This is a genomic window from Planctomyces sp. SH-PL62 (assembly GCF_001610895.1).
In the GTDB taxonomy this organism is placed as follows: Bacteria; Planctomycetota; Planctomycetia; order Isosphaerales; family Isosphaeraceae; genus Paludisphaera.
In genome coordinates this window covers 2,766,483-3,227,855 of record NZ_CP011273.1, presented here as the reverse complement: position 1 = coordinate 3,227,855, position 461,373 = coordinate 2,766,483, and the positions used below count along the sequence as shown (strand labels likewise).

Below are 461,373 nucleotides of genomic sequence, written 5' to 3'. Positions count from 1 at the left end.
GCAAGCCGAGCTGGTCCATCAGGAATCGGACGTCCGAGACCGGCGTCGGCCCCAGTCGCTCCGACAGGTCGAACCCCGGCGGGAGGTCCTCGGCCGTCTCGGCGGGCAACGACTCCGCTTCCAACCCCCTCCCCGTGACGACCGGCTGCTGCGTCGGCTGCGGCTGCGGCCCTGGAGCCTCCGCCGGCGCGAATTCCTGAGCGCGGAGCGTGGTCGTCGAGATCATCGCCGCGCACGACGCCAACAGGATGACTCGTTTGGACATCGGATCGACCATTCCATTGGATCGAGGGATGAGGGCCCGCCGATTCCTTCGGCGCGGCGTCCTGGGCGGACCACGCACATCGCCCATCTGCTGTAATACGTAATCGCCTTGATGGCTCGCCTTTGCCAAGGGTCGGGGATCGAGGCGATTCGGCATGACCTCCCGTTTTATCGTCCGCCCATCTTCATGCGCTTTAGCGCGAACCGGAGGGTTCGGCGAGATGCAGCGATCATCGAGGCCGAAGGCGACGGCTCCGATCGAGGGATGGAAGTCCGTGGAGCCCCCCGCCCCCTCCCCCGCCGCGTCGACCGATGGATGCTGGCGTCGGCCGGGTCGGGTGAGCTATCCTGAATTCCATTCGCATCCTGGCGCGACAGGGCCGAACGCCCCGACGCTCCCGCCCCCGATCCCGCCCGCGAGGCCCGAGGTCGTCGAAGAGGAGTCCGCGCATGCTCAAGCTCAACGGCGAGGGGAAGACCTCGACCTGCGACGGGACGACCCGTCGCGACTTCCTCCAGGTGGGGACCCTGGGGGCGATCGGCTTCGGCCTCCCCCACTGGTTCGCGGCCAGGGCGGCCGGCGCCGTGCGGCCCGAGGCCGACGACCGCTCGTGCATCATGATCTTCAACCTCGGCGCGCCCAGCAACATGGACCTCTGGGACATGAAGCCCGACGCCCCGGCGGAGATCCGAGGGCCGTTCAAGCCGATCGCGTCCCGATCGTCGGCGATCCAGTTCTCCGAGATCCTGCCCCGGCACGCCCAGATCGCCGACAAGATCTCGCTGGTCCGGTCGGTCCACCACGGCGGCGCGGCGGTCCACGACGCGGGCTGGCAGATGATGCAGACCGGCCGGCTGTTCTCGGGAGGGGTCAACACCCCGCACATCGGGTCGGTCGTCAGCTATCTGAAAGGCCGGAAGACCGACCTGCCGCCGTTCGCGGTCCTGCCCGAGCTGATGGGGAGGGGCGGCGGCAACCTGCCGAACGGCCAGGCGGCCGGGTTCCTGGGCAAGGCGCACGACCCGTTCTCGCTCAACGCCGACCCCTCGAAGCCCGACTTCCGCGTCCCCGACCTGCTCCCCCCCAAGGAGATCGGCAGCCTGAGGCTCGACCGCCGTCGCAAGATCCGCGAGCTGGTGGACGACGCCGTCGCCACGTTCGAGGCCTCCGAGGACGCCTCGCTGCTGGACGAGGACTTCCAGTCGGCCTTCCGGCTGATGACGAGCCCCAGCGCTCGCGAGGCGTTCGACCTGTCCCGCGAATCCACGGCGACCCGCGAGCGCTACGGGATGACCCGGCTCGGCCAGTCCTGCCTGCTGGCGCGTCGGCTGGTCGAGAGCGGCGTGCGGTTCGTGACCGTCAACGCGTTCCTCACCGTCTTCGACGAGATCACCTGGGACATCCACGGCTCCAAGCCGTTCACCTCGATCGAGGGGATGCGCGACATCGTCTGCCCGATGTACGACCAGGCGTATACCGCGCTCATCGAGGACCTCGACCGCCGGGGCCTGCTGGACGCGACGCTGGTCTGCAACCTGGCCGAATTCGGCCGGACGCCCCGCGTGAACCCCGCCGGGGGCCGCGACCACTGGCCGAACTGCTACACGGTCGGTTTCGCCGGGGGGGGCGTCCAGGGGGGGCGTGTGGTCGGGGCCAGCGACCCCATCGGGGCCGTGCCGGCGGACCGCCCCGTCGGACCGGGCGACGTCGCCGCGACGATCTTCCACAGCCTGGGCCTGGACCTGGAAGCCATGCTCCCCGGCCCGGCGGGACGCCCCTTCCCGCTCGTCGACTTCGGTTGCCGCGAGATCCGCGAACTCTTCTGATCGTCCCTCCCGCCCGACGCCCCCAGCCGAGGTGAATCGGACCATGACCCGACCCTGGATCGCCCTCGCCGGGCCTCTCGCCGCCCTGGCCGCATGCCTGACCGCCGCGCGTGGGGAGGAGCCGATCACGGTCCTGCCCGCCGCGATCGCTCTGAGCAGCCCGGAAAGCCGCCAGCGCCTCATCGTCCAGGAGATCGAGCGGGGCGAGCCCGGCCGCCAGGTCGTCGAGGGGATCGCGTGGTCGTCGAGCGCCCCGGAGGTCGTCGCCGTCGCCGACGGCCTGGCGACGCCCGTCGCCGACGGCCGTGCGACGATCACGGCGAAGGTCGGCGATCGGGTCGCCACGGTCGAGGTCGCGGTGTCGGGCCAGGGCCGGGCGTTCGACTGGAGCTTCCGCGAGCACGTCCAGCCGATCCTCGCGAAGCGGGGGTGCAACGCGGGCGCCTGCCATGGGGCGCTGGCCGGCAAGGGAGGGTTCCGGCTCTCGCTCCAGGGCTACGACCCCGACGCCGACTTCTTCAACATCGTCAAGCAGGACCGGGGCCGTCGCGTCGAGTTCGGCGACCCCGGCCGGAGCCTGATCCTGACCAAGCCGTCGGGGGCGATCGCCCACAAGGGGGGGCTCCGGTTCGCGACCGACTCGCTCGATTACCGCATCCTCTCGGGGTGGATCGCCGCCGGCTCCCCCCCGCCGACCGCCGACGACGCCCGGGTCGAGAGCCTGGAAGTCTCCCCCGAACGCTCGCTCCAGCGGGTCGGCCGGTCCCAGCAGATCCTGGTCCGCGCCCGGTACTCCAACGGCCGGACCGAGGACGTCACCCGATGGGTCAAGTGGTCGTCGTCCGACGAGTCGGTCTGCCGGGTCGACGAGCAGGGGAAGGCGCAGGTCGTCGGGCCCGGCGAGGGGGCCGTCGTGGCCTGGTTCGCCAGCAAGCTGGCCATCGCCAGGATCACGGTCCCCTACGGCGGCCGATCCGCGACGCCGCCGGACCAGCTCGCCCAGGATCGCAAGCCTCGCAACTTCATCGACGAGCAGATCGACCGCCAACTGGCGAGGCTCGACCTGCCGGCCTCTCCCCCCTGCGACGACGCCGAGTTCCTCCGGCGGGCCACCATCGACACGATCGGCCGAATCCCCACCGTCGACGAGGCGCGGGCGTTCCTCGCCGACCCTTCGGAAGCCCGCCGAGACGCGGTCGTCGACCGGCTGCTGGCGGCCCCCGAGTTCGTCGACTACTGGACCTACAAGTGGTCCGACCTGCTGATGCTCAACGGCGCGAGGCTCCGGCCGCAGGCGCTCAAGGCGTATTACCAGTGGATCCGCAAGCAGGTGGCCGACGGCGTCCCCTGGGACCGCTTCGTCCGCGAGATCGTCACCGCCTCCGGCGAGAGCGTCGAGAACGGCGCGACCAATTTCTACGCCCTCAGTCAGTCTCCCGAGGACATGACGGAGAACGTGAGCCAGGCCTTCCTGGGCCTCTCTCTGGGCTGCGCCAAGTGCCACAACCACCCGCTCGAAAAATGGACCAACGACCAGTACTACGGCATGGCGAGCCTGTTCTCCAGGGTCCGCGCCAAGGGCTGGGGGGGCGAGGGTCGGCAGGGGGACGGGCTCCGCACGCTCTACGTCGCCGAGTCGGGCGAGCTGGTCCAGCCGAGGACCGGCAAGCCCCAACCGCCGACTCCCCTGGACGGCCGACCTCTGGACTTCGACGACCCGGCCGACCGCCGCGCCGAGCTGGCGCGCTGGCTGACCGCCCCCGAGAACCCGTACTTCGCCCGCTCGATCACCAACCGCGTCTGGGCGAACTTCTTCGGGGTCGGGCTCGTCGAGTCGGTGGACGACATGCGGGTCACGAACCCGGCGAGCGACGAGACGATGCTCGCGGCGGCGGCGGCGTTCGTGGTCGAGAACAAGTTCGACCTCAAGGCGCTGATGCGGGAGATCCTCCGCTCGAACGCCTATCAGCGGTCGAGTGATCCGCTCCCCGGCAACGCGGCGGACCGCCGGTCCTATTCGCGAAGCTACCCTCGACGGATGATGGCCGAGGTCCTGCACGACGCCGTGGTCCAGGTCACCGAGGTCCCCACGGCGTTCGAGTTCATCGGCTTCCCCGGGGGCGATCGCGAGAAGACCGACTTCTACCCCCTGGGGACGCGGGCGATCCAGCTCTACGACGCCGCCGTCGAGAACTACTTCCTCCAGGCCTTCGGGCGCAACGCGCGGCGGATCGTCTGCGAGTGCGAGCGGTCCGACGAGCCGACGATGGTCCAGGTGCTCCACCTCGCCAACGGATCGACCCTCAACGAGAAGCTCCGCGCCCCGGGGAACCGACTCCAGAAGCTGATCCGGCTGCGTCGCGAGGGGATGTCGTCGGCGGCCTTGATCGACGAGCTGTACCTGTCGTGCCTGTCCCGTTACCCCAGGGCGTCCGAGCGCGACGCGCTGCTGGCCCTGCTGCCGGCCCCCGGCGACCCGTCCGAGGCGGAGGTCGTCGAGGATCTGTTCTGGGGCGTGATGAGCAGCCGTGAATTCCTGTTCAACCACTGATTCTCTCTAGGGAGCCGCCGCCATGCCCCCGCCGATCCTGGCGATCCTGCTCGCCGCCGCGACGGCCGCGCTCGCCGACGAAGCGACGGCCCCCGACTATCAGGAGCGGGTCGCCCCCATCCTGAAGAAATACTGCGCCGGCTGCCACAACGACGACGACCTGGAAGGCGAATTCTCAGTCGACGGCTACGCCTCGATCCAGCGCGGGACCGAGCACGGCCCCGCGTTCCTCCCCGGCGACCCGCGGGGAAGCCTGATGCTCCGCCTGATGACCGGTGCCGCCAGGCCGGCGATGCCTCCCAAGGACGAGCCCAAGCCCACGGCCGAGGAGATCGCGACGATCGAAGCCTGGATCGCCTCTGGCGCGCGCGGGCCGGACGGCGCGGAGCCCTCGCGGCTCGCCCTGATCGTCCCCGAGATCCCCTCGCGCGGCGCGGTCCGGCCGATCGTCGCCATGGACGCCTCCCGCGACGGGCGCTGGACGGCCGTCGCCCGAGACACCGCCGTGACGCTTTACGAGGGGGTCGGCGAGTCGGCGATCGGCGGCGAGCGCCCGGGGAGGGCGATCGGGGAGTATCCCGGCAAGGTCACGGCCGTGCATTTCACCCCGGACGGGAAGCGGCTGGTCACGGCCTCCGGAGTCGCCGGCACGGGGGGCGTCGCCGCGATCTGGAACGTCGCCGACGGGGCCCTGATCCGGTCGTTCGAGGGCCACCGCGACCTCCTGTACGACGCCGAACTCTCGCCCGACGGGACGCGGCTCGCCACCTGCGGCTATGACAAGGTCGTCGAGATCCGCGACGCCGCCGCCGGTACGCTCCTGCGGACGCTGGAGGGGCACACCGGGGCCGTCTACGACGTGGCCTTCAGCCCCGACGGCCGCTTCCTCGTGAGCGCCAGCGCCGACGACACCTGCAAGGTCTGGCGAGTCGAGGACGGCCTGCGGATGGACACCCTGCCCCAGCCGCTCAAGGCCGAGTCCTGCTGCCTGTTCAGCCCGGACGGCCGATCGATCGTCGCCGCCGGGGCCGACAGCAACATCCGCGTCTGGCGGTTCGTCTCGCGCGAGAAGCCGGAGATCAACCCGATGGTCCTGGCGCGGTTCGCGCACGAAGGGGCGATCGTCCGGCTCGGCTTCTCGCCCGACGGCTCGACGCTGGTCTCGCTGGCCGAGGACCGGACGATCAAGGCCTGGCGTGCCGGCGATTACACCGAGATTCAGGCCTGGGGCGACCAGCCCGACGTGGCGACGGCCCTGGCCTTCTCGGCCGACGGCTCGACCTTCACCGTCGGCCGGATGGACGGCTCGACGGCGACGTACGCGCTCCCGGCCTCGCGATCGGACGTCGCCGTCGCGGCGGCTCCGCGCCCGCGTCCCGAGGCCGTCGCCCCCCAGGAAGCCGCCCCGGTCTTCGAAGCCGCCGAGCGCGAGCCCGACGACCATCCCGACCGCGCCTCGCCGATCCAGCTCCCCGCGCGGGTCACGGGCGTGATCACCGCCGCCGAGGGCGCCGGGGTCGACGCCGATCTCTATCGCTTCCCGGCCCGGGCCGGCGAGGAATGGGTCTTCGAGGTCGACGCCGCCCGCTCCGGCTCGAAACTGGACTCCTTCCTGGAAGTGCTCGACGGCCAGGGAAGGCGCGTCCCGAGGGTGGTCCTCCAGGCGGTGCGAGACTCCTACTTCACGTTTCGCGGCAAGAACGGGACCGAAATCGCCGACTTCCGGGTCTTCAACTGGGAGGAGATGGCGATCGACGACTATCTCTACGCCAACGGCGAGGTCGTCAAGCTTTGGCTCTTCCCTCGCGGGCCGGATTCGGGGTTCTTCGTCTATCCCGGCCGGGGGGATCGCTGGGGATTCTTCGACACCACTCCCCTGGCCCACGCGCTGAACGAGCCCTGTTACGTCGTCGAGCCCCACCCTCCGGGGACGAAGCTGCTCCAGAACGGGCTCCCCGTCTTCACCCTCCATTTCGAGAACGACGACGACGCCAGACGCGAGCTGGGCAAGGACTCCCGGCTGAACTTCACCGCGCCCGCCGACGGCGAATACCTCCTCAAGATCCGGGACGTGCGGGGCCTCCAGGGGCCCGAATTCCGGTACACCCTGACCGCCCGCCCTCGTCGGCCCGATTTCACCGTGGCCCTCGAAGGGGCGAACCCGACGGTGAGCCCGGGGATCGGCCGCGAGTTCAAGGTCTCCGCCCATCGGCTCGATGACTTCGAAGGCCCGATCCGGGTGGACTTCGAAGGGGTGCCGCCCGGCTTCCAAATCGCCTCGCCCCTTGTGATCGAGGCGGGCCAGCTCGACGCCTTCGGCGTCGTCTTCGCGGAACCGGGCGCGGCGCAGCCGACCGAAGAGGCGTCGAAGGGGATCAAGGTCACCGCCACCGCCCGGATCGGCGACCGGGAGATCGTCCACGAGGTCGGTTCGCTGGGGGCGATCAAGCTCGGCCCGGCCCCGAAGCTCAAGGTGGCGATCGTCCCCGACGAAGCCGCCGCGAAGCCCGCCGCCGACTCGCCCGACGCCCCCGCCGAGTTCGTCGTCGAGGCTGGTCGGACGATCGCGCTCAAGGTCGTGGTCGAGCGAGCCGATTTCCCGGGCCAGGTCCCGTTTGGGAACGAGGGCGCAGGGCGGAACCTGCCGTTCGGGACGTTCGTCGACGACCTCGGCCTCAACGGTCTTTTGGTCCTCGAAGGGCGGGCCGACCGGACGTTCTTCGTCACCGCGCACCGCGGCACGCCCGAGCAGGTCCGCCCGTTCCACCTCACGACGGCCGCGGCCGGCGGCGTTTCCAGCCGTCCCGTCCGGCTCCGCGTCGTCAGGCCGGCCGCCGAGACGGTCGCCGACGCGAAGGCGCGAACCCGGCGGACGGGAGAAGCCTCCGAGACTCCGTCAGGCCCTCGCGACGCCGACCGGTCGAAGCCCGACTAGTCCCCTCGGCCGCGATCCTGGTAAAATGGCCTGCGTCGGCGCCCTCGTGCGCACGCCCGCGGGCTCCTCCCCAGCGTCCGCGGTTCGCTCCTCCCACCGAGATCCCCAGACTTCCATGAATGCAGAATCCCGGAGCCCCTTGGGGTTCGGCGTCTCCTTCGAGGAACTTTACCGACGTTCGGGCCTGCTGCGGCTGGACGCCACCTTCCTGGACTATCTGATCGAGCGCGCCCCCGACCTGCACGCCCGGCTGGACCAGGCGCGCCGGGAGCCGTCGGCCCTGGAGCCGAAGCGGGCCTCGGAGCTGATCGTCGAGCTGGCCCCCCACGTCGAGGACTTCCTCGGCCGCCTGTTTGGGATCGAGGCCGAGCTGACGGCGTTGCAGGCCCGCCATTCGGAGCTGGCCCCCCTCCGCGCCGTGAAGCGGAAGTTCATCCAGCGCAAGCTCGTCGGCCGGACGGCCGAGCAGGCCCGCGAGATCGACGCGGCGACGGTGACCGCCGCGCTGGAGGCCTTCACGCTCTCGCCGTTCTCGGAGGCGAGCTACGCCGCGCACGTCGCCCGTTGGCTTGAGGACGAGGCCGGGCACGAGGCCCAGCTGCGGTTGGCGGCCGACTACGCCGTCTGGGCCGTGCTGACCCCCGAAGGCCGCGCCCGGCACAAGGACGGCGTCCTCTTCAAGCTGCCGCACAAGCTGGACGTGCTCCACCTCGTCCCGCACGACGAGACGGTCGTGGACGGCGCCCTCCAGTTCCTGCTGGAAGGGGGCCGCCACCGCCACCGCGACGGCTTCCACCTGACCGACCCGGGGACCGACCTCGCCGGCGCGCTCGACCAGGCCGGCTACTGCATCAAGTGCCACCACCAGGGCAAGGACAGCTGCTCGACCGGCCTGCGCGAGAAGACCGGCGCGTTCAAGCAGAGCGCCTTCGGCGTCCCGCTCGCGGGCTGCCCGCTCGGCGAGAAGATCTCCGAGATGAACGAGCTGAAGGGCCAGGGGAACCCGATCGGCGCGCTGGCCGTCGTCGTCGTCGACAACCCGATGACCGCCTCCACCGGCCACCGAATCTGCAACGACTGCATGAAGTCTTGCATCTACCAGAAGCAAGAACCGGTCGACATCCCCCAGGTCGAGACCCGCACCCTCAAGGACGTTCTGGAACTCCCCTGGGGTTTCGAGATCTACAGCCTGCTCACGCGCTGGAACCCGCTGAACTTCGAGCGGCCGTATCCCCGCGAGGAGACCGGGAAGAAGGTGCTGGTGGTGGGGCTGGGCCCGGCGGGATTCACGCTGGCGCACCACCTGATGAACGACGGCCACGCCGTCCTGGCGGTGGACGGGCTGAAGATCGAGCCGCTGGACGAGCGCGTCTCCGGGGTCGATCCGCTCGGTCGCCGGGTCCCGTTCGACCCGATCGTCGACGTGACGACCATCTACGAGCTGCTGGACCGCCGGGTGATGGCGGGGTTCGGCGGGGTCGCGGAGTACGGGATCACCGTCCGCTGGAACAAGAACTTCCTGAAGGTCGTCCGCCTGCTGCTGGAGCGTCGGGCCGAGTTCGCGATGTTCGGCGGGGTCCGCTTCGGCGGCACGCTGACCGTCGACGACGCCTTCGACATGGGGTTCGACCACATCGCGCTCTGCATGGGGGCGGGCCGCCCGACCGTCATCCCGATGAAGAACGGCCTGGCGCGAGGGGTCCGGCAGGCGTCCGACTTCCTCATGGCCTTGCAGCTCACCGGCGCGGCCAAGACGGAGTCGCTGGCGAACCTCCAGATCCGGATGCCGATCGTGGTGATCGGCGGCGGTCTCACCGCCATCGACACGGCGACCGAATCGCTCGCGTATTACGTGGTCCAGGTCGAGAAGTTCCTGGAACGTTACGAGGAGCTGGCCGCCGCCCACGGCGAGGGCCACGTCCGGGCGCACTGGGTCGGCGAGGAGTCGGAGGTGGCGGACGAGTTCCTGGCGCACGGCCGGGCCATCCGCGAGGAGCGCCGAACGGCCTCCCGCGAGGGACGCGAGCCGCGCCTGATCGACCTGCTCAACTCCTGGGGCGGGTCGACCGTGGCCTACCGGCGACGGCTGGTGGACGCGCCGAGCTACACGCTCAACCATGAAGAGATCACCAAGGCGTTCGAGGAAGGCATCCGGTTCGCCGAGCTGCTCGCGCCCGAGGAGGTGCTGATCGACGAGGGGGGCGCGGCCCTCGCCCTGCGGTTCCAGAAGCAGGCCGTCGACGAGGCGACCGGGCGGCCCTCGCCGAGCGGCGAATCCGTCGTGCTCCCTGCCCGCACGATCCTCGTCGCCGCCGGCACCCAGCCCAACACCGTCCTGGCCCGCGAGGACGAGCACAACGTCCGGGTCGACGGCCGCCACTTCCAGGCTCTCGACGAGGAGGGTCGCCCCGCGAAGCCGGAGCGGATCGCCAAGCCGGGCGCGGCGCACGTGCTCATGTCGATCCGGCCCGACGGCCGCGCCATGAGCTTCTTCGGCGACCTCCACCCGTCGTTCGCGGGGAACGTCGTCAAGGCGATGGCGAGCGCCAAGCAAGGCTACCCGATCGTCTCGCGGGCCCTGGCCCGGACGGCCCCCACCGAGCCCTCCGCCGTCGAGCTGACGGCCCGGCTCAACGACGAGCTGCGGACGGTGGTCCACGAGGTCATCCGCCTGACCCCCAACATCATCGAGGTCGTCGTCCGGGCGCCGATCGCCGCGCGGGCGTTCCGGCCGGGGCAGTTCTACCGGCTCCAGAACTTCGAGAGCCTGGCCGCGCGCACCGGCGGGACGGTCCTGGCGATGGAGGGCCTGGCGCTGACCGGCGCGTCGGTCGACCGCGAGCGGGGCCTGCTCTCGACGATCGTCCTGGAGATGGGAGGGTCGTCCGACCTCTGCGCCCTCCTCCAACCGGGCGAGCCCATCTGCCTGATGGGGCCGACCGGGGCGCCGACCGAGACGCCCGGCCAGGAGACCGTCCTGCTGGCGGGAGGCGGGCTCGGCAACGCGGTCTTGTTCTCGATCGGCCAGGCGCTCCGGGCCGCGGGCTCGCGGGTGCTCTACTTCGCCGGCTACAAGAAGATGATCGACCGCTACAAGGTCGAGGAGATCGAGAAGGCGGCCGACGTCGTCGTCTGGTGCTCGGACGAGGCGCCCGGCTTCACCCCCGGCCGGGTCCAGGACCGCTCCTTCGTGGGCAACATCGTCCGGGCGATGGCGGCCTACGCCGAGGGCGACCTGGGCGACGTGACCATCCCGATGGATCAGGTCGACCGGCTGGTGGTCATCGGCTCCGACGGCATGATGCGCGGCGTGCAGCAGGCCCGGCACAGCATCTTGCGCCCCTATCTGCGTCCGGATCATCGCGCCATCGGCAGCATCAACTCGCCGATGCAGTGCATGATGAAGGAGATCTGCGCCCAGTGCCTCCAGACCCATCAAGACCCGGTCACCGGCGTCGAGACGGTCGTCTTCTCCTGCTTCAACCAGGACCAGCCGCTCGACCACGTCCGGTTCGACAGCCTGAGGAGCCGGCTCTCGCAGAACAGCGTCCAGGAGAAGCTGACCAAGCTCTGGATCGACGAGCAGCTCCACGACCTCGGGCACCGCTCGCGGCCCGGCGCGGCCCCTCGCCCGAAGCCGTCCGCCCCGGTCCTCCCCGGCGCCTGAGCCGGGGGGGCGATTTCAGGGCGAGGGGGGGAGCATGCCCCGGATGGAGTCGAGCGTGTCGGCCTCGTCCGCGGGCTTGTCCTGACGCCAGCGGAGGATCCGAGGGAAGCGGACGGCGAGCCCCGACTTGTGGCGGGGCGAGCGCTGGATCCCCTCGAAGGCCAGCTCGAAGACGAGTTCCGGCTTGACGGTGCGGACCGGGCCGAACTTCTCCACCATGTTGCGGCGGATGAAGGCGTCGACCCGGGCGATCTCGGCGTCGGTGAGCCCGGAGTAGGCCTTGGCGAACGGGACCAGGCGGCGGTCGTCGTCCCAGACGCTGAACGTGTAGTCGGTGTAGAGGCTGGCCCGCTTGCCGCTCCCCCGCTGCGCCGCGGTGAGCACGGCGTCGACGGTGAACGGGTCGACCTTCCACTTCCACCAGTCGCCCCGCTTGCGGCCGACGTGGTACGGCGAGCCGATCCGCTTGAGCATCAGCCCCTCGGCCTGTCGCGACCGAGACTCCTCGCGGGCGGCGGCGAGCCCGGCCCACGTGGTCGCGACGACCGCCGGCGAGAGGATCAGGCGGCCGGGCTGGGCGACCCGGTCGACCACCTCGGCCAGCCTCGCCCGGCGGACCTCGAACGGTTCGGCGCGGAGGTCGCGGCCCTCGAATTCGAGGAGGTCGTAGGCGATCAGGACGACGGGGATCTCGGCCAGGATCGTCTTGCCTACCGTCTTCCGGCCGATCCGCCGCTGGAGCTGCGCGAACGGCAGGGGGACGCCGTCGCGATACGGCAGGATCTCGCCGTCGATCGCCGTCCCTTCGGGGAGGAACGCGCCAAGGGTCGCCAGCTCGGGATAGCGGTCGGTCACCAGCTCCTCGCCGCGAGACCAGAGGAACGTGTCGCCACCCCGGCGGATCAACTGGCAACGGATGCCGTCCCACTTCCACTCGGCCTGCCAGTCCTCGACGGGGCCGAGGGCCTCGGGCTCTCCTTCGATCCCGTGGGCCAGGCAGAACGGATAGGGGCGGCTGTGGTCCGCGTCGGTGGCGTCCGGGGCGAGCAGCCGCGTGAGGAACCGGGCGTCGGGCTCCCAATCCCCCATCAGGCGATGGGCGACCACGGCCGGCTCGATCCCCCCCACCTTCGCCAGCGCGCGGGTCACCAGTTGCTGCGAGACGCCGACCCGGAACCCGCCGCTGATCAGCTTGTTCCAGACGAACCGCTGGGGGCGGTCCATCGCCCGCCAGGCGTCGAGCAGGGCGGCCCGCTGGTCGGCCTCGTCGGCCCCCCGCAGCGGGAGGAGCCGATTCTCGACCCACTCGGCCAGGGGGAGGTCGGTGGACCGTTTCGAGGGGGGGAGCAGCAGGGCCACGGTCTCGGCCACGTCCCCCACGGCGTCGTACGACTCCTGGAACAGCCAGTCGGCCACGCCCGCCTCGCGCGCCGCCCATTCGCGGAGCTTCCGGGACGGGACCACCTGCTTCGGCTTCCGGCCGATCAGGAAGTAGACCGCCCAGGCGGCGTCGGCCGGCGGGGCCTGCTCGAAGTAGCGGGTCAGGGCCTCGACCTTCTCGGTGGTCCGGGTCGTCTCGTCGAGCGTCGCGTAGAGCCGCGCGAAATCCCTCATGAGTCCTCCCCGGCGTCGATCGCGAGCCCGGCCTCGGCGGCGTCGAGGTCCTGCATCTCCTCGGTTTCGGCGTCGAGCTCCTCCCCCTCGGCTCGGTCCTGGGCGTCCCCTTCGCCCTCGTAGCGGGTGGCCAGGACCTCGGCGTCGAGCCCCTGCTCGCGGAGGTGGCGGACGACGACGGCGGTGTAGCCGTGGGTGACCAGGACGCGGCCCGCCCCGGTCGCCTCGATCGCGCCGAGCAGCCCGGGCCAGTCGACGTGGTCGGAGAGGACGAAGCCACGGTCGAGGGCCTTGCGACGGCGGGTGCCCCGGATCGTCATCCAGCCCGAGGCGATCCCGGTCGAGAGCGGGCCGAACTTGCGGGCCCAGGGGGTCCCGTGCGCCGAGGGGGGGGCGACGACCATCGCCCCGGCCCAGCTCTTGCCCCGCGCGGCGGCCCCGGCGTACTCGGTGGGCGGCAAGGGCACGCCTCCTTCGCGATACGCGCGGTTGAGCTTCTCGACGGCCCCGTGGGTGTAGATCGGCCCGAGGCTCGGGTCGAGGCCCGACAGCAGCCGCTGGGACTTGCCCAGGGCGTAGGCCAGCAGCAGGCTGGCCCTCCCCGCGTCGCGGTTCGCCCGCCACCAGGCGTTGATCTCGTCGAACACGTCCCGCTGCGAGGGCCATCGGTAGATCGGCAGGCCGAACGTCGACTCGGTCACGAAGACGTGGCAGGCGACCGGCTCGAAGGGGGTGCAGGTGGCGTCGGGCTCCACCTTGTAATCGCCCGAGACGACCCAGACCTCTCCTCGATGCTCCAGGCGCACCTGCGACGATCCCAGGATGTGCCCCGCCGGGTGGAGCGAGACCCGCACCCCCCCGATCGTGACGGCCTCGCCGAAGGGCATCGCGTCGACGACGGCGTCTCGCCCCATCCGAACCTGGAGCACCCCGGCCCCCTCGGCGGAGGTGAGGTAGCGTTCGCAGCCCCAGCAGGCGTGGTCGGCGTGGGCGTGCGTGACCACCGCCCGGGGGACGGGCCGCCAGGGGTCCACGAAGAAATCGCCGGCCTCGCAGTACAGGCCGAGATCGGTCGGTCGGAGCAGGTCGTCGGGCTTCATCGTCCTCGATTTCCAGGGGCCCACCCCGGTCGACCGGCCTCGACGCGAGGCCGTCCGCTCGGAGATCGGTGGGGGGACGGCCCCTCGATCACTCCCCGCTGCCCCCCTCCTCGTCCTCGTCCGGCGTCTCCTTGATGGGGGTGTTCTGGTCCAGGACCAGTTCCCAGCCCCCGTCGCGGAGGGCGAAGACGAGCGTGAGCAGGCTCTTGCGCCGCACCGGCGGGCCGTCGTCCGGGTCGTCGCGGTAGTCGAGCAGGAGGGTCGCGACGCCGAGGCTGTGGGCGTCCATCGCCGTGACCAGCGACACGTCCATCGTCCAGGACATCGAGGAGAACCAGGCCTGGTGGATCCGGGCGAATTCGGCGGCGGTGCGGATGACGCGACCGCTCGCGGTGATCAGGGTGAGGCTGTCCGGCGACACCGTCCCCATCAGGGTCGCCAGGTCGCGCCCCTGGAGGGCCTGCAGGTGGATGGTCAGGGTTTCTCGAAAGGTCATGAGGCCACCCCATCGTCGTAGGATCGCGATCGCGCGGCGGATCGTACTCGCCGCACCTCCTCCACGCAAGCCTCGCGCCGGATCGGCCGGAAACCGCGGGACGAGGTGCGTCGACGAGGAGCCGCTTGCGGGGCGGTTCGGCCTCCGCGAGAATGACGGTCCGTCGTCCTTCCCGTCGAGTCGCGCCGTGTCCGCCCCGCTCCAGCAAGGAACCACCGTGATCGTCGTACAACCTTCTCTGGCGAAGAGGTGCCTGGCCGAATTCGCGGGCACGTTCATCCTGATCTTCCTCGGTCTCGGCGTCGTGCATACGTCGGTCCTCACCGGGGCCCAGAGCGGCCTCTGGCAGGTCGCCGTGGTCTGGGGCGCGGCGGTGACGCTGGCGATCTACGTCGTGGGCGGGGTGAGCGGCGCCCACATCAACCCGGCCATCTCGGCGGCCCTCGCGGCCTGGGGGCGGTTCCCCTGGCGTGAGGTCGTGCCGTACGTCCTGGCGCAGACGGCCGGGGCGTTCGCGGCGGCGGCCCTGCTGTTCGTCCTGTTCAACCCCTACCTGAAGGAGCGCGAGCGGGAGAAGGGGGTCGAGCGCGGCGGGCCCGGCAGCGAGATCACGGCGATGTGCTACGGCGAGTTCTTCCCCAGCCCGGGGCCGCTCTCGAACTCGGAAGGCCCCTACTCGCTGGACGAACACCAGCGGATCAACGCCTTCGTCCCCGAGTCGTCGGCCTTCCTGGGCGAAGTCGTGGGGACGATGCTGCTGGCGATGGTGGTCGTGGCCGTGACCGACCCCCGCAACTCCGAGAGGCCCGCGGCCGGCATGGCGCCGGCGTTCATCGGCCTGACGGTCGCGGCGCTGGTGTCGATCTTCGGGCCGCTCACCCAGGCGTGCTTCAACCCGGCGCGCGACGTCGGCCCCCGGCTCTTCGCCATGCTCGCCGGCTGGGGGACCGCCGCCCTCCCCCGGGGGACGGGCGTCGTCACGGTCTACGTCCTGGCCCCGATCCTGGGCGCGATCATCGGCGCGGGGCTCTACGACCGCCTCCTGAAGGCCCCGGACGACGAGCCGAGAACCACGCCCGACGCCTGAGCCATCCCCCCCCGGCGGGGTCGCGCCCGCCGCGTCCCCCCTCTCCTCCAGACCCCGCCCCCCTTTGCAGGACGAAGAGGTCCGATGATCGCCTCATTTCCAATCGCGTCGACGCGTCGTCCGGCCCGCCCCACCCGAAGCGCGTCGCGGCGGCGACGGCCTGCGTTGGACGCGCTCGAGCCCCGTCACCTCCTCGCGAATCCCGGGCTGACGCTGAACATCCTGGCCGACTCGATCGCCGCGAACGCCGGCCCTGGGGCGACCAGCGGGACGGTCACGCGCGGCGTCGCCGACGTCGCCCGGCATTTGACCGTCACCCTGACCAGCTCCGCCCCGGACGCCGCCGCCGTGCCGGGCTCGGTCGTGATCCCGGCCGGCCAGGTCTCGGCGAGCTTCTCCGTCGACGCCGTGATCGGCGATCCGACGCCCGGCAGCCGGGTCGTCACGATCACGGGCTCCGCCGCGATCGACGGCGTCTTCGGCAGGGACCCCTCCTTCGCCCCCGCGACGCTGGGTTTCGGAGTGAGCGCGGTCACGACGCAGGCCGACGGGAAGATCGTCGCGGCGGGGACGTACCACGCCGTCGCCTCGGACTCCAGCAGCTTCGCCGTCCAAAGGTACAACGCCGACGGCACGCCCGACGCGAGCTTCCGCGACGGGGGCGCGGCCGTCCTCGGGAAGGCCGGGCGGACCATGACGGCGAAGGCCGTGGCGGTCCAGCCCGACGGCAAGATCATCGTCGGCGGTTCCTACCAGGACCAGGGCGATTCGAGCTGGAATATGCAGCTCGCCCGCCTCACCGCCGACGGTCAGCTCGATCCCTCGTTCGGGGACGGCGGCTGGGTAAGCCTGATTCCCACCCCGGGCTCCTATAACGAAATCTGGGCGCTGGCCGTGGCCGCCGACGGGAAGATCCTGATCGGCGGCAACGTCTCGAACGCCGGGACCTACGCCGACTTCGCCGTCGTCCGGCTGGACCCGACCGGGACGCTCGACGCGACCTTCGGGGACGGCGGGTACGCCACGACGAGCTTCGCCGTCGGCGGAGATCGCGGCTTCGGCCTGGCGGTGCAACCGGACGGCAAGATCCTCCTGGCTGGCGAGAGCTTCGGGGGCAATTCGACCTCGAACTTCGCGGTCGCCCGCTGGACGGCCGACGGTCGGCTCGACCCGACTTTCGGCTCCGGCGGCAAGGTCCAGACCGACGTCCCCGGCGAATTCGATCAGGCGAGCGGCCTCGCCCTCCAGGCGGATGGGAAAATCGTCGTCGCCGGTTCTGCCGGGGGCGACCTCGCCCTGGTCCGTTACACGACGTCCGGCGCCCTGGACGAGGCTTTCGGCGCGGGCGGGATCGTCGTGAAGGACCTCGGCGGGGACGACTGGGCCTCCTCCGTGGTGGTCCAGGGCGACGGCAAGATCGTCGTCGGCGGGGCCTCGGCGCTGGGACCCGTCTCCCGGTTCGACGCGAACGGCGCCTATCTCGAATCGGTCTCCGGCGACGAGGTCGTCGCGATGGCCCTCCAGCCCGGCGGCCGGATCGTCGTCGCGGGGGCCGGCCGCCTCGACGCCTACGCCGGGGCGTCCCTCGTCACCGCCGTCGACACGCTGACCGTGATCGGGGCCAGGGCGGCGGCCCCCTCGGCCGTCTGGACCCAGCGCGGGGGCGACGCCGGGCACACCAGCTACGTCGACGCCCGGATCGACGCGAGCGGCATCGAACTCGCCTGGAGCCGGCCGCTGACCTACGACGCGAACGGGAGCTGGGCCCAGTCGGGGAATCGTGCGGTCGCGATCGACGAGATGCACGTCTACCGGACGGACCTGGACGGCTACTGGGCCTCCGGCGACTATCACATCATCGCCTACGACCTGAAGACCGGAGCCGAGGTCTGGAACCAGATCCTCGTCGGCAACGGTCCCGTCAGCGCCCCCTCGGTCGTCGACGGCAAGGTCTACGTCAACCGATCGGGCCACTCCGGCATCTCGGGCGGGACCGAGGACGACCAGCCGTGGCTGTACGTGCTCGACGCCCGCACCGGCGCGATCATTCGTCGCCAGACCTACTCCGCGCAGTGGGGGTCCGACGAGCGGCCGGCGATCGAAGGCGATCAACTCGTCGCCTACGACGGCTATTACGGCGGCTTCAGCGCGTGGACGACCTCGACCCTCGCCCGGCGATGGAACAATCCGGGCCCGCAGCTCGAAAACCCGATGGCCGCGTTCGACAGCCAGTACATCTACGCCTACGACAATCGGGTGTACTCGCGTTCGACGGGCGCCCAGGTGGGGAACGTCGCGGCGCCGGCGGGGATGTCCTGGATCGGGTCGCCGGTCGTCTCGGACGCGGGGCGGCTGCTGTTCGACGTGCGCGACTCCGAGCACTATGCGACCCGGTTCGGCGTCTCGTCCTACGACGCCCAGACCCGGACGCCCCTTTGGACCGTGCTCCTGCCGGCGGCCCCGACGGGCAAGGCGGTCGGCGACGGCGTGGTCGCCGTGGTCGCGGGGACGCAGCTCATCCTCCTCGACGAGACGACCGGCGACCGGATCGGCGGCTGGGACGCGCCCGAGGCCCTGAATCCCGAGATCGTCCTGACCCGAAGCCACGCCTTCGTCCAGACCTCGACCGACTCCTACTCGCGCGTTTACGCGATCAACCTCGCGACCGGGCGGGCGGAGTGGAGCTACGAGAACCGAAACCGGGGCGAGTCCGGCGCCACCTTCATGGAGATGGCGTTCGGAGGCGGCCGGCTCCTGCTGAGCCACGACGCCTTCGTGACGGCGTTCGCCGCGCCCGAGGCCCTGGACGCGGCCCCCGTCGCCGCCGACGACTCCTTCGCCACGGCCCAGGGTTCCTCGCTGGCCATCGCCGCCCCCGGCCTGCTTCACAACGACGGCGACGCCGACGGCGATTCGTTGACCGTCGCCCTGATCGGCGTCCCGGCCCACGGCGCGGTCGCCCTCGCCCCGGACGGCTCGTTCGTCTACACGCCGGCTCCGGGCTTCGCCGGCGTCGACCGCTTCCGATACATGACGACCGACGGGCGTTCCCGTTCCAACGTCGCGACCGTCACCATCGTGGTCGACGCCACCCCGGCCGCCGCGGGCCGCGGGGTCTCGCTGGTGCAAGGCGGATCGAAGCCGATCACCCTGACGGCGACCGATCCCGAGGGGGCGTCCCTGACCTACACCGTCGCCGTCGGCCCCGCGCACGGGACGCTCTCCGGCTCCGGCCCGAATCTGGTCTATACGCCCCATGCCGGCTACACGGGCCCCGACCACTTCACGTTCGCGGCCTCCGACGGCCGATCCACGAGCGTCCCGGCGACCGTGACGATCCTCGTCAAGCCGGCCCTCGCCGTCGCCTGGAACGCCCCCGCCGCCATCGTCTACGGCACGCGACTGGGCTCCTCGCAGCTCAACGCCTCGGCGAACATCGCCGGCGCGTTCGTCTACACGCCGGCCGCCGGGACGGTCCTGGGAGCCGGGACGGGCCGGGTCCTGACCGCTCGCTTCGTCCCGACTGACCCGGATTATGGGGCGACCTGGGTTCAGACCCGGATCGACGTCCTGAAGGCGACGCCGACGATCACCTGGGCCAAACCGGCGGCGATCACCTACGGGACGCCCCTGGGCGGATCGCAACTGAACGCGGCAGCGTCCGCGCCCGGCGCGTTCCGCTACTCGACGGCCCCGGGGACGATCCTGTCGGCGGGCTCCAGTCGGCCGCTGACCGCCGTCTTCACCCCGGCCGATCCTGCGAACTACAGGACCGCGACCTGCTCCACGACGATCGACGTGCGGAAAGCCGTGCTTACCGTCATCCCCACGAACCTGGACATGGGCCGCGGCGACCCCGTGCCGGGGTTCCCCTACGCCATCTCCGGGTTCGTCGCGGGCGAGTCCGTCTGGACCATCACCGGGGCCCCCGTCCTGACCACGACCGCCACGAGTTCCAGCGCCGCGGGACGGTACCCGATCACGGCCGCGATCGGCACCCTGGCCGCCGCCGACTACGACTTCCAGTTCGCCCCGGGCGTTCTGACGGTCCATCCCCGGGTCCTCGACGTCCGGGTCCGCTGGGGCTCGCGGTCGATGTCCCTTCTCGGCCTCGATCGCAATCTGCCGTTCGTGAATCTCACGGGGATCGACGTCGTGTTCTCCGACGACGTGAATCCGGGCCTCGCCGACCTGAAGCTCACGAGCGCCGCCACGGCGGGCAGGTCGTACGGCTTCAGCGGCGTCGGCTTCAACCCGAACACCCACACCGCGACCTGGGCCCTGCCGACGGCGCTGGGGGTCGACCGCCTGATGCTGGCGCTCGACGAGGGCGTGGGCGCCCGGGTCGACCCCGCAATCTCGACCTGGCCCCTCGGTCCGGTCGGGTTCGGCGTCCTGCCGGGCGACGTCGACGGCGATGGGCGAGCGACCGCCACGGACCAGAATTACTACAGGAGGCCGCCGGCGGGCCTCCGTTCGTGGATGGACCTGGACGGCGACGGGGACGTGGACAGGGCCGACCGAGATTCCAGACGGGCGCCCGTCCGGCCCGCCCCCCCGCGTCGCCCGCCGGTGACGTCGCCGAGGCCGAGGCCGACGTGGATGCGTTGAGCCGCCCGCCTGGTCGCGCCGGCCGCATCCGGCCGAGCGTCGGTGATTTCCGAGAACCACTCGTACGCCCGCCGCTCGCCTTCCCTGGGGGAGGTCGGCGCCGGGACCTCGCGTCCTCGCGGCGCCGCCCCTGAAGAAATCGGGGAATCCGGTTACACTCGATCTCCGGTTCGATCGGGGTCCAGGGCGGAGGCGAGATGAGGAAGAAGAAGCGGTTCGATTGGTTCCTGCCGGGCATGCTGCTCTCGGTGGCGCTGGCGTTCGCGTTCCCGGGGCCGGGGGCGAGCGGGGGCTGGCTCCACCCGGAGCTGCTCACCAAGGCGGGCGTGGCCCTGATCTTCTTCCTCCACGGCGTCGCGCTCTCCTTCGGGGCGCTGAAGGCCGGGGCGTTCCAGTGGCGGCTGCACCTGCTGGTGCAAGCGGCGACGTTCGGGCTCTTCCCGATCCTCGGCCTGATCTTGCTGAAGGTCGCGGGGGGGGTGACCTCGCCGAGCATCCACCTGGGATTCTTCTACCTCTGCGCGCTGCCGTCGACCGTCTCGTCGTCGGTGGCGATGACCGCCGCGGCGAAGGGGAACGTGCCGGCGGCGGTCTTCAACGCGACCCTCTCCAGCCTGATCGGCGTCGCGGCCACGCCGGCCCTGATGGCCTGGTACATGGGAAGCTCGGGGGCCGGGACCCAGCCGCTCGACGGCGTGATCCTCGACCTGCTCCTCTGGCTCGTGCTCCCCCTGGTCGTCGGCCAGCTCTCGCGGCGATGGCTCGCGGAATGGGCCTGGCGGAACAAGACGACGATCGACGTCGTCGACAAGGTCACGATCCTGATCCTCGCCTACACCTCGTTCTGCGACTCCGTGGCGATGAACGTCTGGGGCGGCCACGGCGTCGACGCGGCCTGGACGTTCGTCGGCGCCCTGATCCTGTTCTACCTCGTCATGGGAGCGGTGGGCGCGGCGTGCGACCTGCTCGGCTTCCCCGCCGAGGACCGCATCGCCGCCGTCTTCTGCGGCTCGAAGAAGACCCTGGCCTCGGGCGTCCCGATGGCCCAGATCATGTTCGGCGAATCGCCCATGCTGGGCCTCATCCTCCTGCCGATCATGGTCTACCACCCCATGCAGCTCTTGATCTGCGGCGTCCTCGCCGACCGCTGGGGCCGCAGGCCCGCGACGACGCCGGCCGCCGCAGCGACCGAGCCGTCGTCGGGATGAGGGCGAGCCGCCCCCCCCGCGAAGGGGGGAGGCGGGGTTCGCAAGTCAGCCGATCTTCGCCGGGACGACGAAGGGGGCGCGGTAGGGGCGGGTGAGGAGGGCGTCGGCCTCGGAGTCGTCGACGAACGACTCGGTGGCCGGGTTGATATGGAGCTTGCGACCCAGGCGGTAGGCGATGTTGCCCAGGTGGCAGTAGGCGCTCGACAGGTGGCCTTCCTCGATGTCCGCGTTGAGGATCTTGGGGTCGCGGGCGCGGACGGCCTGGAGGAAGTTGGCGTAGTGGTCGCCCCCTCCCTTGCCCCCTTCGCCGGGCTCCAGGTTGGGGCCGAAGAAGGTGCTCCAGGTGTTGTAGCCGCTGATCGCCAGCACCCCCTCGGTGCCGTAGAAGATGTTGCCGATCTTCACGTCCAGCTCGGGGTTGGTGACGAGGCCGCGGACCTCGAACTGGAGCTCGGCGTCGTCGAACTCGAAGAGGGTGGCGAGGGTGTTGGGGGTCTCGCCGTCGTCCTTGTAGCCGAACCGCCCGCCGGAGGACATGACGGCCTTCGGGAACTCCTGCTTGCCCAGGCCCCAGCGGGCGACGTCCATCTGGTGGATGCCCTGGTTGCCCAAGTCGCCGTTGCCGTAGTCCCAGAACCAGTGCCAGTTGTAGTGGAAGCGGTTGGGGTTGAACGGCCGCTCGGGGGCGGGGCCGAGCCAGATGTCGTAGTCGACCCCCGCCGGGATCGGGCCGTCGGGCTTCTGGCCGATCGAGCCGCGGGGCTTGTAGCAGAGCCCCTTGGCCATGTAGACCTCGCCGAGCTTGCCCGAGCGGACGAAGGCGACGGCGTCCTGGACGGCCTTGTGGCTGCGGCACTGGGTGCCGGTTTGGACGATCCGGTTGTAGTGGCGGGCGGCGTCGACGATCCGCCGGCCTTCCGACACGTTATGGCTGACGGGCTTCTCGACGTAGACGTCCTTGCCCGCCTGGCAGGCCCAGATGGCCGCCAGCGCGTGCCAGTGGTTGGGCGTGGCGATGGAGACGACGTCGATATCCTTGTCTTCCAGGAGCTTGCGGATGTCCTGGTAGTACTTCGGCGGCGACTTGGGGTCGAGCTTCTCCAGGTGCTTCCGGGCGCCGCCGGTGACGTTCTCGTCGATGTCGCAGATCGCCGTGACCTTGACGTTCGGCTGCCGGCTGAAGCCGTCGACGTGGTCCATCCCCCGGCCCTTGACGCCGACGACGGCCACGCGGATCGTCTCGTTGGCGCTCGGTTTGGCGGCGTCGCCGGGTGCGGGGGCGTCCTCGGCGCCGGCCAGGGCCCGGCTCGCGGGCAAGGCGGCGAAGGCCGCCGCCAGGGTCGCCGTGTCGTGGAGGAAGTGACGTCGGTTCCGCTCGCGCATGGTGTGCGCCTCCACCGGGGATAGAAGGGCAACGGTCGAATTCGGATGTCGGGACGGTCGGGCCCGATTGTAGGGCGCCCCTCGGGCCGTCGCCACAACTCCCCCCGGGCGGCATGCGATTTCCGCCGCGGCCGGCCTCAGCGAAGTTTCTCCAGGAGCTTCTGCAAGGCGTCGGCCTCGCGGCCCTCGCCGATGGCCTGGAGGCAGGCGATGAGGCCCTGGAGCGCGTCGAAGAACGGGCGGTTGGGGGCCCGATCGCGGGGGAGCCGGCCGTCCAGGTCTTCCGGCAGGGTGCGGTGGACGAGCTCGAACGCGTAGCCATAGTGGCCCTGCGCGAGCCTCGGGTCCCGGAACTCCTTCAGCGCCAGATCGCCGAGGGCGACGTGGACCCACAGGTTGTCCGGGCAGCCTTCCAGAGCGAAGCGGAGGGCGTCGCGAGCCTCGTCCGGGTCGCCGGCCTTCCAGATTTCCAGCCCCTCCTGGTAGTCGAGATCGGTCTCCTCGACGCACGCGGGATGGACCAGCTCGTAAATCCCCTCGTCGACGCGACGGAGGCCGATGGGGCTCTGCCGGGGGCTGCCGGGGCGGGGGCCGATCGGACCCCTGGGCCCCTTCCTGGGGCCGGGGCCGGGACCTCCGGGTCGACGCCGGCCGGGACCGCCGGGGCGGGGTCGGGGGCCGTCGGATCGCGGGCCGTTCGGCGGGTTCGAAGGATCCTTGGGATGTCCGTTGGAAGGCGTCATGAGGGTTTCCGTTCGGAGAATCCGAGCTGTTCGAGGACCTCGGCGAGGTCCTCGAACGAGGGGACGAAGCGGGCCTCGCCGATCCAATCCCCGCGCTCGCGGCGGTGGCCGACGGCCAGCCGGGGGAGGCCGGCGGCCGAGGCGGCGGCCAGGCCCTCGGGGGAGTGCTCGACGGCGATCGCGTCGGCGGGCGCCGCGCCCAGCCGCTCCAGGGCGAGGAGGTAGGCGTCGGGCGCGGGCTTGGGCGCCGCCTCGTCCTCCTTGGCGACGATCAGCTCGACGGCGTCGGCCAGCCCCGCGGCGTCCAGGAACGCCTCGACGTTCTCCCGCCAGGTGGTCGAGACGACGGCGAGCCGGGCGCGGCCGGAGAGGGCGCGGAACAGCTCGGCGACGCCGAGGTAGATCCGGGGGTGGAGACGGATCATCTGGACGGTCAGGTCCTGCTTCTTGCGGACCCAGCCCTCGACGTCGGCCTCGTCGAGCCCGCGCGCGGCGAACAGCTCGGCCGCGAAGGCGCGGTCGTCCATCTCCGCGGAGGGGGCGGCAGCCTCGTCGGCCAGCTCCCATCCCATGCGGATCAGCGTGCGCTGCCAGGCGGCGACGTGGTAGTTTTCGGTGTCGGCGATCACGCCGTCGAAGTCGAAGAGAACGGCGGTTGGTGGCATGACAGGTCGCGCGGGGTCGTCGGGGAGAGCGGGAATCGCCGCCGAGCGCCCATTATCCTCCCGCGCGGGCGGGCCGTCAAATTGTTGACAATGCGCCGGGGGGGCGCTATTTTGCCTTTTCCGCGAGGCTCTACACGACGCGCCCCGTCGTCGTCGCCGGGTCGTGCCCCGACTCCTCGGTTCCTCCTCCTTCCCCATGCAGGGAGATCGCATCATGTCGCGTCCCGTGACGCTCTTCACCGGCCAGTGGGCCGACCTTCCGATCGAATCGATCTGCGAAAAGGCCGCCAAGTGGGGGTATGAGGGGATCGAACTGCCCTGCTGGGGCGACCACTTCAACGTCCAGAAGGCCCTCAACGACGACAAGTACTGCCAGGGCCGGCACGACATGCTGGCCAAGTATGGGCTGAAGACCTGGGCGATCTCCAACCACCTCGTCGGCCAGGCGATCTGCGACGTCATCGACGAACGCCACAAGCTGATCCTGCCCCCCCACGTCTGGGGCGACGGCAAGCCCGAAGGGGTGAAGGAGCGCGCCGCCCAGGAGATGATCGACACCGCCCGCGCCGCCGCGAAGCTCGGCGTGAAGATCGTCAACGGCTTCACCGGCTCGTCGATCTGGCACCTGCTCTATTCGTTCCCGCCGGTCTCCGACGCCATGATCGAGGCCGGGTTCAAGGACTTCGCCGACCGCTTCAACCCGATCCTCGACGAGTTCAAGAAGCTGGGCCTGAAGTTCGGCCTGGAAGTCCACCCCACCGAGATCGCCTTCGACCTGTACTCGGCGGAGACGGCGCTCAAGGCCGTGAACCACCGCCCGGAATTCGGCTTCAATTTCGACCCCAGCCACCTGATCTGGCAGTTCGTCGACCCGGTCGCGTTCATCCGGGCCTTCCCGGACCGCATCTACCACGTCCACGTCAAGGACGCCGCCCGGACCCTCGACGGCAAGTCGGGCATCCTGGGCTCGCACATCAACTTCGGCGACCCCCGCCGGGGCTGGGACTTCCGCTCGCCGGGCCGCGGCCAGGTGGACTTCGACTCCATCACCCGCGCCCTCAACGAGATCGGCTATGAAGGCCCCCTCTCCGTCGAGTGGGAAGACCCCGGCATGGACCGCGAGTTCGGCGCCGCCGAGGCCGCCCGCTTCATCAAGGAACGGATGAGCTTCCCCACCCCCGGACGCCTCTTCGACCAGGCCTTCGCCGAAGGTCAGGCCAAGGCCGGCGCCTGACGGGCGCGAAGACCGGCGAGGAAGCCGCCGACGCGCGCCTTCTCCCCTCGTGGGAGAAGGCGCCGCGCAGCGGCGGATGAGGGGGCGACGAGCGCGAAGGCCGTCGCTCTTTCAGTTGGTCCTCCTTGATGGAAACCGCCGGTGGTTTGGTTCGTCCGCGATGACGGTCCCCTCATCCGGCGGACGTTATAATTCGGGAAGATGAGAAGACACACCAGAGGAAGCACGCCATGAGCGGCCCCATCATCCGCAAGTACGGATTCCCGAATCATGAGCAGATCTTCGGCCGTCGCCCCGTCGAGCACGGGGTCGAGGAGCCGAAGAAGGACGACGCCGGCAAGCCCGCCGACGCCGAGGCGAAGGGCGAAACGACGCCCGCGCCCAAGGCCGATCAGCGCGGGGCGGACTGAGCGGGAGCCTTCCGGTTCGGCTGGCGGTCCCGCTCCCGGAAATGGGGGGCGGGGACGGCGTTCGGCGCCTTCTTCGCCGTCGCGAGGTCGGCGTTGAGGACGTCGGAGAGCCGCATCCCGGCGCGGGCCAGGCGTTCGACGGCGATCGGGAGGTTCGCGTCCTGATACTCCCGACCGAGCCGGGCGCCGGTGCGCAGGGGCTCGCCGGAGCCGGGGACGCGATACGCCTTCTTCGCCGCCGCCAGGCTCTCGTCGGCCCAGTCCTCGGCCGTCCCCGCGAGCCATCCCCGGGCCTCGGGCCGGCGGGCCAGGACGAAGAGGGCGTCGGCCAGCTCGCGCTCGTTGCGGAAGCCGACGCGAAGGATGCCCGAATCCCAGACCTGGTGCAGGTTCGTGGACTCGTCGCGGAAGTAGGAGAGCTGGACCGCGTTGCCGCCGCGATCGCGGCGGTCGCCGACGTGCATCGGCTGGTGGAGGTCCTCGACGAGGTGGACCACGTAGCGGAGCGCCATCCGCCGCCGGGGCTTCGGCGCGGTGGGATCGGCGAGGATCGCGCGGAACTCGGCCAGCCGAGACACGACGCAGTCGTCCCGGCAATGATCGGCCGAGTAGCGGTCGGCCGTGATCGGCACGTTGACGAAATGCCAGGAGCCGCTGCCGGGGATCTCCCGGCTGTGCTCGTCGGCCCAGGTCGAAGCGTCGACGAGCGACTCGCCGTCGTCCAGCAGCTCCCGCACGAGGGCGCGGGCCTCGGGCGTCAAGCGGCTCTCGGCCAGGCGGGTGGCGGCCCGATGGGCGTTGCGGCCCCAGGCCAGCGCCGGCCTGGGAGCCGCGAGCGGGGCCGCGATCAGCACGGTCGAGACGAGGACGGCGAGGCGGCCCGCGCGGGACCTCGGGAGCTTCGCGAGGCCGGTCGCCGGCCGCTTCGGGGTTGCGTCGGTTGGCATGTCGGGACCGCTCCGGGCCGAGAGGGAAGGACGTTCCGAGGATGCGCCGCGCGGCGTCCGGGGGCGTCGGCATCAGCATAGACGCCGGCGCGGCCATTTTGCTAGTGTGGCCAGAGTGCTCGCGTGGTCCCCTCTCCCGAAGGAAATGACGACGATGCCGCCGGTCGACTCGTATTCCCCTTGCCCCTGCGGCAGCGGTCAGAAGTTCAAGTGGTGCTGCCATAGGGCGGAAACGTACGTCGACCGCGCGATGCGGCTGGAGCGGAACGGCCAGAGCGAGGCCGCCCTTGCGGTCTTGAACGAAGGCCTCTCCAAGCTCCCCGACACCCCCTGGCTCGCGCTCCGCAGGGCGATCCTGCTGGCCGTGCTGGGCCGCCCCGAGGAGGCCCTGGAAGGGGCCGAGAAGCTGCTCGAGAGCCATCCCGAGCACCGCGGCGCCCAGAGCATCAAGCTCCGGCTGCTCCAGGCCACGGGCCAGATCCGCCGCGCCGTCGACCAGTTCCAGGAGATGCTGGCGCGGGCCGCCGACGAGTCCGAGGCCCTCCCCGCCGAGGTGGCGACGGCCCTCGGCGCCACCCTCTATCGGGCCGGCTTCGTCCCGGCGTCGCTCGAGCTCCTGGGGCTGGTGGGCGACGGCACGGGCCAGGTCGCGGCGATGCGCGACGAGCTGATGGCGACGATCCGCGGAACCGCGTCGACCTCCCCCTGGCTGAAGCACCCGTACAAGCTGCTCCCCTGCCCCGCGACCGCCGGCGACGACGCGCGGCGGCGATACGAGGAGGCCGCGGCCTGGGCCGACCGGGGGCTGCTGGAGCGGGCCTCGGCGGCCTTCGAGCTCCTCTCGTCCGACCCCCAGATCGGCCGCGCCGCCGACGTGAGCCAGGGCCTCTGCCGGCTCCGCCTGGCCGACCACGCGGGGGCCGTCGCGGCGATCCGCCGCGGGCTCGGGGCGGTCTCGGCGACCACCGACGCCGTCGACCTCGAGGCCCTCTGCCAGCTCATCGACGTCGAGGTCGGCGACGACCCGATCGAGGAAGTCGAGCTCTCCTGGCCTCTCCGCGACCGCGACGACCTGATCCGCCGGCTCCGCGACGACCCGAGCTGCGTCGAACGCCGCTCGCCCGACCAGGATCCGGAAGCGGATTCGACCCTCGAATTCTCGCTGCTGGATCGGCCCCGCCTCGATGAGAAGACGGACGTCGGGCCGGACGACCTGGCGCTGGTCGCCGGGACGATCCTCGTGGAGGACGACGTCCTCAAGCTGGAGACGTTCGACGACGGCCGGCTCAACGGCCTGATCGACCGGCTCGCCGCGATCGCCGGCCAGGCCATCCCCCCGGCCCACCCCCGCACCAAGATCCTGGGGCCCGTCTCCCGCCAATCCCTGGTGCTCGACGTCGCCTGCCAGCCCCCCGCCGCGCTCCCCCTGGCGGAGCAGCAGCGGCTGGTCGCGCAACTGGGCGCGGAGCGGGTGAAGAACCGCTGGACCAAGACCCCCATGGTCTTCCTGGGGGGCAAGACGCCTGAAGAGGCGGGCCGCGACGGCCGGTTCGAGATCCCCCTCCGGGCCGCGTTGACGCTCCTGGAATCGCACGGCGACTGGTCGGGCTGGATCGACTGGGACGCGCTGCGGGCCGGCCTGGGCGTCCCGCCGGAGCCGGCGCTCGACCCGTTCGACGTGGAGCTCGACGACGTCCACATCGGCCGGCTCTCGCGGATCGACCCCAACGGCCTGGACGACGAACGCCTGGTCGACCTGCATGCGCGGGCCAACACCTGGGGCGATCCCATCGTGATCGCCCGGTCCGCCCGCGAGATCGCCACGCGACGCCGGCTGCTGGAACGCGAAGGGTTCCCGACGATCCAGATCTTCACCGAGCTGGCCATCGACGCCGCGATCCGAGGGGGCCGCGACGAGGCCCTCGACTGGGTCCGCAAGGGTCGCGAATCCGAGCCGGCGGCGCGTCGGCAGGCGTCGGCCCCGTCGTGGGACATGCTGGACGTCCGGATCCGGACGATGTTCGACGAGCCCGAGTCCTGGGTCCCCGAAGTGGCCGCCGTGATGGGCCGCTACGAGGGGGACGCCGCGGGGATGCAGAAGGTGCTCTCGCACATGATCGAACTGGGCCTGATCCAGGTCGCCCCCTCCCCCGAGGACCCGTCGAAGTACGTCGCCGACCCGTCCATGCTCTACAGCCTGCTGATGCGCTACGGCCCCCGCGTGCAGGCGGCCGGCGGCGGGGCGGCGGGGGGCGGGCTCTGGACCCCCGGCTCCCAGTCGGGCGGCGGCGGTGCGGGCGGCGGCGGCGGGATCTGGACCCCCGGGAGCGGCACGGCGCCGTCGACCGACCCGGCGGAGAAGCCGCGGATCATTTTCCCCGGCCGTTGATCCGGACGACCCGCGTCCTCTCGCCTCTCCCTGGGAACGAACGAACGCCCCCGACGGCGCGGCGCCTCGACCGGAACCGCCCCCCAGTTCAGGACCCCGCGGATGACCTCCTCGACCCGGAACGACAGCGAAACGGCCCTGGCCCTCGTCCATGAGGGCTGGAACCATCTGATGTCCCAGCGTCCGCTCGCGGCCTGGGGCGCCTGGCAGCGGGCCCTGCGGCTGGAGCCCGGTTCGGAGGCCGCGCGGAAGGCCCTGGCGACCCTGGAAAGCGCCCAGGAACTCCCCCTGGCCGCGCGCAAGACCTACCGCTTCCGCCAGCCCCGCACGCCCGACCAGCGGGCGCGCTGGGACCTTCGGATGAGGGACGGCGGCGCCGACGAGCTGGACGCCGCCGCGGCCGTCTTCGACCGCCTGATCCAGGACGCCCCCGACGACGTCGAGGCCTGGTTCAACCGCGCCCTCTGCCTGGCCTGGCGGGGCCGCGACGTCGAGGCCGTCGAGTGCCTGGACCGGGTGACGGCGCTGGAGGCCTCGCACGCCGGCGAGGGGGCCGTCGAGGCCTGGACCCTGGCCGAGGTCCTCCGCCAGGGGGGAGGCGCCGAGGTCCTCGCCGACGACCTCCGGTACGCCTGCAACTTCCCCCGGGGCGAGGCCGAGGTCGACGACCTCCTGGCCCTCTTCCCCGAGATCCGCCGCATCCCCACCCCCCGCGACCCCAGCCGCCCGGACGACGCAGTCCCGGACGTCGAGGTCCTGGAGTGGCTCGACCGCCCGTTCCCCGCCCCCGGCCAGGGGGACGGCGTGGCGGCGGCCGACCTCCCCCATGTGCTCGCCACCATCTACGTCTCGCCGGAGACGATCCGGCTCTCCAGCCCCCGCGTCGACGGCCTGGAGCAGGCCGAGGAGCGGCTCCGGCTCATGATCGGCGACCCGGGGGAGGCCGTGGAACGGGCCGCCGCGCCCCTCCCGCTGCCGTTCCTCGACGCGGCCCTCTGGACGGTCCGGCTCCCCGAAGGCCGCGACCGGGCCGACGCCGACCGCTGGACCCGCGAGGTCGTCGAGAACTACTACGAGGATCGCTGGCTCCACCAGTCCCGGCAGGGCCTCGACGGCCTCTCGCCGCTCGCCGCGGCGCACGACGCCCACGCCGGGGACGACCAGGCGCGGGCCAAGCTCGCCGCCGTCGTCCGGCTCCGCGAGCAGCTCGGCGCCCGGCCCGGCTCGGCGGCGCTCTACCAGGGCTACCCGTTCGACCGGCTCCGCCGCCGCCTGGGCCTGGACCTGGACGACCCGGCCTCGACTGAGTCCGCCGACCTGAGCTGCGCCAGCCCGTGGGAGCTGAAGGCCCTGGTCCCCGAGGACCTGGACGACCATCAGCTCATCGACGCCTTCCTCTCGGCGAAGGGCCTGCGCGACGACGCCCTGACGGCCCCCCTGGCCGAGGAGCTGCTCCGCCGCCGCCCCGACGGCCTCGCCCGCGTCGACGCCGAGGACCTGGCCTCGAGCCTCGTCCGTCGCGAGATGCAGCGGGACCGCCCCGAGGCCGCCCTCGACTGGATCGAGCGGATCCGCCCCCTCGCCGACCCCGCCCAGGTGCGCGGGTTCGACGTCTGGCGGGCCGAGATCTTCGCCCGGACCGGCCGGCCCGAGGAGGCCGCCGACGCCTATCGCCGGCTCCTCGACGACTCGGCCGAGTCCCCCCGACTCGCCCTCGACGCCGGGGAGACCCTGCTGGACGCCGGCTTCGCCGCCGTCGCCCGGCCCTTCTTGTACGAGGCCGTCCGGCTCGCCCCCGCCTTCGGGCTCCTCGGGGTCGACCGGCGCGCCAGGCGACTCCTGGAAACGATGGGAAGAGACTGATGCCCCCCGCCCCGAGCGCCAGCGACCGCCCCGAAACCGCCCTCCCGCGAGAGATCGCCTGGAACGCCGACGGCCTGGTCGCGGCGATCGCCCAGGATTCCGGGACCAACGAGGTCCTCATGATGGCCTGGATGGACGAGGCCGCGCTCCGCAAGACCCTGGAGACCGGCCTGGCCCACTACTATTCGCGCTCCCGGCGGCGGCAGTGGCTCAAGGGGGAGTCCTCGGGCCACGTCCAGCACGTCGAGTCGATCCACGTCGACTGCGACGCCGACGTCCTGCTCCTGAAGGTCCGCCAGGTCGGGGGCGCCTGCCACGAAGGCTATCGAAGCTGCTTCTTCCGCCGGCTCGCCGAGGACGGCCGCCTGGAGGCGGAAGGGACGCCCGTCTTCGACGCCGACGCCGTCTATCGGGGCGCGACGCCCCCCCGACGCGCTGAGTCCGGTCGACGCCGCCGGGAAGTCCCCTTACAGGGGACGGTTCGCGGCACTAGAATAGAGTTCTCGACGAACCGGGAGCCCCGACGGCCTCCCCACCCGGTCGCAACCGTAAGGACACTGAGTCGATGCGCAAGCCGCGATTGATGACCCCGGGCCCCGCGATGGTCCCCGAGGACGTGCTGCTCGAACTGGCCAGGCCGGTCATCCACCACCGCTCCGACGAGGCCAAGCAGGTCATCGTCGAGGTCGCGGAGGGCCTCAAGGAGGTCTTCCAGACCAAGAACGACGTGATGATCCTGACGTCGTCCGGCACCGGCGCGATGGAAGCGGCGGTCGTCAACGTCATCCCCCCCGGCGGCAAGGCCCTGGTGCTCAACGCCGGCCACTTCGCCGCCCGATGGGGCTCGATCTGCAAGGCGTTCGGCGTCGAAGCCGTGATGATCGACACCGAGTGGGGCAAGCCCGTCGACCCCGACCAGGTGGCCCAGGCCCTCAAGCAGCACCCCGACGCCGTGGCCGTGCTGGGGACCCTCTCGGAGACCTCCACCGGCACCGGCCACCCGGTCGAGGCCATCGGCAAGATCGTCGCCGATTCGCAGGCGGTCTACATCGTCGACGGCATCTCGGGCGTCGGCGCGATGGAGTGCCGCACCGACGAGTGGGGGATCGACGTCCTCTGCGCCGGCTCGCAGAAGGCCCTCATGCTCCCCCCCGGCCTGGCGTTCATCTCCCTCAGCGCCAAGGCCTGGGCCAAGGTCGACGCCTTCGACTCGCACAGCTTCTACTTCAACCTCAAGGCCGCCCGCTCCAAGGCCAAGGAGTTCGACACCCCCTACACCCCGGCCCACACGCTCATCCTGGCCCTCAGGACGGCGCTGAAGCGGATCCGGGCCGAAGGGATCGAGAACGTCTGGAGCCGCCACAAGGTCATGAGCGAGGCCTGCCAGGCGGGCGTCCAGGCGCTCGGCCTGGAGCTGTTCAGCGCCCGTCCCGCCGAGGGCCTGACCGCCTTCCGCGTCCCCGAGGGGCTGAAGGACTCGCAGATCCGCAACAAGATGGCCGAGCGGTTCGGCGTGACCACGGTCGGCGGCCAGGCCAAGCTCAAGGGCAAGATCGTCCGGATCGGCCACATGGGCTACACCGACGAGCTCGACGTGGTGGCCGCCCTCGCGGCCCTGGAGATGACGCTCGCCGAACTCGGCTTCGAGGTCGAGCCCGGCAAGGCCGTCACCGCCGCCCAGCAGGTGCTGATCGGCAAGGGCGCGACCGCCCTGGCCTGACCCGACCCGACGCCCCCGAGCGGGGCGTCCCATCCACAATCAATGACGTCGACGGGGGCGGGGCCCTCGGCGGGGCGCTTCGGACGCCCGCCGGAGGCCCCGCCCCGCCGGCTTTCCCCTCCCGACCTGGGCGTTCGTTCGACATCCCCGGAGTGATCAGCGTGGCTTACCGCGTGCTCGTGACCGACAAGCTCTCCGAAGAAGGCCTGGCGCTGCTCCGCGCCGAGAAGGACGTCGAGGTCGTCGTCGACTCCAAGCTGGCCAAGGACCCCAAGGCGCTCAAGGAAGCCCTCAAGGACGCCGACGGCATCGCGATCCGTTCCGGGACCCAGCTCACCGCCGAGGTGCTGGAGGGCCAGACCCGGCTCAAGGCGATCGTCCGGGCCGGCGTCGGCGTCGACAACATCGACGTCCCGGCCGCCACCCGCCAGGGCGTCGTCGTGATGAACACGCCGGGGGGGAACACCATCTCCACCGCCGAGCAGACCATGGCCCTGATGCTCGCCCTGTCGCGCAACACCACCAAGGCCGACGCCAGCCTGAAGGCCGGCAAGTGGGACCGCAACAGCCTCACCGGCGTCCAGCTCGAGGGCAAGACCCTGGGCGTCGTCGGCCTCGGCCGCGTCGGCCTGGCCGTCGCCCAGCGCGCCCTCGGCTTCGAGATGAAGGTCCTGGGGTATGACCCGCTCCTCTCCGCCGAGAAGGCCCAGGAGCACGGCGTCGAGCTCGTCCCCAAGCTCGACGACCTCTGGCCCCAGTGCGACTACATCACCCTGCACACGCCGCTGACCCCCGAGACCCGCCACGTCGTCTCGGCCGCGGCGATCGCCTCCATGAAGCCCTCCGTCCGCATCATCAACTGCGCCCGGGGCGGCCTGATCGACGACGCCGCGCTGCTCGAAGCCCTGAACTCGGGCAAGGTGGCCGGCGCGGCGGTGGACGTCTTCGAGACCGAGCCGCCGCCGGCCGACGACCCGATCGTCGCCCACCCCAAGACGGTCGTCACCCCCCACCTCGGCGCCTCCACCGAGGAAGCCCAGGTGAACGTGGCCGTCGAGGCCGCCCGGCTGCTGTGCGACTACCTGATCCGCGGCCAGGTCCGGTTCTCGGTCAACACGCCGACCCTCGACCGGGCCGAGATGCAGGACCTGCGCGGGCACCTGGACCTGGCCTGGCGGCTGGGCCTGCTCCACGCCCAGATGGACCGGGGCGCCATCACCAAGGCCGTGCTGACCTACCGCGGCGACGCCGCCAACAAGAACACCAAGCTCCTGACCGCCTGCTTCGCCGCCGGCCTGATGGAGGCCTCGCTCGCCCAGTCGGTCAACCTGGTCAACGCCCTCCCCTTCGCCCGCGAGCGCGGGCTGATCATCGAGGAGAAGTCGGTCGACGCCCCCAGCGACTTCGGCACGCTGATCCAGGCCGAGGTGACCACCGACCGCAAGACCTACGTCGCGGCCGGCACCCTGTTCGGCAAGGAGTTCCTCCGGCTGGTCCGGCTGGGCTCGTTCCAGCTCGACGCCCACCTCGACGGCCCGCTGCTGACCTTCACCCACAACGACCGCCCCGGCCTGATCGGCTTCCTGGGCACCACCCTGGGCGACCGGGGCGTGAACATCGCCCAGATGAACGTCGGCCGCGAGAAGCCCGGCGGCGAGGCCATCGGCGTCGTCAACCTCGACGGCATCCCCACCCAGGACGACCTGGACGCCGTCGCCAAGCACCCGGACATCCTCAGCGTCCGCCTCATCAAGCTCCCCGCCCAGGGCGAGCTGCCGAGCTGGCTGGGGTCTTAAGGTAAGTCCCATGCGGAGGCCGCCACCCCGCGCGGCGGTCTCCGCGGTCCGCCCCCCGCCCTCCGACGAACGAGCGCCCATGAAGGCCTCCGGGAAGCGGTCGATCTCTATCGCCCGGATGATGCTGCTTGTCGCGGCGGTGGCCGTCGTCGCGGCTTCGCCGCGATTCCTGAGCGCCGCCTACAAGTTCCTATCCGATAGCACGGTCTACGCGCCCGGGTATACAGAGACGGGTTTTGAATCGATCCGACTCGGAATGAGACGGGCCGAAGTCCTCTCGCGGCTAGGGCCGCCCCTGAAGACCCGGCCCAAGGCGGGATCCGTCGTCCTCTCCTATTCCGAGACCCACGTCGACGGCTTCCGTGTGCTGGGTCTCGACCCAGCCTACCAGACTTACCACCACGACCGAGGATGAGGGGCGTCTGCGCTCCGACTTGGTTCGCAGCGTGTGGACGTTCTCGGCGGGCAGGTCCGCTTGAAGGAAGGGTTAGCCGTCATCGGGACGACTACAGCCTAAACTGCGTGCAGATTTCTTCAGCAAGAATTGTCGTACCCAAGCAGATTAAGTCTCCGGCACCCCACTCCGTCTGACGAAAGTTGAACCAATCCACGCAGCGTTCAAGATCAAAGTGGTCGTAGTATCGGCCACTCTTCAAGGAAGCGAGATCTTGAGCCTCAAGATTCGAGACTACATAGACATCCATATCGTCTTCGATACCGTCAAAGACGATGCTGATCTTGTGCGGTCTTATTGCGAGCGATTTCACGTGAATGTTCAAATGCCGCATAAGCTTGAGTATATGCAGGAGTGGATTTAGGGAAGATGCGACGGCGAAGCGTGGCCCTTTGCCGCGATCAAGCTCCTGCATCTCCTCAACTGAACAGAAATCGGCAAGTGCTGCCCGGAGGAATGCGGCCGCTCGCCAAGGTTCAGACTGCTTCGACGCCTGAGCTGCGAACATGATGGCACTCTCCACACGCTCTAACGTCTGCGGCATTGATCGGAGGCGTTTCTTCAACGCGTCTGTTGGGCCAATGAGAATCGACCGCCTTTCGAAGGCTGAGTCATCAGGAAGCGCTGAGAAGTCGAGCTTACTGGTCATACCGGCCAACCAATTCTTCGGCAGAGGCCGTGACCTCTTCCAGGATCTTTTCGACCACGCGAGGATGCAAACGCGGGGTGGGCCAAGTCGAAGCAGAGCCCGCCCCACGCAGTTCCAGTTGGTCGATCCGCCTCACTTCAACGACACCGTCACCGTCTTGTGCTCGGTGTAGTTGTCGAGGGCCTTCTCGCCCAGCTCGCGGCCGATGCCGCTGGACTTGAAGCCGCCGAAGGGGGCGGCGGCGTCGAAGACGTCGTAGCAGTTGACCCAGACGGTGCCGGCCCGGAGGCGGGCGGCCAGGGAGTGGGCCTTGGCGATGTCGCGGGTCCAGATTCCGGCGGCGAGGCCGTAGTCGGTCGTGTTCGCCCGCGAGACCACCTCCTCGACGTCCTTGAACTTCAGCACCTGCATGACCGGGCCGAAGATCTCGTCGGTGGCGATGGCCATGTGGTCCTGGACGTCGGCGAAGACGGTCGGCTCGATGAAGTAGCCCTTGTCCCCGGCGCGGGAGCCGCCGGCGACGCACTGGGCGCCCTCCGCCTTGCCCTTGCTGATGTAGCCGAGGATCTTGTTGAACTGGGTCTCGTCGATCTGCGGGCCCTGGTCGGTGTCGGCCGCGAACGGGTCGCCGACCTTGCGGGCCTTGGCGGCGGCGGCGAGCTTCTCGACCACCTGGTCGTAGACCGTGTCCTGCACCAGCAACCGGCTGCCGGCGCAGCAGCACTGGCCCTGGTTGAGGAAGAGGCCGAGCATGGCGCCGTCGACCGCCGCGTCGAGGTCGGCGTCGTCGAAGACGATGTTCGGGCTCTTGCCGCCGAGTTCCAGCGTCACCCGCTTCAGGGTCTGGGCCGCGTCCCTCATGATGATCTTGCCGACCTCGGTCGAGCCGGTGAACGCGATCTTATCGACCCCCTTGTGGGCGACGAGCGGCGCGCCGGTGGACGGACCGAAGCCGTTGACGATGTTGATCACGCCGGCCGGGAACCCGGCCTCCATCGCCAGCTCGCCCATGCGGAGGGCGGTCAGCGGCGTCTGCTCGGCCGGCTTGAGGACCACCGTGCAGCCCGCCGCCAGCGCGGGGGCCCACTTCCAGGAGACCATCAGCATCGGGAAGTTCCAGGGGATGATCTGGCCGACCACCCCCACCGGCTCGCGCGTGCTGTAGCAGAAATAGGGGCCGCGGACGGGGATCGTGTCGCCCGCGAGCTTGTCGGCCCAGCCGGCGTAGTACCGGAAGACGTCGACCACCAGCGGCAGGTCGCCGTGGCGGGCCTCCTTCAGCGGCTTGCCGTTGTCCAGCGTCTCCAGCGCGGCGAGGTCGTCGATGTTGGCCTCGATCAGGTCGGCGAGCTTGTACAGCAGCCGGCCGCGGTCGCGGGCGTCCATCTTGGCCCAGGGCCCGGAGTCGAACGCCTTCCGCGCGGCTTTGACCGCCAGGTCGATGTCGGCGGCGGTCCCCTCGGCGACCTGCGCGATCTCCTGCTCGGTCGCCGGGTTGATCGTGGCGAAGGTCTTGCCCTCCACGCCGTCGCGGAACTGGCCGTCGATCAGGAGCCTGGTCTGGTATGAGGCGGCGGGCTTGCTGCGGCGGGGCTCGGTCGCGGTGGCCATGCGCACGTCCTTTCCGATGTCGTCGGCACGAGAACGAGGAGAGAGGGAGGCGGCGCCCGCATCCCGGCGGGCGGTCCTTTCGAAAGGTCGCACCTCTTATCTTACGAGCGCCCGGAGCCCGGATTCAAGCGCGCAGGGGCTTCCCCGCGGCATGCTACCACGACTCGATCGGCCCGGAGGGGACCGGGACGTGGGCCTCGAAATGGCCGGGGAGCGGGGCGCTGGGGCCTTCGGACCGGATGGCTTCGACGGCCTGGTCGAAGACCGCCGAGGAGCGGAGGTTGATCAGCTCCAGGTAGAACTTCTTGGGCATCCGGGTGAAGTGGTAGTACCACTTGAGGATCTTGCGGAACTGCAAGCAGGCGTAGTGCTCGCCGCGACGCTCCAGCAGGCCGTGGAAGTGGACGCTCATGAAGTCGAGCCGCTCCTCGAACGTCGGGTCGGGGCCGGGCTCGCCGGTGCGGACCCAGCAGTCGAGCTGGCGGAAGAAGAACGGGTTCGCCAGGGCGCCGCGGCCGATCGAGACGGCGGCGCAGCCGGTGTCGGCGATCATCGAGGCGGCGTCGGCGATCGAGCGGACGTCGCCGTTGGCCACGATCGGCATCGAATCCACGGCGTCGACCACCGCCTTGATCCCCTGCCGATTCACGCTCCCCGAGAAGCCCTGGGCCCGCGTCCGGCCGTGGACGATCACCGCCGCCACGCCGATCTGCTCGAAGGCCCGCGCCAGGCCGGGGGCCGACAGAGACTCCTCGTCCCACCCCAGCCGCATCTTGACCGTCACCGGGACGCCGGCGGCGTTCACCACGGCCGAGACCAGCTCCACGGCCAGTTCCGTCTGGCCCATCAGGGCCGAGCCGCCGCCGATCCGCACGACCTTGCGGACCGGACAGCCCATGTTGATATCGACGATCGTCGCCCCGTGGGTCGCGACGTACCGCGCGGCCTGCTCCATCTCGGCGGCGACCTGGCCGTAGATCTGGATCGAGAGCGGCTTGTCGGCCTCGCTGGTCTCGGCCAGCTCCAGGGCGCGTCGACGCTTCTCGATCAGCGAGCGGGCGTTGACCAGGTCGGTCGTCGCCAGGCCGAGGCCCCCCTGCTCGCGCACGGCCAGCCGGAAGGCCAGGCTCGTGTACCCGGCCAGCGGGGCGAGGAAGAACCGCGAGGGGATCGCGACGCCGCCGATCTGGAGCGGTTCGCGGGCGATCGGCGGGACCGGCGGGTACAATGGCGGAAGGCTCAACGATCAGCTCCGAGTGGCGACGATCCGGCGACCGGGATTCCCAAGATATCACCATGACATTCTACGCAAACGACGCCGTACGCTCGACCCAGGATCGCCGCGTCCGTTCCCCGGACGCCTCCGACGCCGAGTTCGCGGTGCTCTCCAGCGACGCCGGGCTCGCCCTGATCGCCCAGGCCCAGGCCGTCAAGTCCCCCGGCCCGTCCGACCTGGCCCGCTGGCGCAAGGCCCACGACCAGGAGTCGGTCGCGGCGGCGCTCCGGCTGGCCGAGGCCCGTCGCAAGGCGACGCCCAAGTTCTCGCGGGGCGACCGGATGTGGCTCGACCCCGTGGGCCTGGAGCAGGCGACGGCCGAGGCGGTCGCGGTCCACAAGGCCCGCCGGTTCGAGGCCGACGCGGTCGTCGACCTCTGCTCCGGCATCGGCGGCGACGCCGTCGCGCTGGCGGGACGCTCGCGGGTGCTGGCCGTCGACCTCGACCTGGGGATGTGCCGCCGGGTCGCCTGGAACGCCGACGTCTACGACCGGGGCGACCGCGTCCAGCCCTGCCGCGCCTCGGCCGAGACCTTGCCGATCCCGCCGGGCGCCTGGGTCCACATCGACCCCGATCGGAGGGCCTCCAAGCGGGGCCGGGCCGTCGACGCCGAAGGCTACGCCCCCGGCCCGGAGTTCCTCCACGCCCTGATGACCCGCGCCCCCGGCGGTGCGATCAAGCTCGGCCCGGCGAGCGACTTCGCCCGGTTCGCCGAGGAGTTCGATTGCGAGGTGGAGATCATCAGCCTGGGGGGCGAGGCCAAGGAGGCCACCGTGTGGTTCGGCGCGGCCGCCTCGTGCCGCCGCCGCGCGACGAAGCTGCCCGAAGGAACCACCTGGACCGATCGCCTGGGCGACCAGCCCTGGAGCGAATACCCGATCGTCGCCCCGATCGGCCGATGGCTCTACGACCCCGACCCCGCCCTCTCGCGATCCGGCCTCCTGGATTCCTTCGCCCGCGCCCACGGCCTGGGCCGCCTCGCCGCCGACCTCCCCTACCTGACCTCCGAGGACTTCCTCGCCACCCCCTGGCTCGAAGCGTTCGAGATCCAGAGCGTCCACCCCCTGGACCTGAAGCGGCTGCGAAAGCTGATCGACGCCGAGCGCCTCGGCCCCGTCTCCGTGAAGCACCGGACGACCGACCTCAAGCCCGAAACCCTCCGCCCCCTGCTCCGCCACCACGGCGACTCCCCCACCGTCCTCTTCCTCACCGGCGGCGCCGGCCCGGGGCGAGCGATCGTGACGCATAAGGCGGCGGCGCTCAGAACAGGCGGCTCTCCGGATAGCACCGCCGGATGACGTAACCTCGCAGGCCGAACAGCGCGACGAGGTTGATCGCCTTCAGGACGATCAGCCAGGAGTCGAGCGCGTAGGCCTCTCGGAAATCGGTCAGCCCGAACGTGAAGAATGCCAGGGCGTAGGGGACCTCGATCCAGGATCGCCGATGCCGGATGAATCGAGCCAGGACCAGGCCCGCGAAGACGGTCCAGGCCGCCCCCTCGAACAGGTTGAATCCGTGGGTCGCGTGCTCGATCCAGGTGGCCGTCCGGGGCGAGTACGTCCACCAACGCCGGGAGAGGAGGAGGTGGAGGAACGGGTCTCGATTCATGACTCGGCCGCCTCAGCTCGCCCCAGCACAACCGGCCCCCCGCCGGGCCGTCACGCCCGGCTTCGCGACGGCCCGGCGTTTGGGTTCGCTCACGCCCCTCCAGAAACGAAGCCATCGACCGCAACCTGATTAGCGTTAATCGTTTGCGTTCGATTTTGGGCCCCGGAGATTGGGTTCGTTCGGCGGTTTCGATCCCTTTTTCGGAACTCCGAGAGTCCGGCGGGCCGTCGTCGAGCCGGCCGGATCGGGGCGGCTCGGGGAAAGCCGACGGGGACGATCGTCGTCCCTCGTTTCGCTTCCCCGAAGTCCCGGCCGTCGCCGGAGCGGCCCGGAAATTGGCTTCCTTCGCCCGGCTCGGCGACCGAAGCCAATCAACGCAAACCTCTTTCCCCCATTCATTTACGACTGGACGACGGCCCCAAGAATTGGGTTCGTTCGGCGAGTTTCTTCGCATCGCGTCGAGCTTCTCCGGGGGAGCCTCGCGCCGTCGCCTGGTCGAGGGCGTCGCAGGGTCGGGGCGCACCGCCCCCTACCCTGACAATGCACGCGGATGCGCGGTTGCGGCGTCGGAGATGGGAACGAGCCCGAAGAGCCGGCGTTCGGGCTCAGCAACGGTCTTCACCCCTCGCGGGGGAAGACAGATCCCGAAGGGGTTAGATGAGGGGAAAGACCAGCGCGAGAGCCGTCGGAATTCGCAGTCCGGGCGCCTGAAACGCCGACGGCCTTGGTGCTCGTCACCCCCTCATTCGGCCCTTCGGGCCACCTTCCCCCGCGAGGGGGGAAGGGCGTTATGGCCCGGGCTCGGATTCCGGCTGGACGATGGGGGCGCGATCAGTGGTCGTCGGGCGAGGGCGTGTCGCCGGGGTCGTCGAACTTGGGGAACGGCGGCACCTCGATCTCGTCGAACTTGGGGAACGGCGGAGGGGCGTCGTCGTCGTAGCGGCGGCTGCTGAAGCCGTTCTCCTTGGGGGCGGGGGGCGTGGGCTCGTCGGCCGGCTCGTCGGTCGGTTCGGGCTCGGGCGGGGCCTCGGGCTCGAAGGGGGCGGGGCGGGCGGCGAATTTGGCCTGGACCTCGGCGATCCACTCGGGGTCGGGGAGGCTGTAGGGGCGGAACTTCTCGACGCGGTTCTCCTCTTCGCTGTAGAAGAGGGCCCGGTTCTCGCCGAGCTTGCCGGCGGCGGGCGAGTCGATGACGGTGCTGGAGTCGTTGGCGCTCATCTGGAAGAGGACGCGGAGTTCGAATTCGCGGAGGGTGTTGCGGTCGAACATCCGGTTCATGTTGTTGACGCTGTCGATCCAGACGATGGTGTGGACGCCGAAGCTCGGGCCTTCGCGGAGGATGTCGCCGAATTGCTTGCCGGGGGACGGGGCCTTCTCCTCGCCGAAGCCGGAGGAGGAGAAGCCGAAGTCGTCGTCCGCCTTGCGAAGCTCGCGGAGCCGCTGGAGGTCGTAGATGAACAGGTAGATCGGCGCCTGCTCCTCGGCGGCCGGGTTGTCGCGGCGTCGGTCCAGCTCGCGGGCGATCTCGTTGATGGACGAGGCCAGGTTGCGCTGGGTGACGTTGGTGACGTTGTGGGGGACCCAGTCCTTGAACTGGCCGAGCTTGCCCGCCAGCCACGAGTCGACGGGGGAGCCGTCCACCATGTAGAACTTCACGCCGGTGCGCCGCTTGGGGGGGTGCTGGGCGGCGATGGCGACGCCGGCCATGAGCATCATCGCCAGGGCGGATTCGCCCCCCTGGCCGATGATCAGGAGGTTGGCGCCGGACTGCGGGCGGAAGACGGCGACGGTCGGGTCCTTGATCGCGATGGCGTCGCCGAGCCAGGCCTGCTCGTACCGCGGGGCCTCGTCCGGCCATTCGGTCGCGTCGAGGAGGGGGTTGAGCAGGGCGTTCTTGCGGGTGTCGGCCGGCAGGTTGCCTTCGAAGACGATGGGCGTGGCCGGGGGCCGGTGCTGGGCCTTGGCCAGGTCGAGCATGTCCTGGAGGTACTCGATCCGGCGCTTGTCGGAGAGCCAGACGACCTGGAACAGGTTGTTGCCCTCGGGCATGCCGTTGGCGTCGTTGTAGATCGCCTCGCCGGGGCGGGTCAGCAGCCTGGCGGCGCTGTTGTCCTCGCTGAGGATCAGGTGGGCGTCGGCCTCGGAGCATTGCAGGGCGATGCGGATGGCCATCTGGCCCAGGGTCGCCCGGCCGACCGAGTAGGCGCCGCCGAGGGTCTGCGAGCCGAGGATGACGTGGACGCCGAAGGCTCGACCCTGGCGGACCAGGCGGTCGAGCAGCAGCGACACCTCCTGGGCGACCTTGTCGTCCTCGACGAAGAACTCCTGGAACTCGTCGACGACGAACAGGATGCGGGGCATGACCATGTCGGGCTTGGCTTCGCGGAAGCCCTTCAGGTCCTGGGCGCCGAAGTCGCGGTAGAGGTCGCCGCGGTACTTCAGCTCGGCGTCGAGCCGCTGGAGCACGCTCAGGCCGAACTCGCGCTCGGACTCGACGGCGATGACCTTGGCGTGGGGGAGTTCCATCTCGGCGTAGACCTTGAACTCGACCCCCTTCTTGAAGTCGATCAGGTACAGCTCGAGCTGGTCCGGGCTGTAGCGAAGGGCCGCGTTGACGATCAGGGCGTGGAGCAAGGTGGACTTGCCCGAGCCCGTCTTGCCGGCGACGAGGGCGTGCTGCGAGGTCCCCCGGCCCAGGAGGAGGGGCTGGAGCTTGGTGGCCCCGGCGCGGCCGAGGGGGACTTCCATGATCTTGCCGCTGTCCCAGCTCCAGTACTTCTCCGCGGGCGGGGCGATGAAGTCGAACGGGACCTCGACCTTGTTGGCGTTCTTGGACGCCTCGCCCATGTGGTGCATGAGCTTGCTGTAGTAGGACGGCTCGGGGAGCGAGTCGAGCTGGAGCGGGAAGCGGCCGAAGTTGTCGTCGCGCCAGCCCATCTTGCCGTCGCGCCAGCTCAGGTTGATGCAGCTGGCCTCCAGGTCCTTGAGCTGGAGCCCGGCGGGCATGGGGAGCTTGGGGTCGACGGAGATCAGGGCGTAGACGCCGCAGCGGGCGCCGCTGGCGACGATGCTCTGGAGCCGCCGCGCGGCGGTCTCGTTGAAGTTGCTGGGGAAGTTGGCGACGACCAGGATCCGGAACGGCTCGGCGACCTCGCCGGCGTGCTGGTTGTAGGCCTCGATGCTCTCGAACTCGTTGCGCAGGTACTTCTGGATGACGTTCTCCATGTGGGCGGAGAGGTCCTCCAGGCGCTGGTCGAAGTCGCGGGCCTCGGTCCAGATGCGGCTGGTGACGAGGAGTTCCTGGTAGTCGGCCAGGTGCATGAAGGCGGCGAAGTTCTCGCCCAGGCCGACGGGGTCGAAGATGGTGAACCGGACCTTGCCGGGGGGGATCGAGGTGAGGAACCGGAGCATGAGGCTCTGGAGGAGCCGGTTGGCCTCGGCCCGGCCGGATTCGCCGGTCTTGATCAGGACGGAGCTCTGGTGCGGGAACGGGACGAGGGCGGGGAGGTCGAACTCGGTCGGCCCGGCGGCCTTGAGCCGGTCGTCGGTGGGGCGGCCGTGGGGGAAGTCGGCCAGCTCGAACTTGAAGCGGCCGAAGGGCAAGGCGGGGGGGACCTCGTCGGGGGGCTCCCAGCCGTCGACCTCGGAGGCGCCGTCCCAGGCGAGGAAGCGGCGGGAGGCCTCGGCGTTGACCTCGTCGGCGACGGCGCCGACGCGGGCGAGGCCCTCGGTCCAGGTCTGGACCAGCTCGGCCCAGGCGGCGTCGTAGGCGGCCTTGGTCGCCTCCTTCTCCTTGCGGATGCGCTCCTGGAGCGCGGCGGCCTCGGCCTCGTATTTCTCCTTGTGGGCCTGGATCCGGGGCGGGTAGTGGGAGTCGGCCTTCTTGAGGTCCTCGTCGCGCTTCCGCTTGATCTCGGCGAGGCGGTTGGGGTAGATCGCGTCGGCCTCGGCGACCGACTGGCCGATGCGAAGCTCGGCGTCGGCGACGCGGGCCTTCATCCGGTCCTCGGCGGCCGCGTAGTTCTCCTCACGCTTCTCGTCGGCCTGCTTCTGGCGGGTCTCGAAGTCGGTCTTGACCCACTCCTTGGCCTCTTCGAGCAGCCGCTCCCCCTCCTCCAGGTGGAACTTGAGGGGGTGGTAGTGCCGGGAGACCTGGGGCTGGGCGCGGCCCTTGAGGGCGACGAAGGCCCCCGCGCCGGCGAGGACCGCGACGGCGACGCCCGCGCCCGCGGCGATGGCCGGGGCCAGGACGAAGGCCAGGCCGCCGCCGACCGCCGCGCCCAGGAGCAGGAAGGGCCAGACGAAGTTCGCCGGCCGCAGGAAATTGGGGAGCTTGAGCGATTCGAGCGCCAGCAGCTCCTCGTCGATCTTGTGGACGACCTCCTGGAGCAGGTCGAGCTTGGTGGGGTCGCCCTTGGCCTCCGGGGGGGCGAGCAGCTCGGCGCCGTCGGCGGCCGGGCCCTCGGGGGCGGCGGGGGGGTGACGGTCGTCGTGGGCTCGACGGCGAACCCGGGGCCGGCGAGCCGGGCGGTGCGGGCCAGCGCGACCTCGGCGGCGTCCCGCAGGTGCTCCAGGTCGGCGCGGGAGGCGGCCAGGGCGTCGTCGTGGGACTTCCGGCGCTTCACCGTGTTGTCGCGGGCCGCCTCGTACATCGCCAGCGACTGCCAGCGCGATTCGTCGCTGGCCTTCTTGGCCTTGGACCGCTCGGACTTGAACTGGGCTTCCAGCTTCTGCTTGACCTGGGCGTACTCGGCCTCGGTCGTCTGGGTGTCGGCCTGGGCCTTGCGGACGATGGCGGCGCGGACCTTGTCGTACTCGGCCTGGAGAGCCGCGGCCTCCGCCTTGAACTTAGCCGAGGCCTCCTGGACGGCCTGACTGTGCTCCTGCCCCTCGCGGTCGCGACGCCGCTTGAAGGTCTGCTCGACTTCGGTCTCGACCTTGGCCCGTTGGGCGATCAGGCCCTCCAGGTCGGTCAGCGCGGCGACTTCTTTCTGGACCAGCGGTGACTCAGGCATGTTCGCGATATCCGATATTCAGTGTGAGCAGGATCACGAGGCCGGGCCGGGCGGAAACTGACGGGACAGGGCGTGGCGGCGGCCGGTCAGGCGTTCTCGTCGCAGGCCTTGCGGATCTTGGCCAGGGACTCCGCGAGCTTGTCCATGCCGATCATGGCCCGCTTGGCCAGCCCTTCGACCGGCGCGATGTGGTTCTTCTCGAAGTCCTGGGCCACCTGGTCGGTCCAGGCGTCGGTGGTGACGGCCCACTTCTCGCGCAGGTCCTTCAGCGCGTGCTGCAGGCGGGCGGAATGGCTGCTCATCTCGGGGAAGCCTCCTCCCCCGTCCGCGGTCGGTCCGAGGCGGGCGGGGACGTTCGGTCGGGTCGAGCGGTCGGGTTTCGAATTCGTCTCGGGACGGTCCGGGCAGGCTCAGCGGTCGGCGGCGGCCTCGGCCGGGGGGCGACGTCGGCCGGAGCGGCCGAGGATTCTCCCCCGCCGCCGGACGCGGGCGCGGCGGAGCCGACGCTGGCGCTGGTCCCCGCGGCCGAGCGGGCGGAGCCCCCGAGGGGGTCGAGCCGCTGGGTGGTCGGGGCTTGCAGCGCCAGGTAGTCTTCCAGGGAGCGGACCATCTTCTCCAGCGTCCCCATCGACTTCTCCATGCCTCCGGAGAGGTGGTCGTTCATGGGGGAGGCGCAGGATTTGTACTCGGCGATCTCGTGGTGGAGGATCGGGATCAGCCGCTTGACCACCTGCACCTTCTCCTCGGCCACGTGCAGCTTGCGCTGGGCGAGGCGGAGGGCTTCCTTCTGCTCGGTGTCCGAGATGGAGCTGTTCCCCTTGGCGGTGATCTGCCGCTTGGCCAGCTCGGACCGGGCGTTCATGACGGCTTCCTGACGCTTCTTGACCTGCATCTGCCAGTAGCCGAGCTGGTCGCGTTCCAGCCAGTCGCGCATCCGGCGCAGCTCCATGTCGACCCCCGAGAGGGCGTTCCGGGCCTCCTCCACGAACTTGATCATCGAGCCCTTGAAGTCCCTCAGGGCTTGAACCGACAGAACTCTCGCGTCCTGGCTCATGATGCTGGGTCCTGCAAGTGCGGGGCTGACCTGGGCTGATCAGGACGGGGCCGCCACGGAACGGGCCGACCGCGCAGGGGCGAGGGGGCCGCCGCCCGGTCCGCGTCGACGCCGCCGCGAGCCGATGCGGAAAAAAAGGGGCGAGCCCGGCCGTCCGCCGGCGCTCAACGCTGCTGGAGGTACTCTTCGAGACGCTCGGCCTTCCGGAGAAGGAACGGGATGTGCTGGTTGGTGGTGTCGACGAATCGCTTGACCACCTGGAGCGTCTGGTCGAACTCCTCGACGAACTTGTCGTGTTCGCGGTCGCGCCAGGTCTGGCCCAGGCCCGAGACCTGGCCGTGGATCACGGTCAGCTGGGTCAGGAGATCGTTGTTGAACTGCTTCAACCGCGCGGCGAAGCGGCGGATCTCCTCGGGATTCGCAATGGCTTGGGCCATGACGGGACCTCGTTTCAACGTGGGGGTTCGGATTCGTCACACGGGACGGACACCGGGGCGGAACGCGTCGCCTGAGATTTGTCGGCTTTTATGGTATACGGACTGATAGAGGCTGTAAAGGCTTGCATCGCCCCCCCTTTCGAGTCCGCGGAGGACCTTCCATCATGCGGGAATTGGGCGGTTAACCTCGAGCGAAGGTGTGCAAGACGACGACAGCTCCGGCTCGACTCGTCAGCACGAATCAATTCTCGACGATTCCTTGAAATTTCGAAGCCGACGCGTTCTTGTCCCATCAAACCCGCTTTATCACCGTTTCTCGGGGATAGCGTGTCGGTTACCGTATCAACCGGGTCTCGGCGGCAGCCAGTCGGGCCCCCGCCTGCGGGCTCGACACCTGCCCCTTCGAACATCGTTGGTAAAGGAAGGCAAAGTCTCAAACAAGTGCTCTCCGCCGACCCTCGAGGCGTGTTCTTCCGCATCGCCGAGGCGGGCGAGGCCGGTGGGTCTGAATTCGAGTCGATGGGGGCCGCGCTCGCCACGCGGTCGGGTTGGTGCGTCCCTTCCTCGCAGGCCATCGCGACGTCCTGCAGAAGGATTCCGCCTGCAGGGAGCCCCCCGTCCGGATCCTCGTCTCCTTCGTCGGCGCGAAGTGGTCGGCGGCCTTCGAGCTCGCGTTCCGGCTCGAGGACCTCTTCCGATGAAGGACGACGACCGCTTGCCGCCCACGGGCGGAGGCTCGACGATGCCGTCGCGCTTTGCGACGCCTCTCAAGCATCGCGCGGCTTGAACGAACCGCAACCTGCATCGCGATTTCCCGAGGGATCGAAGAGGCAGGGGAAACCTCAATCGGATCGCGCTGGGACTCGGGGACGGCGTCCCCCACATGATTCTTGCCGCCGAAGGCCCAGACCGGGCCGTCCCGCAGTTCGACGAACCCATAGACGCCTCCCCAGGCGGGCAACTCGGCCGCCCTGGGCTTCCCGGAGTCCAGATCGACGCGGCTCGCGGCCCCCCCTACTCGCCGTAGTCGCCCCCGAGCCAGAGCCGCGCCTTGCGATCGAGCAGTAACCTCGTCGGCCGTGCCTCCGGCGCGAACGTCTTCCCCACCGCCAGGTCGTGGACGATCGCGGAGGGCGCGTCCCGACGGCCGCCGTCGTGATCGGGAGGTCCGTCTGCCCAGGTCACCGCGACGAGGCCCTCCGGACGCAGCCCCGCGGCCGGTCCCCAACCGATCCAACGCGGCGGGGCCGGCAACTCAGCCACGTCGGCCAGCTCAAGCGTCGTCGGGTCGACGCGGCAGATTCGACCGTCGGAGAGGCCTGCGAGGGGGGCTCCGTTTTCGCCGCGTCCCAGGCGAATGACGTCCTGGACGCCGATCCGCTCTCGCACCAACCGCGCGGCCGGCAACTCGACTCGCAGCAGGACGCCGGAGGTCGTCGGCGCGAGCAGGCCGTCGTCGATACGCAGGCCGTCCTTCAGCGAGTTCCGATCGAAACGGGCGGTGTCTTCGACGTCGGCCTCCGTTGAGAGTCGAACTCGGCCGCCTGGTCGATCCGCGACGGCTGCCGTAGAAGGGCGTGGCGAGGTGCCGTTCATCGATCAGCCGCATCAGCCGGAGGTCCTCGAGAGACTCGCGGGCCGGCTCGGCCCATCGCCTGGGGGGCGCGGGCGTCAGCCCCGAGATTTTTTTCGCCCAGGCCAGCTCCATCGGAGCCGCCGATCTGCTCGTAGAGCTCGACCTGGAGCTTCTCGGGGTCGGGTCGGCGTCCCGCCGACCCGTTCTCGAAGATTCGCTCCGGGCCCTCCAGGAGTCGCATCTTCCACTGGCTGATCTGGACCGGATGGACCTGATGTAACTTGGCCGGTTCGGCAATCGTCCCGTCCTGCTTCACGGCCCCCAGGGCGACCTTCGCCTTGAATGCCGCCGAGTGCCGCTTGCGAACACGACCCATGGTTGGGCCTCTGCGGCGATCCCCCAAGAAAAACTTACCAATATGTCTCAAAACCAGCCCCCACCATTCTGTTGGCAAAAACCCTGAAAGATCTGTTTTTGGTTGCGTATTGAAATAGCCTCATCGAACCAGATAGATTCCAACGCCTGACTGACGACACGGCATGATGATTATCTCCATGATGGAGTCCAGGCACGCTCCCAGGATGAAGCGCCTTTCTTCTTAGGTCAGGGCCTCGGCCGGCGTCGTGTCGGCCGGAGATGCCCCATCGGCCCCAATGATCGGCGACGACGTCGATCGCTCGCATGACTCGGATCGGCCGCGCCCCTCCGTCCCGCCGCCCCGGACTTAGACCGTCCTCGGACGGCCGCGGGCGGGCCTGCGCCCGCGGCGCGCCTCGTCGATCGCCCGGACGACCTGCTCCCCACACCAAGACCCGACTTCATCGATCGAAGGAGCGAAGACATGCCCCGCCCCCCCCGCCGTCGCCGCGCCGCCGTCCGCCAGTTCGGCCACGTCCCCTCGATCCAGTCGCTGGAGCGGAGGCTGTTGCTGGCGGACGGCTCGGTCTACAGGCTGACCGCCGCCGCCCCCACGGCGCTGATCGCGGCCTTCGAGGTGCCGGCGACGGCGGCCGGGATCACCCTGAAGCTGGCCAAGCCGACCGCCGGGGCTACGGACTACGTCCGGGTCTCGATCGGCGACGTGGCGACGGGGGTGCAGCTCGGGACGTTCTCGCTGGCGACGGCGTCGACCACGGCCGCGGCGATGTACGTCCCGATCCCGTCGGCGTTGCGGGGCCGGACGTTGCCGCTCCGCTTCCAGTTGGTCTCCGGCGCGGCGACGCCGACGGCGACGGCGGAGATCTCGGCGCTGGACACGGCGGCCGACCTGGTGGGGCCGAACAAGGACCGGACCGCGGCGCTGACGCAGGGCGCCGCGGCGCTCGGCCTGCTGTTCGACGACCTGGGGCGGGCCTCGGCCTTCTCCCAGGCCTTGCCGCTGAAGGGGGCGTCGGGCGGGACTCTCGCGTTCTCGGACCTTTTAAGCGTCCCCGACGCCCTGAGGGCGTCGATCGTGCGGGGGGTGCAGCAGTACCTGTCGGCCCAGGCCGCGCCCACGGCGGCCGGCCTGGCGGAGTTCCTGCGGGGGCAGGCCCCGGCGGGCTACTCGTTGAAGTTCGACGCCCTGACGGCGACGTCGAACGACTCCGAGGTCCGGTTCGCGGTCAAGCTGACGCTCACGCGGACCACGACCGGCCTCACGCCCGACCTGGGCGACTCGGCCGCGTCGCTGGGCCTGACGCTCGACCCGGCCCTGAAGGTCTCGGCGACCGCCACGATGACGGCCGACCTGGCGTTCGGCGTCAAGCTGATCGACGGCCGGGCGCAGGCCGACTCGTTCTTCTTCCGGATCGACGCCCTGGGGACGAGCGTCAAGGTCGACGTGGCGAACATCGCGGCGGCGGCGAAGGTCGGGCTTCTGGCCGCGACGACCTCGGCCGGCAAGGTGTCGGTCTCGGCGGCCGTCGCCGCCGCGCCGCCGGCCGCGCTGAAGGGCGTGGACCTCGGCCTGAAGCAGGTCCAGTCGCTGTCGGCCGCAGATCTGCTGACGCTGACGCCTTCGGGCTCCTACACGATCGACATGCCGATCACGGCCTCGATCGGGACGGCGAGCCCGCTGTCGGCCCGCTACACGATCGCCAAGTCGGCCCTCTTCTCGACCGCCGCGCCGGTCGTCACCTCGACCGGTTTCCCCTCGCTGACCCGGTTCACCAACCTGACGACTCAGGACGTCGTCGACATGTTCGACATGCTCGACGCCTGGCTGGGCGGACTCCAGACGTCGAGCCTGTTCGCGTCGGCGGTGCCGTTCGTGCGGGGGATGGACCTCGGGACGGCCCTGGACTTCCGCTCGGCCTTCGGGTCGAGCTACCTGTCGAAGGTGGTCGACGCCGCGGGGAACGCCCGGTTCGGCTCGATCCAGGAGATGCTGGCGGCGATCGGTGCGACCGCGGGCGCGAGCTACACGTCGACCTCGTCGCTCCTGTTCCCGGTCCAGCTGACGCAGGACCTGGCGACCCTCGCGGCCGCGGGAGTCGACCTGGGGAAAGGCCTCGGGAACCTGGCCGTGGCGAGCGCCTCGGCGACGAAGACGACGGTGGCCCGGAGGGTGGCCGCGACGTTCACGCTGGGCATCGACCTCCAGCCGCTGGGCCAGGGCGTGACGGTGGCGGCGTCGACCAACCTGACCGCGCTGAACGGCGGCAAGGGGGTCGCGCCGTCGGGCGACGCGATGGCGATCGGCGTCCGCCTCGCCGATGGGACCCTCCTGACGATCTCGCTGGCCGGGGCGGTCACCCTGGGCGACGTGGCGACGAAGATCTCGGCGGCGTCGCCCGCGAAACTCCAGGCGGCCGTCGACGCGGTCGGCAAGCGGCTCACGCTCACCGACCTGACCAGCGGCGCGGGGGACCTGCTCGTCCAGACCTCGGGGACCTCGCTGGTCGCCGTGGGCCTGGGCCTGGCGGGTCGCAAGGCCGCGCCGAGCGGGACGACCAGGGTGCTGCAGGGAGCCCCGCTGCACGGCGACTCCATCGCCAACCACGTCTATTTGCTGGCCGACTCGGCGACGACCCCGGCCCGGCTGACCGGCTTGGCCACGGCCACGGCCACGGGCGTCACGGCGGAGGCCTCGCTGGGGCTGGCGGGCGTGGGCGTGGCGAACGGGACGGCCTCGGCCTCGGCGACGTTCACGCTGCTGCTCAAGGACGTCGCGCCCGCCAATGGCCGGGTCACGCTCGCCGAACTGGCCGACTCGATCGACACGGCGGCCGCGACGGCCACGCTGAAGGGCCAGGCCCGGTTCGACCTGCCGGTGACGGCGCGGCCGGCCGGGTTGCTGCCGACCGCCGGGGGTGCCTCGATCGTCTCGATCGACTGGAACGACCCCTCGCTGTTCCTGGCCGACGGGACGACGTCGAGCGGGCAGCCTCTCGCGACGAACGCGACGACCAGCCTGACGTACAACGCGCCGGCGTCGCGCCTCAAGACGCTCTCCGGGCTCTCCTATGACGCGATCGAGGCCGGGCTCCGGTCCCTGGCCGGCTATTTCAGCGGCCCGAAGGCCCTGAACGCGCTGAAGACCCGGCTGCCGCTGGTCGACCTGGACTTCGGCGAGCTGCTGGGGCTTGGCGCGAAGTTCGAGGCGTTCGCGGCGAACCTGAGGGCGTCGGCGCCCGCCTCGCTGGCGGACCTGGCGGCGAACCTCCAGGCGGCCTTCGACACGCCGGGCGCGACGGTGAAGATGACCTGGGACGACTCCGCGACCGCGCCGGCGCTGAAGTTCTTGTTCGTCTTCACGACGTCGGCGAGCGACAGCCGACCGATCAGCCTGAGCCTGCCCGGGGGCCGTTCGCTGTTCGACGCCTCGCAGTCGTCCAACCTCCAGGTGAGCGCGACCGCGTCGGCGACCGTGAACTTCGGTCTCGACCTGACGACCCCCGCGGCGCCCAAACCGTTCCTGTACGACACGACGAAGCTCACTCTCACGGCCGCGATCCGGTCGTCGGCGATCAACTTCGCGGCCAGCGTCGGGCCGATCGGCGTCTTCGTGCACGACTCGGCGACCAAGACGGCCGTCGCCACGTTCGACGCCGACGGCCTCCCCGGCGGCACGCCGGCGAGCTACACGCTCACGTTCCCGAGCGTTGCGGGGGGGCGGTACTACCTCAGCGGGAACGTCGTCGGCTCGGCCGTGCAGGCCCTGGTAGGTGCCGCCCGGGCGACGCTGCCTGTCTTCTACCCGGTCCGCACGGTGGAGCTGTCGAAGCCGGTCGAGCTCTCCTATAACCTGGCGACCGGGGCGACGACCCTGACGACGCCGTTCGACTCGGGACTCCCCGCGATCGACCTCGGCGCGAACCTCGACGGGCTGGTCGACGCCCTGTTCGACGGCCTGACGAAGCTCAAGACGAACCTGGCGCAGCAGCTCAAGCAGTTCAACATCCCGATGATTGGGTCGCGGGTCACCGGCTCCCTGACGTTCCTCGACGAGTTCCGCGACGCGGTGACCGACGAACTGCGCAACCGGTCCGGGACTCTGGACCTCAACGCGGTGAAGGCCGCGCTGACGGCCGTCCTGGGCTCGTCGGGGCTGAACTGGGCGGGGAGCAGCGTCAAGTCGGCCATCCTGCTGCCCGACGGCTCGGCCGAGTTCAAGCTGGACCTCAAGCGGGCCTTGAAGGCGCAGGCCGGCGACCTGAACTTCGACCTGGGCCTACCGGGGCTGGGGCTCAAGCTGAACAACGCGAGGGTGTCGTTCCTGGCCGGGTTCGAGTTCGCCCTGGGCTTCGGCCTGAGCAAGTCCGGGGGCTTCTACATCATCAGCGACCCGGCTGCGGACGAGCTGAAGGTGACGGCCTCCGCCGAGGCCTCGGCGTTCGACGCGACCGGCGAGCTGGGCTTCTTCAAGGTGCGCGCCGCCAAGCCGACGAACAAGGTCATCCGAGCCGGGGCGACGTTCGTCGTCAACCTGAAGGATCCCAGCGGGACGGACAACCGGATCACGCTCCCCGACCTGGCCGGGGCCGGGATCGGCCGGCTGCTGGCCGTGGGGTTCGGCCGGGACGCCCTGGGGCGAGACAGCGGCGTGGACGTCAACCTGGCGCTGCAGCTGGGCTTCGCCAGCGCCAACATCCCCGCCCTGGCGACGACCCTCCAGGTGAGCTGGCCGTTCGGGCAGCCGGTCGCCGGGACCAACCCGCTGGCCGGTTCGCCGAAGGTCAAGTTCGGCGACGTGAGCCTCCAGCTCGGCGAGATCTTCCGTGGCACGATCGGCCCGGTCCTCGCGAACATCTCCAAGACGATCGCGCCTCTACAGCCGATCATCAAGATCCTGACGCAGCCGATCCCGGTGATCTCGGACCTGATGGAGCAGCCGGTGACGCTGGCCGACCTGGCCAAGATCTTCGGCCACGGCGACATGGCGGACTACCTCTACGCCGCCAAGCGCGTCGGCGACCTGTCCTCGCTGATCGCCTCGGCCGCGTCGAGCAACAGCATCAACCTGGGGAGCTTCAACTTCAGCCTCTCCACCAGCGCCACGAACCTCACGGGCGTCTCGTACGCCGCGACCCCGCCCTCGCTGACGCCGGTCCAGCAGGCCAGCGGGAACCAGAAGCAGTTCTTCAGCGGCGGGGGCTCGGACAACGCCGGGCTGGTCTTCCCGCTGCTGGAGAAGCCCGCCTCGGTCTTCGAGCTGCTCCTCGGCCGGCATGTCGAACTCGTCGAGTTCGACATGCCGAAGCTGGACGTGGAGTTCTACTACAAGCAGTTCTTCCCGATCATCGGCCCGCTGGGCGCCCAGGTGAACGGCCGGGTCGGCGCGTCGGCGAAGTTCGGCTTCGGGCTGGATACCGCTGGATTCGCTGGTGGCGGGAAGCTCCTGGACGGTTTCTACGTCAAGGACCTGGACTCCGGCGGCGTGGACGTGGCGGAGGTGGAGTTCTACGCCTCGATCGCCGCCGGGGCGGAGCTGAACCTGGGCATCGCCTCGGGCGGCGTCGAGGGGGGGATCCACGCCGAGATCGACTTCAACCTGCACGACTACGACGCCGACGGCAAGATCCGTCTCTCCGAGTTCAAGAAGAGCCTGGACCTGGGCCCGATCCACATCTTCGACGTCTCCGGGGCGATCGACGTGGGCCTGACGGCGTACGCCGAGGTGGACGTCTGGCTGTGGTCCGAGCGCTGGGAGTACTCGATCGCCAGCCGTCGGCTCCTCGACTTCAACATCAAGCGGCCCACCGCCGCGCTGGACGCGCCGGCGTTCGATCCCGGGCAGGTCGACGCCTCGGGCCGGCTCGCCCTGAGGACGAGCGCGGAGGACGACGCCTACCGCATCCTTCCGGGCGCCCGCGACGGCGAGATCCTGATCCAGACCCGGGGCCAGGAGTTCACCCGGGCCGGGGTCAAGACGCTCTACTTCGACGGCCAGGCGGGGTATGACTCGATCTTCGTCGACCCGAGCGTCAGGCTCCTGTCCGGCGGCGCGCTGACGCTCATCGGCGGGGCCGACGACGACGAGCTGACCGCCGGCGGCCCCTGGGCCGCCACCCTGCAGGGGGGCGCGGGCAACGACGTCTTGACCGCCGGATCGGGGACGACCCTGATGGACGGCGGCGACGGGGCCGACCAGCTCACGGCCGGGGCCGGCGCGGTCACCATGAACGGCGGCCTGGGCGACGACCAGCTCGTCGCCGGGACCGGCGCGGCCCGCATGGACGGCGGAGCCGGCAACGACTACCTGATCGCCGGGACCGGCCCGGCCACCCTGATCGGCGGCCTGGGGGACGACCAGCTCACCTCGGGCGACCGGCCGACCTCGCTCGACGGCGGCGACGGCCACGACACGCTCGTCGGCGGGGCCGGGAATGACACCCTGGTCGGCGGCCTGGGCGACGACCTCCTCCGGGGCGTCGGCGGGAACGACCGCCTCGACGGCGGGTCCGGCAAGGATCGGATCTTCGGCGGGGCCGGCGACGACAGCCTCATCGGCGGCGACGGCGACGACTCGCTGACCGGCGACGCCGGCAAGGACACCCTCCTGGCCGGCGCGGGGAACGACGTCCTCAACGGCGGCGAGGGGGACGACCTGCTCACCGGCGGGATGACCCTGGTCGGCGGAGCCGGCAACGACGTGATGACCGGCGGGGTCCTGCTCATGGGCGGGGCCGGCGACGACAAGATCACCAGCTCCCCCACGCTCCCCTCGACGATCATCGGCGGCGCCGGCCGCGACACCATCGCGGCGGGCTCCGCGAGCGACGAGATCTGGGGCGACGACACGCTCCCCGGCGGGGCCTTCGCCGACGTCGTCACGGCCGGCGGCGGCAACGACATGGTCGTCCTCGGCGGCGGGGGCGACTGGGTCGACTCCGGCGCGGGCGACGACCTGATCTACGCCGGCATGCGGACGGCCGACGACCCCGCGGCGGTCGCGAGCGCCACCGTGCTCGGCGGGGCCGGCTCGGACACCGTCTTCGGCGGCGCCGGGGCCGACCTCATCGACGTGGGCGACGGGCAGAACTACGTCCGGGCGAACGCGGGGAACGACACGATCACGTCCGGCTCGGGGAACGACACGATCCTCGGCGGGCTCGGCGACGATTCGATCACCGCGAACGCCGGCGACGACTCGCTCGAAGGCGGCGACGGCGCCGACCGGCTCTTCGCCGGGCTGGGGAACGACGTGGTCGACGGCGGCCGCGGCGCGGACCTGATCCTGGGCGGGCCCGAGTCCGGCGGCCCGGACGCCGACGTCCTGATCGGCGGCGCCGGGAACGACACCATCATGGGCGGGGCCGGCAACGACGTCCTCGCGGGCGACGACGGCGCGCCCTACCAGGGCCACGGCGGGGCGGCCTCCGGCCCCGACGCATACGGCGCCGACCTGATCTCCGGCGGGTCGGGCTTCGACCTGATCTACGGCCAGGGGGGCGCCGACACGCTCTACGGCAACGACGGCGCCGACGAGATCTACGGCGGCCTGGGCAACGACTGGCTCTACGGGGGCCGCGACAGCGACGTCCTCGAGGGGAACGACGGCGCCGACAAGCTCTACGGCGGCACCCACGCCGACGTCCTGAAGCTGGACGTCGACCAGACGTACGTAACCTCCGGCGACGTCTTCGACGGCTACGGCGGCAACGGCCGGGTCATGGACGCCGCCGGCGTCCTGCGCGATGAGCCCGTCCTCGCCGCCGACAACGACCGCCTCACCGCGACCGACGTCCTGATGATCGCCGGCACCGCCGGCAACGACAAGGTCACGATCAGCACCCCGTCGACCGACCTGACGAAGCTGACGGTCGTCTTCAACGGCAAGACGACCACCTCCACCTGGAAGGCCGCCGACGGCGTCCCGCTGGTGCGGCAGATCCAGGTCTCCGGCCTCGCCGGGGACGACCTGATCGACATGTCGGCCCTCAACGCCAGCGGCCTCCAGGTCGCCGCCGGCAACCAGTACGTCGTCGGCCTCTTCGGCGGGGCCGGCAACGACACCCTGATCGGCTCCTCGGGCCCCGACCAGATCTACGGCCAGGCCGGGAGCGACTCCATCTCCGGCGGCGCCGGCAATGACCGCCTCTGGGGCGACGGGCTCGGCGGCGGCGACGCGCCGGGCGACGTCAACCGGATCTTCGGCGGCGCCGGGGACGACGACCTCATCGGCGGCCAGGGCGCCAACCACCTCCACGCCTGGTCGAAGGACCCCACCGCCAGCGGGAGCAAGCCGTACGGCGTGTTCAAGGACGCGACCTACAAGGCATTCGAGGACACCGGCTTCGACCGCATGCTCGGCGGCCCCAACGCCGACGCCTTCTACGGGGCCGGCAACGTCGCGTTCATGTACGGCAACGGCGGCCTCGACGTCATCTACAACCAGGACGGGACGCGGTCCTCGGCCGAGGACACGACCGCCAACCCCGACCAGTGGAAGGACCAGGCCCGCAAGAGCGACCGCGTCTGGTACCTCCCGGCGTCCGACGGCAAGGACCGCATCCGCGTCGAGAACGACGGTGCCCAGCTCATCGTCCAGATCCAGCAGGTCGGCCGCACCGGCTCGACCCTCTGGCGGACGTACCGGATCGGCGACTTCAGCTGGGTCGGCCGCGCGGCGTCGGCCGACCAGTTCCGCGCCGATGCGGTCGCGACCCCCGGCGGCTACGTCGCCGGCGGGGCGGAGGGGGGCCTGTTCGACAAGTCGCCCGGCTGGGCCGGCGCGTCGGCCGGCCCGGACCTCCTGAGCAACTACGACGTCATCCTCATCGACGCCTTCAAGGGGGACGACGAGGTCCTCGTCGACGTCGGCGTCTACAAGGCGGTCTGGATCGACGGCGGCGCCGGCAACGACAAGATCACGATCAACGCGGCGCGGGTCGTCGTCCCGGACCAGTACGAGAAGCTCCAGGACGTCTGGGGCGTCGGGGCCAACGACACGGCGGCCGGGGCCTCGGACCTCGGCCGGATCGCCGCCGGGATCCGGTACGCCAACCTGACGATCCACAACGGACAGGCGCCATCCGACGTCGACTACTACAAGTTCGTCCTGGGGGCGACGCCGGCCGCCGGCGACCGGGTGGCGATCCCCGGCTGGCTCCGCTCCGACAACCTGGTGCTCAAGCTCTACGAGTCGGCTTCCCAGGCCCTGGCCAGCCCGACCCGGACATCTTCGGGCGGCGTCCTGAGCCTGGCGGGCCTGACCGCGGGCAAGACCTACTGGATCCGCGTCGCCTCCAACGGCGACCCGACCAGCAAGGTGGGCCGCGCGGGGGTCTACGACCTCGACTTCACCGTCGGCGGCTCGGCCTCGGGCTTCAACGTGGTCGACCTCACCAACGCCGGCCCGCCCGACAATCGCAGCGTCATCATCGGCGGGGCCGGCAACGACACCCTGACCGGCGGCGGAGGGGCCGACTGGATCTTCGGCGGGGCGGGCGACGACGTGATCCGGGGCGGCGACGACGGCATGGCCATGGACTTCCTCCTCGGCGAGTCCGGTTCCGACGTCTTCCTGATGGACCCCACGCGCCTCCCCGGCGGCACCACCGTCGGGACCTTCGTCGACGGCGACATGATCGACGGCGGCGCCGGCTTCGACTACGACGTCGTCCGCTACGTCGGCGCCGCGACCGACGAGTGGGCGGCCTTCGGCTACGACGAGGCCCACCAACTCTACAAGTTCACCCGGTACGCCCGGGACGAGGAGTGGGGGGGCTGGCTCTACGACGCTTCCGGCCGGCTCGTCCAGGACTATTACTTCTTCAAGGCCGCCCGGGTCTACGCGATCGAGTTCGACCTGGGGGACGGCGCCGATTATTTCACGGCCAATCCGTCCGGCTACCAGATGGCCGACGGGGCCACCTACGGATTCAACGCGTCGACCACCGCGCCGGTCACGGGCGTGACCGTCTACGGCGGCTGGGACGACGACACGATCCACGGCAGCGGCGGGTCGGATTCGCTCTACGGCGACGAGACCAGCGCCGGGCGGCCCGGATACGGCGACGACCTGATCTACGGCTACGGCGATTACGACTACATCGACGGCGGCGACTGGAACGACACCCTCTACGGGGGCCTCGGGGCCGACAACGTCAACGGCGGCGACGGCGACGACGTGATCCACGGCGATGAGGGCAACTACGCCACCGGCGCCGGCGACTGGCTCTACGGCGGGGCCGGGTGGGACACGATCTACGGCAACGGCGGTGACGACTACATCTCCGGCGAGGACGGCGCCGATTCATTGATGGGGCAAGACGGTGGCGACACGATCAGCGGAGGCGAAGACAACGACCGGATCTGGGGAGGTATCGGCTCCGACTCCATCTCGGGCAACGACGAGAACGACTACCTCATCGGCGACGACGGCGGGGCGGAGGGGGCGTCCGACGGCGCCGACAGCCTCTACGGCGGCGACGGCAACGATTCCCTCTTCGGCCAGGGCGGGGCGGACTACCTCAGCGGACAGGCCGGCGAAGACAGCCTCAGGGCGGGGAGCGGCAATGACACCGCCTACGGCGGATTCGGCAACGATCAGATCTACGGCGAGGGTGGTAACGACTCGCTGACCGGCGACAACGGCGGCGCCTACGACTTCTCCGACGGCAGCGACTACATCGTCGGCGGCACCGGACGCGACACCCTCTGGGGTGGCGGCCGCGACGACGAGCTGATCGGCGACGAAGGCAGCAGCAGCGCCGGCGAGGCCGACTCGTTGGGCGGCGAGGAGGGCAACGACACCGTCCGCGGCAACGGCGGCGACGACACCCTGACCGGGAACATCGGCGACGACTGGCTCTACGGCCAGGACGGCCGGGATTCCCTCTCCGGCGGCGAGGGATATGACTACCTCGGAGGCGGGGCCGGCGACGACACGCTCCATGGAGGAGACGACGACGATCGGATCTTCGGGGACGAGGGGGCCGACCTAATCACCGGGGGAGACGGCTGGGACTACCTGGTCGGGGATAACGGAGGCAGCGAACGCTCGACCGACGGGAAGGACACCATTTCGGGGAACGCCGGCAACGACGACATCTTCGGGCAAGGCGGCGCCGACTCGCTCATGGGCGGGGACGACGACGACTACATCACCGGCGGTTCCGGGCAGGACCGCATGTGGGGGATGGACGGCAACGACCGCCTCTACGCCGCGGACCGGGAGGCCGATTACGTCGACGGGGGCAACGGCAGCAACGACGCGGGGTACCGCGACTGGATCGTCGCGTACGACGGGAGCGGGGTCGACAACGTCCAGAACTTCGAGATCTACCCGGCCGTCGCGGCGAGCGAGGCCGCCGGCGGGACCAACACCGCGTCGCTGAGCGGGGAGGCGTTCCAGAGGATCGTCGACTCGGCCATCGCTTACTGGGCCGCGGCCGGGGTCGCCCCCGGGGCGCTCGACGCCCTGCGGCGAGTCGCGTTCAGGGTCGAGGACCTGGAGGGCTCCGCACTGGCCGGCGGCGGCGCGGGGGAGATCGTCCTGGACCACGACGCCGCCGGCCACGGCTGGTTCGTCGATCCCACGCCGGGCGACGCCTCAGAGTTCGCCCCGGGGGCGGTGGACGTCGGCCAGAAGGGCCGGGTGGACCTGCTCACCGTCGTCCTCCACGAGATGGGCCACGTCCTGGGCCTCGACCACGTCGACGACCTGGGCGCGGTCATGCAGGGCCAGACCTTCCCCGGCGTCCGGCGGACGCCGACGGCCGCGACGATGCCGGTGGTGATCATGCCGGGAGTCGCGGAGCGGCAGACGATGATCACGCCGCCGGCCCCGGCGCAGGCGGGGGTCCGGGTGTTCGCGGCCGGACGCGGCCGATTCGCCCGGCTCGCGGCGGCCCGCCAGGAGGTCCTCGACGGGGCCGTTTTCAGGCGGATCCGGCCTGCTCGCGACGCGGCCGGCTCGACGGCCTTGAACTGGCGGCGCCTCCGCGGAAAATGACAAGCCGACGGGGCCCCCCGCCCCGCCCGGCGCGGGCCGGGGGGCCCCGGACGCCCGACCGGAGTCCCGGATGCACGTCTTGTTCGTCCACCAGAACCGCCCCGCCCAGTTCGGGCACGTCGCCCGTCGGCTGGTGCGGGACCACGGCTTCCGCTGCACCTTCCTGTCGCAACGCCCCTCCGGCGTCGATCAGGGCGTGGAGATGATCCAATATCACCTCAAGGGGGGCGCCACCAATCACAACCATTACTGCACGCGGAGCTTCGAGAACGCCGTCGGCCACGCCCACGCGGTCTACGAGGCGTGCAAGGCGGCCGCCGACCTCCGCCCCGACCTGATCGTCGGCCATAGCGGCTTCGGCTCCACCCTCTTCCTCCGCGAGCTGTGGGACGCCCCGATCGTCAACTACTTCGAATACTACTATCGGCCCCACGGCAGCGACCTGGACTTCCGCCCCGACGCCCCGCCCGCCGAACTGGACGTCCTCCGATCGCACTGCCGCAACGCCATGATCCTGCTCGACCTCCAGAACTGCGCGGCGGGCTACAGCCCCACACGATGGCAGCGGAGCCTGTTCCCCGCCGAATACCAGGGAAAGATCCGGGCGATCTTCGACGGCGTCGACCTCGACCTCTGGCGTCGGCGCGACGGCCTCCCGCGCGCAATCAACGGCCGGGCCGTCCCCCCGGGGACCCGGATCGTCACCTACGTCTCGCGCGGCTTCGAGTCGATGCGCGGGTTCGACGTCTTCATGAAGGTCGCCAGGCGCGTCTACCTCGAACGGCCCGACGTCCTGTTCGTCGTCGTCGGCAGCGACCGCGTGGCCTACGGCGGCGACATGCGACGGATCCAGGCCAAGACGTTCCGCCAGCACGTGCTGGAACAGGACGACTATGACATGTCGAAATTCGTCTTCACCGGGACCATGCCGTCGGACGACCTGGCGCGGACCCTGTCGATGGGCGACGCCCACGTCTACCTGACCGTGCCGTTCGTGCTGTCCTGGTCGTTGTTCAACGCCATGGCCTGCGGGGCCGTGGTGGTGGGCTCGGACACGGGGCCGGTCCGCGAGCTGGTGCGACACGAGGAGACGGGCCTGCTCGCCGACTTCTTCGACGTCGACGGCCTGGCCCGCCAGGTGTTGCGCGTGCTCGACGACCCGGCCGGACACCGTCGGCTGGGCGAGGCGGCCCGACGCCGGATCGAGGAGGAGTACTCCCTCGACCGCATCCTGCCCCAGTTGCTCGATCTGTACGACGCCACCCTGGGACGCGCCGAGGCCGGTCAAAGGCCGATGCGGGCGGATGATCCGGCCGTCCTCCCGTCGCCCCGAGCGGCTTCCGTATCCCCCTGACCCCTATCGAACGGAGCGACCGATGCGCAAATGGCGGCTCAGGCGGCTGGCGGGGCTCGCGCTGGCGGGGATTGCGGCGTGGGCGTCCGCTCCCCCCGCCCGAGCGGAATCATCCCTGGCCTTGACGTTCGCCGGCGGGTCGATGAACAGGACTTCCAGCAATCTCATGGCCGGGTGGCGCTTCGCGCTCGATCGGACGATCGACGTGGACGGGCTGGGGGTGTGGGACTATCTCGGAGACGGCCTGGCGCAGGACCACCTGGTAGGGATCTGGACCGACGACGGGAGGATCCTCGGGTCCGGACACGTCAAAGCCGGGACGGCCGATCCCCTCGAAGACGGCTTCCGCATGGTCTGCACGCCGACCATCACCCTCGCCAAGGGCTCGACGTACCGCATCGCAGCGTTCTACGACCTCGACAACACGGACGCCCTGATCACGGTCAACGCCGCTGCGACCGCCGCGCCCGGGATCTCGTTCCTGGGCAGGGCGTTCGAGTTGTACTCCGGCGGCTTCGCTTTCCCCAGCGGGATCAACGACCTGGCCCCCGCCGGGAATTTCGGCCCGATGTTCCGCTTTCGAAGCTCATCGGCCGTGCCGGAACCAGCCGGCCTTCTCCTGCTGCCGATCGGTGGAGGCGGGGCGTTCCTCCTTCGCCGGAAATTTCTCGCCAGGAGCCTCTAGTGGGTCACTTGGCTCGCCTATGGCCATAACGCTACTCGGCATGTCAACATCGGCGGTCTCTGATCCCACGGAGGCCGCCATGTCGCGTAAGAAGAAGGGCCCGCTCCGCGAGCTGACCGAGCCGGAGCGGCGGCCCCGACGCCGTTCGTCTGGGGCGGCAAGCGGGCGACACGACGCCGACGTCGGCGCGAACGTCGGCACAACCTCGGCGGCTCGGGGGCCTGCTCCCGCTGCCCGGTCCGCAGAAACACCGACTTACCGCCACAGGCGAGCCAAGTGACCCACTAGAGCATGTTGCGGCGCTTGAGGTCGAGATATCGCTCGATGGCGCGGGAGGCGACCTGATCGGCTCGCGAATCCAGCACCTCGACTCCCGATCGGCGAAGCTCCTCCAGGAGCACGGTACGCTCCTGCATGAGGCCGGCCGCTACGCCCACGCGGTAGAGCTCCTCGGCGTCGCGAGGCTCACGCAGCTCGTTTTCTTCGAGGGTCTCGTCGGCGATCGTCACGACGAGGAACCGGTGGCGCTGGGTCAGCACCTTGGAGTAGAGCAGCATGCGGCGGGCCGCCTCGATGACCGTGACGTCGGTCAGGAGGATGCAGAGCGTCCTGCGCGAGGTGCGCTTGGCGGCGAGGGTCAGGGCGAGCTCGAAGTTCGGCTCGACCAGGCGGGGTTGTCTCGCGTAGAGCCCTTCGACCACCGCGTTCAATTGGGTTTGTTCTCGGCGGGGGTGGAGATACAGGTCGATCTGGTCGGCGAAGACCATGAGGCCCAGATCGTCCCCCTGCCCCAGGGCGGTGCGCGTGAGCAGGACGGCCGCCTCCAGCATCGCGTCGAATTTCGTCCGGCTGCCGCAGAAGGTCGTCAGCGCGCGGCTGGAATCGACGAGGATCATCACCTGCTGGTGACGCTCGACCTCGAAGTTGCGGCTGATCGGCCGGTTGAGCCGGGCGGTCGCCTTCCAGTCGACCCAGCGGATGTCGTCCTGAGTGCTGTATTCGCGCAGCGACTCGAAGGACGTGCCGGTGCCGCGCCAGCGGAATCGATGGCTTCCGGCCTGCCTCAGCAGGGCACGACGCTCGGCCAGCTCGGCGGCCCGGGCGTTGGCGAAGCGGGGCATGCAGCGGACCTCGTGGCGGGCCGGAAGGCGCTTCTGCGCCCAGGCGAGCCCCATCGGGCCGAGGACGCGGTAATCCAGGTCCCCGAACGCGGTCGGGCCGCGACGGGTGGGGATCAGCTCGTAGTCATGGGCCGTGCGAGAGCGGGGCGGGGCCTGCACCGCGAGCACGGCCGGGATCGCTCGAGAACCCTCGGGCGGACGATCCGAGAGGAGGAGCCGGACCGGGGCGTTGGCGCGGTTCTCGACCGTCAAGGACACGCTGTCGGGCTGATCGACGTGGAGCTGGTCCGGCGCGCGGCGGGTCAGGCGGATCGGGAGGCGGCGGGCGACCAGGCCGTCCACGATCATGGCCGCCAGGAGCAGCCCCGCGAGCGCCCACGCGGCGCCGACCCCCGCCGGATCGCCTCGGCTTATGAGGATCGCGACGAGCGGGGTCGCCGCCAGCCACATCATTCGTCGGGTGGGGATGATCATGGCGCGCTAACGCGGCACCTCCACCTGGCCCAGGGTCCGAGCCAGGACACGGTCGGGCGTCTCGGCCGCCACCTGGGCCTCGGGCGTGAGGAGCAGCCGGTGCCGGAGGACGGCCGGGGCCACCGCCTTCACGTCGTCGGGCGTCGCGAACTCGCGGCCCTCCATCGCGGCGCGGGCCTTGGTCATCAGGAGCAGGTGGACGGCGGCCCGCGGGCTCGCGCCCACCTGGATCTGAGGCGAGGTCCGGGTCGCACGAACGACCTCGCCCAGGTAGCGCAGGACCTCCGGCGCGACCTTGATCCCCACCAACCCGCGGCGGACGGCCAGCACCTCCTCCGGGTTCGTCACCGGGGTCAGCTCGGCCTGCGTCGCGCGGTGCAGATCCTGGCCGGCGTCGTACGCCCGGAGGATTTGCAGCTCCTCGTCGAGGCTCGGGTAACGGAGCAGGATCTTGCTCATGAAGCGGTCGACCTGGGCTTCCGGCAGGGGATACGTCCCCTCGTACTCGACCGGGTTCTGGGTCGCCAGCACCGTAAACAGCGGCGGCAGCGCGTAGCTCTGGACGCCGAGCGACACCGCTCGCTCCTCCATCACTTCCAGCAATCCGGCCTGGGTCTTCGGCGGCGAGCGGTTGATCTCGTCGGCGAGCAGGATCGTCGTGAAGACCGGGCCCTTGCGCAGTTCGAATGATTGGGACGCAAGCTGGTAGACCTCGGTGCCCAGGATGTCGGCCGGCATCATGTCCGGCGTGAATTGGATGCGCTGAAACTCTGCGTCGAAGAGCCTCGCCAGCCCCTTCGCCAGCAGGGTCTTGCCCAGTCCGGGGACACCTTCGAGCAGGACGTGGCCTCCGGCGTAGACCGTGGCCAGGAGTTGCTCCACCACGTCGTCCTGGCCGAAGAAGACCCTTCGCAGGCCGTCCTTCAGGCGCATGGCGTGTTCATGAAACCGTTCGAGTTCCATAGAGTCGCTTTCTTAATTGGACGAGCCCCGCCACCAGACGGACGGCCTCGCGCGGGGCCGCGGGGCGACTTCCGGACCTGACGTAGGCGTCGGCGGCCTCGAGGAGCGCCGCGGCGGAGGGGTCGTGGCCGCCCGAGGCGCTGACGAGGTGGCGAAGTCTCGCGGCCACGGCCTCGACGGCGAGCGGCGCGGCCCTCGCCCGCTCGTGGAGCTGCGCGACCGCGTCGATGTACTCCTGAGCCGTCCTCCGCTCCGGCCCTTCATACCTTTCGGCCGGCCTGAGTCGGACGTTTCGGCCATAGTAGTACAGGAGCGCCCAGGCCAGTGCAAGCCACAAGAACGCCGGGGCTCCGGGCAGGCCGAGCAGGTACGTGAGGAACGACTCGGCCCGTCCGTGACCGTGGCGATACTCGTCGATCGCCAGACTCCCGCCGCCGATCTCCCGGCCGAGGATCGCCGCCAACACCCTCGCGTTCTCGCCCGAGTCGAGCCCGGCGTTGGCCCATGCGAACGGGTCGAGCAGGACGTAGCACGAACCGAGGCCGACGGGGATGCGGTACAGCACGCCGCCGCGGGCGTCGCCCGCGAGCTGCACGGGGACCGACCGAGAACGCTCGTCCCCGCCGGCCGACGCCCAGCGAGGGCCCTCGCGTTCGATGGTGAGCGAGCCGTCGTCGGTCACCGAGCTCTCGACCGTTTCGGGGCGGTCGTCCACCGAGCGGCCCAGGAGGGTCGAGGCCGCGTTCGGGAGTGCCGACACGGCGGGGTCAACCTCGCGGAGCTTGTCGGAAAAAAGGTCCTTCCTGAGCGGCTCCGGCAGGTCGCGGGGGGCCCCGGTCACGACGATCAGGGAGTTGCCACGCTCCAGCCAGTCGCGGATCGGCCGCCAGCCTTCGGGCTCCATCGTCTCATCCGCCGGCGACCAGGGGCCGTCGCCCATGGTGATGACGACGTTCCCCGACGGCGAGGGCAGGGTCTCGGAAGCCTCGGCGATCGGGACTTCCAGCAACGTCGCCGGAAGGCCCATACGCGCGCACCAGCGGTAAAGGCCCGAGGCACCGCCCGTCCCGTTGTCGTAGGCGCATCCGGAGAGGGGCGTCCGGTACGAGACCTTGAGCCGCTCCCCGAGGGACGCCAGGGCGAGCACGCTCGCCGCCAGGATCGCCGGCAAGAGCCAGCCTCGCCGCTTCGAGTCATCCAAGGCCGAAAGCCTCCCCATCGATCGGCGCAGCGCAGAGGCGGATCGACTCTTCCGCCTGCTCGCGGCCGGCCGGTTCTCGGCCGTACCAGGCCCGTTCATAGATCCGCGCGAGGCGGCTGAATCGCTCGGCCAACTCGGGGCGAGGGCGCAGCTCCGCGCGGTATTCGCGGTTGGTGCGGGTCGCGTCGTAGCGGAGCAGGCCCCGCTGCTCCAATGCGGCGATCATCGCCAGCAGGGCCAGGCGGATCGCATCCGCGTGGCGGCTTGCGTCCAGGGCCCGCATGGCCTGCTCGCGGAGGTCGGAAGCTGCGGCGAGGGTTTCCGACGAGACGGCGCCGGGTCCGGCGAGCGGGGCGTCGCGGTCGGCCCGCCGCACGAAGAACTGGACGAGCTTCCACGCCGTCCAGGCGAGGATCGCCGCGGCGAGGAGCCAGACGAGGATCGTACCCCCCGACGATTCGCCGACGACGCGGCCGAAGAGCAGGCGGAAGATCGCGCCGATCACGCCCCGCACGAGGTCCCAACATCGGGCGAGGGCGTCCAGGACCGCGATCGCGACCTTCCCGAGCCAGGGAGCCTCCGGCGTCGTCCCGGGCTCCAGGCGCTTCCACCAGAAGTCGACGTCCTGCATGACCTCCCGGGCGAGGCGGACGGGGTCGCTCGGCTCTGGCACGGCGAAGGCCGCGCCCAGGAAGCCCGTCGAAGCCGGGCTCGCAGGTCTCCGGGGCGAAGCCGGCATCTCGTCGCTCCTCTGCCGGGAGGCGGCCCGGCGAACGCGCCGCGTCAGGACGAGACCCTGGCGCGATAGGCGGCGATCCGCCCCTTCAGGTCCTCTCCCTCGCGGACGCTCCGGATGTCGTGATACACGAGGGTCAGCGAGATCCACCACGTCACGGCGACGGCGGTCAGGAGTGCGGCGATCGAGACCGTCTCGAAGACCCAGAGATGATCCATGATCAGCCGCCGCCCCTGGGAGTCCACGAGATTGGCCCCCAGGGCCGCGGTCCCCACGACCAGCCGCGGGAGGGCGACGAACCCGCCCAGGACGACGCCCATGCAAAGGTAGAGCAGCCCCATGAGGGTCACGCTCAGGTCTTCGCGGAGGATCTTGCGGGTCCGCCGGAAGATCCGGCGGTCGTCCTCGAAGAGGGCGACCAGCGGCGTGAGGCAGGTCCTCGGCCAGACCACGAGCAGAGGGAGGCCCAGCAGGAGCAGCGAGCCCAGATAGAGCAGCGACAGCTTGATCACGAGGGCCGTCAGCCGTCCGGCCCGCCGGCCGCACCAGGCGAAACACTCCCACGCGGTGACCGTCTCCCCCTGCGCGGCCTTCCAGGCGAACACGGCGCATGGGAGGGGAAGCGTGGTGAAGAGGAGCAGCCCCAGGAACGGGATCACCAGCCATCCGGCCAAGAAATTGTAGGCGGGGGGGACGTCCCAGTTCCGCCAGATCATCACGAGCAGCACGCCCCCCGAGATCACGGCCGTGAGCGTCGGCAGGGCCAACCGTCCCACGACGTCGAGATGATCGTGGATGCACCAGAAGGCGCAATCGGTCTGGATGAGGATGCGACGCAGCATCGAAGTCTGGGGGCGGGGCATGAGGCACGTTGCTCTCGAAGCGTGACGAACCGGCGCATCATCGGCAAACCTACTTGCGCCGCGGGTGTATTGTACCGACAGGGCCTTGTCCTGCAAGCATCCAGGCGTTCTGAATGAACGTCACTTCAGCCCTTGGCTGCTTGCATGTATAAATATCACCGCTTATAGTGTCCCGGACCTCCAAATCCCACCCCCGTCGAGGAGATCCAGATGAGTCAGGCCGTCGAACAACCCGTGCAGAAGGCCGAAATCGACCCCTACGAGATCGGCTGGTACATCGAATCGGCCGACGAGGAGACCTACGGGCCGGTCTCCCGGGACACCTTGAGCCGCTGGATCCTGGATGCGACCATAACCCCGAACACGCTGGTCCGCCATTGCACCCAGCCCGAGGCCAAGCCGCTGGCCGACCAGCCCGGGCTCCGGGACCGGCTCCCCCTCGATCAGGTGAAGGCCGGCGTCGGCGACCGCCTGGAAGGGGCCTGGCCCCGCAAGAGTCGGGAGCGTTTGGCGTTGGCGGAAGGCTCCGCCCCGTGCGCCCGGCACAACCGGCCGGCGACGCTCGTCTGCGTCCGCTGCCACGCTCCCTATTGCGACAAGTGCCGGATGAAGCCCTTCAAGAGGGCCTACTTCCTGTGCCGACGCTGCCAGTCGAGCCACTACAACCGGCGGGCGGGCGCCCTGATCCTGGACACGGTCCTCCTCGTCTACATCCCGATTTTCGCCATTGCGTTGGGGGTGGCCGCCATCGGGATGGAACCGGATCGGGCGGCGTTGTTCATCAACCTGGCGTCCCTGCTCCTGTTCGTGCTGATCCTCCTGCGGGATTCGCTCTTCGGCGGGGCCAGCCCGGGCAAGCGCGCCGTGGGCCTTCGGGTGGTGCGGTCCGCCGACGGCGTCTCGCCGCTGACGAACGGACAAGGTGTCGTCCGCTGGTTGAGCCAGTTCATCCCATTCTTCAACCTGTACGACGTGCTGGTCCCGTATCGCGATCCCTTGTTTCGCAGGATCGGCGACCGTTGGGCGAAGACCCGCGTGTTGGACTCGCCGTCGAAGCTCGCCAAGGTCCGCGCCGACGTCGCCCGCAGGCTCCTCAAGAAGGGAGTCCAGCCTCCTCGGGAGGTGGGTACGACCATGGAGGACCTGGCTCGACTTGCCTGACGATCGAGGCGAGGAAGCCCTCGAGCCCCTGCCCGGTGCGGGGCTCGAGGCCGCTCGACTCGCGGACCAGCTCGGCGAGCTCGGCGGCGATCTCCTGCCGGGGCCGAGGGACCATCTCTTCCCTCGACCGCAGGTAGATCCCCACGAGCCCGACCACCTCGCTCGGCACCGCCGCGAGCGCCGCGGCCGGCAGCGGGGGCTCCGCCTCCGAATCGGAGGACAGGTCCGGCAGGAGCGAGTCGGTCTCGACCGGCTCCTGGTAGACGACGAGGGTGCCGGCGACCAGGTCGCCCAGCCGCTGGCTGTCGCGCGTCAGCAGCAGGCTGACCAGCCCGACGCCGTAGAAGAACGGCAGGAAGTCGACCGCCCGGAGCAGGTTGCGCAGCAGCGTGTCGAAGAGGCGGAGCGCGTAGCCGCCCTGCCGGATCACCCGGACGTGCAGCATCCGCTTGCCGGGCGTCTGGCCGTTCCAGAGCCACTCGAAGAGGATGAAGTAGCCGTTGTAGAGGGCGAAGACCATCAGGACGGCGATCGCGGCGGCCCATTGCTTGCCGTCCTCTCCCAGGCCGCTGAGCAGGACCGCCACCCCGCTCACGACCAGGTTGACGCCGAGCTGGCCGGCGACGGCCATGGCGAAGAAGTCGATGAGGTAGGCCGCGGCGCGGCTCCCCGGGCCCGCCAAGGCGTAAGACAGCTCGATGTTCTCCGGGGTGCGGACCGTCAGCACGCGTTGGGCCAGAGGCGTTCGATGATCGTTCATGAGTTCATCCGCTCGCGTAGAGATTCATGGGCCCGGCTCCAGGCGTTCCTGGAGCAGGTCCGCCGCCTGACCCTGGCTCGGGTGCCGCTCGAGGCCTTCCGCGAGGGGAGTTCGCTGTACCGGGAGGCCGTCGCGGACCTGGCGTACGCCCGCATGCAGTTCCCCGACCATCCCGTCGCCAAGGAGCTAGGCCGCCTCGTCGGCCTGGCTCACAGCATCCTCTATCAATCGGGGCGGCCCAGGTCAAGCAATTGGATGGACTTCTGGCGACGGGACTGGCCCGCGAGCGTCCGGGCCGCCTCCGGGCCGATCCTCCTGGCCACGGCCGTCTTCTGGGCCGCCGCGGTCGTGGGGTTCGTCCTCACGGCGCAGAACCCCGCGCTAGAGCGGTTCTTCATCAGCGAGTCGATGCGCGACGCCATCGCCGCGAAACGGCTCTGGACCGAATCGCTGGCGAAGACCGCGCCGAACTCCGGCGCGAACATCGCCGTGAACAACATCAGCGTCTCGCTCCTCGCCTGGGCGCTGGGCGTCTCTTTCGGCGTCGGCACGGCCTGGCTCGTGGTTTTCAACGGGGTGATGCTCGGCGCCATCGCGGCGGCCTGCCTGCGGGCGGGTATGCTCGGGCCGCTCGCCGAATTCGTGGTCGGCCACGGATCTCTGGAACTGCCCGCCATCTGGATCAGCGCCGGTGCCGGGCTGCTGATGGCAGACGCCATGCTCTTTCCCGGCCGCTACGGCCGGCGCGACGAGCTTCGGCTGAGGGGGCGGGCCTCCGTCAAGATCATGGTCGGGGTCGTCCCGCTGCTCCTGGTCGCCGGCGCGATCGAGGCGTTCATCTCACCCAGCGACGCTCCGGGAGCCTACAAGGCCCTCCTCGGCCTCGGCCTCGGCCTCTCCTTGCTGGCCTATATCATGATCGGCGGGGCTTCGCAGCGAGGCGAGGACGCGGTCGACGAATTCTCCTCGCCTCGCCTCGAGGGCCGTGGCCCCGGGGCGGCCTGACGGTAACCGTTCACGTCCCGGCGGGGATGAGTGAGGGCGGCTCGCCGCCTGAGCGATGGGCGGAGACGGCTTCGACGAGGGAGTCGAGCAGGTCGCGGCCCTGGGGGCGGCAGGATTCAACGGTCGTGAGGATCCGTTCGACGAACCGCGCCCGGCCCCCGAGCGGTGCCGAAGCTGGTCCTCCGCCAGCAGACGGCTGACGCAACCACCGTGCGACGGGTTGTTCGTCGGTTCGACGTCCTCGCCCTGGGCGGACATACACGCCGATGCCTCGACCTTGAGAACTCCCCGACAGGTCGCCGCCGTCTCAGTCGAGCCGCTCTCCACTTCTCGCCTCGAGAGCGTCCGCACCTCGCGGCGCAGCCGAGGCAAGATCTTCGTCACGAACGTCGGGCGCGTCGTCGCGGAGCTTCGACCAGGCCTCGAGAAGCCGTCGGAATCCATCTGGAAGTGTTCGCCGGCCGCCGAACCGGCGGAGCCGCCGTCGATCATCGCCCAGAGGCCGTGACAGACTCAACCTCACCTCGTCTTCCGTGAGCGAGGACGAGCTTGGCCGACTGGAAGCCCTGAGCCTGCGGGGCTCCTCCTCGCCGTCCGGCCGCCGATGGATAAAAAATGGGACGAGGACCCCGACGACGGCCGAAGCCGACGTCGGGGTCCTCGCCTGGAAATCAGCGCCGCCCGGGGCGGAATCGGATGTCGCCGCCGGCCGCGAAGGCCGCCAGGAAGGCCGGCCAGCTCTGGCCCGCGGCCCCGACGATCGCGGCGAGGACCAGACCCCCGTTGAGGCAGGCCACGCTCAAGTTGTTGCGCGCGTTCAAGGTCGACGACCTCACGGCTGGAGCCTCACGTCTGAGGGTTTCGGGACGGCTCGCCCGCGCCGGCCGGGGCCCGCAGCCCGGCGATCGGGCGGCTGACGGTGGGTGCCTCCGGACCGGCGACGCCGAACCGCCCGCGGACGAGCTCGCCCGCGTCCACGCGCCGCCGGTCGCAGTCGGACCGACGCGCGCAACGCGGCAGTCGGTTCGCGTCCGGCCGGTGGACTGAACTGGACCTCGGCCCCCGCCCAACTTTGGGCCGGCGGGCCGTCCCGCGTTCGGAATAGCGGGATCCGTCGCAGGCTCTCGGCTCTATTCAGCCGAGACCCCTCCAGGCGGACGACGCGACGCCCGCCGCCGGCGGCTCGGATCGTCCGGTCACGCGAGGATCTCGCGAACCACCCGGCCGTAGACGTCGGTCAGGCGGAAGTCGCGGCCGGAGTAGCGGTAGGTCAGCCGCTCGTGGTCCAGGCCGAGCAGGTGCAGGATGGTGGCGTGCAGGTCGTGGTAGTGGACCTTGTCCTCGACCGCCGCGAAGCCGAACTCGTCGGTCCGGCCGTGCGCGACGCCCCCCTTCACGCCGCCGCCGGCGAGCCAGACCGAGTATCCCTCGGGGTTGTGGTCGCGGCCGTCCACCCCCTCGGTGTAGGGCGTCCGCCCGAACTCGGCGCCCCAGAAGACCAGCGTGTCGTCCAGCAGTCCGCGCGCCTTGAGGTCGGCGAGCAGGCCGGCGATCGGCAGGTCGACCGCCCGGGCGATCTTCTCGTGCCCGCTCACCAGCTTGTCGTGCTGGTCCCAGAGGTAGCCGGTGGAGATCTGGACGAAGCGGACCCCGGCCTCGGTGAAGCGACGGGCCAGGAGGCACTGGCGGCCGAAGTCGTCGGTCTCCGGCGTGCCGACGCCGTACAGCCGCCGCGTCGCCTCCGTCTCCCCGGCCAGGTCGAGCACGCCCGGCGCCGCCGACTGCATGCGGAAGGCGAGCTCGTACGACTGCACCATCCCCTCGATCTGGGCGTCGCCCTCCGACCGCTCGAGGTGTGTCCGGTTCAGCTGCTGGATCAGGTCGAGCTGTCGCCGCTGCCGCGCCCGGGGCGTCTCGGCGTTGGCGAGGAAGGGGATCGTCGCCCCGTTCACGGGGACGTCGGCCGTGCCGATCGCCGTCCCCTGGTAGATCGCCGGCAGGAAGGCGCTGGAGTAGTTCTGCACGCCGCCGTGCCCTCGCGGCGGGGCGATCGTGACGAAGCCCGGCAGGTTGCCGTTCTCGGTCCCGAGCCCGTAGGTCACCCACGACCCGAGCGACGGCCGGACGAAGCTGGCGGTGCCCGTGTGCAGCCGCAGCGCCGCCTCGCCGTGGGAGCGGCCTTCGGTGTGCATGCTGTTGATGACGCAGAGGTCGTCCGCATGCCGGGCGACGTTCGGGAAGAGCTCCGAGACCCACCGGCCGCACTCGCCGTGCCGGGCGAACCGCCAGGGGGTCGGGCGGAGCCGGGCCGGCCGCTTGACCCAGGGGGCCGGCTCGCCCGAATACTTCGCGAGGTCGGGCTTGTAGTCGAACGTGTCGACCTGGCTCGGCCCGCCGTGCATGAACATGAAGATGACCCGCTTGGCCCGCGCCGGCAGATGCGGCGGCTTCGGGGCGAGCGGGTTCGCCTTCGCCTCGGCCTCGGCGGCCTGCGCGGCGAGCCCGGCGAAGGCGAGATACCCGAATCCGCAGGCGGCGTTCTGGAGGAGCGCCCGACGCGAGATCCCGAGCGGTTGCGGCCTCGACATCCGACCCTCCTCAATCGACGTACTGATAACTCGTCGAACAGAACAGCACATGAGCCAGTGCGGCCCACGCACGATTTCGCAGCGGATCGTCCGCCGCCGCCGAGGCCGCCGGGCTCGCAGCCCGGACGTCGTCCAGACGCTCGTGAACCAGCGCCAGCGACGGCGCGACCTCGTCGCGACGCGGCGGACGTCCGACGATGCGGACATAGAGGCGCTCGAGCGTCTGAAGGTCGTCGGCGGTCTCGCAGCCGGCGAGGACCGTTTCGGTCGTCGCTTTCGCCGCGTCGAGGACCAAGGGGCTGTTCATCATGAAGAGCGCCTGGGGGGCCACGTTCGTGGCGCTCCGCCGGCCGTTCACTGAGAGGGCGTCGCCGAAGTCGAAGAGCTGGAACAGGGGCGGGAGGTCGTTGCGGATGACCGGCAGGTAGACCGTCCGCCGCGCGCTGACGAAGGGGGGATTCGGCCCCACGCCGACCCCCGTGGCCTGGAGGTTCAGCTTTGCGACCACCGAGTCGGTCGGGGACGGGTCGAGCCGCCCGCTTGCGGCCAGCAGGCCGTCCCGAAGGGCCTCCATGTCGAGCCGGCGGCGGTTCGCTCGCCAGTGCCACCGGTTCTCCGGATCGCGGTCGGCGCACGCCCGGTCGAACTCGGAGCTCTGCCGGTACGTCCGGCTGAGCACGAGGCCGCGGACGAGGCCCTTGACCGACCAGCCTTGTTGCATGAACCGCCGGGCCAGGTAATCGAGCAGCTCGGGATGGGAGGGACGCTCGCCGCGCGTGCCGAAGTCGTCAGGCGAGCCCACGAGCCCCCGGCCGAACACGTGCTGCCAGATCCGGTTCACCGCCACGCGCGCGGTGAGGGGGTTCCGAGGACTGGCGAGCCACTCCGCGAGTTCCACCCGGCCGCTGACCTCGGACCGGATCGCCGGCGCCGAGGGCTCGACGACCGCGATGAATCCGCGTGGGACCTCCGCGCCGCGGTTGTGCGCGTCGCCCCTGATGCAGATCGCCACCGGGCCGGGCTGCTTGTGGTCATTCACCGACATCGCCATCGGCGGCCGCCCCGCGGGCTTCGCCAGCACCTGTGCGAGCTGCTCCTTCACGGCGGCGAGGCGCTCCTCGACCTTCTCGACCTCGGACTTCGCATCCGGCGTCGGCGTCGCGGCGGCGGCCCGGGACGGATCCGCCGCGGCCGGCATCGCGCCCCCCTTCAGCGTCTCGAGCTTGGCCTTCAGCTCCGCTTCCTCCTTCTGGAGGTCGCCGACCTTCTTCTGGAATGCCTGGAAGGCCTCGTACGCCTCCTGCCCGTCCGCACCGAGCGGGTGGAGGTTCCAGCCGGTGAGGTCCTTGCGGTCGAGCAGGTAGCCGTGGGTCGTCTCCGTGCTGGCGAGGATGCCGGCGAGGCCGTAATAATCGGCGGTGGAGATCGGGTCGAACTTGTGGTCGTGACACCGGGCGCAACCCACGCTCAGGCCGAGGAAGACCTTCCCGATCGTGTCGAGCTGCTCGTCGATCACATCGATTGCGAGCTGTTCCTTGTCGGTCGCGCCGATGCCCTTGGGACCGATGACGAGGAATCCGGTGGCCACGAGATTCGCGTCCCGCTCCCGCTGGTCGCGCGAGGGGAGGAGGTCGCCGGCCAGCTGCTCCGCGATGAACCGATCGAACGGCTTGTCGGCGTTGTACGCGTCGACCACGTAGTTGCGATAGCGCCAGGCGTCGTAGAAGGTGAAGTTCTCGCAAGAGCCGTTGGAATCGGCGTAGCGGGCCACGTCGAGCCAGTGCCGACCCCAGCGCTGGCCGAACGTCGGGCGGGCCAGGAGTGCGTCGACGACCTTCTCCAGCGCGTCGGGCGCTCCATCCGAGAGGAACGACGCAATCTCGTCCGAGGTGGGTGGGAGGCCGACCAGGTCGAAGTGGACTCGCCTCAGCAGGATCATTTTGTCGGCGTCGCCGACCGGGGAGAGCCCCTCCGATTCGAGCTTCGCGAGGATGAACCGGTCGACGTCGGAGCGCGGCCAGCCGGCGTCCTTCACGAGCGGCGCGGGGGGGTCGGCGATCGGCCGGAACGCCCAGTGCGAGCGAGCGGCCTCGTCCGGAGACGTCGCGGGCGCGGGTCGGGGACGGGAGTTTCCCGAGGGCGGGGCGGGCGCCCCCATGCCGACCCAGCGTTCGAGCACGGCGATCTCGAGCGCGGGGAGCTTCCCGCGCGGCGGCATCTCGAGCGATCCGTAACGGACCGCGTCGATGAGCAGGCTCTCGTCCGGCGAGCCCGGGACGACGGCCGGCCCGCTGTCCCCCCCCTTCACCCACCCCTCGGGGTCGTCGAGGCTCAGGCCACCCTTGGGCGCCTTCGCCCCCGACGAGTGGCACTCATAGCAGCGCTCGACCAGGAGCGGCCGCACCTGCTTCTCGAAGAACTCCAGCCCTGCGGCCGTCACCGCCCCGGAGTCCTGCGCGCGGGCGGGATCCGGCCCCAGGTCGGTCGGGTCCGCCCCGGCCTGTCGAGCGCCCCCGAGAAGCAGAAGCGCGACGAGTCCCGATCGGAGTCTCAGCAGAGTCGCGTTCATGTGCCGGCTCGCGAGGATGAATCCGCAAGGGTGATCGGGAGCCTTCCCCGGGAAGGACTTCCGACGGAGGGGCGATAAGAACCAGCGTTCCCCAGCCTCGCCCGTTTGTCAAGGTCGGCGGTGGTGGGACGACTGCCGTTCGCCCGCGGACGGTGCCTGCTCGCACTCGCCTTCGTCGCCCCGACTGGGGGCGAGGTCCCGCGCCGGCCCGCCCGCGCGTCACGGCGGATCCGCCGCGCGTCGTGGCGGGGGTGCCGCCTGGACGCCGGCCTGAGGACGCGGCCGTCGGGGCGTGACCGGGCTCATGAACGACGCGCCCCGGGGCGAGGCAAGCATGACGCGTCACCAGCGGTCGTTCGCGTCCGAGGTGGGCGAGATGCAAGTGGAGGGCGGCAATGCCTACACCTGGAGACTACGTCGGGACGGTCCACTCGCCTCGATTCAATACTTATCAGAACTTGCTGAAGGGGATTCAAGTGCAGGTGCCTTGCGCGTGTCGGTGTCGTCGCCCGAGGCCCGGAACGGCGGGGCTCTTACGCTTCATGAGCCTGGTCGCCTACTGGTCAGTCCGCAGAGGTTGTATCGGAGTCACTCCCCTGCTCAGGGGCGGATCGGTCGAGGTCCAAGATCGCGGCTCCGACGTCAGGTGTCAGGCTGTGCCAGTTGCGCGCCAGCTCAACCAGGGCCGAATCCCCCCCTTCGCCGATCGGCTCGGGGATCGGGCAGAACGCGGGTGCCAGTTGCGCGTCGGCTCAACCAGGGCTGAATCCCCCCGACTCATTTCCGACCAGGGGCAGGGGGTCGTGACGCCACCATTTCATTGCAGAACATTGCGAAAAACGTCTCCCGCGTCCGGTAGATCACGAGTCGAATTTGGGGCTGAGTTTCGAGTCCCCCGTGCCCCAAATCGCCTGGCCGGCTGCCAGTTGGTGCTTCGACTCGCCAATGCTCCAGGCATGCCATTCAGCGGGCTGACGCCGAGCGGCCAGCACATTACGAGGAGTTCGTCGCTGCACGGACCGCCCGTGCGAGGCCGTGTGGAGTCGATCCTCGATCCGAACCCTCAGGGGCTGGCGGAGCATGTGGGGTGGCATGCCGATCTGGGCCCCAGGGCTCCTGCAGGTTTCGCCCTTCGGGGTCGTCGTTCAGAGGCCGGCTCGGAACCAGCGAGCCTCGACAGCTAAATTGCAGGCGAGGCCCCCGACCGTGGCCTCGGGCCGTCGTCGGACGTCCTCCGGAGCCGGGGACTCTTTTGCCGCTCCACATCGAGGCGCCGGACGGCGCGAGGATCGATGGCCGCGCCGCGGGGGTGGACGGCGAGGCCCATCCGTTGAAACGCCGGCATCCCGATTCGGCTCGAGCTCGGCCGTGAATGACGTGATTCACAAGGGACTCAAGGCCGCCGGCCCGAGGCCCCGGCATCGCGGCGAGGCGGGCCGGGCGGGGCGATTGGTCGGAGGAGGCGAGGTGCGGCGTCGAGCGTAGAGGCCCCGAGGAGGCCATCCCTTCAGCACCCCCGATCGTCCAGTCGGCGACGCGGCCTCGCGCAGCGTCGATGCTCGTCGCAAGAATCGCCGTCCATCCCCCGCCCACCCGGATCGAGGACGATCGTTATGCGGGCCTTTCCCCTCGCGGCAGCCGCGCCCCTGCCGACCTCGGGCCGCCCGATGATCCACGGGGCCGGCACGAGCCTCGAACGACCGGGCGCCGCCGCCGAGATCGCCGCCGACGGCCGCCGTCTCGCCGCGTGCAGATTCGGACCTTCGCCGGCGAGGGGCGGGGGCCTTTGAATCCGGCGAACGGGTCGGCTGACAGGCGCGGCCCGCGATCCTTTCCGGGCTTCGCGGCCCACCGGAAAGCCGTGCGGATCCACCCGGCGTCGGTCGCCAGGTAACTCCGCGAGATTCCCTTGCCCGGTGATCGTCCCGGCTCGTCCGCCCACCGGGCCAGGACCGCCTCAAGATGCCTGACCTCGACCTCGCGGGCGGGTACGTCCCCGAACTTGACCCCGTCGATCCGAAAGCCGCAGGCCCTCCGCATGACGCTCGTCGCGATCCGCACCGTCTCCCGCTCCATGTCGCCGCGGGCGGCCCGAGCTTCGCAGGCGACGATGAACCCGTTGAATAAGGGTGCCGTCGTTACTGCCGAGGTGACCATCGCGGACTCGACCGTCGCGGCTTCCTTGGTAGCAGAGTACCATGCCCAGGCCCCCTCCCGATCCTTCCCCTGCAGGTCCTTGGGGGCTAGGATCCTCCTACCCCTGATCGACGCGGCCCCCGGCCCCTAGCCTTCCACAACCACGGCCCCCCGGGTCTCGCCATCGCGGCCTCCGCTCGCGCCTGGTTCGGAATCGTGTCGAGCAATAGTGTCGATTTTCACAAAATCACAAGACAAAGGGAGGTTTCCATCATGTGGGAATTGTACATCGTCCGCCACGGCATCGCCGTCGAGCACGGGACTCCGGGGATCCCGGACGATGAACGGCCGCTAACCTCCCGGGGGGAGAAGCGGATGCGGGAGATCACCGAGGGCCTCGACGACCTGGACCTCGCCGTCGAACGGATCGCGACCAGCCCCCTGCCCCGGGCGCGGCGGACGGCCGAGATCCTCGCCGAAGGGCTGGACCTGGCCGGGTCGATCGAACTCGCCCCGGTCCTCCGCGCCGATTCCACGGCTCAGGACGTCGCCGAGTGGCTCGGGCTGCAGCCGGAGGCCCCCCTGATGATCGTCGGCCACAACCCGATCCTGGACGAGCTGCTGAGCCTGCTCTTGCTGGGCGACCCTCGGGCGCTGCCGTTCACGTTCAAGAAGGGGGGCGTCGCCGCCCTGCGCAGGCCCTCGCCGGACTCCGAGCGCCACGAACTCCAGTGGCTGGCCCCCCCCAGGCTGCTGCGGAATCCGTCGAGGTGATTGATTCCAGACGGCTGCCGGGCGGGGACGCGCCCGGATCCGGCCTCAATATTCGTCGGCCGAGATGATCTCGCCGCCGGAGCGGGTGAGGAGGGCGGCGAAGGTCTCGATGGCGACGGTCTCCTTGACCAACCGGGTGGAGCCGTCGGCCATGAGGACGTTGGCGCCGCCGGGGTGGAAGGCGTAGGCGGCGTAGACGTTCGAGCAGTTCACCGCGCATCGGCCCTTGTTGGCCACGCCCCCCTGGTCATAGCCCCGGGCGCTGAAGGCGTTGGGCTCGGCCCAGCCGCAGAGGATCGAGCTGAGGGCCGTCGTGAGGCCGGAGTTGGCGACCTTCTTCCAGCCGGCCCGCCAGATCTGGGGACGGCCGGCCGACTCCATGATCAGGATCGTATTGCTGGCGCCGTCGGTGATCTCGGCGATGTTGCGGCGGCCGGACGCGTTGTTGCCCTGGAGCGCGCCGTCGGTGCTGGCCGGCGGGCCGTTGTTCATCACTGAGGGGGTCGTCCAGAGGTTGGACATGACGCCGGTGCTCGCCGCGTAGTCGGCCGCCGCCGAGGACCACTTGTCCATGCCCGGGCCCGGCTTGGCGATGAACGTCGGGTTCATCCGGGGCGACTCCGGCGCGGACGGGCAGAGGAAGACCGCCAGCGGATAGGAGATCGCCGTGCTGTTCGGCGGCACGTTGTAGTCGACGTTGATGTTATACAGGTTGAACAGGTTCACCTGCTCCATGTACGGGATGATCTGCGCCCCCCAGTAGCGGGTGACGGGCTTCGTCTCGTTCATCGGGAAACTGTTCATCGCCGTGTGCACATTGTGCATCCCCAGGCCGAGCTGGCGAAGGTTGTTGGCGCATTGCATGCGGCGGGCGGCCTCGCGAGCGGCCTGCACGGCCGGCAGCAGCAGCGCGATCAGCACGGCGATGATCGCGATCACCACCAGCAGCTCGATCAGCGTGAAGCCGCGACGGATCGGATGACGATAGCGAGGCGCATCGACGGGCATTCTGGGTCTCCGAGGGGATGATTCAGCGGGGGCGGGAGGCGTCCAGGCCGGGGAGCACGGGCGCGCGGACGCGGAGCTTGGGTTCGGCGAGCGACGCCAGGAAGGCCTGCAAGTCGTTCAGCTCCTGCCTGGTCAGGCCCAGCGGCTTGAGCAAGGGGGACTTGGCGGGGAAGAGCGGGTCGTCGGCCTGCTCGGGCTTGCGCTTGAGGGTCGCCATGCCGGCGTTGTACATGTTCAGCACGCCGGAGAGCTCGAACAGGCCGTTGTGCATATAAGGGCCCGTCGCGGTGATGTTGCGGAGGCTCGGCGTGCGGAACCGGCCGACGTCTTCGGCCCTGTTCGTGACCTTGTACCGCCCCAGGTCCTCCAGCTCGCGGCCGTAGTAGCTGAGGCCGAGGTCGTGGAGTCGGCCGTCGCTGAACGCCGGGCCGTTGTGGCAGTTGAGGCATCGGGCCTTGCCGCGGAAGAGGTCGAGCCCCAGGACCGCCTCGTCCGAGAGCGCCTGGCGATTCCCTCGGAGGAACTTGTCGAACGCGCTGCGGCCGCCGACGACGCTGCGCTCGAAGGCCGCCAGGGCTTTCGCGGTCGACTCGACGTCGATCCGGTCCGAGCCGTAGGCCTCGCGGAAGGCGTCGCGATACTCGGGGACGACGGCCAGCGAGGCGAGGATCGACTCGGGCGTCGCGCTCATCTCGGAGGGGTTGAGGATCACCTCGCGGGCCTGGTCCTCCAGGCTGGAGGCGCGGCCGTCCCAGAACAGTTCCGGCATGTAGGCCAGGTTCATGATGCTGGGCGAGTTCCGCTTCAACGGCTCGCGGCTATGGCCGTAGGCCGTGGTCCGGCCGTCGGCCCAGCCCAGATCCGGGTCGTGGCAGGAGGCGCAGGCGATCTGGCCGCTGCCGGAGACCCTGGGGTCGAAGAAGAGCCGCTTGCCCAACTCGACCTTGGCCGGCGTCGGCGGGTCGTCCGCCGGCGAGGGGGGCGTCGGCAGGAGCCCCAGCTCGCGCCAGTCGACGCCGGGGTCGACCTGGGGCGCGGGCCACTCGGCCGACGACTTCCAGTAGACCTCCCGCAGCTTCGCCGCCCTCGCCTGCCGCTCGACCGCCGATTCCGGCGGCGTCGGGACCGGCCCGGCCTCGACCGGAGCCTGGGCCCTCGCCGCGACCGATGCGACCACGATCAATCCCATCGCGGCCAGCATCGGCCACGCTCGCCCCCCGCCCCTTCGAACGTCTTCGCGCTCCATCATCGAGCGAATCTCGCCAGCCCCCATCCCGCGTCAGTTGATCCTGAGTCTCAATCGCCAAGCCAGATTCTAGCGATGGCGGCGGCGTCGATCAAGTGTCGGTGCCGCCCTGGCGCGGCGGGAGACCGTTACGGGTTCGACGAGCCGCGTGGTCGCCATACGAATCGAGCCCTGGCGGCCCGGGACGCTAGAGCCTCGGTCACCGATCCGCGGATTCGGGAAAATCACGCCCGACGCCTCAGAAATGGGCCGCTCGGGCGTCTAAGGGGAGGAGGACTTCTTTTCGATCGGAGTTCGTCGGGCGTCGCCCGGGGAGTCGGCCATGAATGCGGGAATGGACCTGGCGTCGAAACGGCTCGTCGCGATCGCCTTGCTGATGGCGGCGGGGATGGCGACGGGAGGGACGAGGGCGAAGGCCCAGGGCTGGATCATCGACCGTCGGCCGACGATCCCGATCCGGCAAACATTCGAAATCCGGGAGGTGGCCGTCGACGCCAAGCTGCGCGACCAGGCGGCCGAGGTCCAGGTCTCGCAGACGTTCTACAACCCCGGCTCATCCGACTTGGAGGCCGAGTACTTCTTCCCGATCCCGGAAGACGCGGTGGTCGAGAACCTCGTCCTGATGGTCGACGGCAAGGAGCTTCCCGGCCGCCTGCTGGGCAAGGACGAGGCCCGGCGCATCTATGAGGAGATCGTCCGCGGCAAGCGCGACCCGGCGCTCCTGGAATACATGGGCCGGGGCCTCTATCGGACCAGCGTCTTCCCGATCCCGGCCGGGGCCGAGCGCAAGGTCTTGCTCCGGTACACGCAGCTCTGCCGCCGCGACCGCGACGTGGTCGAGTTCTCGTACCCGCTCTCGACCCAGAAGTACGCCTCGAAGCCGATCCGGCGGCTGAGCGTCCGGGTCGCGATCACCAGCAAGGACTCGATCAAGTCGGTCTTCTGCCCCAGCGACGACGCCCGCATCGATCGGACCGGGGACCATGAGGTCCGCGTGAGCCTGGATCGGTCGGACGTGGAAACGGCGAACGACTTCCGCGCCGTCTACACGCTGGCGGAGGGGGCGCTGGGGGCTTCGGTCCTGAGCTACCGCCCGTCGGCCGGCGACGACGGCTACTTCCTCGTCCTGGCCAGCCCCGAGGTGAAGGCGGCCGACTCCAGGCCGCTCCCCAAGACGGTCGTCTTCGTGCTCGACCGCTCCGGCTCGATGGCCGGCAAGAAGATCGAGCAGGCGCGCAAGGCCCTCAAGTCGGTGCTCGACAACCTCCGCGACGACGACCTGTTCAACATCGTGGTGTATGACGACCGGGTGGAGACCTACAAGCCCGAGCTCCAGCGGTACAGCTCCGAGGCCCGCGCCGAGGCCCAGCGGTACGTCGACAACATCCGCGAGGGGGGGAGCACGAACATCGACGCCGCGCTCAAGGCGGCGCTCGACCTGATCCGCGAGGACTCGCGGCCGAACTACGTCCTGTTCCTGACCGACGGCCTGCCGACGGCCGGCGAGACGAACGAGTTCAAGATCGCCGACGCCTGCAAGAAGGCCAACGTCCGCAAGGCGCGGGTGTTCAGCTTCGGCGTCGGGTTCGACGTCAACGCCCGGCTCCTCGACCGCCTGAGCGCCGGCAACAGCGGGACCAGCGAGTACGTCAAGCCGGACGAGGACATCGAGGCGCACGTCGCCCGGTTCTACTCCAAGATGACCAGCCCCGTGCTGACCGGCGTCCGCATCGAGTTCGCCGACTCCGACGTGAACCGGGCCTACCCGCATGACGTCCCCGACCTCTTCGACGGCGGCCAGATCGTCTGGGCGGGCCGGTATCGCCGCTCGGGCCGGACGACGCTGAAGGTCGCGGGAAAGGTCGGCGGCGACTCGCGATCGTTCGAGTTCCCCATCGAGCTGGCCGAGAGCGATCGGGGCTCCGCCCACCGCTTCGTCGAGCGGATCTGGGTCGTGCGGCGGATCGGCGACCTCATCGACCAGATCGACCTCCAGGGCCAGAACAAGGAGCTGGTCGACGAGCTGGTTCGGCTGAGCACCCAGTACGGCATCATGACCCCCTACACCTCGTTCCTGGCCGACGAGCGCACGCCCCTGCACGCCAGGACCGAGAACGCCGCGCGGGCCGGCGAGGCCCTGTCCGAGTTGAGCGCCGTCAGCGGCCCTTCGGGCGTGAATCAGCGCAGCCTGAAGAACTTCTACCGGGAGGCCCAGCAGGTCGATTCCCTCGCCCTCCAGGACGCTGCGCGCCGCGAGGGCTTCGGCACGGCCGGGGGCATGGCGGGCTCTGGGATGATGGGCATGATGGGCGGCGGCCGATCCGCCGGCCGGGCGCAGGGGGGGCCGTCGCCGCCAAGGCCGCGCCCGCCACCCGGTTCGCGACGCCCTCGCTCATGGCCGGCATGGGCGGCCGACCTCGCGACCAGGCCCCGGCGCAGGATGCGAGGGAGACCGTCCGCCAGGTGGGGGCGAAGACGTTCTACTTCAAGGAGGGCCGCTGGGTCGACTCGGACGTGCGGCCCGAGGACGAGGCCGCCGCGAAGGTCGTCCGCCAGTTCAGCGACGACTACTTCAACCTCGCCCGCGCCCAGTCCGCCGACTGGAACCAGTACCTGACCTTCACCGACCCCGTCGTCGTCAAGCTCGCCGACGCCGTCTACCGCATCGACCCGGCCGAGGCGACGCAGTGACCGCGGACGAGAATCGCAGGGGGAAATGTCGAAGGAGGACCCGATCCCGACGCGAAAAAGCCCGACAGGCGCATCCGTCCTGAGCCGAGCCCTGGAAGCGAAGGGGGGCGAAATGCCCCCCGAGGGGGCTCGGTTCATCCTGAATCTCGGTATCCGCGACGAGGAGAAGAAGCGGGCTCTCGACCTGCTCGCGAAGCACGTCGAGCCCCTGCGCCGTCACTCTCCCTTCTGGAGCGTGTAGACCGACACGACTTCCGGCCGGATGACCTTGTCGCCGGCCTGGAAGCCGGGGCGGATGCGAGCGGCGAGGGTCTTCGCGAGGGCCGGGTCGGCGGTGGGGACGGTGGCCACGGCGCGCTGGCGGCGGGGGTCGAAGGCGTCCCCCTCGGCGCGGAAGGGCTCGACGCCCTGGCGGTACATGACGTCTTCGAGGGCCGTCTGGATCGATTCGAGCGTGCCCCGGAACGCCTCGGAATCCGGAGCGACGGCCGCCGCCATCTTACCGACGTCGTCGTGGAGCTGGATCAAATCGACGAAGATCGGCCGCTGGACCTTCAGGAGAAGATCCTGCTTGTACTCCTGCAACTCGGCGTGAAGCCGGTCGACGATCCGCTCGCGATTGGCCTCGGCGCGGACCTCGCGGTCGAACTGCGATTGCAGCCCTTCAAGCTTCCGGCCCACCTGCTCGCCCAGCCGGACGACCGCCTCGCGGACCTCTTCCGCGAACGCGGCGATCGGTGCGGGGGCGGGGGCGGGGGCGGGGGATGCTTCAGGCTCGACGGGCGCCGCGACCTCGTCGATCGGCTCCAGCTCCGTGTCGACCATGGCCTCAGCCTCGGCCTCGATCGGCTCCAGGTCCGGCGCGGCGTCCAGGACGGGTCCAGGCGTCTCGATTTCGGTCGCGGGCTCGTCGCGATCCTCGGTGTCGGGTGACAAGGCCGGGCTCCTGTAAGCCGAGTGCGGCCCCCTCTCCTTCTCCCTCCCTTGGTGGGAGAAGGTGGCCGAAGGCCGGATGAGGGGGCGTCGGAGCGTCAGGCGCCGGCGGCGGCCTTGAGGGCCTTGAGGGCCGGCTCGTAGTCGGGTTCGGTGGCGATCTCGGGGACGATCTCGACGTAGGTGATCTTGTTCGAGGCGTCGACGACGAAGACGGAGCGGGCCAGCAGCGGCACGGGGAGGCCCTGGATCAGCACGCCGTAGTGCTCGCCGAAGCTGTGGTCGTGGGCGTCGGAGAGGTTCTGGATGTTGTCGATCTCGGCCTCGGTGCAGAACCGGGCCTGGGCGAACGGCAGGTCGGTGCTGACGGTGTAGGCGGCCACCTTGTCGCCCAGCTCCTTGAGGACCTCGGCGAAGTGCTTCGTCTGCTTGTTGCAGACCGGGGTGTCGAGCGAGGGGACGACGTTGAACAGCCGGGGCTTGCCGGCGGTCTCGGCGAGGGTGACGATCGCCAGGCCGGCGCCCACCGCCTTGAAGTCCGGCGCGGCGTCGCCGGCCTTGAGCTTGGGTCCGACCAGCTCGATCGGGTTGCCCTTGAAGGTCACTTCGCCCTTGCGCGTCTCGGCCATGGTTCGATTCTCGCTCATTTCCGGGGGTCGACGGGTCGTGTCGTTCGGACGCCCTCCACCTTAGCCGTGGGGCGAGCGGCGGTGCAAGCCGCGCGCGGCTCCTGATCTGGCGTCCGGCGCGAGGGGGCGGCTAAGATGAAATTCGTTCACGTTCACGTTCCCCGCCGCCAGACGCCCGCACCCGAGAGCCGCCCCCATGGCCGTCCGCCGCGATCCCTACCAGTTCGACGTCGTCGTGGTCGGCGCCGGGCACGCCGGAGTCGAGGCCGCGCTGGCCCCCGCCCGCATGGGCCTGCGCACGGCTGTCCTGACCATGAACTGCGACACCGTCGGCCAGATGAGCTGCAACCCGGCGATCGGCGGGGTCGCGAAGGGACAGATCGTCCGCGAGGTCGACGCCCTGGGCGGCGCGATGGGGAGGCTCACCGACGCCGCCGCGATCCAGTTCCGGCTCCTCAACCGAGGTAAGGGGCCGGCCATGCACAGCCCCCGCGCCCAGTGCGACAAGCGGGCGTATCAGGGCCTCGCCAAGCTCGCCGTCGAACGCCAGCCCAACCTGACCCTCCGCCAGGAGATGGTCGAGGCCCTGCTCACCGAAGGGGGCCGGATCGTCGGCGTCCGATGCCGGGGGGGGGTCGATTACCGGGCGAAGGCGGTCATCCTGACGACCGGCACGTTCCTCCAGGCCCTGATGCACACCGGCGAGGTCAAGACCCCCGGCGGACGCGGCGGGGAAGCGGCGGCGATGGGACTCTCGGGGAGCCTCCGCGAACTCGGCTTCGAGCTGCGACGGTTCAAAACCGGCACGCCCCCCCGGCTCAACGGCCGGACCATCGACTTCGACCGGCTCGAAGTCCAGCCCGGAGACGCCCGGCCCGTCGCCTTCTCCTTCCTCACCGACCGCATCGAACAGACCCAGATCCCCTGCCACCTCACCGCCACCAACCCGGCCGTCCACGACCTGATCCGGGCCAACCTGGACCGAGCGCCGATGTACTCGGGCCAGATCGAGTCGACCGGCCCGCGTTACTGCCCCTCCATCGAGGACAAGGTGGTGCGCTTCGCCGACCGCGATTCGCACCAGATCTTCCTGGAGCCGGAGGGGCGCGACACGCTGGAGTATTACTGCAACGGCATCTCCACCAGCCTGCCGCGCGACGTGCAGGAAGCCGTGATCCCGCTGATCCCAGGGCTGGAGCACGCCGAGATCATGCGGTACGGCTACGCCGTCGAGTATGACTTCGCCCCGCCGGAGCAACTCGGGGCGACGCTGGAGACGAAGGCCGTGCCGGGACTCTTCTTCGCCGGCCAGATCAACGGGACGACCGGCTACGAGGAAGCCGCCGCGCAAGGACTGGTGGCCGGGGTCAACGCGGCGCTGGGCGTGAAGGGGGAGCCGCCGTTCGTGCTGGACCGCTCGACGGCGTACATCGGCGTCCTGATCGACGACCTCGTCACGCGGGGGGTCGACGAGCCCTACCGCATGTTCACCAGCCGGGCCGAGTACCGATTGCTCCTCCGCCACGACAACGCCGACCTCCGGCTGACCGAACTGGGCCGTCGCGCGGGGCTGGTGGACGACGCCCGCTGGGCCCGGTTCGAAACCCGTCGCGATGCGATCGACGGCCTCCGCTCGCGCCTCGACGGCACCCGCCGCGGCGGCGTCGCCCTGTTCCAGAACCTCCGCCGCCACGAGACCACCTGGGAAGACCTCGTCGCCCTCGACCCGGAACTCGACGCGGCCGGCTACGCCGAGGACGTCATCGCCCAGGTGACGATCGAGGCGAAGTACGACGGCTACGTCGGACGCCAGGTCGAGCAGATCGAGCGGTTCCGGCGGCTGGAGGACAAGGCCATCCCCGTCGACCTGGACTACGCCGCCATCCCCCAACTCCGCGCCGAGGCCCGCGAGAAGCTCGCCCGGGTGCAGCCCCGATCGCTCGGCCAGGCGGGGCGGATCAGCGGCCTCAATCCGGCCGACCTGGCCACCCTGCTCATCCATCTCCGTCGCCGCAACCCCGCAGGCAGCGTGGACGAATGGGCCCACTGAGCTTGCCCCGAGCCCGGAAACCTCTCGACCCCGTCTCCCTTCGCAAACCCTGATCGCCGTCGCTCCATACCCAGACGGATATGGCAACCGAGATTGACAGAAACCCGCATTCGGTATTTGCTGTGCGGGTCTTTGCCGTTTACCGATCTTCTGGAGTCGCCAACCACCCCCCCACCCCTCCCCTCATCCTTCTTCGGAAGCGACGGGGGATTTTGGGTACGGGCCGTGCAGGGCCTCCAGGGAAGCGCGGGGACGCCAGGGAGAGGGGTCCGGGAGGCCGGTTCCTCCTGGATTGACAATCCCGGGCGGAATTTTACAATTGGTCGACTCGGCAATTTCGGTAAATTTTGTAGTCTCCGCAGATTTTAACGCTTAGGCTTTCATCGGGTCGTTGATAGGCTCGGGACGTCGGGTCGGCGCCGCATCGAGTTCGGGGACGTGACAGGGACGTGTCGCAAGGAGGCCGAGCGGGGCGGGCTTTGGGATTCGCAGGAGGGTCGCCGAGGAGGCGTGATGCGAGTCCTGTTCGACCCCGATTGGATAATCGGGACTCAACCAACCATGAAGACCGTTTACACGACGGGCGAAGCCGCGAAGATCTGCAAGGTCAGCCAGCAGACGATCATTCGATGCTTCGACTCGGGCCAGCTCAAGGGATTCCGGGTGCCCGGCTCGCGATTCCGGCGGATCCCGCGCGAGGCGCTCTTCCGGTTCATGAAGGACAACGGCATCCCGACCGACGCCCTGGAGAGCGGGCGGCGGCGGATCCTGATCGTCGACGACGACCAGGCGGTGGTGGACCTGGTGGCCGAGGTCCTCAGCACCGACGGCCGGTTCGAACACAAGGCCGTGAACAACGGCTTCGGCGCGGGGATGCTCGCCAAGGAGTACCACCCCGACCTGATCATCCTCGACGTCATGCTGCCGGACATCAACGGCCAGGCGGTTTGCGAGCTGATCCGCCGCGACCCGAGCATCTCGGACATCAAGATCATCTGCATCTCGGGCATGGTCGAGGAAGACAAGATCGCCGAGCTGAAGACGTCGGGCGCCGACGATTTTCTTCACAAGCCGCTGGATATTGATGAACTGATCGCCCGAATCTGCCGACACCTGGATATGGAGACCAGCCCCAACGCCTGAGCGCGGGTCGTTCGTCGTCCGACCCGCCCCATCGAGGACGGGGGCGACGGGCGGAATGGGGTCGGGAAGGAGCCCGATCGTCGTGCGGTTCCAAACGGGACGAAAACCGCCGGGTGAGCCCCTGCTCAGCCGCCTGAACGGGCTGGCGCATCTGCCGGTGCGCCCCCAGACCGTCCGCGCCGTGATGACCGCCCTGACGGCCGACCTTGGCGGCGGTCTCGGCGACGGCGAGGGCGACGAGGAGCGGTCCGACAGCCTCGCGCCCCGGACGCTCCTGGAGCTCGATCCGGGCTGGCTGATCGCCGAGCGGTCGCCGGAGCGTCGCGGCCGGGTCCTTCGGCAAGCCGCCGATTCCGCCTGGTGGCCCGCCGCGCTCGCCTCGGGCCCGGCCGCCGAGGCGGTCCAGCAACTCTGGCGGCACGCCGTGGCCGCGAGCCTCGCCTGCCGGAACCTGGCTCGCGAACATAACGACCCGGACCCCGCCGGCCTGATCCGCGCCGGGCTGCTCCACGGCCTCGGCCGCTGGGCCGTGGCCGCGGTCGACCCCGACTGGCTGGTGCGCTGGATGGCCGAGCCCGACCGCGAGGCGCGACGCCGCCGCGAGGTCCTCGACCTGGGCGCCGACCTTCGCGAGATCGGCCGACGGCTGGCCGAGCGCTGGGGGTGCGAACCCCTGGTCGTCGACGCCGTCTGGCTCCACGGCGAGGACGATGCGGCGCTCGACGCCGCCGCCCGCGAACCGGGCCGCCTGGCGCTGGTCCGCGAGGCCGTGCGCCGGGCCGAGTCCACCCCCTGGGCGTTCGACGCCCCCCCAGGCCGCGAGGCGATGCCCTCCGCGCCCCACCTCCGCATCCTCGTCGCGGAGGTCCAGGCGCGTTGCGGGGCCCCGTTCGCCGCCGACGACGCCACGCCCCACGAGGAGCGGATGACCCGCGAGAACGCCCGGCTCCGGCTCCGGCTCGCCGAACTCTCCCGCACCGAGGCCAGCCAGCGCCGGTTGATCGACGCCATCGCCGATTCCTCGCCCGACGAGACCCCCGAGAATTGGAGCCTCCGCGCCGGCCGGATGTGGTGCGGCGAGCCCGAAGTCAACGCCGCCCGCGTCTCCTGGCGCGATCCCTCCTCGACGGACGACCTCGACGGCTCCGCCTCCCCCGAAAGCGATGCGACGCCGACGCCGAATCGGGGGGCGTCGTGGACGATCCCCTTGGAGGCGGCCGGGAGGGTCGCCGGCGAGGTGCAGCTCTGGCTCGACGCCGACGTCGACGCCCTCCGGGATCGCCTCCGGCCCACCCGGATCGTCGACGCGTGGAAGGTCTGGGCCTCGCGGGTCGCCGACCGCGCCTTGCTGGAACGTCGACTCCGGGCGGCCGTCGAAGGCTGCCGGGAGTCCGCCCGTTCCGAACGCGGCCGGATCCAGGCCGCCAAGCTCGACGCCCTCGCCGAGTTCGCCGCCGGGGCCGGTCACGAGCTGAACAACCCCCTGGCCGTCATCGTCGGCCGCGCCCAGCTCTTGATGGCCCAGGCCGCCGAGCCCGAAACCGCGCGCTCGCTGGGGATCATCCTCGGCCAGGCGCAGCGCACGCACCGCATCCTCCGCGACCTGATGTTCGTCGCCCGGCCCTCCGAGCCGCGTCCCCGCCCCTGCCGCCCGGCGGACGTGCTCCGGGCGTGCGTCGCCGACTTCCGGCCCGAATGTGAGGCCCGCGGGATCCGCCTGACCGCCGAGTTCGACGACCCCGAACTGCAAGCCTGGACCGACCCGGACGGCCTCCGCCAGATCGCCGAGGTCCTCGTCCGCAACGCGATCCAGGCCGCCGCCGATGGGGGGGGGACGATCCAGCTCCGCGCCGCCCGCCACGGTCGCGAGCTTCGCCTCTGGGTCGCCGACTCCGGCAACGGGATCGGCGACGCCGAGGCCGTCCACCTGTTCGACCCGTTCTACTGCGGTCGACAGGCCGGTCGCGGGCTCGGCCTCGGCCTCCCCCGCGCCGCCCGGTTCGTCGAACGCGCCGGCGGAGCCCTGACGTGGACCTCCACACCCGGTCACGGCTCCGTCTTCCAGGTGCGGCTCCCGTGGGAAGCCCCGCCCGAAGAGTCGACCGCGAAAAGCGCCTGAAGGTCCCGCCGGAGCCGCTCAGGCGATCGCCTGGTAGACCATGTTGTCGGCGATGCTGTGGCAGTCCGGGCAGAGGAACGTGACGTTCAACGGCTCCTGGTAGTCCCAATGGTGGCGCTGAAGCCGCTGACGTCGGCGGCACCAGACGCAACACCTAGGACGTTCGATCAAGCCCAGCGACTCCGCCAACGCCGCGGCGTACCGCGCCGATCGAGTTCGCATCCTCCGAGGTTTCAGCGAGTCGAGGCAGATTTCCAGATGACGGCCGAGACGGGCGAACAGGGCTTGCTGGCGTTTGCGACGGATTTTTTTCATCGTTCGCAACCCGTAGAAGGGAGTCGGTGGCCACCTCAGATCGAACGCCGGGAGACGGGACCGAAGCGAGTGCGAGCCGAATTGCGAGCGGGCTGGATGGGACGTCCTTGAACGATGCTCCTGATCGGCTCGTTCTCGACATCCAAAGTATAGAGCAAAGTGAATACCGAGATTATCCTCCCTACTCAATTTACGCCGCAAGACCAGGACAGGTCGCCGCGATCGCAATGAATATATGGATCATCATGGCGACCACATGCAGAAACCTCCGTCGTGGACGTGGAGGTGAACGGTTTGAAATGGGCCGTGAGATCACGAGCCTGGACAGGGAATGGGCGCCCCTGCATACTCTAGACGCAGGCAAGTCCGTCGAGGTTCGATCGAGGGGAGCGCAGCACGATGGCTTCGGACGTTGAAAATCCCCTCGCCCGCGAGGGCGGCGGGGTGCCGGCCGCGGGTCTCGGGCCGGATCGGCGCGGGTTCCTCGCAAGCCTGTGGGGTGGGATGCTGGGCGTCGGGGGACTCGCGGGCGGGCTCGACCGAGGCGGCCTGGGCGTCGCGAGGGGCGACGAGGGGGCCGTCGCCGCGGATCGTCGCATGATCGTCCGCACCGAGCGTCCGCTTAACCTGGAATCGCCGTCGGCCGCACTCGATTCGTTCCTGACGCCGAACGAGGGATTCTTCGTCCGCAGCCACCACGGTGCCCCGGCGGTGGGGCTGAGGACGTGGGAGGTCGTCGTCGAGGGCCTGGTGGATCGGCCGCTCAAGCTGAGCCTGGCCGACCTGGAGGCGATGGACGCGACGACGATCCCGGCGGTGCTCCAGTGCGCCGGCAACGGTCGGGGGCTGTTCCGCCCTCGGATGCCGGGCCTGACCTGGGAGCGAGGGGCGGTCGGGCACGCCGAATGGGCGGGCGTGCGGCTCGCGGCCCTGCTGGAGCGGGCCGGCGTGAAGCCGGAGGCGGCCCACGTCCATTTCATCGGCGGGGACGTCCCGCCCACGACCAAGGCGCCGCCGTTCACCCGCAGCATCCCCCTGGCCCGCGCGCTGGCCGACGATTCGCTGATCGCCCTGAAGATGAACGGCGAGCCCTTGCCCGTCCTCCACGGCGGCCCCGCGCGGCTGGTGGTCCCCGGTTGGGCCGCGAACAATTGGTCCAAGTGGGTGCGCCGGATCGTGGTCTCCGCCGAGGAGGCGCAGACTTTCTACATGAAGACCGGCTATCGCATCCCCCGCGAGCCGGTCCCGCCCGGGGTCAACCCGGACCCGGCCTCGCTCGTCCCGGTCGAGTGGATGAACGTCAAGTCGCTCATCACCTCCCCCGACCCGGACGCTTCGCTCCCGCTCGGCCCGCGCGAGGTCCGCGGCGTCGCCTGGACCGGCGAGGGCCACGTCGTCAAGGTCGAGGTCTCCACCGTGCAGGACCCGACCTGGCGCGAGGCCGAGTTGCTCGACGAGCCCCGCCAGGGGAGCTGGCGCCGCTTCAAGCTCGCCTGGACGCCCCCCGCCGCCGGGAGCTACACGCTCCAGGCCCGCGCGACCGACTCCCGTGGGGAGATCCAGCCCGAAGTCAGCCCGTGGAACAAGAGCGGCTATCTCTGGAACGGCTACGACCGCATCCCCTGCGTCGTTTCGTGAGCACAAATCCATGCGATTATTCCTGATCGGCCTGACGCTCGCCACCATCGCGGCGGTCGGCCTCCTGTTCGGCTATCGCCTCCAGCAACAACAGCGCGCGGACGTCGCCGAGCTGGCCCGGGCTGAGGCGGCGCGGGCCGAGGCGGACGCCGTCGAGGCGGCGAAATCCCAGGCGCCGGCCCCGACCGACGACACGGACGAGGGTGAGGACGAAGAAGAGGCCGCCTACCGCGACGTGATGGCCAAGCGGGCCCTCGCGGACAACTGCCTCGTCTGCCACGAAGAGGGCATGTACACGAGCCAGCGCCTGACCTCCGCGCAGTGGAAGGCGGAGGTTGACAAGATGCTCTCGTGGGGCGCCGTGCTCCCGGAGGCCGACCGGGCCCCGGTCGAGGAGTACCTGACGCGACACTTCGGCTCGGAGTCCCCCGTCCCGCCGCCGGGCCGCGTCCTCCTGGCCGACGTGTCCACGCGGGAGATCCCCGGCGATCCCTCGGAGGGGACCGGCGAGGCCGTCGTCGCGAACGGCGCCCAGCTCTACCTGGTCGTCTGCGCGAGCTGCCACGGGCCGACGGCCCTCGGGACCGAACTCGGCCCGGCGCTCGCCGACCGGGCGATCCTGACCCACGCGGGCGACTACCACAAGATCGTCCGGGACGGCCTACGCAAGATGCCGGCGATGAACCTGATGCTCACCGCCGACCAGCAGCGCGACATCCTCGGCTGGCTCCGAAGCGTCGACCATGAGTCCCTCGCGGCGGCCGCGTCCGCCGCGAAGCCGTGACCGACGCAGGCGGTCGGCCGCCTCAGCCCTGGGCGAGCATCTCGCGGGCGTAGAGCGACGCGCCCAGGACGCCGGCGTCGTCGCCCAGCCCCGCCAGGGCGAACTTGATGCAGTGGGTCGGGTCGGTGATGATCTGCAGCCGAGCGGAAGCGGTGATCCGCTCCAGGAACGGTTGGCCCAGGGCCAGGGCCATGCCGCCGCCGATGACGACGATCTGGGGGCCGAAGACGTTGACCAGGCCGCCGAGGCCCAGGCCGAGGTAGTACGCGGCGCGTTCGACCTCGCGGATGGCGATCTCGTCCTTGTCGCGGACGGCCTGCGCCAGGTCGCCGCTCTTGAGCCGGCCCTTGCGCTGGATCTTGTCGCCGAGCGGGCACGACCGTTTCTTGGCGGCCTTGACGAGCCGGTTGGAGAGGGCCGTCTTGCTGGCGAAGGCCTCCATGCAGCCGTTGTTGCCGCAGCCGCAGCGGGGCCCGCCGGCCTTGACGACGATGTGGCCGATCTCGCCGGCGTTGTTCGTCGACCCGGCGACGATCCGGCCGTTCTGGATCAGGCAGCCGCCGATCCCGGTACCGACGAACGCCGCGAGGACGTCGCCGTACCCCCGACCCGCGCCCAGCATGAACTCGCCGTAGCCGCCGACCCGGACGTCGTTCTGGACCTTGATCGGGATCCCCAGCGCGCTCGACAGCTCGGGGCCGACCGGGTAGTTCTTGACGCTCAGGTTGGCGCTGAAGAGGATCACGCCGGCGTCGACGTCGAGCGGGCCGGGCGAGCCGATCCCCCCCGCGGCCAGGTCGCCCCGCTTCAGGCCGGACTGCTCGAGGGCCTCGTCGACGCACTCCAGCATCGTCTTCAGGATGGCCGGCCCCCCCTCCTTGGCGGGCGTATTGCGCTTGCCCCGCCCGAGGATCCGGTTGTCGTCGGCGACCACGGCCGCCATGATTTTCGTCCCGCCGAGATCGACGCCGATCACGGGAGGGCCGCCGCCCTGAACTGTCATAAGGATACGCTCCAAACTCGATTTGCGTCCGCGACGCGATCGCCGCTTCCGACGTCCGGTCGATTCTACCGGACGGCCGCGCGATACGGTACCCGTCCTCATCCGGACGAAGTCCTCAGGCTCGCGGCGATCGAGACTCAGCGGCCCAGCAATTCGTCCAGATCGGCGGCGTTGAGGGTCTCGCGTTCGATGAGGCGGTCGGCCAGGCGGTCAAGGGCTTCGCGACGGTCTTCCAGGATGGCGCGGGCCTTGGTCATGGCCTCGCCGACGATCCGGCGGACTTCCAGGTCGATCTCGCGGGCGGTGCGCTCGCTGTAGCCGCGTGCGGCGTCGCCGTCGCCGCTGTAGCGGAGGCGGCCCAGGACGGGGCTCATGCCGAAGTCCAGGACCATTCGCGAGGCGATCTCGGTCGCCCGGCTCAGGTCGCTGGTGCAGCCGTCCGACGCCTCCCCGAGCGCGATCTCCTCGGCGAGCGTCCCTCCCAGGAGGCAGCAGACGGCGTGTTCCAGGGCGGTCCTGGTGTGGAGGAAGCGGTCGTCCTCGGGGCGGTAGAGCGTGTAGCCCAGGGCCGCGGCGCCCCGGCCGACGATTGAGACCTTGTGTACCGGGTCGGTCTGGGGGAGGCTCCGCGCGACCAGGGCGTGGCCAGCCTCGTGGTAGGCGATGCGCTGCTTCTCGTCGGGGCGGAGGAGCCGCTGGCGCTTCTCGGGGCCGGCGATCAGCCGCTCGATGCCGTCCTCGAACTCGGGCTGACCGACGTGGTCCTTGCCCCTCCTCGCCGCCAGCAGCGCGGCCTCGTTGACCAGGTTGGCCAGGTCGGCCCCCACGAACCCCGGCGTCATGGCGGCGATCTGGCGGAGGCTCAGGTCGTCGGCCAGAGGGACGACGCGGGAGTGGACCTTGAGGATCTGCTCGCGGCCGACGAGGTCCGGGCGGTCGACGACCACCTGGCGGTCGAACCGCCCCGGCCGGACGAGCGCGGGGTCGAGCGTCTCGGGGCGGTTGGTCGCGGCCAGGAGGATCACCCCCCGGTCGGCGTCGAAGCCGTCCATCTCGACCAGGAGCTGGTTCAGGGTCTGGTCGCGCTCGTCGTGTCCGCCCGAGCCCCCCGCCCCGCGAGCCTTGCCGATGGCGTCCAGCTCGTCGATGAAGATCAGCGACGGCGCCTTGGCCTGGGCCCTGGCGAAGAGGCTGCGGACCCTGGCCGCGCCGACGCCGACGAACAGCTCGACGAAGTCCGAGCCCGAGAGCGAGAAGAAGGGGACGCCGGCCTCTCCCGCCACGGCGCGGGCCAGCAGGGTCTTGCCCGTGCCGGGGGCGCCGACGAGCAGGACCCCCTTGGGGATCCGCCCCCCCAGCGACTGGAACTTGCCCGGCGTGCGGAGGAAGTCGACCACCTCGCGAAGCTCGGCGACGACCTCGTCGTGGCCGGCGACGCTCTCGAACGTCACCCGGGGCTCGTCCGCGCCGTAGACCCTCGGCCGGCTCTTGCTGAACGCCAGCGCCGAGCCCATCCCCCCGGACCGGGCGACGACCAGGGCCAGGACCGCGACCATCATCAGGAACATCACCGTGGGAACGGCCATCGTCCAGACCGGCGACGGAGCCGGTTCGGCGTCGTAGTCGCCGTTCGGCACGTGAGCCTCCAGGAGTCGAATCAGGTCCTCGTCGTGCTCCATGCCGAGCCGGGAGACCCGGTACGAGACGGCCGCGGCCTCCGGGGAGGCCGGCGCGAGGAGGCCCTGGATGGCGGCCGGGCCGACGCGGGCCGACGACACGCCCCCCTCGGCCAGCTTCCTGCGGAACTGGCCGTAGGAGAGGTCCTGGACCGGGTCGTCCAGGTATACCAGGAGGCCGAACGTCGCGGCGAGGCCGAGCGCGACGACCGTGGCGAGCAGGGTTAGATTCCGGCGGCCTCGCCGGGTGTGGTGCGAGAGCGGGAAGCGATTCATGGTGCTCACTTCGTCAGGGCGATGGGGCGGACTCACGAGGCGGAATCGGCGGCGATATCGAGATCGAGACCGGGACCGGAGCGAGGCGCGAACGGGAGCGAGAGTCGAGTCAGACGACCGGGGCGTTCTTGCCGAGGCCCCGCAGCGGGTCCGGGCCGAGGCCCCCGGACGGCTGCGGGCGCGTCAGGGGCATGCGCGGGAACGAAGGCTGGGCCTCGATGCGGCGGGCCTTGGAGAGATCGATCCGCTCATCGCTCAGGTTCACCTCGAAGCGATGGTTGCCGGCGAGCTGCAAGGGGATGCGGACCGTGAACGTGCTCCCCTGCCCCAGCTGGCTGCGGAGGTGGATCTCGCCGCCCAGCAGCCGGGCCAGCTCGCGGACGATCGACAGGCCCAGGCCGGTCCCCTGGTGCTCGCGGGTGAGGACGTCGTCGGCCTGGCCGGGCGCCTTCGCCTGGCGGAACTTCTCGAAGATCGTGTCTCGATCCTCCTCGGCGATGCCGATCCCCGTGTCCTCGACCTCGAGGACCACGAACCGGCCGTCGGTCCGCGCCCTGAGGGTCACGCGGCCCCCCTCGGGAGTGAACTTGATCGCGTTGGAGAGGAGGTTGTAGAGGATCTGGCGGATCTTGCCCGGGTCCTGCCGGAGGAGCGGGATGGCCTCGTCGAGCCGGCATTCCAGGGTCACGTCCTTGCGGTCGGCCATCGGCCGGGTCAGGTTCGTGAGCGCCTCGCAGACGTCGCGGATCGAGAAGTCCTCGCCGCGGACCTCCATCTTGCCGCTCTCGATCTTGGCCAGGTCGAGGATGTCGTTGATCATCCCCAGGAGCATCTTGCCCGAGGTCTGGATGTTCCCCACGTACCGCCGCTGCCGCTCGTTGAGGTTCTCGTTGCCGCCGAGGACCTCCGAGAAGCCGATGATCGAGTTCAAAGGGGTCCGCAGCTCGTGGCTCATGGTGGCGAGGAAGTCGCTCTTGAGGCGGTTCATCTCGTAGAGCGCCATGTTGGCCTGGGCCAGCTCGTCGACCTTGTGGTCGAGGTCGCCGTTGACGTCGCGAAGCTCCTGCTGCATGGCGACGAGGTTGTGGAGCATGCGGTTGAAGGCGTGGGAGAGGTCCTCGAACTCGTCGCCGGTCTGGATCTGGCTGCGGATGTTGAGCCGCCCGGCGGCGATGGCGTCGGAGACGTCGCGCAGGTGCTTGACCGGCTTGACGATCACGTAGCGGACGATCATGTACGAGGAGACCATCGCCAGCACGGCCGTCACCAACGCGGCGGTGATCAGCACGGCGCGGTTGCTGTTGATGGCCTTCTTGGTCTGCTCCATCGGCACCCGGACGACCACCGCGCCGGCGAGGTCGCCGGGCTTGACGGGGATGTTGTGCTTGCCGTCGGCGGCCAGCCGCCAGAGGTGGTGGTTGTCGATGTGAACCTTGCCGCCGTCGAAGCCCTCCAGGCCCGAGTCCTCCCGGCTGTGGCAGTCCATCAGGCAGCTCGGCTTGAAGGTCACGGCCTGGATGTACTGATATTCCTTCTGGTCCGGGGAGATCCGGTCCTCCCACATCCTGGTGCCGTCGGCGAAGGTGTAGGGGTTGGGCCGGGGCTTGCCCGTCTTGACGAACGCCTCCTCGTCGGCCGACGCCTTCAAGAACCGCGCCAGGGCGGCCCGCTCGAACTCGTCGGAGGGCTGCTTGGCCGGGTCCTTGTCGGCGTAGGGCTTCAGGACCGTCGCCTTGACGTTGGGAAGTTCGTCCAGCGGCTTCAAGTCGCCCCAGAGGACGTCGATGATCGGCTCGAAGAAGTAGTTGCCCAGCTTCTTGTAATGGATGTTCATCAACGTCGGATTGACGAGCATCCGGGCCGTCTGGGTGGTCTGGTTCTTGACCAGGCTCTCGGTCTTCAGGCCGTACAGGAGGAAGCTGACCACGACGAGGAGGAAGATCCCCAGCCCGAAGATGAAGCGACACTTGCGCTCCAGGCTGGTCTCGCCGAGCAGGTGCTTGAAGCTGCGATAGGACACCGGTCAAATCCCTCAACCTGGCTCCGGGGCCGACCGCGGCGGGGCGATCGGGGCCGGGTCCGCGCGGGTCCATGCGACGCAACCGAGCTTCCATCCTTCCTGATGCCGTCGCGAGAGGAACATCCACCCTAATCGAAACCACCCGCCCTGGCCAGTGCGAGATTCGACGCCCTGGACGGCCCCCTCGCGAGCCCGGACAATCGGGGGAGACCCCCAGCGTCCCGACGGCCGCCGACCCGCCCGGAAAAGGAGCCTCGCCGATGTACGTCGTCTACGGCACGTTCGTGAAACCCTCCTCCGTCGAAGGCTGCCTGGCCCTGGCCGATCAGGCCCTCCGCGACCAGGGTCTCATCGTCGTCAAGGGGGCGGACGGGGCCGATTATCTGGTGGCCGGCGGCAATGATTCCGTGACCCTGACCATCGTCGGCGTCCCCCAGTCCAACGGGACCTGGGTCGTCGTCTCCGCCTCGTCCCCCGACCCGAACCTCGCCGCCCAGGCCCGCGACGTCATCCGAGGGATGATCGAGAGCACGCCCGTGGCCTGACGCCCCCCTCCCCTTTCCCGAACCGGCGCGACGCCGGAGGACGACCCCCATGCAGCTCGCCCGCCGCTCATTCCTCCGCACGGCCCTCGGCGCGACGGCGGCGTCCGCGCTCGCCCCTCGCGTCCTCGGAGACGACGCCCGGAAGCCCTCGACCGAGCGGCTCCGGGAGGTCGCGAACGCCCCGGTGCTCCGGGTCGAGGGGATCGAGAAGCCCGTCGTCATCGCCACGATGGACCTGCTCCGCAACGGCCGGGAGTACCTGGTCCGCGTGCGCTCGAAGGACGGGGGCGAGGGCTGGTCCGTCGCCAATTCCATGCATCTGGTCCACACCTACCCGATCTTCCTCAATCGGGTCGCCCCGTTCTTCGTCGGGAAGGACGCCCGGGAGCTGGAACCGCTCCTCTGGGAGTTGTACCGGCACGACGACAACTACAAGTACCAGGGGCTCGCCCTCTGGGTCTGCACGGCGGCCGCCGAGTTCGCCGTGCTCGACCTGCTCGGCAAGGTCTCGGGGAGGTCGGTCGGCGACCTGCTGGGAGGCTTCCAGCGGCGGGAGATCGCCGTCTACCGGGCCAGCGGCACGCGCGGAAACACGCCCGAGGAGGAGGTCGCCGACCTCAGGCGGATCGTCGCCGAGAGCGGGGCGAAGGCGCTCAAGTTCCGACTCGGCGGCCGGATGAGCCGGAACGCGGACTCGCTCCCCGGGCGGACCGAGGCGCTCATCCCGCTCGTCCGCGAGGCGTTCGGCCCCGAGATGACCCTCTACGCCGACGCCAACAGCTCCTACGACGCCGCCGAGGCGATCCGCGTCGGCCGCCTGATGGAGGAGCACGGCTACGCCTTCTATGAAGAGCCCTGCCGCTTCGACCACCTGGAGGAGACCAGGGCCGTCGCCGACGCCCTGAGCATCCCGGTGGCCGGCGGCGAGCAGGAGGCCGCCGAGGAGGGCTTCCGCTGGATGATCGCGAATCGAGCCGTCGACATCGTCCAGCCCGACCTGCACTACCACGGCGGCTTCGTCCGCTCGATGCGGGTCGCCCGCATGGCGCACGAGGCCGGCATGCTCTGCACCCCCCACATGTCCGGCTCGGGCCTGGGCTACCTCGACGCCGCCGTCTTCGCCGCCTGCATCCCCAACCCGGTCCCCTTCACCGAGTACAAGGGGAGCGCCGAGGTCCCCGTCACCAGCGCGTCCTCGTCGTTGAAGGTGGTCGACGGCAAGCTCCAGGTCCCCGACGGACCGGGCTTCGGCATCACGATCGACCCGGCGTATCTCCGCGAGGCGGTCGAGGTCCGTTCGCGAGGATGAGCGTCTGTCCCAGAAGGTCGGCGGCAGGCCGAGCCGCCGTGGATTGCCTGAAGCCTTTGCAGGAACCCCGCAACTCGACATGCTTGCCGAGACCTGCATGGCCCCGGGGGGCCGATCGAGAATGGTCGGTGATGGGTCTAACCGGACGCAGGTTCGCCGGGAAGCTCGACGTTGTGGTAGATCTCCTGCACGTCGTCGCAATCGTTGAGCATGCCCAGCAATTTCTCGAACATGCCCAGATCGTCCCCATCGAGAACCTTGCTCGACTGCGGGAGGAAAGTGATTTCCTGAACTTCCAGCTCGAGGCCGGGGAACGCTTCGAGCAGGGCCATTTTCGCCTTGTAGAACTCGGCGGGAGGGGCGAATATCGTAATATTGCCATCCTTGCATTCGACGTCTTCGACGGCGACGTCCGCGGCGAACAGGGCCTCGATCACCTTCTCCTCGTCGTCGCCGCCGAAGGAAAGCACCGCCAGGTGGTCGAAAGACATGACCACGGATCCATTGGCGGCCAATTTCGACCCTGTCTTGCCGAAACAGTTCCGGACGTCGGAGATGGTGCGCGAATTGTTGTCGGTCAGGCAATCGACGATGAGCAGGGAGCCGCCGGGGCCAAACCCCTCGTAACGCGCGGCCTGGAAGTCCTCGCCCCCCGCGCCGGCCGCTTTCTGGATCGCCTTGTCAATCACATGACTGGCCACGTTATCGCGCTTGGCCTTCTCGACGAGGGCGCGCAAAGCCGGATTGGCATCCGGGTCAGGCACGCCGTTCTTGGCGGCCATATACAATTGTCTTCCATACTTGGAAAAGAGCTTTGATTTCTGAGCGGAGGTTTTGAAGATCGAAGCTTTGCGCTTCTCGAAGATTCGTCCCATGCGAATCCTGCCCTTTTGATTGTGGCGACCGGGGATTTCCCAGGGCGAGAGGCCCTTGAGGAGTCTCGATCTGTAAAGCCTATCGAAGACGATGCCCGTCACGGCGATTGTACCGGAATTCGTACCCGGCCAGGTACCTCGGGAAGTTCTCCCGGTCGACGCCGTGGCAGAGCCGGGGCATCCGCTTCGAGGTGCGGCGGACGAAGATCGACGCCGCCGCGCGAGGGAGAGCGGCCTTGCCGTCGCGAGGCGGGGGATGCGGTCGGCGGCGTCGACCAGTTCCAAAGGCGAGGCCGACGTGTGGCCGGGGACCAAGGCGTATGGCCGCCGGGCTCGCCGCGGTCGTTCGTCGGCGACAGCCACAGGCCGATTTCATGGCGGCGGTCGTCGGTCCGTCGCAACGGGCCGGGGGCGAGCCGCTCGCGAAGCGAGGTCCGCCGCGAGCCTCGGGCGTCTCCGCGGCGCCGGCGGCGAACGGATTCAGGTCGATGTCAGCGGCGACGGCCAGCAAGACTTCCTGATCCCGCACGGGGACGCTGCGGAACCGTCCTTCCCAGAAGGCTCCGGTGCAGCCGCCCTCACGGTTGGCTCGTCGGGCCAGCGGCTCCTTCAGACGCTTAATGAACCAGCCCAGCTCCGACAGCCGCTTCCGTACGGCGGCGATCCAGGCGAAATCGCCCGAGAATCGGCGGCCCCGCTCGTCCAGCACCGCCAGGGACTCTCCCTCGAGGTCGCGAATGGGAAAGAGCGTCAGCCAGCGTCGAGCGACCTCCTCATCCGACCGGACTCGCACCCGGCAGGAATCGAGGCGCAGCAGCAGATGGAGATGGTTGTCCATCACGGCGAAGCCGCCGCAGTCGACGGAGGGTCGCCGCCGCAGAGGCGGGCCCTCCGGACGCACCGTGAGACGCAGTGATACCAGGGCGTGACCGATTCGTCTACGAGCTGCGATCGGGACGTGGCCGTCGGCGGTCCTCTGAACATCCGCTCCGCCTCTAGAGCGCTCATGGCCGTCCGCCCACGATTTGCTGCCGAAAATCGACACTTGGATCTCGGCGGTCTCCCCAAAGTCCCGGACTTACCCTACTTAGGCATTAAGCCAATCTAGGCATAAACTTGGGTCTGCCAACGTAGGCCTTAACATAGGCCATCCATGGTGCCTTGGGCGATCTGGCCCCCGAGGAGTTCGCATCGACCGCGGCCGGGATGAAGCAAGCCACGTCGGGCCGAAAAGCTCTCGTTTCGCCGGTCCAACCTTTCGGGGCATGTAATCTGGCCGAGAAGCTCTGGTTTAACCGGTCCAACTTCTCGGGGCAGAACTCAAGTCGTTTATCTCGCTCTGCGGAGTAGTTCCTCCTCCGCTGCTGCGTCGCTTGAGCTGTAAAAGAATTCCTTTGGCATGCCGGTGCGATAGGGATCCCTCAGCACCCACGCGATGCTCGGGAGATCTACGCCAAATCCGGACGGCTGTTGAGGAGCTGCTTGATTCGCATAGACCTCCCGTGGAGCCCGCTCCATCGTTTCGAGTGCGGGGATCACGGAGGTGCGCAACCAATTGATACGTTGGACTCTGATATTCTGAAATTCGTTCAACAATGGGTTCTTGACATCTGCAGTGCCTGGCACTGTCTCGTTCACAATATCCAAGGCGTCTGCCAGCAAATTTGCGTCCGCGTAAAACTTGCCGACGTTAAGAAAAACAGCCTGGTACATTCGGGCATAAAAATACTCACGGCCGATCTCCTCGCCTCGCAGCAACTTCGACATTAAAAATGGCTCTGCAGGATTCGAGAAGCTCGCCGCAATCAAACTAGCTACATGGCGAGCTGAGAGCTCGAAGCCGCTAGTCCCAGCAGCTAAGTAGTCTCGCTCCCTCTCCAGCCGCTGCCTCAGATTACTCGTCACCGGGTCGGACGCGACGTGCTTCCCGTCCATGCTCGTGATCCACAACTGAGGAGGGATCTCCAGTAGGACCACCTCTTCTCCCTTCCCTACGGCCTCCTGGGCATCGAGGGAGCGAAGGGCCAAAGCCACCCAGTCTTGTCTGGCCTTTCTAACCCAGGAAACATCCACAGCCTCCACCCCCAAATCTATGGGGAAGCTTCTCCTGTTTTTCTTAACGAGTCTCAACGCATCCAAGACAATCCCCTCGTCGCCTTGGGCAGAATATAAACTTTCAAAAACAGCCCGATTGACAACCTGACGAGGAAAATTGGCGAGCCTGCCAGCTTGCGCTCTCATGTAAACAGAGTTAGGGTCCAACCTCCTGTCGATTTCTTCGTTTATCGCCCGTCTAGTGCTCTCGACCGCATCCCCGCGCGGGTCCACCTCGGGAAGACCAGGTGCCGCCTCGCTCGGTGCCTGTACTAAAACTACCAGCGGGAGTTGCGTTATCAAAATGCTCGCGTCCGAGCCCTCCTGGATACGAAGGAAAGCGAGGGACTCGAACAAGAGAAAGATCACCTGGTAGTAGATCATCTTAGTCATTCCCTTGGAAGGTATTGGTGTCGAGGGACGCCTTCTCCAGACAGCGAATCTGCGATTGCGCGTCCTTACGCGTAATCACGACCTTCGTTCGACCCCGCGACGGGTCGATGTATGCCATGGACGGGAGTTCGAACGTGTCGGACTGCGATTCGTGGAGAGATGGCAGGACTTCATCCCGTAGCCAATTCAATCTCGCCTGACGTATCTCAGGCAATCTTTTTATAACCGATTCCAAATGGACATCCTTAGTTCCATTTTTAGAAAATTCTCCCTGCGACTCCATATACCTAATGACCCGCTCTACGGGTGTAAGATCGCCGTGTGAGAGCGGCAAGCTTACAAAAACAGCCCGTACTAAACGACTTTCCCCTACCGACCCGTCCTCCATGCTGTTGGGAGGCACACCTTCTAGCAAAGCGAAGTTTTTCCTAATTGATTCTTCAATCATTGCAGGATCAGGAGGTTGCCTACACGGATCCCCCGTCAACGCGGCCCAGGCCACCACTGCTAAGGTCAGGGCAAGGCAGAAGCCCACTATAAGCTTCAGCCGACCGAGCCGGGGCTTGGGAGAAGGTGTGGAGGTGGGCAACGGTGGAAACGCGGCAGGTGGCGCCTGGATCTCAAGGCATTTGGCGACGAAATTCTCGACACCGACGTATTGTTGTGCCCATCTGCCCGGCGGCTTGGTGATGTCGACGTGTTGGTTATCCAATGGAACTGCGTCAACGTCCCGTATGCCCGGGTCTCCACTTATTTCATCTACGATTCTCACGCCAAACATACTTCTCGATTCAACCCAAACGCTGTTTTGAATCCTCAATCTGTCGCAATGATTACGATACCAGGTGTTCAAGTTACGCAGTTGCACCGCGTTCTTCTTCAATTCTTTCACAGCAACCGTGGGTTCATAGAACGGCAATCTTAGCACCAGATCAGCCAGTCCGGAGCCGAGATGCGGAGTCGCGAGGAAAGCGATCCCGCGGGTATTGGCTGCAATCGCCTTATGAGCTTTGAGATTAGAGTCCAAGCAGTTGCGAAGCACCTGTTTGATTAGTAGGCCCCCCATGCTGTGGCAAACGAAGACAACCGGCCTAGCCCCAATTTGGTAATGCGTGAGGCGATCGACGACGTTTGTCGCTCGATCGGACAACTGCATAGACCAGCCTGACCACCGGTTCGCACGGACCTCGTATCCGAGAGACCAAACATCCAGCTCAGACAGGTCCTCCTTTAACCATCGCGGCCATGTGTCCCCCTCCCCCTCGCCCGCAGCCCATGTTGCGTAGGCATCACCGTTCAACCCATGAACGAACACGACGTCCCCAACGCACTTCACAATCCCCGTAGGGACTGGGCTCCGCCGGTCCTCAAATTTGTAGAGCTCGGCCATGTGGATTTCGCCCCCCACGTTAAGGAAGCAGCCAGATCGCGGCGTCGATGCTTGCTGGAGCAGATGCCCGCTCAGGCCTTTCGGTCGAGAGTTCTGCCACAATAGCCAGCATAGGCCTGTCGGAGTCTCTCTCTCAAGATACTGTTCGCCAGAAATCAGCACTTTTCGAGACTCGATTTATTTTGGATGGGTAGCCACGTACCTAACGCAGCCGATCTGGGAATACCAGAGAAGGGGCTAACGAATTGGGCACTGAAGTCTGTGACGGCGCTTTAGGTTCAACATCACGCCTGCATGCCGAAGTGGATTTTCTGAAGAGTTCGTCGCAAGTCGGCGTATCTCCGCGAGGCGGTCGAGGTCCGTCCGCGGAGATGAACGGGGCGGGCGCTCCCGGCGCGGCGTTTACTCGGGGAGCCAGTCCGGCGGGATGCGGGCGAGGGTGAGTCGACCGTAGGGGGAGCCCTTCGCGTCCGGGCCTTCGGCGAGGCTGCGTTCGTAGAAGCAGAGGACGGTGCCGTCGGGGAGGACGGCGAGGTCGCTGTACGCGCTCGGGCCGGGTTCGAGGGTCTTGACCAGGGGCCAGGTCGCGCCGCCGTCGAGGCTGACCTTGATCGCGAGGTTCCGGCGGTCGTTCCAGCCCTTCGGCGGGGTCGAGCCCGGGGCGACCGGGGGCTTGTGAGGCTGGGCGAAGAGGATGCGGTCCGGCCCGACGCCCAGCTCGGCGGGGAGGCGGACGAGGCTTCCCATGCAGATGGGCTCGGGGAGGTCGTCGACGAACGTCGGCTTCGTCCATCCGGTCTCGCCGTCGGGGCTGGTGGTGGCGAGCCGTCGCAGGGCGGGCGACGTGTTGCGGATGTTGAGCATCACCCGGCCGTCGGCGAGCTGGACGATCGCCGGCTCGCTGGGGTCGTGGTGATCCGGCGTGGCGGGGGCGACGATCGCCCCTCGACGCCAGGTCGCGCCGGCGTCGTCGCTGACGATCGTGCAGGCGACCGAGGGGTGGTGGCCGTTCCCCCCGGTGCCGAGCGACATCCAGGCCGAGACGACGAGCCGTCCGCTCGCGAGTTGAACGCCGTGGCCGGGGCCGACCGCGATCACCTTCCAGTCGTACTCCGGCCGGAACGCCTCGAACGCGGCGGTGACGTCCACGGGCGGGGAGAACGTCCGGCCGTCGTCGTCGCTCTTCATGTAGAAGCATCGAGCGTACTCGACGCCGTAGAGCATGTGGACGACGCCCGAGCGGTCGACCACGGCCACCGGGTTGTTCGTGGTGCGCGCCCCGTCGCCCCGCGATTTCGGGGCGACCGGGTTCGGCGGCACGGCCGGTCCGAGATGGGCGATCCGGGCCGGCGGTCCCCACGTCCGGCCGCCGTCCTCGCTACGTCTCAGGAAGACGTCGATGTCCGCCCAGTCGCTGCCGCTCTTGCGGCCTTCGCAGTACGCCAGGACCGTCCCTTTCGCCGTGACGACCACGCCGGGGATGCGGTACATCGCACGGCCGTCGCGCCCGGCTTCGAACAGGTCGATCTTCTCGGGCTCGGACGCCGAGGCCGACGCCAGACACACCCCCGCGATCGCCATCGCCGCGAACGCCCGTCGTCCGATCCAACCCATGCCGACGCTCCCGAATCAAGGCCCGCGGCGCGATCCCCTCCCCGCCGGAATCATGATAGCAGCCCGCGGACCGCCTCGCACGCGGGGGACGACGCCCCCGGGACCAGGGGTCTCCGATCAGTTGCGATTGACCGATCCTGGTGTTGGGTCTAAGATCCCGCCGATTTCCGGGGAGCATTCGCTCCGCCCGTCACCCCTCGGTCCGCCGACCATCAGGCTCATGGAGGAGCAACAACGATGCGAGACCACAACAAGGCGTTCTGCCGCCTTGTGGCCGAGACCTTCGACTGCCCGACGCCCATCGTGGAGTTCGGTTCGTATCAGGTCGAGGGTCAGGAAGGCTACGCCAATCTGAGGGGGATGTTCGCGGGCAAGGACTTCATCGGCTGCGACATGAGGGCCGGCCTGGGAGTCGACCGGATCGAGGACGTCTCGGCCATCAGTATGGCCGACGAGTCCGCCGGCGCGGTCCTCTGCATCGAGACCTTCGAGCACGTGTTCGAGGTCCGTCGCGCCTTCGACGAGGTCTTCCGGATCCTCAAGCCGGGGGGGATCTTCGTCATCACCTCCCCCCTGAACTTCCGGATCCACGCCTACCCGGACGACTACTGGCGGATGACCCCGAGCTGCCTCAAGCGGATGATGCGCCCCTACGACGGCCGCGTCGTCGGCTCGCAGGGCTTCCGGTCGTTCCCGCACTCGGTCATGGCGATGGGGGTCAAGACCCCGGCCCCGGCCGACTTCCACGACCGCGCCCGAGCCCTGACGGCGGCCTATGACCGCTGCCTGGCCGAGGCCGAGGCCGCCGTCCCGCTCCGCCAGAAGCTCCGCAAGCGACTCGGCCTGCTCTACCGCTCCAAGGGGGAGCGCCAGGCGCTCGCCGGCTACTACCACACCGAGTTCAGCGTGGAGACCGGGGCCGAGACCGTCGCGGCGACGACCGCGGCGACGGCGCGCGAGCTGCGCGTCGATCCGGCCGTCAACGGTTCCCCCATCCCGATGATCCATGACAGCAAGGGCCAAGGCGCATGGCGGCATCCCTCGATCGCGTACTGATCCTCGGCCTCGACGGCGCCACCTGGACGGTCCTCGACCCGATGCGGCGTCGGGGCGCGATGCCGAACCTGGACGCCCTGCTCCGCTCGGCGGCGCACGGCGTCCTGACGTCGGTCGAGCCGCCGGTGACGACAGCCGCGTGGACCTCGATGGCCACCGGCTGCACCCCGTCCCGCCACGGCGTCTTCGACCATCGCTATTACGACGCCGCCGCCGACCGGATGAAGGTCAACCACTCCGGCCGCGTCCGCGTGCCGAACCTCTGGCGGATCCTCAGCGACGCCGGCCGATCGGCCGCCTGCCTGAACGCCCCGGGCCTCTTCCCGCCCCCGAAAATCAACGGCGTGGTCGTCTCGGGGATGGACGCCCCCCACCTCGACGCCGCGCTCCAGGGCTCGCCGGAATTCGCCGCCAGGCTGAAGGCCGAGGCCCCGGACTACTCCCTGCGCTACTTCTGGAAGCGCGCCCCCCAGACGCTCGACGAGCTGCGGACCAACGCCCGGCTCACCGCCGAGAGCTTCCGGGGACGCGCCGAGGGGGCCTGCTGGCCGACCGGATGTTCCCGGACTGGTCCGCGCTGATGGTCCAGTTCCAGAACCTGGACCCGTTCCAGCACCGGGCCTGGCGATACCTGAACGTGGATGAGACGGGCGTCGACGAGCCCGACTGGAACGCCGCCGCCGAGGAGGTGATCCGGGGCCTGGACCGCGCGATCGGCATGCTCTGCGAGGCGGCCTCGGCGCGGGGGCGGCCGTGCTGGTCGTCAGCGACCACGGCTTCGGCCCCTGCCAGGGCCGGATCGACGTCAACCAGATCCTGCTCGACGCCGGGCTCGCCCAGAAGGCGGGGATCGGCCGCAAGCTGGCCCGCCGGGGCCGACAGGCCGTCGATCGCCTGCGGGTCTGGAAGGCCAAGCGGAACGACCCGACGGCCCGTTCAGCCTCGTTCGACCAGTCGGTGGCCGCGTCGTTCCCGTTCGACTGGTCGCGGACCCTGGCCTTCGCCCCCCATCAGGACACCGCGGCGATGGTCTACGTCAACTCCCCCTCGCGCCGGGGGACCACCCGCCACGCCGCCCCCCTGTTCACGCCCCGCGAGATCGACGAGGCCCGCGACGCCGCCGCCGAGGCCCTCGCCGACGCCCGACACCCCGAGGACGGCCGCCGCCTCTTCCCCCGGATCATCGACACGGCCGAAGCCTACGGCGTCGATCCCGCGCGGGAGGGCTACCCCGACCTCATCGCCCTGCCCGACGCCGCCTACTGGGTGCGGACCAAGCTGGCCGGGACCGGCCCCGGGGACTGGGTCCGCTCCGACCCGAACCTGACCGGCACGCACCGCCCCGAAGGGGTCGTGGCCCTCGCCGGCGCGGGCCTCGCGGCCGGGCGGAACCTCAACGGCCGCCTGATCGACGTCGCCCCCACGGTCCTGAGCCTCCTGGGCCAGTCCGTCCCGTCGCACATGGAAGGATCGCCCCTCGGCTCCGGCCGCGCCGCGAGCCCCGTCACCCGCCTCGACGAACCCGCCAAGCGGCCGATCAACGGCCCCCACCAGCCCGCCTTCGAGTACACCGACGAGGAGCAGGCCATCCTCGAACAGCGGCTCATGGACCTGGGCTACATGGAGTAATCCCCAGCCGCGTCTTGCTTTCTCCCCCTCGAGGGGAAGGCGAGCACGAACGCCGTCGGAATCCAGGCCCGGACCATAACGTCCTTTCCCCCTCGCGGGGGAAGGTGGCCCGCAGGGCCGGATGAGGGGGAAGACGAGCACCAAGTCCGTCGGCAGCTGGGAAACCGGATCGCGAATCCCGACGGTCCTCGTGCTGGTCTTCCCCCTCATCTGACCCCTTCGGGGTCTGTCTTCCCCCGCGAGGGGGGAAGACCGTTATTGAGCACGGAAGCCGTCGACGCCCGCGCCTCGCCGGGATCGGATCGGGCCCGGTCAGATCAGGTCGAGCCGCCGGCGGGGGCTGTGGGAGCGGTCGCAGGACGAGCAGACGCCCTCGATGAGGAAGCGGTGGCCGGTGGCGCGGAAGCCGTGGGCGCGGCTGACCTCGTCGCGGAGCTTGAGAAGGTCGTCGTTGCGGAACTCCACCACGCGGCTGCAGACCGTGCAGTGGAGGTGGTCGTGCGCGGGGTAGCCGTAGTCGTGCTCGTAGGCGGAGCGGTTGGTCAGGCGAAGCTCGCGCAGGAGCCCGGACTCGACCAGCAGGCGGAGGGTCCGATAGACCGTCGACCGGCTGATCGCGTGGCCCGCGTCGTGCAGGTCGCGGACCAGTTCATCGGCGTCGAAGTGCTTGTGCGAGCTGAAGATGTGTCGCACCAGGGTGCGCCTGGGATCGGTCAGCTTCTCGCCCCGGATTTCGAGGAACTCGCGGAATTTGTCCTCGGGCGATTCCTTGACGTCCAGGGGAATTAAATCGTCGGTTTGAGTTTTCGCCACGGCCGCTTCCTTCCATCCAAGTTGCGGTCTTTATTGAGCGCGACATCCAAATTCATCACCAAATCAAGAATGGTTCTCCATTGTAGACGACCCTCGGCCTGCTGACCAGTCCGACGCCTCCCAGGATCACGAGGCCGGGGGTCGGATCGCCTGGATCGCGAACCGCCCCCGGGCTGGGGCAGACCGGCGGGGCCGGGTCAGCGGGAGTCGGCCGGGGTGGTCAGGGGGATGACCGGCCCGGCCGTCGCGGGGAGGGGCGGCAGGACGCGGCTGCCGCCGACGGTCGGGGCTCGAGTCGGGGCCGGGGCCGGCGTCGGGCGCTGGAGGCCCGCCGGCTCGCCGAAGGCCGAGGCCGCGGCTGCGGGGGGCTCGACGAACGGCGGCGGGGCCAACTCGCCGGCCGGGGCCGGAGTGGACGCCGGGGCCGAGGCGGCGGAGGCGACCGGCTGGCCGCTGAGCCGAGCCTGGAGGTTCTCGATGAGGGTGTGGAGTTGCCGCACCGAGGGATCGCAGCCCTGGGGGTTGCCGGAATAGGAGAACGGCTGGGCGGTCAGGCGGCCGAGCCGACGTTCGAAGACGACGACGTGGACCTCCTCGATGTAGTCGCTCGACGGGGTGCCGCAGTGGCCCCGGTTGCGCCCCAGTTCGCCGGAGGAGACCAACTCGGCGATCGGCCGGAGATCGGCGGGCGCGAGGCGGTGGACCCCTTCGGAGTCGATCACCGTGCCGTCGGCGTAGACCTGAAGGAACATGCCGAACTGGCTGCCGTCGTTGGACCGTCCCAGGGCCATGCGGGTCAGGAGCGGGTCGGCGTCGGTCGCGGCGTTGCTGACCCGCGCCCGGGGGGTGATCGGGGGGCGGCCGGGCCGCCGCCGGCGACCTCGGGGGTCGACGGCCCCTCGCCGATCGGTCCGGTGGTCGGGGTCGGCGCCGGTCCCCTGGGAGCGGCGGGGGGGACGAACGCGTTCGCGCCGTGGTCGTGGTCGTGCTTGGGGCCGGGGTTGGAGTTGCGTCCCGCCCCGTTCGCGTCCGGGGCCCCGGGCCTGGCCTCGGCGTCGCCGCGAGGCGCGGGGGCCGGTTTGGATCGGGCCGAGTTCGACGCCCCGCCGAGGCGGAAGAGACGGCCGAAGAGGCCCGAGTCGTCGGCCGAGGCGGCGCGGGGCGCGGCCAGGGCGGCGGCGGCGAGCAGGCTCAAGCCCGCGGCCGTAAGTCGTTTGCGGTGACGTTGCGCGTGCATTGCCGACCTCCTGTCGGTTCGCCCGGATCTTCCCTGGGGGTCCGTCGAGTCGATTCAGAACGACACCACGCGGTAGACCTCCTCCACCGTGGTGACCCCTTCCAGAATCTTATCGACCGCGGACTGCTTCAAAGTTCGCATTCCCAGATCAACCGCCACACGCCGCAAAACATCCCGGGGGATCTGCTGGAAGATCAGGTCGCGCAGCTCTTCCCCGATCAGCATGATCTCGAACACGCCGGTGCGGCCGATGTAGCCGGTCTGGAAGCAGGCCGGGCAGCCCGCGCCGCGGTGGAGCTCCACCCCCTTGTGCTCGTCGGGGTCGAGTTCCAGGGACAACAGCAGCTTCTCGTCCGGGATGAAGCTGGTGCGGCAATTGGGGCAGATTTTGCGGACCAGGCGCTGGGAGACGATGGCGAGGAGGCTGCTGGAGAGCTGGTAACCGGGGATGCCGAAGTTGTAGAGGTTGCTGATGGTGCTGGGGGCGTCCGAGCCGTGGAGGGTGCTGAAGACCAGGACGCCGGTGAGCGCGGCGCGGATGCCGATGCGAGCGGTCTCCTCGTCGCGGATCTCGCCGATCATGACGATGTCGGGGTCCTGGCGGAGCATGGCCCGGAGGCCGTCGCCGAAGCTCATGTCGCCGGGGTTGGAACCGACCTGGGTCTGGTTGACGCCGGGCATCCGGTGCTCGACCGGGTCCTCGATCGTCATGACGTTGCGCAGCGGGGAGTTGATCCGCTCCAGGCAGTTGTACAGGGTGGAGGTCTTGCCGGCGCCGACCGGCCCGGCGACGAGCACGGCCCCGTAGGGCTGGACGATCAGGCGGTCGAGGACCTCGGCCTGGGACCTGGACATCCCCAGGTGGGGGAAGCCGACGACGTCGGTGAGCACCTCATGGATGCGGATGACGACCTTCTCGCCGTAGATCGTCGGGAACGTGGCCACGCGGAGGTCGCGGGGCTTGCCGCTGTACATGATCGTGATGCGGCCGTCCTGCGAGTGCCGGCGCTCCACGATGTTGAGGTTGGACATGACCTTCAGGCGGCTCAGCGCCGCGGCGGCGACGGACGACTCGATGAACAGGATGTCCTGGAGCTGGCCGTCGATCCGGAAGCGGACCCGCAGGCCGTTGTCCAGCGAATCGAAATGGATGTCGGTGGCGCGGCAGTCGATCGCCCGTTCGAGGATCTGGCCGACCAGCTCGGGGACGGGGACCGTCTGGGTCAGGTCCTGCAATTCCTTGCGGACGTCGCGCTGGATCTGGTTGCGGTCGGCGACCACCAGGATGGCCGACGAGGCGTCGGCGGCGGCGGGTTCGGGCTCGGGCGCGGGCTCGGGAGCATCGGCCTGGGCCAGGGCTCGGAGCCGCTCGAAGGCGAGTTGGTTGAGCCGCTCGTGGGAGATCAGGCTCATCTCCAGGATGGCCTGTTTCAGGTCCCGCCGATGCTTCTCGGCATGGCGGCGGGCCTCCTGAATCTGCTCGTCGGTGAGGACGCCGTTCTTCACCAGCACGGCGGCCAGCACCGCGTCCTCGGTGGAGGCGGCCGGCGAGGGCGATGAGGGGGACGACGGAGCGGGGTTGGGAACCATGACTGGGCCTCTCGGTACGCCGACCTGCGCCGGGCGATGCGGAGCGACTCCTCGCCGCCCGGCGCGACGTCGAACCGGATGGGACGGGCCGTGATCGTCGCCGTAACGCCTTCCACGGCATTCTTTCCCATATCGCGGGGCCGCACAAGACGGAGGTCGCGGCGATTCGCCGTTCTGGGGCCCGGCTCCGGGAACCCCGGCTTGCGGGCGAGGGCGATTTCCGGTAATCGGGACCGTGGAAGGGCCTCGCGGCCCCGCTGGTCCTCGCCGCCGGCCCTCGCGATCGCGGGCTCCCGAGCCTTGCGGCCTCAGCCAAATCAGGGTGATCCCCGTCATGAACCCAGTCGCGCGCGGAAACGCATCGAAGTCGTCGAACGGGCAGGCCCCGGTCCGGGATCGGTCGTCGATCCTGGCCTGCGTCGCGCTCCTGGCGGCCCCCTGGATCCTGCCCGACGGCGACCTGCTCCGGTCGGCCCTGGGGAGGCCCCGGCTCGACGGCGAGCTTCGCCACATGGCCACGCGCGGCTATTACGAGGAGCTGATCGACGCCAACCGGGCCCCGGCCCCTCGCCCCGTCGGCGAGGCCGCGCCCCCCGCCGGCTGGGTCCCGTTCGGGGCCTCGGACCTCGTCGAGCCGATCCCCTCGTACTTGCGCTGGCGGATGCGGCCGGGCCTGGACGTCGCCTGGAACGGGGAGAGCTTCCGGACGAACAGCCGGGGCTACCGAACGCCCGAGGTCGCGATCCCCAAGCCCGAGGGGGTCTACCGGATCGTCCTTTTCGGCTCCTCGAACACGATGGGCCACGGCGTCGGCGACGACGACGCCTACCCCCGCCTGCTGGAGCGCTGGCTGAACGAGGCCGTCGCGCCGGGGCGCCGGGTGGAGGTCGTGAATCTCTCGGTCTCGGGCGACTCCCCCTCGCGGCGGCTCGTCCGGATGCGCGAGGAGGCGGAGGCCTACCAGCCCGACTGGGTCCTCTGCGACGCCACCGTCCTGGACCCTGCTCTGGAGGAAGCCCACCTGGAGTCGGTGGCGCGGGGCGACTCCCCCATGCCGATCCCGCCCCCCCTGGATTACGTCCGCGACGCGCTGGAGCGGGCCGGCGTCTCCCCGGGCGACTCGGCCGACGCCTTCCGGTCCAGGATCCAGGGCCAGGCCCGGCCGCTCCTGGAGGGGGCGTTCGCCGGCTGGGGGGATTTCGCGAGGCGGACGGGCCTCCCCCTGGCGATCGTGCTCATCCCCCGGGCCGACGAGAAGCGGGACAACCCGGAGATCTTCAAGATCATCCGCGCGTCGATCCGTCGCGAGCGGCTCGACCTGCTGGACGCCGCCGAGGCCTTCCAGGGCCTGTCGGTCGAGCAGTTCCGGGTCTCCCCCTGGGACAAGCATCCCAGCGTCCTCGGCCACCGGGCGATCTTCGAGACGCTCCGCGCCGCCCTGGCCGATCGCGGCTCGCTGCCGGGGCTGGAGCTGGCGCGATGAGGAAGCCGAAGTCTTGAACTTAATGAAACCCGCCGATATAAAATCATTGTGTTTGATTGCTTGCTCCCGGCGTCGTCCGGCGCAGTCCCCGACCAGCCGCGGGGGTGTACGCGCCTCGTCGGCCGGGGCCATGCCGCTGGAGCCGATGCGAGGTATCGCGTGATTCCTGCAGAATCCGAGCCACAGGTCAGGACCGGCGCCACGCCTTCCCCGCGAGAGCTGGAGGCGTTCTTCCTCCAGAAGCACGGCAAGCCGGAGACGGTGGGATGGGCGCCGCGGCGTCGATTCCGATTCGGCTACTTCCTGCCGATGGACGTGTACGAGCTCGTCGTCGGCAAGTGCGTCGATCCGGGGTGCAACTGGCTCGATGTGGGAGGGGGCCGCGCCATCTTCCCGGAGAATCCGCGATTGGCTCGCGAACTCGTCTCGCGGTGCGAGAAGGTCGTCGCCGTCGACCCGAGCGACAACGTCCAGCGGAACGATTTCGTCCACGAGCGCCATCAGCTCATGCTGCAAGACTTCGAGGCCCGGGAGCAATTCGACCTGGCGACCATGCAGATGGTGGTGGAGCACGTCGACCAGCCCGAGTCCTTCGTCGACGCGTTGGCTCGCCTGGTGAAGCCGGGCGGGACGGTCGTGGTGTTCACCGTCAACCGCTGGTCCCCCCTGACCCTGATCTCCTGGCTCGTCCCCTTCCGGTTTCATCACCCGATCAAGCATTTCTTCTGGGGCGGGGAGGAAGAAGACACCTTCCCCGTCGCGTACCGCATGAACACGCGAAGGACGCTGAGCCGACTGTTCGGCCGGTCGGGATTCGACGAGGTCGACTTCCTCAGACTGGACGACCTGTCGACCTTCGGCGGGTTCAAGGTCATGAACCTGGTGGAGCTTGCGGCCTGGTCCGCGCTGAAGGCCGTCGGGCTCGGCTACCCGGAGAACTGCCTGCTGGGCGTCTATCGCAGACGGGCGGTCGACTCGACGCCTGACCTGAGTTAGGTCCGTCCCCCCCTTCCCCGACGCCGGTCCGCGCGGCGCTCCGATTGGGATTGCCGCCCCCCCGGACTTCGACTAAAGTTCGTCGCGCCTCGGGACGACGGCGACGCGAATCGGCGTCGGGCCGTCGGCGTTCGGACCGCTGTTCATGGAAGAGCAGTGCCACAGAGATGAGACGATCGCTCGCCGCGGGAATGCTGGTTCTGACACTGGGCTCGTCGCCGGGATGCGGCATGACGAAGCCGCGCAACTTCCGCAAGATCGAGCATCCCGCGCCCATGGTCCGCGCCCGGGCGCTCAGCCTGGGAGACCGCCGGCCGGGCTCGCAGGTCGTCCCCGCCCTGGTCGCCCGCCTGGAAGACCCGGACCCGGTGGTCCGCCTGGCGGCCCACGAGGAGCTGAAGCAGCGGACCGGCCGGGACTTCGGCTACGTCCCCTGGGAAGAGGAGCCGGAACGCCACGCGGCGGTCGGCCGCTGGCGGGACTGGATGAGCGGCAAGTCGCCCGAAGCGACGCCGACGCCGCAATCGCAGTCGCAGTCGGAAGTCCCCTCCCCTTCGCCCCAGCACCAACCGACGACGCGGATCCGCCGGACCATCCGGCAGTGAGGACCCCATGGCGATGACCGCAGGCGCGAACGCGACGGGGACGCCGGCCTGGCTGGCCCCGATCGGCTGGATCGGCCGGGGGGCCTCGGGGATCCTGGGCCATCTCGGCGCGACGGCCGTTTTGATGCTCTCGGCGGCAGCGGCCCTCGTCCGGGGCCGGGCCGACGAGGACGAGCCGACCCTCTTCGCGGCGACGACGCACGAGCTGTCGTGGATGCTGGGCGCGGGGATCCCGCTGGTGGGCCTGGTCCACGTGGCGATGGGGTCGTTCCTGTCGATGCAGGCGTACTTCGGCAGCACGTTCGTCGACGGCACGGGGGCCGTGGTGGGCGTCGGCCTGCTGCGGAACCTGGCGTCGATCATGACCGGGCTGACCCTGGCCGGGCTGCTCCCCGGCCGGATCGTCCCCGAGCTGCGACGGGCCCGACGCCGGGCCGCGGCCGGGGCCGACGGGACGAGGGGCCTGGACGCCGGGCGGCTGGCCGCGGCGCGGATGCTGGCGGCCGTCGCGGCCACCCCTCTGCTCTCGCTCTGGGGCTGCGTGGTCGGCACGCTCGTCGGCTGGAAGTCGTCGGAGGCGCTCATGGGGCTCTCGACTGAGATGTACTTCATGATGCTCGTCCGCATGCTCTGGTTCCGAGACGTGGTCGGCGTGATGGTCAAGGGGGTGGCCTTCGGCCTGGCCACCGCGCTGCTCGCCTGCGCCGAGGGCCTGCGAGACCCCGGCCCCCAGGCCGAGGCCGAGGCCGACGACCCGGCCGCGCTGCTGTCGCCGATCGTGCGGACGGCCTGCCTGGCGATGGCGGCGATCCTGCTCCTGAACATGACCTGGTTCCTCTTCGTGTATCACGCGGTCCCGATCTACGGACCTTCGCTTCTGCAACCGCCGACCCCGTGACGGACCGGGCCTCCCGCGAGGGGGGCCGCGACCGGGGAGGGAGCCCCAATGCCTTCACGAACATCGATGCGGGAAGTGTGGATCGGCCTGCTCGTGCTGGCGGGCCTGGCCGGCGTGGTCGCGCTCGGGGGCCTGGCGAGCGACGGCCCCGGGTTCCTCGCGGCCCACAAGACGTTCGACGTCGTGTTCCGCGACGGCCAGGGGATCCGGGTCGGCAGCCCGGTCCGGATCGCCGGGCTCGACGCGGGCAACGTCGTCGACCTCTCGCTGGTCGAGGTCGAGGGCTCGCTCCGCGCCCGGGTGCGGCTCTCGCTGCCGGCGGCCCTCCTCAAGAAGCTCAAGCAGGACGTCAAGGTCACGATCGTGCCGGGGCTCACCGGCATGAGCCACGTCAACGTCGTGGCCTCGGGCGCGTCCGACGTGGCGCTGGTGTCCGGCCAGACGATCCAGGGGGTCGAGTCCTCGTTCTTCGACCCGATCATCGAGCAGGTCGGCCTGGGGCCGCAGGAGCGGAACCACCTCAGCCACACGATCGGCGAGATCCGCCAGACGGTCGACTCCGTCGGCCCCCGGCTGCGGCAGATCCTGGCCTCGTTCGAGGACGCCACGGGCAACGTCAAGGAGATGAGCGACGCCCTCCGGCCGGCCCTCGAGACCACCGTCGGCAACGTCGAGGAACTCGCCAAGCGGATCGGCGCGACCTCCCCCCGGATCGAGGCGGCCGTCACCCGGTTCGACGTCATCACCCGGCTCGTCGAGTTGATCCTCAGCGACAACCGCGACAACGTCCGGCTCGCCGTCGGCTCGGCCAAGGACGCCGTCGGCTCGGTCAAGGACATCCTCACCGTCCAACGGCCCAAGATCGACCGCACCATCGAGCAGGTCGACATGCTCGCCGCGCGGGCCAACCGCGTCGCCTACCAGGCCGACCTCCTGACGACCCAGGGGGTCCAGATCGTCACCAACGGCCGGGCCGACATCGAGCGCTCGATCTCCAACATCCGAGACGCCACCGACTGGGGGGACAAGCTCGTCCAGAAGATCTACACCAACCCCTTCGTCCTCAGCCCGTTCTACAAGCCGTCCAACGAAGACCTGCGAGTCCAGGCCGTCTACGACACCGCCCAGGTCTTCAGCAAGGGGGCCCAGGAGCTGCACGACGCCGCCAAGACCCTCGACGCCATGCAGGCCAAGCCGTCCACCCCGGAGCAGCAGCAGCAGGTGCAGCAGCTCCAGCAGAAGGTGCTCACCCTCACCCAGGGTCTGGGCCAGACCTCGCAGCTCCTGGCCGAAGGACTCAAGGCCCCCGCGCAGGCCGGCCGCGTCAGGCGCTGAGGCTCTCGCGTCGGCCAGATGTTTTTTCCGATTTCGACTCAACCGGCGGGCCCCGAGGACCGATATTAACGACATCGACGTTCGACCTCGGACGTCTAGGCGGTAAAGGAAGACCGGAGCTGAGATTCCCGGCTGATCGTCAGCCGGCTCGCTCTCACGAGAATCTCAGCCGTCCCGACTATCGAACGGCACCCGGATCCGCCGGAGGCCCAAGCCTTCGGCCACGGCACCCACTTGGAGGCGAACGATGGAAATCTTCGGCGCAGGGGGCGCGCAAGGCCCTCAACCCATCTACCCGCGACTGGCCCCGTTCAGCGTTGACGCCGGCAACACGGTTCACGCCGGGGCTCCTCGCGACCAGGTCGAAATCTCGCCCCTCGGCCAGATGCTCGACGGCATCAGCCGACTCCCCGAGATCCGTCACGAGCGGGTCGAAGAAATCCGACGCCAGATCGCCGAAGGGACCTACGACACCCCCGAACGGCTCGAACTGGCCCTCGACCGGATGTTCTCCGAAATCCTCGGCTGAGCCCCCGGAATCGCCCTCCTCGACGGGGAACCGTAACGACCAGGCCGACCCCGGACGCACCATGCATGGCGCGTCCGGGGCGGCCTGCTGACGTTTCGAAGACCCCGAAATCGGCTTCGTTCGCCCCGCCCCAAAATCAAACCCATCGGCCGCAACTCCCCACCAAACAATATCTTACGCCACGATTTCCGGCCCCGCGATTGGCTTCGTTCGGCGATTTTCTCCTCACCTCGCAACGATCCCAGGCCCCGGCGGGCCGACGCGCGATTCGCGGAAGGCGCTGCATCCCCTACCTTTAGAATGCACCCGTCCGCAGCCTCCATAACGTCCTTCCCCCCTCGCGGGGGAAGGTGGCCCGAAGGGCCGGATGAGGGGGAGGACCAGCACGAGGACCGCCGGAGTTACAGTCCGTCCGCGATGAGGGTCCTCCTCATCCGCCGCTGCGCGGCACCTTCTCCCACCAGGAGACAAGGAGGGAAGGAGAAGCCGTCTGGGCTGAGGTCGCTTCCGCGATGAGGGTCTCCCGGATTTGGCGTTCGAGCCGATCCGGCCGCTCGCCGCGCGGTCAAAACCGCGCTCGCCGGCCCAGCCCGTTCCCCCGCCGTGGAGGGCGCCGCTAGAATCGAGGTCGAGGCGCCGTTCTCATGCCGCGACGCCCCGCCCTTCTCGACCGGCATCCTGAACGACCCGTGCGAGGGCCATCTCCCCATGTTGCGCCTCCTGCTGCTCGCGACGAGCGTGGCGGCCGTCGCCCTGACGGCCTCGCCCGCGACCGTCCGGGCCGACTCCCCGCCGCCGATCCGCGTCCTCTTCCTCGGCGACCGCGGCCACCACGACCCGGCCGACCGCGAGGCGCAGATCGCGCCCGTCCTGGCCCTTCGCGGGATCGACGTGACCTACACCGAGGACGTCGCCGCGCTTGAGCCGGAGACGCTCAAAGGCTACGACGCCCTCCTCCTGTACGCCAACATCGACGAGATCGCCCCGGCGCAGGCGAAGGCGCTGGTGGAGTACGTCGAGAACGGCGGCGGCTTCGTCCCGGTCCACTGCGCCTCGTTCTGCTTCCGCAACTCGCCGGAGTGCGTCGCCCTGATCGGCGCCCAGTTCAAGAGCCATGAGACGGGCGTCTTCGAAACCAAGGTCGTCGACGCCGAGCACCCGATCATGAAGGGACTGGTCCCGTTCAAGACCTGGGACGAGACCTACGTCCACGAGAAGCACAACGACGAGGGCCGCCACGTCCTTCAGCTCCGCGATCAGGAGCCGTACACCTGGACCCGCACCCAGGGGAAGGGCCGCGTCTTCTACACCGCCTACGGCCACGACTCCCGCACGTGGGAGCAGCCCGGGTTCCAGGCCCTCCTGGAGCGCGGAATCCGCTGGGCGGCCGGGAAGCCGGTGTTCGACTCCCGACCGACCGTCGCGCCGGGCCTGAAGCCGGCCGAGATCGTCGACGCCGGTTCGGACATCCCCAACTACCTGCCTTCCGACAAGTGGGGGGTGCAGGGCGAGCCCTACCGCAAGATGCCCTCCCCCCTCGACCCGGCCGAGTCGCTCAAGCACCTGATCGTCCCCAAGGGCTTCGAGCCCCTGCTGTTCGCCGCCGAACCCGAGATCGCCAAGCCGATCTGCATGACCTGGGACCACCAGGGCCGGCTCTGGATCGCCGAGAGCTTCGATTATCCCAACGCCAAGCGGGACCGAAGCGCTCCGGGCCGCGACCGGATCAAGCTCTGCGAGGACCGCGACGGCGACGGCCGCGCCGAGACGTTCACCGTCTTCGCCGACGGGCTCAACATCCCGACCGGCCTCTGCTATTACGACGGCGGCCTGATCGTCCTGCAGGCGCCCGACACCCTGTTCCTCAAGGATACCGACGGCGACGGCAAGGCCGACGTCCGCAAGGTCCTGTTCTCAGGCTGGGGGGTCGAGGACACCCACGCCGGTCCGAGCAACCTCCGCTACGGGCCGGACGGCTGGATCTGGGGGATCGTCGGCTACTCCGCGTTCGACGGCGAGGTCGGCGGCGAGCGGCACCAGTTCGGCCAGGGGATTTATCGCTTCAAGCCCGACGGCTCGAAGCTGGAGTTCCTCCGCAGCACCAGCAACAACTCATGGGGCCTGGGCTTCAGCGAGGAGGGCCTGGTTTTCGCGTCCACGGCCAACGGCTGCCCGAGCGTCTTCCTGGCCGTGCCGAACCGCTACTACGAGTCGGTCCGGGGCTGGTCGCCGAGCGTGCTGCGGATGATCGCCGCGACCAACAACATCTACCCGGAGACCGACAAGGTCCGCCAGGTCGACCACCACGGCGGCTTCACCGCCGCCGCCGGACACGCGCTCTACACGGCCCGCGCGTACCCGGCCCCGTACTGGAACAAGACGGCGTTCGTGGCCGAGCCCACGGGGCACCTGCTCGCGACGTTCACGCTCCAGCCCAAGGGGAGCGACTTCGCCTCGTACAACGGCTGGAACCTCGTCTCCAGCGACGACGAATGGACCGCGCCGACGATGGCCGAGATCGGCCCCGACGGCAACGTCTGGGTCGTCGACTGGTACAACTACATCGTCCAGCACAACCCGACGCCGCAGGGGTTCCAGACCGGCAAGGGGAACGCCTACGAGACCCCGCTCCGAGACAAGACCCACGGCCGGATCCACCGGATCGCCTGGAAAGACGCCCCCCCGGCCGCCTGGAAGCCGCTCGACCCGGTCGACGCCGACGGCCTCGTCGCCGCGCTGGCGAGCGACAACCAGTTCTGGCGGCTGCACGCCCAGCGGCTCCTGGTGGAGCGCGGCAAGGCCGACGTCGTCCCCGCCCTGCTCGCCCTGGCGGCCGACCCGAAGGTCGACGCGATCGGCCTGAACCCCGGCGCGATCCACGCCCTCTGGACGCTCCGAGGTTTGAACGCCCTCGACGCCGACGCCAAGGCTCGAGCGGCGGCCGTCTCCGCGCTCAAGCATCCCTCGGCCGGCGTGCGCCGGGCCGCCTTGCAGGTCCTTCCCCGAGACGCCGAGGCCGTCGCGGCGATCCTCGCGGCCGGCTCGCTCGCCGACCCGGACGTCCAGGTCCGGCTGGCGGCGCTCCTGACCCTGGCCGACGTCCCGACCGACCCGACGGCCGGCGAGGCGATCGCCGAGGCGCTCGTCGCCGGCCTCGGCGAAGGCGACCGCTGGCTGACCGACGCGGCCACGAGCGCCGCGGCGGCCCACGTCGAGCCGTTCCTGAAGGCGATGGCGACGGCCTCGGCGAAGGCCAGGGCCCCGGGGCAGGCCTCGCCGGCCATGCTGCAAGTCGTCGCCCGCGTCGCCGAGCACCACGCGCGGGGAGGCCCGGTCGACTCGATCGGCGCGGTCCTGGAGGCCTTCGTCCGCCCGGCCTTCACCCCCGTCGGCCGGGAGATCGCGCAGCAGGTCGTGATCGGCGAGGCCAAGGGCTGGCCCGCCGACAAGCGGCCGAAGCTCGACGAGGCGACCGAGCGGGCCCTCGCCGGGCTGCTCGACAAGCTCCCGTCCGAGGGCCGCGGCCGGCTCGTCTTCCTCGGCTCGCAGTGGGGGAGCACGGCCATGAAGGAGGCGGCGGAGGCCGTCGCCCGGAGGCTGCTCGCGGCGATCGCCGACGAGGCCCAGCCCGAAGACCAACGCCTGGCCGCCGCCCGCGAGGTCGTCGCGCTTCGCCCCGAGGACGACGCCGTCGCCGCCGAGCTGGTCGAGCGGATCACCCCCCGCACGCCCCCCGCGCTGGCCGCCGGGCTGGTCGAGGCGCTGGCGAAGGGTCGCGCCCGGGGGGCCGGCGAGGCCCTGCTGGACGGCCTTCCCCGGATGACCCCCGCGACCCGCGCGGCGACCGTCCGCGCCCTGCTAGGCCGGGCCGACTGGACGGCCGATTTGCTCGTCGCCGTCGAGGCGGGCCGGCTCGGCTGGGACGACTTCACGCTCGACCAGAAGCAGGCCCTGGCGGCCCATCCCGACAAGGCCCTGGCCGAGAAGGCCGCCCGGCTCATCGCCCAGGGAGGCGCCCTGCCCGACGCCGATCGCCAGGCCGTCGTCGACCAGCTCGCCAGGGTCGTGCTCGAAGGGGGCGACCCGGAGCACGGCAAGAAGGTCTTCGTCGAGCAGTGCGCCAAGTGCCACAAGCACGGCGGCGAGGGGGGGGACGTGGGCCCGGACCTCAGCGGCATGGCGTCGCACCCGCGCTCCGAGCTGCTCGTCCACATCGTCGACCCCAGCCGGAGCGTCGAGGGGAATTTCGTCCAGTACACCCTCGCCACGACCGACGGCCGGGTCATCAACGGCCTGATGGCCTCGGAGTCCAGGACGGCCGTCGAGCTGCTCGACGCCGACGCCAAGACCCACGTCGTCCTCCGCGAGGACATCGACGAGATGACCGCTTCCAAGAAGTCCATCATGCCCGAGGGCTTCGAGAAGCAGGTGAGCGAGGCCGACCTGAGGGACCTCCTCGCCTTCCTCGCCCGGCGCGGCAAGTTCCTGCCGCTGGACCTGCGCAAGGCGGCCACGGTCGTGACGACGAAGGGGATGTTCTACGCCTCCGAGTCGCCCGTGGAACGCCTGATCTTCCCCGACTGGGGACCCAAGGAGTTCCAGGGCGTCCCGTACCAGCTGATCGACCCCAGGGGGGACCGCACGCCCAACGCGATCATGCTCAACGGGCCGATCGGCTCGCTTCCCCCCAAGATGCCGCGATCGGTCTCGCTGGACTGCAACGCGCCCGCGAAGGCCGTCCACATCCTGGGGGGGGTCGGCGGCTGGGCGTACAACGGCGGCGAGCCCGGCAAGACGGTCTCCCTGATCGTCCGGCTCCACTACGCCGACGGCCAGGTGGAGGACCACCCCCTGCTCGACGGCGTCCACATCGCGGACTACATCCGCGTGGTCGACGTGCCGGGTTCGGACCTGGCCTTCGACCTGGGGGGTCGGCAGCTTCGGCACGTCCGCGTCGAGCCGGCCCGTCGCGAGCCCGTGGCCCGCGTCGAGCTGGTCAAGGGGGACGACCAGACCGCCCCGGTCGTCATGGCCGTGACCGTGGAAACCGAGTGAGCTACGTGCGATAATCGAACCCCCACCCCTTCGGAGACGAACCGGCGCGACGGCCGGCGTCTCCGACCGCATTCGAATCGGAAAGGATTCAACCCGTGCGACGCATCCTCTTGGGCGCCCTGCTGGCCGCCGCGCCGGCGATCGCCCTCGCCGCCGACGACGCGAAGACCTGGGAGCCCGCCCCGAGCACGCTCAAGACCCGATGGGCGGCCCAGGTCGACCCGGCCACCGTGCACTCCGAATACCCCCGTCCCCAGCTCGTCCGCGAGAAGTGGACGAACCTGAACGGCCTGTGGGACCACGCCGTCCGGCCGACGGCCGACGCCCGGCCCGACGTGTTCGACGGCCCGATCCTCGTCCCGTTCCCGATCGAATCGGCCCTGAGCGGCGTGAAGAAGGGGGTCAAGCCCGACGAGACGCTCTGGTATCGCCGGACGTTCGCCCTGGAAGAGCCGGCCGCCGGGACGCGGTTCCTGCTCCACTTCGGGGCCGTCGACTGGGCGGCGACCGTCACCGTCAACGGCAAGGAGGTCGGGAGCCACAAGGGGGGCTACGATCCGTTCAGCTTCGACGTCACCGACGCGCTCGACTTCGGCAAGCCGGGCCAGGAGATCGTCGTCGCGGTCACGGACCCGACCGACCAGGGGGGCCAGCCCCGGGGCAAGCAGGTCCTCAAGCCCGAGGGGATCTGGTACACGCCCGTCACCGGCATCTGGCAGACGGTCTGGCTGGAGCCCGTCCCCGCCGCGCGGATCGACTCCTTGAAGATCGTCCCGGACGTCGACGCCGGGGAAGTCCACGTCACCCCCACGGTCGTCGGCGGCGAGCCCGGCGAGGCCGTCCGCGTGTTGGTGTTCGACGGCGACGACGTGATCGCCGAGGGGACCGGCCCGGCCGGCGAGCCGATCAAGATCGCCATCGCCGAGCCCAAGCTCTGGGGCCCCGACTCCCCCTTCCTCTACGACCTCAAGGCCACGCTCGGCGCCGGCGACGCCGTCGGCTCGTACTTCGGGATGCGGAAGATCGAGCTGGGCAAGGACGAGGCCGGCGTGGTCCGGCTGATGCTCAACGACCGGCCCCTGTTCCAGTACGGCCCGCTCGACCAGGGCTGGTGGCCGGACGGCCTCTACACCGCCCCGACCGACGAGGCCCTCAAGTACGACCTCGACGTGACGAAGCAGCTCAACTTCAACATGATCCGCAAGCATGTGAAGGTCGAGCCCGCCCGCTGGTATCGCTACTGCGACGAGATGGGCCTGCTCGTCTGGCAGGACATGCCCTCCGGCGACAACAAGACCGACGCCGACCATGAGCAGTTCGACGTCGAATGGAAGGCCGTCGTCGACGCCCTCCACAACCATCCGTCGATCGTCATGTGGGTGCCGTTCAACGAGGGCTGGGGCCAGCACGACACCGAGCGCGTCGTCGCCTGGACCAAGGATTACGACCCCACCCGGATCGTCAACAACGCCAGCGGCTGGACCGACAAGGGCGTGGGCGACGTGAACGACATGCACAACTACCCCGGCCCCGGAATGCCCGCCCTCGAGGAGAACCGGGCGGCCGTGCTGGGCGAGTTCGGCGGTCTCGGCCTGCCGATCGAGGGCCACGTCCTGCTGGAGAAGGGGAACTGGGGCTACGTCAGCTTCAAGAGCCCCGAGGAGCTGGGCGAACGCTACCTGGGCCTGGTCGACCGCCTGAAGGTGCTCGCCGGCCTGGGCCTGAGCGCCGCGGTCTACACCCAGACGACCGACGTGGAGATCGAGGTCAACGGCTTCATGACCTACGACCGCGAGGTGATGAAGTTCCCGGTCGACGCCGTGGCTCAGGCCCACGCCGCGCTCTACGACGTGGCGGCGCCGCTGCGGGCGAACGTCCTGATCCCCACCGCGCAGACCGCGCCCCAGGAGTGGAAGTACACGACCGACGACGTCGCCGCCGAGGGCTGGAACCAGCCCGACTTCGACGACTCCGGCTGGGCGTCCGGCCTCTCCGGGTTCGGCACGAAGGAGACCCCCAACACCGTCGTCAACACCGAGTGGACGACCCCCGAGATCCGCATCCGCAAGGAAATCGACCTCGCCGAGGCGCCGACCGGCCAGATCTGGCTCTCGATCCACCACGACGACGAGGCCGAGATCTTCCTCAACGGCCAGTCCGTCGCCAAGCTCGGCCGGTGGGTGTCGAACTACGAACTCGTCCCCCTCGGCCCCGACGCCGCCCAGGCCCTCAAGGCCGGCCGCAACGTCATCGCCGTCTCCTGCCGCCAGGACAAGGGAGGCCAGTACATCGACGTCGGCGTGATCGAGGTCAAGCAGGCCAATCCCTGATCGGATCCGCCCTCCCGCGATCGCGACACGGCCCCGCCCAATTCGGCGGGGCCGCTCGCGTTTCGAAGCCCCGGGCGCTCCGATCGGAAGCATGAAGTCCTTCCCCCCTCGCGGGGGAAGGTGGCCCGCAGGGCCGGATGAGGGGGAAGACCAGCACGAAGACCGACGGTGGTACGAGCGGACGGACCGCGAATCCCGACGGCTTCCGTGCTCGTCCTCCCCCTCATCTGACGCCTCCGGCGTCTGTCTTACCCCGCCAGGGGGAAGACCATTTTGAGCACCAAAACCGTCGGCGTTTCAAGCGGCCGGGTTGCGAATCCCGACGGCTCTCGCGCTCGTCTTCCCCCGCGAGGGTGGGAGACCGTGATGCGCGATCGGAGGCCCGCGCCGGCCTGGGGATGCGACGGCGGCCGTCGCCCTCATCCGGCCTACGGCTCTTCCCCGCTCGCGGCGGGCGACCCGGGGTTACTGGGGGGCGGCGGCGGTCTCGGGGGGCTTCTTCTCGTCGGGGCCGGGGTCCTGGCGGAGGATGACGACGCGGTCGTGGAGGATGACGACGAGGTCGGTGCGGCCGTCGCCGTCGACGTCGCCGGCGGCCATTTCCCGGGGCTCGAACGAGGCGCCGCCGCCCCGGAACGACTTGCGCTCGTAGAGCTTGAAGGTGAGGGCGTGGAGGAGGTCCTCGCCGCCGTCGAAGGTGGCGACGTCCAGGGCCTGTTCGGCGACGTCGGTGAAGATCACGTCGGCGACGCCGTCGGCGTTGAAGTCGCCGGCGATGAGGTCGCCGAGCCGTCCCTCGACGGTGCGAGGCTCGTAGCTGGCGATGACCTTGAGGCGGCGGCCGCGTCCCCCGGTCTGGAGCACGGCGAAGCGGTCGGTCCCGGCGATCAGGAGGTCGTCGCGTCCGTCGCCGTCGAAGTCGCCGACGTGCAGGCCGTCGAAGTTGACCGCCCCCACGGAGAGGCTGCCGGCCTGGCGGTAGACGCCGTCCTTGGGGGTCAGGAACAGGAGCGACTTGGTGCTGCGGTCGAGGAGGACGACGTCCTTGCGGCCCTCGCCGTCGAGGTCGAGCGCAGCGGCGCCCTGGATCTGGGCCGTGCCTCGGGCGGCGTTGAACTGGTCCTTGATCTGCCACTGGCCCTGGTCGTCGAGCTGGACGCGGCGGGCGAAGGTGTTCTGGGCGACCATCAGGGCGGGCCCGTCCAGGTCCGCCACGGTCAGGGCGGCGGGGGTCGCGCCGCCGAGCGGGCCGAGGCCGCCGGTGAACGGCTTCAGGGCCTCGTCCTTCTGGCCCAGCAGCAGGATCGGCGAGCCAAAGGCGCTGAAGACCAGGAAATCGGTCTCGCCGTCGTGGTTCACATCGAAGGCCTGGATCGCCGTGGGGGCCCCGGAGAGGCCCGCGAGGGGCGCGGACTCGGTCGCGCCGAACTTGACCTCGGCGAACCCGCCGGGCCCGTCGGCGCGGATCGCCCGCAGTTCGAAGGAGTCGGCCCCCGGCTTGGACCTGGCCGCGTAGACCAGGGCGGGCTTGCCCGATTCGTCGACGTCGGCCAGGGCCATGGCGACGGGTTCGCCCTTGATCGGCAGGGCGGCGGGGAAGGTCAGACGGTTCTCCTCGAATCGGCTCCGGCCGATCTGCTTCTCCTGCTCGGAGAGGACGTAGACCTCGTCTCGGCCGTCGCCGTCGAGGTCGGCCAGGACGGTCCCCTTGCCCCCCAGCAGGCCGGGGAACGACTCGCCGGTGCTGAGGCCCGCCTCGCCGGCCTGGCGGTAGACCCAGACCTGGGCGTTGGCCGGGTCGGTGACGACCACGTCCTTGCGCTTGTCGCCGTCGAGGTCTCCCACGGCCAGGCTGCGGCCGCGTTCGTTCCCCCTGGGGAAGCCGAAGAAGACCAGGCGGCCCCAGCGGTCGTCGGAGTCGGGCGCCGACTCGTCGAGCGTGTAGACCTTGCCCCGGCCGGACTGCTCCTCGACCGTCAGCAGCTCGACGCCCCCCTTGCCGTCGATCTGGCCGAACGCCAGGGCCCGGGGGGTCGCCAGGGCGAACCGGCGCTCGGGCCCGAGCTTCTTGTCGGCCGTGGCGAAGCGGACGTGGATCGGGTGCTCGGGGTCGCCGTCCATGATGACGAGATCGGCCGCGCCGTCGCCGTCGAGGTCGTGGATCTTGACCATCCGGGGGTTGGTCGCCGTGTGCGGGACCCGTTCGGGCTCGGAGAGGACGCCGGGCTCGGGCTGGCGGATCAGGACCAGTTCGCCCTCCGCCAGCAGCGCCACGTCGTCGCGGCCGTCCTGGTCGAAATCGCCGACGGCCAGGGCGTTGGGGGCCTCCACGGCGTCGCCGCACTTGATCCGCCTGGGGGGCCCGAACTTGCCCGCCCCCTCGTTGTGGAGGATGACGATCTCGGCCGGGGAGCCGTAGAAGATCAGGTCGGGCTTGCCGTCGCCGTTGAAGTCGCCGGCGCCCAGGCTGACGATCTCGCGATCGACCGGGAGGTTGGCGGACCGCATCCGCTTGTCGGACTCCAGGTCGTTGACCTCCTTGCGGAAGGGCCGGGAGTCGGCCGCGCCGGCGGGCTTCTGGGAGGAGAGGAGGAGGTCGATCCGCGACCGGGCGTTGTCGGCGACGATCACGTCGTCGACCTTGTCGCCGTCGACGTCCGCGAGCGTCAGGTTGCTGATCCGGTATTCGAGCTTGTAGATCTCCAGCGGCAGGAACCCGAAGTAGTCGGCCAACCTGGGCTTGCCGGACGGCGCCGGGGCCTCTTCCGCGAAGGCGCGTCCCGCGCCCCCCGCCCCGATCCCGAGGCAGGCCCAAACGAGAACGATCCCGCGAATCCTGAGCGGTGTGATCATCGAACGGTTCCCGACGTACGGCGGCTGAGGGCGGAACGGCCGACGCTTCGGCCTTCTCCGGCCCCCAGACTACGACCCCCGCCCGGAATCGACAAGTGGGGGCCTGGCCCGGTCGGGGAAACCATGCGGCCTCGAACATCGTCCCGCGGGCATGGGTCTTGCGTGTGGAGAAATTCGTCGAAACCCGACGCGAGCGGATCGCGCCGCCACCAGGCCCCTCATCCAGGAGAGACGTCATGCCCAACGTGGGATCCAACAAGGGCGAGAAGAATCGCGGCCCGACCAGCAGCGGCCACGGGGCCCTCGGCATGGGCGGCCAGCCCAGCGACGACCCTCGCGACCTGCGGGCGGGGGGCGGGGACGACTTGGAGGAGGAGGAACGCGGTTCCGGGACCGGCCCGATCCCCGGCGCGAGCGGCTCGCCGAGCGGCGACCTCTCCGCCGGATCGGTCGCCGGCGTCCCCGGCGACAAGTCCATCGAGGAACAGATCGAACGCGAGGCCAAGCCTTCCTGACGCCCGAAGCCAGGACCGGAGCCGGGGCCCGCCGCGGGCCCCGGCCGGCGTCTCGCCAAGGACGCCCAGACTTGGCGGGACGTCGAGGAACGGGCTGCGCCGCCGGCACGGCCTAAGAAGGGGGGAAACTTTTCGCGGACCCACCGTCGAGCGGCGATTAAGCTCAAGTCGCCGGAGCGAACGCGCCGAAGAAGTCCAATAACGGACTTTGACGATTATCTCGTTTATTCGGCGGCGGCCCGCTCATGAAGGATTCGCGCACGACGAGCCGAGGGACGGACCGGGGCGGGGCCTTCGCGAGGTCGCTCCTCGCGACGGCGCTGATGCTGTCGGCGTCGGGCCTTGCCGCCCAGGACGCCTCGCCCGCGCCGCCGATGATCCCCCTGCCCCCCCCTCCCCGGGTCGAGGCCGAACTCGACGCCGAGGCCGATTCGGGCGGGCTCGCGATCCCCGCGCTTCCGGACGGTCCCACGGCCCCGGTCCTCTCGGGGGCCTCGCCGTCGTCGGTCATCGAGATCAAGGTCGGCCAGGGCCGATTCCTGACCTTCCCCGAGGATCTCGCGCAGCCCGGCAAGCCCGCCCCGTTCCTGGCCGTCGGCGACCCGATGGTGGCGGACTTCTTCCAGATTGGGCCGAGGCAGATCCGGCTGATGGGGAAGCGGCTGGGGATCACCGACCTGATGATCACCGCGGCCTCCGGGCGGACGTTCGAGTACGAGCTGCGGATCATCCCCGACCTCCCGGCGCTGGAGGCGGAGCTGAAGCGGCTGTTCCCGGACGCCAGCCTCAGCCTGTCGCCGCTCCGCGACAAGGTCGTCGTCGAGGGCCAGGCCCGCGACGTCAGCCAGGTCTCGCGGATCGTCCTGGCCATCGACGGATACATCCGCAACGCCCAGCGGGTCGTGATCCAGGGTCAGGTCGGCAACGCCCGGAACGCGATCGAGGAGGCCGACCCGGACGCCCCCGAAAGCGGCTCCCCGATGACACCCCCCGCCGCGACGCCGACCCCCGTGAACGACCGCCTCGGCCCTGTCGGGTTCGCCGGCGATCTCGGCGGGATGGCCGGAGGGATGGGAGGGGGCCCGATCGCGCCGCCGTCCACGCCGGGGTCGATCACGGCCAACCAGATCGCCACCAACCAGACCCAGGTCGTCAACCTGATCCGCGTGCCGACCTCGCAGCAGGTGCTGCTCAAGGTCCGGGTCGCCGAGCTGAACCGGACGGCGTTCCGCGAGATCGGCGCCGACTTCCTGGCCTCCATCCCCCAGTTCGGCAGCCTGTTCGGGACCCAGATCGGCGGTTCGTCGTTCGAGCCGGGGCGGATCGGCCGGTCGACCTTCAATCCCGACATCTCGAAGGTCGACCCGCGGAACATCGCCATGGGGGCGGGCTCCACGGTCTTCGGGACGTTCTCCCAGGCCCGATTCAACGTGGTCCTCTCGGCGCTGAGGCGGAACAACCTGCTGAAGATCCTGGCGGAGCCGAACCTCGTGACGCTCAACGGCCACCAGGCCGACTTCCTCGCCGGCGGCCAGTTCCCGGTGCCGATCAACTCGGGGCTGGGCGGGGGCGTCGGCGGCGGCAACGTCCAGGTGCAGTTCAAGGACTTCGGCGTCCGCCTGGCGTTCCTCCCCTTCGTCGAGGACGGCGAGACCATCCGCCTGACCGTCGACCCCGAGGTCAGCTCGATCGACTTCTCGCTGGGGACCACCCTCGTCCCCGGCGGGACGCCCGTCCCCGGCCTGAACATCCGGCGGTCCCACACCACCGTCGAATTGAAGCAGGGGGAGACGCTGGCCATCGCCGGCCTCATGCAGCTGACCCTGGACGGCCAGACCCAGCGCATCCCCGGCCTGGGAGACCTCCCCTACATCGGCGCCTTCTTCAGCAACACCACGAGCAACCGGGTCGAGAAGGAGCTGGTGGTGCTGGTGACCCCGTACCTCATCGAGCCGATGCGACCGGGCCAGGTCCCCCCCACGCCCGGCGACGAGATCGACCAGCCCAACGACCTGGAGTTCTTCTTCATGAACCGGATCGAGGGCCGCACCGGGGTCGACGCGCGGGCGACGACCATGTACGACGACCCGCTCCATCTGGTCCGCCCCGCGCTCATCGAGCGCAAATACCTGAGCGGCCCCGTGGGGTACTCGAAGTGAACCAGGAGCGAACCGCGATGAAGCCGACCTTCCGACGCTTCCAGGCGTGCGCCCCCCTGATCCTCGGCCTGGGCCTGGGGCTCGGGCCGGCGACGGCTCGCGAGGCCTCGGCGCAGCAGGGCGGCGGCGGCGCGGCGGTCGTGATCCCACCGCCCCGGCCTCCCGCCCCCGCCCCGCCGGCCCCCGGTCGCCCTCCCCGCGCCCGTGGTCGTCGACGCCCCTCCCGACGACGTCGAGACCCGGCTGGATCGGCCCCCCCTCGACCCGGTCGCCCTCGAGAGGAAGGGGCCGCACTTCTTCTTCAAGAAGATCCGGTCGTGGCACTGGCGGCGGGCCCAGGGGAAGGTGCTCGGCTACCCCGAGGAGTTCAAGCCCCGGCCCCTGGGGACGTCGGTCCACGCCATGGGGAGGACGATGGCCGCCAACGGCGCCGAGGCCCGGCTCGCCCTGCACCACTACGACTTCGTCCCGGGCTCGGCCGAGCTGAACGAGCGGGGCCGCGACCAGCTCCAGAAGCTGTCGGCCCAGCTCGCCGCGAGCCCCTACCCGCTGATCGTCGAGCGGACGCCGAACGACCCGGAACTGGCCGGCGAGCGGCGGCGGGCCGTCCTGGACCTGCTGGCCGCCGCGTCGTTCCCGATCGCCGAGGACCGCGTGCTCGTCGGCCAGCCGCTGCCGTTCGGCATGTCGGGCGTGAACTCGCAGGTCATCAGCGCGAACATCCTGAACCGGACCCAGCAGTACGGCCCGCCGATCCCGATCAACGCGAACGGCGTGAACAGCCCCAGCGGCGTCACCAACCAGATGATCGGGGCGGTCCCCGGCCAGTGAGCGGGGTGCCTCGCCATCGTCGGCCTGAACGGAATGAAACCGAACGGAAGGGTGGGATGATCATGCGACCGGGTGCTCGCGCAGGCCGGATTCTCGGGTTGGCCCTCGTCGCGGCGGCGCTCGCCATGGGCGCCGGCTGCCGAGGCGGCGCCGGCCGCCGCGTCGAGCACGAATCGGCGAGCCTGCTGAACGGCCTGGGCCCGTCGAAGGTCTCGCGACGGCAGGCGGCCGACGTCGAGGTCGCGCTGGGCCGCTCGCAGGAGGAGTCGGGCGACCTGGCCGGGGCCGAGGCCGCCTATCGCGACGCCCTGAAGAAGGACCCCCGCCGCGCCGACGCCGAGGTCCGGCTGGCGGTCCTGGCCGAGGAGCGGGGCGAGCGCAAGCAGGCCGACGAGCACTTCGATCGGGCCGTCAAGCTCGCCCCCAACGACCCGGACGTCCTGTGCGACCGAGGCTACAGCTACTACCTCCAGCGCCGCTGGGCGGACGCCGAAGGGTGCTTCCGCAAGGCGATCAAGAAAGACTCGCGCCACGCGCGGAGCCACAACAACCTGGGCCTGGTCCTGGCCCGCCAGGGGGAACGCGAGGCCGCGCTCGTCGAGTTCGCGAAGGCGGGCTGCGATCGGGCCGACGCGCAGTCGAACCTGGCGTTGGTGCTGGCGATGGAGGGACGCCTGGAGGACGCGCGGGCGATCTACGCGGAGGTCGCCGCCGCCAAGCCGGCCTCCGCCGCCGCCCGCGAAGGCCTCCGCGCCGCCGACGCCGCCCTCGCCGCCCGCTCCGCCCCGCCGGATTTCCTCCCGGGCGAGGCCCTCGCCGCCGCCGTCCCGGCTCCGATCCCGGCCCGATCCCGCCCCCGCGCCGCCCGGACCCCGCCCTGACGCGGGCCTCAGCGACGCGCGGCGATTGACGGGGCCGACGCGCCCGCCCCGCCCTTGACGTCCCCCTGGCTCCCCATCGACTTCATGACCTGGAAGGCGGCCGGCGCCAGCAGGATCACGAAGATGGCCGGGAAGATGCAGAACAGGGTGGGGAAGAGCATCTTGGTCGCCGCCTTCTGCGCCCGCTCCTCGGCCTGCACCTTGCGGCGCTCGCGGATGGTCTCGGAGTGGGTCTTCAGGCTCTTGACCAGGCTGGCCCCGAACCGCTCCGACTGGCCGACGACCGTGGAGAGCGACAGCGCCTCGTCCAGGTCGCTGCGCTGGGCGAAGTGCAGGAGTGCCTCGGCCGGCGAGCGGCCGAGCTGGATCTCGCGGTCGGCGATCCGCAGCTCATAGCCCAGCAGCGGGTGGGCCGAGACGATCTCCTCGGCGACCCGCTTGAGGGAGCTCTGGAAGCTCAGCCCCCCCTCCAGGCAGATGATCAAGACGTCGAGGGCGTCGGGCAAGGCCCGGCGGAGCTTGAGCTGGCGCTTGCCGCGGCGGCGGTCCAGCCAGAAGCTCGGGCCGATCATGCCGGCGATGAACAGGCCCAGCGCCGCGCCCATCGTATAGGCCGGCGGGGCCGCGCCGGTCAGCGTCAGCCCCGCCCCCAGCACCAGGGCGGCCAGCATGATCGACAGCTTGACGCCCAGGAAGACGTGGAGCGCCTGGCGGTGGTAGAGCCCCGCCTGCACCAGCCTCGTGGAGAGGCGGTTGCGCTCGACCTCGTTATCGGGCACGATCACCTTGCCGAGCTTCGGCAGGGCCGCCCGCGCCAGCTTGGCGACCGACTCCGGCCGCTCCGCGCGCTCGGCCTTGCCGGCCAGCTCGTCGAGCCGGTCCGAGAGCCGCCGCCCCTTCCCCGACAACGCCAGGCCGGCGAGCGTCGCCAGGCCGACGGTCGCCGCGAAGACGACGAACAGGATGACCGAATCCGCGTCCATGGCCGCTCCTCGCGATCGGGATCAGGATCAGGATCAGGATCAGAAGTCGAAGTTGACGATCTTGCGGATCCAGAGGACGCCCACCATCTCGATGGCGAAGGTCCCCATGAGGATCTCGGAGTGTTCGAACAGGATCATCGCGTAGTCGCGGTTCATCAGCAGGAGGACCAGGAGCATCACCGGCGGCATCCCCGCCAGGACCCAGCCCTGCATCCGCCCCTCGGCGGTTAGGGCCTGCACCGCCCCCCGGATCCGGTAGCGCTCGCGGACCACCGCGGAGAGCTTCAGGAGCATCTCGGCGAGGTTGCCGCCGGTCTGCTGCTGCACCAGGACGGCCAGGACGAAGATCTTCAGCTCCACGATCCCGGTCCGCCGGGTGAGCTCGCGGAACGTGACCTCCGGCGAGAGCCCGAGGTTCTGCTGCTCGTAGCAGTAGGCGAACTCCGCCGAGATCGGCTGCGGGAATTCCTGGGCCACGCCGAGCACCGCCTGCCCCAGGCTCTGCCCGGCCCGGACCACCCGAGCCATCAGCTCGAAGGCCTCCGGGAGCTGGGAACGGAGCCGCTCGATGCGGGCGTCGCGCACCTTCTTGACGTAGAAGATCGGCGCGACGGCCCCCAGCAGCGCCGCGAGCGCCGCGTCGAGGGGGCGGCCCCGGGCGGCGAACGCCGCGAGGCCCAAAGCCGCGGCGGCCCCCCCGGCGATCGACAGCAGCCGCCCCGGCGTGACCTCCAGCCCGGACTGCTCCACCATCGACTCGAACGCCTGGCTCCAGGTCGGCGAGCCCGAGCCGGCCCGGACCGCGGCGTCCATCTGGTCCAGGTTCTTGAACAGCGAGGCCTTCTTCGCCTTCGCGGCCGACGCCGCCGCCTTCTTCTTGAGGAACTCCACGTCGACCCGGTCGCTGATCCGCGCGCGGTCGCGGAGGAACAGGTCCGAGGCGACCTGGAACACCGCGACCACGAACGCGACGGCCGACGCCGCCGCCAGCCCCAGGACGATCACGTCGTTCATCACGCCCCCTCCCCGCGACCCCGGCCGAACATCCCCCAGAGCCGCTCCCCGCCGCGCGGGTCCTCATCGGGGGGCGGGGGCTCCGGCAGGGGCTTCGACGTCAGGATCCGGCTCTCGAACATCTCGGGCGGGAGCTTCATGCCCGCCTCCTCCAGCCGCTCCAGGCACTTGGGCCGGACCCCGGTGCAGAAGTGGTAGCCCTGCGCGGCCCGGTCCTCGTCGACCCCCGTCTGCTTGAAGACGAAGAGGTCCTGCATGCTGACCACGTCCTCCTCCATGCCGACGATCTCCGAGATCTTCATGATCCGCCGCACGCCCCCGGAGAGCCGCGACGCCTGGACGAGGATCTGCACGGCCGAGGCGATCTGGCGGCGGATGATCCAGATCGGCAGGTCGAAGCCCGCCATGCCGACCATCATCTCCATACGGCCGATCGCGTCGCGGGTGTCGTTGGCGTGGATCGTGGTCATGGAGCCGTCGTGGCCGGTGTTCATGGCCTGGAGCATGTCCAGCGTCTCGGAGCCCCGGCACTCGCCGACGACGATCCGCTCGGGCCGCATCCGCAACGAGTTCTTGACGAGGTCTCGCGTGGAGATGGCCCCCTCCCCCTCGATGTTCGGCGGCCGGGTCTCCATCCGGACGACGTGCGGCTGCTGGAGCCGCAGCTCGGCCGCGTCCTCGATCGTCACCACACGCTCGTCCTCGGGGATGAACGCCGAGAGCGCGTTCAGGAGCGTCGTCTTGCCGGAGCCGGTCCCCCCCGAGATGACCATGTTGACCCGCCCCCTGATGCAGGCGGCCAGGAAGTCGACCATCTCCTGCGTGATGGCCCGCTTCTCGACCAAGTCGTGCGTCAGGAGCGGCGACTTCCCCGCGCGCCGGATCGACAGCAGGCTGCCGTCGAGCGCCAGGGGGGGGATCACCGCGTTGACGCGCGAGCCGTCCGGGAGCCGGGCGTCGCACAGGGGGGAGGTCTCGTCGATCCGCCGGCCGACCCGGCCCACGATCCGCCGGACGATCTCCTGGAGGTGCTTCTCGTCGTTGAAGACGACGTCGGTCCGCTCCAGGCGGCCCCGACGCTCCACGTAGACCACCTTGGGGCCGTTGACCAGGATGTCGGAGACGGTCGCGTCGCGCATCAGGCCCTCGAGCGGGCCGATGCCGAAGGTCTCGTCGAGCACCTCCTCGATCAGCCGCTCCCGCTCGGGGAGGCTCAGCAGGTCGTCGTGCCGCATGCAGAGCTGCTCGGCCCCTCGGCGGATCTCCTCGCGGATCTCGTCCTGGCTCATCGAGCCGATCGACGAGAGCTCCAGCTCGGAGATCAGCTTCTCATGCAGGTCTTTCTTGATCCGCAGGTGCCGCTCCGCCGCCGAGGGGGGGGAGGAGCCCCGCCGGTCCAGATGCACGTCAGTCATGCTCATCGGATTCTTCCGTTCCGGGATGCCGAGGGCCGCGGTCGCGCCGCCCGCCGGGGACTCGAACCGAGGCCCAACCCAACCCTAGGACGCGTTTCGGGGCGTCGTCGGACCTAAAGCGCGGCGACGTTTCGCTTCCGCCAGGGCCGCCAACCGGGCCTCGATTCGGCGGAAGCCGACGCCCCGGCATGCGCCGACGGCGGGACCAGCAGCCTGGCGAGCTGGACCAGGCTCCTCGCCACCTTCGAGGACGGGGCCTCGATCACGAAGGGGACGCCGTTGTTGTTGGCCCGCGCCACCGTCCGGGCGTCTTCCGGGACCGAAAACGCGATGACGCCCCCCAGGGCCTCTTCCGCCTTGGCGTGGGGCACCTCGCCGGGCTGGCCGGAGCGATTGACGACCAGGCGGACCCGGTCGCCGGCCAGGCCAAGGCGGCCCAGGTGCTCCATCGTCCGGTGGACGTTCCGCAGCGAGTTGAAGTCCAGGCGGAAGACGACCGCCAGGACGTCGGCGTCGCGGATCGCCACGAGCTGCTCGTCGCGGAAGTGGTGGTCGACGTCGACCACCACGGCCGGGAAGAGCGATCGCGCCAGGTCGAGCGCGCGGGCCACCCCTTCCGGGCGGACCAGGGGCGCATCGGCCAGCCGCCGGGGGGCGGCGAGCAGGCTCACGCCCGACTCGTGGCGGGCGAACGAGCGTTCGAGCATCACCTTGTCGAACGGGGCGGCCGTCTTGCAGAGGTCGGCCAGGGTGTACGTCGGCTTGAGGTCCAGCAGGGCCGCGAGGTCGCCCGCCTCCAGCTTGAGGTCGAACAGCCCGGCCGACCCGTGCTCCGCCGCCATCGCCGAGGCGAGGTTGGCGGCGATCGTGCTCGACCCCGAGCCGCCGCTGGGCGCCAGCACGGCGACCACCCGGCCGTGCGACGCCCCGGCGTGGGTCGACGCCGCCATCCGCTTGACCGCCGCGTCGAGCTCCGCCTCCAGGTCGGACCTGTCCAGGTAGTCGCGGACGCCGGTCCGCAGGGCCTGCACGACGAGCCGGGCGTCCGAGGTCGGGCCGACCGCCAGCAGCCCGCCGTCGGCCATCGGCGCCAGCCGCGCCAGCAGCTCGAGCGCCGTCGCGGGGTCGGGCGGCAGGACCGCGACCACCAACCCGACGGCCGGCTCGCGGCCCAGCCGCCCCGCCGCCTGGTCGGTCGGCAGGACGTTCGTCTTCGGGCAGTCCCGCTTGTGGAAGGCCAGTACAGACCGGATCCGGGAGGCGATCGACTCGTCGTCGGCGACGATGAAGCAAGGCATGATTAATCCCTTACATCAAGAGCGGCATTCCCTGGAACGTCCGGCGCGAGCCGCGCGTTCAACGCGATCGACGCGGGGGGGCGGGGGTGGCGACGGTCGGCGGGCCCGTCACACCCGCGCCCGTCGCGGGGGGCCGGCCTCGGCGGAGCACGGTGATCTCGTCGCGGCCGGCGGAAGTGCCTCGCAAGGTTCGGATTGAGAGCACCACCGGGACCGGCTCCGGATCAGGGGCCGGGGGCGGCGGGGGCGGGGGCGCCGCCTCGGCGAGCGTCGGCGGAGTCGGGCGGATCAGGCCCAGGTCGGCCAGCGTCGCGGTCGTCTCCTCCGCGTCCGTCTCGTCCTTGCTGTTGCGCAAGGAGAGGTGGAGCGTCCCCTTGTTCTGCGCGAGGTCCAGGATCGAGGCCTGCTTAGGCGTCACCAACAGGGTCACCGACCGGGCCTCGGTGGGGTTGGCCCGGTTGTCGGCCGGGGCGTCGACCATCGTATGCACGGCCAACAGCTCGACGTTCTGGAGGAGGGTCGAGGTCGTCGCGTCCTCGGTCGAGGAGGAGCCGGACGGGGTGAGGGTCAGCAGGACGTCCACCCGGTTCCCCGGCATCAGGAAGCCGGCGAGGCTCGACGAGAAGGTGGGCGTCGTGATCGTGAAGGCCCGCATCCCCGGCTTGATCATCGACGCCAGCCCCGCGCGGCTCCCCTTGGGGAGCAGCTTGGGCTCGATGACGAACTCGCCGGGGAGCATCGGGATGTAGGTGGTCCGCCCCTCCGCCTCCTCGATGGCGGCGAGGCCGCCGGCGGGCGCCTGGCTCTTGGGGACGTTTCGGATCTCGACCGCCGCCGCGTCGATGACCTCGTCGCGCCTGAGGTCGAGCTTGGCGACGACCGCGGGGACGGTCTCCTCGGCGGCCGGCTTCTTCAGGGACGACCGGACGCCCCAGACGGCGGCCAGGCCGCTGCCCAGGGCCAGCAACACGACGGCCAGGGTCTGCGGCCTCATGGCGTGGTCCCTTCAAGGAATGGCGATGGGAGGACGGCCGCGACGCCGACGCGCGACGCCGGGGCGGTCGCGATCGTCGGCGGGGCCTCGAACGGGGTGCGGAATTCATCGAGATCGGCGGCGCGCCAGGCGACCGTCGCGAAGAACCCCAGGCAGGTCATGGCGGCGAACGGCACCAGCCGACGGCGGCGGTCGGGCCGGGCGGCCTCCTCGCGGATCGAGGGGCCTCCCTTCGCGACGAGGTCGCCCCGGCGGAGGCGCAGGATCAGGAACAGCAGGTCGACGGCCGTCGCGGCCAGGCCGCCGCTCAGGACCGTCAGGACTATGGCGTAGAGCCCCGCCGCGAGCGACGCGGCGAGGAAGACCTGGAACGTCAGCGACGGCCCGAGCCAGGCGCCGAGGGCCGTCAGCAGCTTGACGTCCCCCGCCCCCACGCCCCCCATCGCGAAGAAGACGATGAGCAGCCCGAAGCCGGTCAGGGCCCCGAGCCCGCTCGTCGCCAGCCCCGACCAGCCGCCGACCCACGCCGACGCGGCCAGCCCCCCCAGCAGCGCCGGGAACGTCAGGGCGTTGTACACCTTGAACTTCCAGAGGTCGGTCGCGGCGGCGATCAAGGTCGCGACCGCCGCCGACGACAGGAACAGCATTTGCCAGCGGTCCACGGCTCCGTCGCTCCCTTCCACGTCACCTGCGAGAAGTCGGCCCGCTCAATCACTGGGGCATCGGCGGCCCAGCGTCGGCGGGCCCGGCGTCGGCGAATCCGGCCACCGCCAGTTGAAGCTTCGCGGCCGTAACGGTCCCGATCTGGCTCACGGTCAGGATCAGGACGGCGGCGATCAGGCCGAGCATGAGGCCGTACTCGGCCATCGTCGCCCCCACTTCGGCGGCGACGAATCGGCCGAAACCATGTTTCCTCGCGTCGCCGTCGACGGAGTCCGACGGCGTCGCGGAACGCTTCAGGAGTGGAAACATGTCGCACTCCCCGTGAAGTCGACCGGGCGGGCCCCCACGTCCAGAGCCCGCCCCCGGCGAAGACGATCAGTCGTCGGCCCAACGGCGACGGAGTTTTAGCTTAGTTGCCCGCGGTGGACACCGAGGTCTTGACGGTGTCGAACTTGCTGTTGATGGCCGTCCCCAGGGCGGCGGCGCCGGCCATGACGACGACGGCGATCAGGGCGACCATCAGGGCGTACTCGACCATCGTGGCGCCGTCTTCTTCGGTCATCAGGCGGTTCAGGAAATTGCGCATCGGAGTCTCTCCTTGAGGTCAGGGGGGGTGGAGGCCGGCGACGACGGCATCCTCGGCCGGTCGTCGGTGGTTCGTCACGGCGGGCGGGGCCGGGCGGTGGGGCGATCGAGTCGAAGCCCTTCGTCGCGAGCGGGGCGGACGGCGTCAGGCCCGAAAGGGCCCGGGAAACGCCCGATGATCCGACCGGCTCGCGTCCGTCTCCTCCGTCGGCGGCCGACGTGTTCGTGTCGGCCTACAGGGGAATACAAGGTCACGTCCGCGTCCTTGTCAAAAATCGCCGTGAACTTTCATGAGGAAGCCCTCATGGACGCCCCCCGGCCCCCCTCGCGGGCGCATGGCGCGGGGACGTGGCCTTCGTGAGACGGAGATTCGCCTCGCGAGCCTTCGTGAGCTAGGAGTTCTTCAGAGGGAGCGTGGGAAGCCCGCTGGTTCGACGGTCCGCAGGGCCGGATGAGAGGGAGACCCGCACGAAGGCCGTCGGCGTTGCGGGCCGCCGGATCGCGAATCCCGACGGTTCCCGTGCTGGTCCTCCCCCTCATCTGACCCCTTCGGGGTCTGTCTTCCCCCGCGAGGGGGGAAGACGGTTGAGGAGGTCGTCGGCGGTCCGGGCCTGGTCCATAACGTCCTTCCCCCCTCGCGGGGGGAGGGCACGAACGCGACGGCCGCTTTTCGGCCTGTTGGGACGATCGTTCAGACGTTCAGAGGGGAGTCTCGCCATGCGTCGCGTGAGGTCCGGGAAGTCGAGTCGTCGGGGCGCGGCGGCGCTCGAGCTGGCCTTGCTGCTCCCGCCGCTCTGCTTCCTCTGCGTGATCACGATCGACTTCGCCCGCGCCTTCGCCGACGTCATGACGTTGGCCGAGTGCGCCCGCGTCGGGGCGATTCGCGGCGCGACGCGCACCGACAAGCCGGTGTCGTACGGGGAGGTGCAGGCGGACGCGCTGGCCCGGGCCGTCGACCTGGAGACGCCCCCGACCATCGAGCTCCGCCAGGGGACGGACCTCGCGGGGGGGGCCTACGTCGAGGTGGCGGCGCGTTACACCCTCCACCCCCTGTTCCCGTATCCGGGGGTCCCCGATTCGATCTCCATCACCCGGACCGTCCGGATGAGGCGCCCCCCTGGTGACCCGAACCCAGGAGCTTGAAGGCGATGATGAGGCGAAACCGTCAAGGCCGGGGTCGTCGGGGAATCGTGCTCGTGGAGGCCGCCGTCGTCTATCCGGTCCTCCTGACGCTCCTCCTGGGGACCTTCGTCCTCGGCCTCGGGATCTTCCGCTACCACCAGGTCACTTACCTGGCCTGCGAGGCCGCGCGGTGGGCCTCCGTGCGGGGGAAGGAGTTCCAGGCGGAGGCGAAACAGCCGGCGCCGACGAGCGCCACAATGCTGCAATTCGCCAGGGACAAGGCGGTCGGGATGGACGCGACCGCGCTGACCGGCGAGCTCCTCATGACGTCGAGCACGGCGACCGTGACGCTTCGGTATCAGTGGGTGCCGGAGGCTTATCTTCCGGCCGTCACGTTCAGGAGCACCGCGACCTCGCCGATCTCGTACTGAGTCGGGGGCGGTCGAGCTGGATCTGGAAGCGAGGCGACCGATGATGATCCGCGATGCGATCGTGAACCGACGCGGCGCCCGGCGCGGGGCCGTCGCCGTCGTGGCGGCGTTCTGCCTGATCCCCCTGATCGGGGTCCTGGCGCTGGTCTTCGACGCCGGCCTGCTGATGGCCGAATGCCGCCGGGCGCAGGCGGCGGCCGACTCGGCGTCGTTCGCGGCCATCTGCGCCTACCAGGCGGCGGTCGTGGCGAACAACGGCCAGTCCCCCCAGGCGGCGGCCGTCGCCGCGGCCCAGGACTACGCGGCGGCCAACGGCTTCTCGGCCGGCCCAGGTGCCACGGTGACCGTCCGATCCCCGATATCGCCGAGCCGGTACGCAGGCAGGACCGGGGCCTTCGAGGTCGTAATCGTCTCCCACCAGCCCCGGTTCTTCAGCGCGATCTGGGGCGGCGCCCCGATCGACGTCTCCGCCCGCGCGGTCTCCTACCTCAAGCCCAACGCCCCCCCCGCGGTCGTCCTCCTGAACGCGAAGGACCAGGCGAGCCTCTCGGTGGCCGGCAGCGCCCGGATCATCGCCCCGGGCGAGGTCCAGGTGAAGTCGAACCACCTCAAGGCCGCGACCATCAACAACATGGGATACGTCGAGGCGCCGGTCCTCCGGATCGGGGGGGGTCTGGACCTCTACAGCGGCAGCAACACCGACAAGGTCGGCTCGGTCCAGCCCTGGAGCGACCCGGCCGCCATCGTCGACCCCCGGGCGAGCCTCGCCCGGCCGACCACCTCGGGCCTGGCCACCCGCCAGGCCCCCTCGGGCTGGAATCCGACGAACCCCTTCCCGATCGACCCCGGCGTCTACGAGAACGGCCTGAACCTCAGCTCCGGCGGTATGAACTACACCCTGAATCCGGGGGTCTACTACATCCGCAACGGCGACTTCGTCGTCAGCAACGGGGTCCGCGCGACGGGGAACGGGGTGATGATCTACCTGGACAACGGCAACCTCAGCATCCAGGGGGGGAACGGGACCACCCTGAATCCCCCCACCAGCGGCCCCTATGAGGGCATCTCCATCTTCCAGCGATCGGATAAGAACCCGGTCACCGGCGACTACACGCCCCGGACGATCTCGATCGCGAACGGGACGAACAACCAGATCGGAGGGGTGATCTACGCCCCCGGCGCGGCGGCGAACTTCGCGGGGGGCTCGAACAACAAGTACGGCACTCAGTTGATCGTCAACAAGCTGAACCTGTCGAACAACGCCGTCGTCACCATCCCCCAGTGGGCCGGCCCCGCCAAGGTCACTTACCATCTCGTCGAGTGACCCCTCGCCCGCCCGATCGGTCTCCGCAAGCCGGGGTTGACAGCCGCCGGCTTCCCCCTCATGCTGTTCGTACCGGGCCGAAGTGGCGGAATGGCAGACGCGACGGATTCAAAATCCGTTGGGGTAACACCCGTGTGGGTTCAAGTCCCACCTTCGGTACTCAAGACTTGCGGCGAATCAGGGCGGCCCGGACGAGGACGTCGGGACCACCCCCGGGAACGGCCGGAGCTCAACCGGCCTCGGATTGGGCCCCGTCGATGCGGGCTTGAAGGTGCAGGCCCCACTCGCAGAGGGGCCGCAGGACTTCGGGGAGCGTCGCCCCGAGATCGGTCAGCGCGTACTCCACGCGCGGGGGGACCTCTCGGTAGTCCTTGCGCGAGACGATCCCGTCGGCCTCCATCTCGCGGAGCTGCTGGGCCAGCATCTTCTCGCTGACGCCCGTCACCAGCCGCCGCAGCTCGCCGAACCGGCGCGGCCCGGGCGCGAGGCGCCAGAGTACGATCGGCTTCCATTTGCCGCCGATCACCGCGAGCGCGGCTTCCAGGCCGCAGCCGCCGGCAGGTCGCGTCATGGCCGTATCTCCTCAGCCTGGGGCACTTACCAAATAGTGCGTACTTGCCGCCTCGAAAGGCCCTCCTACGATACCCGTCGTCCACGTTTGCGGGTATTCCAACCGGAGGCCATTCGATGGCGAAGCTCGACGGCAAGGTGGCGGTGGTGACGGGAGCGTCGAAGGGGATCGGGGCGGCGATCGCACGACGGCTGGCGGCCGATGGGGCGGCGGTGGTCGTGAACTACGCCTCCAGCAAGGAGGCGGCCGATCGGGTCGTCGCCGCGATCGCCGAGGCCGGCGGCCGGGCCGTCGCCGTGCGAGCGAACCTGGCCGACCCGGCGGAGGTCCCTCCACTCTTCGACGAGGCGATGCGGGCCTTCGGCGCGGTGGACGTCCTGGTCAACAACGCCGGCGTTTACGAGTTCTTCCCGATCGAGGAGGCGGGCGTCGAGTCGTTCCGGCGGATGTTCGACCTCAACGTCCTGGGCGTGATCCTCGCCTGCCGCGAGGCCGTCAAGCGGTTCGGCCCCGAGGGGGGCTCCATCATCAACATCAGCTCGGTCGTCGCGACCTCCACCCCCGCCATGGGCACGGTCTACAACGCCAGCAAGGCCGCCGTGGACGCCGTCACGCGGTCGCTGGCCAAGGAGCTGGGCCCCAGGAAGATCCGCGTCAACTCGGTCAATCCCGGCATGGTCGAGACCGAGGGGGTGCACGCCGCCGGCCTGGCTGAGAGCGATTTTCAAAGGCGGTTCGAGGCCGACTCGCCCCTCGGCCGCATCGGACGGCCCGACGACGTCGCCCCCGCCGTCGCGTTCCTGGCCTCGTCGGATGCCGACTGGATCACGGGCGAGACCCTGGACGTCGCCGGAGGTTTCCGCTGACCGCCCGGCGCGGCGTCAGTCGAGGATGATCCTCGGGCCGTCCTCGACGTCGAGGTCGACGACGTCGCCGCGGGCCATCTGCCGGCGCTTGCGGGATTCGGGCTCGCCGTTGACGAGGACGAGCCCTTCGGCGACGAGGTTCTTGGCCTCGCCGCCGCTCAGCACGCAGCCGGCCCGCTTCAGGACCTGGATCAGGTTGATGGGGCGGTCCCCCACGTCCAGGTGGATCTCCTGGCGATCGGCGTCGCTCATCGGGGGGCCTTCTCCGGGGCGGGATCGGGGAGGCCCAGGCGGTCGAGCCCCTTGCCGATGGCGTCGGTGAGGGACTGCTCGATCTTGCGGCGGCCCTGGTCGATCGCGCCGTCGGCCCCCTGCTCCAGCCGCTGGCGGGCCTTGACGACCTGCTCCTGCGTGCGGTCGAGCCGCGAGCGGGCCTCGCCGATGCGGCGCTGGACGTCGCCGGCCTTGCCTTGAAGCTGCCCGGCCCGGCCCTGGAGCTGGTCGGTCACGTTGCGTCGGGTCTCGTCGACCGCGTCCGTGACCTGGCCGGTCAGGTTGCGTCGGGTCTCGTCGACCGCGCCCGAGACGGCGTCCTGGAGGCGGGCCTTGTCCTTCTCGATCAGGTCGCGGATCGTGGACGCCTTGCCGTCGGGGTCGACGTCGAGCGACTGCACCACGGCCTCCTCGGCCTTGCGCTTGCCCTGCTCGACGAGCCGACTCATGACCTCGCGGGCCGACGGCAACTCGGCCGTCTCGGGGGCGAGGGCTTCGGCGTCGGCGGTCGCGCCCGATTCGAGGCGGCGGCCGACCTCGGCGTCGAGCCGGGAGGCGGCGCGTGAGGCGACGGCGCGGACGTTCGGGTCGCGGAGGGGCGCCGCCTCGGTCGCATCGGCGAAGTTCGCGTCGGAGTCGTCCGCGACGGCGTCGACTTCGGCACCGTCCGAGTCGGCGGCGACCGGGCCCGCGCCGTTCCAGAACGGGGCCAGCGCGTTGCGGACCTCGGCCGGCAGGACCGGCCCGACGTGGCTGACGACGCCGTTGACCACCTTGCCGGTCGGGCTGGCGAAGATCGGCTGGCGGGTTGCGGGCGCGACGCTGACGACCAGCATCGTCCCCAGGATCCCCACCGCGACTCCCTCGACGCCGCCCAGCATCATGCCCAGGTGTCGGTCATAGGCCTCGAACTTCATCTTGCGGATGACGTTGCGGACCATCCAGGCCGCGCCGAACACGGCGCCCGAGACCGTGAGATAGGCCCCGGCCATCGACATCGCGCGGGCCGCCTCGGGCGTCCCCGGCAGGTGGGGCGCGATCATCGCCGAGACCGGATAGGAGAACAGATATCCCAGCACCAGCGACCCGATGCTCGCCAGCTGCCAGGTGATGCCTCGCCAGGCGCCGCGGACCATCCCCGCGATCAGGACGGCCGCCATGGCCATGTCGTAAATCGTCATGCGTGTCCCTCCATGTCCTTTTCCCAGGCCTCCGCGCCTCGTGCGCGGACTCTCCCCAGACGGTCCGCGGCATGGTAGCCCAGCGTCCCCGGGCCGGGAAGCCGGATTTCCTCAAGTCGACGAACGAGCCGGCCGACGAACCCCGGTCGGCGATTTGGGTTCGCTCGGCCCCGCCCAAAAACGAAGCCAATCGCCCCAAGCCCGATTGCTACAATGGGTTAAACCCGCATTCCAGCCCCCGAAATTGGCTTTGTTCGCCCGTTCTCGACTCATCGCGACATCCCGCGACGGCCCCGCCGATCGGCTCGCGGGCTGCTCCGCGCGGGGCGTCGCCTACAGTGACCATGCATCAGGATCGACGATCGCGCGCCAGTCCTCCCCTCACTTTCGCTCGGCGTCGATCGCGACGGTGTAGGCCAGGCTCCAGAGGGCGGCGGCCTTCTCGGCCGGCGATTCGATGGCCTCGGCCGCCTTCAGGGCCTCGTCAAGGCCGCCTCGGCGGAAGGCCGCACCGACCTTCGCGGAGTGGTCGCCTTGCGGCATGGGGACCGGGGCGGCGAGGTCGGCGTCGGGCTCGCCGGCCAGCGTGCGGAGGGCGGGCCGCATCGAGGAGCGGTGGAGCGCGACCCAGGTCATGGGCGTCTCCAGGTCGTAATCGATGAACCCGTCCCGGGTGCTGCTGAGGCGATCGCCCGGGATCAACCTCGGATCGGACGCCCTGGGCTGGAGGTGGGCGAGCGCCCGGCGGGCGAGGGCTCGGGCGGCCTCGGCGTCGCCGTCCTCGTGGAGCCGGCGTGCGACGGCGTTCAGGGCGCGGGCTTTTTCAAGGCCGGGCTCGTCGCGGATCGCGTCGACGATCTTCGAGGACTCGGCGACGCCGACCGCCCCGAGCTGGATCTCGGCGAGCATGGCGAGCATCCGCGACCGGCGGGGCTCGGGCTGGGCGAGGGCCTGGGGGACGGCCTCGGACAGCACCTCCGCCGCCTCGTCGGGTCGGCCCGTCGCTTCGAGCTTCCCGGCCAGGACGATCCAGGCAATGAGCCGCTCGGCGTCGTGCGTCACGGCGCGGGCCAGGTCCTTCGATCGGGCGAACGCGGCGGCCGCGCCGGCCTCGTCCCCGGCCTGGGCGCGTCGCCAGCCGATGAGGGCGAACGTCGCGGGCTTGATGGAGTCGTGGAAGCCGTCGTTGGGCTCGGGACGGCCGTCGCGGCGGAGATCCGGGATCGCCTCGGCCGTCGCGAGGGCCCCGGCGAGGTCGCTAGCGCGGGCCTGGAGGTGGGCCAGCACCGCGAGCGTCCGGGCCCGAGCCGCGTCGCCCTCGATCGTCGCCGCGACCGCCGCGAACTTCGACAGCGCCGCGCGGGCGCGGACGCCGTCCTTCGGGGCCAGACCGGGATCGCCGATCGTGATCTTGATCCCGCCCGAGTCGAGCCAGTCCGCGGCCTCGAATGTACACAGGTTTTCGAGGATCTTCCGCAGCGCGACGTTGCGCCGGGCCGGCGGCACGGCCGCGAACAGCTCCAGCGCGGCCTCGGGGTCGGACTCTCCGAGGCTGGTCGCGAGCAGCAGGACGGCCTCCTCCTTCAACTCGCGGTCGGGCGTCTCCTCGATGAGCTTTCGCACCTTCGCGATCAGCGTGCGTCCGCCCGCCACGTCGCCCGCAAGGACGAGCCGACCGCCCAGGCCGCCGCACAGGAACGACGAGAGGAGGGGGTTCCGCAGCGGCTCGGCCAGCCCCGTGGTGTAGGCGGCGACCTGGCGCAGCGGCTCGATCTCGCGGCGTTCCGCGAGGATACGGCTCAGGTGGTCGAGGACTTCCAGCTTCACCGGGATCGCAATGGGACCTTCCGTCGCATCCGCCTTCTCGGCGTCGCCACCCTGGACCTGCACGGAAACGACCACCGGCGTGCCGTCGGCGCCGTGCCCCTCGTCTTGGACCAGGAGGCCGAGGGCCCGCGTCACGAGGCGCATCATCGCGGCGTCCTGGGCGGGGTCCGGCTTGCACACCAGGTCGACGACCTGGCGGAACTGGGCCCGGCCGGTCTCCACGTCGCCCGCGTCGTAGCGGATCGCGGCAATTTGCAGCAGGCCGGCGGCGTCCATGGACGCCAGGTCGTCGCGCCAGAGGTCCTTACCGATGGGTGCCGCGATCCTCACATATTCAATCGCCTTCAACGCCCCCGCGCGATCGCCTTGGTCGACCTGCTTACGGGCGATGTCCATCAGGGCTTTCGATCGCTCATCGGGCCCCTGGGGATTCGGGGGGGCGGGGAGTGCGGCGACGGCCTCGGCCAGCCGCTTCAGGTCGGCGCGGGCGTCGGCCTTCGGCCTGGCGGCCGGGGGTTCGGCGCGGGTGGGCAGCGCGAGCGCGGCGGCGAGCAGGGTCGCGGCGCAGAGGGCGAAGGCTTCGGGGGCGGTGGGCTTCATCGTCATCGGGCGGTCCTCCATGAGCAGGATGCGACGGATCCGTGTCGTGATCGGGCGTTCGGCCAGGGAGAGCGCGGCCGCCGGCGCGGGGCGGGCAGACGCCAGAACGGCGAGCAGCTCCGCATAGGCGCGGGGACGGCCGGTGCGGGCGACGACGAGGCGGTCGCAGCAGGTCTCTCGCTCCAGGCGGACCCAGGCCGAGAGCCACCACGTCGTCGGATGGAAGAATAAAAGCGCCTCCATAATTTTCTGAAAGAGGCTGACGAGGTTGTCGCGGCGGCGCAGGTGGGCCAGCTCGTGGAGCAGGGCCATCTCGACCTGGTCGGGGGCCCAGCCGGTCAGGGCCGCGGTCGGCAGCAGGATCAGGGGGCGGACGATCCCGATCAGGACCGGCGCGGCGATCCGGTCGCAGACGGCGACCCCGACCTCGCGGGCGATTCCCAGCGACCGCGCGAGCGCCCGACAGCGCTCGGCGACCGGGCCCGATTCGAGCGGGAGCCCCGAGCGCCGGAGCCGCTCGACGCCGACCAGCCCCGCCGCCAGCCAGGCCAGCGTCAGGGCCGAGCCGCCGAGCCAGACCCCGGGTAGGATCCCAATCCACGGATCCAGGAATCGAAACCTTCTCTTCGATTCGAGGGACGCGCCCGGACGAATCCGGGACGGGGCCGACTCGTAAGCGACGCGGGAGTTCGCGTCGATGGCGAAGGCGGGCGTCGGGGCCGCCGTCGGCCTCGGCGCGGGCGTCGGCGGGGACGGGGTGTAGACGACGGTGAAGGCGGCGAACGGCCCGACCGCCAGGACGACCAGGCTCGCCAGCGCCGCCGCGTGGCGGATCTCGGCGGACGCGCGCCGGAGCACCCGCCGCGCGAGCGAGGCGCCCAAGCCGACGACCGCGCCGACCCAGAGCATGTGCAGGAAGGTCCAGCCCAGGGCCGTCCAGGCGGGCGAGGGCGAAGCGACGAGTGGAGTCATGCGCCTCCCCCCTTTCGCTCTCGGGGGCGTCCGGCGTCGTCGGCCTGGTCGAGCAAGGCGCGGATGGCCTCGCGGTCGCGGTCGTCGAGGTCTCCCTGCTCGATCAGGTGGGCGACGAGGCCCCGCGCGGAGCCGTCGAAGACGTTGCGGACGAGCTTGCCCAGCAACCCGGAAGCCGCCGCGCCGCGCGTGGTCTCGGCGGCCCAGACGTAGCCCTTCGGCCCGTCGTCGCGACGGACGAGTTTTTTCGTGAGCATGACCTTGAGCGTCGTCGCCACCGTCGTCAGCGCGACCGGCCGCGTCGCCCGCAGGGCCTCGTGGACCTTGCCCAGCCCCGACGGCCCCCCCTCCCAGAGCACCTGCAAGATCGCCAGCTCCGCATCCGTCGGCTGGCCGCTCGACTGCCGGGCCATCACGGGCCTCCTTCCTCCTCGGACGCTCCTGGAACGAACCGGGCCTACGCCCCGCGATTCGCTTTCTATAAAAATAGAATCATCGCGTCAAGAGGGGTGAGAATCCGGACGGCGCCGCGAGTTCCCTGGACGCGCGGCGCCCTGTTCCGGCCCTGACGGGTCGCGGCTTCGGGTGGGGGGGGATCGATCGATCCTGGAAACGTGAGGTCGCCGTCGTCGGCGGGCCGGCCTATCCGCCGAGGATGTCGTCCGGGCTGTTATCGTGGAAGTCGTTGGCGCTCATCCACAGGAAGGCGAAGTTGGCGATGGCGCCCCCCTGCGCGGCGGAATTCTCGACGAACGTGCTGGCGCTGACGAACAGGACCCCGGCGCTCGAGAGGGCGCCGCCGAAGGCGGCCGCGCGATTCCGCTTGAAGAGGGTGTCGTTGATCACCACCACGCCGATCGAGTCGATGCCGCCGCCGCTGGCGCTCAGGGCGGTATTGCCGACGACGAGGCTCTCGCCGACCTGCAAGTAGCCGGCGTTGGAGATGGCGCCGCCGAACCCCGCGGTGTTGCTCTGGAGCAAGCTGCGCGAGATGAACGTCGAGCTGGTGTCGAACGTGAAGATCCCGCCGCCGCCGACGCCCGCGCGGTTTCCCGCGATCACGCTGTCGGTGACGATCATCGTCCCGAACTGGTTGACGAGGCCGCCCCCCAGCGACGACGAATTGCCGGCCACGACGCTGTCGCTCAGCGTCAGGGACCCGGAGAAGCAGAAGATGCCGCCCCCCACGCCGACGGACGAGTTGTTCGACACCGTGGCGTCGGTCACGGTCGCCGAGCCGGTGATGGAGATGGCGCCGCCGTTGGCGGCGGAATTGGACTCGAGCGTGCTGTCGCTCACCGTCAGCGAGCCGAAGTCGGCGATGGCGCCGCCGTTGGCGGCGGAATTGCCTGAGAGGGTGCTGTCGATCACCGTCAGGGTCCCGTTGTCGTTGAGGATCGCGCCGCCGAAGCCGAAGGAGGCGTTCGCGGCGTTGCCGGAGAGGGTGCAGCCATCGACCGTGAGGGCGCCGAAGTTGAGGACGGCCCCGCCGTTGCCGTCGGCGGGCGAGGAGCCGGCGGTCGCGCCGGCCAGGCCGTTGCCGCCGATGAGGTTGAGGTTGACCAGGTTGACGTGAGCGCCTGCGGCGACCTCGAAGACCCGCGAGGCCCCGCCGCCGCTGATGGTCGGGGTTCGAGAGGGGACGCTCATGATCGTCACGTCTCGGCTGAGGATCAGCTCACCCTGCGTCAGCACGATGGGGGCCCGGACGGCGGCCGTCAGCAGGATGGTGTCCCCGCTCTGGGCGTGGGCGACGGCGTAGCGCAGGGTGTGATCCTGAGTCGCGATGTCGGCGCTGCTCGTCACCGTCAGGGTGGAGGGGACGCAACGGTCTTCCAGGACCACCACTCGGGGCCGGAAGACGTGCCGGCGGTTGGTCGCGGCATGGCTCAAGAAGAGTGGGTGCGCGGTTCGCCGCGATGAGCGAGAGACGGTGTACGACACGGTGAGGACTCCTGTCCGTTCACAAACGCGTCAGCTTTCGCCGCCGAAGCGCGACCCCGCCCGTTACGCATCCCGATTCCGGTCCGACGGCGGAGAATGACGGCGGCGCCGAGGTCATCCCATCCGGTCGTCGGGGTGGATTCTCCACGTCCCGAAAGGATCGGTTGAGCTGTGCGAACGCGCACAGGATCGCTATTTGAGAGGCGGCGCACCTCGAATTCAATAATGTTCTTAAAAGCTTGGCGATTTTTCCGCGTTTCAGCCGACAGGCGTTCAATGTTTGCAACGGAATCCGTCGACGGCGGCGCGAGATGCGAACCGGCCGGCCGCCGCGTGATCGCGGAGGCCGGCCGGGAGCGGTCGCGGGATCGGCTCCAATCCATATCCATACGAATCGGCGCGGTGGTCGCAGGATCGGCTTCAACCCACATCAATACTGGTCGGCGCTGATGATCTCGCCGCCGTTTCGGGTGGAGAGGGCCTGATAGACGCCGACCTTGGCGCCGTTGAGGTTCAGGCCGTAGGGGGTGCCGATGGTGGCGCCGGTGGGCATGCCGTTGATCTGCGGGCTGGCGATGGTCCAGGAGTCGATGCTGTCCTTGAGGAACCGCACCGAGCCGTCGCAGAGGGCGACGTTGACGCCGCCGGGGTGGAAGCTCATGGCGTCGTAGATGGCCCACTGCCGCAGGGCGTCGTTGCCGGGATCGCCGGCGGGGTCGGAGTACTTGCGGCCCCAGTTGGGGGCGAACCGGGTCTCCAGCGCGGTGGAGCTGGGGTCGGACCCGCTCCAGATGTGGATCGACTTCTGGGTCGTTTCGCTGAAGACGCCGTGGCCGTTCTCGGCGTAGAGCATCGTGTTGCTGGTGCCGTCGGTGATGGAGGCCTGGGTCATGTTGCCGAGGATGATCACGCCCTTGGCGTACTGCGGAATCTGGGGGTCGAATTCCATCCCATTGGGCCCGAACAGGATGCCCGTGTTGGTGTGCCACGGGCCGACGACCCCCGAGTAGTGGGAATGGGCCTGGTTGAACGTCGGCGGCCCGAAGGAAAGGGGCTCGATCTTCAGGGCCGAGGGGTCGCTCGGGCAGGCGAACGTGGAGATCGCGACGCCGGGGATCGTCCAGTTCTCGGGCATGAAGAACGCCTGCGAGAAATTCGCCGCGTTGAAGACGGCGGACTGCTCCAGGAACGGGCAGATCCGCAGCAGCGAGGAGAAGCCGACGTTCGTGGGCCGGGTGCCGTTGGGGAGGAACGTGGCCGGGAAGACGCCGTTGGCCGACTCGTAGTTCACGGCCCCCAGGGCGATCTGCTTGAGATTGTTCGTGCACTGGGCGCGACGGGCGGCCTCGCGGGCCGACTGCACGGCCGGGAGCAAGAGGGCGATCAGGACCGCGATGATGGCGATCACGACCAGAAGTTCGATGAGGGTGAACCCTCGACGCGGAAGACGGCTCGTTTCCATTTCCGACTCCACAGGAGCGACTCGATTCGGATGACCTACCGATGACGAAAGACGGGGCGCGATCAGGGTTTGTTCACGGGCCTGGCCCTGGATTTCCCCTTCGCGTTCCCCTTGGGGGTGGGCTGGAACTTCAGGTTCTCGACCGGGACGTCGATCGACCCGGCCCCGCGGACCGTGTCGTCTCGTTGACAGCCGACGCCCGGCGCCAGGCAGGCTCCGGCCAGGAGGACGAACGCCGCGCGACGCGAGAGAAGGGCGTGAGGATTCATGGGGGGATTACACCTCCGTCGCGGCCCGGACCGTCGATCGGTCGCGGCGCGCGGGCCGTGGAACGGCGAGCATCATGAGCGTTCTGGTGAGGATTCGACGGCGAGTCGACTTCGAGTCACCGCTTCATCGCCCTGATGGGAGGGGGGCAGGACGAAGGGGCGGATCAAGTTGGATCGGGTCGGGCCTGATGGCCCGAGAGGTCGTGAAAGGAGAGATCTCGTCTCGATATGCGAAGGCGGCGGTCTCCACCGCCCAGCCGAATGGATCGACTCGAAGCGTCTCCTCGCGACTTCCCGAGCGGGCGGGGATGGTTCGAGCCGCGTCGCTCTGGGAATAGATCTTAATTCCCCGAGCGCGACCCGGTCAATCACATCTGTCGCCGGCGAGGAAATCCGAGATCGCCGGGCGCGGGTTTCGAGGCGGAATCACATCACCGGCGGCGTCGGCCTCGACGCGACGAAGGGTGGTGCGGCTCAGAGATCGGGGGCGGGTTGCGGGGCGGCGTCGTCGACCTCGACGGGAGAGGGCTGGAATCGCAGGTCGTCCGCCGGGACGTGGATCGAGCCGGCGCCGCGGAGCGAGTCGTCGGGTTCCTCGCAGCCGGTCGCGGCGATCAGGAAGCCGCACAGGACGAGGCGCAGTCCGGCGCGGCGACGCGCCAGGGAGGCGAATGGGCTCATGATGCAAGGTCGCTCTCGATGAGGATCGAACCGGCCCGGTGTGGGCGGCGTCTCCCGATCGATGGTAGTCGCCGGGCGGCGGCGGGGTCAACGCCGCCCGGCGCCGTCCGCTCAGGCTCCGAAGAGGGGGGCGATGGGCTGGCCGTTGCAGAGCTGGATGGGGCGGCCGAAGCGGTCGCGGAGTTCGGAGGCGGGGTCGACGCCCAGGGCGTGGTACAGGGTGGCGGCGAAGTCGCCGGGGGAGTACGGGGGGCTGGCGGGATAGGCGCCGATCCGGTCGGACGCGCCGATGACCTGGCCCCCCCGGACGCCGCCGCCGGCGAAGAGCGCGGAGAAGACGGCGGCCCAGTGGTCGCGGCCGTCGGGCGAGTTGTTGTTCCCCGTGCTGGAGCCGATCCGGGGCGTCCGGCCGAACTCGCCGGCGATCACGACCAGGGTCTCGTCGAGCAGGCCGCGAGCCTTCAGGTCGTCCAGCAGCGCGGCCAGGCCGCGGTCGGTGGGGGGGAGCAGGTGGTCCTTGAGGCTCTTGAAGTTGGCCGAATGGGTGTCCCACTGCTGGACCCGGCCGAGGTTGACCTGGACGATCGGCACGCCGGCCTCGACCAGTCGGCGGGCCAGGAGGAGCGACTGGCCGAACATGTGGCGGCCGTAGCGGTCGCGGACGGCCGGGTCTTCCCGGTCGAGATCGAACGCGCCGGAGACCCGGCCCGAGAGCAGCAGCGACATCGCCCGCTCCCGCTGGTCGCTCATCGGGTCGCGGGACAGGTCGGTCCCCGGCAGCATGGACTCGTTGACCTGGTCCAGGAGGGCCTGCCGTCGTCCCAGGCGTTCGACGCTGAAGCCGACCGGGAGCGCCAGGCTCTCGACGCGGAAGCCTTCCTTGTTGGGGTCCTGGCGGATCTGCCAGGGGTCGTGGCGGGGGCCGAGGAAGCCGGCGTGCTGGCCCGGCCAGGTGAGCGGGCCTTCCATCAGGAAGGTCGGCAGCATGACGCCGGTGGGGATGCCGTCGGTGCGGGGCCTCAGGTAGTCCAGGGCGGAGGCGTAGCAGGGGTAGTCGTCGCGCGAGGCGACCTTGTCGAAGAACGCGCCGGGCTGGGAAGTGCCGGTCAGGATCTCGTGGGTGGCGTTCAGGTGGTTCGTGTACTTGTGGGCGAGCGAGCGGACGACGGCGAGGTCGCCGGCCCGCTGGGCCAGCAGCGGCAGGTGCTCGCAGAACTGGATGCCGGGGACCGCCGTGTCGATCGGGTTGAACTCGCCGCGAATCCCCTCGGGGGCGTCGGGCTTCATGTCGACCGAGTCGATGTGGCTGAGCCCGCCCGACATGAAGGCGACGATCATCGACTTGGCCCGGGGCGCGGACCCCGGCCGCTTCCCCGCCCCTCGCGGCGACGGGTCCGCCACGTCCCGCGCGGCGAGGACCTGGGGCAGGCTCATCCCCAGGAACCCGGAGAAGCCGACTTGCAGGACCTCGCGGCGGACGAACCCGCGCGTGTGAGTGTGGCTCGCCTTCATATCCAATCCCTCGTCCGTCGTTCAATCCCGACACTGTTCAACAGGAGTTTAACCGATGCGCCGCGATCGGGGCCACCGCAAACCGGCCGGGCGAGGCGCCGGCTCACTTCTTCGCCGTCTCGATCAGATAGGCGACGAGGTCGCGAAGGCGGTCCTCGCCGAGCACGGGGACGAGCCCGACGGGCATGATGGATGTCGTCCCGGCGCGGATCTCCTCGATCTCGTCGCGGGGGATGACGGTGACCTTGGCTTCGGTGTCGGTCACGCGGACGGCGTCGGCACCCTCGGCGCGGACGACTCCGGCGGCGACCCGGCCGTCCTTCATCGACACGGTGTAGGTGACGAAGTCCGGGACGATCGTCTCGCTCGGGAGCGCGAGGCTGCGGTACAGGTACTCGCTCCCCTTGCGGCCGACGTCCGTGAGGTCCGGCCCCACCGGCCCCCCCCTGCCCCGGACGACGTGGCACTGCGAGCAGAGGGCCTCCTTGCTGAAGAAGACCTGCTCCCCCCTCGCGGGATCGCCCCCCGAGAGGTCGGGGATGGCCAGCGGCTCCGGCGCGGAGGCCGCCAGCGCCGGCGAGGCCCAGGGGAGCAGGAACCGCACGGGCTTCCGGTCCGTGGGTGCCTCGCCGTCGACCTTGTAGTCGATCTTCATGGCCGCGCCCACCCCGTCGACCCCGGTCTCGACCGTCAGCGACAGGAAGACCGGCTGGGACGCGTCCTCGATCGCGGTCGTCATCTTCCAGGAGCCGTCCTCGGCCTTGACGACGCCCCCTTCGGGCTCGCCGTCGCCGAAGAGGCATTCGACGACCGGCACCGGAGACGTGATCGTCGCCTCGACCTTCCCGGAGACCGGGAACCGCACCTGCGTATCCAGGCGCAGCCGGCCCGGCTTGGCCAGGTCGTTCGCCCATCGCTCGTGCCGGGGGTTTTGATTGAGCTGGGCCAGCAAGCGGACCCCCCGGAGGCTGAGGGTTCGCATCCAGCCCGTCCAGTTCGGCTCGGCGCCCGGCTCGGCGCCCTCGAACCAGGAGGCCTCGACCCCGTCGAGCGTGTAGCCGACCCGGACGTGCCGGGAGACGCCTTCCAGGTCCAGGACGTACATCGCCGGGACGGGGTGCGGGTCGGTCGCCAGGACGAGGATCCGGCCTTCGTCCTCGGCGCGGGCGCCGCCGATCTTCAGCACGCCCAGGGGTTCGGCCGAGGGGTCGGGGAACGGGGCGTCCGCCTCGTGAGAATAGTAAGGGATCGACCGCCCGACGAGCCCGGCGACCGCGTCCGGCTCGGCGGGTTGCGGCAGGGAGACGACGACTTCCAGCGGCCCGGAGGCCCAGGCGGTGACGACGTCGTAGGGCGGGCGGGCCGGGGCCGTGACGACCATCAGCCCCAGCAGGCAGGCGGTCGAACCCAGGGCCCAGGCGATTCGGCGTGCGGGGATGAAGGTCATACAGGCTCGCGAAAAGGAAGCGTCGAAATGAAATAAGGATGCGTCCGAGGTCGTCCCGCCCTCATCGTAGCGGATCGATCAAGGACTCGGCGAGTCCGACCCGCCCCAGGCTCCCGTCGCCCGCCTCGGCGGCTCGGCCGCGTCGAGTTTGCGGCGAACCGAAGCCCATTGCCCTTGACCGGCCGTCCGTTTTGCCGCAAAACGCCCGGCACGCCCGGGGGAAACGGCGCGCGGCGGGCAAGGACGCCTGACCGGGGACCGTTCAGGATCAACCGTCGCATGAAATCCCATGAACGCGTACTGTCTCTGGTCGTGAGCATGGCGCTCGCCTTCGGCCTCGCAGGATGCTTGCATCGGCCGACGACGTATGAACGCCCCGACCTGATCGCGCGGGTCAACGGCGAGAACCTCCCCCGCGGGACGGATCGCCGGTCGGCCTCGTCGGACGGCTCGATCGTGCGCGCATCGGCCGAGGAGGCGACGAAGGACGCCGAGGGCCGCGAGCCGATCCCCGACGCCGGGCCGGGGGTCGCGGCCGAGGCGCGCTCGGCCGCCGGGATCGAGGCTGGCGGGGAGAAGCCGAAGGAAGGCGAGGCCGAGGCCGAGGCCCTCGCCGAGCCCCTGACGCTGGAACGGGCCCGCGAGCTGGCGATGCGGTACAGCCCGATCCTGCGGGGGTCGGTCGCGGCCGTCGATTCGTCGCTCGGCGACCTGGAGGTCGTCCAGTCCGGGTTCAAGCCGACGTTCCTGGGAAATTACGCCTACCAGGCCTTCACATCGGACGTGGGGTTCGTCGGCGACCGGGGACGGTTCCCGGTGCTGCCGGTGCGGGGCTTCGGCCCCGGCATGCAAAACTTCCACATCTCCGAAGTCCAGATGAAGTGGTCGATCTACCAGTTCGGCCGCCTGCTCTCGAAGGAGCGCCAGGCCCGGTTCAAGACCGAGGTCGCCAAGCTGGAGGCCGATCGGTCGCAACAGACCGTCGGCTACGAGGTGGCGCGGACCTACTTCCAAGTGCTCGAAGCCGAGTCGACGCGGCGGATCGCCGACCGGGCCGTGGATCGCGCCGAGGCCTACCGCCGCGAGGCCGGCGACCTGCTGCGCCGGGGCGCGATCACCCGCGAGCAACTCTTGCGGGTCGACGCCGACCTGGCGGGCGCGCGGCAGCTCCAGTCCGACGCCAAGAGCGAGGAGGAGGTGGCCGTCGCCGCGCTGAACCAGACGATGGGGATCAAGGTCGACGCCCCGACCCGCGTCGCCGAGCGGCGGGCGGCCCCCCGCCTGGAGATGGAGCTGAAGGACGCGCTGGAGTTGTCGGTGGCAAGCCGCCCGGAGATCCCGGTCGTCCTGCGAGGCATCGCCATCGCCCAGGAAGGTGTCTCGTTCGCCCGCGCCGAGTTCCTGCCGATCGTCTCGATCCAGGCCGGGTACTCGAACGTGACGGGGACGGGGATCCAGAACGCCAACGTCGGGGCCGGCGGCATCTTCCTGACGCAGGAGCTCTACGCCGGCGGCAAGCGTCGCGGCCAGCTCCGCTCGGCGGAGGCCGGCGTGCGCTCGGCCGAGGCCCAGGCGCAGCAGGTCTGCGACCTGATCGCCTTCGAGGTCAACGCCGCCTACCGCTACCTCGAGGACGCCCACGCCCGGATCGAGGCGGCCCGCGCGGTCTACCTGCAGGCGGTCGAGAACCAGCGGCTGGTCGCCAGCCGGTACGAGGCCGGCGACGCCACCCCCGCCGAGGTCGTCGAGGCGCGGGCCTCGGAGACGAAGTCGGAGCAGACGTTCAACGCGGCCTTCTACCAGTACCAGCGGGCCCTGGCGCGGCTGGAGTACGCCGTCGGCGGCCCCCTGCCCGTCTCCGCGGAGCCGATCCCGGCCGCGGCGCCCGTCGAGACCGGCCCGGACCGGGCCCCCGCGCCGCCCCCGGCGAGTCGCCGTTCCGCTCCCGCCCCGGCGGCGGCCTCCCCGGCCTCCCCGACGCGCCCTCGTTCACCCTGCCGTCGACCGAGCCGGCCCCCACGACCCCCGCGCCGACGAGCCCCACGCGCGGCCCCCAGCCCGCCGGCGAGCCCGGCCTGTTCGGGCCGCCGTCGTCGCTCGCCCGGCCGCCCTACGAGTCGAACTCGCCCTACGGGACCAGGCCCTGAGCCCGAGGGGGGCGCCGGCCGGGCTCACCCGCGACGCGGCCCCGGGGCGTGGGGCGGCAGGGGCTCAAGAAGCCAGGCGAGGACGAGCGCCCCGAGCATCACCAGGGCGATCATCTGGAGCACCGACTGATATGCGTAGACCGTGGCGTGGGCGTGGGTGTAGCGGCCCAGCAGGCGCCTCGCTTGCTCCGCGGCCTCGATCGGGTCCAGGCCGTGGAGCGTGAAATAGTCGACCACCCGGCGGAGGACGTCCTCGGTCGGGGGACGGTTCGGCAGCATGCTCTGGCGCATGGCGTCGAAGTGGGCGTCCCCCCGGCGCTCGATGAGGATCGATGCGACGTTCCCGCCCACGAACGCCGGCAGGACCAGCATCAGGTTCTTGATCCCCGCCGACGACGCGATCTGGGCCGGAGTCATCTCCTCCTGCGAGATGCAGATCAAGGGCGAGGCCACCATTCCCGCCGACGCCGCCCAAAACATGACGTAGAGGCCCGTCCAGAACTTGTCCGTGTACAGGTCGATCGACGAGAGCAGCCAGGTGCCCACGATCAGCCCGCACACGCCGGCGATCAGCCGGGCCTTGCGGTCGGACCGACGCCCCAGCCACGACGTCAGGGCCAGGGCCGTCGACATCGCCAGCACCCCCGGCACGAGCACCAGGCCGGTCGTCAGCCGCTCGTAGTCCCGGGTCACCGACATGTAGCGGACCAGGATCGAGATCACGCTGAAGAACGTCATGTCGCACATCGCCTTGATCGCGACCGACAGGGTGAACCGCCGCCGCCGGAACAGGCGGAGGTCCAGGAGCGGGTGCGGGCACGTCCATTCGTGGGCCAGGAACCAGGCGAACAACCCCCCTCCCAGGCCGGCGACCATCCAGAACTCGTCGGCCGTCCACCAGCCCCACTTCTGGAACCGGAAGAGGCCGAACTCCAGGCAGATCACGAAGGAGAGCAGCAGGACGAGCCCCTCGAAGTCGAACGGCTCGAGCTCCTCGTCGCGGGGCTCGTCGGGCTGGAGCAGGTGGAAGTTCAGCACGGCGCAGATGCCGACGATCGGGACGATGAAGTAGAAGATCGACCGCCAGGACGGGGCGTTGATCAGGTAGCCGGCGACGCTGGGCGCGATGATCCGTCCGAAGTACAGGCCCAGGACGTAGGCGGCGATGGCGCCGTCGCGGTGGTCGGGGAACTCCCGCCAGAAGACCGCCAGGACGGTCGTCACGACCAGGCCGTTGCCGAAGCTCTGGACGAACCGGGCCGCTCCCAGCAGCTCCATGTTCGGCGCCGTCGCGCAGGCCAGGCTGCCGAACATAAAGACGACCAGCCCGGCCACGTAGGTGTTCTTGAGCCCGAAATGGTTGCGGGCCCAGGCGATGAGCGACATCCCGGCGACCGAGCCCAGCAGCGTGCAGGCCGGCACCCACTGGTAGCGATAGCGGTCCGACGCCAGCTCGGTCATGACGAACGGCCGGGCCAGGTCGGTGAACGTCGAGGACATCCCGCACACCAGGAGCGCGGGCATCATCGCCAGGAACACCAGCTCCCGGCGCTGGACGCCGTGCCAGGAGCGGACGTCGGGCAGCACGGGGTCGAGCGAGCGGTTGGCGAGCCGCGGCGCCCCCCCCTCCGAGGGACTCGTCATGGCCGGGCCTCCTCGGGCGTCGACCTCGGCGCGGCGACCTCGGCGGCCGTCTCGGGGATCGAGGTCGGGCTGACGCCGAGCTCGCCGCGGGTCCGCTGGCGCTCCGCCTCCTGGCGCGCCCATTCGACGTCGCCGGGGACGTGCGAGATGGCCACCGTGACCGACAGGCCCGGCCGGAGCTGCCCCCACCGCGGGCCGCGCTCGACGGCGATCCGCACCGGCACCCGCTGAGTGACCTTGGTGAACTCGCCGGCCGTGACGTCGCGCGGCAATAGCGAGAAGTTCGCGCCGGTGGCCTGGCCGATCCAGACGACCCGACCCCGGAGCTTGTCCGGGAAGGCGTCCGCCCAGATGCTCACGTCGTTGCCCGGCGCGACCCCCTCCAGCCGGTCCTCCTCCAGGTAGGCCGTGACGTACACCAGCTCCGGGTCGTACATGCTCAGGACCGGCGAGCCCAGCGGCGCGTGGTCGCCCGGGTTGCGGTAGCGACGGACGACCACGCCGTCGAACGGGGCGACGATCCGCGCGTTCTGCCGCCTGGTCTTGGCGGTCGCTTCGGCCCGCTCGGCCTCGGCCACCTCCTCCGCCCGGAGCAGGACCTGACGCTTCTGGACCTCGATCTCCAGGTCCCCCAACTCGGCCAGCCGGACCGACTCCTCGGCCTTTTCCTTCGCCCGCAGCCGCTGGTCGAGCGCCCGCCGGGCGATCTCGACCTGCGCGCGGTCGGCCTCGGCCCGCTCGACCTTCGCCTGGCCCGCGTCCACCTTGGCCTGGGCGGCCCGCAGGACCCGCGTCGCGTCCTGGAGCCGGCGCTCGGTGGTCGCCTCCCTGGCGAAGAGCGCCGACTCGCGATCGTGCTCCTCCTTCGCGTTGACCAGGGCCGCCAGGAGGGCCGCGGTGTCGGCCTTGGCCTCGTTGACGGCCTTGTCGACGTCGATCGTCGTCATCTTCAAAAGCGCCTCGGCCTCGGCGACGGCGGCCTCGGCCGACGCCTCCTCTTTCTGGGCGACGGCCACGCGGCGGGGGTGTTCCTGCACCAGCCGTTCGAGCGTCGCCTTCTCATACTCCAGCATGGCCTCGGCGGCCCTGCGCCGCGCGACGGCCTCGTCGACCACGCGGGTCAGCGGGACCATGTCGATCTCGGCGAGGATCTGGCCCGCCTTGACCGCGTCGCGCTCCTCGACGTGGACCCTGGCCACCACACCGCTCTCCTGGAACGCCAGATGGACGATGTGCGATTCCAGGAATGCGTCGTTCGTCATCGACATCGTGAAGCGGTAGTACGCGAACTGGCCGAGCACCACGGCGCCCACCACGATCCCGACCGCCCCGACGGCCCAGATCCCCCACCGGGCCACTCGGCGATGCTCCGACGCCACCTGCCGCATCCGAGGCAACCTCTCCGCCAGCTCGGCCGCCGACTCGTCGTCGAGGTCCAGCGCCAGGGGGGAGGCGGCCGCCGCCGCGCGGGGAGGGGGAGGCGTCGGGGCCGCGGTGGTGACCGTCGGGCCTGGTTTCTCGGGTTGGGGCGATTCTCCGCCGTTCCCGCCTTCCTCGCTCATCGAATGTCTGCTCCGTGTTCTTCAGGCCGCAGGATCGGACGCGCCCCGCCCCGGCCGGTCCCCCGTCTCCCGAGGAGGCGCCAGGCCGCACGGCGTGCGCGAGGCCCCTCGGCGATGGGACCGGCCGGCGCCGGGCTGGGTCGTCGTGTTGCGACGGCGACGTCGGGCGTCCGCATGCGATCTCTCGGCGGCGACGGCCGCCCTGGACGCCTCCAGACAGGGCGCGGCCGACCTTCAGGCCGGCCCCTTCGAACGCAACACGGATGGCGCGCCGCCGGCGCGCCATCCGTCAAAAGGATTCTAGGAAGGTCCGATCCGGAAACCAGGGGCCGCGACCGTTTCCCGAACTTTTGCGGCCCAGGACGACTCCAAGCGGCCCCGATCGCCGGTCGGTTCGGAGCTGCGCGATCGGGCCGGGACGCGCGGGCACCCCCGCACCCCGGCGGCGGTCCACGCTTGGTCGCGACCTCGGGGCTGGTTAAGATCCGGGTCGAGCGCCCGCTCGTCTCCCGCAATTCCCTCCCGATCATCCGAGGCTCGCCGCCCACGCTTGCGGCATCCCCGGAAGGAGCCGATGCCATGAATCCCCCCCGTCACGCGCGGATGTCCGCGGCCCTCGTCGCGGCGGTTTCGATCGCGATCACAACCGTCGATGCGATGGCGGACGAGCCGCTGGCGAAGCGATTCGCGGAGTCTCCCCGATCGACTCGCGTCCTCAAAATCATCCACAACTGGCCGGACCGCCCCGAGGACCAGGACGCGCTCATCGAGCGGCTGAAGGCCCAGGGGTTCGGGGGCGTCGTCTCCAACGTCGCGTTCGACGACTACCTGGAGAGCGAGGCCAAATGGGCCGCCTTCCGGCGAGGGGTCGAGAAGGCTCGCGAGGCGGGCTTCACGCAGTGGCTCTACGACGAGAAGGGTTATCCTTCGGGCAACGCCGGGGGCCTCGTGCTCCGAGACGATCCCGAGTGGGAGGCGAGCGGCCTCCTGATCGCCGAGGCTCGCACCGAAGGCCCGCCCGTCCCGCTCACCCCGCCGCCGGGCGAGTTGGTCCTCGCCTCGGCCTTCCCCGAGCGCGAAGGCCGCCTCGACTGGGCCGCGAAGGTCGACCTCGCCGACGCCGTCCGCGACGGCCGCGACGCCTGGACGCCCCCCGCCGCCGGGGCCTGGCGGGTCCTGCTGGTCACGAAAAGCCGCCTGTTCGACGGCACCCACGCCGACTCCAACCTCTTCAGCCACGTCCCGTACCCGAACCTGCTCAGCCCCGAGCCGACGAAGAAATTCCTGAAACTGACCTATCAGGCGTACTTCGATCGCCTGGGGACCGACCTGGGCAAGACCTTCGAGGCGACCTTCACCGACGAACCGTCGCTGATGAGCTTCTTCCTCAAGCCGATGCCCTATCGGGTCTTGCCCTGGGCGCCGGCCTTGCCGCGCGAGTTCCGCGAGCGCCGGGGTTACGAGTTGGAGCCATTCGTCGCCGACCTGATCGTCGACGCCGGGCCGGACGCCGCCCGCCATCGCCACGACTTCTGGCTGACGGTCGCCGAGTTGATCTCGGAGAATTATTTCGGCCAGATCCAGACATGGTGTCGCAATCACGGCATCCCTTCGGGCGGGCACCTGCTGCTGGAGGAGCCGATCGCCTCGCACGTCGCGAACTACGGCGACCTCTTCCGCTGCCTCCGCCGGATGGATGCGCCGAGCATCGACTGCCTGACGAGCATCCCGGCCGAGGCCCCCTGGTTCGTCGCCCGGCTGGCCGCGAGCGCCGCCGAACTGGAGGGGCGTACGCTGGTGATGTCCGAGACCTCGGACCACGTCCAGCAGCACCGGCCGAAGGGGGACGACCGTCCCCGCCGGGTCGTGACCGAGGCCGAGATCCGAGGGACGATCCACCGCCTGATGCTCGGCGGCGTGAATTGCATCACCAGCTATTACCGCTTCGACGGCCTGGACGACGACGCGCTTCGCCGGCTCAACGCCCACGTCGGACGGGCCGGGCTGATGATCCGGGGCGGGAACCAGGTCGCCGACGTGGCCGTCGTCTACCCGATCGAGTCGCTCTGGGCGAGGTTCCAACCGTCGCGGCACATGACCCGCGACGCCGACGCCGCGAATCGGATCGAGACGATCTACCGCGAGGCCCTGGACCGGCTGTTCCGCGCCCGCCGCGACCCGACCATCCTCGACGCCCGCGCGCTGGCCGAGTCGACCGTCGAGGGGGACGCGCTGGTCCACGGCTCGCTGCGGTGGCGGGTCGTCGTACTGCCGGGCGTGGACACTTTGCCGACGGCGGCCTGGGCGAAGCTCGAAGAGTTCGTCGAGGCCGGCGGCGTGGTCGTGGCGATCGGCGCGCGGCCCGAGAACAGCGACGTCCGCTTCCCCGACCCGGCCGTCCAGGCGGCGGCCGCGCGGTGGGTCGGCCCCGAAGCCTCGGGCGACGAACCCCACGTCGCGGCGAACGAAGCCGGGGGCGGTGTCGTGGCGCTCCCCGACGATTCGGCCCCGCTCCTGCCCCTGGTGATCGACGCCGTCCTCGCGCCCGACGTCGCGGCCTCCCGGCGCGATTCGCCCCTGCGGGCCACCCATCGACGGATCGACGACCATGATCTGTACCTGATCGCCAACGATTCCGGCGAGGCCCACTCCGAGGCCGTCCGACTCCCCCTCGATCCCGGCGCGACGATCGAGACGTGGGACCCGGCGACCGGCTCCATCCTCCCGGCCGTCGTCGGCGACGGCGGCGCGGTCCCGATCGCGCTGGGGCCGTACGACGCGGTATTCGTCCGCGCGGACGAGGTCCGACCTCGCGCCCGCGCCCGGCTCACGACCGGGGCCCTGCCGAACGTCTCGCTCGCGAAGATTTCGCTCCCCGACCCGATCGTCGGTCGCGGCGAGTTCGTCCGCGAGGCGACCGAGGTCCGCGACGGCGCGTGGACCTTCCGCGCGACGCTGACGAAGGGGGCGGTCGACACGCACCTGTTCGCCGCCTTCCCCTTCCCCTCGCCGCTCGATCTCGCCTCGGCCGACAGCCTGGTCGTCGACGCGACCATCCCGCCCGGCCAGCGCGCGGCGACGCAACTCCTGGTGGTCGTGCGCGAGGCCGACGGGGGCGACTTCCTCGCCTCGACCTCGCGCTCGCTGGGCACCCCCGGCTCCGCTCGCGTCTTCGTCCCCTGGTCCAGCTTCGCCAAGGCCGGCTGGTCCCATGTCGGCGACGAGGTCCTGGACCCCTCCCGCGTCGCCGAGATCCGCGTCGGCTGGGGCGGCTACTTCGGAACCGAAGGCGAAACCGTCACCTTCCAGCTCCACGGCGTCGAGACGGCGACCGTGGGCGCGAAGTAGGGGCGGTTCCGCCCTGGGATCACGGGCCCTTGCCGGGCAGCGGCTCGGGCCTGGATTCACCTTCGACGAGGCGATAGACGCGGTCGGGGTCGAGATCCTCGAAGGTGTCGAGACGGCCGGAGGGCCAGGCGACTTCGATTCGGTCGATCCTGGGGGCGGCGCCGAGGCCGAAGTGGAGGCGCGGGGAGACGGCGGACTGGTAGCTGCCGCCGCCGAAGCGGACGGCGACCTGGCGACGGCCCCCGGCCAGGAGCGTGACCTTCGCGCCCACGGCGTCGCGGTTGGACTTCGTGCCGACGAGTTGGAGGCCGACGGATCGGCCGGGGGAACTCGCCTGGTGGAAACAGGCGAGGGACTCGCCGTCGGCGACCATCAGGATCTCCGGGCGGCCGTCGTCGTCGAGGTCGCCGATCGCGAGGCCCCGGCCCACGCGGGGGACGGACCAGGGGGGCCCGGCCTGGGCGGAGACGTCGCGGAGCCGGCCCCGGACGTCGCCGAGGAAGAGCTGGGCGGGCATCGCGTAGCGGGTCGCCGGGCTGTAGTCGTTGACGTGGCCGTTGGCCTGCGCCAAATCGAGAAGGCCGTCGCAATCGGCGTCGAGCGCGGCGAGGCCGAAGCCCAGGACGTAGCGCGTGGCCGAGGCGAGCCCGGCGGCGGCCGAGCGGTCGCTGAACAGGCCCCCGCCGTGGTTGTGATAGAGCGTGGTGGACTCGCCGTAGAAGTTGGTGACCGCCAGGTCCAGGAGGCCGTCGCCGTCGAGGTCGCCGCAGGCGATCCCCATCCCCGCCAGGAACCCGCCCCCGGCCGACGCCGCCAGCCCGGCCTCCATCGCCTGCTCGGCGAACTTCAGGCCACCCTGGTTGCGGAAGAACAGGTTCGACGTGGTGTCGTTGGCGACGAACAGGTCGACGAGCCCGTCGTCGTCCAGGTCGGCGGCGACGACCCCCAGGCCCCGACCGTCCGGGTCGACGATCCCCGCCTCCTCGGTCGCATCGATGAATCGGCCGCCGTCGTTGCGATACAGGCGGTCGCCGATCGCCGGGAAGAGGCGGGGGTCGCAGTAGGACGCCCCCTTGCCGGATGCGTCGGGGCAGAACTGCGGGTTCGCCTCGTCCCAGCGCAGGTAGTGGCAGACATAGAGGTCCAGGTCGCCGTCGCCGTCGAGGTCGGCGAAGGCGGCGGACGTCGGCCAGTCGCGATCGCCCCCCAGTCCGACGGCCTCGGTGGCGTCCTCGAACGTGCCGTCGCCCCGGTTGCGGTAGAGGGCGTAGCGCCGCCAACGGGTGACGAAGACGTCGGCGTGGCCGTCGCCGTCGAAGTCCCCCACGGCGACGCCGTGGCCGTAGCCGCCGGGGAGTTTCGCCAGGCCGGCGGCCTCGGTGGCGTCCTCGAACGTGCCGTCGCCCCGGTTGCGGAACAGGCGGTCGCCGAAGGGGGCGGAGGGGGGCGGGGGGAACGTCCCCCCCTGCACCGCGTAGACGTCGAGCCGACCGTCGCCGTCGTAATCGAAGACCGCGAGGCCGCCGCTCATCGTCTCGGGGAGCTGTCGAGCCTCGCTCCGGCCGTTGTCGAACGTGAAGCGCAGGCCGCGAGCCTCCGCGTCGTCGACGTACGTCGGGACCGATCCGGCGGGCGTCTCGCCTTCCGACGAGGCGAAGCGGTCGGCGAGCGGTCCCAGCCAGTCGGAGACGAGGCCGATCGGGGCGGGGGCGGCGGGCTTCTCCGAGAGGGCGCGGGCCTTCGCCTCCGCCTCGTCGCGGGCGGTCGCGTCGGCGGCCTTGCGGGCGGCCAGCCGCCACCAGAGGGCGGCCTCTTCGAGCGCACCGGCGGCTTCCGAGGCGCGGGCGATCTCGGCCGCGCGCGACGCCGGGTCGGGCTGGCTCAAAAGGGCGCGTCGGCGTTCGCGGGCGGCCTCGACCGCGGCCTTGCGGCGGCGAAGCTCGGCGGCGGGCTCGACCCGGCCGGACTCGGCCTCCAGACCGGCCAGACGTTCCAGCGGGACGAGGGCGCCGGGCTCCCGTTCCAGCCAGCCTTCCAGCGTCGCGCGTTCGGCTTCGCGGTCGCCGGCGCGGGCGTCGAGCCAGGCGCGGAGGGCGTCGCGCTCGCCGGGCGAGAGGGCGTCGGCGGGGACGAGTCGCGCGGCCTTGACGGCGACCTCCGGGCGGTCGGCGGCCTTGCTCCAGAGCAGTCGCGAGCGAGCGACCAGGGTGTCGTCGGGCGTGGCGGCCTCGCACTTCGAGAGCCATCGGTCGGCCGCGTCGAGGGCCCCGGCGCGGAGTTCCAGGTCGGCCAGGGCGAGCCACGTCCGGTCGTCGTCCGGGTTCCTGGCGTGGGCGTCTTCGAGAGCCCGGCGGACGCCGTCGACCGGATAGGCGACGCCGTCGAGCGCCCAGAGGGCGCGAAGCGAGTCGCTCGGATCGTTGGTGCGACCGGCCTGACGGAGGAGCAGCCGGCGCTGGTCTCGGGGCCGGCCCGCCAGGGCGTAGAGGCGGCCGAGGGCGTCCCACGCCTGGTCGGCGACCGGCCCGCCCCCCTTCGCGGCCCGGTCGAGCGCCTCCTCGGCCGGTCGAAGTCGGCCGGCTTCCAACTCCAGGCGGCCGAGCGTCAGTGCGGCGTCCCGCGCCAGGGGGTCGGCGTCGGGGATGCGACGCAGGGCCTCGGCTCCCGCGGCCTGGTCCCCGGCCTCCCAGGCGGAGACCCCCAGCCAGTAGGCGAGGTCCGCCCGATCCGGCCGGCTCGCGGCGATGGGTGCGAGCCGATCGCGGGCAAGCCCGGGACGACCGGCCTCCAGGTCGATCCGGGCGAGCCGGAGCGCCTCGGCGATCCGCCCATCGTCGCGGACGCGGAGGGCGAACCAGCCGAGGGCCGCGAGGCCGACCAGCACGGGGAGGATCACGGGGAGGCGACGTCGCATGGGGTGCTCGGCTCGTCGGTCAGGTCGGATCGGGTCGGATCCATGCCGTCAGGGAACGCCAAGACCCGGCCGGGCGCGAACGCCGGGCCGGGTCTTGGGGATTCTAACCGATCGGGGAGTCAGGCTCGAGCGACTCAGTAGGAGTCGGAGCTGACGACCTCGCCGCCGGCCTTGGTGCCGAGGGCCATCCAGGTCCGCATGTTGATGGAGTCCTTGACGAACTTCACGGAGCCGTCGCCCATCAGGACGTTGACGCCGCCGGAGTGGTGGCTCTGGGCGTTGGAGTAGGCCGAGTCGTCAGGGCCGCAGCCGGCGCAGTCGGGGCGGCAGGAGTTGAAGCTGTGCTGCTTGGAGTTGGGGGGGACGATCGTGTTGAACAGGGTCATCGTCATGGCGCCCCAGCCCCAGCGGTTGCCGTTGGCGTTGCTGATGTTGGTGTTGCCGTTGGTGAGGCCGGCCTTGTAGGCGGTCGTGCAGGCCTGGATCGAGGCGATCAGGACGGCGTCGGACAGCGAGGAGGCGTCCTGCACCAGGTTGGTGGCGCCGCTCACGCCGGTCACCGAGTTGTTGGGACGGGCCACCGAGACGCCGGCGGGGTCGCCGACGAGCGACTCGGAGAAGGCGATGGTGTTCGAGCTGCCGTCGGTGATGTCGCGGATCCCGTTGACGGCCCAGTAGACGAACATGCCCGTGGAGTAGGGGTTGCAGTTCGGGGGGCCGCCGCTCTTGTTGAACGGGTCGGGGCGGCAGTTGGCGTAGCCGGGCCACTGCTCCCAGCGGGCGCTGGTGGTGCCGATGCTGCCGCGGTAGCTGTTGGTGTTGGGCGAGCCGGTCCCGCGGGGGACGGCGCCCTTGGCCGCGTTGCCGTCGGAGGGGCAGAGGAAGCCGTTGACGACGGTCGTCCACGAGGTGCCGTTGATGTTGGCGCCGTCGTCATAGCCGCCGCAGAAGGCGAAGTTGATCGAGTTGTAAAGCGGCGTCTGCTCCATGTAGGGCAGGATCATCGCCTGGGCGCTCCACTCGGTCCACCCGGCGTAGCCCGGGTAGCTCATCTGGTTGGTCGCCTGCAGCTGTCCCGGCGGGAACGAGCCCACGGCCTGGTGATAGTTGTGCAACCCCAGGCCGATCTGCTTGAGGTTGTTGACGCACTGGGAACGACGAGCGGCCTCGCGCGCCGACTGCACGGCCGGAAGCAGCAGGGCGATCAAGACGGCGATGATGGCGATGACGACGAGGAGTTCAATCAGGGTGAACCCCGCTCGCTTGCGGTACTCCATTGAGCACGACTCCAATCAGTGGGAGGGAGGAGGGAAAGGAAAAGAGCGAGCAGGCGACGGCTCGCCGAGGACGAGGTCCGACGCCGATCTGGGAAGTTCGCATCCGCCACGCCGAGTCACTTCACTCGTCGACTCGGCGCGCCCGTGGATTCGTGAGGGCGTCGGCTGTTCAGGGCGCGGCCTTCTCGGCGGCGTCGGCCGGCTTCTCGGCGGGCTCGGCCGGCTTCTCAGCCGCCTTGCCCGCGGCCTTGTTGGGGTTCTTCCCCGTGGGGACGCCCCGACCGCCGTAGGCTTTCCGACGGGCTTCCATCTCCCGGTCCTGCTGAGCCTTGATCTCGGCCTCGGTCTGGACCGGGGCCGTGCCGGTGCTGTTGTCGCAACCGGCGGCCAGCGCGCCGAGCAGGAACGTCCCCAGCAGCCAATGGGCCGCACGAGCCTTTCGCGAAACGATCATGTTTGATGCATCCGAAGTTGGAGAGGCGATCCCGGGGGGATGGGGTGAGATCGCACTCCAACCACCGCCGCACCAGGATCCGATGCCGATGAGATGACACGAGTACGCGGATGACTGCTTGAAGGCGAGGAAGCGAGATAGTGAATGTTCTGCGAACCCCGCACATGGGAAAATTATCAAGTAGTAGCGGAACATGTCAATGAGACACCACCGATATAACCTATTTCCCACAATGAACTCCTAAATAGTTCGGAGTGGCGTCCGGCGTCGAAAGCTCAAGTCCGGCATGGGCCGCGCCGATGAGAGAGGTGATAGGGGAAGCGCCGATTTCCGGGGCGGTCAGGCCGGGAACGGGGCGCTTCGTCGCGAACTGCCGCCCCGCATCGTCCCCTCGACGGCGCGAGCGACGGCCGACCTCCCAAGGAAGGGGACGTCCCAGGATGGCGAAGGAATCGTCGGATTCTCCGAAGGCGGCCTATGTTGCGGCGTCGGCGATGTTGACGCTGGCGATCCTGTTCCCGATCGCCCTGATGATCTTCGACCCCACGCTCATGTTCGAGCGAGGTTGGGAGCAGTACGTCGGGACCGGCATCTACTTCTGGGCGGTGGCCACGCTCGCCGTCGAGCTTCGCCGGCTCTGGCGGGATGAACGGGCGTTCGACGAGGCTCCCGCGTTACTCCGATACGTCGCCGCGATGCTTCGAAGCAACGCGACGGAAGCGCCGACGGCGGAGGCCCAGGCGATCGCGGCCGACGGCCGGGTCTTGCCCGTGCGGGTCCGTCAGCTCGCCGGGCACGCCCGCGAGTCCCGCTCGGGTTCGGCGAGCCAGCTCATGGAGGTGAACCGCGAGGCCTCGGGGCTGGACCAGGAACACGCCGCCGGGCGGTTCACGCTCACGCGGTACATCCTCTATCTCCTGCCGGTGATCGGCTTCATCGGCACGGTCGAGGGCATCTCGAAGGCCCTCATGAACATCAGCAAGGTCCTCCCCCTGGTCAAGGATCTGGACGCGTTCCTGGGGAACCTGACCGGCGTGACCTCGGCCTTGCAGATCGCCTTCGACAGCACGTTGCTGGCCCTGTTCCTGAGCGCCGCGCTGATGCTGGTGCAGACCCTGGTCTATCGCCTGGCGGAGCGGCACCTGGCGCGGGTGGATCGCTGGGTGGTGGAGAACGTCCTCCCCGGCGTGGCCGCCCGCGACCCGCTGGGCGACCGGCTCGACGACCTGATCGCCCCCCACGTCGATCGACTCCGGAGCGAGTTGGCGACGATCCTGGAGCCCGCCGCGAGGGCCTTGCAGGGGGAGGCCGAGAAGATCGGCCTGAGCCTGAACGCCCCGGTGGAGCAGCTTGCGAAGGCCGTCGACCGGCTGCCGGAGTCGCTGGCGGCCTTCCGCGAGGGGGCCGACGCGATCGGCCGGATCGGCGGCGAGTTCGAGGTCCTGGAGACGTTCGGCGAGTCTTCCCGGCGGTCGGCGGCGTCGCTCTCGCGGATCGAGGATTCGCTCACCCGGAGCGACGAGCCCGATCCCCAGCTCCAGGAGATCAAGCGGGCGCTCGACCGCAACACGGCGGCCGTCGAGAGCATGGCCTCGTCGTGGGCCTCGGCCTACGAGAAGTCGAGCCGGACGACCCAGGAGCAGCTCGCCAAGACCATGAGCAACCTGAAGGACGCCCTCGACCTGATCAACGTCAGCATCGAGCAGGGCAACTCCCTCTACCGCAACATCGTCAAGCGGATGTTCGACGAGCGGAGCGGGCGCGGCGGCGGCGATTCGACCCGCGCCGCCTGAGGACGGTTTCTCCGGTCGATCCTGACTGAAGCTGAGAGGGCGGGAGGCGCGATCCATGCGACGGAATCGGCGAGGCGGCGGCGGCGGCCTGGAATTCGGCGGCTCGGGCGAGGATTCGTTCGTCGCCGTCGTGGTGACCAAGCTCACCGGCGCCCTGCTCTTCATCCTGCTGCTGACCATGGTCATCATGGCCCTCTTGCCCAAGGCCGTGGACGTGGGGTCGGCGGGGCCGCAGGCTGCGGCCGAGGCCCGGCCGCTTCGGATCGCGACGCCCTCGGAACTCCCCGAGGCGATCGCCGGTCGGCCCTACACCATCGCGCTGGCCGCCGACGGCGGTCGCGGGCCGTTGCACTGGTCGCTCGACGGCCCGTTGCCCGAGGGGCTGGCGTTCGACGGCGATTCGGGCCTGTTGAAAGGGACGCCGACGGCCGGGACGCCGAAGCCGCTCGAACTGGCCCTGCGGGTCAGCGACGGCGAGGCGATCGCGGTCGGGGCGCTTCGCCTGGTGGTCTACCAGAGCGACGTCCCCCTGAGCACCCCCGCCTGGTGGAAGCCCGGCATCCCCCCCATTCCCTGGCGCGCCTGGCTGGATCAGGGGGTCGGCTTCCTGATCCTCTGGCTCGTCCACCTGGTCGGCATGTCCGTCCTCGCCGGCTTCGAACGCCAGACCGAGGGCCTGAGCCTGGCCGTCGAGGGGGGGCCGCGCGAGGGCTCCACCTTCCTCACTCCCCGCCGCTTCGCCCTGTACCGGGCCCTGGTGCGGTTGAGCACCCTCACCGCCATGATCGGCCTGGCCGCCTGGCTCTGGTCGGCCCGGCCCTGAACCGCCCCTCGCGAGGCCTCACGACGACGCCGTGTCGACGCTCCCGTCATTTCGCGAAAGCTCGTCCGAGTTCCTCGGCCATCGGCGCGGCGGAAACCGCTAAGATGAGGAGGTGAAGCCCGAGCACGGACGTAGACGATCCGCCTCGCGCATTGAAGCATGCCGTCGTCCACACTCGCATGAGAGGAGCCTCGAACATGACGCGACGTCGTCTCGGCGTGATCGTGGGAGGGATCGCTTTCGCCATGGCGATCGCTTCCGTTTCCGCGATGGCACAGGATCAGGGCCGGGTCGGTCGCGGAGGCCGCGGCGGCTTCGGCGGCGGGCCTGGCGGACCGGGAGGACCTGGCGGACCGGGAGGCCCGGGGGGTCGGGGCGGCGGTGGATTCGGTCGCGGCGGGCCGGGCGGCTTCGGCGGCTTCGGCGGTGGTTCGCTCGTGGATCTCGCCACGCGTGGGCCGGTTCAGGAGGAGCTGAAGCTCACCGATGAGCAGAAGGACAAGATCAAGAAGCTCTCCGAGGAATCTCGCGCCAGGCGAGACAAGGCGATGCAGCAGCTTCGGGAGCGGCAGCAGCGTCAGCAGAACCGGCAGAACCAGCAGGGCGCCGTCACCCCGTCCCGCGCGACGACCGGCGTGATCCGCCGCGTCTCCTATCCGCAGGACGGCGGCTATGGCGGCTTCGGCCAGTCGTTAGGGGGATTCGGCGACTCGCCCTACGCGCCCCAGCAGCAGCAGGGCGTCGACCCCGCCGTCATTCAGCAGCAGTTGCGGAACCAGCAGCAGACCCTGGAGCAACAACAGCGCAACTTCCAGCGCATGCAGGGCATGAACGAGATGATGCAGACCATGCAGAAGCTGCGCAAGGACGACGAGGCCGCCCTCGGCAAGATCCTCGACGCCAAGCAGGTGAAGCGGCTCCGCGAGATCTCGCTCCAGATGGAGGGGCCGTTCGCCGTCCTCCGAAACCAGGAACTCGCCCAGAAGCTCGGCATCACCGAGGAACAGTACGCCGAGATCCAGGACGTCGAGCGCAAGGCCAACGAGGCGCGCCGGTCGAACGGCGAGGCGATGCGGACGATCTTCCAGAAGTTCCGCGAGAGCCAGCCCCAGGCCCCGAACGCGGACGGCGGCAACGGTCGCGGGGGACGCCCGAACTTCGACCGCGACGCCATGCGCAAGTTCATGGAACAGCCGGAGAACAAGTCCCAGATCGACAAGATGGGCGAGCGGGAGAACGAGCTGAGGGACCAGAGCTACTCCCGCGTCTTCAAGGCCCTCGACCGCGGCCAGGCGTCCAAGTACAAGCAGATGCTCGGCCAGAAGTTCGACACCAACGCCATGATGCGCGGGATGTTCGCCGGCCCTGGCGGCCCCGCTGGTCCTGGCGGTCCTGGCGGCCCCGGTGCTCCGGCGGCGGCCCCGGCGGGCGGCGCGAACGCCACGGCCCCGACGGCCGACGCGGCCAAGGCCGAGACGCCCAAGGCGGCTCCCGCCGGCCGCGGATCCAGCCTTCGCGATCGGCGTGGGATCGGCTCCGCCACCAAGCCTCAGTAATCCAATCCCTAAGCACCGGGGGAAGGCGCCTCGATCGAGCCGCCTTCACTCCGGTCCATCCCCAACGCCGAACGGCCCGTCGACGCAGTCGCGTCGACGGGCCGTTCGGCGTTGGGGCGTCCTGTCGGTTCCGGCGTCAGTCGATCAGGTCCACATGGGCGCGATAGCCGGCGGGGATGGTGAGGGCGTCCAGCGCCCGCCGGGCGCTCCAGCGATACCAGAACCGCGAGGGGCGGGCCTGGATGACGACGCTCCGGCCGGAGACGCGCACCCGAACGTCCTTGACGCGATCGCCGAGCGACTCCCTCACCTGCTTCTCGACCCGGCGCTTGACCGCCGCCTCGACGGCCGGGTCGCCTTGCGACTCGACGGTGAGGCCGTCACGCCCCGCCTGGACGCTCTCCGAGGCTCCACGGAGGCGGCCGAAGTTGACGTTGGGGCGGCGCCATCCCGAGGAGGAGGATTCGGCCTCCGAGGGATCCTCGCGCGGCGTCGGCGAGGTCGCCGGGCGTCGGGGCGACGCTTCCGATCGGTCGCCTTTCGGGCCGTCCGGGATGGACTCCAGGCGCAGGGGGATGTCCAGGCCCGCGTCGGGACCGTCGAGCGCCGGGAGGGTCGAGCGGGCGGCCGGCGTCTCGACCGCGTCGAGCGCCGGCTTGCGCGCGGTGTGGGGGGAGGCCGGGGCCGTGACCCCCGGGATCACCAGCAGGGGCCGACTCGGCGGCGGCGTGCGGGGAGGCTCGGCCGCCGGGGGGATGGGCGGAGCGTCGGCCGCCGCCTGGGCCGGAGCCTCCAGCGCCGGGGGCTCCTGAGCGTCAATCGGGACGGCCCCCAGCGCGAGGAGGCCGACGGTCCCGAGCACGATGCTTCGCGCCATGCTTTCCCCGCCTTCATGAACGGGCCGAACGGATAAGCCGTGGTGGATCATCTCGAATCATCGGATGCGGGGGCGGGACCGCATGCGTTTTTCTCGGCCCGGGCGAATCCGTTATTCTGGGTCCTGCGTTTTCGGACAGTCGCACGGCCCCCCCGAAGGAAGCCCGCATGAGCAAGGCCCAGGAAATCATCGACGCCCTGCAACTCCAGCCCCACCCGATCGAGGGAGGGTTCTTCCGCGAGACCTACCGATCCACCGGCGCGGTCCCGGACGCCCATCTCCCGGCCGGTTATCGCGGCAAGGGGGAGCGGTCGCTGGGGACGTCGATCTATTACCTGCTGACCGCCGAGACGTTCTCCGAGATGCACCGGCTCCCCACCGAGGAGGTTTTCCACGTCTATCTGGGAGGCCCGGCCCGGATGCTCCAGATCGACCCCGACGGGACCCATCGCGAGTTGATCCTGGGCGCGGACGTGCTCGGCGGCCAGCGCCCGCAGGTCGTCGTCCCTCCGAACGTCTGGCAGGGGACCCTGCTGGAGCCGGGCGTCGACTTCATCCTGCTGGGCGCCACGATGGCCCCCGGCTTCGACTTCGCCGACTACGAACAGGGCGAGGAAGCCGACCTCGTCGCCCGCTATCCCGAAGCCGCCGCGCTGATCCGCAAGCTGACTCGGGTTTGAAGCCAGGCGCTGGGGGTCGGGCGATGCGGTCCGGTCTGATCCGACCCGGCGCGGGGCCGAAGCTGGCTCAAGGGGAGCGATGCCCGGCCACGGCGGCGTCGAGCGCTTTCCAGAAATCTCGCGCCATGCCTTCGGCGTCGATCGCCTCGAAGACCGTCACCCGCCGGGGATTGTCGGGATGCTGCTCGACGGTCTCGGCGTCGCGGATGATCGGGGCGCCGACGACCACGCGAGTCGCGAGGTCCGGGCGCAGCATCGCCTCGACCAGGGCGACGTCCCACATCACCTTCCTGGGCTTGCCGGCGGTCCGGGGGAACGTCTCCCAGCGCTCCACAAGGAAGTCCCAGGCGCCGCCCCGCCCCTTCAGATGCTCGTCCACGTCCTGCTTCGTCAGCACCATCTCCACGCTGACCGACTTGGCCGGCATGTGGAAGTAGTCCACCTTCGATTCGAAGATCGCCCGGACGGCGTGGATGTCGTTCTTCCAGTTGAAGATGCCCGGCCCCCATCGACCGTTCTTGTAGTCGCCGTCGATGAAGGCGAAGGTGACCTTCGGCTCGATCGAGGGGTCCAGCAGCAGGGCCGAAGCGAGGTTCGTAGGCGCGCCGAGGGCCATGACGAGCAGCTTGTCGTCGGGGCCGCCGGCGTGGGCGAGGGCGATGATGTGCCGGGCGGCGGGCGAATCGATCGGGGTGGCCGGATCGGGCATCGAGCGGTCGGCCCCGAGAGGATGGGGGACCGTCTCCCGCAGGCCCATCCGGTCGAGGAGCCGCTCGTGAAGCTCCTGGCTCCGGTGGACCGTCGCGTTGGGCTCGGTCGAGCGCATCCAGTGGGCCGAGGTCACGCCCACGACCTTGTACTCCGGCGCGACCAGGGCTCGAACGATGGCGTAGAGGTCGTCGATCTCGTTGGCCGAATCGGCGTCGATGACGACCCGGACAGGCTCGTCGGGCCGGGCCGAAGGAACGCCGAACCCGAGCCCGAGCCCGAGCCCGATCACAGTCAACGCCGCCACGAAACTTCGCCGATTCATGATTCGATCTCCGGTCGACCGCCTCACGACGGCCCGAAGCGTCGGGTCGAGTCCGGTTCGATCCGGCCGGCGTCCCGCGAGCTTATTTTTCCTCGCTCCGCAGGCCCGACTTCTCATCGGCGACGGCGATCCGGGCCGATCCGCTGCATCCCGTGGCCTTGTCGGTCCGGCCGGAGGCGGCCAGGAAGCGGCCGTCGGGGAGGCCGACGATCCCCAGCGAGGCGTCGAACTCGTAGCGGCCGATCAGGTTGAAGTCGGCGTCCGTGACGAGCAGGATTTTCGGATCGCCGTAGCAGCCGAACCACCATCGACCCCCGGCGAAGGCGGCCGTCTGGATGCCCAACTGGGTCCACCCGCTCTTGACGTCGTGCTTCTTGATGAACTTGAAGTCGCCGTCGTACTCGTAGACGTGGTTCTCCGGCACGCCGTCCGGCAACCCGCCCACGACGAAGAAGCGGCCGTCACGGAACTCGATCCCCCCTGCCCCGTGGAAAACCTCCTGGATTTCGTGCCTGGCGAGGAGCGACAGGTCGCGGGCGTCGTAGACGTAGACCCAGGAATCGGCGTTCCCCTTCGGGTCGTTGAACTTGCCGAGGTTCACGGCGACGTAGAGCTTGCCGTCGCGATGGCAGAGGTCGCCGTGATGGTCGGCGACGACCACCTGGGCCAGCACCTTGCCGCCCAAGTCGGTCTTCACCAGCCGGGTCGTGAACGACCAGTAGATCGCCGACTCGTCGACGCAGAGGCCCTGCAAATGCTGCGGGTACGTCCCTTCGCAGGCCACGTCGCCGAAGTCGCCCGCGTACAGGGCGGGAAGGACGAGCAAGGCCATCGGCAGGATCAAGACTTGTCGCATCATGGTTGATCATCTCGCGAGAGTTCGAGAGGCGCGATTCGGAGAGCCTGCTACCGCGGGGTGCCGGGTTCCAGCTCCGGCAGGAGGGGGCCGGCGGCGCGCTGGCGTCGGAATTCCTCGTCCTGGCGGCTCCAGAGTTCGGCCATCTCCTGGACCTTTTCGGGATGCTCGGCGGCCAGGTCGTGGGCCTCGGCGCGGTCGTTCGCCAGGTCGTAGAGCTGCCAGGGGGCGTCGGCGGGACGGGCGGGGGCGACGATCTTCCAGTCGCCGACCCGCAGGCCGCGATTCCCCTCGTGGTGGAAGTAGAGGAACGGGCGATCGACGGCCGCGTCCGCCGCGAAGACCGGCGCGAGGCTGCGGCCGGGGGGCGTGGGCCGGTCCGCTCCCTTCCAGGCTTTCGGGAATTCCAGCCCGGCCAGTTCCAGCAGCGTGGGGGCGACGTCGATCAGGTGTCCCGGCGTGCGGCGGATCTCGCCTCGGGCCTTGATGCCGGCGGGCCAGTGGGCGATCAAGGGCGTGGAGACGCCCCCCTCGTAGTTCCAGTATTTGTGGAGCCGATACGGGGTGTTCGCGGCCGTCGACCATCCCGGCCCGACGCCCAGATACGTCCGGGCGGAGCCCATCGGGGCGGACGGGTCGTGGCCGCCGGATCGGATGAGCTGCTCGGCGCTCGCGCCGTTGTCGGAGGCGAAGAGGATCAGCGTGTCGTCGAGGGCTCCGACGGCCTCCAGGCGTTCCAGGATCCGGCCGATCTCGCGATCCATCCGGTCGACCATCGCCGCGTGGACGGCCATCTTGTCCGCCTGAAAGGCCTTCTGCTCGGCCGTGAGCGACTCCCAGGCGAGGGCGCGCCCCACCTCGCCGGGGCCGATCCGACGTTGCAGCTCCTCCTCGGACAGATTCCAGGGCGGGACCGTCTCCGGGTCCCTCGGCGAGAGCGGGCCGTCGACGATCCCCAGCTCGCGCTGGCGATTCCATCGGCGTTCACGGATCACGTCCCAGCCCTCGGCGTAGCGTCCGCGATAGCGGGCGAAGTCCTCCGGGAGCGCCTGGAGGGGGAAGTGGGGCGCGGTGAACGCGACGTAGAGGAAGAAAGGCTCGCCGGGGTGCTCGGCATGATGGCCGTCGAGCCAGTCGATCGCGTGCGAGGCGATGGCGGTCGTCGAGTAATATCCGTCGTCGGGCCCCGGCCTGGGCAACGGCTCATCGTCCAGGCGGTGCGCGACGGGCGCGAAGTAGTCTCCCAGGTCGTCGAGCGAGTAGGAGCGGGCGAAGCCCCCTTCGAGCACCGGGCCGTCGACGTGCCACTTGCCCGAGTGGTACGAACGGTATCCGGCCGGCCTGAGCAGATCGGGCAGGAGCGCGGCCCAGGTCGGCCGTCGGCGGGCCGGGTCGCGGTTCACCTGCTGCGGGTAATACCCGGTCAGCAGCGCCGCACGCGACGGCCAGCAGCGGGCCGTGTTGTAGAACTGGGTGAACCGCACTCCGCCGGCCGCGAGGCGGTCGAGGTTCGGCGTGGCGATCTCCCCGCCGTAGACGCCCACGTCCGAGAAGCCGAGGTCGTCGGCCAGGATCATCACCACGTTCGGCGGCTTCGCGGCCCGCGCGGGGAGGGCCGCCCCGGACAGGGCGGCGAGCATCACGATGGCCGACGCGAGGGCCGCGCGGGCGGGGCGTTTCAGTGTCGTCATGGTGTCGGCTCGGCGAGGCTGAATGACGGTCGTCGAAGGCGGCGGGCTGAAATGTTAACACAGCCAGGCCCGATCCGCCCGAGGCCGTCGACCGCCGTCAGGAATTCCCGGAGGCCGTCCGCGTCGCGGCGGCCGGCGCGAAGGCCAGCTCCAACTGACGCCAACCGCGACCCGTCGAGCCGGCGTCGACCCGCGCTTCGGCGTCGGCGGCGGCCGGGGCGCGGCGGCCGAACCATCGCGAGGGGCGGAAGAACGCGCCCAGCGAGGCCAGCTCGTCGGGATCGAGGAACAGCAGGTAGAACGCCGTCATCTGCTCGCCGAACAGCGGCACGTTGACCATCGGCCAGATGCCGGCGTGCAGGCCCACGCCCAGCAAGGCGACCCAGCGCCGCGTGGGGCGGAACCAGAGCAGGAACGCCAGCGAGAACTCCACGACCAGCGCCGTCGTCGTCATGAGGTTGACGACCAGCGGATAGCCCCCCAGCCATTCCAGGTTGAACTGGCCGACCTCGTGGTTGAACAGGACGTAATGGACCGCCGTCCCGCCCAGCCAGGCCCGGCCGTTGCACTTCAAGAAGGCCGTGACGAAATAGATCAGGCAGAGCTGGAGCTGGATCAGACGCTGCGCCCAGGGCAGGATCAGCGGCTCCGCGGGCGTGCCGCGACGGCGGGCCTCGCGGCGGGCGTCCAGCGAGAACGCCGCGCCGCAGGGGGCGAGCATCATGTAGAACGCGGTGATCATCATCACCTGGTCGGGCCCGCAGTTCGTCAGCAGGTTGCGGTTGTAGAAAGTCATCAGGCCCAGGTACAGCAGGACGCTCATGATCTTCGTACGCCAGCCCAGCGTGAACGCGACGGCCACGCCGGCCGTGGCCGCCAGCATCGCCCGGACCGAGGCCGGGTCTTGATAATGGGCCAGGAGCGTCGGCCGCAGAGGGCCGGCGGTGACGGCCGCCTCGTCCCCCTGGAGGAGCCCGACGTCGGAGTACCAGAAGTCGAGGTCCACCGAGATCAGGGCCAGGTGGGACAGGACGAACAGACCGAAGAGGATCCGGTGGACGCCCAGCGGCTTGGCCGAGATCGGGGCGAACCAGAAGCGGTTCCAGGCGCGCAGGGGGTTCATCGGCGATGGACCTCGTCCCAGGACTCGAATTGGAAGGCGGCCAGATTGTGGATCGTCTTCGGGGCCATCGGATCGGCCTGCGACGAGCCGGGGGGCGGGGTCTCGGCGACCTGATAATAGAGCCGGACGTAGACCGGGAACGCGTCGGGAGCGATCCCGAGCGTGCGGACGACGTGGCGGGCCGCCATCTCGCGCTGGGGGACGTACTCGTCCGCCAGGAGGTTCGCCGCCAGCTTCGGGTGGCGGAAGCCCGGCATCTTCCGCCAGAAGGGAAGGTCGGCCACCTTGGCGAACTCGTGGATCCGGCCGAGCCCCCGGACGTCGCTCACCTCGGCCTCCAGCGTGTAGGTGCTCTGCACCGGGTCGGGCGCGAACATCCCCCAGCCCTGCCAGAGGCCCAGCGGGACCATGTAACTCCGGAACCACGGGAGCAACTCGCGGCGGAGCGGCGATTCGGGCGTCACCCAGACGAGCGTACCCGCCATGTGGAACAGCACGAACGCCGAGATCACCAGCTTCCAGGCAGTCCATCGCCGAGCCAAGGCCGCCTCCTTTCGATCCGCCGCCCCGGGGGAATCCCCGGCGATCCAGCGCGCGGAAATCTAGGGCAAAGCCCGAAGCTCGTCAATCGCAGGTCGCCCCCAAACCGCCACGATCGGCGACCTGGCCGCCTCGCCCCCCCGGCTCGCGTCGGGAAGGGCGTCGCATCGTCGAACGGCGGGAGAGGTCAGTCGGCGGCCGGTCGCTCGAGGCCGGGTTCGACGCCGGCGCGTTCCATGGGGCGGTGGGCGTCGGTGAGGGCGAGGAAGGCGAGGAAGGCGATCCAGGAGAAAAAGAGCGCGAGGGCGGCGTAGAAGCGCCGGCGGGCGCGGGGTGAGGGGACGGTCTCGGTCGAGGGGACGGTCTCGGTCTCGATGGGCATGATTCAGTCGTCCTCCTGGGCTTCGGGGTCGTCCTCGTGGAGCGGCGCGGGGCGGAAGTCGACCTCGAAGTCGAAGACGTCGTCGAAGTCCTCGCGGCGGTCGTTGGGGGTCTTGTCAAGGTCGCCGGAGGCGATCAGGTTGTAGATGATCTCGCCGATGTCGGACGTCGAGTGCAGGCCCCATCGGGCGAGGACCGGGAGGGCCAGCATGCCGTATTCGCGGAGCGCCAGCCGACGCGCCGCCAGGCAGACCTGCCGGCCGGAGACGTGTCCCGAGACGGCTTCGGACTTGGCCTTGCGGGCGCCCCGGCCCTTGACTGGGCGGGAGGCGCGATCGCGTTCTCGTTCCCGCTCCAGTCGGCGCGCCTCGCGGATCTTGCGGTTGCGCGCGACGTGCAGGGACTCCAGCACGAAGGCGTAGGCCTCCAGCGAGTAGCGGGGGTCGGTGGCGATGACGCGGCTGATCTCGTCGCGGAAGCTCATGGACGTCGTCCTGGGTGCGGGAGCCGGGTTCGAGGCCGGGCCGGGCCGGGCCGGGCGGTCGGGTCACTCGTAGGGCCCCGGGTCGGAATCGTCCGGATCGTCGTCAGGGCCGCCGTGACGCCGGGGCCCTCGGGAACGGGGCTCGAAGGAGAGGACGTCGTCTCGGCCGATGATGATCCGGCGGCCGTCCTCGAACTCGACCACGAGCTTCCCCGCCAGGACGTCCTGGGCCATGACCCGGCCCCGGCCCTTGACGGTCTCGACCAGCGAACCGCTGGGAGGGAGTTCCTTCGCGGCCTCGCGATAGGCGTCGTACTCGTAGCGGAGGCAGCACTTGAGCCGGCCGCAGCGGCCCGAGATCTTGGAGGGGTCGAGGGTCGTCTTCTGGAGCTTGGCCATCTTCATCGAGACCGGCGGCATCTGGGTCAGGTGCGTGTTGCAGCAGACCGGCTTACCGCAGTCGCCGTAGTCGGCCAGCAGCTTGGCCTCGTCGCGGACGCCGATCTGGCGCATTTCGATCCGGGTCCGCAGGGCGCGGGCGAGGTCCCGCACGAGTTCGCGGAAGTCGACCCGCTTCTCGGCCAGGTAGTAGAAGATGATCCGCTCGCGGCCGAAGAGGATCTCGACGTCGACCAGGTTCATCTGGAGCTTCCGCTTGGCGATAAGCTCCTGACAGACGGCGAACGCCAGCTTCTCCAGCGGGGGGAGCGTCCGCTCGTGTTCGAGGTCGGGGCCGTCGGCCTCGCGGATGATCTCGCCGGGGTCGCGGCGTTCCAGGGCCTTGGCCGCGCGGTCGGTCAGGGGGCAGAGGATCTCCCCCAGCTCCAGCCCCCGGTCGCTGCGGACGACCACCCGCTGGCCGCGCGGATGCTCCATCCCCGGCGCGGGCTGGCAGGCGCCCAGGATCCGCATCCGGCCGTAGCGTACGACGTAGCTCATGCCCCGAATTATGACCGTCCGCCGACCGCGACGAAAGATCAGAACCCGCCGAGCCCGCCCGGACGGGGCATCCCTCTTCTAAGCTTCGGCCCGAATCGACATAATACCCGCTCTGGAAAGGGATGGGATTCGGCGCGGCGAGGCCGGCGTCGAGGAAGCCGAGGACAGGACGCTCGACCATGATCAAAGAAGAATTGCTGGCCCTGCTGGTCTGCCCGCTGGGCCGCGCTCCGCTGCGGTTGGAGGGCGAATCCCTCGTCTGCACCCGCTGCGGCCTCCGCTACGCCATCAACGACGGCATCCCGAACATGCTGTACGAGGAGGCCGAGCTCCCCGCCGGCGTCAAGTCGATCGCCGACCTCGAATGCTCCAAGACCGCCGAGGCCAAGCCGGCCTGACCACGGCGAAGGCCCGACCGCCGCGGTCGCGGCGGGCGAGCCCCGGCCCGGGTCGGATCAGGCGAAGATTTCGGTGGCCACCTGCCCGGCGACGTCGGTGAGGCGGAAGTCGCGGCCGGCGTAGCGGTAGGTGAGCTTCGTGTGATCGAGGCCCATCAGGGCGAGCAGGGTGGCGTGCAGGTCGTTGGTGTGCATCCGACCCTCGACGGCGTTGAGGCCGTACTCGTCGGTCCCGCCGTAGGAGAAGCCCGGCTTGACCCCCGCGCCGGCGAGCCACATCGGATAGCCGGTGATGTTGTGGTCGCGGCCGTCGGCCCCCTGGCTCGTCGGCTGGCGGCCGAACTCGCTGCCGAACAGGACCAGGGTGTCTTCGAGCAGGCCGCGCTGGTCCAGGTCGGCGAGCAGGGCGGCCGTGGGCTGGTCGGTGGCCTTGCTGTTGGCGATCAGGCCGTTGTGCAGGTTGGTGTGGTGGTCCCAGCCGGGCTGGGCGACCTCGACGAACCGGACGCCGGCCTCGCTGAGCCGACGCGCCATCAGGCACTGGCGGGCGAAGCTGCCGGCCGGGCCGGGCTGCACGCCGTAGGCGTCCAGGACCGACTGCGGCTCCTTCGAAATGTCCAGCAGCTCGGGGACCTTCCCCTGCATCTTGAACGCCAGCTCATAAGACGCGATCACGCCGTCGAGCTGGTCCGGCGCGCCCGGGGTCGCGCCGAGGTCGCGGTTCATGGCCTGGACGAGGTCGATCTGCCGACGCTGGAGCGACGAGGCGGCGTGCGCCTGGATGTTCGGCAGGTAGCCGACGTCGCTGATCCGCGTCCCCTGGAAGTGGGCCGGGAGGAAGGCGCTGCCGTAGTTGACCGAGCCGCCGAAGTTCGCCGGCGGGTTGATCGTGACGTAGCCCGGGACGTCCTGGTTCTCGGTCCCCAGGCCGTAAAGCAACCACGCGCCGAGCGACGGCCGCGTCAACGACGACAACGCCGCGCCGGTGTGAAGCTGGATGACGGCTTCCGGGTGCGCCGGGGTGTCGGTGTGCAGGCCCCGGATGAAGCAGAGCTTGTCGACGTAACGCGCCACGTTCGGGTAAAGCTCGGAGACCCACGTCCCGGTCTCGCCGTGCTGGGCGAACTTGAACTTCGAGGCCGTCAGCGAGCCTCCCCCCGGCCCGACCTTGCCGTCGTCCGCCTGGAGCTTCGGCTTGTAGTCGAACGTGTCCATCTGGGACATCGCCCCGTTCATGAACAGGAAGATGATCCTCTTGGCCTTCGCCGGGAAATGCGGAGCCTTCGGGATGAGCGGGCCGGGAGCCGCGTCGCCGGCGCGGACCCTCGGCGCGGCTTCGCCGAGCAGCCCGGCCAGGGCCAGCATCCCGAAGCCGGTCCCGGCGCTCTTGAGGACCTGTCGGCGCGAGAGGCCGTCGACGATGGGGAGATCGGGGAATTTTGGCATATCGATATTCCTTATGCTTGATTCTTGATATCAGTTTGAGATTCGGCGATCCGAGGGGCCTGGGCCCCTCCCCTTCACCGCCGTCGCATCCCCGGCCCGGCGTGGGCCTTGAAGCCCGCGGCCTCCTCTTGACGGTCTTCCCCCCTCGCGGGGGAAGACAGACCCCGAAGGGGTCAGATGAGGGGGTGACGAGCCGGGGAGCCGACGGGATTCGCGATACGTCCGATCGAAAGGCCGGCGGTTTTCAAGCTCGCCCCCCCCTTCACCCTGCCGCCGCATTCATGCCTTCCCCCCTGGTGGGGGAAGGTGGCCGAAGGCCGGATGAGGGGGATCATCATCGCGGACGAGCCGAGGATGCGACGGTTTGTGAGAAGCCACGGCGAAATCCGACGGCCGTCGTGCTCGTCCCCCCCTCATCCGGCCCTGCGGGCCACCTTCCCCCGCCAGGGGGGAAGGGCTTTATGGTCCGGGCTCGGATTCCGAGGGTCTTCGTGCTGGTCGCCCCCTCACCGCACGTAGCGGAATTCCGCCGAGCCGATCAGGGCCTGGCAGAAGCCGGCCCAGGCGGCGGCGCGGGGGGAGGAGGCGCGGACGACCTCCTCGCGGAGAGGCGTGTCGACGGGGATGACCTGGTCCGGGTCGATCACCTGCGCCGGAGGCTTGGCCGCGCCAGCCGCGTCGGCCGCCGCGACGGCGGCCGGCTTCGGTTCGGGCTCCGGCTCGGGAGTCGGCTCCGGCTCGGCGGCGGCCAGCGCCTCGTAATCGGCCAGGAAGCCTCGGCCGCGATCGGCCTCGGCGGCCGAGGGCGAACGTCCCAGGGTCAGGCGATAGGCCAGGTCGACGCGGGCGGCGTCGTCAAGCTCGGCGCGGGCCAGGAGACGTTCGGCCAGCCGCAGAGACTCGCGACGGACCAGAGGATCGTTGAGGAAGTAGAGGGCCTGCGTGGCGACGGTCGTCGTATCGCGGTCGCCCGTGACCATCCCCTGCTCGGCGAAATCGAAGACCTCCAGCGAGGTCGGCGTCAGGCCGCGAAGCAAGGGAAGGTAGACGCTCCGCGAGGCGCTGCCGCGGGCCGTTTCGAGGATCTCGCGGGCGACCGGGCCGTTGTTCGGAAGTTCCATCACCTTGAGCGCCTTCGCCGGCGAGGCCGTGGGCCGCGACGGGTCGAGCGATCCGGCCGCGGCGAGCGTGGCGTCCCGGATCTCCTCGCCGGTCAGCCGTCGAGGGGCGTGCCGCCAGACCAGGCGGTTCGCCGGATCGGCCGTGACGTTCGACTCCCTCGCCTCGGACGAGAGGCCGTAGGCCCGCGAGAGCACGAGGCTCCGCACCAGCGTCTTGACCGACCAGCCGTCGGCGACGAACTTCGCCGCCAGGTGGTCGAGAAGCTCGGGATGCGAGGGGACGTCGCCGTTGACGCCGAGGTTGTCCACCGTCTTGACGATCCCCCGGCCGAACAGGTGCCGCCACGTGCGGTTGACGAACACCCGCGAGGTGAGCGGGTTGTCCGGGCTGGCGATCCATTCCGCCAGCTCCAGCCGCCCGCTCTGGTTCGAGGGGATCTCCGGGGCCTTGATCGGCACCACGCCCAGGACGCCGCGGGGGACCACCGGGCCGAGCTTCTCGGCCTCGCCCCGGATGCGCACCTCGGTGTCGGCGATCTCCCTGGAGTCGCGGACCCCGATCGCGACCTGGCCCGTGGCGGCCGGGTCGGTCAGCTCCAGCAGCTCGTTCTGGAGCCTGACCATCTTCTGGCGATACTGGAACTGCTTCGGACGGCCGTTGGGCTGGACCGCCAGGCCCTCGGGCGTGCCTCGGATCTTCTGGAACTCCTTGCGGGCGTCCTCGAACGCCTTCGTCGCGGCGGCGACCTTCTCGGCGAGCGCGGGGTCGTCCTTCCTCTCGGCGGTCTCGCCCAGGGGTATCAGCATCGCGGAATCGTAGTAGTCGAGCCCGCCCCCTCCCATCTTGTTGCGGACCCCGGCGCAGAGGTCGGTGCTGCGGAAGATGCCGGCGAGCGCGTAGTAATCGCTGGTCGGGATCGGGTCGAACTTGTGGTCGTGGCAGCGGGCGCAGCTCGCCGTGACGCCGAGGAATCCGCGGGAGACGGCGTCGATCTGCTCGTCGACGTTGTCCATGACGAACCGGACCTTGAACCGCTGGTTGACGTCCTTCTGGCCGATCGCCAGGAATCCGGTCGCGATGGCGTGCTCATCCCTCTCGGCCTTCGACGAGGCCGGCAGCAGGTCGCCGGCGATCTGCTCGCGGACGAACTGGTCGAACGGCTTGTCGCGGTTGAAGGCGTCGACGACGTAGTCGCGATACCGCCAGGCGTGGGGATACGGCAGGTTCCGCGACGCGCCGGTCGACTCGGCGTAGCGGGCGACGTCCAGCCAGTGCCGCCCCCAGCGCTCGCCGAAGGCCGGTGAGGCCAGCAGGCGGTCGACGACCTTCGCGAAGGCGTCGGAGGCGTCGTCGGCCAGGAAAGCCGAGATCTCCTCGGGCGTCGGCGGCAGGCCGGTCAGGTCGAAGGAGACCCGACGAATCAGCGTCGTCCGATCCGCGTCGCCGACCGGCGCGAGGCTCTCTCGCTCCAGGCTCGCCAGGATGTAGCGGTCCACGTCCCCGCGCGGCCAGGCGGCGTCGCGGACGTCGGGGGGTGCCGCGTCCTTCAGGGGCTGCCAGGCCCAGTGTTCGGCGCGGAGCCTGGCGTATTCCTCGTTGGAGGTGCTCTGGGAGGCGGCCACGGCCTCGGCCGGCCAGGCGGCCCCTTCGGCCACCCAGCGAGTGAGGTCGGCGACCTGCTCGTCGGAGAGCTTCTTCTTGGGGGGCATCCGGGGGGCGTCGTCGAGGTGGGCCACCGATTGCAGCAGCAGGCTTTCCTCCGGCTTGCCCGGGACGACCGCCTCGCCCCGATCGCCCCCCTGGACCAGCCCGTTGAGGTCGTCGACCCGGAGGCCGCTCGCCGCCTTGGTGTTCGCGGAGTGGCAGTTGTAGCACTCGGCGACCAGCAGGGGCCGGATCTTCTTCTCGAAGAACTCGACCTTCGCCGCGTCCGGCGAGGAAGCCGGCGGGGGGTCGCCGCCCAAGGCCGCCCCCGCGCCCAACGGCGCCAGGACGGCGGCGGAGATTAGGAGCAAACGCGTCGACATGAGAGCTTATCCTTCTGATCTGTGCGCCCGCCTCGGGGCGCCCTTGATTCGCGACTCCCCCCCTCGGCGGGGGGAGCCTGTCGGCCTCTGGATCAGTAGCTGTCGGAGGTGACGATCTCTCCCTGGGCGATGGAGCCGAGGGCCCAGACCGTCGGGTTGGAGACGGAGTCTTTCAGGAAGCGGACGGAGCCGTCGAGCAGCAGGATGTTGGCGCCGCCCGGGTGGAACGAGCTGAGGCCGAAGACGCCGGGGCTCATGATGGTCCCGTTGCCGTTGACGTTGCAGTTGGGGTGCCTGGAGTTGGGGGCGATCAGGACGTTGCCCAGGGTGTAGCCGGTGAGGCCCAGCGGCCAGGCCTCCCCCAGCGTCGAGGTCTTGCCCTTGCGTCCGCCGCCGCCCTCCCAGAGGCTCGTGCATTCGTTGAGCCAGGTCTGGAAGCCCGCCACCAGCGCGGGGTGCGCCATGTTGAGGGAGCCGTCGTTCCGCCTGGTCCCGGCGGGGAAGGAGCCGACGAAGACGACGTCCTGGATCGCCGGCTGGTTCGCGTTCCCGGTCCCGATGCGCCACTCGCCGAAGGCCAGGGTGTTGCTCAGGCCGTCGGTGACGCCCCCGATCGTCGTGACCTTGCCCTTCGTCCCCACATACTGGAACGGGCCGTTCGGCGGCCCCCCCGTCTGCTGCCCGGCGAACTCCAGCGACGAGCCCGTCGAGGCGAAGTAGCTGTTGCCCGGCGCCTTGACGCTCAGGAGCGGACCGTTGGTCCCCTGGAAATTCCAGCTCGGCGGCGTGCTGGAGGGGCAGACGTAAGTCGCCACGACGGTCCGGGTGACCGTCAGGTTCATCGCGTCCTCGTCGGGGGCGTTGAAGATGCTCACCGAGAAATTCAGCGCGTTGTGCAGCGCCGATTGCTCGACGTGGTTGAGGATCCGGGCGTGCACGCTGGGCCCGTGGTTGTTGTAGAACGTCGACGAGGAGACGTCCCCGTTCTGGAAGTAGGCCAGCGCCCCGGGCGGGAACGAGCCGTTGGAGCTCTCGTAATTGAGCAGCCCCAGGCCGATCTGCTTGAGGTTGTTCGTGCAGGAGATCCGCCTGGCGGCCTCGCGGGCGGCCTGGACGGCGGGCAGGAGCAGGGCGATCAGGACCGCGATGATCGCGATCACCACCAGCAGCTCGATCAGCGTGAACCCGCGGATCGCGCGGCGGGATGCCGGGGTCGGGACGCGCCGGCCCTGGCGTCGGGAATGAGACATGCCATCCTCCAGATTCGTGCGGGGCGTCTCCGGTCGTTCCGGTGGACGGCCCGCGTCAAAGGGAAGATTCGACACGCCTCTCGTGGTCGAGTCGGCGGGATTGGGGCGGGGACGCCGTCAGCGGAGCCGTTGCTTCTCCAGACGCTCGATCTGCACGATCAGGCCGTCCTGGATGATCACGCGGACCTCGCCGTAGCGGATGTCCCGCACCGCGGCGCGGACCCGATCGAGGTCGAGTTCGCTCGTCGCGATCGGGAGTCTCGAACGCTCGCCGTTCCCGACGGGAAGCCTACGCTCTGCCATGATCACCTCCCGGGACATTCCCTGGCCGCGGGTCGACGTCCCGGACGTCGACGACGGCATACACCGCATCTGTCGGTCGGATTATGCAAGACTCGCCTCGACCGAGCAAGACCAATATCGACAATTCCTACAGGTTTTATCGAGATTGATTTCCGACGCCGCCCTGAGGCCGTGCCGACGATCGGCCGGCGGCGCGATCGGGATCGTCGGCCGGATCGCGACGCAAGAATTCGTTCCGGGGAGGCTTGCGGGGCCGGCGCGAGTCCGAATAAACTAAGAATCGATGAAGGGGGGCCGAAGCGTCCTCCTTGCATCGATCTCCCGGGGCTCGCGACGACACGCGATGCGACGGTCCCTCCCCCCCGCCTCGAGCCTCCGGGCAAACGATGCGGGTCCTCCCCAGCCGCGCTGCCCTTCGGAAATTCGTAAGGCTCTCATTGATCAACATCCTGGGTCGCGGTTCTTCGACCCCCGGATTCGACGAATCCTCACGGTGCAGTGAGCGATTTCGAAGGCCGGGCGCGAGCCTCCGCGACCCGAGCCAGGCGGAGGTTACACGACGATGCGGAAAGTACGCAGCGGCTTCACGCTGATCGAGCTGCTGGTGGTGATCGCGATCATCGCCGTCCTGATTGCCCTGCTGCTGCCGGCCGTCCAGGCGGCCCGCGAGGCGGCCAGGCGCGCCCAGTGCGTCAACAACCTGAAGCAGATGGGCTTGGCGCTCCACAACTACGTGTCGAGCAACGAAGCGATGCCGGCCCAGTCCACGTGGACGGTGCCGTCGGGGCAGGACAACTGGGGCTTCAACTGGTACTCGGCGCTGCTGCCGCAGATGGAGCAGCAGACCGTCTACAACACGGTGAACTACTGGGTCGACCCGTGGTCGGCGGACAACACGACGGCCGCTTACACCCAGCTGGCGCTCTGGCTGTGCCCGTCCGAGAGCCGGACCGAGCGGATCTACGGCAGCTACTCCATCGCCAATTACGTCGCGAACTACGGCGGGCCCGGCTGCATCTCGCCGAACTCCGGCCTGATGATCCCGTCGGTCAACGTCTCGACCGAGCTGGGGCCGTATCTGAGCAAGCCGGGGCCGATCCGGATCGCTTCCATCACGGACGGCACCTCGAACACGGGGGCCTTCAGCGAGCGGCTCGTCGGCGTTCCTGGGAACGTCCCGATCCGTCCCGGCTCGCCCGAATCCAAGCGGGGCATCTACACGCTGACCTCGTCGGGGGCGGCGCCCGGCTCGGGCGAGGTCGGCGCCCTGTCGTTCGTCCAGCAGTGCCGCGCGGCCATGGAGTCGGCCCAGCCGGTCAACGGCAACGTGGTCGGCCAGTTCCAGTTCATCGGCTACCCGGGCCACCTCTCGCTCTCCAGCTACACCCACTATCTGCCGCCCAACGCGGCGTCGTGCAAGAACCCGACCTCGCTGGAGCCCTCGTTCCTGCTCGTCGGCGGCCTGAGCGGGGCCTCCGCGACCAGCAACCATCCAGGGGGCGTGAACGTCGCCTTCGCGGACGGCTCGGTCCGGTTCATCAAGGATTCGATCAACAGCCAGGCGTGGTGGGCCCTCGGCTCCCGCGCGGGCGGTGAGATCGTCAGCTCCGACGCCTATTGATCCGACGCGACCGGACGGGATTCAGCCGGGGCCGGGGATTCGTCCCCGACTCCGGCATCGCCCCCGCTCGGTCGCGACGCCCTTCGTCGATCCCAGGTTCATGGAGATACCTCCGGTGAAGCGTTCAATCCTCTGGTGCGGCCTCGCCGTCTTCGTGTTCGGCCTGACCGGCTGCGACGGCGTGCAGGAAGGCATGCCCGCCAATCCCCAGCCCCCCGGCCCTCCCCCCGACCTCCAGAAGCAGATGGAGTCGCATCGCGACCAGCTCAAGGGCAAGGCCAAGGCCCCCCGCCCCCGGTAATTCCGACCCGGCCGGGACGCCCCGCCCCTCTCCGGGGTGAACCGGAGTCCCGCCCACTCCACTTCGCCGCTCGACCTGCTAGGCTGGACTCCCTGTGGGCGCTGTGCATGGGGCTTCGCCGGGCGGGGAGGATCGGAAGATGGTCGACAGGAATCCTTATCGCGAGGATCGGGGGCCTTCCCTGGTGGCCCCGATCGTCACGGCGATCGCCGGCTTCGGCCTGGGCCTCTGGGCGGCCCGACGGCGTCCGAGGCCCCGGACGATCGCGAACACCGGATCACCGGAGCGCGCGGCGTCGCGGCGGGCCTGGGCGACGGCCGAGGAGATCCAGGGCCGATTCTCCGACGAGGCGTCGCGCGGGTTCATGCGGCGGGCCATCGCGAACGCCCGCAAGGCCGGGATCGAGGAGCGGACGGGCTGGCCGTTCGGCGCCGTGATCGTGGACCGCGACGGCGAGATCGTGGGCGACGGCTCGAACCACGTCTTCGCGAACCACGACCCGACAGCCCATGGGGAGGTGCAGGCGATACGCGCCGCATGCGCCGCGCTGAAGACGATCAACCTCGAAGGCTGCATCCTCTACAGCTCGTCGGAGCCCTGCCCGATGTGCCTGGCCGCGGCCTACTGGTCGGGAATCGACGGGATCGTTTTCGGGGCCCTCGCGGACGACGCCGCCGCAATCAACGGCTTCGGCGACGCCTTCCTCTACAGCGAGATCGCCGCGCCCCCCGCCGCGCGCGAGCTCCCCGTGGTCGACCTGCTCCGCGACGAGGCCGTCGCCGTGCTGCGGGAGTACCAGTCCCAGCCGGGCGAGTCTCCCTGAAGGAGAATCGAGGAATCGCGCCCCCCCCCGCGAGGAACGTGAACTAGTCTTGCTTCGACGTGGGATTCGGGCGAGACCACGAGTTTCGGCGGGGAGGCATCGCGATGGCTTGGATTCGAGACTGGCGGGGCGGGAGACGGCTGGTGCTGGCCACGGTGGCGGCCGGCCTGGCGGGGGTCGGCCTGGGGGCCTGGGCGGTGCAGCCGAGCCGGGCCGGCGGGGCCGACGCGCCGTCGAAGGACCGGGCGGTCTCGGACAAGGTCTGGGTGACGGCCGACGAGCTTCGCGATCGCTTCACGCCCGAGCAGTCGCACGGTTTCATGCGGCGGGCCATCGCCAACTCGCGGAAGGCGGGGGTCGAGAAGCGGACCGGCGGGGCCTTCGGCGCCGTGATCGTGGACGGTAGCGGCGAGATCGTGGGCGAAGGCTCGAACCACGTGGTCGCCAACCACGACCCGACCTGGCACGGCGAGATGGAAGCGATCCGCAACGCCTGCGGCAAGCTCAAGGTGCTGAAGCTCGACGGCTGCGTCCTCTACACCTCGTCGGAGCCCTGCCCGATGTGCCTGGCGACGGCCTACTGGGCCGGCCTGGACGGCATCGTCTACGGCGCGACCGTCGCGGACTCGAAGGCCTACGGCGGCTTCGACGACGACTTCATCTACGAGCAGTTCGCCACGCCGATCGCCGAACGGAAGATCCCCGAGCTGAACCTGCTGCGCGACGAGGCCGTCGACGTCTGGAAGGAATACGCGGCGTTGAAGGACAACGTCGCCTATTGACGAACCGCCCGGCGCGACGTCGATCGTCGCGCCGGGATCGACGCCGACGGGCCGAACTCAGGCGTCGCGCCGCATGCGGTCGCGGATCGCGTGCAGGGCCCGGTCGTCGAGCGTGCGGCCGAGGATCACGTCGAAGGTCGCCGCCAGCTCGCCGGTCTTGGAATCCGGGATCGGCTTGAAAGTGGTCATCAGCAGCTTGCGATCGGCTTCTGCAAGGCCCCCCCGGAGCACCCCGTCCTTCTGGTTTCCGGGATGGCCGTCGATGAAGATCTGCGAGGTCAGGAGCGTTCGGTCCCCCTTCTTGATCTTGAAGTGGATGTGGGGGGCGGGGCGTCCGGAATAGACGACCGGCTTGATCGTGCGGAATCGGTATTCGCCCGTCGTCCCGGTGGTGAAGCGGCCGAAGCCCTGGAAGTTCTTGTCCTGCTTCGCGGGGTCCCGGCCGCTGTCGGCCGAGTGGAGGTAGACGCCGTTGGCGTCGCACTGCCAGATCTCGATGACGGCGTCCTTGATCGGGCTGCCGCCGAGGTCGAGAATCCGGCCGTGGAGCTGGGTGATCTCGCCGACGGCCGGCGTGAGCGAGTCGCCCAGGACGATCAGGTCGTTGTCCGCGTCGAGCGGGAGGTGGTCGGGATAGAACGGCCCCTCGGTGCAGGCGGGGGTGCGGGCCAGTTCCTCGGCGAACAGGCCGGGGGTCGTGAAGAAGGCCGCCCCCAGCGAGAGGGCGCCCAGGAAGGCCCGGCGGTCGGTCGGCCGGATCGGGGAGGACATGGCGAGGCTCCTTGAGGGCCGTCGGGACGTGTTCGGATCGCGACGCCGCGACGCGCGGCTACTTCAAGGGTAGGGATACGAAGCCCGGCGTTGAAGGGAATTCGCGGCCGATTCGCGTAACGGAATGTAACGGGCCGGGCGACGTCGCCTCATCCCGGCGCGGTCGCGGCCTCCGGTTCGGCCATGGCGCGGACCATCGCCGCGGCGGATTCGAGGCCGAATCGTCGCTGGGCCCGACGCATGTAGGGATATCCCAGGCGGGTGAGGAGCAGGTGGGGCTGCGAGAAGGCGGCCACGTCGTACCAGACCTCGTCGGTCTCGCGGTCCCATTCGATGAGGAACCGTTCCTCGCCGGCGCCGACGTGGTCCGGGAGCGTGCCGTAGGCGAAGCCGACGCGGGCCGTGGGGGCCTCGGGGTCGTCCTCATCGACGACGTAGACGACCCGGCAGGCGTTGAGCCACCAGAGGCCGAGCCGATGGGCGACGATCGCCACCACGGCTCCGGGCTGGATCGGCTGGTCGACCGGCTGGACCTCGGCCCAACCGATGCGGAACTGGTCCCAGCGGTCCAGCGCGGCCCTGGCGCGTTCGAACGTCGCGCGGCCGGTGCCGAGCCGCTCGCGGGTGTGGTTCAGCCGATAGCCGGGCGGCGCCGCGCCGGCGGTCGCGCCGACCGGGCTGTAGGTGAAATCAAGCCGCGCCTGATCGTCGAGGAACTTCCGTACGGTTTCGGCAGACGGTTTGCGTAAGAATATCATCAACGACACCATGAAAGGCCGCGATCCGAAGAGGTTCACGACATTCTATGCAGCACGTAAATCCCCCAACGACGCCGCGGATCCTCGTCGTCGGGGCCAGCGGCTACATCGGCGGCCGTCTGATCCCGGCACTGGAACGTCGTAGCGAGCGCGTGCGATGCCTGGCCCGCAAGCCCGACGCCCTGCGGGAACGGTTCGGCGAGGGGGTCGAAATCGTCGCCGGGGACGTCCTCGACCGCAAGTCGCTCGATGCGGCCCTGGCCGGCGTCGAGACGGCGTACTATCTCGTCCACATGATGTCGAACTCCGAGGACTTCGCGGAGAAGGACCGTCGGGCGGCGGCCGACTTCGGCGACGCCGCCAGGGCCGCGGGGGTCCGGCGGATCATCTATCTCGGCGGCCTGGGCGACGACGACGACCCCGGCCTCTCCCCCCACCTCAAGAGCCGCCACGAGGTCGGCGAGGTCCTCCGGCGTTCGGGAGTCGAGACGATCGAGTTCCGCGCCTCGGCGATCCTCGGTCCCGGGAGCCTGTCGTACGACCTGGTCAAATCCCTGACCGACCGCCTCCCCGTGATGATCTGCCCGAAGTGGCTCTCCACCCCCACTCAGCCGATCGCCGTCGAGGACGTGGTGGACTATCTGGTCGAGGCCCTGGACCTGCCGCCGGGCCCCGGGCGGATCGTCGAGATCGGCGGCGCCGACGTGGTGAAGTATCGCGACCTGATCGAGGAGTATGCCCGCCAGAAGGGGCTCCACCGGACCTTGATCTCGGTCCCGGTGCTGACCCCGTGGCTCTCCGGCCTCTGGCTCGCGCTCGTCACGCCGACCAAGTTCGGCGTCGGCCGCCACCTGATCGAGGGCCTCAAGAACCCCACCGTCGTCCGGGGCGACGAGGCCCGCAAGCTGTTCCCCGGCATCCATCCCCTCGGCGTCGCCGAGGCCGTCCGCCGCGCGATCGTCCAGAGCGAACGGCCGGGGCCGACCCCGGCCGGATCGGCCCCGGCCTGAATCCGGCGTTGCCCAAATGGGCGATCCGGGGTATTCGTGGGCCGGGTTTCGATCGCCAAGGACACGCATGGAGGCGTTTCAGGATGGACGACCCGCTGACTCGGGGAGAGACGAGTCCGACGGCCGAACGGGCGGCGACGCCGCTGGCGGTCGCGCGATTGGCGCTCCTGTTCGGGCTCTTGACGGGGGCGCTGGAGCTGACGCAATGGCTCCTGCGGAACGCGGTGTCGGGCGGGGTGTCGCTGGGGACGTTCCAGATGTCCCGGCATTTCTTCTGGATGATCCCGGCGTCGAACCTGGCGATCTTCGGGGTCTCCGGGGCGGTGCTGGGGCTGGCCGCCTGGCTCGGTCCGCGATGGGCGGGGCGGCTGACGCTCTGGGCGATGGGGTTCCTCTGCGGGCTGGCCCTGCTGCTGACGGTCCCGGGGCTCTACGCGTTCGCGGCGGTCGCGCTGGCGGCGGGCCTGGGAGCGATCACCGCCCGGCACGGCTCGGCGCACCCGGCGAAGCTCCGCCGCGCGCTGCTGGTCGCCCCCCTGGCGCTGGGGGCGGTCGCGATCAGCCTCCAGGGCTGGGACCGCACCCACGCCGTGCTGCTCGATCGACGCCCCCTCCCGGCGCCGGCGTCGCCCGTCGAGGGCGACGCGCCCAACGTCCTGCTGCTCGTGCTCGACACCGTGCGCGCCGAGAGCCTCGGGCTGTACGGGTACGACCGCGACACCACGCCCAACCTGAACCGCCTGGCGGCCCGCGCGATCCGCTTCGATCAGGCCCGCTCGACGGCGCCGTGGACGCTCCCCTCGCACGCCAGCATGTTCACGGGTCGATGGCCTCATGAACTGGGCGTGGGGGAGCACCAGCCCCTGGACCGGACCTACCCGACGCTCGCCGAGGCGCTCTCGACCCACGGCTACGCGACGGCCGGGTTCATCGCCAACACCTTCTTCTGCAACGCCTGGTTCGGCCTGGGCCGCGGATTCCAGCACTACGACGACTTCTACGAGGAGCAGACGGCCGTCTCGCTGGAGGAGGCCCTCCGCTGCTCCTCGCTGGGCCGGCTGGCGGTGCAAATGCTCTCCGACCCCTTCGGCGGCGTCGAGCGTCGTCGCAAGGACGCCGGCCGGATCAACGCGGCGTTCCTGTCGTGGCTCGACCGCGAGGAAAAGGCGAAGGACGACCAGCCGTTCTTCGCCTTCCTCAATTACTTCGACGCCCACGGCCCGTTCACCCCCCCCGAGGGGGCGAAGCGCCCCTTCGGCCGCCCCCCCGCGACGCCCGAAGAGGAAGCCCTGATCCGCGACTGGGACGTCCGCTCGCGCGCCGGGCTGACCGACGAGCAGCTCGGCCTGGCCCGCGACGCCTACGACGACTGCCTCGCGTACCTCGACGATCAGATCGGCCGGCTGTTCGACGAGTTGGAGCGCCGGGGGGTCCTCGACGACACGCTGGTGATCCTGACCTCGGACCACGGCGAGGGCCTCGGCGAACACGACCTGATCGGCCACGGCCGAAGCCTGTACGACCAGGAGACGCGCGTGCCGCTCCTGATGTTGCTCCCCCACGGCGCGCGCGGCGGCGAGACGGTCGGCGAGGCCGTGACCCTCCGCGACCTCCCCGCGACGGTCCTCGACGTACTGGGCGTCGACGCCTCCGCGTTCCCGGGCTCCTCGCTCGCCGCCCGCCCCTCGGACGAATCGCCGGTCCTCACCGAAGTGCGGATCAAGGAGGAAATCTCCACCAATCCCGCCCGCCCCCCCGCCTGGCGCGGGCCCATGTCCGGCGTCGTCGCCGAGGGCCTGTCGTACATCCGCAACGCCGACGGCCGCGAGGAACTTTACGACGTCCTCGCCGATCCCAAGCAGCTCCGCGACCTGGCCCCCTCCCCCGAGTCCGCCCCCCTCCTGGATCGGATGCGCGCGCGTCTCGAAGGGCTCGCCGCCGGCCAGGACGGCTGAGCGTCCACCCTCCCAGATCGAAGGACGGGGTCGAACGAGGGGGACGAGCATGGAAACCCTGAGTATTCCCAGGCCGGCTTGATCTCACGCCGGCACCCTCTGCGCCGGTCCTTCCCCTCATTTGACCCGTCCGTGCCGGCTTCCCCCGCGAGGGGCGAAACGTCGAGCGGCCGTCGGTTCTCTGACTCGACGGCCCCACCTCCCCACGCCTCATCCCCGCCCGCCGAACCGGGCCCCGCCGACGATCGGCCCGTCACGCGCCGCCGGCCCCCCCATGCCCGGGTCCGGAAATTCGATGAATCGATATCTCTTATATTTTTCGTGAGAAGATTCGTCGAGTAGTGTCTGGCTCGACCCACTATCGCCTGAAATCGCATCCTCGGCTGCGGTCCAAGGCCGACCAGCTCTTGTCGCAAACCCAACACATGCCCAGCGAAGGGGGGACCGATCGATGAATCGGGGATTTCGTTTTGCGCCCGTCCCGTTCATCCTGGCCGCGGCTGTCCTGGCCGGTTGCGGGGAATCGGCCGAGACGGGGGGAGTCGACCGCACGGCCGAATTCGTCAAGGCCGACAACCGAGGCCAAGACGCGATGAGGGAATACATGCAATCCAAGAAGGGGGGAAGCAAGGCCAAGGCGCCCAAGGCGGCTCCCGCCAAGGAAGCCAAGCCGGAGGATGGGGGTGGGGATGCGGACGCCCCCAAGGCGGAGTGAACGAACGTCGGAGCGTGGCACTCGCTCCGGGGAAGTTCCTCGGAGAAACCTTTCCAGGACATCCACCGACAGGACTGTTACTTTTATGAAGATCATTCGACGCAGGGGCTTCACGCTGATCGAGCTGCTGGTGGTGATCGCGATCATCGCCGTCCTGATCGCCCTGCTGCTCCCGGCCGTGCAATCGGCGCGAGAGGCGGCGCGACGGGCGCAATGCACGAACAACCTCAAGCAGATAGGGTTGGGGATGCACAACTACCACTCGGCGGTGGGCTCGTTCCCCATGGGGAACGCCATCGCCTACGCCAACGTGGGAGAGCAGACCGACTGGGGCACCTTCAGCGCCCACGCGATGATGCTGCCGTACCTGGAGCAGACGCCGCTCTACAATTCCTGCAACTTCAACTGGACCATCTGGTGGGGGACGGGCGCCGAGCTGAACCGGACCGCGTGGAACTCCCGCGTCGCGGCCTTCCTCTGCCCCTCCGACGGCCAGGCCGGGCGTGACAACCTGAACAATTACCACGGCTCGTACGGGACCGGCACCGACCCCTGGTCGACCAACACCAACGGCGCCTTCGCCCCCCGGCAGCGGGCCTATTCGGTCGCCGACATCACCGACGGCACGTCGAACACCATCTCGCACACCGAGGCCCTGGTGGGCGACTACAACAACACCCGGCGCAAGTGGCGGCAGTACGTCTCCGGCGTCCCCGGCTCCGTCCCGGGGGAGATGCTCGTCCGCGACGCGCGGACCATCATGCCGCAGGTGATCCAGTACGCCCAGAACTGCATGCAGGCGATCATCACCACCCCCGGCACGAACTCGAATCGCGGGGTCAGCTGGGCGACCGGCTCGCCGGGGGCGACGCTCGCCTCGATCATCTTCCCGCCCAACTCCACCCAGTACGCCTTCTCGTCCTGCCGTTGGGACTGCTCCGCCGGCTGCGGGACCGACTTCGGCCACATCCACATCCCGTCGAGCGCCCACCCCGGCGGCGTCAACGTCCTCTTCCTGGACGGCTCCGTCCGCTTCGTGAAGGACTCGATCAACCAGAACACCTGGATGTCCCTGGGCTCGCGCGACGGTGAAGAGGTCGTCTCGTCGGACAGCTACTGAGGCCGTTCGACCGGAAGCCCCATCCACGCCCGGCCGTCGCGGGGCTCGCGGCCGCCGGGCGTGGCCCGTCGCCGGGCGGGCCTACTCGTCACCGGCCTCGGCGCGGGCGAGGCGGTCGGCGACCACGCCCAGCGGGCAGGCGTCCGGACGCCTGGCCCCCTGCCCGATCGCGATCCAACCGCGATCCATCGCGACGGGCGGCGGCGCCTCCCCGACGAGGGAGGACAGGCGGAGGAGGGTCCCGATGCAGGAGGGCCCTTCCGCGCCGTAGTCGGGATCGACGTCACGCCATTCGTCCTCGTGGCCGGGGTCGTCGCGAGGGTCTTCCGCGCAATGACGTCGCAGCCAGGGAGGCCATGGCTCGCCCGACCTGGTGCGGCGGAAGTAGGCGCCGATCGGTTCATCGGGCCCGGCCTCCCTCAGGCAGGATTCGCCGTTGACGCCGTGGTAATAGGTGTAGACCTCGGCCAGGTCGTCGCCGGGGGGGACGTCGAGCGAGGCGGTGAACTCGTCCATCTCCTCGCCCGCCAGGTACTCCCAACAGCCCCCGACGACGACGAGCCGGCCGGCCGGGATGATCAGCCTGTGGCGCGTGCGGCCGACCCACTCGTCCCGTTCCCGCGCCGCGAGCGGCTCGTCGACCATGACACGGATGAGGAAGCCGTCGTCCTGGACGAGCCGGAACGGCAGGAAGGCCCCGGCCTCGATCCCCGCGAGCCACCCGGCGTCGCCCTCCTCCACGCCGGCGAAGGCCCCGCCGTGGAGGCTCGCGGAGCCGATCATGAAGCCCCCCGCCTCGTTGTAAAGTTCGAGATCCGTTCGACTCATGGAGTTCCTCAGTCGATGACGCGCGCGGTCGGCTGTTCCGACACCCGGCGCAGCGAGCGAGAGAAGAACGAGACGACCGTCCAACCGCTGAGCATCCCCAGCAGGTACGCGACGATCGCCATCAGGGCCACCGGCCCGGTGGTCTTCCAGTTCCAGAACGAGACCGTGATCGGGTCGGTGTTCTGGACCGCGAAGAGCCCGACGGCCCCGAGAAAAATCAGCAGCAAGATCGCCTGGATGAACCGCATCTGGCCCCCGATCCGCCGGCCTCGGCCGGTCGCAAGAGTGTCGCTCGTTCGATGTTCGAACTCCGACCTCATCGCGCAAGCAACAGTCATGCCGGGAGCCCCGACGCTGCTTCCATGACGAGGGTCGAAATCGGCCGATCCTTCACGACAGGATCACGTCGAACCGCGTCACCGACGCCGGATCGAGGACGACGCGGAGCGAGCCCCCCCGGAGGTCGGCGTCGGCCGACATCGGCGCGACCGCGTCGGGCGTCTCGAAGGTGTTGTGGGCGTTCAGCTCGGCGTGGCTGAGGACGGTCTTGCGGACCGAAGCCGCCTCGGCGCCCTTGAGGCGGACCTCGGCCTCGACGGGCTCGGTCGCGTGCGAATGGACGAGGGTGATCGTGACCGCCTTCGCGCCGGCCCGCGAGGCCGAGCCGGCCACTCGGAAGAGCTTCGCGTCGCGGTTGCCGATCTTGAACGGGACCTCGGGGGACTGCGCCTCGACGCGCACGCTGGTCGCGCCGTGGTGGGGGCGGTACATCTCAAAGACGTGGAAAGTCGGCGTGCAGACGAATTTGTCGCCGTCGGCGAGGAACAGCGAATGGATGTTGTTGATGAGCTGCGCGACGTTCGCCATGTCCACCTTGTCGGCGTGGCGGTTGAAGACGTCGAGCGTCAGCGCGGCGACCAGGGCGTCGCGGAGGCAGCCCATCTGCTCGTATAGGTGCCTGGGGTTGATCTCGGTCCCCGGCGGGTGCCAGCATCCCCACTCGTCGATGATCAGCTTCACCCGGCGCTCGGGGTCGAACTCGCCCATCGCCGCCCATTGCTCGCGGATCAGGGTCTCCATGAAGTTCGCCTTGTGGAGCATCTCGTACCACTGGTCGACGCTGAACTCCAGCGCGTGGCCGGTGGTCCCGCAGTAGTAGTGCGCGGCGAAGGCCGCGAGCGGGGCGCGAGCGCCGTCGACCCACTTGGCGAAGAAGCGACGGGTCCAGTCCATGTCGTTGCCGTTCGGGCCGGCGGCGATGAGGTAGGGCTTCACGCCGTATTCGGGGACCCACTCGGTGAACCGCCGGTACTCGCGGCAGTAGTCCTCGGGGGTGAACTTGCCGCCGCACCCCCAGCTTTCGTTGCCCACCCCCCAGTAGGCGACCCCGAACGGGTCCCGGTCGCCGTTGGCGACGCGCTCGTCGGCCAGCGTGGTCGCGCCGGCGGGGGCGTTGCAGTACTCGACCCAGTCCTGGAACTCCGAGGGCGAGCCCATCCCGACGTTGGCGGCGAAGTACGGGGCGTCGCCGCAGAGCCGGCAGAACCGCATGAACTCGTGGGTGCCGAACGCGTTCGGCTCCGTGACCTCCTTCCAGCGGCCGAAGCGGCGGGGGCGCTTCGCCGCCGGCCCGATCCCGTCGCGCCAGTGGTAGGCGTCGGCGAAACAGCCGCCGGGCCAGCGGACGACGACCTCGCCCAGCCGCTTCATGTGGTCGACCAGCTGCTTGCGGACGCCGCCGATGTTCGCGACCTTCGAGTCGGGCCCGACCCAGATGCCGTCGTAGATCACGCCGCCGATGTGCTCGGTGAAGTGGCTGTAGATCTCGGGGCGGATCGTGCCGATCGGCTCGTCCAGCAAGACGTCCACGGTCGCGCCGCCCGCCGCGCGCGAGGCTCCCAGGCCGCCCAGCGCGACCGCGCCGGCGCCCGCCGCCCCCAGAAACCCTCGACGGTTGATCATGATCGCACTCTCCGACTTCTTCAGGAAAGGCCCAGTTCCTTCTGGAGCCGTTCGAGCGGCACGCCCTTGGTCTCCGGCATGGAGGTGAGGACCCAGACTAGCTGCAGGACCATCATCGCCGCGTAGAAGGCGAAGGCGTGCCCGCCCGACCGCTCGGCGATCATGGGGAACGTCTGGGTGATGGCCAGGGCGCCGATCCAGTGGACGACGCTCCCCAACGCCTGCCCCTTGGCCCGGACGCGGTTGGGGAAGACCTCGCTGATATAAACCCAGATCACCGCCCCCTGGCCGAACGCGTGCGAGGCGATGAACACCAGGAGGCTGATCAGGACGACCCAGCCGCCGAAGCCCGTGAACTCCGTGCCGTAGGTGTAGAAGGCCCAGGCCGTCGCCGACAGGCTCAGGATGTAGCCGATCGACCCGACGAGCATCAGCACGCGGCGGCCGAAGCGGTCGATGACCGTCATCGCCAGCATCGTGAAGATCAGGTTCGTGCCGCCGACGAGCACCGCCTGCAACAGCGCCGCGTCCTTCCCCGCGCCGGTCATCGCGAAGACCGTGGGGGCGTAGAAGAGGACCGCGTTGATCCCCGAGAGCTGGTTGAACGCCGCGATCGCCACGGCCAGCAGGATCGGCTTGAGGTAGGCGCGCTGGAACAGGGCGTCGTCGTCGGCCAGGCCCGTGCCCCGCAGCGACTCTTCGATCTCGGCGATCTCGGCGTCGACCGCCTCGTCGGCCCCGATCGACGTCAGCACGCGGCGGGCCTCCTCGACCCGACCTTGCCCCACCAGCCAGCGCGGGCTTTCCGGGATCATCAGGGCCAGGACGAAGAACAGGGCCGAGGGGATCGCCTGCACGCCCAGCATCCAACGCCAGTCGTCCTCGCCCAGCCCCAGCTGCGCGATGACGTAGTTGGACAAAAAGGCGAGCTGGATGCCCAGCACGATGTTGAACTGGACGGTGGCCACCAGCCGCCCGCGATACCGGGCCGGGGCGATCTCGGCGATGTACAGGGGCGCGATCACCGACGCCGCGCCGACCGCCACCCCGCCGAGGATGCGGAAGACCAGCAGCGACCACCAGTCCCACGCCAACGCGCAGCCCAGGGCCGAGACGAGATAGGCGATCGCCAGCACCGACAGCAAGGGCCGTCGGCCCCAGACGTCGGCCGGCTTGCCCGCGATCAGCGAGCCGAGCACCGTCCCCAGCGGGCCGCTCGCGATCGTGAAGCCCAGCGTCATCCCGGTCAGGCCGAAAACCCGGGTGAGCGCGTCGGTCGTCCCCGACATGATGGCCACGTCGAATCCGAACAGCAGCCCCCCGAGGCTGGCGACGAACGTGGCGAAAATCAACGGGCCCGAGAGCGACCGCGCCCCGGACGCGGCCGAGTCGTCGGCTGACGAACGATCGAAGGAAACGTCCAAGCGAACCTCCACGACGCGACCGATTCAGAACCCGCTGCGGAGCGACTCGGGGAGCGCGGGCGTCCCCCCCGGTCGTGTGCACACGAAGGCGGCGACGGCGTCGGCCCGCCGGTTGATCTCGTCGAGCGGCCGCCCCGCCAGGAGCCCCATCGTCATCGCCGCGGTGAACGCGTCGCCGGCGCCGATCGTGTCGACCACCTCGACGGGCGTCCCCGGCCGATCGGACCACCGTCCCTCGGCGAACAGCAAACTGCCGGCCGTCCCCCGCGTGACGGCGACCAGGCGGAGGCCGAACCGTCCCGCGAGCGCCTCGACGATCTCCCGAGGCGACCCGGCGAGGCCGAACATCCCGGCCAGCACGCCCAGTTCCTCGTCGTTGAGCTTGAGCACGTTCGCCATCCCCAGCGACCGCTCGACCACCTCGCGGTCCACGAACGGCGGCCGGAGGTTGACGTCGAGGATGCGAAGGGCGTCGGGCCGCGTCGCGGCGACGATCCGCGCGATCGCCTCTCGCGATTTCGCCGACCGCTGGGCGAGGCTGCCGAAGCAGACCGCGTCGGCCTCGGCGGCGTGCGCCATCGCCGTCGGCCCGGCCTCGATCCGGTCCCAGGCGACGTCTTCATGGATCGTGTACCGCGGCTGGCCCGCCGCGTCGACGTCGACCGAGACCGTGCCGGTCGGGGCCTCGGCATCGACCTCGACCGTGTCGGTCGGCAGGCCCAGGGCGCGGAAGCGTTCCAGGACCTCGCGGCCCAGGTCGTCGTCGCCTACCCGGGTGACGATCCGCGCGTCGGCCCCGAACGCCCGGGCGTGGTAGGCGAAATTCGCCGGCGCGCCGCCGAGTTGCTTTCCGCCGGGCAACAGGTCCCAGAGCACCTCGCCGACGGCCAGGATCTTGAACATCACGTCGCCTCCGGCCGCTCGCACGACCCCGGAAAGCGAGGCCGAGGCGACGCCCCGCGACCCCCTTCGTCCTCGCGCCTTCCGAAGCTAACACAGCCCGGAAGTCGAGTCGAGCGACCAGCCGCCGACGGGACCGACTCGCGATGGAGGGGGACTATCCGAGCGAGACCCCGTCCAGCGACACCAGCGGGATCCGGCTCGGGGAGGGCTCCCCGGCGCGATGGAACAGGACGAAGTCGTGGACGGAGATCGGCCGCGTCCCGGTCGACGACCTCAGCTTTCCCAGCGACCCGAACCCGGTGATCGCCTTCAAGAGCCCCCAGGCCCGGTTCCGCGTCCAGCGAACGGCGACTTCGCCCCGGCCGCCGATCCGATCGCGCGGCACGACCTCATCGCCGATCGAGACGCTGAGGAGGTCGCCGGTCTCGGTCCGGGAGCCGTGGAACCGCAACGTGTCCCAGGTGGCCAGGCGATCCACCGCGGCCTGGATCGCCCGGACCTTGTCCGACGTCAGGCTGCCGAATCGGTCGTCCATCACGGCGTCGGCGGACTCGGTGTCGAAGCACCACTGGACCACCGAGCCGAGGACCCGCTCGCCGAGGCCCGACCGCCGTTGGCCGCCGAGATAGGCCTCGAGCCGATCCGGCAGCAGCACCCCCGGATTATCGCCGATGGCCCGATCCTCGACCGCCAGCCGCCGATTTATGAAGACGACCTTGTTCGTCATGTATTTCCCCATCGCTCCGGCGTCGAGCGCGATCCCCTTCCCCTGGAGATACTCGATCAAGGCCAGGTTCTTGGCCTGATGGTCGGCCACCAGGTCGGGGTGCTGGATCTCGCGGCCGTCGCGATTGGTCTGGATCCAGCCGCCGGGGCCGACGCGGAGACTCCCCGACCAGTTCTTCACCTCGATGACGTGGATCCGCTTGGCGGTCACCACGATCAGGTCGATCTCGCGACGGCGACGGCCGGCGGGCACCCTCTTGTTCGGGTACAGGCCCGCACCCTTGAAATTGGCGTGCGACTCCACCAGGTCCTTGAGAAAACGCTCGGCTTCCCACCCCCCCGCCGCCTGGGGGTCCTGGAAGACGGGAGCGGTCGCGGCGATCGCGCGCCACTCGCGGAGACGGCTGAAAAGCGTGCTCAACGGCGAATCCCTCCCGACGTCGAGCTTGCGGCCCGTCCGATCTCGATCGCTCGCCCCAACGATAGCCGCCCGCGCCGGGGAGTCAATCTCGCCCGCGGAAGCGGCCGCGCGCCAAGCGTCTGATTAGGTCGACATATCTGTTGGTTTCTCGACCTCGACGGCTTCGTTCGGGGTCTTCGCAACCCCCGCCCGGGAGCCCCCTTGACATCGCCGCGACAAAAGCGATACTCAAGTCTGTTACGTCGGTTATTTCCGTAAAGACCGACCAAAGCGATGCGGCTCACAGGTCGTGCCCGCCCCTACCCTCGGACTCGGGCTGGGATCGCCTCGATTCCAGCCCCGCCCCCCTCCCGGCTCCGGCTTCGGACGCCGAGGGGGCCCGTCCCCTGGTGCGCGAATCGGACGCCGGACCGGCGTGCGGACGGCGGCTTCGACGCTTCGAGCCACCCAGGGAGCTATTGAAAATCATGTTCATTAAACGATTCGTCCTTGCGTGCGCCGCGGCTTTGGCGGCGGTCGCGATCCCGATCGGCTGCGCGGACTACGACGCCGACAAGACGGGCGACGCCGCGGCGGGGATCGGCGCGGCGGGCGTGAACGCCCCGGACGCCCCCCAGACGCAGGAGGAGATGCGCAAGCAGCAGATGGAGCAGGAGGCGGCCTTCCGGAAGTCCTCGAAAAAGTGACCCCGTCCGCCGCCGTCCGGCCTCGGAGCGGCCCCCTAAGTCCCGCAAGCGGGGGACTCCACTTTCCTCATCCATCCAGCGACACAAGGAACCTCGACTCATGTCCTGCAAAATACGACGCGGCTTCACGCTGATCGAACTTTTGGTGGTGATCGCGATCATCGCGGTGCTGATCGCCCTGCTGCTCCCGGCGGTGCAGTCGGCCCGCGAGGCCGCCCGCCGTTCCCAGTGCGTCAACAACCTGAAGCAGATCGGCCTGGCCGTCCTGAACTATGAGAGCACCAACGCCGCCCTGCCCCCCACCGGCCTCAGCCCCTGGCCCGGGTCGGACATCCGCGACTCGCACTTCTCGATGAAGCTCCGGATCCTGCCGTTCCTGGAGCAGCAGGCCCTCTTCAGCGCGTGCAACACGAACCTGTCCGCCTACGTCGATGCGAACCGGATGGAGAACTGGACGGTCGGCCACACCCGGGTGGCGGCCCTCCTCTGCCCCTCGGATTCGAACGACGGCTGGGACGACCAGGTCGCGGCGAGCTACGCGAACAACCTGGGGCGGAACCGCTATTACAACGACTGGGCGTCGGACGGCCCCTCGTGGTGGTTGGGGACCGACGGCGGCCTGAACAAGATGGTCACGCTCGCCAAGATCGTCGACGGCACGAGCAACACGGCCATCTTCAGCGAGGTCCTCAAGGGGACCGGCAAGGGGATCGGCTCCGGCAGCAAGGACGGCCGCCACATGCTCTACCAGGCGCCCGGCCTGGGCATCCGCAACTTCGCGGGCGAGGTCGACGCCAACTTCAAGCTCTTCCAGGCCTGCCGCAACCAGGGCACCGTCCGCATCTGGGACTACAAGGGCGAGCGCTGGATCCTGGGCGACGCCGCCCGGGGCGGCGGCTACCACCACATCGCCACGCCGAACCAGAAGTCGTGCGCCCTCGACGGCAACACCGGGCCCAACCGCAATGCGGACTCGATCATCGCCCCGTCGTCGAACCACTCCGGGGGCGTGAACGTGCTGATGCTCGACGGCTCGGTCAAGTTCATCAAGGACTCGATCAACTACCAGGCCTGGTCGGCCCTAGGCACCCGCGACGGCGGCGAGGTCGTCAGCAGCGACAGCCTCTGACCCGCGACGATCCATCACCAACCTCGGGAGGGGGGCCGCCGCGACGCCGGGGCGGCCCCTTTTCGCATCGGCTCACTTGACGAGCGACGCTTTCCACTCGGCGCCCAGTTCTTCCTTCGTCTTGCCGGTCGCCTCCTTGAAGAGGCCGTCGGAGTACTTCCCCTCTCGCATGGTCTTGTTCAGCTTGAGGACGAAGTCCTCGTCGTATTTGCGGACGATGTAATCGAGGTAGCGGGCGGTGACGCGGTAGCTGTCGTCGTACTTGGCCCGCTGGGGATTGAGGCCGCCGATGTTCTCCGGCTCATACAGGACGAAGCGGACGTAGTCGGCGACCCCCTCGACCAGCCAGCCGGGGTTGCGCCGACCCCGATAGTTCTGGACGATGTGGGTCGTCTCGTGGATCATGGCGCCGACGTCGTCCGGATGGTCCTTGAACCACTTGACGGAGCCCGTGACCCGATCTCCGCCGGCATAGGCCGGGACGTCGATCCCGTCCTTGAGCGACATCCGGATGACGCGGGGCGGCTTGTATCCATCGCTGCGCAGGGCCTCGTTGATGCGGTCGTAAAACCGCTCGCATTCACGGGCCGCCTTTTCGGCCCAGCCCCGCATCCCGGGCGCGTCCAGTTCGTCGACGACGACCTCGACCGGGAAAGCGAACCGCCGCACCGCCGGGTCCGAGTCCACGACGAACTCGCGGATCGCCAGCGGCCCCCCCGACCCCTTTTCCGGGACGACCCGGACGGCCTTGAGCTTGCGCTTCGGGTCGGCCTTCGCGACCCCCTCGTGGAAGTCCGCCAGCTTCTCGAACGCCCGGCCGTCCGCCGATCCTTCGAGCGTCCCGCCGTCGACCCGCCCCGCGCCATCGTCGCCCCCGGTGCGGACCTCGATCGACTTGACCAGCACCGGCTCGTCGAAGACCAGGGCGACCGCGTGGTCTCCGGCGGTCGCCGGCTCGGTCGCGTAAGAGGTCGCGTCGTCGCCGTCGAACGCGTCCTGGCGGATCCGCTCGCCAGCCGTGGCGAGCGTCGATTCGACCCTCGCCCCCACCGGGGCCTCGGCGGCTTGCGAGAACGATGCCAGGCCGACGACGAATACAGAGTGCACGAATCCAGCGCGGAGCATGGGCGATCCCTCGGTCGCTGAGACCGGGCCAGGGGATGGTGGCGGAAGCGAACCTGACGCTCGCCTGGCTTATCAGGATACTCTCGCCAGGTCCCTCATCGACAGTGGCCGTCGGCCGCCGCCCCTGGGTGATCCGACACGAGCCTCTTCGAGACCTCCCCAAGACGGAGGGCCCCGGACATGCCCGGGTGGAACCGCGTCACGTCGTTCGGCTCGATGCTCGCCACGACCGAGCGAGTCGGACAGGTCGGGACGAAGCGGACCGATTCGGGCGACCTGAACGCCACATCTGACGGCGTGTTCGTCGCCCTCGACGCGGCCGCCGAGGTCGCCCGCCTCGTCCCCGGTGACGCCCTCCTCGCCTGGACTCCGGGGGGCGATACGGAACGCCGCGCGCGTCTTTTGGGAGGGCGGGTCGCGTTCGTCACGCCCCCCTCCCTCGTCGACGCGATCCTGGCGGGCTACGCCCCTCGAGATCCGTCCCTGGGCTCGCGGGGCGCGGGGGGGCTTTCGTCAGCCGCCCGTCGGCCGGGGGAGGAGCCTGGCCAGGACGGGGAAGAGCACGACGCCGATCGTCGCAATCAGCATCGAGGCGGGCTCGGGCACCGGACAGGCGCACGACCACGTCTGGATGCCGCCTGCGTCGGAGAGCGTCGCCGGGCCGATCTGATCCGCGGTCAGGATCGCCGACGTGACCAGGCCGGACGCGAAGCCGTCGGACTGGAACGACTCGCCGACCCCCAGGTCGGGCAAGCTCAGCGTCTTGGAGATCCCGGCTTCCAAATAGGTGATGCTCGCCCCCGTGAGCGCGGCGTCGCCGTCGTTGTAGACCAGGAACCGGTCGAGGCCGGCATCCCCGGTCGGCACGACCGAGAAGAGCGCGTCGGGATGCGGATTCGCGACGGGGAACGGCTGGGTGTAGGGAATAACCTCCGTGCCAGCCTCCCCCACGACGGCGAGTTCAAGAAACCCGAAACCGGCCGGGATGGGGCTCGTGAACGCATAGGCGCCCACGTCCATCACCCGGTCGATGGGATCGGGCGGCAGGAAGGCCAGAGCCTGGCCTCCGTCCCGGATCTCGTAGGTCCACCCCGCCGGCGGCTGAACGTCGAAGAAAAGCGGCGTCACCGCGGCCGAGACTCCCGCGTCGAACTTCGGGATCAAGGCGGCCACCCGGATGACCAGCTCGAGGATCTTCACCAGCGCGGTGATCTCGGCGTCGGTGATCCGGATGCTTCCGTCCGTCGTCGTCGTCCTGGTGAATTTCGATCCGTCCGGGAGGCAGAAGGTCGTCTCGGTGATCTTACCCGGGACCACCTCCCCCGCCAGGGCCGCGCCCGACGTGCCGATCAGGATCGCCGTCGCCGGGAGAAGCCACCGGGAAGCTCCGCGCCGCGAGCCGACGCCGGGCCCCCGGACGGCCTCCGGGGCCGGCGCGCGTCGCGTCGGGAATCCCACGTTCATCGCCCCCTCCTCGCGGACCGGCTGGTCCGCCAGCCGTAGCCCGCGACCGCTCCGAGTCCGACGAGGCCCATCGCGAGGGTTCCGGGCTCGGGGACCGCGAGATGTTGCCCGGTGAGGACGAAGGTGTACCCCGTGATGTCGTCGAAGTTCAGGGTCGTTTCGACCGTGAACGTGAGCTTCGCCGTGAACCGGTCGACGTGCTTGAAGCCGTTCCCGACGTGGGGCAGGTCGATAGGCTGGTTGATCCCCTTCGTCACCGTGTGCACGCCCGGCGTGAAGTCGTCCGCATCGACGATGAAGCCGTCCGAGAAGATGTTGACGTTGGGCCCCTCGCCGTCGGGCGGGATCAGGTGCTGCGCGGTCCAGTTGATCGACAGGACGTCGTTGACGAACCCGGCGTCCTCCGTGACGTTCGTCGTGATCGACCAGTCGACGCCCCTGGCGTCCGCATGGGTTTCGTCCGAATCGAAGTCCCCCCCCGTAATGGTGTAGGTGAACTGCTTCGTGCTCTCCGTGAAGGTGTAGTTGACGGGCCCCGCCGACGCCGTGGGCGTCCAGCACGACCACCCCAGCAAAAGCGCCCCCAGGACCGAGGGGACCCAATGGCGTTGGATGCGACTCATGGCGAATTCCTCCTCGTAGGTCGCGGTCGGTCACCGTCGGCGGGGATCGGACGTCGACTTCACATGATGCCCAAGCACACTCTTTAAATCAAGAGATTTCAATTCCACGCATTCTTTTATTTTAGGACGCGGCCCGCGCCCCCTTCTCCCATTTCGCGACGACCGCTTCGGCACTATCCTCCGAGGACGAGGGACGAGGACGACCCGATCGCGAACGGCCCAGCCTTCCCCTGCATCCATCGAGGCGACCCATTCCGAGGCGGCGAGACGTGTTTCGAGCACTCGCGGGCGCGGGGGCGGTCGTGACGATGGCGATGGGCGAGGCGGCCGCCGTGGCGGGGCGTCGATGCGTCGGCGCCCTCGACTTTGAAGCGGGCGACGGCCGGAAGGATCCTGGCCCGAATCACCTCGACGGCCGATGCGGCGTGCGACCGGCTGATCCGGACCAGTCCCCGCTCCGATCCGGTGCGGCCGTACCCAGGTCGAGGTCGAAGCCAGGCTGAGAATGCTCATCACCGGTTCCACCCGGATTGGGCCTCGGCCGTCGCGGTGTGGTGTCCCGACGCCGACGGCTGGTACTCGATGAAGACCACGGTCACATCGTCCTGGGGCGAGTTCCAGGCGGCGACCTCCTCCCGGCGTTTGAAGAGGCGTGCGACCAGGTCGTCGAGCGTCGCGTCCTCATGCGCCGAGAGGATCGCCTCCAGCTCCGCCCCGCCCCAAATCCGACCCGACGAGTCGGCGACCTCGACGAGGCCGTCCGAATAGGCGAGGAGGCGCGAGCCGGGCTCGAGGTCCACGGTCTCGTCGGTCGGGGGCGTGTCGGGGAGGATGCCGAGGAGCGGCATCGTCGGCCCCAGCTCGCGGATAGGCCCCGCCGGGTGCCGCAGCAGGGCCGGCGGGTGTCCGGCGTTCGCGTAGCGGAGGCACCCGGTCCACGGGTCGAACGAGGCGTAGAACGCGGTGGCGAAGTGCTCCTCCGGGAGGTCGCGACAGAGCCGCTCGTTGAGCCGGGCGAGGATCTCGCCGGGCCCGTCGGCATCTGCAGCCTCGCGCCAGACGATCGACCGCACCATCGCCGTATGGAGCGCCGCGGCGACGTTGTGGCCGGACATGTCGACGACGAGCACGCCGACGCGACCGTCGGGAAGCAGTTGGACGTCGTAGAGATCGCCCCCCACCGGACCCGTGGGGAGGCAACGCCCGGCGGCCTCCACGCAGCCGAGCCGGAGCTTCTGCGGCGGCAGGAGATGCGCCTGGACCCGGCGGGCCGTCTCCATCTCACGCCGATCGTCCTCCGCCCGGTCCGCGAGGGTGCGGGACATGGCGTTGAACTGCCGGGCGAGCGCCCCCAGCTCATCTCCGTTCGGCGAGGCGACCTCGACCCCGAGCCGCCCGCGTTCGAGTTGTCGCACGGCCCGGGAGATGCGCCGGATCGGGCGGAGCACCGCACGGCGCATGACGACGTTCACCGCGCCCAGGAGGAGGACCCCGGCCCCGAGGAACCAGACCGCCTGCCGCCGGAGGTTCGCCCTCACGTGCTCACGCACCGCACGCGTCGACTCGGCGACGACCACCCGCTCCTTGCCGACGTCCGAGATCCGGACGAGGAACGTGTCGCCGTCATGCTCGCGCGTCTGGAACCCGTCTCCGGCGGCGGCGAGCCGGCGGACGTCCATCGGCCGGCGTGCATGCTCGGCGGCTTCGGCCGCCACCCGGCCGTCCTCGTCGAGCAGCGCCACCTGGTGTTCGGGCGATGCGGAGGGGTCGAATGCGTGGCAGAACCGGGCGAGGAACGCCTGGAAGCGCGGCGACGCCCCGAACGTGACGTGCGCCGCATGCACGAAGCGGGCCTCTTCGTCGAGCCGAGAGCGGAGGAGCAGCAGCCCCGTCGCCTCCTGGCGCCGCCACTCCCAGGCGAGCGAGGCGCCGAGGACCAGCACCAGGATGACGTTGACCGGCAGGACGAACTTGTATCGCAGCGTCATGTCGAATCCGCTCTCACTCTCAGTTGGGGACATCCGGACGGGCCCGGGTGCGACCCACCGCCCGACCTCCTCGAACTCGGCCGCGGCGAGCATCCTCGTGCGGGGCTCAATTACGCAACGAGGACCTCTCTCGCGGCCTCGATCCAGGAGGCCGGGACGGTGGGCCGCACCGGAGCCCGGCCCGGAGGATCACACCTGGCGAGCCTCCCCTCCCGGGACGACGGCCGCCGTTCGGCACCTCCCGGATCTCCCCGCGCCGCGTCCAGACGACGCTCGCGCGGGGGCGCGATCCGGTCAGCGAGGGGCCTCCTCCGCTTTCGGCGTGAACACGTGGGCGAGGATGCCGCCGTCCGCCTTGTCTTCCCAGGCGACGACGACGGGACCGCGGCCGTTCGGCGCGGCGGCGACCACCGGATCGTTCGCTCGTTCGGCGAGGATCAGCGGCGAGTCCGCAGCGGGCGTGAGTGCGAGGAGCTTGCCCGGCCGCTCCTCGAGCCAGACCGAGTACGGCCCGTCGGCGCCGAACGCGGCCCAGCCCTGGACCCCGCGACCGAGCGACCGCTCGGCTTCGCCCGGCCTCGCCGCGAACATCGCCCCGGCCCGCATCCACACCGTCTCGACCCGGCCCTCGGGTCCCGCGGCGACCGCCCCGCCGTCCATCGGGCAAGCGTTGAGCGGCCAGCTCCCCCGACCGAGTTTCTCCGCCGGACCGAAGGACTTTCCGCCGTCGGAGGAGTTGGTGATGTAGAGATCGCGCGCCCCCTTCAACGAGTTTCGCCACATGACGTGGAGCGTGCCGTCGGGGCCGAAGGCCGCCGAGGGATGGCAGCACTCGCAGACGCTCCCGTCCGGCGAGCGGTAGACCAGGGCGTCGGGCTCCCAGGTCGCTCCGCCGTCCTTCGAGAGCGAGCCGTAGACTTCCATCTTTCCGCTCCGGAGGTCGAGCCAGGTGCAGAAGACCTTCCCGTCGGGAGCGGCGGCCATGCCGTGGAGCCCCTCGCGGGCGGAGCCTTCGACCGCATTCACCCGGCTCGGCCCGGCCCAGGTCTTCCCGCCGTCCTGCGAGCGCCAGGCGAGCACGTCGCCGTCTCGGCCTTTCCCTTCCTTCCCGCCGATCGCCGTGACGACGACCGAGCCGTCCGTGGCGGTGACGCGCGGCCCGCGACGCATGCCGAGCGCGAGCGCGCCGACGGAACCGACGGTGTTCTCGTCGAACGTCTTCCCGCCGTCCGTCGAGGCGGCGAGCCGGACCGTGCCCCCCCGGCCGAAGGTGACGTAGATTCGCCCACGCGCATCCACCGCGACCTGGGGCTGTTTCGCGTCCCGGTCGGCCCCGTCGCTCGCGGCGACCCGCACCGGCTCGCTCGCCGTCGCTCCGGAGAGGAGCCCGAACGGAGAGGCGAGGACGCCGAGCAGAATTCCGGCTCGCAAGTTGCTTCGATTCATCACGGACCTTTCTGAATGAGGAAAGAGGGAGCGTGTCACTCGGCCGACGGTGCCGTGAGGTTTCAGGTCGCGACGGCCACCCGATTGTTCGGCTCGAAAAGTCCCACGTGGTGGATCTTCCGCCACTGCCACTTCTTCACGGCGAAGTAGAGGACCGGGAGGAAGATGTCGATGACCTCGTCGGCGATCAGCAGCCCGCCGAGCACCGGCGCGGCCATCGGCCGGATGACCTCGGAGCCGACGCCGCTCGCCCAGAGCATGGGAGCGATCGAGATGATCGTCGTCCCCTCCGTGAGCAGCTTCGGGCGGAGGCGGTGGATGGCCCCTTCGAGGATGGCTTCCTTGAGCTCCTCGACGGAGCCGATGCCCTCGAGCCCGCCGCGCTCGGCGATGGCCTCCCGGAGATACACGAGCATCACGATGCCGGTCTCGGTCGCCATGCCGAAGCAGGCGATGTAGCCCACCCAGACCGCGACCGAGAAATTGAAGCCGAAGAGCCACTGGAACATGGCCCCCCCGGCGAGCGCGCCGAGCACGGCCGTCATCATGAGCATCGCGTCGATCCAGCTCTTGTAGGTCAGGTACAGGATCAGCACGATCACCGCGATGACCGCCGGGAAGACCAGTTGCAAGGTCTTGCGCGTCTTGAGCTCGTTTTCGAATTGCCCCGCCCACTCGACGTACATCCCCGCCGGGAGCTTCACCTCGTCGGCGACGACCCGCCTCGCCTCCTCGACGAAACCGACCTCGTCGCGGCCTGTGACCGTGAGCTGGACGTAGGCGCGGAGGAGCCCGTTCTCGCTCTTGATCATCGACGGCCCCTCGACGACGCGGACCGTCGCGACCTCGGACAGCGGCACCTGGACCGGCGGCGCGTCCGGCGCCGAGGGGGGGGCGCCGCCGCCCATGCCCATCCCGCCGGCCGCATCCGCCCCGGCGGCGCCCGTCGCGCCCCGCGCCGCGACGAGGGTGTTCTTGAGCGCCTCCTCGTCGGTGCGGAAGTCGCGTGCGTAGCGCACGCGGACGGGGAAGCGCCTTCGTCCCTCGACGGTCACCGTCAGCGGCTTGCCGCCCATGGCGACCTCGACCACGTCCTGGATGTCGCCGACCTGGATGCCGTAGCGGGCCGCCTTCTTGCGGTCGATGTCCACCTCGACGTAGCCCTTGCCGACGATCTGGTCTGGCACCACGCCGTTCGCGCCCCGCACGCCGCGGAGCACGTCGGCGATCTCGAGGCTCACACGCTGGATCTCCTGGAGGTCGTCCCCGAAAACCTTCACGCCGACCGGCGTGCGCACGCCGGTCGCCAGCATCTCGATGCGGTTGATGATCGGCTGGGTGAAGATGTTCCCCCAGCCGGGGACCTGGAGCGCCGTGCCCATCTCGTCGACGAGGTCCTGCTTCGACTTCCGCCAGAGGAAGAGGCGGTCGGAGAACGGCTTCTCGAGCGAGGCCCGCAGCGCCTCGAGTTCGTCCGGGGTCGCCTGGCGGGCCGCGAGCTTCTTCTCGCCGGCCCGCTTCGTCAGCTCCTCCATCGCGGCCCAGGTGCCGGTGCCGACGGCCCGGTCGAACAGCTCCCAGTTGAGCGACTTCGTCCGCTCCTTCAGCTTCTCCTCGTGGGCGGCGACGAGCCTCTCGGTCACTCGCGTGAAGAGCGTCGCCTTCTCCCTGCCCAGCACCTCGCCCACGGCGGCGGTCGCCCGCTCCCACGTGCTCGGGGTCGGCGAGAGCAGGTCGGGACGCTCCTCCAGGACGCCGAAGGCGACCAGCCTCCGCGATGCGTCCTTGACCACATCGGTCACGTCGTCGAACCTGGGCTCGAGCGCCAGGCGTGCACCATGGACGGCGCCGAGCGCCTTCGCGAGGTCCTCCCGCTCGGTCGCGGTGGGCTTGCGGCGGACCAGTCCCGGGTCGACGCGCGCCAGCAGCTCGTCGACGGCGTCGCCCGCGAGCTCGGCCCCGAGCGTCGGGCGGTACTCCTCGAGCCGCATGAGCGCCAACTCCCGCAGCGAGGCGTCGACCCAGACGACGACTTCCATCGCCGCCTCGTTCAGGAAGGCCTCCCGCTCCTCCTTCGTCGCCGGGGCCTTGAGGACGCCCCCGGCCTCGAGCGCCGCCAGCGCGGCCTGAGTCTGGATCAGGGCGTCGTTGAACTCGAGCTTCCGCTTCGGCCAGAGTTCGCGGTCATGGAGATTGATGATGGTCTCCACCATGTCGAGCGGCGACGGGTCGGTCGCGGTCTCCGCCCGGCCCGCCTTGCCGACCACCATCAGTACCTCGGGGAAGCCGCGGAGCACCGCGTCCCGCGCCTTCAGGTCCTGGGTCGCCTGGGTGACCGACATCCGCGGGACGCTCGTCGGCATGTCGAGGATCGAGCCCTCGTCCAGGGGGGGCATGAACTCGCTGCCGAGCCGGGTCGAGGCGAGATAGCCCACGCCGAGGATGCAGGCGAACAGCCAGCAGACGAGCGTGGTGCGGTCCATCAGCCAGGAGAGCATCGGCTTGAAGATGGTGATCATCGTCCTGACCAGCCAGCTCTCGTCCTCGGACTTGATGCGGCCCCTGAGGAAGATGGGGATGAGCGCCGGGACGAGCGTGATGGCGAGCACCGCCACGCCGATCAGCGCGAACGTCTTGGTCCACGCCAGCGGGTGGAACATCTTCCCCGAGCGGCCGGTGAGCGCGAACACCGGCAGGAACGAGACGATAGTGATGAGCACCGAGAAGAAGATCGGGCGGCCCACCGTGCGGCAGGCCGGGATGATGACGTCCAGCACGTTCCCCGTGACTCGGCGGTCCCCGAACCGGCGCGTGAGGTGGTGCGCCGCGTTCTCGGTCATCACCACCGCCTGGTCCTCCAGGATGCCGACCGAGATCGCGATCCCCGCCAGGCTCATGATGTTCGAGGGGATGCCGAAGATCTTCATCATGAGGAAGCTGAAGAGGATCGCCAGCGGGAGCGTGATCGAGACGACGAACGCCCCGCCCAGGTGCCCCATGATCAGCACGATCATCACCGTGGAGATGATGATCTCTTCCTTCACCGTGTCGGAGACCGTCTCGAGCGCCTTGTTGATGAGCGGCGTGCGGTCGTAAAACGGCACGATCCGCACCCCCTCGGGGAGCCCGGCCGAGAGCGTCGTGACCTTCTCCTTCACCTTCCGCGTCACTTCGAGCGGGTTCTCGCCGAAGCGCATCATCACCACGCCGCCGACGACTTCCCGGCCGTCCTTCTCCAGGACGCTCCGCTTGAACCCCGGGCCCATCTGGACGGCGGCGATCGTCTTCAGGTCTATGGGGACGCCGCCGCGCTGGGCGACGACGGTGTCCTTCAGGTCGTCGAGGTTCTGGATCCAGCCGACGGAGCGGATGAGGTACTCGGCGTTCCCCTTGTGGACGACCCGGCCGCCGACGGCGGAGTTCGAGCGCTGGACGGCCGAGTAGACCTCGCCCAGGCTGATCCCGTAGGAGCGGAGCTTGTTGGGGTCGAGGTCGATCTGGTACTCGCGCGGGGCGCCCCCCACCGACGCGACTTCGGCCACGCCGGGGACGGAGTTGAGCTGGTAGCGGACGTACCAGTCCTGGATGGCGCGTAGCTCGCCGAGGTCGGTCCCCTCCCCCTCGACGGTGTACCAGAAGATCTGGCCCACGGCCGTGGCGTCGGGCGCCATGTACGGGGTCACGCCCTGGGGGAGTTCGGGGGCGACGGTCGCGAGCCGTTCGAGCACGCGCTGGCGGGCGAAGTAGTAGTCGGTCGAGTCGTCGAAGATGACGTTGACCATCGAGAAGTTGAACTCGCTCGACGAGCGGACCACCTTGACCCCCGCCAGGCCCTGGAGCTTCGTCGTCAGCGGGTAGGTGACCTGGTCCTCGATCTCCTGGGGGCTCCGGCCCATCCAGTCGGTGAAGACGATCACCTGGTTCTCGGACTGGTCCGGGATGGCGTCCACGGGCATGGTCATCAGCGCGCGGAAGCCCGCGATCCCGACCGCGATGGAGGCGAGGATGACGAGGAAGCGGTTCCGGATCGACCACTCGACGATGTTCTCGATCATGGCTCCGGCCCCCTCAATGCCGGTGGCCGGCCGCGGCGTGCGCCGCGGCCGACCGGGTGGCTTCGGCGTCGGGCCGGGGCGAGTCGCCTTGCGAGCCCGCCGCCTTCGGATTCAGCCGGTTCTCGGCGTCGATCAGGAACGAGCCCTGGGCCGCCACCGTCTCCCCGGGGGAGAGGCCGTCGAGCACCGGGTAGCGGTCGCCGGAGACGGGCCCGAGGACGACCTCGCGACCCTCGAAGACGCCGGGCTCCGCCTCGACGTAGACGACTTTCCTGGTCCCGGTGTCGATGACCGCCGATTCGGGCACGGTGAGGACCTCGTCCTTCGGGGCCGGCGCGAGCCGGGCGAGGTACTTCGCGGGCTCCCCCTTGAGCTTCGGCTCGCAGCCCACGCAGCACATCCAGAGCTTCCGCCCCTCGACCTCGATCGGGACCGGCTCGCCCATCGAGCCGAGCTTGGCGTGCGTCACGAGGCAGAGCTTCTGCTGCTCGACGGTGAGGCTCGCCGTGCGGGCCGCGCCCGCGGCCGGGATCGACGTCCGCCGGGCGAGGAAGGCCGGGGTGTCCGCGACCGGGGTCTTGAGCGTCACCGTCGCGAACATCCCCGGACGGAGGCGGAGGTCCGCGTTCTCAAGGTCGTAGCGGACGGTGACGGTGCGGGTCGCCGGATTCAAGACCGGGTCGACGAAGGCGACCTTCCCCGAGAAGACCTCGCCGGGGTACGCCTCGACGGTCGCCTCCACCGCCTGGCCCACCCGCACCAGCGCGAACTGGTTCTCATAGACCTGCGCCTTGACCCAGACGTGCGTCAGGTCGGCGACCTCGAACATCGCCTGGCCCTCGGCGACGTAATCCCCCTCGACCACGCCCTTCCGGATGAGCACCCCGCCGATCGGGGAAAGGATCGGCAGCTTGAATTCGGCCTTCCCCTCGCGGAGGATCTGCTCGATCTGCGCCGGGGCGACGCCCCAGAGCCGGAGCTTCTCCCGGGACAGGGCGACCAGTTCGTCCGGGTCGCCCAGGACCGAGCGGCCCAGCGCGGTCTGGGCCCGAGGCCGCTCGCGAGTCGACCGCTGGGCGAGGAGCAGCTCCTGGATCGCCTGGTAGAGCTCGGGACTGTAGAGTTCGGCGAGCGGTTCTCCGGCCTCCACCTTCGTGCCCGTGTAGTTCACGAACAGCTTCTCGACCCGGGACATGCCCTTGGTCTTCGAGGAGATGCGCTTCAACTGCCGCTCGTCCACCTCGACCGAGCCGACGGTCGTGACCGTCTCCGAGAGCGGGGCGTAGCCCACCTCGCTCGTCCGCACCCCGGCCTGGGCCACCCGGTACGGTTCCAGGGTGACTCGCGAGAGCACCCCCTCGGGGAGCCCCTCGGCCTCCCCCTTCTTCCGCTTCGAGAGCGGCATCCCGCAGATCGGGCACGAGCCCGGCTCCGACTGGACGACCGTCGGGTGCATCGGGCAGAAGTGCTCGGTGTCCGACGCCGCCGCGTGGATCTCGCCCGGCGGGCGCGTCCACTTCTCGTAGTGATTCCAGAGCGTGTCCCAGTAAGCGAACACGAGGCCGGTGGCGGCCATCAGGGCGACGAAGCGGAGCCTCAGCTCGACGACCTTCACCACCATGCGGAACCTCTGCCAGCGGGTCGGCGGCGTCCCTCCGGCCGGGACGGGCGCAGGAGTGACGGCAGGCTCGGGCGCACCCGGATCGGAGGGACGGGAAGGTCCATGGACGGACATGGTAGGGACTCCTCGCGCAACTCGGGCTCACGGCCCGAAGGCGCAGGTCTCTTGCGTTCGTAAAGCACGATAGGGCGTGGTTACGGAGCGGCTTCCGTCGAGCGAGCCCGCGGCGGGGACGCAGCATGGGCGCAGGGCGAAGCCGTGACGCGCGAGAGAGGAGTCAAATCAGCAGGCGGGAGGTGCGGAGATAGAGCGGTGACCCGGGCGGGCTCTCGTTCGGTAAGAGCAGACGTGCGAGCGAGGGCGAGGACTTGAGCGCCGGGGCGACGGCGACCGAAAGGCCGAGGTCCTGGATCTCGGAGTGGTTGGGGGAGGTCCGCTGGGCCGGACGCTCGGAGGGAGCGGCGGGCTCGCTCGCCCGGCATTCGCACGAGGCCGAAGGGGCCTGGTCGATCGCGCGGGCGGCAGGGGTGACGATCGCCGCATCGGCGCGGGACGCAACACCCGAAGAAGGCCGCATCTCGCCCGGGGCGCAGCAGTCGCACTCGGACGACGGCCGACTCGCGCAGCAGGTGCGGGAGGCCGATGCGGGCTTTGTCGTGCAGGCCGACGCCGACACCATCCCCGCGATCGCCAGCAGGGCGACCAGGAAGGGACGGAGTTGTCGACGGGTCGTGGGCATCATCACACCAGCATATCGAAATGAACGTTTCCTAACGACACCCCAAATTATACCTCGCGGGCCTCCCTTCGGCTAGCTCGGAACAGAGACAAAGGGGCCGGAGCGGGATGCCGACCGGCACGGCCACGACGCCGGGAGGGCTTCGGTTCGCATCGACGGGGGGGAGGTGCCTGACCCGAGGCGAGCGACGGGCCCTCCGGAAAATCGCTACGACGAAACTGTTTCGCCGAATCCGAACCGTGGTCGGCGCCGATGTTAGCTTCGGGCTCATCGAACCGGCAATTGCCGACTGCGCCGACGGTGCGCACTGCGGCGTCTCGCGAAGGAATGGCGATGACACGACGCTGGACCTTAAGGACGATGACTCCCTTCGTGCTCGGCATGCTCGGCTGCGCCCAGGTCGGGCCGCTCCCGGCGTACGTCGAGGTCGAACGGAACCTCCAGAGCGCCGTCAAGCATCCTCCCGGCCCAATTCACCCCGACGAGCCGATGGCCGTGGCGCTCGACCCGGTCCCCGCCCCGCCGGAATTCGCCGGCGAGCAGCCGGTCGACGCCTTCATCCGCCGGGCCCTGGCCGAGAACCGCGGCGTGCAGGCCGCCCGCTTCAACGTGCTCGCGATGAAGGAGCGCATCCCGCAGGTGACCGCGCTGGAAGACCCGATGGTCGAGAACACCATCTGGCCCTTCCCGATGAACGGCCCCCAGTACTCGCTGATGGGCTACAACCCCTATCAGATGATAATCAGCCAGCAGTTCCCCTGGTTCGGGACGCTCCGGCTCCGCGGGGAGGCGGCCGAGCAGGAGGTCAAGGTCGCCCTGATGGAACTCGCCGCGGCCCAGCTCGAGGTGGTCGCCGAGGTGAAGCGGGCCTACTACGACCTCTACTTCGCCCAGCGATCCGAGCAGATCCTGGCCGAGAACCGCAAGCTCGCGGTCGACTTCGTCGAGATCGCCCGCGTCCGCTTCACGACCGGGAACACCAGCCAGCAGGACGTGCTCCGGGCCGAGAACGTCGTGACCGACGTCGAGAGCGAGCTGGTGACGGCGCGCCAGGGGATCGCCGAGGCCCGCGCCGCCCTGGCTCGTCAGCTCCACGTGAGCCCCGAGACGGCTTTCCGCACCCTGCCCACGGTCCCCACCGCCGACGTCCCCGCCCAGGTCGATCGGCTCTACCGCCTCGCGGTCGTCGCCCGTCCCGAACTCCAGGGGCGACTCGCCGCCGTCGTCCGCGACACCCGCGAGGTCGAGCTCGCCCGCAAGAAGTATTACCCGAACATCGACGTCGGCCTGAATTACATGACGTTGACCCGCGACAACGCCATGTCCCCGACGGCCGACGGCCGGGACATGGTCGGCCTCACGGTCGGCTTCAACCTGCCGGTCTACCGCGGCAAGCTCGCGGCCGGGGTGCGCGAGGCGGAGGCGCGGGCCGTCGCGAACTCGCGCCGCTACGACAACCTGCGAGACGAGACGTACGAGGCGGTGAAGTCGCTGCTCGCCGAGGCGACGTCCCGCCGCGACGTCATCGACCTGTTCCGCTCGGGCTACCTGCCCCGGAGCCGCCAGGCCCTGGAGATCGCGGCGAGCGACTACCGCGCCGGGAACCTGGACTTCCTCACCCTCGTCACCGCCTGGCGAGAGCTGCTCCAGGTCGAACTCCAGATCGCCCGCTTCGAATCCGAGCTTGGCCGGGCCCTGGCCCAACTCGAGCGAGTCGTGGGGTGTCAACTCAACGAACATCCCCCCTCGCCCGCTTCGGCCGCGACCGTGCCCGACCTGGCCCCGCCGCCCCCCGCCGCGGACGAGCCGGGCCCGTTCGAGCCGGCCGCGGACGAGCCGGCACCCGATGGGAACGAAGCGCCTGGCGAAAGTGCAGCCATCCGCCCACCCGCTCGCGACCCGGCTGCTCTCGTGCTCACCGGCCCCAACTCCAAACCGGGAGCGGCGACCGTCCCGGCCGTTGGAGAAAATTGCAGACTCCTCACTTAGCACCACCAGCTCAAGGGGGTAGGGAGACGGCGATCGGGTGCCACGGGTTCTCTGAACCCGTGGACCGGCCGGGGAGTCGGACGACGGCTCGTGACCGGCCCGACGCCGATCCACGGGTTCGCGGAACCCTTGGCACCCGAAGGCTTTCCGCCGGAACTCGGTGGAGTTGAATGAAGAGTGTCGAAAGCTGAGCACGGTCCGAGGCGTATCGCCCGCGCCAGGTCCAGGCGCGAAAGCCGAGGCGACGCCCGATCGTTTCTAAAGCTCGAACCGAATATTCTGTTAAAGGGGCCGGGGGCGGGCGGGGCGGTCGGACGCTGTTGGATTTCGCAGGCCGGCCGGATGTGACGCCGGCGGCCCTCGTGCCGTGCCTCCCCTTGTTCCGGCGCTGCGGGTTCGGCGAGGGGGAAAGGGCCTCGTCCGATCCGTCAGGTTCCTTCCGGGACGGATTTCCAGCCCACCCCGTCACAAGGTGCCCGACCCGCACGTTTCTCCAGAACCCTTGGCGACCCATGCTTCAGCGGATATAATTAAACATCTTGTCTTGCCGCTCCCTCCCGATCGAAGCTCTCCGACCGTCCGGTCGACCCGTCTGCGTCCCTGGATTTCCTTCGAAATTGGTGACAAACGTGGAGCAAGGCGCCTGGCGGTCCTTAAATAACGAATCCATCGGATGAAATGACCGACCCGTCCGGGCGACGCCTCGATGCAGTGGAGCTTGCTCGCCCGCCGAGCCGACACACCGTGCAGAGCTTCTGAAATTCAGATCAAGGTCCGGTTCCGCGCCCGGGACGACGAGCGATCGGCCGAGTTCCCCTTCCGCCTTCGTTGGGAGTCCACTCAATGTCCCGCCATCGGGGTTTCACACTGATCGAGCTGCTGGTGGTGATCGCGATCATCGCCGTCCTGATCGCCCTGCTCCTGCCCGCCGTCCAGGCGGCGCGCGAGGCGGCCCGCCGCTCCCAGTGCGTCAACAACCTGAAACAGATCGGGCTGGGACTGGCCAACTACGAAAGCGCGATCGGGAAGTACCCGATCGGGACGATCTTCAAGGACACGAACAACTGCGCCCGCGTCTATCAGCCCTACTATAACGTGTTCGTGATGATCCTCCCGTTCATCGAGCAGTCGGCCCCGTACAACGCCCTGAACTTCCTGAGCGCGTCGGGATATCGCTCGGTGTTCAACACGACGGGATACAACACCCGGATCGCCACCTACCTCTGCCCGTCGGACCTGCCGAACACCCCGCTGGACGTCTCCACCGGCAACATCCCCAATCCTCAGCTCAGTTACGCCTTCTGCGCGGGGCTGGCGGACTCCCAGAACTACTCGCTGAACTCCCCGGCCATGTGCGGCCTGGTCGAGCCCGACGGCATGTTCGGCGCGGGCTACTGCTTCGGCGTCAACAGCGTCACCGACGGCCTCAGCGGGACGATCTTCATCGGTGAGTCCTCCCGATTCCGGGGCGAGCCCGAAGCCACGCCTTCCGGGACCCCGAATTACATCCCGGCCTACCCCTTCGCGGGGATCCTCTACCAGCCCGCCTGGATGAACGACACCCGGCCCGTCGGCTGGGCGACCACCGCCACCAAGATCAACGCCCCCGCGCAGCAGTTCCCGCTCCTCGGCTCCAGCTACTACAACCCGGCCAGCAGCGACGACCTCGCGAACTGGTACAAGATCCCCCAGGTGCAGACCTACGGCCAGTTCGGATTCCACAGCCAGCACTCCGGCGGGGCGAACGCCCTGTTCGGCGACGGCTCGGTGCGGTTCCTGAAGGAATCGACCAACCTCGCCGTCCTGAACGGCCTCGGCACCCGAAATCGCGGCGAGGTGATCTCGGCCGACGGCTACTGACCCTCGGGGACGACGCCGGGCCCCTCCATCCGCCGCACCCTCGACCGACCCCCTCGGGAGGATCCATGTCCCGTCTCCGAAACGCCGCGATCGTGCTCCTGACCCTGTCCGGCCTGATCGGCTGCGACCAGGGGGGAGGCGCGTCCATCGCCCCCGCCCCCGAGGAAGAGGTCGCCGCCGGCCTCAAGAACGCCTCCAAGCAGAAGGGACGCCGGGCCATCCCCAAGGCCGCCACCTCACGCCTGCCCTCGACGACCCTCAGCGCCGATTGATCTCCCGACTCCCCTCCCTATCCGCCGAACCTCGGAACCGTTCCGCCCGCCCCGGCCCCCCGACCGGGGCGTTCTCGTTCCCAGCGGGCCGCGCTCCCAACCCGCCCTGACGATGACGCGGATCGCCGCGACCCATCGGGATTTCTCGGATCCGACGTTGACATGGATGACAACGCGTCTCCATACTGAAACGCCGCCAGTTGAGACTGGATCTCAATTTAAATCAACATCGACGCCGAGAGTCGCGGCTCCCGACGCCGCCCTCAATCGAGAGGCTCATCCCCCCCATGTCCCGTTCGAAGACACGCGGCTTCACGCTGATCGAACTCCTGGTGGTGATCGCGATCATCGCGGTCCTGATCGCCCTGCTGCTCCCGGCCGTGCAGGCGGCGCGCGAGGCGGCCAGGCGCATCCAGTGCACGAACAACCTGAAGCAGCTCGGGCTGGGGCTTCATAATTACGAGGGGGTGGCCGGGGCCTTGCCCCCGTCGATGTGCATGAAGGGGAGCGGGACGACGATCACCTGGAGCAACGGCTGGAGCGTCCACGGTCGGCTCCTGCCGTTCCTGGAGCAGGGGTCGGCGTTCAACTCGATCAATTTCACGCTTCGTTACAGCGTCCCGGAGAACACGACGATCGGGGCGATGGTGATCGCGGCGTTCCTCTGCCCGAGCGAGGTGAACACCCAGCCCCGGGCCACGACGCTCGCCCGATACGGCGTGAACAACTACGGCTGGAACATGGGCGACTGGTACGTCTGGGGCGGGTTCGCGGGAGCCGCCAACGGGGCCCCGTTCCAGGTCAACCAGAGCCGCACCCTCGCCGCGTTCTCCGACGGCCTGAGCAACACCGTGGTCGCGGCCGAGGTGAAGACATACCAGCCGAACCTGGGGAACTGCGGCGGCCTGGCCAACGTCAACAATCCGAACGCGCAGCCCTCCCCCGCCGCCGACCCGTACACGGTCGCCCCGGAATACAACGCGGGCTGCACCCTGGCGACGACCGGGCACACGGAATGGGTCGACGGGGCGGTCCACGAGTCGGGCTTCACAACCGCCTGGACGCCCAACCGGCGGATCGTCCGCACGGGAGGCGACCAGAGCCAGGCGCTCGACCTCATCGGCAGTCGCGAGAGCCAGGGGGGCCCCACGTTCGCGGCGGTCACGTCGCGGAGCTACCACCCCGGCGGGGTCAACGTCCTGCTGGCCGACGGCTCGGTCCGGTTCATCAAGGACTCCATCAACGGCGACGCCTGGCGAGCCCTGGGCTCCCTCCGGGGCGGCGAGGTGATCAGCAGCGACTCCTATTGACTTGACCGGGCGGTCGACCGGGCGGGTCGCGCGGAGGTTTCGGGGGAGAAAGTTCGCCGGCGATTGGCGGGGGCGGGGATCGGGGGGTATATTGAAGAGTGCCATCGACTTCCCATCCCCGCGTGCGCCTTGGGCGGTCCACCGCCGGGGCTTCGTCGGCGGTTTTCCCATAAGGGCCTAGTGGCAGGAGACGTCCGATGTCGACCGCGGGCAAGGTGCTCGTCGTATTGATCCTCTTGGCCGCCGGGGTCTGGATTTTCCTGGGAGCGGGCGTCGCGCAGTTGAATCGCAACGGCAACGCGGCCCTGGCCAAGCTCCAGGCCGACCTCGCGAAGGCCGAGGAAGGGCTCCACCAGGCGCAGGTCGACCTGGTGAAGATCAAGGACGACACGTCCCAGTTCCAGGCCAACATGAACACCCAGGTCGCCGTCATCCGCGCCCGCGTCACCGGCGTGGAAGCCGCCGGCTCGCAGCTCAAGGGGGTGCTGAACAACATGCAGCACCAGCTTGAAACGGTGCAGAACACCGTAGAGCACGCCCAGCACGACCTGGAAATCCGCAAGCAGGAGAAGGAAGCGGAGACCAAGCTCCTGGCCGCCGCCCGCGCCGACGTGCAGGATCTCCGGGACAGGGACGCCGAGCTGACCGAACGGTTGGCCACCCTCCGCGACGAGTTCAAGAAGGCGTTCGACGAGAACGTCTCCAAGATGGCCGGCTCCACCCGCTGAGCCGAGCCGAGCGAAATCGAGCCGTTCGGCCCCCTGGGCTGGCCTTCATGACGACCCCCGACGACGCGCCCCTGGATCATGGATCGTCACCAGGCCGGAGGCCCTCCGGCGGCTGGGTGGGCGTCGTCGCGAACCCCGGATCGGGCGCGGGGGCCAGCCGCCGCCAGGCGGAACGGCTCGTGGCCGCGCTCCGAGGGCGTGACCTGGACGCCGAGGCCGCCTGGACTCCGGCCGAGCGCGCGGCCCTGGTCGCCAGGGCCGACGCCGACCCGACCTGCCGCTGCCTGGTCGCCGTCGGCGGCGACGGCACGGTCTCGGCCCTGATCAACGAGAAGCCCCGCACCCCGATCACCGTCCTCCGCACCGGGACCGAGAACCTCGCGGCCCAGCACTTCCAGCTCCGTCCCGACGCCGACTGGGTGGCCCGCACGATCGCGACGGGCAAGGTCGTGCCGGTCGACGTCGGCCTCGCCGACGGCCGTCGCTTCCTGCTGATGGCCGGCTTCGGCTTCGACGGCGACGTCGTCACCCGCCACCACCAGACCAGGACGGCCGCCGGCGTGGTCCGGACGACCCATCGCGTCGCCTACGTCGAGCCGATCCTCCGCGCCAGCTTCAGTTACGACTTCCCCCGGATCGCCGTCCACATCGAGGACCCCGGCGCGGAGGAGACCCTGATCGGCACCACGGTCTTCGTCTTCAACATCCCCCGGTACGCCCTGAACCTCCCGTTCGCCCCCTCCGCCTGCCAGGACGACGGCCTGCTCGACCTCGTCGTCTTCCGCGACCCCGGCCCGTTCCAGGCGCTCTATTACCTCTGGCGGGTCGTCCTGGGGACGCACCTGAAGCTCTCCGGCGTCCACCATCGCCGGGTGCGGAAGGTGTCGCTCTCGTCGCCGGGGACCGTCCCCGTCCAGATCGACGGCGACCCCGCCGGCCAGCTCGCACCGGCGTCTCTCGCGACGTCGGAGGCCGACGGCCCCGTCCGCGATCTCTGGACCATCGAGATCCTGCCGAAAGCCCTCCAGGTCCTCGTCGACCCGGCCTGGTCCCCCACGGCCCGTCGGACCGCCCTCGCCGGGGGTCGGCTGTTCCGCTAAGATCCGGGCGGGCGACGGCCCCCAAGGTCGGGGTTTCGGACAGCTTTCGCAATCTCAGGAGTCGAACACGGTGAACGTCGTCCCCAATCCGGTGACGGTCGGCCCGGTGCAGATCGGGAATGGACAGCCTCTCGCCTTGATCGCCGGCCCCTGCGTGATGGAGCCAGGCGATCTCACGCTCCGGATCGCCGGGCGGCTCGTGGAAATCTGCGGTGAGCTGGGCGTCCCCCTGATCTTCAAGGCGTCGTTCGACAAGGCCAACCGCACCTCGGGCTCCAGCTACCGGGGCCCTGGCCTGCAAGCGGGCCTGGACGTCTTCCGCAAGGTCAAGGCCGAGACCGGGTTGGCCGTGACGACCGACGTCCACGAGACGATCCAGGCCGCGCCGATCGCCGAGGTCGTCGACCTGCTCCAGGTCCCGGCCTTCCTGGCCCGCCAGACCGACCTGCTGGAAGCCGTCGCGGCGACCGGCCGGGCGGTCAACGTCAAGAAGGGGCAGTTCATGGCCCCCTGGGACATGAAGAACGTCGTGGCCAAGCTCCAGGACTTCGGCGCGGCCGGGACCCTGCTCACCGAGCGCGGGACGACCTTCGGCTACGGCCGGCTCGTCAACGACATGCGGGCCATCCCCCAGATGCAGGAGACCGGCGCGCCGGTCGTCTTCGACGCCACCCACTCCGTCCAGCTCCCCGGCGGCGGCGAAGGGGGCAAGACGACCGCCGGCCAGCGCGAGATGATCCCCACGCTGGCGAAGGCGGCCGTCGCCGCCGGCTGCGACGCCCTCTTCCTGGAAGTCCACCCCGACCCCGACAAGGCCCTCTCCGACGGCCCTAACTCCCTGCGGCTCGACGAGCTTCCGGACCTCCTCCGGGTCCTCCTGCGGGTCCGAGAGGCGATCGCCGGCTGAGCCGTCGCGCGATTCCCGCCGACCCGGCCGAACCGGGACGCCCCCGCCGACGTAATTTCCCGGGGGGGATTCCCGGAAAGGTCTCGCGAGCCTCGCCACCCATCGACACAATAAGACAAGACGTTGGACCGAGGGCCGACCTCGCCTCCGCCACGCCGACCTTCGGCCCGCGCCGGGTCGGCGCGGGGGGGCGAACCGAGACGTCCCGTCGGCGACCGACCGCATCCCGCCCGCGTCCGGACCCGAAGACGAATTCCGACATCGATCCCCCCGGGACGCGGCCCGAGCATCTCACCAGGAGCGACCGACTTTGATGGGGTCCAATCGTTGCGCAGGCGCCGTCCGGGCCGTCCTGCTCGGGTTCACGTCCGCGGCCGTCCTCTCGGGCTGCAATTACACGCCGCCGAACCGCACCACGACCGCCGCCGGCACGTTCCGGCCGGGGGCCACCGCCACCAAGTCCACGGCGAAGGCGGGCGCGTCCAGCCGCCGCGACTCCGTGGAGCGGGCGGCGATCCTGGAAAGCTCGATCCAGCTCATCAAGAGTGCCGCCCTGAAGCCCGGCGGCGACAACTTCCGGCTGGCCACCCAGAAGCTCAACCAGTTCTTCGAGGGGACACCCCCGGTCGAATACCTGGTCAAGACCGACGTCCTCCGCTTCCTCTCGCGCCAGCTCCCCTCCAAGATGATGGAGGATCTGCAAGCCCACCAGTGGTCGGAGAGCCGCGACGCCCGGCACATCGAAGACTGCATGATGTACCACGACATCGCCAGTCGAGTCGGCGGTACGGGCGACGACCTGGCGCGGGTCCGCCGCGTCTTCGACTGGACCGTCGAACAGGTCCAGCTCGTCCCCGCCGGCAGCATGGGGACGCCCCAGCTCCCCCAGGTCTACGCACGGCCGTACGACCTCCTCCTGCGCGGGATGGGGACCGAATCCCAGGGCTTCTGGGCCGAGCGCGCCTGGATGTTCATGGCGCTCTGCCGCCAGCTCGGCGTGGACGTGGGCCTCCTGACCTACTCCAAGGGGAACACCGTCGAATCCCCGATCCCCAAGACGGGCGACTTCCTCTCCCCCTTCGGACCGCCCCGCGGCGAACGCCAGCCGATCGTCTGGATCTGCGCCGCCCTGATCGACGGCGAGGCCTATCTGTTCGACGCCCGCGTCGGGCTCCCCGTCCCCGGCCCCGGCGGCGAGGGGGTCGCCACCCTGCGGCAGGCCCTGGCCGATCCCTCGATCCTCGAGGCCATGAACCTCCCCGGCCTCTCCCCGTACGAGACCAGCCGGGCCACCCTCCTCGCCAGCCCGACCCGGATCGGCGTCCTGATCGACTCCAGCCAGGGCTACTACACGCCCAAGATGAAGCTGCTCCAGAACGAGCTCGCGGGCTCGAACCGGACGATCCTCCACCACGACCCGGCCGCCGTCGAGGCCCATTTCGCCGAGGTCCTGGGGGACCGCCTGGGCGCCGTCGCCCTCTGGACGCTCCCCCTGGAGGTCGAGACCCGGCTCTTCACCGACCCCAACTTCGTCGCCGCGACCCAACAGTCGCTCCTGTTCTTCCGGGGCGAGATGCCCCTGCTCTACGCCCGCATCAAGCACCTCCGCGGTGAACTCGCCGAGGCCGTCTCCGACTACGTCTCGTTCCGGTTCTCCGAGAACGCGACCTTCGTCACCAACAAGAACCAGGTCATCCCGGGCGCGATCCAGGAGGGCCTGGACGTCTACGCGAGCTACTACCTGGCCCTCGCCCACCTGGAGCGGAAGAGCCTCGACCAGGCCGAGCTGATGTTCCGCAAGGTCCTGGAGATGCTCCCCGAACCGACCTCGAACGACCCGCCCTACTACATGTTCCGCTGGGGCGCCCACGCCAACCTCGGACGCATCTACGAATCCCAGGGCGATTCCCGACGCGCCATCGCGCACTACACCGCGATGGATCCCACGATGCAGTACCACGGCAACCTCCTCCGGGCCCGCTCCCTCGTCCTGGAAGACCCGACCCAGGACGCCCCCGACCCGCTCCCGCCGGCGCCCCAGGCCTTCGCCCGCATCAACGCCCCGGCCCCCAAGCCCGAGGCTCCCAAGGCCGAAGGCGAAGCCCACCAGCCCGAGGCCGCCGAAGCTCCCAAGCCCGAAGCGGCCGAAGCTCCCAAGGCCGAAGGCGAAGCCCCCCAGCCCGAAGCGGCCTCGCCGCCCGCCGACGGGAATTCCGAGCCGCCCCCCGCTTCGACCCCGCCGGGGGGGGCGGGTGTGGTAGAATGAGGAACGGAAGTCGAGCCTCGCGGTAGCCTTGTCCACGCCCATCAAGACCGTCGCATCGAGAGGCCCATGTCGGACGACCTCGCCCAGCCCGGCTCGCCCACCAACGGATCGTCACGGCCCGGAGGGCGTCCCTTGGACCATCGGACGCCGGACGCCGGCGTCACCCTGGCGTCGCGCGGCGGCGCCGAGGGGGACGATCCCGGCTGGGTCGTGGAAACGGTGTTCAGCCCGTTCCACTGCCTCTACCAGGACGCGCTCCACTTCCACACCCAGAGCCGCCTGGCTTACTCCGAGGCCGAGGCGTCCCGGCTGGCCCGCGCGGCCTTGATGCTGTACATCGCGTCGGCCGAGGCCCTGGTCCGGCAGGCGGCGGTCGAGCTGGGCCGTCCCGAGCTTCGCGGCCTGCTCGCCGACCCGAGCCGCCCCCTCCCCCTGGCCGAGGCCTGGCGGCTCCTCCCCGCGATCGTGGCCGAGCCCGGCGTCCCCACGTCGTCGTTCAACCCCGAGGCTCCCCCCTGGCCGCAGTTCGCCGAGCTGCTGATGCTCGAAACCTCATGGGTCTACCCCGGCCCCCCGTCGACCCGACGCGCCTACTATCGGTCCTCCCGGCGCGACGGCGACTATGAGCCGATGCAGCCCCATCAGGTCCCCGAGCCCCTTCGCCGGGCCGTCCGGGCCGAATCCTTGACGTTCCCCCGCACGGGCCTCCCGCGCGATCCCTACGCGCTCCGCCCCCGCCACCTGGACACCGCCCGGGGCGTGCTGGACGCGGCGATCGAGGCCCTCGACCGCCGCACCGGGGGCGTCCTCTGCCAGGATAAACGCCACCGCCGCGAGCCCACCCGGCTGGTCTCCCCGCCGGGCGACGCCACCTGAGCCGGTCGTCGCGGGACTACCGGGTTCGCGCCCGCATCGCCAGCCCTTATCCTTGAGGCCCCCGGGACAGGAAGACCGGGTCAAGGAGGAGCTGCTTCGATGCGCGTTCTGATGGTGACCTCGTTCCCAATCCCGGGCGAATACGACGGCACGGCGATGCTGCCGATCAAGATCCTCAGGGCCCTCAAGCCGCGAGGGGTCGACGTCGTCGTGGCCCACCTGCGGCTGCGGCCCGCCGGAGGGCTGGCCGCCACGCGGGCTGATTTCGAGGGGACTCCGGTCTTCACCGTGCCGCCGGCCGCCTGGCTGGCGGGCCGGGGACTGGAGAAGATCGCCCGCGAATTCCCGTTCGACGTGGTGCACGCCCAGCACTACGGCGGGGCCACCCGGGCCTCGTTCGCCTGCCGACGCAACGGCTGGCCCATGGTCTACGAGATCCACTCGCTCCTCGGCGACGAAGTCGAGCGCGACCGCCTGGGCCGGGGCGTCGTCTTCCGGACCTACCAGGCGCTGGAGCGCAAGGTGGTGGATCGCGCCGCCTGGGTCATCGCCCTGGGCGAGCCGGTCAAGGACGTCGTCGTCCGCGAGAAGAGGGTCCCGGCCGACCGCGTGAGCGTCATCTATCCGGGGATCGACCTGGGCGAGTACGAGCGTCCCGTCCCCGACACGCCCATCCCGGGCGTGGGGCCGGAACACAAGGTCGTCATGTACATCGGCAGCATCGTGCACCCGAACCAGGGGGTGCCGATCCTGATCGACGCCCTGCCCCGGATCTTCGCGGGCCGCCCCGACGCCCGCTGCGTGCTGGTCGGCGGCCCGGCCGAGGCGGGCGAGGAATACCGCCGGAAGCTGGGCGAATACGGCGACCGGCTGGTCGTCATCACCGGGACCACCCCCGAACAGGTCGTCGCCCTCAGCCGACGCGCCGACGTCCTGGTCCACCCCCGGTTGGCCTGCCGCGAGAACTACTCGGTCCAGAGCAAGCTCGCCGTCTACCTCGCCGCCGGCCGCCCGATCGTGGCGACCGACTTCGGCGACTACCGGCGCCTGCTGGGCGATACCGGCGCCGGCGTGCTCACCGAGGTCGCGCCCGGCCCCCTGGCCGACGGCATCCTCCAGGTCCTGAACGACCCCGAGCTCGCCGCCCGCCTCGCCGCCGCCGGCCGGCCCGTCGCCGAGGAATACTTCGGCATGGACCGCAACGTCGACCGCTACCTGGACGTCTATCGCCGCGCCATCGAGCTCGGTCCCCGCCGGGGATCTTGACAGAGCGGCCCGTCCTCTTATAATCGATCTTCCCGCGTGCGACGCCTCCATCCGGACGCCGTACGCCGTCGCCACCTTAGCTCAGTTGGTAGAGCGCAGCTTTCGTAAAGCTGAAGTCCAGGGTTCGAGTCCCTGAGGTGGCTTCCCCCCTCTTTCTTCGGTCCTCCGAAGCCCAACGGCGGATCTGCCGCCCTCCGACGCTCGCCTTCACGCCTCCCAGAAGGTTGTGGCGCGATCGCCTTCGCGCTAAGCTAGGGATGATCCCGATCCACGTCCCGTTCTCCACCGGAGGCATCGGCGATGAAATTCGTTTTGTATCGCGATATAGCCGGCGAGTTCCGATGGCGCCTGGTCGCTTCCAACGGCCGGATCCTCGCCGACAGCGGCGAGGGCTACAAGAACAAGACTGATTGCGCGGCCATGATCGAATCCATCAAGCAGAACGCGGTCGACGCCGCCTTCGTCGACGAGACCTGACCGCGTCCCAGGGCGGGCGCCCGCGCAAGTTTCGCTCGCTCTCCGCACGTCGAACCCGGTCCATACTCTAGGAAGGGCGCCGGCCGCGCCGTTCGCGCGGCCGGGCCGTTCACCAGGAGCGGACCGATGAAGCTCGAAGAGAAGATGCAGCAGGTGTCCGAGGCGACGGCGCACGTCGAGGCGAAGATCGATCGCCTCAACGCCGAACACGATGCGCTCAGGGCGCAGCTCGCCGGAGTCGGGGCCGGCCTGGGGGAGTTGTCCCCCGACCAGGAAGCGGCGTTCGATCAGGCCATCGAACGCCTGAGGATCCTCGCGGCGTGACGACCGCCGCGGCCCCTCTCCCGACGAAAGGCACCTCCATGGCCGCCGATCCCAACATCCTGGAGATCCCTCCCGGAGAGTATTCGATCCCGGGCGTCGACCGGGTGCTGGTGGTCCAGGGCGCCGCGTTCTGGCGGCTCCCCTCGCAGCCCACCAACCTCGCCGACCTGGCCGTGATCAGGCACCCGGCCGACTCGCCGAGCCCCCGGACGCCGGCGGAACGTCCGGCCAGTACGGCCCCCCCCTCGATCGCGTTCTACGTCCTCATGACCCTGGCCGGGGCCGGGCTGGGGGCCTGGACGCTCCCGAAGCTCGCCGCCTGGATCAGCCCGAACGCCCCCCAGCCGATCGCCCCCGTCGACCCCAGGCCGGAGCCGACGCCGGATCGCCCGCAGCCGCAGCCCCAGCCCCGGCCCGACTGGCTCCCCCAGCTCGAAGCCCTGGGCTCGCGGCTAGACCAGCTCGAACGATCCGGCGCGGGCCCGCCGCCCCCTCCGATCAGCCGGGCTTCGCCGCAAGCCGCACCCCGATAAGGCGCCCCGACGGCGCCTCGCCTCAAACCCAACGGCCCGCGTCCCTCATCCGAGGGCGCGGGCCTTTTTCGTTTGCGCCCCGCCCTCGCCGATCGCGCGCAAGTCGTCGACCTGAAACGACTTCGCGGCCGATTTTCTTGCGATCCGTGGAGAACCTTCGGGCTTCCGGGATCGTATTATTCTTATGACAACCACCATCGAACGACCGACCACCAAATCGCCCGTGGCGCTGGCCCGGGCGGCCCTGACCGTCGCGGGCGAGACGCTCCCGGCGTACTCGTCCAAGTTCTCCCGCAAGGACTTCACCCAGCACCAGTTGTTCGCGATGCTGGCCGTCCGGCGGTTCCTCAAGCTCGACTACCGCGGCCTGGAGGTCCTCCTCCGCGAGTGGTCCGAGCTCCGCGAAGTCCTCGGCCTCCGCAAGGTCCCCGACCACTCCACGATCCAGAAGGCGGCCCGGCGGCTCATGGCGACCGACGCGCCGGTCCTCTCCTGGTTCGGCGCCCGCGGATCGCGCCGGCGCGTGGCCTGACGGCTCGGGTCAACGACCCTGGATGAACACCGGCTCGGCGTCGGGGGACCGGAGCAGGCAGGCGGTCGGCCTGTCGAAGCCGCCGCTGGTGTCCAGCCGGATCCGCACCGCGTCGACCTCGGGCCGGCGGACGCGGTCGTGGCCGGTGACCTGCACCTTGCCCGGATAGGGGAGCGGCCTCGTCGAGAGGGTCCGATCGGCCCCCAGCCAGACGGGGTATTCGTCCTCCCAGTACCGATCCGTGTTCGTGTCGGGCGTGGGCCTCAGCGTCGTCCTGTCCCATCGCCTGGCTCGCAGGGCCGCGACCTGCTCCTCGGGACCGGCCCCCAGCTCGGGCGAGAGGCCGCAATGCAGGAAGAGGTGCCCGGGCGCCTCGACGGCCCAGCGCAGGCCGGTCAGGAACGCTCGATGCTCGTCCGGCATCGCCGGCCGAAGGGCGTCGAGATCGTCTTGGAAGCCGCCGTCGGTGTTTTGCGCCGGGCGGCCCAGATAGGATTCGAAGGTCGGCCCGCCGTCGTAGAGGTCCCGATAGCGCGAGGGCCAGTACGAAGACGGCGGGCCGTCGTCCAGCCTCGCGGATCGGATCAGGGCCAGGTCGTGATTGCCCATGACGGCCGAGCCCCCGGCCGGGCGTCGGAGCAATTCCAGGACGAGGTCGATCGTCCCCCGGGAGTCGGGCCCCCGGTCCACGAAGTCCCCCAGGAAGACGAGGGCGCAGTCCGGCCACACGTCCCGTCGTTCGAGCGCCTCGACGAGCCGTTGCAGGTGGTCGAGGCGGCCGTGGAGGTCGCCGACGGCGATGATCGGGTAGTCGAGGTCGTCGGGGAGATTCATCCGGTCCGCCCATCGTCCCGGCCCCGGCGGGGGTCCCTCGCGGGGCGCCCGACCGGGGCCGTGATCGATTCGTGGGATTCCTTCGATCGAGGGTAGTTCTGATCGGTCCGATCAAGAGGCGTCGGCCGTGACGGCTGGCAGCCCGCCCCCAGGGCGAGCATCGCCCCGTTGCAGAACGTCCAGGTGCGTGGTCCCATCGACGACGTTCGTCCTTCTGATCGGGTCGCAATGGCAGCGTCTGGCCGCGGAAAGCGCCAAAGGCCTCCCCACGTGTCTCGACGTGGGGGGCGCGACCTTCGCCCCCTGAATGGATGCGAGCGAGGCCGAATTTTAGCTGGGCGGAGGACCTGGCGTCCACACGAGAGGTTCCCAGAGCCTTGCCTTTGGGCCGATCAACCGCCGGCCGGTATCTCCAGCCCGTACGCCGGGGCGGCCCGGAGCAGCCGCTCGAAGTCGTTGGGCGTGGGTGGGATCGGGTCGGCCTCAGGGCCGTCGAGCCGGGTCCCGACCTCCATGAAGAATCGCTCCAGCCCGGCCGGGGTGACGGCGATGATCAGCTTCCCCGGCCCCGGCCCGACGTTCTTGAAGGTGTGCGGCACTTCGCGACGGCCGAACAGCGACCCCCCGGCCGAAAGCCTCACCGACTCGCCGGCGACCAGGAACTCGAACTCCCCCTCGACGACGTAGAACAGCTCGTCCTCGCGACGGTGGACGTGCGGCGGCGGCCCGCCCCCCGGCGGCACCCGGACTTCGACCACGCAGCACGCCCCCGCCGTCTCCTCCCCGGTGGTCAGGAAGACATAACGGTCGCCGACCACCGAATAGACCGGATTCGCAGCGGATTCGCTTGACGTCCCCATATCCCATCCCCCCGTCGTCGAGCGAGCGGCCTCCGGCTCCAACGCCGTAAGTCCAGCCCCGTCTCTCGTTCCGCGTACAGATCGGAAATCCACCGCTGCAACCTAACCGGACGCGCCGGCGTGTGGATCTGCCGTCAGGAACCGACTCAGCCCTCCCCGATCCGTCCCCACACCTCGCCCCCTTCCACGCGGCTCTCGACGAGGTTCGCGGAGGATCCCGGCATGGTGGTGCAGCGGCCGTCGCGGAGGCGGAAGCGCCAGCGGTGGAGGGGGCAGAGGAGTTCGCCCTCCTCGATCCAGCCCGATCCGAGCGAGCCGCCGGCGTGGGGGCACCGGTCGAAGAAGACCGCGACGATCTCGCCGTCGCGGACGACCGCCAGCCGCGCGCCCGCGGCGTCGACCGTCCGGCCTCGGCCTTCGGGGACCTCGTCGACCCGACACAGATAACGCCACTCGCCCATCGCCGCGATCCTCCCCCCACGAATCCACCCCCCGCCGAATCCTAGGACTTGCGTCCGAGGTCGCGCGGCCATTAGATTCTAGCAAGCGTGCGTCGGCGACGGCTGGGATCGACGAGGAAGGACGGGCGCGTGGAGCGTGCGGCGGGGGCGAAACGAGGGCGGGGCCTGCGGCTGGCCTGTGCGGCGGTCGCGCTGGCGTGCGCGGCGGCCGGCTGCGGCGGCGGCGAGACGTCGACGCCGGACTTGGTCTGGGGCGTCCACGGCACGAAGCCCGGCTGGCTGCACAAGCCCCGGGTCGCGGCCTTCGACGCCGAGGACCACCTCTACCTCGCCGACCTCACCGACCGGATCCAGGTCTTCGACCGCGACGGCAACTACCTGCGGGGCTGGCGCACGCCCGACCTGAACGTCGACGGCCCCAGCGGACTGACCGTCGACCGCCACGGCCGGCTGCTCGTGGCCGACACCCACTTCTACCGAGTCCTGGTGTACGACGCGCAGGGCGAATTGCTGTTCCAGATCGGCGACGGCGTGCAGGGGACGACCCCCGGCCGGTTCGGTTACCCGACCGACGTGGTGATCGACAAGGCGGGGAACTTCTACATCTCGGAGTACGGCGAGAACGACCGCATCCAGGTCTTCTCTCCCGAGGGGAAGTGGCTGCGGCAGTGGGGGGGGCACGGCTACGAGCCCGGCGAGTTCCTCCGCCCCCGCGCCCTGGCGATCGACGAGGACGACCGGATCTACGTGGCCGACAGCTGCAACCACCGCATCCAGGTCTTCGACGTCGAGGGGAAGCTCCTGAAGGCGTGGGGGACGCGGGGCGAGGGGCTCGGCCAGATGAGCTATCCTTACGACCTGTCGCTGGCCCCCGACGGCGCCCTGATCGTCTGCGAGTACGGCAACAGCCGCGTCCAGAAGTTCACCCGCGACGGGCGGGCGCTGGCGACCTGGGGCCGGCCCGGCCGGGGGCCCGGCGAGTTGTACAACCCCTGGGCGCTGGCGGTCGACTCCCGCGGCGGCGTCTCGGTGATCGACTCGAACAATCATCGCGTGCAACGGTTCAGGATGTGAACGACGGGGCGTCCGCCGATCGCGGGGCGCCTCGAAACTCGAACGGAGGGCGCGCGGAGGATGCTGGGCAACCTCTCGATCAGCTTCGGCCGACCCTTGTGGCTGGTCCTCATCCCGCTGATCCTGGTCCCCCTGATCGCGATGGGCCGCGGCGGCCTGTCGGGCATGGGCCGGGGCCGTCGGGCGCTGGCGATCCTGCTCCGCGCGGGGGTCGTGACGCTGATCGTCCTGGCCCTGGCCGAGCTGCAGTCGGTGCGGCGGTCGGACCGGCTGACGACCATGTTCCTGATCGACGCCTCGCAGAGCATCCCCCGCGAGCAGGAGAAGGCCGCCCTGGAGTACGCGGCCGAGGCGTCCCGGGCGCGCCGGAAGGACGACCTGGCGGGGGTCGTGGTCTTCGGTGCGAGCCCGCGCGTCGAGGTCCCCCCCGCCCCCAGCGAGCTGAACCTGCTGGGGATCGAGTCGTCGATCGACGCCGAGAACACGGACGTCGCCGCCGCGCTCAAGCTGGCGCTGGCCTCGTTCCCGGAGGACACGGCGCGGCGGGTGGTGATCCTCTCCGACGGCAATGAGAACCGCGGTTCCCTGCTGGAGCAGGCCCTGGCCGCCAAAGCGCTGGGCGTCCAGGTGGATGTGGTCCCGATCGAGTACAGATACGATCGCGAGGTGCTCGTCGAGAAGGTTTCGATCCCCCCCGACGTGAAGAAGGGGGAGACGGTCAACATCAACGTCGTCGTCCGCGCCAGCGAGCCCGCCGCCGGCTCGCTCCAGGTCTTCCAGAAGGCCGACGGCCACACCGGCGTCGCCGTCGGCAACGAGAAGCCCACGCGCGTGGAGCTCAAGCGCGGGATCAACGTCTTCACGCTCAAACAGTTGATCACGGAACCGAATTTCTACACGTTCGTCGCCGAGTTCACCCCCGACGCCGGCGGCGGCGACCGCCGGGCGATCAACAACGTGGCCGAGGGCTTCACCCACGCCCGCGGCAAGGCCCAGGTCCTCCTGATCGAGGGGACCGCGGGCGAGCACGTCGAGCTGGTGCAGGCCCTGCGCGAGAAGGAGATCGAGGTCCGGACGCTGACCGCCCCCCGGATCGACGGCTCCGGCGGCGTCGGCGGCGACCCGCTGCCGACCGACGTCGCCCAGCTCCGGCCGTTCGACTGCGTGATCCTCGCCAACGTCCCCAAGGAGGCGTTCACGGAGAGCCAGCACCAGCTCCTGGCCTCCAACTGCCACGACCTGGGCGCGGGGCTGATCATGCTGGGGGGCCGCGACAGCTTCGGCGCCGGCGGCTGGATGAACACGCCCGTCGAGAAGGCCCTGCCGGTCGACATGCAGATCAAGGCGCTCAAGGTCCAGGGCCTCGGCGCGATGGTCCTGATCATGCACGCCAGCGAGATCCCCGAGGGGAACTACTGGCAGAAGGTCGTCGCCAAGGCGGCCATCAACGCGCTTTCCACCTATGATTACGCCGGCATGCTCCACTGGGAGGGCCAGGAGGCCTGGCTCTTCTCGCTGCGGGCGATCGGCCCCGGCCGGTCGAGCATGCTCCGCGCCATCGACCGCATGACCCCCGGCGACATGCCCGACTTCGACCCCTCGCTCGTCAAGGCGATGAACGGCCTGAACGCCGTCCGCGACGCCATGTCCAAGCACATCGTCATCATCAGCGACGGCGACCCCACCCCTCCCACGCCGGGCGTGCTGAACCGGCTCGCCCAGAGCAAGATCACGGTGACCTCGGTCCTGACCGCCGCCCACGGCGCCGACCCGGGGGCGCAGTCGGTCATGCAGAACATCGCCCGACGCACCAAGGGGCGGTTCTACAACGTCACCAACCCCAGGGCCCTGCCCCAGATCTACCAGAAGGAAGCCCGGACGATCTCGCGGCCCTTGATCTTCGAGCAGGAGGCCCCCTGGCTCCCCCGGCTCCAGAGCCCGATCACCGAGCCCGTCATGGGCCTGGACGCCGTCCCGCCGATCACGGGCCTGGTGCTGACGAGCCTGAAGGAGAACGAGCTGGTCGAGGCCCCGATCCTCTCGCCGCTGCCCGGCGGGCAGGTCAATCCGGTGCTCGCCCACTGGACCTACGGCCTGGGCCGATCCGTGGCGTTCACCTCCGACGCCGGCCGCCGATGGGCCAAGGCCTGGCCCGACTGGGAGAACTACGCCGCGTTCTGGTCGCAGGTCGTCCGCTGGGCCATGCGGCCCGCCGAGCAAGGCGAGTTGACCATGACCGTCCGCCGCGAGGAAGGCCGGATCAAGGTCGTCGTCGACGCGCTCGACAAGGACGACCAGTTCCTCAACTTCCTCCAGATCCAGGGGAACATCGTCGACCCCGACCTCAAGGCGGCGCCGCTCACCCTCAGCCAGACCGCCCCCGGCCGGTACGAGGCGACCATCGAAAACGCCGACCGACGCGGCAACTACTTCGTGAATCTCGGCTACCGGGGCGCGAACAAGACCCAGGGGGTCATCTCCAGCGGCGTCTCCGTCCCCTACTCCGACGAGTACCGCGAGCTGCGCTCCAATCCGACGACCCTCCAGACCGCCGCCAGCCTGACCGACGGCCGCGAGGTGACGTGGAAGACCGCCCCCGACGGCCGCATCGACCTGGCCCGCACCCTCGACGGCGTCGACCACTTCCGACGCGATCCGGGCCTGGTGATCCCCCGGGCCTTCCGCCCGCTCTGGCCCGTGCTGCTCTGGTCCGCCGCCCTGCTCTTCCTGGGCGACGTGGCCGTGCGGCGGATCGCCGTCGACGTCGGCCGCGTCCGCCGCAAGCTGGCCGAGGGCTGGCGGAAGCTCCGCGGCGAGGAGCCCGAGGCCCGCACCGACTACCTCGACCAGCTCAGGAGCCGCAAGGCCGAGGTCGCCGAACAGCTCGATCGCTCCCGCTTCGCCAACCAGTTCCAGGACTCCGAAGCGCCCCCGCCCGCCGAGGGCGCCGCCGCCCCGCCCGCTTCCAGCCCCGCCGCCGACCGCCCCCGTCCCGACCGCCCCGCCGCGAGCCCATCCGACCCCGGCCTCGCCCCCGAGGCCCCCAAGCCCGAGGAGGCCGGCTACACCAGCCGGCTCCTCAAGGCCAAGAAAAAGGTCTGGGAGGAGCGGGAGAAGGACGACGACAAGGATCAAGGGGGCAAGAAATGACACCTAATGTGACCCGGCCCACCACGCGCGACGTAGGAAGCCAAGACCCCCGGATGGCGGGATGCGAATCGCTGGTGCAGGGGCTCGATTCGGGCGATCCGAAAATCATCCGCCAGGCCGCATTAGACCTGGCCGACTCGGGGTGCCTTGAAGCCGTGCCTCGCCTGCTTCAGATGTTTGCCGCGGGAGACCTCGCCACGATGGGCGCCCTCGCCTACGCCCTGGGAGAACTGCACGTCCAGGAGGCCAAACCTCGGCTGCTGGAACTCATGAAGGATGTCAGGACCAGAGGCTCGCGGGGCAGTCTCATGTACGCCCTGATGAATCTGAACTGCAACGACGACTACGACGACATCCTCGAATTCACGCACGACGACGTCTGGGAGGTGCGGCAGAAGGCCCTGATCATCCTCGACGATATTGCACCCTTCCAAAACACGGCCGCCTTGATCTCGGGTCGCGTCAGGTTGCTCACGAGGCTTGAAGACGCTTCCCTGCACGACGAGGCCAGATCGCATCTCGCGGAGGCCGTCGAAGCTCATGACGTCGAGTTGCTCACGCGCGAGGACCGGAAGCAGGAAGACAGCAAGAATTCAGACCAAAAGACGTGAACTTGAAAGCGATTCTCTTCCTCGTAACGAAGAGGATCGGGTTGATTGCGGAACCGCCCGATGTCACCGACGAACGGAAGCCAGAAATTGACGAGGGAAGAGCTGATCGCGATCGTCCAGAGGCTCCTGGCTGGGGAGGAAACCTCCGAGGCTGAGCAGGACGCGCGCCTGGAGATCCTCAACGAGCACTTCGAGCACCCCGCCCCCTCGGACCTCCTGTTCTGGCCCGACGACGTGCCGGGCTTCGGCAAGGAGTCCCCGACGGCGGAGGAGATCGTGGACTTCGGGCTGTCCTACCAACGACGCCTCATCCCGCGCGAGGAGCTGATCAAGCTCGTGCAGGCCAACATGGAAAGCTACAACGGCTGGATGACTCAGCTCAACGCCGATCAGTTCTACCTGATGAGCGAGAACCTCAAGGGCTATGAGGTCAACCACCTCTGCCTCTGGGGCCGGAGGCGCGGCTTGGGCGCCGACGAGCTGGTCGATCTGGCGCTGAGCGGCGGCCTCCATTCCGACCCCGACTTCCAGGAAAGCCTGGCGGCGACGAGGCCGGATGAGGATCACGGCGCCGACGTCGAGGAGACGCGGGATCGAGACGGACTCATGAGCTTGCCGAGCGAACGCCTGGATTCTCAGGGTAACGACGAAAGGAGCCCCGCCGATGGCTGACGAAGCGACCGCGAACGGGTCGGACATGGAGGCGCGGGCCCAGGAGTTCCGCGACCGCTATATCCAGGTGAAGTCCGAGATCGGCAAGGTGATCGTCGGCCACGACGAGATCGTGCACGGCGTGTTGACCTGCCTGTTCGTCGGCGGCCACGCGCTGCTGGAAGGCGTGCCGGGCCTGGGCAAGACGCTGCTCGTGCGCACGCTGGCCGACGCCCTCTCGCTCGACTTCAACCGGATCCAATTCACGCCCGACCTGATGCCGGCCGACGTGATCGGGACCAACATGGTAGCCGAGACCTCCGAGGGCCGGCGGATGTTCGAATTCCAGCGCGGGCCGATCTTCTCCCAGATCGTCCTGGCCGACGAGATCAACCGCGCCACGCCCAAGACCCAGTCGGCCCTGCTGGAGGCCATGCAAGAGCACTCCGTCACCGTGGGCGGGACGATGCACCGGCTCAAGGAGCCGTTCTTCGTCATGGCCACGCAGAACCCCATCGAGCAGGAGGGGACGTACCCCTTGCCCGAGGCCCAGCTCGACCGCTTCCTGTTCAAGCTCGTCGTCGGCTACTCCACCCGCGACGAGCTGGCGACGATCCTCGACCGCACGACCCGACGAGCCAACCCGAAAGCCGAGAAGGTCCTCGACGGCGACGACCTGATCCGATTCCAGCAACTCGTCCGCGAGGTCGTCATCGCCCCCCACGTCCAGGACTACGCCATTCGACTGGCGTTGGCGACCCACCCCGAAGGCCCGTTCGCCGCCGCCGTCACCAACCAGTACGTCCGCTGGGGGAGCAGCCCGCGCGGCGTCCAGACCCTCGTCCTGGCGGCCAAGGTGCGCGCCCTGCTCGACGGACGGTACAATGTCTCTTTCGAAGACCTCCGCCGGGTGTACCTCCCCGCCCTCCGCCACCGAGTCCTCCTCAACTTCGAGGCCCAGGCCGAAGGGATCGCCCCCGACGAGGTCCTCCTGAAAATCCTCGACTCCGTCCCCGAGAAGGCCGAGGTCGCCGTGACGGCCTGAATCCTTCCCCCCGGTGGGGGAAGGAGAGACCAGGACGAACTCATCGAGCCGCCGCCATGCACGACGTTTACGACCCGCCGACGATGCCGGAGATCGACTGGGAGGAGCCCGGGCGCGAGCCGTTGATCGTCTCGCGGGGGGACGTCGTCTGCTTGGTTTCGCTCTGCGCGGCCTTGTTCGTCGCGGGGGCGTTCTTCTGGCGGAGCGAGCCGATCCTGGCCTTGCTCGCGGCGGGGGCGGGTTCGCTGGTGGTGATGGAAAGCTGGCTCACGGCGCTGGCGTTCTTCCACCGCAGCCCGCCGCTGGGCCTGAAGGCTCGCTGGACGGTCTTCCTGGCCGCGATCCTCCCCTGGATCGTGGGCGTGGCCGCGGCCGTCGGGTTCCTGCTGGCCCTGTTCTGGATTTCGGATCGCTTCCTGCCGCTCTAACGTGACGATCCGACCCGCGAGGGACCGGGAGGCCCCGCCCATGCCCGCCGATTCCGGCTCGACCTCGACCGCCCGGACGCCGCTCCTGGACCCGGAGTTCCTCCACAAGCTGGAGCAACTCGAGCTGGTCAGCCGCAAGATCATCGTCGGGCGGCTCAAGGGGGAGCGCAAGAGCCGGCGGAAAGGGACCTCGGTGGAGTTCGCCGAGCACCGCCAGTACGCCCCCGGCGACGACCTCCGGCACATCGACTGGAACGCCTTCGGCCGGCTCGACCGCCTGTTCCTCAAGCTGTTCCTGGAGGAAGAGGACCTACACGTCCACACGCTCGTCGACTCCAGCCTGTCGATGGGCTTCGGCGAGCCGACCAAGCTGCACTACGCCAAGCAGGTGGCCGCGGCCCTGGCGTTCATCGGCCTGGTGAACAACGATCGGATCATCCTGGAGACCTTCGCCTCGCGGCTCCAGGCGGGCGTCCCCAACGTCCGGGGGCGGTCCCAGATGTGGCGGATCGTCCAGTACCTGGAGCGGCTGGAGCCCTCCGGCGAGAGCGACCTCACCGCCGCCGCCCGCGACTTCGCCATCAAGCAGGGGGGCAAGGGGGTCGTCGTCGTCATCTCCGACTTCCTCGACAAGCGGGGATATGAGGATGCCCTGCGATACCTGCTGGCGCGGAGGATGGACGTCTTCGTCATCCACGTCCTGAGCCGGGAGGAAGTCGAGCCCGAGCTGGTGGGCGACCTCCGACTCGTCGACTGCGAGGACGACGAGGAGGCCGACGTCACCATCAGCGCCCCGCTCCTGAAGCGGTACAAGGAGAACCTCGACGCCTTCGTCGGAGGCCTCCGCGACTACTGCACCAAACGCGGGATCACCTACGTCTTCACCACCAACCAGTACCCCTTCGAGAAACTCGTGCTGAACTATCTGCGCGAGCGCGGACTCCTCAAATGAATCGCTTCTGGATCACGAACCCCCTGGTTTTCTACTCGCTCGGCGGCCTGCTCGTCGCCTACGTCCTCTACACCATGATCGTCCGGCGCAAGGGAGAACGCCCCGGCCACGCGGGACGCGAACCGGAGTTGTAACCCTAAAGCCCTTCCCCCGCGAGGGGGGAAGGACGACCTTCGATCCATCAGCTTCCCCCCCGACGACCGATGCGAGGGGGCCCACCACGACTTCCAAGGAGGCCGCGGGATGCCGGGGAACCTGTTCAGCCGCCTGGGGTCGCTCCAGTTCAGCCCGCCGCTGGGATGGCCGGCGTGGGGGGCGCTCGCCCTGGTCCCGCTCGGGATCATCGCGCTCTACTTCCTCAAACTGAGGCGGCGGTCGGTGCCGGTCGCCAGCACCTTGCTCTGGCGCAAGAGCCTCGAGGATCTGCACGTCAACAGCCTGTTTCAGCGGCTCCGGCGCAACCTGCTCCTGTTCCTGCAACTCCTGGTCGCGGCCCTGGCGATGCTCGCGCTGACGGGCCCGCAGATGAAGGGGGCCGGCGGCCAGGGCCGGCGGTTCGTGCTCCTGATCGATGCCTCGGCCAGCATGTCGGCCGTCGACGACGCCGACGGTCCCAGCCGGCTCGACAAGGCGAAGGACGAGGCCCGCAAGGTCGTCCGCGACATGCAAGGGGACGACCTGGCGATGGTCGTCTCATTCGCCGACTCGGCCCGCGTCGTCTCCAACTACAGCGGCGACAAGCGGCTCCTCCTGCAACGGATCGACGCCGTCGCGCCGACGCAGGGGACCACGTCGCTCCGCGAGGCGCTCCAGGTCGCGGCCGGGCTGGCGAACCCGTCGAAGCAGATCGGCGAGGGCGTGGTCGCCACGTCCCAGACCACCCCCAAGCTGTTCATCTACACCGACGGCGGCTTCCCGGACGTCGAGGGCTTCAGCCTGGGGAACCTGGAGCCCGAGGTCGTCGTCGTCGGCCCCCCTCCCCCGCCCTACTCGCCCCCCGCCGACGATTCCCCCCCGGCCGATCGGGCCGGGGCCGGCGCGAACGGCGACCCTTCGGACAATGTCGCGATCGTCGCCTTGCAGTCCCGCCCGATCGAGGAGAAGGCCGACCTCCACCAGGTCTTCGGCAGGGTGCGCAACTACCGCGCCGAGCCCGTGACGACCGAGGCCCAGCTCGTCCGCAAGCGGCTCGACAAGCCCGGCGACGACGGGGGCCTGGTCGACGCCGTGGCGCTGGAGATCCCCGCGCGGGGCGAGCAGGCGTTCCAGTTCGACGTCCCCGAGCCGGGCGTCGCGGCGTTCGAGGTCCGGTTGACGGGGAAGGACGCCCTGGCGGTCGACGACCGGGCGTTCGTGGTCGTCGGCGACGCTCGCAAGGCCCGCGTCCTCGTCGTCTCGGCGAACGACCGCTACCTGATCGACGCCTTCAACACGCCGACCCTCGTCGAGAAGACCGAGGCGACGATCCTCACGCCCGAGGAAGCGAAGGGAGAGGCCGTCGTCCGCGACCTCAAGGGGGGGCGGTACGACCTCGTCGTCTTCGACGGCTGGCGGCCCGACGAGCCCCCGGAATCCAACGCCCTGTACTTCGGCGTCTTCCCCCCCGGCCCCGCCTACGAGGGTGCGAAGCCCGTCGAGAACCCGGCGATCCTCGACTGGGACGTGAGCCACCCCCTGATGCAGTACGTCCGCGACCTTTCGCTGGTGTACGTCGCCAGGGCCCGCGTGGTCGACCCCCTCCCCCCTTCGGCCGTCCCCTTGATCGAGGGGGACGCCGGCGCCCTGGCCTTCGTCGTCCCGCGTGGAGGGTTCCTCGACGCCGTGATCGCCTTCCCCCTCATCGACGGCCAGACGCCGAACACCACCTGGTTCCGCTACATCAGCTTCCCCCTGTTTTTGTTCAACGCGGTGCAAACCCTGGGCGGGACCCAGGGGGGCGAGGCCGCCGCGCTCGCGAGCCCGAACCGGCCGGTGGTCGTCCGCGCCGAGACGGCCGAGCGGACGATCCGGGTCGCCCCGCCGGACGGCTCCGCGCCCAGGACGATCGAGCGGAACACCCAGGGCGCCTTCGTCGACGACGCCGTCGCGACGACCGGCCTGTACGAGGCCCGGTGGACCGGCGGCGCGTCGCCGTTCGCCGTCAACCTGTTCGACCCCCGCGAGAGCGATCTCGCCACCCGCGGCCTCGTCCCCGCCGGCGCCCCCGAATCCCGCGTCGAGGCGTACAAGATCAAGATCGGCTACACCCCCGTCGAGGGCGCCGGCACCGTTCCCGACGCCCGCCGCGACTGGTGGAAGCTCGCCGCGCTCGCCGCCCTCGGCGTCCTGGTCGTCGAATGGTACGTCTACAATCGGCGGGTCTACATCTGATCGGCGACCGTGGGGTTCGGCTCGCCTCAGGCGCTCGGCCGGGCGAGGAAGTCCTCGAGGGCCTCCCGGACGGCCTCGTCCCGGGCGAGCCCGACGTACCTGGCGATGGCGGCTTCGCGGGCGGCTTCGGGGCCTCGGGCGAGGTCGATCTCGATCACCTCGAGGATCGCGGCCGGGGCCTCGGGGAAGTCGATGGAGTGTCGATCGAGCTTGGCCCGCGCGAAGTCCAGCTCCTCGGCCCAGGCGTCGACCGTGAAGGGGCGCTCGGCGGGAGCCTCGGCGGAGAGGGTCTCGACCAGCCGTTCCGGCTCCTCGGCCGAGATCAGCCGCGAGACGACCCCCTGCGATCGCGCCTGGAGGAAGCCGATCGGGACGCCGAACAGGAGCAACTCCAGCGCGTCCTTGGGTGCGAGCAGACGGGGGAGGTGCTCGATCGCGCCCCAACCGGGGATCAGGCCCAGGCGGACCTGGGGCAGCCCGAGTTGCAGCGGCACGCTCGTCGCAAGGGCCACGCGGTGGCGGCAGGCCAGGGCCAGCTCCAGGCCGCCGCCGAGGCAGGCCCCGTGGAGGACCGCCGTGGTCGCCGGCCCCAGCCGCATCAGGCGGTCCAGCACCTCGGTCCCTCGCCGCATCAGGGCCTCGACCTCCGCCCCCGAGGGGGCGTCGTGGATCAGCCGCAGATCGGTCCCCCCGCAGAAGCCGGCCGGCTTGGCGCTACGGATCAAGACCCCCTGGACCGAGGAGTCCTCCTCGACCTCCGCGAGCCGCTCATCCAGTTCGTCGAGCGCCGGCCGGTCCAGGATGTTCAGATCACGGCCCGGCTGCTCGAACCACAGGGTCCAGACGCCGTCGCCGTCGCGGTCCCATCGCCAGGCCGTCTCGCGCCCTTCGTCGGTCATGGTTTTCGCCTCATGGGATGGTTAGGATCGTGGGACGGGGATTTTTCCGAGAGGGCCGCGACGTGACAAGGAGCGACGGACCAATGACCGCGCCAAGCCGGATCACCGAGGAGTTGACGGCCGCGCTGGGGGCCCTGCTCGGCGCGGCCCTAGGATATTACACGTTCCAGTGGCTCTACCACCGGGGATTCTACGGGATGATGATCCCCGGCGCCCTGCTGGGCCTGGGTTGCAGCCTGGCGAGCCGGAGGCCCTCGCACGCCCGCGGCGTCGCCTGCGCGGCCGCCGCGTTCGCCCTGGCCCTGTTCGTCGAATGGAAGTTCTTCCCCTTCCGCGACGACCCGAGCTTCCGCCACTTCCTCACCAGGCTCCCCGACCTGAAGGGCGTCACGATCCTGATGATCGCCGCCGGGGCGGGGTTCGCCTACTGGCTCGGCCGGGACGCGGGCGGCGATCGATTCCGCCGAGCCGCGCCCGGGGCTGAATAAGCCGTCTCGACAATCTGCGTTTCGGCCCGAGGACGGGTCGGCCTCGAACAAAAAGGACCCAGGTCGATGGCGATCGAAACGGTCGGGCGGAACACGGAGGCGGGAGCGACCGGCCCGACGCACTCGCATGGAGGAGTGGTCCGGGCCCTGTTCGCCGGCGAATTCCCCGCCTGGGCGTTCTTCCCCCACCCCGCGCCGGTCGATCTCGCCGCCGCCGAGGACTCGCGGCGCGACGGCCCGGTCGTCGGCTTCTGTCGAGTGATGGAACTCCGGAGCCTCGACCCCGAGGGCGAGGGCTGGCGGACCGTCGCGGAGCGAGTCGCGGGGGCCGACGCGTTCGCCGACCGCCCCGGCCTGGCGCGCGTCCTCGCGGCCTCCTGGGGCCTCGGGCTGGCGCAGGCCCGGCTCGCGGCGGCCGTCGCGAAGGTCCGGGGCGACGAGCGCCTCGCCCGCTCCCCCCGCGCCGGGGCCGCCCTCGCCCGGCTCGCCGCCGGGTCGTACGCGCTGAGGGCTTCGACCGTCGCGGCGGCCTCGTGGCTCGATCGGGGGGTCGCCGACGCGGTCGACACGGCCTTCCTGGGACCGTTCGTCTCCCGGATCGATGCGCCGGCGATCCACGACGAAACGACCGACGAGGCCCTGGATCTCCTCGCGGCCGGCGGCCTGGGCGACGCCGATCCCTCGCCCGGCGGCGCCGGCCCTTCGGCCCCGTTCTGGCCGACGCTCGCCGCCCACATCCGCCGGAGTCTGGCCCGCTCGGCCTCGCCGCCGCGAGTCCCCGTGGCGACCCCGATGCTCCGGCCCTTCGGCGAGGCCCTGTCGCGGCGGACCTCCCATCTCGGCCGGGTCGTCGAGCGCATCGGCGCCCGCGATCGCCATGACGAATCCTTCCGCGATCGCGTCGCCCTCGCGGCCGTCGAGCTCATCGCCTCCGCCTGCACGCTCGCCCGCCTCGATGCGGCCTCGGCCCGGCCCGACGAGCAGGCCGTCGCCGAGCTGTTCCTCCACGAGAGCGGCCGACGCTTCGACGAGGCCCTCCGCTCCATCGCCCGCGACCCGGACCGCGAGGCCGTCGAGGCCGGCCGACTCGTCCTCCGCCGATCCCCCCGGACCTGAGGGCGACCATGCAGGGACGACGAGCCCACGAGACCTCGACGTCAGGGATCGCCCCCCGCGATGGCCCGCTTCATCATCCCTTCCCCCCTCGCGGGGAAGGGATCATTTCAGCGACATCCGATCATGAAATAGAAACCCGATCCGACGCCCCACGCGAAAGGACCGAATCCGCTCATGAACCGATTCCCGCGCGTCGCCGCGATCGCCGTCCTCCTCGGAGCCTCAGCACGACCGATGAAAGCCGAAGAACCCGCCAGGCCGTTCCCGTATCCCGAGGCCCCGAAGTCCGACACGGTCGACGTCTACCACGGCGTGAAGATCGCCGATCCGTATCGGCCGCTGGAGGACCCCGACTCGGACGTCACCCGCGCCTGGGTGGAGGCCGAGAACGCGATCACCAATGGGTTCCTCGGGTCGATCCCCCAGCGCGAGGGCCTCCACGCCCGCGTGACCGAGCTTTGGGACTACGAGAAGTTCAGCCCCCCCGGCAAGAAGGGGGGCAAGTACTTCTACACCCACAACACGGGCCTCCAGAACCAGGGGGTCCTGTTCGTCCTCGACGCGATCGACGCCGAGCCCCGCGCTCTGCTGGACCCCAACACGCTCTCGGCCGACGGCACCGTCGCCCTGGCCGGGACCGTCGCCAGCGACGACGGCCGGCTCCTGGCCTTCGGGATCGCCGAGGCCGGGTCGGACTGGAACGTCTGGAAGGTCCGCGACGTGGCCGCCGGCAAGGACCTGGACGACGAGCTGCGCTGGATCAAGTTCTCCTCGGCCGTCTGGACGCCCGATCACAAGGGCTTCTTCTACGGCCGCTTCCCCGCGCCCGAGCCGGGTCAGGACCTCAAGGGGGCGAACTACTACCAGAAGGTCTACCTGCACCGGGTCGGCACGCCCCAGGATCAGGATACGTTGATCTGGGAGGACCCCGAGCACAAGGAATGGGAGGCCACGCCGACCGTCAGCGACGACGGCGCGTACCTCGTGCTGACGCTCCACAAAGGGACCGACGCCAAGTACCGCGTGCTCTACCGGCCGCTCGACGCGACCGACGCGAAGCCGACCCACCTCGTCGGCGAGTTCGAGGCCGAGTACGACTTCCTCGACAACGACGGCCCCGTCTTCTGGTTCAAGACCAACAAGGACGCCGAGCGCGGGCGGGTCGTCGCCATCGACGTCCGCGACCCGAAGCCCGAGAAGTGGGTCGAGCTGATCCCCGAGGCCGAGGAGACCCTGGAAAGCGTCGACGTCGTCGGCGATCGCTTCATCGCCAGCTACCTGAAGGACGCCCACACCGTCGTCCGCGTCTTCGACCTCTCCGGCAAGCACCTCCGCGACGTCGACCTGCCGGGCCTCGGCACCGCGTCGGGCTTCTCCGGCAAGCGGAAGGACGGGGAGACGTTCTACGCTTTCACCTCCTACACCACCCCCGCCACCATCTACCGCTACGACGTCGAGACCGGCGCGAGCACCCCCTGGCGCAAGCCCGCCCTGAAGTTCGACCCCGACGCCTACGAGACCGTCCAGGTCTTCTACCCGAGCAAGGACGGGACGAAGATCCCCATGTTCCTGACGGGCAAGAAGGGGATCCGGAAGGACGGCTCGAACCCGACCCTGCTCTACGGCTACGGCGGCTTCAACATCCCGCTGACGCCGGGCTTCAGCCCCTCCGCCCTGACCTGGATGGAGATGGGGGGCCTGTACGCCGTGGCCAACCTCCGCGGCGGCGGCGAGTACGGCGAGAGCTGGCACCAGGGGGGGACGAAGCTCGCCAAGCAGAACGTCTTCGACGACTTCATCGCGGCGGCCGAATGGCTCATCGCGGAAAAGTATACCAATTCGTCGAAGCTTGCGATCTCGGGCCGGTCGAACGGCGGCCTGCTCGTCGGCGCCTGCATGACCCAGCGCCCGGACCTCTTCGGCGCGTGCCTGCCGGGCGTCGGCGTGCTCGACATGCTCCGGTTCCACAAGTTCACCATCGGCTGGGCCTGGGTCGACGACTACGGCTCGTCCGACGACCCCGATGAGTTCAAGGCGCTCCACGCCTACAGCCCGCTGCACAACGTCAAGCCGGGGACCTGCTACCCGCCGACGATGGTCACCACGGCCGACCACGACGACCGCGTCGTCCCCGCCCACAGCTTCAAGTTCGCCGCCGCCCTTCAGGCCGCACAGGCGTGCGACAACCCCGTGCTGATCCGCATCGAGACCAAGGCCGGCCACGGCGCCGGCAAGCCCACCGCCAAGGTCATCGAGGAGGCCGCCGACCAGTGGGCCTTCCTCGTCAAGGTCCTGAACGTCGAGGTCAAGCCGTGAGCGACGAGGAACCGAAGCCCCTCGAATCCCCTCCCGACGCGGCGGCGGCGGAGCCCGACGCAGCGGAGCCCGACGCGGCGGCGGAGCCCGTCGCGGCGCGGAGCCCGACGCGGCGGCGGAGCCCGTCGCGGCCGCGGAGCCCGACGCGGCGGCGGAGCCCGTCGCGGCCGCGGAGCCCGACGCGGCGGCGGAGCCCGTCGCGGCCGCGGAGCCCGACGCGGCGGCGGAGCCCGTCGCGGCCGCGGAGCCCGACGCGGCGGCGGAGCCCGTCGCGGCCGCGGAGCCCGACGCGGCGGCGGAGCCCGTCGCGGCCGCGGAGCCCGACGCGGCGGCCGTCGTCCCGCCGCCGGCCGCACGCCCGCGCGGCTGGCGGGACGGCCTGCGCGACCTGGGGCGGGGGCTGGAGTTCGGGGCCTGGTTGCCGGCCCTGGTCTCCGTGCCGGCGGCCTGCCTGCTCGTGGGCGGGTCGCTCGCGACGCTCCCCTACGCCGGGCTGACGCGCGGGGCGGTCGTCGGCCTGCTCGCGTTCGTCGGCCGCTGGGTGGGGATCTGCGCGTGGCTGAGCTTCCTCGTCGCCGTGCCGGCGGGCGCGGTCGTGTGGCTGGGCCGGGGCGTCGCCTCGCGACTGGGCTGGCCGGGCCGCGGCACGGCGGACCGGCGGCGCCGCCGACGCCTGCGCTGGGCCTTCGCGGCGGGGCTGGGCGCGGTCGGCCTCGTAGCGGGGATCGCGGGCGGGAGCTACCTGATCCGCTATTCGTTCCGCAACGCGGAGGAGGCCGTCGCCGAGACCGACGCCCTCGATCCCGACTGGCGGCTCGACGACCTGATGGCGACCCGCGAGGAGGTCCCCGACGACGAGAACTCGGCCATGATCGTCGCCGATGTCGTCGACCTGCTCCCCGAGGGATGGCCCCAGAAGCCCTCCCGAGAGCCCGGCCTTCCCGAGGCCGAGACCGACGGACCGCTGGACGCGGCGACCGCCCTGGAGCGGGCGGAGGAGGCCGAGGAGTCGCGAAGCCTCCCCGAGGATGTGGCGACCGCCATCGGCGACGAGTTGGACACGCTCGCCGAGGAGGTGGAGATGGCGCGCGAGGTCGCCGACTACGAACGCGGCCGCCACGAGTTGGAACTCGGCCCGATCCTGATCGACACGCTGCTGCCCGAGACCCAGGCCGCCCGCGGCGTGGCCCGGCTGCTCCGTGCCGACGCACTCGTGTCGGCCCACGACGGCACCATCGACGAGGCGCTCGACTCCTGCCGCGCCATCCTCGGCGTCGCCCGATCGATCGGCGACGAACCCTTCGCCATCAGCCAGCTCGTCCGAACCGCGATCGACGTCCTGGCCGTGCAGACCGCCCGTCGGGCGCTCGCCCAGGGCGAGGCGTCCGACGAGGCCCTCGCCGCGCTCCAGGACCTGATCCTCGACGAGTACGACCGGCCCCGCCTCCGCTACGCCCTGCGCGGCGAGCGCGCCATCCTGTTCGAAGTGATCCGGCGGGTCGCCGAGGGCGAGCTGCCGTTCGAGGCCCTCGCCGGTGCGAAGGGGCCCGACGGCGGCCCGCCCCCGGTCCGTTCGCTGAGCGGCCTCACGATCGTGGGGGGCTGGTATCAGACGTCGGTCGCGCTGCGCTGGTTCAACGAGCTGATCGCGATCCCGGACCTCCCCGAAGAGGAGTGGCGAGACGCCCTGGCGGCGTACAAGGCCCGCGTCGAGGCCGTCAAGGAGTCGCGGCTCGGGCCCTACATCGCGACGCTCCCGCTGCTCATGATGCCCGCCGCGTCCGCCATCCTCGACACCGAACTGCGGGTCCGCGCCGAGCTGGGGTCGGCGGCCGTCCTCGTCGCCGCCGAGCGCCAACGCCGGGCGACCGGGGCGTGGCCCGCGTCGGCCGCCGAGATCGACGACGAATTCCTAAACGCCGGCGCGCCGCTCGATCCCTACACCGGCGAACCCTTCCGCATGGAACACGTCGACGGACTCCTCCACGTCTATTCGATCGGCCCCAACCTCAGGGACGAGCACGGCTCGTACGACCCGAAGAAGTGGGGGCGGTTCGAGGCCGACGACGACGTGGGGACCGTCGGCTACGACCCCGAGCTGCGCGGGCGGCCCCCCCGGGCCGACGCCGAAACCGCGAACGGGGCGGCCCCGCCTTGACGCCAAGGCCCGACCGGTGATATCTTTACCTGTAGGTCCAGATTTCCGATTCGAGGTGTCGGGGCCGAGGAGGATTCGCCGGGACGGGACGTCCGGGCCGGCGGGTCGGCTCCGCCCCGCTTGAGCGAAGGCTCGACGCCGCTGGTCGGGCCTGAAGGACGATTCCCAATGGCGACGATCTCGCTCCCCATCCTGGACGGGCCGCCCCCCGCGCCCGATTCGGGCTTCACGGCCGGTTCGGCCGTCACCGCCGCGACGATGATCCCGGATCTGCTGCGGGTCCATCCCGAGGCTCGGGCCGTGCTCGACCGCTACGGCCTTCGGGGCTGCGGCGGGCGGCTCGGCCCGTATGAGACGCTCGGCTTCTTCGCGAGGGCGCACGGGGTGGAGCAGGATCGGCTGATGCGTGAGCTGGCCGAGGCGGTCGGGCGCGGGCTGCCGGCGGGAGGGCTGGTCGAGGAGCCCGCGAGCGTCGCCGACGCGATCTACGCCCGCTTCTTCCTCGCGGGGATCGTCATGGTCCTCTCGGCCGGGGCCACCTGGGGGGCCTGGCTGCTCTGGAACATCGGCCTGAGCGGCTCATTCCAGGCGAACGCGCTCCAGAGCGTCAACGCGCACGGCATGGTGCAGATTTCCGGCTGGGTGGGCCTGTTCATCATGGGCTTCGCCTACCAGGCGTTCCCCAGGTTCTGGCACACGAGCCTGGCGGCGCCCCGGCTGGCCGTCGCGGTCTTCGGGGCCATGATCGTCGGCATCGCGACCCAGGCTTTCGGGATGGTCGCGATGGGAGACTCCTCCCTGGCCGCGATCGTGGCGACGGCCGGCGCCGGCTTGCAGGCGGCGGCGACGGCGACCTTCGCCGCGCAGATCCTGGCGACCTTCCGCCGCTCCGGCGCGCGGTTCGAGCCCTACGTCGGGTTCGTGACGGCGGCGCTGGCGTGGTTCGTCGCGGCGACGATCATGAGCGGCTGGCACACCTGGACGACGATGACCGCCCCGGACGAGGCGTCGCTGGTCTGGTACGTCGCGACCTACCAGGCCCCCCTGCGCGACTTGCAGGTCCACGGGCTCGCCCTGTTCATGATCCTGGGCGTCTCCATCCGCATGCTCCCGGCGCTCTTCGGCGCCCCCCGCGTCGAGGACCGCCGGGCCTGGACGGCCCTCGGGCTCCTGACCGCCGCCGTGCTCGGCGAGGTCGCCCTCTTCCTGACCTACCGACTGACCGGGAACCACGTCCTGGCGGCGGGCCTGATGCTCCCCTGGCTGATGCTCGCGGCGGGGGCCGCCCTGGTGGTCCTCCCCTGGCGGCCCTGGCGGCCCTTCCCGGAACACGACCGCGTTTGCAAGTTCGTGCGGGCGGCTTACGGCTGGCTCGCGGTCTCGATCGCGATGCTCGCCCTGTTGCCGGCCTACCAGGCGGCCAGCGGCCTGCCGTTCAGCCACGCCTATTACGGGGCGATCCGCCACGCCGCCACGGTCGGATTCGTCTCCCTGATGATCATGGGCTTCGCCGCCAAGGCCGTGCCGACGCTCACCGGCGTGGACTCGCGCGGCCTGTCGAGCCTCTGGGGCCCGTTCCTCCTGGTCAACGCCGGCTGCTGCCTCCGAGTCGTCACCCAGACGCTGACCGACTGGTCGCCGGCCCCTTACGCCGTCATCGGCGTCAGCGGGACCATGGAAGTCGCCGGGCTGGCCTGGTGGGGATTCGGCATCGCGTCCCTGATCCTCTCCCGTCGCGACGGCGAAGCTCGACACGATCGCGTCGCCGCCCCCGCGCCCGACCGGATCGACGGGGGTCATCATCCGGCCGACGTCCTGGACTGGTTCCCCGAGACCGCGCCGGTCTTCGATCGCTTCGGCCTGACCCCGCTTCGCAGCGCGGCCCTGCGTCGGACGATCGGCCGCCGCGTGACGCTGAACCAGGCGGCCCGGCTCCACGGGATCTCCCCCGAGGAGTTGACCCTCGCCCTGAACGACGCCCGTCGCTGAGGCGGCTTCGGCACGGCGGGCGCGCGGAGCGTCCGCCTTCGCCGATCGCGGGGTTTCAGGATTCGGGCCGGGGCGCGGGTTCGGGCTGGAGGTCGGGGGGGTCGGCCTCGGCGCGGTTGGTCTGGATGTGGAGGGCCTGTTCGACGGCTTCCATCAGGCGGTCGGAGCGGAAGGGCTTGTACAGGACGGTTTGCAGGCCCTCCTGGCGGGCCTTGACGATGGAGTGGGTGGGGTCGTAGCCGAAGCCGGTCATGAGGATGACCGGGGTCTCGGGCCGGACCTCGCGGAGCCGCTTGTAGATGGCGTAGCCGTCCATGTCGGGGAGGCGGATGTCGGCCAGGGCGGCCGAGTACGACTCCTGGCGGGCGAGCGCGACGGCCTCGCGGGCGTCGCGCGCCGTCTCGACGACGGCGCCCTGGATGCCCAGCAGGTGGTGGGCCGAGCGGCGGATGGCCTCGTCGGCGTCGACCACCAGGATTCGGGCCCCGGCGAGCCGCGCGGCGGGGGGCGTCGCGACCCGGTTGGCGGGGGGCGGGGCGATCGTCGAGCCGACCTTCTGGATGATGCCGCGGATCTCTCGGGCGCGGTAGAGGAGGTGGCGGAGCCGGGCGATGACGTCCTCGTCGTGGCCGGCGTAGCGGTCCAGCACCGTGACGGCGTCGGTGATCACGTCGTCGAGCGGCAGGGCGACCTCGCGGCTGATCGCCTGGACCGAGGCGCTGGCGGTGCTCGCCTTCTCGGCCTGGAGCAGCTCCAGCGTGTTCAGGGCCGAGGCCACGTTGCGGCCGTAGATCTCCAGGAACTGACGGTCGCGATCGTCGAACGAGTCGGGATGGGGACTCTCGACGTTCAGCGTGCCGATGACGTTGCCGTGGTAGACCAGGGGGACGGTCAGCGAGCTCCGGGCGTTCTCCGCCCCCTCGATGTAGAACGGGTCCTTGGTCGTGTCCGGACAGAGGTAGCTCTGGCCGGTGGCCGCCACCAGGCCGGTCACCCCCTGCCCCTCCTTGCCCGCCAGGAGCTCGCGGCCGGCGGCCAACGGGGTCATCCCTTCGGTCAAGAGCGGGATCAGTCGGCCGCTGCCCCGGTCCAGCAGGCGGATCTCCATGAAGTCCAGGCCCATCAGGTCCTTCATGTGCCGCGCGATGTTGTACTTGAGGAGGTCGGTCCGCTCCTCGGCCCCCATCTCCGACAGCTCCTCGGGCGTCAGGTCGGCCAGCTCGTCGCCGGCCTGGGCGATGGCGTTGACCTTGAGCTGCTGCTGGGCCTCGTCGGTGATCTCGCGGGTCAGGGCGATCAGGTGGGTCAGGACGTGGCGGGCGTCGAAGACCGGCGTGACCGTGACCTTCAGGTACCGGTTGTTGCGGATCTTCAGGACCGTGCTCGACGGCGACCGCGTGGCGACCGCCGTCGTGAACGGACAGGGCTCCGGCCCGAGGATCTCGGACTCGGCGAAGGCCTGGTAGAACCGCGTGCCGACCGTCGAATCGGGGCCGGACGTGAACGAGACGAACTCGGGGTTCGCCCAGATGATCCGCAGGTCCGGGTCGACCACCGCCACGCCGTCGGCGATCGCGTCGAGGATCTCCTCCGCCTGGATGATCATCCCCACCCAACGCGCCGCGGAGAGCTGCGAGGCGTCGACGTACACCCCCTCGAACCGGTTGTCGCGCAGCAGCGCGAGGGCCTTGGAGATCGAGCGGACCGAGACGAGCTCGACGGTGTCTCCCAGCGCGTCGAGGACCGCCTTGCCGTGCGACGCTTCCCGCTCGATGACAAGCACGCGAGGCTTCTCGGCCACGTTGGTCAACCCAATGGTTCTAGACGGAGGAGAGAGGACTCTGCGGCGGGGCCGGCGACGCGATCGGGGCCTGGGCGTCCGTGCGGGCGATCCCCAGCCATCCTAATCCCGGGCCCTCCCGCGGGCAAGCCGCAGCCGCTAGACTGGACGGCGACCCACGAAGCCCCGACGAGGAGGAGATCCCACCATGCGAGCCACCCAACGCCTGACCGCCGCCTACGGCGCCCTGCTCGTGATCGACGTCCAGGAGAAGCTCGTCGCCGCCGTCGCCGACGGCCCGAAGGTCGTCGCCAACACCCTCCGCCTGATCCGAGGCGCGAAGCTCCTCGACGTCGCCGTCCAGGGGACCGAGCAGTACCCCAAGGGCCTGGGACCGACCTCCCCCCCGATCGCCGAGCTGATCCCCGAACGCGCCTCCAAGATGACGTTCGCCTGCTGCTCCGTCCCGCAGATCCTGGAGCAATACTACGGCCGACTGACCCGCCACGTGACCCTCGCCGGCCTCGAAGCCCACGTCTGCGTCGCCCAGACCGCCCTGGACCTCATCGACCTGGGCTTCCGCGTCCAGGTCCCCGCCGACGCCGTCGCCAGCCGGAACCCCTTCGACCGCGACGTCGCCCTCCGCCGCCTGGAATCCGCCGGCGCCGTCATCTCCACCACCGAAGCCGTCCTCTTCGAATGGTGCGCCACCGCCGACCGCCCCGAATTCAAGGCCCTCAGCGCCCTGGTCAAGGAACCCGCCTGACCCGCCAGGCCCCAGCCCCCCACCTTCGATCTTCCGGGTCGCGCCCGATTCGCTGCCCCCAGCCTTGACATGCAACCCAAAGGTTGCATAATCTCCGCATGGTCGACGACCACGACAAGGTCTTCAAGGCCCTGGCCGACGCCTCCCGCCGCCTGCTCCTGGATCGGCTCCACGCCGAGAACGGGCAGACGCTCGGATCGCTGTGCGCCCACTTGAAGATGACCCGGCAGGCCGTCACCAAGCACCTGGCCGTGCTGGAGGAAGCCAGGCTGATCGCCGTCGTGTGGCAGGGCCGGGAGAAGCTCCACTACCTGAACCCGGTGCCGATCCACGAGATCGCCGAGCGGTGGATCAAGAAGTTCGAACGCGGTCGGCTCCAGGCGCTGGCCGACCTCAAGAAGCGACTGGAGGAAGGGGCCGATGGCTGACCTGACGTCGGAAAGCACGGTGTACGTCACCTACATCGCGGCCAGCCCGGAGAAGGTGTGGGCGGCGCTCACCTCCAGCGAGTTCACCACCCGGTACTTCTTCGGCCGCGCCATGGAGTCCGACTGGAAGGCCGGCTCGCCGTGGTTGCTCCGCACGCCGGCGGGCGCGGTGGACGTGGAGGGCCTGGTCCGGGCGAGCGACCCGCCGCGCAAGCTCGTCCTCGGCTGGAGGGTGACCGCCCACCCGGACCTGCCCGAGTGCGTCGTGACCTACGAGATCGAGCCGGTCGGCGAAGGTGCGGTCCGGCTCACCATGACCGAGGCCCACCCGACCCCGATCCCCCCCACCTTCTCGACGGCGGCCGCCGCGGCTGGCCCATGATCCTGTCCGGGTTGAAGACCTTGCTCGAGACGGGCGGGCCGCTCAACCTGACCTCCCCCCAACCCCCAACGGAGGAATAACCCGATGGCCGAATCACGTTTCCTATATGTGACCTACATCCGCACCACGCCCGAGAAGCTGTGGCAGGCGCTGATCGATCCGGAGTTCACTCGGCAGTACTGGGTCGAGACGTGGCAGGAGTGCGAGTGGAAGCCGGGGGCGAGCTGGAAGCTCGTCGGCCCGACCGGGAAGGTGCCCGACAGCGGCGAGGTGCTGGAGATCGATCCGCCGAACAAGCTGGTCCTGTCCTGGAAGCATCACATCACCCCGGCGGCGGCCCACGAAGCCCCGACCCGGCTGACGTACACGCTGGAGCCGCAGGGCGAGGCGGTGAAGCTCACCGTCCTCCACGAGAGCGAGGTCCCGGACTCGAAGGTGATCGGGGCGGTGTCCCAGGGCTGGCCGCACATCCTGGCCAGCCTCAAGAGCCTGCTGGAGACCGGCGAATCCCTCGAAGCCACCCGGAAGTGGCCGCAGGGGATGTGATCCGAGATCGATCGCACGCCTGATAAGCTGACGAATCGAACGACATCCTTCCCCCCTCGCGGGGGAAAACCGTTCATACGGGGGCGACGAGCACCCACACCGCCGGAATCCGGGTTCGGACCCGAACGTCCTTCCCCCGCAATGGATGAAGGCATAATCGCTCTAGCATCCCTTCTCCCCTCGAGGGAGAAGGCGCCGCGCAGCGGCTGATGAGGGGGCGACGAGCGCGAGGGCCGTCGCCTCTTCGGTCCGTCCGCCTTGATGGTTCCCCTCCTCCGGCCCTGCGGGCGACCTTCCCTCACCAGGGGTGAAAGCATAATCGCTCCTGGCTTTGCGGTACTCCGTCACCAGGTATGGCTCATCGGCGGGGATGTCTCGCCCTCATCCCCCTCGCGGGCCCGTCGCCGGAGGACGTCGGCGCGGGCCCGGATCGCGACGCGGTAGGCCACGCCGTAAAGCCAGCTCGACAGGGCGTCGCCGTCTCGCAGGGTCCGACCCTTGCGGACGAGGACCAGGAACGTCGCTTGGAACGCATCCTCCACGTCGGCCGGGTCGCGAAGATAGCGGCGGCAGAGGGCCAGGACCGGCGGGCCGTGACGGTCCACGATCGCCTCGAAGGCGGCCTCGTCGCGCTCGGCCAGATACCGATGCAGGAGCCGGGCGTGCCCGCCGGGCGCCTCCACGCCGTCGCGGAGCAGCCGCTCGACCTCCCGACCCACCCCTCGTCGATCCCGAGACATCGTCACGCCCCCTTCCCGAAGGTTACTGCGACGCGACGGGGTTCCAATCCCGATTTCCCGGCCTTTTGCCTCCATTTCTCCCGACCGGGCCTCTCCAATCCAGGAACCCGACGCATCGTTTCCTGTAGACTTCACGAACCGAAGGATACGCCTTCGGGGTCGAGCCGGTAGACGACCGACCGAACGACCTACGAAAAGTGGACGAACGAACCCAATTTCCGAAGCCGAATCGCACCGCAAACCCAATCCCTAATGAACCTTGCAGCCGACGGCTTCCTTCTCGCGGGATCGCGAACGAACCCAATCGCCGGGACTGAGCCGAGCGGCCTCGATCCGGGGCGCGACGGCATGGGGAGTTTCCGACTTGCGATCCACGGGGTCGGCCCCTAGACTGACACGGTACGACGTTCGTCGGAGCGTCGTCGGATTCGGATCATCGTCCAGTCGCGAGGGGGGCGGGCCATGGTCGGCTTGAGCGAGTTGGAGAGGCCGGTCGGTCGGGTGTATCGTCGACTACGGTTCCAGCGCTTCCTGGGGGCGACGGTCTGGGCGTGGGCCGGGACCTTCCTGGCGGCGGCGGTCGCGATCGGGGCGTTCAAGGTCCTGAATCGGCCGCTCCCCTGCCCCGACTGGGCTCCCTTCGCGGCGGCGGCCGGCCTGGGGCTCCTGATCGCGGCCCTGGTCGCGGCCCTGACCGGGCCGAGCCGGCTGGACGCGGCGACGGCCCTGGATCGGGCGTTCCACCTGCACGAGCGGGTCAGCTCGGCCCTGACGCTGCCGGAGGAGTCCCGCGAGACCCCCGCCGGCCGCGCCCTCGTGGCCGACGCGATCCGGCGGGTCGAGACGCTCGACGTGGCCTCGGCGTTCGGGCTCCGGCTCCCGCGTCGGGCCTGGGTCGCCGGGATTCCGGCCCTGCTGGCGTTCGGCCTCCTGTTCGTCCCGGCCTGGACCCCCGGCTCGGTCCGGGCCGCGGCGGCGACCAGGTCCGTCGCCCCCGAGGTCGTCGCCAAACGGACGGAGGCCCTCGCCAAGAAGGTCGCCGCCCGCCGCGAGGCGATCGACAAGGACAAGTTCCCCGAGGCCGAGAACCTGCTCGCCGAGATCGAGAAGAAGTCCAACGAGCTGGCCAAGGCCCCCCCGGCCCAGAAGGACAAGCTGCTCGTCGAGATGAACAAGCTCAGCGACGCCCTCAAGGACCGGCAGAAGCAGCTCGGGACGCCGGAGCAGGTCGCCAGGCAGCTCCAGCAGCTCAAGGAGATGGGCGAGAAGGGACCGGCCGACCAGCTCGCCAGGGACCTCGCCCGGGGCGACCTCGCCAAGGCGATGGAGCAGGTCAAGGAACTCCAGGAGAAGCTCAAGTCCGACAAGCTGACGGAGAATGAGAAGAAGGCCCTGGAGAAACAGCTCGGCGAGGCCGCCAAGAAGCTCGCCGACGCCGCCGACATGGCCGAGCGCAAGAAGCAGCTCGACGAGGCCCGCAAGAACGGCGGCCTCAGCGAGGAGCAATATCAGCGCGAGATGGAGAAGCTCCAGCAGCAGGCCAAGAACCTCCAGCAGCTCCAGAAGCTCGCAGAGAAGCTCGGCCAGGCCCAACAGGCGATGCGGGAGGGAGACTGCAAGAAGGCCGCCGAGGCGATGGGCGACGCCCGCCAGCAGCTCTCCGAGATGGCCAGGAACATGGAGGAGATGCAGGCCCTGGACGACGCGCTGGCCGAGGTGATGGACGCCAAGAACGGCATGACCGAGGGCTTGAACCAGTTCGGCGAGTCGATGGGCATGAACGACGGGTTCTCCGACCGCCGCAGCAACTCCGCCAACGCCAGCGGCCGGGGCCGGGGCGCCGGCGACCGCGCCGAGGCGGCCGACGACACGTCCACCTACAAGACCAAGACCGCCCAGCAGATCCAGAAGGGGAAGGCCGTCTTCCAGGGCTTCGCCGAGCCCGGGAAAGCCGTCAAGGGGGAGTCCCGCATCGACGTCCAGGCCGAACTCGAAGCCGCCTCCGCCGGCACGGCCGACGCCCTCTCCAACCAGCGGGTCCCCAAAAGCGTGGAGCGCCACGTCCGGTCTTATTACGATCAGCTCAACAAGGGGCGGCTTGGGGGGCCTTCGGAGTAAGGCCACGAGGAGACAAGGCTTCAAAGAGCGAAGCCATCGATTAGAATCGTTGCGGCCCCCTCGGAGGCAAGCAGGCCGTGCTCAAGCGCGAAACAGTTCTCGCTGCGATCGCTTCCCTGATCGCAGCTCCCTGCATCGCCCTGATCGCACGGGGCTGCCAGCCGACCGACCGGTTCCCTGACGATTTCTCGCCTGCTTATCGCAGCTATCTAGCCGACCAGTTCAAGAAATACAAGGCCGGCAAAGCCTCCGAAGTTGTAAAGGTCAAAATCCTCGACTCCGTATTCAATGTACATCTAGTAGATTCCGGCAGGGGTGAAATCCATGGATTCGCTCCATATCACGGCGACCCCATACACCTGTGGGTTCTCACAGACGAGTACGAGGTTTTCGCTTACAACGACGAGGCGATCTTCTTGAAAATCGGGCTGAAGTCTTTATCGAAATTTCGATAGCCTGCTTGATATTCCAGTTCACTTCACGGCAAGACCTCGACCCGACCGACCCATCGAGACCGAGACATGGAAGCGATCGACCAGTACATCGAGCGGCTGAGCGACCCGGCCGTCCGCGCAGAGCACCGCAGGCTGAACGCCGTCGGCGAGAGCGGCCCCGACGTCGACCACGGCAAGAAGGCGACCGCAAAGCTGGTGGCCGCCGCCGAGGAGGCGCTGGGCGTTCCCCTGCCCCCCAGCTACAAGAAGCTGGTGACGACCACCGAGCCCTATGACAATTTCCCGATCTACTGGGTCCTGGGCTCCGACGTCTACGGCGGCGACGTCGTCTCGATCAACGACCCCGCCCTGAAGGCGGCCCCGGCGCACCTGATCACCTTCGTCGAGACCGACGAGGGGGACGAGTTCTGCTTCGACACCCGCCGCGCCGACGCCCGCGGCGAGTACCCGATCGTCCGGTTCGACGGAGCCGACGCCGAGACGGTCGCCAAGGACCTCGGGGAATTCCTCCTGGCGAGGCTCCCCAAGGCGGGACCTTCCCGTTGAAAGCGCCGAGGCCGCGCCGGGGCGTGCGTCTCGAAAGCTCGGGCGGAGCGAACGACGCCCTTCCCCCCTCGCGGGGGAAGGTGGCCCGATGGGCCGGATGAGGGGATGACGAGCAAGACGGCCGTCGGCGTCTCGGGCGGCCGGACTGCGAACCCCGACGGCGCTCGTGCTGGTCCTCCCCCTCATCTAACCCCTATGGGTCTGTCTTCCCCCGCGAGGGGGGGAAGACCGTCATGAGGAGGCAGCGGGCTTCATGGTCCACCCCGGGCTCGGGATGCGACGGCGGTCCTCCCCCTCCTCGCGGACGATTCGAGCAGCCGACGGTTTCCGGGCTCGTCGCCCTCGCATCCGGGGAAGGATGTTCTTCGGCCCGTCGGCCCCTTCCCGAGGCGGACGCTCAGAGCCCCTCGCTGTTGCGGCCCCGGGGCTTCTGGATGTCCAGGATCATCCGGCCGCGCTTGAAGATGGAGACGGTGCCGGTGGACTGGGAGACGCAGACGGCGATGGCCTCGGTGGTGACGGTGATGGCGGCGCCGGCCTCGTGCCGGGTCCCCAGGCCCTGGGGGAGCGGCTCCTCCAGCTTGCCCCGGGGGGCCAGGTACCGCGCGGCGCAGAGGACGACGCCGTCGCCGCGGACGATGTAGGCGCCGTCGATGGCCGAGAACTCCTTGATGGTCTCCTCCAGCCGGGGGTCCAGGATGTTCCGCTCCTCCTCGGGATAGCCGTGGAAGGGGTTGAACACCAGTTGATGGCTTTGCGCCAGCACCTTCTCGCAGTCGCCGACGATGAAGAGGGCGCCGACGGGCCTCCCCTCGCGGCCCTCGACCCCCAGCTCGCTGGCGACGTTGAGGATCCGTTCGAAGACGGCCGGGCCGACGTCCGGCGGCAGCGGGTCGGCCGCGCCGGCGCTGAACAGCTCGATCTCGGTCCCCATGTCCAGGACCATGATCGTATCCAGAGACCCCGATCGGTCGACGCCCGTCAGGCAGAGGATCCGGTCGCCGGCGTGCACCAGGTCCTCGGCGGCGGCGACCAGGGTCGCCACCTTCACCTGCCCGGCGCGGGTCATGGCGATGTCCGGCAGCTGGACGACCCGGCAGACGTCCTTCAATTCCTCGGGCGGGCTGAAGCCGCACCGTCGCGAGACCAGGATGATCCGGAAGTTGACGTCGTCGATCAGCGCCCGGAGGTCCGCGTCTTCCTCGACGACGTCGGCGTGGAGCAGCACGACCCGCGCGCCGACTTCTCGGGCGATCGCGTGGGCGTGTCGGACCATGCTGCGCGTGAGCGTCTTCATGATTGCGGGCCGTCGTTTCGCTTCGCCGAGGGCGGAATCGGGTCGGGTCGGATCGGGTTCAGGGTCGGGCGGGGGCGGGGGAGAACTCGACGGCCACGCCGAGAATCCCCAGGTCGTCGTACCAGTCGGGGTTCCCCTCGATGCCCGTCTGCTCGATGCGAAGGACGTTGGCACCGGGGCGGAGGGCGTCGGCGGGGATCGGCAGGCGGATCCGCTCCGGGGCCTCGTTGAGGCCGGAGATGTGCCGATTGAGATAGTCGACCCGCCGGCCGTTGATCGCGAGGTAGGTCTTCAACTGGCCGCGCCGGATGTAGTCGGAGAACGGCAGGCCGGTCGCCTCCCCCACGACCCCGACCACGTCGAGGACCGCGAAGGCCGGGCCGGAGTCGATCGCGTCGGCCGGCACTTCGAACGGGCGTTCCAGCACGCCCCCCTCGGGCGAGGGGGGGTCGAGCAGCGGCGGCGTGGTGGAGACCTCGTCGCCCAGGTGGTGGGAGCAGGGGTCGAGGACCAGCCGCAGGCCGGGCTCCAGAACCAGGAGCCGGACCAGCCGGTCGCGGGGGATCGCGAGCGAGCCGGCGTAGGGGGTCTCCAGCGTGAGGGCCGCGTCCGAGAGCGCCGCGACGGCCCCCTCGGCGAAGTCGGGGGGGGCGTCCGGGTCGTCGCCGCCGGCGCGCCATTCGACCCTCGCCAGCGCGCCGGCGACGGGGGCCCCGGGGGCCGGGGCGCGGCGGAAGTAGAGGCCGGCGAGATGGCCCCAGTCCAGCTCGATCGGGCGGTCGTCCACCAGCATCGAGACCCGGTCGCGGTCGCCTCGGCGGATCGCCCCGAAGAACTGGTCGCCGATCACCAGGCGGGCCTCGTCCTGGGTCGGGTCGATCTCCAGGCTGGACGGGACCCGGGCGAACCGGGCGACCTGGATCGCGCCGACGTCGCCTCCCGGGCCGTCGTCGTCGGTCTCGCCGGCCGTCGCGATGCGGATCGACTCCAGCGGCCCGGCCGGCCCTCGGCCGTGGGCCAGGTCCTTGCCGTCGACGGAGACCTCGGTGCGGTCGTCGCCGAATCGGACGGTCAGCCGCCGCCAGGCGTCGGTGCGGACCAGCCGCTGGACGGCCAGCGACGGGCCCTGGGGGGTCTCGACCGCCAGGCTCTCCTCAGACCAGCCCAGCAGGACGCGAAGGCTCGCCGGACCTCCTGGGGCCCGGAACGTCAGTTCGAGCGTCCAGCGCCGGTCGGGGCGGATCGCGCCGTCGTCCCGGAACGTCAGCTCGACCCGCCCGGCTTCGAGCGGCTCGTCGAATCGGCGGGCGATCGAAGCCCCTCCCGCCGGCAGTCGCAGGGCCGACTCCCCGTTCTCGACCACGACCAGCGGCTTCCCCTCGACGTTCCAGGCGGAGGCGTCGAGCGCGTCGAAGCCCTCGGCGAGGATCCGAGCCTCCCCCAGTCGCTGTACGACCCACTGCGCCCCGGGCCGGCGGATCGAGACGGCCTCGGGCCGCCAGGGGACCGCCAGGGTCACGGAGTCCTCGGTCACAGCCCCGAGCGCGCCTGAGATCCGCCCGGACTCGCCCAGGCCGACCTGGAACAGAGGCGGGATCTCCGCCGGAGCGGCGGGGCCGGGCGCGAATTCGACCACGCCTCCGGGGCCGACCGGCTGGGCCTGCGCGGGCGAACCCGGCTCGCCGGCCGTCTCGAAGCGGAAGCCGGCCTCGGGGTCGAACCGCAGCTTCCCCTCGATGCGGGGTCCGCCGGGGCGTCCGAGCCGGTCGGGGTCGTCGGCCGAGGCGCGCGGAGGCGCGAAGCCGGCCGCCCCCAGGGTCCATAGGGCCAGGACGAGGGGCCGGAGCGACGCGAGGCCGATCTGGGCTTCCGGGTGGGCTCTCATATCCTCTGATTGTACGGCCCGCCTTTCACGCCCGACAAGCGTACGCCGGCGCCCCGTCGCCTCTCGCCGCGGAGATGGTTACCCTGGCGGTGACGTTCGCGATCAAGGCCCCCTTCGTCCCGCCCGCATTCCGACAAGGAGCCCCTTATGAAGCGTCCCCTCGGCGGTCGATGGTCGTCCGTCCTGAGCCTCGCCCTGGCCTGCCTGCTGATTTCGGATGCGCGGAGCCGACCGGCCCGCGGCGGAGAGACTGCGATGGAACCCGAGAAGACCTACCGGATCATCGTCTTCGGCGCCCACCCCGACGACTGCGAGCTGACCGCCGGCGGCGCCGCCGCGCGCTGGGTGGACGCGGGCCACGCGGTCAAGTTCGTGAGCCTGACCAACGGCGACATCGGCCACCACGAGATGTCCGGCGGCCCGCTCGCCCGCCGTCGCCGCGAGGAGTCGGTCCGGGCGTCGAAGATCCTCCGCGTGGAGTCGCAGACCCTGGACAACCACGACGGCGAGCTGATGCCCACCCTGGAGAACCGCAAGGCCGTCGCCCGCGCCATCCGCGAGTGGAAGGCCGACGTGGTCATCGCCCCCCGGCCCAACGACTACCACCCCGATCACCGCTACACCGGCGTCCTCGTGCAGGACACCGCCTACATGGTCGCCGTCCCCAACTTCTGCCCGGACACCCCGGCCCTGAAGCACAATCCGGTCTTCCTCTACGTCGCCGACCGCTTCCAGCAGCCGAACCCGTTCCGCCCCGACGTCGTCGTGCCGATCGACTCGGTGCTGGACCGGAAGGTCGCCGCCCTGGCCGAGATGGACTCCCAATTCTTCGAGTGGCTCCCCTGGATCGAAGGCTACGAGGCCGAGGTCCCCAAGGACCCGGCGGCGCGCAAGACCTGGTTCAAGGAGCAGGTCCTCAAGCGCTACGGCGCCTCCGCCGACCGCTTCCGCGACAAGCTCGTCGACCTCCTCGGCCCCGAGCGCGGCAAGGCCGTCCAGGCCGCCGAAGCCTTCCAGGTCTGCGAGTACGGCCACCAGCCCGACAAGGCCGAGCTGCTGCGGATCTTCCCCTTCTTCGGCGAAGACGCCAGGTAGCCCCGCGGCCCTCGCCCGAAGCCCCGGCCGTTCGATTCGCGGAACCGATCGGTCGGGCGGGGGTTTCATCCTCGGGGAGACATCACTTCGGGGAGACGCCGCCATGTTCCGATCGCTGGGGTTCGCAATGCTGGGGTTGCTCGTCGTCCGATCCGCGATCGCGGCGGGAGGCGACGACGACGGCGGCCGGAAATTGCGGGACGTGGCCTATGCCGACGCCGCCTCCACCCGGCTGAACGTCGACGCGCCGGCGGAGGGGGATCGGCATCCGATCGTCGTCTGGGTCCACGGCGGGGCCTGGCGGTTCGGCGACAAGGACTTCGTCCAGGAGCAGCCGAAGGCGTTCACGAAGCGGGGCTACGTCTGGGTCGGCGTCGGCTATCGGTTCGTCCCCGAGGTCACCTACAAGGAGCAGGCCGGCGACGTGGCGAGGGCCGTGCGCTGGGCGCGCGACCACGCGAAGGAGTTCGGCGGCGACCCCGATCGGATCTTCCTGATGGGCCACAGCGCCGGGGCTCATCTGGCCGCGCTGACCGCCACCGACGAACGCTACCTGAAGGCCGCCGGCCTGGACCTGGACGCCCTCTCGGGCGTGATCCTCCTGGACGGCGCGGGGTATGACGTCCCCCGCCAGATCCGCGAGTCGGTCCTCCCGCGCATCCGGTCGCTCTACACGGGCGTCTTCGGCGACGACCCGAAGGTCCAGGAGGACGCCTCTCCGATCCAGCACGTCGCCGGGGACAAGGGGATCGCACCGTTCCTCATCCTCCACGTCGGCCGGCTCGATTCGCGGACGCAGTCGAACGCCCTGGCCGCCAGGCTCCGCGAGGCGGGCGTCGAGGCGACCGTCGCCGCCTTTCCTTCCAAGACCCACATGACGATCAACCGCGAACTCGGCCGCCCCGGCGACCGGCCGACGCAGGTCGTCTTCGACTTCCTGGAGGCCCGCTGCAACCCCGAGCCGGCCGCCGCGCGGGCCGAATGACGCGCGGACGCCGTCCGGGCGCGGCACGCAATTCGCGGCGAATCCGCCGGCCGAGCGTCCGCGACGCGTGTCCGCGCGATTCGGCCCGCCGCCGCTTCGTCATCCGGGCGCGACTTCCATGAAGAATCTCTTCCGCGCCGCCCTGGCGGCGGTGATCCTCGCGGGCCTCGCCGCGCCGGCGGGCGCGTGCCCGGTGTGCAGCCGGCCGACGGGCCGGGCGGTGCGGGCCGGGATCCTCGACGGCCGGCTCGGCCTCAACCTGCTGGCCGCGACGCTGCCGTTCGGCGTCTGCCTGGGGGTCGCGGCGGCCGTTCATCTCATGCCGCGCGGGGGGTCCGGCCGATGAGCGAACCGGGCGCGCTCGACCGCCGGCCGATCCTCTCGTCGGGCCTCCTCCTGGGCGTGGGGATGGGGGGCTTCGTCGACGGGATCGTCTTTCACCAGATCTTGCAGCTCCACAACATGCTCTCGGCCGTCCGCCCGCCCACCACGGTCGTGAATCTCGAGATCAACATGTTCTGGGACGGCCTGTTCCACGCTTTCACCTGGATCACGACCGCCCTGGGCCTGGCCCTGCTCTGGCGCGCCGGGCTGCGGAGCGACGTGGCCTGGTCGACCCGGACCTGGCTCGGGGCCATGGCGATGGGCTGGGGCCTGTTCAACCTCGTCGAGGGCCTTGTCGACCACCACCTGCTGGGCGTCCACCACGTCGTCGAGGGGCCCGGCCACCTCACGTGGGACATCGCCTTCCTCGGCGCGGGCGTCGCGCTGCTGATCCTCGGCCTCGGCCTGGCCCGCTCGGGCCGGGGAGACGCGACGGCCCGTCCCGCCCCGAGCTGATCCCGAGCCCGGACGATGGGGCCGATCCGCGTTCCGAATCGGCGGATCGGTGCATCGTCATGGTAGGGGGCGTTGCGCCCTCACGGCTCCTTGGCAATCCGCCGACGGAAGGTCGAACGGCGCGTCCGAGGCCTCGGCCGCACCGCGAAAGCCGCCGAACGAAGCCAATTCCACGCGCCGAAACCTCGCCGGAAGTCCTGGCCCTATCTCGGTTTGCCGCCGATCGGCCCGTTTCGAGGCCGGCGTGAACGAACCCAATCCGAGGGCCTGCGGACGCCGGAACGCCCGACCCGGGCGCGACGTGCGAAAACCGCCGAACGAAGCCGATTCCCGGGTCGGCTTTCAACACGCAAAATCTTATTTCAACATGCTTTACGTCCGATGGCTTCGTTCGACGCGGGTCCGATACGAACCCAATTTCTCAGGCGAGCAGTTCCTTGACGACCTTGGCGGGGTCGACGCCGGTGAGCTTCTGGTCGAGGCCCTGGTAGCGGTAGGTGAACCGCTCGTGGTCGTAGCCGAGGAGTTGCAGGACGGTGGCGTGGAAGTCCCGGACGTGGACCGGGTCCTTGACGATGTTGTAGCTGAAGTCGTCGGTCTCGCCGTGGATCATGCCGGGCTTGGAGCCGCCGCCGGCCATCCACATGGTGAAGCAGCGCGGGTGGTGGTCCCGGCCGTAGTTGTCTTTCGAGAGGCCCCCCTGGCTGTAGATGGTGCGGCCGAATTCGCCGCCCCAGATGACCAGGGTGTCGTCGAGCATGCCACGGGCCTTGAGGTCCTGGATGAACCCGTAGCAGGCCTGGTCGACGTCCTTGCACTGGCTGGGCATCCGGCCGCCGAGGTTGCCGTGGTGGTCCCAGTTGTTGTGGTAGATCTGCACGAACCGGACGCCCCGCTCCAGCATCCGGCGGGTCAGCAGGATCGAGTTCGCGAAGCTGCCGGGCTTGCGGGCGTCCTCGCCGTAAAGCTGATAGGTCGACTCGGGCTCGCCGGCAGTGTTCGTCAGGTCGGGGACGCTCGCCTGCATCCGGAAGGCCAGCTCGTACTGCTCGATCCGGGTGCGGGTCTCCGGGTCGCCCAACTGGCGGTGGTTCATCTCGTTGAGGGCGCGGATGCCGTCCAGGGTGTTCCGACGGATCTCGGGGGGGACGCCCGGCGGGTTGTTGATGTACAGGATCGGGTCGCCCGCGCTGCGGAACGAGACCCCCGCGTGTTCGCCCGGCAGGTAGCCCGACGACCAGAGCCGCGCCGAGATCGCCTGGATCTGCTCGGTGTTCGACGGCCGCGCGACCAGCACCACGAAGGTCGGCAGGTCGTCGTTCAGCGAGCCCAGGCCGTACGAGACCCACGACCCCAGGCAGGGCCGGCCGGGGATCTGGTTGCCGGTCTGGAGCATCGAGACGGCCGGCTCGTGGTTGATGGCCTCGGTGTGCATGCTCCGGATGAAGCACAGGTCGTCGACCATCTTCGCCGTGTAGGGGAGCATCTCGCTCACCCACATGCCGGACTGGCCGTGCTGGGCGAACTTGTACTTGGACGGGGCGATCGGGAACCGGGCCTGGCCGCTGGTCATCGTGGTCAGGCGCTGGCCCTGGCGGATGGACTCCGGCAGGTCCTTGTCGTACCAGTCGCCCATCGCCGGCTTGTAGTCGAACAGGTCCATTTGCGAGGGGCCGCCGACCATGTGCAGGTAGACGACCCGCTTGGCCTTGGGGGCGAAGTGGGTGGGGATCGGCGGCATGCGGTCGGCGATCCCCCCGGGCGTCGCGACGTCGCCGGCCGCCGCCCGCGAGACCAGGCCGTCGCGGGCCAGGAGCGACATCAGGCTGGCGAGACCGACGGCGTCGCCGCCGCGTCGGAAGAACCGCCGGCGGGTCTCGGACAGGGCGTACTCGTCGAACGGATTCATGATCGGTCCTCGCTTGCGCCTGGATCGGTTGATTCGTGGTTCGCCGCCGCGCCCTTCCCCCGCGAAGGGGGAAAGGGCTTACGGTCGTTTACTTGTTGAGGGCCTCGTCGAGGTTGAGCAGCTGGTTGGCGATCATGGTCCAGGCGGCGGCCTCGACGGGGGCGAGGTTGGGGTCGCGAGGGGACTCGCCGACGGCCAGGAGCTTCTCGGCGTCCTCGGCGTGGGCCTGGTAGTAGGCGGCCAGGCGGTCGAGCGACTGGCGGAGGACCGAGGCTTCCTCTTCGCGGAGGGGCCGGGCCAGGGCGCGCCGGGCCAGGGCGTCGACGCGGGATTCGAAGTCGGGCGAGCCGGCCAAGACGCGCTGAGCGAGCACCCGGGCGGACTCGACGAACTGGGGGTCGTTGAGGGTGACGAGGGCCTGGAGCGGGGTGTCGGTGCGATCGCGCCGGACGGTGCAGACCTCGCGGCTGGGGGCGTTGAGGATCTCCATCGAGGCCGGCGGCGCGGCCCGCTTCCAGAAGGTGTAGAGGCTGCGGCGGTAGAGCCCGTCGCCGGAGTCGGCCTTGTAGTTCCGGGTGTTGCTCTCGGGCATGGCGACGGCCTCCCAGACCCCCTCGGGTTGGTACGGCCGGACGCTCGGCCCGCCGATCTTGGCGACGAGCAGGCCCGACGCCGACAGGGCGTAGTCGCGGATCATCTCGGCGTCCATGCGGAACCTCGGCCCTCGCGAGAGGAGCCGGTTGGCCGGGTCGGCCTCCAGCTTCTCGGGGGTCGCGGCGGCCGACTGGCGGTAGGCCGACGAGGTGACCAGGAGCTTGAAGAACCGCTTCACGTCCCAGCCGGACTCGCGGAACTCGACCGCCAGCCAGTCGAGCAGCTCGGGGTGGCTGGGGGTCTCGCCGCTGATCCCCAGGTCGCCCGTGGTGCGGACGAGCCCCTGGCCGAAGATCTCCTGCCAGAAGCGGTTGACCGTCACGCGGGAGGTCAGGGGATGCTCGGGGCGGAGGAGCCATTGGGCGAACCCCAGCCGGTTGCGCGGGAGTTCCTCGGGCATCGGCGGCAGGGCGGCGGGCGTGGCGGCCTTGAGCGGGTCGCGGCGCTGGTCGTACTCGCCCCGGAACAGCAGGAAGGCGGCGGCCTCCTCGGACTTCTCCTCCGTCACGAAGGCGACCGTCCCCCGGGCCTTGATCGCGCCCTGTTCGGCCTCCAGAGCCGCGAGCTTCGCGCGAAGCTCGCGCGAAGCCGGGTCGCGGGCGGCGAGCCACCAGGCGAACAGGGCGTCGGCCTCGGTGGCGGGACGCTGGTCGGCGGGCCTGGCCAGGAAGGCCCCGGCGCGGCCGAAGCCGGCGAGGTCGGCGACCTCCGCGTCGGCGAGCGCCCGGCCGTGGATGCGGACCTCGGCGATCCCCACCTCCGGAATCCGCGCCGAGGCGTGGCGACGGCCGACCTTGAGCGGGACGTCGGTGCGGATCGTCTCCTTCAGGCGGTCGGCGGCGGCGACGGTCGCCTGGGGCTTGCCGTCGACGTAGATCTTCACGCCCGACGCCTTGCCCGAGCCGTCGTAAGTCATGAACACGTGCGTCCACGTCTCGGTCGGGATCTCGTCCCGCGAGACCGCCTTGAGGGCGTCGTCCGGCCACTGGTGGACGATGTGGGCGGCGACCTTCTTGCCCTCGATCCAGAGGTCCCAGCCGCGATGGCCGTGCGGGTCGTCCATCCGGGCGAGGACCGAGCCGGTCGCGCCCGCCTTGGGGAGCTTGATCCAGGCGCCGAAGGAGAACGCCTGGTCCTTCTCGAAGTCGCCGATCGCGGTCGACTCGAACGCGACCTGGGGCGAACCCTCGCCCCGATCGGGGAGCCCGGCGCTCAGCCGGAGGTCGCCGGCCGGCAGCGCGGCGGCGACGGTCTCGGCCGTCTGGGAGGCGAGCCAGGCGTCGAACTCGTCCCGGGCGGCCTGCGAACGGGCGTCGACCTCGGCCTTCGCCGCGGTCAGGAGCGCGGGCAGGGCCTCCCACCGCGAGGCGTCCTCGGGACGGGGGACGGGGATGATCGGCGCCGAGTCCTTGACGTTGCCGTCGAAGGCCGGCTGGGTCGAGTTGTTGAAGAAGGCCGAGAGCTCGTAGAACTCCTTCTGGGAGATCGGGTCGAACTTATGGTCGTGGCAGACCGCGCAGCCGACGGTCAGGCCGAGGAAGACCTGGCCCACGGTCTCCGTGCGGTCGCGGGTGTAGCCGACGAGGTTCTCCTCGGCGATCGTCCCCCCCTCATTCGTCGACATGGCGCAGCGGTTGAAGCCCGAGGCGATCCGCTGGTCGAGCGTCCGGTTCGGCAGGAGGTCGCCGGCGAGCTGCTCGATCGTGAAGCGGTCGAACGGCATGTTGGCGTTGAGGGCCTCGACGACCCACTCGCGGTATGTCCACATCTCGCGGAAGTTGTCGAAGTGGTAGCCGTGGGTGTCGGCGTATCGGGCCGCGTCGAGCCAGTAGCGGCCCCGGTGCTCGCCCCAGGCCGGCGACCGCAGCAGGGCGTCGACGTACTTCTCATACGCGTCGGGCGAGGCGTCGGCGACGAACGCCTCGACTTCCTCCGGGTTGGGGGGGAGGCCGGTCAGGTCCAGGCTCGCCCGCCGCGCGAGGGTCCGGCGGTCGGCCTCGGGGGCGGGCTTGATCCCCTTCGACTCCAGGGCCGACAGGATGAAGGCGTCGATGGGCGTGCGGCCCCACGAGGCGTCGGCGGTCTTCGGCAGGGCGGACCGCGTGGGCGCGATCAGCGACCAGTGGGCCTGGTATTCGGCCCCCTGGGCGATCCAGCGCTTCAGGACGTCCTTCTGCTCGGCGGTCAGCGTCTTGTGCGACCCCGGGGGGGGCATGACCTCGTGCTTGTCGTCGGTCTCGATGCGGGCGACGAGGCTGCTCGCCTCCAGGTCGCCGGGCTCGACGGCGCCCATCTCGACGGCGGCCTCGCGCACGTCGAGCCGGAGGTCGGCCTTGCGGGCGGCGGAGTCGGGGCCGTGGCAGGCGAAGCAGTTCTCGGCCAGGATCGGCCGGACGTCGCGGTTGTAGACCACGGCGTCGTCGGCCCTCGCCGGCACGGCCGACGACGCCAGCGCCAGCGTCCAGGCCAGCGCCGCGGCGATCGCGCGGGGCGCGACGAGGCGGGCGGCGGAGATCCCCTTCGGTCGGCTCATTTCTGGTCTCCCTCGATGCGGACGATCGCGGCGCGGCGGGGGTTCGGCGGAGGGGGCGGCTCCCGGAAGACGGGGGCCTGCCGGGCGATCGGGGATGCCGGCGGATGATGTCTGATCTGCACGCACGACCGGGTCGGGAAGGCCCGCGCCCGGCTCGGTCGTCGGGGCGGGGTCCGCGAACCCATAATCGTCCATCTTATCCTAACATGCCTTCCCGCCGCCACCCGAATCCCTCCGGGGCGCCCCGTCGCTCGCGGGTTGAACGGGCCCCGGCGATGGGGTCCAATAAACCTCCTACCGCCCCCCGCGCGACCGTGAAGCCGGGGGCTCGGGGCGCGGAGCCGCGCCTCCCGACGATCCCCGCCCGACAGGAACCCCACCGATCATGAATCCCCTGCGCCTCGCCCTTGCGGCCCTGATCCTCCTCGGGACGGCCTCCCAGGCCACGGCGGACGACTCCCGCACCGAGCCGACCGGGCCGATCACGAAGACCAAGAACGTGATCCTGATCATGTCGGACGGACTCCGCTGGCAGGAGGTCTTCTCGGGCGCCGACCCCGCGCTCCTCAACAAGAAGGATGGCGGGGTCGCCGACGTCGAGGCGACCAAAAAGGCCTACGACCGCGAGACCCCCGAGGCCCGCCGCGAGGCCCTGCTGCCGTTCCTGTCCACGGTCGTCGCCAGGCAAGGGCGGCTCTACGGCGACGCCGGCAACGAGGGCCGGGTGACCAACGGCAAGAACTTCTCCTACCCCGGCTACAGCGAGGTCTTCACCGGCTTCGGCGACCCCCGCATCGACAGCAACGACAAGTTCGACAACCCCAACGTCACCGTCCTGGAGTGGCTCGACGCCAAGCCCGAGTTCCGGGGCAAGGTCGCCGCGTTCGGCTCCTGGGACGTCTTCCCGTACATCCTCAACCGCAACCGCAGCGGGCTCAAGATCGTCGCCTGCTGGGAGCCCCCTTCCGGCGAGGACCTGACCCCGCAAGAGAAGCTGCTCGGCGAGGTCAACTCCAAGGTCCACCGCCTCTGGGCCGGATGCGGCTACGACGTGTTCACCTTCCACATCGCGCTTGAGAACCTCAAGCGCGAGAAGTCCCGCGTGGCCTTCATCGGCTTCGGCGAGACCGACGAGTTCGCCCACGCCGGGCGCTACGACCAGTACCTGGACTCCGCCCGCAAGTTCGACGGCTACGTCGAGACCCTGTGGAACACGCTCCAGAGCATGCCGGAGTACAAGGACTCCACGACCCTGATCCTCACCACCGACCACGGCCGAGGCGACGCCCCGTCCGACTGGAAGCATCACGGCGAGAAGGTCAAGGGCGCCGAGCGCATCTGGGTCGGCGTCCTCGGCCCCGACACGCATCCCCGAGGGGACGCGGAACTCGCCCCGGCCGACCAGAACCAGATCGCCGCGACCCTCGCCGCCCTGCTGGGCGAGGACTACAACGCCTACCAGCCCAGGGCCGGAGCCCCCATCTCATCGGCCTTCGCCGCCCCCTGATGCAGCCGATCCGCCGTCGCCGAACTCCCCTCCGCTCGGGAGGGGGCGGCGACCCGGACGGGCGGGAAGGGCACGACATGGAGAAGCGCGAGGAACTGCACCGCAAGGCCGTCAAGAAGGCCGAGTCGCGAGGGATCTCGACGACCGGCGAGGGGGGCTACGCCCGACACGTCCTGCTCTGCCTGGGGACGAGTTGCTGCGGCGGCGAGGACCATCGCGAGGTCGGCCGGCGGCTCGACAAGCGGCTCGGCAAGCTGGAGAAGGAAGGCGTTTACGTCTATCGGACCCGCGTGCAATGCCTGAGCTTCTGCCAGGCCGGGCCGGTCCTCGTCGTCTACCCGGACGGGGTCTGGTACCACTCGGTGACGGTCGAGGTCCTGGACCGGATCATCGACGAGCACCTCCTGGGGGGCCGGGTGGTCGCCGAGTACGCCTTCGCCCGCAACCCCATGAACGAAACGACGCCGGCGCGCCCGGGGGGCGAGTCGGCGTCTTGATGAGGCGAGGAGGCCGCGCGGCCTCCCCCGCCCTGACAGGTCTGGGCGTCCGCGACGCGGGTCATCGAGGGATCACATACCTCGGCGCGGCCTGGGGAGCGTATCCCGGCGTCACGTACTGGTATTGCTGGGGCTGGACGACGGATCGCACCGCGTCGACGTATCGCGAGGCGGTCGTCGGCTGTCGATAGACGACGCCCGGCTGGGTCGGCGCGTAACCGTTGTACGCCCGATTGTACTGTTGATACTGCGTGGGGTAGACGGCTTGCGGCTGCACATAGCCGTTGGCGGTCGGCTGCGCATATTGCGTCGGATAGACGGCCTGCGGCTGCACATAGCCGTTCTGGGTGTACGTGTAGGCGGGCTGCTGCGTCACCCATCGTCCGGAGGTCGGCGAGTAGGCGTTGGGGGCGGCCTGCTGATACGGCTGGGAGTAGCCGGGGTAGGTGGTCGGCTGGCCCGAGATCAGGTTGGAGATGGCGTTCAGTCGGACCGCCGTCGGGTTCTGCACGACCCCTTGCGCCTGGGCCGAGGCCCCTCCGCCGATCCCGCAAGCCAGCAAGGCGGCCGCCCCGATCCCCAGGGCCTTCGCATGGATGATTCTCATCGGTCGCTCCTTCTCGGTCGCTCTCGAATCGCAAGCTCGCCCGCCGTCGACCGCGACGGTCGGAGACTTCCGGCGGGCGTCGGATGATACTCTCGCATTCGGGATGCCAGAGTGGCCGAACTTGCGTAAGTCAAAGGCGACACGATCCCCATCGGCGTCGATGGGGCGATCCGAGTGGACCGGGAGGATGGGGGGGGATGGCCTCAGTTGGGGAGGGACCACATCACCGGCCCCTGGGGGCCGAAGCTCGGCGCCAGGTTATAAAGGGGCTGGGGCTGGATGCCGATCCCGCTCCGAAGCTGAGGCGTGGTCGGAGAAAGCCGGGGCACTTTGAAGGAGTTCTGGAACGCCCCCCCCTGCTGGGGCGTCTGGTACTGGTTGAAGACCGGCGGGCTGGAGGGCCAGCCTTGCCCGTAATATCCCTGACCGTAGAAGCCCTGGCCCGAATAATACTGCGAGCCGACTCCGCCGAAGCCCGAATAACTCCCGACGCCGTAGTAGAAGCCGTTGGGCTGGAAGGTGTTCCAGCCCCCCATCGCCGAGCCGCCCCAGCCGTCGACCGCGAAGTCGGGAGACTGCATGACGAACCCTTGCGCCCGCGCCTCGGCGGCCGCCGTGGTCAGCACCAGGGCCGCGCCGATCGCCAGCATGGTCCTTCGTGTTGCGCTCATCGCTCGCTCCTCATCTCGATTCGGGACGGCGCCCCCACGGCCCGTCCCTCGATCACCGTGGTTGAGCGATTATACGGAAGCCGCCAAGAATCGTGGCATGCGAACGCTCGAAAAGTTCATAGATGTGGAAGGGAGGCGGGTGCGGGGCTCGCCTTGACCCCGGGGCGGCGGGGGGCCAGAGTGGACGGAGGTGGAGCATCACGAGGACCCGCAAGCGGGGAGGACGGCCGATGGGCGCGGAAGCGACGGTTCGGTTCACGGTGAACGGCCAGGCGCGGGAGGTCGCGACCGACCCCGAGCGGACGCTTCTGGACGTCCTGCGGGAGGATCTCGGGCTCCTCGGCACCAAGTACGGCTGCGGCGAGGGCCTCTGCGGCGCGTGCTCGGTCCTGGTCGAGGGCCGGCGGATGAACGCCTGCCGCACGGCCGTCTCGAAGGTCGAGGGCCGATCGGTCGTCACCGTCGAGGGGCTCGCCAAGGGCGAGGCGCTCCACCCGGTGCAGGAGGCGTTCCTGGAACTCGGCGCCTATCAGTGCGGGTTCTGCACGGCGGGGATGATCGTCTCGGCCGTGGCCCTTCTGGACGCCAACCCGAGCCCCACCGACGCCGAAATCTCGGCCGGGATGAACCGGAACATCTGCCGTTGCTGCAGCTATCCCAAGATCGTCAAGGCCGTGCGACGGGCCGTCGAGCTGGCCGGGGGAGGCGTGCGATGAAGGCCCGAGAAGACTGGAAGGTCGAGGCCTTGAAGGCCGCCGGCGTGGCCGCCGACTACGACGAGGCGGTGGACCTCGTCCCCTACCGATTCGACGAGGCCGACGCGTTCGAACCCAGCCGCCGGGGCGTGCTGAAGGCCCTGGGCGCGGGGCTGCTGATCGCCGTCGCGGCCGACGCGGCCCCGGCGAAGGCGAAGGGGGAGGAGCCTCCCCGGCGTCGAGGAGGGGGCCGCGGCGGCCCCTTCGGCCGGGGCGCGGCCACGATGGCGGCGCGGCTTCATCTCGGCGAGGACGGCTCGATCACCGTCATGACCGGCAAGGTCGAGTGCGGCCAGGGCGCCCGGATGGAGCTGGCCCAGGCCGCCGCCGAGGAGCTGCGCGTCCCGTTCGAACGCGTTCAATTGATCATGGGAGACACCGAGGCCGCGCCCGACGACGGCGGGACCTACGGCAGCCTCTCGACCCCGGCGACCGTCCCGGCGATCCGCCTGGGCTGCGCCTCGGCCCGCGAGCTGCTGGCCGCCTCCGCCGCGAGGCGATGGGACGTCGACGCGGCCGAAATCGTCGTCGAGGAGGGCCGGGCCCGCCACCCGAAGAAGGCCGACGAGGCCCTGGCCTACGCCGACCTGGCGCGCGACCCCGAGGCCGCCCGCGCGATGGCCGCGGCGGTCGCCCCGGACGTCGCCCTCACGCCGGTCTCGGCCTGGAAGGTGCTGGGCCGGTCGATCGCCAAGCCGACCGGTCGAGACATCGTCACGGGCGCGCACGTCTATCCGTCCGACGTCGTCCGCCCCGGCATGCTCCACGGCAAGGTCCTCCGCGCCCCGCGCTACGGGGCCTCGCTCACGGCGGTGGACCTCGCGCCGGCGAGGGCGATGCCGGGCGTCGTCGCGGTCCGCGACGGCGACTTCGTGGGCGTCGCCGCTCCCACCGCGGCCCGCGCGCAGGCCGCGCTCGACGCGATCGCGAAGACCGCCGAGTGGACCGCACCGCCGCACCCGTCGAGCGAGGACCTGCCGAGGTTCCTGCGCGAGCACGCCCAGGGGGGCCTCCCCGACCGCCCGATCTTCGAGGAGGGGGCGAAGGGGCTGAAGGCGTCGTATGACGTGGCCTACATCCAGCACGTCCCCATGGAGCCCCGCGCGGCGGTGGCCGAGTGGGAGGACGGGAAGGTCACGGCCTGGGTCGGCACCCAGACCCCGTTCCCCGTCCGCGGCGAGCTGGCGCGGGCCTTCGGCCTGGCCGAAGACCGCGCGCGGGTGATCGTCCCGGACTTCGGCGGCGGCTTCGGCGGCAAGCACTCCGGCGAGTACGCCGTCGAGGCCGCGCGGCTGGCGAAGGCGGCGGGCAAGCCCGTCCGGGTCGTCTGGACCCGCGCCGAGGAATTCGCCTGGGCCCAGTTCCGACCCGCCGCCGCCATCGAGATGGAGGCCTCGCTCGACGCCGAGGGCCGGATCGCGACCTGGCGGCACCTCAACGTCAACTCGGGCGGCGGCTCGGTCCAGACGCCGTATCGCGCGGGCCGGGCCGATTGCCGCTTCCTCCAGTCCGATCCGCCGCTGCGGCACGGCTCTTACCGGGCCCTCGCCAGCACGGCCAACACCTTCGCCCGCGAGTCCTTCATGGACGAGCTGGCCGCGCTCGCCGGCCGTGACCCCCTGGCCTTCCGCCTGGCGAACCTCGACGAGCCCCGCCTCCGCGACGTGCTGGCCGAGGCCGCCTCGCGGTTCGGCTGGGAGGCGCGGTCGAAGGCCGGGGAGCCCGGCAAGGGGGTCGGCCTGGCCTGCGGGCTGGACAAGGGGGGCTTCGTCGCCGCCTGCGTCGCCGTCTCGGTCGACCGCAAGGACGGGACGATCACCGTCGACGAGGTCTGCCAGGTATTCGATTGCGGCAAGATCCTCAACCCGGAGAACCTCCGCACCCAGGTCGAAGGGGCGATCGTCATGGGCCTCGGCCCCGCGCTCACGGAGGCGATCGCCTTCCAGGACGGCATGGTCACCAACGGCTCGTTCCGGGACTACCGCGTCCCCCACTTCGCCGACCTGCCCAGGCTCGACGTCCACCTCCTCGACCGCCCCGACGCCCCCTCGTCCGGCGCGGGGGAGACCCCGATCATCGCCGTGGCCCCGGCCGTCGCCAACGCCGTCTTCGCCGCGACCGGCGTGCGCGTCCGTGCCATGCCGATCCGCCTCCCCGCCCCCGAGGCCGCGGGGAAATGATGATAATGTTCAAACACTCCTCACCTGACACCACCGCCCCAAGGGGGCCGGGAGACGGCGATCGGGGTGCCACGGGGTCTCTGAACCCGGGGATCGGCGTCGGGCCGGTCCCGAGCCGTCGTCCCGATCCCCGGCCGGCCCACGGGTTCGCGGAACCCGTGGCGCCCGAAGGCCTTCCGCCGGAACTCGCTGAAGGTCGAGTGAGGAACCCCATATTATTGAAGGTGAATTCCCCGAAGGAATTGGTCGATTTCCTTGACGGGACGATTCCACAAGATGTATAGCATGTCATGTATGAATGAGGCTTGGGGGGCCTGCGCCGATTCCGGCCGCCCCCCCTCCGATTCCGGGAGGCGCCGAACATGATCGCCGCATGGTTGCTGGGTGGAGCGTTGTGCCTGGCCTCGGGCGTCGACGAGGGCGCCGAGCCCGGCGGGCCCGACCGCGCCGCGTACGAGGCGGCGAAGGCCGCGGCGGGGCGCGACGCCGACGCCCACGTGCGCCTCGCCCTCTGGTGCGAGGCGCACGGGATGGCGGCCGAGAAGTCCACCCACCTCAACCGCGCCGTCCTCCTGGCCCCCGACCACGCCAGGGCGCGCGGGCTCCTGGGCTACGTCCAACGCGACGGCAAGTGGATGCGGCCCGCCGAGGCCGCCCGCGCCGTCGAGGAATCGCCCGAGCAGCAGGCCCTGATGCGCGAGTACCTGGAGCGTCGCGCGAAGGCCCGCGACGGGGCCGACGACCAGTACAAGCTGGCCCTCTGGTGCGAGGAGAACGGGCTGACGCTGGCGATGACGGCCCACCTCCACCGGACGCTCCAGCTCGACCCCGGCCGCGAGGGCGCCTGGCGTCGGCTGGGGTTCAAGAAAGTCGGCTCCCGCTGGGTCAACCCGGACGTCGAGGCGGCGATGAAGGCCGAGCGCGAGGCCCAGGCGAAGGCCGACCGCGCCTGGCGGCCGAAGCTGGAGAAGCTCCGCGACGCCCTGTCGAACAAGAGCCGCGACAAGCGGGCCGAGGCCCAGGCCGCGCTCGCGGCGATCGAGGACCCCCGCGCCGTCCCCTCGATCTGGCAGGTCTTCGCCCGGGGGGGCGACGAGAACCGGCAGCGGATCGCGGTCGACGTCCTCGGCCGCGTCGAGGGCTCGGGCGCGTCGACGGCCCTGGCCACCCTGGCCCTGTTCAGCCCCCACCCGGCGGTGCGCTCCGACGCCTCGGCCCTGCTCATCCGCCGCGACCCCCGCGAATTCGCGGGCCTGCTCGCCGCCTCGATCCGCGACGAGGTCAAGTACAAGGTCAAGCCCGTCGACGGCCCCGGCTCGCAGGGCGAGCTGCTCGTCGAGGGGGAGGACGCCCGGGTCCGCCGCTTCTACCGGCCGCTCCAGAACCCCACGCTCCTCCCCGGCGACCAGGTCGGGACGGACGCGAACGGCAACCTCGTCGCCAACCGGCCGCTCGGGAGCTACGTCGGGCCCATCGTCTCTCGGGACGACGCGGCCTCGTTCGCACTCGGCCTGCCCACGGCGGGGGTCTTTTCGCCGCTCGGCGGCATGGGCTATGACCCGATCACGGGGCTCCCGATGGTGTCGGGAGTCGGGGCCTTCCAGACCTCCCAGCAACGCCCCGACGTGGCCGCCGCGACGCTTGAACGGGCGGGGGTGCCCTCGGGCCTGAGCCAGACGGTCGTGGGCCGGATCGCGGACTCGCAGGCGAGCGTGAGAAACGCCTTCGGCGCGATGCAGCTGTACGGCAACACCCTTCGTCCGATCTACCAGGAGTCGCTCCAGATCCCGCTCCAGCAGATGATGGCCGAGGCCCAGACGTCGGCCCTGGTGGCCCGCGAGCAGCTCGCCCGGGACGTGGCCGACATCGAGGCCCACAACGCGCCGATCCGGGACGTCAACGAGCGAGCGACGACGATCCTCAAGACGGTCAGCGGCGAGGACCGGGGCGACGACCGCCAGAAGTGGATGAACTGGGTGCTCGACCTGCAAGGCTACGGCCAGCCGTTCCGGGCCCAGTCCCAGCCGCCGGCCGAGGTCGTCGAGCAGGTGCCGATCGCCTTCCAGCCCCAGTCGGTCGCCTTGCCGACGACGTCCGTGGTCGGCTACCGGATCGGCCCCTCCTGCTTCGCCGGGGGGACGCTCGTCCGCACCCTGCGGGGCGACCGGCCGATCGAGCAGATCGAGCCCGGCGACCTGGTCCTCGGCCAGGACACGACCACGGGCGAGCTCCACTACAAGCCGGTGGTCGAAGTCCTCCACAACCCGCCCAACTGGACCTACGCGATCGACCTGGGCAGGGAGACCGTGCACCCCACCGGCATCCACCGCTTCTGGAAGGCGGGACACGGCTGGGTCATGGCGCGGGACCTCAAGCCCGGCGACCGCCTCCGCACCGTGGGCGGCACCGTGGAGGTCGTCTCGGCCGAGAAGGAGAAGGTCCAGCCGGTGTTCAACCTGCTCCTCTCCGGCGGCGACAACTACTGCGTCGGCTCGCTGGGGCTCATCGCCCACGACAACGGCTTCGTCGAGCCGGTGGCCGCCCCCTTCGACGGCGTCCCGGCCACCGCCGAACTGGTCGCGGCCAAGAAGCCCTGACCTGGACCGAACTGCGGCTCGCGGATCGAGCGTTCTCGACGAACTGACATCCCGTTCCTGGAGGAGTCGGCCATGATCTCCGCATGGGTCCTGAGTGCGGCGGTGGGGTTCGTTGGGGGCGTCGACCGCGAGGAGCCGGGGCGCGGCGTCGACCGCGCGGCGTACGAGGCGGCGAAGGCCGCCGCGGGCCGTGACGCCGACGCCCAGGTGCGGCTGGCCCTCTGGTGCGAGGCTCAGGGCCTGGCCGCCGAGAAGACCACCCACCTGACCCGCGCCGTCCTCCTGGCCCCCGACCACGCCAGAGCGCGCGGCCTGCTGGGGTACGTCGAACGCGACGGCAAGTGGATGCGGCCCGCCGAGGCCGCCCGCGCCGTCGAGGAGTCGCCCGAGCAGCAGGCGCTGTTCCGCGAGTACCTGGAACGCCGGGCGAAGACCCGCGACCAGGCCGACGACCTCTACAAGCTGGCCCTCTGGTGCGGGGAGAAGGGCCTGGCCCAGCCGATGACGGCCCACCTGGTCCGGGTCGTCCAGCTCGACCCCGGCCGCGAGGGCGCCTGGCGTCGGCTCGGCTTCGAGAAGTCCAAGGGGCGCTGGGTCCACCCGGAGGCCGAGGCCGCCGCGCAGGCCGCGCACGAGGCCCGGGAGCGGGCCGAGAAGGAGTGGAAGCCCCGGCTGGAGAAGATCCGGTCGGGCCTGGCCTCGCGCGACAAGGCGAAGCGGGCCGAGGCCCGCGAAGCCCTGGCGGCGATCGAGGACCCCCGCGCCGTGCCGTCGCTCTGGCGGTCCTTCGCCCGGGGGGGCGACGAGGGCCGGCAGCGGATCGCCGTGGAGGTGTTCGGCCGGATCGACGGCCCCGGCGCGTCGGCGGCCCTGGCCACCCTGGCCGTCTTCAGCCCCCACGCGACGGCTCGCTCCGAGGCCTCGGCCCTGCTCGTCCGCCGCGACCCTCGCGACTTCGCGGGGCTCCTGGCGAGCTGGGTCCGCGACGAGGTGAAGTACAAGGTGAAACCGGTGGGGGGCCCCGGCTCGCAGGGCGAACTGCTCGTCGAGGGCCGCGACGCGAAACTCCGCCGGCTCTACACGCCGATGCAGCCGCCGCAGCTCACCGACTGGCGAGGACTGCCCAGCGATCCCTCCGGGGTCTCCACGATCGACGTCTCCGACGGATACACGGGCTACAGCGGTCCGATCATGAGCAGGGATCTGGTCCCCGCGCTCGCGGCTCAGAAACAGCGGTATCAAGCCGTGATGACGCTGAACACCCCCAACCCCCAGCTCAACGCCGCGTTCCGGAACTTCGTCGACAGGTCCCTGGACTACACCGTCCCCGGCGGGGTCTCGTACCAGCCCTGGAGCGTGATGTTCTCGCCGACCCAACTGGCCAACGAGCTCGGCCGCGACTCGTCCGAGTCCAACCTGGTCCGCCTGGGGGGCCCGAACTTCCGGGAGGTCGTGGCGACGACCAAGCGGCTCCACGTCCCGATCGACGCGATGATCGCCGAGGCGCGCGCGTCGGCCTCGGTCGCCCGCGAGCAGATGACCCGGGACGTCGCCGACATCGAGGCGTACAACGCGCCGATCCGCGAGGTCAACGAGCGGGCCGCGACGCTCCTGAAGGAAATCGGCGGCGTGGACCTGGGCTACGACCGCGAAAAATGGATGGACTGGGCGTACGAGCTGGAGGGGCGAGGCTACGCCCGCCGGAGCGCCTCGGCCGAGCCGACGGTTCCGACCTACGTCGAGGACGTCCCCATCGCCTTCACGCCCCAGGCCCGCCCGTACATGACCGTTTCCTTCTCGGTGGCGGGCTACACGCCGTCGGGTTACTCGTGCTTCGCCGGCGGGACGCCCGTCCGCACCCTGCGGGGCGACCGGCCCATCGAGACGATCCGGCCCGGGGACCAGGTGCTGACCCAGGACACGACCACCGGCCGGTTCGACTACCGGGCGGTCGTGACCGTGTTCCACAACCCGCCGACCATGACCCACGCGATCGACCTGGGCAGGGAGACCGTGCACCCCACCGGCATCCACCGCTTCTGGAAGGCGGGACACGGCTGGGTCATGGCGCGGGACCTCAAGCCCGGCGACCGCCTCCGCACCGTGGGCGGCACCGTGGAGGTCGCCTCGGCCGAGAAGGAGAAGGTCCAGCCGGTGTTCAACCTGCTCCTCTCCGGCGGCGACAACTACTGCGTCGGCTCGCTGGGGCTCATCGCCCACGACAACGGCTTCGTCGAGCCGGTGGCCGCCCCCTTCGACGGCGTCCCGGCCACCGCCGAGCTGGTCGCGACCAGGAAGCCCTGACCCGAACCAGTCCGTAAAGGGAAAACCTCACGCCGCGGCCGACGCTCACCTTCCGGGGGCGTCGGCCGCGGCGTTGTATTCGCCGAGCTTGTCATCGGGGGGGAGGTGGTCCTCCAGTCGGAACGCGGGCCGGTCGTGGGAGTTGACGTACGCGGCGACGTCCAGGGCTTCCTGCTCGGTCAGGTGGGGGTCGTCCAGGGGCATGGCGACCTTGAGCCAGGCGGCGAGCTGGGGCGTGTTCGCCAGCCCGGCGCCCTGGTTGTACGAGCGGTCTCCCCAGACCGGCGGGTTCTCCTTGCGGCCCCGGCCGTCGTCGGCGTGGCAGTCGGCGCAGTTCTCGGCGTAGAGGGCCTTGCCCCGCTCCGCATCGGCCGACTCGGCGGCGAGGCCCAGCGGCCTGATCGCGCCCGGCCCGGCCGGACGCTTCGGATTCATGCGCAGCGGCTGGCCGGCCGAGAGCCAGGTGATGTAGGCCGCGATCGCCACCGAGGGCTCGCTCCCCAGCGGCGGCCGGACGCCGTGGCAGCTCCTCATGAAGCAGTTGAGGATCCGATCCTCCAGCGTGAGCACCCGGCCCTCGCGAGGGGAGTATGCGGGATAGGCGGTCGCCGTCCCCAGGAACGTCCCCGCCTCGGGATCGGTCCCGTTCGCCAGGTGGCACGACGTGCAATTCAGGGCGTTGCCGACGTACGGCTTCGTCATCGGGTGCGTCGCGGTTTCCTGAACCAGCGTCTCGCCCAGCCGGATCACGTCCCCCAGCGGGCCCGGGGGGATCTCTCGGGGCGTCTCGCCGGGCCCGTCCGCTCCCGCCGCCCCGAGGACCAGAACGAGCGCCGCCGCACCAAGGCCGAAAGTGATCCGCATGTCGTCGATTCTCCCGGAATGCCCATGACGCTTCGTTTCAGGTCGAGGCGTCGATCGCGTCGGCCGCCGTTCGGCTCGCTCGCGTTCCTGTCATCGTAGGGCGGTGGGCAACCGGGGGGTGCGGATCGCGGCTTTCATCGAAACTCGCCGAACGCGCGTTCGCCTTCGCCGAGGACGTAGCCGCGCTGGCCGTGCTGGGCGAGGTCGAGGCCGAGTTCCTCGTCCTCGGGGCTGACGCGGAGGCCCATCGCGCGGTCGACGACGAACAGGATGGCCGAGGTCATGACGGCGGTGTAGGCGACGACCACCGCGACGGCGACGAGCTGGGCGAGCATCAGCTCCGTGCGGCCCTCGAACAGGCCGACGACGCCGGGGTCGAGCGCGGAGTCGGCCAGCAGGCCGAGGCCGAGCGCGCCGACGATCCCGCCGACGCCGTGGACGCCGAAGACGTCGAGCGAGTCGTCGTAGGCGAGCCGTCCCTTGACGAGGATCGCGCCGTGGACGATCAGGGCGGTGGTCGCGCCGAGGACGGCCGCGGCCGGCGGGGCGACGTAGCCCGCGGCGGCCGACCCGCCCACCAGGCCCGCGACGATCCCCGTGCAGGCGCCCAGGAAGGTCGCCTTGCCCGTCGTCGCGTACTCGACGAGCGACCAGGCCGCCATCCCGGCCGCGCCGCCGAAGAGGGTCGCCGCGAAGGCCGCCGCGGCCCCCGGCGAGACGCCCCAGGCCCGCCCCACGTTGAAGCCGATCCAGCCGAGCCAGAGGAGCGTCGTCCCGATCGCCGTCAGGGTCAGGTTGTGGGGATGCAGGCTCTCGACGTCGGCCCCGCGACGCTTGCCCACGGCCACCGCGACGCAAAGCGCCCCCACGCCGGCCGTCGCATGCACGACAAGGCCGCCGGCGAAGTCGCGCGCCCCGAATTTCCAGAGCCAGCCCTCGGGCGACCAGACCCAGTGGGCCACCGGGTCGTAGACGAGCGTCGTCCACAGGAGCACGAAGACCGCCGTCGACGCGAACCGCGCCCGCTCGGCCCCCGCGCTGGCGACCAGGGCCGCCGCGAAGGCCGCCGCCAGCATCTGGAACGTCAGGAACAGGGACTCCGGGATCGTGGTCGCCAGGTCGCCCCGAGGCTCGAATCGGAGGCCGAACAGCGCCCCGTCCGGGACGCCGACCAGCCCGCCGAACAGGTCGCGGCCGAACGCCAGGCCCTGCCCCAGCAAGAGCCACTGGACCGCCACGATCCCCAGCGGCGTCAGGCAGCCCAGGAACGCCGAGAGCGCGTTCTTGCGGCGGACCAGCCCGGCGAAGATCAGCCCCATCGCCGGCGTCAGCAGCAGCGCGAGCGCCGCGCAGGTCATCACGAGCAGCGCATCGGCTCGATCGATCATCAACGGCCCACCCCTCGCGCTTCGCGGTCGCCCCCGGCATCGGTCTCATCTTAGCGGCCCGCGCAAGCTTGAGAAGATAGGTCCGCCGTGGGCGGCCTGGATTCGCGGGATCGGGGACGGCCTCCTTGTGGACTCCGGCCGTCGCCGGGATGCTGGGACGGGAGTTCGACCAGGAACGTCCCACGGAGAGACTCTCGATGACACGGACCATGGCGGCGCTCGCGGCCTGGGCGATGCTCGCGACGACGGCGGCGGCGCAGGAACGGCCGGCCGAAGATCCACCGGGGCCGCCGGGACGCCTCACGCCCGTCGACCCGTATCCTTCCCCGGCGTTCGAGAGCTACATCCGCGCCTGCCTAAGCATCATGCGCGTCGATGAAATCGAATCCAACGACGCCTGCGACTGGGGCTCGCTCCGGGCCGTCGTGATGGTCTCCCGATCCCCGTTCGACCCGGAGTCCTGCGTGGCACTCCGGGAACGGCGGGATGGCGGGGGCTGCGAGCTGATATCCGTCTTCCCGGACCGCAACATCTGGTTCTCCCTGCCGGAACAGCAGGTCGGGGACGACGGCGAGGCGCGCGATCGGAAGCCCTTGGAGGTCAAGGTTCGGAGCGCGACGAAGGCCGTCGACCCCGTTCGCGCGGCGCGAGTGTTCGCGCTGTGGGAGCGCGCGCTCCTCGGCGTACGCTACCCGGAGCAAGAACCACCGGTCATCGAAGACGCGGAAGTCCATGAGTTCCGATATCGGTGGAAGCGGATGTACGGCGAGTCGCAGGCGACCACCGCCGGCGTGGCGGGCGCCCTCATCGGCCTGGGGAAAGCCATGATCGCGGTGAGCGACTCCCAGGACGACGTCGATGCGACGCTGGCCCGGCTCGACAAGGCGTCCGACGAATTGGAGACGCGCCTTCAGGAAGCGCAACCCGGCCGGGATGCCTCGAACGGCCCGACCGAGCAAGATCCGGCCCAAAGCCCCCGATAAACCGCCGACGGCACGAGCCTCGACCGCCAGGCGCTTTTTACAATCCCCGAAATCCGCCTTGGCGAACGCGGGGAAATCGGCAAACTCCCGGATGCTGGATCGGAAGCCTGCTCGCAGGCGTCGAACGGCTCCGATCCGAAGGGGGAATCCAGCCGAGGGGGCCATGTCACGATTCCGGACGCGTCGGGAGAAGGCGGCGAGGAGGCTCGCCCTGGGAGCGATGCTGGCGGCGACGGCCGGCGGCTGCTCGACGCTGCCGACCTCCTGGCCGGTCCCGACGAGCCTCGCCCGTTCCGACGCCCGCCCCTCGCTCCACCAGGTCGAGCAGATGATCGACGACCTGGACCGGAGCATGACCCTGCAAGGGACCATCGGCGTCAAGTCGCCCGACGTGTGGGGCCAGGACCGGCTCGCCAAGTTCCGGTCCGAGTACGAGAGCCAGATGGCGCTCTGGCTCAAGGCGGGGTTCAAGGGGGTCATCAACGCCTCGATCAGCCGCAACGAGGCCAAGGCTCAGCGGCTCCAACTCGCCGCCGGGCTGGCCGACCTCGCGAACCCCGGAGCGACGGGCGCGACCGCCGCCGCGACCACCGTCGGCGAGTCCGAACAGACCAAATCGCTCCTGGCGCTGATCGCCAGCCAGAACGCGGCGGCCGTCGCCAACGCCGCGGCCGCCAACACCGCCGCGCCCGCCGCGGCGCGGGCCGCGAACGGGGCCGCCGACCCGTCGTCCGCCGGGGTGCTGGAGCCGACGGTCGTGCTCGACGAGCATTCGCACTACCTGAACCACCTGAACCAGCTCCGCCGGATCAACGCCGGCGACGACCTCACGGACCGGCCGGGATACGGCCTGTACCTCGTGCGGATCCCGGTGACGCTCTCGCCGGGCCCCAAGAACCGCCGGGGCCGCGGGGCCATCATCACGGTCTCGGCCAAGTCGCTGATGGACCGCGACACGATGCGGTACACGCTCCGCAACGCGGTCATCAACGAGGCCGTCGGCAGCCTCGCGCAGACGCTCGGCAACGACCCGGACGAGGACGACGAGCCCAGCGCCGGGCCGGGCGTGAACCCGCTCGCCCTCGTCGCCTTCGCGGACTCCGAGGTCTTCTACGGCCCCGACAACATCGACTTCCTCCGCAAGGAGGCCGGTCGCCAGCTCTCCCGAGAACTCGCCGACGAACCCTACCACCGCGACGCCCGGATCGCCCAGTGGCTCAGAGGCGAGTTCGAAGCGTCCTATTCCCTGCTGGAAGAAGCCGTCTCGTCCTCGCCCTCGTCCGCTTCGCCCCAGGCCGGGACGGGGGCGACGGCGCCGGAGGAAGACCCGCTCGAAGCGCTCGGCGCCATGGTCGCCCGCCGCGACTTCCCCAAGCTCGCGGCGTTGCGGAGCCGGAGCGTCGACGACTCGGTCATGCTCGCCTCCACCGCCAACGGCCCGCTCGACGACGGGGCCGTCAACCGCCGGCGGACCCTCGACGCCCTGGGCTTCGTCCTGCGGGTCCAGGCCGCCGCCCTCAACTCCCGGCTCAAGCAGGACATCGTCGACCAGCTCCCCGACGTCCGCCACGAGGATTTGCGCCGGCTCAACTTCTTCGACCCCTCCCCCTCCGACGAGGCCGTCGCCGCCTTCAAGAAGTACACCGACGCCAAGTGGCCGCTGCGGGTCTACGCCATCGAGCCGGTCATCGCCCAGCAGAACGTCGCCGACACCGTCGCCCGCCGCTCCACCTCGGGCCTCAACCTGATCGGCGGCGGCCCCGTCGGGCCCCTCCGCGCCGCGGGGGTCTTCTCCAACGACGCCGCGCTGGCCGAGGACGAGGCCGCCATCCGCCTCAACCCCACCATGGTCGGCTTCGGCGCCGGCGAGAGCACCTTCGGCTGGATCTTCTACCCCAGGCTCCAGACCTCCCGCTCCGGCCGCCCCGGCTTCGCGGCCGTCGCCGACCTGCTCCAGAACGGCCTGGGACGCGACGACAAGGAGCAGAGCATCGAGCCCGGCCAGCGCGAATGCACAGCGCTGATCGTGATGCCCAACTTCGTCCCCAAGATCGAATTCGTCACCGTCGCCAACTGGTTCAAGACCAGCGACCTCAACGACGGCCGGACCTCCACCATCGAGAAGGCGTCCGACCTCGCCGCCCGGCTCGTCGAGGCCGAGAACGCCCTGGGCAACGTCGGCTCCATCGCCAGCAACCGCCCCGAGGAACTCCAGATCGCCGTCGAGCGGCTCAACCAGCTCAAGAGCCTCATGCCCACCCAGCGACTCGTCGTCCGCGTCCCCTACTCCGCCGAGCACAACGACTCCCGCGTCTTCTGCTCTCGCGGGGGACAGCTCCGCCCCGCGCTCGTGGCCTGGCACGGCAACCCCCCGGAACAGGGCGAGGAATCCACCATCTTCCTGGAAGGGAAGAACTTCAGCGTCCACGACACCCACGTCATCGCCGGCGGCAAGGTCGCCGAATCGGTCCTGGTCAGCCGAAACCTGATGCAGGTCACCATCGCCCAGGACGCCCGCCCCACGCCAAACGCCCAGGGCGTCCCCCTCCTGGAAATCAGCGTCGCCACCCCCAACGGGGCCTCCAACCACCTGCTCATCCGAATGCGGCCCTCCCGATCGAGCCCGGCGTCGGCCACGACCTCCCCTCCCCCGCCGCCGACCCCCCAGGTCGCCGCGAGCGTCGGCCCCCCCGAGCTCGCCCCCTCCAGCACCCCCGCCGACGCAGATCCGAACGTCCAGCGCGCGGCCGAGCCTCCTAAATAATGAAACCGGCCCGGCCTCGCCTCCATCGAACCGGACGACGGCTATCCGCCCCCGTCTCGGTCCAGTATCGAACCCGAGCCGAGCCGCGTGCGGGACGCTCGCCCATCAGCCCAGATTTTAGGCAGGCACGCCCAATACGCAGGCTCGACTGTTCCAGGCCCCCGCCGCCCCCTCGACGGCCGCTCCCGGATCGATCCTTGCCCCGCACGTCCAGGCCGCGACGGCCAGCTTGCGACCTCCCGGACCTTCATTCCGCAAAATATTTACCTGAAACATCTTGTGGAAACCAGCCCGTCCCCCGGCCTCGAAACCGAAAGAATTCGGAGATTCCGGCCGGGAAGTGAACGAACGAGACGGCCTCTCCACGGCCGGAGATGTCGAGCGGAAGGGCACGGCGATTGCGTTGCTCTAACCGTATCCCTGCATGAAGTCGCTGGATAAGGACATCGAGGTCGAAGGCGACGGCGTGGGCCGATTTTTCTGAGGGTTACTTCATTGATGGCCCCACTGTGACCTGTTAGGATCATTGAGACTGAAATCGGACGCGCGATGAAGCCGTCCTCCCCCGCCTCGCCGACATCGCTGCGTCTCCACGTCGCGATGTCTCATCATCCATCCTCGTCGAACGAACACAGGAATCCCCGCCTGAAAACGCGACCCAGTCGCCGTGGTTTCACCCTGATCGAACTGCTGGTAGTGATTGCAATCATCGCTGTATTGATTGCGCTCCTGCTGCCGGCCGTCCAGTCGGCGCGAGGCCGCCCGCCGCGCCCAGTGCACCAACAATCTGAAGCAGATGGGCCTGGCCCTGGCCAACGCCGAGTCGGCTTCGGGCGCCTACCTGCCTGGGTTCGGGCCGTATTACAACGAGCCGGTGCTCGCCGCCGGCACGTGCGGAGCCCGCCCGAACGTGTTCGCCCAGCTCCTGCCCTACCTGGAAGCGTCCAATGCCTACGGCGCGTTCAACCTTGAGCAGTGCATCAACCTGTTCGGCCCCGGCACGGCCAATTTCACCGCCCAGACGCAGATCGTCTCGGCGTACGTCTGCCCGTCCGATCCGATCAACGTCAAGCTGACGGAGGTGGGCTACACCAACTACGTCGCGAGCCTGGGCGCCACGGCGGCGCAGCAGCTCGGCACCGCCGCCCTCTCGCACGAGTCCAACACCTCCCGGTCCGGGATCTTCAACGTCACCATCGACACCGCGGCGCCGCGGGTCTACCCGAGCTGGAAGCGGGCCATCCCGGTCACCGTCGCGGCGGTCTCCGACGGCACGAGCAACACGGTCACCTTCTCAGAGACCCGGCGGGGCCGGGCCGCGACGACGACGGCGATCGGCGGCTTCACCGGCGGCATCCCCACCAACGACCCGCTCAACGTCTACATCATCAACGACGGCGACCTGGGCGTAGCCCCCAACTGCACCTACGGCGGCCCCGGCTACTACACCCGGATCGTCTACCGCGGCCAGCAGTACTACCGCGGCCTGCCGATGACCGGCTACTTCAGCCACACTCTCACCCCCAACTCGAAGTTCTTCGACTGCGCCGTGATGGGCGGGGCGTTCAACAACGGCCACCTCGCCGCCCGCAGCTACCACTCCGGCGGCGCGAACGCGGCCTTCGCCGACGGCTCGGTCCGGTTCATCAAGGATTCGATCAATCCCCAGGCCTGGATGGCCCTCGGCACCAAGGCCGGCGGCGAGATCGTCAGCTCCGACGCCTACTGAGCCCGAGTCGGGGGGCCTCGACCCGCCTCCCGGCCCTCGCTCCAGCCTGACCGGGGAGGCGGCCCGCCCTGGGCCGTCTCCTTTTTCATTTCCGCCCCCATCATCCCGATCCGGACGAACAGGCGATATGCGCTCTCATCAACTTGCGGCCCTCGCACTCTCCCTCGGCCTCGTCGCGACGATCACCGGCTGCGGCGGCCCCGAGACGGCCCCGCTCACCGAGACGAACAAGACCGATTTCGTGCTCAACGACATCGGCGAGATGTACCGCCAGTACGCCTTCTCCAAGAAGAAGCCCGCGAATTCCCTCGCCGACTTCGCCCCGCTCGACACCGTGGCCCCCCTGGGCTTCAAGGCGCTCAAGGACGGCGACGTGATCGCCCGCGCCGGCGTGGAGATCAAGGACGTCATGGAAGGCCCGGCCACGACCGATCCGGCCGACGACGTCCTCGCCTACGCCAAGGAGGTCCCCACATCGGGCGGCCTCGTCCTGATGCACAACCGGACGGTCAAGCAGATGACCGCCGACGAGTTCAAGGCCGCCAAGCTCGCCGGCACCGGCGACCTGGCCGCCGGCTCGACCGCCAAGTCCAAGCACTGAGCCGGACCTCGCTTCCGAGCTTCCGATCACCTCCCGACCGGCCCGACCACGATGCGTCCCTCGCGGACCATCGAGGATCGGGCCGGTCGGCTTTCCCCCCCCTTCCAAGTCGGGCCCCAAGGCGTCGATCCGAGATCGCCACGCAGACCGACCCGAAGTACCGGAAGAAAGTCGAAGGGGCCTGGAAGGTCCGCTAGGTGGTCGACTTCCGCGACCGGGGCTTTCGGAAGGGCTGACACGTCGGGCAGAGGTAGGTGGGGCGGCCGATCAGCCCGGCGATTTTGGTCTTCTGGACCGGGGTGCCGCAGCCCTTGCAGGGCTCCCCGGCGCGGCCGTACATGGAGTTGACGGCCAGGAAGCCCCCCTCCAGGCCCAGGACGGTCCGGTAGCCGGCGTCGAAGCTGGACCCTTCGGCGGCGATCGCCCTCGCCAGCACCGGCTCGATCGCCGCGTGCAGCCGGTCGACCTCGCGCGCGGTCAACTCGGCCGACACCTGGAGCGGGTGCAGCCGAGACTGGAACAGGATCTCGTCGGCGTAGATGTTGCCGATCCCGGCGAGCACCTTCTGGTCCATGAGCGTCGGCTTGATCCCCCGCCGGGTCCGCTTCAACCGCGCGGCCAGGTCGTCGCGGGCGATCGTCAAAGCGTCGGGGCCGTGGGCGCGGGCGAAGGCCGCCTCGGCGTCTTCGGGGCCGTCGAACCGGATGATCCGGCCCAGGCGACGGGCGTCGCAGAACCAGATCGAAGCCTCGGGGTTCGCCAGCCGGAACGTCAGGCGGACGTGCTCGGGTCGGGGGGGGTCGACGAGCCAAAAGCCTCCAGTCATCCGAGGCTGAATGACGATCATCCCCCTGTCGGCGAGTTCGACGACGACCCACTTGCCCCGGCGCCCCACCCTCGCGACCCGCACCCCGACGCCCCGCGCCGCAAACTCCTCGGCCGTGCATCCCTGAAGCAAGCTCGGGTCGTGCAGTTCCATGCGATCGACCGTCCGCCCCTCCAGCGCGGGCCGGAGCCCGCGCACCATCGTCTCGACCTCGGGGAGTTCCGGCATCGGCACCTCGGCGGGCGGGGGGAACGGAGAGAGCGCAAGGGGCGAGGACGCGAAGGACCACCCATTATACGGACGGAGGCGGCCCGCCCGGAACCCGACGGATTTCATGCAGATTCCGTCAAGAATCAGTCAAACTCCGTCAAGCCCACCGAAAGTTCTTGACAGGGCTTTCACCGCGATGGAAACTAAACTCCGTTGATCGTGCGGGAATCCTACCAGAACAGGTCGCCCATGCTTCCAGAGACGCGACGCCGGCAGCTCCGCGAGCTGATCTCGAAGCAGGGCTATGCGACGCTCGACGAGCTGGTGAAGAAGCTGCAGGTCTCCGAGAGCACGATCCGCCGCGATTTGGAGGCGCTGGATCTCTCCGGAGGGGTGAAGCGGACCCACGGCGGCGCGGTGTTCTCCGGGGAGGCCCGGGGGATGCCGGCGTTCGACGAGCGGACGCACACGGCGATGGCCGAGAAGCGGGCGATCGGCGCTGCGACGGCGGCCCTGATCGAGGACGGCGACACGGTGCTGCTGGACGGCGGCACGACGACGCTGGAGGTGGCCCGGGCGATCCTGGAGCGGGACATCCACGTCCAGCTGGTGACGAACAGCCTACCGATCGCGCAGCTTGCGGCGTCGAGCCCGCGGTCGGACCTGATCCTGATCGGGGGCTACGTCTACCCGAGGACGGGGGTGGCGCTGGGCCCGCTGGCGATCGCGATGATGCAGGGGATCCGGGTTCGAAAGGCGATCCTGGGCGCGGGCGGGATCATGGCCGACGGGGTGTACAACTCCAACCTGCTGCTGGTCGAGACCGAGCGGCAGATGATGGCCTGCGGCCAGGAAGTGGTGATCGCGGCCGACTGGACGAAGTTCGGCCGGCTGGCGCTGGCGAAGCTCTGCGGGCTGGACGAGGTCACGCGACTGGTGTGCGACGCCCGGACGCCCGAATCCCAGCGGGCGATGCTGGAGGCGGCCGGGGTGATCGTGCACACGGCCGGGCCGGAAATTTGGGACGGGCCGGGCGGGAAGACGACGGCGGAACCGACACGCAAGGCGACCGACGAGAGGACCGAGGCATGAGCGCGACGGGGACGGCGACGGCGAACCGCGACCAGATCGAGAGCCTGGTGCGGTCGATCATCCTCAAGAGCCTGGGCGCCGCGGCCCCGGGCGGGGCCCCGGCCGCCGGGAACGGCGAGGCCGGGCCGCCGAAGGTGGTCGTCAACATCTCGGCCCGGCACTGCCACCTGACGCAGGACGACGTGGACGTCCTCTTCGGCAAGGGGCACCAGCTCACGCCGATGAAGCGGCTGTACCAGGACACCGACTTCGCCGCGGAGGAGACCGTGGCGGTGGTCGGGCCTCGCCAGCGGATGATCCCCGGCGTGCGGATCCTCGGCCCCTGCCGCAAGTTCAGCCAGGTGGAGCTGGCGTTCACCGACGCCATCAGCCTGGGGATCGACGTGCCGGTGCGGCTCTCTGGCGACATCGAGGAGACCCCCGGCTGCCTGCTGATCGGCCCCAAGGGGTCGCTGGTGATGCCCAGGGGGGTCATCCGGGCGGAGCGGCACGTCCACATGGGCCCGCGCGACGCCGAGTACTACGGCGTGAAGCACCTGGACCGGATGAACATGCGGATCGAGAGCCCCTGCCCCAGCACCCTGGAGGGCCTGCTCGTGCGGACCCACCCGGACTGGAAGCTGGAGGTCCACATCGACACCGACGAAGCCAACGCGTGCGACCTGGCGCACGCCGCCAACGTGATCCTGAGCAAGGCCTGATCGGATCGAATCGAATCGGTCGATAGTTTCTTGAACACCCCCGCGGAAGGAGGGCCCCCGTGGCCTCTGCATCCCTCGAAGCGCTCGGAATGATCGAAACCAAGGGGTTCGTGGCTCTCGTCGAAGCGAGCGACGCCATGCTGAAGGCGGCGAACGTGGAGCTGGTCGGCTGGGACAAGGTCGGCAGCGGCCTGGTGACGGCGTTCGTGGCCGGCGACGTGGCGGCGGTGAAGGCGGCGGTCGACGCCGGGGCCGCGGCGGCCAGCCGGATCGGCGAGGTCGTCAGCGTCCAGGTCATCCCCCGGCCGCACGAGGACCTCGGCGGCATCCTGTCGTTCACCAAGGCGGCGGCCCCCAAGGCCACCAGCTGAGAAGGAGCCCCAAGAGATGGCGACGGCACAGAAGCCCGCGACCCGCGGGAGTATTGGGAGCCAGGGGATGAACGGCGAGGCGCTCGGACTGATCGAAACCAAGGGGCTCGTGGGCGTCATCGAGGCGACCGACGCGATGCTCAAGGCCGCGAACGTGACCCTGGCCGGCAAGGTCTCGGTCGGCGGGTCGTTCATCACGACCCTCGTCCGGGGCGACGTCGGCAGCGTCCGCGCCGCCGTCGAGGCCGGGGCCGAGGCCGCCAGCCGCGTCGGCGAGCTGGTCAGCGCCCACGTCATCCCCCGGCCCGACGCGGCGGTCCTCCGCACGTTCCTGGGCTGAGATCCGGCCCCGCCCGATTCTTCGACCCCACACTCAGACTAGACAGGGAGCCGAGATCATGAACGGCCAAGCGCTGGGCCTCATCGAGACGATGGGCCTGGTCTGCCTGATCAACGCGGTCGACGCCATGCTCAAGGCGGCGTCCGTGGAGCTGGCCACCCCGATCATCAAGCTGGACGGCGGCGTCGTCAGCGTGATGGTCCGGGGCGACGTCAGCAGCGTCCGCGCCGCCGTCGAGGCCGGCGCCGAAGCCGCCGCCAAGGCCGGCGAACTCCGCGCCGCCCACGTCATCCCGCGGCCCGGAGCCGCCATCGTCCGCGCCTACCTGGGGGGCTCGCGTTGAAAGTCCTCGTCGCCAACCTGGGCAGCACCAGCTTCAAGTACCGCCTGTTCGACATGGGCGACCCGGCCGAGCCGGTCCTGGCCCGGGGGGCGATCGACCGGATCGGCTCCCCCTCGTCCCGGGTGTCGGTCACGACCCCCAAGGGGACCCGGGAGTCGGAACGGCCGATCGCCGACCACGGCGACGCCGTCCAGCTCTGCCTGGAACAGCTCACCGATCCGGAGATCGGCGTCCTGGCCGACGCCTCCGAGGTCTCGGCGATCGGCTTCAAGGCCGTCCACGCCCGCAACCTGACCGGCGTCCATCTGGTCGACGACGAGGTGCTCGAAGCGATGGAGGCCTTCGCCGACGTCGCCCCGGCGCACAACCCGCCGTACACCAAGGCGATGCGGATGCTCCGCGGGCGGTTCCCGAAGCTGCCCCTGGTCGCCGCGTTCGAGACCGGCTTCCACCGCACCATCCCCGAAGCCTCGCAGCGATACGCCATCCCCGAGGAGTGGGCCACCACCCTGGGGGTCCGCCGCTGGGGGTTCCACGGCGCGAGCCACCGCTACATCTCGTGGCGGACGGCCGAGCTGCTCGGCCGCAAGGACGTCAAGGTGATCTCGTGCCACCTGGGCGGCAGCTCGTCGCTGGCGGCGATCCGCGACGGGGCCTCGGTCGCCTGCAGCCTGGGGATGAGCCCGCAGTCCGGCCTGCCGCACAACAACCGCGTCGGCGACTTCGACGTCTTCGCCCTCCCCGCGCTCATGCGTGAGACGGGACGAAGCCTGGAGGACCTCCTCGACATCCTGGCGAACCAGTCGGGCCTGGAGGGGATCTGCGGGGCGCGCGACGTCCGCGACGTGGAGTCGGCCGCCTCGACCGGCGACGCCCGGGCCCAGCTCGCGCTCGACGTCTTCGTCGCCTCGATCCGCCATCACCTGGGGGCCTTCCTCCTGGAACTGGGCGGGGCTGACGCGATCGTCTTCACCGGCGGCATCGGCGAGAACTCGTCCTTGATCCGCTCGAAGACCTGCCGCGACCTGGGCTGGTTCGGCATCGAGCTGGACCCCGCGCTCAACGCCGGGGGCCCCGCCGAGCGCCGGATCTCCGCGGAGAACTCGCGGGTGCAGATCTGGACCGTGCCGACCAACGAGGAACTCGTGGTCGCCCGCCAGTCCCGGGAACTCCTGGAATCGGGCCGCACAGCGATGGCCTGATCCCCGATCGACCGACCAAACGAACGACGACGCGAACGAACCGGCCCCAGCCCCACAGGACCCCCAGACGATGTTCCTGGCCCGCGTGACGGGAAGCCTGGTGGCGACCCAGAAGGTCGCCTCGATGACCGGACACAAGCTCCTGATCGTCGAGCCCTACCGGATCGACGAGAAGGGGGGCGACCGCCTGGTCCCGACCGGCCGGACGTTCGTGGTCGTCGACGCCCTCGGGGCGGGGCTCGACGAGATGGTGCTCGTCTGCCAGGGCTCGAGCGCCCGGATGACGCCCGAGACCGAGAAGCTCCCCATCGACGCCGTGGTCATCGGCCTGGTCGACGCCGTCGACGTCCGGGGCCGCGTCGTCTTCTCGACCAGGTCCGAATCGTAAACCCGACGAACGGATGAAGCCGCAGGGGCCGTCCCCGGCCCGCCTCGCTCCGAACCAAGCCGTCCCGCAAGCCGACGCATGGACCTCGCCCCAGCCCAGGAACCCCGGTGTCCGTCATGCAAACGACTGAAGATCTGATCCGCAACGTGGTCCAGCAGGTCCTCACCCAGATGGGGACCGGTCCCGCGCCGACCAACGGCCACGCCGGCCCGAACGGCCAGGCGCCGTCCGGCGACCTCGGGGTCTTCCCGACGGTCGAGGGGGCGGTTGCGGCCGCCGATTCGGCCTTCCGGGCGTTCCGCGACCGGCCCCTGCTCGACCGCAAGAAGGCCGTCGCGATCATCCGCCAGATCTGCGTGGAGCAGGCCGAGGAGCTGGGCCGGCTGGAGCTGGAAGAGACGCAGGTCGGCCGGCTCGACCACAAGATCGCCAAGCTGCGCGAGACGATCCCGATCATCCCGGGCGTCGAGTACCTGCGGACCGACAACGCCAGCGGCGACCAGGGCGTGACGCTGACCGACTACACGCCGTTCGGCGTCATCGGGGCCATCACGCCGGTCACCCACAGCCTGCCGACGCTGGCCGCCAACGCGATCAGCATGCTGGCCTCGGGCAACACGGTCGTCTTCAACGCCCACCCGTCGGGCCACAAGATCGCCGCCCTGGGGGTCCGGAAGTTCAACAAGGCCATCGCCGAGGCGATCGGCCTGGAGAACCTCCTGACGATCATCGACCCGCCGACCATCGAGAGCGCCAACGGGCTGTTCAACCACCCCAAGGTGAAGCTCCTGGTGGTCACCGGCGGCCCGGCGGTGGCCCGCGCGGCCCTGTCGAGCAAGCGTCGCGCGATCGTCGCCGGGCCGGGCAACCCGCCGGTCGTGGTCGACTGCTCGGCCGACCTGGACCGGGCGGCGAAGTCGATCGTCGAGGGGGCGGCGTTCGACAACAACCTCCTCTGCATCGGCGAGAAGGAAGTCTTCGCGGTCGGCGCGATCTTCGACAAGCTGATGGAGCTGATGCCCAAGTACCAGGCCTTCCGCCTGACCGCCCCCCAGATCGAGTCGCTCACCCGCGCGGCCTTCGAGAACGGCGACGACGGCAAGCCGCACGTCCGCAAGGAGCTGGTGGGGAAAGACCCGGCCATCCTGGCGGCGCACGCGGGGGTCAAGATCCCCGCCGCGACGCAGCTCCTTTACGGCGAGACGGGGGCGGACCATCCGTTCGTCCAGGTCGAGCAGATGATGCCGTTCGTGCCGTTCGTGAAGACGCCGGACGTCGACCGCGCCCTGACGCTGGCCCACGCCAGCGAGCACGGCTACGGCCACACGGCGATCCTCCACTCGCGCGACATCGGCGTGATGTCCCGGATGGGCAAGCTGATGGATTGCACCATCTTCGTCGTCAACGGCTCGTGCCTGGCCGGCCTGGGGGGCGAGGCCGTCGCCTCGTTCTCGATCGCCGGGCCGACGGGTGAAGGGGTGACCACCCCCCTGACCTTCTGCCGCCAGCGCCGGACGGCCATCGCCGGCGGCTTCCGGTTCGCCTGATCGATCGAAGCCAGCGAGGGGCCCCCCGATGCAGCTCGGCCGCGTGGTCGCCACGGCGACCTCCACCGTGAAGGACCCGACGTTCGAGAAGGAGCGGCTGCTGGTCGTCCAGCTTGAGACGGCCGACGGCCGGCCCGACGGCGAGCCCGTCCTGGCCTTCGACCGCCTCGGCGCGGGGAGGGGGGATCGGGTGCTCCTGACCAGCGACGGAGCCCTGCTCCAGGGGCTCCTCGGCCGCAAGACGCCGGGGCGCTGGAGCGTCCTCGGGATGCCCGACCGGTCTTGAAGTCGACGAAGAAGAAGGATGCGGAACGATCGCGATGAGCCAGACGACGTGGGACCGATACGAGACGATGAGGCGGACGACGGCCGCGGCCCCGGGGACGATCCCGGCGCCGGTCTTCGCCCCCCCGCGCCGTCTCGATCCCATCCGCGCCGTCGACGAGGCCGTGCGTTCGGTCCTGGCCGGACTCTTCGCCTCGCGGACCCGACCCTTGGCCCGGCCGAATCCGGTCCCGGCGAAGGCTCCGGCGACGCCCTCCGAATCGGTCTTCACCGACCGCCTGTTCTCGCTCCGGCACGCCGAGGCCCTCGCGGCCGACGCGGGTTCGGTCCGGATTGCGGCGGGGACGGTCGTCACCCCCCTGGCCCGCGACCTCTTGAAGCGGCGCGGGATCGTCGTCCGGCTCGCCGGGGCGGCCGAAGTCGCCGCGGCGCCGCGGGGGGAATGGGCGTTCGCGGTCGAGCCCGGCGCGGGCTGGCTGGACGCGCTGCAACGCTCGTTCCTCGAAGACGCGGGCCTCTGGCGCGAGCTGGAGGCGTCGGTCGACGCCGCCGTGGAATGGCTCGAAGGGGGGGAAGGCCGGGGCGTGTTCCTGGTCACCTCCGACGGCGCGACGGCCGTCTGGCGGGCGTGCCGGGCCCCCGGGGTCCGGGCCGCGTTCGCCGCCGAGCCGGCCGACGTCCACCGCGCCACGCAAACCCTGGGCGCGAACCTGATCGTGGTCGACCCGGCCGGCAAGTCGATCGCCTGGATCAAGCAGCTCGCGACCGCGTTTCGGCGGGCCGGCGCCCCCCGAGACCTGATCGAAACATGCCGCGAAGACGGGAGGACGCCATGAGGATCGCCGAGGTCGTGGGCCGCGTGACGCTGTCGCGGGCCCATCCCAGACTGCGGGGGGCGCGGTTCCCCATCGTCCTGCCGATGACCCTGGCCGCCCTCCGCGACGGCGATTCGTCGCGCGGCGACGACGTGGTCGCCTACGACCGCCTGGGCGTCGGCCTCGGCGACCTGATCGGGCTGAGCGAGGGGGGCGAGGCGGCCAACCCGTTCGGCAAGGAGAAGGCCCCCATCGACGCCTACTGCGCCTGCCTGCTCGACGCGATCTCGTTCTGATCGCGGCCCCGAACACCGGACGCGAATCCATCCACACGGCGAAATACGACAATCCCACGACGGCGAAGCGAGGATCGGCCATGAGCGAAATGAACGAGTGGAAGTTGCGGGAGACGATGTGCGAGATCGGCCGTCGGATCTACAACAAGGGATTCGCGGCGGCCAACGACGGCAACATCAGCTACCGCCTGAGCGAGGATCGCGTCCTCTGCACGCCGACCCGCGTCTCCAAGGGCTTCATGAAGCCCGACGACCTCTGCATCATCGACATGGACGGCAAGCAGGTCTCCGGCAAGCGCAAGCGCTCCAGCGAGATGCTCCTGCACCTCACGGCGCTGAAGGCCCGCCCCGACCTCCGCTCGTGCGTCCACTGCCACCCGCCCCACGCCACGGCCTTCGCCGTCGCCCGCGAGCCGGTGCCCAAGTGCGTCCTCCCGGAGATCGAGGTCTTCCTGGGCGAGATCGCCATCTCCCCGTACGAAACCCCGGGCGGCCAGGCCTTCGCCGACACGATCCTGCCGTACGTCAAGGACACCGAGACGATCCTCCTGGCCAACCACGGCACGCTCACGCTGGGGACGGACCTTGAGGACGCCTACTTCAAGACCGAGATCATCGACGCCTACTGCCGGATCCTGATCCTGGCCAAGCAGATCGGCCGGGTGAACTACTACGGCGACGACAAGGCCGCCGAGCTGATCAAGCTCAAGCCCCTCCTCGGCATCCCCGACCCCCGGCTCACCCGCGGGCTCGAGAACTGCGACCTCTGCGGCAACAGCCTGTTCCGCGAGGGCTACGGGGACTTCAGCCCCGAGGCCAAGGTCTTCGTCCACCCCAAGCTGATCGACCAGGCCGCGCAGGCGGGCGAGACCTCCACCTGCGGCTGCACCGTCGGCCGCGCCGAGTTCCCCGGCTCCGCCGCCGCCCCGGCCCCGTCGGCGAAGCCCTCGGCCAACGGCTCCGCGTCCGGAAACGGCTCCGCGTCCGGCACGGACGTCGACGCCCTGGTCCGGTCGATCACCGATCAGGTCATGAGCGCGCTCAACGGTTCCGCGAAGTGACCGATCCCGCGCCGCGAGTCGAGAAGTCGAGTCCCGTCCATTCGAGCGGATCGAAAGTCCCAAGGACGACCCGGTCATGAAAGTCAGCATCATCGGCGGCGGCGGACTGGTCGGCTCGTGCGCGGCCTTCGCCTTGCAATGCGGCGGGGTCGTGGGCGGGATCGACCTGATCGACGTCAACGCCGACCCCTGCAAGGGGCAGGCGCTCGACCTGCTCCACGGCGCGTCGCTGACGGCCGATCAGGTGATCCGCGCGACGGGCTACGAGGCGATCCCCGAGAGCGACCTCGTCATGATCACCGCCGGCCTCCGTCGCAAGCCCGACGAGAGCCGGCTCGATCTCATCAACCGCAACGTCGAGCTGTTCCTGACAATTTTGGATCAGGTGAAGGCCGCCGGGCTCAAGCGCGAGGCGATCGTCCTGGTCGTCTCGAACCCGGTCGACGTGCTCACCTACCTGGCGACCAACCGGCTGGGGCTCCCCGCCTCGCAGGTGATCGGCCTGGGGACGCAGCTCGACACCGCCCGGTTCCGCAGCCTGATCGCCGAGGCGCTCAAGCTGCCGCCGACGCAGGTCACGGCGACGATCCTGGGCGAGCACGGCGACAGCATGGTGCCGATCTGGTCGGCCGCGCAGGCCGCCGGGCTGCCGCTGGAGAAGTTCCCGGGCTGGTCGCCGGCGCTGGGGGAGTCGCTCTTCGCCCGCGCCAAGGGGAGCGGGGCCGAGGTCATCAAGCTGAAGGGGGGCGCGGGGTTCGCCGTCGGCCTCTCGATCCGCGAGGTCGTCCACGCGGTCGCGCTGGACTCGCGGCGGATCCTGCCGGTGTCGTCGCTGGTGAACGGCCCGTACGGCATCCGCGACGTCTGCCTGTCGATCCCCACGGCCGTCGGCCGGGCGGGGGTCGTCGCCCAGCGCGAGATCGAGCTCTGGACGAAGGAAACGTCGGCGCTCCAGCGTTCGGCGCAGGTCCTCCGCGAGACCATCGATCAGGTTTTGAAGGGGAATCCGAAGGCCGCCGGCAAGGTCCCGGCGGCGTCGAGCAAGCCCGCCGAATCCGGTCCGCGGCCCGTCCGCGTGACGATGGGCGGCGGGGGGGCGGGCCGATCGTCGGCGCGGCGTCGCGCGTGACCGTCTCGGGTCTCGGCAACGGCAATGGAAACGGCAATGGCTACGGCCGAGGGGGCCGCTGAGATGTTGAAGTCGCTCGACCGCAAGCTCGCCGCGATCCACGCGAACCCGAACTGCCGGGAGTTCATCCTGGCCGACGCCAAGGACGCCGACATGGCCCTGGGCCTCGGCGCGCCCGGCCAGTCGCCCGAGCTGCACGCCGGCGAGGTCCGGTTCAAGACGCTCGAACAGTACCGCGAGCAGATGCGGCTGATCACCCGCCAGGGGCTCGTCGACATCATGCTCATGTCGGCCAGCTCGAACTACGCCCTGACCTTCGGCGAACGCCTGTTCGACGACTCGGCCGTCACGCCCGCCATCCGCGCCAACGACACCACCGACATCCACCTGGCCCGCGAGTCCTCGTACGCCGCCCAGCCGGCCCGCCCGTTCCGCACCGCGAGCCTCGACCACGCGATGTGCGGCCATCTCGACTGCAAGCCCGAGGAACGGACGCGGGGCGCCGACCTGGGGCTCTACAGCGTCACCTTCAACAACGACCTCCGGCTCGACCTGGAGACCCTCGAACGCTTCCACGCCTTCCGCGAGGAGGCCGAGCGCAAGGGCTTCCGCTACTTCCTGGAGGTCTTCGACCCCAACGTCGAGACCGGCCTGTCGCCCGAGATCCTCCCCTTCTACCTCAACGACATGATCACGAGGATGCTGGCGGGCGTCGCCCCGGCCGGGCGCCCCGTCTTCCTCAAGATCGTCTACCACGGCCCCAAGGCGATGGAGGAGCTGGTCCGGTTCGACCCCCATCTGGTCGTCGGCATCCTCGGCGGCTCGTCGGGCACCACCCGCGACGCCTTCCAGCTCCTGCACGACGCCCAGAAGCACGGGGCCAAGGTCGCCCTCTTCGGCCGCAAGATCAACAACGCGGAGAACCAGCTCGCGTTCGTGCAGTTCCTCCGCCTGATCGTCGACGGCGTCATCCACCCGGTCGACGCGGTGAAGGCCTACCACGCGGTGCTGGGCAAGCTGGGCGTCGCCCCCCACCGCTCGCTGGAGGACGACCTCCAGATCACCGAGCAGTCGATGAGCTACGCCGGCGGCAAGTCCGTGACCGTCCCCCCCTCCTCGAAGCCCGCGGCCCCGGCCCCGGCGGCGAGCCCGGCGCCCAGCCTCTTCGCGGCGCAGCCCTCGGCGAACGGGAACGGCGCCCACGGGTCGAACGGGAACGGCGCCCACGCCGCGCCTCGGCCGCTGGTGACGGAGTCGCGATCCACCCGCGCGTACGAGAACGGCGCGCCGGCGACCCTCGGCTCGCCCGACTTCGGGCGGATGAACCCGGCCGACCGGCTGGCCTACCACCGGTCCCGGCTGGGACTGGGGCGCTGACATCGGGCGGGCGATTCCCGTACCCTGTTTCCTTGGTCACGCGGCTCGGCCCCCCCTCTCCTCGGACGGGGCCGGCCCGCCGTCCATCGAAACGGAGCCGCCCTCGGGCGGGGAGAATCGCATGAAGTCGGTCCGTTCGAATCGAGCCCTGGCCGCCGCCTGCGCCGCGGCGCTCCTCCTCCTGCTCCCCGCGACGACGGCGGTCGGCGAGGAGCCGGATTCCATCAGGTCGAGCTACACCAAGTACGAGTTCCTGATCCCGATGCGCGACGGCGTCCGCCTGTTCACGGCGGTCTACGTCCCCAAGGACCGGACGAAGGTCTACCCGATCCTGCTCAACCGGACGCCGTACGGCGTGGCCCCCTACGGCGCCGACGCCTACCGCTCCGAGCTGGGCCCCTCCCCGCTGTTCAGCCGCGACGGCTACATCTTCGCGTATCAGGACGTGCGAGGGCGGTACATGTCGGAGGGCGAGTACGTCAATATGCGTCCGCACCGGCCGATCAAGACCGACGCCGTGGAGATCGACGAGAGCACGGACACGTACGACACGATCGAGTGGCTGCTGAAGAACGTCGGCGGCAACAACGGCAAGGTGGGCCAGTGGGGGATCTCGTACCCCGGCTTCTACACGTCGATGGGGATGATCGACGCCCACCCGGCGCTCAAGGCGTCGTCGCCCCAGGCGCCGATCGCCGACTGGTTCGCCGGCGACGACTGGCACCACAACGGGGCCTTCTTCCTGGCCCACGCGTTCAACTTCATGTCGAGCTTCGCCCACCCCCGGCCGACCCCGGTCAAGCGGAACGTCTACGACCGCACGATGTACAACGACAAGGCCGACGGCTACGCCTTCTTCCTCGACCTGGGGCCGCTCGCCAACGCCGACGCCCGCTACTTCAAGGGCGAACTCCCGTTCTGGGACGAGATGATGAAGCACGCCGACTACGACGACTTCTGGAAGGCGCGCGACATCCGCCCCCACCTCAAGAACGTCAAGCCGGCCGTCCTGAACGTCGGCGGCTGGTACGACGCCGAGAACCTCTTCGGCCCCCTGGAGACCTATCGCGCCGTGGAGGCGTCCAGCCCCAGGACGACGAACGTCCTGGTAATGGGCCCCTGGCTCCACGGCGGCTGGGCCGGCGGCGACGGCGCCTCGCTGGGGCCGATCGCGTTCGACTCGAAGACGGCCGAGTACTACCGCGAACGGATCGAGTTCCCCTTCTTCCAGGCCCACCTGAAGGGCGAAGGGGGCGAGGCGGGCCCCGAGGCCCGGGTCTTCGAGACCGGCACGAACCAGTGGCGGACGTTCGACGCCTGGCCCCCCGGGCCGCCAAGCCCAAGACGCTCCACCTGGCCGCCGGCGGCCGGGTCGCGTTCACGCCCCCCGAAGGCTCGGCGGCGCCCGCGTTCGACGAGTTCGTCAGCGACCCCGCCAAGCCCGTCCCGTTCATCGAGGCCGTCTCCAACCGGATGACCGGCGACTACATGATCCAGGACCAGCGGTTCGCCTCGCGACGGCCCGACGTGCTGGCCTACCAGACCGAACCCCTGACCGAAGACCTGACCCTCGTGGGGCCGATCCAGGTCAAGCTCCACGTCTCGACCTCGGGGACCGATTCCGACTGGATCGTCAAGCTGATCGACGTCTTCCCGGACGACCACGCCGGCAAGACGACCGACGGCGTCCCCCTGGCGAGCTTCCAGGGCCTGGTCCGCGGCGACGTCATGCGGGGACGCTACCGCAACGGCCTCGACTCCCCCGAGCCGTTCGCCCCCAACCAGCCGACCGCCGTGAACTTCACGATGCAGGACGTGGCCCACACCTTCCGCTCCGGCCACCGCCTGATGATCCAGGTGCAGAGCACCTGGTTCCCCCTGGTCGACCGCAACCCCCAGCAGCTCGTGGACGTCTACACCGCCAAGCCCGAAGACTTCCAGAAAGCCGTCCAGCGCGTCTTCCACGAACCCGCCGCCCCCTCGCGGCTGGAAGTCCTGGAACTGCCCCGCTGAGCGCCGGGACGCCCCCCCCTTCCCACGTGGCCTAGAATAAGGTTCGGCCGCGTGGTGGGGGAGGGAAACGTCGGTCGCGCCTTCGCCGGGCGGGGCTCGCGGTTTATAATTTGCGGAGGTTTCCCAGTCGGGACGACCCGTCGGAAACGCCGCGGCAAGAGAGGAAGTCGATGAACCGCCCGTCTTATCGCGTCACGGAACTGCTCGGCGACGGCATCGGGGCCGAACTCTCGGAGGCGGTCCACCGCCTGGCCGGGGCGCTCCCGGTGCACCTGGAGTTCGTGCCGGTCGACCTTCGGGTCGAGAACCGTCGCGCCCGCGGCAAGGCGATCTACGACGAGGCGGTCGAGAAGATCCTCGACACCAAGGTCGCCCTGAAGCACCCGACGGCCACCACCGAGGAGAGCCCCAACGCGGTGCTCCGCCGCCGGCTGGACCTCTCGGTCATCCACCGGCCCGTCTACACGATCCCCGGCGTGCCGACCAACTTCCGCCGCGAGCTCGACCTCGACATCGTCCGGATCGCCACCGGCGGCACCTACGACGACCCCGGCCGGATGATCGGCGAGGACGGCGCGGTGAGCCTGCGGATCGTCGAGCGGCGGCCCGTCCGCGAGGCGGCCCGCTACGCGTTCAACCTGGCGCGGAAGACGAGCAAGTCGGTCACCAGCTCGTCCAAGTACACGATCCAGAAGGCGACCGACGGCCTCTTCGAGAAGGTCGCCGACGAGGTGGCCGGCCAGTTCCCCGAGGTGCCGCACTCGGTCGAACTGTTCGACGCCCTGCTCGGCAAGGTCATCATGGCGCCGCAGAAGTTCCAGATCGTCCTGGTCCTCAACGAGTACGGCGACTTCCTCTCGGACATGGCGTGCGGCCTGGCCGGCTCGCTGGGCATCGGCGCGAGCGCGAACCTGGCGTTCGACGCCTCGGCCGTCGTCCGCACGGCCCTGTTCGACGCCGCCCACGGCACCGCGCCGGACATCGCCGGCAAGCAGCTGGCCAACCCCACGGCCATCTTCCTGGCCTTCTCGATGCTGCTCTACCAGCTCGGCGAAATCAGCCTGGGCCAGGCGGTGAAGAACGCCACGCTCGACCTCCTCCGCGAGGGGGTGCGCACGCCCGACCTGGGGGGGACGGAATCGACCTCGTCGTTCACCGAGGCCGTCGCCGAGGCGGTCGCCCGGCGCGTCGCGGAGAAGTCCCGGCCGCAATCGGCCGAACCGGCCGGCTGACCCTGTCCGGGCCGCCCGGCCTGGCTCACGAGGCGAGGACGCCGGCGCACCGACGCCTCATCATCAGGTCCGCCACCGGGAGCGGACGGCCCAGGTGGAACCCCTGCACCAGGTCGCACCCCCAGTCGCGGAGGAGGTCCAGGGTGGCCTCGTTCTCGACCCCCTCGGCGACGACCCGGAGGCCCAGGTTGTGGCCCAGGTCGATCACCGAGCGGACGATGCAGGCGTCTCGCCGGCTGACGGCCATGTCCACCACGAACGAACGGTCGACCTTGACCTCGTCGACCGGGAGTTCTTTCAGGTAGCCCAGCGAGGAGTAGCCGGTGCCGAAGTCGTCGATGGCGATCCGCACCCCCAGCTCGTGAAGCTCCCGGAGCACGGCCTTCGCCCGCGCCGGGTTCCGCATCATGGCTCCCTCGGTGACCTCGATGGTCAGGCGGCCGGGGACCATGCCGTGGCGATCGAGGAGCTCGATGATCGAGGCGGTCAGGCCTGGTTCCTGGAGGTTGTCCGGGGCGATGTTCACGGCGATCGCCAGCGGGACGCCCGATTCGGCCAGGGTGCGGCCGTCGCGAAGGGCCCGGTCCAGGACCCAGAGGCTCAGGGGCCGGATCAGCCCGGTATCCTCGGCCAGCGGGACGAAGGCCTCGGCGGTCAGGATCCCCTCGCGGGGGTGCCGCCAGCGGACCAGGGCCTCGGCGCCGGCGTCCTCCATGGTCTTCAGGTCGATCTTCGGCTGGTAATGGAGGAGGAGCTGGTCCTCCTCGACGGCCCGCCGCAGCTCGCCGATCAGCCTCAGCCGGCGGGGATTGCACTGGTCCTGCTCGGGGTGGTAGACGGCGCAGCCCGAGTGGCCGCGCTTGGCGGCGTACATGGCGATGTCGGCCACCCGCATCAGCGTGGCCACGTCGCGGCCGTGGTCGGGGAAGAGGGCCACGCCGATGCTCGCGTCCACCTCGAACCTCTGGCCGTCGACGTAGAACGGGCGTTCCAGGCTGGCGAGGATGGCCTCGGCGGTCGCCGCCGCCTCGTCAGGGCCCGCGCCGTCCAGGAGGACCCCGAACTCGTCGCCGCCGAGCCGGGCGACCAGGCCGGGGCCGGTCACCGCGCCGTCGAGCCGCGGCTTCAGCCCTCGCAGCACGGCGTCGCCGTGTTCGTGGCCGAAGGCGTCGTTGATCTCCTTGAATCGGTCGAGGTCCAGCAGCAGCAGTGCGAACCGCTCGCGGGCGGGTCCGGCCGCGGTGAACGACTCCAGCGTCGCTTGCAGCATGTGTCGGTTCGGCATGCCGGTCAGGGCGTCGTGGTTGGCGCGATGGGTGATCCGCTCCTCGACGAGCTTGAGGCTGGTGACGTCGACGCAGCCGCCGATCGAGTACGATGGGCGGCCCTCCTCGTCGAGGAAGATGCGGCCCTTGCCGCTGAGCCAGCGGACGCCGCCGTCGGGGAGCAGGGCCCGGAACTCCATCGGCGTCTCGGCCCCCAGGATCCGGCCCTCCTCGATCGCCGCCATCAGCGCGGGGCGATCGTCGGGATGGATCCGCCCTATGGCGTCCTCGAACGTCTTCGGGAAGTCCGGCGGGGCCTCGAAGAGGGCTCGCAACTGGTCGTCCCACTCCACCTGGCCGGTCGCGAAGTCCCAGCGATAGGTCCCCGTCCCGGACGCGGCCATCGCGGCGGCGTGGCGCTGCCGGCTCTCCCGCAGCTCCTTCTCGACGGCCTTCCGGTCGGAGACGTCGACGTGGACCCCCATCCACTCGCGCAGCGTGCCGTCGGGGGCGAGGATGGGGACCCCGCGGACGCACATGTCGCGGTAGACCCCGTCGCGCCGGCGGATCCGATGCTCCACCCGATAGACGTCGCGCTCCCGCAGGGCCTTCGACCAGGCGCGCAGGGTCTCCTCGCGGTCGTCGGGGTGGACGACGTGGAGCCAGCCCCGGCCCCGCAGCTCCTCGAAGGTCTGGCCGGTGAACTCGCTCCATCCGGGCTGTTCGGACTCGAACTCGCCCGACTCCGGCGCGCTCCAGACGATCGCCGCGGTCGCCTCGACGAGCGAGCGATAGCGCTCCTCCCCCAACCGCAGCGCCTCCTCGGCCCGCTTCCGCTCGGTGATGTCGGTCGAGATCCCGCACAGGGCGTAGGCCCGCCCGTCGTGGTCGAAGAGCGGCTCCTTCACCGAGACGTAGACGCGAGGCCCCCCCGGGTCCGGGACCGGGATGACTTCCTCGATCTCGATCGCCGCGCCAGACTCCATGACGCGGGAGTCGTTGGCCCGAATGACCTCCGCCGTCTCCGGTTCATAAAGATCGTGGTCCGTCTTCCCCAGGAAATTCCGGGCGCTGACCCCCAGCATCGCCTCGAACTGGCGGTTGATGAAGACGTACCGCCCCTCCAGATCCTTCACGTACACGATCGCCTTGGAATTTTCGAGGATCGTCCGCGACAGGACGCTCCGACACAGCCAGGACGGCGTATCCTCTTTCACATCTGGAGCTTTCACATCCGCCGCCCGCCCCCAGATCAGGCCGGTGGTCAGGTCGGGCGGGAACGTCGCGCCTCCCCCGCCCCGGAGGTGGGGCCCCGAGAAAGAACTGAGGTTCCGCTCGCGCTCGAAGCCGAATCGCCTCGACATATGGCCTATCCTTCCCGATCAGCGACATCAGGGGGCCGAGGCGCGACCGCCTCCCGGACGATGGTCCGAGCCAGACCTCTTGATCTCACAAAACGACCAGACTCCCTGGAGAGACACTAGGTCGCATCCGGAGCGATCGCCGCGACGCCCGAAAAATCGCTGCAACGCGTCGATCCCTCACGAGATAGGGGCCGTCGGGACGCTTCGTTACACCCCCGCCCCCGCCCACTCCCGAATCCGGTCGACGAGGCGGGCGGCGAGATCGGGCCCGGGCTCCAGGGTCTCGACCGGACGGCCGGGACGGACGAGGTGGAGGGTGTGGCGGCCGGCCCGGACTTGCTCCAGGTCGTTGGCGACGGTCACGTCGGCCCGGTTGATCAGGCAGGCGTCCTGCGCGCGTCGGATCAGCTCCGGGAGGGGCTCGCCGGAGAGGAGCTTGAAGCCGACCAGGAAGACCGACGGCGCCCAGTCGCGGACCGACCGGATCACCTTGGACGTCCGCCGCAGCGGGATCGCCAAGTCGTCGAACTGGGAGCTGATCTTGCCGAGGCGGGGAACGGGCTCGTAGTCCGAGACGGCCATGGGGAGGAAGGCGACGTCGATCGCCTCGGTCGTCAGCACCGCGCGGAGCGCCGCGGCGTACTCGTCGACCGTGCCGGCGGCCAGGGGACGGAGGTGGAGCCGATCGCGGCGATCGCGCCAGCGGTCCCGGAGCCGATCGAGCCGCTCCCGTTCGGCGTCCGGATCGGCGTCGAGGTCGCAGCGGGCCGACCGCAGCAGCGGGAGCTCGGCGAGCGGGGCGTGGAGGTGCCAGACCTCGTCGCCGCGGTCGAGGCAGGCCTCGGTGATCGCGGCGGCCGTCCTCCCCGTCGAGACGTTCGTGATCACGCGCACGTCGTCGATGGGCGCGGACGTCCCGCCTCCGGTCACGACCACCTTCATGAAGACCCGGCTCCTCTCCCGCCCCTTGCACGCCCCGTCCGGCCTGAGCTACGCTCGCCGGAAACGAAATCGAAACGGCGACGCCGGGCCTCGGGCCCGCTCGTCCCGCCCCCCGGCGTCCCTATCATTCGAGCAGGCCGACATGACAGCCGACAGCCACTCCTCCCGACCCGCCGACCCCGCCGCCCGCGAGCTGTTCGAGGAGATGAGCCGCTGGCCGATCTTCGACCCGCACTCGCACATCAACCCGCATCGGCCCGCGGCCCGCGACCTCGACGAGGTCCTAGGATACCATTATTACACCGAGCTGGCCCATTCCGCCGGCATGCCCGCCGAGGCCGTCGCCCCGGAACTCCCCCCCCGCGTCCGGGCCGAGAACCTGGCCCGCCACCTCGCGACGCTCGACAACACCGTCCAGTACTCCTGGCTGATCGAGATCGCCCGGACCTTCCACGGCTTCGCCCCCGACCGCCTCGGCCCGGAGACGATCGGCGGGCTCTACGACGCGGCCCTCCGCGATGGCGAGGACGGCGAAGCCTGGGACCGTCGCGTCTGGGAACGCAGCAACCTGGAGGCCGTCTTCCTGACCAACGAGTTCGACGACCCCCTCGAAGGCTGGGACGTGGACCGCTACGTCCCCTGCCTCCGCACCGACGACCTGGTCCTGAAGCTCCACGAGCCGACGACCGTCGCCCGGCTGAAAAAGACCACCGGGATCGACGTCGGCGACGCCGCCGGGCTCCGCGAGGCGATCGTCAAGCTGTTCGAACGGTTCGTCGCCAGGGGGGCGCGGGCCTGCGCGATCAGCCTCCCCCCCGATTTCGCCCCCCGGAAGGCCGCGTTCAAGCGGGCCGTCACGCCGATCCGACGGGCCCTGCAAGGCCTGGAGCTGCGCCCCGACGAGCACGAGGAGGTCCGCGCCACCGTCTTCTGGACGCTGGCCGAATGCTGCGCCGAGTTCCGGCTCCCCTTCGACCTCATGATCGGCCCGATCCGCAACGTCTACCCGGCGGGAGTGGCCGGGGGCCGCGACCTCTTCGACCGCCGGGTCAGCCTGCACGAGTACCGCGAGCTGTTCAACCACTTCGCCGGGGTGACGTTCCCGGTCTCCACGCTCTCGCCCGACGCCGGCGCCGAACTGGTGGCCTACTCCTGGATCTTCCCGAACGTCCTGCCGATGGGCCATTGGTGGTACTCGAACGTGCCGACGTTCATCGCCGCCGACCTCAAGGCCCGGCTCCAGGCGGTCCCCAAGGTGAAGCTCCTGGGCTACTACTCGGACGCCTACAAGCTGGAGTTCATCCTGCCGAAATTCAACATGTACCGGCGGATCCTGGCCGAGACCCTGGCCGAGGAGGGGATCGCCGGCCGGGGCTGGTCGTCTGAGCGGGCGATCGAGGTCGCTAAACTCGTCCTCGTCGACAATCCACGACGCGTCTTCGCCCCAAGGGCCTGAAGCCGCTTCCGGGCGATTTGACCGGCCGGAGAACGGAGGGCATCCTTGAGGTTGTCGGCCGCGCGCCGACCGCACGTCGACGATCCATGCGACGATCCTGGCGCCCGAGACGACCCTTTCGTCGGCCCCCTCGCCGATCGAACTTGAGGATAGACCCCATGCGGCTCGTACACCCGGTGTTCCGGTACCCGGCGCTCCTGCTCGCCACTCTGGCGTCGGGCGCCATCCAGCCCGCGAGGGCCCAGAACGAAGCCCCGCCCGTCCAGCGGCCCGAGAACGCGCCGGTGGGCCCGGGCCAGAACGTCGAGTTCCCCGACGACCCCTCGCTCCACCCCTTCCTCTCGCTGGAGGAGATCCCCCCGGTCGCGGAGGGACTCCGCGGGGGGCTGCGGATCACGCCCGAGATGATCGACACCGCCAAGCTGATCACCGAGCCCGGCGAGCGGGGCCGGATCCTCCTGCAGATCGCCCGGGGCGCCATCCTCAGCAATCAGCTCACGTTGGCCAACCGGGCCGTCGAGGCGGCCTCCCGGGCCGCGACCGACGAGCCGAACGAGCTGATCCACGACCAGCTCGTCATCTCGATCGTCACCGTGTCCGGCCTCCTCTCCGACTCCGTGATCCGAGAGGCCAAGCCCCAGATCTCCCTGTTCCCCGGCGAGGCGGGCGACGGCAAGACCCCCGCGCGGATGCCGGCCGACGTCGCCATCCGCCTGGCCCGCCTCGAATGGCGGCGGGCGGTCCACATGGCCGGACGGATCCGCAACCCGACCTACCGGAGCGAATACCTCGACCGCGCCATCGAAAACATGGCCGCCGGCAGCGCGATGATCTCGATGGAATACGCCCAGCCCCGGAGCGAACGCACGGTCAAGGCCACCGAGGAAGAGCTCGCCGCCTTCGCCGCCCAGGCCGACGAGATCCTCGTCGAAGGGGCCGAGTTGGCCCAGAAGATCGAGCGGCCGATCTGGAAGAACCGGGCGATGGAGCGGCTCGCCATCGCCGCCGGCGAGTCCGGCCAGGACGAGCGGGCCACCGAGATCGCCAACCGGATCCGCAACGCCGAGGCCCGCGCCCGCGCCCTCGTCCTGGTCGCCGAGTTCCAGGCCCGCAAGGGCCGCAACGACGACGCCACCCGCAGCTTCAACCTCGCCGCCGAGGCCGTCGCCTCGATCGAGCAGCGCGGGCTTCGCGGCGTCCTCACCGGCATCCTGGTCGACAGCCTGGTCTCCACCGGCCGCTTCGAGGACGCCCGCGCCAGCCTGGCGCTCTACGCGTCCGACGCCGAGCGGTTCGTCGCCATGGGCGCCATCGCCGAGTCGTTCGGCGTCCGCCGCATGCGCGACGAGGCCCGCGAATGGATCCAGACCGACGTCCCCGCCGAGTACCGCTCGACCCTCTTCCGCCGCCTTAACAACGGCCTCCTCCGCGCCATCTCCGAGGATCGCGCCCGCGAGTTCCAGGACCGCGACTCCCCGGCGGCCGGCCGCGTCGACTGACCGTCGATCGGACCGCTCGGAACCCGACGTCCATCCGCGAAGGCCCGGATTTCCTCCGGGCCTTCGCCATGCGCGGACCGACCGCCGCCCCGTCGCGCCGAGCCGTTCAGGCCCCGACTCGGGCGACGAAACACTTGAGGTAGTCGGTCTCCGGACAAGCCGCGGAGACCGGGTGGTCGGGCCCCTGGCCGCGCTGTTCGAGGATCTGGATGGGGCGGCGGGCCTGGCCGGCGACGTCGGCCAGCACGTCGCGGAAGGTCGAGCGATCGACGAGCCCCGAGCAGGAGCAGGTGGCGAGCAAGCCGCCGGGGGCCAGGACGCCGACCGCCGCGCGGTTGAGCCGGGCGTACGCTCCGAGCGCGGGAGCCAGGTCGCGGGCGTGCCCGGCGTACTTGGGAGGGTCGCACACCACCACGTCGAACCGCTCCCCCGCGGCGTGCAGGCGTTCCAGGACCTTCGGCACGTCCCCTTGCTCGAACTCGACGTTCGCCACGCCGTTGAGCCGCGCGTTCTCGCGAGCCGTCGCCAGCGCGGGGGCCGAGCTGTCGACGGCCAGCACGCTCGCCGCGCCGCCGTGGCGGGCCGCGTTGAGGGCGAACCCGCCGGTGAAGCTGAACAGGTCGAGCACGCGCCGGCCCTCGCAGTATCGGGCGACGGCCCGGCGGTTCTCTCGCTGGTCGCAGTAGAAGCCGGTCTTCTGGCCGTGGAGCAGGTCGACCTGGAAGGACAGGCCGTTCTCGACGACCGTCTCGGGACCGTCCGAAAGCTCGCCGACGATCAGGACGTCGCTGGCGTCGAGCCCTTCCTCGCGGGCCACCGCGCGGTCGGGACGGGCGAGGAGCCCCTCGGCCCCGGTGAGGTCGCGGAGGGCGGCCAGGATGACGTCCCGGCGGCGATGCAGCGCCAGGCTGGAAAACAGGACGACCAGCCGACGGCCGTAGCGGTCGACGGTCAGTCCCGAGAGGCCGTCCCCCTCGCTGAAGACGAGCCGATAGGCGGCGTCCTCGGCGTCGAGCTTCAGCACGTCGCGACGGAGCCCGACGGCCGATTCCAGCCGGGACCTCCAGAACGCGGCGTCCAGCGGCGCGTCGTCCCAGCGGTAGAGCCGCACCCGGATGGCGCTCGACGGGTTGAACAGCCCGCGCGCCACGAACGCCCCCTCGTGGCTGACGACCACGACCTCGTCGCCCGGCTCCGGCGAGCCCTCGACGCGCGCGATCGACTGGGCGAAGACCCAGGGATGCCCCGCGAACAGCGGCCGGACCCGCTTCGGCTTGACGACCACCCTCACCGGCGACGAAGACGACGGCGAAGCCGTGGTCATGACCCCTCGGTGGCGCGACTGGCCGACTCGAACTCGGCGAGGTAGGCCAGCGTCCGTTCGAGCTGGTTCTCCAGGTGGCTCACCCGCAGCAGGCTGCGGATGCGGCAGAGCAACTCGACCTTGTTGACGGGCTTGGTCAGGAAGTCGTCGGTCCCGGCCTGCACCCCGCGCTCGAAGTCGGACGCCTCGTTAAGCGCCGTGACCATCAGGATGAGGAGGTCCTTGGTCTCGGGGATGGTCCGCAGCTTGCGGCAGACCTCGAACCCGGAGAGCCTCGGCATCATGACGTCGAGCAGCAGGAGGTCGGGCTTGAACTCCTCGACCACCTGCAACGTCTCCTCGCCGTCGCGCGCCGTGCGGATCTCGCAATCGACGTCCCCCAGATAGGCTTCCAGGAGCTCGACGTTCTGGGGGTTGTCGTCGGCGATCACGATTTTGGGGCGGGCTTTCTGATCTTCCAAGGCTGAACCTCGCAGAGGGATCCCCAGACCGTCGCCGAGGCCGAACCGCCGACTCGACCGAGGGAAACGTCGCATCGCGGCGCGACGACTCCCGAACATTATATCGGCCGACGGCCGTCCCGAAAACGACCGCCCCCCGAACCTCCCGTCGGCGTCCACGCTCCGATTCCGACTAGGCGGCCGATTCTACCAGATCGCCCCGATTCCAGAAGCCGAAACGCGGCCGCGCGACGGGCGTCCCCGTCGCTCCCGCGGTTGGTTCAGGCCAGGCCGGCGAGCCGGCGGACGGTCTCCCAGGCGTACTGGGGGGTCTGGGTCGTGCCGTGCTCCATGCCGATGGCGCCGGAGTAGCCGAGCTGGCGGAGGCGGTTGAAGACGAACCGGTAATCGAGTTCGCCGGTGCCGGGCTCCTTGCGGCCGGGGACTGCGCCGACCTCGACGAAGTGGATATGGCCGGCCTGGAGGCCCTCGGTGAGCATCGATGTGACGTTGCCCTCGCCGAGTTGGCGGTGGTAGATGTCGAAATCGACCTTCACGCGGGGATGGCCGGCCTCGGCGGCGAAGTCGAAGGCGTCGCGGGCGGTGATCATGGCCATCTGGGGCGACTCGACGCGGTTGAGCGGTTCGAGCGTGAGATAAACCCCGTACTTCTCGGCGATCGGCCCGGCCTTCTTCAGGCCGGCGATGATCTGGGCGCGCTGGGTCTCCCAGGGAATCTCGGGCTGGATGCGTCCGACGAAGGTGATGAGGTTCTCGGCGCCGAATCGCCTGGCGGCCGCGCAGGCTCCTTCGAAGTCCTCGAGGAAGGCGGCCTCCTCGCCGGATTTGGTCAGCCCGGTGGACCAGCCGGTCTTCGGCGCGCCGGTCATGCTCACGCAGGTCAGGCCGTGCTTGTGCTGGGCCTCCAGCATGGCGTCGAGGTCCTTGCCGACGTAATCCCAGAAGCCGTAATGCTTCGCGCCGCAGCCGGCCACCTCGGCGATCCGTTGCGCATGGGGCATCCCACCGGGGAACATGATCTCGATGTTCATGGCGAGCGTGTAGCGAGGCGGCGGCAGGTCCTCGTCCAGGACCTCCGCGCGAACCTCGGCCGCCCCCCTCGAAGAACGCAGAAGCATCGAGGCCGTCGCTACGGCCCCCGTCGCCAAAAATCGCCGCCTCGTCCCGTGCATGAGTCGCCTCGCCGTTATCGACCACCACCAAAGACCGGTCGGCGGCCTCGCGAGCGGGCTGCCCTAATGGTCCCTAGTAGAATCCCCCCGGACCGACGATGCAACGACCGCCCCCCCCCTCCCGCCAGGGCCGGCGCACACGACGGCGAGACACTCCTCACTTAACACCACCACCTCGAGGGGGACGAGAGACGGCGATCAGGGTGCCACGGGTTCTCCGAACCCGTGGATCGGCGTCGGGCCGCTCCCGAGCCGTCGTCCCAATCTCCGGCCGGTCCACGGGTTCGCGGAACCCGTGCCACACGAAGGTCTTCCCCAGGAACTCGGTGGAGTCGAGTGAGGAGTCTCGACGGCCTCTGTCGCGTCGGCCGACCGGGAGTGGACCGCTGAATTCACAGCCAGACGCTGCGGTCGAGCGAGCGGTAGCCGACGGCTTCGGCGATGTGCTGGGGCTGGATCTCGTCGGAGGCTTCGAGGTCGGCGATGGTGCGGGCGACGCGCAGCACCTTGTCGTAGGCGCGGGCGGAGAGGCCGAGTTCTTCCATCGCGGCCTTGAGGATGCTCATGGCTTCGGGCTTGAGCTTGCAGTGTTTGCGGAGCTGGCGCGGGGTCATCCGGCCGTTGACCAGGGTCCCCTCGGTGACGAAGCGTTTGGCCTGGCGGGCGCGGGCCTCCAGGACCTGCTCGCGGATCTGGGCCGAGGTCGCACCCGGCGGCATCTCGGCGAGCTGGGTGAAGGGGACCGCCGGGACCTCGACGTGCAGGTCGATCCGGTCGAGCAGCGGGCCGGAGATCCGGCTCAGGTACTTCTCGACCTGCGGCGGGGAGCACGAGCACGACCGCCTCGGGTCGCTCCGGTAACCGCAGGGGCACGGGTTCATGGCGGCGACCAGGATGAAGTCGGCCGGGAACGTGGCGCTGTTCATCGCCCGGCTGATGGTGACGTGGCCTTCCTCCAGCGGCTGGCGGAGGACTTCCAGCGTCTTGCGGTTGAACTCGGGCATCTCGTCGAGGAACAGGACCCCCTTGTGGGACATGGAAATCTGTCCCGGCTGGGGCGGGTTGCCGCCGCCGACGAGGCCGGCGTCGCTGACCGAGTGGTGGGGCGTGCAGAAGGGGCGGACGGCCATCAGGGCCTGCCCCGGCTGAAGCCTTCCCATCGAGCTGTAGATCCGCGTCGTCTCCAGGCTCTCGGCGGGCGTGAGAGGGGGGAGGATCGTCGGCAGCCGCTTGGCCAGGAGCGTCTTCCCCGAGCCCGGCGGGCCGATCATCAGGACGTTGTGATTTCCCGACGCGGCGATCAGCAGGGCACGCTTGGCGTAGTCCTGCCCCTTCACGTCGACGAAGTCCTCGTCCATGTGGGAGCATCGCGAGAAGATCGCGTCCAGGTCCACGGACTCCGGGTCCATGTCGAGCTGGCCCGAGAGGAAGCCGACGGCCTCGGCCAGGCTGCCGACGGGGTAGACGTCGATCCCCTCGACCACGGCCGCCTCGGCGGCGTTGGCCCTGGGGACCACGACGCCGTCGCGGCCCTCGGCGGAGGCCCGGAGGACCATCGAGAGGACCCCCTTGATCGGCCGGGTCTCCCCCGTCAGGGCCAGCTCGCCCATCACCGCGAAGTCCCCCGGCCGGTCCAGCGAAACCTGCCCGCTCCCCGCCAGGATGCCGAGCGCGATCGGCAGGTCGAAGCCCCCCGCGTCCTTCTTGAGATCGGCCGGCGCCAGGTTGATCACGACGCGATCCGCCGGCCGCTGATAGCCGGAGTTCACCAGGGCCCGCTCGACCCGGTGGGTGCTCTCCTTGACGGCGACCTCCGCCAGGCCGACGAGCACCGTCTTGGGCATCGACGCCGGCGATACGTCGACCTCCACCTCCACCGGGGCGGCGTCGATCCCGACGAGCGTATACGAAAAGAGCTTGGCGAGCATGGTTCCCGATCGTATCGACTTCGACCCTGGCTCTCTTGCGGCGTCCCCATTCAGGTCGACCCTAGTACACGTTACAGCGCCATGCGAAGAGGTGGAAGTCGACGCCGATCTCATCTTCCAGGCGGCGCCATGATCTCCCCCTCCATCGCGCCCCGGGGTTTCTTCGGGCGAGCGTGCCGACGACGAAGCCCGACGACGCCCAGTCCGGCTCCGAGTCCCAACAGGACGACCGAGGAAGGCTCGGGCACGACGGTGATGAAGTAGGTTTGAGTATTGGAGAACGGACCATAGATCGGCGGCGTCCCTGACCCGGCGCCGCCGAAATCGAGTTGATAGGTTCCGGGGGCCAGCGGAGCGAGGGCCACCCAGTAGCCGTCCGAGACCGATTCATACGTCCCTTCGTCCACTCCATAGATGTTGTCGGCCGGGAAGGTGAGGGGAAAGGTTCCGGGGGGGGAGAGCTGGCGAAAATCGAGGAGGCTGGCGACCCCCGGCGGGAGCGCCACGTCGACGCCGTCGATCCGCACGAAAAGCCCGCTCGCCGTCCCGATCGTGTCCGCCGCATCCTGCCGGACCGCGGCTTCGTCCGCCCCGAAAAACGGGAATCGGCGACACGACGGGGATGATCGGGATGAAGAGGGTTTGGCCCGGAAGGATCGCGACCGAGCGAGGACTCGAATCGCCAAGGTTGCCGGCGAGGAAGAATACGCCGGGGTGGGGGGCCGGGGCCTGATCCGCACCGAGATAGGCGAATTCCCCGGTGGCGTCCGTCACCGGATTGGAACCGGCCGGATAGGAGATGGCCCACTGCCACCAACTGACGCTCAACTCGGCCTGGGATAGACCGTTGATGCTCACGTCGGGCGCGAGGATTTCCGCCCCCCTCGACATCCCGGCGAACGTGGACAGGACTGCAAAAGCGGCGATGAATTTCGTCCGATTCATGCGAACGCCCCTTGATCGTTAAAACGAGACATCTTTTAAACGGCCATTTTTTAACCGATTCGACGCAGATCGAAATCATACTGGCCCGCAATATCGCACAACAGCAACAAAACATCGCAAATCGATCGACGAGCGGATTTCAGCAGCCACAAGTTCCCCTACGCATCCGATGCACGCCGGCGACGACGGCCGTCGCGGGTAAGAAGAGGGTTGGCTTCGTGATGACCCACGACCCATAGGGGCGGAGAACGCGGGGAGCCGCTGGCGGGCGGGACGAGGCCCGTCGAGCCCGCCACGATCGGGATCTCGCCCCGCTCCGCCTCGCCGGCTTCGGCCCCGTGGTCGGGCGGCGGGACCTCCGCCGGCCGCCTCGCGTCGACGGCCTTCGGAAGGCATCCGCTCACCGGACCCCCTCCCCCGCTTGCGAGAAATCTCGAGGCCGCACGCCCGGGGCCGCCCCGACGAGCCCGGTGCAATCGGCCCGCCCGGCCGGCCGGCGCCGGCTCGTTCGTCGCTCGCAGGGCCTTTCACATTTGCATGTCGCAATACGTGAGCGGCTCGCGACGAACGGCACGGCGCTTGCTTGTGCTATCTCGTCGAGTCCGAAGGTTCGAGGAGGATCGAGTTTTGGCGAACGACGAGACGCCCCCCCTGGTCGAACGGATCGAGCCGATCGCCCGCGATGCGGAGCAGTTCCTGGCGCTGCACGCGGAACTGATCCGGAGCGAGTTCCGGCAGGCGGCCGCGACGATCCCGCCCGCCCTGGCCTCGGTCGGGGTGGGCGCGGGCCTGGCGGCGACCGGCGGCCTGTTCGGCGCGCTGGCGCTGGTCCACGGCCTGCACCGGGCGACCCGGCTCCCGCTCTGGGGCTGCTACGGCCTCGTCGGCGGGTTGCTCGGCGCGGCCGGCGCCGGCCTGGCGGCATCGGGCGTCCGGCGGCTGTCCGGGGTCGACCTGGTCCCGCGGGAGACCCTCGCGACGCTGAAGGAGGACCTCCAATGGGCCCTCGGAAAGGAGTAACGGCCACGCCGACCGAGATCCGGCAGGCGATCGCGCAAGTCCGGTCTCGGCTAGGGGCGCACCTCCGCGCCCTGAGCGATCCAGCAACTTCCCCATCCAGCAAGGGCGACCGCCCCGGAGACGACACGATGCCTGCCCAGAAGACCCGAACTCCCTCCCAAGGCGCGGCGAAGGCCAAGTCCACCAAGTCCGAATCCCCGAAGGCCGACCCCAAGCCGAAGGCCGAGGCGAAATCCCAGACCGGGGCGAAATCCCAGGCCGAATCCAAGCTCAAGCCCACCCCCAGGCCGAAGGCCAAGGCCGACGCCGGTGGGGCGACCTCGTCGGCCAAGCGACGGGCCGCCGGTTCGGCCTCGTCGACCAAGTCTTCGGCCCGGAAGGGAGCCGCCGCGCGGAAGGGCCCGGGGCTGGTCTCCCAGGCCGGCGAGGTCCTCGACACGATGGCCGCCGGCGCGGTGGTGGGGGCGGTGAAGGCCGCCGCGCAGTCGATCGCCCAGGACGAGGCGCAGGCCCTCAAGGGGGGCCGGACGAAGGCCCCGACGACCGCCGACGTGCTTTCCGAGATGGCTCCCGGCGCCGCCGTCGGCGCGGTGGCCGGCGCCGCCATGTCGGTGATGCCCGAGGAACCGGCGACCGAACCGAAGCCGGCCGCGAAGCCCGCCGCCGGGTCGAAAGCCGCGTCCAAGGGGAGCAAGAAGGCCCGGCGCAACGGGTCTTGAGCGCGTCGTCGAGACGACTTCGGGCGGCCCGAGCGAGCGAGCTCGGGCCGCCTCAGGTCGATTGACGCCGGGGGGCGAAGCACGCTCGGAGAAAAGCCGGGGCCTACTCGTTGGGCCCAGCCCCGTCCCGCTCCGTCAACGCTCCAGCAGGACGACGACTTCCTCCTGCATGGCCCCCTGGAAGTTCTTGACGTGGGGGAGGCACATCGATTTGGCGACCCAGCCCTGCCGCGCGTAATGGTTGAGCGCGTCTTCGAGCCGGGCCAGGTCGAACTTGCCCTCGAAGACCTTGTCCTTCGAGGTGAGCAGCTTGTACTCGCGCGCCGGGGCCTCGCCGTCGGGGCGGTGTTCGGCGGTGTAAGCGGAGGCAGAGGCCGGAGCCGGTTCGTGATGGACGGCGACGGCGGGCATCCCGTGGGCCGAGGGGTCCGGCGCGAGCGACCAGGACGCGGCGTCCAGGCCCTCCACGGCGATCCCCTCGTAATCCTTGGCCGAAGACGGCGAGGCCGGGGGGGAAGCCGAGGCCGACTCCGCCACCGCGCCTGCGGCCGCGGGGGCCTTGCCGGGCGCCGTGACCTGGAAGGCGGTGCCGCATTTCTTGCATTTGATCCGGGCGCCGACCAGGCCGGCGGGGATCTTCCCCCGTTCCGCGCACGAGGGACAGGTGATGTGGAGCATCGTCGCGTCCTCCGACTGGGGGTCTCCCGGGATCGATCTCCGGGATTCGATCCAGGCTAACGCGCGCGGCGGGCCGATTCTATAAGGGAGTTCGGCGCGCCTGGATGGGTCGCCGCCCCGGCGCGACGGCCGCGGACTTCTGGTAAAATCCTCCTCGACGGGGGAGAGACGCGAGCCGGATGGACGGCTCCCCCCGAACCGACCTGGATTGCCGCATGATATCGATCGTGGTGCTCGTTCTGGGGATCCTGGCCCTCCTGCTGGCGGCCAGCCTGTTTTCCTTGCTGGAGCACGCATCCGAGGCGGCCCAGATCCAGCACCTGCGCGAGCAGGCCGCGAAGGGCGATCGGGGGGCCAAGGCGGCGCTGCGCCGGGCCGGAGACCCCGAATCAGCCGCGACGGCGGCCCGGCTGGGGGCGATTTTCGCGCTGATCCTCGCCGGGGCCCTGGCGGGCGCGGCGGCGAGCGACGGTCGGGGGGGGCTCGACTGGCTCCCCGGCCTGGCGGCGGTGCTGGGGATCGCGGCGGCGGCGACGATCCTTGCGGACGTCGCGCCTCGGGTCCTGGCGGCGAGTCGCCCCGAGTGGTTCGCGGCGCGACTGGCGCGGACGGTCGGGCCGGCGACCGCGGCGATCGAGCCCCTGGCCCGTCGGCTGCGGCGGGCGGGCGGATTCCTGGCGGCGCGGCTCGGAGCCCGCAACGCCGAGCGGGCCTCGGGGGTCGAGCAGCGGATCAAGGACCTGATGAACGCGGGCGCCGAATCGGGCGGGTTCGACCCCTCCAAGCACGCGATCTTCAAGCGGGTCTTCCGGTTCTGCGACCGCCGCGCCCGGGCCTTGATGACCCCCCGCGACCAGGTCGTCTGGCTCGACGTCCGCGACACCCCCGAGGAGATCGCCCGCAAGATCGTCCTCAGCCCGCACGCCAGCCTCCCCGTCTGCGACGAGACCCTGGACAACCTCCTGGGCATGGTCCAGATGAAGAGCCTGCTCGCCCGGGGCGCCGAGGGCCAGCCGACGCGGTTCAAGGGGCTCCTCACCCTGCCGGACTTCATCTATGAGGGGACCCGAGGGCCCCAGATCCTCGACGTGCTGCGGAAGGCGGCCACCGGCGCGGCCGTCGTGCTGGACGAGTACGGCTCCGTCGTCGGCGTCATCACCCTGGCCGACGTCCGCGACGCCCTGCTGGGGACCATGATCGAGAAGCCCGAGGAGGAATCCCCCCGGGCCGTCCAACGCCCCGACGGCTCCTGGCTGCTCGACGGCCGCTTCCCGATCGACGAGTTCGTCGACCTGTTCCAGATCCCCAGGCCCGCCCAGGGCGAGTTCGACACGCTGGGCGGCCTGGTCGTCACCAAGCTCGGCCGCATCCCCCGGGTCGGCGAAGGCTTCCAGGACCTGGGCCTCCGATTCGAGGTCGTCGACATGGACGCCAACCGCGTCGACCACGTCCTCGTCCGGCCCCTGGACCTCGCGCGCTGACGGCCGCGGCGACGGCTACCCGAGGCCCGTTCCGCCTGCTAAAGTGCGCCTCGGATCCTTTCCCTCATCCCGACCGAACCGAAAGAGAGTGGCCGATGAACCGCCTGCATTTCGCCTGGGTGTTCGCCTCGTGCCTGGCCTGCGCCGGGCCGCTCGCGAAGGCCGAGGAAGGGCCGAACTTCACCAGGACCGAGGACGTCGTCTACGGTCGGAAGCATGGCATGGCCCTGACGATGGACGTCTTCACCCCCAAGGCGGACGCCAACGGCGCGGCGATCGTCTGGATGGTCAGCGGCGGCTGGTTCTCGGCCCATGAGGCGATCAACGCCGGTTCGATCGACGAATACCTCAAGCGCGGCTATACGGTCTTCGCCGTGGTCCACGGCAGCCAGCCGAGATTCACGATCCCGGAGGTCGTCGAGGACGTCAACCGCGCCGTGCGCTACATCCGGTTCCACGCGGCCGACTACCACATCGACCCGGATCGGATCGGCGTCACCGGGGGCTCGGCCGGGGGGCACCTCTCGCTGATGCTGGGGACCGCCGGCGCGCTGGGGAACCCATTCGCCAAGGACCCCGTCGATCGCGGGTCGAGCCGGGTCCAGGCCGTCGCCTGCTTCTTCCCGCCGACCGACTTCCTGAACTACGGCAAACCGGGCGAGAACGCGCTCGGGCGGGGGATCTTGCAGGGCTTCAAGGCCCCGTTCGATTTCAACCAGCTCGACCCCAAGGACAAGGTCTTCCGCCCGATCACCGACGAGGCCCTGCGCAACGCGATCGGCGTCCAGATCAGCCCGATCACCCACGTCTCCCCCGACGACCCGCCGACCCTCATCATCCACGGCGACGCCGACCAGCTCGTCCCGATCCAGCAGGCCGAGATCCTCATCGAAAAACTCAAGGAGAAGGGCGTCGAGGCGAAGCTCGTCGTCAAGCCGGGCGCCAGCCACGGCTGGCCCGACATCCAGAAAGACAACGCAGTCCTCGCCGACTGGTTCGACAAGCACCTGAAGCCCAGGGCCGAGCCGAAAACCCCCTAAATCCGCCCACGGCCGATGTGGGCGACGAGCACGAGGACCGTCGCAAGCACCCTTCCCCCTCGCAGGGGAAGGGAATTCAGCACGAGAGCCATGGGCGTCTCGGTCCATCCGCGATGATGGTTCCCCTCATCCGCCTCTTCGGGCCACCTCCTCCCATTGGGGGAGAAGGCATGATCGCAACGGTGGATGAGAAGGCGGCGAGGGTCTTCCACATCCGGACTTCGGCCGGCTTCAGCCCGCCCGGTTCGACTGCCCCGCGCGGCGCATCCGCTTGCGGGCCTTGGCGAGGATCGGGCCGACGGAGTTCTCGGCGATGCCGAGTTGCTTGCCGATCTGGCGGTAGTTCATGTACTTGAGGTGGTACAGGCGGACCACCTCGGCCTCCTTCTCGGGGAGTTCGTCGAGGATCCGCTCGACCTCCTCGGCGGTGGCGATGGCCTCGGCCTCGCCGGAGAGGTCGCTGATGGTCTCGCGATGGGCGTTGGCGTGTCCCAGCTCGGCCTCGCGCTGGCGACGAATGATCTCCTTGACGCAGATCCGCCGGGCGATGACCGTCAGGTAGGTGGGGAGCGAACTGAGCGCCTTGTACCGGCGCAGGACGTCGTAATCGTCGTCGACGATCGCCAGCAGCACCTCGGCGGCGATGTCTTCCGTGTCGGCTTCGCTCAGGAGTCGGCTTCGCGAATGGGCCGCGTGGTGGATGACATGGTAGATCAGGCCCAGGTAGCGGTCGACGAAGTCATTCCAAGCGCCCGGCTCCTTCCCCAGGCACCGGTCGATGAGTTTACGATCAAGTTCGCTCAGGGGCACGGGGATGCCTCCTCAGGAGAAGAAGGCCCTCGACGATCGAAGGAACACGCACGCCCAAACTCAAATCCGGCCGAGTCTTGCCACAATTGTATCACAAGGGGCGAGATCGGCAATCCGCCCCCACGCGGGATTCGGCCGCGACGAGGGTCTCGGACGCTTAAATTCGCGTCAGCCAATCGGAGATCGGCAGGACCTCGCTGATGAATTGTTGCTGGGCGCAAAGGATGGAACGGTGGAGTTCCTCGGCCGTGACTCGACCGGCCTCGTTATTCAGGTCGAGGGTGCCGGTGGCGTCGTTGAGGAACTCGGACTTGAAGCCGAGATGCGCCGCCTGCCTCGCGGTCGTGTCGCAGCACATGTGGGTCATGTACCCGGCGATCGTCACCGTGTCGATCCCTCGGCCCCGGAGCCACGCCTCCAGCGGCGTGTTCGTGAAGCTCCCCGGCAGCGTCTTGGGGACCAGCAAGTCGTGGGGCCGCTCGGCGATCTCGGGGTGCAGCGCCCACTCGGGGGTCCCCTTGCGGAAGATCGACCCTTCGGACATCTCGTGCTGGATCACGACCACCGGCATCTTCCCCCGGGCCGCGTCCATCACCTCAAGGATGCGCCCCAGATGTCCCGCCGGATGCGTGATCGGCAGGGCCCCGGTGAAATACTCGTTCTGCACGTCGATGACGAGGAGGGCGCGGGACATGATGAGGACGGCTCCGGCTGGAGGGCGGATCGAGCCACCGACGCTTGCGTCGGATTCGCGGCCGTCCCATTGTACACCTTCGATCGTCGCCTCGACGCACGGTTTGATGGATCGGACGTCGATCCGCCTCCCCAATCGCGCCGGTCGCGCCCCGTCGCTTGTCCCTCCCACGCGCATCGGTTAGCCTCGCTCGGAGGGCCTGCTCGATGTGGCGCGACGTTCCGAAACCGTTTCCGATTCCGATCCGCCCGACTTCGCGACGGCGGTCGTGGTCGTTCCGACTTCGGCTGATCCTGGCCCTGGCGATGCTGGCGGTCGTGATCTATCGCGAATGGACCCGGCCCGCGCCGGCGCCGAAGGGTCGCGGCGACGTCGTCCGTCGGGCCGGGGGCCGCGTCCCGGTCGATCCGAAGGTCGTCTGGGTCGACGACGGCGACACGATCCGGATCAAATGGCCCGACGCGCCGGCGGAGCGCGTCCGCATCCTGGGGATCGACGCCCCCGAGGTCGCCAATCCTCGCGACCGAAGCCGCGCCGGGCAGGAGTACGGCGACGAGGCCCGCGCCTTCGCCCGCCGCCTCATCCTCGGGGCGAATCGGCTGGAATTGCTCCGCGCCGCGCGTCCCGACCGATACGGCCGGACCCTCGGCTACCTGTTCGTCGACGGAGAGAACTACTCGGTGCTGGCCGTCGAAAGCCACATGGCGGAATCGACCATCGATCGGTTCGGCGACAACGGCTTCCCCGAGGAGGCCGCCCGGGTCGAGGCCGCCGCGCGCCGCGCCGGGCCGCCGCCGTTCGAATCGCCTCGGGATTTCCGCGACCGGGCGACCGGGCGCAAGGCGGGGTGAGGCGGACCGATGGCGAAACGAGCGTCGTTCGACGACAAGCTGGCGGCGATCCGGCGGCTCCGCGACCAGACAGGTCCGGAACCGGGCGACGTCCCCGCGCTCCGCAAGGCGCTCGGCGACCGCTCGAACTTCGTCGTCGCCGCGGCGGCCGAGGTCGCCGGGGCCTGGCGACTGGCCGAGGTCGCCGCCGACCTGGAAGCCGCCTTCGCACGCTTCCTGATCGACCCGATCAAGGACGACAAGCTCTGCCGCGCCAAACTCGCCGTCGTCCAGGCGCTTGAAAAGCTGGAGCATCCCCGCGCCGAGGTCTTCGAGAAGGCCGCGGCGCACGTCCAGATGGAGCCGGCCTGGGGGCCCCCGGTGGACACCGCCCCTCCCCTCCGCGCGGCGGGCCTGATCGGCCTGACCCGGATCGACACGCCGGGCCTGGGGGCCGCGCTCGTCGACGCCCTGCTCGACCCCGCCCGCGACGTCCGATCCGCCGCCGCGAGCTGCCTGGGCGCCATCGGCTCGGACGCGGCGGCCCTGGTCCTGCGGTTCAAATGCCGGATCGGCGACGACGAGCCCGAGGTCCTCTCGGAGGCCCTCCGCGCCTTGCTCGCGATCGCGCCCGACGACCACATGCCCTTCGTCCGCGAGTTCCTCGACGCCCGCGACGAGAACCGCTGCGAGGCCGCCGCGCTGGCGATGGGGAACGCCCGGTTCCCGCAGGCCCTCGGCCCCCTGCTCGATCGCTTCCAGACCGCCAATTCGCAGACGGTCCGCGAGACCCTCCTCCTGGCCGTGGCCATGCTCCGCGCCTCGGCCGCGATCGACGCCCTCCTCGATCTCGTCGCCGACGACTCCGAAGCGACCGCCCGCGCCGCGATGGACGCCCTGAAGATCCACAAGCACGACCCGAAACTGGTCGAGCGCCTCGCCGACGTCGTCGCCCGAGCCGGGAGCCCGACGCTCCAGGCCCGGTTCGCCCAGGACTTCCCCCCCCCGGCGAGACCTGACCTGATCTTATAGGCACTGATACGTAATTGCTTTGATGACTCGCGTTTGCCGAGGGGCTTCGGGTGCCACGGGTTCGGGGACGAACCCGTGGCGCCCAATGGTCGGTGATCGAGGCGATTTGGTATGACAACACCCGCTGGCATCAGGCCCGCGCCATGGCGAAGGCCCGCATGCCGGACGAGTCCTTCGAGACCGTCGCCCATCATCCGCCGCCGGAGCAGCCCCTCGGGCTGGAGGGCGGCCGGTCTCGGGTGGGGCGCCGGGCCGTCGTCCGTGCGAGCTGGTTCGTGCCGGCCGACGGGGCCCGCTGGGAGGACGTCCCGGCCGAACTCGGCGGCTCCGGTCGGACGGCGCACCGCCGGCTCCGCGCCTGGTCCGGATGGCATCCAGGGCCTTCGTCGCTTCACCTCGCCTTTTGATCCGTAGACTCGATTTGCCTGAACGCTTCGATTCGAGCGGAGCCGCGTCAGAGTTCGGCCGCCATCTCCGCAAGCCTGGCGATCGTGTTGATGTTCCTCGCGGTCCCGTCCCTGGCGGCAGGGATTTTCAGCCTGGATCGGCCCATATTATCGCCATAGCGGACGTAGATCTCGCGCCGTCCGAGCCGGAGTTCCTCGCCGTCCACGCCCGAGATCCGCTCCAGGGTATCGGCGGGCGGGGGACCGTCGAGGAAAATGGCCACGGTCCGGTTCTGCGGCGCGTCCGGGAATGGGTTGCCCGCGAGGACCTGCGCCATCTCGGCCGCCGTACGCACGAAGACGCCGACCGGCTTCCCGGCGTAAGCGGCCAGAGCGGTCTCCAGGGCGGCCTTGAGCCGCGACGCCGACTCGTGGCTCTCGAAGACGAGATTGCCGCTGGCGATATAGGTGCGCACCTTGCCGAAGCCCGCCTTCTCGCAGAGCGCCTTGAGGTCGCTCATGGGAAGCTTGCCGGTGCCGCCGACGTTCACAGCCCGGAGGAGGGCGACGTATGCTGCCATGAACCGATCCTTCCGGCCTTATCGGGATCGCCCCGCCCTCTCGATCGCCTTGCTGATCCGGAAGACGTGGCCGTCGGGATGGCGGATGTGCATCTCGCGCACGTTCCACGGCTCGTCGGTCGGCGGCATCGTGACCTCGACGCCCTGCTCGAGGCAGTGACGGTAGATGGCGTCGACGTCGTCCACCCAAATCGATATCCAGACGCCCTTGTCGCCCGCCTCGCCGTGGCCCTTCGTCGTCGGCAGTCCGCTCCGGCCCCGACCGCCCTGCGCGCCCTGACAGAGGAAAATTTCGAACTCACCCGAGCACACCGCGCCGAAGGTCGGCGGACTGCCCCAGTCGAAGCCCCTGGTCCACCCGAGCTTCTCGAACCAGGCGAAGCTCTCGAGGATATCCGAGACGTTCAGGATCGGCGTGACCGCGTGCGCGAGCATGGTCGTCCTCCAGGCGAGGATTGGTCTATGGCCGGAGCTGGGCCGGCTCAGGGGATTGGAACCAGTTATCGGCAAAAAGTCAACAGGCGTACAGTGAGCCCCCGGGATCGGGCGGGCCCTTCGGGCAGGGCGGGCCTGGATAAGGGGCTGCGGTGGGTGCGGGCGCGGTACGACCGGCTCGGCGTGATCATGGACGCCCGGACGACGCTGGCGGCCGGCGTCGTCTGATTCCGCATCCTGCATCACGACGTCTTCTGAAAAAGCCCGGTTTCGTCAGAGCCTGTCAGGCGGGTCGGCATCGGCGGGGAACCGACGCCCTCAGCCCTGGCGGACCGCGAATCGGAGCTTCGCCGAGGAGGAGCGGGGGTTGTCGCGCCGCTCCTCGGCGGAGGCGCGGACGACTTCCTCGGCGATCGACGCATAAACGCCTTCGCGAAGGCCCGCCTTGAACGCCGATTTCACGCGCCGGTCCTCGCCGGAATGGAACGAGAGGATGGCGACCCGCCCCCCCGGCTTGAGGCAGGTGGGCAAGGCGCGGAGCAGCGCGTCGAGAGAGCCGAACTCGTCGTTCACCGCGATCCGGATCGCCTGGAAGACCCGGCGGACGAGATCCGACGCGGCGTCGCCGGAGATCCGGAGCCTGCGGGCGGCGGCCTCGCGGACGACCGCCGCGAGCGCCTGGGTGGTCTCGAGCGGCTCGCGCGCGTGCGCCCGGAGGATCGCCTCGGCGATCTCGCGGGCGTGGGGCTCGTCGGAGTTCTCGACGAGGAGCCGGGCCAGGCCCGCCTCGCCCAGCTCCGACAGCAGGGCCGAGGCCGAACGGCCTCGCGTCGGGTTCATCCGCATGTCGAGCGGGCCGGTCGCCTTGAAGCTGAACCCCCGCGCGGGGTCGTCGATCTGCATGGAGGAGAGGCCGAGATCCGCGAGCAGGACGTCCGCCCCCTCGGGCGCCTCGTCGGCGAGGAACCGGGGCAGGCCCGCGAAATTCGAGCGCCGCACGACGAGCGAATCGGCGGGGAAGCCGAGGCTTCGAAGCCGGGCCTCGGTCCTGGGGAGTTCGATCGGGTCGGCGTCGAGGCCGAGCAGCCGCCCGCCCGGCTGGACGGCCGCGAGGATCTCGCGGGCGTGGCCGCCGTAGCCGAGCGTGCAATCCACGGCCACGTCCCCCGGCCGGGGCCCGAGCGCGTCCAGGATCTCGGCCACCATGATCGGCCGGTGCGCCCCGGCGGGCGTCTTCCCCCCGGCGATCACCTTCGCCACGTCGTCCGGGTAGCGATCGGGCTGGTGCTCCTTGTATTTCTCGTGGAAATGACGAGGATTCCGGCCGCGATACCGCGCCCGACGCTTCGGCTTTTCGGGAATGGGGTCGGTCATGCCGCGTGTGGGTCCGAGAGGGCGCGAAAGGGGATGACGCCGAGCGGCCCCGGGTTTCCAGGATACCCTCGACGCGACCTCCCCGACTACTCCGCTCGATCGCCCGCCCAGGCGCGGAGCCTCCGCACCCAGACGCCGCGATCAGCGGCGTCGTCGGCGGTGATCCAGGTGAGGATTTCGTCGGCGGCGACGGGGAGCCAGCCGCTCCGAGCGGCCGGGTCGTAACCGCCGGCCTCCGTCAGACGCTCAATCCGCACGATCGCCCCGTCGAATCTCCAGACTTCCGCCACCCCCAGGGCGGCGTAGATCGCGGGCCGGTCGATGAGAGACGGGGAAAGGTCGATCTCGATCGCGAGGTCCGGGTTCGGATACGCGGCGACATCGTTCCATCGGCGCCTCAGCGCGGCCTGGGCCGTCGCGACTTTCTCCGCGTCGAAGAAATAGCACTGGTCCGATTCGAGGCCGCGCTCGACGTCCCCGCGCTTCCACGTCGTCTCGCCGAGACCCAGGAACGCGACGCCGGGTTCCGTCGCGACCTCCTCCACGAATCGCCCGAGGAGCGCCCGGAAGTCCTCGTGGAGCGGACCTTTGACCATGATCTCCATAGCCTCGCCGTCGAAGGCCGCGCGGACGCCGGAACGTTCCGGGAGCCCGTCGACGAACTGCGAATAGAAGGCCCACGAGACGCCCGCCGCCCGGATCCGGGTCTCGCCGCCCAACGCAGGTCCGGAGGCTTCCGCCCGCATCGCCGTCGCCATGAAACCGCTCCCGGTCAATTCCGGTCCGTAACACCCGCTCACTCTCGCCATCCTACCATCGGCCGGGCTCACGTCGAACACGGCCCCCCCGCCCCGATCCATCCGGCGGTGATCGTCGGGGAAACGGGATCTCCCCCGCGGTGCGCCGTCGTGCGCATTCCGGGGTATGGTCCAGGATAGGGGATTCTCTCGACCGGACGGTCGAGGGCGGCGGGGGACCACGAGGCGGCGTGGCTTCGGGACGAGGACGTTTCTCGCCGAACGAAGCCGATCCCGGGCCGCCAGATCAGACGCAACCAATTACCAGAAAACCGGTTACGCCATTCCCGCGATTGGCTTCGATTGGGGTAACGAAGCCAATCGCGGGGCGGGACTCACTTGTGGGCGAGGTAGGCTTCGACCATCAGGACGCTGGGGCCGGCGCGGCGGATGACGGAAAGGCGGGTGTCGGCGCTGGCGACTTCCTCGAGCTGCTCGGAGACGAACCACTGGAGGAAGTTGTGGGCGATGTGGTTCTTCTCGGCGAGGGTGAGGTCGACCAGGGCGTAGATCTGCTCGGTGGTCTTGACCTCGGAGTCGTACGCGAGCTGGGCGGCGTCGATGGCCGAGGCGAAGCTGTTCCGGGGCTCGGCGACCGCCGGGAACTTCGGGGTGGCGCCGGCGTCGAGGAGGAACTTCACGAACTTCATCGCGTGGTCGCGTTCCTCGTTGGCCTGCTCGGTGTAGATCTTGGCCAGGCCGAAGAGGGCCTCTTTCTCGAAGTAGGCGGCGATGGCGAGGTACTGGTGGGAATTGCCCAGTTCATTCCCAATCTGGCGGTTGAACTCGGCTTCGATCTTCTCGCTGATCAACACGAGGGGAGCCCCTCCATCGGGCGTCGGCGCGGGCGCCGGTCGGTTCTTGTGATTTCTGATTACGAAAGGATCAGTGTACCCGAAGGGGCCGAATCGAGGGAGACGAGTCGACCCGGCTCAGGAGTTGGCGTAGATCCGCCCCGCGCGGGTCCCGGTGGCCCATTTGGGCCGGCGGCGGAACCAGAACAGCTCCATCGCGTGGGCGTGGTAGGTCAGGCCCACCATCCGCAGCGTCACCATGCCGCCGTAGAGCGTGAAGAACCAGAACCCCCAGAGCCCCACCGCCTCGATCCACATCCGGGGGACGAGATAGAGCAGCCCATAGACCCCCAGGCCCTGCCCCAGCAGCACCACGCTGGCGACCACCGTGGGGAGGAGGTACGACCAGCCGATCCGACGGACGGCCACGATCACCGTCACCGGGTTGGCGGCGAGGATCGTGTCGTGCATCAGGGCGGCGGCCAGGGCCATCTGGGTGAAGCCCGTCCCCAGGACGACCAGGGCCCCCACGACTATCCCGCTGCGCGCGTCGACCCCGCCGTACCAGTTCCAGTAGGCGACGGCCGGCGGGCCGGCGACCGCCGCCCCCATCGCCAGCGCCCAGATCCAGCGGCCGAGCCCCTCGGCCACGTCGTCGGGCGTCCACTCGGGCCATCGCGGATGGTCGTTCTCCCCCATCGCGCTGGCCACCAGAACGTGCCCCAGGAACAAGAAGAGGTAGCCGACGACCATCGCGAAGCTGACGAGCATCGGGATGAACACCGGCACCACCATCAGCCCCAGCGCCCAGTCGCTCTTGGTCAGGGGCTGGAGGACCGCGACGAAGTCGAAGACCGGCAGCGACAGGACCCACAACACGGGCGGGAACAGGAACAGGAGCCCCAGCCCGGGGCCGTCCGTCAGGGGGTAGAGCAGGCACTCGCCCAGCCCGGGAGCGGTCCGGGGATGCCGCCAGCGCTCCAGGGCGTAGGACTCGTCGAGGCTCGATCGCCGCACCACCCGGAGCGAATCCACCGCGTCGGCGTCATACCAGCGTTTCGGTCGCGACATACCCGGTTCAGCTCCGCAGGGCGCGGCGGGACGTGCCGCGACGACCAGAGACGAGGATCGAGCGAACGCCCGACGAGTGGCCGAGCCGAAATCCCGACGATGCGCATCCCAACGCAAATCCGGGACCGGCGAGACGGGCCGGAGACGACCCCCAAATTATTCGGGATCGTCGCGTCCAAGGCCAGAAGAATCGCCCCGGATGGACGAATCCCAATCCGGAGCGTTTCCGAAAGGAGGGCCGAAACCGTGCGACGACGGGGAGAGAGGCGGGGGAGCGAGGGCTCAGCCCTTCTTCTTGGGCTTGTTGGCGGCGGTCATCTGGTCGAGGACCTCGCGGACCTCCATCGCCTGACCGGGGTCGAGCGGGTGCGACTTGAGGAGGTGCAGGACCAGGAGCCCGGGCTCGCCTTCGTAGAGCTTGTCGACCAGGCTGCTGACCCGGCGGCGGCGGACTTCCTGGGAGCTGATGGTGGGGCGGTAGACGAACGCCAGTTCCTTGCGGTCGCTCTCGACCAGGCCCTTGGTTTCGAGGCGGTCGAGCAGCGTCGCGACGGTGGCGTAGGACCACTCGCGGCCGGCGGCCTTGAGGGTCTCCAGGGCTTCGCGGACGGTCGCCTGGCCGCGTTCCCAGAGCACTTTCAAGACGTCGAGTTCGGAGTCGGGGATCGTGGGGGGGCGTTTAGCCATCGCAGGTCGTCTCGGGGCTGGAGGTGGACGTCGAGCCCGGCCCGGCCGCGCGGGAGGACGGCCCGACGGTCGAGACGTCGGGACCGGGCGGGATTTCAACCGCGGACGTTCACGAGGCTCATCCTAAGACAACTGTCTCAGAACGTCAATCCCCCATAAAAAATTCCGGAGCCGGCGGAAAACCCACCCCGGCGCGTCATTTGCCCCGCACCTTGCACGGCCCGCGCCGGTCCCCGAGGGAGGCGGGAGGACCTCGACCGTCCTCATCTGGGCAAGCCGTCCCACGACAACCTTGTATCGGGCGTATGATAAAGAGAAGACGGGGGCGAACTCCCCCTCGAGAACGCTTCGCAACAGGAGCCGCGGCGCGACGCCGGGCGTGGAAGCCCGGCCCGTGACGACGGACGAGTCCGCAGGAGAACGTCAGATGAAGAAGCATACGTGGTTGGCGTCGTCGGTCGGCCTGTCGGTGGCGGTGTTCGCCTGGGGTTGCAGCGGCGAGTCGGTCGAGTCGGGGATCGACAAGACCGGGCAGGGCCTCCAGAACGCCGGAGCCTCGGTCGAGCGGGGCGGCGAGAAGCTCGGCGGCAAGATCGAGCACGCCGGCGAAGGGACCAAGCTGGAAGGCGCCGCCGAGGCCGTCGGCCACGCCGTCGACAAGACCGGCGAGGTCACCGGCAAGGGCCTTGAGAAGGTCGGCGAAAAGGTCAGCGGCTCCGCCGAGAAGGTCGGCGACGCCGTCGACAGGGCCGGCGAGAAGCTCAAGGACGCCAAGGACAAGACCGTCGAGAAGCTCGGCGACCTGAAGGAGAAGGCGGCCGACAAGCTCAACGAGCTGACCGGCAAGACCGAGGGGGCGGCCCAGGAAGCCGGCGCCAAGATCGACGCCGCCGCCGAGTCCGCCAAGGACAAGGTCGACGCCGCCGTCGAGGCCGGCGCCGAGAACGTCGAGAAGGCCGCCGAGAAGGTCGAGGCCAAGGTCGAGGAAGCCCCCAAGCCCTGATCGCGGGCCCGATCGGGCGACCGACCGAATGCAGAGGGCCGCCCGGGCGTCGCGACGCCGGGCGGCCCTCGATCCGTCGATCCCGTCCCCTCCACACATCCCGTTCCCGCCGCCGTTTTCGCTTGCACTCCGAATCCGCTCGGGGATACTGGAGGCGAACAACTCGGATCATCTACGAATCGAGGCGAGGCGGAGGAGGACGGATGGGACGTGCTGGAACGAGGGTCTCGCCGGCACCCCGATGTCCCGATTGCTCGGGCGTTCTGGAGCCCGCCGGCCCCGACGTCTCGCGCTACGCCTGTCCGATCTGCCGAGGCGTCTTCCGGGTCGAGCGCGTGGCCCCCGCCCCGCAGACCCGGGCCCAGCTCCCGACCGACGTCCCGACGCCGAGCTTCGTCCCCGCCGGGACGGTCAAGCTCTGGTGGCGCGCCGTCGTGCTCTGGGTGCTGGAGAAGGTCTACTGGACCGGGACGGCGGCGACGACGGCGGTGCTGCTGCTGGCGGGGGGCTCCGTCAAGGTGATGGGGGCCTGGCTTCGCGACGAGATCTCCTCCTGGGGAGAGGTGGTCGAGACCCTCGGCGGCGCCTGGTTCCAGGTCGAGACGAACAACCCCGACGCCGACCTCGGCCCGGTCCTCGCCCGCGTCGACGCCCCCCTGCTCTTCGAGACGATCGACGTCGTCTCGCGGCGGCTGGGGGTGAAGCCGCCGAGCCAGGTGCGGCTCTCCTACCTCCCTTGCTGCGGGGTCGTCGCCTGGGGACGCTCGCGGGCGCTGCTCGTCGGCCTCCCCCTGCTCCGCATCCTCGACCGGGCCGAGATGCGGGCCATCCTGGCGCATGAGCTGGCCCACCTGGCCCAGGGCGACGCCACCCGCGCGGCGCGTCGGGCGCGATTCGTGGAGGGGCTGGAGCGGGCCGTCGAGCGCCGCGGAGGCCGGCTGCGGGGGCCGTTGGGGGCCTGGGCGCGATACTGCCTGCGCGAGGCGTCGTGGCTGATCGAGCCGGTCGCCTGGGGCCAGGAGGCCCGCGCCGATCGTTTCGCGGCCCTGGTCGCCGGCGGCGGCGCGGCGGCCTCGGCGCTGGTCAAGACGGCGATGGTCCAGCCCCTCTTCCGGGAGGTCCTGGGCTGCTACGACCCGACCGAAGCCGACGCCAACCTCTACGCCTTCTTCCGCGCCTTCTGGTTCCGGCTCCCGAACGAGGTCCGCATGGCGATGCGGGTGCGGATCCTCGCCGTCGACGGCCCCCACGACCCGGCGCACCCGCCGCTGGCCGACCGCCTGGCCTTCCTCCAGTCGTACCCCGACCACATCCGGGGGCCCGGCGACGCCCAGCCCGCCAACACGTTCCTCGGCGACCTGGAGATCTTCGAGCAGATGCTCCACAACCGCCTCTTCGCCTCGACCGCGGCCGTCGAGGCCTCGGTCTACCACCGGGCCTACTCGTGAGGGCGGAAGGCTAGAGCGCGTCGACGCTGACGGTCTCGCGGCCGTCGCGGGTGAGGACCCCGTACCAGACCTTCTTGTCGATGGCGTCGCGCAGGGGGCGGACGGAGCCGTCGCAGAAGACGAAGTTGACCTGCCCCGGGTGGTAAGACCCGGTGACGATGGTGCGGAGGTCCGGGAGGTCGGGGCCGAGCGGGGCGGTGGCGACGTCGAACTCGCTGCCGGCGTAGCCCCCCACGCCCCAGCCCTGGCCGTCGCGCTTCTCGCCGGCGAGCACCGTATTCGAGAGGCCGTCCCGGACGTCCTGGGGGCGGACGCAGAACGTCGGCCCGCGCTGGGTGATGAGCCGGACGGTCATCATGACGCCCCGGTAGTTGGTCTTGGCCCGGGTGAAGTCCTCGCCCGCCGTCGATTGGCTGCCGCCCCAGTTGGCCGCGTAGTGGTTGCGGGCGAAGGCCGATCCGGCGGGGTAGAACGAGCCGTCGGGCCGGCGGATCTGCTCCGACGCGACCGGGCCGGGCGAGACCGGGCTCGCCGGGCAGAGGTAGGCCGAGATCCTCGTCACCACCGCCGATCGGTTCGCGACGGCGAAGTTCTCCCACTGGAAGTTGTAGGCGTCGAAGAGCGCCCGCTGGTCCAGTTGCGGCAGGATCATCGCCAGGCCCGAGTGGTTCACGCCCCTCCCGGCGCCCGCCGTCGAACTCATCGGGAAGACGTTCTTCTCGGTCATGTAGCTGTTGACCGCCAGCCCGATCTGCCGCAGGTTGTTCTGGCACTGCACCCGCCGCGCCGCCCCCCGGGCGGACTGCACCGCCGGCATCAAGAGCGCGATCAAAACGCCGATGATCGAGATCACGACCAGCAGCTCGATCAGCGTGAACGCCCGTCGTCGCATGGCGCCCCCCTTCCCTTGCACGTGGGCCGCCGGCGTCGGGCGATCGAAAAAAGGCCGATCCCCGATCTGATCCGATCCCGCCCCGGCCGCCTTCATCGTACGACGCCCCGGGGCTCAGAACCAGAGGGCCTTATCGACCACGTTGCGCGGCGTCTCGCCCCGGGCGAAGCGGCCGACGTTGTCGATCAGCAAGGCCCGGTGCCGCTCGGCGACGACCGGCGAGTAGCCGGCGGTGTGGGGGGTGAGGATGACGTTCGGGAAGTCCCAGAGGGGATGCTCCGGCGGCAGGGGCTCGACCTCGAACACGTCGAGCGCCGCGCCGGCGATCCGGCCCGCGCGCAGGGCTTCGACCAGGTCGTCCAGGACGACGATCGCGCCCCGGCCGATGTTGATCAGGTAGCTGGACGGCCGCAGCTTCGCGATCCGGTCGGCGTCGAACAGGCGTTCGGTCTCGGGCGTATGGGGGGCGGCGATCACGACGAAGTCGGCCCAGCCGAGCAGGTCGTCCAGGCGGTCGACGCCCTCGATCCGATCAACGTGCGCGGGCCTTTCGATCCGTTCGGCCCGCCGATCGACGCCCCGGATCGTCATCCCGAAGGCCGACGCCCGCCGGGCGATCTCCAGGCCGATCCCCCCCATGCCGACGATCCCCATCGTGGCGCGGGGGAGGTGGATGGTCGCCCGGTCCATCGCGTTGACGACCCCCGGCCCCGAGGCGAAGTCGACCCGCGCCGCGGAGCCCCCCTCGGGCTCGTAGCGGCGCTCGGCCTGGCGGCGGGCGTAGATGTGGAGGTTGCGGGCGAAGCCCAGGACGTAGCCCATGACCTGATCGGCGATCACGTCGCCGAACAGCCCCCGGGTGTTGGAGAGGATGCAGGGGTGGTCGACGAGCGCGGGGAAGATGTAGTGCTCCAGGCTGGCCGTGAACGCCTGGACCCAGCGCAGGCGGTCGGCCCTCGCCAGCATCGCCGGGGTGATCTTGCCCAGGAAGCCGTCCGCCCCCGGCATGGCGGCCTCGGCCTCGGCGGCGGTCGCCGCGACGACGAACTCGACCCCCGGCGCGGCGGCCCGGAAGGCGTCCAGCCGGTCGGCCTCGACGGCGGGGTGGATGACGATCTTCATGAACGGGCTCCTGCGGTCGATCGGTTCGCGATCCGGCTCGCCTCGCGTCGCGTGGGGACGCCCGATCGAGCCCCGGCCGTCCTCACTTCACGAGGCCCAGCAGGAGGATGGCGATGGTGAAGTAGATGACCATGCCGGTGGCGTCGACGAGGGTGCTGATGAACGGGGCGGAGACGACGGCGGGGTCGATGCCGACGCGGCGGGCGGCCAGGGGGACGAGCGAGCCGATGACGTTGGCCCACATGCAGACGCCGAACAGGGAGAAGCCGACGACGCACGAGACGCCCCAGGGCTGGTCGCGCCAGAAGTGGATGTAGAAGAGGGCGACCGTGCCGAGCATCAGGCCCAGGCAGAGGCCGGTCAGGCACTCGCGGGCGACGACCAGGAGCGCCTGGGAGAGCTTGATCTCCCCCAGGGCCATGCCCCGGATCACCGTGCCGACCGTCTGGCTGCCGGCGTTGCCGCCGGTGCCGGTCAACAGCGAGATGAAGAGGGCCAGGGCCGGCATCTTCTGGTCGCCGTAGGTCCACTGGAAATGCTGCTGGACGGGGGTCGTGAGGTTCTCGGCCAGGAACAGGAGCATCAGCCACTTGATGCGGCGTCGGACGGTCGTCAGGACGGTGCTCTGCCAGTAGGGGACGTCGGCCTCGGGGTCGGGCGCGACGCCGCCGAACTTGAGGATGTCCTCGGTCTGCTCGCGACGGAGGATGTCCATGGCGTCGTCGTGGGTGACGATCCCCACCAGCCGGTCGCCGACGTCGACGATGGGGAGTGCGAGCAGGTCGTACTTGTCGATCGTCCGCGCCACCGGCTCCTGGTCGTCGTCGACCTTGGCGAAGATCACGTCGCGCTGCATGATCTCCTCGATCACGGCGGACCGTCGCGCCAGGATCAGCCGCTTGAGCGAGATGAAGCCGATGAGCCGGCGGGAGTGGTCGACGACGTAGCAGTAATAGATCGTCTCGCGGTCGGGGGCCTCGTGGCGGAGCCGTTCCAGGGCCTCGCGGACGGTGATGTGCGGGGGGAGGGTGACGTAGTCGGTGGTCATCACCGCGCCGGCGGTGCCGGGCTCGTATCCGGCCAGACGGCGGATGTCCTCGCGTTCGGCCTGGGCGAGGTTGGGGAGCACCTCGTCGACGAACTCCTCCTCGAGCCGATTCACCAGGGCCGCGCGCTCGTCGTGCGACATCACGCGGAGCAGGTCGGCGGCCTCCTTGGGGGGCATCGACTCGATCAGGCGGTTCTGCTCGTCGTTCTCCAGATAGCTGAGCACCTCGGCCCGCTCGCGGGGCTCGAGGATGCGGAACACGGTGTCGCCGTCGCCGTCGGGCAGGTCCTCGATGAACTCCGCCACGCGGCCGGGGTGCAGGTCCACCAGGAACTCCCGGAGCGCGACGTCCTCCCCGCCGTGGATCAGCTCGCGAAGGTCGGGCACTAGCAGCGGATTTCGCATTTCGCCCTCCTCCGGGACGGGTTGGATCGGGTCGGAACGGGAGAGTCGGCCCAAGGCCGGACGAGGCGCTTCAGGAAAGCCGACGCGAATCGCTCCCCCCGCCTTGTGCTACGTCGACGACGAGTGGAAATGATGGTGACGAGCCTCCTTCCCCCCTGGTGGGGAAAGGCGGCCGAAGGCCGGATGAGAGGGACGACCGCCGCCGCGTCCCCGGCCCGGCGTGGGCGGTGACGGTCTTCCCAGCTTGCGGGGGATGACAGGCCCCAAAGGGGTCGGATGGGGGGGAAGACCGGCACGAGAGCCGTCGGGATTCGTCATCCGGCCGCTTGAATCGCCGACGGTCCTGGTGCTGGCCTTCCCCCTCATCCGGCCCTGCGGGCCACCTTCCCCCGCGAGGGGGGAAGGGCTTGATGATTCCGAACGCGCCTTCCGACGGTCTCCGTGCTCGTCTTCCCGCCCATGTTGTTATCCGATCACGTCCTTGCCGATGTAGGGCTTGAGGACCTCGGGGACGTCGATCTTGCCGTCGGCGCGCTGGTAGTTCTCGATCACGGCGATGAGCGCCCGGCTGACGGCGACGGCGGTGCCGTTGAGGGTGTGGACGAACCGCGTCCCCTTCTGGCCGGCGGGGCGATACCGGATGTTGAGCCGGCGGGCCTGGTAATCGGTGCAGTCGGAGGTGCTGGTGACCTCGCCGTACTCGCCGTGTTCGCCGCGCCCGGGCATCCAGGCTTCGAGGTCGAACTTGCGGTAGGCGGGGCCGCCGAGGTCGCCGCTGGCGATGTCGAGGACCAGGTAGGGGATTCCCAGCTCGCCGAAGATCTCCTCCTCGATCGCCAGCATCTCCGCGTGGATCGCGTCGGACTGCTCGGGGGTCGAGAAGGCGAACATCTCGACCTTGGTGAACTGGTGGACCCGATACAGCCCGCGGCTGGCCCGGCCGGCGGCGCCCGCCTCGGTGCGGAAGCAGTGCGAGAGGCCGACGTACTTGATCGGCAGGGCGGCCTCGTCGAGCAGCTCGTCGGCGAGCATCCCGCCCAGGGTGATCTCGGCGGTGCCGACCAGGCTGAGGTCGGTGTCCTCGATCGAGTAGACCTGCGTCTCCTCCCCTCGGGGGGTGAAGCCGACCCCTTCAAGGATGCTGTTGCGGGCCAGGTCGGGCGTGGTGATCGGGATGAAGCCGCGGCCGATCAGCTTCCGCAGGGCGAACTGCTGGAGCGCCAGGTCGAGCAGGACGGCGTCGTTCTTGAGGAAGTAGAAGCCCGAGCCGGCGACCTTGCCGCCGGTCTCGAAGTCGATCAGGTCCAGGCTCTTGCCCAGCTCGACGTGGTCCTTGACCGGGAAGTCGAAGGTCCGGGGCGTCCCGACCTTCCGCAGCTCCAGGCTGTCGCCCTCGGTCTGGCCGACGGGGGCGTCGGGGTGGGTGAGGTTGGGGATGCGGAGGAGACGCTGCTTGACCTCGTCGTCGAGGCTGCGGAGCTGCTCCTCGTGCTGGGCGACGTCGGACTTGAGCCGCTTGCCCGCCTCGATCAGCTCGGCCCGACGCGCCGGGTCCTTCTCCTTGCCGGTGGACTGGGCGACCTCGTTCTGGCGGCGACGGACCTCCTCGACGGTCGAGAGGACCCGCTTGCGGTCGGCCTCCAGGTCGATGATCCGGTCCAGGTCTTCCAGCGCGTCGGCGGGGACGTTGCGGTTCCGGCAGTTGAGCCGGACGGCCTCGATATTGGCGATGACGTATTTCAGGTCGAGCATGACGGATTCCTTGAACGCGCCCGGGGGGCCGGCGCCCGGCCGGGGGACGACCGCCCCGGCGCGGGGCGCCGGCGTCGTCTTCGGGTCTTCGCTTCGATTCGACTCTTGGTCTTCGGGATCTCGATCGGGCCGGGTCGGGTCGGGTCAGGTCGCCCGCGACAGCTCGTCGAGAAGGTGGGCGCTCGCCTTGATCCCGCGGTGGAAGTCGGCCAGCGAGAACTTCTCGTTGGGGCCGTGCAGGTTGTCGTCGTTCTGGCCCCAGCCCAGCAGCAGGGTGTCCACCTTCAGGTGCCGCTTGAACAGGCCGACGACCGGGATCGAGCCCCCCTCGCGGATGAACACCGGCGCGACGCCGAAGCCGGTCTCGACGGCCTTCGCCGCCGCGCGGAAGCCGGGGCTGTCCACGTCCACCAGCACGGCGGGCGAGCCCTGGTGGCTGATGAGCTCGACCGTCACCCCCGGCGGCGTGTTGGCCTCGATGTGCTTGCGGACCAGGGCCTCGACCTCCGCCGGGTCCTGGTCGGGGACGAGCCGGAAGCTGAACTTCGCGCCCGCCTTGCAGGGGAGGACCGTCTTGGGGCCGGGGCCGGAATAGCCCCCCCAGAGCCCGTGGACGTCGCAGGTCGGCCGGGCCCACTTGCGTTCCAGGGTCGAATAGCCTTCCTCGCCGAAAAGCTCGGCGACGCCCAGGTCGGCCCGGAACTCCTCCTCGGAGAAGGGGAGCTTGCCGAAGGCCTCGCGCTCCCAGGCTTCCAGGGGCTTGACGGCGTCGTAGAACCCTTCGACCCGGATCCGGCCGTCGGGCCCCTTGAGGCCGTCGAGGATCGTCGCCAGGGCGTTGAGCGGGTTCGCGACCGCGCCGCCGAAGGTGCCGGAGTGGAGGTCGCGGGTCGCCCCCTGGACGTGGAGCTCGAAGTAGGCGAGGCCCTTGAGGCCGTAGGTGATGGCCGGCCGGCCGGGGGCGAACTGGCTGGTGTCGGAGATGACGGCGTAGTCGCAGGCGAGCTTCTCGGGGTTCTCGGCGACGTACCGTTCCAGGTTCACCCCGCCGATCTCCTCCTCGCCTTCGATGAGGATCTTGACGTTCACCGGCAGGTCGCCGGTCGTCTTGAGCCAGGCCTCGACGGCCTTCAGGTGGGTGAACATCTGCCCCTTGTCGTCGGTCGCGCCGCGGGCGTAGAGGTTGCCGTCGCGGACGGTGGGCTCGAACGGGGGGGAGAGCCAGGGTTCGAGCGGCTCGGGGGGCTGGACGTCGTAATGTCCATAGATGAGGACGGTCGGCTTGCCGGGGGCGGCGAGGCGCTCGGCGTAGACGATCGGGTGCCGCTCGGTGTCGAGGATCCGGGCGTCGAGCCCCATGGCGACGAGATCGTCCCGGATGAACTCGGCGGCGCGTCGGGTGTCGGGGTCGTGGTCGGGCTGGGCGCTGACGCTGGGGATCCGGATCAGCGCCTTGAGCTGCTCCTCGAACTCTTTCGCATGCGATTCGATGTATGCGTCGACTCGATCCAGGCTCATGAACGCCCCCTTTCCCATCCCGCCCCGGAAACCGGCCGGCAGTATACCACGTCGCGCCCGGGCCACGCCATGACGCGCCCCGGCATCGGGGCCCGCCCGCGGCGTCACGGGGGAGACCGGCGGCTCGTTAATCCCGGCCGCCCGCGCCGGGGGCGGTCGGCGCCGCCGGGGGGGCGTTTCGCCGAATCCCCGGACGTCGCTTTCTCGGCCGCCGTCTTGCCGGCCCCCTGGAAAGGATTACAAAATGGACCACGGTTTCTTGTACGGTTGACTTGCCCGAGCCAGCGGCCATATTTCCCAGAAGTCGCCTCAAGTTTTCGTCATGACCAGCCGGGGCAAGGGGTTCCGAGGATGCGAGAACGGCCTGGCATCCAAAATGCAGTAAGGGTCGACGTCGAACGAATCCGGGATGGATGACGTTCAGAGAAGGCCTGACGCATCGCCCTCGTGGACCGATCGCAACCCCTTGCTTCACGGACGCATCGGCAGCATCGGCGAATGGCATGGGCGGGCGGCACGCATGGTATATTGAGATAGCAGAGCGGCGAGTGAAGCGTTGCCAATGGAAAGGCGACCGTCCCCGGGGTGGGTTTCGACTCCCTTGGGCGCGGTGTCAAGCGGATTCCTGGGATGGTTTGGCTCGGGACCCGACCCGAGACCGCTTGGCGCGGCAGCCGAGGACTTTCAGCGAAACATTCCCTTTGTCTGATGCAGTTTAGGAGGGGGCCCTTTCCAATGAGCTTCATTCAACGCTTTCTGGAGCGCGTGCTGCGCAACAATCCCACTCGCATGCCCCGCACCAGCTTCGACGACCTGAGCCAGGACCAGCTGGACGCCCACCTCAGCGTCGGTCGCTACGGAAGCTTCTCGCTGACCGACGCCGTCCGGCCGTCGATCGGCCTGGAGGTCATCCCCCGCGAAGGCTACCGCCGCGACGTCTACTGCGACCCCGAGTCCGGCAACCGGATGCCCGTCCTCGCCGCCTCGATCTCCTCGGACCGCCTCTTCGACGTCTTCATGGATCTGCTCGACCCCCTGGGCGAGGTCGTGGACGTGGTCATGGAGTCCAGCCACGACTCCGAGCCCGGCTCCCACTCCGACCTCTACCGTGAGCACATGGACACCGTCATCCTCAAGAGCACGCTCTACGACTACGAGTCGCTCCTGATGAACGACGGCTGCACCGGCCTGGCCGCCCTCAACCCCGCCGGCCCGATGGAAGTCCAGTTCGACGAGCACAAGCTCCTCTTCGTCTACGCCCACGACCTGGACCCCTTCGAGGAAATCCTCCAGGGTTACGGCCTTCGGCGCGACGACACCCTCAAGTTCATCTCCGAGGCCGAGCACCTCCACTCGACCGACGACGAGCACCGCGACCAGTTCGACGAACTCCTCTACCGCCTCGGCATCGACGACTGAGCAAGCGACCCCCCCAGCGAAGCGAAGGATCCCCCGACGGGGCGCCCGAGGAATGCGGCCGCCCCGTTCGCGTTTCGAAAGCCCGCCGCCCCCCTCGAGGGGGTTAGTCATGCCGATGCCATCATGCCTTCCTCCCTGGTGGGAGAAGGTGGCCCGGAGGGCCGGATGAGGGGGACCATCATCGCGGACGACACGAACAGGCGACGGTCTTCGTGCTCGTCGCCCCCTCACACGACCGTCTCGAAGGTGGGCGTCGGGCGTGCCGACCACGGCCCCTCGGTTCGAAACGAGACGACGCGGCGGGGTGCAGGGCCCGGCCGCGTCGCGGTTCGCTCGGTCGATCCATCCAGCAGGGCGGATCAGGTCATTTCTCGTCCGCGCTCTCGGCCCTGGGCTTCTTCAGGCTCTCCAGCTCCTCGAGGACCTTGTTGAGCTTCTGCTCCAGGGAGTCGATGCGGGACTGGTCCCCGGCGTCCGGGCGTCGGTCCCGAACTTCGGCTTCACGGTGGTCGCGGGCCTGGACTTCGCGAACCCTGGCCTGCTTGATGCGCTCGGCGACGTCGGGCATGACCCGCTCGATGACGACCTCGCCCTGCATCTCCGCGAGCTTCTTGTGGGCCTCGGCAAGCTTCCCGGCGGCCTCGCTCAGCTCCCGCTGCTTCTCCGCCACCACCTTGCTCAGCTCGTCGACCCGCTTCAGGGCCTCGGCCGCCTTCGGGTCGTCGGCGTTGAACCGCCGATCGACGAGCCGCCCGAGCTTGAACCGGTTCTTCTGGCCTTCCCCGAAAGGCTCCACCGTCAGCTTCTCCGGCTGGAACGTGAAGGTCTGGCCGGGACCGTCGAAGGGCATGCCCCGGAGCTCGACCGCGTCGGGCCTCCTGGCAAGCTTCCCAAGCTGCTCGAGCGCGGCCTTCAGCCCCTTGATCTGGGCCTCGCGGTCCTCGCCCTCGGGCTTCCCGGCCTCCAGTTCCTTGAGCTGAGCCTTCAACCCCTCGGCCGCCTTCTTGATCGCCTCGCCGGCCTCCTTGCCTTCCCCGCGGACCTGGAGCCGGATCTCCTTGCGGACCTCCGCCCTGTCCTTCTTGTCGCCGTCCCTGCCCTTGTCCTTGCCGTCGTCTTTCTTGTCGCCGCCCTTGTCCTTGGCTTCATCATTCTCATCGTCGTCGGCGACGGCGGCGAGCGTCACCGGGCCGACGAAGTCGATCGTCTTGAGGGCGTCGCCGTCGCCCACGGCTCGGAACGAGAGAGATTCACCCCGACCGTCGATCGCCTCGCCGAAGACGACGACGTCGGCGGGCTGGACGGCCTCGAACTGGACGGCGGGCTCGTCGGGCTTGTCGGCCCAGGTGGGGCTCATCGGCAAGAGGACGCCGGCCAGGGCCAGGGCGCCCAGCGAGCCTTGCCATCCCAGCGAGCGTGACGTCGTTCCCGTCATGACCATCGTGAGCCTCCTTCGGAGATGTTGCACCTTGCCGAATCCGCTCGCCAAAAGCGGCTCGGGGTCGGCGCTCGGGTTCAGGAAATCGACCGTGTCCAGCAGCGTCTCGGCGTAGGCGCGGGCGTGTTCGGGGAACATCCAGACGACCCACGCGTCGCAGCACTGCTCCTCGACGTCGCGGAGGGCCCGGCGGACCCACCAGACGACCGGGAGCCACCAGTAGAGGACCGTCACGCCCAGCTCGAAGAACCGCAGCAGGTGGTCGCCGCGCTTCAGGTGGGCCAGTTCATGCGTCAGGAGGAGGGTGCGACAACGGCCGTCCAGCCTCTTCCAGAGCATCTGGGGGAGGATCAGGCGGGGACAGAGGCCCAGGCTCCAGATCATGGGGGTCGTCCGCGCGTCGATGAACTCGACCCGCGGAGGCCGTCTCAGGCCCATCGCGGCCGACAGCTCGGCGACCTCGCGCTCGACCCATTCCCCCGCCGGCGAGGCGTCTCGCAACCGGCTTTGAAACCGGACCACGCGGACCGTCGCCAGGACGGCCGTCGCCGCCGAGCCGGCCAGCCAGGCGGCCATCAACCCCTGCCACGCAAGGCTCGACCACGAACGATCCGGGGCGGCGTCGAACGCGAGCACGGCGGGGGACTCGACGGCCTCGGCCTCGAAGATCGCCGAGGACTCCTCAAGGGCCGCCAGCTCGGCCGGGGTGAGGGTGATCGAAATCGGCTCCTCGACGACGAGCGGCGCGGCGAGCGTCGCGACCGTCTCATCCTCGAACTCGCCGACCGAGACCTCGAACAGCGGGGGCGTCACCAGCTTGAGCAGGACGACGACCCAGAGGCAGTGCACGACGGCAGGGCGTCGCACCAGGATCAGGGCGAGCCCGGCGACCATCGCCCCCAGGACGGCGGCGCCCAGGGCGTTGGTCAGCGCCGCTCGCAAAAGGTCTTCCATGGGGTCACTCCCGTCGACGAGTTCAGGCGCCTGGGGTCCGCTTCCCGCTCTTGCCGCGATCGAGCCGCTCGATGAGCGACCGCAGCTCGTCGCGATCGGCCGGGGAGAGCCCTTCCCCCTCGACCAGATGGGTCAACATCGGCGTGAACGACCCGCCGCAGAGGGCGTCGGCCACCGCCCGCAGCCGCCGGCCGATCAGCTCGCCCCGGTCCACGGCCGGGGCGAAGACGTGCACGCTCTCGCGGCGGTCCCGCGACACGCAACGCTTCTGCTCCAGCCGCTCCAGCAGCTTCTGCACCGTGGCGTACGTCGAAGGGCCCCCCTCGCCGTACACCCGCTCCGCCAGCCGACGGATCGTCGCCGGCCCGTGGTCCCACAGGGCCGACAGGAGCGCCAGCTCGGCCTCCGTCACGTCCACCTCGTTCCGTTTCATATCCCTCCCTCCTCCTCAGACACGTTGTCTGAACGGGATCATAAGACAAGGCGTCTGACAGGTCAAGCTGTTCTTCGAGGGGCCTCGCGGAATATTCTGGTCGGGGCGGGGATTCCGATCGAGGGCCGGACGGCCGGGGGGTTGCGAGGCGATGAAGCGTGGGTTGATTTTGGCGAGCGCGTCGCCGAGGCGGCGGCAGTTGTTGGAGGAGGCGGGCTACGACATCGAGGTGGACCCGTCGGACGTGGACGAGCCGGGGCCGGCGGCGGGGGAGTCGCCCGAGGCGTACGCGGCCGACCTGGCCTGGCGGAAGGCTCGCGCGGTGGCCTTGCGGCGGGGCTCGGGCCTGATCCTGGCGGCCGACACCGTCTGCGCCGTGGCGGGGGAGATCCTCAACAAGCCGGTCGACCGCGACGACGCCGAGCGGATGATCCGCCTGCAGGAAGGGGGCGACGCCGACGTCATCACCGGCCTCTGCCTGCATCGCGGCGACCGCCCCGAGTGGCTGGGCGCGGTCGAGATCAGCGTGGTCCGGTTCCGCCCGCTCTCCGACGCCGAGCGCGCCGCCTACCTGGATTCGGGCCGCTGGGAGGGCAAATCCGGCGGCTACGGCGTCCAGGACGGCGACCCCTTCGTCTCGGTCGCCCGGGGCAGCTTCTCCAACGTCGTCGGCCTGCCGATGGAACGCCTCGCGGCGCTCCTGGCCGCGCACCCGGCCCTGCTGGGCTGACGGCCTCCGCCGCCCTGCCCCGCCGAGCTGCCGCGCCATCCTGGCGTCGCCCACGGCGGTGGGGCTAAAATGGACGAGGCCGCGAAAAGAAAACCGCTCGCGGCGTCGCCTGGGAGGACCATCCCGCCATGACTCGCCCTCGGCTCCCGCTCGCCTGGCTCGTCGCGATAGGTTTCATCTGGACGTCCTGCGCCGTCGCCGCCGATGCGCCGAAGGTCGAGCCGAGGGCGCTGGAGCCGCTCCCCCTCGGGGCGATCAGGCCGGCGGGGTGGCTCAAGACGCAGCTCGAAGTCCAGGCGAAAGGGCTCGGCGGCCGGCTCGACGAATTTTGGCCCGACATCAAGCAGAGCGCCTGGATCGGCGGCAAGGCCGAAGGCTGGGAGCGCGTGCCGTACTGGCTCGACGGGATCGTCCCGCTGGCGTACCTCCTGGACGACCCGGCGCTGAAGGCCCGATCGAAGCGGTTCATCGACTACATCCTGGACCACCAGCAACCCGACGGCTGGCTGGGCCCGATCGGCGACTCCCAGAGGCACCGGCCTTATGACGTCTGGCCGCTGTTCCCGCTCTACAAGGCGTTTCTCCAGTACGAGGAGGCCACCAGCGATCCCCGCATCGTCCCCGCGCTGGTGAAATGCGCCCGGAAGATCGACCAGGTCGTCGACGAGACGCCGCTCTACGAGTGGGCCAAGGTCCGCGCGGCCGACTTCGCCGTCGCCCTGTATTCGCTCCACGACCGCGCCCCGGAACCGTTCCTGCTGGACCTCGCCCGCAAGATCCTGGGCCAGGGGCACGACTGGCGGGCGCAGTTCGAGGACTACCGCCTGACCGGCCGGACGACCGACGGATTCAACCTGCTGAGCCACGGCGTCAACACGGCGATGGCCTGGAAGTTCGGCCCGGTCCGCTCGCGACTCTCGGGAGACGCCGGCGACCGCGACGCCGTCTTCAACATGCTGGACGTCCTGGACCGCTATCACGGCCAGGCGACCGGGATCTTCACCTGCGACGAGCACGTCGCCGGCCGGAGCCCCTCGCAGGGGACGGAGCTGTGCACGGTCGTGGAGGCCATGTATTCTCTGGAGGAGGCGATCGCGATCCTGGGCGACGCCCGGCTGGGGGACCGGCTGGAGCGGATCGCCTACAACGCGCTGCCGGCGACGTTCAAGAAGGACATGTCGGCGCATCAATACGACCAGCAGGCCAACCAGGTGCTCTGCACGCGGGAGGGGGAGCACGTCTGGGCGACCAACGGGCCGGATTCGAACCTCTTCGGGCTGGAGCCCAACTTCGGCTGCTGCACGGCGAATTTCCACCAGGGCTGGCCCAAGCTGGCCTCGCACCTGTGGATGAGGACGCCGGGCGGGGGGCTGGCCGTGGCCGCCTACGCCCCTTGCGTCGTCGAGACGGAGATCCGGGGGAAGCCGGTGCGGGTCGAGGTCGCGACGGAGTACCCGTTCCGGGACGCGGTCGAGATCACGGTGACGGTCGCCGAGCCGATGCGGTTCCCGCTGGAATTGCGGGTCCCGGAGTGGTCGCGGACGCCGTCGATCACGGCGTCGGAGGCCCCGTTCGCCCTCGGGGGCCGCAAGCTCCGGGTGGGCGACGCGGCGGACGTCGCCCGCGACGAGCGGACGGCCTGCTACCGGGCGCTCGACGCCGAGTGGAGCGGCACGAAGACGATCCGCCTGGAGCTGCCGGCGTTCGCGAGGGCGTACCGGGGCGAGGACGGCTCGACGGCGATCCTCCGCGGCCCCCTGGTCTTCGCTCTGCCGGTGGCGGCCGAGTGGACGAAGGTCCGGGACGACCCGAACTTCGCCGACTGGGAGGTCCGCCCGACCGGCCCCTGGAACTACGCGCTGGAACTCGCGCCGGAGCGCATCGAGGATGCGGTGACGTTCCGCGAGGTCCAGCCGGCCGCCGGCGCCCCGGCGTTCTCGGCGGAAGGGGCGAAGATCCGGGCGGAGGTCCGGGGCCGCCGGCTCGAAGGCTGGGGGATCGAGCGGGGGGCCGCCGCACCGCCGCCCCGGAGCCCGGTCGCGAGCGCCGCGCCGCTGGAGACGCTCGACCTGATCCCGTACGGCTGCACCGACCTGCGGGTCGCCGAGTTCCCGATTCTGAAGGATTGACCGGAGACCCGGCCGGGCGGATCGGGAGGAAGCCGGATGTCCATCATGACGAGCGACCCCGCATCGAGCCCGGACCCCTCGCCCGCCGGGGCGGAGCCCCGGCCTCCCTCCGCCTCGCCGCCGGCGCGGCCGAAGCGGTCGATCGTGGCCAAGCAGGCGCTGTTCGTGGGGTTCCTCGTGGCCCTGACCGGCGGGACCCTGACGACGGCGGGCTATCGGTACGTCGGCGAGATCGTCGCCCAGCAGATCGACGCGCGGCTCTCGGCGATCGCCGACGATCGCCAGGCCCTCCTGCTGACGGCCCTCCGTCGCGAGGAGGAGCGGGTGGAGCAGGTCGCGGGTCGGGTCCGGCTGCGGAACCTGCTCGACGCCCGGGGCCGACCGGAGGCCGACGACGCGGCGACCGACGTCCAGCTTCAGGCGGCCCTGGACGACTTCCTCGAGAACGTGCGCGACTTCCGGGCGATCCGCCTGGAGGGCCCCGACGGCGAGGCCCTGGCGACGAGCGGCCCCCCCGAGGACGTCGCCGCGATCCCGGTCGGGCTCCGTGAACCGAATACCGGCAAGCCTCCCCGCGCGGCGATCCCGGTGAAGATCGACGGCGGTCGGGTCGCCGTCTTCACGGCCGACGTCCGCGGCCGGGCCGGGGCCATCCTGGGCCGGATCGCCGTGCTGGTGGACCTCGGCCGGGTCGTCGAGGCGCTGGCCGACTCGCAGTGGCTGGGCGAGACCGGGGACGTGCTGATCGGGATGCGCGAGGGGGCGGCGACCCGGCTGTTGTTCCCGCCCCGGCGGCATCCCGCGGAGGCCGAGGTCTCGACCTCGCGGGGCCGCCCGATGGATGAGGCGATCGCCGGCCGAGGCGGCCTGATGCGGACGACCGATCGGGACGGCCGCGCGGTCCTCGCCGCCTACCGGCCGCTGAACTACGCCGACTGGGGGGTGGTCGTCAGGATCGACGCCGACGAGGCGTACGCGCCGGTGCGACGGCTGCGGCGGCTGCTGGCGGCCCTCGGCGGCACGATCCTGGCGCTGGGCCTGGCGGCGTCGTACGTCCTGGCGAGGCAGCACACCCGGCCGATCCGGCGTCTGGCCGACGTCGCCGAGGCCGTGGCCGACGGCCGGCTCGACACGCCGATCGCCGTCACCTCGAACGACGAGATCGGCGTCCTGGAATCGAGCTTCGCCCGGATGACCGAGCAGCTCGCGCGGTCGCACGGCGACCTGGAGGCCCGGATCCACGAGCGGACGCGGGACCTGGAAGCGGTCCGCGACCTGCTCGACGCGTTCTTCCGGATCTCGACCTCCCGGCTCGACTCGGGGACCCTCGACCGGACGTTCGACTCGGTGCTGGAGTTCTGCTCGCGGCTGGGCTACGAACTGGCGATGCTCTCGCTGGTCGACCGCGAGGCCGGCGTGATCCGGGGCGTCCGGGGCGCCGGAACCATGGGCCACATCGTCGCCGACACCGTCCGCTCCCTCGATGGGCCGGACGTGCTGGCGCGGGTGGCCCGCGAAGCCCGCGTCGAGATCATCCCGGACTCGACCGTGGACCCGACCTGCGACCACGAGGCTGTGGCGAGGGCCGGCTTCCGGGGCCAGATCGTCCTCCCCCTGGCCGGCGGCGATGAGGTGCTGGGGACGCTCCAGGTGGCCGTGCGCGAGGTCCTGGACCCGAGCCAGGTCGACCTCCGGCCGCTGGAGACGCTGGCCAGCCACGCCGGCCGGACGCTGGCCTGGTACAACCAGATCCGCGAGGTCCGTCGGCTCAACGAGAGCCTCGACCACCGGGCCGTGGAGCTTGCGAAGTCCGAATCGGCCCTGCGCGAGCGGACCGACGTCCTCCGATCGGTCCTCGACTGCATGGGGGAAGGGGTCGTCGTCGTCGACCTGGACGCCCGCCTGCTGGTGATCAACCCGGCCGCGCGCGAACTTCTCGGCCGCGAGGAGAGCGGGGTCGGGAGCTCGGTCTGGCGGGCGGACGAGCCCGTCTACGACGTCAACGGCGATCGGCCGTACCGATCCGAGGACCTCCCCCTGGCGCGGGCGATCCGGGGCGAGTCCCCCGAGCCCTGCGAGCTGATGCTCGGCCATCCCAGCCTCCAGCACGGCCGCTGCCTGTTCATCAGCGCCCGCCCGCTGGTGGAGGACGGCGGGGCGATCCGCGGGGGGCTCGTGGTCTTCCACGACGTCACCGCCCGCAAGTGCGCCGAGATTCGGCTGGCCGTCCAGTACGCGGCCGCGCGGGTCCTGGCCGAGTCCGACTCGCTCGCCGAGGCGGCCCCGAGGATCCTGAAGGCCCTGGGCGAGCCGCTGGACTGGGACCTGGGGGTGCTCTGGCGGGTCGACGCGACCGCCGATCAGGTCCGCTGCCTGAGCCTCTGGCGGAACCCGGCGACGCCCGCCCCGGAGGGGCTCGACGAGGCCGTCCGGGCCAAGACGTTCGGGCCGGGCGAATCGCTGGCCGGCCGGGTCTGGGCCGACCGCAAGGCCCTCTGGCTCACCGACCTGGACCGCCTCGACGGCGAGAGCTGCGAGCTCTGCCATCGGCTCGTGGCCGCCGGCCTCCGCTCCGCCTTCGGCGCCCCGGTGATGCTCCGGGGCGAGTGCATCGGCGTCCTCGGCTTCTTCAGCCGGTTCGACCGCCGCGAAGAGCCCGAGCTGCTGGACCTGGCCGCGATCCTCGGCGCGCAGATCGGCCAGTTCAACGACCGCTGCCAGATGCACGCCCGCGTCGTCCAGTCGGAGAAGCTCGCCTCGCTCGGCATGCTCAGCGCCAGCGTCGCCCACGAGATCAACAACCCGCTGGCCTACGTCTCCAGCAACCTCGTCGTGCTGGATCGCGACGTCCGGACCGTGCTCGACGTCCTCGCCTGCTACGAGCCCTGTCTGGAGTCCATCGCCGCCGCCCGCCCCGACCTCGCCGAGGAGATCCGCCGGCTCGACGAGGAGTACGACATGGGGTACATCAAGGCGAACCTGGGCAAGATCCTCGACAGCACCCGCCAGGGGGCCAAGCGGGTCGCCGACATCGTGCACAACCTGCGCGGCTTCGCCCGCGCCGACCGCGACGCCTGCTCCGCCGTCGACCTCCGCGAGTCGATCTCCGCCGCGCTGGAGATGATCCGCGGGCGGCTCGAACGCCGGGGCGTGGAGGTGATCGTCCGGGCCGAGGACGTCCCCGCCGTGGTCGCCTCGCCGACCCAGCTCAACCAGGTCTTCCTCAACCTGCTGGTCAACGCCATGCAGGCCATCGACGCCGCCCAGCGCGAGCACGGCCGCATCACCGTGGAGGCGAAGGTCCGGGGCGATCAGGTCTGCGTCGAGATCCGCGACAACGGCTGCGGCATGCCCCCCGACGTCCGGGCCCAGATCTTCGACCCCTTCTTCACCACCAAGTCCGCCGGCGAGGGGACCGGCCTGGGCCTTTCCATCACCCACGGCATCGTCCTCGACCACGGCGGGCGCATCGAGGTCGAGTCGGTCCCCGGCGAAGGGGCCTGCTTCCGCGTGGTCCTCCCCGTCAGCCGCAAACCCGCCGGTTGAAGCCGGCCTCGATCTCGACCGCCCTCTCCGTCTCGTCTCCTTGCGTTCCCCGATCCAGAAGGTCCGCCCCATGCCCCCCATCCGGATGCTGTCCCTCTCGATCCCGGTCGCGGTCGCGGTCCTCGCGGTCCCCGCCGCCTCGGCCTCGTCCGACCCCTCGGCCGCCGGCTTTACCGGCCGCGTCGGGGCGACGATCCACGTCTCGAAGCTCGGCGACGGCTCCGACGGCAAGACGTGGGCGACCGCCTTCCGCACGATCCAGGCCGGGCTCGACGCCGTCCCCGACGACGCCGGCGGCCACCGCGTGATCGTCCGCCCGGACAGCTACGCCGAGGCCAACCTGGCCCCCTCGAAGAAGGGAGCGGCCGGCGCCTACAACGCGATCGTCTGCGACTTCGACGGCGCCCTCGGCTCCGGCGCGAAGGGCTGGGCGCTGATCGACTCCGGCGACCCGGCCGCCGGCTTCAAGAGCTGGGACTGGTGGAGCACGATCCGGGCCTCGGACAAGCACTGGCCCACCGGCAACAACCGCGAGACCTTCTCCAGCATCGTCTGGGACCGTTGGGCCCTGCACCGGCTCTACGCCGCCGGGAGCGACGCCGGCCTCTTCTGGGACCTGACGAACAAGAGCGGCGAGGGCTTCACCGTGGTCGTCGAGGATTGCGTCGGGATCGGCCGCGCGTTCGGCGGGGGCGTCGTCTATCCCAAGGTCCGGCCCGACGAGCCCAGCCTCTTCCGCCGGTGCTACTTCCTGGCCCTGGACTGGGTCGGCGATACGGCCGCCGTGCTGGTCGGGGGCTCGGAAGAGGCCCCGCCGGACCACCCCCACGCGGTCTTCGAGGATTGCACCCTCGTCCACCCGGACAACGCCCTGGCGCTGTCGTACGCGGGCCGTCGCACCCGGGCGAAGCTGACGCGATGCCGGCTCGTGGCCCTGAATTTCACGCAGCCCGAGATGGGGGGGAAGTCGACGGGCCTGATCGCCACCCAGGGCCACGCGCCCGGCGGCTCGCTCCACGTCGACCTGGAGGACTGCCGCCTGGCCGGATACAGCGTCTTCACCGCGGGCGACGACGGCAAGGCGGCGACCTGGACCGCCACCGGCCGCAACACCGCCTATCTCCAGTTCAAGCAGCCCACGCCCGAAGGCTTCGAGCGCGTCGGGGCCTGGCCCGCCGACCTCTTCGCCGCGATCGCCCCGCCCGCCGTCGAGGCCTCCCCCGCGACCCCGCCGCACCTCGACTGACCGGGCCGCGGTCCGCGATCGCCGGGCCCCGGATTCCTCGGACGCCGGCTTGCATCGAGGGGCCGGGGAGGCGATCATCGCGCGGTTCCCATCCAGATCGGTCGTCGGCATCGAATCGAGAGGGTCCGAATGATGGAAGCGATCCCACGCAGGACGATGCTCCGGCGAGGCGCCCTGGGCGCGGCGGGCCTCCAGCTGGCGGCGGCCGGCGCGCGGGGGGACGGCCGGACCGGGCCCCGGGTCGTCGTCGGGCTGATCGGCGCGGGGGGCATGGGGAGCGCCCACCTCCGGCTGCTCGCCGCCCGGCCGGACGTCGAGGTCGCCTGCGTGTGCGACGTCGACGCCGAGCGGCTGGCCTCGGCCGCGAAGCTCGTCGAGCAAGGCTCGGGCCGGGCCCCGGCCGCCGTGCGGGACCTCCGCCGTCTGCTCGACGACCGTCGCATCGACGCCGTCTGGATCGCGACCCCGGACCACTGGCACGCCCCCGCCGCGATCCTCGCGCTCGACGCGGGGAAGCACGTCTACGTCGAGAAGCCGTGCTGCCACAACATCCGCGAGGGGGCGCTGACGGCCGAGGCGGTGGCCCGCTCCGGCAAGCACCTGCAGGTCGGCACCCAGAGCCGCAGCACGGCCGTGGTCAAGGACGCCGTCGATCGCGTCCGGGGCGGTGCGATCGGCGAGGTCCTGGTCGCCAAGGCCTGGAACAGCCAGCTCCGGGGCTCGATCGGCAAGACGCGGCCCTCGGAGCCGCCGTCGCAGCTCGACTACGACCTCTGGCTCGGCCCCGCGCCGGCCGTCCCGTACCGGTCGAACCTGCTGCCCGGCGTCTGGCGCTGGTGGCGGGACTTCGGCTGCGGCGACATGGGCAACGACGGCGTCCACGATCTCGACGTGGCCTGCTGGGGCCTGGGCGTGGAGACCCATCCCTCCCGCATCGCCTGCCTGGGGGGCAAGTCGTTCTTCGACGACGATCAGGAGTTCCCGGACACCCAGTACGCCGTCTTCGAGTACCCCGACGCGGCGGGGCCGGGCCGGGCCAGGCGGCTGATCTTCGAACAGCGGATCTGGTCGCCCTACGTCCAAGAAGGCTACGAGAACGGGGCGGCGTTCTACGGGACCGAGGGGGTCATGATCATCGGCCACACGGTCGGCTGGACCCTCTACGGCCCCAAGAACCGGAAGCTCGCCGAGCGGGCGGGCCCGGCCGACCTGGCGGCCCACCACGACGACTTCCTCGCCTGCGTGCGCGGCGAGTCGAAGGCCCCCAGCGCCGGCGTGGCCGTCGGCCACCGCTCGGCGGCCCTGGTCCACCTGGCCAACATCGCCGCGAGGGTCGGCCGCGTCCTGGACTTCGACCCGCGGGCCGAGGCGATCCTCGGCGACGCCGAGGCCGCGGCGTTGGTCTCGCGACGCTACCGCGACGGCCACTGGGCGGCGCCTCCCACGGCCTGACTCGCCCGCTCGGGGCCGAAGGGGCGCGGGAGACGTCTCGGCCGAAGCGGGGTCAGACCCGTTCGAGCACCAGGCTGGCGTTCTGGCCGCCGAAGCCGAAGCTGTTGGACATCGCGACCCGGACGGGGATCTCGCGGGCGGTGTTGGGGACGTAGTCGAGGTCGCATTCCGGGTCGGGCTTGGCGAGGTTGATCGTCGGCGGGACGACCCCCTGCTCCAGGGCCATGGCCGTCGCGGCGGCCTCGACGGCCCCCGAGGCGCCGATCAGGTGGCCGATCATCGACTTCTGGCTGCTCATCGGGATCGACGGGGCGCGGTGGCCGAAGACCCGCTTGACAGCCACGGTCTCCATCAGGTCGTTCAGCCGGGTGCTGGTGCCGTGGGCGTTGATGTAGTCGACCCGGTCGGCGTCGATCCTCGCCTCCTTCAAGGCCGACGTCATCGAGAGCGCCGCCCCCTTCCCCTCGGGCTCGGGGCGGGTGATGCCGAAGGCGTCGAACGAGGAGCCGTAGCCGGTCACCTCGGCGTAGATCCGCGCCCCGCGGCGGCGGGCGCGGCGATAGCTCTCCAGGAAGAGCACGGCAGCCCCTTCGCCGAGGACGAACCCGTCGCGGTCGGCGTCGAACGGCCGGGAGACCTCGATGGGGGGCCGGACCGACGAGCTGACGGCCTTCATCGCCGAGTAGGCGACGAGGAGCTGGGGGTCGAGGCGGCTGTCGCAGCCGCCGGCGAGCATCACGTCGGCGTCGCCCCGGGCGATCAGGCGAAAGGCGTCTCCCACGGCCTGGGTGCCGGCGGCGCAGGCGGTCACGATGGTGTTGTTCGGCCCCATCGCGTGGTTCAAAATCGAGATGTGGGCCGCCGCCATGTTCGGCAGGTGCTGGAGCAGCCAGAGCGGGAAGATGGATTCGGACCGCGCCTGCGCGAACCGGGCCATGTCGAACCCGCCGTCGCCGTCGAGCCCCGCCCGCATGGGGGCGACCAGCTCGGAGACGTCCACCGGCGTGATCCCGGTCCCCATGCAGACGCCGAACCGCGTCGGGTCGAGCTTGGCCCGCTCCACCCCCGAGTCTTCCACCGCCATCGCCGCCGCGCCCACCGCGAACCGCATGGCGCGGCTCATCAGCTTGGCGTTCTTCTTGTGCTCGCCCAGGTAGGGCGAGACGTCGAAGTTCTTGACCTCGCCGGCGATCTTGATCGGAAGTCCCGTCGTATCGAAACTCTCGATATAGCCGACGCCCGAACGGCCCTCAGCGATCGCCTCGCTGAACGCCTTCGCCCCAACCCCGTTGGGCGCAACCACACCGATCCCTGTGATCACCACGCGGTGCATAGTTCCCACCCTCACCCGGTGCCCGACAAACTTGCAGTGTGGGATTCCCGCCCCGTCCGCCCTGACTCCCTCAGCTCCGCAGGCGACGAACCGCGCCGTTGCGAGATCCGTCGGACTCCCTTCCGTCCTATCCCTGAATCGAACTTTATCAACCTCGGCCGCCGATCGAATCGGAACCGGCCTAGGCCTGTGGTCAACCAAGCAAACCAGCCCGCCGCCTCCAGAACACCGAAGACCGGCAAGCCTTGCCCTGCCAGATCATTTTAACACGCCTCCAGGCCTTCTGCAATCTGCGGCCTCACTCTGGGGTAAATATAGCCGACTAGGCAAGAGACAAACTCGGAAGTGTGAGTCGGCGGCCTGGTTTGGGCTGTGGGCCGACCCGAGCCCGCGATCGACAGAACTTGCCGGCGAACCCCTGGGACGGCATAGTCTTCTGAAGGTATCGGTCGCGGCGCGAGGCGTCGGGTACGGGAAGGGAGCCGGCTTCGGAGTCCGGGTTCTCTTCGTCCCGCCTACGCCGGTCGCGCCGCTCGACGCGGCGCCCATCACACTTCTGAGAACGCGAAAGGTCTGAGAATGCCTCTCTCTCTGGCGGAACGGGCGGGATTGATCGAGCCCTCCGCGACCCTGGCGATGGGCGCCGAGGCGCGGAAGCTGAAGGCCCAAGGGCTGCAAATCCTGGACTTCGCCCTGGGCGAGCCCGACTTCGACACGCCGACGAACATCCAGGACGCGGCCGTCCGCGCCATGCGCGACGGCAAGACCCACTACACGCCCCCGGCCGGCGTCCCGGAGCTGCGAGAGGCCGTCGCCAGGGTCTACACCGACCAGCACGGCGTGAAAACCGACCCGGCGCAGGTGGTGATCTCGAACGGGGCCAAGCACGCGATCCACAACGCCCTCATGGCGGTTTGCGGGCCTGGCGACGAGGTCGTCATCCCCGCCCCCTACTGGGTCAGCTATTCCGACCTGGTGAAGCTGACCGGGGCCACGCCGGTCGTCGTCTCGACGCCCGAGTCGGCCGGCTTCAAGATGACCCCGGAGCAGTTCCTGGGGGCCGTCACGCCCCGCACCAAGCTCCTCATGATCAACAGCCCGTCCAACCCGACGGGCGTGGTCTACGAGCGGTCGGAGCTGGCGGCGCTGGCCGAGGCCGTGCTCAAGACCGAGGTCGGCGTCCTGTCCGACGAGATCTACGAGCAGCTCACCTACGGCGACGCGCGGCCGACCTGCTTCGCGAGCCTGCACCCCGACCTCCCTTCGCGGACGATCACCATCTCCGGCGTCAGCAAGACCTACGCCATGACCGGCTGGCGGATCGGCTGGAGCGTCGCCCCGACCGGGGTCTCCAAGTTCATCGGCGACCTCCAGAGCCAGGAGACCAGCAACCCCTGCTCTATCAGTCAATACGCGGCGCTCGAGGCGATCGTGGGGCCGCAGGACTCGGTTCGGGAGATGAAGGAGCAGTTCACCAGGCGCCGCGCCTACGTTCTGGAGCGGATCGAGAAGCTCCCCGGCGTGACCTGCCTCCCCCCCGGCGGCGCGTTCTACGCCTTCATGAACGTGTCGTCGCACTTCGGCCGGACGCTGGCCGGCGTCAAGGTCGTCGACTCGACCTCGTTCTGCCTCGCGGCGCTGGCGAAGGCCAACGTCGCCCTGGTGATGGGCTCGGCGTTCGGGGCCGAGGGTTACGCGCGGATGTCGTTCGCGACCGATCTAGCGACCCTGGAGAAGGGCTTCGACGCGCTGGAACGCTTCCTCGCCGGTTGACGAGTGAAGTTCCGCGCCCGAACGGCCGATAGAGAAGGAAGCGGAGGGGTGCGGGATCGCTGAATGAGGGGCCTCACACTCCCGGATCGCCCTTGCGTGGGTCCTTGACCTGGGCTAAGGTGCGGCCCCCTTCGCGATTCCACCTCTTTCATGATAATTCGCGCCGGTTCCCTGTTCGCCCCGGCCGACCGCTCCCCGCGCCGTCTCGACAACCGACGTCGCCCCGGAACGATCGCCCGATTCGCCGAGGAAAGACGGACCCCATGAAGGCCAAGGCCGCGTCCCGCATGCTGCTCGCGCTCTCGGCCTGCCTGGCGGCCGCCGGATGCCGGACCGCCGGCGTCTCGCCCTCGACCCGGCCGACGCCCCCCGCGGCCGAGCCCCGGGTCTCGTTCTACCTCGACGAGTTCGTCCGCGACCACAACCGCAACGCCCGGCTGATCCAGACCGTGAAGGCCAGCCCGACGATCGGCGTGTCGATGACCCCGCCCGACGGCGGCAAGCCCCAGGTCGGCTCGGTCAGCGGCCGGCTGGCCGTGGTCCAGCCGTACGACTTCAAGCTGGAGCTGGGGAGCCGGGTCGCCGGCGTGGACGTCGCCGACATGGGCTCGAACCGCGACGAGTTCTGGTTCTGGGTCAAGAACGACGACAAATACATCTTCCGCGCGTCCTACGACGACCTGGCGGCGAGCGAGCTGGCCGCAACCTACCAGCCCGACTGGATCGTCAGCGCCCTGGGGCTCAAGCCGATCACGCCCGACGAGGCGGCCTCGGCGCGGATCAAGGTCGGCCCGCAGCCCGGGACGACCCTGTTGCGGCTCCCCCCCTCGCGCGATCAAGGCTCGGCCTACATCCGCGAGATGGTCGTCGACGACGCGACCAACCGAATCCTCGCCTTCCACGCCTTCGACCGCGACGGCAAGACCCTGCTCGGCCGGGCCGCCATCAAGCACTACGCCGAGATCGCGGTGAAGTCGACCGTCGAGACCGACTCCGAAACCGACGCGGCCGACCGCTCCCGGACCGCCGCCGAGACCACCTGCCGCATCCCCGACAAGCTCACGCTCGAATGGAAGCGCGAACGGCTGACGCTGGACATCGCGATGTCCAGCCTGAAGCTCAATCAGCCGTTCCCCGACGCGCAGCGCACCGCCCTGTTCGTGCAGCCCCAGTTCAGCGGCTACACGACGATGGACCTCGCCGAGATGACCCGCACCCGCCCCCGAGGCGAACCCGGCGGCGGCGACACGACGGTCCGCGAGACCCTCCCCGCCCCCGAGCCCCCTCCTCGTCCCGCAGGACCTCGACTTCTCCATCCGGCTCCCACTCCAACTCCGGCCCGGCCTCCCGGAACGGCGTCCGCCTCGGCCCGCCGGTCGAGATCAACGGCGCCCGGCTCCAATCGGCCGACGACGAGCCCGAACCTCGCGCCGGCGCACGCCCGGCCTCGCGACGCACGGCCCCCGGCCCGTCTCGCCGGCCTCGGGCGTCCCCCTCGTCCTCCCCGTCTTCGACGAGGTCGTCGGCGCCGCCTCCCCGAGGGCCCCCGAATCCCTCCGCTTCCAGACCGCCCGCGCCGAGGACTCCCCCGGCGGCCTCCAGCTCGATCGCTGAGCCTCACCTCCCCGATCGAACGTCCCCACGACCCCGACTGGCCGCTCGACCCGACCGCTCGGGAAGGGGCGGTTTCAAAACGGGACGTTTAGGGGGGATGGAACGCCGACGGCTTGCTAAGATGAGGACCAAGGAGATCGGAGCAGGGACGCGGGACGAAGCACCGTCGCGTCGGTCGGCCTTCATGCGAGGGGGACCGCCGGCGCCTTGGCGAAGGGTGGATCCATGGCGACGGCTCGGAGAGGTCGGAAGCGGCGCGTGGGGCGGCCGGGGGTGGAGCGGCTGGAGGGGCGGGCGCTCCTGAACGCCTCGATCGACATCGCGGCCGATGGCTCGCTGGTCTATCGGACCGATCCGGCGGCGCTGGAATCCTTGCTGGTCTCGCGGGCGGGGGGGGTCTACACGTTCGCGGTCGACCCCTCGAACAACCCGATCGACGTGACGGGCAACGCGGCCTCGCTGGTCGTGACCGGCTCCGGGAGCCGGACGGTGACCGTCGCGGATCCGTCGAAACTGCAAATCGAGGCGGCGTTCGGCGGCCAGACGATCCGGGTTCGGAGCACGGGCGTGGCGACTCGGATCGTCCTCCAGGGCGACTCCGAGCGGGTGATCCTGGGCGACGACCTCGCGGCCGGATCGGGGGGGATCCAGGCCCTCGCCGGGCCGATCACCGTCTCCGCCGACGCCGGTTCCGAGCTGAACAGCCTGCTCGTGGCCGACGGCCCCGCCGCCTACGACGTCGGCGTCCGTCCGTCGTACGTCGTCTCGACCAGTACGATCACCGCGAACGACCCGGCCGTCCAGGCGCGGTTCGCCGGGATCTCGTACTCGGGCGTCTCCACCTTGACCGTCCGGGGGACGACCGTCGCCGCCGCGGCGAGCCCGCTCTACCTGGTGCGAGGGACGGCCGCCGGCGTCGCCACGACGATCGACGCCACGGCGGGCCCGGCCCATCGCGACTTCTCGATCCTCGGGACCTCGTCCGACCCGACGAGCCGGCTGACGCTCCGCTCCTCGGGCACCGCGAACGTCTGGGTCGCCTCGATCGACGCCCCCGTCACCTACGTCGGCGGCGGCGGCCGGGCCTCGATCTGGCTGGAGAGCGTCCGGGGCGGGAATTTCGGGATCGACTCCGACTTCGTGGTCCAGAACGGCGGCGGGGGGGTCGACGTCTCGGTCGGCAACTACTGGAACCTGGGGACCCGCCGGGGGACCCCGAACTGGTTCCTCGGCTTCGATTCGGGGACGTCCGCCTTCGCCGCGCTCCGGGACGCGGACAACCCCGCGGTCGGCGGCCTGTTCTTCCGACCCGACGAGGTCCACGCCCTGAACATCGACGCCAGGGGGAACCGAGGCGCGTCGCTGATGGTCGACTTCCGCAACGGCGACCCCCTGCCCCATGGCCCGGCGAGCGGCGTGGCCGGCGAGCCGAGGACCGGCCTGACCTATCTCGGGACCGGGGCGGTCCACCCCGGCTCCCCCTACGCGCTGAGCCTCGTCGGCGCCCCCCCTTCGGGCGCCTTCTCCTTCGCGATGCATCAGGTCTTCCCGCTGTATCGCGGCCAGATCGCGCTGACCGACGCCGGCGAGGCGCGGAACATCGCCTATCAGCTCGATCCCGGCGCCCCCCTGCTCGACGACGCGTCGACTGTGACCGATTACCGCTGGTTCTACGACGTCATGGCCGGGTCGGTCGACGGCGTCCGAACCTTGCCCGACGGCACGATCGTCTCGGCCGTGCTCGATTCCGACCTGCGGGTGATCGACGGCGGGCTCTCGATCGCCAACGGCGAGGCCCTGGCGCTGGTCGAGCAGAACGCCGACGCGCGGCTGGCCCGGTTCCTGGTCTCCAACAAGGCGTCCTTGCGGATCCAGCGGGGCTGGTCGATGGGCACGGTGACGACCACCGTGGACTATCAGCCCAAGCCCGTGGTGGACGAGGAAGGGAACGTCGTGCTGGACGACGAGGGGAACCCGGTGTTCCCCCCCGTCGCCGGCCTGACGAGCCTATACGTCGAGGACGCCTCGCCGGCGGAGACCCCCTCCGGCGACGTGGTCCGGCTCCAGAATCTGCCCCAGGGCGTGGCGGTCTACGTCAACCAGGGCCACGGCGACGACGCGACGATCCTCTCGCTGCCCGGCGCCGCCGGCGCGACGCTGGTGGCGCTCGACGGCGCGGACGACACGGGGATCGTCGACGGGGTGGACGGGACGGACAAGCTCTTCATCGACGCCGGCGGACGCCTGCTCGACCCGTCGAGCTTCCAGGACCTGGGAGGGGGCGTGCTTCGGATCCCCCCCCTGACGCCGGGCGACGCGCCGATCACGATCCGCGCCTATGAAGACATCCAGGTCTACAACTCGTCCACGCCCAGCTTCACGGCCCAGCCGGTCTCGATCCCGGCGACGGCCCGCGTGCCGCTGGTCGACGTGACGGCCGGGCTCCTGACCCCCACGCTCGCGAACTTCTCGGCCGTCGGCATCACGGCGGTGATCGCCTGGGGCGACGGGGCCGCGACGGTGGGCCGGATCGAGCCGGTGCCGGGCGCGACCGGGACGTTCCGCGTGGTGGGGACGCACGCCTACGCCCGGACGGGCGTCTTCTCGCCGCGGCTGTTCCTCTCCGGGGCCGGGACGGCGACGACGACGGTCGGCGGCGTGCCGATCACGTTCCAGGTCGCCGGCACGTCCGGGAGCACCGCGCCCGCCCCCGCGCTGGCGGGCCGGCTGGCGGCCTCGAGCGATTCGGGCCTCTCGGACTCCGACCTCGTCACCAACGACGTCCGCCCGTCGTTCCAGGGGACGAGCGGCGTGCCCGGCGCGTGGATCGACGTCTACGCCACGCCGAGCGGCGGCCAGGGGATGATGATCCACATCGGCTCGACCGTCGCCGACGCCTCGGGCCGCTGGTCCGTCGCCTCGACGGCGACCTTGGCCGACGGCGCCTACACGGTCCAGGCGCTCTCGGCCAGCACGTCCTCCTGGGCGAACGGCCTGGCCACCCTGGCCGAGCCGCTCACGATCGACACGGTCGGCCCCCGAGTCTGGGGGGTCTCGATCATCCCCCTCCGCGGCGAGGTCGTCGCCGTGGTCCGCGACCACGGCGGGCAGGCGGACGCCGGCGTGGGCCTGGACCTGGCGCGGCTCCGCGACCCGGCCTCCTACACCTTCGCCACGGAACGCGGCGCCCCGCTGCCGCTCGCCTCGGTGGCGGTCGCCCCCGGCTCGACCAACCGCTCGCAGACCGTCACGCTGCAACCGGCCGGCGGGAGGCTCCGCAACGGGGCCTACGTCCTCACGCTCCGCTCCTCGGCCGGGCAGGCCGTCGGGATCCGCGACCTCGCCGGCAACCCGCTCGACGGCGCGTTCACCGGCGCCTTCCCCTCGGGAGGCTCCAACACCGGCCGCGACTTCCGCGCCCGGCTCGACCTCTTCAACAACCGGCTCCGGTCCCTCCGGCCCGTGAGCTGACCTCGCATCGCATCGCATCGCATCGACCCCGAGGCGGGGCCCGACTTCGGTCGGCCCCCGCCTCGAAGCGTCGTCACGGCTTGGGCTTGATGAACAGGACCTCGCCCCGTTCGATCCATCCCTTGCGCAGGTCCATCCGGAACCAGCCCTCGCTGTTCTTCCTTTGGAAGCGGAGCGGGGAGCGGGGGCCGAACTCGGCCAGGTCGTATTCCTTCCAGGTCTTCCCCAGGTCCGCCGAGTAGGCGAGGCCCGTGGCGAGGGTCGACGCGGGGGCGCAATGGCCCGCGACCATCACGCCGTCCTCGATGATCATGTTCGCCATCTCGAACTCGGCGTCGAAGAGCCGGGTGTGCTTGCTCGGGTCCGCGAGATCCGCCGGGGCGCAGCGGAAGATGCCGCGGTCGTGCTTCTCGTCGGCCGGCTTGGGGCCGTTCGCGTCCGCGGCCCAGTAGAGCTGGCCGTCGACGAAGTTGATGCCGCCGGACTTGTACCGCGAATTCGAGTTCACCGACACCAGGATCTTCCAGTCCCAGGCGTCGGCCTTCGCGTCGTACACCCCGCGCAGCCAGTGGCATTCGTGCCCGTGCCCGCGGTCGATGTCGCCGGTGCAGGCGTAGAACGCCCGCTCGGCGGGGTGGTAGGTCACCCCGTGGACGTGCCGACAGACCACCGGATTGTCGGGATCGCCGAGGAACGACTCGGGCGCGGCGCCCGGCTCCTGGAAGGCGGGGTTCCGGCCGAAGGAGTAGGCGATCTTGACGGTCTCGCCGCCGTCGGTGGAGTAGAAGATGTTCACCGGCACGGGGCCGCCGAGCACGTTGCAGTAGTTCCCCCAGACGAGCATCTCCGAGCCGTCCACGTCCCAGGTGTGGACGCCGTCGAGCGGGTGGAAATACCAGCCGGGCTGGTCCGGGTCCTTCGGCGTGTGCGGGAGGTAGTCCCGCCCCTGGCGATCCTTGACCACGACCTGCCGGTGGGTCGCGAGTTCGTCGGTGCTGAGGAACAGCTTCTCTCGCGTGGCGAAGAGGATGTTGCCGTTCTTCAGGAAGCAGCTGAAGGTGATGTCCTCCGCCTCGGGGAACGCCGCCTCGAGGGCCCAGGTCCGGCCGGCGTCCTTCGACAGGAAGATCTTCCCGCCGCCGAATCCGAAGGCCCGGTCGCCGCGCTGGGAGTCGATGTAGGGGCCTTCCGGCGCCAGGCGATACCAGAACTGGTCGGTCTCGCCGACCGTGCCGGCGGGGGCGGCTTTCAGCCTGGTGAGGCCGGAACTCAACGACCCGCCGACCGCCACCGCCGCGGCGGTCCCGAGGAATCCTCGCCGATCCAATTGCGCCTGAAACTTCATGGGTGGAATGGGACCTCTCCTCTCGACGGGGCCGGGGATCGGAACGTCCGCGCCGGGGCGGCGCGGCCGCTCCCGGGGGGCTTCTCGTCCGGCAGTGTAATGGCGGCCGTCGCCGCCATCAAGGAACCGTCGCGGCCCGGCGGGGCGCCGGAGCCGTATCGACCGGCGGGTCATCCGGCCGGTCGGCAGTGCTCCGCCAGGTGGCGCGCCACGCGACGGGCGCCGTCGGGGTGGAACGGGGGCGCGAGTCGGCCGAGGGCGAACGCGCGGTCGAGGGCGGGGCCGATCCGCATGGCGGCGAAGTCGCGCGAGGAAACCGGGACGCCGCCGCCCCAGGCGCGCGCGGCGCGGTCGAGGGCGCGGTACTCGGCGAAGCCCCGGCGGGGCGGATAGAGGATGGGCCGGCCGTGGGCCATCGCCTCGCTCATCGTGCCGTAGCCCGCCTTGGCGACCACCGCGTCGGTCGAGGCGATCAGGTCGCCCCCCGACCACTCCGAGGCCGGGACCAGATGCAGGTTCGGCAGCGCCCCCACCGGCGCGGCGTGATAGCCGACGAAGTGCACCCCGCGCCCGGCGAACGAGGCCAGGCGCCCCCAGTCGAGGTCGTCCTGGCCGTATCGTCCCACGTAGAAATAAACGAGCTTTTCCGAATCCCCCAGCCCCAGCCGCCCGCGAAGCTCCTTCGCGCGGTCGCGGCCCGGATTGGCGACCAGGCCGACGTCCACCTGATTGGGCAGCCAGCCCATCTTGAGCGCGGGCTCGGCGCGGAAGACGCCCGCGGCCTGGCGATAGGCGCCCTTCAGGTCCGCCACCAGCCGCTTCATCTCGGGCCCGGCCGTGCGCGCGTAGGGCTCGTAGATGTCGGCCCAGGTGAAGTTGGCCAGGAGCCAGCCGGGCACCCCCGCGCGGCGAGCGGCGGCCAGCGGCAGCGGCGGGGCGTCGCTCAAAAGCGCGGCGGCGCCGGCGTCGCGGAGGAAGTCGGCGTCGTCGTCGATCCGTCCGACGGCCTCGCGGTAGGCTTCGAGCGCCCGCGCCAGGGTCGCCGGGGCGTCGGTCTCGCCGCTCCCTCCCATCGGGTTGACGGCGCCCGAATCCGAGACGTGGGCGTCGAGGTCCGCCGGCCGGGTGAGCCGCTCCCGCCAGTTCGGGAACAGTTCGGGGTGGCAGCGGATCACCACGGGGACCTCGGCCGGCACGTGGTTGAGCACCGCCACCGTCCGGTTCATGTGCCCGTAGCCGTGGCTCGTCACGTGGACGACCAGCACGCCGACCTTCGCCATCACCTTCCCCTCCCCTTCGATACGGACGGCCCGCGTCGCGTCTCAGCGCACGACCGCGCCCGGCTCCGGGGCGGCGACGGCCGGGATGGAGCCGGGGCCGGGGCGGACGACGGACAGGTGGAGGATCTCGTTCCGGCCCTTCTCGATGCTGAGCCCCTCGACGGTCTCGCGGACGTCGACCTGGAAGGCCGGGTCGTCCTGGAGCATCTGGAGTTCCAGCGGGGTCAGGGGCATCAGGATCGATCCCGAGCGGTCGGCCAGGTCGAAGATCTCGCGGCGGCTCCGGAGCAAGGGGGCGGGATGGCCCAGGGTGTAGACCGCGCCGGGGGGCCGGAAGGTGCAGAGCGCGGGGGGGACGCCGGTGGCGGCCTCCAGCGCGGCCAGGCGACGCCCCACCACGGTCGACGAGCGATAGGGCTCGGCGGCGGGGAGGCACCAGCCGGCGAGCACCAGCTCCATCGCGACGGTGCAGCCGAGCGCCCCCCGGATCGCATTGCGGAGCCGACCGGCGGCGGCCTCGCGGAGCCCGTAGACCGTGCCCACGGCGATGATCGCCGCCAGCGTCCAGGCCGGGGCCCGCATGGGAGGGGGCAGGATCGCCACGGCGGCCGTCGCCAGCCCGACCGTCGCCACCGCGCCCGAGATCGCGAGCATCCGGCCGGCGAACCGGAACAGCCGATGCGAACCCAGGCCGAACGAGGCGTCGGCGGCCCGAACCAGCAGCCAGGCGATCAGCACCGCCAGCGCGGGGACGGCCGGCAGATAGTAGTGGATCAGCTTGGTCCGCACGCCTTCCAGCAGGAAGAGCGGACCGATCGCCCAGCCGATCAGGAAGCCCGCCGCCGCCGTCTCCCTGCGACGCGCCCAGGCCGACGCCAGGGCCGCCGGGATCAGGGCCGACCAGGGGAGCAGGGTCGCCATCCCCAGCACGACGTAATAGCCGGGGAACCCGCCGTGCTCCTCCAGGCCCTGCGTGGCGCGCTGGACGATGTGATAGCCCACGGCGACGTTGAAATACTCGCCCCCCGACCGGATCAGGATGGCGATGTTCCAGGGGACGATGATCGCCAGGAACAGCGGCAGGCCCCAGCGCCAGTGGAGCCGGCGCAGGTAGACGAACGGGCTCGGCCCGCCGCAGAGCCAGGAGACCCCGACCGACGCGGCCAGCAGCACGGGCGCGGCCGGCGACTTGGTGAGCACCGCCAGGCCCAGGAGCACCCAAAACGCCGCGGCGGCCCGTCGCGAGGGCCGCGTCCACAACTCCCAGAGCGCGACCTGGCAGCCGACGAAGAAGAAGGCGAGCGTGGCGTCGGTGGTGCAGAGCTTCGACTCGGCCATCATCAGCGGCATCGTCGCCAGCACCAGGCCCGTCAGCCGCCCGACCTTGGCCCCCAGCACGCGCCTCGCCCAACCCCAGGCGAGGAGCACCGTCGCCGTCCCCATCACCGCCGAGACCAGCCGGGCGCCGAACGGGTTGTCGCCCCCCAGCGCGGTCCCGGCGAGCATCAGCCAGTAGATCAGGATCGGCTTGTGATAGCGGGGCTCGTCGTTGAACGTGGGGTGGATCCAGTCGCCGCTGGCGCGCATCTCGCGGGTCGCGCCGGCGTAGCGGGGCTCGTCGCGGTCCCAAAGGCTGATCCGGCCGTTGCCCACCAGGTTCAGCGTCAGGGCGAGCAGGCCGATCAGCAGGGCCTCGCGGAGGATGGGGCGACGGTCCGGGGTCGGCGCGTCCGGGCGCGAGCCCTCGGATGCGGGCGAGGCTGACGACACGAGCAATCCTCCTCCGTGGGGCCTCTCCTCCCGGCGCGGGGGACGAGGCGCGACGATGCGGCGGCCGATCCTTCGACCCGGCGTCATCTGAACCGATCTCCCGATTTCGGGCAACGCCAGTCGGCGGCCGGCGGATCGACCCCCCGCCGAGGAGTCTTGAACCGGCGAGAGGTTCCGATTAGGATGGTCGGCGTGGGGACGACCCCACGCGTCGCGGGAACGTCCCGCGATCCGCCCTTCTCGTATCGACGGGGACGACCCCGTAGCCTCCTCCTTTTTTGAAGGGAGAGGAAGCTATGGCCTGGCTCGTCCTGTTCGTCGCCGGCCTTTTCGAGGTCGGTTGGGCCGTCTGCCTGAAGTCCGCCCAGGGATTCACGCGTCCCTGGCCCACCATCGGCTTCGGCGTCTTCATGTTCGCCAGCGTCTACCTGCTGGGCCTGTCCCTCCGGTCGCTCCCCCTCGGCACGGCCTACACGGTCTGGACGGGGATCGGGGCGGTGGGCGCCGTCGCGTTCGGGATCGTCGTCTGGGGCGAGCCCGCGGACGTCCGACGGCTGGTCTGCATCGGGCTGATCATCACCGGGATCACGGGCTTGAAGCTCGTGACGCCGCACTAGTCGCCCGCCGCCACGCCCCGCCCCCTTTCGTGAAGTCGTTACGGGGGGCGAGGTTTCCGGTAAGCTGGAAGGCCGGGCCGACCGTGGGGCCCGTCGCCTCCTTTCCCCCATCGAACGAGTGCGCCGCCCGCGTGCGAGGGCCGCGGCGGGAGCGGTCGCCAGGAACGCCCTACCAGTCGAGATCACCATGAAGATGCTGGAATTCGTGCTCAAGAACTACAAGAACTTCAACGCGCGGGCCACCAAGGACGCGACCCTCGCCTACTGGCGGCACGTCGAGGCGGGCGGGAAGATGTTCTGGGCGGTCGCCGGCGCCATGTCCTCGGCGCAGCTCGGGATCACGCTGGCGCCGGCCATCCGCGCCGGGCTGATCCACGGGCTGTCGGTCACCGGGGCCAACCTGGAGGAATCGCTCTTCCGGCTGGTCGCCCACCACGGCTACAAGGACTTCCCCGAGTACCGCTACTTCTCCAAGGAAGACGACACCCGGATCCTCGACGACCGGATGCGCCGCGTGACCGACACGAGCATCCCGGAGGACGAGGCGTTCCGGGCCGTCGAGAAGTTCATCGTCCCGATGTGGAAGGAGGCCGCCGCGAAGGGGGAGCGGAGGTTCTGGCACGAGTACTTCTACGACCTGGTGACGACCATCGGCGAGGACGTGTACCAGGGCGACCCGGAGGAGTGCTGGCTGCTCGCCGCCGCCCGCGCCCGGCTGCCGATCGTCGTCCCCGGCTATGAAGACTCCACCTTCGGCAACATCTTCGCCTCCCACGTCAAGCTGGGCGAGTGCGACGCGCGGGTCGCCAAGTCGGGCATCGAATACATGGCCGACTTCTACGACCGCTACCGCGAACTCTCCGCAAGCGCCGGAGGCGCGGGGGTCGGCTTCTTCCAGATCGGCGGCGGCATCGCCGGCGACTTCCCCATCTGCGTCGTGCCGTCCATCAAGTACGACCTGGAGGAGCCCGCGGAGCCCTGGGCTTACTTCTGCCAGATCTCCGACTCGACGACCTCCTACGGCTCGTACTCCGGCGCGACGCCCAACGAGAAGATCACCTGGGACAAGCTGACCGCCGAAACCCCCATGTTCGTGATCGAGTCCGACGCCACCATCGTCGCCCCGATCATCCTCTCCGCCCTGCTGGAATGCCGCGAGAACCCGGCCGAGGCCAACCGGCTCATCGCCGCCTCGACGGCCCAGGGCTGACCCGACGACCGCCCCCACAGGGAGGGCCGCCGCGGGTCCCCAGACGGACCCCGCGGCGGCCTTCCCGGATGGCCTCCTACGCCTCAGGAAGCCGGCCGCCGATTGGGTCCGTTCGCGTCGCCCGAAAAACGAACCCATTCGACGCAACGCCCATCAATATCTGGAATTACGACCGAATTCCGGCCCTCGGAATTGGCTTCGTCCGGCGATTATCGCTTCACGGCGACGGCCCGATCTCGACCGCCCGGCCGGGGTGCCGCCGGACGATGCGCGCAACGCCCCCTAAGATGAGGATGCGCCACGATCGGCGATTGCAGACGACCGCCCCGGTCGAGCCTCAAAGGCGATCCGGGAGCGGACGGTCTCCCGGGATGGTTCCTCAGTTCGCCACGCAGGGGGCGGGGGTGGCGACCGGCGCGACCGCCGGGGCCCGCCTCGGCGCGGGGCGGCTGGTCCAGAAGACGCCGGCGAGCGTCAACAGGCCACCGACGACGAGCGCCGGGGAGAGGGCTTCGCCGAACAGCCAGACGCCCCAGACCACCGTGAGCACCGGGGCGACGTTGCTGAACGTCGCGACCTGGCTGGCGTCCAGCCGACGCAGCGACAGATTCTGCAACGCCAGGTTGATCGGCGTCATCACCAGGGCCAGGATTCCCAGGCAGACCCACGCGGTCGTCGAGGCCTGCCGGAGCTGCAAACCCCACCCCGGGGCCGTCAGCACCGAGATCGGGACCTGGAGCAGACACCCCACGAGGAACGTCCCGGCGAGGGTCGGCAGCGCCCCGTGGCGGACGATCAGCGGCCGACTCAGCGCGACGTACGCCCCCCAGGAAATCACCGCGCCGATCAGCAGCAGGTCGGCGACCATGACCGCATGCGCCTGCGCGGGGCTCGCGGCGGCGTCGGCGCCCAGGATGTTCCCCAGGCCGATCACCAGGACGCCGGTGATGCTGATGAGGATGCCCCCCAGCCGAGCCAGGTCGAGCGGCTCATGGCCCAGGCCCCAGGCGAGGATCCAGACGACCAGCGGCACCGTCGCGTAGAACAGGCCGACGTGCGCGTTGGTGCCGAGCTTGGCGGCGGTCAGGAAGAAGAACTGGTTGATCGGCACGCAGCAGGCCGCGACCAGGGCCAGCCGACGCCAGTCGCGCCGGATCAGCTCGCGGACCGGACCCAATCCCCCCAGGAACGGCAGCAGGCAGAGCCCCGCCGACCCGAACCGCAGGAGCGGCACCAGGCCGATCGGCAACTGCCGGACCGCCACCTGGGCCAGCGGGGACGTCGTCGAGCCCAGCACGATCATGATGCCCAGGTAGACGTAAGCCCGGACGTCGGGCGTCCTGGCGGCGTTCAGGGGCGGCGGCTCGGTCGCCGTCGTCGGGTTCGCGCTCGCGTCGGCCTCGCGGCGGGCGTGGTCGTCCGTGGGGGCTCGTTCCGGCCGGGCTTCCATGATTCCCGTCCCCTGCTCCGCCGGGAAGGCTGACGTGCTCATCTCTCCTCTATTTCTCGTCGCGATTCGATCGAATGAAGCCCCGGACTCAACTCTAAAGGCCGACGGCCCGCCCCGGCCCGTTTGTATCCTTTCATCTTAGAGGGGCCGGCAAGGGGTTTCGAACTCCCCGGTCGAAAATGCCCGCAACGCCCCCTCCAGACCGAGGCGAGACACGATCGACGCCGTCAAGGTTCGTCCGCACCGACCTCGGCTCGGTTCGAATCGCCCAAAAACCGTCGCGGCCGTCCCGCGCGGCCCGGACCTGGCCCCGAAGCCGCTCATCACATTTTCACGGCCCCGTCGCGGGCGCCGGAGCCGACCCGGGCGCCCCGTCTTCCCGCGAGCGCAGGAAACGGACGCTTCCCTCCCTTCGGACGACCCAACCCTCGTCGACGCCCGTCGGGAGGTAGAAGGCCCCCTCGACGGGAGGGAACTCGTAGACGAGATTCCCGTGCCAGTCCAGTCTCCGGAGCAGGATCGGCGGGGCGACGGCCCCTCGGGAAAGGTAGTGCCAGCACCACTCGGCGCAGGCTTCGTCGCCGTCGATCCGCATCGAGCCGCCCAGCGCCGCCGGGGCCGTCGTCGATCGCACTTCCGAGAGGTGGACCGGATAGTGTCCGTGGAGTTCCTTGAACTCGGCGATCCGACGGATCAGCGGCTCCGCTTCGTGAGTGCTCCGGAGCAGCTCGGGGTCCTCGCTGCTGAGGAGTCCGAGGAATCCCAGGCCGAACGACGCGAGGCCGAGCACGGCGATCCCGATCAACGCGGCCGTCACGACCCGCCGAACGACCCGACGCCGAGGCACCCCCATGAGCCGTCTCCCGCACGTCGGGCCGCCTTCCCCCCGCGAGGTGGGGGGGAAGGGACGATCACGCCCGCGGACTTCGACCTCAGCCGCTGTGGGACTGGAGGACGGGCCAGGAGTCGCGGAGGGGTTGGTTGGAGCGCTGGAAGGCGCGTTCGCGTTCGAGACGGGTCTGTTCGAAGAGGGTGCGGTAGAGCCGCTCGTCGGCGTCGTCGAACGTCCGGCCGCGACGGCTGGCGACGATCCGGGCGGTGGCGAAGACGTCGTCGAGGGCGAAGCCGGGGGCGACGCGGCCGTACATCACGGCGGTGAACGAGGGGACGTGCTTGGGGAGGAGCAGCCCCGCCGGCAGCACGTTGCACATCACGCCGATGGAGGTCCCGGTGTTGAGCATCGAGCCCATGCCGGTGCGGGTGTGGTCGCCGATGAAGCAGCCGACCTTCGCCTGGCCGGTGGGGATCGGGTCGCCCTGGAGCGGGACCATCACCTCGCCGTAATCGTTGCGCAGGTCGCTGTTGGAGGTGATCGCCCCCAGGTTGACCCACTCGCCGACGTAGGCGTGGCCGAGGAAGCCCTCGTGGTACTTGTTCGAGAACCCCTGGATGATCGTCGACTCGACCTCGCCGCCGATCCGGCAGCTGGGGCCGATGGAGACGGCGCCCCGGATGTTGGCGCGGAAGAGTTGCGAATCGGGGCCGATGTAGCAGGGGCCCTCGACCCGCGTGAACGGCTGGACCCAGACGCCGGGGCCGACGACGATCGGGCCGTTGGTGACGTCGAAGACCGTGTAGGGGTCGATCCGGGCCGACTCGTGCAGGCGGAGGCGGTCCGACGGGCCGACCAAGGCCAGGGTGGCGAGCTGGCGGTTGGTCACGGCCGGGCGGCGGTCGCGGGCGAAGTCGCGCTCCAGGTGCCGGGCGTTGGCCGCGACGAGGTCCCACGGCCGGTCGATCCACTCGCCGCCGATCTCGTCGCCGGAGTAGCGGGCCAGGACCCGGTCGAACCAGGCGTCGACGTTGTTCGACTCCAGGTCGAGGAGGTCGTCGGGCCCGACCCAGGCGCAGGCCGGGCGACCGTCGCAGAGGCCGATCCAGGGGCCTCCCCCGGGGGGCTCGAAGTTCTCGGGGGGGACCCAGCGACCCTTCGCGACCACCAGCGGGCCCCGGGCCAGCCAGTCGCGGTCGTTGAAGACGACGTGCGGCTCGCGGCGGCGCTGGACTTCCGCCAGGTGATTGCGGATCAGGGCCCCCCGCCGATTCGGGCCGGGGCCGATTCCGAACGCCCGGGCGATCTTCTCGCCCAGCGAGGAACAACCCAGCCACAGGTCGTAGACCGGCCGGGTCAACGTCAAAGGTTCAAGATCGGCCGCCGCAAGATCCTCGGCCAGGCAAAGACGCATCGTTGCACCCCCACTCCGTTGCAGTCTCCGTGCGCTTGCGCTCGATCCTCCCTCGCGACCTCGGAGGCACGCACGACAACATCTGTGCATGTTTCCGGGGGTCGTGCCGAATTTTATCCCAAACCGGACGTTTCGACCAGGCGAGCTTTTTCAAGTCGCTTAAAGTCGAAAACGGGGCCGCCCGGGTCGGGGCGCGAAGGCGATCGGCGACGGCTCAGGACTCGGCCAGGCGGAGGTAGTGGCGGGCGACCAGATCGTTTTGGAGCCACATGACTTTCGTGTAGGCCCGGACCAGGGCCAGCTCGCGCTTCGGGTCAAGCTCCAGGCCGTGGATCAGGCCGGTGACGGCGTCGGTCACCTGGCCCAGAAAAGCGTTCATGTGGACGAGGGGGATGTCGAGCCGGGATCGGTGGGATTCCGCTTTGTGGATCCGGCCCATCGCGTCCATGTACTGGATCATCGCCGCGTCGTATGGCTCGGTCATCAGCCGGTGGAAATAACGCCCCAGCGAATGCTTGCGGGTCTTGACCATCGCCTGGTCGGGGGTCAGCTCCTTCAGCCGCCGTTCCAGCGCGGCCCCGAAGTCCGGCTTCCCCTGCTGCCGGGAGAGGAAGTGCCGCCAGGTGGCGTCGTAGCGGTGGAACGCCTCATAGGCGGCGTCGACGATCTTCGGGACCAGCGGGAGGGTCAAGGGGGCGGCTTCGTGGATCGCCCGCACGTCGTCGTCGCCGAACCCGATGTAGTCGGCGACGTAGGCGAAGCGGTACTCGATGTCCGATTCCAGACGCCGTTCGTCGATGTTCTTCACGACCCGCGATCCCTTGCTGAACGTGCCGCAGCCGCCGAGGAGGAGGAGGAGGCCCGCCGGGGGCCGGGCTCTCCACTCCACTCCACTCTACGCCCACGCCCCCGGTCCTGAACACCCCGGCCACGCATGGGTCCGGCGGCTCGGGTCAGAACTGGATCCCGTAGGTCCTGGGGGCGTCCCGCCAGAGGGTCATGGGGAGGCCGGTGACGGGGTCGCGGGCGGGGATGGGGAGGCTGCCGATGAGCTTGATCGCGGCGCGGGATTCGGCCTCGGTGACCTTCTCGTCGCGGATCAGGTCCCAGTCGCGGCCCTCGGGGTAGCCGCCGACCATGTGCGAGTCGGGGGAGTTGTCCAGGCGGGTGTGGGAGGTGCCGGCGGGTAGGACGACGACGTCGCCGGGGGCGAGCGTGACGACCGTCCCCCCCTCGCCCCCTAACTGGAGCGTGATGCTCCCGCGCGCCATGCCGAGGACCTCGTGGGTGGTCGAGTGGAAGTGGTAGTAGTCGTAGACGCCCAGCTCGCGCCAGTTGTTCAGCCAGTCGTGGCGGCGGAACGTCTCCTCGATCGCGTCGGCCATCTCGACGCCCGGCGGGGCCGTCACGCCGGCGCGGTGGATGAGGACGGGGAATCGGCTGTTGGGCACCCTGCCGTTGGGCTTGAAGGTCAGCGTCTCGATCCGGTGGCCTTGCTCCGCCATGTCGTCGGCTCCCTTGTCTGGTCTTTTCTCGGTCGTGGTCTTGGGATCGGGTGGGGTGGGGTCGAAGTCAAACGGGCCCGGCCTCGTCGGCCGGGACGACGCCGCCGTAGGGGACTTCGCGTCCGCCGTAGCGACGGACGCGGATGTTGGCCTGCTCGGCGTGGCCGACGAACCCTTCCAGGGCGCAGAGCCGCGAGCAGTAGCCGCCGACGAGCGCCGCGGCCTCGTCGGTGAGGATGCGCTGATACGTGCAGGTTTTGAGGAACTTGCCCACCCAGAGCCCGCCGGTGTACCGCGCGGCCTTCCTCGTGGGGAGGGTGTGGTTGGTGCCGATCACCTTGTCGCCGAACGCCACGTTGGTGCGAGGGCCGAGGAAGAGCGCCCCGTAATTGCGCATGTTCCGGAGGAAGTAGTCCGGGTCCCGGGTCATGACCTGGACGTGCTCCGAGGCGATCTGGTCGGCGATCCGGACCATCGCCTCGTCGCTCTCCGCGACGCAGACCGCGCCCTGGCGGTCCCAGGCCTGGCGGGCGACGGCCGCCGTGGGGAGGATCTTCAGGAGCCGTTCGACCTCGGCGATCGTCTCGCGCGCCAGCTTCTCCGAGGTCGTCAGCAGGATCGCCGGGGAATCGGGCCCGTGCTCGGCCTGGCCCAGCAGGTCGGTCGCGCAGAGTTCGGCGTCGACGGTCTCGTCGGCGATGACGAGGGTCTCGGTGGGGCCGGCGAGGAGGTCGATGCCGACGCGTCCGAAGAGTTGCCGCTTGGCCTCGGCGACGAAGGCGTTGCCGGGGCCGACCAGGATGTCGACCGCCGCGATCGACTCGGTCCCCAGGGCCATCGCGGCGACGGCCTGGACGCCCCCCAGGCAGTAGATCGCGTCCGCCCCCGCCAGGTGCTGCGCCGCGACGATCGCCGCGGCGGGCTTCCCCTGATACGGCGGGGCGCAGGTGACGACCCGGGGCACGCCCGCGACCTTGGCCGTGACGACCGACATGTGGGCCGAGGCCAGCATCGGGTACTTCCCGCCGGGGACGTAGCAGCCCGCCGAGCCGACCGGGATGTTCTTGTGGCCGAGGACGACCCCCGGCAGAGTCTCCACCTCCACGTCGCGCAGGGCCTCGCGCTGGGCCTGGGCGAAGTTCCGCACCTGCGCCTGGGCGAACTCCACGTCCTCGATTTCGCGTCGGCTGAGCTGGGCCAGGCAGGCGTCGATCTCGGCGGGCGAGAGGCGGTAGTCGTCGCGGTCCCAGCCGTCGAACTTGACGGAAAGCTCGCGCACCGCCGCGTCGCCGCGCCGGGCCACGTCGTCCAGGATGCGCTCGACCGTCTCGCGGACCCGGGCGTCGGTCGCCGTCGCCTCCGCCTGATCCCCCCCTCGCTTCAGCCACGTCTCCACCGCGCCCCCCTTCCTCGTCCTCGTCGATCGGCCCCGATCCGAAACCTCGGGAGGCGATCATACGAGCCGGCGCGCGCGGCCGCCAGGGCGAGCCCCGCCCGTCGGAGCGCCGCCGTCCGTGCGGCCCTCACCGTCCGACATCGTTCTGGAGGAGAAGCTTGTCTCGACGTTCCTTTGCGATGACAATGTGTCGGCAACTGATGATAGTGAATGAAAAGTGATCGTCGACGCCGGAGGACCGCGGCCATGACCTCACCCGACACGCCCCCTTCGAGACGCTTCCGCTGGGTGTCCGCCCTCCTCGCGTCCGTGCTTGCGGCGGTCTTCGTCGACGCCGCCATCTACGCCCTGGTGCCACCGGAATACGAGGCCGCATCCCTCCTGCGTGTCTTCCCCCCCGCGTCGGGCCCGTTCTCGCCTCCGAGCACGGGCGAGGACGCCAGGGAGGCTCACGTCAGGAGCCTCGCGAGCGCGGTGGCGACGGTGAGTTCGGATCGGGTCCTCGACCATGCCCTCGGAGAACCAAGCATCAAGAATGCGACCTCGCTCGGCGGATCGGCCTCCCCGCGCGAGGACCTGCGAGCCGGCCTGACGGTGGTGAACTTGCCGCACACCGACTTCCTCCGCGTCTCCTACGTCTCCCACTCTCCGGAGGAGGCCGCGAAGATCGTCAACGCGGTGGTCGCGAGCTATCTGCAGGCGACGTCGGAATTCGAGGAGGGTTCCGAGGAGATGGCCCGGAAACGGATGAACGATTATTTCCAGCATCTGTCAAACGAAGTGGGGCAAGCGGATTCCGGCCTCTCGGCGAAGGTCGCCCAGATGAACCAACTCGGCGTGGTCTCGCCCGAGGACTCCTCGCCGACGTCGTTCACCTCGCTCACCGAAGACCTGCGCCGGACGATCGCCGAGCAACTCGTCCAGGCCGACCTCGAACTCGCGCGGGAGGGCGACGGCCCGAAGGCGGCCGAGCTGAAGCGGACGCAGTCCGCCCTGCGAGCCTTGCTCGCCCTGCCCGGCACCGGCTTCGACTCCGCCCGGTTCGAGATCGAGAGGCTTCGCGTCGAGGCGGCGGCCGGGAGGTTGGAGGAGGTGCGGCGAAAGCTCGATGATGAGCAGTTCACGAACTCGCGGCTTCGGCCCGGGGTCGTGTTGTCAGACCTGGCGGCACCGCCGAATATCCCGAGCAGCGACCGACGCGGCCCCCTGATGGCCTGCGCGACGGGGCTCATCCTGCTCGTCGGGCTCGCGGTCGCGTTGCATCGCGGCGAGCCTCTCGCGACGGGGGAGCCCGTCGCGGACGGCGTGTAGACCGGCCGCTCGGCGCGTTCGGAAGGGGCGTCGGCCCGGGCGGGTTCTCACGAGGCCGCACCGGTGGTAAGGTCGGGGGACGGCGACGAAGCCGTCCGCAACCCATGTGCAAACCGCTGTCACGTTCGGTAAAGGATCGGCGATCATGCCACGTCGGGGCGACGAGGACGACCGGGACGACGACGTGGACGACGCCCTCGACGAGGACGACGGCGACGAGACCGCGCCGTGCCCGTACTGCGGCAACCCGATCCACGAGGAATCGGAGCGGTGCCCGTATTGCAACACCTACATCTCGCGCGAGGACGCGCCGTACGTCCGCAAGCCCTGGTGGATCATCGTCGGCGTGATCGCGGGCCTCTACGCCGTCTATCGCTGGGTCGCCTTCTGATCGGCCTTGCGGGGAGGTTCGGCCCGGCCCTCGTACTCCCTTTCGGGGCGCCTGCGCGCGGAGTACCATGTGGCTTTCGCGCGGCGGCGAGGAATGCGTCGCCGTCCACGGCTCCGCCCCCGGGCGGCCTCTCCGTCACCCGTTCCAGGAGAACCACGGCCATGCGGACCTTGTCTCGAAGCCTCCTCCTCGCCGTCGCGACGGTCGGCCTCGCCGCCTCGGCGCACGCGCAGGGGCCCCGGAGGGCCCAGCCCCAGCCCCAGCCCGTCATTACGATGCGGGCCGACGGGATCGTCCAGTCGCCGGCCCCGCACCAGGTCTTCCAGCGCGACGCCAACGGCACGGCCGAGATCCCCGTCGCGCTCGACGCGGCCGTGAAGGACGCCAAGAACGTCCGGGCCCTGGTCTCCGGGGGCTTCTCGCCGTTCCCGGTCTCGCCCCCGTTCGTCGACGGCAAGCTCGTCGGCGTGCCGACCGGCGGCCCCTACACGATCACCGTGCAGTACGAGCAGGGGAACGCCGTGCAGTCGGTCCCGGTCGGCCCGGTGTACGTCGGCGACCTCTGGGTGCTGGCGGGGCAGTCGAACATGGAAGGCGTCGGCGACCTGGTCGACGTCACGCCGCCCGACCCGAGGGTCTCCGCCCTTGGCATGGACGGCAAGTGGGGCCAGGCGGCCGAGCCGCTCCACTGGCTCGTCGACTCGCCCGACCCGGTCCACTCCGGCGACCCCGCCAACCGCGCCGAGCGCTCGGCCCAGCAGCACAAGACGCGCACCAAGGGCGCCGGCCTGGGGCTGCCGTTCGCCGTCGAGATGGTGCGGGCCACGGGCGTCCCGATCGGCCTGGTGACCGCCGCGCACGGCGGCACGAGCATGCAGCAGTGGGACCCCGCCAGGAAGGGCGAGGGGGGGAACAGCCTTTACGGCTCCATGCTCCGGCAGGTCCAGCTCGCCGGCGGCCGGGTCAAGGGGGTCCTCTGGTATCAGGGCGAGAGCGACTCCTCGCCCGAAGGCTCGCAGATCTTCGAACGCGTCTTCGCCGACTTCGTCGCGGCCGTCCGCAACGATCTCGGACAGGCCGACCTGCCGTTCTACTACGTCCAGATCGGCCGGTTCGTCACCGAGGGCGACCCCGCCGGCTGGAACCGCGTGCAGGAGGCCCAGCGCGTCCTCCCCGACCGGCTGGCGAACACGGCCGTCGTCTCGGTCATCGACCTGGAGCTGGACGACGGGATCCACGTCGGAACCCAGGGCCTGAAGCGCGCCGGCGCCCGGCTGGCGAAGATCGCCCAGCGCCAGCTTTTCGGCCAGATCGGCGCGTCGACGCCGACCTTCGACCGCGTGGCCGTCGGACCGAACGGCACCCTGGAGGTCAAGTTCCGCGGCGTCAATCTCGGCGTCTCCCCGGGCGTCGCGACAGTGGCGGCGGATGGGACCATTCGCCAGAATGCGGCCTCGGCGGCGGCCAGCGGGCTCCAGCCCGAGACCCACATCGCCGGCTTCTCGATCCGCAAGGGAGACGGCTCGCCGATCCCCATGATCTTCGAGGCCCGCGTCGGCCGTAGCCGAGACTCCGTCGTCCTGAAGCTCACCAAGCCCGTCCCGCCCGGCTCGTTCCTGTGGTACGGCCACGGCTACGACCCCTACGCCAACCTGACCGACGGCGCCGACATGGCCGTCCCCGTCTTCGGCCCGATCGCCCTCGATCCCGTCACCCAGCCCGCCGCGCCGGTCGCGGCGGCCCCGGCCCCCGCGCCCAAGCCCGAGGAGAAGAAGGCCGAGGCCGCGTCGGTGAAGGCCCTGATCATCACCGGCGACGAGGTGGGCGCCCACGACTGGAAGGCGACCCACGAGGCCCTCAAGAAGATCCTCGCCGACGGGGGGAAGATCGCCGTCGACGTGACCACCACCCCGAACAAGGACCTGACCGACGAGAACCTGGCGAAGTACGACGTGCTGGTCCTCAACTATCGCGACACCGACAAGGGGGCCCCGGAGACGAAGTGGTCCGACGCCAACAAGGAAGCGTTCCTGAAGGCCGTGCGCGACGGCGGCAAGGGGCTCGTCTCCTACCACTTCTCGTCGAGCGCCTTCACCTCGCCGAACTGGGAGGAGTATGAGAAGGCCCTCGGCGGCTGGCGGAAGCAGGGCTTCCACGGCCCTCCCCACGCCTTCAAGGTGAAGAAGACCGACGCCGAGCACCCGGTCTCCGCCGGCCTCCCCGCCGAGTTCGACCACGTCGTCGACGAGCTGTACCAGAACAGCATGCTCCCCGAAGGCGCCGTGGTCCTCGCCACCGCCTACTCCGACCCCGAGAAGCCCAAGGGGACCGGCAAGGACGAGCCCGTGATCTGGGTCAACCAGTACGGCAAGGGCCGGGTCTTCTCGTGCGTCCTCGGCCACGACGTCGCCGCCCTCAACGACCCCCACGTCGCCCCCTGGCTCCGCCGCGGCACCATCTGGGCCGCGACGGGCAAGGTGGAGTGAGACCGGAACGACGACGATGACCCGTGAGGGCCGGGGGACGCGCTCCCTCGGCCCTCGCGCGCTGACCGCCTCGAACTCGAACTCAAAGCAAGGAACCTGAATATGAGAACCTTCCTCGTCGTCGGCCTGGCGCTCTCGACGTTCGCCCTCGCCGCGCCGCTGCGGGCCGACGAGTCGCCCAAGGAGCGGCGGATCTCACGCGAGGCTTATCGCGACAAGATGAAGGGGGGCTGGATCGGCCAGATGGCCGGCGTGGGGATCGGCGGGCCGACGGAGTTCCGCTGGCAAGGGACGATCGTCCCGGCGGACCAGGTGCCGGCCTGGACGCCCGAGACGATCAACCAGTTCGACCAGGACGACATCTACGTCGAGATGACGTTCCTCAAGACGTTGCAGACCCACGGGCTCGACGCCACCACGCGGCAGGCCGGGATCGACTTCGCCAACAGCAAGTACCCGCTCTGGCACGCCAACGACGCCGGCCGCAAGCGGCTCCGCGAGGGGATCGCCCCGCCCGACAGCGGCCACCCCGCGTTCAACGACCACGCCGACGACATCGACTACCAGATCGAGGCCGACTTCTCCGGCCTCATCGCCCCGGGACTCCCCAACACCGCCATCCGACTGGGCGAGACCTTCGGCCGGCTCATGAACTACGGCGACGGCCTGTACGGCGGCCAGTTCGTCGGCGCCATGTACGCCGAGGCCTTCTTCGAGGACGACCCCGAGAAGATCGTCCTCGCCGGCCTCGCCGCCATCCCCAAGGAGAGCCAGTACGCGGAATGCGTCGCCGACGTGATCCGCTGGCACAAGGAGCATCCCGACGACTGGGAGGCCGCCTGGAAGAAGATCGACGACAAGTACCAGAAGAACCCGGCCTACCGCCGCTTCTCGTGCAGCAAGAACGAGAAGGAGCCGTACAAGTTCAACATCGACGCCAAGCTCAACGGCGCGTACATCGTCATGGGCCTGCTCTACGGCCAGGGCGACCCCGAGAAGACCATCGTCGTCTCCACCCGCTGCGGGCAGGACTCCGACTGCAACCCCTCGAACGCCGCCGGCGTCCTCTTCACCGCCATCGGGGCGTCGAAGCTCCCCGCCGCGTACACCAGCGCCCTCGACACGAAGACCAAGTTCAACTCGACCGACTACGCCTTCCCGGACGTCCTCGCCGTCTGCGACGACCTCGCGGCGCAGGCCGTGGCCAGGGCCGGCGGCCGGGTCGAGAAATCGGCCGACGGGACCGAGACGTTCGTGATCCCCGTCGAGACCCCCCGCCCCTCCGCGCTCGAATCCTGCTGGGAACCCGGCCCCGGGGCCGAGAGCCGCTTCACCGCCGAGGAGAAGGCCCAGATCCGGGAGACGAACAAGTGAGAATGCGAAGCTCGTTCGCCCTCCTCCCCCTCCTCGCCGCGATGGCCGTCCCCGCCCTCGGCGCCGAGCCGAGGCGGATCGACCTGCGGACCAAAGCGGGCGCCGATTCGGTCAAGGCCGAGTGGCGCTGGCACGACGTGACCCTCGTCCCGGTCGTCGGCAAGAACCCGGACGGCTCCCCCAACAAGACGTACAACTACGAGCCCCGCGCCATGGCCGCGGACTACGACGACTCGAAGTGGGAGGTGATCGCGCCCGAGACCCTCAAGGATCGGCGGTCGACGGGCCAGATCTGCTTCTGCTGGTATCGCGTCAAGGTCACGCTGCCGCCGGGGGTCGAGGGGAAGTCGGTCTTCTTCCAGACGACCGTCGACGACTACGGCGAGGTCTGGGTCGACGGCGCGCTCCCCTACAAGGTGGGCCAGGCGGGCGGGAACGTCGCGGGGGGCTTCAACCACCCCAACCGCGTCGAGCTGGCCGACCCGAAGCCGGGCAAGACCTACTCGCTGGCCGTCTTCGGCATCAACGGACCGATCTCCGTGACGCCGACCAACTGGATCTTCCTCGGCCCGACCTTCCTGGAAATCGTCGACAAGGACGAGAAGTGAAACGGCGTTGACCACCCCGCCCCCGGGAGCCGCGACCGACGCCCCCCGCCCGCCCCCCTCGCGACGGGCCGGGTGGAGTCGGTCGACGTGCTCCGGGGGCTGACGATCCTCCTGATGGTCTTCGTCAATGACCTGGGCCCCGCCGCCCCCGGCTGGCTGCGCCACATCGAGCCGCCGGGCGCCGACGGGATGACGACGGCCGACGTGGTCTTCCCCTGGTTCCTGTTCCTCGTCGGCGTCTCCATCCCGCTGGCCTTCGAGCGGGCCTTCGCGCGCGGGGCGAGCCTCGCTCGCGAGGTCGGGCACATCCTCGTGCGGTCGGCCAGCCTGATCCTCCTGGGGGTGATCTCGTACAACAGCGACGCCGACCGGACGCTAGGCTCGCCGACGTGGCAGTTCCTGGCGTTCGTCGCCGTCCTCCTCGCGTGGACGGCCCCCCCTCGCGAGCCCGGGCCGCGACGGACGACGTTCCTCGCGCTCAAGGCGATCGGCGTCGTAGGGCTGCTGGCCCTGCTGGCGATCTATCGTCGCCGGCCGGCTGACACGTCGTTGCTGTTCTTCGGCCCGGTCGAGGGCTGGTGGTGGCTTCAGACGGGCTGGTGGGGCATCCTCGGCCTGATCGGCTGGGCCTACCTGACGGTCGCGCTGCTGACCCTCTGGCTCGGCAAGCGTCGCGAATGGCTGGCGGGGGCGCTCGGCGTCCTGATCCTGCTCCACCTGGCGATGAATCGCGGGGGCCTGTTCGGGCGCGTCGAAAGCAAGACGTGGCTCGGCCTGGCGCGTTCGCTGCTGGCTTCTCTGGAATCGGCCGTCGACGCGATCGCCTCGTACGTCGACCTGGGCGGGGCGACGGGCTCGCTGGCGGCGGTGGTCATGGCCGGCTGCCTGCTGGGCTCGATCCTGCGCCGGGATTCCGACGTGGCGACGCCCCGCGCGCGGGCCGGGTGGACGCTGACGTTCGCGCTCGGCCTGTTCGTCGCGGGGCTCGTCGCCGACACGTTCGAGGGGATCAACAAGATCGCCGCGACGCCGACGTGGTGCCTCTGGACGGCGGCCCTGGCGGCCTTGCTCTGGCTGGCGCTCTACCTCGTCGTCGACGTCGCGGGCCGTCGCGCCTGGACGGTCGTCGTCCGCCCGGCGGGCGTCAACCCCTTGATCGCCTTCTTCCTCCACCCCATCATCACAGATGGCCTGTCCCTCGCCGGTTGGCGCGACGCCGTGCTCGGCTACCAGGACTCGGCGAGCCCCGGCGTCGTCGTCGCCGGCTCGCTCGGCATGGCCCTCTCCGTCTGCGCCCTCACGGGCCTGCTCGCGAGGCTCGGCCTCCGGGTGCGGCTCTGATCCCTCCCTCCCCCCTGGCCCACCACAACACCATGCGACTTCCACGACTCCTCCCGATCGTGCTTTCGTCGTTGTTTCTCAACCCGTCCGCAAGGGCCGCCGAGCCCCTGCCGGTCGGCTCGAATCCCCCGGCGCTGGGAGCGGAGCCGTTCCCGGACCGGCTGCACGCCTTCGTCTGGCGGAACTGGGAGCTGGTCCCGGCGGCAAAGCTGGCCGAGGTCGTCGGCGCGTCGGCCGACCGGATCGAGGCCGTCGCCGCGTCGATGGGCCTCCCGCCGGCGGTCGGGCTCGACCCGGAGACCCGCTCGCGCGTCTACATCACGATCCTCCGGCGCAACTGGCACCTGCTCCCTTACGACCAGATCCTGACCCTCCTGGACATGTCGCCGGCGAAGCTCGCCTTCGCGCTCCGCGAGGACGACTTCCTCTACATCAAGCTGGGGAGCCTCAAGCCGCGCTGCGAGCCGCTCCGCTACGCCGAGCCGACCCCCGAGGCGAGGGCGCGGGCGTCGGCGATCAAGGAGGTGGTCGAAAGCCGGTTCGGCGCGGCGATCGTCGATTCGGGCGAGCCGCCGATGGCGTTCCGCCGCCGCTGGGAAGCCGCGCCGGCGGGACCGGAAGCGGGAGCCGGGCCGGGTGCGGACGCGAGCCGCACCGCGGCCGAGACGGGGCCGCGGTTCGCGTCGTCGTACTTCGGGACCTACGGCGACGCCCTCGCCGAGCCCGGCCGCGACGGCTTCCCCGACGGCCTGCTCGCCGAGCTGGCCGAGCAGGGGGTGAACGGCGTCTGGCTCCACGTCGTCCTCCGCACGCTCGCGCCGGGCGGGCCCGACTTCCCCGAGTTCGGCGAGGGCTCCGCCGAGCGGCTCGCCAACCTCCGCTCGCTGATCGAACGCGCGGGACGGCGCGGGGTCAAGGTCTACCTGTATTTGAACGAGCCTCGGGCGATGCCCCTGTCGTTCTTCGCGACCCGTCCCGAGATGAAGGGGGTCGTCGACGGCGCGCACGCGGTGATGTGCACGTCGGACGACCGGGTCCGAAGCTGGATGAAGCGGGCGGTGGAGCACGTCGCCCGGGAGGCGCCGGGGCTCGGCGGCGTGTTCACGATCACGGCGTCGGAGAACGTCACGAGCTGCGCCTCGCACGGCCGGATCGCCGAGTGCCCGCGATGCTCGAAGCGGACCCCGGCCGAGGTGATCGCCGAGGTGAACGCGACGATCGCCGAGGGCCTCCGCGCCGGCGCCCCGGATGCGAAGTTCATCGCCTGGGACTGGGGCTGGATCGACCCGGCGCAGGCCGCGGCGACCATCGCCCGGCTGCCGCGCGACGCCTATTTCCAGACGGTCGCCGAATGGGACCTGCCCATCGAGCGCGGGGGCGTGAAGACGACCGTCGGCGAGTACTCGCTCTCGGCGACCGGTCCCAGCGACCGCGCCCGGCTGCGCTGGGGGCTGGCGCGGGATGCCGGGCTGAAGACCTCGGCGAAGGTCCAGCTCAACGCCACCTGGGAGCTGGCGGCCGTGCCGTCGATCCCGGTGTACGACCTCGTGGCCGATCTCTGCCGCAACCTGGCCGAAGCCCGCGTCGACTCGATGATGCTCGGCTGGTCCCTCGGGGGCTGCCCCTCGCCCCAGCTCCGGGTCGCGCAGCTCTTCGCCGAGGACCCGACGGCGACGCCCGACGCCGTGCTCGACCGCGTCGCCGCCGAGCGCTTCGGCGCCGACGCCGCCCCCCAGGCTCGGCTCGCCTGGTCGGCCTTCAGCCGGGCCTTCCGCGAGTATCCGTATCACGGCGTGGTGCTCTACAACGGCCCGCAGCAGATGGGCCCCGCCAACCCGCTGCACGAACGCGCCACCGGCTACCGCGCGACGATGGTCGGCTTCCCCTACGACGACCTCGACGGCTGGTGCGGGCCTTACCCCGCGCGGGTGTTCGCCGACCAGTTCCGCAAGGTCGCCGACGGCTGGGCCGCCGGAATCCCCGCGCTGCGCGAGGCCGTCCTCGGCGCGCCGGCCCCCCTCCGCGCGGCGGCCGAGGCCGACCTGGGCGTCGCCGAGGCCGTCGGCCTGCATTTCGCCAGCGTCGCGAACCAGGCGGACTTCGTCATCGCCCGTTCCCGAGACGACCGCGACGCCATGCGCCGCCTCCTCGACGCCGAGATCCAGGCCGCCCGGTCCCTCTACCCGCTCGCCCGCCGCGATTCACGGCTCGGGTTCGAGGCCTCCAACCACTACTTCTACAGGCCGCTCGACCTGGTCGAGAAGGTCGTCGGCTGCGAGGCCCTGAAGGCCCGGCTGGCCACGCCCTGATCGCGGATCGCGAGGGCCGTCGTCGGCCCGACCAGGCTTCGAGGAGGCCTGGGCAGGATTCGAAATGCGAAACGGGACGCCCGCCGGAGGTGGCGGGCGTCCCGTTCGATGCTTGCTCGGGTCGGTCGGCTGCGTCGCCGATCAGCCCTTCTTGGACTTCGCGGCCTTGGAAGCCTTGGGGGCCTCGGGGCCGTCAGTCGGCACGCCGGGGGCCTTGGGGCCTTCATCGCTGGCGGCGGGCGTCGTGGAGGCGGCGTCGCCGCAGCCGACGAAACCGCAGGTCAGCGAGCCGAGCAGGGCGAGGAGCATGAACTTGCGCATCAGAGACGTCTCCTGGATCAGATCGATTCCACGCTTCGGTGGGCGGCGGGGCGGACCCGCCCCCGGTCAGAGTGAGTCGGAGCTGATGATCTCGCCGCCCTGGGTCGTGCTGAGGGCGCGCCAGCTCTCGATGTTGACGGAGTCCTTGATGAACCGGACGCTGCCGTCGGCCAGCACGGCGTTGACGCCGCCCGGGTGCCGGCTGCGGGCGCCGTAGGTGTCGCCGTTGATCGCCGGGGTCGTGTCGCCGGGGAACGCGCCGGCGCCCGTGTTGCGGAACTTGCACGGCGGATTGTTGCCGAAGGGGTACGCGCAATAGTTGGGGTCGTTCAGCATGTCGGGCTGCTTCGAATTCGGCGCGAGGTAGGTCGCGAAGCCGCACGAGGAGCCGTACTGGATGAAGCCGCGGAGGTCGGTCTTCGAGCCGTTGACCTTGCCCTGCACGGTCTCCGAGAGCAACATCGTGTTGCTGGTGCCGTCGGTGATGCTGGAGATGTTATAAGTGCCGGCGAACGACTGGGCCGGCGCCGTGCCGATCTTGAGCCACGAGAACGGGGCACCCAGGAAGAGCACGCCGTTGTAGGTGGGGCAGCAGTAGGTGGCGTCCTTGATCTGGAACAGCCCCGTGCCGGTGTTGCCGAAGTTGGCCACGTAGTTGCCCGAGGGGACGCCGCTCAGGGGGGCGACCGCCTCGTCACTGGGGCACTGGTAGGCGTTGATCCGGGCCTGCGTCGCCGTCAGGTTCGCGGCGTCCAGGTAGCCGAGCCCGGGCGTCGTGACGTTCGATCCCATGAAGTTGAAGGCGTTATGGATGCCGCCCTGCTCCAGGAAAGAGAGCGAGTAGTGGTACCAGGTGCCCCACGAGGTGTAGCGGGCGCCCGGCGGGAACGAGCCCAGGGCGTCATGGTAGTTCTGCATCGCCAGGCCGAGCTGCTTCAAGTTGTTCGTGCACTGGATGCGGCGGGCGGCTTCGCGCGCCGACTGGACGGCCGGCAGCAGCAGGGCGATCAACACCGCGATGATCGCGATGACGACCAGCAATTCGATCAGCGTGAACGCTTTGCGCAAGGCGGCACGAGAACGTGCCATGAGACACCTCCGAGGGTAGCGCAGTATGTGATGACGAGAGAAAGGGTGGAAGCGGGCGGTGATACGGCTCGTCGCGCCGTTCAACTCTACGCCGTTCTGCATCGAAGCGGCGATTCAAGAATCGTAAAGCGCAACTGCAGCGTCCGCCTGAGTCCTTGGAGAACTTTATCATCACCGAATTTCTTCGGGGACCGCAAGGGCAATACACGAAAAAATCTTCACGGTCGGCGCAACCGTCAGACGGCCCGCGGAAGGGCTCACGCCTGGGTCGCGGCGGCGGGCTCGGCGAGGCGGATCCGGATCGTGACGACCAGGCCGGGGCGGGCGTCGTCGGCGGCGATCGAGCCGCCGTGGACCTCCACGGCGCGGCGGGCGATGGCCAGGCCCAGGCCGACCCCGCCGCTGGCCCGGCTGCGGTCGTGCTCGATCCGGAAGAACGGCTTGAAGATGTCGGCCAAGGCCTCCTCGGGGACCCCCGAGCCGTGGTCGCGGACGGTGATCGCGGCGAAGCCGCCGTCGGCTTGCAGCGCGACCTCGACCGCCGATCCCTCGGGCGCGTGGCGGACGGCGTTGCGCAGGACGTTCTCGACGGCGCGACGGAGCAGCTCGCGATCGCCCGACGCGACGACCGGCGCGTCGGCCCGCAGGTCCAGCCGACAGCCCTTCGCGTCGGCCTCCACGGCGCAGGCTTCGACCAGCTCCGCCAGGAGGGCGTCGAGCCGGACCTCGTCGCGATGGAGGGCGTGGGGGTCCTCCTCGGCCGAATTGAGCCGGAGCAGCTCGTCGACCAGGGCCGAGAGCCGATCCACCTCCTTCTTGATGCGGCCCATCGCGGCCTCGCGGTCGCCGCCGCGGCCGAGCCGGACGGCCAGGCCGAGGCGGGTCAGCGGCGACCGCAGCTCGTGCGAGACGTCCTGGATCAGCCGCCGCTCGGCCGCCATCAGCGACGCGATCCGGTGGGCCATCACGTCGAACGCGCGGGACAGCTCGCCGATCTCGTCCCGCCGCGTCGAGCCGATCCGGGTCGCCAATCCGCCCCGGCCGAACTCGTCCACCGCCCGCTGCAACCGTCTCAGCGGGCGCACCAGATGGACGGCCAGCGCGTAGATCAGGGCCAGGATCAGCAGCAGGATCCAGAGGTAGTAGGGGAGCGTCTGGGCCCAGGGGACCCCCCGCATCCGGGGGAGGGCCACGAACCGGAGCCCCTCGGCCGTGGGCGGGCTGACGAGCACGGGGGGCCGGGGGCGGCGGGAGCAGGCCGGGGGCGCTCGCCCGCGCCGGGAGCGAGGAACGATCGACGCCGTCGAGCAGGTCGCGGCCGTCGCGGTCCAGCAGGTAATGGTCCCCCTCGAACGACGCGGCCGTCTCGCGGAGGAAGGCCCGCAGCCCCTCGGCCCCGCGTTCGCGCCAGGCGCGTTCGGCCGCGTCGCGCTGGAGGGTGAGGATGCCGGTGAAGAAGCGGCGCTCCTGCGACCGCGACTCGGAGAGGTACCAGAACGTGGCGACGAAGCCGATCGACGACAGCGCGACGGTGGCCGCCGCCCAGGCCAGGATCTTGGCGTAGATCGACCTCATCGCGGGGCCTCGTCGTCCGGCCCGGACCGGAACAGGTAGCCCACGCCCCGGACCGTCCGCACGGCCGACCCCAGCGGGCCGAGCTTCTTGCGGAGGCGGCTGACGTGGACGTCGATGGCGCGGTCGAACGGGGAGGATCGTCGTTGATAGAGCGCCGCAGTCAGCTCGTCCCGGGTGACGATCCGGCCGGCGGCGTAGACGAGGTATTCGAGGATCTCGTACTCGAACGTGGTCGTGGCCACGAGTTCGCCCCCCGCGAACACCTCGCGGGCCGTCGGGATGAGTCGGATCCCCTCGGCCTCCAGCGGGGCGACGGGACGCGCCGCGCGGCCCGCGCGACGGAGCACGGCGCGGACGCGGGCGAGCAACTCGTCGGGGTCGAACGGCTTGGGGACGTAGTCGTCGGCCCCGGCGCCCAGGCCCGCGAGCCGGTCGGCCTTCGCCGAGCGGGCCGTGAGCATGATGACCGGGACCTGGCTCCGCCGACGCAGCAGCCGCAGCACCTCGAAGCCGTCCAGGCCGGGGAGCATCACGTCGAGGAGGATCAGGTCGCGATCGGCGTCGAGCGCCGCCCCCAGCCCTCGGCGGCCGTCGTGGGCCGCGGCCAGCCGAATGCCCTCCTGGGCGAAGAACTCGCGCAGGAGGTCGCACAGCTCCAGGTCGTCGTCGATCAGCAGGACCGACGGGCCGGGGCCGGGGCCGGTGGGATCTTCGGGGGGCGCGTCGGTCATGGGACGAAGCCTCGTCGGCCGTCAGTCGAACGAGCGGTCCGCGCGGCGGAGCTCGACGGCCTCCACGCCAGGCGTCTGGTTCAGCTCGGCCGCCGTCTGGACGGGCGAGCGGTCGCGGCGAAGTCGGACGCGATAGGCCAGGTCGATCGAGGCGCCCTGACGGGCGGTCTCGATCGAGACCAGGGTCGCGCGGGTGGAGACGTCGGCGAGGATCCGCTCGATCGCCTCGCGGACGTCCTGAGCGGCGGCGAGGCGGAGCTTCAGGTCCACCTCCGCGCCCGTCCAGGCCGGGTCGCGGCGGCGGGGCCAGAGGACCGGCGAGGCGATCCCCACCACCCCCAGGCCCACCAGGGCGACCAGCAGGTCGTTCGCCCCCGCCGCCATCCCGACCACGACGGCCAGGATGACGAACGCCGTGTCCTGCGTGTCCTTCACGACCGTGCGGAAGCGGGCCACCGACAGCGCGCCGACCAGGCTGAAGGCCCGGGCCACGCTGTCGCCGATGACCTGGGTGGCCATCGCGATCGTCACCGAGAGGAGCACGAGGGTCGTCAGGAACGTCGCCTGCGGCGGCCCCAACCCGCGCCTCGCCCAGCGGTAGACGCCGGCGACCACGCCGCCGAGCAGCAAGGCCGAGGCGATCCGCCAGGCCATCACCGTCCCCGGCAACGTCTCATTGTTGGAAAGCGATTCCAGGATCCAGGCCGGCATCACAACCCCTCCGCCGCCGTTGCGGCGGTTTGACTCCCCAAGGCCATGATCTCACTTTTCGACCGCACGCGCCTCGCCCGTCTCTCCCCCGGCTTCTCCCGCCAGGGGTGAGTTTATGCTTGCGCCGGATTGCGTTCAGGGTGCTTTCGCGTCCCGGACGGCGGGGAGGCCCAGGAGGTGCTTCCGGCGGGCGTCGGCGAAGGCTCGGAGGCTGAGCCCCCGGCCCCGGCCTCTCGCGGCTTCCGGCTTCGGGGCGTCCGCGTCGGGGGAGGTGGCGGCCAGGAACGCCTCGTAGGTCGAGAGCTTGCGCGTGTCGGCCCGCACGTCCTCGTCGATCTGGGCCTTGTAGCGGGCCACGATCGGGCCGAGCGTCTCCCAGTCGAGGTCCTTCTCGGCGATCGCCTTCACATACCCGAGGTAGCGAGCCCGCAGCGCGGGGACCGCCAGCAGCTTGCTCCGCAGGGGCGTCCGCGCGGAGTCCAGCCCGACCAGCGGGTCGAGATCGACGCTCCCGAAGCCCGGAGGGCCGAAGCCGGGACCGCCCGGACGCCCGCCGCGACCTCCCGGCCCGCCGGGGCCTCCCGCGAATCCACGACCGCCGCCCGGAGGCCCGCCGGGGCCCCCCGGACCACCAGGGCCGAAGCCGGGACCACCAGGGCCGCCCGGTCTCCCCCCCCTCGGTCCGCCGGGGCCGAAGCCCGGAGGGCCGCCACCGCCCTGGAACGTCTCGTTCATGTCGTGGGGGATGACGTGGAACCGGCCCCTGGGGTCCAGATAGAGGCTGTAGTCGCTGGCGCGGGTCCAGTAGCCGTCGCCGTTGACGAGGACGTTGTCCAGGGCGAGGAACTTCAGCACGCCGTCGATGTCGAGGATCGGCTCGAGCGCCGCTTCGAGCCGGTCGGCGGGCGTCTCATTCAGGGTCCGGCAGAGGGCGATCAGGGCCTTCCAGGCCGCGTCCTGTCCCTTCTTGGAGGACTTCAGCTCGTAGCGCTGCTTGTAGGGGGCGAGGTCCTCGCCGTGGTATCCCAGGCCGCCGTCGGCGCCGGGGTTTCCGGGAACCTTCCAGCGGGCCCCTTCGTCGGTCCCGTAGTTCTCCGTCAGGAACTTCTTGTCGAACTGCTGGACGTTCACGTAGACGCCCCAGTTCTCGCCGTTGATGACGACGCGGACGAAGTTCGCCTTCGGGGCGGGGATGGATCGGCGGGCGATCTCCGAATAGAGGATGGTGTGCAGGAAGCTCGGATCCTCGTGGGAGTTCAACAGGTTGAGCGTCTTGTAGCCGTCGAACTTCTGGTCGGCGTCGGTGAAGTCGAGCGAGACGTTGAGCGACCGCTTGCGGCCCTCGGAGACGGTGAAGTACGACGACTGGCCCCGGAAGTGGACGCCCACGCCCTTCATCTCGCGGCCGTCGACGCGGAGCGTCGCGGGGACCTCGACGTCGGACTTGTAGAAGGTGGAGAGCTGCGACTCCCAGTCCTCGTCCTCGAAGTCGAGGAACAGCGTGCGGAAGACGTCCGGGTCGTACAGGGGGCGGCCGGGATGCGCGGCGACCTCGGTCGGGGCGATCTTCGCGCCGGGCTCGGCCGGCCCGGCCTCGCCGCCGCCGAAGCCCGGAGGGGGCCCGAAGCCCGGCCCGCGACGGCCTCCCCGCGCGCCTTGCGTCGACTTCTGGGCCGCGACGGCGGCGCGGCGTTCGTCGGCGTCGAGGCGGCCGTCGCCGTCCTTGTCGTGCGTCTTGACGAGCTTGCGTTCGCCGCCGCCGGGCCCGAATCCCGGAGGACCTCCCGGCCCGCCGGGGCCGAAGCCCGGAGGGCCGGGGAGGCTGGAATTCACGGCCGCCGCGAGGGACTCCGCGTCGAGCCCTTCCTTGTCGGCGTTGCGTCCTTTGACGAAACGCTCGGCGGCCGTGGTGGCTTCTCGGGGGCTCAGTCGGCCGTCCTTGTCGGCGTCGGCGGCCTCCAGCAGAACGGGCCCGAAGAACGTCCCGGGGCCGAAGTCCGGGTCATCGAAGGCGGGCATTCCGGGAGGGCCGGGAATCAGGCGGTTCAGGGCGCGTCCCAACGATCTGGCGTCGAGCGAGCCCTTCCCGTCGGCGTCGGCCGTCTCGAAGAACTTCGCGGCGGCCTTCCCGGCCTCCTCGGCGGTGAGGCGGCCGTCCTGGTCGGCGTCCCCCTGCTCCAGGATCATCGGCGCGAGGAACATGCCGGGACCGAAGCCCCCTCCCGGCCCTCCCGGCGGCGGCCCCTGGAACTCCTGGATCGGTGCCGCCTCCAGGGCCGACGCTCCCAGGTAGGCGAGCCCGGCGGCCAGGCCGACGCCCAGGCCCATCAAGATCCGCATCACGGCCGTCGGCATGGCGTTTCCTCGCGTCGAAAGCTCGACCTGTCGCGGGCGACGTGCGGCCATTCCGTCGGTCTCGCCCTCGATGGGATTATGGAGGTTTCGCGAGGCTCGCTCCGTAACAGATTGTAAACGCCCCGGAGCCCTCGGGCGGCCGGAGCGGATTCATCGGGAACGGGACGAGGCGCGAAGCCGGCGCGCCGCTTGCGTGGAAGACGAGCGGACCCGGTGAAAAGATGAAGGGAGGAGGGGCGATGGGCGACCACCTGGCGACTTATCTGACGGATCACATGGCCGGCTCGGTCGCGGCCGTGGAGCTTCTGGAGCGGTTCAAGGAGGAGCACGGCGACGACCCGATCGGCCGGACGGCGACGCAGCTTCTCAAGGAGATCGCCGACGAGCGCAAGGTCCTCGACGACCTGGCGGAACGAGTGGGGGCCTCGGTGACGCTTCCGCGCAAGGCGGCCTCGTGGATCGCCGAGAAGGCGGCCCAGCTGAAGCTGCGGTACGACGACCCCCAGGGGGGCCCGCTCCGGCGGATGGAGAGTTTCGAGGCCCTGTCGCTGGGGATCGAGGGCAAGCGGCTCCTCTGGCGCGCGCTGGCGACCGCCTCGGCCCGCCGCCTCGAACTCGCGGGCCCCGACTACGACGGCCTCATCGCCCTCGCCGAGGACCAGCGCCGCCGCGTCGAGGTCCACCGCCTCGCCGCCGCCGAGGAGGCGCTGACGGCCGGGACGGGGACGACGACCTGACGGGACGCCGCGACGACCGCCCGCCGCTCAGCGACGCTCGTCGAGCTTCCTGGAGAGTTCCTCGACCTGGGATTCGAGCCGTTTGAGCCGGAGTTCCATCTCGCGGGAGGACGTCGCCTCCGGGGCGTCGGCTGCGTGCGCCTTGGTTCGCGCGGCGATGAGGCGGTCGCCGGGCCGGAGGCGGTGGTTGACGGCGCCTTCCGCCCCTTCGAGGATCGCCCGGACGTCGATGGGATGCGACTTCGGCTCGCCGGCTTCCGGCCGCTCGCGGACGAGCAGGACCTTCCGGGCATCGGCGTCGTCGGCCAGGCCGCCCGCCAGGACCAGCGCGTCGAGCACGGTGTCCGAGCCGGTGACCTGGAAACGGCCGGGCGCCGCGAACGCGCCGATGAGGTAGTAGAACTCGCTGTTGTAGCCGACGACGTCCACGAAGACCCGATCGGCGTCCTTCGGATCGATCGGGACCGGCTTGCCGGTCTCGCGGTCATGCCCGACGAGGCCGAGCCGGTCGTCGCTCAGGTACTTCTTCAGGTGGATCGTGATCTTCTCCTTGATCTCCGGGATCGTCAGGCCGGCGACCTCGACGTCGCCGTAGAATCCCAGCGTGATCTTGCCGTCCGCGCGCACGAGCCGTTCGCCCGAGATCGGCCGACCTTCCAGAGCCTGGAGGACCTCGACGAGGATCAGGTCGGGCGGCTGGACCACGTAGGGGCGGAAGACCCTCGGCGGCGTCTGACCGGCCTGTTCCGCCGCCGGGCCCGGGGCCGCCGCCGCCGCAGCGGGCTCTTGCGGGGGCGGCGTCCCCGCGCGGCTGAGGCCGACGGCCGCGAGGATCGCCAGCGCCGAGGCGGCGCCCAGATGAGCAAGCTTGAGCATGAACATCCTCCGTACAACGTGATGGGAAAGCGCGATCGGACGGACGCCGACGAAGTTCAGGGCCGACCGGCCCGCCAGGGTCTCGGCCGCCCCTCGCGCCGAGGCTCGGATCAGCGCGGCGGGGACGACCGGCGTGACGGCCCTTTCGGCCTCGATCCCCTCGGGCGCGAGGCCCCGGCGTCGCAGGCGGCGACGGAGCAGGTCGCGGGCGCGGGCCGATCGGCTGCGGACGGTGCCGAGCGGGCATCCGAGGCGGGCGGCGGCCTGCTCGTGGGTCAGCCCCTCCCAGTAGCAGAGCACGACGACCTCGCGATGCCGCGACGGCAGGCGGCCGACCTCGTCCCGCAGGGCGCGGTCGATTTCGACGTCGGGGTCGTCGGCGACGACGAGGGACAGACCGGCTCGCGCCCTCTCATGCTTCCGTCGCCTCGCCGCGTCGACGCGCGCCCGGGCCGCGACCTTCGCCGCGACCCCGTGCAGCCAGCCGCCGACCGATTCCAGCCGTTGCGCCTCCCGGAGCCGCCGGGCCAGGACCAGGAAGGTCGCCTGGAAGGCGTCGTCCGCATCGTCCGCGTCTCCCAGGATCCCCCGACAGACGCGCCGGACCATCGCCCCGTGGCGGTCGAGGATCGCCTCGAAGAACGCCTCGGCCTCCCCGCCCGGCTCCCTCCCCGCCCGGCGCAGGATCTCGCCGTCCGTCATCCCGGCGAGCGAGCCGGATTGAAAGAGCGTCGCCAGGTCCCGCAGCCTTCGCCCCGCCGAAGCCTCCGCCATGCATCCCTCTCGACCGGCCGATCGACGACTCCTCCGCCCGCGACACTCCCCATAGTGCCGGAAGCGACGCCGGGCTATCCACGATTTCCGCAGGATTCGCCGAACTCCCAGCGGGCCGTGGTCTCTCCGATCCCTCGACGAGCCGATTGAGGAAGGGGGATTCCGCCGGTTCGCCGCGAGGCCTCGTCGAGGGGCGGCGACCATCGAGCGACCCAACGCCTCCCCGCTCGGCCAGGCTTCAGCCGCCTGCTCCCTTCCCAGGGAAGGAATGCAGAGCGGGAGCGTTGAGAAGTCCCCCTCAGCTCGCCTCCAGGTTTCTCCAACCGTCACGAAAACACCAGGCTCGGGGGGCCGACCGCCCCGGGCCTGGGTCTTCGGCGCGGGGCTTGCGTTATCCATACGTCATCACTTCGAGCCCCGCCCCTTGATCGACTTCGGGTGGTGACCCGGACACTCCGCCGGCTTCGGCGGTCGAGCGATATCAAGCCCGCGTCGAGGCGCGGGCCAGGAGGCCTTCCCATGCGCACTACGATCCGGACCCTGATCGTCGGACTCGCGATCCTCATGTTGAGCGGCTGCGCCGGCTCGCGCTGCCTGCATCGCCCATGCGAGCCCGAATGCGCCTCCTCGTTCGACTCCCCCTCGCCGTTCACCAGGACGTCGAAGTCCCTGCGGTCCTCGTGGCTCTCCCAATGGAGCCTCGCCCGCCTCTGGAATCGCACCGAGACCCCGCGCGACGTCACCGTCCGCCCGGAGGAGACCCCGATCCCCGGCGCGATCGCCTCCCGCTCGGTCGCCGTCAGCGGCGTCCTGGACCTCCCCCCGGCCCCGGACGAACGCGAGGACGACTGACCCTCCACGGGTCGTCCGGGGCCGCGCCCGGGGTGGGGCCCCGCATTGAAACATCACGAATCGGCCGCAATCAGCCGAACACGCCGATTGACTCCGTGCGGGACCGGTCGCAATGATGCTGCGATCCAGGTTTTTGCTCTCACGGAGCCCGCCATGCCGCGAAAAGCCCGCGACAGGACGACCCAGGGCGTCTCCCAGGATGCTAAATCGGAGGAGCTCGATTCGCTCGAAGGGGTCAAGCGGCTGATCAAGTACTGGCGACGGGGGCGCGGGATCGTCCCCTTGATCGGCGCGGGGATCTCGGTGGAGTCCGGGATTCCCGCACTCTCGGGGGTGGTCCGCTACCTGGCGAAGGTCCATTTCTTCCTGGAACACCAGGTCTACCTGCCCCCCAGCGACGCTCCGTCCGAGGGTTGGAAAGACGGCCTGCGAATCTCGACGGACGACTACCTGGACGCCGTGGGATGGCCGGACCTCCACCAGCTCGACACGGACCTCTGGCGCTGGCTGCAGCGGCGGGCGGCGGGCCTTCCCACCGACGCGACGTTGATGGAGCAGGTGGTCCAGATCTCGCTGCGCGAGGAGCTGAAGGGCCGCGAGGCGCGGTGGTTCCATCGCCTGGAGGCCGAGGCCCCGATCCCCTTGAAGGGCTGGCTGGCCCGGCCCGCTTGCGTGGCGGAGGGGCCGCGGAGCGAAGCGTGGAAGGACCTGACGCTGGCGGGCGACTGGAAGTCGCTGCTGGGGTTCGTGACCAAGGGGGATCCCGGACGAGTCGACGCGCTGTTCCAGCAGCTGGTGAGGGGTCGGCTCCCCGGGACGGCCCACCGCTTCCTCGCGTACCTGGCGAGGCTGATGGACTGGCGGCTGATCCTGACGCTGAACTTCGACGCGCTGGTCGAGGACGCGATGCGCCAGGAAGGGCTCAAGCCCGACGTGTACGACGTCTCCGACGAGGCCGGGATGCCGAACGCGGGGCTGCTGGCGCGACGGCTGTCGATCGTCAAGCTCCACGGCGGGATGTACGGGCTGAAGGTGGGGGAGCGGATCGACCAGCCCCTGGACGAGGAGAGCAAGGCCCGCCTGATCGCCGCCTTGCCGCGAGACCCGGTGATCCTGGTGCTGGGCTGGGCGGGCTGGGACCGGCGGGTGATGGATCTGGTCAAGGCGATCCTGGGGCGTCGAGACTCCGACGCCCATCCCGTCGGCGCGCCGCCGGAGGTGCTCTGGCTCCGGTTCGAGGACTCGACCCCCGAACGTCTGGAGGAGCTGCTCGACGCCTACCCGGAATTCCGGGGGCGGGTGAAGCAGGTGCAGATCTCGGACCTGGCGGAGTTCCTGCGGGAGGCGCAGACGCGGGCCTCGAACGCCCACGAGCGGAGCCTGGCCTATTATCCGCCCCATTCCCAGCGGCCGCTCAGGCCCTCGCGGCCGTCCCCGGAGCTGGAGGAGCACCAGCGTCAGAGGGGCCGGATCTACCTGTTCGCCGACCCGGACAAGATGAGGCCGCCGGAGGCCGACGGCAAGGCGACCTGGAAGGCGTGGTTCGAGGCCCATCCGCCGTCCGACGAGGGCTCGGTCGCCATGTCGGCGTTCGCCAGCCTCTATCGGGCCACCCACACCCAGATCTGGGTGGACGTCGAGTCGCACCCGACCGTCGGCGGGGTCATCGAGGAGATCTTCTCGCAGATCCGCCGCCGCGACCTCCTGCTGCCGCCCAACGTCGTCACCCTCGGGGAGCTGGCCCAGCCCGGCCTGATCGGGACCCACGAGGACGCCGACCGCGACGCCGTCCGGCTCCGCTGGGAGCGCGACCTGGGGAACGCGGTCGACCGGCTCGTCCAGGCGTTGAGCCGGGGCCGCTACCTCGTCGCCCTCGACGGCGTGGGCTCGTTCTGCCGGCCGCCGACGATCCACCACGGCATCCCCCGGGTCGAGGACATGGGGATCGTCGGCTCGAACACCGAGCTGTTCCACGACTTCGTCGCCAGGCTGGCCAGGGCCGCGGCGGGGACGGCCCACGAGTCGATCCTCTGCCTTTCCCTGGACATCCCGTCGCCGCGCCGGGCGGACGGCGACCTCGCGACCCTGCGCGACGCCGTGCGGTCGGTCGCCCGGCTTTCCCGCGTCGTCGAGGGCCTGGACGACGTCAAGCTCGTCGGCCGCCACGGGCCGGCCGAGCCGCCGCTCGCCCCCCTGCCGAAGCCCGGCGGCGGGGTCGACCTGGAGGACGTCGTCGACCGCCTGGTGGCGTATCGCCGCCCCCGCTCGATCGTCGCCCTGCGGAACATCCTCGCCCCCGACGCGAAGGGGGCGGCGGAGGCCGGGGAGGAGTCGCCCGGCCGGCCGACGAGCGAGGAGGCGGACGAGGACGTCGACGGCCTGCTCAAGAGGATGGAGGACGCGCGCTGGATCCACCGCGTCGAGGGCGGCGGCTACTGGATGAGCATCGCCGTCCGGGACGCCCGCTACGCGGCGATGTCGGCGGACTGCGCCACGACGAGGATTCGGAGCCTGCTGTCCCAGCGACCGCTGGACCTCAAGGCGGCGGCCGCGACGTCCCGCAACCTGCTCCGGCTCCATCAGATCCACGACCGCATCGCCCGCTACTACTACGCCGAGTACTACCTGGCGAGCCGGCACATCGACTGCCTGCTGGAGTACCTCTACCACCGCATCGCCTCGATCCGATTCCTGACCATGCGGACGGCGTTGCCCGGGACGACGCCCGACGCCGCCGGGGGGGTCGCCACACCGGACCACGGGTTCCAGCGGTATGACGACCTCCGCGCGTTGAGCCGGGTCCTGCGGCGTGAGATGAGCGCGATCTTCAGCCACATCCCGCCGGACAACCTGTACTTCTGGATCAAGTGGATCGAGAAGCACGACCTGCCGCGGTTCGAACTCTCCCACTTCGGCGCCCCGCCGACCACCGACGCCGGCCGGATCGAGGAGCTGACGCGGCGCGTCTGCCGCCGCATCAAGAACGACCTCACGACGACCCGGCTCCGGCTGCTCCGCGAGAAGACCGAGTTCACCCTCTGCGTCAAGGAGCTGTACGCGCTGGTGGCGGAGCACCTGGGGCAGCTCGACCAGCTGCTGCGGCGGTCCCCGAACCGCCCCCCGGCCCCGACTCCCGACGACGCCGCCTTCGGGGCGTACGAGGAGTACGTCCGGTCGCTGGCCCGCACGCTCTTCGACGAGCCGGGCACCGTCCGGTTCTGGAAGGCGCGGATCGTCGCCCTCTTCGACCACGAGTGGAGGTCGGCGCGGCTGGAGCGGATGGAGGCCGTCGCGGGGGCCTCGCCCCCCCTGCTGTCGGACGAGGCGAACGGCCGGTTCCTCGACGTCCCCACCCCCCCCGGCGAGGTCGACGAGCGGGAGCGACGGTTCGTCTGCATCGCGGTCGGCCGGCTGTTCGAGCTGATCGACGTCCTGCTCGACGTCCTCCACTGCCGCAAGAATCAAAACGTCTTCGCCGAGGCGAGGCGCCAGGCGGAGCTGATCCGCGACATCCTCGAATCCCTGATGCGGTTCGCGCTGGAGGAGGGCCCGCATTCGACCGACCCCCTGGGGCCGTCCCTGCTCCTGGAGGAGCCCTGGCTCGACAAGCTCGAGCGGATGAACGTCCGGCTGACCTTCCTCCGGGCCGACCTGCTCGTCGCCCCTTACAACCGATGGTCGGTCAAGGGCCGTCCCTTCGCCTGGAGGGACCTCGCCCAGGCGCATTGCGAGGAGTCGGTCGAGCTCTGCCGCGAGGGCCTGGAGAAGATCCGCTCCGTCGCCGGGGTCTCGGACTCCGAGTACCCGATCTACCGGAGCTATTTCTACACGATCAAGGCCCGGGCCCACGCCCTGCTCGGCCAGTTCTCCAAGGCCTATTCCAGCCTCGACAAGGGGGCGGCCGGGCTCTCCCAGGACCACGGCGTGGCCCGGCTTTCGCTGGCGGTGATCCAGCTCCGCCGCGCCGAGACGGCCCTGATCCGGTCCGACCACGTCATCCTGAACGACTTCGCCTTCCGCCGCACGCGGGACCTTGAGGAAGGCTTCCGCCGCCGGCGCGCCGTCGGCAAGTCGTACTATCGCGAGCTTTCGACCGAGGGGATGCGCTACCTCCACGGCCAGGCGTTCCACGCGCTGAAACGGCGGGGCGAGGCGGCCGACGACCGCGCGGTCGAAGCCTTCTGCGAGGACCTGGACCACATCGCCCGCGCCCTGCGTCGGAGCCTCGCCCACTGGAGCGGGAAATGGCTGTCGAGGATCCAGGAGGACGACGGCGGCCGCGGCCTGGCCGACGCGATCGTCGGGGCCCGCCAGCGGCTCCGACGGGCCTGGACCTCGCTCGAACGCGCCCGCGTGCTCATCATGGGGGCCCGCCGCAACGTCCACTGGTGGCGCCTGCTCTACCAGAGCCAGGCCCAGTACCACTTCGAATCACTCCTGCTGCTCGTCACCGAGCCCGTCCCGCCGACCGGCCTGGAACGGGCCCGGGCCCGGCTGCACCTGAGCGTGCTGGAGCACCTCCGCCACGGCCTGAGGGCGATCCGCGACGGCCTGGACTGCACGCTCCCCCAGGCCCGGTTCGACCCCATGGGCCTGGAGCCCCGCGAATCCGAACTCACCCTTCGGGAGCGGAGGCTCCTGGACCTCTGGGTCCAGTTCCTCGTCGTCAAGTTCACGTACGAGGGAATCCGCCAGTCCGAGACGACGGCCGACGCCCTCCGCCTCGCCCAGAAGGGGCTCCAGAACACCCCCGACGCGGCGTATCTCTCGGCGATGGTGGGCGCTCCGGAGGTCGCCGCCTGGTGCGACGGGCTCTGGGAGTGCTGGAAGCACGTCAACGCCATGGAGGCCATGCCCGACGTCGAAGGGCCGGACGCCGACGACGTCCCGAAGCGGTTCCTGCGCGAGGCGTTCATCGATCGGGACCGGCCCGAGGCCTGCGGACTCAAGGCCCGCGCGTACGTCGAGCGGCAGGTCCTCCGCGCCTTCAGGACCGACGACGTCCACGGCGGGCTGAGGCTGCAACGGACGCAGAACGGCAACTTCGCCTGGGCCCACCCCGACGGGGCGCCGCCCTCGATCGCGGAGACGCCGCCGGGGGGGTGATCTGATCGACGCCGCGATCGAGAGGCTCCGCCCCGATCGGCCCGCCCCCCCCCGCGCGGCGACCTCGGCTATAATGCCCGAGGCCCGGGCGACGACTCCGGGGCGGCGGGGTGGACTCGGGAGGCGGCGGGATCATGCGGATCGACGGGCGGATCGGCTCCTGGGCGTGCGTGGCGGTGCTCACGGCCGCGCTCACGGCGGCGACGACGACGCAGGCGCTGCGGCGCTATCACGACCTGGGGACCGGTTGGTCCTGGGACCTGGCCTATTACAACCAGTGGTTCTGGACGCTGACGAAGGGGGACGGCGTCCTCTCCGTGCGTCCGATCGCGTCCTATGCGATCGAGGGGCCTTCGGCCTGGAAGTCGAACTATCTCGCGCCGGTGCGGTTCCTGATCCTCCCCCTGTACGCGGCCTTCCCCGACCCTCGCACGCTGCTGGTGCTGCACAACGTCGTCTTCTGGTGGCTGATCCCGGCGGCCTTCACGCTCGCCCGGTCGGAGTCGGGCTCGAACCGCGCGGCGCTGGCGGCGACGGCCCTGGTCCCGCTCTGCCCCCTGCTCTGGCCGCTGGCCTGGAACGACTTCCGGGAGCTGGCGATGGGGATTCCGTTCGTGCTCTGGGCTTACCAGGGGGTGCGGAGCCGTCGGGCGGGGCTGACGACGGCCGGGGTGGCCGGGATGCTGGCGTGCCGCCAGGAGTTCGCGGTGATGGTCGCGGCGCTGGCGTTCCTCCCCCCCCGCGAGGACGAGGACGTGGGCCGCAAGGCCCTATGGCGGCTGGTCCTGTTCGACCTCGGCCTGGGATGGATCCTGTTCGCGTTCTTCGGCTACCTCTACCTGATGGTCGGCCCCCGCGCCCCGGCGGCCTACGTGGAGCAGTTCCTCGGCCCCAAGCCGACGCTCTCGCAGACGATGGAGACGATGGGGTGGGTGTTGCGGGACGGCCTGGGCCCCTGGACGGCCCTGGCCCTGCTGGCGCCGGGCGCGGCGATCCTGGCGGCGCCCTGGCTCTGGAGCCTCTGCAACGGCCAGTGGGCGATGCGGATGCTGTCGGAGACCTCGTGGCACCACGTCCGCTACGCCGTCCCGACCGTCGCGACCACCCTCGCCGCCGGGCTGATCGGCTATTCCCGGCTGGCCGTCCGGCTGCGAGGCCGTCGCGGGGGGCCGGCGATCCTGGCCGCCGTCTGGCTGGCCTCGGCGGGGGCCTCGGCGTTCGGGCTGCACGCGACCCTGGCCCGGATGGAGGCGATCCCGCCGCCGGTCGACGCGGCCGACGTCGAGCCTTACTGGGCGTGGGCCCGCGAGGTCGGCCCGGACGACGCCGTGCTGGCCTCCTACGAATTCACGGCCCCCCTCTCCTCGCGCCGGTCCCTCTACAGCCACGTCCTCCAGGTCAACGAGCCCAGGGGCTACCCGAAGCTCGACCCGGAGTTCCGCTGGATCTTCTGGAAGGTCCCGGGGCTCGACCCCGCGATCTTCGTCGACCAGGGTTTCGCCGTGGTCCACCGGGGCCCGTCGCTGGTCGTGCTGCGACGCGCGGGGACGCCGTAGGCGAAGGACGCGCGCGTCATTACAATGGGCCGCATGAACGCCATCGTCGTCGCCTGCAACAGCGTGCATCTGGGATTCCTCGGGGCCTACGGGAACGCGTGGATCGAGACGCCCAACCTCGACCGCCTGGCCGCGCAGGGGGTCGTCTTCGACCACCACTTCCCGGAGAACCTGACCACCCTTCCCACCCGGCGGAGCTGGTGGACGGGCCGCTACGGATTCACCGACCCCGACCTCGGCTGGACCCCGCTCCGTCCCGACGAGTTGATCCTGCCCGACCTCCTCAGCCCCCGGGGGGTGCGCACGGCCCTGATCTCCGACACCCCGTTCCTCCGCGAGACCGGCATGGGCTACGGCCGCGGATTCGACGACGTGGTCTGGATCCGAGGCCAGGGCTACGACCCGTTCATCCCCGCCGACGACCCCCGCGTGAAGGGGGTCCGGCTTGAGGACGAGCCCGGCCTGCGGCTCCCCCCCGAGGACGAGGACGACCCCGATTCCGCCGAACGCTGGCGCACCCGCTGGGAGCAGTTCCTCCGCAACCGCAAGGCGATGGGGACCGACCGCGAGGAGAACACCGGCGTCGCCCGCACGGTGAAGGCCGCCGTCGACTGGCTCGAGCGCCGCGGGGACGACCCCGAGCCCTCCCTCCTCTGGCTCGACCTGTTCAGCCCCCACGGCCCCTGGGACCTCCCCGACCCCTACCGCGACCAGTACGCCACCATCGAGCCCGACGAGTTCGAGTCCGACGACGAGGGAGACCTCCTCGACGATTCCACGGACGACGAGCCCGAGATTGACGTCGAGGACGTCCCGGTGCTGATCGACGTCCCCGCCGGCGCGGTGGGCGACGTGATCGGCGAGGCCGAACTCTACCGCCTCCGACGCACCTACGCCGGTGCCGTCACCCTCGTCGACCGCTGGCTCGGCGAGCTGTTCGACGCCCTGGAACGGACCGGCCGCGACCAGGACACGCTCCTCATCTTCACCAGCGACCAGGGCGAGCCCCTCGGCGAGCACGGCTTCGTCCGCCGCTTCCGCCCCTGGCTCTATGAGGAATTGATCCACACGCCGCTGATCATCCGGCTCCCCGGCGGCAAGCACGGCGGCATCCGCCACCAGGCGATCGTCCAGACCGTCGACATCCTCCCCACCCTGCTCGGCTTCTTCGGCGTCCGTCCCCCCGACGACGCCCCGCCGATCCACGGCCGCGACCTGCTCCCCCTGATCCGGGGCGAACAGACCAAGATCCGCGACTACGCCTGCATGGGCATGGACGTCGAGGAATTCGCCATCCGCACCCACGTCTGGCACATGATCCTGCCCCTGGTCGACGACCCCGAGGAACCGCGACGGCCCGAACTCTACCGCAAGCCCGAGGACCGCTGGGACCAGAACAACGTCATCGAGCAGCACGTCGAGGTCGCCGAACACCTCGAACTGACCCTCCGCCGCTTCGTCGAGGCCCTCCCCCGCGAAGGCCTCGACGAACTCCCCCCCGTCCGCGACGTCGCCCGGCGAGGTTGAGCCGTTCCGGAGCCCGGCGCGGGAAAGGCCTTATCTCAAACGCCCACCGGCCCGTCGCGCGAGGCGCGACGGGCCGGTCTGCGTTTCGGGCTCATCTCGTCCGGCTCAATAGAGTCCGAAGCGAGAGCCGCCGATCACGGGGAGCCCCTGGGGGGTCGGCCCGACCTGAGGAGAAGGGGCGGCCTGGGGAGACGGGGCGGCCTGGGGGCTCGCCAGGGGGGCGTGGCCGGAGCAGGCGGTGCAATGACCGCCCTTGAGTGCGGCCTTGAAGTCCTTGATGTGCTTGCAGATGTGCTCCTCCTTCCAGGCCCGGACCTTCGCCGCCCGGGCCTTGAGCCGATCCACCAGCCAGCACGAGGCCTTCTCGGAAACCGTCTCGACGTAGCCCTGGGCCGACGGGGCGACGGGCGACCCCTGGGACGAGGCCAGCGGCACCCTTGCGTGATCCGGGCAGGGCGCCAGGGGCTTGGCCCAGATCGACTCATAGGACGTCGGGAACATCACGGGCGGAAGCTGCGCCGGCGAGTCCTGGGCCGTCGCATGCACCGCGTGACCTCGCGGCGAGGCCTTCCACTTCCAGAACGACCAGCGCCGTGGCCGCGACGGCTCGGCCGCGATCGGCGCCGCGTACGTCTGGGTCGTCGTCTCGACGAAGGCGGGCTGCTGGGCCTGGGGCGTCGGAGCGTCCGCGACGGCCGTCGTCTGGACCGGGATCGACTCTTGCACCGGAGCCTTGGCCGAAGGCGGGGGCGTCGGGAGGATGGGCTCCGCGGCAGGCTGGCTCACCACCGGCTCGGGCTTCGGCGGGGCCAAATCTTCCTCGACTTTCGGAGCCTCCTCGACTTTCGGAGCCTCCTCGGGCTTCGGAGCCTCCTCGGGCTTCGGCGCCTCGGCGGGCTTCGGCGCCTCCTCGGGCTTCGGGCCCTCGGCGGGCTTCGGCGCCTCCTCCAGCTTCGGGGCCTCGGCAGGCTTCGGGGCCTCGGCGGGCTTGGGCGCCTCCTCGGGCTGAGGGACGTCGAGGGCGGGGGGGGCTTCGGGCTTGTCGGCCGGGGGGTTGCCGGGGGCCGGGCGGACCGGCGGCGGCGGCGGGAGTTGGGCCGATCGGATCAACTCGGAATCGGCGGCCTCGCGACGGGGTTCGTCGGCGTCCGGCGGCGTCATGGCGAGCCGGGCCGGCGGCTCGGCGGCCTCCGATACAGGGGGCTCGACGGCGGGCTCCTGAACCTTTTCGGCCACCGGCGCGGGGAGCTCGAACGTGGGCTCATCGCGGGGCTTCTCGGCCACCGGCGCGGGGTCGTCGCGCAGGAGGCTGGGGCCGTCGGCGGGCTCGCGGGGGGTGGGCTCGTCGGCGGGCTCGTCCTCGACCTCGGGCGTCTCGCGAGGGGGCGAGTCCGAGGAGAGCGAGTCCGGCAGGCGGATCGGCTGGCCGAGCAGCGTGGGGACGTCGGGGGCCTCGACGCCCCGGACCGGGAGGACGAGGTCGTCGTCCTTGCGGGACCGGGTCATGCGGGCGATGGCCTCGTTGGCCTCGATCGCGGTCATCTTCCGCGACGGGGCGGCGTCGGAGCCGGCGTCGTTACGCCCGAAGATGGGGCCGCGCTGGGGCTGGCGGGTGATCCAGGGGGGCCTGGCGAACTGGTGGACGCTCTCCCACCCGCCGCCGCCCTGCCGGGGCCAGATGTTGGTCGCCGGGGCGGACCCGGGCGAGGTCTGGGTGGTGGGCTGATAGCCGCCGCCGAAGCGTCGAGACCACCAGCCGCGAAGCCCAGCCGGAGCCGGGGCGGCGACCGCCGGCCCCTCGACGGGCGAGGAAGGGCCGCGCCGCTGGGCCCCCGCGCACCCGGTCGACCCGAGCAGCAAGCAAACCGCGACGGTCCATCCTCGCGACGTCCACATGGCGTTTCCTCCCGCCTGGAGAGGCGCGAGCCTTTCGGTCGCGACCCTCGCATCCTCACCGAACCACTCCGGATTCATCCGAAAGTGAGGATCGGCATTCCCCGACGTGCGTCTCGGGCCATTCCCACCCTTCGGCCCGGCCGCCGGGGGCGCGACCCCGTCTCCGGGGAAAGTCGCCGGGACCGGCAAGGTCGACCGGACCGCCGCCACCGGTTTGAACAATCGGCGACGACACGCTAGGCTGGAGGGCCCCCGGACGCGAGGCCTCGACATGGGACGGAGAAGTTCGTGCGCGGGCGATCCCGCGGGCCTCGACGGCAACCCGAAGGTCGGACGATGATCAACCCCCAAGCCGCAGAACGGTTCATGGCCGCCCCCTGGCTCGAGTCGGAGGACCGCGAGCTCAAGGAGCAGCTCCTCCGGTCGCTGGCCGAGGAGCGCGCGCCCAAGGGGGCCATCCTCCTGGCCCAGGGCCAGATCAACGACCACCTCTCGTTCCTGATCGAAGGGACCGCCGAGATCGAGCGACGATCCGAAGGCCGGGTCGACCCGATCACGACGCTGACGGCCCCGGCGGTCTTCGGGACCACCTCGTTCTTCCGCCCCGCCCCCCCCCGGCCACCGTCCGGGCCACCTCGGACGTCCGGCTTTTGACCCTGCACCACCCGGCCTATAAGGTGCTCCGCCGCGACCACCCCAGGGCCGCCGAGGCCCTGGCCCTCGCCGTGCTGCGGGCCATCTCCGAACGCTTCGACCTGATCGACCACCTCTTCGCCGAATACATCCGGAACCACCCCCTCTCCTCCGCCGCCGACGCCTCCGAATGGTCGCGGTTCCGCTCCCGGCTGTTCGAGGAACACGCCATTTGAACCCGCCCCGCCCTCCGGAAGCGAGTTGACGCCGCGCGGCCGGAACGGCACAATGGAGGAGCGTGGCGAGACGTCGATCACTACGCCCGCACGAGACGACCGGACTCGTCCATCCCGAGACGATCGCCCCGCCCCGCCCATCCTTTGAGACGATCCCCGGCGCGACGCGCCGAAGAAGTCCCGTCCCCGACGACTTCGCCCTCGAACGTCGCCCGAGCCGGTATCGATCCGATCCGAGCGACGCCCGCGCCCCGTCGTCGGCGTGGCCCTCCTGATATTCATCAAACCGAGCCCTTCAAGACGCACTCATGAACACTTCATCCCCGTCGACGCGGCAAGCGGACTATGACGCCCTGCTCAAGGCGGCCGCCGGCTCAGGGGCGCACGGACACCTGGTGGACGTCCGCGAGGCGCTTCGCCCCGTGCTGGGCCCGAACCGCCCCCTCGTCATGCTCTGCCCCCACGCCGACGACGGAGCCATCACCGCCGCGTGCCTGATGCACGAGTACGCCATCCGTCGCGGCCTCCCGGTCGTCGAGGTCCTGGTCTTCGCCGGCGAGCGGAACGTCGCCGCCCCCTGGCTCAACGACCAGAAGAAGGTCACCATGCGCGAGGCGGAATTCCGCCTCGAATGCAACGTCCTGGGCGCCGAGGCCGTCTGCTGGAACCTCGAAGGCTACCGCCAGCCCGGCTATTACCCCACCGAGACGGACGTCAAGAAAGTCGTCGACTGGTTCGCCAAGCGTCGCCCCGGCGCCATCATCGTCCCCCCCGCCAACGACGCCCACGCCGCCCACCGGGTCACCCGCGCCCTGGCCGCCGTCGGCCTTCTCGGCGCCGGCCTGCACGACACCCTGGTCATGACCGGCTGGACCCCCTGGGGGCCCCTCCCCCAGCCCAACGCCTACTTCACCTACGACGGCGAAGGCGAGCGCACCAAGGAGTGGGCGATCCACTGCCACGCCTCGCAGATCCTCCTGACCGACTACACCCAGTATTGCTCCCACCTGGGCCGAGCCTACGCCGCCCTGACCCGCGAATGGGCCGAGGGCCACAGCCTCGCCGGCCGCGCCCACCGCACCGACGACCGATTCGTCGGCGTCGAGCTCTTCGAGCTCGAAACCTACGACCCCAACCGCGCGACCAACACCCCCCCCGACCCGATCCACGTGGCCCTCGGCCTGCTCCGCGAGCCCGCCGCCGGCCCCGCGCCCGCCGCCACGCCCACCACCACCAGCGCCAAGTCGGCCTCCGGGGCCGCATCGGCCTGAACGAACGCCGGAAGCCGGGATGAAGGGGCGGGGACGGAGCCGCGACCACGCCCCCCCTCCCCCCCGGCCGTCGCCGACATCGCCGGATCTTGAGGACCCGAAATGAGCCCGTCGCCGAAGCCCGCCGAACGCACCCTCCACCTCGCCGAATCGAACTCCACCGTCCTCGTCTTCGCCGACGCCGACGCCGCCAGCAAGGCCGCCGCCGACCGGATCGTCCGGATCATCGCCCAGGCCGTGGCCGCCCGCGGCAAGGCGATCCTCGGCCTGGCCACCGGCGCGACGCCCGAGAAGGTCTACGACGACCTTGCCGCCCGCGTCCGCGACGGCGGCCTCTCGTTCCGCGACGTGACCACCTACAACCTCGACGAGTACTACCCGATCCAGCCCCTCGACGCCCTGAGCTACCGGACCTACATGCACCGGCACCTCTTCAGCCGCGTCGACCTGGCCCCCAACCGGGCCCACATCCTCGACGGCACCGTCCCGGAGACCTTCGCCTCCGAGCACGCCGCGCAGTTCGACCGCTGGATCGACGACGACGGCGGCCTCGACCTCCAACTCCTGGGGATCGGCCGCAACGGCCACATCGGCTTCAACGAACCCCTGGACCTGACCGTCGAGGCGTTCGCCGCCCTCCCCACCCGCCTCGTCGACCTCCATCCGATCACCAAGGTCGACGCCGTCCGCGAATTCGGCAGCGTGGACGCCGTCATCCCCCGCGCCCTGACGATGGGCGTCCGCCAGATCCTCGGTGCCCGGACGATCCTCATGCTGGCCACCGGCCCCAAGAAGGCCGCGATCGTCGCCGAAGCCCTCAAGGGCCCCATCACCGCCGCCGTCCCCGCCTCCCTCCTCCGCACCGTCGCCGACAAGGTCGTCTGGCTCCTCGACGAACCCGCCGCCGCCGAACTGGGCTGACCGCGATCAGCCGGAGAAGGCACCGCGCAGCGCCGGATGACAGGGCGACCAGCACGTCGACCGTCGGCAATCCGAGCCCGGGCCCTAACGTCCTTCCCCCCTCGCGGGGGAAGGTGGCCCGCAGGGCCGGATGAGGGGGAAGACGAGCGCGAGAGCCGTCGGATTTCGTCGTGGATCCTCGCAAACCGGCGACGCCCGGCGAGAAGGCCTGAGGATTCACCGCCTCGCGCGGGCGTTCACCGCTCGAACGACCAGAACGGCGCGGGGGTGAGGAACGCGTGCTGCTCGTAGAGGCTCCAGACGCCCCCCCAGGAGGTGTACTGGGACAGGAAGACGACCACCACGTACACCACCGCGACGACGACGATCGCGAGCCGTCCCAGCAGGCGGAAGAACCAGTGGCTCCGGCTCTCGCGGCGGAGCGAGCGGGCGTAGGCCCAGCCGACCAGCAGCCGCGCCGGGGCCAGGAAGACCACGAAGACCAGCCCCGGCAGCCACGCGGCCTCGCGCGGGATCATCTCGATCTTCAGCAGATACAGCGGGATCGAGGCCGCCAGCAAGACCAGGAGCGCGAACGCGAACGCCCAGGGGGCGTGCCGGAACCGCTCGCGCGCCGACCGCAGCCCGAACAGGGCCGACGCCCTCCCCTCCACCGCATACCCCGTCTGCAAGAACGGCAGCACCGGCGCGACGCACGCCAGGGCGATCATCCCCAGCGGCCCCAGAAGCGGCAACCGCGTCGTCGCCGCGATCATCGACGTCGGCACGACCAGCCAGGCCAGCGTCCCCAGGAACCCCACGAACCCCAGCCGGAAGTAATACGCCGGCCGGAACCGCGCCACGAAATCCCAGAACCCATCGCGCGAGGCGGCGTACAGCCCCCCCTCGCGCCACCGCCGACGCAGCCAGAACGGCCCGCCGAACGGCCAGAGAAAGCGTCGCAGCCGCCCCCCGCGCAGGAAGGCCGTCAGCAGGTGCAGGCACGTCAGCCCCCACACGGCGACCGCCGCGAACCGCCAGCCCCGCTCCACCGCCCCCCCCGGATCGATCACCGCCGCCGAGTTTGCGTATGACCCGACCAGCCAGAGGGGGATCATCGAGATCAGCGTCCCGACCGCCATCCCCCCCACTCGCCCCGCCAGCCGCACCCCGAACACGCCGTCCCGCAACCGTCCCGTCCGCGCCACCCGGCCCGACGACTCCAGCAGGTAGCCCAGGCTCAGGAACTGCAAGATCGGCGTCGACGCCAGCACCGCCAGCCCCAGGACCAGCGAGACCAGCCCGAACAGCCAACCCGCCCCCGAACCGACCCGTCGCGCCAGCCCGCCGAGCCTCGCGCGAACCCCGCGCCGGGGCGAGGCCGGCGACTCCTCGACGACGGACTCGACCATCGGAACATCCAGGAGCAGGTCGGCGTTTCCCATGTCGGGGATTACCTGCCCGCGACGATCAAGGTTTCGAGACCCTAACGTCCTTCCCCCCTCATCATGACCGCTTCGCGGCCTGTCTTCCCCCGCGAGGGGGGAAGAGCAAGGATGCTTGTCACCGCTTTTTTGGGAATGTCTTCCGATGAACGCCCTGCCGACCATCCGCCGCATCCGCCCCGACGACCTCCCCGCCGTCATCGACCTCTTCCGCGACACCGTGCGCCGGGTGAACGCCCGCGACTACTCACACGAGCAGGTGACGACCTGGGCCCCCGACGAGGTCGACCCGGCGCGCTGGGCGACCATCCTCGACCCCTCCCGATTCGCCGTCGTCGCCGAGTCCGACGGCCTGCTCGCCGGCTTCGCCGACCTGGAGCCCGACGGCCACGTCGACCGCTTCTTCGTCCACGCCGACCGCCAGCGCTCCGGCGTCGGCCGGGCCCTCATGACCGCCCTCCTCGCCGAAGCCGCCCGCCTCGCCCTCCCCCGCGTCTTCTCCGAAGTCAGCATCACCGCCCGCCCCTTCTTCGAAAGCCAGGGCTTCGCCGTCCTCGCCGAACAGCAGGTCCTCGTCCGGGGCGTGACGTTCACCAACTACCGGATGGAACTCCTCTTGAAATCGTCGACGTGACGGGAACGCGTTCTAGGCTTGTCGTGATCGGCGGCGAACGCCCTCGGCGCGGCCCATCGGGGGCCGGGGGGGCGGGCTCCGCCGACCGGAGGATGAGCTGAATGAATGGCGCGAAGCCGGGGCGACGGCCCCGCAAGAAGCACTTCCCGATCGAGGCCCTGGAGCCCCGCGAACTCATGACGGCCTCGCCGGCGTTCGCCCCGGCGATCGTCGCGGACGCGGGGGCCGACCGCCCCCCGGCGGCGATCGGACGGCTCCGCGCCGGGGTCCAGACCTCCTGGGACGCGACCGACCTCGCCCGGCGACCGCCCCCCGCGCACCAGGCGGCCCGGCCCGCCCCGCAGTCCCATCGGCGCGGCAAGGCGGGCCCGAGCTACGACCTGGCGGTCCAGTTCTCGTACGTGACCTCGCCCGGCAACGCCTCCGTGGGGATCCACGGGTTCACGCCCCCCTCGCAGGCCACCGTGCCGGCGCAGCCCGGGGGGGACACCTATCAGGAGCTGGGGGGCGTCCCCTACGTCTACGCCATCGGCCGGACCGAGATCACGGCCGGGCAGTACGTCACTTTCCTGAACAAGGTGGACCCGAAGGGCGAGAACCCGGTCCAGCCCTACACGAACGTCCGGCTGTGGGTCGAGGACTTCTCGCCGGTGCTCAACCCCTTCTCCGGCCAGATCAACTTCGTCGAGGACGCCGATCCCGGCTCCCACTATCGCCTGGCCGCGGACTTCTGGCGCGACAAGCCGCTCGTGAACGCCAACCTCTTCCACTTCGCCTACTTCGCCAACAGCCTGTACAACGGGTCCACCGTGGCCGCCGACGACGCCCGGGGTCGGAGCCCGCTCGGATTCCCCGTGCGCACCCAGGCCCGCTACGTCGACCTCTCCACGCGGATCGACACGGGCATGTACGACCTCCGGGACGCCAACTACCCCTTCTTCACCCGCCTGGACACGTCCGGGTACGTGATCCCGAGCGAGGACGAATGGGTCAAGGCGGCGTACTTCTCGCCCCGCCCCACCGGCAACGGCACCCATTACTACTATTATCCCACCGTCGCCGACGCCCCGCCGACCCCGCTCCATACCGGGGGGGACCGGCCGACCGTCGACGCCCTGGGGAACGTCGTCCGGGCGAACCTGACGCCCGGGGTCGCCTACGCCAACTACCACGACAAGGTCTTCTGGCAGCCCCCCTACGCCCCCCCGTCGACCGACCCCGGCGCGAACGTCGTCAGCGTCGGCCAGGCGAGCACCCTCTCCCCCTGGCTCACCTACGACCAGGCGGGGAACGTGGTCGAATTCACCGACACCATCACCGCGGCCCCGGCGTACGAGATCAATCCGCACGGCCTGCCGGTCTACGTCAAGGCCCACGGCGGCATCGCCTCCGCCCCCGATTGGCAGCTCTGGCTCACGGCCACCGGCACCACCGACCCCTACGGCCAGCGGGCCGGCTTCACCGACACCCAGGGGGGCTCCCGATTCGGCTACCTCCCGGACGCGAAGGCCGACCGGAAGCTCCCCAACTCCCGACGCGCGACCCCCTCCCGATTCGCCAGCCCCCCCGCGAGCGCCGGCCTGGTCTACCGCCTGCTCGACCTGGCCTCCCGAGAGGTCGTCTCCACCCCCGACCTCGCCGCGGCCGTCCGCCTCGCCGCCGCCCCGACGTCCTACACCTACCTCGGCGCGATCGCCGGCCCGAAGGCCTGAGCCGCGGGACCTGGAGCCGGACGCCGAGGAGCGCCCGGCCTCGGGGTTTTCGTGATCCGCGGCGGTTCTCGCTTGACACGGGGGGCGGGGACGACGAACCTCCTTGACGGCTAAATTGAGATTTCTTAATTCGACCGATGTTTCGCGCGAGACGGCCGCGAGGGCCGCGTCGCCGCCGTCGAGAGATTCGCCCTGATCAAGCCACCGGCGCTTCTTTGCAAAGGAGGGGAACCATGTCGGGAGGATCCAGGCTTCGTCGTTGGATCGGGGTCGCGGCGGCGCTGGCGCTGGCCGCCCTGACGTCCGGGGCGCCGCCCGCGAGGGCCGACTCGCTCCAGGTGAAGAACCTCGTCACCGACGACCCGGCGGTGAACCCGGCCGTGCTGACCGACCCGAATCTCAAGAACGCCTGGGGCCTCTCCGCGACGGCCGCGAGCCCGTTCTGGGTGTCGGCCAACGGCACCGGCCTCTCGACCCTCTATCGGGTCGACGGCCGCACCAACGCCCCCACGAAGGTCGGCCTGGAGGTGACGATCCCGGGCGACGGCAGCGTGACCGGCCAGGTCACCAACCCCCTGGGCGCCGCCGGCGCGTTCAACGGCGACGCCTTCTTGTTCGCCAGCGAGGACGGGACGATCTCCGGCTGGCGGGGCGCGCTGGGGACGACGGCCGAGATCCTCCAGACCGGGTCGGCCGACAACGTCTACAAGGGGACCGCGTCGGCCGTCGTCGACGGCCACGCCTACCTCTATTCCGCCAACTTCCGCAACGGGACGATCGACGTCCTCAAGGGGGACTCCGGGGCCCCCGAGCTGTCCGGCCGGTTCACCGACCCCAACCTGCCGGCCGGCTACGCCCCGTTCGGCATCCAGCGGCTGGGCGACACGATCTACGTCACCTACGCCCTCCAGGACGCCGCCAAGGAAGACGACGTCGCCGGCGCGGGGCACGGCTTCGTCACCGCCTTCGACCTCCAGGGGAACCTCATCAACCGGATCGGGACGGGGGGGACGCTGAACTCCCCCTGGGGGCTGGCGATCGCGCCTTCCACGTTCGGCTCGTTCGCCGGCGACCTGCTGGTCGGCAACTTCGGCGACGGCCGGATCAACGTCTTCGACCCGACCGGCGGCAGTTTCCTCGGCCAGCTGAGCGACCTGAGCGGCCAGCCCATCGTCATCGACGGGCTCTGGGGCCTGATGGTCGGCAACGGCGGCGGGGCCGGCAGCCCGGACAAGCTCTACTTCACCGCCGGGCCGAACGACGAGACCCACGGCCTGTTCGGGGTCATCCAGTCGGTCCCCGAGCCGTCGTCCGTGCTGCTGCTCCTCTCGGGCTCGGCCGTCGCCCTGGCGGCCGGTCGCCGGCGCCTGGCCCCGCCCGGCCGCCGCGTTTCCTGAAACGACGGCCCCCGACTCGGGGTAACACCCTCCGATCCAAATTCGGAGCTGATCGATCGAGTCGGGGGAAACGCCCATGCGGCTGCGCGACGTGGGGTTCATTTGCGTGCTGGTCGGCTGCGTGCTGGCGATGGGACGAGGCGTGATCCGCCCGGCCTCGCCGACGCGCCAGCCGACCGACGCGCCGGCGCCGCGACCCGAGGTGGCGGCGCAGGTCGACGAGGCGTTCCGGGAAAGCTGGCGAGAACGAGGGATCAAACCCGCGCCGCCGGCGAGCGACCTGGCGGTCCTGCGTCGGCTGAACCTGGCGCTGACCGGGACGGTCCCCTCGCTGGAGGAAGTCAGGCGGTTCGAGGCGGAGGAGCCGGGGCGTCGCATCGACGACCGGCTGGAGGAGCTGCTGCGGGACCGCCGGACGACCGACTACCTGGCGGAACGGTTCGCGAGGGCCTTCGTGGGGACCGAGGACGGCCCGTTCATCGTCTTTCGAAGGCGGCGGTTCACCACCTGGCTGAGCGACGCCCTGATGGAGAACCGGCCTTATTCGGCGATCGTCCGCGACCTGATCGCCGAGCGCGGGATCTGGACCGACCACCCGGCCGTCAACTTCCTGACCGTCACCCGCGACGAGATGACCGAGCGGCCCGACCCCGAACGCCTCGCCGCTCGGGTCTCGCGGGCCTTCCTGGCGGCCCGGATCGACTGCGCCCAGTGCCACGACCACCCGTTCCAGCCCTGGAAGCAGGACGACTTCCGCCGCCTCGCCGCGTTCTTCGGCGGCATCCGCTCCAACCTCCGGGGCGTCTCCGACGCCGAGGACATCTACCACCCGCTCGACCGCAAGACCAAGGAGCCCACGACCGTCGAGGCGGCGCCGCCGTCGCACCCCGAGCTGCTGCCGGCCGAGGGCGCCCCTCGCGAGCGGCTGGCGGCGTGGGTGGTCGACCCGAGGAATCCGTACTTCGCCAGGGCGACCGTCAACCGGGTCTGGGCCATCCTCGTCGGCCGCCCGCTCGTCGACCCGATCGACGACATCCCCGCCGCCGCCGAGACGCCCGCCCCCCTCGACCTCCTCGCGGACGACTTCGCCGCCCACGGCCACGACCTCCGCCGCCTCATCCGCGCGATCGTCGCCACCGAAGCCTACCGGCTCGACAGCGTCGACCTCCCCGACGAGGCCGCCGCCCCCAACGACGAGACCTGGGCCGCGTTCCCCATGACCCGGCTCCGCCCCGAACAGGTGGCCGGCGGCCTCACGCAGTCGGCCTCCGTGGAGACGATGGGCCCGCGCGTCCCCTGGTTCGCCCGCGCGATCGCCTACGCTGAGGGGAACGACTTCGTCCGCCGCTACGGCGACGCCGGCGAGGACGAATTCGAATCCCGAGGGGGCACCATCCCCCAGCGCCTGCTGCTCATGAACGGCGAACTCGTCGAGAAACGCACCAAGGCCGAGTTCTGGAACGCCTCGAAACGGATCGCCGACCTCGCCCCCACCGACGAGAAGGCGGTCGAACTCGCCTACCTCGCCGTCCTGACCCGCCGCCCCACCCCCGAAGAGGCCGCCCACTTCGCCCCTCGCCTCCAGGGGACCTCCGGCGACGCCCGCTCGGCGCTGATCGTCGACCTGTTCTGGACCCTGCTCAACTCGGCCGAGTTTTCCTGGAATCATTAAGCAAGGGACCGCCATGCATCTCGATCGTCGCGGATTCCTGACGCTCGCCGGCCTGGGCTGGCTGACCCCGACGGCGCAACTGCTGGCGCGGCAGGCGGAGACGGCCGACGGGCCGGCGGGCTCGGTCATCCTCCTCTGGCTCGCGGGGGGCCCCAGCCAGCTCGAGACCTTCGACCCCCACCCCGACGCCTCCGCTTCCGGCGGCACGAAGGCGATCGAGACCGCCGCGAAGGGGGTGCGGCTGGCGGCGGGCTATGAGCGGCTGGCCGAGGAGATGGGGTCCGTGGCCCTCGTGCGGTCGATGACCAGCAAGGAAGGGGACCACGAGCGCGGGACGTACATGCTGAAGACGGGATATCGGCCCGACCCCACGGTCGTCCACCCGTCCATCGGCGCGATCTGCTGCCACGAGCTTCCGAGCGGGGCGACCGACGTCCCCCGCCACATCTCGATCCTGCCGGGCCGATGGCCGGGCCGGGGCGGCTTCCTCGGCGGCGAGTACGACGCCTTCCAGGTCGACGACCCCCGGGGCAAGCTCCCGGACGTCTCCCCGATCGTCCCCTCCGAGCGGGACGCGCGGCGGGCGCTGGACCTGGACGTCGTCGACCGGGCCTTCGGCCGCCGCCGCGCCGCGCGGGTCGAGGCGACGCTCCACCGCCAGGCCGTCGCCTCGGCGCGGACGATGATGACCTCGGAACAGCTCAAGGCGTTCGACGTCTCCCAGGAGCCGGCCGCGACCCTGGCCGAGTACGGCGACTCCCCCTTCGGCCGGGGCTGCCTCGCCGCCCGCCGCCTGATCGAAGTCGGCGTGCGATGCGTGGAGGTCACCCTCGACGGCTGGGATTCGCACGTCGCCAACCACGAGATCCACCGCCGCCTGGCCGCCCAGCTCGACCCGGCGTTCGCCGCGTTGATCCGCGACCTCAGGCGCCGGGACCTGCTGCGCAAGACGGTCGTCCTCTGCTGCGGCGAGTTCGGCCGCACCCCCCGCATCAACCCGTTCGGGGGCCGCGACCACTGGACCAACGGCTTCAGCCTGGCCCTCGCCGGCGGCGGCCTGCGCACCGGCCTCGCCGTAGGCGAGACCGACCCCGAAGGCGTCAAGGACCCCGTCCGCCCCGCCCGCGTCGAGGACGTCCACGCCACCATCCTCGCCACCCTGGGCCTCGACCCCGCGCGCGAGAACGTCGCCCCCCTCACCGGCCGCCCCATCAAGCTCAGCGAGGGCCGCGTCCTCCACGAACTCCTCGGCTGACCGCCCCGACGCACGGTCCGTTCCTATCCCGGCTCCCTGGCCCATCCTCTCATTACGGGATGTCCCCGAATCCCCTCGCCGAATCGCGGCGCGGCCGGAACAACCGCACCGCGACCGATCCGCGAGGAAGCCGAAAGCGCCGAACGAACCCAATCTCCCGACCCCGAGCCCACCTCGCCGACGAGGCCGATTCCGCCGAACGAACCCAATTCCGCGAACCCCGAGACGACCTCGCAAGATGACTTCCACCAGGGACTTAACGATCACGACCGGCCCGACTCCGACCTTCGCGAACGAACCCAATTTTCGGACGCTCCTCACTCTCACACCACCTCGCGGGGGTCGGGAGACGGCGATCGGGGTGCCACGGGTTCTCCGAACCCGTGGATCGGCGTCGGACTGGCCCCGAGCGGTCGCCCGAACCCAATTCCGGTCAACGGGTTCGGGGAACTCCTGGCACCCGAAGGGATTGCGCCGGAACTCGGTGGAGGCAAGTCGGGAGTCCCGATTTTCGGGGTCGGACGGGCCGCGCCGAACGGCCGATTCGGCACCGCGAACGAAGCCGATTCCGGCGAACGAACCCAATTTTTCAAACTGAACGCTTGACCACAAACCATTTAGCGCGCATCCTGTCCCCGATCGAACGACGGATCGCGGACATTTCAACCGAAAGGGGCCGAGGATGGCGAGCCAGGTCACGACGTTCCTGATGTTCCAGGGGAAGGCCGAGGAGGCGTTGACGTTCTACGTCTCGCTCTTTCCGGGCTCGGCGCTCGAGCGGATCGAGCGTTACGGTCCGGGCGAGATGGGGGCGGAGGGGACGGTGAAGCTGGCGAGCTTCACCCTGGCCGGGCGCGAGTACCGGGCGATCGACAGCCCGGTGAAGCACGCGTTCGGCTTCACGCCGGCGATCAGCCTGTTCGTGGACTGCGAGAGCCGGGAGGAGCTGGACGCCGCCTTCGCCCGGCTCTCCGAGGGGGGCGGGGTGCTGATGCCCCTCGGCGAGTACGGCTTCAGCGCCGCGTTCGCCTGGGTCAACGACCGCTTCGGCGTCTCGTGGCAGTTGAACCTACCGTTCGCCTGACCCCCGGAGATCCGACCATGCGACTCCTCCTCTCCCTGCTGACGAGCCTGGCCCTCGACGCCGACGTCTCCAACGACGCCCAGCTCCGTCGCGCGGTCGCAGACGCGAAGCCGGGGACGACGATCCGGATCGCGCCCGGCCGGTACGCGGGCGGCCTGTCCCTCCACGACCTTCACGGCCGGGAGGGGGCGCCGATCGTGATCCGAGGGGCCGACCCGAAGCGCCCGCCGGTCTTCCAGGGGAAGTCGTTCGGGTTCCACGTCTCGAAGGCCTCGCACGTCGAGCTGCGGGACCTGGTGGTCGCCGGGTCGACCGACAACGGGATCAACATCGACGACGGCGGCAAGCTGGAGTCGCCGTCGCACCACATCGTGCTCCAGGGCCTGACCGTCCGCGACATCGGCCCCGGCGGGAACCACGACGGGATCAAGCTCTCGGGCCTGGCCGACTTCCGAGTTGAGGGCTGCACGCTGGAGCGCTGGGGGGGCGGAGGCTCGGGGATCGACATGGTCGGCTGCCGGAAGGGGGAGATCGTCGACTGCACCTTCCGACACGGCGACGAGGAAGGCTCCAGCGGCGTGCAGGCGAAGGGGGGGACGCGGGACGTGGCGATCCGCCGTTGCCGATTCGAGAACGCCGGCGAGCGCGCCGTGAACCTCGGCGGCTCCACCGACCTGCCCTACTTCCGCCCCCGCCCCCAGGGCTTCGAAGCGAAGGACCTGCTCGTCGAGAACTGCGTCTTCATCGGCTCGTCGTCCCCCATCGCCTTCGTGGGGGTCGACGGCGCGGTCGTCCGTCGCAACACGTTCCACCGCCCTCGCCGCTGGGTCTTCCGCATCCTCCAGGAGACGCGCGAGCCGGGCTTCGTCCCCTCGCGCAAGGGCCGGTTCGTCGACAACCTGATCGTCTACCGCACCGACGAACTCCGGGCCCCGGTCAACGTCGGCGGCGGCACCGCCCCCGAAACCTTCACGATCTCCGGCAACGCCTGGTACGCCCTGGACGCCCCCGGCCGCAGCCGCCCCAGGGACCTCCCCGTGCCCGAGACGGACGGCGTCTACGGCGTGGAACCCCACTTCCTCGACGCCGCCAACGGGGACCTGCGGACGGACCCGAAGTTCCCGGACCCGCGCGAACGCAAAACCAAATAAGCACTTCTGAATTCACCATCAACAGAAGGTCGAGTGCCGCTCGACGCAGGTCCGCAGGACCTCGTCGGGGGGACGCTTCCACCAGTCGTCGGCGGAGAAGATCTCGACCTCGTGGGAGCCGTCGTAGCCCTGGGCCTCGACGGCCGATCGGATCGAGGGGACGTCGATGACGCCGTCGCCCATCATCCCCCGGTCGAGCAGGAGGTCGCGGGTGGGGACGAGCCAGTCGCAGACGTGGAACGCCAGGAGCCGCCTCGCGCCGGCGCGGGCGATCTCCCGGAACAGATTCGGATCCCACCAGACGTGATAGACGTCGAGCGCGATCCCCAGGCCGTCGTCGCCCAGCTCGTCGCAGAGGTCGTTGGCGTGGGCCGTCGTGTTGACGCACGCGCGGTCGGCGGCGTACATCGGGTGCAAGGGCTCGATCGCCAGCGGCATCCCGCGCGGGCGGGAGTGGTCGAGCAGCTCGCCGATCCCGTCGCGGACCTGCGCCCGAGCCCCGGCGAGGTCCTTGCTCCCCTTCGGCAGCCCGCCGACGACCAGCACCAGGCAACGCGCCCCGAGGGCCAGGGCCTCGTCGACGGCCCTCCGGTTGTCATCGCGAGCGGCCAGGCGCTCGGCCGACGTCGCGCCCGGGAACATGCCCCCGCGACAGTATCCCGTCACCGCGAGCCCGTGGTCGCGCACCCGCCGGGCCGACGCCTCCAGGCCGAACGCCCGGACCTGGTCGCGCCAGGGAGAGACGCCCCGGATGCCGTGCCGCGCGCAGCCGTCGAGGATCTCCCCCAGGCCCCATTGCGCCCGGACGGTCGCCGTGTTCAGCGAGAGTCGGCCCGGGTCGGGTCCGGGTCCGGGGCTACCGGGCTCGTTCGCGTCCCCGCTCACTGGTCCACCCCTTGAACCGTCAGGAAGGCGCGCATCCGCGAGGCCGCCCGGTCGGGGTCGTCGAGCAGGCCCGCGTCGTCGGCCAGGCGGAACAGCTCGGAATAGTGGACCGCGCCACGGGCGCTCTGCTGGCCGCCGACCATGACGAAGTGGTCCTGCCAGCGGTTCAACCAGGCCAGGAAGACCACGCCCGACTTGTAGAAGCGGGTCGGCGCCGCGAAGACGTGCCGCGAGAGCGCGACCGTCGGCTCCAGGATCCGCTGGTATCCCGCCGCGTCCCCCTCCCCCAGCGCCTGGAGCGCGGCCGAGGCCGCCGGGGCGATCGCGTCGAAGATCCCCAGGAGGGCGTGCGAGAAGCCCTGCTCGTCCCCCTCGATCAACTCGGGGTAGTGGAAATCGTCGCCCGTGTACATCTTCACGCCTTCCGGGAGACGCCGACGCATGACGACTTCCTTCTCCTTGTCGAGAAGCGAAATCTTGATCCCGTCGACCTTCGGCGCGTGGGCGTGGATGACCCGCAGGCAGACGTCCATCGCCTCGTCGAGGTCGTCGGAGCCCCAGTAACCGGCCAGCGCCGGGTCGAACATGGGACCGAGCCAGTGGAGGATCACCGGCTCGCGGACCTGGGCCAGGATCGCGCCGTAGGCGTGCTCGTAGTCCTCGGGCGAGCGGGCCGATGCGGCCAGGGCTCGGCTGGCCATCAGGATGATCCGCCCGCCGACGGCCTCGACGGCCGCCGCCTGCTCCTCGTACGCGGCGATCACGTCGGCCGTCGTCGTCCCCGGTCCGGGGGCGAGCTGGTCGGTCCCCACGCCCGAGGCGACGAGCGAGCCGGGGCGATCCTTCGCCATCGCGACGGTGCGCTCGATCAGCTCCAGCGCGGTCGGCCAGTCCAGCCCCATCCCGCGCTGGGCGGTGTCCATCGCCTCGGCCACGCCCAGGCCCAGCGAGAGCAGGTGTTCGCGATACCGGAGCGTGGCGTCCCAGTCCACGGCCGCCTCGACCCAGGGGGCGACCCCGCTCCGGGCGTCGGCGACGACGTGCGCCGCCGAGAACGCCACCCGGTTGAACGCCGGCCGCGCCGGGGGCGACCACGTCCGCCCCCCCATCGTCGTGTACGCCTCGACCGTCCCGGCGTCCGTCAGGAGGTTGACTCGGGCCATCGTGAGGGTCCTGAAAGAAGGCGGCCGAGCGGACGAGGCCGATCGGCCGGGCGGTTCTCAGACTTCCAGGTCCGGCACGTCGACCCATCGCCGTTCGCGCCAGGATTGCAGGCCGAGCTCGACGAGCTGGACCCCCTTGGCGCCTTCGACGAGGTCCCAGGGGAACTCGCCTTCGCCGTGGGCGTGCTTGAGGAAGAGTTCCCACTGGGCCTTGAAGGCGTTGTCGTAGGGGATCGTGTCGGGGACGACGGCCCAGTCGGCGAGGAAGTCGTGGGGGTTGCGAACGTCGGGGTTCCAGACGGGCCTGGGGGTGTTCACGCGGGACTGGGTCCGGCATTCAGTCAGCCCGGCGACGGCCGAGCCGAGCACGCCGTCGACCTGGAGCGTCAGCAGGTCGTCGCGACGGACGCGGACGGTCCAGGAGCTGTTGATCTGGACGATCACGCCGTTGTGCAGCTCGAAGGTGGCGTAGGCGGCGTCGTCGGCGGTGGCCGGATAGGGCTTCCCGCCCTCGTCCCAGCGTTCGGGGATGTGGGTCGCCCCCAGGCATGAGACGCTCTTGATCGGTCCGAAGACGTTGTCGACCAGGTAGCGCCAGTGGCAGAGCATGTCGAGGATGATGCCGCCGCCGTCCTCGGCCCGGTAGTTCCAGGAGGGCCGCTGGGCGGGCTGGAGGTCGCCTTCGAAGACCCAGTAGCCGAACTCGCCGCGGACGGAGAGGGTCCGGCCGAAGAAGCCGGAGTCGCGCAGGTGCTTGAGCTTGCGGACGCCGGGGAGCCAGAGCTTGTCCTGGACGACGCCGTGCTTGACCCCGGCCGAGCGGGCCTCGCGGACGAGGTCGAGGGCCGAGGCGAGGTCGGTCGCGACCGGCTTCTCGCAGTAGACGTGCTTGCCGGCGGCGATGGCGCGGCGGAGCACGTCGGGCCGTCCCTGGGTGGTGGCGGCGTCGAAGAAGACCGCGTCGTTGGGGTCGGCCAGGGCCGCGTCGAGGTCGGTCGTCCAGCGCGGCGCGCCGACGCGGCGGGCCAGGGCGGAGACCTTCTCGGCGTCGCGGCCGACGAGGAGCGGGTCGGGGACCAGCCGATCGCCGTCCGCCAGCGGGACGCCCCCCTGCTCCCGGATCGCCAGGATCGAGCGGATCAGGTGCTGGTTCATCCCCATGCGGCCGGTGACGCCGTGCATGACCACGCCGATTCGATGCTCAGACATCTTCGTCCTCGTCATCCTCGATATCTCGCCCCGTGGATGCGACGCGACTCGGCCCGGCTCGGCTCGGGCCGCCCGCGCGGGGGCCGGGGCCGCGCGACGGGGGGTGGGCGCGTCGCGGAGGCCGTGTTCGAGCCGCATGAGGTACTCGTCGCGGGGGATCTCCCGCGCGCCGAAGCGGACCATGTGGTCGCTCTTGATCTGGCAGTCGATCATCTCGACCCCCTCGGCGGCCAGGCGTTCGACCAGGGCGACGAGGGCCGCCTTGGAGGCGTCGGTCTGGTGGTGGAACATCGACTCGCCCGAGAAGGAACGGCCGGAGAGGACGCCGTAGACGCCCCCCGCCAGGACGCCGTCGCTCCAGGCCTCGGCGCATCGCGCGACGCCCAGCTCGTGCAGGCGGATGTAGCCGGCCTGCATCTCGGGGGTGATCCAGGTCCCGTCCTCGTGGTCGCGCGGGGTCTCGGCGCAGGCCCGGACGACCTGGGCGAAGGCGGTGTCGAAGCGGATCTCGAACCGTCCCGAGCGGAGGGTGCGGGAGAGCCGCCGGGAGACCCGCAGCTCGGCCGGGAAGAGGACGAACCGCGGGTCGGGGGACCACCAGAGGATCGGGCCGCCGTCCTCGTACCAGGGGAAGATCCCCCGGCGATAGGCGGCGATCAGCCGGTCGGGCGAGAGGTCGCCGCCGATCGCCAGCAGTCCCTCCGGCTCGGCCAGGTGGGGCGGCGGGAAGATCGGGTCGGGGCCGAGTCGGTAGAGCGCCATGGAGCCTACTCTCGCTGCGCCGACCGTCGCATCACGCCGCCGGGGCCGCGCCCGGCTCAGGCCGGGACGCCGCCTCGCAGGGCTTCCAGCTCCTCGGCCGGGCCGTAGTTCGCCCGGTACCGCGCGATGAACTCGTCGAGCGAATACGCGTGTTCCTGGGTTCCAGGATGCTCGATCGCATAGACCGCCGTCAAGGAGGCCATCCGGCCGACGACCGGCCAGGGGAGCCCGCGGCTCATCCCGGCGACGAACCCGGAGCGGAAGGCGTCGCCGGCGCCGGTGGGGTCGACGACCTTCGCGGGCTTGGCCGGAGGGATCGAGAACTCCTCGCCGTCGACGGTGATCAGGGCCCCCTTCTCGCCCAGGGTCATCACGGTGATCGGCAGGCTCTTGCGCAGGGCCTCCTCGCTGATCTCCAGCTTCTGGGCCATCATGCCGAACTCGTAATCGTTGCCGGCGAGGATCCGGGCCCCCTTGCGGCCCTCCTCCAGCTCGGCCTTGTCCATCCGGGGGAGCTGCATCGACGGGTCGTACAGGTAGGGGACGCCGTCCAGCGTGCATTCGGCCGCCGCCCGCGCCATCGCCGCCGGGTCGTTGGGCGCGATCACCACCAGGTCGTCCGCCGTCGCGCCCAGCTCCTTGGGCGAGATCGTCGACGCCTTCGACATGGCCCCGGGGTAGAACGCGGTGATCTGGTTGTCATCCAGGTCGGTGTTGATGAAGCAGCTCGCCGTGGACTCGTCCTTGATCACCTTGATCCCGGCGTCGTCCACGCCCTTGCCCGTCAGCCACGCGCGGTACTCCTCGAAGTCCTCGCCCACCGTCCCCACCAGCACCGGCTTCCGGCCCAAAAGCGCCAGGTTGTAGGCGATGTTGGCCCCGGTCCCGCCCCGCCGACGCGTCAGCGAATCCACCAGGAAGGAGAGGCTCAGGACGTGGATCTTGTCGGCCAGGATGTGGTCCCGGAACTTCCCGGGGAAGACCATGATGTAGTCGTAGGCGATCGATCCGGTGACGAAGATCCGCATGAATATTCTCTTGGTGGTGGGAAGGAGGCGTGGACGGCGGGGCCGGGGCGGTGCGGGCTGATGCGGTCAGGCGTCCGCTTCCAGCATGGCGATCGCCTGGGCGATGCGGGCGCGGCAGGTCTCGCGGCCGACGAGGTAGAGGCAGTCGTAGAGCCCCGGGCCGACCCCCTGGCCGGTGGTCGCGACCCGCAGCGGGTTGACGACGTCGCCCATCTTCCGGCCCGATTTCTCGGCGTAGTCGTGGACGGCCTTCTCCAGCGTCGCCAGGTCGTACGGCTCGGTCGCCGCCAGCAGCGCGTCGAGCTCGCGGAGCATCTCGGGCACGCCCGGCTTGCGGAGCCGCTTCTTGACGGCGTCGGGGTCGAACGCGATCGTCTCGGCGAAGAAGAACCGGCCCATCTTGACGACGTCGGAGAAGACCTTCATCCGGTCGCCAAGCGCCAGGATCACGGCCTCCAGCTTCGCCCGGGTCGCGTCGTCGACCGGCTCGGAGACCAGGCCCTCGGCGGCCAGGAACGGGATCGCGCCTTCGATCTTGGCGGCGAGCGGCTCCTGCTTCATCCACTCGCCCTCGATCCAGAACAGCTTGTCCTGGTCGTGGCTGGCGGGCGAGCTGTTCACGCGCTCGAGCGAGAACTTCTCGATCAGCTCGGCCCGGGTGAACAGCTCCTGCGAGGCGTCGTAGCTCCAGCCCAGCCGCGACAGGTAGTTGACCATCGCGTCGGGCAGGTAGCCCTTCTGGATGTACTGGTGGAGGTAGACGAGGATCCCGCGCTTCTCGTAGTCTTCGGTCTTGCGCTTGGACATCTTCTCGCGCGAGCCCGGCTCGGCGACGTACGGGATGTGCGCGAAGGCGGGGGGCGTCGCCTCCAGGGCCTCCAGGATGAGGAGCTGGGGGAAGGTGTTCGACAGGTGCTCCTCGGCGCGGACGACGTGGGTGATCTTCATGTCCACGTCGTCGACCACGCTGGCGAAGTTGTACAGCGGCTGGCCGCCGGGCCGGACGATCACGAAGTCGCCGATCTCGTGGGTGGCGAAGGAGACCTCCCCCTTGACCAGATCGTTGAGGACGAGCGTCCGCCCCGAGGGGACCTGGAACCGCAGCGCGTACGGACGGCCCTCGGCCTCGAACCGGGCGAGGTCGGCGTCGGAGTGCTCGATCCGGCGGAAGCGATACGGCTTCTTGGCCTTCTTCGCGGCCTCGCGGTCGACGTTCCGCTCGGCGTCGGTGCTGTAATCGCGGTAGACCTTGCCGTCGGCGACCAGCTTGTCGATCGCGGCCTGATAATGGTCCTTGCGCTCGGACTGGTAGTACGGCCCGTGGCCGCCGCCGACCTCGGGGCCTTCATCCCAGAAGAGGCCCAGCCAGCGGAAGCCGTCGAGGATCTTCGCGACCGCGTCGTCGACGTGCCGCTCCTGGTCGGTGTCGTCGATCCGCAGGACGAACTGGCCGCCGTGATGCCGGGCGAGGAGCCAGTTGAAGAGCGCCGTGCGGACCCCGCCGATGTGCAGGAAGCCGGTGGGACTGGGGGCGAATCGGGTGCGTACGCTCATGGCTCTCGATCGATGGGAGGCGACGAAACGGCGACGCGACCGCCCCGGCGCCCCCTCGGCCCCGGCGATCGCTCGAACGGCTTGGACCCGAACGAATCGGGTTAACGATAGGGACTCCGCCCCCGGCTGTCAACGGCCGGCGACGCCCCCGAGGGCCGGCGGCGATCTCCTCCTCGCCCGCCGGCGCGACGGCCGGCTCAGCCGACCGGCGCCAGCGCGGCCAGGACTTCCTGGACGTCCTTGAGCTTCACGGGCTTGGAGAGGACGACCTGCTCGTCGGCCGGGGGGAGCTTGGCCTGGAGGCCCCCCTGGCGAGGGCCCAGGAGGACGAGGACGCGGAACGGGACGCCGTCTTCCTCGGCCTTGGCGCGCATGTCGGCCAGGTGGCGGAGGGCGCCGGGCCCCTGGCCGTCGAGGTCGAAGACGACGGCGGTGGTCGGGGCTTCGCGGTAGCGCTCGGCGGCGCGTTCGGGGTCGGCCATCAGCAAGACGCGGTAGCCCCTGCGGGCCAGGTTCTTCCGCAGGGCGTCCTGGATCTCGACCTGGGACTCCACGCAGAGGAGGGTCGGCCGGGCCTCGGGGGCCGACTCCGCACGGGCCTCGGGCTTGGGCTCGGGCTCGGCTTCGGGCTCCTCGTCCGGGGCGATCCCCAGCAGGGCGCCCAGGTCCTCGGCCTCGCCCGAGCCGGCGTGGGTCTCGAACGTCGACAGGTCGAGCGCGAGGGCCTCCTCGGCCGTCGAGACCGGGGGGGAGTCCGGGTCGTTGGTGAGGAACGGGTTCTGGAAGATCGAGCTTCCCAGCTCCAGGTCGACGTCCAGCTCGTGGTCGGACTTCGGGCCCCCCGGCGCGGCCCCGGACCGACGGGCCTCCCGATAGGCCTCCAGGTCGGCGGCGACCTCGGCCATCGTCTGGTAGCGGGCCTTCAGGTCCATCCGCATCATCTTCTCGATGATCCGGCTGAGCCCCGCGTCGGGCGCGTAGGGGTGCTCGCCCAGGGGGCGGATGCCGCCGAACGAGCGCTTGAGCATCTTCTTGAGCGGGTCCTTGCTCTCGGAGTCCTGGAGGGCGACCTGGCCGGTGAGCATGTAATAGAAGACGCAGCCGAGGAAGAAGATGTCGGACCGGGGGTCCCCCTTGGGACTTCCGCAGGAGCGCTCCAGGGCCGAATAGTCGACGGTGCGCTGGCTCTTCATCGCCTGGGAGTCGTCGGCCTGGATCGTCGCCAGGCCGAAGTCGACGAGCTTGGCGACGCCCGAATTGGCGATCAGGATGTTCGTCGCCTTGATGTCCCGGTGGGTGACCCCCTGCCCATGCGAGTACTTCAGGCCCTCGGCCAGGCCGATCATCAGCGGCAGGGCCTCGTCCCCCTTGAACCGGGTGCGGAGCCGGAGCAGTTCGCGGAGGTTCATCCCCTCGACGTACTCCATCGCCATGTAATGTTTGTCTTCCTGGCGGCCGGAATCCAGGATGTGCACGATGTTTTCGTGCTTCAGCCGCATGCCGGCCTCGGCCTCTTTATGGAACGACGCCACCGCGTCGGGGAGCGAGGCGAACCGCCCGCGGAGGACCTTGATCGCCACCGGCTCGCCGGTCTGCGAGTGCTCGCCCCGGTAGACCCGCGCGAAGGTCCCCTCGGCCAGGTGGAAGAGCGCCCGGTACGGCCCGAAGAAGAAGTGCGAGGCGTCCCCCTTCTTCAGCCGTTCCACCTGCCAGCTGGTGATCCAGCCCTTGCGAAGGCAGGCGCGCAGCACCGCCTCGGGCGAGCCGTCCTCGGCCTCGGCCTTGGCCTCGAAGAACTGGTCGCGGGAGAGCAGGCCGATGAGCGGCAGTTGGCCCACGAGGGTCTCGGCGTCGAGTTCCGGCATGAGTCGTGTCCTGACCGCGCGTGGGGGAAATGGGTCGTCCTTGAGGCCCAGGGTCGGATCGGCGATGCACCAACCCTTAGATACGAAGCCCCTCCCTCCTCGTGACGCCGATTCTCGGAAAAGTTCGGAAGACGGCCGAAACAGCGGTTCCGCCGAAAAAAGCGGTCCTGCCGTCCGGTTTCGCCCCCCCGGCGTCGTAGGTTCCAGGGTGAAGGCCGCGGGCCACGTCGCGAGGCCGGAAAGCCACGCGACGCGACGGGCGGTGATCGCAGGCCACGGCGACGGCCGACGTCCCCCCCCGCGGCGGCGAGGCCGCGGCAAGGATTCACGAGGAGCACCTAGGATGTACGAGGCGACCGGACGATTGCAGGCGGCCCCGCTCGGGACGACGAGGACCCCCATCATGCCGAAGGCGAAGACGAAGAGCGCGGCCCCGCCCTCGCCGTCGCCCACGATCCCGCCCCAGGCCGACCCGGCGGAATGGATGAACCGGAAGGCCAGCGAGCAGGCCAGCCGCGCCGCCCTCGCCCGGCACGGCAGCGGCCGTCGACGGTTCGTCGACCCCACCACCTGCGAGCGCGACTACTCCGAGGCCGAGATGGAGTTCATGCTCGCCATGAACGCCTACAAGCAGCGCAGCGGCCGGATGTTCCCCACCTGGAGCGAGGTCCTCGAGGTCCTCAAGAGCCTCGGCTATGAGAAGCCCGCCGAGGAACGCCTGATCGACTGACCCCGAGATGCCCCCCAGCCGCCGACGCCGTGGTCGGCCCCGAGAGCCTCTCCCCGACGCGGGGGGGAGGCGGCTGGCGGGTCCTTTCGCCGCGCGCCCCGCTCCGCTCCGCCCGGCCTCGTTTCGTCTCATCTCGTCAGGACTGGGGGCGGCGGGGCTTCGGCTCGTCGACCGGCGCGGCCAGGCGGGCGAGGGTGCGTCCCCACTTCCGGGGGACCTTGGGGCGGCCGAAGTCGGGGAGGCGGGGTTCGAACTGGTTCCAGGTCAGGACGGTCAGGCAGGTCCCGTCCTGGAGCACGGCGACGAGCGTGCGGCCCTCGTGCAAGGCGAGGACCGCGATCGCGCCGTTGGCCGGATTGCGGCCGAGCCGACGGGTGCGGCCGAGCGCCTCGCGGAGCCGGGCCTCGGCCCGGTCGGCCTCGACGCCGAACCGCTCGACGAACCGCTCGACGGCGTGCCGCGAGAGCCGCACGCCGCCGTAGTCGCGCTGGCCCCGGGGGGTCATCGCACCGCCGCCGCCGCGGGCTCGTCGGCCCGCGCGGCCCGCCGGGGGGGGGCGATGGTCGCCGCCGACTCGTCGGGGCGGCTCGCCAGCAGGCTCGGCAGGTCGAAGGCGTGGTACGGCTGCTCGGCGGCCGGGTTGCCGTCCCTGTCGGCGTTCGCCACCCAGAACCGGCCGGTGTCGGTCTCGAACAGGACGTTGTGCAGGTTCGACTTCATGGCCACGGGGCGGTCCATCAGCTTCCGCGCCGAGTCGGCGGCGAACCCCCCTCGGCCTTCCTTCACGCGGCGGGCCAGCTCCGTGTAGCGGTCGCCGGCCGAGAGGACGACGGCGTCGGCGATCGCCTCGGGGAGCTTGGGGTGCGATTCCCCCATCGCGATCACGCTGAAGACGTCCCACGACGCCTCCAGGCCGACCGCCTTGCCGGTCTCGCCGTCGGCGACCACGAAGTAGTATTCGCAGGTCCGGGGGTTGTCCCGGAAGACGGCCACGGCGTCGTCGAGCGACTTCGCGTCCTCCAGCACCATCCGCATCAGGAACGACATCGGCACGCCGTCCCATTTGCCCAGGCCCTTGCCCCCCATCTCGCCGATCGAGACCTTCTCCGCGTTCATGCCGGTCACCGAGCCGACGAACCCGGCGTAGGTGACGTTCACGAACGGCGTCCGCCCGGTCGGCTCGGCGACGGTCAGGATCGCGTGCTCCTGGAGCCGCCAGTCGCAGCCGTAATCGAGCACTCGACCGTGGTAGACCCGGCCGTCCTTGGTCGTCGAGCGGCCCAGGGCGAAGCCCGAGCAGTGGAACAGCTCGGGGATGAAGTTGGCGACGACCACGTCCTGCACGTCCAGCCCCGCTCCGTCGGCGACCCCCTGCATCTCCTCGAAGAACCGCGCCGGGACGTGCTTCCGCTGCTGGGCGACGATTCCGGCGATGACCCGCTTGGGGTTCAGCAGGTTCAGCCCCGCCACCTCGACCTTCAGCTCCTTGCCCTTCACCTCGAACAGGTAGTGGATGTTCTCGCGGATGTCCTCGCGGAGCAAGGCCCCCTGCTGGAAGCCCATCTCATAAGGCGTCCCCTTCACGTGCAGGACGCGGTAGCCGTCGACTTCCTCCAGGAACCCCTCGCCGCAGCGGGCGATCGTCTTCGTCTCGGCGCGGGCCGAGGCGAGCACGACGGACAGGATCAGGCCGAACATCACGACGAGGCGCGAGGACCGAGCGAGCATGCGGAGCGTCCTTTCGTTCGTGCGAAGAGGGGAAAAGCGACGAACCGACGCGATGCGAATCGAAACGAACGGATACGACTCTACTCGAACCACCGGGGCGTTCCAAGGTGATTCACCCGCGCATGCAGCCGCCTCTCGCCTCCGCCCATCACCTTACGTAAGGCGGATCGCCGGGGGCCTGGGGGGTGCGCCTGTCCCGGCTTTCGGTCAAGGACTTCCAATACAACCAGAAGAAACACCCGGAGCTTAGGAGCCAGGGCAGACTGTGGATGATAGCCCGCCTCTGCCAACCACGGTGCAGGACGGCCGCGAGGTTCGGTCGAAGGACCTCTTCCTTAACGCCAACCGCGTCGGCCAAATCCCGCGCCACCGCCTCGGCCACAAACACATGCATGGCAGCTTCCATGACACAGAAGCCCAGGGCCATGAACAACAGCGCCAGCGAAATCAGGAGATAGGCTTTCATGGCCGAGTCTCCGCGCAAGACCTGATCTGGATCACTCGCCCTCACGGCTTCCCCGCCCGGAAGGTGTCGGCACCCAGGTCGCGGAGGGCCTGGGCGATACGACGGCCGGGGGCGTCAGCCTCGCCCTCCGCGGGCCTCCCACGAGTCGGCGAGGCCGGCCGCGCGGAAGGCTTCCTCGCGCGCATCGGCGCGAGACGGGTGGACCTCCACCCAGGGCTTGCCGCGGAGTTGCAGGGCCAGGAAGTCCAGCAAGGCCCGCTCCCTCGCGTAGATCTCCCAGCATGTCTCGTCGATGTATTTCAGCCAGACCGCCGCATGCCGCCGGATGACGTCGTCGGCTTCGCTCCAGGGGGCCGCGTTGTAGAGGGCCGCGATTTTCGGCGGGTCGTGCCGAGCGGGGTCGACGCCCCACAGCTCGATGAATTCCTCGGCGAAGCGGTCGGCGTAGCGGGAGAGGCTGCCGGGGCTCCAGAGCTGGAGGCTCGTCTCGGCGTCCCCGTCGAAGGCCATCGTCGCCGAAGGATCCTTTTCGAAATCCGCCGGAGCGCCCAACCAGGGTGGGTTCAGGAAGCACCAGGCCAGGCCGTCGAGGTTCCTGCGGATCGGCTTGAAGAGCTTCCAGAACGAGGAGGCGTCGGGTGCCGAGGAGTCGCCGGTCGGTTGCAGTCTGAGTAGAAGTCCGTCCATCCCGCCATTGTAACCGAGATCCGCGCCGGGGGGACCCGGGATGCCGGGGGACGGCTCAGCGGGACCGGCGGAAGGCGTCGAGGATGGCGTCGGCGCCCTGGTCGCGGAGGGCCTGGGCGACGCGGAGGCCGAGGGCGTCGGGGTCGTCGGCGGGGCCCGCCAGGGAGGCGACGAGGCAGGTGCGGCCGTCGGGGTCGAAGACGGCGGCGTCGAGGAGCAGGGCGCCGTCGGCCGAGGTCCGGCCCCAGGCGGCCATCGGGATCATGCAGCCCCCTTCCAGCTCGGCGAGGGTCCGGCGCTCGGCGACGACGGCGCGGTGGGCGTCGGGGTCGTCGAGGAGGCCCAGCAGCTCGCGGGTCGCGGCGTCGTCGCGGCGGCATTCGATCCCCAGGGCCCCCTGCCCCACGGCGGGGAGGATCGCGGGGGGCTCCAGCCGCTGGGTCACGCGATCGTGCAGGCCCAGCCGGTGCAGGCCCGCCCAGGCCAGGATCACGGCGTCGAGTTCGCCGTCGAGCGCCAGGTTGAGCCGGGTCTCGACGTTGCCCCGCACGGACGAGACGGCCAGGTCGGGCCGGGCGTGGAGGATCTGGGCGCGGCGCCGGATCGAGCCGGTGCCGACCTTCGCTCCGGCGGGGAGCGCCTCCAGCGTCTTGTGCGTCGGCGCGATCAGGGCGTCGGCCACGTCCTCGCGGCCCGGCACGGCGGCCAGGACCAGATCGTCGGGGCCCTGCGTGGGGAGGTCCTTGAGGCTGTGGACGGCGACGTCGGCCGTGCCGTCGAGCAGGGCGCGCTGGATCTCCTTGGTGAACAGGCCGGTGCCGCCGATGGCCGAGAGGGGGGAGTTGCGGTCGCGGTCGCCGTGGGTCTTGATCTCGACCAGCTCGACGGCCAGGCCGGGGCGACGGTCGCGGAGGGTGGCGGCCACCCATTCGGCCTGCCAGCGCGCCAGGCGGCTGCCTCGGGTTCCGATTCGGATGCGGTCGAGGGGCGTCGGGGACGGGCTCATGGCGGCTGGGCTCGGGTCGAAGGGGGGGCGGGGTCAGGATTCGCGGGAGACGACGACGGCGACGACGCGGCGGGCGCCGGCCCGTTTCAGGGCGCGGGCGGCCGAGCCCAGGGTGGCGCCGGTGGTCAACACGTCGTCGACGAGCAGGACGGTGCGGCCCTTCAGGTCGACGCCGCGCCGGACGACGAACGCCCCCCGCAGCGCCAGGGCCCGGGCCTGCCGGCCCCGGCCGACGAGGTGGGGCGTGGGCTTGACCCGCCGCAGGGCGTCGCGGGCCTCGCGGCCCGTCGCCTCGGCCAGCGATCGGGCCAGGACCTCGGCCTGATTGTACCGCCGACTCAGCCGCCGGAGCCAGTGCTGGGGGATCGGCGCGACCAGGGCGTCGGCGGGGATCGCGCCGAGGGCGTCGCGGCGGGCCTCGACCAGGAGCGACGCCAGGGAGGGCGCCAGGAACGCCCCGCGCTCCCGCTTCAGCCCCAGCACGAAGTCGCGCCAGGGGGCTTCGTGGGGCCCCAGGGCGAGGGCGGCGTCGAACCCCAGGGGGCGGCGACGGCAGGCCGAGCAGCCCCCCTTCAGGTCGGCGAACGGGCCGACCGGCGAGGCGCAACGCGGGCAGGAGGCGGCCCGGTAGGCCCCGGCCCGCTCCAGCAGCCCGGCGCGGCAGGAGTCGCAGAACGGGGCGGCGAGGCCGGGCCCGGCCGACTCGCAGAGCAGGCAATGCCAGGGGAAGACGAGGTCCCCCAGCGCCCGGCCGACGGCGCGGCAGGCGGCGGCGATCGCGGCCACGTCAGCCCCCCGTCGTCCGAGGCGCGGGGGCGGGGGCGTCCAGCTCCAGGTAGGGCTCCAGCCGCTCGCGAAGCTCGTTGCGGGCGCGGGCGAGGAGCGACTTGACCGCGGCCGGCGAGCGGTTCATCACCTGGGCGATCTCGGCGTAGCTCATCTCCTCGAACTTGTTCAGGAGCACGGCCATCTTCTGGTCCTCGTTGAGGACCTGCAAGGCGTCGCGGACGATCTCCGACAGCTCGACCTTGCGCATCTGGGCCGACGCGGTCGCCTCCCGGCCCGGGACGCCGTACGCCGGGCTCTCGGCCCTCGAATCGTCGCCCGGCGGCCCGAACGACGCCGTCGGCTTCCGCCCCTTGCTCCGCGCGTGGTTGATCGCCAGGTTGTTGGCGATCGTGAACAGCCAGGTGGAGAACTTCGCCTTGGGCCGATACCCCCTGCGCGCCTTGTAGACCCGCAGGAAGACGTCCTGCGAGAGGTCCTCGGCCTCCTCCTGGTTGCCGACGATGTGCAACAGGACGCCCACGAGCCGGTCCTGATACCGCGAGACCATCGCCTCGAACGCCCCCGGGACGTCGTCGCGGATCTGGATCATCAGCCGCACGTCGGGGTCGCGCGCCTCGAGCTGGCGCTCCAGGGCGTCGAGTTCTCCACGGCTCACGGGCGCTCCTTTCGGCTTCGAAAGTCGGTTCCGACGGGCGTCGCCGCCGGCTTCACGAAGGCCCGCCGATCGCGACGGGCTCGGGCTCGCCCCGGGCCTGGTCCTGGTCCTCGAACCGGCGTCGGAGCTGGCCGCAGGCGGCGTCGATCGAACGGCCCCGGGTGCGCCGGATCGTCACCGAGACGCCGTAGCTCTCCACGTCCGAGACGAACCGCCGGACGTCCTCCGGCTCGGGGCGGCGGAACGGCAGGCCGGCGACCGGGTTGTACGGGATCAGGTTGACGTGCGACTTGCGGCCCTTCAGGAGCTTCCCGAGCGCCCGGGCGTGCTCGCGGCGGTCGTTGACGCCCCCCAGCATGACGTATTCATAGGTCACCTGGCGGCCGGTGATGCGGAAGTAGTCGTCGGCGGCCTCCAGCACGGCGGCCAGGCCGATCTTCTCGTTCACCGGGACCAGCTCGTCGCGGAGCGCCTCCGTCGGCGCGTGCAGCGAGACGGCCAGGTGGTACTGGCGGTCCTGCGCCGCGAGCTTGCGGATCTTCTCCGGCAGGCCGACCGTCGAGACCGTCACCCGACGCTGGCTCATCCCCAGGCCGTCGGCCGGCGAGCAGACCCGGTCGAGCGCGACGAGGAGGTTGTCCAGGTTCGCGAGGCTCTCCCCCATCCCCATGACCACGATGTGCGTGACCGACTCGCCCGGCGGCAGCAGCGACTGGGCCTGCAACACCTGGTCGAAGATCTCGGCCGAGGTCAGGTTGCGTTCGACCCCCTTGAGCCCGCTGGCGCAGAAGACGCACCCCATGCCGCAGCCGACCTGGGTGCTGATGCAGACGGTCCGCCGCGTGCTCTCGGCGTCGCCCATCAGCACGCACTCGATGTTGCGGCCGTCGCGGCAGCGGAGCAGCAGCTTCTCGGCGCCGTCGTCGGCGACGCCCCGGAACGCCAGCTCGGTGGCGAACAGGGTCCACTCGGCGTCCAGCTTCTTGCGCAGGTCGAGCGGGACGTCGGTCATGTCGCCGAACGACCTCGCCCGCCGGTGGAAGGCCCACTGGAGGACCTGCTTGACCCGATACGCCTTGTGCCCGCACCCCACGACCCACGCGCGCAGCTCGTCGGCCGACGCCCCGAACAACGGGCGCTTGGCCTCGGCCCCGGCCTGGCCCTCGATCTCTCGCGGCTCCCCGCCTTGCATGCTCGCCCCATCATCCCGACGCGCGATCGACCTGGAGACTCCCACGCCCTCATTGTAGGACCCCCGCCCCGCCCGGCCAAGCCGCGAATCCCGGCCGGGTAGAGAGGATCTCCGCTTCAGGGCGCCCTGGAGAAGTCGAACGCCTCGGGTTCGGGGTGTTCGGAGCGGAGCGGGAGGTCGTCGCCGGCCTCGGCCTGGCGGCGGCGGAGGAGGGCCGTCAGGCGGTCGAGAACGGCGACGCGGGCGGGGTCGGCGGCGAGGTCGTGGAGTTCGTGGGGGTCGGACGCGAGGTCGAAAAGCTGGACCTTGTTGATGCGAGGGTAGGCGATCAGCTTCCAGCGGTCGTCGCGGATGGCTCGCTGGACGTCCCGGTAGGCGGTGAACAGGTCGGCCCGTCGGGAGGGCTCGCGGCCTTCGAAGACCGGCGTGAGGCCGAGGCCCTCGCTCCCCCCGGGGCCGGCGACGCCCGCCAGCTCGCCGAGCGTCGGGAAGAGGTCGTGGAGATAGGCGAGCGCGTCGACCTGCCGCCCGGCCGGGACGCCGGGGCCGGCCAGGATCGCCGGCGACCGCATCGAGTGCTCGTAAAGGTTCTGCTTCCCCATGAGTCCGTGGCTGCCGATCGCCAGGCCGTGATCGCCGGCGAAGACCACGAGCGTGTCGTCCAGCCGGCCCGAATCCCGGAGCGCGTCGAGGATCCGGCCGACCTGGGCGTCGAGGTGCTCGATCGCGGCGTAGTAGTCGGCCAGGTGCCGGCGGACGACCTCGGGCGTGCGCGGCCAGGGGGCCAGCCGCTCGTCGCGGATCAGCAGCTCGCCGTCGTCGAACGGGTGCTGCGGGAGGAAGTCGGCCGGGAGCGGGATCGCGTCGTCGCGGTACTTCGCCCGGTACTCGGCCGGCGCGACGCGCGGGTCGTGCGGGGCGTTGAAGGCGACGTAGCAGAGGAACGGGGAGTCGTCGCGACGGCCCCGGATGAATCGCGAGGCGGCGTCGGCGAACACCTCGACCGAGTGCGCGCCGCTGGGGCGGTCGTCGCCGAACGAGCCGTCCGGGGCCATATCCCGCAACGGCAGCTTGTAGGGGTCGCCCATCCCGCCGAAGAAGACGGCCTCGGCCTTCTGGAACGACTTGCGGAGCGACTTCGGCCCGTTGTGCCACTTGCCGGTCGCGAACGTGTCGTAGCCGGCCGCGCCGAAGGCCTGGGGCCAGGTCCCCTGCCCTTCCATCTTCATGTCGACGCGGAACAGCCCGCGCCCGGTCATGAGCATCGCCCGCGAGGGGACGCAGACGGCCCCCTGGTCGGAGCCGTTGCAGTAGGCCCGCGTGAGGATCGTCCCGCGCCGGGCCAGCGCGTCGAGGTGGGGCGTGCGCACGGCCGGGTTCCCGAGGGCCCCGATCGCGTCGGCCCGGTGGTCGTCGCTGTAGAGGAACAGGACGTTCGGCCGGCTCGCCCCCTCGGCCGTCCCGCGGGCGGCCCCCGGCGTCGGCGTCAGGACGAGGGCCAGGGCCAGGGCCAGGCTCAGGCTCAGGCTCAGGGCCGACGGCAGGTCGAACGGGCGTCGTCGCGAGGGGGTCATGGCGGCCTCCGGGGGGATCGGGGAGCGATCATTCTGGGGGACGACGGCCGGGAATGCAAACGCCCGACCTCGGCGGGGGCGGGCCGTCGACTCGCTTCACGGGAGGTCGTACAAGGGAATCGTCCCCCTTCCCCCCAGCCAGGAGCCCGTCCCATGTTGAAGCTCGAAGACGTCGTCGAGAGGTGCCGGATCTCGCATCCCGAGAAATTCCGGCTCAAGGACCACGACCCCTCCTGGTCGGGCGACAAGGGGGTCCCCAAGGCCGAGCGGAAGGCGTTCGCCGAGGCGATCCTGGCCCGGAGCGTCGCCGAGCTGGCCGAGGCCCAGGAGCGGCTCTACGCCTCCGACGCCTGGTCCGTCCTGGTCGTCCTCCAGGCGATGGACGCGGCCGGCAAGGACGGCACGATCAAGCATGTGATGTCGGGCGTGAATCCCCAGGGCTGCCAGGTCTTCAGCTTCAAGCAGCCCTCCGTCGAGGAGCTCGACCACAACTTCCTGTGGCGCTACACCAAGGCCCTCCCCGAGCGGGGGCGGATCGGCATCTTCAACCGATCTTACTATGAGGAAGTCCTGGTGGTCCGCGTCCATCCCGAGCTGGCCCACGCCGAGCGCATCCCGGGCTCCCGGATCGACGAGTCGTTCTGGAGCGGTCGATTCGAGGACATCAACAACCTGGAGCGCCACCTGGACCGCAACGGGACCAAGGTCCTCAAGTTCTTTCTGGACGTCTCGAAGGAGGAGCAGCGGCGGCGGTTCCTCAAGCGGCTGGACGACCCGACGCGGCACTGGAAGTTCTCGCCGTCGGACATCTCCGAGCGGGGCCGTTGGGATGACTACATGAAAGCGTATGAGGAAGCCATCTCCGCCACCAGCACGCCGTGGGCGCCCTGGCACGTCGTCCCGGCCGACCACAAGTGGGTCGCCCGCGCCATCGTCGCCCACACCATCGCCGAGGCCCTGGACGACCTGAATCTGAAGTATCCCGAGGTCACGCCCGAGCAGCTCGCCGCCATCGAGGCGGCCAAAACGGAGCTTTGTGACGGTCGCACCGACTAGGCGGCGACCCCGGCCGTCGGCCGAGGCTTTCGGGATGGACGCGCCGCCCCGCGCCGACCGATACACCGAGCGGCGGGGGGATTTCGCCCTCTCCACGCCTCAGCGACGAGCGTCCGCCGCCTCTTCCTCGGGAGGCGCGGGCCTCCAAGCCCTTTGGGGGTCTACATGGATGTGGACCCCTCGCCGTCTTCACCGGAGGCCGCAGCCGCCTCCCTGACGAACGACGCCGAACACATGAAAAATCACTCAACGTTGGATCGCCCGCCGGGCGACCGTGACAACGCCGTGGGCCTGATGCGGTTCGTCCTGACGAGCCTCGTCATCCTCTCCCACTCGTTCCATTTCTACGGGGTATCGCACACCCTCGACCCGATGGCGCGGGCGACCTGGGCCCAGTACACGCTGGGTCGGCTGGCGGTCGACGCCTTCTTCGTCCTGAGCGGCTTCCTGGTCGCCCGGAGCTGGGAGACCTCGCGCGGCCTGACGGATTTCCTCAAGAAGCGGGCGGCGCGGGTCTACCCGGGCTTCTTCGTGGCGATCGCCTTCGCCACCCTCGTGGCGGCGCCCTGGCTCGTGGCGAGGGGGGGGACCGCGGCCTGGAGCGCCCCGTTCTGGAGCGGCATCGCCCTCCCGGCGCTGATGCTCGACTACGGCAACCTGGGGGTGAACGGCTCGCTCTGGACGATCCGTTACGACTTCTATTACTACCTGTTCATCGGCATGGTGGGCTGGGCGGGGATGTTCTCGAAGCGCTGGCCGGTCCTGGCGATGTGGGCCGCCTCCTGGCTGGTCTATGCGTCCTGGTTCAAGGCCGGGCTGCCGGCCGGGATCGACGAGCAGCACCCCCGGCTGCTGACCTGCTTCCTGGCCGGGGCGGTCTGCTACGCGTACCGGCATCGGATCCCGGTCAAGTGGTCGTGGTTCGCCGTGTCGATGGCGGTCCTGGTCCTCTATTCCGAGGACTGGTCGTATCGCTACTGGCCGTACCGGCTGATGCCGGTGATCTTCCCGATCTTCGGCACGTACGCGGTCCTGTTCGCGGCCTTCCGCCCCGGAGCCCGCGCCGCGAAGTTCGCGTGGCTCGGCGATTACTCCTACGGGCTGTTCCTGTACGCCTACCCGGTCCAGCTCATCCTGCTGACGGCGTATCGGTCCAAGCTGAACTCGTTCACGCTGTTCCTGTCGGCGTGGGCCATCGCGGGGGCTCTCGCCTTCCTGAGCCTCTACCTCGTCGAACGCCCGATCATGCGACTGTCCCGAAAAGGCTCGACGCCGCGCCGAGCGACCCCCCCGCCCCACTTCTCGATGGCCGAGGAGCCGCGAGTCGTCGCCACCGTCGCCGTCGCCTCGACGACGCCCTGACGATCGGAAGCCTGCCCCGACTCCAAATCAAGGGAGCGACGAGCCCGAGCGCCGTCGCTCCCTTGATCCGTTCGCCGCTTCCGGGATTCGGCCCCCTTCGCGCCGGGGAAGGACGCGCGTCGAAATTCGTCGCGGCTTCCCGAATTTTTCGGGCCGTATCAGTCTCCTTATCCTCCCCGCCGTCCTAGATTCCTCTGGTAGACGTGCGACCGCGTCGTCTCGACTCCCGTTCGAGGAGTCCGCCGCGGCGATTCGACGCCGGCGCGGCGACCCGCGGCCTCGGCTTCGACCTCGTGCGGCTCCGACAGGCCCGGAAGGCGTCGTCCGGGGCGTTCGTTCCGCGCCCTTTGCGGATGAACCCCAGGACGCGGCGTCCACCAATTGAGGATGGCAACACGATGGCGTTCCGACCCGCGAATCGTTCCCGCTCGGCGTTTCTCGTCCCTTCGGCGAACGGTGGTCGCGGCTCCGGCCGCCTGAAGATGGGCGTCGAATCGCTGGAAGACCGCCGGCTCCTGTCGACCTTCACGGTGGACAACCTCGCCCCCTCGGGGACGGGCTCGCTCCGCTGGGCGATCGTCCAGTCCAATGCGACTCCGGGGGCCGACGTCATCGACTTCGCGGTCGCCGGTTCGATCCCGGTCGGCCGGAAGTCCCTCCCCGCGATCACCGACGCCGTGACGATCGACGGCTCCTCGGCCCCCTCGTTCGCGGGCTCGCCCGTCGTGACGGTGGACTTCCAGGGCTCGCGAGGGCTCCGCTTCGCTCGGGGGAGCGACGGATCGACCCTGAGTTCGCTCGCGCTGGTGCGGGCGGGGGGCGACGGGGTGACCCTCGACGCCTCTCGGATCACGGTGCAGGGGAACTACATCGGCCTGCTCGCCGACGGGACGACCATCGCCGCCAATCGGGGCGACGGCGTGCGGATCAACGCCTCGTCGCGCGGCAACCTGATCGGTCGCGCCGATCCCGTGACCGGCGTCACCTATTACAACGCCGACGCCGTGGGGATGCAGCCGGTCTCGGGCTGGCAGGGCATCCGCCAGGCCGACGCCGCCGGCCAGTACCTCATCAGCGGAACCTCCAACAGCGCCGGGCTCCTGTACGTGGGGCCGATCTCGGGCGCGGGGGGCGCGAGCTACGCGGTCAACTTCCCGGGCGCGGCGACCACCAGCGTCTACGGCCCGGACAACCTCGACGGCGACCGCGTCCGCCTGGTCGGCAGCTACCGGACCGGCGACGACGTGGTGAACGGCTTCCTCTACGAAGGGACGATCGCCGACCTGGGGAACGCCGCGAACTACCGGACGATCGCCAAGGACGGCGCCAAGTTCACCTACGTCCACAGCACGATGGGGGGGCTGGCCGTGGGCAACTACGACGGCCCGACCGAGAACGGGGCCCCCATCGGCCCCGGCCGCTGCTTCATCTACGACGTGGCGAAGGCCGAGTTCGTCACCGACATCGTCTTCCCCGGCTCGCTCAGCAACACCGCCTACGGCATCTGGCACAACGGCGGAACCAGCTACACCATCTGCGGCGGCTACGCCGAGCGGCCGGTGAACAACCTGGAGAACCAGCTCCAGCCGATCGGCGTGGGCTATCTCGTCGACTACGACTCGGCCACCGGCGCGTTCTCGAACTGGAAGTCGTTCGAGCATCCCAAGTCCCCGGCGGGCCTCGAATTCGTGACCCACTTCGAGGGGATCAGCGGCGTCGAGAAGGGGGTGTACACCCTCAGCGCGGGCTCCAGCCTGACCGGCTCCGGGACGTTCGAGCAGGGCTCGTTCGTCTCGGTGAGGCGCAACCCGGACGGGACGTTCGGCGACGCGGCCTGGGTGGACCTGGACTATCCCGGCGTGGATGCGTCGGTCACCTCGGACGCGGTGATCGGCAATCAGGTGGTCGGCATCGTGCTCGCCGACGCGGGGGTCTTCTCCTACCAGGCGACGGTGGACGTCGGGTTCCAGCTCTCCAACGTGATCGCCGGCAACTGCGGCAACGGCGTCGGAATCTACGGCTCGCACGACAATCACGTCGCCATGAACTTCATCGGCTCGGACGCCTCCGGGACCGCCGCCCGCGGCAACCGCGGAAGCGGCGTCCTGATGACCAGCGGCGCGTCGGGGAACCTGATCGGCGGCCAGGCGACGGGGGGCAACGACCCCACGGGGGGCATCTTCGTCCGCCCCCCCAGGGGAACCTGATCTCGGGCAACCGAGGCAACGGCGTGCTCATCAACCGCGGGGCCTCCCGGAACCTCCTGAGCGGCAACTTCGTCGGGACGACCGCCTCCGGGAACGCGGCCCTGGGGAACCGGCTGGACGGCGTGGCCATCGACCGCGCCCACGGCAACCAGCTCCTAGGCACCACCTTCCCGCAGAGCCCGTTCGTCTTCTACAACGTGCTCAGCGGCAACGGCGGCAACGGCCTGCGGGTCACGAACTCCAACGACACGACCGTCCAGGCGAACTTCCTGGGCGCCGGCGCCGACAACGCCACGATCGTCGCCAACGGCGGCGACGGACTGCTGATCTCCGGAAGCTCTCGGAACACGCAGGTGGGGGGCGTGATCCCGCTGGGCAACGTGATCTCCGGCAACAACCGCAACGGCATCGAGGTCCGCGACACGGCCAGCGGCTTCATCTCGTTCAACACCTTCGCCGGGATCTTCGCCTTCGCCGGCGCGGCGCCGAACCGCGGCGACGGCATCCTGATCACGTCGAGCGGCGGGAACAACCAGGTCCGCACGAGCATCGTCTCGGGCAACCTCGGCGACGGCATCGAGCTGAGCGGACGGGCGACCGGCGTCCAGATCACCGACACCGCGATCGGCACCAACACCGACATCCAGACGGCCATCCCGAACGGCGGCAGCGGGATCCGGATCGCCGGCCGCGCCCACGGCAACGCCATCGGCGGCTTCCAGCCCTCGGTCGAGCCCCGAGTGACGATCTCGGCCAACGGCGGCTACGGGATCGAGGTCGTCGAGAAGGCCCGCGACAACGCGATCTTCAACACCTACATCGGCACCAACGCCGGGGGCGACGTCGCCCTGGGCAACCGCCTCGGCGGCGTCCTGCTGGGCCCCGGGACGAAGTCCACCCGGATCGGCGGCGACGCCTCGCCGTTCTTCGTCAAGATCGCCGACAACGGCGGCGACGGCCTGGCCGTCCGATCGTCGCGGAACAACGCCGTGCAGGGCGTCGAGATCGTCGCCAACCGGGGCTACGGCCTCTTCGCCGAAGGGGACGCCTCGGGCAGCGTCGTGCGGAACTCCACCATCACCGACAACGCCCGGGGGAACGTGAACCTGACGAACTCCCGGGGCGTCGTCTACATCCCCTGATCGACGCGGCCCCCGCCGCATCCGGGCGGGGGGCCGGCTCGTCACGCCTCGCCGGCCGCCGCGACGGGCCCGGCCATCCAGGCGAGGACGACCTGATCGACGGTGACGTCGGCCTTGCGCGGGGTGAGCTCCAGCGGGATGAGCTGGAGCAGCTCGGGGCTGCGGGCGGCCTTGATGTGCTCCAGCTCGGCCTGGAACTCGATCTCCAGCTGGACGTACTCGGCGTTGAGGGCGTCGACTCGATCCTGGGCGGTGCCGACCTCCCCGCGCTTCTGCATGGCCTTGGTGGCGGCCTTGGCGGCCGTGCCGACCTTGTTGACGTTGGTCTTGGTCCAGGTCTTGCCGCCGGTGAGGGCGCCGAGCATCGAAGTCCCGAACGACACGGCGGCGTCCCAGCCGGACTTCGACGCCCGCTCCTGCTCCTTCTGGAGGGCCTCGTGGGCCTTGCGGAGGCTCGCCTCCAGCTTGACGCGGCGGGGACCGAACTCGGCGCGGAGCTTCTCGACCTCGGCGTCGCGCTTCTCGCGCGCGGCCTGGGCGAGCCGGGCGCGGAAGTCCCTCGCGGTCTCCTCGGGGCGGCCGTAGGCCTTCAGCTCGGGGCAGGTCCAGATGGTCAGGCGGCGGTCGCGATAGAGGTGGTTCTTCAGGGCCTTGGTCCACTCGGCGTAGTTTTTGGCCCGGGACATCTCGGCGGGCAGGTCGGCGAACGTCGCGCCCGGCTCGGGCGACCGGTCCAGCACGGGGATGCGCCCGGTGAGATTCTTCCCCCCCTCCCAGACGTCGGCCGGGACCTCGTCGCCGATCGGCCGGAGGACGGCCAACGTCTCCCAGTAGTCGACCCCCGCCTTCTTCTCGACGTAGTGCAGGCGGACCACCCCCAGCAGCGCCGGCCGGTACGCCGGGGGCGCCGCCGCCGGGGCGTCGGCCACGAAGAACTCGGGGACGTCGGGGGGGAGGACCGGGCGACGCCCGGCGGGGGCGGCGACGCCGGGGCCGGCGCCGGGGCCGGGTCGGGGACCTGCGCCGGGTCGACGGGGTGAGCGTGGCCCTGGCGAGGGGCCTCGTCGCCGCGGCGGGGTCCGGGGCCGGGGCGGACGCGGCGGCCGCGGCCTGCTTCCGGGGCGCCATCAACGCCTGGATCTGATCGCGATTGAGCGGCCCTCGCAGGTAGCTGAGCGCCCATCGGCTCTCGAAGACGATCGGCCGCTCCTCGTGGACGTTGTTGAGGACGAACACCCGCTTGCCCAGCGAGGAGAGCACCTTGTCCATCTCGGCGCGGTCGAAGCCCTGGCCGGCGGCGTTGGAGACCCCTTCCAGGCCCTCCAGCACCCGCTCCTTGTCGCGTTTGGTCTGCAGCCGGCCGAGGAACCACGAGCCGGCGTTGGAGAGCCCCTTGTAGTCCAGGTCGACGGGGTTCTGCGTCGCCAGCACGATCCCCAGGCCGTAGGCGCGCGCCTGCTTCAGCAGCGTGAGCATCGGCTTCTTGGACGGCGGATTCGCGGTGGGGGGGAAGTAGCCGTAGATCTCGTCCATGTAGAGGATCGCCCGCAGGCTCGACGTCCCGGGCTGGGCGCGGGCCCACGAGAGGACCTCGTTGAGCAGGATCGTGACGAAGAACATCCGCTCGGCGTCGCCCAGGTGGGCGATCGAGAGGATCGAGATCCGGGGCTTCCCCTCGGGCGTGTAGAGGAGCCCGCCGACGTCCAGCGCGTCCCCCTCCATCCAGGCGGCGAAGCCGGGCGAGGCGATCAGGTTGTTCAGCCGCAGGGCCAGCGCGAACCGCTCCCTGGCCGGGTAGAAGGTCTCCAGGTCGATCACGCCGACCTTGTCGAACGGCGGGTCCTGGATGCCGTGGATCAGGTCGGTCAGATCGAGGTCGCGGCCGTCCCGCCAGGAGCGGTCCAGCAGGTTCGACAGCAGGATGTGCTCGCGGCTGGTCATCGGGTCGGCGTCGACGCCCAGGAGGGCGAGCAAGCCCGACACGGCCGACGCGATCCGCTCGCGATACGCCTCCCCCTGCTCGATCAGGGCGGCCGAGGGGGCGGCGAACGACCGCAGCACCGTGATCGGCAGCCCGGCGGAGCTGCCCGGCGTGTAGATCGCCATGTCGACCGAGTCCTTGAGGCGGCGGACGCGGGCCCCGTCCTGCCCCCACTTCGCCAGCCCCTCGCGCCAGGTCTCGGCCGTCTGCTCGGCGAAGGCCTCGCGGTCGAGCCCCCGCCTCGCGGCCTCGTCGGCGTCGACCCAGGGGAGGAAGTCCGAGCCTCGCAGCTCCGGGAAGCCCAGCAGCAAGTTGCCGAGGTCCCCCTTGGGGTCGATCGCGATGACCGGGATGCCGTCGATCGCGGCCTCCTCCAACATCGCGACGCAGAGCCCCGTCTTGCCGCTCCCCGTCATCCCCACGCAGACCGCGTGCGTCGTGAGCTGCTTCGAGTCGTACAACAGGAGGCCCGACGTCGCCTCCCGCTCCTTCACGTCGTACTCCCTGCCCAGATAAAAGACCCCGAGCTTCTCGAAATCCTCGTTCTTCATGAAACGGATCCCGCCCCGGCGCAAGAAGGGTTCGAAACGGCGGACGTCCCGACGCGCAGGCCGCTCCCGCCGTACCATCTTAAGTCGCGCCCGAGGGCGGCGACAACGCGCGGACGCGAAGTCCGCCCCCCCGCCCGATTGCGGCGCGGGCTTGACATCTACTGGCCAGCCCGTACCATCCAGGACGTAGCTACGACCAGACCAGTAGGAGACCGTGATGGCCGACGTCGCCCCTTCGCCGCGTGAACTGGAGGCGCTCAAGGTCCTTTGGAGTCGGGGCCCCTCGACGGTCCGCGAGATCCACCGCGAGATGCCGACGAAGGATGGGGAGCTGGCCTACACCACGGTCCTCAGCCTGCTCCAGACGATGGAGCGGAAGGGGATGGTGGGCCACGAGCCCGCCGGCAAGGCGTACGCCTACTTCGCCAAGGCCCGGCGCGACGGCGTCTACCGCAAGCTGGCGGGCGGCTTCCTCGACCAGGTCTTCGACGGCGCGATGGGCGAATACGTCTCCCAGGCCCTCCAGTCTCGCAAGCCGACCGTGGCCGAACTGGAGGAGATCGAGGCCATGATCGCCGAGGCGAAGAAGCTCGCCCGGGCCAGGAGCGAGAAAGGGGGCGGCCGATGACGATCGATTCCGGGCGGCTCGCCTACTGGCTGGCGGATTATTACATCCTGGCGACCGTGCTCCTGCTCGGGGTCGTCCCGATCCTGTTCCTGCTGGAACAGCCGGTGCGCCGGATCGCGGTCTGCCGCGCCGCGTTCGGGGGGCTTCTGGCGCTGCTGGCCCTCGTCCTGCTCCCCTCGTGGCCCAGGGTCGGCGTCCTCGGCGGCCGTCGCGAGGCCCCGCCGGCGGCGTCGGCGCCCTCCCGAGCCGGGGCGGTCGTCGAGCCGAGGTCGGCGCTCGTGGCTCTCCCGCGCCCGGCCGCCGTCGGCGATCGCCCCGGCCGGGCCGCCCCCGCCGCCCCGCCTCCGCCGACGCCCCGCCCCCCCATCGTCGGCGTCCTCGATACGCCGGCCGCGACGGCTCCGGACCTCGCCGCGATCGCCGTCCGGGCGTTCCTCGCGGGGCCGGCCTCATGATCGTCCGGCTGGCGGTCGGATCGTGGCGGCTGGCCGTCGTGAGGCGAGGCTCGCGTCGGGCGGATCCGGCGGCCGAGGCCCTGCTCGCGAAGGTGGTGGGGAAGGATGGCGAAGCTCCCGATCTGCTCGTCAACGACACCCTCCGACATCCGGCGGCGGCCGGGGTCGCACGGCCGACGATCCTCCTCCCCGCGAGGTTCCTGGACGAGCCGGAGGACCGCCTCCGGGCGGCCCTGGCCCACGAGTGGGCCCATATCCGCCACGGCGACCTTTGGTTGATCGCGGCGTCGCGGCTCCTGCTCCCAGTCCTCTACGCCCACCCGCTTTTCTGGTGGCTCCGCGGCCGAATCCGCGACGATCAGGAGGCGCTGGCCGACGCCTCGGCCGCGGGCTCCGAGGGGCGGTTGAGCTACGCGGAAGCCCTGCTCTCCTGGTCCAGGACCGCGGCGGAGAAGCCGTGGGGCGCGGCGGGAGGCTCCGCCGCGCTGTTCGAACGTCCCTCCCAGATCAAGCGAAGGATCGCCATGCTGCTCGATGATGGATTCCGGATCGAGCCCACCTGCCCGGCCCGGTGGCGGCTCGCGGCGCGCGCCCTCACGATCACGGCCGTGGCGGCCGCCTCGCTCCTCACCCTCCGCCCGACGACCATCGGAGCCGGCGTCCCCGCGCCGCAGGCCCCCGGCGAGGCCGAGCCCGGCGCCGGCGCCGTCGAGGCCCGCGTGCTCGCTCCGGACGGCAAGCCGTTCGCCGGGGCCAGGGTGTTCGCGACGCCGCCTCCCCACGGGGGGTCCCCGGCCCCGATCGGCCAGACCGGCCCGGACGGTTCGTTCCGCATGCCCCGCGCGGACGCCGAGGTCGTCGCGGCGGCCGAAGGCTTCGGCCTCGCGTTCGTCGACCGGGCGACGGAAGGGGGCCGCGTCTTGAAGCTGGCCCGCGACGACGTGTCGATTCGGGGCCGCGTCCTCGACGACCACGGCCGGCCCGTCGCCGGGGCCGTGGTGAAGGTCGCGGCGATCGCCTGGAATTCCAGCGGCGACCTCGACCGGCTGATCGAAGGGCTCAGGCCGAGGACCGCCCCGCCGCCGACCCCCGAGACCCCGACGATCGACTCGCCCCACACCTGGGCGGCCGGCGCGTCCGAGATCCCCTTCCTGCCGCCGGTCGTCGCCGACCGGGACGGCCGATTCACGCTCCGGGGCGTCGGCCGCGAGCGGGTCGCCACCTTGCGGATCGCCGGCGAGGGGATCGAGACGGCCTCCGTGCGGGTCGCCACCCGCGAGACGCCGACCATCGCGATCCCCAAGGTCCCGGACTGGGAAAACGGCCCCAGGGACGTCTACCACGGCGCGACGTTCGAGTACGCCGCCCGGCCCGGACGCGAGGTCGTCGGCACGGTGACGGACATCGACACCGGAGCCCCCGTGGCCGGCGCGATCGTCGGCCTCGACCCGGCGAGTTTGGGGCCCGTCCAACTCGTCGCCATCGGTTCGCCCGCCGACCCCTTCGTTTCGACGTCCGATCTCGTGCATGACGACTTCCGCACGTCGACCGACGCCCGGGGCAGCTATCGGCTCGTCGGCCTCCCCGCCGCCCCCCGGCCGTCCAACGGCCCCGGCGACGGCGGGGAGCTGGTCGCCGGCGGCGGCGAAGGGATGCCCCATCTCCCGTCCGGCAAGCCGATCGGCGATGGGGATCCTTCGAAACCCGTCGTCGTAAACATCGGGCTCCGGCGCGGGGTCCGGGTGAAAGGACGAGTCGTCGACAAGCAGACCGGCCGGGGCGTCCGCGCGGTCGTCTCCTACTTCGTGCTGGCCGGGAACCCCAACATGACCCGGGAGCCCCGTTCCCGTGCGTCGAGGCCGGGCGGCGCGTGGACCGACGACGAGGGGAACTTCGAGCTGATCGCCTACCCGGGGCCGGGGGCGCTCGCCGCTCGGGTGCGCGGCGGGCGCTTCGTGTATGACGACGAGGGCATGCCCTACCGGAGGGGGGCGGGCCTGGAATCGATGCCGGGGCTGAAGTGGAGGAGCGTGGAGCAAGGGATCGTCGATACGCTGACCGACATCTTCAATCCGTACGACTACCAGGTCGTCGCGGGCGTCGACCCGAAGCCGGGCGAGGCGGAGGTGGCGTGCGAGCTCGCGCTGGACCGCGGCCGGACGGTGAAAGGCCGGGTCGTCGGCCCCGACGGCTCTCCCCTGGCCGGGGCGCTCATCCTGGGGGATCGCGACTACCTCCTCGCCGGATCGGGCGCGCCGGCGACGTCAGACGAGTTCCTGGTGGAGAAACTCGTGCCGAACGCACCTCGGGACGTGATGGCGTTCCACCGCGAGAGGAAGCTCGCCGGGGCGCTCAAGGTCGCGCCCGACGAGCCCGGCCCGGTCGTCCTGAAGCTGGAGCCCCACGGCCAGGTGATCGGCCGACTCGTCGACGCCGCCGGCCGCCCCGTGGCCGGCTTCGAGATCATGCGCGGCAGCCTCTGGGATACGAAGCAGCCCGTCGGCGTCCTGGTCTCAGGGCCGGTCGCCACGGACGGGAACGGGCGGTTTCACATCGAGGGGCTCATCCCCGGCCGCAAGTACACGTTCACGGTCTGGAAGCCCGATCCGAGCCGGAAGCAAGGGCCCCCGGCGAAGCTCGTGACCCTGGCCAGGGATCTCGTGACGGCGAGCGGCGAGACCCGGGACCTCGGCGACGTGAACCACGACGGCAGCGAGTGAGGGCCTCGGAAGGAGCGCCTCGCCTGGCTCTCGACCCCGGAAACGACGAGAGGCCGTCCAACGGGGGACGGCCTCTCGCCTTGTCGCATGCGACGCCGGGGCGAACTCGGCCCGGACTCGGGCCGGTTCGACGGCGTGGGTCACTTGTTGACGGCGTCGTCGACGGCCGCGCCCGCCTTCTCGGCCGGGCCGCGGGGATCCACGGCGTCCTTCACGTTCTCGACGCCGCGATCGATGCTCTCGCCGGCCCGCTCGGCCGGGCCCTGGGCTTCGCAGCCGGTCGCGAGGAAGAGGACCGGGGAGGCGAAGAGGGCGAGCGCGGCGAGCTTGGCGGTCTGGGTCTTCATGGGATCGTCCTTCATCGAATAGGGATTCCGATTCGGCTTCGAGGGTTCGCGTCGGCGAGCCTCGAATCACGATCGATCCCCCAGTGCAAACCCCGCGCCGTCCAGCGGCGTCTTGCGACGGGGCGGCGGATCGGGTCGAATACGGCGGTCGGACGAGCGTCGACGGGGGCGTCCCTCGCCTTGGGTCGGGGGGCCGGCGTCGGGGCCGTCTCGAACGGAGGCCCTGCGATGAAGAGCATGCCGAGACGAACCTTCCTGGGTGCGACCGCCGGGGCCCTGGCCTCGGCCCCCCTGCTGGCGGCCGGGGCGCGCGGGGCGAACGACACGCTGGGGATCGGCCTGATCGGCGTCGGGAACCGGGGCTCGGCGCTGCTCTCCAACCTCTTGCAGATCCCCGGCGTGGAAGTCCGCGCCATCTGCGACGTCGACGGCGAGCACCTGGAACGCGGGCTCAAGACCGTCGAGGAAGCCGGCCGGAAGCGCCCGGTCGGGTCCACCGACGGCGCCTGGAAAGAGATCCTGGCGCAAGACGGCATCGACGCGATCGTCAGCGCCATCCCGTGCGACCTGCACGGGCGCTGCTATCTGGACGTGATCGCGGCCGGCAAGGACCTCTACGGCGAGAAGCCGATGTGTCTCAGCCGGGCCGACCTCGACGCCGTGGTGGACGCCACCCGGGCGAGCAAGCAGATCGTCCAGATCGGCCACCAGCGCCGGGCCGACCCCCACTTCATCGAGCCGATCGCCGCCGTCCGCCGGGGGGAGATCGGCCCGCTGGTCGAGGGCCGCATCCTCTGGTCGAACTCCTGGGGGCCCCTGCTCGGCTGGTTCGGCCAGCGTCGGCGTTCGGGAGACTGGATCGTCGAGCAGGCCGTCCACAACTGGGACGTCCTGAACTGGGCCGTCGACGCCCCGCCGGTGCGGGCCATGGCGATGGGCCGCGACGACCTGTTCCGCGACCGTCAGCCCGACCGCGACGTGCACGACTACTATGCGGGCGTGGTCGAGTACCCCGGGAACGTGTTCGTGAACATCATCCACAGCTGGGTGGCGCCGAACAAGTTCAACGAGGAGTACACCCGGCTGATCGGTAAGGACGGCGGGGTCGACTTCAACTCGGGGACCTTCTCCTACCGTCCCGAGTCGAAGAAGCCCGACCAGGTCCTGGGCGGCCCCGTGACCAACAACACGCTGCTCGCGCTGAAGGCGTTCGTCGAGTCGGTGCGGACCCGCAGCGAGCCGGTCTGCACGGTCGAGCACGGCCGGGCGGCGGTCCTCGCCTGCCTGCTGGTCCGCGCCTCGGTCGACGCCAAGGCGGCCGTAACGATGGATCAGGTCTCGTAAAAGAACGTCGACCGTCACGGATTTCGGGATCCGCACGCCGGACGAGGCGATGGACGATCCCGAACGCCGTCGGAAATCCAGTCCGGGCCATACGCCCTTCCCCCCTAGCGGGGGAAGGTGGCCCGAAGGGCCGGATGAGGGGGAAGACCAGCACGAAGGCCGTCGGCGTTATAGATAGCCGGCCGGACCGCGAATCCCGACGGCGCTCGTGCTGGTCTTCCCCCTCATCTGACCCCTCCGGGGTCTGTCTTCCCCCGCGAGGGGGGAAGACCGTTTTCGCCGAAGGCTCCGCGGGGTCCGGCTCGGGCTTCGGGCGTGCTCAGAGGGCCGGCGCCTCGGGCTTCACGCCCTGGTCCTGGTCCTCGGTCTCGGTCGGCTCGCCCTTCTGGACGGCCTCGAGGACGAGGGCGCCCTGATCGCCGAGGGATTCGAAGACGTCGAACGCGGCCTCGCGGACGCGAGGGGTCGGGTCGGCGAGGGCCTCCATCAGGACGGCCCCGGCGTGGGAGTCCCCCGCCTCGACGGCGAGGAGGGCCCCGGCGGCGGTGAGGCGGACGCGCGCGTTCGGGTCCTCGGTCAAGGTCTCCATCACCTCGGCGACGGCCTCCGGGGGGCCGCCTTGAGGGCGGTCGCGGAGGCCAGGCGGAGGGCGTCGTGGGGATCGGTCGCGCACTCGATGAGCAGCGGGACGGCCTCGGCCGGGACGGAATCCAGCCTCGCCATCGCCTGCGCGGCGTTGGCCCGGACGCGGACCTCCGGGTCGCGCAGGGCCTCGATCAGGGCGGGGGCGGCCTCGGCGGGGACGGCCTCGGCGTTGATCCAGCCGGCCGAGGCCAGGATGCGGACCTCGGTGGCGGCGTCCTTGAGGCCGACGGCGAAGGCTTCCACGGCCTCGGGGGGCTGGATCATGGCGATCGCCCGCATGGCCTGCTCGCGCACGCCCACCTCGGCGGTCCTCGCCGCGCGGAGCAGCGCCTCGCCGGCCGCGACGGCGTCGGGGCCGAGCTTGCCCAGGGCGAGCGCGGCGTGGGCCTGCACCGGATCGTCGTCGTCCTCCAGCAGCCGTCGGCAGAGGCCCTCGATCACCTCCGGGGCGGGACCGGCCAATTTGGGGAGGACGCGGGCGACCTCGATCTTGACCTGATCGTTGGGGTCGTCCAGGAGGGCGAGCAGGCCGCGCAGGACCGGCTCGTCGGCGACGCCCCAGCGGCCCGCCGAGGTCGCGGCGGCGGCGCGCACCAGGGGGTCGTCGTCCTCGAAGGCCGCCAGGACCAGCCGCATCGAGCCGGGCTCGGGGGGGCCGATCTCGCCGAGCGCCAGGACGGCCCGGCTGCGGACCCCGCCGTCCTCGTCGCTCGCCGCGGCCTCGAGCGCGCCCCGGGCCCCGGCGGCGGCGGCCGGGCCGAGGTTCGCGAGCGCCTCGGCGGCGTTGACGCGGACCTGGGGATTGACGTGGCCCAGCGCGGCGGCCAGGGCCGGGACAGCCTCGCCGGCCGAGTGCCCCATCTGGCCCAGGGCCTCGGCGGCCAGGGCCCGGACCGTGTCGTCGTCATCCTCAAGGGCGCGGATGAGGGCCGGGACGGCGACCGTCGCGGCCGATTCGCCGATCTTGCCGATCGCCTCGACGGCCTCGGCGCGGACCCGGTCGTTGTCGTCGCCCATCGCCTCGACCAGGGCCGGCGCGGCCTCCTCGGCCGCCGAGCCGATCGTCCCCAGCGCCTCGGCCGTCTGGGCCCTCACGATGGTGTCCTCGCTGGCCAGCCCCTCCACCAGCGTCTCGGTCGCGGCCTCGTCGAGCGGCCCGACCTGCGCGATGGCCTCGGCCGCCGCCGTCCGCACCGACTCCTCGCGATCCTGCAGCAGCGCCGCGAGCGCCGGGACCGCCGACGCGGCCCGGCCCTTCAGCGCGCCCAGCGCCTCGGCCGCCGCCGCCTTGACCTCCGGGGCGGCGGCGGCGAGCAGGCCGACGAGCGCGTCCGCCGTGGCTTGCGGCTCGCCCCCGATCCGGCCCAGGGTCCGGGCCGCCTCGCACAGCAGGCTCTCGTCCTCCTCCTCCTCCTTCACCGTCGCGATCAGCTTCGGGGCCACCGCCGCCGCCGCCTCCCCGATCCTCCCCAGCGACGCGACGGCCTCCGCCCGCACCGCCGTCGATTCGTCGTCCAGCGCCGACTCCAGCGTCCCGACCACCAGCTCGACGACGTCCCCGTTCGACGCCGGCAGGACCACCCCTTTCCTCCTCCACCGAATCCAGCGCCCGACCCCTCCCCTCAGGCCGCCCCCCCGCGATCCCAGCCGACGCCGCAGGAACCCCGGCTTCCGCACGGAGCCCGACGACGGCGTCCCCAGCAGCCCCAGCGCCTCGATCACCCCCTGCCGCACGATCGCGCTCTCGTCCCCGGCCATCGCCACCAGCAAGGGCGCCGACCCCGAGGACTGGAGCCTCCCCAGCGCCGCGGCCGAGACCGCGCGGACGTGCTCGTGGGAGTCGTCCAGGTGACGCTCGAGCGCCGGGATGATCGAGGGCCCCATCGACTCCAGGATGAGCGGCAACTGGTCCCGCTGCTCCTTGGTGAGCGAGGCGATCGACCGCAGCGAGCGCATCAGGGGGACGATGGCCACCACCCCGTACACCGGCAGCGCGTTCCGGGCCCGCTGGTGGATCGGCTCGTGCGGGCTCCAGAAGTCGGCGATCGTCTCCGCCAGCATCTTCCCCTGGCGGAGCGAGGCGAACACCTGGTGGAGCAGGACCACGGTGAAGAAGATCTTGAAGGCCCCGGCCAGCGCCGCAGCCGGCCAGGCCGCCGGGCGGACCGATTCGGCCCCGAGGATGCGGTGCGACTTCGCCAGGTCGAGCACGTCCACCAGGTTCAGCACCCGTGTGATCGAGAACGCCAGGAAGTCGGCGTAGATCGGCCGATCCGTGTCCTCCGCGACCCGATACCAGCCCGAGGCCATGGTCTCGTAGAGCCCCTGATTCAGCAGGGCGAACCCGGCGATCGTGACCACCGCGGCCGAGAGCAGGAGCGGCACGCGGACCTGCTTCCCGTACCGCTTCAGGTGCTCCGCCGGCTGCTGCCCCTTCAGCGGGTTGTGCACCGCCTTGTAGCCCCGCTCGACCTCGTTCCGCTCCAGGTCGATGAACATGTACGCCAGGCACGCCGACGCCCCCATGACGATCGCCGTCGCGCCGCAGGCGATCCGGAGGCCGGGGAACCAGCCGCCGAGCAGCCCCCCGCCCACCAGCACCGCCGTGCCGATCGCCAGGAACGCCTCCCACGAGGCCCACCCGAAGAAGACCTGCCAGATCCGGAAGCCGCCCCGGATGGTCCCCCGGGCCACGTATCCGAACGCTCGCAGCAACACGCCGATCAGACCGATCTGGAACAGGACTCCGGCGGCCAAGGCCGCGACGACGAGCATCCCCAGCAGCAGATACGAGGTGTGGACGTGCTGGAGATCGGGTACCCGCAAGAACCTATCCATATGCACTACCTCGTGCGAATGTTCGCGGCCGGGCGAACTCGGGCGACGTCGCCTGTGGCGCGATCGCGTCGCCGTCGCCCCTTATCCCATCTGATTCCTCGTTTGCAAAAGCCATACCGCCGCCCACGGCCGCGACTCCCGGAGCCCCGACCGGCGATCGTCTCGCCTCGTCTCGCCTCGCCTTGCGGGACGCCCGGCCCGCTACGCCGTCTCGCCGATCTGCTTGCGGATGCGGTCCAGGTAGCGATCGATGAAGTGGGCGGCGATCCGGCCCTGGACGGCGTTCCAGACCTCGTCGACGAGGCTGGCGTCGAGGACCGCGCCGGCGGCGGCGCCGGCCTGCCGTTTGAGGGCGTCGAGGGCGGACGCGGCCGAGGGGTCGTCGGCGAGCGGGACCTCGGTGGGGCAGTGGACGTAGGTGTTGGTCAGCAGGCTCACCGAGGGGAGCAGCGGCACGGGGTCTTCCAGGTTCACGTACCGCGAGATCTTCTTCGCGAACCGCTCCTCGAACGCCGAGGCCGCCGCGTCGTTGCCGATCATCGGCGCGCCGAAGGTGACCACCTCGTCGACGGCGAGGAAATTGCGTTCGAATCGCCAGGCGGCCAGCAGCGCGAGCGCCCCGCCGAGGCTGTGGCCGGTCACCCAGAGCGGGCGCTCGGCCTGGCGGAGCGCCTCGTCGACGGCCGCGAAGAGGGGGGACCAGATCGCGTCGAGCGCCGCCATGAACCCGCGATGGAACCGCGCCCCGACCCCGGCCGCGACGAAATCGGTGCCGATCCGACCCTCGGGGAGGATCAGGTAATTGTTGGCGTTCGTGAGCAGCCAGTCCTTGAAGCCGTCGAGGCTCGTCGGGCACTCCGACCCCCGGAAGGCGACCAGGACCACCTCCGGGCTCTGGGCCACGTAGACCTGGGTGTTCTCGGCGGCGATCAGGCGCGCGTCCAGCCCCAGCGTCTCGCGAAAGCCCTTCGCGGCCGCGGGCCCGGCCAGGTAGGCCAGCGAGCACGCCTCGCCCAGCAAGAGCGCGTTCCGAGGATCGCCGTGGCGCGTGACGTCGAGCTTGGTGGACATGATGGCAACCCCCGATGAGACCCCGTCGCCCGATCGGCGACGACCGCCGCCGGACTTCGATTCGACCGATTCGAGCCTTCTATTGCATCGCGCGCCGGCCCGGCGCGGCGGCTCGCCAGGCCTCCACCGTCTCACGATCGACGGCCGTGCCCGTCAAGTCAAGGCGTCGGAGCGACTCTTTGGGGGCGAGCGACGCCTTGAAGCCGGCGTCGGTGATCCGGGTGTTCCTCAGCCGGAGGGACGCCAGCGCGGGGAGTTCGACCAGGATCTTGAGGCCCTCGTCGGTGACCTGCGTATCGTCGAGGTCCAGTTCGCGGAGCCTGGAGAAGCCCCGCAAGTTGCGCAGGGTCTCGTCGGTGACGTCGGGGTTGGCCATCTGGACCACGACGGCGTCGGACTTCGAGCCGAGGACCGCGTAATCCTTCCGGTCCCATCCCGTCAGCGTCAGGTGGCGTTCGCCGTCGACCATCCGTTCATGCGGCCCCAGGTCCACCGGGACGTACCGGGTGTAGAGCGGCGGGAAGGCCGTCAGGACCAACCCCAGCGCCATCAAGGACGCCGGCGCCCAGACGGCCCGCCCTTTCGACAGGACGTACACCGGCGCAAGGGGCGGGAAGACCAGGATCGCCGCCCCCCAGCCGACCCTGTCCCGGAACGCCTTGACCACCAGCCAGAGCCAACCGACGGCCATCATCGCCAGCCCGGCCAACATGAGGTGGACGCCGTATTGTTCGACCATGAGCGTTGCGGGCCTCGATCTGGGGGGGATGAAGCGGGGGAGACTCCGAGCGGCCGGATCGCCCCCATGCTACCAGCTTCCCCCCCCAGTTGAAGGGTTCCGCGAGCTGACGCCCACGCGACCTTCGCCTCCCCCCCCGCGCGGCCTCGCGACGGACCATCGCGCCGAGCCGACCGCGCCCCTAGCTTGCGGAGGCGGGCGACGTCGCACGGATTAGATAATGGGCATGCCAGAATCGATTCACGGGCGTGGATTCGACCACGTTCAAGCCCTCGGCGGCCAGCCAGTCGGCGACCTCGCCGGGGGTGCGATGGAAGACGCGTCGCCGGGCCATGATCGCATCGTGAATCTGGTTCGCCCAGGCCTTCCACCGGGGCGTGGGGGCGAGAGCCTTCAGGATCAGGGTCCCCCCGGGGCGAAGGGACCGGCGCAATCGCGAGCAGAACTCGCGCTGACGGTCGGGAGGAACGTGGCGGAGCACGTCGATGCAAAGGACCACGTCGAAGGCGCCGTCGGGCCATTGATCGGCCGGGAGCGAATGGAATTCCAGGCGATCGCCCAGGGGCGTGGACGCCATCGCCGCGCGAGCGGTCTCGATCGCCAGGACGGACGTATCGAACGCCACGACCCGGGCGGCCCGCCCCGCCCCCGCCGCCAGGGCGCCGCCGACGCCGATCCCGCAACCGACGTCGAGGAGATCGCCCGGCCTCGGCGGGATCCGGCTCAAGACCTCCTCGAACGGACAGATCCAGGGCCGAAGCCGGATCAGGAGCCGGGGCACGCCGGAGGCGTGCGGGTACAAGCGGTCCAGCATCGCCACGACCTCTCCCGGCGAGCGCGGGAGGGGGGGGGTCGCGAATCCGCCGAAGTCCGATCCTGCCGCAGTCGGCTCGACTCGGAGACGAAGGGGTTGATCGCGAGGGCGGAACAGATGAGCCAGACCGAGCGAGGCCGCCGACCACTGGAGCACGACCAGCCCCGTCATGGGCAGGACCTCGTAATACCCGCGCCGCTCATCGATCCAGCCGTAGAAGAAACTGAGGCCCAACATCGTCCCGAGGAGAGGGATGACCAGCCTTCGCAAGACGCGAGGCAGATCGCCGATCATGCAGAGCATGCCCGCGATGGCGACGAAGACGATCCACCAGGCCCACATCAACTCCGCGAGGTTCCTGGCCATTACGTCGAGGTTGCGCAGCGGATACCAATCGCGGCTCGAGGGAGACAGGGCATACCTCACGCTGATCCAGTAGCGAGTCGCCGTGA

366 protein-coding genes, 2 tRNA genes and 3 pseudogenes (2 of these 371 running past the window's edge) are annotated in these 461,373 nt (G+C 70.4%); 192 read left to right on the top strand and 179 right to left on the bottom strand.

Going from position 1 to position 461,373, the window contains the following annotated elements:
- Positions 1 to 265, bottom strand: the start of a protein-coding gene (locus tag VT85_RS12500) for an outer membrane beta-barrel protein (RefSeq protein WP_197491244.1). Its footprint begins 1,061 nt before the window's first position; only the first 265 of its 1,326 coding nucleotides appear in the window; its start codon is at positions 263 to 265; the stop codon falls past the left edge of the window.
- 449 nt (positions 266 to 714) lie between these two features.
- Between VT85_RS12500 and VT85_RS12495 the strand changes: the two genes are divergently transcribed.
- From VT85_RS12495 to VT85_RS12480, 4 genes are all read left to right on the top strand, one after another.
- Complete coding sequence (locus VT85_RS12495) at positions 715 to 2,091, top strand: DUF1501 domain-containing protein (protein ID WP_068415448.1); 1,377 nt, start codon at positions 715 to 717, stop codon at positions 2,089 to 2,091.
- Positions 2,092 to 2,134: 43 nt separating this feature from the next.
- Complete coding sequence (locus VT85_RS12490; protein WP_082858567.1) at positions 2,135 to 4,642, top strand: DUF1549 domain-containing protein; 2,508 nt, start codon at positions 2,135 to 2,137, stop codon at positions 4,640 to 4,642.
- A gap of 22 nt (positions 4,643 to 4,664) precedes the next feature.
- A complete protein-coding gene (locus tag VT85_RS12485; RefSeq protein ID WP_068415445.1) occupies positions 4,665 to 7,577 on the top strand; it encodes a c-type cytochrome domain-containing protein in 2,913 nt (970 codons plus the stop codon).
- A 115-nt stretch (positions 7,578 to 7,692) separates the two neighbouring features.
- Positions 7,693 to 11,244 carry an FAD-dependent oxidoreductase gene (locus tag VT85_RS12480; protein WP_068415442.1) on the top strand — a complete coding sequence of 1,184 codons (3,552 nt, stop codon included), beginning with the start codon at positions 7,693 to 7,695 and terminating at the stop codon, positions 11,242 to 11,244.
- Between the two features lie 15 nt (positions 11,245 to 11,259).
- Here VT85_RS12480 and VT85_RS12475 read toward each other — a convergent pair whose 3' ends face one another.
- The 3 genes from VT85_RS12475 to VT85_RS28485 form a co-directional block, all read right to left on the bottom strand.
- Positions 11,260 to 12,858, bottom strand: a complete 1,599-nt coding sequence (locus VT85_RS12475) for an ATP-dependent DNA ligase (protein WP_068415439.1) — start codon at positions 12,856 to 12,858, stop codon at positions 11,260 to 11,262.
- On the bottom strand, positions 12,855 to 13,958 hold the full coding sequence (locus VT85_RS12470; protein WP_068415434.1) for a ligase-associated DNA damage response exonuclease: 1,104 nt from the start codon (positions 13,956 to 13,958) through the stop codon (positions 12,855 to 12,857). The genes VT85_RS12475 and VT85_RS12470 overlap by 4 nt, the downstream gene beginning before the upstream one ends.
- An 88-nt stretch (positions 13,959 to 14,046) precedes the next feature.
- Entirely contained in the window at positions 14,047 to 14,454 is a 408-nt protein-coding gene (locus VT85_RS28485) for a YybH family protein (protein ID WP_068415433.1), read from the bottom strand.
- Positions 14,455 to 14,671: 217 nt separating this feature from the next.
- On the opposite strand from VT85_RS28485, the gene VT85_RS12460 reads away from it, so the two are divergent.
- The 3 genes from VT85_RS12460 to VT85_RS12450 all read left to right on the top strand — a co-directional run bounded on the left by VT85_RS12460 (position 14,672) and on the right by VT85_RS12450 (position 21,360).
- Positions 14,672 to 15,541: an MIP/aquaporin family protein gene (locus VT85_RS12460; protein WP_068415432.1), complete on the top strand. Its 870-nt coding sequence runs from the start codon at positions 14,672 to 14,674 to the stop codon at positions 15,539 to 15,541.
- 165 nt (positions 15,542 to 15,706) lie between these two features.
- Positions 15,707 to 20,152 (top strand): Ig-like domain-containing protein, encoded by a 4,446-nt coding sequence (locus VT85_RS12455; RefSeq protein WP_068415428.1) that lies wholly within the window; start codon positions 15,707 to 15,709, stop codon positions 20,150 to 20,152.
- A 197-nt stretch (positions 20,153 to 20,349) separates the two neighbouring features.
- Positions 20,350 to 21,360 carry a bile acid:sodium symporter family protein gene (locus tag VT85_RS12450; protein ID WP_068415425.1) on the top strand — a complete coding sequence of 337 codons (1,011 nt, stop codon included), beginning with the start codon at positions 20,350 to 20,352 and terminating at the stop codon, positions 21,358 to 21,360.
- A gap of 45 nt (positions 21,361 to 21,405) precedes the next feature.
- On the opposite strand, the gene VT85_RS12445 is transcribed toward VT85_RS12450, so the two are convergent.
- The 3 genes from VT85_RS12445 to VT85_RS12435 form a co-directional block, all read right to left on the bottom strand.
- Positions 21,406 to 22,743, bottom strand: coding sequence for a Gfo/Idh/MocA family protein (locus VT85_RS12445; protein ID WP_068415422.1), 1,338 nt, complete (start codon positions 22,741 to 22,743; stop codon positions 21,406 to 21,408).
- 137 nt (positions 22,744 to 22,880) lie between these two features.
- Entirely contained in the window at positions 22,881 to 23,486 is a 606-nt protein-coding gene (locus VT85_RS12440; RefSeq protein WP_156512840.1) for a tetratricopeptide repeat protein, read from the bottom strand.
- Positions 23,483 to 24,151, bottom strand: coding sequence for an HAD family hydrolase (locus VT85_RS12435; RefSeq protein ID WP_068415419.1), 669 nt, complete (start codon positions 24,149 to 24,151; stop codon positions 23,483 to 23,485). Before VT85_RS12435 ends, VT85_RS12440 begins: the two co-directional genes overlap by 4 nt.
- A gap of 214 nt (positions 24,152 to 24,365) precedes the next feature.
- Between VT85_RS12435 and VT85_RS12430 the strand changes: the two genes are divergently transcribed.
- Together VT85_RS12430 and VT85_RS12425 are read left to right on the top strand one after the other, a co-directional pair.
- Positions 24,366 to 25,385 (top strand): sugar phosphate isomerase/epimerase family protein, encoded by a 1,020-nt coding sequence (locus VT85_RS12430; protein WP_068415412.1) that lies wholly within the window; start codon positions 24,366 to 24,368, stop codon positions 25,383 to 25,385.
- 230 nt (positions 25,386 to 25,615) lie between these two features.
- Entirely contained in the window at positions 25,616 to 25,795 is a 180-nt protein-coding gene (locus tag VT85_RS12425; protein WP_068415410.1) for a hypothetical protein, read from the top strand.
- Here VT85_RS12425 and VT85_RS12420 read toward each other — a convergent pair.
- The gene (locus VT85_RS12420; protein WP_068415408.1) at positions 25,777 to 26,742 is read right to left on the bottom strand and encodes a S1/P1 nuclease; all 966 of its coding nucleotides are present in this window, start codon (positions 26,740 to 26,742) and stop codon (positions 25,777 to 25,779) included. The two genes, VT85_RS12425 and VT85_RS12420, sit on opposite strands and share 19 nt — an antisense overlap.
- Before the next feature lie 154 nt (positions 26,743 to 26,896).
- On the opposite strand from VT85_RS12420, the gene VT85_RS12415 reads away from it, so the two are divergent.
- The 6 genes from VT85_RS12415 (at position 26,897) to VT85_RS12390 (ending at position 34,925) form a co-directional block, all read left to right on the top strand.
- The gene (locus VT85_RS12415; protein WP_156512839.1) at positions 26,897 to 29,131 is read left to right on the top strand and encodes an SEC-C domain-containing protein; all 2,235 of its coding nucleotides are present in this window, start codon (positions 26,897 to 26,899) and stop codon (positions 29,129 to 29,131) included.
- Between the two features lie 102 nt (positions 29,132 to 29,233).
- Positions 29,234 to 30,994 carry a tetratricopeptide repeat protein gene (locus VT85_RS12410; protein ID WP_068415404.1) on the top strand — a complete coding sequence of 587 codons (1,761 nt, stop codon included), beginning with the start codon at positions 29,234 to 29,236 and terminating at the stop codon, positions 30,992 to 30,994.
- Complete coding sequence (gene hisI, locus VT85_RS12405) at positions 30,994 to 31,578, top strand: phosphoribosyl-AMP cyclohydrolase (protein ID WP_082858564.1); 585 nt, start codon at positions 30,994 to 30,996, stop codon at positions 31,576 to 31,578. The genes VT85_RS12410 and hisI overlap by 1 nt, the downstream gene beginning before the upstream one ends.
- Positions 31,560 to 32,714: a pyridoxal-phosphate-dependent aminotransferase family protein gene (locus VT85_RS12400; protein WP_068415401.1), complete on the top strand. Its 1,155-nt coding sequence runs from the start codon at positions 31,560 to 31,562 to the stop codon at positions 32,712 to 32,714. The genes hisI and VT85_RS12400 overlap by 19 nt, the downstream gene beginning before the upstream one ends.
- Positions 32,715 to 32,875: 161 nt before the next feature.
- The gene (gene serA, locus VT85_RS12395; RefSeq protein WP_068421907.1) at positions 32,876 to 34,510 is read left to right on the top strand and encodes a phosphoglycerate dehydrogenase; all 1,635 of its coding nucleotides are present in this window, start codon (positions 32,876 to 32,878) and stop codon (positions 34,508 to 34,510) included.
- A gap of 79 nt (positions 34,511 to 34,589) precedes the next feature.
- Entirely contained in the window at positions 34,590 to 34,925 is a 336-nt protein-coding gene (locus tag VT85_RS12390; protein WP_068415398.1) for a hypothetical protein, read from the top strand.
- Between the two features lie 91 nt (positions 34,926 to 35,016).
- On the opposite strand, the gene VT85_RS27610 is transcribed toward VT85_RS12390, so the two are convergent.
- The 3 genes from VT85_RS27610 to VT85_RS12380 all read right to left on the bottom strand — a co-directional run bounded on the left by VT85_RS27610 (position 35,017) and on the right by VT85_RS12380 (position 38,467).
- Positions 35,017 to 35,613: a hypothetical protein gene (locus VT85_RS27610; RefSeq protein WP_156512838.1), complete on the bottom strand. Its 597-nt coding sequence runs from the start codon at positions 35,611 to 35,613 to the stop codon at positions 35,017 to 35,019.
- 132 nt (positions 35,614 to 35,745) lie between these two features.
- The gene (locus VT85_RS12385; protein ID WP_068415395.1) at positions 35,746 to 37,224 is read right to left on the bottom strand and encodes an aldehyde dehydrogenase family protein; all 1,479 of its coding nucleotides are present in this window, start codon (positions 37,222 to 37,224) and stop codon (positions 35,746 to 35,748) included.
- 154 nt (positions 37,225 to 37,378) lie between these two features.
- Positions 37,379 to 38,467, bottom strand: a complete 1,089-nt coding sequence (locus VT85_RS12380; protein ID WP_197491243.1) for a tRNA dihydrouridine synthase — start codon at positions 38,465 to 38,467, stop codon at positions 37,379 to 37,381.
- A 53-nt stretch (positions 38,468 to 38,520) separates the two neighbouring features.
- Here VT85_RS12380 and VT85_RS12375 point away from each other — a divergent pair, with 53 nt between their 5' ends.
- Positions 38,521 to 39,798 (top strand): class I SAM-dependent methyltransferase, encoded by a 1,278-nt coding sequence (locus tag VT85_RS12375; protein ID WP_156512837.1) that lies wholly within the window; start codon positions 38,521 to 38,523, stop codon positions 39,796 to 39,798.
- Here VT85_RS12375 and VT85_RS12370 read toward each other — a convergent pair.
- Both VT85_RS12370 and VT85_RS12365 read right to left on the bottom strand, forming a co-directional pair.
- Positions 39,761 to 40,108 carry a hypothetical protein gene (locus VT85_RS12370; protein WP_068415387.1) on the bottom strand — a complete coding sequence of 116 codons (348 nt, stop codon included), beginning with the start codon at positions 40,106 to 40,108 and terminating at the stop codon, positions 39,761 to 39,763. The two genes, VT85_RS12375 and VT85_RS12370, sit on opposite strands and share 38 nt — an antisense overlap.
- A gap of 831 nt (positions 40,109 to 40,939) precedes the next feature.
- Positions 40,940 to 44,107 carry an FtsK/SpoIIIE domain-containing protein gene (locus VT85_RS12365; protein WP_068415383.1) on the bottom strand — a complete coding sequence of 1,056 codons (3,168 nt, stop codon included), beginning with the start codon at positions 44,105 to 44,107 and terminating at the stop codon, positions 40,940 to 40,942.
- Between the two features lie 135 nt (positions 44,108 to 44,242).
- Between VT85_RS12365 and VT85_RS27605 the strand changes: the two genes are divergently transcribed.
- Together VT85_RS27605 and VT85_RS29660 are read left to right on the top strand one after the other, a co-directional pair.
- Positions 44,243 to 44,983, top strand: a complete 741-nt coding sequence (locus VT85_RS27605) for a hypothetical protein (protein ID WP_156512836.1) — start codon at positions 44,243 to 44,245, stop codon at positions 44,981 to 44,983.
- A 2-nt stretch (positions 44,984 to 44,985) separates the two neighbouring features.
- Positions 44,986 to 45,114 (top strand): hypothetical protein, encoded by a 129-nt coding sequence (locus VT85_RS29660; RefSeq protein WP_255376996.1) that lies wholly within the window; start codon positions 44,986 to 44,988, stop codon positions 45,112 to 45,114.
- Between the two features lie 95 nt (positions 45,115 to 45,209).
- On the opposite strand, the gene VT85_RS12360 is transcribed toward VT85_RS29660, so the two are convergent.
- The 5 genes from VT85_RS12360 to VT85_RS30020 form a co-directional block, all read right to left on the bottom strand.
- Positions 45,210 to 45,425, bottom strand: a complete 216-nt coding sequence (locus VT85_RS12360; RefSeq protein WP_068415375.1) for a hypothetical protein — start codon at positions 45,423 to 45,425, stop codon at positions 45,210 to 45,212.
- Positions 45,422 to 46,177 (bottom strand): hypothetical protein, encoded by a 756-nt coding sequence (locus VT85_RS12355; protein ID WP_068415373.1) that lies wholly within the window; start codon positions 46,175 to 46,177, stop codon positions 45,422 to 45,424. The genes VT85_RS12360 and VT85_RS12355 overlap by 4 nt, the downstream gene beginning before the upstream one ends.
- A gap of 164 nt (positions 46,178 to 46,341) precedes the next feature.
- The gene (locus VT85_RS12350) at positions 46,342 to 46,614 is read right to left on the bottom strand and encodes a WXG100 family type VII secretion target (protein WP_068415370.1); all 273 of its coding nucleotides are present in this window, start codon (positions 46,612 to 46,614) and stop codon (positions 46,342 to 46,344) included.
- Positions 46,615 to 47,628: 1,014 nt separating this feature from the next.
- Positions 47,629 to 47,799 (bottom strand): hypothetical protein, encoded by a 171-nt coding sequence (locus VT85_RS26750; RefSeq protein ID WP_156512835.1) that lies wholly within the window; start codon positions 47,797 to 47,799, stop codon positions 47,629 to 47,631.
- Positions 47,800 to 48,206: 407 nt separating this feature from the next.
- Entirely contained in the window at positions 48,207 to 48,566 is a 360-nt protein-coding gene (locus tag VT85_RS30020; protein WP_068415367.1) for a transposase, read from the bottom strand.
- A gap of 465 nt (positions 48,567 to 49,031) precedes the next feature.
- On the opposite strand from VT85_RS30020, the gene VT85_RS12335 reads away from it, so the two are divergent.
- From VT85_RS12335 to VT85_RS12325, 3 genes are all read left to right on the top strand, one after another.
- Entirely contained in the window at positions 49,032 to 60,572 is an 11,541-nt protein-coding gene (locus tag VT85_RS12335) for a matrixin family metalloprotease (protein ID WP_068415360.1), read from the top strand.
- A gap of 70 nt (positions 60,573 to 60,642) precedes the next feature.
- Complete coding sequence (locus VT85_RS12330) at positions 60,643 to 61,926, top strand: glycosyltransferase (RefSeq protein ID WP_082858562.1); 1,284 nt, start codon at positions 60,643 to 60,645, stop codon at positions 61,924 to 61,926.
- 22 nt (positions 61,927 to 61,948) lie between these two features.
- Positions 61,949 to 62,611, top strand: coding sequence for a PEP-CTERM sorting domain-containing protein (locus VT85_RS12325; protein ID WP_068415358.1), 663 nt, complete (start codon positions 61,949 to 61,951; stop codon positions 62,609 to 62,611).
- Positions 62,612 to 62,895: 284 nt separating this feature from the next.
- Here the strand turns inward: VT85_RS12325 and VT85_RS12320 are convergent, their stop codons facing one another.
- From VT85_RS12320 to VT85_RS28475, 5 genes are read right to left on the bottom strand one after another with little or no spacing between them, the layout of a single operon-like run.
- The gene (locus VT85_RS12320; RefSeq protein ID WP_068415355.1) at positions 62,896 to 64,206 is read right to left on the bottom strand and encodes a DUF58 domain-containing protein; all 1,311 of its coding nucleotides are present in this window, start codon (positions 64,204 to 64,206) and stop codon (positions 62,896 to 62,898) included.
- Positions 64,207 to 64,212: 6 nt separating this feature from the next.
- On the bottom strand, positions 64,213 to 65,169 hold the full coding sequence (locus VT85_RS12315; protein ID WP_068415350.1) for an AAA family ATPase: 957 nt from the start codon (positions 65,167 to 65,169) through the stop codon (positions 64,213 to 64,215).
- Positions 65,147 to 66,370 (bottom strand): DUF4350 domain-containing protein, encoded by a 1,224-nt coding sequence (locus VT85_RS12310; protein ID WP_068415347.1) that lies wholly within the window; start codon positions 66,368 to 66,370, stop codon positions 65,147 to 65,149. The genes VT85_RS12315 and VT85_RS12310 overlap by 23 nt, the downstream gene beginning before the upstream one ends.
- Positions 66,363 to 67,109, bottom strand: a complete 747-nt coding sequence (locus VT85_RS28480; protein ID WP_068415344.1) for a DUF4129 domain-containing protein — start codon at positions 67,107 to 67,109, stop codon at positions 66,363 to 66,365. The genes VT85_RS12310 and VT85_RS28480 overlap by 8 nt, the downstream gene beginning before the upstream one ends.
- Positions 67,110 to 67,153: 44 nt before the next feature.
- The gene (locus VT85_RS28475; RefSeq protein WP_068415341.1) at positions 67,154 to 67,969 is read right to left on the bottom strand and encodes a hypothetical protein; all 816 of its coding nucleotides are present in this window, start codon (positions 67,967 to 67,969) and stop codon (positions 67,154 to 67,156) included.
- A 210-nt stretch (positions 67,970 to 68,179) separates the two neighbouring features.
- On the opposite strand from VT85_RS28475, the gene VT85_RS12295 reads away from it, so the two are divergent.
- On the top strand, positions 68,180 to 69,130 hold the full coding sequence (locus VT85_RS12295) for an RDD family protein (protein ID WP_068415338.1): 951 nt from the start codon (positions 68,180 to 68,182) through the stop codon (positions 69,128 to 69,130).
- On the opposite strand, the gene VT85_RS12290 is transcribed toward VT85_RS12295, so the two are convergent.
- Complete coding sequence (locus VT85_RS12290; RefSeq protein WP_082858559.1) at positions 69,063 to 69,890, bottom strand: RDD family protein; 828 nt, start codon at positions 69,888 to 69,890, stop codon at positions 69,063 to 69,065. The two genes, VT85_RS12295 and VT85_RS12290, sit on opposite strands and share 68 nt — an antisense overlap.
- Here VT85_RS12290 and VT85_RS12285 point away from each other — a divergent pair.
- Positions 69,879 to 70,895: a stage II sporulation protein M gene (locus VT85_RS12285; RefSeq protein ID WP_082858558.1), complete on the top strand. Its 1,017-nt coding sequence runs from the start codon at positions 69,879 to 69,881 to the stop codon at positions 70,893 to 70,895. The two genes, VT85_RS12290 and VT85_RS12285, sit on opposite strands and share 12 nt — an antisense overlap.
- A 671-nt stretch (positions 70,896 to 71,566) precedes the next feature.
- Here the strand turns inward: VT85_RS12285 and VT85_RS27600 are convergent.
- From VT85_RS27600 to VT85_RS12270, 3 genes are all read right to left on the bottom strand, one after another.
- Positions 71,567 to 71,716 carry a hypothetical protein gene (locus VT85_RS27600; RefSeq protein ID WP_156512834.1) on the bottom strand — a complete coding sequence of 50 codons (150 nt, stop codon included), beginning with the start codon at positions 71,714 to 71,716 and terminating at the stop codon, positions 71,567 to 71,569.
- Positions 71,717 to 72,091: 375 nt separating this feature from the next.
- The gene (locus VT85_RS12275; RefSeq protein ID WP_068415318.1) at positions 72,092 to 73,483 is read right to left on the bottom strand and encodes a DUF1501 domain-containing protein; all 1,392 of its coding nucleotides are present in this window, start codon (positions 73,481 to 73,483) and stop codon (positions 72,092 to 72,094) included.
- 10 nt (positions 73,484 to 73,493) lie between these two features.
- A complete protein-coding gene (locus VT85_RS12270) occupies positions 73,494 to 76,052 on the bottom strand; it encodes a PSD1 and planctomycete cytochrome C domain-containing protein (RefSeq protein ID WP_068415315.1) in 2,559 nt (852 codons plus the stop codon).
- Between the two features lie 2,409 nt (positions 76,053 to 78,461).
- Here VT85_RS12270 and sixA point away from each other — a divergent pair.
- Positions 78,462 to 78,962 (top strand): phosphohistidine phosphatase SixA, encoded by a 501-nt coding sequence (gene sixA, locus VT85_RS12260; protein WP_068415309.1) that lies wholly within the window; start codon positions 78,462 to 78,464, stop codon positions 78,960 to 78,962.
- Positions 78,963 to 79,007: 45 nt separating this feature from the next.
- Here sixA and VT85_RS12255 read toward each other — a convergent pair whose 3' ends face one another.
- Together VT85_RS12255 and VT85_RS12250 are read right to left on the bottom strand one after the other, a co-directional pair.
- Positions 79,008 to 79,970, bottom strand: coding sequence for a DUF1559 domain-containing protein (locus VT85_RS12255; RefSeq protein ID WP_068415305.1), 963 nt, complete (start codon positions 79,968 to 79,970; stop codon positions 79,008 to 79,010).
- Between the two features lie 22 nt (positions 79,971 to 79,992).
- Positions 79,993 to 81,171, bottom strand: a complete 1,179-nt coding sequence (locus VT85_RS12250; protein WP_068415302.1) for a cytochrome-c peroxidase — start codon at positions 81,169 to 81,171, stop codon at positions 79,993 to 79,995.
- A 367-nt stretch (positions 81,172 to 81,538) separates the two neighbouring features.
- Between VT85_RS12250 and VT85_RS12245 the strand changes: the two genes are divergently transcribed.
- Positions 81,539 to 83,833, top strand: a complete 2,295-nt coding sequence (locus VT85_RS12245) for a VIT domain-containing protein (RefSeq protein WP_197491242.1) — start codon at positions 81,539 to 81,541, stop codon at positions 83,831 to 83,833.
- Positions 83,834 to 84,123: 290 nt separating this feature from the next.
- Here VT85_RS12245 and VT85_RS12235 read toward each other — a convergent pair whose 3' ends face one another.
- Both VT85_RS12235 and tpx read right to left on the bottom strand, forming a co-directional pair.
- Entirely contained in the window at positions 84,124 to 84,843 is a 720-nt protein-coding gene (locus VT85_RS12235; RefSeq protein WP_068415294.1) for a nucleotide exchange factor GrpE, read from the bottom strand.
- Positions 84,844 to 84,938: 95 nt separating this feature from the next.
- On the bottom strand, positions 84,939 to 85,469 hold the full coding sequence (tpx, locus tag VT85_RS12230; protein ID WP_068421901.1) for a thiol peroxidase: 531 nt from the start codon (positions 85,467 to 85,469) through the stop codon (positions 84,939 to 84,941).
- 196 nt (positions 85,470 to 85,665) lie between these two features.
- Between tpx and mnmG the strand changes: the two genes are divergently transcribed.
- The 3 genes from mnmG (at position 85,666) to VT85_RS12215 (ending at position 90,781) form a co-directional block, all read left to right on the top strand.
- Complete coding sequence (gene mnmG / locus VT85_RS12225) at positions 85,666 to 87,519, top strand: tRNA uridine-5-carboxymethylaminomethyl(34) synthesis enzyme MnmG (protein WP_068415292.1); 1,854 nt, start codon at positions 85,666 to 85,668, stop codon at positions 87,517 to 87,519.
- A 561-nt stretch (positions 87,520 to 88,080) separates the two neighbouring features.
- Complete coding sequence (locus VT85_RS12220; protein WP_156512833.1) at positions 88,081 to 88,662, top strand: response regulator; 582 nt, start codon at positions 88,081 to 88,083, stop codon at positions 88,660 to 88,662.
- An 82-nt stretch (positions 88,663 to 88,744) separates the two neighbouring features.
- Positions 88,745 to 90,781: an ATP-binding protein gene (locus tag VT85_RS12215; RefSeq protein ID WP_197491241.1), complete on the top strand. Its 2,037-nt coding sequence runs from the start codon at positions 88,745 to 88,747 to the stop codon at positions 90,779 to 90,781.
- 18 nt (positions 90,782 to 90,799) lie between these two features.
- Here VT85_RS12215 and VT85_RS12210 read toward each other — a convergent pair whose 3' ends face one another.
- Entirely contained in the window at positions 90,800 to 91,003 is a 204-nt protein-coding gene (locus tag VT85_RS12210; RefSeq protein ID WP_197491240.1) for a hypothetical protein, read from the bottom strand.
- 492 nt (positions 91,004 to 91,495) lie between these two features.
- Between VT85_RS12210 and VT85_RS12205 the strand changes: the two genes are divergently transcribed.
- Both VT85_RS12205 and VT85_RS12200 read left to right on the top strand, forming a co-directional pair.
- Positions 91,496 to 92,734 (top strand): sulfite oxidase, encoded by a 1,239-nt coding sequence (locus VT85_RS12205; protein WP_082858556.1) that lies wholly within the window; start codon positions 91,496 to 91,498, stop codon positions 92,732 to 92,734.
- Positions 92,735 to 92,744: 10 nt separating this feature from the next.
- The gene (locus VT85_RS12200) at positions 92,745 to 93,518 is read left to right on the top strand and encodes a c-type cytochrome (RefSeq protein WP_068415283.1); all 774 of its coding nucleotides are present in this window, start codon (positions 92,745 to 92,747) and stop codon (positions 93,516 to 93,518) included.
- 22 nt (positions 93,519 to 93,540) lie between these two features.
- On the opposite strand, the gene VT85_RS12195 is transcribed toward VT85_RS12200, so the two are convergent.
- The 3 genes from VT85_RS12195 to VT85_RS12185 form a co-directional block, all read right to left on the bottom strand.
- A complete protein-coding gene (locus tag VT85_RS12195; protein WP_068415282.1) occupies positions 93,541 to 94,521 on the bottom strand; it encodes an ROK family protein in 981 nt (326 codons plus the stop codon).
- Positions 94,522 to 94,658: 137 nt separating this feature from the next.
- Positions 94,659 to 96,473, bottom strand: a complete 1,815-nt coding sequence (ftsH, locus tag VT85_RS12190; RefSeq protein WP_068415280.1) for an ATP-dependent zinc metalloprotease FtsH — start codon at positions 96,471 to 96,473, stop codon at positions 94,659 to 94,661.
- A 109-nt stretch (positions 96,474 to 96,582) separates the two neighbouring features.
- Positions 96,583 to 98,493 carry an ATP-binding protein gene (locus tag VT85_RS12185; RefSeq protein WP_082858555.1) on the bottom strand — a complete coding sequence of 637 codons (1,911 nt, stop codon included), beginning with the start codon at positions 98,491 to 98,493 and terminating at the stop codon, positions 96,583 to 96,585.
- Positions 98,494 to 98,753: 260 nt separating this feature from the next.
- Here VT85_RS12185 and VT85_RS12180 point away from each other — a divergent pair, with 260 nt between their 5' ends.
- Together VT85_RS12180 and VT85_RS12175 are read left to right on the top strand one after the other, a co-directional pair.
- On the top strand, positions 98,754 to 99,038 hold the full coding sequence (locus tag VT85_RS12180; RefSeq protein ID WP_068415274.1) for a hypothetical protein: 285 nt from the start codon (positions 98,754 to 98,756) through the stop codon (positions 99,036 to 99,038).
- 49 nt (positions 99,039 to 99,087) lie between these two features.
- Positions 99,088 to 100,347 carry a mandelate racemase/muconate lactonizing enzyme family protein gene (locus VT85_RS12175; RefSeq protein WP_068415270.1) on the top strand — a complete coding sequence of 420 codons (1,260 nt, stop codon included), beginning with the start codon at positions 99,088 to 99,090 and terminating at the stop codon, positions 100,345 to 100,347.
- Positions 100,348 to 100,484: 137 nt separating this feature from the next.
- Here the strand turns inward: VT85_RS12175 and VT85_RS12170 are convergent, their stop codons facing one another.
- The 5 genes from VT85_RS12170 to VT85_RS12155 form a co-directional block, all read right to left on the bottom strand.
- Positions 100,485 to 101,222, bottom strand: a complete 738-nt coding sequence (locus VT85_RS12170) for a YebC/PmpR family DNA-binding transcriptional regulator (protein WP_068415268.1) — start codon at positions 101,220 to 101,222, stop codon at positions 100,485 to 100,487.
- A gap of 79 nt (positions 101,223 to 101,301) precedes the next feature.
- Positions 101,302 to 102,060 (bottom strand): hypothetical protein, encoded by a 759-nt coding sequence (locus tag VT85_RS12165; RefSeq protein WP_156512832.1) that lies wholly within the window; start codon positions 102,058 to 102,060, stop codon positions 101,302 to 101,304.
- Positions 102,061 to 102,551: 491 nt separating this feature from the next.
- Positions 102,552 to 103,700: a hypothetical protein gene (locus VT85_RS12160; RefSeq protein ID WP_068415264.1), complete on the bottom strand. Its 1,149-nt coding sequence runs from the start codon at positions 103,698 to 103,700 to the stop codon at positions 102,552 to 102,554.
- Between the two features lies 1 nt (position 103,701).
- Positions 103,702 to 105,099, bottom strand: a complete 1,398-nt coding sequence (locus VT85_RS27595; RefSeq protein ID WP_156512831.1) for an esterase/lipase family protein — start codon at positions 105,097 to 105,099, stop codon at positions 103,702 to 103,704.
- A gap of 402 nt (positions 105,100 to 105,501) precedes the next feature.
- On the bottom strand, positions 105,502 to 106,713 hold the full coding sequence (locus tag VT85_RS12155; RefSeq protein WP_068415262.1) for a sialidase family protein: 1,212 nt from the start codon (positions 106,711 to 106,713) through the stop codon (positions 105,502 to 105,504).
- A gap of 237 nt (positions 106,714 to 106,950) precedes the next feature.
- Between VT85_RS12155 and VT85_RS12150 the strand changes: the two genes are divergently transcribed.
- The 3 genes from VT85_RS12150 to VT85_RS28465 all read left to right on the top strand — a co-directional run bounded on the left by VT85_RS12150 (position 106,951) and on the right by VT85_RS28465 (position 109,398).
- Positions 106,951 to 107,769 carry a methyltransferase domain-containing protein gene (locus tag VT85_RS12150; RefSeq protein ID WP_082858554.1) on the top strand — a complete coding sequence of 273 codons (819 nt, stop codon included), beginning with the start codon at positions 106,951 to 106,953 and terminating at the stop codon, positions 107,767 to 107,769.
- Positions 107,742 to 108,350 carry an alkaline phosphatase family protein gene (locus VT85_RS28470; RefSeq protein WP_197491239.1) on the top strand — a complete coding sequence of 203 codons (609 nt, stop codon included), beginning with the start codon at positions 107,742 to 107,744 and terminating at the stop codon, positions 108,348 to 108,350. Before VT85_RS12150 ends, VT85_RS28470 begins: the two co-directional genes overlap by 28 nt.
- A gap of 172 nt (positions 108,351 to 108,522) precedes the next feature.
- Complete coding sequence (locus VT85_RS28465) at positions 108,523 to 109,398, top strand: hypothetical protein (protein WP_197491238.1); 876 nt, start codon at positions 108,523 to 108,525, stop codon at positions 109,396 to 109,398.
- A gap of 312 nt (positions 109,399 to 109,710) precedes the next feature.
- Here VT85_RS28465 and VT85_RS12140 read toward each other — a convergent pair whose 3' ends face one another.
- The 4 genes from VT85_RS12140 to VT85_RS12125 form a co-directional block, all read right to left on the bottom strand.
- A complete protein-coding gene (locus tag VT85_RS12140) occupies positions 109,711 to 110,211 on the bottom strand; it encodes a Fur family transcriptional regulator (RefSeq protein ID WP_068415259.1) in 501 nt (166 codons plus the stop codon).
- 197 nt (positions 110,212 to 110,408) lie between these two features.
- Positions 110,409 to 111,002 (bottom strand): hypothetical protein, encoded by a 594-nt coding sequence (locus VT85_RS12135; RefSeq protein ID WP_068415257.1) that lies wholly within the window; start codon positions 111,000 to 111,002, stop codon positions 110,409 to 110,411.
- 5 nt (positions 111,003 to 111,007) lie between these two features.
- On the bottom strand, positions 111,008 to 111,448 hold the full coding sequence (locus tag VT85_RS12130; protein ID WP_156512830.1) for a hypothetical protein: 441 nt from the start codon (positions 111,446 to 111,448) through the stop codon (positions 111,008 to 111,010).
- Between the two features lie 54 nt (positions 111,449 to 111,502).
- Entirely contained in the window at positions 111,503 to 113,038 is a 1,536-nt protein-coding gene (locus VT85_RS12125) for a GspE/PulE family protein (RefSeq protein ID WP_068415245.1), read from the bottom strand.
- 334 nt (positions 113,039 to 113,372) lie between these two features.
- On the opposite strand from VT85_RS12125, the gene VT85_RS12120 reads away from it, so the two are divergent.
- The 8 genes from VT85_RS12120 (at position 113,373) to VT85_RS12085 (ending at position 126,269) form a co-directional block, all read left to right on the top strand.
- Positions 113,373 to 114,521 carry an SGNH/GDSL hydrolase family protein gene (locus VT85_RS12120; RefSeq protein ID WP_197491237.1) on the top strand — a complete coding sequence of 383 codons (1,149 nt, stop codon included), beginning with the start codon at positions 113,373 to 113,375 and terminating at the stop codon, positions 114,519 to 114,521.
- Positions 114,522 to 114,680: 159 nt separating this feature from the next.
- On the top strand, positions 114,681 to 115,517 hold the full coding sequence (locus VT85_RS12115) for a class I SAM-dependent methyltransferase (RefSeq protein WP_068415240.1): 837 nt from the start codon (positions 114,681 to 114,683) through the stop codon (positions 115,515 to 115,517).
- A 191-nt stretch (positions 115,518 to 115,708) separates the two neighbouring features.
- The gene (locus tag VT85_RS12110) at positions 115,709 to 116,122 is read left to right on the top strand and encodes a HEAT repeat domain-containing protein (RefSeq protein ID WP_068415236.1); all 414 of its coding nucleotides are present in this window, start codon (positions 115,709 to 115,711) and stop codon (positions 116,120 to 116,122) included.
- A 13-nt stretch (positions 116,123 to 116,135) separates the two neighbouring features.
- Positions 116,136 to 117,020, top strand: coding sequence for an ABC transporter permease (locus VT85_RS12105; protein WP_082858969.1), 885 nt, complete (start codon positions 116,136 to 116,138; stop codon positions 117,018 to 117,020).
- A gap of 48 nt (positions 117,021 to 117,068) precedes the next feature.
- Positions 117,069 to 118,355 carry an MlaD family protein gene (locus tag VT85_RS12100; protein WP_068415231.1) on the top strand — a complete coding sequence of 429 codons (1,287 nt, stop codon included), beginning with the start codon at positions 117,069 to 117,071 and terminating at the stop codon, positions 118,353 to 118,355.
- Positions 118,356 to 118,602: 247 nt separating this feature from the next.
- Positions 118,603 to 118,884 carry a flagellar biosynthesis anti-sigma factor FlgM gene (locus tag VT85_RS12095; protein ID WP_068415228.1) on the top strand — a complete coding sequence of 94 codons (282 nt, stop codon included), beginning with the start codon at positions 118,603 to 118,605 and terminating at the stop codon, positions 118,882 to 118,884.
- Positions 118,885 to 119,592: 708 nt separating this feature from the next.
- Positions 119,593 to 123,939 carry a PVC-type heme-binding CxxCH protein gene (locus VT85_RS12090; protein WP_068421896.1) on the top strand — a complete coding sequence of 1,449 codons (4,347 nt, stop codon included), beginning with the start codon at positions 119,593 to 119,595 and terminating at the stop codon, positions 123,937 to 123,939.
- Positions 123,940 to 124,034: 95 nt separating this feature from the next.
- Positions 124,035 to 126,269 (top strand): glycoside hydrolase family 2 protein, encoded by a 2,235-nt coding sequence (locus tag VT85_RS12085; protein ID WP_197491236.1) that lies wholly within the window; start codon positions 124,035 to 124,037, stop codon positions 126,267 to 126,269.
- Positions 126,270 to 126,734: 465 nt separating this feature from the next.
- Here the strand turns inward: VT85_RS12085 and VT85_RS12080 are convergent, their stop codons facing one another.
- On the bottom strand, positions 126,735 to 129,122 hold the full coding sequence (locus VT85_RS12080) for an FG-GAP repeat domain-containing protein (RefSeq protein WP_082858553.1): 2,388 nt from the start codon (positions 129,120 to 129,122) through the stop codon (positions 126,735 to 126,737).
- A gap of 236 nt (positions 129,123 to 129,358) precedes the next feature.
- Here VT85_RS12080 and VT85_RS12075 point away from each other — a divergent pair, with 236 nt between their 5' ends.
- From VT85_RS12075 to VT85_RS28455, 4 genes are all read left to right on the top strand, one after another.
- Positions 129,359 to 129,637, top strand: coding sequence for a hypothetical protein (locus VT85_RS12075; RefSeq protein WP_068415219.1), 279 nt, complete (start codon positions 129,359 to 129,361; stop codon positions 129,635 to 129,637).
- A gap of 245 nt (positions 129,638 to 129,882) precedes the next feature.
- Positions 129,883 to 131,796: a type II and III secretion system protein family protein gene (locus VT85_RS12070; RefSeq protein WP_068415217.1), complete on the top strand. Its 1,914-nt coding sequence runs from the start codon at positions 129,883 to 129,885 to the stop codon at positions 131,794 to 131,796.
- Positions 131,797 to 132,000: 204 nt separating this feature from the next.
- On the top strand, positions 132,001 to 132,627 hold the full coding sequence (locus VT85_RS28460) for a hypothetical protein (protein ID WP_068415214.1): 627 nt from the start codon (positions 132,001 to 132,003) through the stop codon (positions 132,625 to 132,627).
- A gap of 56 nt (positions 132,628 to 132,683) precedes the next feature.
- Positions 132,684 to 133,508, top strand: coding sequence for a tetratricopeptide repeat protein (locus VT85_RS28455; protein ID WP_082858550.1), 825 nt, complete (start codon positions 132,684 to 132,686; stop codon positions 133,506 to 133,508).
- Between the two features lie 8 nt (positions 133,509 to 133,516).
- On the opposite strand, the gene VT85_RS12055 is transcribed toward VT85_RS28455, so the two are convergent.
- The 8 genes from VT85_RS12055 to VT85_RS12020 form a co-directional block, all read right to left on the bottom strand.
- Positions 133,517 to 134,491, bottom strand: a complete 975-nt coding sequence (locus tag VT85_RS12055) for a type II secretion system F family protein (RefSeq protein WP_068415208.1) — start codon at positions 134,489 to 134,491, stop codon at positions 133,517 to 133,519.
- 39 nt (positions 134,492 to 134,530) lie between these two features.
- The gene (locus VT85_RS12050; RefSeq protein ID WP_068415205.1) at positions 134,531 to 135,505 is read right to left on the bottom strand and encodes a type II secretion system F family protein; all 975 of its coding nucleotides are present in this window, start codon (positions 135,503 to 135,505) and stop codon (positions 134,531 to 134,533) included.
- The gene (locus VT85_RS12045) at positions 135,505 to 136,926 is read right to left on the bottom strand and encodes a CpaF family protein (protein ID WP_082858549.1); all 1,422 of its coding nucleotides are present in this window, start codon (positions 136,924 to 136,926) and stop codon (positions 135,505 to 135,507) included. Before VT85_RS12045 ends, VT85_RS12050 begins: the two co-directional genes overlap by 1 nt.
- 107 nt (positions 136,927 to 137,033) lie before the next feature.
- Positions 137,034 to 138,218 carry a CpaE family protein gene (locus VT85_RS12040; RefSeq protein WP_068415203.1) on the bottom strand — a complete coding sequence of 395 codons (1,185 nt, stop codon included), beginning with the start codon at positions 138,216 to 138,218 and terminating at the stop codon, positions 137,034 to 137,036.
- A 58-nt stretch (positions 138,219 to 138,276) separates the two neighbouring features.
- Complete coding sequence (gene cpaB / locus VT85_RS12035) at positions 138,277 to 139,212, bottom strand: Flp pilus assembly protein CpaB (protein ID WP_068415200.1); 936 nt, start codon at positions 139,210 to 139,212, stop codon at positions 138,277 to 138,279.
- Positions 139,209 to 139,874, bottom strand: a complete 666-nt coding sequence (locus VT85_RS12030) for a prepilin peptidase (RefSeq protein WP_156512825.1) — start codon at positions 139,872 to 139,874, stop codon at positions 139,209 to 139,211. The genes cpaB and VT85_RS12030 overlap by 4 nt, the downstream gene beginning before the upstream one ends.
- 49 nt (positions 139,875 to 139,923) lie before the next feature.
- Entirely contained in the window at positions 139,924 to 140,184 is a 261-nt protein-coding gene (locus VT85_RS12025; RefSeq protein WP_068415194.1) for a Flp family type IVb pilin, read from the bottom strand.
- 100 nt (positions 140,185 to 140,284) lie between these two features.
- A complete protein-coding gene (locus VT85_RS12020; RefSeq protein WP_068415191.1) occupies positions 140,285 to 140,461 on the bottom strand; it encodes a Flp family type IVb pilin in 177 nt (58 codons plus the stop codon).
- Positions 140,462 to 141,177: 716 nt separating this feature from the next.
- Here VT85_RS12020 and VT85_RS12015 point away from each other — a divergent pair.
- From VT85_RS12015 to VT85_RS12000, 4 genes are all read left to right on the top strand, one after another.
- Positions 141,178 to 141,603: a TadE/TadG family type IV pilus assembly protein gene (locus tag VT85_RS12015; protein WP_068415188.1), complete on the top strand. Its 426-nt coding sequence runs from the start codon at positions 141,178 to 141,180 to the stop codon at positions 141,601 to 141,603.
- Between the two features lie 5 nt (positions 141,604 to 141,608).
- Positions 141,609 to 142,013: a TadE family protein gene (locus tag VT85_RS12010; protein WP_156512824.1), complete on the top strand. Its 405-nt coding sequence runs from the start codon at positions 141,609 to 141,611 to the stop codon at positions 142,011 to 142,013.
- Between the two features lie 40 nt (positions 142,014 to 142,053).
- On the top strand, positions 142,054 to 143,337 hold the full coding sequence (locus VT85_RS12005) for a pilus assembly protein TadG-related protein (protein ID WP_068415181.1): 1,284 nt from the start codon (positions 142,054 to 142,056) through the stop codon (positions 143,335 to 143,337).
- A gap of 76 nt (positions 143,338 to 143,413) precedes the next feature.
- Positions 143,414 to 143,496, top strand: a tRNA-Leu gene (locus VT85_RS12000).
- A gap of 70 nt (positions 143,497 to 143,566) precedes the next feature.
- On the opposite strand, the gene VT85_RS11995 is transcribed toward VT85_RS12000, so the two are convergent.
- Entirely contained in the window at positions 143,567 to 143,908 is a 342-nt protein-coding gene (locus VT85_RS11995) for a winged helix-turn-helix transcriptional regulator (protein WP_068415178.1), read from the bottom strand.
- 116 nt (positions 143,909 to 144,024) lie between these two features.
- Between VT85_RS11995 and VT85_RS11990 the strand changes: the two genes are divergently transcribed.
- Positions 144,025 to 144,774 carry an SDR family NAD(P)-dependent oxidoreductase gene (locus tag VT85_RS11990; RefSeq protein WP_068415175.1) on the top strand — a complete coding sequence of 250 codons (750 nt, stop codon included), beginning with the start codon at positions 144,025 to 144,027 and terminating at the stop codon, positions 144,772 to 144,774.
- A 15-nt stretch (positions 144,775 to 144,789) separates the two neighbouring features.
- Here VT85_RS11990 and VT85_RS11985 read toward each other — a convergent pair whose 3' ends face one another.
- The 10 genes from VT85_RS11985 to VT85_RS11940 form a co-directional block, all read right to left on the bottom strand.
- Positions 144,790 to 145,026, bottom strand: coding sequence for an RNA-binding S4 domain-containing protein (locus VT85_RS11985; protein WP_068415172.1), 237 nt, complete (start codon positions 145,024 to 145,026; stop codon positions 144,790 to 144,792).
- Entirely contained in the window at positions 145,023 to 146,228 is a 1,206-nt protein-coding gene (locus VT85_RS11980) for a CvpA family protein (RefSeq protein WP_068415169.1), read from the bottom strand. The genes VT85_RS11985 and VT85_RS11980 overlap by 4 nt, the downstream gene beginning before the upstream one ends.
- Positions 146,229 to 146,609: 381 nt before the next feature.
- Complete coding sequence (locus VT85_RS11975) at positions 146,610 to 149,627, bottom strand: M56 family metallopeptidase (protein ID WP_068415166.1); 3,018 nt, start codon at positions 149,625 to 149,627, stop codon at positions 146,610 to 146,612.
- A complete protein-coding gene (locus tag VT85_RS11970) occupies positions 149,624 to 150,040 on the bottom strand; it encodes a BlaI/MecI/CopY family transcriptional regulator (RefSeq protein WP_068415163.1) in 417 nt (138 codons plus the stop codon). The genes VT85_RS11975 and VT85_RS11970 overlap by 4 nt, the downstream gene beginning before the upstream one ends.
- Positions 150,041 to 150,269: 229 nt before the next feature.
- Complete coding sequence (locus VT85_RS11965) at positions 150,270 to 151,520, bottom strand: hypothetical protein (RefSeq protein ID WP_068415160.1); 1,251 nt, start codon at positions 151,518 to 151,520, stop codon at positions 150,270 to 150,272.
- A gap of 481 nt (positions 151,521 to 152,001) precedes the next feature.
- Complete coding sequence (locus VT85_RS11960; RefSeq protein ID WP_068415151.1) at positions 152,002 to 153,033, bottom strand: DUF1559 domain-containing protein; 1,032 nt, start codon at positions 153,031 to 153,033, stop codon at positions 152,002 to 152,004.
- Positions 153,034 to 153,095: 62 nt separating this feature from the next.
- Positions 153,096 to 153,302 carry a hypothetical protein gene (locus VT85_RS11955; RefSeq protein WP_068415146.1) on the bottom strand — a complete coding sequence of 69 codons (207 nt, stop codon included), beginning with the start codon at positions 153,300 to 153,302 and terminating at the stop codon, positions 153,096 to 153,098.
- A 474-nt stretch (positions 153,303 to 153,776) separates the two neighbouring features.
- Positions 153,777 to 153,983: a hypothetical protein gene (locus VT85_RS11950; protein WP_068415139.1), complete on the bottom strand. Its 207-nt coding sequence runs from the start codon at positions 153,981 to 153,983 to the stop codon at positions 153,777 to 153,779.
- A gap of 111 nt (positions 153,984 to 154,094) precedes the next feature.
- Complete coding sequence (locus VT85_RS11945; RefSeq protein WP_068415138.1) at positions 154,095 to 155,495, bottom strand: DUF1501 domain-containing protein; 1,401 nt, start codon at positions 155,493 to 155,495, stop codon at positions 154,095 to 154,097.
- Positions 155,496 to 155,598: 103 nt separating this feature from the next.
- On the bottom strand, positions 155,599 to 156,942 hold the full coding sequence (locus tag VT85_RS11940; protein WP_068415133.1) for a c-type cytochrome: 1,344 nt from the start codon (positions 156,940 to 156,942) through the stop codon (positions 155,599 to 155,601).
- A gap of 279 nt (positions 156,943 to 157,221) precedes the next feature.
- On the opposite strand from VT85_RS11940, the gene VT85_RS11935 reads away from it, so the two are divergent.
- Positions 157,222 to 159,219 carry a TolC family protein gene (locus tag VT85_RS11935; RefSeq protein WP_082858547.1) on the top strand — a complete coding sequence of 666 codons (1,998 nt, stop codon included), beginning with the start codon at positions 157,222 to 157,224 and terminating at the stop codon, positions 159,217 to 159,219.
- Here the strand turns inward: VT85_RS11935 and VT85_RS11930 are convergent.
- Both VT85_RS11930 and VT85_RS11925 read right to left on the bottom strand, forming a co-directional pair.
- Entirely contained in the window at positions 159,114 to 160,733 is a 1,620-nt protein-coding gene (locus VT85_RS11930; protein WP_068415129.1) for an MFS transporter, read from the bottom strand. The genes VT85_RS11935 and VT85_RS11930 overlap by 106 nt on opposite strands.
- Entirely contained in the window at positions 160,730 to 162,295 is a 1,566-nt protein-coding gene (locus VT85_RS11925) for an HlyD family secretion protein (protein ID WP_068415128.1), read from the bottom strand. The genes VT85_RS11930 and VT85_RS11925 overlap by 4 nt, the downstream gene beginning before the upstream one ends.
- A gap of 579 nt (positions 162,296 to 162,874) precedes the next feature.
- On the opposite strand from VT85_RS11925, the gene VT85_RS26735 reads away from it, so the two are divergent.
- Positions 162,875 to 165,643, top strand: a complete 2,769-nt coding sequence (locus VT85_RS26735) for a glycosyl hydrolase (RefSeq protein ID WP_197491235.1) — start codon at positions 162,875 to 162,877, stop codon at positions 165,641 to 165,643.
- Between the two features lie 19 nt (positions 165,644 to 165,662).
- On the opposite strand, the gene VT85_RS11915 is transcribed toward VT85_RS26735, so the two are convergent.
- The 3 genes from VT85_RS11915 to VT85_RS11905 form a co-directional block, all read right to left on the bottom strand.
- A complete protein-coding gene (locus VT85_RS11915) occupies positions 165,663 to 168,557 on the bottom strand; it encodes an FG-GAP-like repeat-containing protein (RefSeq protein ID WP_068415124.1) in 2,895 nt (964 codons plus the stop codon).
- A gap of 134 nt (positions 168,558 to 168,691) precedes the next feature.
- The gene (locus VT85_RS11910; protein ID WP_068415116.1) at positions 168,692 to 169,834 is read right to left on the bottom strand and encodes a DUF1559 domain-containing protein; all 1,143 of its coding nucleotides are present in this window, start codon (positions 169,832 to 169,834) and stop codon (positions 168,692 to 168,694) included.
- 169 nt (positions 169,835 to 170,003) lie between these two features.
- Positions 170,004 to 170,288: a hypothetical protein gene (locus VT85_RS11905; RefSeq protein WP_068415108.1), complete on the bottom strand. Its 285-nt coding sequence runs from the start codon at positions 170,286 to 170,288 to the stop codon at positions 170,004 to 170,006.
- Between the two features lie 440 nt (positions 170,289 to 170,728).
- On the opposite strand from VT85_RS11905, the gene VT85_RS11900 reads away from it, so the two are divergent.
- From VT85_RS11900 to VT85_RS27585, 3 genes are all read left to right on the top strand, one after another.
- Positions 170,729 to 172,081, top strand: coding sequence for a MotA/TolQ/ExbB proton channel family protein (locus tag VT85_RS11900; RefSeq protein ID WP_068415102.1), 1,353 nt, complete (start codon positions 170,729 to 170,731; stop codon positions 172,079 to 172,081).
- A gap of 55 nt (positions 172,082 to 172,136) precedes the next feature.
- A complete protein-coding gene (locus tag VT85_RS11895) occupies positions 172,137 to 172,904 on the top strand; it encodes an Ig domain-containing protein (protein ID WP_068415100.1) in 768 nt (255 codons plus the stop codon).
- A 197-nt stretch (positions 172,905 to 173,101) separates the two neighbouring features.
- Positions 173,102 to 174,460: a hypothetical protein gene (locus VT85_RS27585; protein ID WP_068415093.1), complete on the top strand. Its 1,359-nt coding sequence runs from the start codon at positions 173,102 to 173,104 to the stop codon at positions 174,458 to 174,460.
- A 136-nt stretch (positions 174,461 to 174,596) separates the two neighbouring features.
- On the opposite strand, the gene VT85_RS11885 is transcribed toward VT85_RS27585, so the two are convergent.
- Positions 174,597 to 175,337 carry a hypothetical protein gene (locus VT85_RS11885; RefSeq protein ID WP_068415088.1) on the bottom strand — a complete coding sequence of 247 codons (741 nt, stop codon included), beginning with the start codon at positions 175,335 to 175,337 and terminating at the stop codon, positions 174,597 to 174,599.
- Positions 175,338 to 175,504: 167 nt separating this feature from the next.
- Here VT85_RS11885 and VT85_RS11880 point away from each other — a divergent pair, with 167 nt between their 5' ends.
- Positions 175,505 to 176,017, top strand: coding sequence for a cupin domain-containing protein (locus VT85_RS11880; RefSeq protein ID WP_068415086.1), 513 nt, complete (start codon positions 175,505 to 175,507; stop codon positions 176,015 to 176,017).
- 67 nt (positions 176,018 to 176,084) lie between these two features.
- Here VT85_RS11880 and VT85_RS11875 read toward each other — a convergent pair whose 3' ends face one another.
- From VT85_RS11875 to VT85_RS11840, 8 genes are all read right to left on the bottom strand, one after another.
- Positions 176,085 to 177,050 (bottom strand): nucleoside hydrolase, encoded by a 966-nt coding sequence (locus tag VT85_RS11875; protein WP_068415084.1) that lies wholly within the window; start codon positions 177,048 to 177,050, stop codon positions 176,085 to 176,087.
- Between the two features lie 82 nt (positions 177,051 to 177,132).
- The gene (locus VT85_RS11870) at positions 177,133 to 177,909 is read right to left on the bottom strand and encodes a hypothetical protein (protein WP_068415080.1); all 777 of its coding nucleotides are present in this window, start codon (positions 177,907 to 177,909) and stop codon (positions 177,133 to 177,135) included.
- A 47-nt stretch (positions 177,910 to 177,956) separates the two neighbouring features.
- Entirely contained in the window at positions 177,957 to 179,597 is a 1,641-nt protein-coding gene (locus tag VT85_RS11865) for an arylsulfatase (RefSeq protein ID WP_068415078.1), read from the bottom strand.
- A gap of 97 nt (positions 179,598 to 179,694) precedes the next feature.
- Positions 179,695 to 180,720 (bottom strand): HTTM domain-containing protein, encoded by a 1,026-nt coding sequence (locus VT85_RS11860; RefSeq protein ID WP_068415076.1) that lies wholly within the window; start codon positions 180,718 to 180,720, stop codon positions 179,695 to 179,697.
- Positions 180,717 to 181,262: a hypothetical protein gene (locus VT85_RS11855; protein WP_156512822.1), complete on the bottom strand. Its 546-nt coding sequence runs from the start codon at positions 181,260 to 181,262 to the stop codon at positions 180,717 to 180,719. The genes VT85_RS11860 and VT85_RS11855 overlap by 4 nt, the downstream gene beginning before the upstream one ends.
- Positions 181,263 to 181,447: 185 nt before the next feature.
- Entirely contained in the window at positions 181,448 to 181,642 is a 195-nt protein-coding gene (locus VT85_RS11850; protein WP_068415071.1) for a hypothetical protein, read from the bottom strand.
- Positions 181,643 to 181,645: 3 nt separating this feature from the next.
- The gene (locus tag VT85_RS11845) at positions 181,646 to 182,125 is read right to left on the bottom strand and encodes a Minf_1886 family protein (RefSeq protein ID WP_068415068.1); all 480 of its coding nucleotides are present in this window, start codon (positions 182,123 to 182,125) and stop codon (positions 181,646 to 181,648) included.
- A gap of 63 nt (positions 182,126 to 182,188) precedes the next feature.
- Complete coding sequence (locus VT85_RS11840; protein ID WP_197491234.1) at positions 182,189 to 183,064, bottom strand: stage 0 sporulation family protein; 876 nt, start codon at positions 183,062 to 183,064, stop codon at positions 182,189 to 182,191.
- Positions 183,065 to 183,243: 179 nt separating this feature from the next.
- On the opposite strand from VT85_RS11840, the gene VT85_RS11835 reads away from it, so the two are divergent.
- Positions 183,244 to 183,462 (top strand): Trm112 family protein, encoded by a 219-nt coding sequence (locus VT85_RS11835; protein ID WP_068415063.1) that lies wholly within the window; start codon positions 183,244 to 183,246, stop codon positions 183,460 to 183,462.
- Between the two features lie 57 nt (positions 183,463 to 183,519).
- Here the strand turns inward: VT85_RS11835 and VT85_RS11830 are convergent, their stop codons facing one another.
- From VT85_RS11830 to VT85_RS11815, 4 genes are all read right to left on the bottom strand, one after another.
- On the bottom strand, positions 183,520 to 184,908 hold the full coding sequence (locus VT85_RS11830) for a DUF1501 domain-containing protein (protein ID WP_068415057.1): 1,389 nt from the start codon (positions 184,906 to 184,908) through the stop codon (positions 183,520 to 183,522).
- Between the two features lie 506 nt (positions 184,909 to 185,414).
- The gene (locus tag VT85_RS11825; RefSeq protein WP_068415054.1) at positions 185,415 to 188,057 is read right to left on the bottom strand and encodes a PSD1 and planctomycete cytochrome C domain-containing protein; all 2,643 of its coding nucleotides are present in this window, start codon (positions 188,055 to 188,057) and stop codon (positions 185,415 to 185,417) included.
- Positions 188,058 to 188,149: 92 nt separating this feature from the next.
- Entirely contained in the window at positions 188,150 to 189,307 is a 1,158-nt protein-coding gene (locus VT85_RS11820) for a DUF1559 domain-containing protein (RefSeq protein ID WP_082858543.1), read from the bottom strand.
- Between the two features lie 117 nt (positions 189,308 to 189,424).
- Entirely contained in the window at positions 189,425 to 189,610 is a 186-nt protein-coding gene (locus VT85_RS11815; RefSeq protein ID WP_068421877.1) for a YezD family protein, read from the bottom strand.
- 562 nt (positions 189,611 to 190,172) lie between these two features.
- On the opposite strand from VT85_RS11815, the gene VT85_RS11810 reads away from it, so the two are divergent.
- From VT85_RS11810 to VT85_RS11795, 4 genes are all read left to right on the top strand, one after another.
- Positions 190,173 to 191,231, top strand: a complete 1,059-nt coding sequence (locus VT85_RS11810) for a DUF1559 domain-containing protein (protein ID WP_068415051.1) — start codon at positions 190,173 to 190,175, stop codon at positions 191,229 to 191,231.
- Positions 191,232 to 191,346: 115 nt separating this feature from the next.
- On the top strand, positions 191,347 to 191,532 hold the full coding sequence (locus VT85_RS11805; protein ID WP_156512821.1) for a hypothetical protein: 186 nt from the start codon (positions 191,347 to 191,349) through the stop codon (positions 191,530 to 191,532).
- Positions 191,533 to 191,671: 139 nt separating this feature from the next.
- Entirely contained in the window at positions 191,672 to 192,355 is a 684-nt protein-coding gene (locus tag VT85_RS11800) for a nucleoside deaminase (RefSeq protein ID WP_197491233.1), read from the top strand.
- Between the two features lie 104 nt (positions 192,356 to 192,459).
- On the top strand, positions 192,460 to 193,137 hold the full coding sequence (locus VT85_RS11795; protein WP_197491232.1) for a nucleoside deaminase: 678 nt from the start codon (positions 192,460 to 192,462) through the stop codon (positions 193,135 to 193,137).
- A gap of 57 nt (positions 193,138 to 193,194) precedes the next feature.
- On the opposite strand, the gene VT85_RS11790 is transcribed toward VT85_RS11795, so the two are convergent.
- The gene (locus tag VT85_RS11790; RefSeq protein WP_068415045.1) at positions 193,195 to 193,908 is read right to left on the bottom strand and encodes a protocatechuate 3,4-dioxygenase; all 714 of its coding nucleotides are present in this window, start codon (positions 193,906 to 193,908) and stop codon (positions 193,195 to 193,197) included.
- 149 nt (positions 193,909 to 194,057) lie between these two features.
- Complete coding sequence (locus VT85_RS11785) at positions 194,058 to 194,666, bottom strand: DUF1990 family protein (RefSeq protein WP_068421866.1); 609 nt, start codon at positions 194,664 to 194,666, stop codon at positions 194,058 to 194,060.
- Between the two features lie 47 nt (positions 194,667 to 194,713).
- Here VT85_RS11785 and VT85_RS11780 point away from each other — a divergent pair, with 47 nt between their 5' ends.
- The 4 genes from VT85_RS11780 (at position 194,714) to VT85_RS11765 (ending at position 199,466) form a co-directional block, all read left to right on the top strand.
- Positions 194,714 to 195,676 carry an NAD(P)H-binding protein gene (locus VT85_RS11780; RefSeq protein ID WP_068415042.1) on the top strand — a complete coding sequence of 321 codons (963 nt, stop codon included), beginning with the start codon at positions 194,714 to 194,716 and terminating at the stop codon, positions 195,674 to 195,676.
- 83 nt (positions 195,677 to 195,759) lie between these two features.
- Entirely contained in the window at positions 195,760 to 197,631 is a 1,872-nt protein-coding gene (locus VT85_RS11775) for a sulfatase (RefSeq protein ID WP_068415039.1), read from the top strand.
- Positions 197,632 to 198,082: 451 nt separating this feature from the next.
- A complete protein-coding gene (locus VT85_RS11770; protein ID WP_068415036.1) occupies positions 198,083 to 198,346 on the top strand; it encodes a hypothetical protein in 264 nt (87 codons plus the stop codon).
- 85 nt (positions 198,347 to 198,431) lie between these two features.
- Positions 198,432 to 199,466 carry a DUF1559 domain-containing protein gene (locus tag VT85_RS11765; protein WP_068415032.1) on the top strand — a complete coding sequence of 345 codons (1,035 nt, stop codon included), beginning with the start codon at positions 198,432 to 198,434 and terminating at the stop codon, positions 199,464 to 199,466.
- Positions 199,467 to 199,547: 81 nt separating this feature from the next.
- Here VT85_RS11765 and VT85_RS11760 read toward each other — a convergent pair whose 3' ends face one another.
- The 6 genes from VT85_RS11760 to VT85_RS11735 form a co-directional block, all read right to left on the bottom strand.
- A complete protein-coding gene (locus tag VT85_RS11760; protein WP_068415029.1) occupies positions 199,548 to 200,294 on the bottom strand; it encodes a hypothetical protein in 747 nt (248 codons plus the stop codon).
- An 8-nt stretch (positions 200,295 to 200,302) separates the two neighbouring features.
- Positions 200,303 to 200,542: a lipopolysaccharide assembly protein LapA domain-containing protein gene (locus VT85_RS11755; RefSeq protein ID WP_068415026.1), complete on the bottom strand. Its 240-nt coding sequence runs from the start codon at positions 200,540 to 200,542 to the stop codon at positions 200,303 to 200,305.
- 142 nt (positions 200,543 to 200,684) lie between these two features.
- Positions 200,685 to 202,256 carry an alpha-N-arabinofuranosidase gene (locus VT85_RS11750; RefSeq protein ID WP_068415023.1) on the bottom strand — a complete coding sequence of 524 codons (1,572 nt, stop codon included), beginning with the start codon at positions 202,254 to 202,256 and terminating at the stop codon, positions 200,685 to 200,687.
- Positions 202,257 to 202,276: 20 nt separating this feature from the next.
- The gene (locus VT85_RS11745) at positions 202,277 to 203,680 is read right to left on the bottom strand and encodes a sugar porter family MFS transporter (RefSeq protein ID WP_082858542.1); all 1,404 of its coding nucleotides are present in this window, start codon (positions 203,678 to 203,680) and stop codon (positions 202,277 to 202,279) included.
- Between the two features lie 24 nt (positions 203,681 to 203,704).
- Entirely contained in the window at positions 203,705 to 204,583 is an 879-nt protein-coding gene (locus VT85_RS11740) for a carbohydrate kinase family protein (protein ID WP_068415020.1), read from the bottom strand.
- A gap of 154 nt (positions 204,584 to 204,737) precedes the next feature.
- The gene (locus VT85_RS11735) at positions 204,738 to 205,730 is read right to left on the bottom strand and encodes a nuclease-related domain-containing protein (RefSeq protein ID WP_068415017.1); all 993 of its coding nucleotides are present in this window, start codon (positions 205,728 to 205,730) and stop codon (positions 204,738 to 204,740) included.
- A 467-nt stretch (positions 205,731 to 206,197) separates the two neighbouring features.
- On the opposite strand from VT85_RS11735, the gene VT85_RS11730 reads away from it, so the two are divergent.
- Entirely contained in the window at positions 206,198 to 206,416 is a 219-nt protein-coding gene (locus VT85_RS11730; protein ID WP_156512819.1) for a hypothetical protein, read from the top strand.
- A gap of 100 nt (positions 206,417 to 206,516) precedes the next feature.
- Entirely contained in the window at positions 206,517 to 207,545 is a 1,029-nt protein-coding gene (locus VT85_RS11725) for a DUF1559 domain-containing protein (protein ID WP_068415011.1), read from the top strand.
- A gap of 72 nt (positions 207,546 to 207,617) precedes the next feature.
- Here the strand turns inward: VT85_RS11725 and VT85_RS11720 are convergent, their stop codons facing one another.
- The 8 genes from VT85_RS11720 to VT85_RS27580 all read right to left on the bottom strand — a co-directional run bounded on the left by VT85_RS11720 (position 207,618) and on the right by VT85_RS27580 (position 220,609).
- Entirely contained in the window at positions 207,618 to 208,670 is a 1,053-nt protein-coding gene (locus tag VT85_RS11720; protein WP_068415008.1) for a basic secretory protein-like protein, read from the bottom strand.
- A 513-nt stretch (positions 208,671 to 209,183) separates the two neighbouring features.
- Positions 209,184 to 210,134 (bottom strand): hypothetical protein, encoded by a 951-nt coding sequence (locus VT85_RS11710; protein ID WP_068415002.1) that lies wholly within the window; start codon positions 210,132 to 210,134, stop codon positions 209,184 to 209,186.
- On the bottom strand, positions 210,131 to 210,757 hold the full coding sequence (locus VT85_RS11705; protein WP_068414999.1) for a PEP-CTERM sorting domain-containing protein: 627 nt from the start codon (positions 210,755 to 210,757) through the stop codon (positions 210,131 to 210,133). Before VT85_RS11705 ends, VT85_RS11710 begins: the two co-directional genes overlap by 4 nt.
- Positions 210,758 to 211,269: 512 nt before the next feature.
- Positions 211,270 to 212,745, bottom strand: a complete 1,476-nt coding sequence (locus VT85_RS11695; protein WP_197491231.1) for a PP2C family protein-serine/threonine phosphatase — start codon at positions 212,743 to 212,745, stop codon at positions 211,270 to 211,272.
- A gap of 294 nt (positions 212,746 to 213,039) precedes the next feature.
- Positions 213,040 to 214,191 carry a sialidase family protein gene (locus VT85_RS11690; RefSeq protein WP_082858540.1) on the bottom strand — a complete coding sequence of 384 codons (1,152 nt, stop codon included), beginning with the start codon at positions 214,189 to 214,191 and terminating at the stop codon, positions 213,040 to 213,042.
- Positions 214,192 to 214,253: 62 nt separating this feature from the next.
- Positions 214,254 to 218,246 carry an efflux RND transporter permease subunit gene (locus VT85_RS11685; RefSeq protein WP_068414987.1) on the bottom strand — a complete coding sequence of 1,331 codons (3,993 nt, stop codon included), beginning with the start codon at positions 218,244 to 218,246 and terminating at the stop codon, positions 214,254 to 214,256.
- A 13-nt stretch (positions 218,247 to 218,259) separates the two neighbouring features.
- Complete coding sequence (locus tag VT85_RS11680) at positions 218,260 to 219,981, bottom strand: efflux RND transporter periplasmic adaptor subunit (RefSeq protein ID WP_068414984.1); 1,722 nt, start codon at positions 219,979 to 219,981, stop codon at positions 218,260 to 218,262.
- Between the two features lie 163 nt (positions 219,982 to 220,144).
- Positions 220,145 to 220,609, bottom strand: coding sequence for a hypothetical protein (locus tag VT85_RS27580; RefSeq protein ID WP_068414981.1), 465 nt, complete (start codon positions 220,607 to 220,609; stop codon positions 220,145 to 220,147).
- Between the two features lie 330 nt (positions 220,610 to 220,939).
- Here VT85_RS27580 and VT85_RS11670 point away from each other — a divergent pair, with 330 nt between their 5' ends.
- From VT85_RS11670 to VT85_RS11605, 15 genes are all read left to right on the top strand, one after another.
- Positions 220,940 to 222,595, top strand: a complete 1,656-nt coding sequence (locus VT85_RS11670; protein ID WP_082858539.1) for a TolC family protein — start codon at positions 220,940 to 220,942, stop codon at positions 222,593 to 222,595.
- A gap of 843 nt (positions 222,596 to 223,438) precedes the next feature.
- The gene (locus VT85_RS11665; protein ID WP_068414978.1) at positions 223,439 to 224,455 is read left to right on the top strand and encodes a DUF1559 domain-containing protein; all 1,017 of its coding nucleotides are present in this window, start codon (positions 223,439 to 223,441) and stop codon (positions 224,453 to 224,455) included.
- 65 nt (positions 224,456 to 224,520) lie between these two features.
- Positions 224,521 to 224,727 (top strand): hypothetical protein, encoded by a 207-nt coding sequence (locus VT85_RS11660; RefSeq protein WP_068414975.1) that lies wholly within the window; start codon positions 224,521 to 224,523, stop codon positions 224,725 to 224,727.
- A gap of 287 nt (positions 224,728 to 225,014) precedes the next feature.
- Positions 225,015 to 226,037 carry a DUF1559 domain-containing protein gene (locus tag VT85_RS11655; RefSeq protein ID WP_068414972.1) on the top strand — a complete coding sequence of 341 codons (1,023 nt, stop codon included), beginning with the start codon at positions 225,015 to 225,017 and terminating at the stop codon, positions 226,035 to 226,037.
- A 197-nt stretch (positions 226,038 to 226,234) separates the two neighbouring features.
- On the top strand, positions 226,235 to 226,765 hold the full coding sequence (locus VT85_RS11650; RefSeq protein WP_068414969.1) for a hypothetical protein: 531 nt from the start codon (positions 226,235 to 226,237) through the stop codon (positions 226,763 to 226,765).
- A 47-nt stretch (positions 226,766 to 226,812) separates the two neighbouring features.
- Positions 226,813 to 227,865, top strand: a complete 1,053-nt coding sequence (locus VT85_RS11645; protein WP_082858538.1) for a diacylglycerol/lipid kinase family protein — start codon at positions 226,813 to 226,815, stop codon at positions 227,863 to 227,865.
- 70 nt (positions 227,866 to 227,935) lie between these two features.
- On the top strand, positions 227,936 to 228,772 hold the full coding sequence (kdsA, locus tag VT85_RS11640) for a 3-deoxy-8-phosphooctulonate synthase (protein ID WP_068414963.1): 837 nt from the start codon (positions 227,936 to 227,938) through the stop codon (positions 228,770 to 228,772).
- A 313-nt stretch (positions 228,773 to 229,085) separates the two neighbouring features.
- The gene (locus VT85_RS11635) at positions 229,086 to 231,038 is read left to right on the top strand and encodes a tetratricopeptide repeat protein (protein ID WP_068414960.1); all 1,953 of its coding nucleotides are present in this window, start codon (positions 229,086 to 229,088) and stop codon (positions 231,036 to 231,038) included.
- Between the two features lie 132 nt (positions 231,039 to 231,170).
- Positions 231,171 to 231,914 (top strand): hypothetical protein, encoded by a 744-nt coding sequence (locus tag VT85_RS11630; RefSeq protein WP_068421861.1) that lies wholly within the window; start codon positions 231,171 to 231,173, stop codon positions 231,912 to 231,914.
- A gap of 99 nt (positions 231,915 to 232,013) precedes the next feature.
- Positions 232,014 to 233,180 carry a glycosyltransferase family 4 protein gene (locus VT85_RS11625; protein ID WP_068414957.1) on the top strand — a complete coding sequence of 389 codons (1,167 nt, stop codon included), beginning with the start codon at positions 232,014 to 232,016 and terminating at the stop codon, positions 233,178 to 233,180.
- Between the two features lie 70 nt (positions 233,181 to 233,250).
- A tRNA-Thr gene (locus VT85_RS11620) sits at positions 233,251 to 233,323 on the top strand.
- A gap of 157 nt (positions 233,324 to 233,480) precedes the next feature.
- Positions 233,481 to 233,657, top strand: a complete 177-nt coding sequence (locus tag VT85_RS26725; RefSeq protein ID WP_082858537.1) for a YegP family protein — start codon at positions 233,481 to 233,483, stop codon at positions 233,655 to 233,657.
- Between the two features lie 126 nt (positions 233,658 to 233,783).
- Positions 233,784 to 233,981, top strand: coding sequence for a hypothetical protein (locus tag VT85_RS11615; RefSeq protein WP_068414954.1), 198 nt, complete (start codon positions 233,784 to 233,786; stop codon positions 233,979 to 233,981).
- Between the two features lie 38 nt (positions 233,982 to 234,019).
- Complete coding sequence (locus VT85_RS11610) at positions 234,020 to 234,514, top strand: hypothetical protein (protein ID WP_156512818.1); 495 nt, start codon at positions 234,020 to 234,022, stop codon at positions 234,512 to 234,514.
- A 184-nt stretch (positions 234,515 to 234,698) separates the two neighbouring features.
- Positions 234,699 to 235,046: a transposase gene (locus tag VT85_RS11605; protein WP_068414948.1), complete on the top strand. Its 348-nt coding sequence runs from the start codon at positions 234,699 to 234,701 to the stop codon at positions 235,044 to 235,046.
- Positions 235,047 to 235,055: 9 nt separating this feature from the next.
- On the opposite strand, the gene VT85_RS11600 is transcribed toward VT85_RS11605, so the two are convergent.
- The 3 genes from VT85_RS11600 to VT85_RS11585 all read right to left on the bottom strand — a co-directional run bounded on the left by VT85_RS11600 (position 235,056) and on the right by VT85_RS11585 (position 237,201).
- Positions 235,056 to 235,880 (bottom strand): metallophosphoesterase, encoded by an 825-nt coding sequence (locus VT85_RS11600; protein WP_068414944.1) that lies wholly within the window; start codon positions 235,878 to 235,880, stop codon positions 235,056 to 235,058.
- A 392-nt stretch (positions 235,881 to 236,272) separates the two neighbouring features.
- Positions 236,273 to 236,740 carry a cupin domain-containing protein gene (locus VT85_RS11590; protein WP_068414938.1) on the bottom strand — a complete coding sequence of 156 codons (468 nt, stop codon included), beginning with the start codon at positions 236,738 to 236,740 and terminating at the stop codon, positions 236,273 to 236,275.
- A gap of 146 nt (positions 236,741 to 236,886) precedes the next feature.
- Positions 236,887 to 237,201: a Rieske (2Fe-2S) protein gene (locus VT85_RS11585; RefSeq protein ID WP_068414933.1), complete on the bottom strand. Its 315-nt coding sequence runs from the start codon at positions 237,199 to 237,201 to the stop codon at positions 236,887 to 236,889.
- A 129-nt stretch (positions 237,202 to 237,330) separates the two neighbouring features.
- Between VT85_RS11585 and VT85_RS11580 the strand changes: the two genes are divergently transcribed.
- The 9 genes from VT85_RS11580 to VT85_RS11545 all read left to right on the top strand — a co-directional run bounded on the left by VT85_RS11580 (position 237,331) and on the right by VT85_RS11545 (position 247,482).
- A complete protein-coding gene (locus tag VT85_RS11580) occupies positions 237,331 to 238,275 on the top strand; it encodes an NHL repeat-containing protein (RefSeq protein ID WP_068414929.1) in 945 nt (314 codons plus the stop codon).
- 60 nt (positions 238,276 to 238,335) lie between these two features.
- On the top strand, positions 238,336 to 241,425 hold the full coding sequence (locus VT85_RS11575; protein WP_068414927.1) for a VWA domain-containing protein: 3,090 nt from the start codon (positions 238,336 to 238,338) through the stop codon (positions 241,423 to 241,425).
- An 8-nt stretch (positions 241,426 to 241,433) separates the two neighbouring features.
- Positions 241,434 to 242,036: a HEAT repeat domain-containing protein gene (locus VT85_RS11570; protein ID WP_156512817.1), complete on the top strand. Its 603-nt coding sequence runs from the start codon at positions 241,434 to 241,436 to the stop codon at positions 242,034 to 242,036.
- A gap of 60 nt (positions 242,037 to 242,096) precedes the next feature.
- Complete coding sequence (locus VT85_RS11565) at positions 242,097 to 242,708, top strand: bacteriocin immunity protein (RefSeq protein WP_068414920.1); 612 nt, start codon at positions 242,097 to 242,099, stop codon at positions 242,706 to 242,708.
- Positions 242,701 to 243,732, top strand: a complete 1,032-nt coding sequence (locus tag VT85_RS11560; protein WP_068414917.1) for an AAA family ATPase — start codon at positions 242,701 to 242,703, stop codon at positions 243,730 to 243,732. Before VT85_RS11565 ends, VT85_RS11560 begins: the two co-directional genes overlap by 8 nt.
- A 56-nt stretch (positions 243,733 to 243,788) precedes the next feature.
- Positions 243,789 to 244,160, top strand: coding sequence for a hypothetical protein (locus VT85_RS11555; protein WP_068414914.1), 372 nt, complete (start codon positions 243,789 to 243,791; stop codon positions 244,158 to 244,160).
- Between the two features lie 40 nt (positions 244,161 to 244,200).
- The gene (locus tag VT85_RS11550; RefSeq protein WP_068421859.1) at positions 244,201 to 245,112 is read left to right on the top strand and encodes a DUF58 domain-containing protein; all 912 of its coding nucleotides are present in this window, start codon (positions 244,201 to 244,203) and stop codon (positions 245,110 to 245,112) included.
- The gene (locus VT85_RS28450; RefSeq protein ID WP_197491230.1) at positions 245,109 to 245,246 is read left to right on the top strand and encodes a hypothetical protein; all 138 of its coding nucleotides are present in this window, start codon (positions 245,109 to 245,111) and stop codon (positions 245,244 to 245,246) included. Before VT85_RS11550 ends, VT85_RS28450 begins: the two co-directional genes overlap by 4 nt.
- Positions 245,247 to 245,355: 109 nt before the next feature.
- Entirely contained in the window at positions 245,356 to 247,482 is a 2,127-nt protein-coding gene (locus VT85_RS11545) for a vWA domain-containing protein (RefSeq protein WP_068414911.1), read from the top strand.
- A gap of 26 nt (positions 247,483 to 247,508) precedes the next feature.
- Here VT85_RS11545 and VT85_RS11540 read toward each other — a convergent pair whose 3' ends face one another.
- Positions 247,509 to 248,381 carry an enoyl-CoA hydratase-related protein gene (locus VT85_RS11540; RefSeq protein ID WP_068414908.1) on the bottom strand — a complete coding sequence of 291 codons (873 nt, stop codon included), beginning with the start codon at positions 248,379 to 248,381 and terminating at the stop codon, positions 247,509 to 247,511.
- A gap of 83 nt (positions 248,382 to 248,464) precedes the next feature.
- Between VT85_RS11540 and VT85_RS11535 the strand changes: the two genes are divergently transcribed.
- The 5 genes from VT85_RS11535 to VT85_RS11515 all read left to right on the top strand — a co-directional run bounded on the left by VT85_RS11535 (position 248,465) and on the right by VT85_RS11515 (position 256,448).
- Positions 248,465 to 248,869, top strand: a complete 405-nt coding sequence (locus VT85_RS11535; protein WP_068414905.1) for a hypothetical protein — start codon at positions 248,465 to 248,467, stop codon at positions 248,867 to 248,869.
- A 66-nt stretch (positions 248,870 to 248,935) separates the two neighbouring features.
- A complete protein-coding gene (locus VT85_RS11530) occupies positions 248,936 to 249,985 on the top strand; it encodes a hypothetical protein (RefSeq protein WP_068414902.1) in 1,050 nt (349 codons plus the stop codon).
- 234 nt (positions 249,986 to 250,219) lie between these two features.
- Positions 250,220 to 252,301, top strand: a complete 2,082-nt coding sequence (locus tag VT85_RS11525; RefSeq protein WP_068421857.1) for a prolyl oligopeptidase family serine peptidase — start codon at positions 250,220 to 250,222, stop codon at positions 252,299 to 252,301.
- Between the two features lie 418 nt (positions 252,302 to 252,719).
- The gene (locus VT85_RS11520; RefSeq protein ID WP_068414899.1) at positions 252,720 to 254,459 is read left to right on the top strand and encodes a hypothetical protein; all 1,740 of its coding nucleotides are present in this window, start codon (positions 252,720 to 252,722) and stop codon (positions 254,457 to 254,459) included.
- Positions 254,460 to 254,627: 168 nt separating this feature from the next.
- Positions 254,628 to 256,448, top strand: coding sequence for a DUF1858 domain-containing protein (locus tag VT85_RS11515; protein WP_068414898.1), 1,821 nt, complete (start codon positions 254,628 to 254,630; stop codon positions 256,446 to 256,448).
- A 55-nt stretch (positions 256,449 to 256,503) separates the two neighbouring features.
- Here VT85_RS11515 and VT85_RS11510 read toward each other — a convergent pair whose 3' ends face one another.
- Positions 256,504 to 258,231 carry a response regulator gene (locus VT85_RS11510; protein ID WP_068421852.1) on the bottom strand — a complete coding sequence of 576 codons (1,728 nt, stop codon included), beginning with the start codon at positions 258,229 to 258,231 and terminating at the stop codon, positions 256,504 to 256,506.
- 205 nt (positions 258,232 to 258,436) lie between these two features.
- On the opposite strand from VT85_RS11510, the gene VT85_RS11505 reads away from it, so the two are divergent.
- The 4 genes from VT85_RS11505 to VT85_RS11490 all read left to right on the top strand — a co-directional run bounded on the left by VT85_RS11505 (position 258,437) and on the right by VT85_RS11490 (position 260,350).
- Positions 258,437 to 258,994, top strand: a complete 558-nt coding sequence (locus VT85_RS11505) for an isochorismatase family protein (protein WP_068414897.1) — start codon at positions 258,437 to 258,439, stop codon at positions 258,992 to 258,994.
- 98 nt (positions 258,995 to 259,092) lie between these two features.
- Complete coding sequence (locus VT85_RS11500) at positions 259,093 to 259,422, top strand: ArsR/SmtB family transcription factor (protein ID WP_068414894.1); 330 nt, start codon at positions 259,093 to 259,095, stop codon at positions 259,420 to 259,422.
- Complete coding sequence (locus VT85_RS11495) at positions 259,415 to 259,804, top strand: SRPBCC domain-containing protein (RefSeq protein ID WP_197491229.1); 390 nt, start codon at positions 259,415 to 259,417, stop codon at positions 259,802 to 259,804. The genes VT85_RS11500 and VT85_RS11495 overlap by 8 nt, the downstream gene beginning before the upstream one ends.
- An 84-nt stretch (positions 259,805 to 259,888) precedes the next feature.
- The gene (locus VT85_RS11490) at positions 259,889 to 260,350 is read left to right on the top strand and encodes an SRPBCC family protein (RefSeq protein WP_068414891.1); all 462 of its coding nucleotides are present in this window, start codon (positions 259,889 to 259,891) and stop codon (positions 260,348 to 260,350) included.
- Between the two features lie 344 nt (positions 260,351 to 260,694).
- Here the strand turns inward: VT85_RS11490 and VT85_RS11485 are convergent, their stop codons facing one another.
- Positions 260,695 to 261,090 (bottom strand): RNA polymerase sigma factor, encoded by a 396-nt coding sequence (locus VT85_RS11485; RefSeq protein ID WP_156512816.1) that lies wholly within the window; start codon positions 261,088 to 261,090, stop codon positions 260,695 to 260,697.
- 462 nt (positions 261,091 to 261,552) lie between these two features.
- Here VT85_RS11485 and VT85_RS11480 point away from each other — a divergent pair, with 462 nt between their 5' ends.
- The 3 genes from VT85_RS11480 (at position 261,553) to VT85_RS11475 (ending at position 264,209) form a co-directional block, all read left to right on the top strand.
- Positions 261,553 to 263,208, top strand: coding sequence for a hypothetical protein (locus VT85_RS11480; RefSeq protein ID WP_197491228.1), 1,656 nt, complete (start codon positions 261,553 to 261,555; stop codon positions 263,206 to 263,208).
- Positions 263,209 to 263,285: 77 nt separating this feature from the next.
- Positions 263,286 to 263,663, top strand: a complete 378-nt coding sequence (locus VT85_RS27575; protein ID WP_156512815.1) for a hypothetical protein — start codon at positions 263,286 to 263,288, stop codon at positions 263,661 to 263,663.
- Between the two features lie 66 nt (positions 263,664 to 263,729).
- Positions 263,730 to 264,209, top strand: coding sequence for an SMI1/KNR4 family protein (locus VT85_RS11475; protein WP_068414884.1), 480 nt, complete (start codon positions 263,730 to 263,732; stop codon positions 264,207 to 264,209).
- 397 nt (positions 264,210 to 264,606) lie between these two features.
- Here the strand turns inward: VT85_RS11475 and VT85_RS11470 are convergent, their stop codons facing one another.
- Together VT85_RS11470 and VT85_RS11465 are read right to left on the bottom strand one after the other, a co-directional pair.
- A complete protein-coding gene (locus tag VT85_RS11470; protein WP_068414881.1) occupies positions 264,607 to 265,506 on the bottom strand; it encodes a DNA integrity scanning protein DisA nucleotide-binding domain protein in 900 nt (299 codons plus the stop codon).
- Between the two features lie 58 nt (positions 265,507 to 265,564).
- Positions 265,565 to 267,391 (bottom strand): hypothetical protein, encoded by a 1,827-nt coding sequence (locus VT85_RS11465; RefSeq protein ID WP_068414878.1) that lies wholly within the window; start codon positions 267,389 to 267,391, stop codon positions 265,565 to 265,567.
- A 147-nt stretch (positions 267,392 to 267,538) separates the two neighbouring features.
- Between VT85_RS11465 and VT85_RS11460 the strand changes: the two genes are divergently transcribed.
- The 4 genes from VT85_RS11460 to VT85_RS11445 all read left to right on the top strand — a co-directional run bounded on the left by VT85_RS11460 (position 267,539) and on the right by VT85_RS11445 (position 270,311).
- Complete coding sequence (locus tag VT85_RS11460; protein ID WP_082858534.1) at positions 267,539 to 268,486, top strand: PIG-L deacetylase family protein; 948 nt, start codon at positions 267,539 to 267,541, stop codon at positions 268,484 to 268,486.
- 103 nt (positions 268,487 to 268,589) lie between these two features.
- The gene (locus VT85_RS11455) at positions 268,590 to 269,471 is read left to right on the top strand and encodes an alpha/beta hydrolase (RefSeq protein ID WP_197491227.1); all 882 of its coding nucleotides are present in this window, start codon (positions 268,590 to 268,592) and stop codon (positions 269,469 to 269,471) included.
- A 118-nt stretch (positions 269,472 to 269,589) separates the two neighbouring features.
- Positions 269,590 to 269,817, top strand: coding sequence for a hypothetical protein (locus tag VT85_RS11450; protein WP_068414875.1), 228 nt, complete (start codon positions 269,590 to 269,592; stop codon positions 269,815 to 269,817).
- Positions 269,814 to 270,311, top strand: a complete 498-nt coding sequence (locus tag VT85_RS11445) for a DUF2243 domain-containing protein (RefSeq protein WP_068414872.1) — start codon at positions 269,814 to 269,816, stop codon at positions 270,309 to 270,311. Before VT85_RS11450 ends, VT85_RS11445 begins: the two co-directional genes overlap by 4 nt.
- A gap of 421 nt (positions 270,312 to 270,732) precedes the next feature.
- On the opposite strand, the gene VT85_RS11440 is transcribed toward VT85_RS11445, so the two are convergent.
- Positions 270,733 to 272,220 carry a DUF1501 domain-containing protein gene (locus VT85_RS11440; RefSeq protein WP_068414869.1) on the bottom strand — a complete coding sequence of 496 codons (1,488 nt, stop codon included), beginning with the start codon at positions 272,218 to 272,220 and terminating at the stop codon, positions 270,733 to 270,735.
- Positions 272,221 to 272,308: 88 nt separating this feature from the next.
- Positions 272,309 to 275,407 (bottom strand): DUF1553 domain-containing protein, encoded by a 3,099-nt coding sequence (locus VT85_RS11435; RefSeq protein WP_082858533.1) that lies wholly within the window; start codon positions 275,405 to 275,407, stop codon positions 272,309 to 272,311.
- Between the two features lie 385 nt (positions 275,408 to 275,792).
- Here VT85_RS11435 and VT85_RS11430 point away from each other — a divergent pair, with 385 nt between their 5' ends.
- A complete protein-coding gene (locus VT85_RS11430; protein ID WP_068414866.1) occupies positions 275,793 to 276,914 on the top strand; it encodes an alkaline phosphatase family protein in 1,122 nt (373 codons plus the stop codon).
- A gap of 77 nt (positions 276,915 to 276,991) precedes the next feature.
- A complete protein-coding gene (locus tag VT85_RS28445; RefSeq protein WP_197491226.1) occupies positions 276,992 to 277,411 on the top strand; it encodes a (2Fe-2S) ferredoxin domain-containing protein in 420 nt (139 codons plus the stop codon).
- A 61-nt stretch (positions 277,412 to 277,472) separates the two neighbouring features.
- Here VT85_RS28445 and VT85_RS11420 read toward each other — a convergent pair whose 3' ends face one another.
- Together VT85_RS11420 and VT85_RS11415 are read right to left on the bottom strand one after the other, a co-directional pair.
- The gene (locus tag VT85_RS11420; protein WP_068414860.1) at positions 277,473 to 278,018 is read right to left on the bottom strand and encodes a hypothetical protein; all 546 of its coding nucleotides are present in this window, start codon (positions 278,016 to 278,018) and stop codon (positions 277,473 to 277,475) included.
- A gap of 203 nt (positions 278,019 to 278,221) precedes the next feature.
- Entirely contained in the window at positions 278,222 to 278,689 is a 468-nt protein-coding gene (locus tag VT85_RS11415) for a hypothetical protein (protein ID WP_156512814.1), read from the bottom strand.
- A gap of 230 nt (positions 278,690 to 278,919) precedes the next feature.
- On the opposite strand from VT85_RS11415, the gene VT85_RS11410 reads away from it, so the two are divergent.
- From VT85_RS11410 to VT85_RS11395, 4 genes are all read left to right on the top strand, one after another.
- Positions 278,920 to 279,405, top strand: a complete 486-nt coding sequence (locus VT85_RS11410) for a (2Fe-2S)-binding protein (RefSeq protein WP_068414854.1) — start codon at positions 278,920 to 278,922, stop codon at positions 279,403 to 279,405.
- Positions 279,402 to 281,624, top strand: coding sequence for a xanthine dehydrogenase family protein molybdopterin-binding subunit (locus tag VT85_RS11405; RefSeq protein ID WP_068414851.1), 2,223 nt, complete (start codon positions 279,402 to 279,404; stop codon positions 281,622 to 281,624). The genes VT85_RS11410 and VT85_RS11405 overlap by 4 nt, the downstream gene beginning before the upstream one ends.
- A gap of 362 nt (positions 281,625 to 281,986) precedes the next feature.
- The gene (locus VT85_RS11400) at positions 281,987 to 284,221 is read left to right on the top strand and encodes a polymorphic toxin-type HINT domain-containing protein (RefSeq protein ID WP_156512813.1); all 2,235 of its coding nucleotides are present in this window, start codon (positions 281,987 to 281,989) and stop codon (positions 284,219 to 284,221) included.
- 72 nt (positions 284,222 to 284,293) lie between these two features.
- Complete coding sequence (locus tag VT85_RS11395; RefSeq protein WP_068414846.1) at positions 284,294 to 286,525, top strand: polymorphic toxin-type HINT domain-containing protein; 2,232 nt, start codon at positions 284,294 to 284,296, stop codon at positions 286,523 to 286,525.
- Between the two features lie 45 nt (positions 286,526 to 286,570).
- Here VT85_RS11395 and VT85_RS11390 read toward each other — a convergent pair whose 3' ends face one another.
- Entirely contained in the window at positions 286,571 to 287,389 is an 819-nt protein-coding gene (locus tag VT85_RS11390) for a c-type cytochrome (protein WP_068414843.1), read from the bottom strand.
- A 134-nt stretch (positions 287,390 to 287,523) separates the two neighbouring features.
- Complete coding sequence (locus tag VT85_RS11385; RefSeq protein WP_068414840.1) at positions 287,524 to 288,777, bottom strand: ammonium transporter; 1,254 nt, start codon at positions 288,775 to 288,777, stop codon at positions 287,524 to 287,526.
- Between the two features lie 197 nt (positions 288,778 to 288,974).
- Here VT85_RS11385 and VT85_RS11380 point away from each other — a divergent pair, with 197 nt between their 5' ends.
- The 4 genes and pseudogenes from VT85_RS11380 to VT85_RS11365 all read left to right on the top strand — a co-directional run bounded on the left by VT85_RS11380 (position 288,975) and on the right by VT85_RS11365 (position 294,854).
- A complete protein-coding gene (locus VT85_RS11380) occupies positions 288,975 to 289,760 on the top strand; it encodes a hypothetical protein (protein ID WP_156512812.1) in 786 nt (261 codons plus the stop codon).
- Between the two features lie 163 nt (positions 289,761 to 289,923).
- Complete coding sequence (locus VT85_RS11375; RefSeq protein WP_068414833.1) at positions 289,924 to 292,524, top strand: hypothetical protein; 2,601 nt, start codon at positions 289,924 to 289,926, stop codon at positions 292,522 to 292,524.
- A 600-nt stretch (positions 292,525 to 293,124) separates the two neighbouring features.
- Positions 293,125 to 294,253, top strand: a pseudogene (locus VT85_RS11370) (DUF1559 domain-containing protein).
- A gap of 127 nt (positions 294,254 to 294,380) precedes the next feature.
- Entirely contained in the window at positions 294,381 to 294,854 is a 474-nt protein-coding gene (locus VT85_RS11365) for a hypothetical protein (RefSeq protein ID WP_068414829.1), read from the top strand.
- A 193-nt stretch (positions 294,855 to 295,047) separates the two neighbouring features.
- Here VT85_RS11365 and mutM read toward each other — a convergent pair whose 3' ends face one another.
- The gene (mutM, locus tag VT85_RS11360) at positions 295,048 to 295,908 is read right to left on the bottom strand and encodes a bifunctional DNA-formamidopyrimidine glycosylase/DNA-(apurinic or apyrimidinic site) lyase (RefSeq protein ID WP_068414826.1); all 861 of its coding nucleotides are present in this window, start codon (positions 295,906 to 295,908) and stop codon (positions 295,048 to 295,050) included.
- A gap of 231 nt (positions 295,909 to 296,139) precedes the next feature.
- Here mutM and VT85_RS11355 point away from each other — a divergent pair, with 231 nt between their 5' ends.
- From VT85_RS11355 to VT85_RS11280, 16 genes and pseudogenes are all read left to right on the top strand, one after another.
- Positions 296,140 to 296,982, top strand: a complete 843-nt coding sequence (locus VT85_RS11355; protein WP_082858966.1) for a DeoR/GlpR family DNA-binding transcription regulator — start codon at positions 296,140 to 296,142, stop codon at positions 296,980 to 296,982.
- On the top strand, positions 296,979 to 297,683 hold the full coding sequence (pduL, locus tag VT85_RS11350) for a phosphate propanoyltransferase (protein ID WP_068414823.1): 705 nt from the start codon (positions 296,979 to 296,981) through the stop codon (positions 297,681 to 297,683). The genes VT85_RS11355 and pduL overlap by 4 nt, the downstream gene beginning before the upstream one ends.
- An 89-nt stretch (positions 297,684 to 297,772) precedes the next feature.
- Positions 297,773 to 298,054, top strand: a complete 282-nt coding sequence (locus VT85_RS11345) for a BMC domain-containing protein (protein ID WP_068414821.1) — start codon at positions 297,773 to 297,775, stop codon at positions 298,052 to 298,054.
- A 16-nt stretch (positions 298,055 to 298,070) separates the two neighbouring features.
- Entirely contained in the window at positions 298,071 to 298,394 is a 324-nt protein-coding gene (locus VT85_RS11340) for a BMC domain-containing protein (RefSeq protein WP_068414818.1), read from the top strand.
- A 58-nt stretch (positions 298,395 to 298,452) separates the two neighbouring features.
- On the top strand, positions 298,453 to 298,737 hold the full coding sequence (locus tag VT85_RS11335) for a BMC domain-containing protein (RefSeq protein WP_068414815.1): 285 nt from the start codon (positions 298,453 to 298,455) through the stop codon (positions 298,735 to 298,737).
- Complete coding sequence (locus VT85_RS11330; protein WP_068414812.1) at positions 298,734 to 299,939, top strand: acetate/propionate family kinase; 1,206 nt, start codon at positions 298,734 to 298,736, stop codon at positions 299,937 to 299,939. Before VT85_RS11335 ends, VT85_RS11330 begins: the two co-directional genes overlap by 4 nt.
- Before the next feature lie 70 nt (positions 299,940 to 300,009).
- Positions 300,010 to 300,327 (top strand): EutN/CcmL family microcompartment protein, encoded by a 318-nt coding sequence (locus VT85_RS11325; protein ID WP_068414809.1) that lies wholly within the window; start codon positions 300,010 to 300,012, stop codon positions 300,325 to 300,327.
- A 116-nt stretch (positions 300,328 to 300,443) separates the two neighbouring features.
- Positions 300,444 to 301,874 (top strand): aldehyde dehydrogenase family protein, encoded by a 1,431-nt coding sequence (locus tag VT85_RS11320; RefSeq protein ID WP_068414806.1) that lies wholly within the window; start codon positions 300,444 to 300,446, stop codon positions 301,872 to 301,874.
- Between the two features lie 28 nt (positions 301,875 to 301,902).
- Entirely contained in the window at positions 301,903 to 302,160 is a 258-nt protein-coding gene (locus VT85_RS11315) for a EutN/CcmL family microcompartment protein (protein ID WP_068414802.1), read from the top strand.
- Positions 302,161 to 302,194: 34 nt separating this feature from the next.
- On the top strand, positions 302,195 to 302,995 hold the full coding sequence (locus VT85_RS11310; RefSeq protein ID WP_068414799.1) for a hypothetical protein: 801 nt from the start codon (positions 302,195 to 302,197) through the stop codon (positions 302,993 to 302,995).
- The gene (locus VT85_RS11305; protein WP_068414795.1) at positions 302,992 to 303,270 is read left to right on the top strand and encodes a EutN/CcmL family microcompartment protein; all 279 of its coding nucleotides are present in this window, start codon (positions 302,992 to 302,994) and stop codon (positions 303,268 to 303,270) included. Before VT85_RS11310 ends, VT85_RS11305 begins: the two co-directional genes overlap by 4 nt.
- Positions 303,271 to 303,350: 80 nt before the next feature.
- Positions 303,351 to 304,331, top strand: coding sequence for a class II aldolase/adducin family protein (locus VT85_RS11300; RefSeq protein WP_068414793.1), 981 nt, complete (start codon positions 303,351 to 303,353; stop codon positions 304,329 to 304,331).
- Between the two features lie 76 nt (positions 304,332 to 304,407).
- The gene (locus VT85_RS11295; RefSeq protein WP_082858531.1) at positions 304,408 to 305,460 is read left to right on the top strand and encodes a lactate/malate dehydrogenase family protein; all 1,053 of its coding nucleotides are present in this window, start codon (positions 304,408 to 304,410) and stop codon (positions 305,458 to 305,460) included.
- 36 nt (positions 305,461 to 305,496) lie between these two features.
- Positions 305,497 to 306,837, top strand: coding sequence for a hypothetical protein (locus VT85_RS11290; RefSeq protein WP_197491225.1), 1,341 nt, complete (start codon positions 305,497 to 305,499; stop codon positions 306,835 to 306,837).
- 121 nt (positions 306,838 to 306,958) lie between these two features.
- Positions 306,959 to 308,850, top strand: a pseudogene (locus VT85_RS29130) (CocE/NonD family hydrolase).
- Between the two features lie 170 nt (positions 308,851 to 309,020).
- Complete coding sequence (locus VT85_RS11280; protein ID WP_068414786.1) at positions 309,021 to 310,082, top strand: isocitrate/isopropylmalate family dehydrogenase; 1,062 nt, start codon at positions 309,021 to 309,023, stop codon at positions 310,080 to 310,082.
- A 25-nt stretch (positions 310,083 to 310,107) separates the two neighbouring features.
- Here VT85_RS11280 and VT85_RS11275 read toward each other — a convergent pair whose 3' ends face one another.
- Complete coding sequence (locus VT85_RS11275; RefSeq protein WP_068414783.1) at positions 310,108 to 312,711, bottom strand: EAL domain-containing protein; 2,604 nt, start codon at positions 312,709 to 312,711, stop codon at positions 310,108 to 310,110.
- A 207-nt stretch (positions 312,712 to 312,918) separates the two neighbouring features.
- Positions 312,919 to 313,653, bottom strand: coding sequence for a phosphopantothenoylcysteine decarboxylase (locus VT85_RS11270; protein WP_068414780.1), 735 nt, complete (start codon positions 313,651 to 313,653; stop codon positions 312,919 to 312,921).
- A gap of 142 nt (positions 313,654 to 313,795) precedes the next feature.
- On the opposite strand from VT85_RS11270, the gene VT85_RS11265 reads away from it, so the two are divergent.
- Both VT85_RS11265 and VT85_RS11260 read left to right on the top strand, forming a co-directional pair.
- Entirely contained in the window at positions 313,796 to 315,109 is a 1,314-nt protein-coding gene (locus tag VT85_RS11265; RefSeq protein WP_068421834.1) for a glucuronate isomerase, read from the top strand.
- Positions 315,110 to 315,267: 158 nt separating this feature from the next.
- Positions 315,268 to 316,608 carry a hypothetical protein gene (locus tag VT85_RS11260; RefSeq protein WP_068414778.1) on the top strand — a complete coding sequence of 447 codons (1,341 nt, stop codon included), beginning with the start codon at positions 315,268 to 315,270 and terminating at the stop codon, positions 316,606 to 316,608.
- A 106-nt stretch (positions 316,609 to 316,714) separates the two neighbouring features.
- Here the strand turns inward: VT85_RS11260 and VT85_RS11255 are convergent, their stop codons facing one another.
- The 5 genes from VT85_RS11255 to VT85_RS11235 form a co-directional block, all read right to left on the bottom strand.
- The gene (locus VT85_RS11255) at positions 316,715 to 317,932 is read right to left on the bottom strand and encodes a class I SAM-dependent rRNA methyltransferase (protein WP_068414775.1); all 1,218 of its coding nucleotides are present in this window, start codon (positions 317,930 to 317,932) and stop codon (positions 316,715 to 316,717) included.
- Complete coding sequence (locus tag VT85_RS11250; protein ID WP_068414773.1) at positions 317,929 to 318,393, bottom strand: response regulator; 465 nt, start codon at positions 318,391 to 318,393, stop codon at positions 317,929 to 317,931. The genes VT85_RS11255 and VT85_RS11250 overlap by 4 nt, the downstream gene beginning before the upstream one ends.
- 260 nt (positions 318,394 to 318,653) lie before the next feature.
- Positions 318,654 to 319,511 carry a TIM barrel protein gene (locus VT85_RS11245; protein WP_197491223.1) on the bottom strand — a complete coding sequence of 286 codons (858 nt, stop codon included), beginning with the start codon at positions 319,509 to 319,511 and terminating at the stop codon, positions 318,654 to 318,656.
- Between the two features lie 446 nt (positions 319,512 to 319,957).
- Entirely contained in the window at positions 319,958 to 321,493 is a 1,536-nt protein-coding gene (locus VT85_RS11240) for a YifB family Mg chelatase-like AAA ATPase (RefSeq protein ID WP_068414767.1), read from the bottom strand.
- 110 nt (positions 321,494 to 321,603) lie between these two features.
- Positions 321,604 to 322,020: a PEP-CTERM sorting domain-containing protein gene (locus VT85_RS11235; RefSeq protein ID WP_068414764.1), complete on the bottom strand. Its 417-nt coding sequence runs from the start codon at positions 322,018 to 322,020 to the stop codon at positions 321,604 to 321,606.
- Positions 322,021 to 323,065: 1,045 nt separating this feature from the next.
- On the opposite strand from VT85_RS11235, the gene VT85_RS11230 reads away from it, so the two are divergent.
- Positions 323,066 to 323,458, top strand: coding sequence for a phage holin family protein (locus VT85_RS11230; RefSeq protein ID WP_068414761.1), 393 nt, complete (start codon positions 323,066 to 323,068; stop codon positions 323,456 to 323,458).
- Between the two features lie 128 nt (positions 323,459 to 323,586).
- Complete coding sequence (locus VT85_RS11225) at positions 323,587 to 324,177, top strand: hypothetical protein (protein WP_068414756.1); 591 nt, start codon at positions 323,587 to 323,589, stop codon at positions 324,175 to 324,177.
- Between the two features lie 135 nt (positions 324,178 to 324,312).
- Here VT85_RS11225 and VT85_RS28430 read toward each other — a convergent pair whose 3' ends face one another.
- Positions 324,313 to 324,855 carry a DUF4177 domain-containing protein gene (locus VT85_RS28430; RefSeq protein ID WP_068414753.1) on the bottom strand — a complete coding sequence of 181 codons (543 nt, stop codon included), beginning with the start codon at positions 324,853 to 324,855 and terminating at the stop codon, positions 324,313 to 324,315.
- A 215-nt stretch (positions 324,856 to 325,070) separates the two neighbouring features.
- On the opposite strand from VT85_RS28430, the gene VT85_RS11215 reads away from it, so the two are divergent.
- Positions 325,071 to 326,336, top strand: a complete 1,266-nt coding sequence (locus VT85_RS11215) for a hemolysin family protein (RefSeq protein ID WP_197491222.1) — start codon at positions 325,071 to 325,073, stop codon at positions 326,334 to 326,336.
- Between the two features lie 95 nt (positions 326,337 to 326,431).
- A complete protein-coding gene (locus tag VT85_RS11210) occupies positions 326,432 to 327,376 on the top strand; it encodes an alpha/beta hydrolase (RefSeq protein WP_082858528.1) in 945 nt (314 codons plus the stop codon).
- A gap of 231 nt (positions 327,377 to 327,607) precedes the next feature.
- Here VT85_RS11210 and VT85_RS11205 read toward each other — a convergent pair whose 3' ends face one another.
- Both VT85_RS11205 and VT85_RS11200 read right to left on the bottom strand, forming a co-directional pair.
- Positions 327,608 to 328,186: an RNA polymerase sigma factor gene (locus tag VT85_RS11205; protein WP_068414748.1), complete on the bottom strand. Its 579-nt coding sequence runs from the start codon at positions 328,184 to 328,186 to the stop codon at positions 327,608 to 327,610.
- A gap of 157 nt (positions 328,187 to 328,343) precedes the next feature.
- A complete protein-coding gene (locus VT85_RS11200; protein ID WP_068414745.1) occupies positions 328,344 to 328,880 on the bottom strand; it encodes a cysteine hydrolase family protein in 537 nt (178 codons plus the stop codon).
- A gap of 206 nt (positions 328,881 to 329,086) precedes the next feature.
- Here VT85_RS11200 and VT85_RS11195 point away from each other — a divergent pair, with 206 nt between their 5' ends.
- The 3 genes from VT85_RS11195 (at position 329,087) to VT85_RS11185 (ending at position 331,149) form a co-directional block, all read left to right on the top strand.
- Positions 329,087 to 329,731, top strand: coding sequence for a thermonuclease family protein (locus VT85_RS11195; protein WP_068414742.1), 645 nt, complete (start codon positions 329,087 to 329,089; stop codon positions 329,729 to 329,731).
- Positions 329,732 to 329,740: 9 nt separating this feature from the next.
- Positions 329,741 to 330,742 carry a HEAT repeat domain-containing protein gene (locus tag VT85_RS11190; protein ID WP_068414740.1) on the top strand — a complete coding sequence of 334 codons (1,002 nt, stop codon included), beginning with the start codon at positions 329,741 to 329,743 and terminating at the stop codon, positions 330,740 to 330,742.
- Between the two features lie 92 nt (positions 330,743 to 330,834).
- Positions 330,835 to 331,149 (top strand): transposase, encoded by a 315-nt coding sequence (locus VT85_RS11185; RefSeq protein WP_068414736.1) that lies wholly within the window; start codon positions 330,835 to 330,837, stop codon positions 331,147 to 331,149.
- 47 nt (positions 331,150 to 331,196) lie between these two features.
- Here VT85_RS11185 and VT85_RS11180 read toward each other — a convergent pair whose 3' ends face one another.
- On the bottom strand, positions 331,197 to 331,709 hold the full coding sequence (locus VT85_RS11180) for a DUF1697 domain-containing protein (RefSeq protein ID WP_068414734.1): 513 nt from the start codon (positions 331,707 to 331,709) through the stop codon (positions 331,197 to 331,199).
- An 18-nt stretch (positions 331,710 to 331,727) separates the two neighbouring features.
- Positions 331,728 to 332,144, bottom strand: coding sequence for a bleomycin resistance family protein (locus tag VT85_RS11175; protein ID WP_068414732.1), 417 nt, complete (start codon positions 332,142 to 332,144; stop codon positions 331,728 to 331,730).
- A gap of 93 nt (positions 332,145 to 332,237) precedes the next feature.
- Here VT85_RS11175 and VT85_RS29655 point away from each other — a divergent pair, with 93 nt between their 5' ends.
- Positions 332,238 to 332,372, top strand: coding sequence for a hypothetical protein (locus tag VT85_RS29655; protein ID WP_255376995.1), 135 nt, complete (start codon positions 332,238 to 332,240; stop codon positions 332,370 to 332,372).
- A gap of 90 nt (positions 332,373 to 332,462) precedes the next feature.
- On the opposite strand, the gene rsmH is transcribed toward VT85_RS29655, so the two are convergent.
- From rsmH to VT85_RS11150, 5 genes are all read right to left on the bottom strand, one after another.
- The gene (gene rsmH, locus VT85_RS11170; RefSeq protein WP_068414731.1) at positions 332,463 to 333,518 is read right to left on the bottom strand and encodes a 16S rRNA (cytosine(1402)-N(4))-methyltransferase RsmH; all 1,056 of its coding nucleotides are present in this window, start codon (positions 333,516 to 333,518) and stop codon (positions 332,463 to 332,465) included.
- Between the two features lie 86 nt (positions 333,519 to 333,604).
- Entirely contained in the window at positions 333,605 to 334,276 is a 672-nt protein-coding gene (locus VT85_RS11165) for a Uma2 family endonuclease (protein ID WP_197491221.1), read from the bottom strand.
- A gap of 374 nt (positions 334,277 to 334,650) precedes the next feature.
- Positions 334,651 to 335,130 carry a ferritin gene (locus VT85_RS11160; RefSeq protein ID WP_068414725.1) on the bottom strand — a complete coding sequence of 160 codons (480 nt, stop codon included), beginning with the start codon at positions 335,128 to 335,130 and terminating at the stop codon, positions 334,651 to 334,653.
- Between the two features lie 117 nt (positions 335,131 to 335,247).
- Positions 335,248 to 336,180: a hypothetical protein gene (locus tag VT85_RS11155; RefSeq protein ID WP_068414722.1), complete on the bottom strand. Its 933-nt coding sequence runs from the start codon at positions 336,178 to 336,180 to the stop codon at positions 335,248 to 335,250.
- Positions 336,181 to 336,462: 282 nt separating this feature from the next.
- Positions 336,463 to 336,867: a BlaI/MecI/CopY family transcriptional regulator gene (locus tag VT85_RS11150; protein WP_068414720.1), complete on the bottom strand. Its 405-nt coding sequence runs from the start codon at positions 336,865 to 336,867 to the stop codon at positions 336,463 to 336,465.
- Between the two features lie 427 nt (positions 336,868 to 337,294).
- Between VT85_RS11150 and VT85_RS11145 the strand changes: the two genes are divergently transcribed.
- Entirely contained in the window at positions 337,295 to 337,870 is a 576-nt protein-coding gene (locus VT85_RS11145; protein WP_068414716.1) for a hypothetical protein, read from the top strand.
- Between the two features lie 203 nt (positions 337,871 to 338,073).
- Positions 338,074 to 339,318 (top strand): M48 family metallopeptidase, encoded by a 1,245-nt coding sequence (locus tag VT85_RS11140; RefSeq protein ID WP_156512810.1) that lies wholly within the window; start codon positions 338,074 to 338,076, stop codon positions 339,316 to 339,318.
- A gap of 10 nt (positions 339,319 to 339,328) precedes the next feature.
- Here the strand turns inward: VT85_RS11140 and VT85_RS11135 are convergent, their stop codons facing one another.
- The 5 genes from VT85_RS11135 to VT85_RS11115 form a co-directional block, all read right to left on the bottom strand.
- Positions 339,329 to 340,210, bottom strand: a complete 882-nt coding sequence (locus tag VT85_RS11135) for a DUF1559 domain-containing protein (protein ID WP_197491220.1) — start codon at positions 340,208 to 340,210, stop codon at positions 339,329 to 339,331.
- A 114-nt stretch (positions 340,211 to 340,324) separates the two neighbouring features.
- Entirely contained in the window at positions 340,325 to 341,332 is a 1,008-nt protein-coding gene (locus VT85_RS11130; protein ID WP_068414707.1) for a D-2-hydroxyacid dehydrogenase, read from the bottom strand.
- An 82-nt stretch (positions 341,333 to 341,414) separates the two neighbouring features.
- Positions 341,415 to 342,785: a magnesium transporter gene (gene mgtE / locus VT85_RS11125; RefSeq protein ID WP_068421827.1), complete on the bottom strand. Its 1,371-nt coding sequence runs from the start codon at positions 342,783 to 342,785 to the stop codon at positions 341,415 to 341,417.
- A gap of 465 nt (positions 342,786 to 343,250) precedes the next feature.
- Complete coding sequence (serS, locus tag VT85_RS11120) at positions 343,251 to 344,537, bottom strand: serine--tRNA ligase (protein WP_068414704.1); 1,287 nt, start codon at positions 344,535 to 344,537, stop codon at positions 343,251 to 343,253.
- A 144-nt stretch (positions 344,538 to 344,681) separates the two neighbouring features.
- The gene (locus VT85_RS11115) at positions 344,682 to 346,055 is read right to left on the bottom strand and encodes a dipeptidase (protein ID WP_068421824.1); all 1,374 of its coding nucleotides are present in this window, start codon (positions 346,053 to 346,055) and stop codon (positions 344,682 to 344,684) included.
- Positions 346,056 to 346,790: 735 nt separating this feature from the next.
- On the opposite strand from VT85_RS11115, the gene VT85_RS11110 reads away from it, so the two are divergent.
- Positions 346,791 to 347,474 (top strand): hypothetical protein, encoded by a 684-nt coding sequence (locus VT85_RS11110; RefSeq protein ID WP_068414701.1) that lies wholly within the window; start codon positions 346,791 to 346,793, stop codon positions 347,472 to 347,474.
- Between the two features lie 364 nt (positions 347,475 to 347,838).
- Here VT85_RS11110 and VT85_RS11105 read toward each other — a convergent pair whose 3' ends face one another.
- Complete coding sequence (locus VT85_RS11105; protein ID WP_068414698.1) at positions 347,839 to 349,866, bottom strand: M56 family metallopeptidase; 2,028 nt, start codon at positions 349,864 to 349,866, stop codon at positions 347,839 to 347,841.
- A 22-nt stretch (positions 349,867 to 349,888) separates the two neighbouring features.
- Positions 349,889 to 350,299, bottom strand: a complete 411-nt coding sequence (locus VT85_RS11100) for a BlaI/MecI/CopY family transcriptional regulator (protein ID WP_068414695.1) — start codon at positions 350,297 to 350,299, stop codon at positions 349,889 to 349,891.
- Positions 350,300 to 350,450: 151 nt separating this feature from the next.
- Here VT85_RS11100 and VT85_RS11095 point away from each other — a divergent pair, with 151 nt between their 5' ends.
- The 5 genes from VT85_RS11095 (at position 350,451) to VT85_RS11075 (ending at position 359,402) form a co-directional block, all read left to right on the top strand.
- Positions 350,451 to 351,029: a Maf family protein gene (locus VT85_RS11095; protein ID WP_068414692.1), complete on the top strand. Its 579-nt coding sequence runs from the start codon at positions 350,451 to 350,453 to the stop codon at positions 351,027 to 351,029.
- Positions 351,030 to 351,157: 128 nt separating this feature from the next.
- Positions 351,158 to 353,158: a beta-L-arabinofuranosidase domain-containing protein gene (locus tag VT85_RS11090; protein ID WP_068414689.1), complete on the top strand. Its 2,001-nt coding sequence runs from the start codon at positions 351,158 to 351,160 to the stop codon at positions 353,156 to 353,158.
- A 36-nt stretch (positions 353,159 to 353,194) separates the two neighbouring features.
- Positions 353,195 to 356,704 (top strand): ATP-binding protein, encoded by a 3,510-nt coding sequence (locus VT85_RS11085; RefSeq protein ID WP_068414686.1) that lies wholly within the window; start codon positions 353,195 to 353,197, stop codon positions 356,702 to 356,704.
- Positions 356,705 to 356,774: 70 nt separating this feature from the next.
- On the top strand, positions 356,775 to 357,950 hold the full coding sequence (locus VT85_RS11080) for a hypothetical protein (RefSeq protein ID WP_156512809.1): 1,176 nt from the start codon (positions 356,775 to 356,777) through the stop codon (positions 357,948 to 357,950).
- A gap of 129 nt (positions 357,951 to 358,079) precedes the next feature.
- A complete protein-coding gene (locus tag VT85_RS11075) occupies positions 358,080 to 359,402 on the top strand; it encodes a Gfo/Idh/MocA family protein (protein WP_197491219.1) in 1,323 nt (440 codons plus the stop codon).
- 52 nt (positions 359,403 to 359,454) lie between these two features.
- Here the strand turns inward: VT85_RS11075 and VT85_RS11070 are convergent, their stop codons facing one another.
- Entirely contained in the window at positions 359,455 to 360,735 is a 1,281-nt protein-coding gene (locus VT85_RS11070; RefSeq protein ID WP_068414680.1) for a beta-ketoacyl-[acyl-carrier-protein] synthase family protein, read from the bottom strand.
- A gap of 579 nt (positions 360,736 to 361,314) precedes the next feature.
- Between VT85_RS11070 and VT85_RS11065 the strand changes: the two genes are divergently transcribed.
- The 3 genes from VT85_RS11065 to VT85_RS11055 all read left to right on the top strand — a co-directional run bounded on the left by VT85_RS11065 (position 361,315) and on the right by VT85_RS11055 (position 367,593).
- Positions 361,315 to 362,508, top strand: a complete 1,194-nt coding sequence (locus tag VT85_RS11065; protein ID WP_068414678.1) for a pyridoxal phosphate-dependent aminotransferase — start codon at positions 361,315 to 361,317, stop codon at positions 362,506 to 362,508.
- A 263-nt stretch (positions 362,509 to 362,771) separates the two neighbouring features.
- Positions 362,772 to 364,214 carry a hypothetical protein gene (locus tag VT85_RS11060; RefSeq protein WP_068414675.1) on the top strand — a complete coding sequence of 481 codons (1,443 nt, stop codon included), beginning with the start codon at positions 362,772 to 362,774 and terminating at the stop codon, positions 364,212 to 364,214.
- A 133-nt stretch (positions 364,215 to 364,347) separates the two neighbouring features.
- Positions 364,348 to 367,593, top strand: a complete 3,246-nt coding sequence (locus tag VT85_RS11055; RefSeq protein WP_156512808.1) for an Ig-like domain-containing protein — start codon at positions 364,348 to 364,350, stop codon at positions 367,591 to 367,593.
- Between the two features lie 73 nt (positions 367,594 to 367,666).
- On the opposite strand, the gene VT85_RS11050 is transcribed toward VT85_RS11055, so the two are convergent.
- The 3 genes from VT85_RS11050 to VT85_RS11040 all read right to left on the bottom strand — a co-directional run bounded on the left by VT85_RS11050 (position 367,667) and on the right by VT85_RS11040 (position 371,988).
- Positions 367,667 to 368,920, bottom strand: a complete 1,254-nt coding sequence (locus VT85_RS11050) for a hypothetical protein (RefSeq protein WP_197491217.1) — start codon at positions 368,918 to 368,920, stop codon at positions 367,667 to 367,669.
- A 188-nt stretch (positions 368,921 to 369,108) separates the two neighbouring features.
- Positions 369,109 to 370,218: a hypothetical protein gene (locus VT85_RS11045; protein WP_068414667.1), complete on the bottom strand. Its 1,110-nt coding sequence runs from the start codon at positions 370,216 to 370,218 to the stop codon at positions 369,109 to 369,111.
- A 42-nt stretch (positions 370,219 to 370,260) separates the two neighbouring features.
- On the bottom strand, positions 370,261 to 371,988 hold the full coding sequence (locus VT85_RS11040) for an ArnT family glycosyltransferase (protein WP_068414664.1): 1,728 nt from the start codon (positions 371,986 to 371,988) through the stop codon (positions 370,261 to 370,263).
- Positions 371,989 to 372,284: 296 nt separating this feature from the next.
- Between VT85_RS11040 and VT85_RS11035 the strand changes: the two genes are divergently transcribed.
- Both VT85_RS11035 and VT85_RS11030 read left to right on the top strand, forming a co-directional pair.
- On the top strand, positions 372,285 to 372,605 hold the full coding sequence (locus VT85_RS11035; RefSeq protein ID WP_068414661.1) for a DMT family transporter: 321 nt from the start codon (positions 372,285 to 372,287) through the stop codon (positions 372,603 to 372,605).
- 187 nt (positions 372,606 to 372,792) lie between these two features.
- On the top strand, positions 372,793 to 373,815 hold the full coding sequence (locus VT85_RS11030; RefSeq protein WP_068414658.1) for a deoxyhypusine synthase family protein: 1,023 nt from the start codon (positions 372,793 to 372,795) through the stop codon (positions 373,813 to 373,815).
- 379 nt (positions 373,816 to 374,194) lie between these two features.
- Here the strand turns inward: VT85_RS11030 and VT85_RS11025 are convergent, their stop codons facing one another.
- From VT85_RS11025 to hisD, 6 genes are all read right to left on the bottom strand, one after another.
- Positions 374,195 to 375,307, bottom strand: coding sequence for a DMT family transporter (locus VT85_RS11025; protein WP_197491216.1), 1,113 nt, complete (start codon positions 375,305 to 375,307; stop codon positions 374,195 to 374,197).
- Positions 375,308 to 375,596: 289 nt separating this feature from the next.
- Positions 375,597 to 376,118 carry a hypothetical protein gene (locus VT85_RS11020; protein WP_068414655.1) on the bottom strand — a complete coding sequence of 174 codons (522 nt, stop codon included), beginning with the start codon at positions 376,116 to 376,118 and terminating at the stop codon, positions 375,597 to 375,599.
- Positions 376,119 to 376,197: 79 nt separating this feature from the next.
- Entirely contained in the window at positions 376,198 to 377,511 is a 1,314-nt protein-coding gene (locus VT85_RS11015) for a putative sugar nucleotidyl transferase (RefSeq protein ID WP_068414651.1), read from the bottom strand.
- A gap of 214 nt (positions 377,512 to 377,725) precedes the next feature.
- Positions 377,726 to 378,319: a protoglobin family protein gene (locus VT85_RS11010; RefSeq protein WP_082858962.1), complete on the bottom strand. Its 594-nt coding sequence runs from the start codon at positions 378,317 to 378,319 to the stop codon at positions 377,726 to 377,728.
- A 145-nt stretch (positions 378,320 to 378,464) separates the two neighbouring features.
- Entirely contained in the window at positions 378,465 to 379,016 is a 552-nt protein-coding gene (locus VT85_RS11005) for a hypothetical protein (RefSeq protein ID WP_068414644.1), read from the bottom strand.
- Positions 379,017 to 379,083: 67 nt separating this feature from the next.
- Positions 379,084 to 380,412 carry a histidinol dehydrogenase gene (gene hisD, locus VT85_RS11000; RefSeq protein WP_068414641.1) on the bottom strand — a complete coding sequence of 443 codons (1,329 nt, stop codon included), beginning with the start codon at positions 380,410 to 380,412 and terminating at the stop codon, positions 379,084 to 379,086.
- A gap of 246 nt (positions 380,413 to 380,658) precedes the next feature.
- Here hisD and VT85_RS10995 point away from each other — a divergent pair, with 246 nt between their 5' ends.
- From VT85_RS10995 to VT85_RS10965, 7 genes are all read left to right on the top strand, one after another.
- The gene (locus VT85_RS10995; RefSeq protein WP_156512807.1) at positions 380,659 to 381,723 is read left to right on the top strand and encodes a hypothetical protein; all 1,065 of its coding nucleotides are present in this window, start codon (positions 380,659 to 380,661) and stop codon (positions 381,721 to 381,723) included.
- Positions 381,724 to 381,868: 145 nt separating this feature from the next.
- Complete coding sequence (locus VT85_RS10990; protein WP_068414634.1) at positions 381,869 to 382,114, top strand: AtpZ/AtpI family protein; 246 nt, start codon at positions 381,869 to 381,871, stop codon at positions 382,112 to 382,114.
- Positions 382,115 to 382,275: 161 nt separating this feature from the next.
- Entirely contained in the window at positions 382,276 to 384,600 is a 2,325-nt protein-coding gene (locus VT85_RS10985) for a sialate O-acetylesterase (RefSeq protein ID WP_068414631.1), read from the top strand.
- A 102-nt stretch (positions 384,601 to 384,702) separates the two neighbouring features.
- The gene (locus VT85_RS10980; RefSeq protein ID WP_068414628.1) at positions 384,703 to 385,974 is read left to right on the top strand and encodes an ADP-ribosylglycohydrolase family protein; all 1,272 of its coding nucleotides are present in this window, start codon (positions 384,703 to 384,705) and stop codon (positions 385,972 to 385,974) included.
- Between the two features lie 2 nt (positions 385,975 to 385,976).
- The gene (locus VT85_RS10975) at positions 385,977 to 386,582 is read left to right on the top strand and encodes a hypothetical protein (RefSeq protein ID WP_068414626.1); all 606 of its coding nucleotides are present in this window, start codon (positions 385,977 to 385,979) and stop codon (positions 386,580 to 386,582) included.
- Positions 386,583 to 386,654: 72 nt separating this feature from the next.
- Positions 386,655 to 387,923, top strand: a complete 1,269-nt coding sequence (locus VT85_RS10970) for a DUF5009 domain-containing protein (RefSeq protein ID WP_068414623.1) — start codon at positions 386,655 to 386,657, stop codon at positions 387,921 to 387,923.
- A 59-nt stretch (positions 387,924 to 387,982) separates the two neighbouring features.
- Positions 387,983 to 390,232: a hypothetical protein gene (locus VT85_RS10965; RefSeq protein WP_197491215.1), complete on the top strand. Its 2,250-nt coding sequence runs from the start codon at positions 387,983 to 387,985 to the stop codon at positions 390,230 to 390,232.
- A gap of 141 nt (positions 390,233 to 390,373) precedes the next feature.
- On the opposite strand, the gene VT85_RS10960 is transcribed toward VT85_RS10965, so the two are convergent.
- From VT85_RS10960 to VT85_RS10935, 6 genes are all read right to left on the bottom strand, one after another.
- Positions 390,374 to 390,553, bottom strand: coding sequence for a hypothetical protein (locus VT85_RS10960; protein WP_068414618.1), 180 nt, complete (start codon positions 390,551 to 390,553; stop codon positions 390,374 to 390,376).
- Between the two features lie 66 nt (positions 390,554 to 390,619).
- Positions 390,620 to 391,642, bottom strand: a complete 1,023-nt coding sequence (locus VT85_RS10955) for a DUF1559 domain-containing protein (RefSeq protein ID WP_068414615.1) — start codon at positions 391,640 to 391,642, stop codon at positions 390,620 to 390,622.
- 257 nt (positions 391,643 to 391,899) lie between these two features.
- Positions 391,900 to 392,874 carry a sensor histidine kinase gene (locus VT85_RS10950; protein ID WP_156512806.1) on the bottom strand — a complete coding sequence of 325 codons (975 nt, stop codon included), beginning with the start codon at positions 392,872 to 392,874 and terminating at the stop codon, positions 391,900 to 391,902.
- Positions 392,875 to 393,213: 339 nt separating this feature from the next.
- Positions 393,214 to 393,948: a response regulator transcription factor gene (locus VT85_RS10945; RefSeq protein WP_068414609.1), complete on the bottom strand. Its 735-nt coding sequence runs from the start codon at positions 393,946 to 393,948 to the stop codon at positions 393,214 to 393,216.
- A 21-nt stretch (positions 393,949 to 393,969) separates the two neighbouring features.
- On the bottom strand, positions 393,970 to 394,659 hold the full coding sequence (locus VT85_RS10940; protein ID WP_068414605.1) for a DUF4956 domain-containing protein: 690 nt from the start codon (positions 394,657 to 394,659) through the stop codon (positions 393,970 to 393,972).
- Between the two features lie 135 nt (positions 394,660 to 394,794).
- A complete protein-coding gene (locus VT85_RS10935; RefSeq protein ID WP_068414602.1) occupies positions 394,795 to 397,014 on the bottom strand; it encodes a CotH kinase family protein in 2,220 nt (739 codons plus the stop codon).
- A 239-nt stretch (positions 397,015 to 397,253) separates the two neighbouring features.
- Here VT85_RS10935 and VT85_RS10930 point away from each other — a divergent pair, with 239 nt between their 5' ends.
- A complete protein-coding gene (locus tag VT85_RS10930) occupies positions 397,254 to 397,751 on the top strand; it encodes a hypothetical protein (RefSeq protein WP_156512804.1) in 498 nt (165 codons plus the stop codon).
- 27 nt (positions 397,752 to 397,778) lie between these two features.
- On the opposite strand, the gene VT85_RS10925 is transcribed toward VT85_RS10930, so the two are convergent.
- Positions 397,779 to 399,401 (bottom strand): sigma-70 family RNA polymerase sigma factor, encoded by a 1,623-nt coding sequence (locus VT85_RS10925; protein ID WP_068414596.1) that lies wholly within the window; start codon positions 399,399 to 399,401, stop codon positions 397,779 to 397,781.
- Positions 399,402 to 399,920: 519 nt separating this feature from the next.
- Here VT85_RS10925 and VT85_RS10920 point away from each other — a divergent pair.
- The 4 genes from VT85_RS10920 to VT85_RS10905 all read left to right on the top strand — a co-directional run bounded on the left by VT85_RS10920 (position 399,921) and on the right by VT85_RS10905 (position 408,442).
- Positions 399,921 to 400,253: a hypothetical protein gene (locus VT85_RS10920; RefSeq protein ID WP_068414593.1), complete on the top strand. Its 333-nt coding sequence runs from the start codon at positions 399,921 to 399,923 to the stop codon at positions 400,251 to 400,253.
- Positions 400,254 to 400,406: 153 nt separating this feature from the next.
- The gene (locus VT85_RS10915; RefSeq protein WP_068414590.1) at positions 400,407 to 405,359 is read left to right on the top strand and encodes a hypothetical protein; all 4,953 of its coding nucleotides are present in this window, start codon (positions 400,407 to 400,409) and stop codon (positions 405,357 to 405,359) included.
- Positions 405,360 to 405,493: 134 nt separating this feature from the next.
- On the top strand, positions 405,494 to 406,915 hold the full coding sequence (locus VT85_RS10910) for a DUF2079 domain-containing protein (protein WP_156512803.1): 1,422 nt from the start codon (positions 405,494 to 405,496) through the stop codon (positions 406,913 to 406,915).
- Between the two features lie 33 nt (positions 406,916 to 406,948).
- Positions 406,949 to 408,442, top strand: a complete 1,494-nt coding sequence (locus VT85_RS10905; RefSeq protein ID WP_068421814.1) for a sulfatase — start codon at positions 406,949 to 406,951, stop codon at positions 408,440 to 408,442.
- Positions 408,443 to 408,547: 105 nt separating this feature from the next.
- On the opposite strand, the gene VT85_RS10900 is transcribed toward VT85_RS10905, so the two are convergent.
- Positions 408,548 to 410,338, bottom strand: coding sequence for a hypothetical protein (locus VT85_RS10900; RefSeq protein ID WP_068414584.1), 1,791 nt, complete (start codon positions 410,336 to 410,338; stop codon positions 408,548 to 408,550).
- A 336-nt stretch (positions 410,339 to 410,674) separates the two neighbouring features.
- Here VT85_RS10900 and VT85_RS28425 point away from each other — a divergent pair, with 336 nt between their 5' ends.
- The 4 genes from VT85_RS28425 to VT85_RS10885 all read left to right on the top strand — a co-directional run bounded on the left by VT85_RS28425 (position 410,675) and on the right by VT85_RS10885 (position 413,399).
- Complete coding sequence (locus VT85_RS28425) at positions 410,675 to 410,992, top strand: cyclic nucleotide-binding domain-containing protein (protein WP_197491214.1); 318 nt, start codon at positions 410,675 to 410,677, stop codon at positions 410,990 to 410,992.
- Positions 410,989 to 411,207 (top strand): hypothetical protein, encoded by a 219-nt coding sequence (locus VT85_RS28420; RefSeq protein WP_197491213.1) that lies wholly within the window; start codon positions 410,989 to 410,991, stop codon positions 411,205 to 411,207. Before VT85_RS28425 ends, VT85_RS28420 begins: the two co-directional genes overlap by 4 nt.
- 308 nt (positions 411,208 to 411,515) lie before the next feature.
- Positions 411,516 to 412,478 (top strand): PIG-L deacetylase family protein, encoded by a 963-nt coding sequence (locus VT85_RS10890; RefSeq protein WP_082858524.1) that lies wholly within the window; start codon positions 411,516 to 411,518, stop codon positions 412,476 to 412,478.
- 102 nt (positions 412,479 to 412,580) lie between these two features.
- Positions 412,581 to 413,399 (top strand): glucosamine-6-phosphate deaminase, encoded by an 819-nt coding sequence (locus VT85_RS10885; RefSeq protein ID WP_068414581.1) that lies wholly within the window; start codon positions 412,581 to 412,583, stop codon positions 413,397 to 413,399.
- Positions 413,400 to 413,635: 236 nt separating this feature from the next.
- Here the strand turns inward: VT85_RS10885 and VT85_RS10880 are convergent, their stop codons facing one another.
- A complete protein-coding gene (locus VT85_RS10880) occupies positions 413,636 to 414,823 on the bottom strand; it encodes a hypothetical protein (RefSeq protein WP_068414578.1) in 1,188 nt (395 codons plus the stop codon).
- A 145-nt stretch (positions 414,824 to 414,968) separates the two neighbouring features.
- On the opposite strand from VT85_RS10880, the gene VT85_RS10875 reads away from it, so the two are divergent.
- The 7 genes from VT85_RS10875 to VT85_RS10845 all read left to right on the top strand — a co-directional run bounded on the left by VT85_RS10875 (position 414,969) and on the right by VT85_RS10845 (position 423,728).
- Positions 414,969 to 415,457, top strand: a complete 489-nt coding sequence (locus VT85_RS10875) for a GNAT family N-acetyltransferase (RefSeq protein ID WP_068414575.1) — start codon at positions 414,969 to 414,971, stop codon at positions 415,455 to 415,457.
- Positions 415,458 to 415,558: 101 nt separating this feature from the next.
- The gene (locus VT85_RS10870; RefSeq protein WP_068414572.1) at positions 415,559 to 417,169 is read left to right on the top strand and encodes a hypothetical protein; all 1,611 of its coding nucleotides are present in this window, start codon (positions 415,559 to 415,561) and stop codon (positions 417,167 to 417,169) included.
- Between the two features lie 233 nt (positions 417,170 to 417,402).
- Positions 417,403 to 418,566, top strand: coding sequence for a TIGR03118 family protein (locus VT85_RS10865; protein ID WP_068414568.1), 1,164 nt, complete (start codon positions 417,403 to 417,405; stop codon positions 418,564 to 418,566).
- Between the two features lie 76 nt (positions 418,567 to 418,642).
- Positions 418,643 to 420,238 carry a DUF1549 domain-containing protein gene (locus VT85_RS10860; RefSeq protein WP_068414565.1) on the top strand — a complete coding sequence of 532 codons (1,596 nt, stop codon included), beginning with the start codon at positions 418,643 to 418,645 and terminating at the stop codon, positions 420,236 to 420,238.
- A gap of 13 nt (positions 420,239 to 420,251) precedes the next feature.
- Positions 420,252 to 421,493 carry a DUF1501 domain-containing protein gene (locus tag VT85_RS10855; protein ID WP_068414562.1) on the top strand — a complete coding sequence of 414 codons (1,242 nt, stop codon included), beginning with the start codon at positions 420,252 to 420,254 and terminating at the stop codon, positions 421,491 to 421,493.
- Positions 421,494 to 422,175: 682 nt separating this feature from the next.
- Positions 422,176 to 422,577, top strand: coding sequence for a VOC family protein (locus VT85_RS10850; protein WP_068414559.1), 402 nt, complete (start codon positions 422,176 to 422,178; stop codon positions 422,575 to 422,577).
- Positions 422,578 to 422,594: 17 nt separating this feature from the next.
- On the top strand, positions 422,595 to 423,728 hold the full coding sequence (locus VT85_RS10845; RefSeq protein ID WP_068414556.1) for a right-handed parallel beta-helix repeat-containing protein: 1,134 nt from the start codon (positions 422,595 to 422,597) through the stop codon (positions 423,726 to 423,728).
- Between the two features lie 18 nt (positions 423,729 to 423,746).
- Here the strand turns inward: VT85_RS10845 and VT85_RS10840 are convergent, their stop codons facing one another.
- From VT85_RS10840 to VT85_RS28415, 7 genes and pseudogenes are all read right to left on the bottom strand, one after another.
- Positions 423,747 to 424,613 (bottom strand): sugar phosphate isomerase/epimerase family protein, encoded by an 867-nt coding sequence (locus VT85_RS10840; RefSeq protein ID WP_068414553.1) that lies wholly within the window; start codon positions 424,611 to 424,613, stop codon positions 423,747 to 423,749.
- Positions 424,610 to 425,776, bottom strand: coding sequence for a dihydrodipicolinate synthase family protein (locus VT85_RS10835; protein WP_068414550.1), 1,167 nt, complete (start codon positions 425,774 to 425,776; stop codon positions 424,610 to 424,612). The genes VT85_RS10840 and VT85_RS10835 overlap by 4 nt, the downstream gene beginning before the upstream one ends.
- 57 nt (positions 425,777 to 425,833) lie before the next feature.
- Positions 425,834 to 426,985, bottom strand: a complete 1,152-nt coding sequence (locus VT85_RS30015; protein ID WP_068421811.1) for a Gfo/Idh/MocA family protein — start codon at positions 426,983 to 426,985, stop codon at positions 425,834 to 425,836.
- A gap of 129 nt (positions 426,986 to 427,114) precedes the next feature.
- Positions 427,115 to 427,747 (bottom strand): annotated as a pseudogene (gene aat, locus VT85_RS30010) (leucyl/phenylalanyl-tRNA--protein transferase); the annotation flags it as partial.
- A 56-nt stretch (positions 427,748 to 427,803) separates the two neighbouring features.
- Complete coding sequence (locus VT85_RS10825; protein WP_068414547.1) at positions 427,804 to 428,775, bottom strand: carbohydrate kinase family protein; 972 nt, start codon at positions 428,773 to 428,775, stop codon at positions 427,804 to 427,806.
- 66 nt (positions 428,776 to 428,841) lie between these two features.
- Complete coding sequence (gene gltX, locus VT85_RS10820) at positions 428,842 to 430,329, bottom strand: glutamate--tRNA ligase (RefSeq protein WP_068414544.1); 1,488 nt, start codon at positions 430,327 to 430,329, stop codon at positions 428,842 to 428,844.
- Between the two features lie 197 nt (positions 430,330 to 430,526).
- The gene (locus VT85_RS28415; protein ID WP_068414541.1) at positions 430,527 to 432,194 is read right to left on the bottom strand and encodes a serine/threonine protein kinase; all 1,668 of its coding nucleotides are present in this window, start codon (positions 432,192 to 432,194) and stop codon (positions 430,527 to 430,529) included.
- A gap of 343 nt (positions 432,195 to 432,537) precedes the next feature.
- Here VT85_RS28415 and VT85_RS29125 point away from each other — a divergent pair, with 343 nt between their 5' ends.
- On the top strand, positions 432,538 to 432,924 hold the full coding sequence (locus VT85_RS29125; RefSeq protein ID WP_231871493.1) for a hypothetical protein: 387 nt from the start codon (positions 432,538 to 432,540) through the stop codon (positions 432,922 to 432,924).
- Positions 432,925 to 433,060: 136 nt separating this feature from the next.
- Here VT85_RS29125 and VT85_RS10805 read toward each other — a convergent pair whose 3' ends face one another.
- The 9 genes from VT85_RS10805 to VT85_RS10765 form a co-directional block, all read right to left on the bottom strand.
- The gene (locus tag VT85_RS10805; RefSeq protein ID WP_068414538.1) at positions 433,061 to 433,429 is read right to left on the bottom strand and encodes a hypothetical protein; all 369 of its coding nucleotides are present in this window, start codon (positions 433,427 to 433,429) and stop codon (positions 433,061 to 433,063) included.
- Positions 433,426 to 434,652, bottom strand: a complete 1,227-nt coding sequence (locus VT85_RS10800) for a C45 family autoproteolytic acyltransferase/hydolase (RefSeq protein ID WP_068414535.1) — start codon at positions 434,650 to 434,652, stop codon at positions 433,426 to 433,428. The genes VT85_RS10805 and VT85_RS10800 overlap by 4 nt, the downstream gene beginning before the upstream one ends.
- Positions 434,653 to 434,800: 148 nt before the next feature.
- Positions 434,801 to 435,118 carry a hypothetical protein gene (locus tag VT85_RS10795; RefSeq protein WP_068414532.1) on the bottom strand — a complete coding sequence of 106 codons (318 nt, stop codon included), beginning with the start codon at positions 435,116 to 435,118 and terminating at the stop codon, positions 434,801 to 434,803.
- A 114-nt stretch (positions 435,119 to 435,232) separates the two neighbouring features.
- Entirely contained in the window at positions 435,233 to 435,805 is a 573-nt protein-coding gene (locus VT85_RS10790; protein WP_068414528.1) for a hypothetical protein, read from the bottom strand.
- 55 nt (positions 435,806 to 435,860) lie between these two features.
- Positions 435,861 to 436,811 carry a hydroxymethylbilane synthase gene (hemC, locus tag VT85_RS10785; RefSeq protein ID WP_068414525.1) on the bottom strand — a complete coding sequence of 317 codons (951 nt, stop codon included), beginning with the start codon at positions 436,809 to 436,811 and terminating at the stop codon, positions 435,861 to 435,863.
- Positions 436,812 to 436,844: 33 nt separating this feature from the next.
- The gene (locus tag VT85_RS10780) at positions 436,845 to 437,597 is read right to left on the bottom strand and encodes a ComF family protein (RefSeq protein ID WP_082858522.1); all 753 of its coding nucleotides are present in this window, start codon (positions 437,595 to 437,597) and stop codon (positions 436,845 to 436,847) included.
- A gap of 1 nt (position 437,598) precedes the next feature.
- A complete protein-coding gene (locus VT85_RS10775) occupies positions 437,599 to 438,255 on the bottom strand; it encodes an RNA polymerase sigma factor (protein ID WP_231871492.1) in 657 nt (218 codons plus the stop codon).
- A 52-nt stretch (positions 438,256 to 438,307) separates the two neighbouring features.
- Positions 438,308 to 439,447 (bottom strand): 23S rRNA (adenine(2503)-C(2))-methyltransferase RlmN, encoded by a 1,140-nt coding sequence (rlmN, locus tag VT85_RS10770; RefSeq protein ID WP_082858521.1) that lies wholly within the window; start codon positions 439,445 to 439,447, stop codon positions 438,308 to 438,310.
- Between the two features lie 116 nt (positions 439,448 to 439,563).
- Positions 439,564 to 441,021: a sulfatase-like hydrolase/transferase gene (locus tag VT85_RS10765; RefSeq protein WP_068414522.1), complete on the bottom strand. Its 1,458-nt coding sequence runs from the start codon at positions 441,019 to 441,021 to the stop codon at positions 439,564 to 439,566.
- Between the two features lie 153 nt (positions 441,022 to 441,174).
- Here VT85_RS10765 and VT85_RS10760 point away from each other — a divergent pair, with 153 nt between their 5' ends.
- The 4 genes from VT85_RS10760 to VT85_RS28405 all read left to right on the top strand — a co-directional run bounded on the left by VT85_RS10760 (position 441,175) and on the right by VT85_RS28405 (position 446,788).
- Positions 441,175 to 442,077, top strand: coding sequence for a polyphosphate kinase 2 family protein (locus VT85_RS10760; RefSeq protein ID WP_068414519.1), 903 nt, complete (start codon positions 441,175 to 441,177; stop codon positions 442,075 to 442,077).
- A 234-nt stretch (positions 442,078 to 442,311) separates the two neighbouring features.
- Positions 442,312 to 443,439 carry an acyltransferase family protein gene (locus tag VT85_RS10755; RefSeq protein ID WP_197491212.1) on the top strand — a complete coding sequence of 376 codons (1,128 nt, stop codon included), beginning with the start codon at positions 442,312 to 442,314 and terminating at the stop codon, positions 443,437 to 443,439.
- A 398-nt stretch (positions 443,440 to 443,837) separates the two neighbouring features.
- Entirely contained in the window at positions 443,838 to 445,646 is a 1,809-nt protein-coding gene (locus VT85_RS28410) for a hypothetical protein (protein ID WP_197491211.1), read from the top strand.
- Positions 445,647 to 445,669: 23 nt separating this feature from the next.
- Positions 445,670 to 446,788: a right-handed parallel beta-helix repeat-containing protein gene (locus tag VT85_RS28405; protein ID WP_197491210.1), complete on the top strand. Its 1,119-nt coding sequence runs from the start codon at positions 445,670 to 445,672 to the stop codon at positions 446,786 to 446,788.
- A 41-nt stretch (positions 446,789 to 446,829) separates the two neighbouring features.
- Here VT85_RS28405 and VT85_RS29120 read toward each other — a convergent pair whose 3' ends face one another.
- A complete protein-coding gene (locus VT85_RS29120; RefSeq protein WP_231871491.1) occupies positions 446,830 to 447,717 on the bottom strand; it encodes a hypothetical protein in 888 nt (295 codons plus the stop codon).
- Positions 447,718 to 448,709: 992 nt separating this feature from the next.
- Here VT85_RS29120 and VT85_RS29115 point away from each other — a divergent pair.
- The 5 genes from VT85_RS29115 (at position 448,710) to VT85_RS10730 (ending at position 453,123) form a co-directional block, all read left to right on the top strand.
- Positions 448,710 to 448,886 (top strand): hypothetical protein, encoded by a 177-nt coding sequence (locus VT85_RS29115; protein WP_231871490.1) that lies wholly within the window; start codon positions 448,710 to 448,712, stop codon positions 448,884 to 448,886.
- A 6-nt stretch (positions 448,887 to 448,892) separates the two neighbouring features.
- Positions 448,893 to 449,285: a hypothetical protein gene (locus VT85_RS29110; RefSeq protein WP_231871489.1), complete on the top strand. Its 393-nt coding sequence runs from the start codon at positions 448,893 to 448,895 to the stop codon at positions 449,283 to 449,285.
- Positions 449,286 to 449,537: 252 nt separating this feature from the next.
- Complete coding sequence (locus VT85_RS10740) at positions 449,538 to 449,948, top strand: BlaI/MecI/CopY family transcriptional regulator (RefSeq protein WP_068414513.1); 411 nt, start codon at positions 449,538 to 449,540, stop codon at positions 449,946 to 449,948.
- Positions 449,945 to 450,403: a hypothetical protein gene (locus VT85_RS10735; protein WP_068414510.1), complete on the top strand. Its 459-nt coding sequence runs from the start codon at positions 449,945 to 449,947 to the stop codon at positions 450,401 to 450,403. Before VT85_RS10740 ends, VT85_RS10735 begins: the two co-directional genes overlap by 4 nt.
- Positions 450,400 to 453,123 (top strand): M56 family metallopeptidase, encoded by a 2,724-nt coding sequence (locus tag VT85_RS10730; RefSeq protein WP_068414507.1) that lies wholly within the window; start codon positions 450,400 to 450,402, stop codon positions 453,121 to 453,123. Before VT85_RS10735 ends, VT85_RS10730 begins: the two co-directional genes overlap by 4 nt.
- A gap of 140 nt (positions 453,124 to 453,263) precedes the next feature.
- Here the strand turns inward: VT85_RS10730 and VT85_RS10725 are convergent, their stop codons facing one another.
- Complete coding sequence (locus tag VT85_RS10725; RefSeq protein WP_156512802.1) at positions 453,264 to 453,470, bottom strand: hypothetical protein; 207 nt, start codon at positions 453,468 to 453,470, stop codon at positions 453,264 to 453,266.
- Between the two features lie 228 nt (positions 453,471 to 453,698).
- On the opposite strand from VT85_RS10725, the gene VT85_RS10720 reads away from it, so the two are divergent.
- On the top strand, positions 453,699 to 454,814 hold the full coding sequence (locus VT85_RS10720; protein ID WP_068414500.1) for a Gfo/Idh/MocA family protein: 1,116 nt from the start codon (positions 453,699 to 453,701) through the stop codon (positions 454,812 to 454,814).
- 319 nt (positions 454,815 to 455,133) lie between these two features.
- On the opposite strand, the gene VT85_RS28400 is transcribed toward VT85_RS10720, so the two are convergent.
- The 5 genes from VT85_RS28400 to VT85_RS10695 all read right to left on the bottom strand — a co-directional run.
- Positions 455,134 to 455,403, bottom strand: a complete 270-nt coding sequence (locus VT85_RS28400; RefSeq protein ID WP_068414497.1) for a HEAT repeat domain-containing protein — start codon at positions 455,401 to 455,403, stop codon at positions 455,134 to 455,136.
- Positions 455,403 to 458,285, bottom strand: a complete 2,883-nt coding sequence (locus VT85_RS10710; RefSeq protein ID WP_197491208.1) for a HEAT repeat domain-containing protein — start codon at positions 458,283 to 458,285, stop codon at positions 455,403 to 455,405. Before VT85_RS10710 ends, VT85_RS28400 begins: the two co-directional genes overlap by 1 nt.
- Before the next feature lie 213 nt (positions 458,286 to 458,498).
- Complete coding sequence (locus VT85_RS10705; RefSeq protein WP_068414491.1) at positions 458,499 to 459,368, bottom strand: lipase family protein; 870 nt, start codon at positions 459,366 to 459,368, stop codon at positions 458,499 to 458,501.
- Between the two features lie 79 nt (positions 459,369 to 459,447).
- The gene (locus VT85_RS10700; protein WP_068414488.1) at positions 459,448 to 460,107 is read right to left on the bottom strand and encodes a hypothetical protein; all 660 of its coding nucleotides are present in this window, start codon (positions 460,105 to 460,107) and stop codon (positions 459,448 to 459,450) included.
- A 181-nt stretch (positions 460,108 to 460,288) separates the two neighbouring features.
- Positions 460,289 to 461,373 carry the 3' portion of an SAM-dependent methyltransferase gene (locus VT85_RS10695; RefSeq protein ID WP_068414485.1) on the bottom strand. The gene runs 778 nt beyond the window's last position, so only the last 1,085 of its 1,863 coding nucleotides appear in the window; the start codon falls outside the window, past its right edge; the stop codon is at positions 460,289 to 460,291.

What these genes read in the sequence shown, in the direction of transcription:
- VT85_RS11280 (WP_068414786.1), top strand. Translation starts at nt 309,021, where the DNA reads ATGAACCGCCCGTCTTATCGCGTCACGGAACTGCTCGGCGACGGCATC.
- VT85_RS11485 (WP_156512816.1), bottom strand. Translation starts at nt 261,090, where the DNA reads ATGTCTCGGGATCGACGAGGGGTGGGTCGGGAGGTCGAGCGGCTGCTC.
- VT85_RS11830 (WP_068415057.1), bottom strand. Translation starts at nt 184,908, where the DNA reads ATGCCAAAATTCCCCGATCTCCCCATCGTCGACGGCCTCTCGCGCCGA.
- VT85_RS10900 (WP_068414584.1), bottom strand. Translation starts at nt 410,338, where the DNA reads ATGTGGACGTCGCGAGGATGGACCGTCGCGGTTTGCTTGCTGCTCGGG.
- VT85_RS11105 (WP_068414698.1), bottom strand. Translation starts at nt 349,866, where the DNA reads ATGGAAGACCTTTTGCGAGCGGCGCTGACCAACGCCCTGGGCGCCGCC.
- VT85_RS11710 (WP_068415002.1), bottom strand. Translation starts at nt 210,134, where the DNA reads ATGAACGTGGGATTCCCGACGCGACGCGCGCCGGCCCCGGAGGCCGTC.
- VT85_RS11445 (WP_068414872.1), top strand. Translation starts at nt 269,814, where the DNA reads ATGAGCGAACCGGGCGCGCTCGACCGCCGGCCGATCCTCTCGTCGGGC.
- VT85_RS28415 (WP_068414541.1), bottom strand. Translation starts at nt 432,194, where the DNA reads ATGCCGGAACTCGACGCCGAGACCCTCGTGGGCCAACTGCCGCTCATC.
- VT85_RS10940 (WP_068414605.1), bottom strand. Translation starts at nt 394,659, where the DNA reads ATGCCGGCCTGGATCCTGGAATCGCTTTCCAACAATGAGACGTTGCCG.
- VT85_RS11610 (WP_156512818.1), top strand. Translation starts at nt 234,020, where the DNA reads ATGGCCGCCGATCCCAACATCCTGGAGATCCCTCCCGGAGAGTATTCG.
- VT85_RS11955 (WP_068415146.1), bottom strand. Translation starts at nt 153,302, where the DNA reads ATGAATCCTCACGCCCTTCTCTCGCGTCGCGCGGCGTTCGTCCTCCTG.
- VT85_RS10995 (WP_156512807.1), top strand. Translation starts at nt 380,659, where the DNA reads ATGACCTCACCCGACACGCCCCCTTCGAGACGCTTCCGCTGGGTGTCC.
- VT85_RS11060 (WP_068414675.1), top strand. Translation starts at nt 362,772, where the DNA reads ATGAAGGCCAAGGCCGCGTCCCGCATGCTGCTCGCGCTCTCGGCCTGC.
- VT85_RS26735 (WP_197491235.1), top strand. Translation starts at nt 162,875, where the DNA reads ATGAATCCCCCCCGTCACGCGCGGATGTCCGCGGCCCTCGTCGCGGCG.
- VT85_RS12250 (WP_068415302.1), bottom strand. Translation starts at nt 81,171, where the DNA reads ATGCTGGCCGCGATGGGATTGATCGTGGTCGCATCGGTCGCGGCGAGG.
- VT85_RS12295 (WP_068415338.1), top strand. Translation starts at nt 68,180, where the DNA reads ATGAGTCAGGCCGTCGAACAACCCGTGCAGAAGGCCGAAATCGACCCC.
- VT85_RS11505 (WP_068414897.1), top strand. Translation starts at nt 258,437, where the DNA reads ATGCGAGCCACCCAACGCCTGACCGCCGCCTACGGCGCCCTGCTCGTG.
- VT85_RS12010 (WP_156512824.1), top strand. Translation starts at nt 141,609, where the DNA reads ATGATGAGGCGAAACCGTCAAGGCCGGGGTCGTCGGGGAATCGTGCTC.
- rlmN (WP_082858521.1), bottom strand. Translation starts at nt 439,447, where the DNA reads ATGCAAGGCGGGGAGCCGCGAGAGATCGAGGGCCAGGCCGGGGCCGAG.
- VT85_RS12325 (WP_068415358.1), top strand. Translation starts at nt 61,949, where the DNA reads ATGCGCAAATGGCGGCTCAGGCGGCTGGCGGGGCTCGCGCTGGCGGGG.
- VT85_RS10930 (WP_156512804.1), top strand. Translation starts at nt 397,254, where the DNA reads ATGGGCGACCACCTGGCGACTTATCTGACGGATCACATGGCCGGCTCG.
- VT85_RS11760 (WP_068415029.1), bottom strand. Translation starts at nt 200,294, where the DNA reads ATGAGTCGAACGGATCTCGAACTTTACAACGAGGCGGGGGGCTTCATG.
- VT85_RS11910 (WP_068415116.1), bottom strand. Translation starts at nt 169,834, where the DNA reads ATGGAGTACCGCAAGCGAGCGGGGTTCACCCTGATTGAACTCCTCGTC.
- VT85_RS27610 (WP_156512838.1), bottom strand. Translation starts at nt 35,613, where the DNA reads ATGACCAGTAAGCTCGACTTCTCAGCGCTTCCTGATGACTCAGCCTTC.
- VT85_RS11320 (WP_068414806.1), top strand. Translation starts at nt 300,444, where the DNA reads ATGCAAACGACTGAAGATCTGATCCGCAACGTGGTCCAGCAGGTCCTC.
- VT85_RS12110 (WP_068415236.1), top strand. Translation starts at nt 115,709, where the DNA reads ATGCTGGTTCTGACACTGGGCTCGTCGCCGGGATGCGGCATGACGAAG.
- VT85_RS11390 (WP_068414843.1), bottom strand. Translation starts at nt 287,389, where the DNA reads ATGCGGATCACTTTCGGCCTTGGTGCGGCGGCGCTCGTTCTGGTCCTC.
- VT85_RS12005 (WP_068415181.1), top strand. Translation starts at nt 142,054, where the DNA reads ATGATGATCCGCGATGCGATCGTGAACCGACGCGGCGCCCGGCGCGGG.
- VT85_RS11790 (WP_068415045.1), bottom strand. Translation starts at nt 193,908, where the DNA reads ATGTCCTCCCCGATCCGGCCGACCGACCGCCGGGCCTTCCTGGGCGCC.
- VT85_RS11340 (WP_068414818.1), top strand. Translation starts at nt 298,071, where the DNA reads ATGGCGACGGCACAGAAGCCCGCGACCCGCGGGAGTATTGGGAGCCAG.
- VT85_RS11945 (WP_068415138.1), bottom strand. Translation starts at nt 155,495, where the DNA reads ATGAAGGCGAGCCACACTCACACGCGCGGGTTCGTCCGCCGCGAGGTC.
- VT85_RS12315 (WP_068415350.1), bottom strand. Translation starts at nt 65,169, where the DNA reads ATGGAACTCGAACGGTTTCATGAACACGCCATGCGCCTGAAGGACGGC.
- VT85_RS11765 (WP_068415032.1), top strand. Translation starts at nt 198,432, where the DNA reads ATGAAGATCATTCGACGCAGGGGCTTCACGCTGATCGAGCTGCTGGTG.
- VT85_RS11095 (WP_068414692.1), top strand. Translation starts at nt 350,451, where the DNA reads ATGAAGCGTGGGTTGATTTTGGCGAGCGCGTCGCCGAGGCGGCGGCAG.
- VT85_RS11035 (WP_068414661.1), top strand. Translation starts at nt 372,285, where the DNA reads ATGGCCTGGCTCGTCCTGTTCGTCGCCGGCCTTTTCGAGGTCGGTTGG.
- VT85_RS11545 (WP_068414911.1), top strand. Translation starts at nt 245,356, where the DNA reads ATGCCGGGGAACCTGTTCAGCCGCCTGGGGTCGCTCCAGTTCAGCCCG.
- VT85_RS12150 (WP_082858554.1), top strand. Translation starts at nt 106,951, where the DNA reads ATGCGAGACCACAACAAGGCGTTCTGCCGCCTTGTGGCCGAGACCTTC.
- VT85_RS12370 (WP_068415387.1), bottom strand. Translation starts at nt 40,108, where the DNA reads ATGAATCGAGACCCGTTCCTCCACCTCCTCCTCTCCCGGCGTTGGTGG.
- VT85_RS11935 (WP_082858547.1), top strand. Translation starts at nt 157,222, where the DNA reads ATGAAATCCCATGAACGCGTACTGTCTCTGGTCGTGAGCATGGCGCTC.
- VT85_RS12320 (WP_068415355.1), bottom strand. Translation starts at nt 64,206, where the DNA reads ATGATCATCCCCACCCGACGAATGATGTGGCTGGCGGCGACCCCGCTC.
- VT85_RS11380 (WP_156512812.1), top strand. Translation starts at nt 288,975, where the DNA reads ATGACACGGACCATGGCGGCGCTCGCGGCCTGGGCGATGCTCGCGACG.
- VT85_RS11730 (WP_156512819.1), top strand. Translation starts at nt 206,198, where the DNA reads ATGTTCATTAAACGATTCGTCCTTGCGTGCGCCGCGGCTTTGGCGGCG.
- VT85_RS12080 (WP_082858553.1), bottom strand. Translation starts at nt 129,122, where the DNA reads ATGATCACACCGCTCAGGATTCGCGGGATCGTTCTCGTTTGGGCCTGC.
- VT85_RS11655 (WP_068414972.1), top strand. Translation starts at nt 225,015, where the DNA reads ATGTCCCGTTCGAAGACACGCGGCTTCACGCTGATCGAACTCCTGGTG.
- VT85_RS11055 (WP_156512808.1), top strand. Translation starts at nt 364,348, where the DNA reads ATGGCGACGGCTCGGAGAGGTCGGAAGCGGCGCGTGGGGCGGCCGGGG.
- VT85_RS11740 (WP_068415020.1), bottom strand. Translation starts at nt 204,583, where the DNA reads ATGTTCAAGATCCTGGCCGTCGGCGAGGTGCTCTGGGACCTGTTGCCC.
- VT85_RS12410 (WP_068415404.1), top strand. Translation starts at nt 29,234, where the DNA reads ATGACCTCCTCGACCCGGAACGACAGCGAAACGGCCCTGGCCCTCGTC.
- VT85_RS28480 (WP_068415344.1), bottom strand. Translation starts at nt 67,109, where the DNA reads ATGCCGGCTTCGCCCCGGAGACCTGCGAGCCCGGCTTCGACGGGCTTC.
- VT85_RS12385 (WP_068415395.1), bottom strand. Translation starts at nt 37,224, where the DNA reads ATGGCCACCGCGACCGAGCCCCGCCGCAGCAAGCCCGCCGCCTCATAC.
- VT85_RS30020 (WP_068415367.1), bottom strand. Translation starts at nt 48,566, where the DNA reads ATGGGTCGTGTTCGCAAGCGGCACTCGGCGGCATTCAAGGCGAAGGTC.
- VT85_RS11400 (WP_156512813.1), top strand. Translation starts at nt 281,987, where the DNA reads ATGATCGCCGCATGGTTGCTGGGTGGAGCGTTGTGCCTGGCCTCGGGC.
- VT85_RS29115 (WP_231871490.1), top strand. Translation starts at nt 448,710, where the DNA reads ATGTGCTCGCGGCTGGTCATCGGGTCGGCGTCGACGCCCAGGAGGGCG.
- VT85_RS10735 (WP_068414510.1), top strand. Translation starts at nt 449,945, where the DNA reads ATGACGATCGATTCCGGGCGGCTCGCCTACTGGCTGGCGGATTATTAC.
- VT85_RS11435 (WP_082858533.1), bottom strand. Translation starts at nt 275,407, where the DNA reads ATGAGCCGACCGAAGGGGATCTCCGCCGCCCGCCTCGTCGCGCCCCGC.
- VT85_RS11925 (WP_068415128.1), bottom strand. Translation starts at nt 162,295, where the DNA reads ATGAGCGAGGAAGGCGGGAACGGCGGAGAATCGCCCCAACCCGAGAAA.
- VT85_RS11385 (WP_068414840.1), bottom strand. Translation starts at nt 288,777, where the DNA reads ATGATCGATCGAGCCGATGCGCTGCTCGTGATGACCTGCGCGGCGCTC.
- VT85_RS12210 (WP_197491240.1), bottom strand. Translation starts at nt 91,003, where the DNA reads ATGCGAACTCGATCGGCGCGGTACGCCGCGGCGTTGGCGGAGTCGCTG.
- VT85_RS10885 (WP_068414581.1), top strand. Translation starts at nt 412,581, where the DNA reads ATGAGCCCGTCGCCGAAGCCCGCCGAACGCACCCTCCACCTCGCCGAA.
- VT85_RS11290 (WP_197491225.1), top strand. Translation starts at nt 305,497, where the DNA reads ATGGCTACGGCCGAGGGGGCCGCTGAGATGTTGAAGTCGCTCGACCGC.
- VT85_RS11885 (WP_068415088.1), bottom strand. Translation starts at nt 175,337, where the DNA reads ATGGCGCGAAGCATCGTGCTCGGGACCGTCGGCCTCCTCGCGCTGGGG.
- VT85_RS12175 (WP_068415270.1), top strand. Translation starts at nt 99,088, where the DNA reads ATGCAGCTCGCCCGCCGCTCATTCCTCCGCACGGCCCTCGGCGCGACG.
- VT85_RS11045 (WP_068414667.1), bottom strand. Translation starts at nt 370,218, where the DNA reads ATGGCGAAGGTCGGCGTGCTGGTCGTCCACGTGACGAGCCACGGCTAC.
- VT85_RS11155 (WP_068414722.1), bottom strand. Translation starts at nt 336,180, where the DNA reads ATGTCGCGACCGAAACGCTGGTATGACGCCGACGCGGTGGATTCGCTC.
- VT85_RS10975 (WP_068414626.1), top strand. Translation starts at nt 385,977, where the DNA reads ATGCGAAGCTCGTTCGCCCTCCTCCCCCTCCTCGCCGCGATGGCCGTC.
- VT85_RS11670 (WP_082858539.1), top strand. Translation starts at nt 220,940, where the DNA reads ATGACACGACGCTGGACCTTAAGGACGATGACTCCCTTCGTGCTCGGC.
- VT85_RS11555 (WP_068414914.1), top strand. Translation starts at nt 243,789, where the DNA reads ATGCACGACGTTTACGACCCGCCGACGATGCCGGAGATCGACTGGGAG.
- VT85_RS10765 (WP_068414522.1), bottom strand. Translation starts at nt 441,021, where the DNA reads ATGACCCCCTCGCGACGACGCCCGTTCGACCTGCCGTCGGCCCTGAGC.
- VT85_RS28400 (WP_068414497.1), bottom strand. Translation starts at nt 455,403, where the DNA reads ATGGAGACCTTGACCGAGGACCCGAACGCGCGCGTCCGCCTCACCGCC.
- VT85_RS10990 (WP_068414634.1), top strand. Translation starts at nt 381,869, where the DNA reads ATGCCACGTCGGGGCGACGAGGACGACCGGGACGACGACGTGGACGAC.
- tpx (WP_068421901.1), bottom strand. Translation starts at nt 85,469, where the DNA reads ATGGCCGAGACGCGCAAGGGCGAAGTGACCTTCAAGGGCAACCCGATC.
- VT85_RS11345 (WP_068414821.1), top strand. Translation starts at nt 297,773, where the DNA reads ATGATCGAAACCAAGGGGTTCGTGGCTCTCGTCGAAGCGAGCGACGCC.
- VT85_RS11005 (WP_068414644.1), bottom strand. Translation starts at nt 379,016, where the DNA reads ATGGCGGAGCAAGGCCACCGGATCGAGACGCTGACCTTCAAGCCCAAC.
- VT85_RS10825 (WP_068414547.1), bottom strand. Translation starts at nt 428,775, where the DNA reads ATGCGGATCTTCGTCACCGGATCGATCGCCTACGACTACATCATGGTC.
- VT85_RS12130 (WP_156512830.1), bottom strand. Translation starts at nt 111,448, where the DNA reads ATGCACGCGCAACGTCACCGCAAACGACTTACGGCCGCGGGCTTGAGC.
- VT85_RS10705 (WP_068414491.1), bottom strand. Translation starts at nt 459,368, where the DNA reads ATGTCCACCAAGCTCGACGTCACGCGCCACGGCGATCCTCGGAACGCG.
- VT85_RS11825 (WP_068415054.1), bottom strand. Translation starts at nt 188,057, where the DNA reads ATGTCGACGCGTTTGCTCCTAATCTCCGCCGCCGTCCTGGCGCCGTTG.
- VT85_RS11540 (WP_068414908.1), bottom strand. Translation starts at nt 248,381, where the DNA reads ATGACCGACGAAGGGCGCGAGACGGCCTGGCGATGGGACCGCGACGGC.
- VT85_RS12375 (WP_156512837.1), top strand. Translation starts at nt 38,521, where the DNA reads ATGACATTCTACGCAAACGACGCCGTACGCTCGACCCAGGATCGCCGC.
- VT85_RS10845 (WP_068414556.1), top strand. Translation starts at nt 422,595, where the DNA reads ATGCGACTCCTCCTCTCCCTGCTGACGAGCCTGGCCCTCGACGCCGAC.
- VT85_RS10720 (WP_068414500.1), top strand. Translation starts at nt 453,699, where the DNA reads ATGAAGAGCATGCCGAGACGAACCTTCCTGGGTGCGACCGCCGGGGCC.
- VT85_RS11705 (WP_068414999.1), bottom strand. Translation starts at nt 210,757, where the DNA reads ATGAGTCGCATCCAACGCCATTGGGTCCCCTCGGTCCTGGGGGCGCTT.
- VT85_RS11315 (WP_068414802.1), top strand. Translation starts at nt 301,903, where the DNA reads ATGCAGCTCGGCCGCGTGGTCGCCACGGCGACCTCCACCGTGAAGGAC.
- sixA (WP_068415309.1), top strand. Translation starts at nt 78,462, where the DNA reads ATGTGGGAATTGTACATCGTCCGCCACGGCATCGCCGTCGAGCACGGG.
- VT85_RS10915 (WP_068414590.1), top strand. Translation starts at nt 400,407, where the DNA reads ATGCCGCGAAAAGCCCGCGACAGGACGACCCAGGGCGTCTCCCAGGAT.
- VT85_RS11070 (WP_068414680.1), bottom strand. Translation starts at nt 360,735, where the DNA reads ATGCACCGCGTGGTGATCACAGGGATCGGTGTGGTTGCGCCCAACGGG.
- VT85_RS11270 (WP_068414780.1), bottom strand. Translation starts at nt 313,653, where the DNA reads ATGAAGGTGGTCGTGACCGGAGGCGGGACGTCCGCGCCCATCGACGAC.
- VT85_RS11775 (WP_068415039.1), top strand. Translation starts at nt 195,760, where the DNA reads ATGGACGACCCGCTGACTCGGGGAGAGACGAGTCCGACGGCCGAACGG.
- VT85_RS12120 (WP_197491237.1), top strand. Translation starts at nt 113,373, where the DNA reads ATGAACCCAGTCGCGCGCGGAAACGCATCGAAGTCGTCGAACGGGCAG.
- VT85_RS10725 (WP_156512802.1), bottom strand. Translation starts at nt 453,470, where the DNA reads ATGAAGACCCAGACCGCCAAGCTCGCCGCGCTCGCCCTCTTCGCCTCC.
- VT85_RS12050 (WP_068415205.1), bottom strand. Translation starts at nt 135,505, where the DNA reads ATGAACGACGTGATCGTCCTGGGGCTGGCGGCGGCGTCGGCCGTCGCG.
- VT85_RS10800 (WP_068414535.1), bottom strand. Translation starts at nt 434,652, where the DNA reads ATGCTCGCTCGGTCCTCGCGCCTCGTCGTGATGTTCGGCCTGATCCTG.
- VT85_RS11080 (WP_156512809.1), top strand. Translation starts at nt 356,775, where the DNA reads ATGCCCCCCATCCGGATGCTGTCCCTCTCGATCCCGGTCGCGGTCGCG.
- VT85_RS12420 (WP_068415408.1), bottom strand. Translation starts at nt 26,742, where the DNA reads ATGCCAACCGACGCAACCCCGAAGCGGCCGGCGACCGGCCTCGCGAAG.
- VT85_RS11020 (WP_068414655.1), bottom strand. Translation starts at nt 376,118, where the DNA reads ATGGGGGTGCCTCGGCGTCGGGTCGTTCGGCGGGTCGTGACGGCCGCG.
- VT85_RS12095 (WP_068415228.1), top strand. Translation starts at nt 118,603, where the DNA reads ATGGAAATCTTCGGCGCAGGGGGCGCGCAAGGCCCTCAACCCATCTAC.
- VT85_RS28425 (WP_197491214.1), top strand. Translation starts at nt 410,675, where the DNA reads ATGATCAACCCCCAAGCCGCAGAACGGTTCATGGCCGCCCCCTGGCTC.
- VT85_RS11575 (WP_068414927.1), top strand. Translation starts at nt 238,336, where the DNA reads ATGCTGGGCAACCTCTCGATCAGCTTCGGCCGACCCTTGTGGCTGGTC.
- VT85_RS11065 (WP_068414678.1), top strand. Translation starts at nt 361,315, where the DNA reads ATGCCTCTCTCTCTGGCGGAACGGGCGGGATTGATCGAGCCCTCCGCG.
- VT85_RS11695 (WP_197491231.1), bottom strand. Translation starts at nt 212,745, where the DNA reads ATGACGCTGCGATACAAGTTCGTCCTGCCGGTCAACGTCATCCTGGTG.
- VT85_RS11985 (WP_068415172.1), bottom strand. Translation starts at nt 145,026, where the DNA reads ATGAGCGACGCCGATCGCCAGGAGATCCACCTGGACGTGGGGGACCGC.
- VT85_RS11915 (WP_068415124.1), bottom strand. Translation starts at nt 168,557, where the DNA reads ATGCGACGTCGCCTCCCCGTGATCCTCCCCGTGCTGGTCGGCCTCGCG.
- VT85_RS11180 (WP_068414734.1), bottom strand. Translation starts at nt 331,709, where the DNA reads ATGGCAGCATACGTCGCCCTCCTCCGGGCTGTGAACGTCGGCGGCACC.
- VT85_RS12255 (WP_068415305.1), bottom strand. Translation starts at nt 79,970, where the DNA reads ATGCCCGTCGATGCGCCTCGCTATCGTCATCCGATCCGTCGCGGCTTC.
- VT85_RS11145 (WP_068414716.1), top strand. Translation starts at nt 337,295, where the DNA reads ATGAAGAAGCATACGTGGTTGGCGTCGTCGGTCGGCCTGTCGGTGGCG.
- VT85_RS11960 (WP_068415151.1), bottom strand. Translation starts at nt 153,033, where the DNA reads ATGGAAACGAGCCGTCTTCCGCGTCGAGGGTTCACCCTCATCGAACTT.
- VT85_RS11975 (WP_068415166.1), bottom strand. Translation starts at nt 149,627, where the DNA reads ATGACTCCACTCGTCGCTTCGCCCTCGCCCGCCTGGACGGCCCTGGGC.
- VT85_RS11665 (WP_068414978.1), top strand. Translation starts at nt 223,439, where the DNA reads ATGTCCCGCCATCGGGGTTTCACACTGATCGAGCTGCTGGTGGTGATC.
- VT85_RS11600 (WP_068414944.1), bottom strand. Translation starts at nt 235,880, where the DNA reads ATGAATCTCCCCGACGACCTCGACTACCCGATCATCGCCGTCGGCGAC.
- VT85_RS11335 (WP_068414815.1), top strand. Translation starts at nt 298,453, where the DNA reads ATGAACGGCCAAGCGCTGGGCCTCATCGAGACGATGGGCCTGGTCTGC.
- VT85_RS11585 (WP_068414933.1), bottom strand. Translation starts at nt 237,201, where the DNA reads ATGGGCGAGTGGCGTTATCTGTGTCGGGTCGACGAGGTCCCCGAAGGC.
- VT85_RS11470 (WP_068414881.1), bottom strand. Translation starts at nt 265,506, where the DNA reads ATGAAGACGCTCACGCGCAGCATGGTCCGACACGCCCACGCGATCGCC.
- VT85_RS12445 (WP_068415422.1), bottom strand. Translation starts at nt 22,743, where the DNA reads ATGCGCGAGCGGAACCGACGTCACTTCCTCCACGACACGGCGACCCTG.
- VT85_RS11165 (WP_197491221.1), bottom strand. Translation starts at nt 334,276, where the DNA reads ATGGCGACGGCGATGCGGGCGGAAGCCTCCGGACCTGCGTTGGGCGGC.
- VT85_RS11850 (WP_068415071.1), bottom strand. Translation starts at nt 181,642, where the DNA reads ATGCCCATCGAGACCGAGACCGTCCCCTCGACCGAGACCGTCCCCTCA.
- VT85_RS12055 (WP_068415208.1), bottom strand. Translation starts at nt 134,491, where the DNA reads ATGGACGCGGATTCGGTCATCCTGTTCGTCGTCTTCGCGGCGACCGTC.
- VT85_RS27580 (WP_068414981.1), bottom strand. Translation starts at nt 220,609, where the DNA reads ATGATGCCCACGACCCGTCGACAACTCCGTCCCTTCCTGGTCGCCCTG.
- VT85_RS11950 (WP_068415139.1), bottom strand. Translation starts at nt 153,983, where the DNA reads ATGAGCCCATTCGCCTCCCTGGCGCGTCGCCGCGCCGGACTGCGCCTC.
- VT85_RS12160 (WP_068415264.1), bottom strand. Translation starts at nt 103,700, where the DNA reads ATGATCTACTACCAGGTGATCTTTCTCTTGTTCGAGTCCCTCGCTTTC.
- serS (WP_068414704.1), bottom strand. Translation starts at nt 344,537, where the DNA reads ATGCTCGACCTGAAATACGTCATCGCCAATATCGAGGCCGTCCGGCTC.
- VT85_RS11305 (WP_068414795.1), top strand. Translation starts at nt 302,992, where the DNA reads ATGAGGATCGCCGAGGTCGTGGGCCGCGTGACGCTGTCGCGGGCCCAT.
- VT85_RS12170 (WP_068415268.1), bottom strand. Translation starts at nt 101,222, where the DNA reads ATGGGACGAATCTTCGAGAAGCGCAAAGCTTCGATCTTCAAAACCTCC.
- VT85_RS11645 (WP_082858538.1), top strand. Translation starts at nt 226,813, where the DNA reads ATGACGACCCCCGACGACGCGCCCCTGGATCATGGATCGTCACCAGGC.
- mgtE (WP_068421827.1), bottom strand. Translation starts at nt 342,785, where the DNA reads ATGCGAAATCCGCTGCTAGTGCCCGACCTTCGCGAGCTGATCCACGGC.
- VT85_RS12045 (WP_082858549.1), bottom strand. Translation starts at nt 136,926, where the DNA reads ATGAGCATGACTGACGTGCATCTGGACCGGCGGGGCTCCTCCCCCCCC.
- VT85_RS27585 (WP_068415093.1), top strand. Translation starts at nt 173,102, where the DNA reads ATGACGCGACGTCGTCTCGGCGTGATCGTGGGAGGGATCGCTTTCGCC.
- VT85_RS11190 (WP_068414740.1), top strand. Translation starts at nt 329,741, where the DNA reads ATGGCGAAACGAGCGTCGTTCGACGACAAGCTGGCGGCGATCCGGCGG.
- VT85_RS11870 (WP_068415080.1), bottom strand. Translation starts at nt 177,909, where the DNA reads ATGATGCGACAAGTCTTGATCCTGCCGATGGCCTTGCTCGTCCTTCCC.
- VT85_RS12435 (WP_068415419.1), bottom strand. Translation starts at nt 24,151, where the DNA reads ATGCCACCAACCGCCGTTCTCTTCGACTTCGACGGCGTGATCGCCGAC.
- VT85_RS11780 (WP_068415042.1), top strand. Translation starts at nt 194,714, where the DNA reads ATGCAGCACGTAAATCCCCCAACGACGCCGCGGATCCTCGTCGTCGGG.
- VT85_RS11200 (WP_068414745.1), bottom strand. Translation starts at nt 328,880, where the DNA reads ATGTCCCGCGCCCTCCTCGTCATCGACGTGCAGAACGAGTATTTCACC.
- VT85_RS12480 (WP_068415442.1), top strand. Translation starts at nt 7,693, where the DNA reads ATGAATGCAGAATCCCGGAGCCCCTTGGGGTTCGGCGTCTCCTTCGAG.
- VT85_RS10790 (WP_068414528.1), bottom strand. Translation starts at nt 435,805, where the DNA reads ATGGACGGACTTCTACTCAGACTGCAACCGACCGGCGACTCCTCGGCA.
- VT85_RS12105 (WP_082858969.1), top strand. Translation starts at nt 116,136, where the DNA reads ATGACCGCAGGCGCGAACGCGACGGGGACGCCGGCCTGGCTGGCCCCG.
- VT85_RS11815 (WP_068421877.1), bottom strand. Translation starts at nt 189,610, where the DNA reads ATGGCAGAGCGTAGGCTTCCCGTCGGGAACGGCGAGCGTTCGAGACTC.
- VT85_RS11130 (WP_068414707.1), bottom strand. Translation starts at nt 341,332, where the DNA reads ATGAAGATCGTCATCCACCCCGCCGTCGAGGCCGACCGGCTGGACGCC.
- VT85_RS11810 (WP_068415051.1), top strand. Translation starts at nt 190,173, where the DNA reads ATGCGGAAAGTACGCAGCGGCTTCACGCTGATCGAGCTGCTGGTGGTG.
- VT85_RS28445 (WP_197491226.1), top strand. Translation starts at nt 276,992, where the DNA reads ATGGAGAAGCGCGAGGAACTGCACCGCAAGGCCGTCAAGAAGGCCGAG.
- hisI (WP_082858564.1), top strand. Translation starts at nt 30,994, where the DNA reads ATGCCCCCCGCCCCGAGCGCCAGCGACCGCCCCGAAACCGCCCTCCCG.
- VT85_RS12495 (WP_068415448.1), top strand. Translation starts at nt 715, where the DNA reads ATGCTCAAGCTCAACGGCGAGGGGAAGACCTCGACCTGCGACGGGACG.
- VT85_RS11680 (WP_068414984.1), bottom strand. Translation starts at nt 219,981, where the DNA reads ATGTCCGTCCATGGACCTTCCCGTCCCTCCGATCCGGGTGCGCCCGAG.
- VT85_RS10730 (WP_068414507.1), top strand. Translation starts at nt 450,400, where the DNA reads ATGATCGTCCGGCTGGCGGTCGGATCGTGGCGGCTGGCCGTCGTGAGG.
- VT85_RS11325 (WP_068414809.1), top strand. Translation starts at nt 300,010, where the DNA reads ATGTTCCTGGCCCGCGTGACGGGAAGCCTGGTGGCGACCCAGAAGGTC.
- gltX (WP_068414544.1), bottom strand. Translation starts at nt 430,329, where the DNA reads ATGAGCGTACGCACCCGATTCGCCCCCAGTCCCACCGGCTTCCTGCAC.
- VT85_RS11365 (WP_068414829.1), top strand. Translation starts at nt 294,381, where the DNA reads ATGCGCTCTCATCAACTTGCGGCCCTCGCACTCTCCCTCGGCCTCGTC.
- VT85_RS11750 (WP_068415023.1), bottom strand. Translation starts at nt 202,256, where the DNA reads ATGATCAACCGTCGAGGGTTTCTGGGGGCGGCGGGCGCCGGCGCGGTC.
- VT85_RS28455 (WP_082858550.1), top strand. Translation starts at nt 132,684, where the DNA reads ATGATCATGCGACCGGGTGCTCGCGCAGGCCGGATTCTCGGGTTGGCC.
- VT85_RS11500 (WP_068414894.1), top strand. Translation starts at nt 259,093, where the DNA reads ATGGTCGACGACCACGACAAGGTCTTCAAGGCCCTGGCCGACGCCTCC.
- VT85_RS10700 (WP_068414488.1), bottom strand. Translation starts at nt 460,107, where the DNA reads ATGGTCGAACAATACGGCGTCCACCTCATGTTGGCCGGGCTGGCGATG.
- VT85_RS11795 (WP_197491232.1), top strand. Translation starts at nt 192,460, where the DNA reads ATGGCTTGGATTCGAGACTGGCGGGGCGGGAGACGGCTGGTGCTGGCC.
- VT85_RS10755 (WP_197491212.1), top strand. Translation starts at nt 442,312, where the DNA reads ATGAAAAATCACTCAACGTTGGATCGCCCGCCGGGCGACCGTGACAAC.
- VT85_RS27595 (WP_156512831.1), bottom strand. Translation starts at nt 105,099, where the DNA reads ATGGCCGAGCTCTACAAATTTGAGGACCGGCGGAGCCCAGTCCCTACG.
- VT85_RS11615 (WP_068414954.1), top strand. Translation starts at nt 233,784, where the DNA reads ATGAAGCTCGAAGAGAAGATGCAGCAGGTGTCCGAGGCGACGGCGCAC.
- VT85_RS11415 (WP_156512814.1), bottom strand. Translation starts at nt 278,689, where the DNA reads ATGAGCGCAACACGAAGGACCATGCTGGCGATCGGCGCGGCCCTGGTG.
- VT85_RS28410 (WP_197491211.1), top strand. Translation starts at nt 443,838, where the DNA reads ATGGCGTTCCGACCCGCGAATCGTTCCCGCTCGGCGTTTCTCGTCCCT.
- VT85_RS29110 (WP_231871489.1), top strand. Translation starts at nt 448,893, where the DNA reads ATGTCGACCGAGTCCTTGAGGCGGCGGACGCGGGCCCCGTCCTGCCCC.
- VT85_RS12070 (WP_068415217.1), top strand. Translation starts at nt 129,883, where the DNA reads ATGAAGGATTCGCGCACGACGAGCCGAGGGACGGACCGGGGCGGGGCC.
- VT85_RS28475 (WP_068415341.1), bottom strand. Translation starts at nt 67,969, where the DNA reads ATGCCCCGCCCCCAGACTTCGATGCTGCGTCGCATCCTCATCCAGACC.
- VT85_RS12040 (WP_068415203.1), bottom strand. Translation starts at nt 138,218, where the DNA reads ATGCCTTGCTTCATCGTCGCCGACGACGAGTCGATCGCCTCCCGGATC.
- VT85_RS28485 (WP_068415433.1), bottom strand. Translation starts at nt 14,454, where the DNA reads ATGACCTTTCGAGAAACCCTGACCATCCACCTGCAGGCCCTCCAGGGG.
- mnmG (WP_068415292.1), top strand. Translation starts at nt 85,666, where the DNA reads ATGGCCGTCCGCCGCGATCCCTACCAGTTCGACGTCGTCGTGGTCGGC.
- VT85_RS12195 (WP_068415282.1), bottom strand. Translation starts at nt 94,521, where the DNA reads ATGACAGTTCAGGGCGGCGGCCCTCCCGTGATCGGCGTCGATCTCGGC.
- VT85_RS11460 (WP_082858534.1), top strand. Translation starts at nt 267,539, where the DNA reads ATGAAGCGTCCCCTCGGCGGTCGATGGTCGTCCGTCCTGAGCCTCGCC.
- VT85_RS10860 (WP_068414565.1), top strand. Translation starts at nt 418,643, where the DNA reads ATGCGGCTGCGCGACGTGGGGTTCATTTGCGTGCTGGTCGGCTGCGTG.
- VT85_RS10910 (WP_156512803.1), top strand. Translation starts at nt 405,494, where the DNA reads ATGCGGATCGACGGGCGGATCGGCTCCTGGGCGTGCGTGGCGGTGCTC.
- VT85_RS11690 (WP_082858540.1), bottom strand. Translation starts at nt 214,191, where the DNA reads ATGAATCGAAGCAACTTGCGAGCCGGAATTCTGCTCGGCGTCCTCGCC.
- VT85_RS11535 (WP_068414905.1), top strand. Translation starts at nt 248,465, where the DNA reads ATGACCGCGCCAAGCCGGATCACCGAGGAGTTGACGGCCGCGCTGGGG.
- VT85_RS11225 (WP_068414756.1), top strand. Translation starts at nt 323,587, where the DNA reads ATGCCTGCCCAGAAGACCCGAACTCCCTCCCAAGGCGCGGCGAAGGCC.
- VT85_RS12020 (WP_068415191.1), bottom strand. Translation starts at nt 140,461, where the DNA reads ATGCGCAATTTCCTGAACCGCCTGATGACCGAAGAAGACGGCGCCACG.
- VT85_RS11970 (WP_068415163.1), bottom strand. Translation starts at nt 150,040, where the DNA reads ATGGCCCGGCAGTCGAGCGGCCAGCCGACGGATGCGGAGCTGGCGATC.
- VT85_RS12415 (WP_156512839.1), top strand. Translation starts at nt 26,897, where the DNA reads ATGCCGCCGGTCGACTCGTATTCCCCTTGCCCCTGCGGCAGCGGTCAG.
- VT85_RS11720 (WP_068415008.1), bottom strand. Translation starts at nt 208,670, where the DNA reads ATGCTCCGCGCTGGATTCGTGCACTCTGTATTCGTCGTCGGCCTGGCA.
- VT85_RS11255 (WP_068414775.1), bottom strand. Translation starts at nt 317,932, where the DNA reads ATGACCACGGCTTCGCCGTCGTCTTCGTCGCCGGTGAGGGTGGTCGTC.
- VT85_RS11785 (WP_068421866.1), bottom strand. Translation starts at nt 194,666, where the DNA reads ATGATATTCTTACGCAAACCGTCTGCCGAAACCGTACGGAAGTTCCTC.
- VT85_RS10850 (WP_068414559.1), top strand. Translation starts at nt 422,176, where the DNA reads ATGGCGAGCCAGGTCACGACGTTCCTGATGTTCCAGGGGAAGGCCGAG.
- VT85_RS10985 (WP_068414631.1), top strand. Translation starts at nt 382,276, where the DNA reads ATGCGGACCTTGTCTCGAAGCCTCCTCCTCGCCGTCGCGACGGTCGGC.
- VT85_RS12485 (WP_068415445.1), top strand. Translation starts at nt 4,665, where the DNA reads ATGCCCCCGCCGATCCTGGCGATCCTGCTCGCCGCCGCGACGGCCGCG.
- VT85_RS11195 (WP_068414742.1), top strand. Translation starts at nt 329,087, where the DNA reads ATGTGGCGCGACGTTCCGAAACCGTTTCCGATTCCGATCCGCCCGACT.
- VT85_RS12125 (WP_068415245.1), bottom strand. Translation starts at nt 113,038, where the DNA reads ATGGTTCCCAACCCCGCTCCGTCGTCCCCCTCATCGCCCTCGCCGGCC.
- VT85_RS11725 (WP_068415011.1), top strand. Translation starts at nt 206,517, where the DNA reads ATGTCCTGCAAAATACGACGCGGCTTCACGCTGATCGAACTTTTGGTG.
- VT85_RS11995 (WP_068415178.1), bottom strand. Translation starts at nt 143,908, where the DNA reads ATGACGCGACCTGCCGGCGGCTGCGGCCTGGAAGCCGCGCTCGCGGTG.
- VT85_RS12475 (WP_068415439.1), bottom strand. Translation starts at nt 12,858, where the DNA reads ATGAGGGATTTCGCGCGGCTCTACGCGACGCTCGACGAGACGACCCGG.
- VT85_RS11565 (WP_068414920.1), top strand. Translation starts at nt 242,097, where the DNA reads ATGTCACCGACGAACGGAAGCCAGAAATTGACGAGGGAAGAGCTGATC.
- VT85_RS12155 (WP_068415262.1), bottom strand. Translation starts at nt 106,713, where the DNA reads ATGGGTTGGATCGGACGACGGGCGTTCGCGGCGATGGCGATCGCGGGG.
- VT85_RS11755 (WP_068415026.1), bottom strand. Translation starts at nt 200,542, where the DNA reads ATGCGGTTCATCCAGGCGATCTTGCTGCTGATTTTTCTCGGGGCCGTC.
- VT85_RS11835 (WP_068415063.1), top strand. Translation starts at nt 183,244, where the DNA reads ATGATCAAAGAAGAATTGCTGGCCCTGCTGGTCTGCCCGCTGGGCCGC.
- VT85_RS11405 (WP_068414851.1), top strand. Translation starts at nt 279,402, where the DNA reads ATGAAGGCCCGAGAAGACTGGAAGGTCGAGGCCTTGAAGGCCGCCGGC.
- rsmH (WP_068414731.1), bottom strand. Translation starts at nt 333,518, where the DNA reads ATGACCGACCCCATTCCCGAAAAGCCGAAGCGTCGGGCGCGGTATCGC.
- VT85_RS11480 (WP_197491228.1), top strand. Translation starts at nt 261,553, where the DNA reads ATGGTCGGCTTGAGCGAGTTGGAGAGGCCGGTCGGTCGGGTGTATCGT.
- VT85_RS11210 (WP_082858528.1), top strand. Translation starts at nt 326,432, where the DNA reads ATGAACCGCCTGCATTTCGCCTGGGTGTTCGCCTCGTGCCTGGCCTGC.
- VT85_RS11650 (WP_068414969.1), top strand. Translation starts at nt 226,235, where the DNA reads ATGTCGACCGCGGGCAAGGTGCTCGTCGTATTGATCCTCTTGGCCGCC.
- VT85_RS12245 (WP_197491242.1), top strand. Translation starts at nt 81,539, where the DNA reads ATGAATGCGGGAATGGACCTGGCGTCGAAACGGCTCGTCGCGATCGCC.
- VT85_RS10920 (WP_068414593.1), top strand. Translation starts at nt 399,921, where the DNA reads ATGCGCACTACGATCCGGACCCTGATCGTCGGACTCGCGATCCTCATG.
- VT85_RS11115 (WP_068421824.1), bottom strand. Translation starts at nt 346,055, where the DNA reads ATGAGCCTGGATCGAGTCGACGCATACATCGAATCGCATGCGAAAGAG.
- VT85_RS11450 (WP_068414875.1), top strand. Translation starts at nt 269,590, where the DNA reads ATGAAGAATCTCTTCCGCGCCGCCCTGGCGGCGGTGATCCTCGCGGGC.
- VT85_RS11440 (WP_068414869.1), bottom strand. Translation starts at nt 272,220, where the DNA reads ATGAATCCGTTCGACGAGTACGCCCTGTCCGAGACCCGCCGGCGGTTC.
- VT85_RS11260 (WP_068414778.1), top strand. Translation starts at nt 315,268, where the DNA reads ATGCGGCTCGTACACCCGGTGTTCCGGTACCCGGCGCTCCTGCTCGCC.
- VT85_RS12425 (WP_068415410.1), top strand. Translation starts at nt 25,616, where the DNA reads ATGAGCGGCCCCATCATCCGCAAGTACGGATTCCCGAATCATGAGCAG.
- VT85_RS10865 (WP_068414568.1), top strand. Translation starts at nt 417,403, where the DNA reads ATGTCGGGAGGATCCAGGCTTCGTCGTTGGATCGGGGTCGCGGCGGCG.
- VT85_RS28430 (WP_068414753.1), bottom strand. Translation starts at nt 324,855, where the DNA reads ATGCTCCACATCACCTGTCCCTCGTGCGCGGAACGGGGGAAGATCCCC.
- VT85_RS11875 (WP_068415084.1), bottom strand. Translation starts at nt 177,050, where the DNA reads ATGAATCGGCGAAGTTTCGTGGCGGCGTTGACTGTGATCGGGCTCGGG.
- VT85_RS11865 (WP_068415078.1), bottom strand. Translation starts at nt 179,597, where the DNA reads ATGACGACACTGAAACGCCCCGCCCGCGCGGCCCTCGCGTCGGCCATC.
- VT85_RS10890 (WP_082858524.1), top strand. Translation starts at nt 411,516, where the DNA reads ATGAACACTTCATCCCCGTCGACGCGGCAAGCGGACTATGACGCCCTG.
- mutM (WP_068414826.1), bottom strand. Translation starts at nt 295,908, where the DNA reads ATGCCGGAACTCCCCGAGGTCGAGACGATGGTGCGCGGGCTCCGGCCC.
- VT85_RS11660 (WP_068414975.1), top strand. Translation starts at nt 224,521, where the DNA reads ATGTCCCGTCTCCGAAACGCCGCGATCGTGCTCCTGACCCTGTCCGGC.
- VT85_RS11550 (WP_068421859.1), top strand. Translation starts at nt 244,201, where the DNA reads ATGCCCGCCGATTCCGGCTCGACCTCGACCGCCCGGACGCCGCTCCTG.
- VT85_RS12430 (WP_068415412.1), top strand. Translation starts at nt 24,366, where the DNA reads ATGTCGCGTCCCGTGACGCTCTTCACCGGCCAGTGGGCCGACCTTCCG.
- VT85_RS12355 (WP_068415373.1), bottom strand. Translation starts at nt 46,177, where the DNA reads ATGAGCCAGGACGCGAGAGTTCTGTCGGTTCAAGCCCTGAGGGACTTC.
- VT85_RS11895 (WP_068415100.1), top strand. Translation starts at nt 172,137, where the DNA reads ATGCGACGGAATCGGCGAGGCGGCGGCGGCGGCCTGGAATTCGGCGGC.
- VT85_RS11840 (WP_197491234.1), bottom strand. Translation starts at nt 183,064, where the DNA reads ATGAGCTACGTCGTACGCTACGGCCGGATGCGGATCCTGGGCGCCTGC.
- VT85_RS11265 (WP_068421834.1), top strand. Translation starts at nt 313,796, where the DNA reads ATGACAGCCGACAGCCACTCCTCCCGACCCGCCGACCCCGCCGCCCGC.
- VT85_RS11245 (WP_197491223.1), bottom strand. Translation starts at nt 319,511, where the DNA reads ATGCTTCTGCGTTCTTCGAGGGGGGCGGCCGAGGTTCGCGCGGAGGTC.
- VT85_RS10870 (WP_068414572.1), top strand. Translation starts at nt 415,559, where the DNA reads ATGAATGGCGCGAAGCCGGGGCGACGGCCCCGCAAGAAGCACTTCCCG.
- VT85_RS11940 (WP_068415133.1), bottom strand. Translation starts at nt 156,942, where the DNA reads ATGACCTTCATCCCCGCACGCCGAATCGCCTGGGCCCTGGGTTCGACC.
- VT85_RS11025 (WP_197491216.1), bottom strand. Translation starts at nt 375,307, where the DNA reads ATGAGCACGTCAGCCTTCCCGGCGGAGCAGGGGACGGGAATCATGGAA.
- VT85_RS12135 (WP_068415257.1), bottom strand. Translation starts at nt 111,002, where the DNA reads ATGGCCCTGGGACGGTCCAACGACGGCAGCCAGTTCGGCATGTTCCTT.
- VT85_RS11275 (WP_068414783.1), bottom strand. Translation starts at nt 312,711, where the DNA reads ATGTCGAGGCGATTCGGCTTCGAGCGCGAGCGGAACCTCAGTTCTTTC.
- VT85_RS12220 (WP_156512833.1), top strand. Translation starts at nt 88,081, where the DNA reads ATGAAGACCGTTTACACGACGGGCGAAGCCGCGAAGATCTGCAAGGTC.
- VT85_RS12290 (WP_082858559.1), bottom strand. Translation starts at nt 69,890, where the DNA reads ATGAACGATCATCGAACGCCTCTGGCCCAACGCGTGCTGACGGTCCGC.
- VT85_RS11475 (WP_068414884.1), top strand. Translation starts at nt 263,730, where the DNA reads ATGGAAGCGATCGACCAGTACATCGAGCGGCTGAGCGACCCGGCCGTC.
- VT85_RS11100 (WP_068414695.1), bottom strand. Translation starts at nt 350,299, where the DNA reads ATGAAACGGAACGAGGTGGACGTGACGGAGGCCGAGCTGGCGCTCCTG.
- hemC (WP_068414525.1), bottom strand. Translation starts at nt 436,811, where the DNA reads ATGAGCCCGTCCCCGACGCCCCTCGACCGCATCCGAATCGGAACCCGA.
- VT85_RS10925 (WP_068414596.1), bottom strand. Translation starts at nt 399,401, where the DNA reads ATGGCGGAGGCTTCGGCGGGGCGAAGGCTGCGGGACCTGGCGACGCTC.
- VT85_RS12360 (WP_068415375.1), bottom strand. Translation starts at nt 45,425, where the DNA reads ATGAGCAGCCATTCCGCCCGCCTGCAGCACGCGCTGAAGGACCTGCGC.
- VT85_RS12090 (WP_068421896.1), top strand. Translation starts at nt 119,593, where the DNA reads ATGTTGCGCCTCCTGCTGCTCGCGACGAGCGTGGCGGCCGTCGCCCTG.
- VT85_RS12330 (WP_082858562.1), top strand. Translation starts at nt 60,643, where the DNA reads ATGCACGTCTTGTTCGTCCACCAGAACCGCCCCGCCCAGTTCGGGCAC.
- VT85_RS11770 (WP_068415036.1), top strand. Translation starts at nt 198,083, where the DNA reads ATGAATCGGGGATTTCGTTTTGCGCCCGTCCCGTTCATCCTGGCCGCG.
- VT85_RS11590 (WP_068414938.1), bottom strand. Translation starts at nt 236,740, where the DNA reads ATGGGGACGTCAAGCGAATCCGCTGCGAATCCGGTCTATTCGGTGGTC.
- VT85_RS12490 (WP_082858567.1), top strand. Translation starts at nt 2,135, where the DNA reads ATGACCCGACCCTGGATCGCCCTCGCCGGGCCTCTCGCCGCCCTGGCC.
- VT85_RS11845 (WP_068415068.1), bottom strand. Translation starts at nt 182,125, where the DNA reads ATGAGCTTCCGCGACGAGATCAGCCGCGTCATCGCCACCGACCCCCGC.
- VT85_RS11030 (WP_068414658.1), top strand. Translation starts at nt 372,793, where the DNA reads ATGAAGATGCTGGAATTCGTGCTCAAGAACTACAAGAACTTCAACGCG.
- VT85_RS12350 (WP_068415370.1), bottom strand. Translation starts at nt 46,614, where the DNA reads ATGGCCCAAGCCATTGCGAATCCCGAGGAGATCCGCCGCTTCGCCGCG.
- VT85_RS11085 (WP_068414686.1), top strand. Translation starts at nt 353,195, where the DNA reads ATGTCCATCATGACGAGCGACCCCGCATCGAGCCCGGACCCCTCGCCC.
- VT85_RS10740 (WP_068414513.1), top strand. Translation starts at nt 449,538, where the DNA reads ATGGCCGACGTCGCCCCTTCGCCGCGTGAACTGGAGGCGCTCAAGGTC.
- VT85_RS30015 (WP_068421811.1), bottom strand. Translation starts at nt 426,985, where the DNA reads ATGTCTGAGCATCGAATCGGCGTGGTCATGCACGGCGTCACCGGCCGC.
- VT85_RS10855 (WP_068414562.1), top strand. Translation starts at nt 420,252, where the DNA reads ATGCATCTCGATCGTCGCGGATTCCTGACGCTCGCCGGCCTGGGCTGG.
- VT85_RS12450 (WP_068415425.1), top strand. Translation starts at nt 20,350, where the DNA reads ATGAGGAAGAAGAAGCGGTTCGATTGGTTCCTGCCGGGCATGCTGCTC.
- VT85_RS11495 (WP_197491229.1), top strand. Translation starts at nt 259,415, where the DNA reads ATGGCTGACCTGACGTCGGAAAGCACGGTGTACGTCACCTACATCGCG.
- VT85_RS11930 (WP_068415129.1), bottom strand. Translation starts at nt 160,733, where the DNA reads ATGACGAGTCCCTCGGAGGGGGGGGCGCCGCGGCTCGCCAACCGCTCG.
- VT85_RS11560 (WP_068414917.1), top strand. Translation starts at nt 242,701, where the DNA reads ATGGCTGACGAAGCGACCGCGAACGGGTCGGACATGGAGGCGCGGGCC.
- VT85_RS10935 (WP_068414602.1), bottom strand. Translation starts at nt 397,014, where the DNA reads ATGCCGACGGCCGTGATGCGGATCTTGATGGGCCTGGGCGTCGGCCTG.
- VT85_RS28450 (WP_197491230.1), top strand. Translation starts at nt 245,109, where the DNA reads ATGAATCGCTTCTGGATCACGAACCCCCTGGTTTTCTACTCGCTCGGC.
- VT85_RS11075 (WP_197491219.1), top strand. Translation starts at nt 358,080, where the DNA reads ATGATGGAAGCGATCCCACGCAGGACGATGCTCCGGCGAGGCGCCCTG.
- VT85_RS11800 (WP_197491233.1), top strand. Translation starts at nt 191,672, where the DNA reads ATGGTCGACAGGAATCCTTATCGCGAGGATCGGGGGCCTTCCCTGGTG.
- VT85_RS11625 (WP_068414957.1), top strand. Translation starts at nt 232,014, where the DNA reads ATGCGCGTTCTGATGGTGACCTCGTTCCCAATCCCGGGCGAATACGAC.
- VT85_RS11090 (WP_068414689.1), top strand. Translation starts at nt 351,158, where the DNA reads ATGACTCGCCCTCGGCTCCCGCTCGCCTGGCTCGTCGCGATAGGTTTC.
- VT85_RS10795 (WP_068414532.1), bottom strand. Translation starts at nt 435,118, where the DNA reads ATGAAAGCCTATCTCCTGATTTCGCTGGCGCTGTTGTTCATGGCCCTG.
- VT85_RS11515 (WP_068414898.1), top strand. Translation starts at nt 254,628, where the DNA reads ATGGCGACGATCTCGCTCCCCATCCTGGACGGGCCGCCCCCCGCGCCC.
- VT85_RS28470 (WP_197491239.1), top strand. Translation starts at nt 107,742, where the DNA reads ATGGCGGCATCCCTCGATCGCGTACTGATCCTCGGCCTCGACGGCGCC.
- VT85_RS11685 (WP_068414987.1), bottom strand. Translation starts at nt 218,246, where the DNA reads ATGATCGAGAACATCGTCGAGTGGTCGATCCGGAACCGCTTCCTCGTC.
- VT85_RS12075 (WP_068415219.1), top strand. Translation starts at nt 129,359, where the DNA reads ATGCCCAACGTGGGATCCAACAAGGGCGAGAAGAATCGCGGCCCGACC.
- VT85_RS10875 (WP_068414575.1), top strand. Translation starts at nt 414,969, where the DNA reads ATGAACGCCCTGCCGACCATCCGCCGCATCCGCCCCGACGACCTCCCC.
- VT85_RS11900 (WP_068415102.1), top strand. Translation starts at nt 170,729, where the DNA reads ATGGCGAAGGAATCGTCGGATTCTCCGAAGGCGGCCTATGTTGCGGCG.
- VT85_RS12440 (WP_156512840.1), bottom strand. Translation starts at nt 23,486, where the DNA reads ATGACGCCTTCCAACGGACATCCCAAGGATCCTTCGAACCCGCCGAAC.
- VT85_RS11355 (WP_082858966.1), top strand. Translation starts at nt 296,140, where the DNA reads ATGCTTCCAGAGACGCGACGCCGGCAGCTCCGCGAGCTGATCTCGAAG.
- VT85_RS11240 (WP_068414767.1), bottom strand. Translation starts at nt 321,493, where the DNA reads ATGCTCGCCAAGCTCTTTTCGTATACGCTCGTCGGGATCGACGCCGCC.
- VT85_RS11295 (WP_082858531.1), top strand. Translation starts at nt 304,408, where the DNA reads ATGAAAGTCAGCATCATCGGCGGCGGCGGACTGGTCGGCTCGTGCGCG.
- cpaB (WP_068415200.1), bottom strand. Translation starts at nt 139,212, where the DNA reads ATGAGGCCGCAGACCCTGGCCGTCGTGTTGCTGGCCCTGGGCAGCGGC.
- VT85_RS12200 (WP_068415283.1), top strand. Translation starts at nt 92,745, where the DNA reads ATGCGATTATTCCTGATCGGCCTGACGCTCGCCACCATCGCGGCGGTC.
- VT85_RS11430 (WP_068414866.1), top strand. Translation starts at nt 275,793, where the DNA reads ATGAATCCCCTGCGCCTCGCCCTTGCGGCCCTGATCCTCCTCGGGACG.
- VT85_RS11395 (WP_068414846.1), top strand. Translation starts at nt 284,294, where the DNA reads ATGATCTCCGCATGGGTCCTGAGTGCGGCGGTGGGGTTCGTTGGGGGC.
- VT85_RS10955 (WP_068414615.1), bottom strand. Translation starts at nt 391,642, where the DNA reads ATGGCACGTTCTCGTGCCGCCTTGCGCAAAGCGTTCACGCTGATCGAA.
- VT85_RS11150 (WP_068414720.1), bottom strand. Translation starts at nt 336,867, where the DNA reads ATGGCTAAACGCCCCCCCACGATCCCCGACTCCGAACTCGACGTCTTG.
- VT85_RS11880 (WP_068415086.1), top strand. Translation starts at nt 175,505, where the DNA reads ATGAGCAAGGCCCAGGAAATCATCGACGCCCTGCAACTCCAGCCCCAC.
- VT85_RS10880 (WP_068414578.1), bottom strand. Translation starts at nt 414,823, where the DNA reads ATGGGAAACGCCGACCTGCTCCTGGATGTTCCGATGGTCGAGTCCGTC.
- VT85_RS12100 (WP_068415231.1), top strand. Translation starts at nt 117,069, where the DNA reads ATGCCTTCACGAACATCGATGCGGGAAGTGTGGATCGGCCTGCTCGTG.
- VT85_RS11905 (WP_068415108.1), bottom strand. Translation starts at nt 170,288, where the DNA reads ATGATCGTTTCGCGAAAGGCTCGTGCGGCCCATTGGCTGCTGGGGACG.
- VT85_RS12470 (WP_068415434.1), bottom strand. Translation starts at nt 13,958, where the DNA reads ATGAAGCCCGACGACCTGCTCCGACCGACCGATCTCGGCCTGTACTGC.
- VT85_RS11420 (WP_068414860.1), bottom strand. Translation starts at nt 278,018, where the DNA reads ATGAGAATCATCCATGCGAAGGCCCTGGGGATCGGGGCGGCCGCCTTG.
- VT85_RS12400 (WP_068415401.1), top strand. Translation starts at nt 31,560, where the DNA reads ATGCGCAAGCCGCGATTGATGACCCCGGGCCCCGCGATGGTCCCCGAG.
- VT85_RS12275 (WP_068415318.1), bottom strand. Translation starts at nt 73,483, where the DNA reads ATGTCGAGGCCGCAACCGCTCGGGATCTCGCGTCGGGCGCTCCTCCAG.
- VT85_RS12270 (WP_068415315.1), bottom strand. Translation starts at nt 76,052, where the DNA reads ATGAACGCGACTCTGCTGAGACTCCGATCGGGACTCGTCGCGCTTCTG.
- VT85_RS12180 (WP_068415274.1), top strand. Translation starts at nt 98,754, where the DNA reads ATGTACGTCGTCTACGGCACGTTCGTGAAACCCTCCTCCGTCGAAGGC.
- VT85_RS11990 (WP_068415175.1), top strand. Translation starts at nt 144,025, where the DNA reads ATGGCGAAGCTCGACGGCAAGGTGGCGGTGGTGACGGGAGCGTCGAAG.
- VT85_RS11410 (WP_068414854.1), top strand. Translation starts at nt 278,920, where the DNA reads ATGGGCGCGGAAGCGACGGTTCGGTTCACGGTGAACGGCCAGGCGCGG.
- VT85_RS12365 (WP_068415383.1), bottom strand. Translation starts at nt 44,107, where the DNA reads ATGAAGGCCCGCGTCGCCGACGCCGAGCTTCGCATCGGCCAGTCGGTC.
- VT85_RS10980 (WP_068414628.1), top strand. Translation starts at nt 384,703, where the DNA reads ATGAGAACCTTCCTCGTCGTCGGCCTGGCGCTCTCGACGTTCGCCCTC.
- VT85_RS10905 (WP_068421814.1), top strand. Translation starts at nt 406,949, where the DNA reads ATGAACGCCATCGTCGTCGCCTGCAACAGCGTGCATCTGGGATTCCTC.
- pduL (WP_068414823.1), top strand. Translation starts at nt 296,979, where the DNA reads ATGAGCGCGACGGGGACGGCGACGGCGAACCGCGACCAGATCGAGAGC.
- VT85_RS11110 (WP_068414701.1), top strand. Translation starts at nt 346,791, where the DNA reads ATGAGCTTCATTCAACGCTTTCTGGAGCGCGTGCTGCGCAACAATCCC.
- VT85_RS11175 (WP_068414732.1), bottom strand. Translation starts at nt 332,144, where the DNA reads ATGCTCGCGCACGCGGTCACGCCGATCCTGAACGTCTCGGATATCCTC.
- VT85_RS12205 (WP_082858556.1), top strand. Translation starts at nt 91,496, where the DNA reads ATGGCTTCGGACGTTGAAAATCCCCTCGCCCGCGAGGGCGGCGGGGTG.
- VT85_RS12015 (WP_068415188.1), top strand. Translation starts at nt 141,178, where the DNA reads ATGCGTCGCGTGAGGTCCGGGAAGTCGAGTCGTCGGGGCGCGGCGGCG.
- VT85_RS10960 (WP_068414618.1), bottom strand. Translation starts at nt 390,553, where the DNA reads ATGCGCAAGTTCATGCTCCTCGCCCTGCTCGGCTCGCTGACCTGCGGT.
- VT85_RS11530 (WP_068414902.1), top strand. Translation starts at nt 248,936, where the DNA reads ATGGCGATCGAAACGGTCGGGCGGAACACGGAGGCGGGAGCGACCGGC.
- VT85_RS11820 (WP_082858543.1), bottom strand. Translation starts at nt 189,307, where the DNA reads ATGTCTCATTCCCGACGCCAGGGCCGGCGCGTCCCGACCCCGGCATCC.
- VT85_RS12390 (WP_068415398.1), top strand. Translation starts at nt 34,590, where the DNA reads ATGAAGGCCTCCGGGAAGCGGTCGATCTCTATCGCCCGGATGATGCTG.
- VT85_RS26725 (WP_082858537.1), top strand. Translation starts at nt 233,481, where the DNA reads ATGAAATTCGTTTTGTATCGCGATATAGCCGGCGAGTTCCGATGGCGC.
- VT85_RS11860 (WP_068415076.1), bottom strand. Translation starts at nt 180,720, where the DNA reads ATGAACCCCCTGCGCGCCTGGAACCGCTTCTGGTTCGCCCCGATCTCG.
- VT85_RS11310 (WP_068414799.1), top strand. Translation starts at nt 302,195, where the DNA reads ATGAGCCAGACGACGTGGGACCGATACGAGACGATGAGGCGGACGACG.
- VT85_RS11015 (WP_068414651.1), bottom strand. Translation starts at nt 377,511, where the DNA reads ATGCGTCTTTGCCTGGCCGAGGATCTTGCGGCGGCCGATCTTGAACCT.
- VT85_RS29125 (WP_231871493.1), top strand. Translation starts at nt 432,538, where the DNA reads ATGTACGAGGCGACCGGACGATTGCAGGCGGCCCCGCTCGGGACGACG.
- VT85_RS11135 (WP_197491220.1), bottom strand. Translation starts at nt 340,210, where the DNA reads ATGCGACGACGGGCGTTCACGCTGATCGAGCTGCTGGTCGTGATCTCG.
- VT85_RS11215 (WP_197491222.1), top strand. Translation starts at nt 325,071, where the DNA reads ATGATATCGATCGTGGTGCTCGTTCTGGGGATCCTGGCCCTCCTGCTG.
- ftsH (WP_068415280.1), bottom strand. Translation starts at nt 96,473, where the DNA reads ATGAATCGCTTCCCGCTCTCGCACCACACCCGGCGAGGCCGCCGGAAT.
- VT85_RS12165 (WP_156512832.1), bottom strand. Translation starts at nt 102,060, where the DNA reads ATGGACAACCATCTCCATCTGCTGCTGCGCCTCGATTCCTGCCGGGTG.
- VT85_RS11635 (WP_068414960.1), top strand. Translation starts at nt 229,086, where the DNA reads ATGGGGTCCAATCGTTGCGCAGGCGCCGTCCGGGCCGTCCTGCTCGGG.
- VT85_RS11455 (WP_197491227.1), top strand. Translation starts at nt 268,590, where the DNA reads ATGTTCCGATCGCTGGGGTTCGCAATGCTGGGGTTGCTCGTCGTCCGA.
- VT85_RS12285 (WP_082858558.1), top strand. Translation starts at nt 69,879, where the DNA reads ATGATCGTTCATGAGTTCATCCGCTCGCGTAGAGATTCATGGGCCCGG.
- VT85_RS11980 (WP_068415169.1), bottom strand. Translation starts at nt 146,228, where the DNA reads ATGACGATTTACGACATGGCCATGGCGGCCGTCCTGATCGCGGGGATG.
- VT85_RS11525 (WP_068421857.1), top strand. Translation starts at nt 250,220, where the DNA reads ATGAAAGCCGAAGAACCCGCCAGGCCGTTCCCGTATCCCGAGGCCCCG.
- VT85_RS12025 (WP_068415194.1), bottom strand. Translation starts at nt 140,184, where the DNA reads ATGTTTCCACTCCTGAAGCGTTCCGCGACGCCGTCGGACTCCGTCGAC.
- VT85_RS12335 (WP_068415360.1), top strand. Translation starts at nt 49,032, where the DNA reads ATGCCCCGCCCCCCCCGCCGTCGCCGCGCCGCCGTCCGCCAGTTCGGC.
- VT85_RS10805 (WP_068414538.1), bottom strand. Translation starts at nt 433,429, where the DNA reads ATGACCCCCCGGGGCCAGCGCGACTACGGCGGCGTGCGGCTCTCGCGG.
- VT85_RS10760 (WP_068414519.1), top strand. Translation starts at nt 441,175, where the DNA reads ATGTTGAAGCTCGAAGACGTCGTCGAGAGGTGCCGGATCTCGCATCCC.
- VT85_RS10945 (WP_068414609.1), bottom strand. Translation starts at nt 393,948, where the DNA reads ATGACCGACGCGCCCCCCGAAGATCCCACCGGCCCCGGCCCCGGCCCG.
- VT85_RS11140 (WP_156512810.1), top strand. Translation starts at nt 338,074, where the DNA reads ATGGGACGTGCTGGAACGAGGGTCTCGCCGGCACCCCGATGTCCCGAT.
- VT85_RS11605 (WP_068414948.1), top strand. Translation starts at nt 234,699, where the DNA reads ATGACAACCACCATCGAACGACCGACCACCAAATCGCCCGTGGCGCTG.
- VT85_RS11375 (WP_068414833.1), top strand. Translation starts at nt 289,924, where the DNA reads ATGTCACGATTCCGGACGCGTCGGGAGAAGGCGGCGAGGAGGCTCGCC.
- VT85_RS11490 (WP_068414891.1), top strand. Translation starts at nt 259,889, where the DNA reads ATGGCCGAATCACGTTTCCTATATGTGACCTACATCCGCACCACGCCC.
- VT85_RS11300 (WP_068414793.1), top strand. Translation starts at nt 303,351, where the DNA reads ATGAGCGAAATGAACGAGTGGAAGTTGCGGGAGACGATGTGCGAGATC.
- VT85_RS10835 (WP_068414550.1), bottom strand. Translation starts at nt 425,776, where the DNA reads ATGGCCCGAGTCAACCTCCTGACGGACGCCGGGACGGTCGAGGCGTAC.
- VT85_RS11465 (WP_068414878.1), bottom strand. Translation starts at nt 267,391, where the DNA reads ATGAGAGCCCACCCGGAAGCCCAGATCGGCCTCGCGTCGCTCCGGCCC.